Genomic DNA, 461,373 nt, shown 5'->3' with positions numbered 1-461,373 from the left:
AAAAGTAATGGACTTTGGTGCTTTCGTTGCTATTGCTAAAGGAACAGAAGGGCTTCTTCACATTTCAGAAATTGAATGGGCTCGTTTAGACAAAGTTCCTTATGCTGAAGGGGATGAAGTAGAAGTTAAATTTATGGGTTATGATGATCGTAAGAAAATGAAGCTTTCCCGTAAAGTTCTTTTACCAAGACCTCCAAGACCTGAAAGACCAGAAGGACAAGGAAGACCAGAGGGACAAGGAAGACCAGAGGGGCAAAGAAGACCTGAGGGACAAAGAAGACCAGAAGGACAGAAACCACAGGATGAAAGACCTGTAGAAAACCAAGAACCTTCTTCAGAAGCATAAGATTTATTCTTAGATATAAAAAATCCCTCAATTTTGAGGGATTTTTGTTTTTATTACTCTTATGCAAACCTGTAATGAAAATTAGCTTCCCACTCTTTGTTTAAGATCCTCAGCACCTCCTGTTTTTCTTGGCTGTCCATTTTTAGAAGAACCGAAGTTGTAGGTATAGGAAAGTGTCACTACTCGAGTATCTCTTTTTACAGCGAAGTTTTCAATATAATTATTGTAAAGACTTTGCCCATTGATATTGCTTGTAAAGAACATGTCGGTAAAAGAAAGCTTTAGGACACTGTTATTTTTGAATTTCTTTTGTGCTCCAATGTTCAGGTACCAGTTTGAACTTATATCCAGATAAGCGTAGACCTCTCTTGCCTTGTAATTTCCGGTAAGCTCAGCGGTGTAGCCATTTCCAAGCTTAAAGGAATTGATGCTGTTAATATTAAAAGTAAAGTTCCCTTTATTGTTGATCTGTGTTCCGGAAACATTTCCAGTGTATGATCCGTAATAAAAATTAGCGCTGTTATTCATATCCCACCATTTGGTTACCTTTACAGGAGCAATCAGGTATAATCCAAGATATGAAGCTGTGTTCAGGTTTTCAAAGGTCTGTACTGTTACATTCTGGCCAGCATCTACAATAGGTTTAATGATGTCTGTGATATTGTCTGATGTTTTACTATAGCTTAAAGTTGCAAAATATTTATTACTCAAACTGTAGGTCAGCTCATAGTTCATTGTTGTCTGTGGATTCAGGTCCGGATTTCCGGCTCTCATGGTGGTAGGATCAAGATAAAGCTTAAAAGGATTCAGCTGGTTGTAGCTAGGTCTGGTAATTCTTCTGCTTAAGTTTATTTCCAGATTGCTTTTTTCTGTTACATCATAGGATAATACTGCACTAGGGAATAACTGAGTGTAATTTCTTTTATTAACCTGATTGGTCGTAATCTGAGTGCCTTTTACATTCGTGTTTTCCACTCTTAAACCTGCTGTAGCCTTAAATTTATCCCATTTTTTGGAGACATTTCCATACAATGCATTGATGTTTTCCTCATAGATAAAATGATTCGTCTTGTTAGGATCCGGAACCAAAATTCCAGAGTTGACATTGAAAAATTTCAGGTCATTATCTGTTTTCACAAAGCTGGTTTTAATTCCGCTTTCCAGTTTCCAGTCGTTCTTGAAGTTCTTGGTAAGGTCAGATTTTAATGAATAAATATTGAGTTTTCCATTCATGTCTCCTTTCATAATGTCAAGCTGATCCTGAGCAGGAGTTATGATATGCGTTCTCGTTTCAAAATTTTGCAAAGAAGAATTCGAATAGTTGATATAGTCAAAGTCAGTAGAGATCTCTGAGCCTAAAGAATCAAGAGTGTACTTATGATTCAGGTTTACAGAAACATTGGTCCATTGATCATTGGAGATGTTTTGAGTATTAAAGTAACTTTCAGGAGTATAGGCACTGCCAAGAGTTGTATTTGAATTATCTCCATTGAGTCCGAATTTATTAGAGACTAATCCTACCGAAAAACCCAATACATTTTTATCATTCAGATAATAATCCATTCCAGCCTTTGCAATATGATTGTTAAACTTGAATTTCAGATAATTATCCTGTATATAGGCCTTTTCAAAATTATTGTTCACATAGAAATTCCGATCCAGAACCAATCCGTTGTAAGCTTCCCTGTAAGCAAAGCTGTAATTGGCGAAAATATTGATCTTCTTATTCCTGTGATTAATGCTGAAGCTGTTGTTGTTCTTCACATACTTCCCGGTGCCTAAAGAGGTGGAAATACTTCCGTTTGTGCCTTTTCTCTGTTCTTTCTTAAGTTTGATATTAATGATGGAAGATCCCGCTGCATCATACTTTGATGATGGATTAGTGATAAACTCTATTTTATCAATGGTAGATGATGGCATTCCCTTGAGATAATTGGCAAGATCACTTCCCGTCATTGGAGTATTTTTACCATCAATCTGGATCAGGAGATTTCCCTTTCCGCGCAGGCTGATGTTATCATTGTTATCAATAGTAATTCCCGGTGCCTTTTCCAATACTTCAAAGGCCGAATTTCCCGTACTGGCAATGCTGTTTTCAACATTCATAATCATTTTGCCATCCTGTCTCTCAATCATCGGTCTGGCCTTCGTGATGGTGACCCCTTCAATTGATTTTACATTCAGATCAATAGAGGGTAGGGCTATATTTTCGATCAATGTAATATTGTCCGAATGATATATTTCAGAACCATTTCTGTTGATTTTTAAACGATAAGCGCCCCCTTTGATATCATTGAAACCAAATTTCCCTTGGGAATCAGCAATTTCTGTTTTAATTAATTTATTATCAGCATCCAAAAGGATAATCTCCATTTGTTCTGCCTTGTCGGATTTTATACTTCCGGACAATGAAAAACTTTGCGTAGTCTGGGCGGAAAGCAAGCTGGAGAACAGCATCAGAATCCAGACAAATAGGAGTGAAAATATTCTGGTCATAGCGTTTTATTTTTTAGGGTTAAGACAGTTTTCTGAAATTTTAATTAAAGCCGAATACATCACTTCAAGTTCATCCTTTGAGATTCCTTTCAAGGCAGTCTCACGGTTTTTTTCGACAATATTCTGAACCTCTTTGATGACCTTTTTTCCGGAATCCGTTACTTCCAGATTCGTTTTCCTGCGGTCGTCAGGGTGAATATGTCTTGTGATATACTCAGATTTTACCATTAAATCAATAATCCTTGTCACAGATGCATTGTCCTTAAAAACAAGATCACCAATTTCATTCTGGGTAATTCCCGGGTTTTCCAGAATCGCTTTGATGATAAGCCACTGATCAATGGTAATGGTAAAACCATGTGCCTTCAGCTGGCGTTGAGCATAGTTTCTATAGGCTCTGATTGCTTTGTCTATGTTATAGAATATGATTGAATTTAATTTTTCCATACTTTCAGATTAAAAAATGACTTATCAATTATTGATATGTCAATTAATTTGTTGATGACATTTTTCTTTTGTTACAACCTGCTGAAAATATTTTTATTAAAAATTAAAAGAATCGGTATTCGATACTCAATTTTCACAGTCTTAGAAATAGTTTATACTATGGCCAAATACTATTAAAGTTTTTTAAATAATTGATCGACCTGCTTTTTGGTCCCGTTGTCGGGTGATACCTTATAAAACTCTTGAAGCAAGTCTACAGAACTTGGTTTTTTGGGATATTGATTATTATTTAGGAAATTCTTTAATGCTTTATTCACCCTGTCTTCACCCATTAAATCGCTTAATTTTACCATCGCAACAGCGCCTTTAGAATAAGAAATGTGAGGGGAGTCTCCGGTAGATTTATAGATCGGAATATTCTCAGACAAGCCTTTTTCATTATCATAGATTTGTTGGTGCATCTTTATTCTTTCCCGCATTTTTTGACTTCCGTGCATTTTTTTGTAAAGCATCATTTCGGTATACATGGCCAGAGTTTCTGTAAGCATCACGGAACCTTTTCTCTCATCAGGATTAATCTGGCTATTTCCCCACCAGAGATGAGATAGCTCATGTCCCGCAAGTTCATTGATGACATCCTGCTTTTGATCTGCATGAATATTGGAGTGGAAAATCATGTCTTCCGGCATAAAAATAGCCGATGGATAGGCTGTAGCAGCAAAACCTCTGGTAAAAGAAGAAATTTCTGTAAAATTAATGGTTTTGAAAGGGTATTTTCCAAAATTCTGCTGACAGTAATCCAGCGTGAGCTTTGCATTTTCAAGAAGATGATCTACATTTTCAAAATGCTTTTTATGGTACAAAACATTGATTGCAACTCCTTTATAATGAATACTTTTTATCTTGTATTCTGCGGAAGAGACTGCAAAACGGAATGGAATATTTTTTGCCTCATACCGGAAATAATCCCGACCTGATTTTGTCCATTTTTTCACCAGATCTCCGGTTCCTATTGCAGTTTGGCCCTTTTCCGTAGAAATAGTCATCCTGAGATTAACGAAGTCATTTTTAAACACTTCAGGAGCTTCAGGATTTTCCAGTTCTGTCAGTTTTCCAAGGTTATATTCATTACGCGTATGTGGGTCCTGAACTTCGAAATTCTTTTGATAGCCAATGGTTGGGAAATATCTGCTGATTCTCATAAAGGAACCATTTTCTATAATGGCATTGAAAGATCGGTGACCATTTACCGCGTACCACCTGTAGGACATTTTAAAATTCAAATAAGCTGTATCGTGAGGTTGTAAAGTGTTCTTTAATGAAACTTCGGAGGTGTTTTCAGAGATCTTCGTAATTTCAGTTCCATACTTTAAAATAGCAGATTCTAGTTTTAAATCCTGATTAAAATTGATGAGAATTTTATCAATGGGCTGATTTGTTTGATTTCTAAGAGTATATTTTCCGATGATTTCATATGCATTTTTAGAGGGATAAAGTTGAATTTCTGTAATAACATCTGTGATTTCGGGCTGTGGCAGTTTTTCATACTTTCGGAAATTTCTTTCGTATTGAACGGAGCTTAGGATTTCTTCCTCTTCGCTTTCAGGGATATAACCTTTCATAAAATAGCTTCCTGCCACAATTCCTGAGCCCAGAAAAAGAATGCCCAACGTAGATGGAATTAGGGATAGCTTTTTATGTTTAGCAGCATTATTCAGCACCCATACCACAAAAATAAGACCTGCCCCAAACCATAATCTTTGTCCAAATGCTGTTTCATACATTCCATATCCGCTGAAATCACTGTAGTTTCCTTTAAAACCTGAAAATATCCTGAGCAGAGGGTAAGAAATCAGCTTGTCGGAAACGGGTCCGGTTAATACAAAAACAGCAAGAATAGAGATTCCCAGAGCAATAAATTTGTGAGGAATTCTGTCATTAATGAATAGGATTAATCCGGAAAATAAGATTAATGGAAAAGTGTTAAAGAGAAAAACGCCAAGATAGGCACTCCAATCGATATAAAAATACTGGTAAGTCGCCTGAAAGATAATTCCCTCTACAATTAAGATTCCTGTGAAAAAGAAAAGCAGAATACTTATGGAAAAGAAATGTCCCGTTAGTTTGTTCTTTGAAAAGAAAGTGCTGTTTTCAATCATAAAAAACCCTGACGAACGAGATCTCCAATACAGATCATTAAGAAAATAGGCAGCAATAATTAATCCGAGCAGATGAAAATTTTCAGAAATAGTAGTTGCCATTAGTCCTGAGCCAGCATATTTCTGAGGAAGACGAATTCCTTTTTCAATTTCAGCATACATTTCCATCCCAACAGAAAATACTAAGAGAATGGAAATTGCAGGAACGGTAGGACTTTTGAACAGGTAGATCAGGTCAACTTTTGCAAAGGACAGGATAGATTTCAGTGAGGCCATCTTTCCAAATTCAGTGGAGAGGATGGAATATTCTGATATTAAAACCTTGGATAAAGAATCTGTTTTTAAGTCCGCTTTTTTTATCTTTTGCCTTGCAATATTGGAAAAGGAAAATAGTCTTAAAGTAAGAAATAAAAAACCTCCTGATATGATTAAGCAAAAAATTCTGTTAATGAGTAAATAATCTACAAAAGGTACAATTTGTAGGTTTTTCTGTTGTGCTGTAAGCGTCCTTGCTTCCCAAAAATAAGAGGATAGCCCAAACGGATCTAATAATGCAGAAATCTGCTGTGTCTCTAAAGATTGAGGCATGCTTCCGGCCATAAATGGTGAGTTGGAGAATAGTAAAATGATCATGTAGAAAACGTATAATAATAGACCTCCGACCACAACCAATAACTTTTTTCTTATGGTAAAGGATATTAAAAAAAGTGAGCTACATACCACAAAAGAATTAACGAATCCAAAAACCAACAAAGGGTAGAGATAGTGAATTATATTGAATCCATTTTGTATCTCACTTCCTGTACGTAAGGTTTGACCTATAAGAAAGCCAGCCATTAGGAAGGAAAAACTTAAAAAAGTATGCAGAAAGTAAATGCAGAACTTTCCTTTCAAATATATTAGCTTCGAGACCGGAAAAGAAAACAGAATAGTATCAAATTTGGAATCCTGCTCTTTGAAAAGAATTTGTAATGCATAAATAGTGGCAAAAAATATAAGGGAAAGACTTAGCATTCCGGTCATAAATCCAATGGTGTAAGGAGAATTTAAATAGATTCCCTCTCCAACAGAAAGGTTGAACTGGCTGCCACAGAAAATGCCCATAAGGATCAGAATGATGGCAATAAGGTAAGTAAGCCAGTGCTTGGTATTGCGTCTGGCCTCAAAGGTAAATATGGCGTTCATGATTAAGGTTTTTGAGTTAGTGTGTAAAAGTAAAAGTGTTCCAGCAAAGGATTTACAGGCTTGAAATCATTAAGCAGTTCCTCAGAAAAAACAGTAATATGATGTTCTCTTTCTATCAATTGCCTGCTGATTATTTTATGAGGAGAATGGTAACTAGCAAGATCATTTTTATCTATAGATCTTGACCAGATTTTGTTTTCTAGTTCAGTCATTAATTTTCTGGGCTCTCCTTTTCTCAGAATTTGCCCATGATTCATAATGGCGATTTCTGAACAAAGATTTCTTACATCTTCCACCAAATGCGTGGAAAGGATCACTATAACCTCCTGACTGATATCGTTCAAAAGTGTATTGAAGCGGTTGCGCTCCTCAGGATCTAAGCCTGCAGTAGGTTCATCAACGATAATAATTTTAGGATCTCCCAGTAAAGCCTGAGCAACTCCAAAACGCTGCCTCATGCCTCCGGAAAAGGTATGAACTTCTTTGTTTTGAAAATCTAAAAGATTAACTTTTTCAAGTAGATTTTGGATCTGAATTTTACGTTGGGACTTGTCTGTAAGGCCTTTCAGAATTGCGATGTGTTCTAAAAGATCATAGGCAGAAACCTTTGGATATACCCCAAAATCCTGAGGCAAAAATCCTAGATGTTTTTTTATGAATGCTGGGTTTTTAAGAATGTCAACTTCATTGAAAAGAATACTTCCGGAGCTGGGTTTTTGTAACCCTACGATGGTTTTCATCAGGGATGATTTTCCGGCTCCATTGGGTCCCAATAACCCAAACATTCCATTTTTTATTTCTATGGAAATATTATTAATAGCTTGAAAACCATTTTTATACGTAAGGCTAATATTGTTTATAGATAAGGTATTCATAAGGTTGTGTTTGGATAATAGGCGGTGAGGCAATCCTTTTCTGGATTACAATTGATTGAGTGAAAATGTTTGAATTTGAAACTGGAAAGAGGCTAAGCTTTAGAATAGAAGTAGATGAGTCTAATATTCTCAAATACTTGTTATTCTTTATACTCCAGGATATCTCCCGGCTGACATTCCAGGATCTTACAGATGGCTTCCAGGGTATCAAAGCGTACCCCTTTGGCTTTTCCGGTTTTTAGGATAGAGAGGTTTACGGGAGTGATTCCCAGTTTTTCTGCCAATTCTTTACTCTGCATTTTTCGTTTGGCTAGCATGACATCTAAGTTGACTATAATTGGCATTTTAAATAAATAGGTCTTGTTCGTTTTGCAAATGTAGTCCTTGCTTAAAGATATTGGCAAGAAACAGACAGAAAATTCCAAGCATAAAGTGAATAAACACCAGGCCCCAGACAATACTTTCTACTTCCACAAAGAAACTCGCGATAATAACCAAGGGAAGAGGAATGAAAATATTATAAAGGTAAAATTTCTTAAGCTGCAGTATATTCTCTCTATTGAAAAGTGTGGATTGAAAAAATACTCTAAAGACTTTTGCTGAAAGCCAGAAAAAAATTCCATAAGAAATTAATACCAGCAGAAATGAAAATAATATATAGGGATAATTGTTCTCAATATTCAAAAAAGGCTGTTCTGTAAAAGGAAAATTGATGTGAAGAAACCGCCCTTCTTTGTAAGGAGTAATGGCAAAGCCTGTGATAAGGCACACAAGCGAATACAATACCATTATTAAATATCCGGCTGAAAGCAGTGAGCAGATATAAAATAAAATCTTGGAAATAACTTTGGTCTGGTTCATGTCACGATCATTAATTAGTATTGCAAATGTATAATTAATTATCGTAAAACAATAATTAATTTAAATGAAATTTTATTTTTAAAATTGAATACTATGAAATGATTATCTGAAAATAGTGTATTGATCATTGTTTTTTAATTAATTTTAAATCATAAAAATACAGCATCATGGGATATAATATTGAACTTGCAGACAGAGTAAGAGAATGGCTTTCTGCTATAGATAATATTGAGGTTGAAGAGAAGAAAATGTTTAGCGGGTTGGTATTTCTGGTGAATGGAAAAATGTGCATCAACATCAGTCATGATAATTTGATGTGCCGTTATAACCCGGAATTGGAGGATGAGGTTTCTGAGAAAAAAGGTTTTCTACCTATGATAATGAGAGGAAAGCAACTCAAAGACTATTGCTACGTAGAACCTTCCGGATTTCAGCAGCCCTCAGATTTTGAATATTGGATGAAAATTTGCCTTGAGTATAATCCTATTGCTAAGGCTTCAAAGAAGAAATAGGGCTGAGGGTTTTAGAGTATGAGAGTGGGTATCCACTGTCGTAGTTGCCCACTGTTCATTACTCATCATTTATTAATTTTCTTCATATAGATTTTTCCTTATTTCAATCAGAATTTTTGTCGTTTTTTCCAGATCAGGATAATCGGGAAGACTGGATGTTGGATAATGATATTCAATGGATTGTATAAGATGTTCTGCTTTCTGAATTACTGTTTCATAGGGCCAGTTTCCTGCTTTGATATCCAACAATTCATGTCGGTTTTCCACACGAACTTGTAGGAGACGGGTAGAAAATATATGATCACATGACTGTAATAATCGGATGGTGTGCATCATATTTTTACTGTCATAGTTCTGGCCGTGAGATTTGTTAACGTTGTAGCGATCTTCATTACGTTCCTCTACCCATTTCCAATATTCTTTGTAATCTTTGCAGTACGTAGAGTAGGCATCTAGATTACAGAATAGATAAGCTTCCGGGCTTTCATCCTTGGGAACAGAGGATACAGAAACCTGATTCGCTTCCTCATGTTGTAGAATTCCTTTATATCCTAATGTTTGTGAATCGTCATAAAACAAGGCAAACATACCTTTTGTATGATCAATAGCTATTAATCCGCATTTGTCCTGAATTTTCCCATTTTCCGAAAGCCATTTTTTCAAGGGAACAGAACCCTGACCGTCCAGAATAAAACAAAAATCAAGAATTGATTTTCTTTCCTTATCAATTGGGTTTAAGATTTTTTTGTTAAGCCCTTTAGCCTTTTTAATCTGTGAAATAGCATATCCTGCAAAAGTATCCTTGCATAATTTGGATAGAAAGTCTTCCATTTTCAATAAGTCCATTAACGGATGTTTATCAAGAATACAATCCTCAGGACTTGCCAATACTTCCAGGATATTTGGATTATTTTTCTGTAAAAGTTCTACAAACCTCCCGATTTCATAATACGTGATATCATTCGTCTCATTAGAAACCTGTGGAATGTAATTCAGTCCAAAGAAGTTTTCCTTGGGTAAGTAATATACCCCACGGATATCTGTATCAGAATTCTCTGTTGCCAACCCAAAAGCGCGGCTTCCGGAGATGGTTTCGAAGAGGATGAGGTTTTTGTCTTTGAGGTCTTGGATGGTCATTTTAGAATCCATATTTTTCTTCACGTTTTTTGAATGCTTCTTTTCCTCCCTCGACAATTTGAGTAATATGCTCTCTAATTCCCATAGATTTTAATAAATCTTTTTCGTCTTGATTCTCGGAAATAGGATTTACATCTTCTAATGCACCGTTTATGTAATCAAATAAATATGGACTTCCTAATTCATCATCATCGCTTTGTCCTCTTTGATTTGCAATAATTATATTTTCTGCATCTGCATTTACTACTATATTTGCATTATGAGTTACTAAAATTATTTGTCGTTCTTTTTTCTTTTCTTTTAAATATTCAATAAGTTCATTAGTAACAGAGCGATTATCCAAATTATCTTCTGGTTGGTCAATTAATATTGGACCTTTAATTTCACTTAACTTTATCATTACTTTTAATAAAACCAAGCTTGCTTTTCCTGTAGACATTTTATGGATTGTATCATTTTTATAAGTTATGTCCCAGTGGTCAAAGAAATGTTTTTGTTCTAAAATCTTAATTATTGCATCTTGTTTTGAAATATTATTCTTTAATCTATAGTTTCCATTCTCAATATTTTCAAAAACTGTGTTTAAATCTTTTAAATATTGATCAAAATCATATTCTATTAAAGCGTTATTTTCTTCATTAAGAATTCCATATCCAGAATAAGATTTTGTGTTTCCGTGACTAAAATCTATAATTATTTCACGATATTTTGGGAAGTTGAAATATATTTTACCTTCAATTTTTAATTCAGGATCCTCTTCTTTAATTTTATCTATGCGAGAAACAAAATCTACCAACAAATTATCATACAATTTTCTATTACTTTTAATGTCTTCAAAAATTTTCATTTTTCTATCATTTGCAGTTTTTGTTATGTTTTCCGTTTCCTTTTCAATTTGCTCAATTTCAGCTATTTTAATTTTTTCTTCAGAAATTGTTTTTTGATAGTTAATAATCAAGTTTTGGTTTTCAAATAAACTATTTAATGGAGCTAATTTTGTGTTTAACTCATTTAATCTTTTATTTATAATACTCAATTTTGAATTGAAAATATTATTATCTAATATTTGAAAATTTTCATTTTCATCTTTTATAATTAGCTTTTTTATGTTTTCATTTTCAGCAATTGCATCATCAATAAAATTGAGTTTCTCAGCATAGTCATTTTTTATATCTTCTAATTCAAGATTTTCTATTAATAATGTTTTCTTTGCTTTTAATTCATTAAGTGCATAATTAGTTGATTCATAAAAAATATTTATTTTCTCTAAATCCCCCAATAACGAATTTTTGATTTTCTCTAATTCTGAATATTCATTTGTTAAGCTATTGTATTCTATTGTTTGTTCGGGCGTTAAATCTTTTTTAGTTTCTGCAACTTTTGACTCTAAAGCTTCGATACTTTTTATAACAGACTCTTTATCTCCTTTGTGTTGTAACTCCTCTTTTTTCTTTCTTAATTCTTCTTGATAAATAAAATATTGAGAAATATCATTTTTTCTTATTTCGTCATTTTGTCCTAATTTTTCTACAAAATCTTCGTAAATTTTATTATATTTTGGATCTTCTCTGAGTAGATTTCTTATATATTTTTTTAATTCATTTGAATTCCTTAAACTCTTATCAACTAAATCTGATAAGTGGTTTTGAGGAATGTATTTTATACTTCCTAAAATGCTGTTCTTTCCATTTTCCCTTTTTATGCTTTGGCTTATACCTAAATAGTTTTCGACTGTAAAATCAAATTCAGGATCATCAATACTTAAATCATATAAATCTTTTTCCTTATTATCATTTGCGTCTTTATATTTTAGAACAGAATCATTTTGATTTTCGTAAAGTGTTTTAGCAATATTGTATAGTAATATTGACTTACCAGAAGATTTTCCTCCTATGATTACATTTAAATTTTTATTAAAATAGATAGGGGTAGTTGTGAATTTATTATCAGACGGAGCAAATATTATTTTGTCAATCATTAAACTATCCAGCTTTTCTAATTCAGGTTTTTCCTTTTGAATTTTAACTCTTTCAATTGGCTCATATATTATTTGTTTGAGACCCTCAAAAGTTGGGTGTGCTTTTATCCAAGTAAATTTATTTGAAATATCCTCTTTAGAATGTGCATCACTACAATTTATAATAGCCTTATTTTTATCAATGATAAAAGTATCTTTTCCTAGAGTATATTCTCTATTACTATTAAAATATTCTTTAGAACTGTTATTACCTAATATAAAATTTGATAACTCATCAAACTTTTTTTCTTGAGAAATGTTCCTGGGTTTATTATCAACTTTAAATCCTCCGTAACCAGTGTATGGTACACATACAATAAAATCCTCAATTATTTTAAAATCTGTTTTTAATTGATTTAAAATTGTTTCAAAATCAATTGAGACAGAATCAATGCCTAATTGTAAGATATCAGCTTCTCTGCAATATTTATTAGTGTGATTATGTAGTTTCACATTACCTATGCTATTCAATATATTTCGTATTCCGAGTTTAGGATTGAATAAGATGTGAAAATTTATATGGTCTCCTTTTGTGTTTTTGTCACTAGCCCTAAACTCAAAATTTGGAATTACATAACATTTATCATCAAGTCCTTTAACAACCTCATTATATTCAGCTTCTGTAATATAAAAATAATTAGTTAGACCAATAACATCTATATTTTTATTAATAATTTCTTTACAAAAATCTTCAATTGATAAGTCTTTATACCTATTAGATGTTGAATGTGTTTTTGGACTATGAATATGTAAATCCCATTTTCTCCATTCTGAACCTCTGTTAATTGTCATAATTTTTAGTTTTTTCTAATATATTAATTTCTATTTAATTAAGCGGTCTCCCCCAACAGACAAATATATCCTCAATCCATAAAAAAAGACTACGGCTTCCCGTAATCCTTAACATTTCTCCAATATTTCCTTAAAAACTCTCTCCATCTCACCTTTATCCGCTTTTCCTCCTGATAAACTCTTTGATTTTTCCTCATTTTCAGCGATTGTTTTTTCAAGAAAAACAAACAGTTCCCAATCATTCGGATGGTAGTAAGATTCTCCTTTTGTAGCTTTTAATACTATAAGGTTTTCTATTTTTGCTCTGGTTTCATCATCCACCAATATAAGCAAATCACTGAATAATACCGGTGGGACACTTCCTTTTTCTATGATCCATTTCCCTGTTAATGTAGTTCTCAGACAATAAAAATAGCTTTTTAGCTTTATTTCGTCAGCTCTGCAGGCTTCCAGATATTTTTTGCTCATGCTTAAATAGTGATAGGAAACTGCGATCGGAGAAAAACAGGCATCTGCCAAAGGCCTGAATAATTCCATAAACCTTTTGTCTTCCGTATAAATGATAGGAGAGTAAAACCAGCTCAATAAAGCAGCATTTGATTTTAAGAGAAGATGAAAAGTCTTCCGAAGATCCCATCCGGAACCATCCAGATCATCCTCTGTCATAAATTCTATGGTTTCATCTTTATCCCAAGGCGAAAGGTACCAGTCTTTTTCATGGCAATATATAAATCGTATGTCATAATCACTGTCTGGAGAGGCAAAGCCCCACGCCCTGCTCCCTGATTCAACGGCCAGAAGAACTTTTACGCCCTTACTAGCCTCAACTTCTTTTATCTTTTCTATTATTTTTGGTGTCATTTTTTTCAATTTTATATTGCAAAATAAATGGTGATGTGCGCAATCTTATTACGCAATAATTTTTTTGTGAAGAGTTTAAGGTTGAATATTTCGTTCATCTTAATAATCTGAAATTTGATATCTGGCACGTTGACTCTTGACTCTCACTTCTTGGCTCTTAGCCCTCATTTCACTAATATTGCACTTTCTCTATTTAACATAACTATTATTACAACCATGTTGACAACTGAACTACAGCATACAATTGATTTTAAAACAAAACCTTTAGGAGCATTAGGATATCTGGAACACCTTGCCTACAAAATTGGGATGGTTCAAAAGACAACCTCCCCTCAGTTATTACAACCTCATATGGTGGTCTTTGCCGCTGATCATGGCATTGCAACAACAGGAGTAAGTGCTTATCCACAAGAAGTTACCTATCAAATGGTGATGAACTTTCTGGGTGGTGGTGCAGCCATTAATGTTTTTTGCAGACAAAATGGAATTGAAATTAAAATAGTTGACGCCGGAGTCAATTTTGATTTTCCCACGGGATTGAATTTAATAGATCAGAAAGTCAGAAAATCCAGCCGTAACATTTTGGAAGAACCTGCAATGACCGTAGAGGAGTATCAAAAAGCACTTAAAAACGGAGTTTCAGTAGTTACAGAAATTGCAAAAACAGGTTGTAATATCATTGGCTTTGGAGAAATGGGAATTGGAAATACTTCAGCTTCATCATTGATGATGAGTAAGTTGTTTAATTTATCCCTTGTTAGCTGTATCGGACGTGGAACAGGACTGAATGATGATCAGTTACAGAATAAAATCAATATTTTGTCAACGGCCATCGAAAAATATTCCAATATTATAACGCCTGATGAGATTGCTCAAACCTTTGGCGGATTGGAAATTGCCCAAATGATTGGGGCTATGGAAGAGGCTTTCCATCAAAATATGTTGATTATGGTGGATGGGTTTATCGCTACAGTTGCCATTGCCACAGCATGGAAAAAGAATCCTGAAATTCTGAACAATTGTATATTCTGCCATGTAAGTGATGAAAATGCACATCTTCAGCTTCTTGAATTAATGGGACAAAAAGCCTTGCTGAACCTTAATCTGCGTTTGGGAGAAGGAACCGGCTGTGCCTTGGCGTATCCCATTATCCAGAGTGCGGTTAATTTCCTGAATGAAATGTCTAGTTTTGAGGATGCTCATGTTTCAAATAAAGAATAAATGAAGACTATAAAAAATGAACTCATCTACTTTGCAACAGCATTGATGTTCTTCACAAGAATTCCGGTCCCGTTTACCATTCCGTATTCCGGGAAGATTATGAACAAATCCCAAAAATACTTTGCCTGGATCGGACTATTGGTAGGATTGATTAATGCTATTGTTCTGTATTTGTCTTTTCAGCTTTTTAACCTTGAAATAGGAATTATCCTGATGATGATCAGTAGTGTTTTGCTCACGGGAGCATTTCATGAGGATGGTTTTACCGATGTGTGCGACAGCTTTGGAGGAGGATATGGAAAGGAAAAGATCCTTACTATCATGAAAGACAGTAGAGTAGGAGCGTATGGAGCAGTAGGCATTATTTTGCTATTTGCCCTGAAATTCTTTAGTATTCAGGCTTTGGGAGTAGTTGATTTATTTAAAACTTTAGCGATTATCATTTTGGCCCACGCCTCAAGTCGTTTTATTGCGGGAACCATGATTTATACCCACCAATATGTTACAGATATTGATGTAAGCAAATCAAAACCTCTGGCCAATAAACCTTTGAATGGAATATCTTTGCTGGTAGGGTTCATTAGTGTTTTGGTCTCTTTTGCCCTGATTCCGGACTGGCGTTTGATTTTGGCCTTTGCACTTGCATATTTGGGCAAGATCTGTATGGGATGGTATTTTAAAAAACATATCGGTGGCTATACCGGAGACTGTCTGGGCTCTGTACAACAGGTTTGTGAGGTTTTATTTTATCTTGGAACAATGATCGTATGGAAATTCATCTAATCCGGCATACAGCTGTAGAAAATCCGGAAAATTTGTGTTACGGATTTGCAGAGATATCTTTAAAAAAAGACTATTCTGAAGATTTTAAACAATTGAATCTGGATAAGGATTTTGATCTGGTGATTTCAAGCCCTGCCCAGCGCTGTTGCCTTTTGGCTGATTATTTTAAGTTTGATTATAAAACTGATGAAAGGCTTCGGGAAATGAATTTCGGAAATTGGGAACTCGTGAAATGGACTGATATTCCTGAGGAAGAAATTAATCAGTGGTATAAAGATTTCATTAGCGTAAAGGCCCCGGGAGGAGAAAACCTCCTTGAAATGCAGGCTCGTGTGCTTAGCTTCTGGAATGAATTATTGACAGAAGAAAATGCGGATAAAGTTTTGATTATTGCTCATGCAGGAGTCATACGTCTGATACTTCAAACCGTTTTACAATTTCCTCTCGAGAATATGTTCAGCATTCAGATGGGTTATGGAAAAAGAACCATTGTGAAAATTGAAAAAGGGTTGTTTTCAATTAAAAGTGTAAATGTATAGATCGTATTTTAAGGATCTATTAAAATAAAAAAACCGCTAAAAATAGCGGTTTTTCGTTTTTATGAAATATTTTTAGAATCTTCTGACAGGTCTTACTCTCACCGAATAATAGTCTTTGGTGTAGCTCCACATATATCCATTATACCCTTCCAGAATCTTTACCTGATTGCTTCCAGGTATCTCTGTAGAACTCCAGTAATACTTTTGTGATACGTTATTTGAAGCGATATTGTAAACATTCTTGGAACTTTTATAAAATGCCATTAGCTCATCTTCTGAGGGAAGAAACCAGTCTGTTAAACCATTGATAGCATAATTATCACATAATCTTGCCGCAGAATTAGCATCTGAACATTGAGAAACAATTCTAACTGTATTAGAAGGACCTGATCCCATTACTGACTGCGTCTGATTGATAACATCAAAAGGACATCCCCATTCAACCTTATCAGATCCATTGTAAATAAGGTTAGCAGGAGCTGCTTCTAAATATCTCCAGCCATCCGTAGTTTCTCCTTTGTCATAGTAAACATATCCACCGGAAGCACCTATTGCTCCGGCTGTTTTAAATGTCTTTTCAGCTGAATAATACACTTGTGCACCCTCTCTTACATAAGATTTTACATAGTAAGTAGTGTTAGGAAGTAATCCGTTAGCTTCCAGTTCATAAGGAGAATAATTGTTAGCGGTTGTTGCTTTAACCGTTTGTCCGTTTGAAATGTCTACTCCTGCAGTAGTTCTGTAGCAGAATCCCTTTTCATCCGGAAAGAATGGCTCAAGATAATTTACTGTAATTTTATCTGTTTCGAAAGTAGCAGATGTTGTATAGATCTGCTTAACCATTTTAAAGTTAATATCCATTTTTCCGGGAGAGGTAAATGTCACATTGTCTCCGTAAATGGTTTCCCCATTATTAGCCTTAACAAAAGCTCTTATGTAATAAAGGGTCGATTTTTCGAAATCTGCCCCATAATCTGGCGTAAGTGCGTAGTCTCCTACAGAATTATTGAATTCAGAGATTGTTTTAGAACTGCCGATTGTAGGATTGATAGTTTTTGACCAACAGAATCCGCGAGATGAAAATCCGGCTCCTGCTGAAGTTACCGTCCCATGGAAAGTGAACTGAGCCAAATTAAAAGTAAGCTGCCCTGTAGTGACCTTTGGATATACAGTGGTATTGTTATTTCCGTTGTTATCATCCCCGCCATTATCTGATCCACAGGATGACAGAACAAAAATAGAGAGCACTAGAAATAATAGTTTTTTCATGAATATTAGTTTTTTAAGTTATTTAGTTTTATTAAAGGCTGGCAAATATATAAAAAAAAATCACTGTTTTTGTTATTATTAATCTGTTTGTAAATTAGACTGTTGAGAAGATGGTATTGATAAAAAATAAGGTGAAGAAGTATTTTTGAAAAACGCCATTCGAGGGAGTCGAATGGCGCATATTTATTTAAAAACTCTGATAAAACTATCTTTTTCCAGGCTTTCCAGAGAGAAATTGAGATCTGCTTCAGCTTTTTCCATGGTAACTGTTGCCCCCAATTCCTTAACAAGATCGTTGAAAGAAATTGGCTCATACCATTGCTGATATAATGCATTGGTTGCCATTACTGCAATCTCTGTATTTCCTGAAACATGAGAATGACCTGCTCCAAAATTCAATAAGACAAAAGTCTGTTTTTCTCCCTTTGGAAGAAGCATTCCAAGAATTGTCTGCCTTTGGACAGAGTTACATCTGATTTCCGCAAAAAGATGGTTGGGGTTCATCATATAATCTCTTGAGATCACATCTCCCTTTCCGATCACAATTTTATATCCGCATTCTGTGTTTCCGCTATATACATTGTTCATGATCAGGGTAGGAACATTCAATCCTTTGTTGGCATATAGATATTCCACAGCTCCGTTAGGTGCAGAAGTCATATCTCCGGAATACATCAGATTTCCGTTTTCCTGATTATAAGCTGCATTCCAACCGGTTTTTCCACCAATATTTAATGCAGAGAGATCAAGATCATAGGCTCCCCAAGCATCTTCCCAATAGATTCCCACCGCAAGTTTTTCACCTGAGAATCGTGTTCCCGCAGGAATATTTCCTACAAACATCTTTTCAGAAGTCGGAAGTCCGAACTCAACATCCTCAGGGAAGTAAAATGACTTTCCTGAAAGGTCAAATCTGGATTTTAAATATGTTAGGATAAACTCAAAATTCATTTCATTTACCGAACTGTTTTTCCCGGATTTCACCCATGATTTCCCGTTTCTGATTCTATATACAAAAGTATCCTGACCATACATTCTTAAATAACACGCTGACAAGGCTTTAAATAAAGCGAATGGTGTCGCATTATCCAGCCAATGCAGATCATTCTCATCCAATAATAGATGGGTGGCATCATTAAGTGGGTTAGAAACCAAGGGTTTATGATAGACCTTTGATAACTTGGAAATTTTATTAATAGTCTTTGGTGATTTGCTTTTATAAGCCAAAAACAATGGTTTAAATCTGTTGAAAATCTCAGCAAGCTTTTTCAGTCCGAAGCTCTCAAACAAATCAGACGGGTTGAATTTACTTTCCTTGATACTTTCAATCAACGTCTTATTTTTGATCAATAGACTTGTAGCTGTTGATTTAAAGATGACGTATCTGAAAAATTCTACAGGATTTTCAGGATAGATTTTATAAAGGTCTGCAATTTTGATAACGGCCTCCTTGTTCCTGATGTTTTCCTTTCCTGTGAATTCATAATTCAGCTCTTTGTTCAGAATATACAAAAGATCATTGATGGTTTCTTCCTTTAAAGCAATTCCCGATTTCAATAAGGAAAGACATTTATCAGTCATCTCATCCACAGAATACGCTTTAATTACCTTGAAAGTAATTTTCATTTCAGGAATATTCAAAACCTCATTGGGGATGTAGATTTCATCCTGGAAATTACTTCCATAGGTAGAAATATAATGCTCAATTTGATCTATCAATAGTTCCCATCTTGTACTGTTCTTTATCTTTTCCCAAGACTTATGGAAAGTTTTATTAAGATCATTACCGTTTAATTTTTCTTTTGCATAGTAGCTGATGATATCTTTCTTTGCCCAAAGTGCATTAGGTTCAATGATAAATCCCTCATTGGATATAAAAGGTTTTTCATCCGTTTTTTTAGCCAATACAGCATTGAAAAGTTGAAGTGTTTTCATGATATAAAAATTAAATAAGTGAGGAGTAGTTTTTTTAAAAGAAAAATGCTATAGGAACTCCTTTTACCTATAATTTTTTGAAAAAAAGCGGGGAGTAATACCAGTAAATTATAGGAACTCCCTTTGCCTTTATTTTTTTGTAGATAGAAACATATTGTCTATCATTTTGCTGAGCAGGCAGGATTCGAACCTGCGTCCCACAAGTTGAGGAACTTTGTTTGCCAACAGCCGAAAGTTGTTGTTGCTCTAACCAGCTGAGCTACTGCCCATCCATAATTATTAGTTTTTATGATTAAAAATTACAGATTATGGATTTCTGTATTTCTTCTTTTTCTTCCATGGTGCGTTTTTCTGAACATCACCTGCCATGATACATCCGTAGGGCATTACTTCATCCAGAACCTCGCAAAGACCATACTCTTCAATCTGTGCCCTCACGTTTTTTGCATTTTTATAAGCACTGGGTAACTCAGAAATATCAACTTCATTGGAGTAGAAACGGATATCCAGCCCTTTGGTTTCTTCATTAAAGATTTCTTCAGTCGTTTTATGAGCCAAAGATCTTTTATGCTGGCTTCTGCTGAAGTTTCTTCCCGCTCCATGAGGGGCAAAGCCAAGGTTTCTTTCATTTGTTTTTCCCTGAACAATCAATACAGGTTCCGCCATATTCAACGGAATTAGTCTTGGTCCAGTAATATCAGGCATGAATTTATCATCCAGTGGGGTTGCGCCCTTAGCATGGTAGAACAAGTCTCCATCCCTGAATACAAAATTATGTTCATTCCAATATCTGTTTTCTTTCTCCATCTCCAGTTTGTTCAAAACTGCATCATGAATGGAAGTATGGTTTTCCTTCGTCCATGTTCTTATTAACTGGAGAGCTTCCCAATATGATTTACCTTCTTCAGTATCATAAGGAATCCATGCATTTTCCCTTAATGTTTCAGGAGAAATATCCTGTCTGAAACGGTTAGCTACTTTCATTCCTTTATCATATAATGCCGCCCCTGGAGCTCTTGATCCGTGATGGGTTACCAACATTGTATTTCCTGTATTTTTGGAGATTCCTACAAACAAGAAATGGTTTCCATCTCCCTGAGTTCCCATATGAGAACGTGCAATGCTGATCAGTTTCTCATCATTTAAAAAATAGTTTTCTCTAAATGCTTCCATCAATTCCTGAGACATAGGCATCTGTTCACCTCTTGGTCTCCCTCCATATCCAAAGTGAGTTATTGAATGAGCTGCATCCAGAATATCCTTAGGGTTTACTTTCCCAAAGTCTGTAAGCATCACAGAACAACAAATATCTGCGCTATGGAATCCCGGATGAATTGCATTTTTTGCAACTACCACACCACCTACCGGGATCTGACCTTCCGGACCTGTAGGACAGGCATCAGGCATAATTGCTCCTGCTGTTAGTGTAGGTGTTTTCATCAGAACTTTCATCGTTTTGATTACCTTTTCTACATTATCATCTTCACTTTCATGTTCAGCCCTGATATTGATGATAAAATCCTTGGGTGTTTCATGGAGCGGAATAAGTTCCGGTTGTTTGAACAGTTCCAGATATTCCTTGATCTGATCTTCATTCAGATTATTTTCATTGATATATGTAATGGCATCTTTGAACCATTTAGCTGGTCTATATCCTAATTCAAGTAAGTGATTTCCATTAAATTCCATTAGTTTTCTCATTTTGATAATGCAAAGTAATATCCTTGTTGCGCAATAGTTTTGCGTAGATAAGAAAATTTTGATTATTTTTACAAAGACAATTAAATAAAATAAAAAAGGCTAATTCGATATCCATCTATTAGCCATCAAATGATATAATTTAAAACCAATTTTTATGGTATTATTAGAACAGTTACAGCATTTTCCGGAAACGATTGAATTCAATGAAGTTATTGCTTACATTGATCAACATTATGATTTTACCCCTACTGCTTTCAAAAACGGAAGTACAGCAAACGAATCGGGACAAAATAATGGTTCATGCAAGGTTTTCAGCTTTGCGAAGCTTAAGGGATTGACTAAAGGGCAGACCCTTTCTCTTTTTGGAGAATTTTACAGAGAAGACGTGCTAAAAAATCCCAATGGAAATGATCATCAGAACATCAGAAACTTCATGAACTTCGGATGGGAGGGTATTTCTTTTGAAGGTGAAGCTTTAAAGGAGAAATAATTTTTGAAAAAGGGAATTCGCTAATTTGCTTATAGAATGCTTCTGCATTAAAGCTGGCAATTAAATATTACAATCATGTCATCCAATAAAAATGCACTGATCCGCTACAAGACTTTGGATAAATGTCTCAAAAATAAGTATCGAAAATATACCCTTGAAGATCTTATTGACGAATGTTCTGAAGCTTTGTTTGAGTTTGAAGGAAAAGAATCTTACGTAAGCAAAAGAACCATTCAGCTCGATCTGCAGAATATGCGAAGTGAAAAATTCGGGTACGAAGCTCCCATTGAGGTCTACGAAAGAAAGTATTACCGCTACAGTGATCAGGATTACAGCATTCATAATATTTCTGTGAATGAAAGTGACCTGAAAGCGATGAATAATGCCGTTCAGATCCTGAAGCAATTCAAGGATTTTTCTATGTTTAAGGAGATGAATGGGGTAATTCAGAAGTTGGAAGACTCCATTCATGCAACCAATCAGAAATCCATCATTCATTTAGATAAAAATGAACAGTTGAAAGGACTGGAGCATATCGATACTCTGTATGAAAGCATTGTCAATAAAAAGGTATTAAAAATTCTTTACAAGAGCTTTACAGCAAAAGAGTCGAGTATTTATACCGTTCACCCTCAGTTATTGAAAGAATTTAACAACCGTTGGTTTCTCATCTGTCTTTACAAGCAGAAAATGTACAATCTGGCTCTGGATAGAATGGAGAATATTGAAGCAGATGAAAGCCTATCCTATATAGATAAGGATCTGGATGGTGACGAATACTTCAAAGATATTGTAGGCGTTACGGTTGCAGAATCAATGCAGCCCAGAAACGTTATATTTTTTGTAGACTCAGCCAATGCTCCTTATGTGAAAACAAAACCACTGCATAAAAGCCAGGAGATCATTAGTGAAACAAAGAATGGAACTCTGTTTAAAATCTGCGTACAGATCAATTTTGAACTGGAAAGATTACTGCTAGGCTTTGGTGAGACTCTTATTGTCCATAAGCCACAGAAACTGAAATTGAAAATGGAAGAAAAGTTTAAGGCGGGACATAAAAACTATCAGGATCTGATCCTGCTTAATGGAGAGCCTATTCAAGATTGATAGTCGTTGTTCATTTGTATCATTCCGAATGATTTGCGCAAAGTGCAGTCATAAAATTTATCTGCTTTTTTTATCTTGGCTTGGAAATTGTAGTAGTTAGGTACAAAATAGCACTATGAAATCAAGAATATTTAAAGCATTAATTGCCATTATAGCCCCTATAGCGATAGAATATATCGTTAAAAAAATATCTGAGAAACTTGATAAAAAAGATGATCAGAAAGAGAAAGAACCCAAGCAGATTACTGCTTAAACGTAAAAGTAGTTAAAATTTAAAATTATTGAAAAGAGACTGTCGTATCATAACGGATAGTCTCTTTTTTTGTGGACATTCAATAAACTTAAGTGAACTTCCTACACGTAACCCTTATCGCTTAAAAAACTTAAGTGTTAAAAAAACTTTTGTGACTTTGTGGTTCAAGTTCAATTTATATAAAATCATAGATTCCCTTTTTTCCGAAAAATCAAAGATTTTTAGCAGACTCAAGTGAACTTTCTACACGTAACCCTTATCGCTTAAAAAACTTAAGTGTTAAAAAAACTTTTGTGACTTTGTGGTTTAAGTTGAATTTATATAAAATCATAAATTCCGTCTTTCCAACCCAAAACTTTCGAAGAATCAGCCTTAAGCCAGTTTCTTAAAATAGTGGCATACACTTTTCTAAAATCTTCTTTATAAATAAGGTCTCCCTCATTTAAATTTTGCAGGTCAGGAAGTGAATTTAATAAACCTTTCTTTTTGAGATTTCCGCCAATGAAAAACATCTGGTTGGCTGTTCCGTGATCTGTTCCGTTGCTTGCATTTTGGGCAACACGGCGGCCAAATTCAGAAAACGTCATCAATAGAATGTTATTGAATAGCCCATTGCTTTTCATATCAGCAACAAAGGATTTTACAGCCTCATTGATGTCGCCAAATAATTTTTTTTGCCTTTCATTCTGGTTGACGTGAGTATCAAAACTTCCGATAGAAAGATAATAAACCTGAGTATTGATATCGGATTTGATGAGAGAGGCTACTGTTTTGAAATCTTTCCCCAGTTGAGAATTAGGATAAGTTTGTTCCGTTTTTTTTGCCTTACTTTTTTCAAAAATATACCCCGCATTGTTGATTGTAGATCCCAATGTTTGATAAAGATAAGAAACCGTTTCATCATCATGATGATGGTCGTAAAGTGATTTAAAATACTTTTCCTGACTGGTCTGATACAGTCTTTTGGGATCTTTAAATGCAAATGCTTTATTGTTTTCTCCCTTTAAGGCAAGGCTCAGCATATCATCTACCTCCAGTGCTTGGGTAGGATGTTCACAACGATAACACTCCTCATCCAGAAATCGGCCAAGCCAGCCTGTTTCCAGAAACTCATCACTTTTGCTTGCAGACTGCCAGATATCCATACTCCGGAAATGAGACTTATCCGGATTAGGGTAGCCCACATTGTTCATTACAGAAAGCTCACCATTGTCAAAAAGTTCCTTAAAGTAGGAGAGGGAGGGATTAATTCCGGCCTCATCTGTAAGGGATAAAGCATCCTGAACAGCAAGTGTTTTCCTTTCTCTGAAATAAATGTCATTCTTTACAGGGATAATGGTGTTCAATCCATCATTTCCTCCCGTAAATTGGAGCACTACAAGGATATTCTGAGTAGGAGCTAACGCTTCATCCAGTGTCATAGCCTTTAGAAAATTAGGCATCAGTAAAGAAGCTGTTGCCAATGAACTTATTTTAAGGAATTCTCTTCTTTTGATTAACATAGCATTTTATTTAGAGCGTAGGTGATAGATAGAGTTGCTATTTCCATGTTTACATTAACTGATATTCCGGGGTAGACATAAGGTTGATAACATTCATCTTTAAACTCTTGTCAGAGAAATTATTTACCGTCTTAATATCCAGACTTTGAGCATTTTGAATCAGATAATCTTCACAGTTTTTATGAGCGAATATTTTATCTAAACGATCCCAGTCTATGATAATATTGGGATTTTTAAAGGTTTTATTTAAGGCTGTTTCCTTAGATTTCATTCCCATATCAATGTCATCATCCTGTCTCGGGCTGTATTCTAATGGTCGCAAGCCAGACCATATCTGTGGAATCTGGAGTCTTAGCATCAATGTAGAACTATCAATCCAGGATTTTCCGTTGGGCCAGCCTGAAACATTGGGTGGGTAAAGTAACATTTGCCCTAATAATTTTTGGTAAACGATGAGGTTTTCAGGATTTTGAATCTGCATTGGAAGGATCCGCATCATTCCGGCCATTAGTTCTACAGGAGATTTTATTCTGTTTCCTATGTTTTTCTGGTCATAAAACCATGAGCTTGAAAATATTTCAGTCATTAGTTTCTTAATATCATAACCAGAACTGTAGAAGTTGGAACTAAGTCTACTGATTATGTCTTGATCAACATTTTCATTCACAAAAAACCTATAGATTTTAGTGGTAATAAATTGGGCGGTAGCCTTTTGCTCAAGAATAATGTTTAAAGCATCACTTCCGTCAAAATTACCTGTCTTGCCTAAGAAAGTCTTCGTTCCCTCATCGTGCTGATTTTTTCTTTCCTTGAAATTTCCCTCTTTATCATAGCTCCAGCCTGTAAATGCTCTGGCCCCTTCTCTCACATCTTTTTCAGTATAATTTCCTCTCCCCATCGTAAAAAGTTCCATTACTTCACGGGCAAAGTTTTCATTGGGGTGATCTTTTTTGTTCTGTTGATTGTTCAGAAAATTAAGCATTGCGGGCGATTGGCTTACTTCAAAAAGCAGCTCTTTAAAATTTCCCAAAGCATTTTTTCGGATTGTATTTAAAAGCTTTTGGTTGAATTTTGGGTTCACAACCCTAGATGCAAAATGCCCATGCCAGAAAAAAGCCATCTTTTCTCTCATTTGCTCCTTGCTGTTTACTATTTTATCAAGAAAATTGAGGTTCAGTTCATTGTTTTGCTCCCTGTTAATCCGCTGCATTTCCTTTTTCTTTTCAGCCGGAGCCGTACTGTTCATATAATCCGCTGTTGAATCTATGTCGGGAGTGTCATAGGTAACCTCACTAAAATGGTCTTCTTTAAATAGTTCATTCATCAACGTTTTAATGTTTTTATTTTTCAAATCGTCGATTTGATTGATGCCGATACCGAAGCCGGCTCGCCAAAGAAGATGCTTGTTCTTTAATAATGAATCAGCCATGGTGAGATCATTTATTTTTTTGATGAAATAGAAAGGATAAGGTTAAAATAACAACGGGTTAAGGTTTGTTAATATTATTTTATACACTAGTATGATACGCTGGAGCCTAAAACTAGATACTCTTTGTTTTCCCCAAATGCTATTCTGCATCCTGTTTATCTTACAATATAGTTTTCCATTTCTAATTTTGACCATTTTTTTCTTTAATTCTACTTTTTTTAACTCCTTTTTTGATAATTTTTGTTAAACAAACATTTAAATTTAGTTAAAAATAACCTATTGATATTCATTGTTTTATGATTTAATCGAGTGTTAAAACAACAAATAAACCCTTGCTTGGCACGATTTTTACATCCTCTTGTTTAGTAAAATTTAAAAAATTAGAGTTATGAAAATGTTTAAACAAGCAATATTGCTAGCTGGAATTTTAACAGCAGGTATAGCAAGCGCACAGGACTCAAAAATGACTAATATGATCAAGGTAGGTGCGAATGTTGGTTTGGCAGTTCCCTCAGATAATCTTTCCGCTGCAGTAGGAGTGGATGTTGCTTATCAGAACTTGATTACTCCTGGGTTTGGTTTAGGTATCGCAACAGGATATACTCACTATTTTGGAAAAGAAAATAACGGTTATAAAAATAATGATGTAGGAGTAGTTCCTGTAGCAGCTTTAGTAAGAATTTATCCAAAGCAAACTGGTTTCTATTTTGGAACTGACTTAGGATACGGGTTCTTGGTTGGAGATAAAACAGTAGCTTCCAACACAAATGTAGAAAGAGCCAATGGTGGTTTCTACATTAAACCGGAGATCGGATACCACAACAGAGACTGGAACTTCTTCGTACAATACCAAAAGGTTTTTGTAGGAACAAAAGGAGATTTAGTTGGTCAGGACTATAATGTGGGGAATATCGGAGTAGGATTCGGTTATAATATTCCATTAGGAAAGTAGTTAGATTTAATATATAAACAATTATTAACCAAAACCTTTTCACGAAAGTGGAAAGGTTTTTTTGTTCTGTGCAGGATTTACGAAAACAATTATTATATTTGGTAAAATTTGAGGTTATGATTCTGAATCCAAAATTTCCACTTTATTTACCAGGAGTAGAGAACAGTAATAATGATAATGTTTCTATCATTGGGGCAAGCCTCCGTGAAGATGTAACAATCTTAGGCTATTTCGTTTCCGGTAACGGAGGTCTTGAGATAAAAATTCAAAATACATATTCTACCAAGGAATATGCTTCCTTTAATGATATTCTAAGAAAGTTTATCCAGGACAATCAGCTTGAGAATGTACAACGTCTGGGAATGGCAGTGCCGGGACCGGTTATTGACGGTAAAAGTAGCCCTGCAAGATTGGGCTGGAACTTAGACGTTGAAGAGTTTAAAAGAGACTTCGGCTTCGAGAAAGTAGATATGCTGAATGATATGGAAGCATCTGCTTACGGAATGGCTCTTCTTGAAGACAGTGATCTTGAAGCAATCTATACCAGCGGCCATCTTGAAAAAGGAAATGTTGCAATCCTTGCACCCGGAAACGGACTTGGAGAGGCAGGATATTTCTTTGACGGGAAAAACCTAAGGCCTTTTGCAACGGAGGGAGGACATTCTGAGTTTTCACCAAGAACCAATGTAGAAGTTGAGTTCTATCAATTCTTAAATAACATCTATGGAATTGTAAGTTGGGAAAATGTACTTTCCAAGACAGGACTATTTAATATCTATAGATTCTTAAGAGATGTGAAAAGACATCCTGAACCGGAATGGCTGGGAGAACGTCTTACTAACGGAAACTTCGCTCAGGAACTTTACAGAGCGGCAGTAGAAGATAATGTTTTAATCTGCAAAATCGCTTTAGATACTTTCCTGGAGTTTTTGGCAAGAGAAGCCAATAACCTGACCTTAAAACTGAAAGCAACCGGAGGATTACTGATTGCAGGGGATATCCCTCAGATGGTCATAGAATATGTTGATAAGACTAAATTTTATGAAAAATTCAAGATCAGTGATAAAATGGAGGGAATGCTTAGAAACATCCCGATCTATCTGGTCAAGCAAAATCACACTGCATTAAAAGGTATGGCACTTTATACAGCCTACTATCAAGAATAAAGAGAGCTCCGAAGAAATTCGGAGTTTTTTTATAGGATGATATTATTCATGAAAATAATTAATTTTCTTGATATACATCAATGAAATCTATCAAATAAGATGGCTACATTTGCATCAATAAATAAGTAAACAATTCTATCAATGAAAAAAATATTTTTATTAGCAGTTTTAGCTGGTGGTTTAGCTTTCGGACAGTCCAAAAAAGTAGTTGCATCTGATGTTCACTGGTGGGGATATAAAGTGGCAAAATCTGAGGCAAGTTCTCACGACGGAACTGTAAAAGTGAAGTCTGGAGACATGGTTATGAAAGGAAACCAACTTGTAGGAGGAAGCTTCGTATTGGATATGACTTCTATTAATGCTACTGACCTTACAGGAGAGTATCAGCAAAAATTAAACGGACACCTTAAGAATGGTGACTTCTTTGAAGTTGAAAAATTCCCTACTGCTACTTTTAAAATTACAGGAGTAAAGAAAAACAACGATAAAGTTTATAATTCTTTAGTAACAGGAACCCTTACTTTAAAAGGAAAAACAAGCCCGGTTACTTTCCCGGCTAAGATTTCTTACAGCAAAGGAGTAGTAAGTTTAGTATCTAACAAATTCTCTTTCGACAGACAGAAATTTGATGTAGCTTACAAGTCTACAATGCAGGATGTTTTTGTGAAAGATGATATTGATATGCTAGTTAAGGTGACTGCTCAATAAATTAATCAAAAAAAGATTATTAAAAGTGTAGAAGTTCTACACTTTTTTTTATTTTTGTTGAATTGTAAATAAAAAAGAATGAAAAGATTACTATTGTTTGCTATGGTGTGCGCAAGTATATCATTTGTTTCTGCTCAAAAGAAATTTGATAAGGTATCAAAGGTGACTTCATCAGAGATCAGATGGTGGGGATATAAGGTTGTAAAAACCCAAGCTTCCTCACATTCTGGAACTGTAAAACTGAAGAGCGGGAAGTTCAACTTTGACCACACCGTTTTGGTAGACGGAGAATTTATAATAGATATGAGAAGTATGATGGCAGGAGATGTTTCTGATGAAGATCAGATCAAGCTTACTAATGACCTGAAAAGTACCAACTTCTTTGAAGTAAAAAAATTCCCTGTAGCCAAGTTCCATTTGACTAAAATTATTCCTTTAGCAAACAGTGAGTACAATTCTACCGTATACGGAGACCTTACCCTTAAAGGAGTGAGAAAAACAATCTCTTTCCCTGCGAATGTCTATGTTACTCAGTTTACAACATCTATTGAGTCTGCTAAATTCTCTCTGAACAGAAGAGACTTTAAGGTGTTCTATCAATCTTCATTAAAAGATTATTTCATCAAGAATGAAATGGATATTCAGTTTAAAGTTTCTACAGAACTTCTGGATAACGATAACAGAGTTCCTGTTAAAAAGAAAAAATAAGATTAAATACTATATTGATAAAAAATGAGCGGTTCTAATGAGCTGCTCTTTTTTTTGTGGAAATTCGTCAGCTAAGGGTTAAACCCTAAGATAAAATCTAGGTTTGTCAGAAAATAAACACTAGAAATATTCTTTCAGATTAATCATATTCTTTAGATGTAAACCATTTCCTTTTACCGTATTTTTTATAATTTAGTACTATGAAAATTTATATTGTAAGCGGTCTTGGAGCAGACTTTAAGGTGCTTGAAAGAATAGAGTTTCCTAAGGATTATGAATTGGTTTTTATAGATTGGCTCATTCCTGAAAAAGATGAACCTTTTCATGCTTATGTAGAACGAATGGCAGAGAAGGTTGATGCTTCAGAACCATTTTGTCTCCTGGGATATTCTTTTGGAGGAATTATGGTGCAGGAGATCAATCAGCTGAAGCCTGCAGAAAAAGTAGTTATCCTGGGAAGTATCAAATCAGATAAAGAAAAGTCTAAATTTATCAAGACCGGTGAAGTAACAAAGATCCCCAGAATGCTTCCTGTAGGGTTGTTTAATACCAAGGCCGCCAGTGTATATGCCTTAGTACGAAAACTTTTTGATCCCAAAAATCCAAAACTTTTACAATATTTCAAAGTCAGAGATCCTTATTATTTAAAATGGTCTGTAGAGAAAGTTTCCGAATGGAAATTTGAGGAAAATCCAAAGGTGATCCAGATATTGGGAGATAAGGATATTGTTTTTCCAGTGCGCTACTCAAAACCAGACTATGTAATTAAAGGTGGAACTCACTTATTTCCCGCTACCAAATCCAAGGAAGTTTCCAAAATACTAAGTGAAGTGTTTCAGGAAAAATAGATAATATTATTGGTTGGATAGTTTTTTTATAGGGTTGATTTGTTAAAAATGCATTTTTGTAAGGTTTTATGTTTAAATTTGATAGGGTTAAATATGAAATTTTATGAAAATAGGATTAAAATGGATCGTTTCGTTCTCTATTGTTGCCCTTGTGGCAATTGGTGGTTTATTCTGGAGCCCGACTTCAGAGGTTATCAATTCCGGTGAATTCCTAGGCGAAGACAAAATTGTAGGTGCGGACGTAGCATGGATTCTTGCAGCGGCAGGCCTTGTTTTACTGATGACTCCCGGCCTTTCCTTTTTCTATGGAGGAATGGTTGGTAAGAAAAATGTGATTTCCACCATGCTGCAAAGCTTTATTGCTTTGGGGGTTATCTCGATTTTATGGATCGTTGTTGGCTTCTCCTTATCTTTTGGTGAGTCCTTAGGATTTAATATAAACGGGAAACATTATGGGATTATAGGAAATCCGCTAAGCTATCCGTTCTTTAATGGAGTGGGAGTCTTCCCTCATAAAATGATGGCTTCTACCATTCCTTTTATTCTTTTTGCACTGTTTCAGATGAAGTTTGCAGTTATTACTCCTGCAATTATTACAGGTTCTTTTGCAGAAAGAGTTCGCTTCATTTCCTATCTTTTATTTATTGTTCTTTTCTCCCTTTTCATTTATACGCCACTTTGCCATATGGTTTGGCATCCTGATGGTCTCCTGAATAAATATTTTGGAGTAAAAGATTTTGCAGGGGGAACCGTGGTGCATATGAGTGCCGGTTTTGCAGCACTTGCAGGCGCCTTGGTTCTAGGAAATAGGAAAATGCCCCATCATGAACCGTCTAATATTCCTTATGTGCTTTTGGGTACAGGAATGCTGTGGTTTGGTTGGTTTGGATTTAATGCCGGATCAGCATTAAGTGCTTCAGCCTCTGCAGCCACAGCCTTTGGAACAACTACGATAGCCTCTGCTTCAGCAATGATCACCTGGATATTCTTCGATAGAATCAATGGAAGAAGTGTTTCTGCATTAGGAGCCTGCATAGGTGCTGTGGTGGGGCTGGTAGCCATTACTCCCGGATGTGGATTTGTCAGCATTCAGGAAAGCCTTTTTATAGGTTTTATTTCCGCCATTGTTTCTAATGTGATGGTTAATTGGAGAGTTTTAAAAAAGATTGATGACACCCTTGATGTTTTTGCCTGTCACGGTGTGGGCGGAATTATGGGAATGATCCTGACTGCTATTTTTGCGCATGGCGAAAATGCAAGTCTGCTGCATGGAGGTGTTGAGGTATTTCTTCATCATATGGCAGCCCTGCTTCTGGTTTCGATCTTTACCTTTTTTGGATCCCTGCTTTTATATAAAATTACAGATTCTATTATTACGCTAAGGGTTTCCGAAGATTCTGAAAATAAAGGCCTTGATCTTTCTCAGCATGAAGAGAGTCTCCAATGATTTTTTCATTCTTAAATTATCATTAATCCCTGCTGAAACCTGATTTTTATTAAGATTTATCATGTATCTTTGCTTTGAGGAAAATGAAGAATCATTTATGGAATCAATATCGGTTTTTGAGATTATTAAAGTAGGAATAGGCCCGTCCAGTTCGCACACGATGGGACCATGGAATGCAGCATCTGCGTTCATTAGAATTATAAAAAGAGAAAGATCAATAGCTGAAGTTAAAGAAGTTTTTCTTGAATTTTTTGGCTCACTTGCCAAAACGGGAATTGGGCACGGAACCGATATTGCGGGAATGCTCGGTTTAAATGGCGAAGACTTCAAGACCATCAATACTTCAAAAATTGATGAGAAAATAGCATACATAAAAGATACACAGACCATTAATCTGGGTGGTGAGAAAGAAATTCCATTTGTCTATGGACATCACTTGATTTTAAATATGAAAAAATCCCTTGATTTTCATCCTAATGGAATGATATTTAGGGCTGTTTTTGAAGATGGGACTGAACTTGTTCAGGATTTTTATTCTGTAGGTGGAGGTTTTATCGCAAGCCAGGAAAAAAACTCCATAGAAAAACAATGCGTACGTACATTATATCCTTGTCATAAAGCTTCTGATATTGCAAAATATTGCCAGAGATTAGGATTTGATAAAATTTCAGATTTAATTTTAATCAACGAAGAAAGCTGGAGAACTCAGGAAGAAACAAGAGAGGAAGCACTTTATATTTGGCAGCAAATCAAAGAATGTATCTATAAAGGGGTCAATAAAGAAGGAATTCTTCCCGGCGGATTAAATGTTTCCCGAAGAGCAGCGGGAATCAACAGAAAACTATTAGGCGACAAAATCTATAAAAATAAAGATGAATGGTTTCAGCAGGTTGTTGATGCCGAAGAAAACTTCACCAATATCAATAAATGGATTGCTTGTTTTGCACTGGCAGTAAATGAAGAAAATGCAAGCTTCGGAAGAATTATTACAGCGCCTACCAATGGTGCAAGTGGTGTAATTCCTGCAGTTTTAATGTATTCACAGGCCTTTACAGAATCTATAAGTGATGAAGATATTGTACGTTTTCTACTGGTAGCAGGGGAAATCGGAACTTTATTCAAAAAAAATGCGACCATCTCTGCTGCAATGGGAGGCTGCCAGGCCGAAATTGGAGTTTCATCAGCAATGGCAGCAGCCGGACTTACCGAAATTTTAGGGGGAAGCGTGGGACAAGTATTGATGGCAGCCGAAATTGCAATGGAACATCACCTTGGATTAACCTGCGACCCAATCAAGGGCCTTGTACAGATTCCGTGTATTGAAAGAAATACAATGGGAGCCATGAAAGCCATTACCGCCGCTAATATTGCATTGGAAAGCGATCCTACCAAGGCTAAAGTAACATTGGATGAAGTTATCCAAACCATGTGGGAAACAGCTTTGTCAATGAGTGACCGTTTCAAGGAAACCTCCGAGGGCGGATTGGCTATTGCAGTGAACGTCCCTGAATGTTAATAAAAATAGTATTTTAAAATACAAAAAATCCTTAGATAATACGTCTAAGGATTTTTTATTGTACTTTGAAACAACCCTTCAAATTTTTGACTTGAAATCCTTCCAGAAGAGAGGAACTCTTACATTTTAACTTGTAATATTGAAGTTTTTGGGGATAATTAGAAAGTCTTTTATTTATTTTTTGGTGAACAGGTAAGTTTTCCCTCCTTGTGTAAGTTTAAGCTGATTACTTTCAGGGATAAAAATGAGATTTAGCCCTGCTTTGTCGAAGGTAAACTGATCCTTTGCTACAGAAGTTAAAAGAAACTCAGGCTGGTTAGTCCCTTGGGCAAAGAGTGTCCCATTTTTGACAAATACCTTTAATCCTAAATTGATATCCTTTGAAGCATAATCTCCTATGTATTTTTCCAGTTCAGCTGCCGGAAGTTTAGGACTCTCAAATACAGGATATTGATATTCTCTGCCATATATTAAATTCAAAAGAGCAACATAGAAACTATTATGTGGAAACTCCTGACCATTGATGGTAACGGCATAGGATAATTGATCGTTTGGTTCGAAACCCACCGTAGAATGGCTTCCTGCTGTATCCCCTCCATGCCCGTATAAGGTAATATTGTAAAATGGCATTTTCATAATTCCTAAGCCAAAGTGTTTTTCATTCTTGTTGGAAATCATCATATCAAGGGTTTCTTTCTGGATAAACTGACCATTGAATAATGCATTGATAAAGATATTCAGGTCTTCAGGAGTAGAAGTAATATCACCTAATCCAATACAGTTATGAAAATCAAAATCTTTAACTTCAATCCATTTCTTATCTTCTAGTTCGTAGGATTTAAAAATATTCTTTGGGTTGTCAAGAACTGAAAAAGTATGAGGCATTTTAACTTTTTCCAGAATGTTTTCCTTTAAAATCTCATTATAAGGTTTATTGTGTATTTTTTCCAAAATCCTGCTCAAAAGAAAGTAAGCTGAATTGGAATAGACCATTTTTTCTCCGGGCTTAAAGCTTATCCCTTCTTTCCTGATGGCTTGTATAATAGCCTTGTCACCTACCGGTTTTCCAAAAAGCCAATTGTTTTCGATAGATTTTCCTACATAATCTCCCAATCCGCTGGTGTGGTTAAGCATTGTTTGGATGGTGATTTTTTTGGCGTTGGGAATTTCAGGATAAAATTTAGAAAGTGGATCGCTTAGTTTTAACTTTTCTGTTTCTACAAGCTGAAGAAGCATTACTGCGGTGATTAGCTTACTAATGGAACCTATCTGATATGCCGTGTTTTTATCATAGGTAACATTAGGTAAAAGCTGCTGTCCAAAATCTTTTTGATAGACTTGTGCTCCGTTTCTGAAGATGGAAACACTTCCAATCACTTGGTTGTTTTGAACCATATAATTTAAAAAATCATCAATCTTCTGTGTATTGATAGGCTTTCCACTAAGGTAAGGAACGTCAGAGCTTTCAGATTTTTTATCCCTGTAAAGATTTAAAGCCATTGTTTTTCCATGCTGTAAAAGATTTCCTTCAAAATGGTCTGTTTTATAGCTTCCTTTGTAGGTAGCATTAATCTTTTCTATTTCAAAAGTGAGTTCATTGTTATTGAAATCAATTTTATCTACAGGAATTTCCTTAGAACTTTGTTTGGGACTGATAAGCGAAGAAGTATAGCCTTTTGATTCTTTTGATATTGTAAGAACAATTGGAAGTTTCATGGATTGGGTGTCTACTTCTCCGTTCCATATTCCTTCAATTTGGGCGTGACAAAGATGTGCCAGGAATACCAGCACTAGTAATAATTTGATTTTCATAGTATTTAAATAATTTTAGTTATTGTAATCTGGCAGATCAGGATACTGATCAAGGACACTGCACAAAATAGTACAATATGCTGCCATTTTTTAATATTGGTTGCGGTTTTGAAGCCGTTGTAATAAAGGGTAAAACTATATATGAGAATGGTAATGGCAATAATAGTCATGGATATTGTGATCACAAAATCCAGAAATGGGAACGTCCCTGAAGTATTCGACTGATATTGTACAATATTTTTTCCGGCGGTCTTAATGTAAGGGATCTTTTTGGACAACTGTAAGATAATCAGAAAGAGCTGGGATATTAAAACGGTATTTACAATATCAATAATTCTGGTCTTTTTGTTGAGACATTTTCCTAAAATAAAAAGAACGACAATGGCTGCAGAGAAGCTTATTAAAGTAGATGCTGTTATCATTTTTAATGAGGGATTCTCTAAATTATTGATTCTATATATACTGCTAAAGCTAGATTCTGTCCAATATCCTATTCCAATAGAAATAATTACTGTAAGAATTCCGATACAGAGGAGTAATTTCTCATCAAATTTTTCAAACGGGTTAAAGATGGATTTCCAGTTCATATGAATGAGTTTACAGGTTAGTTTTCAATTGTTCAACCTTTGTGATCAGGTCATCCATTTTATTTCTCATGGTTGGGTAGGATAGACCTGCCTGTTTGGCCATTTCCTTGATGCTTCCGCTGGATAGAAAAAAATTGAGAACAAAGTCCTGTTCCTCACGGTTTAGCTTCAGGAGAACCGGTAATTCATAATCACCACTTACTTCTGTTTTGCAACTCGGGCATTTCATCTGGCTTACGTTTAAGGTATGGTCACAACTTGGGCAGACAATGGGTAACTTCATGGATTATATTTTTTTACTAAAGTAATACTTTTTTTAATAAAGTTAAAATATTTTTTAATTTTATTAAAATCATCTTCTTGAATAGAATTTTATTAAGCTCTAATCCTAGAAAAAATAAAAGAATATTTGTTTTCTATATAAAAACGAATATTTTTGCCAAAAAAACTAAATAACATGAGAAAAGTTCTAACAGTTCTATTTGCTGTTGTTTCATTGGCGTTGTACTCACAGATCAGCATTCCTGAATCTTCGAAAAAAGGAATTATTATTACTCAGGATAATCAGAAAATATCCTACAAAAATTTAATTTATAGTAAAGGAAAAGTTACTTACACTAATATTCAGAATGGAGCTGAAGAATTTCTTTATGATAATTCTGTGAAGGGCATTCAGGAAGATGGAAAAAGTGGAGTGGGGCTTATACCAGAAGAAAATTCGGGAGAAGCAGCTAAGGGTATGGAAATAGCCAAGCTGACTTCTAAAAAAGACATCAAAGATTATTTGCTTCAACAAAAAGATCCACTATATATGAAAGGACGAACAATAAATAATATTGGGACCGTTCTTGTTATTGGAGGTGCAGCTTCTTTTGTCATTGGAGGGGTTTCGAATCTTTCTAAGGCTGAGAATAATGGAGTGAAAAATGGCGAAGCAAAAGGTTCTTCCGTACCTCTTATCATTGGTCTTATAGGCGCTGGAGCCGGGGTGGTACTTAAGTTGGTGGGGCATTCACAGATGAAAGACGCAATGGATCATTACAGCACCGCGGGAGTAAGAAAATTTAATCCGGATTATTATGTGCTTAATGACAGAAATGGAGTAGGATTGATGATAAAATTTTAAGTATATTCAATACTATTATCTAAGCATAAAAGCCACAGAAGTTTACTACTAAAGAACTTCTGTGGCTTTTGCTTTTGAAGATGTATCTTTTTATCTTAATATTCCTCTAATTCTGTTTGCATTGGTAATAAGCTCTTCAAGGTATTCGTAGTTTTCTTTTTCCAGAGCAGCCTTGAATTTTCTGAGCTGGGTGATATGCTCATTCAAAACATCCAATACGTTTTCTTTGTTTTGTTTGAAGATGGGAACCCACATTTCAGGATGAGATTTTGCAAGACGTACCGTACTTGAGAAACCTGAACTGGCAAGCTGAAAGATGGTTTCTTCTTCACGTTCCTTTTCCAATACCGTATTGGCCAGGGCATAGGATGTAATGTGAGAAATATGGGAGATATAAGCGGTATGGACATCATGGTCTTCTGCATTCATGTAAATCATGTGCATATCAAGGGCGTTTACCACTGTTTCAACTACATTGAGTGCATCTTCTGCAGATTCTTCTTTGTTACAGATCACCCCTGCCTTTCCTGAGAAACTTTCGGCAATGGCAGACTTTGGACCATTGTTTTCAGTACCCCACATCGGGTGAAAAGCTACAAATCTTGAGCGTTTCGGGTGGTTTTTAACAGCACCCACGATCCCTGCCTTGGTAGAACCGGCATCCATAACGGTCTGATGATCTGATATAAGATCCAGGACACTTGGCAATAACTTTCTTGCAGAATCTACCGGAATGGCAAGAATAATAAGGTCTGAATCTTTAACTCCCTGTTCCAGATCTGCTTCAGCATCAATTATTTTCAAATCTAATGCTTCGTTAATATGCTGCTTGCTGTTATCAATACCATAGATGAAGCTGGCTATGTTTTTTTCTCTTAATTTCAAAGCCATTGAACCTCCGATCAATCCTACTCCAATAATACTTATTTTCATCTTTTTCAATTTTTTTAAATAAAAAAACCTCGTCCTAGGACGAGGTTTTAAATTATATTCATAAGAATCCCTATCCCAAATCTGAGTTAAAAATTCTATAATAATATGTTCCGTTGTTGAAATTCACAATGCGAAGGTATAAAATATTTTTTAAAGTTGAGAAATTTTATGATTCTTTCTTTACTGTAGATCAAATCTCAAAATAAAAAAATAGAGAAATACTTTCTTCATAAGCTATTGAAATATCTTAATCAGCGCTGTGGATAATGGTTCTTTTTACATTTTCACCTTTCTGTTCCAATTCTAGTGTAGTAACTCCGCCGGCAAATGAAAATTCGATTTCAATTTTATTGGAAGTTACCTTGTAGCTGATCATATCCAAACCATCCTGATTGATTTCTTTTTCAATGCTTTGCTTAGGTAATGCTGCAAGAAGTAATTCTGATTTTTCCACTTCCTTCTCCTTGATGGTTTTTTGATAAACCTCTTCCATCGTACTTTTCGGAAAGATACATTCCTGTTCACTTCCGTATTCCACTGTTTTTTCTGTGCATTCTTTCAGTGTAGGAATTTCCTTACTTTCTTCTACTGCCTTTTCTTCTGCGGGAGCTTTTACAACAGGACTGTCTTTTTTAGGAGTTTCGATTTCATTGGTTGCCTGTTTTGTATCGTTTTTACATCCTGTCATCATTAACAGAGTAATAGCGATGAAGCTTATTTTTTTCATTAATAGTGGGTTAAAATTATTTCTATATTTAAATAATGAGTGTTAATTTACCTGATATATATTCTACCTCTTTTTTTACCAGTACTAGGCCTGAATTTAGTGAGCTTACATTTTTCAGGAACGGAAGACTTTTTGGGAGATTTTATCAGATTCCAGTTCATGTAATGGTAGTTTTTTTCATTCCCATCCAAAAGTTCAGCTTTTCCTTTATCTTCAGCCGGATACGATGTAGGATAAAATTCGATCACCATTTTTTTTTCTTTTATGATGCCTGTAATAACCCCCTCTTCTTTTATTTTTCCGTAAGCTTTGAATAAATATGATCCCTTGATGCTATCATTATCTTTCTTTTTTTCTAAACTTATAAGGAACTGAATCTGTTGAGAAATGTACATGTTTGAATATTCCCAGTGTCTGCCATTAATGGAATCTTTAACGCGTAGGTTATAGGATTGTTGAAGATAGCTTTCAACAGCAGTACTGTCACGGGCGAAGATGACTTCTTTGGGTTTCATGACTTTATTGTCCTGAGCTTTATTGCAGGAAAACAAGCATGCTGCATACATGAATAAGGACGTTATTGAAAGAAATAAATATCGTTTTTTCGTCATGTTTCCTGAATCGGTGGTCGTTTTTATGTTTTTTGTTCCTGAAAGATATTAAAAAAATTGAAACTTCAATAGCTTGAGCTGGGCAAGGAAGCTATTTTTATCTGGATTTTATTCTGCTTTTATGGATGTATCCTTTATTTCCTTCTTTGGAAATGATTGACCACCAGTCATCATTTTGGTCCAACACTTCAACTTGTTCCCCGGTTTTTATTTTTTGCAGTATTTTGGACGAAGAGTTTTTATCTTGTCTTAAATTAGTATAGCCGTCAGCATCTTGAATGTAGTAATTTGTATTTTGACTTTTTTCTATTCTACATTTTTTATCTCTTACATTTTCTTCAGGAATAGGCACTATTTTATCAGTCCATCCGGTTTTCTGTATATTAATATTTTGAGGAACATCACAAATGTATTTTACTGCATCCTGTGAAACATCTGACATTGTTTTATAGATGATGTTTTGAAGAATCCATGTTTTATTTTGTAAGATAATATGATATTCCTTTTCATAGTATCCACGATCAGGGAAGTGTGTTTTATAGTAAAACCCTTTTTGTCTGGTAGCGGAGTGATATCATTAATAATATTGCCTCCATCTTCAGAAAAGTTTCTTGTTTCCAATGATAATGTATATTTTCCCTGCTTATCCCCCAAAAAGACAAATAAATTTTCCCCCTGATAAGGCTTGTTGCTTACTACCTTATCTGTTATTCCGTCTTTATTGACATCAAAAGTTTTTATGAAAAAGTCTTCGTTATTGAGATAGGTTTCAAAAGAACTTTTTTGAACTTTAACTGAGGTACTTTTAGATGAAATCTGAGGGGTTTTCTTCTGGGAATGACAATGGATTGATATTGTTAGAATTAATAAAGCTAAAATAGTTTTCATCATTTGGTGGTGTATTTATTCAGATTTTATCCTGCTCTTATGGATATATCCCTTTTTTCCTTCTTTAGAAACTACCAACCACCAATCTCCGCTTTGATTTAAAACATCAATTTGTTCACCAGTGTTTATTTTTTGTAGTATTTGAGAAGAAGAATTCTTGTCCTTTCTTAAATTAGTATAGCCGTCAGCATCTTGAATGATAAAAATGGAATTATTTTCTTTTTGATAGATATATTTTACATAATCTTTTAAAGTAGGTAATTCATAAAAATTGTTCTTTTCCAGATCTGATTTATACTTAGGATTTTTATTTATATAACTTTCAGCGTCACCTTGTATTCCTACTCTTAATTCGCGTTCAAATAAATAGGATATTGTTTTTTCAGGGTCAGAATATTCTTTTGGAGATGATGATACTTTATTTATAATTTCACCAATTCTTAGATAGCCATTTCCTTCTTTTGCATAAGAAAAATCTTCAGCCTTACCTTTATAAATGATTGTTTCTATGTCATCAAATATTTGTCTTTTTAATACCTTATGGGAGCCGGAATTCATAAAAATAAGTTCTTCCATATCAGAAAGACTATTAAAATCAAATTTTTTAAATATTGACTCTACAAGCTTTTTGTCCTTATTGTATCCATAATAAACAACTAAATCATATAAAAGATTTGAATTGTTTGTTTGTAACCATACATAGGATACGGGTGTATTATAAAATACATAAGAATTAAAATGATATAACAAGTCCGGATTTATAAACTCTGGTTCGTTAGCACCAGCATCTTGGATGAAAATAAATTTATTATCTCTGATAGCTACTTCTGGAAACATTGCTGGACGTAATGCAATTATAGAATTTTTATATTCTTTTACATTGAAAGTGTTTTCATCCAGAAATTGGAACTTTCTTTGCTCGAGTATTTTTTTTGCTTTATTGATAAACTCAAGAGATAGATCATCATAGTTTGATTTTGTTCCATCTCCTTCATCTGTAATATTGTAAGGGGCTATTTTTAATGAGTTCATTTCTTTGTTATTCCTCAATTGAACTTTATTTTCTTGTCCATTGCAAGAAAATAAAAGGAAAATAAAACTTAAAGAAATATTTTTCATTGTGTTTTATTAAAAGATTAGTGAACTTTCTGTTTAGTGAACTTTCCTATATCATTTAAAAAATATGATGTAATTAATTTTCGTTTATTTTCTTTTTCAGAGTAAATAGAAATTTCATATTTCTCATTAATGGAAAAAACTGTTGTTTCATCACTATCTCCATTACTATTACCAACTTCAAGTCCATCGATTAACTTTCCCTCTTTCAATGTGATAAGATACATTAGATCACTATCTCCACTCATATTATTTATAATATAAAAATCAAAATTCCCTTTTGACGGTATTTGCGCAATTGCATCTATATTAAGTTGATACTTTTGTTTAAATAAGGTTTTAATATTGCTATCGGAGGGTGTTTCTAATTTAATTCTTTCCGCTAAATTTTTAGAATCTAGAGGTAATATAGTAGATTTATTTACTTGCCTAGATTTTTCAGCTCCAGTATTGTCTTTGGATTCAATGTTTTTTTCTTTCTTTAAAATACATTTAGTAGGAGCATAATATTCTCCATCAGGTATTTTTATAATTTCCCAACTTAGATTTTTATCTACTATTTTTATAAGACATGTTCCTTTTCCAGAATTGAAAAAACTATGAAATTCACCAGTATATGCATTTTTATTCTTATTAAAAACTGCTTTTATATTGATATTTTGTTCAAAATCACAGTCAAGTTTTTGTCCATTGTTATATACTGCGCAATATTGTGCAAATAAAGAGTCTTTAGTGATTCTGTGAATTTTAATGGTGAATTCCTGATTTTTGTCTTCTGATCTCCAATGCCATGTTTCAGATATGGGAGTTACGCTCTCTAACATTGGGTTATTGACAATCTTATTGTCTTTAGAATCGTGTCCTTTACACGAAATCATTGTGCCAAATAGGCAAACTAATATTAAAAATCTATAAATCATAATTAAAAATCTATAATGTGTAATTTAAACATTTATCAACTCTTATTTTGAGCCCATTTAAATAATCTTGAGAAAACCAATTTTGAGAAGCTCCATAATCATAATATGCTTTTCTTATTTCGCTTATTCTAGTTAACAATTTTTCTTGATCTTGTGGTTGATTTAAGGCATTTGCAGTTTGTTTTCCCATTCCTCCATCAACTGCAATACTTTGGTTGAATTCATCAACGAGTAATTTTTGTACTTGTTTAATAGCTCCTCCAGAAGTAATACTCCAATCATAAACCATAAGAGCAACTCTTAAATTATTAATTTCACAATAACCTTTTGGTTCCCAATATCTTTTTCTATAGATAATAGTTGCTTGTTCTTCTGTTAGTTTTTTTTGATTTTCTTTTGTTGGTTCTACCCCTAAATCCTCCTTAGCATACTTTTGCCAAACAGGCCATGATATCCCTCTATTAGTTGGATCTCCTTTATCTTTAGCTGGTTCATTTTTATAACCTCCTTCATGTTTTAAAATGATAGGAGCTACTTTTTTAAATTTATCTTCACATGAATTTGAAGCAGTAGAACTTGGTGTTTGGTTTTGTTGAGATTGATACGTTTCAAAACAACTACAGGTATTTGTAAAACCTAATTCAATAGCTAATTGAATAATACTTTTGCCATTTAAGTTTGTAGAGTTTTTACAAAAATATTTATCCTCTAAATAAATTGAATCAAATTCTCTAACATCCATATGTATCCAACTATAGGTGTGATCTTGTCTTGGGTTACCCTTGGCATCATATAATAAATCAATAGGTTCTATCGAGAATAAATTTGAATTTGGCCATTCTTTTTGAGCACCTAAATATTTTATAAATATATTGTCTCTCATATTTCTTAATTCTACGAGATTTTTCTTTTGTGGCCCTCTAATTTCCCAAGTTCCTTTGCTAAACTGCATATCAATTGCTTTGCCTTGATGGTTTGTTGTGGCAAAATTTTTAAATCTACATCTATATCCTGAAGAAAAAGAATCTATTTTATATGTAGTCTGCTTGCTAAAATAAAATTGTAATGCTTTGAACCCAAACAAAAGTGATCTATGAATCCCAGGATATTCATACATATTAAAAGCCTCATCTTTAACATTTTTCTTATATGTATTCCTTCCTGTAGCATCACCGAAATTTGTACAATTATTAACTTCCTGAACACCGCGAAGTTTACTAGTTACTTTTTTCCCTTTTGTAGAACAGCTACATTTTAATTGTGCCCAAAGAGCTGCCCTAATATCGAAGTTTTTAGAAAACTCATCAATAGCTCTTAAAACATTTCCACATACTTTACCTGTTTCGGAAACTTTCATATAGTCTTTTTGAAACTGTTTAACCATCTTCTCCGTTCTGTCGGTAAATTTGTCTGTTGGTACATTTCCTCCAAATCCAGATAAACGAATATTGATTTCTCTGATCAGTTCGCTAGGTGGCGCATTTTTATCAATGCAATACTTACCTGCACAATTTTTGCTGTTGGGTGCTGGTGTATTCTGCACCCCAGACGGACTCAGCGGATTTTCCACAGTCAGCAACCCTTCAGAGCTTACCCCAAATTTCTTAGATTCTGCTGCAAGATCCTTGGAAATAATCTCAATAAAATAGTTTTGTGTTTTTTGATCCGGGTCATTCGGAATAAAAGAGTCAACTCCTTTTTTGAAAATATCTTTTGTAATGACAAAGCCCATAGTATCACAGAGATCGGCAGGAATTTTAATATTACCACTCCTATATACTTCATCATTGGATCCCATGTCATATTCCCAGATTACATACTGAATATATTTACCCACCATGTTTTTAGAATGAATCCTTACATGTACTTTATTTCCAACAGCTACTTTAGAAAGTTCTTTTCCTGAGCTATCGACAAATACTGCTTCTATGATATTGCCCTTTGGATCGGGTTGTCTTGGGCCTCCCTGGCCGGAAGGAAATTTTGGAGTGTTTTGTTGAGGTTGAGATTTGGGTTGAGTTGGTTGCTGTCCTGTTTTATGATCAGGATTAGCTACATCTACGTTGGTTTGGCTGGCTCCCATAATTTTCCCAGAGTAGCTGGCTGTAATATAATACTCATGATTAGCTCCTTCATTTTGATCACCTTGCATGAGAAATTTATTGGCCATTTGCCTTAATACTCTTTCATCAGACATCAGCGGAATGCCTACTTCCGCTATCCCTTTTTCATTAACTCTTGCTGTATAAGTTCTGGTATGGCGGTTGTTTTTATTGATCGTAGAGTTATGTCCTTTTCCAGGAGCATCATCTTCCCAAAGATGAAATTCAATGTCTTTATTGAACATGCCGATACAATGAGCCTGTGCAATGAGAGTGTCACGATAACTTGCTTTGTTTACATCTTTTGCCCCTCTGTTAAAAAGGACTACTTTCTCTATTTTCGGAATTTTATTACTGGTAGGGATCAATTTCATACTGCCCGCCAATTGTTTGCTGGAGGGCATTCCCGGTAATATGCCTTGTTTGGTTTCGTAGACTTTCATTTCAAACTCTATTCCTAAACCGGGCTCTCCAAATCTATAGGTTACTTTTTCTCCGGTTTTTGGGCTTCCTGTAATATCTTTCCATATTCCATTCTTTTGTTTCTTGTAGAGATACCATTCATATTTGTTTGAGCCAAACGAGAGACCAAATGGCTTTATTTCGTAGCTGTACGTTGTTCCCAGCAAAGGATTCTGATTGCCAATAATAATTCCTACCATAATCTAGCTGTAATAAAGTTCATTCGATTCTTTTATATCTTCCTTAAATTCACCAAAATCTACAACTGGATTATAGACTTGCTGTTCCTGGGTATTAGCGTTTGCTGCTTGATTTTTACCCACTTCGCTTTGCTGTCCGTGTTTAAGTATGGTGATTGTTCCTCCTGTACTGCACATGAGTTCAGAAATTTCTGTAAGGCAGCTTTTACCGGTGATCTTTACCTTTTCGTAAGATTTCTGCCATTTTCCTGCGGCAGCATAAGCACATGGCAAATAACCTCCCGAGGTTGGCTTAAGTTTACATTGTCCAAAAGGTTGTGCAGGTGGATCAAATTGCAGATCTTCTTCTGTTACAGCAAGATAATCAGCTTGGCCCTCAGCATTATTCCAATAATGCTTTTTCTGACTGGTTACCTTGAATTTTGGGAATTTGAATCCCTGATTGCATTGTACAGTTCCTTTTTGTACAATAAAATATTTTCCATCATGAGGACTGGAGCTGCTGCTGCTTTCCTGTTTATCTTTATTTTCTTCTTTCTCCTCAGTTTTATCAGATGCTTGATCATCATTCTGAGTTTGTGCAGAAGATTCTTCATCCTGAATTGTACTGTCTGAAGAACTTTCCTCTTCCTGATTAGAAAGATCGTCTGTATTTTGAGACTCTGTTTCTTCACTCATTAATTGAGGGTCTTCCGGAATAATAATTTTTTTTCCAGGAATAGGCTCTTGCATAAGGTCTTCCTCTGAGCAGTGAAGATTGTGATAGGTCTTTAGCGTTGCTTCATTTTTCAGCTTAAACTGCCGGGCCAGCGAACTGAATGTATCGCCCTGTTGTATGACATAATTTTTCATATTATCCTTGTGTTATAGTGATTTTGTGTTGATGAATCAATTCTTCTTCATGGTGTAAGTATACAGAGCTTTTGACCTGAAGCAGATTTTTATTTTTATTATGAGTGGTGTATTCTAATATAATATCTCCTGAGGCTGTTTCTGAGGGTAGCTCTTGAAGCCTAATTCCTCTCATGATCTCCTGTGAACTGCATGGCTCCATAACCTGGCCTTTTAGAACTGTTGAGACAAGATCATGATCTTCATCTTTCTGTTCCATAATCATATTACATTGTACCGGAAAGGAGTTTTGCAAAAAGTAAAATGATTCCTTCCGGCTTGCTTTCTTGTGAAACCAGTCCATTTTGGGAAATAGTGTTTGAAAGAGTAGGGTACTTTGGAATTGCTGTAGAAAAAAGGTTTCATCTGCAATGTTCCTTTCAAATAAATCCATATACTTTTGAGAAACTTCCCCAATATAGAAATCTTCAATCTCTTTACGCTGATCTGTAAAGTTTTTAACGATCTTTTTATGATCTGCAAAGCCAATGATTTTACCAAAGTCATTCAAGATAAATTCAATAGGCATAATGCTTTTCATACAAGCTATGGAAAGGCCTCCCATTTTATCATCCGGAGGATTTCCGTTCGATTTGAAGTTCTTTTGACTATAGGCCAAAATGTAAAGGTTTTTATTCCTGTCTTTATGAACGTTAAGTTCTATGGTATAATCGATGTTTACAGATGACTCAAATGGACCTTCAATGGATTCTGAAATAGTATAAGTTTTTGCGAAAAAAGATTCTGATAATTGAGATAATGGAAGCTTAGTTTTCCTTTCCTCATCCTTTTGTTTTTCTGTTTTAAAATCTAAGGGAACGAAAATACTTCTAACCTCGTTTAGGTTTTCAAACCAAATGGTATCCAGTTTTTTACAATGGGTATTATGGAACAGCTTTAGTTCCTCTCCGGTCATGCCCAACCGTGAAGCTATGGATTTCAGTGTATCCCCGTTGCGAACTTTATATTCTAAAAAACCAATTTCCATCGAAAGTGAATTATAGGATAAAGCTATTAAAAAACTATACTTGAAATTAATTTTTAAGGTTAAATTTTAAAAATTGTAGTAAAACTACGACAAGTGATTTCCACGGATTTTTAAATAGGAAGATTTATTAATTTTGCAGAAATAGAATATGAAACCATAGTAAGAGGGTTTCTTATTATTCTAACCATAAAAATCATAAAATCGGTTATAGTTTTTAACTTCACACAAACCAAATGATATGAAAAATAAATATTTTCACGGACTTTTTATTCTATTAATGGCTGTTAGTCTTGGATATGCGGGAATTAATGATCCTAAGTTTTCAGATCTTTCTGTTGAGAGGTTGGGAGATACAATAAGGATTAGAGAAAGTTACAATGAAAAGGATACGGATACCAATGAATACCTGAAAGACCGATTGAAGCCTATTCAATCCAATTTTAAAAGGATCAATTCTATAACAAATTGGACTTCCATTAAAAAACAAAATATTGAGGGAGAATCGGCTGAAAGGGGAGAAGCAGCCTATTATTACAAAAATCAACGTCTGGAAAAAATTATGGCCAGACATTATGGGGAAATGGGACAGGTTTTGATAGAATATTATCTGCTTAACGGAAAGTTATCCTTTGTTTTTGAAAAAGACTACAAGTACAACCGACCGCTTTTCTATAATGTAAAGGAGATGAAAGAAAACAATGATACTGAAGCTTTCGATTTTGAAAAATCAGAGATTGTGGAGACCAGAAATTATTTTGAAAAAGGAAGCCTTATCCATATTGTAAATAGTCAGGATTGTGGCGCTCCGTTCAGTAGAGATTACGTGACTGAAGAAGAAAAAAGTATAAAAGAAGATTTTAAGAGACTTTTGAAATTATCACAAGAGAAATAGCCTTATATAATGTAACAATGTAACAATGTAACAATGTAACAATGTAACAATGTAACAATGTAACAATTGTTGGTAAACCACTACATTACTACATTGAAAAAAAGAGATTATTTATTTTCACGGATCGTGGTAAGCCGCTCTTCAATCTCCTTGATCTTATTGATCCAGTAATTAATTCCCTCCTGGTTCGTTACCGTTTCTTTAAAAGCATTACGGCTAACGACCCATAGCTGAGATCCGTTTTTTTGATATTCAACTTCGCGTTCCCTTTTATTCTCAGGCTCTATGCGGTATCTCCAGAATACCAGAGCATGCATATATTCTGAACGTATTTTTTCAAGGTAAGCAATTATGGCTTTTCGGTCCTGAGGAATATATCCAGGGCCGGAACATCCGCAGGAATGAAAGGTGATTCCTACTGTATAAAGATTTCGGATGTGTGCCCATTGCTTGTGATCGTTTTTTGCAGGAGATTCAAAATCCAGTCCCATATTGGCCATTAGGTTTCCACATTCGGGGCATTTAGCCTCTACAGAGGTTTGTTTACTTTTGTCCACGTCGTATAAAACACGTCGTTTAAATGTTTTCTGGCAGTTGAAACAGGCATAATGAGCTTTGTAAACCATCATGGCATATCGGCACATAGTATACTATTTTGTTTTTGTGGTTACTAGTTATTTTCCTCTTCATTATAGCTGATTCCCATCAGGCTGCTGGCACTTCTCGGATCATATACGGACCAGATATCTCCCCAAGGAAATTGGAATGTACAACTTGGATAAGGTGTTTTCTTCTTTGTTGGAGATACTTCCAGAATCATTTCCAGAAAGGTATTGTTTCGGCGGAAGACCTGCATTTCTTTCTGTTCTGTCCATTCATTCCAATCATTCCAATCTTTGGCATCAGTGCTTTTCCAGGTATTCATATGGATGCTGTGCAGCTGATCTTCCAAAAAACAGAGATTAAGACAGAATTGATATCCTCTTACTTCCATTTTGTCAAAATAATACCAAACATATCCGGTTTTTACATCCCACATATGATGATATTTTTTCTTATAAAACTCAGTCTGCTGAAGCTGGTCGAGCAGCATTCCTTTATACAGCTGTGTAGCAAAGGCCTCCAGTTGTAGAGTGCCATCTTTACTGTTAATCAGCATATCAAAAAAAAAATGAAGCTATAAATATACCCGTTTTTTCTTTACAGACAACGAATAATATTTACAGCCTCATGTAGAAATAGAAATATCGTGTGTTATGGATTTGAAATAATTAATGTTGACGGAATATCAGACAACCAAAGACTTTTAGTATCAATCAGATTTTTCCAGCTTTTGCTGCTGATTAACATTAAGTTCTGTGAGCTTAGGAATTCCTTTTCAATTTTTTTCTCATTGTACAGGGTGATATGATTAGGAGCAACCTGTTCAATACTTCTGATGAGTTCTTTTACCTCAATATTATTACGGATCTGGCCAGCGGCATCAAGAATAATGATTTGAGAATTATTATTGTTAATCAGTCTTTTGGCATACTCAAGAAGGTAAAAGTCACTTAGATTGAAGATTGGGACAAATACCTTATCTGCGGCTGTGAAATCTTTTTCCACCAAAACGCCTACAGGAATATTTGCCTTATCTAGAATTTGCAGTGTAAAATCGTCAAAAGGAGAGTTGTTGAAGATATTTCCTTTCCCTTTTACCGTATTCAAAAGCTTTTCCGGGTTAATGATCTTAGTGGTGAAACCAAGAAGTCTTCCCAGTAAACTTCCTTCATACATTGATTTTCCAAGCATAATGAGAAGAAGGTCATAATGTCCTTTATTGGTGATGCTGGTGAGATCATTTTCTATATCAGTTGAGGCCTTAAAAAGGGTAGCGACCTCCAGATTAAGTTCGTGAGAGGTCTCAATAACATTTTGGAACTGAGATTCTTCATATTCATCAATGTCATAGGCATGCATTTCATCCACCGGAGCAATATTCATTGCCGTAATGCTTTTATTGCCATTCATTTTATTTGTAAAATCGTGGGCAAGCCTTAGAAGAGTACTTCCGGATTCAGGCTTGTCAAAGGATAGTAATACCCGGTATTTGGAGTCATTTTCCGGAATGGTTTCATCTTCATCCTTTTTTGATTTAAAAATAAAATTAATAAAATCTAATGCCGGACCTGTCATAAAAGTAGTAAACAAGGCCATAATAACAAGCATTGCAAATATTTCTGGGCCTAATACTCCGAGGTCATAACCTATATTTAGAACGATAAGTTCCATTAATCCTCTGGTATTCATCAAAGCTCCAATTGTTAAGCTTTCTTTCCAGTTTATTCCTACGAACCTGGCGGTGAGTGCACTTCCTGCAAACTTTCCGACAACTGCGGTTAAAATGATAAACCCGGCTGTCATCCACAAATGACTGTCATTCAATAGACCAATTTGGGTACGAAGTCCTGTGAAAACAAAGAACAACGGAAGAAGAAGTACCAAGGCTACATCCTCCACCTTATCGATAAACAGGGTACGGAATTTTGCATTTTCCGGCATAATAGCTCCTGCCATAAACGCTCCGAATAAAGCATGAATACCAATAACCTCTGTCACATATGATGATAAGATCAGGGTAAGAAAGAAAATGGCAACCATGGGTTTGTTGATCGTATTTTTCCCTGCCTGAAGATCCCCGATTCTTTTTAGGAACGGTCTTACAATTTTAATCATTAAAAGAACATAGGCAATGGCCATGATAATCACATAGATTGAACTTGTAAAAGAACCTGCCTTTACAATAGCAATTACTGCAGCCAGAATACACCATGCGGTAATATCATCTGCCGCCGCACAGGTAATAACGATAGTTCCAAGTTTTGTTTTCTGAAGATTTCTTTCCTGTACAATCCTTGCCAATACCGGAAAGGCCGTAATACTCATAGAAATCGCTATAAATAAGGCAAAAGAAGTAAACTGAATGCCATCCGGCGAAAATTCCTGATAAATAAAGTAGGATAGCCCAATTCCCAGTGCAAATGGGATAATGATGCTGGCATGGCTGATGACAACGGCATCATGTGCTTTTTTTCTTAGAACGCTCAGATCAAGCTCCATACCTACAATATACATAAAGAGGATAAGACCTATCTGGCTCAGAAACTGTAGATTTCCTAATGATTCTTTTGGGAAAAGAAACGCAGAAAACTCAGGGAAATACATCCCTAGAAGTGAAGGCCCCAGAATAATACCGGCTATCATTTCTCCAATTACGCTGGGTTGTCTTATTTTCATACAGATCCAGCCAAAAAGCCTTGCTGTAAGGATAATGGTAACAATTTGGGCCAATAATAATGCGAGTGGGTGGTGTAGATTTGTTTTAAATGATTCCTGGAAATTGTCCCAGGTAGATCCACTGCTGGTCTTAGCAACAATGTTTTCCTTTACTTCCAAAGTCTGTCCTTCAATGATGAAATAGTACATCAAACATGAAAAGACAGCTATGGTCGTGATGTAGAAAATTAAATTTCTGTATTTCCCCAAATTCATGATTCCTATATTTTGATGCAAAGTTGATAAGAATATTTTGAGATTAAAATACCTTATTTTTTAAATGTAATGAATGTTGCAAAAAATGTAATAAAAATATAAGGACTGAAAAGTAATATTTAATATCTGTTGCACTTCATAAAACATATTTCTAATAATATTCTTTTGTTTTGAAACAAGTGAATGAGAAATTTAAGATGTATGCAGGTAAAAAGTATACTTATTGATAAGAGTTAAGGAAGCTATTTTATATACAATTCCAAGAGAGCATTTTTATAAGCTTCTCCAATCTGAAGCTTCAGAAAATTGTGATCTTCCGTAGGAATTGTAGTAATGATTTCGTTGGTTGAAAATACTTTGATAGAAGCCAGTGCAACGATCTCTTTTTTATTAACCTGTGCAAAATCCTTGGCAGGAAGCATTTCCAGAAGGTTTTTAAAATTAAGGTTCTTTAAAACAATAGTGGTTCCGTCATTGAGGATAATATCCTTATCCCGGCTGTCGATTTCTGATGTCTTAATATAGGCAATCTGCTCTGTTAAAATAACTGTTTTACCAATATTGGTATTCCACTCAATAAAGGTTTTCTTCTGAACAGTGTTCATTTGTTCCTTGGCTTTTTCAAAAGCCTGTACCAAGCGTTCTTTTTTGATAGGCTTTCTTACGTAGTCTACTACATTAAGGTCAAATGCCTCAGCTGCATATTCTTTGTAAGCGGTGGTAAAGATTATTTTTTTGGAACCTGAGATGAGTTCTGCAACCTGAAGTCCCGTCATTCCGGGCATTTCGATATCCAATATACAAAGATTACAATCAAGAGAATTAATTTCTTTTAGAAATATTTTAGGATCATTGAAAGCTTTGATGACTTCTACATCATCAATTTGTTCGCACAGAAGCTTTAGATAGCTGATCGCTAATAATTCATCATCCAGAATAACGCATTTTATCATAGAATTCTCCTAAATTGATTTTTAATTCTGCAGTGAAGATACCGTTTTTTGAACTTCTTTCCAGCTGATAGTAGGTGCTATAGATCATTTTGAGTCTTTGGTCTAAAGACTGACTTCCAAAGCCGCTTTTTTCTTTTTCCAGGATATTTTTTAATGAAGCTTTATTACTCACTTTCATAGTGAAAATACTGTTTTCAAGTTCCAGATAAATTGAAATAAAAGAATCCTGAGCGAGAAAATCTGTGTGTTTGAAGGCATTTTCAATAAGGTCAACAGAAATTAATGGGGCAAAGACTTTTTCTTCATAGATGGAATCAGACTTATTGACCCTTGATTTGATTCTAAAATCAAAAAGAGGATTGATCTTGATTTTATTAATTTCAATAAGGCTTAAAGCGAAGTTTAGCTCCTCTTTCGGGCTTACATACTTGTTGTTGCTTTCATATAGAATGTAATCCAGAACATTGGCCAGTTTATCCAGAGACATATAGGTCTGGTAGGCATGTGACTGAACAGAGTTAAGAATGTTTTTAAACAAATGTGGGTTCAGCTTTGTTCCGATATGCTCTAAGCGAACTTCATTAAGGCGTTGTTCAATAATCTTATTGGTCTCAGACAGTTTACTATTCTTCTGTTTCAGTTTTTGATTTTGACTGAAAAGATAAATGCTTGTTGTCAGAAAAAGGAAAATGGCAAAAACTCCGATGAATATCAGATAATCATGAATCATGTAGTAATTGCCTTCCATATCGTTGGGATTATTGGAACTTATTTAAGCTTCTTAAGGTTGTTTACGGTTACAGTTTCCTCACATTTGTCAAAAGAAATCTCGTAGGTCGGATTTTTTTCAGGATAGGTCAAAAGATAGCCAGGGCATGGTTTTTTTTGCGCATTACTTTTGTCAAAATCTACTTTCCCGTTGGTAATGATGCTATCCTTTACAAATTTTTCATCAATCTTGTAGGTAGTCATAGCCATTTTAGCCTCTTCAGAATATTTGAATTCCTTTGAAAGGGTTTCTGCAATCACACGGCTGTTGGGTAGATACCCGCTGCAGCTTGCTCCTTTCTTGTTTAAAATAAAAAATACGATAACTAGCCCCGGAATGAAGCCTATTGCATAAAATTTAAGTTTTTTCATTTAGAAAATTAAAAGATTGATATCGTGGTACGTAAGTCCGAAACGGTCACAGATGATCTTTTTAGTATGTCTTCCTTTGTACATATATAAGCTCTGTTTCATTTCATTTTTGCGGATTAGCATATTTTCAAAGCCGCCTTCTTCATCATAATTTAAAATATAGGAAAGGAAGAAATTAGAAATAGCCTTTGTTGTGGTTCTAGGCATTCTTGATGTAAGGTTTGGAAGCCCGCAGTGGATAACACCGTGTTTAATAATATAAGGATCTTCCATGGTGGTTAATTCTGATGTTTCAATCACCTTACCGTTGTCTATAGTAATATCGATAATGACGCTGCCTTTTTTCATCTTCATCACCATATCTTCAGTTACGATAGGGGTCATGTTCAATCTTGGAAGAGCCCCAATCACTACATCTGCACGTCTTAGGCTTTTACTAAGCTCTTTAGGATCAATAATGGAAGTAGGAACGCGGCTGTCAACCATTGTGTGAAGTCTTCTTAGCTTTGACAATGAGTTGTCGAAAACCTTGATACTGGCTCCTAAACCAATGGCTGCCTTGGTGGCAAATTCCCCTACAATCCCTGCTCCCAAGATTACTACTTCAGCAGGTCTTACTCCTGTAATTCCGCCAAGCATTAAACCGTTGGAAAGGGCTAGTAATTCTGATGCGTATAAAACAGAAACGGTTCCTGCAATTTCACCGATTAATCTTACCAATGCAAGCTGCTTATATTCATCAACGATAAATTCAAAGGCGATTGCATTTATTTTTTTCTCTGCAAGCTTAAGGAAATATTCTTTATCCCTAAGATTAATTTGAAGGGCTGAAACCAAATAGGTATTAGGTTTCATAAAATCAATTTCATCCTCAGTAGGAGGGTTAATCTTTAAGATCAGATCCTGTCCAAATGCTTCCTTAGGATCATTGGTGATCTTTGCCCCCGATTCGGAATATTGTAAATCTGTAAAAAATGAACCTTGTCCGGCCCCCGATTCTACGATGATCTCATGGCCGTGTTCTACCAATACCTGTACAGCGTCTGGAGTAATGCAGGTTCTCCTTTCGTTGAGACAAGTTTCCTTAGGAATTCCAATACTGAACTGTTTTCCTTTCTTTATAACCTCCAATTTTTCCTCTTTCGGCATCAATTCTTCTTCTGTGAAAGGAGTAAAAATGTTTGTGCTCATCCTTAAATTAAATTATGTCTTACAGATTGTTTTTTTTACACTTAATTAATAAGCAAAGATACATAATATTTAATCGAATGAAATTTCTCTGCTTTCACCCGTATTCAGAATACTCATTGTGTGGTAGTTGAGCCCGTAAAGCTCATCTTCGTATACTTCAGGCCATTCAATAATGCATAGAAAAGAGTTGTCAAGATATTCTTCAATCCCAATATCATAAACTTCTTCAATGTTTTTTAGACGATAAAGATCAAAATGATACACTTTTCCTTTGGAGGTGCTGTATTCATTAACAATAGAATAAGTAGGAGAGTTAACTTCATCCTGACTTCCCAGTTTTTTAAGTAAAAACTGCGTGAAAGTGGTCTTTCCTGCTCCCAGATTCCCCTTTAATAAAAGGATATTATGTTTTAATTCAGGAATGATGGTGTCAACAATTTCCTGCCAGTCTTCAATTGTTTGGATAGTGAACTGCATATGCTAATTTGTTTGCAAAAATAATCATAAAAATCCTCGAAATATATAAGTACGTTTATATAATTGTAAGGTTTTTTTTTATGTGTATTTTTGTACCATGATTTCTAAGCAGACCATTGATAAGATATTCTCCACAATCCGAGTAGAAGAGATTGTGGGTGAATATGTGCAGTTGAAAAGAGCAGGGTCTAACTTTAAGGGACTTAGCCCTTTTCATGAAGAAAAGTCTCCAAGTTTTGTTGTTTCACCAAGTAAGCAGATCTGGAAGGATTTCTCTACCGGAAAAGGAGGTACAGCCATCTCTTTCCTGATGGAAATTGAAAACTTTACTTATCCTGAGGCACTTCGCCATGCAGCCAAGAAATATGGAATCGAAATTGAAGAAGATCTTCGTGAAATTTCTGAGGAAGCCAAGCATGCACAGACGGAAAAGGATTTGCTGTATAAGATCCATGAGGTTGCTAATACCTATTTTCAGGAGATTCTTTGGGATGATGAAGAGGGACGAAGCATAGGGCTTGCCTACTTTAAGGAAAGAGAGCTTAAGGATGATATCATCAAGAAGTTCCAGCTTGGATATTCCCCAGAAAAAAAGAATGCCTTTACAACTTATGCGTTGGAAAAAGGCTACAATAAAGAAATTCTTGAAAAATCGGGGCTTTCCATTTTTCCTGAGAATACGCCTTCAGGAGTAGACCGTTTCAGAGAAAGGGTTATTTTCCCTATTCATAGTTTTTCTGGAAGAGTTTTAGGATTTGGAGCCAGGATTCTGAAGAACAATGTTAAAACGGCAAAGTATCTCAACTCACCGGAAACAGAGATTTATCATAAGTCCAATGTTCTTTATGGATTAAACCAAAGTAAGCAGGCGATTTCGAGAAAGAATGGCTGTCTTTTGGTGGAAGGGTATATGGATGTGATTTCTCTTCATATGTCCGGAATAGAGAACGTTGTAGCAAGTTCCGGAACCTCTCTGACTACGGAGCAAATTAAGTTGATCAAAAGGCTTACAGAAAATGTAACGATCCTTTTTGACGGAGATAATGCCGGTATTAAAGCCAGTTTCCGAAGCATTGATATGTTGCTGACTGAGGGTATGAATATCCGTGTATTGTTATTCCCCGATGGTGATGACCCGGATTCCTTTGCCAGAAAACATCCGCAGGAATATGTTGAAAAATACATTGAAAATGAAGCGATGGATTTCATCGACTTTAAGGCGGAAATTCTGCTAAGGGACGTAGGAAGTGATCCTATTAAAAAAGCGGAGGCTATTCGTGATATTGTAAAATCTGTTTCCTTTGTACAGAATGCCCTGAAAAGGGAAGTGTATCTTAAGGAGGTTTCCAATAAGTTTGGTCTTTCTGAGCAGAGTCTTTTCAATGAGCTGGATGTTCAGAAGCAAATTACCCAGAACCAAACGCATCATGTTCAGCAGCAGCAAAAAGAAAAGGCTGCCACTCCAAAAATGGAAATTGTTCCGTTGGATAAGGAAAAAGAAGACCCTTTTCTGTTTGATGTCTTGTTTATGGAGAATAAGCTGGTAGATCATATGCTGATGTTTGGGGATATTGTATTGAAGAGGAAGAATGAACAAAATGAAGAATATCAGATTACCGTTATTGAGGAAATTCTGCATCATTTTGAAGAGGAGCAGTATACATTTTTAGTCAAAGAAAATGAAATCATTATTAATCAGGTAAGAGAGGGTATTCAGAAAGAGGAACTCAGAAGTGGGAACTTTTTTGTATCTTTTATGGATGAAGAAATTACTACAAAGGTAGTGGATGCCTTACTGCCTTTGGATGAACTAGAAAATTGGGCTTCCAGAAATATTTATCCACCCAATTACGGAGATAAAGTGGCAGATCAGATCCAAGGAGATGTTTTATTGCATAAATACAGATATATTGATTATTTAATCACCGAGACAGCCAAGGAACTGGATGAACACAGCAGTACGGATGAAGCGAAGTATTATGAACTGATTAAAAAGATTACCTTGCTGAAACAGGCTTCAATACGATTAAGTAATATTATCGAATACTCACCCATTAAAGGTATTTACGGGAATAGAAAAAGATAGTTTAAAGACAATAATTTTCAGAATTCTGTGACAAAAAGTCCTATAAAATTTTAGGAATAAATATTGTAATTTAAACTTCGAGAATATTAAAATAATACATAATAGAAATATGGACATTAAAAAAGATTTCAGAGATTTCTCTGTAAAGCATTTAGGAAACAACGGTTTAGTTACCGATCAGTATATGGGTATGTATGGCCCAACGAATCTTACACCATACATCATGGAGGAAAGAAGATTAAACGTGGCTCAGATGGACGTTTTCTCCCGTTTGATGATGGACAGAATTATCTTCCTGGGAACAGGGATTGATGATCAGGTAGCGAACATCGTTACAGCACAGCTTTTATTCTTAGAAAGTGCTGATCCATCCAAAGATATTCAGATCTACATCAACTCTCCTGGTGGTAGCGTTTATGCAGGTTTAGGAATTTATGACACTATGCAGATCATTAAGCCAGACGTAGCCACAATCTGTACAGGTATGGCGGCTTCAATGGGAGCTGTATTATTGGTTGCAGGTGAAAAAGGAAAACGTTCTGCTTTGAAGCACTCAAGAGTAATGATTCACCAGCCTTCAGGAGGTGCACAAGGGGTTGCTTCTGATATGGAGATCAACTTAAGAGAGATGTTGAAATTAAAGCAAGAGCTTTATGAGATTATCGGACACCATTCTGGACAAACTTATGAGTGGGTTGAAAAATCTTCTGACAGAGATTACTGGATGACTTCCGAAGAAGCAAAAGGCTACGGAATGGTAGATGAGGTTCTTCAAAGATCTACAGAGAAAAAATAATTGATTTAAAAAAAATCATAAAAAAACGTACCTGAAGAGGTACGTTTTTTTGTTATTATAAACCTTGTGTATATAAAGTTCATTTAAGGATCTCAATATTTCTTATTCCTTAATCATCTTGTGTATCGTAGAACTGCTGGATGTCTTAATTTCTACCCAATAAACTCCTGCGTTTAAGGATTTTACATTAATTTTTACTCCTTGGGAACTCATAACCTTTTGTCCCACAGCAGAATAAATATTCACTTCTTTGATGTTTTCTGAGGTTTTAATATGAATAAAATCACTTGTCGGATTAGGGTAAACGCTGAATTTATTTTTCTGTACAGAAGAAACTCCCAGTGTTGCATTATTGGCTTCTGTAGGAATAAATGGTCTTCTTTCCCCAAAACCTAATCCTAACCAGCTGTTATTACTCAATTGTATCTGACTAAGATTTGATTTTTTCTGCCAGCTTGAAAGATCTTTTCCCACATATAATTTCCAGTTTTCTGTTGCTGAAGCGTTTCCTGTGAAAGTATTTAATGATAGATTAGAAATTTGATTGTTACCGGTAGCAAAATTGAAATAAGAAGCCTGAGACTGAATAAGCTGTAGCGCCTGTTCAGCAGTTATACTTCCGTTGTATTTAATTCCAAAAACAAAAGAATTGGCATTGCCATTGGGATTATCCGTTCCAAAGTCTATCACCACAAGGCTTTTGTTGCTTCCTGTTCCAATCCAGTTGGTGATTTGAGAAGAGCTAAACCATTGGGAGCTGTAGGCAGGGACAGGAGTGGATGGTGGAGTGTCAATTTGAGCATTGTCAGTACCATAGGTGATTCCAAACCACAATCCATCTGTTAAATGAACATAACCCACACCATTATTTTCATTAGACATATTTTCTGCACTTGGTCCGAACCAGGGAATCCAGGAATCATCGGTTCCGGGAGCATGGTGGTTGTAGGAGAAGCTGAATAGATATCCTGAAAGAATATCAGCCTGCATTTTAGGTTCTGCCGATATAATGGCATTGATCATGTCTTCTGCCATTAAGTTATCAGCGTCAAAACGATACCCCCAGGCATAAGAGGCTGGAGTATTGTTGTCATTAAAATCGGCAATGAAATAAGCCTTTTTAGAACCTGTTCCTACCCAAAACTTAATGTCGTTTTCTGTAAATTGGGCAAAGAAAAACTGCATACAAAGCAGCAAGAAAAAAAGATAGATTTTTCTCATAATATAATTAAATTAAAGTTTTATTCCCGAAACTTATTGCAGAAAAAAGAATCAGTTTCTTAGTTCTGAAATGAAAAATGTATTCAAGGCAGGTCTCCTGGCTCGCATCCTTATAGCTAACCTTCCCGGATTTTTTGATCCAGTGGTATGATAATGCTATAGGTGAAACAGCTTACAGTTGCGGGTACAGCTCAAGAATTGAATAATATTCTCACTTAATTCCCTATTAATGAACAATGTTCAGCCTTAAAAAACACTGCAAATATATCATATTAATTTTGAGAGGCATTTTGTGAATTATGTACGAAATTGTCTGTTTTTTGATGGTTATATAAGTTTTGCTGCTTTAGGTTTCATTAGTTGATATTATATTTTAATTTATATTTTGATTTTTTGATCAAACGGCAGCTTTTTACTGTTTATATTGAATTCATTCTGGGGTTTCATTGTTAAAACACAATTGTTATTGCATTCAAGATCAGTTTACAATCAATTTATACTTTCGCGCCATAAAAGTTAATATGAAAAAACTACTATTATCAGCTATGGTAATGACTGCGTTATTATCGTGTAATAAAGATGATGACAATGTGAATAATCAGGACGTTAATTTCTCTAAGCTTCCTCAGGAATTTCCTTTTTCTAAGATGGCGACTATCAATGGGGTAGATGTAATAAATGGAGGCTTTGGTTCTGGTGCTGCGGCTCATCCCAGCAGAAAAGGGGAATTTTACGTGATTACAGATCGCGGCCCCAATACAGATTATCTGAATGGTAAGAAGTTTTTGACACCCAATTTTACCCCAACCATCATGCATTTTAAAATTAATGCTGAAGGAAATATAGAGGTCATCAAGTATATCAAGCTTAAAAATCCATCAGGACAGCCTATTACCGGACTTCCAAACCCGGTAGGAATGGGAAGTACAGGGGAGGTGGCTTATGATGCTGCAGGAAATGTTCTGGGTACAGATAATTATGGTCTGGATAGTGAAAGTATTGTTGCTGCACCGGATGGTACATTTTGGGTATCTGATGAGTATGGTCCACATATCGTTCATTATAGTGCAGAAGGAGTAGAAATGGAAAGAATAAGTCCTATTGGAGTAAATACAGGAACAAGAAAACTACCGGCAGTATTGGCTAAAAGAAGAGCCAATAGAGGTATGGAAGGTCTTTGTATGACTCCGGATGGAAGAACATTGGTAGGAACGATACAATCTATGATGCTGGTACCAACAAAGGTACTGGCAACCAATACTACTTTAACCAGAATAGTAACTTTTGATATTACTACAGGGCAAACCAAGCAATATCTGTACAGACAGGATGGGGGTGCTTCTGATTCAGTGTGCGATATCACAGCACTAGGCAATAATGAGTTTCTTGTCATCGAGAGAGACGGAAACTTCGGAACACAGGGCGGAATTAAAAAAGTATACAGAATCAACTTAAGCAGCGCAACCGATGTAAGCGGGACTGACCTGGCTGCTGTAGACGGAATGAAAGTAAATGGAAAGGCTTTGGAGCAATGTAGCTGGGATGAACTTACTACCGCAGGAATCAAACCTGTTACTAAGAAACTAGCCGTAGACCTGGTGGCAAAACTAGGATATGAACATGATAAATTTGAGGGCATTGTTTATTTGGGAAACAATAAACTGGCTGTTTTCAATGATGATGATTTTGGAGTGGTGGATGACGGAAGCGGAAACCCCAAGGCAAAGATCCTTCCTAAAACAGGAAAGGTAGATAAAGGAACTATGTATGTAGTCGATATTCAATAATTAGATTTTTTTAAAGGAAAACGGCGGAATTTATTCCGCCGTTTTTTATTTTAGATCAATAAAAGTGAGCTATAACCCCCAAATATTAGTCTTTTATTATTAATTAAAACCCTCAATAATCTTAGAGAAATCTTCTAATTTCAAAGCTGCACCTCCAATCAGACCTCCGTCAATATCCGGCTGAGAGAAGATTTCCTTAGCATTATCCGGCTTCACAGAACCTCCGTAAAGGATAGAAACCTCATCTGCTACTTCCTGACCATATTTAGCTGCAATGATGCTTCTGATATGTGCATGAATTTCCTGTGCCTGCTCAGGTGTTGCTGTTTCTCCTGTTCCGATAGCCCAAACTGGTTCGTAAGCAATGACTACTTTTTTGATTTCATCAGCAGAAAGAGTGAAAAGAGCGACTTCAGTTTGGTTTTTAACCACTTCAAAGTGTTGTCCTGCCTTTCTTTGTTCAAGCGTTTCACCGTTACAATAGATTGGAGTAAGACCTTTATCTAAAGCTAATTTTACTTTTCTGTTGCAGTGAGAATCTGTCTCACCGTGGTATTGTCTTCTTTCAGAGTGACCGATCAAAGATCCGTTTGCTTCAATAGATTCCAGCATATCTGCAGAAATCTCACCTGTGTAAGCTCCGCTTTCATGCTCGCTCATATCTTGAGAGAATACTCCTACTTCATCCTTTTTAAAGATGTCTTTTGCCATCATTAAATATAAAGAAGGGGGAGCGATCCAAACCTCACAGTTGGTTGCGTTGTTGTTTTTATAGCTTAGTAACTGAATCATCAATTGTTGTGCATCAATTACATTTTTGTTCATTTTCCAGTTTCCTGCAACTATTTTTCTTCTCATAAAATTAATATTGATTTATTTACTTTTTAATTTTTATTCTAATCATCTGCTAGATCAAACCAATCTGCGAGACTTATTATTTATTAATTCCTTCCAATTTAAACATGAAAGCATACACCAAGGCAATATCTTTCAGGTAATCAAATCTTCCGGAAGCCCCACCATGGCCATAATCCATATCTGTTTTTAATAATAATACGTTTTTATCAGTTTTCATATCTCTAAGCTTTGCTACCCATTTAGCAGGCTCAAAATACTGTACCTGTGAGTCATGAAGCCCCGTTGTTACCAATAAATTAGGATAGTTTTTCTTCTCTATATTTTCATATGGAGAGTAGGATTTCATATATAAATAGGCTTCCTTATTGTTAGGATTACCCCATTCGTCATATTCATTCGTTGTTAAAGGAATACTTGTGTCAAGCATTGTATTAATTACATCCACGAATGGTACCTGTGAAATCACCCCATTCCAAAGATTAGGACTCATATTGGCTACAGCTCCCATTAATAGACCTCCTGCACTTCCTCCCTGAGCATACAAATGCTTTGGAGAAGTATATTTTTCCTTAACTAAGTATTCTCCACAATCGATAAAGTCGGTAAATGTGTTTTTCTTTTTCATCATTTTTCCGTCTTCATACCATTGTCTTCCCATTTCCTGACCTCCGCGAATGTGGGCAATTGCAAAAGCAAAACCTCTGTCCAAAAGGCTCAGTCTTGTACTGCTGAAGCCTGCATCCATAGAATTTCCATAGGAACCGTAAGCGTATAGTAGAAGTGGGCTGTTTCCGTCTCTTTTAAATCCTTTCTTATACACAATGGAGATAGGGATCCTGGTTCCGTCTTTTGCTGTGGCAAAAAGCCTTTCGGTAGTATAATTCTCTTTATTGTAACCTCCCAGAACTTCCTGTTGTTTCAATAAAGTTCTCTTTCCGGTCTTCAAGTCCTGTTCAAACTGAGAACTTGGAGTAATCATAGAAGTATAACCAAAACGGAAATTATCTGTATTGTATTCTGGGTTTCCTGATGGAGAAACAGTGTAAGTTGCTTCCTCAAATTTCAAGAATTCTTTTTTGCCTGTTTTTCTGTCATAGATCACCAACTGCGAAAGTCCGTTTTGTCTTTCACTGAAAACTAGATAATTCTTAAACTCAGAAATTCCCTGCATCAGAACCTCTTTTCTGTGAGGAATAAAGTCTTTCCAGTTTTCAACAGCTGTCTTGTTTAAAGGTGTTTCTACCACTTTAAAATTGAGAGCATCCTTATTGGTAGTAATTAAAAATTTATCTTCCAGCGCAGTTACGTCATACAAAACATCCTTTATTCTTGGTTGGAATACCTTAAAAGTTCCGTTAGGATCATTGGCATCCATATATTGGATCTCAGAAGACGTTGTTGCCTGAGAATAGATCATGATAAACTTCTGATTCTTGGATTTTTCTGCCCCAATATAGTTAGTTTTATCCTTTTCTTCATATACCATAACATCCTTGGAAGCATCTGTTCCCAATGTATGTCTGTAAATTTTTTCTGTTAAAAGAGTTTCAGGATTTTTGGAGGTATAAAAGATGGTTTTATTATCATTGGCCCATATGGCTGATCCTGTTGTATTTTTAATACCAAGATCAGTGATTTTTCCGGTGGATAGATCCTTTAAAAATAATTTATATTGTCTTCTTGAAACATCATCCACTCCATAAATCATTTTCATATTATCCGGGCTGATACTGAAACCAGAAGCCGAATAATAAGGATGTCCTTCCGCCAGCTGATCTACATCTAGCAGAATTTCCTCAGGGGCACTAAGGGATGCTTTCTTTCTGCAATACTTGAAGTATTGTTTTCCTGTTTCTGTACGGGTATAATAATAATAACCATTTCTGAAAACAGGTACAGACTCATCTTTCTCCTTGATTTTTCCCTTCATTTCCTGGAAAAGCTTTTCTCTGAAAGGTTCTGTATCTTTCATCATGCCTGTCCAATAGGTATTTTCAGCTTTTAAATAATCAACGACCTTGGTAGAGTCTTTTCCTTTTTTAAAATAATCGATCATCCAGTAATAAGGATCATTTACCTTATCACCGTGAATTTCTCTAATATGTTCCTGCTTTTCTGCAACAGGAGCTTTCATGTCCGGAAATTTTTGAGATTGAAATGTTGATGCACTCATTACTAATAATCCTAGATAAATTTTTTTCATGATTATTTTGATTTTGGATCTTTATTTATGATAGTCCCCAAAGGTTTTTCAGAAGAATGTAGAATGTATGTTCTTCTTCGGTAACCTTATTGTCTGCTTTTATTAATGACTTTGCAAACTGAGCAAACTTTACACGCTCATCCTCGGTAGAATCATCAAGAAAACATCTTCCGTGGAATTCAAAGTGATCTTTCCATTCTTCAGGTTGTAAAAGAGCAAGAGTGTCAAGCTCATTGTCAAGGTTCATTCTGAAAGGAAACTCATCAGCCAGATATTGCTGTACAAGCATTCCTTCCTCCGGAGCAAATTCTCCGTCTACAGATGAAAGGATCATTAATAAGTGGTAACCTGCGATAGATTTATTTGATTTTTGCATGTGTTGTTGAAATTTAATGTTGAAGTTGAGTGTTTAAATTAGATAGCAATCATTTGTTATTGAACATAGTCCTTTGCAGGCTGTTTGTCTACAATTTTTCCGTTTTCAAGGACCAATACAAAAGGATTACTTCTTGCGATTGTTTTGATGGCAGTTCCGTCCATCATTGTATTTTTAATAGTTTTAAAGGTATTCTGATAAGTTGAAACCCCATAGATAAGTGCTCCTTTTTGAGCATTTACCTTAGCTTCCACTTTTTGAAGAAGATCAGCAGAAACTTCTTTTGGAAGATAAGAAAACACTAGAATAGCCTTTGGAGCTTTAATGATCTCCTCAGTAAGTTCCATTCCGGTAGGGTCTTCAATCTTGAATTTCACAATCTCAGATTTATAGCCTTCCTTTACCAGAACAGATTCATTCTTACCCTCCTCAATTTTCCACGGAGAACCCTCTGCCCAGTATTTTGTTTCCTTGATATAATCATCCTGATTTACCTTTAAAACTTCTCCTGTCTTTTGATTTTTAAGAGAATAATAAGTCTTGTATTCAGATGGATTTTTATTGATTTTCTCTTTCTCACCTTTTATATCTGTTCCTATTTTATAATCACGGAAATCAATCATCGGTTCATGCATGATTCCCTGTGCCATAATGTAGATCATTACTAAGGAAAATGCTCCCAGAATATAGTATTTGAATTTGCCTGTAGATTCTTTTTTCGTACTGCCATATTCATCCTTTTTGCAGAAGTCTTTTCTGTACAGTAAAAACAGAAGAATAAGCCCTACCAGAAGCACAACATCTTTCAGAAAGCTTTGCCAAGGCGTAAACTTAATGGCATCTCCAAAACATCCGCAATCTGTTACAACATTGAAGTAAGCAGAATAAAAAGTAAGAAAACCAAAGAACACACAAAGTGCTATTAAGGCTGATAAGGTAAATTTAAGCTTTAATTTTATCAGTAACATAAACCCCAGAGAAAGCTCCAGTACAACCACGATAATTGAAAATAGCAAAGCAAATTTTTCAAAAAACGGCATATTGAAGACCGCGGGTGAGAAATATTCCTCCATTTTAAAGGAAAATCCTACCAAATCCACAGCTTTTACAAAGCCTGAAAGGATAAAAATAACAGCAATAATAAAGCGTAATAAACCTTTGATCATAATTAAATAGTTTTGGGTTCGAATGAGTTGTGTTGTTCAGAAAACTTAATCAGACAGAAAACAGCATAGTTCAGCATATCGAAGTAATTGGCATCCAGCCCCTCAGAAACGATGGTTTTTCCCTGGTTGTCCTCAATCTGTTTGGTTCTTAGTACTTTCTGATAAATAAGATCTGTGATCGAGGAGATTCTCATGTCTCTCCACGCCTCACCGTAGTCATGATTTTTTCTTTCCATTAAAGCTTTCGCTTCACCGGCATATTGGTCATAAAGACCTAAAATTTCTTCCTTATTTTCATTAAAATCATTGGAAAGCCCTTTTTCAAGCTGTATAAGCCCAATGATAGAGTAGTTGACAATCGCGATAAATTCATCTTCTTCACTTTCATCCACCATTTTTACATCGGTCATTTGCAGCGTACGGATTCTGTTGACTTTTATATAAATCTGATCCGTAATGGAACTCGGTCTCAAAACCCTCCAGGCTGCTCCGTAATCCTGTAACTTTTTACCGAAAAGATCACGACACTGACTGATAATTTTCTCGAACTGTACTGATGTTTTTAGCATAAATTTTCTTAATCTTCCAAATATACGAATTAGGTTTTAGGTAGCAGAATTTTTAGAAAGAGAGTTTAAGGGTTTTAGCAGTGAGTTTTAGAACTATAGAATGGAAAAAGGGAATGGCATCATGAAAAGAGGATTGATAATGAAATATTTTACATTTCTGACATCCAATTTCCCCCAGATACAACCACAATCACTAATTTTGCAGAATATAAAAATCATTCATCAATTCTCATGTTTTCAAATGTTCAAAAATGTAAATATTCCGATGCCCAAATCCATTCCATTAACTGCAATGGAAAGTTGGTACAACTTGATGTTCCAAAGATGATGGGAATCCTTAATCTTACTCCGGATTCTTTCTCTGATGGAGGAAAATTTAATGATGAGAAACAGGCATTGAAGCATGCTGAAAAGTTAGTAAAAGACGGTGCTGAAATTCTTGATATCGGACCTCAGTCTACCCGTCCAAATGCCGAATTTCTGAGCAGTGAAGAGGAAATTAACAGAATGGGGAATATCATCTCCCAAATAAAAAAAGAATTCCCCGAAACGCTGGTTTCTCTGGACACCTTTTATGCTGAAACCGTAAAATTTGGATTTAATGAAGGGATTGATATCATCAATGATATTTCAGGCGGTCAGTATGATGCAAGCATGTTTGATACAGTCGCAGAAACGAAACTTCCTTACATTTTGATGCACGTTAACCCTTCCTACCAAACGATGCACGATAAAATTAAGTTTGAAGATATAACGCTGGAAGTAAACCTATATTTTTCCGAAAAAACCAATGAACTTTTACAGAAAGGAGTAAATGACATTATTCTTGATCCCGGTTTTGGCTTCGGAAAAACAGTAGAAGATCAGATGAAGATGATTCATGAAGTAGACTTTCTTGGTTTTGGGAAATTTCCTTTGTTGATAGGAATTTCAAGAAAATCATTTATCTATAAACCTCTTGGGAAATCTCCTCTTGATATCAATGAGGAAACACAAAAGCTTCACATGAAAGTTTTAGAACAGGGAGCAAAAATTCTGAGAGTTCATGATGTAGCTGAAGCAAAGAAAACTCTCGATCAATTTTTAAAGAAAAAATAAAAAGTTTCAAAAAAACTTGCGAGTAATTAAAAAGTTTATACATTTGCAGTATGAATTTTACGAATCAGAAAAATATTATTGTCATTTCTATTGCAGCTGTTGTCATTTACAACAGTCAGGAAACGGCATTTTAGAATATATTTTTCTTTAAATCATACAAGCCGTTTCATTGTTGAAGCGGCTTTTTTTATTTTAATTTTTTTATAGTCAAGAATATGTATCAGTTATTCGCAGTAATTATTATCGTCATTATTATTCCCTTGCGTCTGTGAGATGGAAGATGTATGACTGTACATATATTTTAGCCCTCTCACACTGTGAGAGGGCTTTTTTTATTCCCTTTTGTTAATTTTTAACCCCTATAACATGTATTACAACAACGACACGGTCATCTATTTTGATGGAAATTTTATGAAAGCAAAAGAGGCCGGTATGGATCTTTACGGACAATCTCTTCACTACGGATATTCTGTTTTTGAAGGAATCAAATCTTACAGTACTGCCCAAGGTACAAGGATTTTTAAAGCAAAAGAACATTATGAAAGATTAAAAAGATCAGCAGAACTGATGCATATTCCTTTCAATTATTCGGCAGAGCAGCTTACAGAACTTACCTACGAACTTTTAGAACTGAATGGCTTTACTGACGCTTATATCCGTCCGCTGGTTACCTGTTCTCCCAATATGTCACTTTCAAAAGGGAAAGAATCTTATTTATCCCTGCTGGCTTGGGAATGGAACAATGGTTATCTGGCAGATAAAATGAAGATCATGACTTCGGGTTTTCAGCGTCCGAATCCTAAGGCATTTAAAGTAGAAGCCAAGGTGGGGGGACATTATGTGAACTCTATTCTTGCTTGTCAGGACGCCAAGGACAAAGGATATGATGAAGCTTTGGTATTGGATGAAAACGGAAATGTTGCAGAAAGTTCTGGCGCCAATGTTTTTTATGAAAAAGAGGGGATGCTATTTACACCCGCAAAAGGAAGTATCCTTCCGGGGATAACCCGACAGACTGTTTTTGAAATATGCAAAGAACTTAATATCCCCGTTAAGGAGACCTTTTTTAAACCTGAGGAAATGAGAGGTGCTGATGCTGCTTTTTTCTGTGGCACAGCTGCTGAAATTGTTGCATTGGATTCTCTTGATGATATTCCCTTTGCAAAGAACTGGGAAGATACCGCAAGTCAAAAAGTACAACAAGCCTATTTAAAATTGGTGAGAGTTCTGTCGTTGTAAATATGATGATTTTAATAATTTGATTATCAATATGTTGTATTTGGTTTTTAAACAATTGAGTATTGTAGTTTTCAAAAAAAATGAAGATGGGAAAATATTACAAGCTGTAGTTTTGGACCAAAATTAAGTAAAAACCTCATTTCTGACTTCCAAAAAATGAACCTTTGGATATCACGTTAAGAGATGAATAGAATAGGAAAAGTAGGATAATATGTTAAATAAATATTCAAAAACATTCACACAAAACAGCGAACAGCCTGCTGCAAAGGCAATGCTTTACGGAATAGGCTTTACAGAAGAAGATATGCACAAGGCTCAGATCGGGATTGCCAGTATGGGATATGATGGAAATACCTGCAATATGCACCTAAATGACTTGGCCCGAATTGTAAAAAAAGGAACATGGGATACAGGATTGGCAGGCTTGATCTTTAATACAATTGGGGTGAGTGATGGGATGAGTAATGGTACAGATGGTATGCGCTACTCTCTGGTAAGCCGCGATGTTATTGCAGACAGTATTGAGGCAATTTGCGGTGCACAGTATTATGACGGACTGATTGCTTTGCCGGGTTGCGACAAAAATATGCCGGGAACCATTATCGCGATGGGAAGATTGAACAGACCATCCCTTATGGTATATGGCGGAACTATTGCCCCGGGATGCTACAAAGGTGAAGCATTGAATATCGTTTCAGCCTTTGAGGCCTTAGGTAAAAAAATTGCAGGTGAAATCTCTGAAGAGGATTTTGATGGAGTTGTTAAAAATTCCTGTCCGGGAGCAGGAGCATGTGGTGGAATGTATACAGCCAATACCATGGCTTCAGCAATAGAAGCGTTAGGAATGAGCCTTCCGTACTCATCTTCCAATCCGGCTTTAAGCAAAGAAAAACAAAATGAATGTCTGCAAGCAGGAGAGTATCTGAAAATACTATTGGAAAAAGATATCAAGCCCTCAGATATTATGACCAGAAAAGCCTTTGAAAATGCGCTTCGTCTGATTGTTATTTTGGGAGGAAGTACCAATGCGGTTCTGCATTTTATAGCAATGGCAAAAAGCGTAGGAGTATCTATTACACAAGATGATTTTCAAAAAATGAGCGATTGTACTCCGGTATTGGCAGACCTTAAGCCAAGTGGTAAATATCTGATGCAGGACTTACATGATCACGGAGGGACACCGGCTGTAATGAAATATCTGTTGGAAGAGGGACTACTGCATGGTGACTGTTTAACGGTTACAGGAAAAACATTAGCTGAAAATCTGGAAAATATTCCGACACTGGATTTTAATACACAGAAAATTATAAAACCATTATCAAACCCGATAAAACCGACAGGACATCTGAGAATATTGTATGGAAACCTTGCAGAAAAAGGAAGTGTTGCCAAGATAACAGGAAAAGAAGGAGAACGGTTTGTAGGAAAAGCCCGCGTATTTGATGGAGAAAAGAATCTCATAAGAGGGATTGAAGACGGAACAGTACAACATGGAGATGTGATTGTTATCCGCTATGAAGGTCCCAGAGGAGCACCTGGTATGCCGGAAATGCTGAAACCTACCAGTGCCTTGATTGGTGTGGGACTGGGAAGTAGTGTTGCCTTAATTACAGATGGCAGATTCAGTGGAGGAACTCATGGTTTTGTAGTAGGACATATTACTCCCGAAGCTCATGAAGGTGGCCTGATTGCATTTGTAAAAGATGACGACCTCATTGAAATAGATGCCGTAAATAATACAATACAGCTTAAAGTTTCGGATGAAGAAATTGAAAAAAGGAAACAAGGCTGGCAAAAACCTACTCTCAAGGTAAAGAAAGGGTTGCTTTATAAATATGCATTAACAGTATCATCTGCCGCCGAGGGCTGTGTAACGGATGAAATTTAAAATAAAACATCATGAAGAACCTAAATCTATCAACAGAAACAGAACTGAGCGGAAGCCGGATTATACTTGAAGCATTTCTTCAGGAAGATGTACATACCGTTTTTGGATACCCCGGAGGGGCTATTATTCCGATCTATGATGCACTTTATGATTATAAGGAACAGTTAGAGCATATCCTTGTACGCCACGAACAAGCAGCTGTACATGCAGCACAAGGATTGGCGAGAGTATCAGGAAAAGTAGGAGTGGTAATGGCAACCAGTGGTCCGGGAGCTACTAATCTCGTAACTGGGCTGGCTGATGCCTTACTGGATAATACACCTATTGTATGCATTACAGGACAGGTTTTTGAACATCTTCTGGGGACAGATGCTTTTCAGGAAATAGATGTAATGAATGTAACAAGCCCCGTTACCAAATGGAATTATCAGGTTACCGACGCCAATGAACTTCCCGAAGTACTGGCCAAGGCATTCTATATTGCAAAATCAGGTCGCCCAGGGCCCGTACTCATTGATGTGACAAAAAATGCCCAGCTACAGAAAGTTTCATATAAAGGATATTCACCCTGTCATTCATTGAGAAGCTATAAGCCGGATCCGGTTCCATCAATAGAGTATGCCGAACAGGCTGCGGATTTGATTAATAAGGCAGAACGCCCATTCATTATTGCAGGTCAGGGGATTATGTTGGGGAAAGCAGAGCAAGAGTTTTTGCAGTTTGCCGAAAAATCAGGAATTCCGATTGCATGGACTGTTTTGGGAATGAGTGCTGTTCCTACAGATCATCCTCAGGCGGTAGGAATGGTAGGAATGCATGGAAACTATGGTCCCAATATTCTTACCAACCAATGTGATGTGCTTATTGCTGTGGGAATGCGCTTTGACGACCGTGTTACAGGAAGACTGGATCAATATGCGAAACAGGCAAAGATTATTCATCTGGATATTGATAAGGCAGAGATCAACAAAAATGTAAAAGTAGATGTGCCGGTTCTTGGAAATTGTAAGGAAACCCTGCCTCTTATAACTGCTTTCATCAATAAAAGAGAACATTCGGAATGGCATCAAAAATTTAAGGATTGTATGGAAGTTGAAAGCATTAACCTTATCAATGATGAATTATATCCTACAGAAGGAGAAATCACAATGGGAGAAGTGATTAGATACCTCAACGAAATAACAAAAGGAGAAGCGGTTATTGTAACCGATGTTGGGCAACATCAGATGGTAACCTGTAGATATTCAAACTTTAAAAATCCGAGAACGAATATTACAAGCGGCGGACTGGGTACCATGGGATTTTGTCTTCCTGCAGCAATAGGAGCAGCTTATGGGGAACATAATCTTCCTGTAATTGCTGTAATGGGTGATGGAGGTGCCCAGATGAATATTCAGGAGTTGGGAACAGTGATGCAGTATCATCCGGATATTAAAATTTTAATTCTTAATAACAGCTATCTGGGAATGGTAAGACAATGGCAGGAGCTTTTTCATGAAGAACGATATTCATTTGTTGACATTCAAAGCCCTGATTTTGTACAGGTTGCGAAGGGTTATGGCATTTCTGGAAATAAAGTGGCCCAAAGGAAAGATCTGGAGAGTGCGCTCCGTGAAATGCTTGATCATAAAGGAGCATTTCTCCTTGAAGTGATGACAGGAAAGAAGCACAATGTATTTCCTATGATTCCACAGGGGAAAAGTGTTTCAGAGATTGTATTGAATCAAAAATAATAACATAAACAGGAAAAAAATGATCACAGAAAATAAAGAATATACCATAACAGCTTATACAGAAGATTGTTTGGGATTGATCACAAGGATCAATGCTATTTTTTCAAGAAGAAGGATTTCAATTATGAATTTCAATATGGGTCCTTCAGAAATAGAAAAGATAAAAAAGTTTGTTATCACCATCAAAGAAACAGAAGAATCTGTGCAGAAGATTACCAGACAAATGGAAAAACAGGTAGATGTATTGGAAGTTCATTATCATAAAAATCCACATCTGACCGTAATAGAACATGCAAGCTAAGTAGAAAATTAAATAATATATAATAAATAAAATTAAAAGAAATGGCAAAATTGAATTTTGGAGGAGTAGAAGAAAACGTAGTAACAAGAGAAGAATTTCCATTGGAAAAAGCTCAGGAAGTATTAAAAGATGAAGTGGTAGCCGTAATCGGGTATGGAGTGCAAGGGCCGGGGCAGGCACTTAATCAAAAAGACAACGGAATTAACGTCATCGTAGGCCAGAGAAAAAACTCAAAATCTTGGGATAAAGCAGTGGCAGACGGGTTTGTTCCGGGTGAAACACTTTTTGAAATAGAGGAAGCCTTACAAAAGGGAACCATAATCTGCTATCTTCTGAGCGATGCCGCACAAATAGAATACTGGCCAAAGGTAAAACAACACCTTACTGCCGGAAAAGCGTTATACTTCTCTCACGGATTCGGGATTACCTTTAATGAGCGTACAGGAATTGTTCCGCCTGCAGATGTAGATGTTTTCCTTGTAGCTCCCAAGGGATCAGGAACCTCACTCAGAAGAATGTTTCTTCAGGATAGAGGATTGAACAGCAGTTTTGCCGTGTATCAGGATGCCACAGGAAAAGCCAGAGAAAGAGTTACTGCCCTTGGAATTGCCATAGGAAGCGGCTATTTATTTGAAACCAATTTTAAAAAAGAAGTTTACAGTGACCTTGCCGGGGAAAGAGGAACATTGATGGGTGCTGTACAGGGAATATTTGCTGCCCAATATGATGTATTAAGAAAAAACGGACACAGCCCTTCTGAAGCATTCAACGAAACTGTAGAAGAACTTACCCAATCATTAATGCCCTTGGTAGCCGAAAACGGAATGGATTGGATGTACGCCAACTGCAGTACAACAGCGCAAAGAGGAGCATTGGATTGGTGGAAACGCTTTAGAGATGCTACTTCTCCATTATTTGAAGAACTGTATGACAGCGTTGCTCAGGGAAATGAAGCCCAAAGATCCATAGACAGCAACAGTAAGCCGGATTACAGAGAAAAACTGGAGGTAGAGTTAACCGAATTAAGAGAAAGTGAGATGTGGAGAGCCGGAAAAACGGTACGCAGTCTGAGACCTGAGAATAATTAAAACAAAAAAAGAAAATGAGGACGGGAGAAACCTATCTATCCATATTGGATAATGTCTATAGTGCTGCAGAAAGACTCAAAAATGTATGCGTCAGAACCCCTTTGGCTGTTAATAATAACCTGTCAACGGTCTATAATGCGAAAATAAGCTTTAAAAGAGAAGATCTTCAAAGAGTAAGATCCTATAAAATTAGAGGAGCTTACAACAAGATGGCAACAATGTCTCAGGAAGAACTTTCCCGAGGTGTTGTTTGTGCCAGTGCAGGAAATCATGCTCAGGGAGTTGCCTTTGCCTGCAATTCTATGAAGGTGAAAGGGACTATTTTTATGCCTTTACCAACGCCGGGACAGAAATTGGAGCAGGTGAAAATGTTTGGTGGGAATGATATTGAAGTCATTTTGTTCGGAGATACATTTGATGAAGCCAAAGATGCTGCGATGAGGTTTTGTAAAGAAAAAGACGGAATGTTTATTCATCCGTTTGATGATCCCGCAATTATTGAAGGGCAAGCTACCACGGCATTGGAAATTCTCGAACAGGCCGAAGAACCTATTGATTATCTTTTTGTACCAATAGGAGGTGGGGGCTTGGCTGCTGGCATATGTTCTGTTTTTCAAGAGCTGTCTCCCCAGACAAAAATTATTGGAGTAGAACCATCGGCGGCGGCGAGTATGAAAAAGGCCCTGGAAAATGGAAAGCCCGTACTTCTTGAAAAAATCAGCCGATTTGTAGATGGGGCAGCCGTACAGCAGGTAGGAAATCTCAATTTTGAGCTTTGTAAAAATGTTCTACATGACATGGCAACCGTAGAAGAGGGCTTGGTATGCGAAACCATACTTTCATTGTATAACAAAGATGCCATTGTTGTGGAACCTGCGGGAGCCCTTTCCGTAGCAGCATTGGAGAAATATAAAGATCAGATACAGGAAAAAAATGTTGTATGTATCATCAGTGGAAGTAATAATGATATCACCCGAATGGAAGAAATCAAGGAAAAAGCCTTGTTGCATGCCAACTTAAAACATTATTTTCTGGTAAGGTTTCCGCAACGTCCGGGAGCTTTGAAATCCTTTGTAATGGAAGTGTTGGGACAAAATGATGATATTACTTTTTTTGAATACACTCAAAAAAATTCAAAAGAAAAAGGAATAGCAGTTGTGGGAATTGCTCTAAAGCAAAAAGAAGATTTTACTCTATTAATTGATAACATGAAAAAACACGATTTCTTCGTCAATTATCTGAACAATGATCCGTCCTTAATGAATTTACTTATATAATCAGGCCATTACTAAAAACATGATGATGAAAAAAGCTTCACAATTTGTGAAGCTTTTTGTTATTTATCTTTCAAGGGTAAAATTTGAAATAATTTTCGGACGTTCAGCTTCATTAGCTACTTTCCAGGAAGTTCTGTACATCCATTCCGTCATTTTATATAACTTTTTGTAATTGATGTTTTCAGATTCATCCTGTGGGGTATGGTACTGATCATGCAGTACACTGGTGAAAAATATGGCAGGAATACCAATTTTAGCATAAGGAAGATGATCACTTCTGAAGTAAAAGAATTCTGCATGACTAGGAGAGTCCCAGTCTTTCAAATATTTGAATTTAGTACTTTCATTATTGGCTTCCTCTGCCATTTTTACCAAATCCTCAGAATTTTTGTGAGGAGCATTCCCTCCTAATAAAGCGGCTTCATCATTGCTGTTTCTTCCAATCATATCTCCATTTAGGACTGCTACAATTTTCTCTTTTGGAACAACAGGATGTGCAGCATGCCATCTGGATCCAAGCAAACCTCTTTCTTCAGCACCATGGAAAACAAACAGCATGCTTCTTTTTCCGGGTTGTTTTTTATAGGCTCTTGCCATTGCTAACATCGCTACGCAGGTACTTGCATTATCATCAGCCCCGTTGTAGATGGTGTCATTCTTTACAGGATGTCTGATCCCGTCGTGGTCCTGATGTCCGCTAAGCAAAACATATTCATCCTTAAGGGAAGGATCTGTTCCTTCAATTTTTCCGATGATATTTACGGATGGATATTTATAGGTTTCTGTTATCAGGTTAAGAGAAGCTTTCGGGTTGTTCTTTACCCAGCCTGCATTTTCTTTTTTGATCCAAAGAACAGGAATGTTGTTCGTTATTTTTTCTCTTAATCCCTCTACGCCATAGCTTCCTCTTGTCATTTGGGGAAGAACTTCCGGCCAGCTTTGTTCAGACAGGTCATCAGTGATAAAAATAATTGCCTTAGCTCCAAGTTCATAGGCTTTATTGTAGTATTTGGTTCTTACAAATCCGGGATATCTTCTTACAAAAAGAGTCATTTCCTTTTCTATATTTTTATCAGAAGCATTTACTGCCAATACTTTTCCTTTGATGTTCAATTTAGAAAGATCCTCAGGCTCTGCATTTCCTGCGTATACCACTTCAGCATCCAGAGAAGCATTTACAGGTTCTGCCACAAGATAGTCTTTCCATAGCTTTAAATTATTGTCTCCAATTTTCAGGCTGCTTTGAGGAATTACCTGATGCCTGTACATATCAAAGAACTGAAAAAATGTACCGTGATCGCCGGCTGGCTTCATTCCTGCTTCCTTGGCTTTGTCGGCAAGCCACATAGAAACCTTTAATTCGTCCAAGGTTCCAGCTTCACGCCCCCAGAACTGATCTGCCGCCAATTCATACATGTCCTTTCTAAGATCAGACTCCTTGATAGCGGAAACCAGAGGTTTCTTATAGTTTTGAGCATTTCCCATACTGAATACAAGCATACTCAACAGGGAAAAAATATAATTTCTATTCATCTGATTTTAATTTAAATGATTTAGTTTATCAGCAAATTGCTTTGAAAACTCTTTTCTGTCCTCTTCCAGTTTCTCAGGGTTAGAGGGTAAGACATAGTTGAAAAGAATCTTATTTTCATTATCCAAAAATATAATTTCTTTTTCTTCCCCGTTAATCATCTGTGAAAATATTTCCCACATGGAAGTATCTTTTAATTTTAATAATTCAAAAAATGCTTCAGCTTTTATTTCTATTCTCTGCATGGTAGCTTATATATGGTGTATAATGTATTGTATAATGATTGTAATTAAAGATTTGGAGCTTAAAATTCCAGGAACTTTAATTTGAACTGGATGGCGAAATTTTCCTTGAAGTGTGGCGTTGCATAATAACCCACTCTGTAGAATAATCCCAGATTGAAATAGCTTGAAAGGAAGTTATTCCATTCCAAACCAACCTCCTGATAGAGGTGGTCAAGCTTCTTAAATTTAAACTGATGATATTCAGGATGCTTCATGTCCCCAATAGTTCCGCGCAGTACAAAATCAAAGCTGGAAACGTTGTGTCCAAAGCTTTTGAAGTAAAAAGGAAGCTTGTGTGTAAAATAATAGGCTACGAACTTATCATTATAAAATTTTCCACCCTCCAGTGTTGCAAATCCAAGGAATGAAGTAAGGTTAAAATTAAAATCCTTACCGGGAGAGGCTAGTCCGTTCATGGTAAAGTTCTTCCATATTGGAGCTTCACCCAAAACTACACCTCCATACAATCTGAAACCTGTAGTTCCGATCGGAGTCTTGAAATTATGTACAAAAAGGGCATCAAAACGGGAGTAATTGAAACTTCCACCTGCTACTTTATAGCTTTGTTCATAGTTAAAATAAAGCTCCGGATACTTTTGGTCTATCAGGGATTTCCCCTGTGGAGTCATAATATTGGTAGAATTGGGAGAATACTTTAACGTAAATAAGGTATTGAAATTCTTAAACGAAGATCCTCCATCTCTAAACTGGTAATCAAACTCAGCCTCTTCAATATTTCTTCTTACAGCAAGAGCAAGAGTAAGTCCGTTGGTAACATCGTTCAGATAAGACAATGATGCACCCTTGAAGTGGAAATACTTATCATTATTAAGATTATTTCCAAAGTTCATCATCCTCATTTTGAAATTCCAGAGTCGTCTGTAAAACTCCCCTGAAGCGGTCACATCATCATAAAATTCAAACCTGAAGAATGAGTTTTTTCTTAATGTAGTCTTCACATCTATACCCATTCCGTATTTCCATCTTCTGTCTTTTACACCGTAGGCAAAATAGTAATCAGGAGAAAAATAAGGGTTGAAATTTTCATTGATCTTAGCTTTTAATCCAAGCCTGAACCCCTCATACGAGTTATAGTTGACAATTTCATCCACCGCAAAATCTACCGCATTTACTCTTATTTGGCCGTTAAGCAAACCTGAAATGATCTGTGCCTTACTATCAATTTTATATTTTTTACCAAGGCTGTCAATTGTTTTATAGGTATTTTGTTCTCTTTCAGTAAGCGGATCAGTTCTGTATCGATCCAGAGAATGCCCGTCAATACTTTTTACAGAGAATGTATAGCCCTTGAAGTCTTGGGCTTTTTCCTCAATAGGAGATTCAAAGTCAAAATATTTGGAAGTAAGGAAGGCGTAGGTACCAAAGCTTTTCTTATCCTTTTTATTAACATGTTCCTTATCATCCATTGCCATTTTACCCATTTTAAGCTTGGTTTTTTCATGGGCAAGGAACCATTTGTTATTATAAAACACCCAGGTGCTGGTAATAATTCCGTCGTTCTTGTTTTTGCTGAAATTTTCAATTTTTTTAATTCCGTAGGTCTCCGTATCTATATAAATGGAGCCATTGTATTTTCTTTTTCTGTCCGGATTTTTGTAGTTAACTTCACGGAAACGGATCACAAAGTTTTTTCTTCCGTCAAGCTCGATGGTATCTGACAGAAAGAATCTGTAAAGACCCCTGTTTTCCGGTTTTAACTGTTCCGGAACAACATCTCTATTACTTTGCTGAAGAGCAATCATCTCATAAACCGGCTGCTTTAAACCCGAAATTCGGTTGTCCAGGATATTGATCTTTTCTCCATACTTTTTGGAATATAAAAACTCCTGCGCTCTTTCCCAGAGGAAGAGTTTACTTTTTGCAAAGATCTTCCTTGCATTGATGTTATTCAGTGAATCTTTTTCTCTCTTTTTCTTGAAAATGTTGAGGTCATTAAAATACTGATTAAACTGAGAGAGACTATCCTCGTCAATATCCAGTGAGATTTTTTCGTAGGATTTGTAAGCATAGGAACCTAAGCTTTTAGGAGAGTTCTCATTGAACATTTTGTTCACCTTTTTAAGAATTTCCAATGCTCTTGGATCACTTTTATCCTCAATTACAACTGCTTCAATGGCTGTTGTCTTTGATGATTTTTTGGTAAGAGAAACCTCCATGCTGCTTTCCACAGATGTTATTTCCTTTTTATAGGATTCGGCCTCTACCTCTATGTTTCTGCATGTAGTTTTAAACTCTAAAACCCCCTGTACATTCGTGTAGCCAAGGATTTGGCCCTCACAGAAGACCTTAGCATTAGAGATAGGTTTTTGATTGGCGTCATCTACAACTTTTATTTTCAGTTGCGAATAACCCAAAAAATAAATCAGGAAAAATAATAATTGTAAACCCCTTTTCATGTAAAAAAACTACGTCAAAAATAATGATATTTATTCTTGTATAAAAGTTTTTTAACAGAGTATAACATTGATTTAATCTAATGAGTAAATGGATATTTCCTACAGAATGATGATTAAGCTTAAGGGTAGATTGTCATTCTGAAATTCTTTACAATTTCCAATAAAAAAACTCCTGAATACATTAAATTCAGGAGTTTATTATATTTTAAAATATCTTTTAAATATTTAAAGCTTTCTGGTAAGCATTTTCCAATCCGGATAGGTTTTTCCCTCCTGCAGTAGCAAAGCCAGGGTTTCCGCCCCCGCCGCCTTGGATTTCTTTTGCCAGATCCTTTACAATAGCTCCGGCCTGATAATCTGCAGCCAGATCATCAGAAACTCCTACAGTGATCATTGGTTTCCCGTCTGCATCAGAAAGAATGATCGTCACCGAAGTAGGGATCTCTCTCTTCAACTGGAATACAATATCCTTAACAGAACCAGCATCCAAAGAAGTCTTCTTTACTAGCAATTGCTTATTGCCTTTCTGTTCGTAAGCGGTTTTCCAATCACCGATTTCTCCTTTTGCTTTTTCTTTTTTAAGGGCATCTACCTCAGCCTTCAGCGAAGTATTTTCCTCAATAAGTTTTTCGATGGATCTTACTACATCCTTAGATTTTAGTAATTGTGACAGCTCAATGATCTGCTTTTCAAGATTATTGAAGTATTCTTCAGATTTATCACCGGAAATAGCTTCAATTCTTCTGATTCCTGCTGCTGCAGAACCTTCAGATGTAATTTTGAAATGACCAATTTCGCTGGTGTTTTTTACGTGAGTTCCTCCGCAAAGTTCTCTTGAACTTCCGAACTGAATCATTCTCACACTGTCACCGTATTTTTCTCCAAATAAAGCCATTGCACCTTTGTTCAAAGCCTCCTGAATAGGGATATTTCTGAACTCCTGTAAAGCAATGCTTTCTTTGATCTTATGATTTACTTTTTCTTCAATTAAAGCCAATTCTTCCTCAGTCATTTTATTGAAGTGAGAGAAGTCAAAACGAAGATAATCCGGACCTACGTAAGAACCTTTCTGTTCAACGTGCGTTCCTAAAACATCTCTCAATGCCTCATGTAAAAGGTGGGTTACAGAGTGGTTAGCCTGAGAGTTCTTTCTGTCGGTAGCATTTACCTTAGCATAGAAAACAGCTCCTGCATCCTTTGGAAGACCATCAATCAATGAAACGATTAATCCGTTCTCCTTTTTAGTTTCCAGCACTTCAAAGCTTTCTGAAGCGTTTTCCAGAAGACCTTTATCTCCAACCTGTCCACCTCCTTCAGGGTAGAAAGGAGAGCTGCTCAGTACTACCTGATAAAATTCCCCGTCTTTGTTTTCTACCTTTCTGTATCTTGTAATATATGTTTCAGATTCAATCTGATCATATCCTACGAATGATTCCGGTTTTTCTTCCAAAACTACCCAGTCATAAACCTTTTGAGCAGAATCTGACTTAGAGCGTTGTTTTTGCTTTTCCATTTCAGCCTTGAAGCCCTCCTCATCAATGGTTAATCCTTTTTCCTCAGCAATAATTCTTGTTAAGTCATCAGGGAAACCATAAGTATCATATAATTCAAAAACTTCTTCACTTGGTAGTACCTTTAGGTTATCCGTAATGGTCTGTTGAATTAATTTTTCAACTCTGATCAATCCGTTTTCAATGGTTTTTAGGAAAGATTCCTCTTCACTTTTAATCACTTCAGAAACCAGTTTTCCTTGTTTTTCAAGTTCAGGGAAGAAAGATCCCATTTGCTCCTGTAGAACCGCAACCAATTTATAAAGGAAAGGTTCTTTCATTCCAAGGAATCTGTAAGAATATGAAATACCTCTTCTTAAAATTCTTCTGATTACATAACCTGCTCCTCCGTTAGAAGGAAGCTGCCCGTCTGCAATAGCAAAAGAAACCGCTCTGATGTGGTCTACCACAACACGGATGGCAATATCTTTTTCGTCCTCTAAAATTCCTGTATATTTTTTACCTGAAAGTTCTTCAACTTTAGAAATAAGCGGAGTGAAAACATCTGTATCATAGTTGGAAGATTTCCCTTGAAGTGCCATACAAAGACGCTCAAAGCCCATCCCTGTGTCTACATGCTGAGCAGGAAGTTTTTCCAAAGACTTATCAGCCTTTCTGTTGAACTCCATGAAAACCAGGTTCCATACCTCAACAACCTGGGGGTGGTCATTATTTACCAATTCAAGTCCAGAAACCTGAGCTTTTTCTTCAGGGGTTCTTAAGTCAACATGGATTTCTGAACACGGTCCACATGGTCCGCTTTCACCCATTTCCCAGAAATTATCCTTTTTATTTCCGTTGATGATTCTGTCCTCAGAAATATGAGATTTCCAGAAGTCATACGCATCCTGGTCTCTGTCCAGATTTTCAGAAGCGTCTCCCTCGAAAATAGTTACATATAAATTTTCTTTTGGAATTCCGTATACTTCAGTCAGTAATTCCCAGGCAAAAGCAATAGCCTCTTTTTTGAAGTAATCCCCGAAAGACCAGTTCCCTAACATTTCAAACATGGTGTGGTGGTAAGTATCTCTACCTACATCATCCAAATCATTGTGCTTTCCTGAAACTCTCAGACACTTCTGTGTATCGGCAATTCTTGGGGCCGTAGGTGTTTTGTAGCCTAGGAAGAAATCCTTGAACTGCGTCATTCCGGAGTTGGAAAACATAAGGGTAGGGTCGTCTTTCAGCACAATAGGAGCCGAAGGAACGATAAGGTGCTCCTTACTTTTAAAATAGTCTAAAAATTTTTGACGTATCTCTTGTGATGTCATAGTATTGCTTTTGCTTTTTTTAATATCAAATTTTGATAAGATGCAAATTTAAGATTTTTAGGTGATTTAATATCTAATATTAGATTTTTTCAAGGATGTTTTATCAAATGTCAGACATAATATTGGGAATAACTTCGATTTGTTCTTTTAAAAATGGGATAGGATGCTGAAGAAATTTATCATTTAATATACATCATACTCAATAATTACCATTAGAATATACAGTCTAAAATTTTATTAAGAATAAAGCTCTTTGTATGCTTGCCATATCCTGCATTAATTATTTTTTCTTTCCATTTAACTTACTATCTTCGCTATGATCTGAATAAGATAAAAAACTTTCCAATGACAAAAGATGAAGAACTGAAAAACTGGATAGAGCAATATTCCGGCCCCCTTTTGAAGCGGGCATTGTATGTGCTTTCGAATAAGGAAGACGCTCAGGATGTAGTTCAGGATGTCTTTATAGCTGCTTTTTCAAATTATGACTCATTTGAAGGAAAAAGCCAGCCTTTAACTTGGCTAATGGCTATCCTTAACAGAAAAATTGCTGATTTCTACCGGAATAAATATAAATCGGAACCCACTATTAAGCTAGATCATTTTTTTGATGAAACAGGTTCATGGAAGAATAAAGATGTCATCAATGACTGGAATGTTTCAACAGAAGCTGAACTTTTGGATAATCAGGAATTCAATAAAACACTTGAAGAATGTATCGAAGAATTGCCTGCTAGATGGAAGATTTTATTAAAAATGTATTATCTTGAAGAAAAAAAAGCACCTGAGGTGAGTCAGGAATTGAATGTTTCTACGACTAACCTTTGGAAGATTCTTCAACGAAGCCGGGTACAGCTTAGGGAATGCCTGGAGTTTAACTGGTTTTCAAGAATATAATTAAAATGCTAAAAAAAATATTACATACCTTATTTCTACCATGCAGTGAAGCAACTCTGCTTATGGAAAAACGAAATGCCGGATCTATTTCTGCCAAAGAAAACAGAAAGCTGGGTGCCCATTTAATGATTTGTAAATGGTGCAGGATGTATAGTGAGAAACTAGCACTATTGGATAAGGTTTTTAAAAAGACGATTTCTCAGAAATCAGGAGAAATAAATGAATCTGAAATTCAGGATTTTAAAAATAAAATGATTGATAAATTAAATTTCTAGAAAAATTTTTGTCAGGATTTTGAAATAGTTCCGACTATACTTTTGAAAACAATAAAAGTATTAATTCAAAATCTTTAAAAATGGTAGGAACAACAAATAAAACGGGTAATAATCAATCAACGTACAATCTGGGATACTACGTTTCCCTCTTCGGAGCTGCTCTTATTTTGCTCTGGATCGGTATTTTCAAATTTACTCCCACGGAAGCTGCCGCAATAAAACCCTTGGTTGAAAACCATTTCTTAACCTTTTTCGTATATAAGATTATGAGTGCTCAGGCTGTGTCAAATCTTATCGGAGCGATAGAAATTATCATTGCCTTACTACTCCTATTTAGTGCGAAATTTGCATGGTTAAGAAAGTACGCAGGAATAGGAATGATTGTTACTTTCCTTGTTACTTTAAGTTATCTGTTTACCACTCCGGGAATGTGGAAAGTAGTGGACGGAGTACCAGTCACAGACTTTTTTATCTTGAAAGACCTTATGCTTTTAGGATTTGGATTAATGATGGTTCAAAATAATAAATAATGAATAAAAAGCTAAATATGAAAAATATATTAATAGTACTTGGAATTATTCTGGGTATTGCAGTTTTTGCTGCAGAGTCCGGGCTTTTTAAAAAGAACAAGCCCAATGAAGTTGAGATAAAGAAAGAAAAACAAGAAATTATGGATAACAAAAACATCAGAGAGATTTATTTTGCCGGTGGATGCTTCTGGGGAACAGAACATTTCTTTCAACAGATTCGTGGAGTTGTAGGAACAGAAGTGGGTTATGCAAACGGGAACACTCAAAATCCTACCTATGAGGAAGTGGTAAGTCATACAACAGGTTTTGCAGAGACTGTAAAAGTGAAGTATGATCCGGAGCAGGTAGATCTGAAACTATTGATTGATCTGTATTTTAAGACCATTGACCCTACAAGTATTGATAAACAAGGCAATGACCGTGGGAACCAATATAGAACGGGAATTTATTTCACGGATAAAAACGATGAGGCTGTGGTGAAAGGAGAAGTTCAGATGTTGGCTAAAAATTATAGTAAGCCACTAGTGGTAGAGACCATTGCATTGAAAAATTTCTACAAAGCAGAAGATTATCATCAGGATTATTTGGATAAAAACCCTGGAGGTTACTGCCATATTGAACCGGGCCTTTTTGAAATGGCAAAGAAAGCAAATCCGCTTCCAAAGGCTACAACTTATCAAAAACAGGATAAAAAGGTTTTAAAAGAAAAATTAAGTGCAGAACAATATAACGTAACTCAGGAAAACGGAACAGAAAGAGCTTTCCAAAATGAATACTGGAACGAAACGAGAGAGGGGATTTATGTGGATATTACCACCGGTGAACCTTTATTTATATCAACAGACAAATTTGAATCGGGTTGTGGATGGCCAAGCTTTTCAAAACCTATTACAAAAAGTATGATTGATGAAAAACTGGATCGTACCCATGGAATGACCAGAGTAGAGGTAAGAAGTAAAATTGGAGATGCTCACTTAGGACATGTCTTTACTGACGGACCTACAGATAAAGGAGGACTACGCTACTGTATCAACAGTGCTTCTCTGAAGTTTATTCCAAAAGCTGAGATGGATAAAAAAGGATACGGAAAATATCTTCCGTTGTTAGATAAAAAGTAATTTGAAAGGAAGGCTGCCATTTGGCAGCCTTTTATTTTTGAGTTAATAATGCAATTGAAATCGTTCTTTGATACTTAACATTGAAATATTCAAAAATAGGAGAAAGCTAAAAATCACATATCTACCAATCCCTTTTCTTCAAAATCCAGTATGACCCGAATATGAAAACAGCAGACCATACCAGACATGCAATAAGGCTTTCTGTAGGGTAGTGGAATTCATACTTTACACCCATCATTTTAGCCATATTTAATCTCATCATTGGGTTAGGAATAAGGCTGGACATACTTTCCAATGGTAAAAGATGTGTTATAAAAAAATCATTCTGAAGGATATCATTTCTTTGCGGCCCCTGCACCCCTTTTACTTTTGAAAAAACCTCAACTGCTGTTAAAATTCCCTCACCAATCCAGAAAACAAAAAGGGCGAGAAATACAAAGATTGATTTTCTCAACAAAATGGAAAGAAACATTAGAAAACAGAAGAACGTAAAGAGTTTAACCAGGTAATTTCCAATAAAGAAAATCTCAGCAAAAACCTTTGTAGATTCTGTTGTGTTCGAATATTGATATCCCAGAAGTAGAGTGATGCCCAATACAATTACAGTAGAAACAATAGTGAAAATGCTTATTGTCAGCAATTTTGAAATGATAAATTCCTGTCTGCTCAATCCATCAATCGTATTCTGCTTGAACATCCGGTTGCTAAACTCCTGCGAAATAGAGAAAACAATAATCAATCCCAGGAAAATTTTAAGTAAAGCAACAATCCATGTGGTGAAATTCCAGATTTCCGGGAAATTATAAATGCCTTCTTCCTTTAAGTTAATTGTTCCTCCGAAAAGGTCAAAATCTACCAATCCAATGAAAAGTAAGGCAATAAGAATGGCAAAATATAATATTGTAAAAACTTTGAACGGTTTGTAGTTCAGGTTTTTGTAGTACTCTAGTTTTAATAATTTTATCATGACTAATGGGTGTTTTTTACAAGTTCAAGGAATTGAGATTCAAGCGATAACTTTTTCTTGGTCAAATGAGAAAGGTAAATTCCTCTTTCAGCCAGTTTTTGATTCATAGCCGAAGCTGAAATTGAAGCATCATCACGAATCTGTGCTTTGATAAGATCACCCTCCTGATTGATGGATGAGAACCATTGAAGCTCATTTAAAGCGTTTAAAAGCAATGTGTTATTATCTGCTTTTAACTCGAAATACCCATTGTTGGAAGTCATTTCGTCTACTCTTCCGCAGTAGATAGAATTCCCTTCTTTTAGTACGATTACGTGGCTGCATATTTTTTCAATTTCATCCAAAAGATGACTGGCTATAATAATCGTGATTCCTTGTTTGGCAATATCGCTGATGATTTCTCGGATCTGAATAATTCCTTCAGGATCCAATCCGTTTGTTGGCTCGTCTAATATCATTACTTCTGGATTGTTCAGCATAGCTGAGGCAATGGCCAGACGTTGTTTCATACCCAAAGAAAATGTTTTGAAAGTATCTTTTTTCCTTTCATACAGCTTAACAATCTTCAGAACTTCATCAATCCTTGAATAAGGGGTGTTTTTAATTTCCGCTACAATTTTAAGGTTCGTTTCTGCACTTAAATAAGGGTAGAAGTTAGGCTGTTCGATAATGGCTCCAATCTTTTTTAAAGTTTCAGAATCCGTTCCCTTTTTACCGAACCAGAACCAATCTCCACTGGTTGGATTAATGGTTGAAAGGAGCATTCCAAAAGTAGTAGACTTTCCGCTTCCATTGGGACCAAGAAGGCCATAGACATTTCCTTTTTCAACATCAAAAGAGATATTGTTGACTACAACTCTTTTGAATTTTTTCGTCAAATTTTTTACTGATAAAATCTTTTCCATGTAATTTGTTTTACATAGTAGTAGTCTATCTAAACTAGATATTGTTACAAAATTATCATAAATCAATAGAAATTTAAATGTAAATACATTAAATTTGATAGAATTAATAGGGAATTATGAAGTTAATAGAACTCGCAGAAGAACTCAATGTTTCTGCAGAAGCCATAAAGCAGTTTATACAGGATTTTGACCTGGAATTGGTAGATTGCGTGAGTACAAACTTTGAAGTAAAAGAAGATTTTGAAAAATTTGCCCGCGAAAATGTAGACTTTTTAAGATTATATGAAAAGGATTTGGATAAAAATAAAACCTTGGAACAGATTGCCGAAGTCATCAATCAGCCTAAAGAAAAAGTAGAAAAAGCAATCAAGGATAATAATCTCAATATATTTGATAATGGCTTTTTCAAATCCTCGATCTCAAGTTATGGAATTGATAATAAACTGGGAGGTAACTATAAATTCGTATATGACTATTTTGGGCATAAGACCAGTTTACAACAAAGAGACTTCATAGGGTACAGAGACCTGTTTTTCTATACCTCTGCAGTACTGGAGCCATTTTTAAATCCCCAGCAGATTAAAGATTGGGGGATTAATAAACCCGCAGGAATTATTTTGTATGGGCCTCCCGGAAGCGGGAAGATTTTTTGGGCCAATAAAATTGCCGAGATTATAGGATATCAGTTTAAAGAAGTAAAAAAACACTATCTGGGAACTTCATTGATTGACGGAAATGAAATTAATTTTAGTGATTTCCTGTTAACCATGATGAAGGAAAACAAAATGCTGCTTTTTCTTGATGATTTTGATGAAATTATGATGCAGAGAAAAGCAGAAACAGATATTGCTTCTTGTAATCTTGAAGCTCAGGAACTGATCCTTCATTATATTGGTAAGTTTGAAAAAGAGGGCGTATTAATGGTAGGTTCTGCCAACTCAGTTTCAGAAATTGATGAAGAAATTCTGGCGCCGGGAAGATTTGATGTGATGATTCCTATATTTCCCCCTAATGCCTCGGAACGCTCAGAGATTATCTTATACTCAATGACGAGAGGCCTTGAAGAAGATTCTTTACTCTATAAAATTCTTAAAAACAATAAAGCAGATAAGCTCCCTTTCTGGCATGATATTTCTTCAAGAATGAAAGCTTTCAGCAACACCATGTTGATTGATTTCACCCAAAGCTTAAAGAAAAGAATTAAAAATCTTTACCAAAGAACACGAAATGAAAAGCTCAAAATTGACCAAACCCTCTTGAATGGAGCTTTACGTGATGCTGCAGCAAAACTTACTGAAGAATATCTCGATCAGGTTGCAAGATTTCTGGCTGATGTAATTATCAATAACTTTGATGAATTCCAATTTAGAATTCAGGCTTTAAGAAATGAACTTGAAACCTATAAGATCGTTGAAGAACCAAGACGTGCCATTGGATTCCATCATAATGGAGAAAAAGAAGAGTAGCTTTTAGAGTCTTGAGACAAAAGAGTCCTATTGTTGGATTTTTACCTCTGTTGCTACATAATACATTGTACAAAAAAATACTCATGGTCAGCATCTGGGAGTTGGAAACCTTTTATCGCAAAAGAGATGTCATCATCATTGGGGCCGGATTTTCCGGACTTTGGACTGCCATATCTCTTAAAGAGAAATTTCCTGAAAAGTCTATATTAATTATAGAACGAAATGCAACTCCGTTGGGAGCTTCAACCAGGAATGCCGGATTTGCATGCTTTGGAAGCCTTACAGAAGTTATTGCAGATTCTCAAAAAATGGGTTGGGAAAAAACACTGGATCTTGTGAAAATGAGATTTGACGGACTTCAAAAGATCAGACAATATTTTAAAAGTGGTGAAATAGACTTTGAACTCAGCGGTGGTTATGAGATATTAAATAATGATGACCCCTTATCACATCTGGATGAGGTGAATGTTCAACTTAAATCTGTAACAGGACTTGAGCACACCTATTCTCTGAAACAGAATAAAATAAAGGAACTTGGGCTGGGAAAATCTCAGTTTTTAATTGAAAATCCTTGTGAGGGAAGCTTACACTCCGGGAAATTATTACAGAAACTGACAGAGAAATGTCATGAGCTAAAGATTGAGTTTTTATTTGGGACAGAGGTTAAAAGGGTTAATGAAACTTCAGATGAGGTTGAAGTTAATCTATCTAAAGATCTTTCCGTGAAAGCTGATCTAATAATACATTGCACCAACGCTTTCAGTTCAAAATTTCTTGAAAATGAAAATATAATTCCTGCCCGCGGACAAATCTTATTGACGGAACCTATACCCAATTTAAAATTAAAGGGAACGTTTCATTACGATGAGGGGTTCTATTACTTCAGAAACTTAGGAGACCGAATATTATTAGGAGGTGGAAGAAACCAGGATTTTAAAACTGAAGAAACTACCACCTTTGAAACTACAGAATTTCTCCAACAACATTTAGAAACCTTTTTGAAGGAAGTTGTTCTACCCAATCATGAATTCAAGATTGCCCTCCGATGGTCCGGAATAATGGCTATGGGTACAGAAAAAACACCCATCGTAAAACAGATTTCCGAGAAACAGTTTTGTGCAGTGAGACTTTCAGGGATGGGAGTTGCTTTAGCTCCCAAAATAGGAGAATTAGTGGCTGAGATGATCTAAATTAAAACTAAAAGACAAAGAGAATAGGAGGCGTTATTTAATTTTAAATGGTAAGAACCAAATTCTTATATCTCAAAGTACAGACCTGAAAATCTCATTCCTTTGAATCCCGCAATATCTCTCGGGTGTGGAAAGAATTCCTTATTTTTGTAAAAAAGAACAACTCGTGATTAACAACGACCAGATAAAAGAAGTTCAATCCAGGATTGAAGACCTACATAGATACCTTCAGATTGAAAAAAAGAAGATAGAAATAGCCAATGATGACGAAAAAACAGCAGCTCCTGAATTTTGGGATAATCCTAAGACTGCAGAAGCATTTCTGAAACAACTTCGATCCAAAAAAAAATGGGTAGAGGGCTATGATGAAATTCAGACACAGTTTGAAGACCTACAGGTTCTTGTTGAATTTGCCAAAGAAGATCCCGATTCTGAAAAAGAATTGGATGAAACGTTTCCGCAGCTGGTTGAGAAAATCGAAGATCTTGAATTCAAGAATATGCTTTCCAATGAGGGAGATGAGCTTTCTGCTGTTCTTCAGATTACAGCAGGAGCAGGAGGTACAGAAAGTTGTGACTGGGCATCTATGCTGATGAGAATGTATACAATGTGGGCAGAAAAGCAGGGTTATAAGATCCGTGAACTGAATTTTCAGGAAGGTGAGGTAGCCGGAGTAAAAACCGTTACCCTTGAAATTGAAGGTGAATATGCCTTTGGATACCTGAAAGGAGAGAACGGAGTACACCGTTTGGTAAGGATTTCACCTTTTGACAGTAATGCTAAACGTCATACCAGCTTCGTTTCCGTCTATGTTTACCCGTTGGTGGATGATACCATTGAAATTAATATCAATCCTGCCGATATATCATTTGAAACAATGAGATCTTCCGGAGCAGGAGGACAGAACGTCAACAAGGTGGAAACCGCAGTACGTCTTCGTCACGCACCTACCGGAATTATCATTGAAAACTCAGAATCCCGTTCACAGCTTCAGAATAAAGAAAAGGCAATGCAGCTTCTTCGTTCCAGACTATATGAAATGGAACTGGAAGAACGTATGAGAGCCAGAAATGAAATTGAAGCCAATAAAATGAAGATCGAGTGGGGAAGCCAGATAAGGAATTATGTGATGCACCCTTACAAATTGGTAAAAGATGTACGCTCAGGTCATGAAACATCAGATGTGGATGCGGTGATGAACGGAAATATCACCCCTTTCCTGAAAGCTTTTCTAATGGCTGATGGTACCGCAGTTTCCGATGATGATATGGAGCTATAAAATATCATATGATTTTTAGTTAAAATCTTATAATTAATTTTTGTTTCAGACATTTTAGACTTATTTTTGTTGTTCATCGATATATATGGAAGATTTCAATAGCTGGAAGGATTTATTAAACCCGGAATTTTATATTAAAATGGGAGGGTTTTGGCTTATTTTGTTCATTGTTTTTGCTGAAACAGGTCTTTTTGTAGGTTTTTTTCTACCTGGAGACTCATTATTGTTCGTTTCAGGAATTTATGCCGTTGAAATCATCAAGGAGACTTTTGGCTCCACTGGGAGTGATTTCTTAGATACAACACTTTTAGCTTCCGGAGTAGCACTGGCTGCTATTATAGGAAATGAAGTAGGTTACTATTTTGGACGTAAAGCAGGTCCGGCTTTGTATAAAAGACCAGACTCAATGCTTTTTAAGAAAAAATATTTATATCAGGCTCACGATTTCTTTGAAAAACATGGGGCATTAGCTATTATTATGGCGAGATTCTTACCTGTTGTAAGAACATTTACACCCATTGTTGCAGGAATTGTAAAAATGGATAAAAAAGAATTCCTAAGAGATAATGTTATCGGAGCAATCTTGTGGTCATTTATTTTGATCTTTGCCGGTCATTATCTTGATAAATTATTCATGGAACAATTTGGAATCAACTTGAAGGAAAAATTAGAATATATTATCATTGTGATTGTTTTGGTAACAACACTTCCGGTAATCTTCAAATTTGTTTTTGGCAAAAAAGAAGACTTTTCAAAGTATGAAAATAAAGATTCTGATTTTGAATAGAAATCAATAAACTATAATAGATAACCTGCTTTTTAGCAGGTTATTTTTTTATCCATTCCAGAATATTAGGATAGATAATACTATCTCTTTTTGTTTTACTGAAAAACCTGGGAACATGACCTGTTTTTTCCATAAAGATGAACTTATGAGGAACATTCATGTGGGTGAGTGCAGAGTCCATTGCCTTTCCCTGATGATAATTAACTAAAAAATCACTATTCCCCTGAAATAATAGAGTAGGAACATTGGTGATGTTGGCAATAGGGCTGGCTTCCTTAAAGGCTTCAGAAATATTGTTACGGTTAAACTTGGCTCCCACCACTTTTTGAAAAGTAGGAGAAGTATATTTAGAATAAAAAGAATTCAGATATTCCGGGCTGTAAAAATCTGTAGGCCCACTTAGAGAAATGATCTTTTTGATCTGATCAGGATGCCGGTATCCGTATAATAAAGCAAGATGTCCGCCGGCGCTTTCACCCAAAAGAATATAATTGTTGGATTGAAGTTCTGCTTTTTCCGCCAGAGAATTAAACTTTTCGATGACCAGACCAATATCTTCCAGTTGCTGCTTATAGGTGATGTTTTTCTTCTTAGATACCAGTCGGTAGTTCATATTGATACTTGGAATCTTATTCTCAAAAAGCATTTTCTGGATCTGGATCATATGCTCTTTTTTACCAAGAGTCCAGGCTCCCCCATGTACAATCAAAACAACAGGAGCGTCTTCGGTATAGTCTTTTGGGAGAAAAACATCCATTTTTTGTCTTTTATGCTCCCCGTATTTTAAGTTATAGATTTTTTGCTGGCCATCTGTTCCTACCCAAACCCTGAACTTTGTATTGCAAGACTGCAATAGGAAACTGAAGCATCCCATTGCGAAAAAATGGTATCTGAGAATGAGCTTTTTCATACGTTAGAATCAAGAAATGGTAACTTTAAAACGATTCTTTATATAATGCATCTGCATAATTAAACAAAGATTGATTGTATCTGGGTAAATGTAGAGAAATTGCTTTTAAGGTTAATGACAGTGCTTCTTTGTATTCTCCTGCTGAAGAAAGGGAAAGCGCCAAAAAAGAGTCTACAGCATCATTCAGCTCATCCGAATAATTTGCTTTTTCTTCTCTTAAAATATGGATGCTTTCTTCTATTTTTCCGTTATTTCTTAATGTACTTGCCAGCTGTATTCTTGCTCTCCTTCTTCGTAGTCCGGATAATCCTTTCGCTAATGCAGACCTGTATAAAGGCTCAGCTTCCTTTTCATGTCCGGTTGAGTCAAAGGTACATGCCATTTCAAAATCTGCAATAGCTGGTGCATCTTTAAGTAAAATGATATGATCTTTGATTTGTTGAGTAAATTCTTCGTTGCTTATCGTTCCAAACTTCTGCCAAATCCTCTGTAATTGGATTTCCCAATTTTCATCCATTATCTAATTTTAAACAAAGATATAAAATATTGAAAGCGAAGTATTGTTTTATAATTCTTAAAATTATTGTCATGTTATGAATCATAAAATGGAATTAAATATTTATTTTTGCTGAACTTAACAAAGATTAAAAAAAAATTAAAATATGGCATCAGGCTTTTTTGCAATTTTGGATGATATTGCAGCATTAATGGATGATGTAGCAGTTACCAGTAAAATAGCTACACAGAAAACAGCGGGGATCTTGGGAGATGACCTGGCTGTAAATGCAGAAAAGGCCACCGGCTTTCTTTCTTCCAGAGAAATTCCTGTTTTGTGGGCAATTACAAAAGGCTCATTTATTAATAAGCTCATTATTCTTCCCATTGCTTTCCTGCTCAATTGGCTCTACAAACCTGCTATTGAGATGATTCTTATTTTGGGAGGTCTATATCTAGCCTTTGAAGGAGTAGAGAAAATCATTGAGTTTCTGTTTCACCGTTCCAAAAAAGGACATGAAGTAGTGAAAGAAAGCAATGAAGATGAAGATTCAGAAGTTTCTGAGAAAGCAAAAATAAACTCGGCAATCAGAACAGATTTTATTCTTTCTATTGAGATTGTAATTATTGCTTTGGGAACGGTAATTCAGGAAAATCACCCACTTCTTACACAGATTCTTACCGTGACATTTGTTGCATTTATTGCTACAGTAGGAGTTTATGGAATTGTTGCTCTTATTGTGAGAATGGATGATGCAGGTTTTAAATTAATCAAAAAAAGCCACGACAAAGGATTCTTTTCCAAGTTGGGTCATTTGCTGGTAAAAGCATTGCCGATCATTATTAAGATTTTAGGAGTAGTAGGAACCATCGCTCTTATATTGGTTTCAGGGGGTATTTTTGCCCATAACATTCATTATTTACACGATTTACTACCAACATGGCCGGCTATGCTTAAAGAGTTTACATTCGGTATTGTAGGAGGTCTTGGTGCAGTTGCTTTGTTTACAATTGGTAAAGCAATATATTCATTGGCTACAAAAAAATAAGATAAACTTTTAAATAATAAAAATCCTGTACTAGAATAATAGTACAGGATTTTTTATTTAAAATCACTGATGGCAGTATTGAAATTTTGCTGCCTAATGCCTTTATTGGAAAATTATAAAGGATATCCATTAATAAAAATAAAAAAGAGACCCTTAGGCCTCTTTATATTAATTGAATAAATCTTTTACTTTATCAAAAAAAGTTTTTTCCTTTCCGGATGGTTCTGCAACCATTTCTCCGCTGGACATTTGCTTTTCAAAGAAGTCTTTCTGTTCCTTGTTAAGCTTCTGTGGAGTCCATACATTGATATGAATAAACATGTCTCCTTTTCCATAACTGTCGATGCTTGGAAGCCCTTTTCCGGCAAGTCTTAAGATCTTTCCGGATTGTGTTCCCGGATCAACAGTAATTTTTACTTTTCCGCCAACGGTAGGAATCTCTTTTTTAGTTCCTAAAGCAGCTTCTGCAAATGAAATATAGAGTTCCTGGTGAAGATTATCTCCCTCTCTCTTGATCGTTTGATCTACTTCCTCTTCAATGATAACCAATAAGTCACCCGGAGTTCCGCCAAATGGAGCATCATTTCCTTTTCCTCTTACATTAAGCTGAATTCCGTCTCTTGCTCCGGCAGGAATATTAATTGTAATTTCCTCTTCATCTTTCACAAGACCTTGTGCATTAGCTCCTGTAGGAATTTTATCTGCAACTTTCCCAATTCCCTGGCAAGTACCACAAGTGGTTTGGGTTTGCATTTGACCGAACATGGTATTCATTACTTTAAGCTGAACACCAGACCCGTTACAGGTAGGACAGGTTTTTGAAGTAGCACCTTCTGCCATCTTCATTTTTTTAACCTTAATGGTTTTGTGAGTTCCATTTACCATCTCCTCAAGGTTCAGCTTGATTCTAATTCTTAAATTAGAACCTCTTACCTGCTGACGACCACCGCCGCCGCCGCCGAATCCTCCGAAACCACCACCGAAAATATCTCCAAATTGACTGAAAATATCCTCCATGTTCATTCCGCCTCCGAAGCCTCCGCCTCCGAAACCTCCATTTCCTCCCATTCCAGCATGTCCGAACTGGTCATATCTGGCACGCTTCTGATCGTCGCTTAGTACTTCGTAAGCTTCAGCAGCTTCTTTGAATTTTTCTTCAGCCTCCTTATCTCCTGGATTTTTATCCGGGTGAAATTTGATGGCCATTTTTCGGTATGCTTTTTTTATTTCGTCGGCCGATGCAGATTTGCTGATCTCAAGAACCTCGTAATAATCTCTTTTTGACATGACTTTCTATTCTATAATTGATGATCGATAAATGATAAAAGATATTTAAAATTTAGTAATAAAAGTATAGCGGTCTATCCATTATCACTCATCATTTATCATTAATAATATTAGTTTCCTGTTACTACTTTTGCAAAACGGATTACTTTATCACTTAAAGTATATCCTGTTTCAATAACATCTACGATTTTTCCTTTCAGATCCTCAGATGGAGCAGGAATTTGGGTAATAGCTTCATGGAAATCTACATTGAAACTATCTCCAGCTCTGACTTCCATTGGCTTTAACCCTTTTTCTGTAAGTTTATTTTTGAATTTTTGATAGATCAATTCTACCCCCTGCAGGTCAGCCGGATTTCCATTTTTAGCAATTTCCTTTAATGCTCTTTCGAAGTCATCCAAAACGCCTAGCATTGATACCATCATCTCCTGATTAGCATATTGGAAGAACTCCATTTTTTCCTTAGATGTTCTTTTTTTATAGTTTTCGAATTCAGCATACAATCTGATGTAACGATCTTTTTCCTCTGCCAAAAGTTCCTCTGCAGAAGGAGTAGCTGTCACATTGTCCTGAGTCGTTGTGTCATTCTGAACGTTGTTATCTTCCTGATTATTGATGCTTTCTTCGTTAATATCCTGATTTTCCATAATTCAATATTTATTTACTCAATTGTTTGACAAAGACTCTGCCAAAGGAGAAAACAAGACATTAAGGCAGAAAAATACCACTCATACAACCCGTAAATGATGATGAATTGTCAATGAGGAATTAAATGTTAAAGGGTTATACTTTTGGCTGTTATTCCCCTGTGAATGTCTGGTATAATAAGTAGAGATTTAAAATAATAATAATAATGGAAATGATCCATACACAAACTTTAAGGAATGGTTTGTTAACAAATTCTCCCATTTTAGCCTTGTCATTGGTAAACATAACCAACGGAACTACAGCAAAGCTGAGCTGCATAGATAGAATAACCTGGCTTAAAACCAATAACTCAGTTGTCCCCTGTTCCCCGTAAAGAATGGCAACAATCAACGCAGGAATGACTGCTATAAGCCTTGTGATCAATCTTCGCAACCATGGTTTTAATCTGATATTCAAAAAGCCTTCCATAACGATCTGTCCGGCAAGAGTTCCTGTAAGCGTTGAATTTTGTCCTGATGCCAATAAGGCAATAGCAAACGCAATACTTGCCATAGAAGCTCCTAAAATAGGAGTCAACATTTTATAAGCGTCATGAATATCGGCAACATGTTCATTTCCTGTAGTATGAAAAGTAGCTGCTGCTAGGATTAAAATGGCTGCATTGATAAAGAAAGCCAGCATCAAAGAAACTGTACTGTCTAATGTTGCAAACTTTATTGCTTCTTTTTTTCCTTCTCGGTCTCTGGTATAATCTCTTGTCTGTACAATACTGCTGTGCAGATATAAATTGTGAGGCATCACGGTAGCCCCTAAAATCCCTATGGCAATATAGAGCATTGCAGGGTTCTGGATAATTTCTTTTTGGGGAACCAATCCACCGAGAATCTCATTAAAGGCTGGCTGAGAGATAACAATCTCATAGACAAAACAGGCGAGAATAATAAAAATAAGTCCGCCTACAATACTTTCTATCCATCGGAATCCTTTTGCCTGAAGTAAAAGAATAATTAAAACATCTACCGTGGTTATCACGATTCCCCAAGTCAGCGGAATATGGAATAATAAATTTAGGGCAATGGCTGATCCTATGACCTCGGCGAGATCACAGGCGGCAATGGCTATTTCACAGAATATCCAAAGAATAAAATTGGTAGTAGGGCTGAAGTGGTCTCTACAAGCCTGTGCAAGATCCCTTTCTGCAACAACACCTAATTTAACGGATAAATGTTGTAGAACCATCGCAAAAATGTTGGAAATAAGAATCACCGAAAGCAATGTGTAGCCAAACTGTGCCCCTCCTGCAATATCCGTTGCCCAGTTTCCGGGGTCCATATATCCCACTGCAATCATAAGTCCGGGGCCTGCAAAAGCAAGGTATTTCCTCCAAAAGCCTGCCTTTTTAGGGACTTTAATGGAAGAATAAACTTCTGATAAAGAGTGAGATGTTTTATCTTTACGCCAAGCGCTTTTTAAATTGAAATTCATAAATGTTAGAAATGACTAACAAATTTAATTAAATAAATGTAAACACAAAAATTAGGGCCAAAAAAAATCCCGGAAATGACTTTCCGGGACTTAATTTTTATTGATTCTAAAGATTATTTTGCAAATCTTACAGACATCTTTCTATCAGCAGCTCTTTCTGCATCAGAAGCTTTTGCATCTACAGTAGCAAATTTGCTTCCGTATCCTTCAGCTCCAAGTACCTGACCTCCAACTCCTGCTTTTCCTAAAGCAGCTTTGATATAATCAGCTCTTGCCTGAGATAGTTTTACATTAGAAGCTTCATTTCCTGTTTTATCAGTATAGCCTCCAATTTTGATTTTTGAATCAGGGAAAGCTTTAAGGATAGCTACTAAGTTATCCAATTGTCCTTGTGATCCTGTCTCTAATTCTGTAGAACTTCCTATTTTGAAGTTAACATGGTCAAAGTCATACCACTTGTCTTTCAATGCTGAATCATCAGCAGCGTTCTTGTATCCGCCAGATTTCAGGAATCCAATCATTTGGTCTTCCATTCCTCCTTTGTAACCTTTTAACATTACCCCGTTAAGGTCAATGTTTTCATCAGTTTTAGCTGCTGGTGTTGCAGTGGTAGCCGGGGTAGTTGCAGAAGCTGTATCCGCAGGTGTTCCTGTAGAATCTGTGGAAGAAGCCATCGTAGTAGTGGTTTGTTTCTTCTCACACTGTTTCCATAGGAAATACCCAGCTGCAATTAATAATAAAAGCGGAAGCAACCATTTCCAGATTGAGCCTCCGCCTTGATTATCATTGTTGTTATTATTAAATTGCTCTCTTATTTCTCTAGCTCCCTCGTTAACATTTTCTCTAGCTGTAGCAACACCCTCAGCAAGGTTGTCTTTAGCAGTAGATGTTACTGAAGAAACTGTTTCTTTAGCCTGGCCAAACCAATTTTCAGCTCCTAATCCAAAGGAAGCCAAAGAAAGACCTGCCGGCAGTAAAGAAGAAATAATGCCTTTCTGATCATTCAGTAAGCTGGAAATACCTGAAGCACCCAAATTATTGTCTGTTGCATATTTTCCAACAGTGCCTACTGTAGCCCCGGTAACCAAGTTTAGTAAAGAACCTGCAGAAGTATTGCTGATTCCTGAAAAACTGGCAATGGAATTTACTAACCCGCCAATCTTATCTCCAAAAAGTGAAGATAATAAAGTAGTAATAATAGGATTACTAGATGATCCACCTAATAAATTTCCTAAAATCCCACTAGAAGAGGCTTTTGTAATAGCATCCACCACACCTGGGTTGTCTGCGTTATTGGCTAATCCACCTACTACAGCAGGTAATAAGCCACCAATTGCTTTAGAAATACCGGATTCGCTTTCTCCAAACTGTGAAGCAGCCTGTGAAACCAAAGCGGGACCTAATTGCCCTTTAATTAAATCAATGACATTTAAAGACATAATAAATTTTTTTAGATTAATGTTGTGATAAATTTAAACAAAAATCCGTCCAAATGTCATTTTTTTTTGAGTATTTCTTTAAAAATTAACGTTTTTTTTAAAAATTGTTAAAATTATTAATACGCTTTTGCGAATAACACACGTCTCTTGGATGGTTTCCCAGAAATTAAAGAAATACCTTCTTCTACATCATTATCTAAAGGAATACATCTGATAGTAGCCTTGGTTTCGTCCTTAATTTGTTCTTCTTCTTCAGCAGTACCATCCCAATGAGCATAGATGAAACCTCCTTTTTCTTCTAGAACTTTCTTGAACTCTTCATAAGTATCCACTTTTGTAAGGTTATCCTTTCTGAAGTTCAGGGCTTTGTTGTAAAGGTCTTCCTGAATAGTCTTTAATAATTCTTCAATATAAGTATCCAATCCGTCGATAGAACGAACTTCCTTGGTAAGGTTGTCTCTTCTTGCGATTTCAACAGATTTGTTTTCAAGATCTCTTGGTCCCATTGCAATTCTTACCGGTACACCTTTCAATTCGTACTCAGCAAACTTCCATCCTGGTTTGTTTTGGGTATCGTTATCGAACTTCACAGAAATACCTTTAGCTTTTAATTTAGCCTGAATATCTAAAGCAACTTCGCTGATCTGTGCCAATTGCTCTTCTCCTTTAAAGATTGGAACAATTACTACCTGAATAGGCGCCAAAGTTGGAGGCAATACCAATCCGAAGTCATCAGAGTGTGTCATAATTAAAGCACCCATAAGACGGGTAGATGTTCCCCATGATGTAGCCCATGCATGCTCAATCTTTCCTTCTTTGTTAGTGAATTTTACGTCAAATGCTTTAGCAAAATTCTGACCTAAGAAGTGAGAAGTTCCTGCCTGAAGCGCTTTCCCATCCTGCATCAATGCTTCAATACAGTAAGTTTCGTCTGCTCCCGCAAATCTTTCAGACGGTGTTTTCAATCCCTGGATAACAGGCATTGCCATAAAGTTTTCTGCAAAATCTGCATATACTTTGTTCATTTTCTCAGCTTCTTCTACTGCTTCATCTTTTGTGGCATGAGCGGTGTGACCTTCCTGCCATAAGAATTCTGCTGTTCTAAGGAACAAACGGGTTCTCATTTCCCAACGTACAACATTTGCCCACTGGTTAATAAGTATTGGTAAATCTCTGTAAGACTGGATCCAGTTTTTGTAGGTATTCCAGATAATTGCTTCTGAAGTAGGACGAACGATCAATTCTTCTTCCAGTTTTGCATCTGGATCTACAATAAGTTTTGAAGGGTTATCTGGATCTGTTTTTAATCTGTAGTGAGTAACTACGGCACATTCCTTTGCAAAACCTTCTGCATTCTTTTCTTCAGCCTCAAATAAGCTTTTGGGCACAAAAAGCGGGAAATATGCGTTCACGTGACCTGTCTCCTTGAATTTTTTATCCATTTCATCACGCATTTTTTCCCAGATTGCATAGCCATACGGTTTGATTACCATACATCCACGTACTCCGGAGTTTTCAGCTAAATCAGCTTTTACAACCAGCTCATTATACCATTTGCTGTAATCTTCGCTTCTTGAGGTTAATTTTGCCATTATCTTTTAAAATTTTTTTAACTTTTGCACATTATTGTTATCTAAAAATAAAAATCTATTTTTGATAGATTTTTTAATCAGTATTGGTACATTTTTGGTACAGATTGCAAATATAATTTAAATTAAAAATTTTTACGTTATCATGAAAAGAAATATACATAAAAATTTGCTTGGTCTGCTAAAATCCAAAGGGGTCTTGGCAGTAGCAGGTGGATTATTGCTTATGTCTTGTGGTGCTCAGATGGGAGGGTATAGCGAGACGGATGGGGTATATTATGACCCTAATAAGGATACGCTGCCAGAAGGAGTTATCGTTAATGGTAGCGGAAATAGAGTAGGCGAATATTATGACTACTATCAGGATTCTAATGTGATTCAAAATGCACAGACGAATTCCAGAGAACAACAGAATAAATACAACGAATGGAGTGGTACCAATGCCAATTGGACATCCAATGCTACAGACTCCGATTGGGGAATGTATGCAGGTTCCCAAACTAACTACTATGATAACTCATGGGGTTGGGGATCTCCTTGGGGCTGGTACGGAGGCTATAGTCCGTATTGGGGCTTTAACCGCGGCTGGGGCTGGGGTGGAGGCATGTCCTGGGGTTGGGGCGGATCATTCGGTTGGGGCTGGGGAGGCTCTATCGGATGGGGAAGTCCATACTGGGGCTACGGATATTCTCCTTATTGGGGTGGATACTATGATCCATTCTGGGGCGGATATTATGGTAACTCATGGGGCTACGGAGGAGGTTATTGGGGTGGTAACTACTACAACAGACCTTACAAAAGAAGTGGCGCCAGCGGATACGGATTCCAGAACTCTGGTATAAACAATGCTGTATACAGAACCAATACTGCTTCTGGTTTTAGAAATAGTAATGGGTTCAGAAATAATAACAGTGGGTTTAGGAATACCAACGACGGCTTTAGAAATGGAAACTCTGGTGGTTTCAGACAACAGGGCAATTCAGGAGGCTTTAGAAATGGAAATTCCGGCGGTTTCAGAAATTCAGATTCAGGAGGATTCCGTAATTCTACACCTCAGGCAAGACCTAACTATAACTATCAACCACAATCTCAGCCAAGATATAATAATGGTGGAGGTTTCAGATCTGGTGATTCAGGAGGCTTTAGATCCAGTGGTGGTTTCAACTCTGGCGGCGGAGGCGGCTTTAGAGGTGGTTCTTCAGGCGGCGGAGGCGGCATGAGATCCGGAGGTAGCGGTGGCTTCAGATAATTTTCAACTTCATAAACTATTAAATAAATAATGTTAAAAAAATCTTTAGTATTAATGAGTATTTCTGCTGCATTTTTTGCGCAGGCTCAAGATATATCAGTGATTAGAAACTCTGTTGAGATTTATTCAAATTCCCCTAATATCGGTTCATCTAAGTTTAATGCAATGGCAGGATCCAATGGAGCGTTAGGAGGAGATGCAAGTTCACTTTTGACTAACCCCGCTGGTTTAGGGGTAGCCATTTCCGGAGATGTTTCGGGAACATTATCGATAAACAGTAATAAAAATACAAGTTCATTAGCAGGATCTTCTGTAAAATATACAGTGAACAAGACTGATCTTGGAAATGCCGGTGGGGTGGTAGCAATTCCGCTTATGTCAAAGACAGGATGGAAGTTTATTAATATTGGTGTTAATTACTCCAATCAGTCTATTGAAAACTATGTAGAATCTCCAGGAAACGGAAATATAATCATTCCTAAGAAGCTTGTTGATCAGAATACAGGAAATGACGTTAACGGAAATTTATCATATCTGGGACATAACTATGACCGATATGGTAACCAGTCTAAAATGAATATTGGTGTGGGTGCAAACTATGAAAACCGTTTGTATCTGGGAGCTGGATTAAATTTTCACTATGCAAGCATTGATCAGAGAGAAACTGCCAGATTTGGTTTGGATCTAGATAATTCAGTAGATAGTTTTACTAAACAGTATACGCCTAATTCTGAACGTTCCAACGGTTTTTCTGCGAGTATAGGGGTTATAAGTAAGCTAAGCAACGAGTTTCGAGTAGGGGCTTCCATAGAAACTCCAACATGGTGGACTATTGACAGAGCATTTAGTGAGTATTATACAGGGGAAGACGGATCTATCTATTACAAAAACTTTGGAGAAGACAGAACATTTACGTCTCCAATGAAGGCTACAGTGAGTGCTGCTTTTGTTCCTAGTAAGAACTTCTCTTTAAACGTAGATTATACATTAGGTTTAACTAAACCAAAATATAAAGTACAAGGTGAGGCAGAAAGTGAACTGAATTCTTTCTTCAGTGACAAGTATAAGAATCTTTCTGAGGTAAGAGTAGGAGCAGAATATAGAATTAAAAGCTTCAGACTAAGAGGTGGATATTCTTATGCTTCAAGTCCTTTTGATGCATTCACAATTAGTGCTTATTCTAATGCAGGAGCTGCAACAAATACTAATTATAGCGATCTGATTCTTGGTTCAAGAAATACGATTGGTGCTGGTATCGGGTATGACTTTGGACAGTTTTATCTAGATGCTGCTTATCAAAATATCAGTTCTAATTATAAGAATCCTTTTCTACAGAGCAATGCTGACTATGGAACAGGATATTACTCTGGTAACTTTGATGTTTCACCAACGTCTTCTGCAGTATCAGAAGTTAAGAATAACAGAAGTAATTTCTTCATTACATTTGGTTGGAAATTCTAATTTTCACATCACTTGAAGAAAATATTAAAAGTAAAAGCTCCGAATTGAAAAATTCGGAGCTTTTTTTATGGGTAAAAATAAGTTTAATGATGATGAACAGAACTGGGATGATGATGGAAAAGATGCATAAGCAATGCAAGGGAAACTCCTAAAACCACAAGACCTATTTTAAGCCAGTCAATATTATGATTTTTGTTGCTCTCAAAAATAATCACGGATGATATGTGAAGGAAAATTCCACCTACGATAGCCAGAAAATAAGGCTGAAGATCAGGATTGAAATAATTCCCCAATAGCATTCCCATTGGTGAAGCCAATGCAAAAAGAGCAACAATTAAGAGAGACGGATAAGATGATGAACTTTTTGATTCACCTTTTCTATTAAATAAAAACGCTCCCAGAATAAAGGAAATAGGAAGATTGTGAAATACAATTCCCAGCAGGTAAGGAGACAACTCATGTTCTTCATTGGCAAGAGGAATACCCTCAATAAATGCATGAATGAAAAGTCCTACCATCAACGCCATAGGAAGGATGTTCTGTTCACCATGATGATGAAAATGACCATGCTCAAAACCTTTGGTTAAAGCTTCCAGAATCATTTGCAAAAGAACTCCTGCAATGACAAATATCCCAAGATTACTGCTTTCTGTGGAAGTGTATACCTGCGGAAAAACCTCATTCAAACAAATGGTAATCAGGAATCCTGCACTTAAAATCAGTAGATTTTTGGCCAGTTTTTCTTTTTTACCAAAATGTTTTCCCAGAAATACTCCTGTAATTACACTTAAAATCAGTAAAAGTACTGTTATCATTATTTTTTCTTAAATAAATTGATGCAACGTGGGGAAGTTTCTTTGTTAAATTCATTAAGCTGATAATCTCCCCAGATTTTTATTCTTTCAAACCCGCATTCTGAAGCATAGGCCTGTATAGCCTCCAATGTATGAAGTTTTACTTTTTCAAAAAAATGAAAAGACTTACCATCTGTTTCAAAGCGAATGTCCTTGATAACATGTCTGCCCTCAATTTTCTTGAGAATCTTAAAATCTATATCACCGCGGGTAACTAAGGTTTCAGGAACCATGGTATTTCTTACATATTCTTCATTCAGATAATCTAAAACAAAATATCCTCCGGGTTTTAATGCATTGTAAACCGACTGGAAAACCTTTTTATCATCATTTTCATTATCAAAATATCCGAAACTTGTAAATAAATTGAAAACCGCATCCATAGGATCTGCATCAATTGGATTTCGCATATCATGAACTTCAAAAAGTAAAGTTTGATTTTCAAATTGTTTATTGGATTCAATACTTTGTCTTGAAAGATCCAATCCCAAAACATCATAGCCCAATTTATTGAGGAAAACAGAGTGTCTTCCTTTACCACAGGCAAGATCTATAATCTTGGATTGAGGCGGCAGTTGTAGGTCCGCAGTAAGTTTTGTAATGAAGTTTTCGGCTTCAGTATAGTCTCTGTTGCTATATAGCAAATGATAATAAGGGGTATCAAACCAAGATTCAAACCATTCCATAATGCAAAAATAACTAAATTTGTGCGGTTAAAAGCAAAGTATTTTACAACATTAATAGATTGAAAAATTCAATTGATCAATAAGTTGGATAGCTAATCTTTTAATTATTAATCCTTTAAATCTTTTAATTAATTACTTATGGATATAGAAAATCTACAAATACAGATAAAAACATTCTTCGGACTGGAGCAGATTCTGGCGGAAGAAATCAAAAAATTGGGTGGTAGAAATGTTGAAATCAAAAACAGAGCGGTAAACTGCGAAGGAGATTTAGGCTTTCTTTATAAGATCAATTATTCAGCGAGAACAGCATTGAAAATTTTGGTGCCGATTCATCAGTTTAAGGCTTTTAATCAGCATCAGTTCTATGACAGATTGTTCAAGTTTGAATGGGATGAATTTATGGACGTAGATCAGTCTTTCTCCATTGATGCAACGGTAAACTCTGAAACATTTAAGCATTCTCAGTTCGTAACTTTGAAAATGAAAGACGCTATCGTAGATTATTTTCAGGAAAAACACAGAAGACGTCCCAATGTAGAAACCAAAAACCCGGATATTAAATTCCACCTTCACATTGACAGGGAGTTGGTCATGATTTCTATGGATTCTTCAGGGGATGCATTGTTTAAAAGAGGATACAGAAGAGAACAGGGTGAAGCACCAATCAATGAAGTGCTTGCAAGTGGAATGCTTCAGCTTGCCGGATGGGATGGTAAAGGGAACTTCCTGGACCCAATGTGTGGTTCTGGTACATTGTTGATTGAAGCTGCAATGATTGCAATGGATCTTCCGGCTCAGATCTTCAGAAAAAGATTTGGATTCCAGAACTGGAAAAACTATGATGCCGATTTGTTCTCAAAAATTAAAGAATTCAGAATTAATAGAGTTAGACAATTTGATGGAAAGATTGTTGGATATGATATTGATTCAAGAATGCTGAATGCTGCGAGAATGAATGTAGAAGCCGCAGAAATGGAAGATGTTATTGAGATCACAAAGCAGGATTTCTTTGAATCTAAAAAAGAACTTTTCCCTCTATTGATGGTATTTAACCCTCCGTATGATGAGAGAATTTCCATTAATGATGACGATTTCTACAAAAAAATAGGAGATACCTTTAAAACTCACTATCCAAATACGCTTGCTTGGTTAATTTCATCTGACCTTGAAGCGGTGAAGAAGATAGGATTGCGTCCTTCAAGAAAAATCAAACTTTTCAACGGAAAATTGGAAACAAGATTCTTACAATATGAAATGTATGAAGGAACGAAAAAGGTGCATAAATTAGAAGATAAGTCTTAATTATGTCCTGGAGTTTTTTTGAAGTATTGGAAACGGTGGCGGATGCATTTTCTGCAGTAGCGACTAATCCTGTGAAAGATTCCGAAGCTCGTACCCGTAAGAAAGATAAACAAAAAGATAAATATTTTACAGAGAAAGTCAGCGCAGGATTTATTCTTGCGTCTGTCATTCTCTTTGTAATTGCTTTTAAAGATCCAGTACCAGCAGAAAATTATGTGCAAACTTTAATTGTAACTTCATTAATTGGTTTTGCAATTTCATGTGTGTTATTTTTTGTTCTGAGTTTGATGGAACTTTATTACTTCAAAAATGATTTTAAATTGCTTCTTTTTAGCATTTCTGTAATTGCATTTTTTATTGCTTTGGTAATGTGTGTTTATTTTCAATCAGGAGTTTTTATCTAAACTTTAAAAGTTAATTTCTCCGAATAACCTGTTAAACTGTTTGCGGTTTCTTCTGCGAATAAGTAATTTTGAAAAATTTTCAATTTGAAACCTACCATTTCTATTATTGTTGCCATTTACAACCGAAAGGATGAACTTTTCGAGTTGCTAACCTCATTGACTCAACAGACCGATAAAGAGTTTGAAATCATTATCGTGGATGACGGTTCTCTGATAGATTTGAAACCTACAATAAAGAATTTTGAAGAAAGTCTGGATATCAAGTATTTTAGAAAGGATAATTCAGGACCGGGGCTTACTAGAAATTATGGTGCAAAAAGAGCGGCTAATGAATGGTTGGTATTTGTAGACAGTGATGTAATTGTAGAGAAAGACTATATACAACATATTAAAAACGATATACTGACAATTCAATGTGATGCATTTGGAGGAGCAGATAAGGCTCATAAAGGCTTTAATCTGATGCAAAAAGCCATTTCATACTCTATGACGTCTGTATTTACAACCGGGGGAATCAGAGGAAATAAAAAAGCGGTTTCAAAGTTTCAGCCAAGAAGCTTTAATATGGGAGTGAAAAAGGCAGTTTTTGAAAAAGTAGGAGGTTTTTCTGAAATGAGAATAGGAGAGGATCCTGATTTGTCTATGACCCTTTGGGAAAACGGATTCACCACTGCTTTTTTTGACGATATTGCCGTATACCACAAGCGTAGGGTAGATTTTGGGAAATTTTCCAAGCAGGTCTTTCAGTTTGGCTGTGCCCGTCCGATTCTTAATCAGAGGCATCCTAATTATGTGAAGATCTCTTTTGCATTTCCTACCTTATTTATGTTGGGATACATTATGGGGTTCTTTGAATACTTCTTTTTAGGGAGAGGAATTATCCTTGCATTGTATGGTTTGTATACCTTTTTGGTATTATTTCACGCCTTGCTATTGACTAAAAATATAAGTATTGCCGGCATGGCAGTAATTTCTACCTATATTCAGATGTTTTCCTATGGCTATGGTTTTCTTAAGTCATGGGTACTTTTAAATGTTTTCAAAATGAAGCCTGAAGAGGCCTTTCCACATCATTATCATAAAAAATAATACATTTATTAGGCTTATACTAGCCGTGGAACTATTTGTATTTACCCATAGAAAATAAAAGAAGGCTGTCTCAATTGAGACAGCCTTCTTTTTACAATAAATTTAGGATATAGAAATGTTTTCATGGTTAAGAACGCCTGCTTTCAGCATACATTCTTTCATCTTATGATAGGTTCTTTTAATATCGTGATCCAAACCAATGGAGAATCTGATTAATCCATCAGAAATACCAATTGAAGCACGTTCTTCTTCCGGAATTTCAGAAGAGGTAGATTTTCCTGAGCACGAGAATAAAGTTTTATAAAAACCAAGACTTACGGCCAGATAGCCCAGGTTGGCTTCCTGCATCAATTCCATCAGTTCATTGGCTTTCTCTGTAGTTCCTGCATCCAGAGTCAATAATCCTCCAAATCCGTATTCCTCATCAATCATACTTTTCATTAGCTCATGATTTTTATGGGATGGTAAGCCTGGATAAGAAACTTTTAAGCCTTCTTTTTCAAATTTTTCAGCAAGGTACAGAGCATTATGGCTGTGCTGTTTTATTCTGATATGAAGGGTTCTCAGGTTTTTCAGAATACTTGAGGCTCTTAGGCTGTCCATGGTAGGGCCAAGAAGCATACAAGCTCCGGAATTTACATTTTTAGTATCATCAATAAATGCCTGTGTTCCGCAATATACACCACCAACGGTATCGCTGCTTCCATTAATGAACTTTGTAAGGCTATGAATAACGATATCTGCCCCAAACAGTTGTGGAGAGATAGAAAGAGGCGAGAATGTATTGTCTACAATCAGTTTTAAATTATGTTTTTTACAAATCTCAGAAAGCTTTCTAAGGTCTGCAACTTCAAGCAACGGATTACTTACACTTTCACAATAGATTACCTTTGTATCGGGAGTTATGGAGTTTTCTATGGAATCAAAATTGTTGATGTCCACAAAAGTAGTTGCTACATTAAACTGGGGTAAAAAGTTTTTAAGAAAAGCATAGGTTCCTCCATAAATGGTTCTGCTGGAAATGATATGGTCTCCACTTTTGCATACCTGCATTAAAACGGAAGTAATGGCTCCCATTCCGGATGCTGTAACGTTGGCTGACTCTGTGTTTTCCATCTTTGCCAGAGCTTGTGCCAGGTAAAGATTCATTGGGGATGAATGTCTTGAATATAAATAACATCCTTCTGCATTTCCTTCAAAGGTATCAAACATCGTCTTTGCGGAAAGGAAAGTATAGGTAGAGCTGTCTGAAATAGATGGGTTTACCCCTCCAAATTCGCCAAAATACTGAAGATCCTGAATCTCGTTGGCTGCGTTAAAGTTTTCCATAAGCATTGTTTTTATTTTATTAGCCTAATTTGAGTTATTTTCCTAATTATTACAACATAAAATTGAATTTATAGAATATAAAACTGAAAAATATTGCTTATTTAGAAAATATAATGGGTATATTCGGAAATATTAAACTTTCACCAAAAAATTATCTATGGAACTTGACGAAACGGATAAAAAACTGTTGCTTTTTTTGCAGGAAGACTGTAAGCAAACTACCAAAGAGCTTTCCGGTAAGCTCGGATTATCGGTTACAGCTATTTATGAACGAATAAAGAAATTGGAAAACGCAGGTGTTATTTCAAAATATGTTGCCTTGTTGGATAAGAATAAGGTTAAGCGAAACTTTATAGTTCTGTGCCATGTGAAATTAACGCAGCACAAGAAAGAATTTGTACTGCAGTTTGAAAAGGAGGTGATGAATCTTCAGGAAGTCACGGAATGTTTTCATGTAAGTGGAGATTATGACTACATTCTTAAAATAGGAGTGAGGAATATTGAAGACTACCGAAATTTTATGCTGACAAAGCTTACGACGCTTCAACACATCGCAAGCACACACAGTTCGTTTATGATTTCCGAAGTAAAGAATACTACGGCAATTGTATTGTAAGGGTAGAAAAACCAAGAAAGAAAAGAGTTATTATCAATTTCAATCATGGTTTAGGTTCTAAACCAATACTCCATTTTTGGAAGCTATTGGATCGGGAAGGTCTGTTTCCCCGGTCATTTGAAGCAGATCAATTTCTATGGTTCTACAAATCGAAAGCATTGGGACGTCAAACATTAGTCCTGCAAAAGGATTTTCGGAGTAGTCACCTACAAGTTCCATAATGATGTATATCCATCCAATGATGATACAGAAAGGAATGGAGGTCCAGATTCCCCAGTCTCCCAGCTTGGCAAATTCATTCACCAACCCTAGTGGAAGTAAAGTGATGAAAAGGATATTGAAGACAAATGCAGTGCTGGCAAACTGTCTTGGCGAAGGAAACTTCTTGATTCTTTCTGCTTGTCCCTGGAAATTATAGAATTCATTAAGTGCATTCTGCAGCTGAGTTTGATTGAATTCTGTGATGGCATTCATGTTTTTAAGCTCATTGATATCTTTTGCCTGTTGGGCAATCAGATAGGTGGCAAAGTTTTTATAATCGTTTTTAAGATCATATTCTTCTTCTGAAAGATATTTGTGCAGGAAAATCGGTGCTCTTCCGTAATCCGGAAATCCTGCTTTGATTAATCTGTTTCTTCTCAAATTGATATTACCAAACTTGTTTTCGGTGCTGATATGCTCCCATTCTGTAGGAACTAACAACTGCTCACGGAAAGTATATAACCATGCAATATGACGATAGATAATTCTTCTTTTTCGGTCTTCCAGATCAAAAACACCAATTTCTTCGTTTTTTGTATCAAAAGCCTGAACCATTGATGCAAAGGAACGACTGGAATTTACAATTCCGCCCCATATTTTTCGGGCTTCCCAAAGTCTGTCATATGCCTGATTGTTCTTGAAACCAACCAGGAATGCTTCTGCTGTACCAATTAATGCTACAGGAACCCAAGGAATAGTCATCCAGTGCCAATTGAAGAAATAAAAGAGTACGGCAATTAGGGTACACCATATAGAAATTAAGATAAGATGTACACCGGATAGATTGAGAACTTGTTTATAATTAACGTATTTTGTAGTGATCATAAAGAGGGATGTGTTTTTCTGTGCAGACAAAATAAATACCAAACTTTATAAAAGGTTGTTATTTAATTTTTGTGTTTATTGATTTTTCAAGTTTTATTTAGCTATAATGACTTAAGATTGAGATTTATAATCTTAAATAAAAGTAATGAAAAAAATGCATAAAAAAACCTCTAAAAAATTTTAGAGGTTTTTTTGATGTCAATTTAATATTGTAGCATTTCTTCTATCTTCTTGGAAAGCTTTTCGGCATTTGGAAGCATCTCTTTTTCCAGTATTAGATTAATAGGAACAGCTGGTACATCCAGAGATCCCATTGTTTCTACCGGAGCATCTAAATATTTGAAACAGTTCTTGGAGATTCTGTGTGCAAAAGCCTCCGCAAAGGAGTTGTTAAGCTGCTCTTCCGTTAGAACGATACATTTACCGTGAGCTTTTACCCTTTCGAAAACAAGTTCTTCATCCAGAGGAATTAAAGTTCTTAAATCAATTACTTCAACTCTTCCATTGAAATTTTTAACAGCTTCTTTTGCCCAATAAACTCCCATTCCGTAGGTAACTACTAATAGAGTTCTTCCTTTTTCGGTTTCGTTTTTGTCTGCCTCAACCACTACTTTGCCTTTTCCAAACGGAAGAACATAGTCTTCAGCAGGTTCAATTGTTTTGGCATCCTCGGTTCCCGGAACTTTGCTCCAGTATAATCCTTTATGCTCAAGCATAATCACAGGATTCGGATCATAATAAGCTGCTTTTAATAATCCCTTAAAGTCTGCAGCATTGCTCGGATACGCTATTTTGATTCCTTTTATATTGGCTAGGATACTTTCTACGCTTCCGCTATGGTAAGGACCACCGCCACCATATGCTCCAATCGGAACACGGATAATATTGCTTACAGGGAATTTACCTTGGCTTAAATAGCTTGATTTTGAAATTTCTGTAATTAATTGATTGATTCCTGGGTAAATATAATCTGCAAACTGAACTTCCACAATAGGCTTTAATCCTACAGCACTCATTCCTGCTGTAGAACCTATGATATAAGCTTCCTGAATTGCCGTATTGAAAACTCTTTTGCTTCCAAATTTTTTACCTAGAGTAACCGTTTCACGGAACACTCCACCGATTCTTTCTCCTACATCCTGCCCATAAAGGATCGCTTCAGGATGCTTCCACATCAATTCCTGTATAGCATGAATGGCTGCGTCTACCATTACGATTTTTTCTCCATTTGCAGGCTCACGCGTTCCAGCCTCCTCGGTAATAGGAGTAGGAGCGAAAATGTGCTGCATTACGGTATCTGGTGTTGGGTCTTCAGCATTTTTAGCTCTTTCAAAAGCTTCTTCAACCTCAAGACGAGCTTTCTTTGTAATTTGTTTCAAAAGATCTTCGTCAACTCCTTCCTCAAGCAATTGCTTTCTAAGGATTTCTCCCGGATCCTTTGCTCTATGTTTAATAAGGTCTTCTTCGTCTCTATAGAATTCTCTTCTCACTCCCGAAGTGTGGTGGCCAATCAATACTGTTTTTGCACAAACAACTAAAGGTTTTCTCTCTGTTCTTACAAAGTCTACCGCTTTTTTCATGGCTTCAAAACTTTCCACAAAATCAGTTCCGTCAACTCTCATTCTGCTTAATCCTGTAAATCCTGCTACAAAATCGTAGGCATCACAGGTTCTGGCTTCTTCCTTAGTTACGGAAATTCCCCATTCATTGTCCTGAACAAGAAATATGATAGGAAGCTGATGCAATGCAGCAAACTGTAGTGCCTCACTTACTTCTCCCTCAGTTACGGAATTATCACCAAGGCTACAGATGACAACAGGGTTGTTCTCAAAATTCTGAAGCTTAAATTCCTGAATGTATTTTATTCCCTGCGCAACTCCGGTGGTAGGGATGGTTTGCATTCCTGTTGCTGAGCTTTGATGGATGATTTTTGGTTTATTTTCATCCCTGCTTGATGGATGGGAATAATAAGATCTGCCTCCTGAAAAAGGATCTTCAGCTTTAGCCAGTAATTGAAGCATAAGCTGGTAGGGTTCAAAGCCCATTCCCAAAAGAATACTTTCATCTCTGTAGTAAGGAGATACCCAGTCTTCTTTTTTTAATTGGTAAGCAGTTGCTAACTGAATGGCTTCATGGCCTCTTGATGTACTATGAACGTATTTGCAGATATTTCTGTTTTCTTCGTAAATATCAGCCATAGCTTTAGCAAGCATCATGTGATTGTACGCTTTAAGTAAAATATCCTGAGAAACTTTTTCGTGAAGTGTATTTTCCATAGAAAGCAAATATACATAAAAAAACAAAATACTAACAACTGTTAGTATTTTGTAAGAAATTTATGTATTTACTGATTATTTGTTAATTATTTTTTTTGAAATTAAATCTTATTTATTTACTGTTTAAAGAGATTTAATTTGTTTTTATTTAGTTGTATATCAGCTTATTGTTTGATTTATTCTTTATATTGAAATTTTGCAGTAAATTATAAATTGAAAGGTTATAAATTAATAATTAGTCTAAAGATGTCCATAGATTTATTATTAAAATAAGACCGATATGTTGATTATATTAAATAAAACAGGCCATTGAAAAGAATCAATGGCCCTGTTTGGAATTTTATGTGTTGATAGGATTATTCCTTGATCACTTTTTTAGCAACAACATCTTTTTCAGTTTTTACTTCAATGATGTAGATACCTTTTGAATATGATGACAAGTTAATAGCTTCCTTATCGCTGTTGATATTTCCGCTCTGTAATTTTTTACCAGAAACGTCATACACGTTGAATGTTGATTTTTTAGGAGCATTTAAAATGTTTGTCACATCTTTAGTAATGGATGGTGCTACAGCAAGGTTACTTAAAGCGTTTGCAGCTGATTCCTTAGTTCCCAATACCTCATTGTGTCCTGTTACAATGATTGAGTAATTTTGAGGAGAAGTTACACTTGGGGTAGCATTGTTCTTTAATGTTCCTTTGTGTAAAACTTCAATTTTGTAAGTTCTTCCAGCTACAGGAGCGTCAATAACCACCTGTTCTACGTTATCTACAGTGTTGTCTCCTTTGGTTGCAGGTGTCATTGGACTTGTTGCATTTAATTTCCAAGGCATGTATACTGTATTGTTAGAAGTATCAGTAATTCTTAGATCCAGATCATTTACTAGTCTTGAACTTCTGTTGTTGTAAGCTTCATCCCAGCTAAGATCTTCAGAAATTTTGAATTCTGGATCAATCCAAGAAATAGTTACTTTAAGAGGTTCAGTTCCAGACGCCTTAACTACTTTAGTGTTTGTAGTACCATTATTTAGAGTTTCATCTTTAAAAATAACGCTATTGTTAGATTTTCCAACTAATAGTTCAGCACCTTTTTTTGCATTAATGAACCCCCATCCAAAATGTGGATCTGGTCCTATATTTCCTGCTTCAGAGGCAGAGTGGATCATTAATGTTTTTGCGGAAGAAGCTTTTAATTCATTATTGTCAAATAACTGCTTGTTGATTTGAGTCCAAAGACCGATAATCCCTGTAACTACAGGTGCTGAATAAGATGTTCCGCTACCCACTGTTAAAGATGCACTACCTGTTGTATTCTCTGCTGTTGAAGCACTTCCTACACCTGTTCCTACAGCTGAAATGTCTGGTTTAATACCTCCATCATCTCTAGGACCAGCACTACTATAATCAGAGTGAACAACATCTGCAGCTGCTATATATCTTCCTCCATTAGCGGTAATGATATCAGTAGCAGCTACCACAATAATATTCTTAGCTAATGAACCTGTTCCAATACAGTCAAATCCTTGGCTGCAGTTTACAGGAGGTATTACATCGGTAGCAGCAAATGCAACAGGAGTATTACCTTGAAGATAGTATCTTGGTGTAGCTGGAGCAGGTGGGGTAGAGTAATCTTGTCCCATTCCGAAATAATTACCTGAAGACTTTACAATAATGTATGATGGATTACTATATACAATAGCATCATAATTTTGATCATTATCAAGATAAGTCCCTTGTAAATCACGAGACGAACTAGGGCTGGTGAAATCTCCATTCCATACTAGTGCGTTAGCTCCATTTACTACTTTTTCAGACCAACCAAGGTTAATTCCATAAGAGTGGTTTGATAATTTTGGCTGGGCAATTACTATTTTCTGGAATACATTGCTAGCGGCTGTATTTCCAGGTAAAACAGAATCACGGAAAGCATAAGAATCTATTGTTGAGTTTTTTGCTATTCCCTGGAAGTTTACTGTTTTAGTAGTTCCATCTGTAAAAGTAAGTGTTTGGGTGTGTGCTCTTGCTCCCATAAAACCAGAAACAGCAGTAGCGTGAGCACTATAGTTCATTGTGCTTGCTTCCTTATTGGTAACTCTTCCAGGTAAGTTATCAAAGAAAGGGTGTCCCGCGAATGCTCTTCCTCCGTCAAAAAGAGTGTACTTGATATTTTCTCCATTGAACGATCCTGTAATACCAGTAATGGTTCCGTTTTGAAGAAAATCTGCATTTGCATTTTTAATTTGATCCATATCTTCAGATTGGTGAAAATATGGTCTTCCATCTGGAGTGAATCCAGCTAAATTGCTTCTTTGTTCCAAAAGCTCTTTTAGTGCCTCTGAATTTCTGTTTGCTCCAAAGGTTTTTGCAACATAAGAGTCAAACTTTGCGCTGTTCTCTTTGTTTTGTTTTTCAAACTCTCTTTTTAATCCCTCATTGTTTTGTGCACTTAGCATTGAAATAGCTAAAGTGCCAACCAAAAGTAAATGTTTCTTCATAATGGTTAGTAAAATATTAAAAAATTGTAATTCATCAAATATATGATAAAATAATTAAATAAGTATAGTTATTATTGATTAAACATTATTTTTGATTAAAATTTTAATCTTATTTGTTTGTATTGAGTGTTTGTATGTAATATTGAAAGTTGTTTTTGTTTACGAATTACTGAAATGATGTTTGCTGTTTGTGTTGTTGTTTTAGGTTATTTTTTGGAAAAAATGAAGTAACTTTACATTCTCTTTTTTATAAAAAAGTTAGAAAATTATATGTATTTAATTTTTGACACAGAAACAACCGGTTTACCTAAAAATTTTAACGCACCACTTTCAGATTCAGATAACTGGCCGAGAATGGTACAGATTGCATGGCAGGTGCATGATGATAATGGTAATTTAATTGAAAATCAGGATTATATAATAAAACCTGAAGGGTATGATATTCCCTTTAATGCAGCAAGAATTCACGGGATTACCACTAAGATTGCCAATGAAGAGGGACGCGATCTTCAGGAAATTTTAGAAGAATTTTCTAAGGTTCTTGAAAGAGTAAGGGTGGTTTCCGGACATAATGTTGAGTTTGATTATAATATTGTAGGAGCAGAATTTTATAGAAAAAATTTAAAAGATAATCTTCAGGAAAAGCCAAGGGCTGATACCATGATCCTGGGAACCGACTACTGTAAGCTAGGTGGTGGAAGAGGAGGTAGATATAAGTCTCCGAAACTGGAAGAACTTTACGAAAAACTTTACGGAACCAAATTTGATGAAGCCCACAATGCTGCAGCAGACGTAAATGCTACAGCAAGAGTCTTCTTTGAAATGATGAGAATTGGAATAATTCCTACAGAAATTCTTAAGATTTCAGAAGATCAGCTAAGCTATTTCAAAAGCTTACATCCAGATCCCATCAAGCCTTTTGGAATTGTTATCCGTAGACAGATCGCTGATTTTAATAATAAGAAAAAGCAGCAGGATTTTGGAAGTATTGATGAGATAGATCTTGGAAAATATTTCAATTTTGACAATCACAGTGTCTTCTCAACATTAACGGCTACTTCAAGTATTAATGACTTGATTAAAAAAGCTTCTGATGAGAACTTTCCGGCAGTCGGAATGGTAGATTTGGGAAATATGATGGGAGCTTTCAAGTTTGTTTCTGCTGTAGAGGGCGCTAATGGAGACAGAGCAAAAAAGCATAAAGAATTTCTAGCAAAAAAACAGGAAGCTGAAGAAAATGGAACAGAATTTAATGAAACAGAACCTGTTTCAGAACCGCTGATTCCTGTTGTAGGCTGTGAATTTTATATTTCAGACCGTTACGAGCAAAAGCAGTTTACTAAGGATGATCCGGATAGAAGGACTCAGGTTGTGCTTTTAGCAAAAGATTTTAACGGATATAAAAACCTGGCGAAACTTTCAAGTATTGGATTTCTGAAAGGGTTTTATTTTGGAGTTCCCAGAATCAGCCGTGAATTAATAGCTGAATATAAAGAGGGACTTATCGCTTTAACATCTGGGATTCTTGGAGATATTCCTGATGCTATCTTAAATACTGGTGAACAAAAAGGTGAAGAGCTTTTCAAATGGTGGAAAGATACCTTTGAAGATGATTTTTATGTTCAGCTTCAAAACCATAAACTACCTGAGGAAGAGCATTTAAATGAAGTTCTTCTCTATTTTGCAGATAAATATAATGTAAAGATTTTAGCTCAAAACCAAACTTTTTACAGCAATAAGGATGATGCCAATATTCAGGATATTGTAAGTTGCATTAAAGATGGCGAAAAGCTTTCAACTCCTATTGGGAAAGGATTTGGGAAGAGGAGAGGTCTTTCAACCGCAGAATATTACATGAAGAATTCTCATGAAATAAAAGAGGCATTTTTGGCCTATCCTGATGCGTTTGAAGCTTATGAAGAATTTTTTGCAAAATTTAAACCCTATACACTAAAAAGGGATGTACTTCTTCCAAAGTTTGATATTCCAGAAGAGTTTATTCATGCTGAAGATGAGGTAGATGGCGGGAAGCGTGGTGAGATGGCTTATCTTACTTACTTAACCTATGAGGGAGCGAAAAAAAGATATACAGCTGAGGGGATTACAGATGAAATTAAAGAACGTCTTGACTTTGAACTGGAGGTAATTGCAAATACGGGGTATCCCGGATACTTCCTTATTGTACAGGATTTCTGTAATGAAGCCCGTAATATGGGGGTTTGGGTAGGTCCGGGAAGAGGATCTGCAGCCGGATCCGCTGTAGCTTACTGTATTGGAATTACAAATGTTGACCCTATTAAGTATGATCTCCTTTTTGAGAGATTCCTTAATCCGGAAAGGGTTTCTATGCCCGATATTGATATTGACTTTGATGATGAAGGACGAGATAGAATTATCAAATGGGTAGTTGAAAAATATGGAAAAACTCAGGTAGCACAGATTATTACTTATTCAGTATTGGGTGGGAAATCTGCCATTAAAGATGCCGGAAGAGTTTTGGATGTCCCTATTCCTGATACAAACAATATTGCTAAGCTGATTCCTCCGAGTCCGGGGATGAACATTGCAAAGGCTTTAGCAAAATATGACAAATTAAAACCTGAAGAACAAATGCTTGTCGATGAGATGAGGTATGTTCTTGAAAGCCCTGATGATGCACGTCATGGAGTTTTGGCAAGTGCTAAAAAAATGGAGGGCTGTATCAGAAATACAGGAATTCATGCCTGTGGGGTAATTATTACGCCGGAGGATGTGAGTAATCTGGTACCAGTGACTATAGCAGCTAAGGATGCCGATATTTTGGTATCTCAGTTTGATAACTCAGTAGCAGAAAGCGCAGGGCTTCTGAAAATGGACTTCCTTGGGCTTAGAACATTAACAATCATTAAGGATGCTCTAAAGCTCGTAAAAGCCAGGTATGGTTTGGATATTGATCCTGATGAAATTCCTTTGGATGATACCAAGACCTATCAGTTATTTAAGGAAGGAAGAACAGTTGGTATTTTCCAGTATGAAAGTCCCGGGATGCAAAAGTACATGAGGGAGCTTAAGCCTACGGTTTTTGCTGACCTTATTGCCATGAACGCATTATATCGTCCGGGTCCAATCAAATATATTCCAAACTTTATTAACAGAAAGCATGGAGTAGAAGAGATTGTATATGACTTGCCAGAGACAGAAGAATATTTAAAAGAAACCTACGGAATTACCGTTTATCAGGAGCAGGTAATGCTTTTGTCCCAGAAACTGGCCAACTTTACAAAAGGTGAGGCGGATACGTTAAGAAAAGCAATGGGTAAAAAGCAGATTGATGTTCTTAATAAAATGTATCCCAAATTTATTGAAGGAGGTAGAAAAAATAATCTGAATGAAGAAAGGCTTGAGAAAATTTGGAATGACTGGAAAGCCTTTGCAGAATATGCATTCAACAAATCTCACTCTACCTGTTATGCCTTTATTGCTTATCAAACTGCATTCTTAAAAGCAAATTATCCTGCCGAATACATGGCAAGTGTGATGAGTAATAACATTAACAATACGGACTCGATTACCATGTTCATGGAAGATTGTAAGAGTATGGGAGTGGATGTTTTAGGTCCGGATGTGAATGAATCTCAATATAAATTCTCTGTAAACGAAAAAGGGCAGATCCGTTTTGGTTTAGGAGCAATCAAAGGAATTGGAGAAGGACCGAGTGAGGCAATTACCAGAGAACGAGGAAATGGAAGGTTTAAAAATATCTATGATTTTTTTGAAAGAATAATGCCTTCTCATATGAATAAAAGAGTAGCGGAAAGTTTAGTGCTGGCCGGTGCTTTTGATGAATTGGGTTCTTTCCATAGAGGTCAGTATTTTGATATTGACATGGCGGGAAGAACTAATTTGGAAAGATTAATCAGGTATGGGCAAAGCTTCCAGGAAAGTAAAAATGAGATGGAACATTCACTTTTTGCTGACTTTGCAGATGAAGTACAGATTGAGCAGCCCAAATTGGCACCTTGTCCTGAGTGGCCCAATATGCATAAATTAAATAAAGAAAAAGAAACTATCGGTTTCTATCTTTCTGCCCACCCACTGGATGAATTTAAGTATCAGTTCCAGTTTATGCAGGGTCGACTTTCCAAGAAGTCAGTTCTGGAAAAAGAAGATGAGGAAAAAGTAACTACAGACCCAGCTCCTGTACTGGAGCAAGATTCACAAGATGAAACTACAGATCTTACAGAAATTGTTTCTGATGAATTGTCCGTAGGAGAGGAAGAAGTGATAGAAGAGGTCGTAAAAAAAGCAGAACCAAAGGGAACTTTTGGGTTCCTGAATCTTGATGAGGTAGATGCTTATAAGGAGCAGGCTTTTGCCAATAAGCCAGAAGAACTATTCGAGGAAAAAAAGAAAGACTGGAAAACACTTCAGAAAGAAAGAGAAAATGGCGGAGGCGGAAAGGAATATACGGTAGCAGGTTTGATCACGGAATATAGAGTTCAGGATGGTTTCAGAAGTGGAGAGAAAGTGGCTTTCGTAACTCTGGAGGACTATTCAGGGTCTTATTCTTTCAGATTGGGAGATAGGGATTATATGAGGTTGAAAGAAAAACTTGAAGTTCAGAGATTTGTTATATTCAAAATAAAATTTGCTCAGGTAAAAGACGGACGCGTTTTTGTGAATGTAAATGATGTGATTGAGCTTCAGGAAGCTTTTGAAAGATTTGCTAAAAGTATTTCTCTTGTGATGGATGTGATGGATGTAAGGCCGGAAGATCTTGACTTTTTCAGAACAGTGCTGGATCGAAATAAAGGAAGTCAAAAATTGAAGTTCTTCATTAAGAATATTGATGACGACTCTCACATTGAAGTTCAGTCTATGAAACATTCCGTAGATTTAAATGGAGATTTGATCAAAGAAATACAATTACTCAATAAGTATGAGTTCTATTTGAACTAAATCTATAGTATAATTGATTGAAAAGTGGCTTTTTGCCACTTTTTTTGTTTTTATGAATCAATACGAGATGTTTTTTTAAAAATATATTTTTATGTTAAATAGTAATTGTTGTACAGGTAGGAATTCATTGTGTTGTGATTTAAGTTACTGATATATAACTCATTGTGTTTTATTATTTGATTTTTAAATTCATATTATATTTAAATACATGTTTAGTTTTTTGACAAAGATAAAGCTAATTGGTTTTTTAATAATCAGTATTTTTTAATATTTTATGATATTTATTCAAATATTATTTACTTTTACCGCCTTAACTATTATTATTACTATTTATGAAAAAAATTCTACTGATGTGTATGATGGCTCTTGGTATAGGAGCCTCAGCACAGATTCTCGTTAACGAGGGATTTGAGGGATCATCAATACCCACCGGGTGGACCTCTTCGGCATTGCCGGCTACTGCTTCACAAACCTTATCGATAGGGATGTGGTCTGGTGGTTCTGCTTGCGCAGGTGTAAATATGGCGTATAGGAACCTTTATAACAATATTACATCCTATAACCTTGTTTATTCTTCTCTCAATTCAAATGGGCTGGCGCTTGATTATTCATTCAAGTATGCTGCTAAAGGATTTTCTACCAGTGGGGCTATCAAGGGGAACTTTACAGCAGAGTATTCTCTTGATGCCGGAGTCAACTGGACTACATTGGTTGCTCCTGTCAATCTTGACAGCCCCAATGCAACTCCAATTCCGTGTACTACTGTTTCAGGAACAATTCCAGCAGGGATAATTCCAGCGGGGGCGGATTTTAAATTCAGAATTACAGCCAACTATGTTTCTCCATCAGATTTCTATATAGGATTTGATGACATCAAAATGAGTCAGCCTATCACTACGACTCCTGGATGTACTGCACTAATAGCACCTGCGGCAGCAGAAACAGGAGTGTCCAGAAACCCTACGTTAAAATGGATCAGTGCAGCCGGAGCTACCGGATATTTACTTAACATAGGAACTACGCCTGGTGGAACTGACGTACTGAATAATGTAAATGTGGGGAATACTCTTAGCTATACTATTCCCACTGCAAATACTCTAAGCTATTCAACGCCGTACTATGTAAAGGTGGTTCCTACCAATGATTTTGGGAATAATTCAGGATGTTCAGAAAGTACTTTCATGACCTTGAATATTGGTTGTCCTACCGTTTCTTCGCCTTCTTCAGCAGCAACAGGTGTATCAGCACTTCCTGCTATTAGCTGGTCGTCAGTATCAGGAGCTACGGGCTATAAGATTTCAATAGGAAGTACAGCTGGTGGTACAGATGTTATGAATAATGTAGATGTAGGAAATGTTACTACTTATACACTTACAACTCCATTGCTATTTAATACAAAATATTATTATACAGTTAATAGCTATAGTCCTACTTCTACAAGTGCAAGTTGTACAGAGAGAACCTTTACCACAACTATTTTGTGTCCTACTGTTACAGCACCAAGTTCCGCATCAAGCGGTGTATCGGTACTTCCTACCATTACATGGACTGCTATGCCTGGAGTTACAGGATATAGAATTACAATGGGAACTACTGCCGGAGGAAATAATATCATGGATAATGTAGATGTAGGAAATGTAGCAACCTATACGCTTGCTACTCCTTTGTCTTTCAATACCAAGTATTACTATAAAGTGATTGCCTACTCAGGAAGCGTAGAGGGAACTGCTTGTACAGAAAGAAACTTTACAACCAATACTTTATGTCCTTCTATTTCGGTACCAGCTTCAGCAGCAACCGGAGTATCTGTACTTCCAACTATTACATGGGGGGCAATACCTGGAGTTACAGGATATAGAATCACGATGTCAACTACTCCTGGAGGAAATGATATCATGGATAATGTAGATATAGGTAACGTGGCTACTTACACACTTACTACACCTTTGGCATTTGGTACTAAGTATTACTATAAAGTGGTTGCTTATTCAGGAAGCACAATGGGGCCGGCTTGTACAGAAAGAAACTTTACAACAAATACTTTATGTCCTACTGTTTCAGCACCAGGTTCTGCGGCAACCGGAGTTTCTGTGCTTCCAACTATTACTTGGGGAGCAATTGTCGGAGTTACAGGATATAGAATTACGATGGGAACTACAGCCGGAGGAAATGATATCATGGATAATGTAGATGTAGGAAATGTAGCAACTTATACTTTGGCTACCCCTTTAGCATTCGGTACAAAATATTACTATAAGGTGATTGCTTATGCAGGAAGTACAGTTGGAACAGCTTGTACGGAGAAAAACTTTACAACAAGTACTTTATGTCCTACTGTTTCTGCACCTAGTTCCTCAGCAACAGGAATTTCAATATTGCCTACCATTACCTGGAGTGCAATACCTGGAGTTACGGGATATAGAATCACGATGGGAACCACCACAGGTGGAAATGATATCATGGATAACGTAGATGTAGGTAATTCTGCTACTTATACTCTTACTACTCCTTTGGCATTTGGTACGAAATATTATTATAAAGTAATTGCGTATTCAGGAGGTATAGTAGGCACAGCTTGTACAGAAAGAAGCTTTACAACATCCACTTTATGTCCTTCTATTTCTCTGCCTAGCGCAGGTGCAACCGGTGTATCTCTGCTTCCAACTATTACCTGGGGGGCGATAACGGGAGTTACAGGATATAGAATTTCCATGGGAACTACCTCTGGAGGAACTGATATCCTAAATAACGTAGATGTAGGAAATGTTAATTCATATACTCTTACTGCGTCTTTAGCATTTACAACTAAATATTATTATACAGTAACAGGATATACCGGAACGCTTACAGGAACTGGTTGTTCAACAAATAACTTTACAACTCAGGGAGCATGTCCGGTTGTGACCTATCCTGCAGACGCTGCAACGCTTCAGCCGATAAATCCTATCATAAAATGGAATGCTATGCCAGCTGCAACTTATTATACCTTAACTATTGGTACAACGGCAGGTGGATCTGATATTATGAATAATGTAAATATTGGAAATGTTTCTTCATATACAGTTACAGCTCCATTAACATTAGGAACTAAATATTACTATAAGGTAAATACCGATACTTCAACAGCATGTGCTGAAAGATCATTCACAGTGAATACAAGCCCTGCGCCGGCAAATGATAACTGTTCAGGAGCATTACTGGCAGCATCTTTCCCTTATGCTTATTCACAGACTAATGGAGCAGGCGCTACCAACGGAACAGGATTTATTACGGCTTGTTCAGGATCTAATGACGGAATGTGGTTTAAATTTACAGGAAACGGTGGAGAGATGACTGTTTCTGCAAAAAGTACTACAGGCTGGGATCATAGAGTATCTGTATATACTGGAAGTTGTGGAGCCTTTACGTGTGTAGGAACTGCAGATGAGAAAGCTTCAACAGTTGGGAATATTGAAACCCTTACTTTCAATTCTGTTGCTGGAACTGTATACTATGTGAATGTAGGATATTATTCCCCAATAACAGACGATCTGGAAGGAAACTTTGATATTAATATTACCAGTAGCATTTTAGCAACATCTGAAGTTGTTACTGAGAAAATAAAAGAGGTTAAAGTTTATCCTAATCCTTTTACTGATATTCTGAATATTTCTGACACAACTAAAGTGCAGTCTGTTTCTATTATTGATCTTGCCGGAAGAGTGGTGAAGACAATAGAAAAACCTACTTCGGTTCTTCAATTGGGAGATTTGAAGCAAGGTATGTATTTAGTAGCATTAAATATGAAAGACGGGTCAAGACAAATAATTAAAGTAATTAAGAAATAACCCGAATAATATAAGTATTTAAAGCAGTAACCGAAAGGTTACTGCTTTTTTTTAATCTTTTTTTAAGGTTGTGTTTAAATTATTATTAATTTGGCAAATGTAATAACCCCTTAAAAAAATTAAATATGAAGAAAATCTTACTCTTGTGCTTGCTCACTGTAAGCATGATTTTGAGTGCTCAAATCACCTTGGGTGAGGGTAGTACAATTGCCGGAAACGCTCCGGTCAATACCTATTATGGGTATTCCTATACCCAACAAATTTTCACAAAACAGGAAATTAATGCCAATGCTGCAGGAAACATTACAGGACTTAAATTTTATCTGGATCCTGCCGGCACCATAGACAATTCATCAGATTGGGTGGTTTATCTGGGGCATACTACAAAAACTAATTTTACATCTGGAAGCAACTGGGTTCCTGTAGCACAGATGACACAAGTTTTTGCTGGAACTGTTTCAAACTCAAACGGAGTGGTAGAGATTACTTTTGCTACACCTTTTGCGTATGACAATATTCAGAATCTTGTGCTTGCAATAGATGAAAATTTGGCTGATTATGATGATGAGGAAATATTTTCTGTATATAATGCAGTGCAGGATAGAGCTATTGCTTATTCAAGTGACTTTGAAGATCCGGATCCTTTCGATCCTCCTGCAGGTACATCATTAGGATATAGATCCGTTATAAGTTTTATGGGACTTACCCCAAGTACAATACCTGCTTGTGCTGCCGTGTCATATCCGGCAAACAATGCAACCCTGGTACCATTGTCTCCTACCATTACTTGGTTTGCGTCACAAGGGGCTACAAGTTATAAGGTTTCCATTGGAACTACTCCGGGAGGAACAGATGTTGCGAATCAACAAGTGGTAACTACAACCAGCTTCACTCCGGCAGCTCCGCTTTCTATTAATACTACTTATTACCTTAAGGTGATTTCAGTAGGAGCAGGGGGTGAGTCTTCAGGTTGTACCGATGTAAAGTTTAAAACAATACCTCCTCCTCCGGCTAATGATGACTGTGCTGCGGCTGTAAATTTAACAGTAAACCCAGATCTAAACTGTGGAACTGTTACTGCCGGAACAACAGTTTCTGCAACCGATTCCGGATTAACTCCAGATCCTTGCTTTGGTACTCCGGATGATGATGTGTGGTATAAGTTTACAGCAACTGCAACAGCTCATGTTATTTCACTTAAGAATATAGTTGCTGCGGGAACTGATCCAAGTACAGATACTTATTTTCAGGTTTTTAGTGGTGATTGTGCTACTTTAAACAGTGTTTTATGTTCAGATCCGGAAACTGCGGTGGCAAACGGGCTTACTGTAGGAAGTACTTATTATGTAAGAGTTTATAGTTATGGAGATGCAGGAAGTGCTCAAAGTTTCAACATCTGTGTAGGAACATTGCCTCCTCCTCCGGCAAACGATGAATGTTCTGCTGCAATTGCGCTAACGGTAAACCCTGATATGAACTGTGGTGTTGTTACCGCTGGTACAACACTTTCAGCAACAGATTCTGGGTTAGCTCCAGATCCTTGTTTTGGTAATCCGGATGATGATGTGTGGTACAAGTTTACAGCAACTGCATCCTCTCATGTTATTTCACTTAGAGATATTGTTGGTGTAGGAACAGGAAGTACAAGTACGGATACTTATTTCCAGGTTTTCAGTGGAAGCTGTGGAGGTTTGACAAGTATTTTATGTTCAGATCCTGATTCATCAATTGCTTCTGGTCTTAATGCAGGTGAAACTTATTATGTAAGAGTTTATAGCTATGGAGGCGCAGGTAGAGCTCAAAGTTTCAAAATCTGTGTAGGAACATTGCCACCGCCGCCAACAAACGATGATTGTGCAAGTGCTGTTACTCTTACCGTAAATCCAAATATGAACTGTGGAACCGTTACTTCTGGTCATACACTTGGTGCAACCGATTCCGGATTAGCTCCAGATCCTTGTTTTGGTACTCCAGATGATGATGTATGGTTTAAATTTACAGCAACTGCGGGTAGTCATACTATTACATTAAGCGATGTTGTTTCTCTTGGTACAAGCCAGACTACAGATAGCTATTTCCAGGTTTTCAGTGGAAGTTGTGATGCTTTAGTGAGTGTTCTGTGCTCAGATCCTCTATCCGGTCTTGCTACTGGTCTTACTGTAGGAAGTACTTATTATGTAAGAGTTTTCTCTTACGGAGGAACAGAAACAGCAATTGGCTTTAAGATATGTGTAGGAACATTGCCTCCACCTCCAGCCAATGATGCTTGTGCTGGTGCATTAACGGCAACTGTGTTCCCTTATAGCTATACTCAGGCTGATGCAGCTGGAGCTACTAATAATGGAGGATTCCTTGCTACGTGCGCAAGTAATCCAATGAATGATGGTACTTGGTTTACTTTCACCGGAGATGGTACAGCTCACGAAATTGCAGTATCAATGCCTGTAGGAAGTAGCTTTGATCCACAAATTGGAGTTTTTAGCGGAAGCTGCGATAATTTAACATGTGTAAGTACCGTTGATAATAATGGAGGTGGCAGTACAGAAACAGTATCTGTACCAACAGTTGCAGGAACGGTATATTATGTGAATGTAGGACACTATTCTAATGATGAAGATCTGATGGAAGGTACATTTACTATTACCATTAATAAAGAAAATCTTGGTACTTCGGAAACATCTAAAGCCAAGAATGAAATTAAGGTATATCCAAATCCATTTGCTGATGTATTGAATATTTCAAAAGCAGATCTGGTAAAATCAATTTCTGTTCTGGAAGTTTCCGGAAGATTGGTGAAAACCATTGAAAATCCTTCTTCTGTTCTTCATTTAGGAGACTTAAAGCAAGGAATGTATTTAGTGGTTCTTAATATGAAAGACGGAACTAAGCAGACGGTTAAAGCAATTAAGAAATAATTGAAAAATTATTGAAATAGAGAGACGGATCATTTGATCCGTCTTTTTTATGTAAAAAGTCTGTTTAAACTTAACCGCAAAAGTCACAAAAGGTTTTATTTTTTTAACACTTTAGTACACTTTAGAAAGTGTAAGGAAATACTGCACAATTAAGTTCACAGAAGATGAAAATCTTTGATTTTCAACAAAACTTGAGTGTCCTTACTTGTACACAAAGTATATCACTTAAATAGCTTAAGTGTTTAAAAAGCTTTTGTATATCCTTTGTGGTTTAATAAAAAAGTTTAAACAGCTTTAAAATATGTAGAATAGTAAGATTTCGGAAACAGAAAAAATCCTACTATAAAAAAAGAAGAATGCAAATCTCCATTCTTCTTTTTATTTATAAACAGTTTATGACCTGTCATTCATTTTTTACGGTTCATTACTTGTCAGGTACTGGTTGTATATCTCCCGTGTTCATAAGATCAAAAACAGTGGGGAAGAACATGACGAGGATAAAATAAATGATAATCATCAGCGCAATAAGTGCGAAGAGAATAATCACTAAACTATTAGGTTTATTTTTCTTTTTTGGTTCCATGATTTTGTGGTATTTGGTGAATAGATTAAACTAATATCTAATATTAAGCTAATTTCTTGCCACACTGCTTACAGTACCTTGCATCATCATCAATATCTTCATTGCCACAACGGTCACAGATCATTTCCAGGTTCTGTCTTTTGTTTCGCATTTCTGCAGTTACAATTCCCGTAGGAACCGCAATAATGGAATAACCGGCAAGCATCAGAATAACCGCAAAAAACTTCCCCATTGGAGTGATCGGAGATACATCACCATACCCTACAGTAGTTACCGTTACTACAGCCCAGTAAATTGACTGAGGGATTGTTTCAAAGCCCTGACGGCCACCTTCCACCATGAACATCAATGATCCTACAATGACCGAAAAGATGATTAGAAACAGGAGAAATATATAGATTTTTCTTGAACTGTTCTTTAATGCTCTTACAATCAGGTAACCATCATTCATGAAGTCCAGTAAATTAAAAATCCTGAATATCCTTAGCATTCTCAGCATTCTGAAGATTAGAAAATACTTGGTAATCGGGAAGAAAAAACTAAGAAAGAAAGGAACCAGGGCAAGAAAATCAATGACTCCGAAGAAACTGAAGATATAGTTGCGCTTATTTTTTATCACAGCAATTCGCATAGTGTACTCAGCAGTGAAAAAAACAGAAATAATCCATTCAAGAATCAAAAAAGTATAATGAAATCTTTTATCAAGCTGGGGTACACTTTCCATCATAATAATGGCAGTACTTGCAAGGATTAAAGATAGTAATATGATGTCAAACAGTTTTCCGAGCCTCGTATCGGAGCGGTAAATTATTCGATAAAGGAATCTTTTCCAAAGTTTGTCTTCAGGAACAAGGTTATGTTCTCTTTCCATGTACATTCAGTTATTTCACAGCGAAGTTAATAATTTTCATGAAGTATAGGTTATATATATGATTGTTAAAAGAATGTTCGAAATGTTAACTGTTTTTCTTTCATTTAAAAGTGAATTATTACACTTTAAAGTAATGGTTTACAGTGGTTTATATATTACAATTTACAAATAAAATATGACATATAAAAATTTATTTTTTAACATATTTTTAACTATTGTTTGTAATTTTATTCAACAAAACATAAGATCATGAGAAAATTTTTAACCTCGTTTATTCCACTTTGTGTAGGTACTCTTATGTTTGCACAGGTGGGTATTAATACATCGAATCCCAATGAAGCAACAGTGCTTGATGTTGTCTCCAATCAGAAAGGTATTCTTATTCCTCGACTTACGGATACGGACAGAAATACTTATTTAGCTGATAATGATGCTTTAACAGTGCCTCCTGCAGGTGTTGTAAATGCTAACCTTACTGCAGGAACTCTTATTTTTAATACGACAACGAATAACTTCCAGTATTGGGATGGTACCCTCTGGAGACAGCTTTTTGTTCCCACATCTTCTCAGGCTGGTAATGACGGTGTCGTTAAAGTGAATTCTGGAAACGCAAATGTGAAACCCTCCCTTACTTTAAACGCTGCAGGAAATGGATATGGAGCAAGGCAACAGGTGACTTACACAACACCGTTGGTCTTTGCTGCAAGCCCCACCACAAGCTGGCCGGAAACCACAGTTCCCTTTCCGGGAGGTACAGCTAATATTTATACTGCAGCAACAGGTAAATGGAGAGAAAATGAAATCTATGGTCAGGTACATGTTTGGAGACTTATAGCTAATATAACTCCGGGATCCAACTCTTCAGGATCTGTAAAAGCAACTTTCAAAAACCCTGATTCTGGCTTTGAAATCAATTCTATTCAATTGGTTCCAAGCGGCTCAAGTGGAGTAGGTAACCTGCTTACCTTTTATTTCTATACCATTGCAGATCCAGCCAGTCTGGATCCGGGTAGAGGATATCAACTTTTCATGGAGTCTGACATATCCTGTGGTGTAGTGGTGGATTCCTTTACAAGGGTGTCCCTCTTCAAAGATTAAAGATAATACTTTAAAAACACAAATTGAAGTCGGTCTGAAAAGTCCGACTTTTTTTATAGACAGATAAAATTTTTTCGGAATCCTTGGGAAATTAATATCTTCGCTGTAACTGTAAAAATATAGACTAATGAAGCTAAGAACTGTAATTTCAAAAATAGAAGAAGAGATAAGCATCAGACAGGCGGAGGATTTTGATAACGTAGGATTGCTGTGCGGGGTTCCCGATCGTGATGTTTCCGGAATTCTTGTTTGCCATGATGCCTTGGAAAATGTAGTAGAAGAAGCAATTGAAAAAAACTGTAACCTTATTGTATGCTTTCATCCTATTATATTTTCAGGTTTAAAGTCCTTAACAGGAAAAAATTATGTAGAAAGAGCCGTTTTAAAGGCTATTGAAAATAAAATTGCTATTTATGCCATTCATACAGCATTTGATAATGATTTCTTTGGAGTCAATCATGGAATATGCAGTCAATTGGGATTAAAGAATATGAAAATTCTTCAGCCAAAGGAAAAAAACCTAAAGCAACTGACCGTTTTTGTTCCCAAGGAACATTCTGATAAAGTAAGAGAGGCCATGTTTGCTGCCGGGGCGGGAAATATAGGGTTTTATGACGAATGCAGCTTCACCATCAACGGAAACGGAACCTTTAGACCGGTAGAAGGTTCAAACCCTTTTTCCGGAGAACACAATATCCGCGAGAATGCTGATGAAGATATGATTTCCGTAATTTTTGAAAACCATAAGGAAGGGCAGATCATCGGAGCAATGAAAAACGCTCATCCATACGAGGAAGTAGCTCATCAAATATATAGTCTGGATAACAAAAACCAACATACCGGACTGGGAATGTATGGTGATCTGGAAGAAGAGATGGATGAAAAGGACTTCCTGAGATTGGTAAAAGAAAAGTTCAGTCTTGAAGTCATAAAACATTCTTCTTTCAACAACAAAAAAATTAAAAGAGTAGGGGTTTTGGGAGGTTCCGGAGCCAGCGGAATCCGTTCTGCAGTTTCCAAGAAATGTGATGTTTACCTTACCGGAGATATTAAATACCATGACTATTTCCTGGCAGAGTCCAAAATGTTGATTTGTGATATAGGACATTATGAATCAGAACAATTTGTAACTCAACAATTATTTGAAATTTTTTCACAAAAATTTAGTACATTTGCAATTTCAAAATCTATTGAAAAAACAAACCCAGTAAATTATTTCATTTAAATATGGCAAAAACCAACGATATTTCAGTTGAAGAAAAATTAAGAGCTTTATACGATTTACAGATCATTGATTCAAGATTGGATGAAATCCGAAATACTAGAGGAGAATTGCCAATTGAAGTTGAAGATCTTGAAATCGAGATTGAAGGTCTTGAAAAAAGAGCTGAAAAATTTCATGCAGACATTAAAGATCAGGACGATCAGATCAAAACAAAGCATGAAGTTATTAACCATGCAAAAACTTTAATTGAGAAGTATAAATCTCAACAGGATAATGTAAGAAACAATAAAGAGTTTGAAGCATTAGGGAAAGAAATTGAATTCCAGGATCTGGAAATTCAACTTGCTGAAAAAAGAATTAAGGAATTCGGAGTTAAAATTGCTCACAAAAACGAAACTTTAAGTGAACTAACTTCAAAGATCGACGATTTAAAGAACCACTTGAAATTCAAGAAAGAAGAATTGGATGGTTTGATCTCTGAAACTCAAAAAGAAGAAGAATACTTAATAGAGCAATCTAAAGAATTCGCTGGTAAAATTGATGAAAGATTATTGGCTTCTTACAACAGAATCAGAACAAACTCTATCAACGGTCTTGCTGTAGTAGGATTAGAAAGAGGGGCTCCAAAAGGATCATTCTTTACTATTCCTCCACAAAAGCAAATGGAAATTGCTCAGAGAAAGAAAATCATTATTGATGAGCATTCTGGGAAAATCCTTGTTGACGACGAGTTGGTAATGGAAGAAAACGACAAAATGAAATCAGTAATTAAATTCTAATTATTTGATTTTAAACAATACAAAAGCTGTTTCAGAAATGAAGCAGCTTTTTTTGTCAACCTTTTTCAGGGCAAGACACAAACAAAAAACCGCTTCGTGATGAAGCGGTTTTTGTATTTTATTCCTGATGATCATACATTTTATTGTAAAGAGCAATAAACTTTTCTTTTACTGCTTTTCTCTTCAGCTTTAGGGTTGGTGTCAGAAGTCCTGCTTCAATGCTCCAAACCTCAGGGGTAAGTTCAATTTTTTTGATTTTCTCCCAGTTTCCAAGGTGCTCGTTGATTTTTTCAATTTCCTTTTCAATTCTTTGCTTCAACTCAGTGCTTTTAGCAATTTCAGCCGGTGTAGAGCCTATGCTGAGGTTATTTCTCATGGCCCAGTTCTTTGCAAATTCAAAGTCAGGCTGTACCAGTGCGCATGGCATTTTTTCACCATCACCCACAACCATAATCTGCTCAATGAATTTTGAAGCTTTAGCAAGATTTTCAATGGTTTGAGGAGCAATATATTTACCACCGGATGTTTTAAACATTTCCTTTTTACGGTCTGTAATCTGTAAAAATCCTTCACTGTCGATATGTCCAATATCTCCTGTCTTGAAAAATCCATCCTCAGTAAAAGCTTCCTTGGTCATCTCATCGTTTTGGAAATACCCCTTAAATACAGAAGGTCCCTTTACGGTAATCTCACCATCTTCCTGAATCTTTACCTTTAGATTGTCCAATGGTATACCTACCGTTCCTACTTTCATTTTGCTGAAACTGTTTACAGAAATTACAGGAGACGTCTCTGTTAAGCCATATCCTTCCAAAATTGGAATCCCTGCATTCTGAAACATAAGATTTAGTCTTGTAGACAATGCTGCAGATCCGGAAACCAGAGTAACAATTTCACCCCCTAAACCTTCTCTCCATTTGGAAAAAACCAGTTTATCAGCAATGATTTCCTGAATTCCTGATGGTTTGGAAATGACCTTCTTTTTGGAAATAAGATTTAAAGCCCAGAAAAAAATCTTTGACTTTAATCCACCTGCAGAAGATCCTGTATTATAAATTTTATCATATACCTTTTCTATCAATCTAGGTACCACAGTCATATAGTGAGGTTTCACTTCTTTTACATTTTCACCCATTTTTTCAATGCTTTCGGCGAAATAAAGAGAAAAACCATTGTATTGATACAGATAAAAAAGCATTCTTTCAAAAATATGACAGATAGGAAGAAAGCTCAATGCTCTTGTTTCCTTATAGTCAAGGCTTTTTTTCTTAGGAATCCTTGGGATAGCACCTAATACATTAGATACAATATTATTATGGGTAAGCATTACCCCTTTAGGTCTTCCCGTAGTTCCGGAAGTATAAATAATTGTTGCCAGATCTTCAGTATTGATGGCATTGGAAAGATCCTCAACCTCTATTTGAGTGGATTCATCCTCTCCCAAATCCATGATTTCTTTCCAGTTGGCCGCTCCACTTATATTATCAAAAGTAAAAATTCCCTGTAAACTTGGGATATTATGCTTTACCTTCATTACCTTATTAAGAAGTTCCTTATCAGAAACAAAGCAATACTGTATTTCTGCATTGTTGAAGATAAATTCGTAATCCTCTGAGGAAATACTTGGGTAAACCGGTACTGAAACAACGCCGATTTGTGAAAGTCCAAAGTCCATAATAGCCCATTCCGTGCGGGAATTGGTGGTTATCAAAGCGATCTTATCACCAGGTTTTATACCTAGCTTCAATAATCCTCTGGATATCTTATTTCCCTCATTGATAAACTCCTGCGTAGAAGTTTTTTTCCATTCACCATGATACTTTGTAACAAACATATCCATTTTAGGATATTTTTCTAAAGCATAGTGCGGAATATCGAATAATCTTTTGATCGTCATGATTTTTTAAATAATTTATAAAGAAATTTAAATATAAGCATTTTTTTTAATTGTAGACCTCTGATCCTAATAATTGAAATTTAGTTAAATGCTAACCATAATATTTTTTATCAAAAAAGAGGCCGTAAGCTTGATAGAGACGACTTTACTGTTATATTACTCCACAAATGATGCTTTTAAAAAATACCATCGTTTTTGTTTTACTTCCTTTTGGGATTTCCATGGTTTTCCATTTTTCACTACCTGAATCCAAAAGCGCTTCCAGTCTCCTTTATTTCAGGCTTTTTCACCATTCCAATTTATTTTTTCAGATTTGCTTAAAAAGTGTAAATTTACGGCTATCTAATTATTTTTTTTATGGACTTTAATTTATCGGAAGAACAGCTGATGATTCAGCAGGCAGCAAGAGATTTTGCACAAAACGAATTATTACCTGAAGTTATTGAAAGAGACCGTGACCAGAAATTCCCTGTAGAGCAGGTGAAGAAAATGGGTGAAATGGGGCTTTTAGGAATGATGGTAGACCCAAAATATGGAGGAGCAGGTATGGACAGCGTTTCCTACGTGCTGGCAATGGAGGAGATTGCAAAAATAGATGCATCTGCAGCTGTTGTAATGTCTGTAAACAATTCATTGGTTTGTGCCGGTCTTGAAAAGTTTGCTTCTGAAGAACAAAAAGTGAAATATCTTACTCCATTGGCAAGTGGAAAAGTAATCGGAGCATTTGCTTTATCTGAGCCGGAAGCTGGTTCTGATGCAACTTCTCAGAAAACAACTGCTGAAGACAAAGGAGATTACTATTTATTAAACGGGATCAAAAACTGGATTACAAACGGAGGAACTGCTTCTTACTATATTGTAATTGCACAAACAGATCCTGAGAAAAAACATAAGGGAATCAATGCTTTCATCGTAGAAAGAGGATGGGAAGGTTTTGAAATAGGACCAAAAGAAGATAAACTGGGAATCAGAGGAAGTGATACTCACTCTTTGATCTTCAACAATGTAAAAGTTCCTAAAGAAAACAGAATTGGTGAAGATGGATTCGGATTCAACTTTGCTATGGCTGTATTGAACGGTGGAAGAATCGGTATTGCTTCTCAAGCTTTAGGTATTGCATCAGGAGCTTATGAAATGGCGTTGAAATATGCCAAAACAAGAAAAGCTTTCAAAACTGAGATCATCAATCACCAGGCAATTGCATTCAAATTAGCGGATATGGCAACTCAGATTACGGCGGCTAGAATGCTGTGCTTTAAGGCAGCTTGCGAAAAAGATGCTGGAAAAGATATCTCTGAAAGCGGTGCAATGGCAAAATTATACTCTTCGCAGGTAGCAATGGACACTACTATTGAAGCTGTACAGATCCACGGTGGATACGGATATGTAAAAGAATACCACGTAGAAAGACTAATGAGAGATGCAAAAATCACTCAGATCTACGAAGGAACTTCTGAAATCCAGAAAATCGTGATCTCCAGAAGTATTGCAAAATAATTTTAATAAAACACACACATTCTATGAAAAAATCTTTGTGGATCACCCTAGGCGTTGTACTGCTATTGTTAGGAGTATTTGTATGGTATAAGTACTTCTTCGTTTTCGGAGAAGGCGTGAAATCCGGATATCTGAACTATGCCATGAAAAAAGGCTATATCTTCAAAACCTATGAAGGTAAACTGATTCAGGAAGGCTTCGGAAAAGGTAAAACAGGAGGCCTTACAAGCTATGAGTTTGAGTTTTCTGTAGATGACCCTGAAGTTTTCAAGCAATTGGAAACCAACAGCGGCAAAACCTTTGACCTCCATTACAAAGAATATAATGGCGCTCTTCCGTGGAGAGGAAACACAAAGTTTGTGGTAGACAAAGTAGTGAATATGAAATAATATGAAAGGCTTCCGGTTTGGAGGCCTTTTTCTTTTCAGGAGCTTTTTCCCGCTATACACTCATACTCCTCGCTCCATACTTTGTCCGGTTCTTGCTGCGGGGTAACCGTTGCTATCGGGGCTAATTTATTATGTAATATTTTAATGATATATCAATCGTTGTAGTAATGTTCAATAGGTGTGGACTTTCGTCTTTAAAATAAATAAACCGTCCTCTCAAACATATTGAAGCAAAAAATCCACCCCTGAGGATGGACTTTAAAATCTATTGAGAATCTTTATTAGGAATATTTTTGTTTTTCTTTTTATAAAAATAGTATCCAATACCACCAATTAGAAATACAGGCCACAATGGAAGCAGAAACAAAAAAATGGAAGTAATGACATCCCAACCTGACTCTATCGCCGCCAGTGATTTGCCACCGAAAGTTTTAGGTTCTTTTTCAGCTTCAGTTTTATCCATAATGTTTATATTGATGTTGCAAATGGTATTGTCAGCGTAATTACGCCCTGAAACCTGAATATCTTTAGTCTCGATATCTCCTATGTTGGTGTTGAGAGCTTCCATTAAGCCGTCAAAATGCTGAATAGGAACCTTGATGGCTATGCTGTATATTTTTTGATTTTCATCACTACGATTGGTAGATTCTGCATAGGAAAGACTTTCACTTTTAATATAACCGTTATTTTTAACAGATTCTTCACGAATAATTTCCTTTACAGTTTCTGCATTGTCAGCCTTTATTACAAGATATCCGGTTTTTACCATCTTATCTTTTGGCATATTCAGTTCATAGCTGTCATTTTTAGGTTTATCCTTATAAATGATTTTCGTTTCCTTGATTACCTTTGGAGCAGGAACATTCACTACAATTTTTTCAGATTTCTTGGTTGCAGAATCTTTTTTCTCAATTTTTGATTCCAGTTTTGTAGAAGCAATTTTATCAGATAAAGAATCTACAATTTTGGACGTATTTTCTATTTTCTGCTGGATGTCATTTTTTGTGTTTTCAATATCTTTTATTCTTATGCTTGCAGAATCCAAAGCTTGGCTGGCTGTTGTATTGGCATTATCAAGAGCTTCTGTAGCAACAGTAGCAGCACTGTCTATACTTTGTACAGCTTCACCAATCTTAGATGCTGAAACCTCACCTTTTTTACCACACATAATAAATGTGCCCGATACAACTGCTAGTAAAATGAACTTTTTCATAACATTAATTTTTTGATGAAGTAAAATTAGTCATGAAGCTTTTGAAGTCCTTGTAAATGAAATGTATTATATTCGTAAAATTATAATGATTAGATTTTCAATGTGTTGTATTTGTTTTACAAAAGATTTACAAAGCGTTTTTCTACGTTTGAAGCATGAAATTATTGGAAAGCTTTGCCTTTTTCCTCAATATTAAATTGGAAATCTAAAAATTCCCCTCATTCGGAGGGTTGGCGAAAATTCAAAGAATTTTTGACGGGGTGGTTTTCAGAAATCATATCATAAAGCTGTTTAAACTTTTTTATTAAACCACAAAGGATATACAAAAGCTTTTTAAACACTTAAGCTATTTAAGTGATATACTTTGTGTACAAGTAAGGACACTCAAGTTTTGTTGAAAATCAAAGATTTTCATCTTATCTGAACTTAATTGTGCAGTATTTCCTTACACTTTTTAAAGTGTACTAAAGTGTTAGAAAAATAAAACCTTTTGTGACTTTTACGGTTAAGTTTAAACAGACTTCATAAAAAAAATCCGCAGAAGTTATCTGCGGACCTGTATTTTTTTTGGCAATTTTGCGCTTTCTTATATTATTGGTTGTCTTTAAACTCACTAATAAAATGCAGCTTCACATTCGGGAATTTCTCCTGCGTCATATGAATAGTGAATGATGAGTCTGCCAAAAATACCAACTGGTTGTATTTATCTCTGGCAAGGAACCTTTGTTTTAATCTTGCAAATTCTTTAAACTCTTCAGATTTTTCATCTGCTTCTACCCAGCAAGCTTTATGCATGGATAAAGGTTCGTAAGTACATTTTGCACCATACTCATGCTCCAGACGGTATTGGATAACCTCGTACTGAAGTGCTCCCACAGTTCCGATGATTTTCCTGTTATTCATTTCAAGGGTAAATAGCTGTGCAACTCCCTCATCCATTAACTGATCAATACCTTTTGCCAATTGCTTAGCCTTAAGCGGATCATTGTTGTTAATATAACGGAAATGTTCAGGAGAGAAGCTTGGAATCCCTTTGAAGCTCAGTTTTTCACCACCTGTCAAAGTATCACCAATTCTAAAGCTCCCTGTATCATGAAGACCCACAATATCACCAGGGAAACTTTCCTCTACCACCTCTTTTTTATCGGCAAAAAATGCATTGGGCGAAGAGAACTTCATCTTTTTACCCTCTCTTACCAATAGATAGTTTTCATTTCTTTTGAATGTTCCGGAAACAATCTTTACGAATGCAAGCCTGTCTCTGTGCTTAGGATCCATGTTAGCATGGATTTTGAAAACAAATCCTGTGAAAGTACTTTCTTCCGGCTTTACCATACGAAGATCACTTTCCTTAGGTTGTGGCATTGGAGCAATTTCAATGAATGCATTCAATAATTCACGTACCCCAAAGTTGTTTAATGCAGAACCAAAGAAAACCGGTTGTAGATCACCGTTCATATAATCTTCACGGCTGAATTCCGGATATACAGATTGGATAAGCTCTAGCTCATCTCTCAATGTTTGAGCAGCTTTTGGACCTATCGCCTCATCAATGGAAGGATCGCTGATATCATCAAAAGTGATGGATTCACCTACCTTTTGTTTTCTCTCTTCAAGGAACAACTGGATATTGTTCTCCCAGATATTATAAATTCCCTGAAAATCACTTCCCATACCAATTGGAAGGGAAAGAGGTACAACTCTCAATCCTAATTTTTGCTCTACTTCATCCAGCAAATCGAAAGCATCCTTACCTTCACGGTCAAGTTTATTGATGAATACCAGCATCGGTATGTTTCTCATTCTACAAACCTTAACCAATTTTTCAGTTTGTTCCTCAACCCCTTTTGCTACGTCAATTACAACAATTACAGAATCTACGGCCGTTAAGGTTCTATAGGTATCCTCAGCAAAATCCTTGTGACCGGGGGTATCAAGGATATTAATTTTATGGTCTTTATATTCAAAAGCCAATACGGAAGTGGCTACAGAGATCCCTCTCTGTCTTTCAATTTCCATAAAGTCGGAGGTAGCTCCTTTTTTTATTTTATTGGACTTTACCGCACCTGCTTCCTGAATGGCACCCCCAAAAAGTAGTAGCTTTTCTGTAAGGGTTGTTTTTCCGGCATCCGGGTGGGAAATGATCCCGAAGGTCTTTCTTTTTTGTATTTCTTTGATTAAGTCTGACATATCGTATTTTGAAGTTGCAAAAATCGTGATTTTTTATGAGGTTTTCAAATAAATTAGAACAATGTTCTTTCAGGGGAATGAGAACCTTATTTTTTGTAATATTTATGGTAGCAACGAAAATAAGTATTTTCCTTTTTAGTTGCCTGTAGTATTCAAAAAAATTATCTTTGTTTTTATAATTTTTTACAGAGAAATAGAATGGAAAATAGCAGGTATCCGAAGTTTACTTTTACATGGCTAGGCGGTGTTACCTTAGTCGTTGGATTGTTTGTGGGAACAATGGCTGTTTCTTTATTCAGCACTTTTTGGAAGGTAGCTTTCAAAGAAAATCTTGAGCTTAAAGATTGGTTTTTGATGGTTGCTAACTCTGTAGGTTTCCTTACGGCTATTGCCTTTTTTGATTTTTTTATTGTAAGGCGTACCACCCAAAAGAAGCTTAACTTTAATTTATCTTCTGTTAATTTCTCTACCTATCTTCTCATCTTTCCAATGATGACTGGGATGATGTTTATTTCGGAATTTATTGCAGCTCAGATCCCAACAACAGGACCTTTCTTTGGCGATTTTTATGAATATTTTGTCCAATTGATGAGTCAATTGACCGAGAGTCCTGTAATTATGATCATCATGACCGTGATTATGGCTCCTATTTTTGAGGAAATTATATTTAGGGGGATCATCCAAAAAGGACTAATTAATAAAGGAGTAGAACCATGGAAGGCTATTTTGTATGCTTCCATTATTTTTGGGGTGGTTCATGGAAACCCGTGGCAGTTTATCAGTGCAGTGATGCTGGGCTGTGTGCTGGGATTGGTATATCATAAAACAAAGTCTTTACTGATGCCGATATTGTTGCATGCGTTTAATAATTTAACCCTGTCACTATTGGTGCTTTACGGTAAAGATGAAAGTTTTGCAAAGGTTTTTAATGTTTCAGAATGGCTTATTCTGGCTGTAGGAATTGTGCTTTTTTCTTTATTTTATTATCTTTTTATGAAAAAGTATAAAGTACATTATACTGAAATGTAATGAACCGGGTTAAAAAAGTAAAATTGAAAATGAATATAGAAATGGAATTATTAGTAGCTACACACAACGAACATAAAAAAGAAGAAATTCAGCAGATTCTTGGTAATGAATGTACGGTTAAAAGCCTTACAGATTATAATATTCACGAAGAAATTATAGAAGATGGAGATTCTTTTCATGCCAATGCATTAATTAAAGCAAAGTATTGTTTTGAAAAGACGGGAGTTCCAAGTTTAGGTGATGACAGTGGTTTGGTAGTAGAATCTCTGGATGGAAGACCAGGAATATTCTCAGCCCGTTATGCAGGAGATCATGATTTTGCAAAAAATATTGAAAAAGTATTGGAAGAACTACAGGGAATAGAAAACCGAAAGGCTTACTTCGTTACTGTTTTATGCTATTATGATGAAAATGGGGCTCAATACTTTGAAGGAAGAGTTCATGGGAATTTATTGACTGAAAATAAAGGGTTCAAAGGATTCGGTTATGACCCGATTTTTGTTCCTGAGGGATACGAAAGAACCTTTGCAGAAATGGATCCTGAAGATAAAAATAAAATCAGCCACCGTAAACAGGCACTAGACTTGTTTATGGATTTTTTAAAAGTGACTGATTAAAATATAACAAGCTAATAGAAGAGCCATTTCTCTTTTCCAGTGGAATGGTTCACTATGCTTTTCCCTTTAAATTTGACGGTAAAATATACGTTTTCAATTTTCTGTCGTACATTTGTTTCAATAAACTATTGATTTGAGTACTTATTTAACAATATTAGGTTTTAACTCGGCGATTCCGACTATCAATACTTCACCAACGGCCCAGTTGCTGGAAATGGAAGAAAGACTCTTTCTGATCGATTGTGGTGAAGGAACACAGGTGCAGCTGAGGAAAGCAAAAGCCAGATTTTCAAAAATCAACCATATTTTTATTTCTCATCTTCATGGAGATCATTGCTTTGGCCTTCCCGGGCTTATTGCCTCTTTCCGTCTTTTGGGAAGAGATAATCCATTGCATGTCTATGGACCCAAAGGGATTAAGAAGATGATGGAAACTATTTTTCAGATTACAGAAACCCACCGTGGTTTTGAGGTGGTTTATCATGAATTGGATAAGGACTATTCTGAAAAAATTTATGAAGATAATAGAGTAGAGGTATATACCATTCCTTTAGATCACAGAATTTACTGTAACGGTTATCTTTTTAAAGAGAAACCCAAAGACAGGCATCTTAACATGCAGGAAATTGCTAAATACAGCGAAATTGAAACCTGTGATTACCATAATATAAAGGCCGGAAAAGATTTTGTATTAAGTGATGGCTATGTCCTTAAAAATGAAGTTCTGACCCTTGAGCCAGCTCCATCCGTATCATATGCATTTTGTAGTGATACCCGATATCTTGAATCTGTAATTCCGATTATTAAAAATGTAACGGTTTTATACCACGAATCTACCTTTTTGCATGATTTGAAAGAAATGGCAGATTATACAGGACATACTACAGCGTTGGAAGCGGCTACTATTGCTCAAAAAGCCCAGGTAGGAAAACTGATTCTAGGGCATTTTTCCAACAGGTATGCCGATTTGACGGTGTTCACAGATGAAGCCAGAAATATCTTTCCCAATTCATACTTACCAAAGGCATTGGAAAGTGTAAAAATTTAAATGAATATGCTGAATTTTGAAGAACTCAGAAGTTTTCTGGATGAAAAAGCAGATCAGTATAACACACCCGATTTTATTGAAAATGATCCGATACAGATTCCGCATCGTTTTTCATTAAAACAGGATATTGAGATTGCCGGTTTTCTGGCCGCCACAATTTCTTGGGGAAATAGAAAGTCGATTATAAATTCTGCCAATAAAATGTTGGATATTATGGGGAATTCTCCCTATGATTTTGTACTGAACTACTCCGAAAAAGAGTTGGAACGCATTCAGGATAAAAGTATCCACAGAACATTTAACGGACAGGATTTTTCCTATTTTATTAAGCAATTTAATAGAATCTATAAGGAAAATGAAAGCCTTGAAGATTTATTCAAAGTAAAAGATTCTGAAATAAATTTTCTGTATGCTATAGAAAGATTCAGAAATAGTTTTTTGGAACCGGAAAAGCACAGAAGCCACAAGCATATCAGTTCACCGCACAAAAATTCATCAGCTAAAAGAATTATTATGTTTCTGAGATGGATGGTAAGAAAAGATAAACGTGGCGTAGACTTTGGAATCTGGAAAGATATAGATCAGAAACACCTGTCTATTCCTCTGGATGTACATACCGGAAATATTTCAAGAAAACTGGGTTTGGTTTCAAGAACACAGAATGACTGGAAAACGGTGGAAGAACTGGATGTAGCAATTAGAAAATTTGATGAAAAAGATCCGGCAAAATATGATTATGCATTGTTTGGATTGGGAGTAACCAAAGAACTCTTGTAAAAAAAGAAATGATGAAAAAATATAACGAAAAAACAGAAGTTCTAGAGAAAATAGCAGACCGTGTTACGTCATGGATTGGTTCTATCCAATCTTTAATTGTGCATACTTTACTTTTTCTTACCTCGTTTTTGCTTCCGATGATGAATCTGGTAGAATTTGATCAGATGCTGCTGATTCTTACTACGGTTCTCTCTCTGGAGGCTATTTATCTGGCGATCTTTATTCAGATGTCCGTCAATAAAAGCCATGAAAAAATTGAAGATATTCAGGAAGATATTGAGGAAATTAGTGAAGATATTGAAGATATTCAGGAGGACATCGAAGAGATTAGCGAAGACATTGAAGAGATTAATGAAGATATAGAAGATATTCAGGAAGACATTGAAGAGATCAGTGAAGATATTGAAGAGATTAATGATGAAGAGGAAGAAGAGGATCACATTGAAAGAGCAAAAAATGTAATTCTGAAAAGTAATGTAAGTTCCAATAAAAACGAAATAAAAGCTTTGAAAGATATTATTACTCAACTCCAAAGTGAAATTCAGCAATTAAAAAAGGATGAAGAATAGGTGTTGAAATAGTATATCTAAGAAAATAAGTAACCGGATCAGGCTTTATTGATCTGGTTTTTTTATGATTGAAATTCAATGTTTATTTATATAAACTGTAATGATAATAAGTATTTGTTGTGATTTTTATATTAAATGTTGATATTGGAAGCTGAGGTAGTGATTTGTTGTTGTTATTTTTGCTACATTTGAACAAATGAAATTAAAATGTTGATTTATAGATTAAAAAACTACTTTTTTATTTTAACGTTTTTATTGGCTTCTGTATCTGTTTTTTCTCAAGCTACCTCTGAACGAAAGAAGATAAGACACAGGCCATCTTCCGAGAGTTTGAGGGTAGGAAACTTTATAGATGTAAACGATCCTAATTATGCAGCCTCAGTGTATTCTCCTGAACAGTTGGTAAAAGATATTTTGATTAATGGCGGATCCACTTGTACGACCGCTAATGTAACCAATGTTACAGTGAGCCCCGACCATGCCGTTGATAATGAGACTAGATTTTGGGGATACTTCAATAAAGGAACGGCAACTTTTCCGTTTACAGATGGAATTGTTCTAACAACAGGACATGCAAGAGATGCAGGGAATGGTTTTATAGGATTATTAAGCAAGACTATAGGTACCGGAAGTGATCCTGATCTTGTAACAGCAACCAATCCTATTGTTGAGTTGAAAGATGCCGTAGCGCTTGAGTTCGACTTTGTCCCTAATTCTACACAGGTAAAATTCAATTATATCTTTGCTTCAGAAGAATATGATTCAGATTTTCCTTGTTCAGGGGGATTTTCAGATGCTTTTGCGCTTTTGCTAAAAAAGGTGGGAGACCCAACTTATACCAATCTTGCCGTATTACCAGGTGGAGCAGGCCCGGTAAGTGCAACTAATATTGTGCCTGCAGGTAACGGCTTTAGCTGTGGTCCTATCAATGAGGTTTACTTCGGAGGGATGAATACCCCACATGTCGGTATTAATTATTATGGAAAAACAGTTCCGTTAACTGCGGTTGCAGATGTAATCCCCGGGCAAACCTATCATTTTAAAATGGTGCTGGCGGATGCAAAGGATAATGGTCATGATTCTGCGGTCTTTCTTGAAGGAGGATCCTTTGATATAGGTATTAAAATAGTAGATGAAACCGGAACAAATTTACCGGGAACCATTAATATGTGTGATAATACACCAAAGACATTAAAAGCCCAACTGGCTATAATTCCGGGAATGACTTTTCAGTGGTATAAAGATGGAGTCTTAATTCCCGGTGCTACCAATGCTGCTTATATTGCCAACCAGCCTGGGGTGTATACTATAAAAGTAATGATTCCGGGAAATCAGTGCCCGGGAGAAGCTACTATTAAGATTATTGGAGGGACAAGCCCTACCGTACAAAATGCGGTACTTAAGCTTTGTACCACTCCTACGCTTAGTACTTTTGATTTATTGGCTGCCCAGTCTATGATTAGTACAACACCGGGCTCTATCTTCCGTTTTTATCTTAATCAGGCAGATGCGTTGGCTCAAAACAACAGTTATATCCCCAATCTTACAAACTATAATGGAACAGATGGTCAGATATTGTATGTTCTTGTTTCCAATGGGGCATTTTGCAGTAAAATTGCAACCCTTACCTTAAGAAAAGAAGAAACTCCTGTCGCAAAATTAAATGCCGCAAAATTAAAGATTTGTGTAGGAGAGTCAGTCCTGTTAACAGCATCTGGCGGAGTAACTTATGATTGGAGTGATAATCCAACTACAGGAGGTACCAGAACGGTAAGCCCAATTAAAACAACTACCTATACGGTGTATGCTGTTGGAGCGCAAGGTTGTAAATCATTGCAACCCGCGCAGGTTACCATTGAAGTGGTGCCAGCTATTGTTTCAACATTAAAAGGTGGACATATCTGTCAGGGAGATAGGATTTTATTAGATGCCGGTTCAGGACCGGGATATACCTATGAATGGAGTACAGGGCAAACCAGCCAGACTATTACCGTAGATAAACCTGGAGAATATAAAGTGACAATAAGCAACGGAGTGTGTTCCAAGGAATTCAAAACAGACGTGATTAAAGCCGTTATTCCTGAGATCATCAATGTTGATTATAATGATAAGGGAACCATTATCCTTACAGCAAGTAATCCAAGCAATGGTGTACTGGAGTATTCAATAGATAACGGCATTACTTGGCAGGCTTCCAATGTATTTGCGAATGTTCCTAAGAATAAGGTAATCACTATACGGGTAAGAGTTAAGCACACTAGCTGTGAAGGCTATTTGGAGTTCTTTACCTTTGTTATGAAAAATGTAATTACTCCGAACGGTGATAATATTAATGATATTATAGATTTCAGAGGAGTAAGCGGATATAAGGATTTCAGTGGTAAGGTTTTCGACCGATATGGAAAAGAGGTATTCAAAGCCGAGAAAATAAGGCCTTATTGGGATGGCTATTTCCAAGGAAAACGACTGCCAACAGCATCTTATTGGTATCAAATTACTTATGAAGATCCTGCAAGTAAGCTTCTTACCGTAAAAACCGGATGGATATTGCTCAAGAATATAGAATAATTTTAAACGATAATTAAAAGACTGGCTGTTTTGTCAGTCTTTTTTTTACTGTTTTTAAATAAATAGAGTTGATATTCTATCATAAATAAATTTGAATTAGTAATAATGTAAATTGTGTTAAACTGAATTTCAATCAAAAAAAATAGTATTTTTGTTTAAAATAATATAAAATGTTAAATAGGAGGACAGGGAATTTATTTTTGGCGTTATTTTTTGCTTTTATGGGAAGCTTTATTTTTGCTCAGAACAGAGGGAAAGTAGGGCAATTCAGAAAGCCCAGCGCAGCTACTTTAAGAGCAGGTGCTTTTATAGACGTAAATACTCCCGCTTATCCTGAGTCCGGCTATAGCATTACGCAGTTGGTGAAAGATGTTCTTATATCGGGAGGAGGATGTGCCAGCGCTAATGTGAGCAACGTTGTTGTATCTCCTAATTTGCAGCCTGGTAATCAGAACCGAAGCTGGGGATTTTTTAATAAAGCAGGAACTAATTTTCCATTCAATAGAGGAATTATCCTTTCTACAGGATATGCGAGTAAAGCAGGGAATTCTTTTGTTGGTGACCTGAGTGATGATCTGGCAACAGGAGGAGATATGGATTTGGCCACTGCCTTGAATATTGATAATACTTTCCTTACAAATGCTACCTATATAGAATTCGACTTTGTAGCTGTTTCTTCAGAAGTTACCTTTAAATATTTATTTGCATCCAAGGAATATCAGCAGACATTCCCATGTAACATTACAGATGGTTTTGCCTTACTACTGAAAAAAGTGGGAGATCCTACCTATACCAATATGGCGGTACTTCCCGGAGGAGCAGGCCCTGTAAGTGTAACCAATATTCACCCGGCGATTTTTCCTACTTGTGGTCCTAAAAATGAAGCCTATTATGGAGGAACAAATACAGCTCAGATAGAAACGAACTTTAACGGTCGTACAATTCCTTTGACTGCAAAGGCAGCTGTAATTCCGGGGCAAACCTATCATTTTAAAATGGTCTTGGCAGACTTTCAGGATCCTAATTTCGATTCGGCAGTGTTTTTAGAAGCTGGATCATTTGATATCGGAGTAAAGATTCTAGGCCCAGGAGGAGTACAGCTTCCGGCTTCTGTGAATATGTGTGATAATGCACCACAGACCTTTACGGCTTCTGTTCAGGAACCCAACGTAACCTATCAGTGGTTCTTGAATAATAACCCTATTTCGGGAGAAACCAATCCAAGCTATACAGCAACCCAGCCTGGTGTGTATACCGTTAAGGTGTATATTCTGGGAAGCTCTTGCCCGGGAGAGGCTACAATTACTGTTGTGGGCGGAACTTCTCCTACCGTACAAAATTCTACACTCACAGCCTGTTATACCGCTGGAAATGCTACGTTTAATTTACCACTAGCACAGCCCTCAATAAGCACAACACCAGGAGCTGTTTTTTCATATTATGCCACACAGGCAGATGCTAATGCCGGAAATGGTAATACAATTCCTACTCCTACAGCCTATGCTAGCCCTGGCGGACAAACGGTCTATGTAAGAGTGGCAAATGGATTTTGTGCTAAAGTTGCGGAACTGCAATTGATTAAAGCTCCGCAGATGACTGTATCTATTGTACCTCCAATCCCTTTAACTTGTACCAATTCCCAGATTACGCTGGATGCTGCGGCTTCAGTTTATCCTTCGGGAGCTACATTCAATTGGGTGACGACAGGAGGAAACATTGTTTCAGGCGGAAATACACTGAACCCTGTTATCAATGCACCCGGAACATATACATTAACTATATCACAAGTTTATCAACCTGGAAATATTAGCTGTACAGCAGTTGGAAATGTGGTGGTTACCGGAAACAGTGCACCGCCAAATCCATTACTTACAGCTACTAAGGTCAAAATATGTAAAGGAGAGTCAATCACATTAACCGCTTCAGGAGGAGCTACCTACAATTGGGGTGGTGGTCTCCCAGGAAACGGAAATACGCAGGTGGTATCACCTACAGTTACTACTACTTATACAGTGACAGCAGTAGGTTCCAATGGATGTGCATCCCCAAATCCGGCTACTTTAACCATTGAAGTTTCAGAGCCGTTTACAGCACAAAACGCAATCCTGCATAAGTGTTATCAACCAGGGTTAACTTTTAACCTTACAGAGGCTCAGAACCAGATAACCAGTGCTGCAGGAGTTACATTTACCTATTATGTAAATCAAACCGATGCCAATGCAGCCAATGGTAATTTTATCACAACGGCTACAGCATATGCGCCTCTTTCAGCTAATCAGACAATTTATGTATTGGTGAGCAATGGAGGATGCAGCTATGTAGTTTCTCTTCAATTGCTGAGAACTGCTGAAACAACATTAACAATTGCTAATCCACAAACAGTTACCTGTACAACGCCTCAGGTTACTCTTAATGCTTCAGCTTCTGTAATCCCGACTGGTTCTACCATTGCCTGGACTACTGCGGGAGGAAATATAGTGTCCGGAGCCACTACACTTACCCCTGTTGTAAGTGCGGGAGGGACGTATACATTAACGGTTACTACTATTTCGCAACCAGGAAACTTAAGCTGTTCTTATACTGCAACCGTTACTGTAACACAAGATACGGCAGCACCTGTTGCAGCGCTTGTGTCATCACAGCCTCGTATATGTATTGGGGAGTCTGTAACGTTAACGGCCTCAGGAGGGACAACCTATCAATGGGGGAATGGTCTTACCGGTACCGGAAATACCCAGGTAGTATCACCAACGCTTACTACAGTTTATACAGTATATGCAGTAGGAGCTAATGGGTGTGTTTCTGCTACCCCTGCAACGGTTACCGTTCAGGTAGGGCCTCCTATCACAGGATTGTCAGCTTCAAAATTAAAAATATGTGCCGGAGAATCAGTTACGCTTACCGCTACAGGAGGATTTACCTATAATTGGGTAGGGCTTGCCGGAAATGGTAATACCCAGGTGGTGACCCCTACAGTTACTACTACCTATTCTGTATTTGCATTGGGTGGAAATGGTTGTAGCTCTGTGAAAGCTGCTGAGGTAACTATTGATGTGGTTCCTGCCATAGTTTCTACACTGGAAAATGTGTATGTATGTGCCGGAGATAACGGAACACTGGATGCAGGAGCAGGACCTAATTATACCTATCTATGGAACACAGGAGCAACTACCCGAACAATAACAACAAATGTAGCCGGTAGCTATTCTGTAACCATTAGTAATGGAGTCTGTTCTAAAGTGTTTACGGCGCAGTTGGTTAATCCTGATCTTCCTCAGTTTACAAATGTGGTTCATGATAAAACAACACTTACCCTTACAGCAAGTAATCCGACAGGAGGAGTTCTGGAATACTCTATTGACGGAGGCTTGACATGGCAGAGCTCCAATGTGTTTACCGGAGTCCTGAATAATACAACCTATCATTTAATGGTAAGAGTGAAAAATGCTAAATGTGGTACCTCGCTGGATTACTTCACATTTGTACTTAACAATGCCATTACTCCTAATATGGACGGGGTAAATGATACAATTGATTTCACGGGAATCAGTGGGTATAAAGATTTTTCAGCTTCAATTTTTGATAGATATGGAGCGGAAGTTTTCAAGGCTTCAAAAGGAAATGTAATCTGGACAGGATCTTTAAGAGGAATAAACCTGCCAACCGGTACTTATTGGTATCAGGTGCAATGGGAAAACCCGGCCAACAAAAAATTAGAACAACGCTCAGGATGGATACTTTTGAAAAATAGAAATTAAATCCTTTGATAAATAGAAAATAATTAACAAAACCTTTTAGAAATGAGAGGTTTTGTTTTTTTTTAATCATAAAGGTTAATCATCTTTGTGATTTATTTTAGGAAAGATATAAATTTGATAAAATAGGTTTTAATCTTTAGTATCATTTATTTAAAGGGTTTTGTTAATGAAAAATTGATTGCAAGAAGTGATATTTTTGTTCTTTTTATTATAAAAAATGTAAATATGTGTATGGTATATTTAAAAAAAAATTAAATTTGTTGAAACAGAAATATTATGAGAAGACATCTACCGCTTTGTTTATTTTTTTTAGTCATTTCGACTTTTTTATTTTCACAAACCCAATATCCCAGAAAGTCTGTAAGAGAGCAAAGTACTGCTCAATCCAGAAGAGCAGGTGCTTTTATTGATGTGAATGCCGCAGGGTATTTGGAGACCAATTATAGTATAGAAAAACTTGTAAAGGATGTACTTATCTCATCGGGAACCAATACTTGTGTTACTCCCAATGTAACCAATGTAAAGATTACACCTAACCATGCAGTAGGGGATGCTGATAGAGCTTGGGGATACTTTCATAAGGCAGCTACTAACTTCCCTTTCAAAGATGGGATTATACTTACTACCGGATTTGCAAGAAGAGCCGGTAATAATTTTGAAGGAGCCCTTAATGATGTCAATGGAGGAGGATCTGATGCAGATTTAGCACAAATTATTGGTGTAGTAGAAAGTAAACTAAATGATGCCGTACTTTTGGAGTTTGACTTTGTCCCTACAACTTCCCAAATTAAATTTAACTACCTAATCGCTTCTGAAGAATATACAGGTTCTTTCCCTTGTACTTTCGCAGATGCATTTGCCATATTACTTAGACCTACTTCAGGAGGTCCTTACGTAAACATGGCTGTATTACCCGGAGGAGCAGGACCGGTGAGTATTACCAATATTCACCCTGCCATTGGATCAAGCTGCGGGGCTGTTAATGCCCAGTATTTTGGTGGATACAATACAACCAACGTTGAAACAAATTTTAATGGAAGAACTGTTCCCCTTACGGCTATTGCTGATGTAGTGGCGGGACAGCAATATCATTTCAAAATGGTAATTGCTGATTACAGTGACCATAGTTATGATACTGCAGTATTTTTGGAAGGAGGATCTTTTAATATTGGTGTAGACCTATTAGGTCCTGGAGGCGCAAAATTACCTTCGGATATTAATGTATGTGATAATGTACCTCAGGTGATTACGGCTTCCGTAAGTGATCCTAATTTAATTTACCAATGGTATTACAATGGTACTCTGGTACCTAATGCGACTACCAATACAATTACAGCACTGCAGCCAGGAACTTATACCATTGAGGTAAGTGTACCAGGAAATCCATGTCCCGGTAAAGCTTCAATTGAAATTCATGGTGGAACAACTCCGCAGGCAAATGATGCAACCATGCTGCTTTGTACCACTCCGGATATTACGACCTTTGATTTAAGCACAATTAAACCGTCTATCAGTCCAACTCCTGGTGCCGTTTTCAAATTTTATGAACAACAGGCTGATGCTGTTGCGCAAAATAATAATAACATCCAAAATATCTTGAATTATAACGGTAATGATGGTCAAATTTTGTATGTAGTGGTTTCCAATGGAGGTTTCTGTAGCAAGATGGTTGAATTGAAACTATTGAAAGAAGCAACACCAACAACTAAAGTGAAAGCTTCAAGTATAAAAGTGTGCCCGGGTGAAACAGTAACACTTACTGCTGAAGGTGGAGATACCTATTTATGGAGTAACTTCCCAGGAACAGGCAATATGCAGGATGTTACTTTATATCAAAGTACCACATTTACAGTGTATGCCATTGGAGCAAAAGGATGTAAATCTCTTAACCCTGCAACAATAAGAATAGAAGTAACACCTGAAATTACAACGCCTTTAACTGATGTTGAAATGTGTGTTGGAGATCGTGTTACCCTTGACGCCGGAGCAGGTCCTAACTATAAATATTTATGGAGTACTGGCGCAACTACACAAAAGATTGAAGTAGATCAGTGGGGAATTTATACAGTTGAGATTGATAACGGATTCTGTAAAAAAAGTTTCCCTGTTCAAGTAATGGGAGCTGCAACGCCTTATGTAGTGGGACTAGATTACGAGAGTACTAAAAAGACACTGACTGTGATGGCGGAAAACCCACCAATGAACAATACGCCAAGCAGTCTTGAATATTCTATTGATAATGGTATTACATGGCAGCAATCTAACACATTTACAGGTCTTTTAGATAATACAAACTATACAATTCTGGTAAGAAGAGTGGGAACTCATTGTGTAGGAACCTTTGAATTCTTTACCCTACAAATTAACAATATTATTACCCCTAATGATGATGGTATTAATGATGTATTGGATCTGAAAGCTCTTGGTCAGTTTAAAAACTTCACAGGGTCTATTTATGACAGATATGGAGTAGAAATGTTCAAGTTTTCAAAAGAAAATCCAACTTGGAACGGAACGGTAGCAGGCAAGAGATTACCTTCTGCAACCTATTGGTTTAAGTTCAATTTTGAATATCCAAAATCAAAAGCCCAGATGAACTGGTCTGGATGGATCATGTTGAAAAACAGAGAATAAAAAAAGTAAAGCCTTTCATACAAAAGGCTTTCTTTATAAATTTATCACAAAAAAAAGCTCCTTTACCGGGAGCTTTTTTTATTACAAGTCTATTGGTTTTCTTTCCAAAGGTTTGCAAAATGAATGAAATCAGATACACTCAGTTCTTCTGCTCTTTTGTCTAAAAATTCATGACCTTTTAAAGCTTCAGGAATAATTAAAGACTTCAATGCATTAGAAAGTTTTTTTCTTCTCTGGTTGAAACCTGTTTTTACAATTTGCTTAAAGAGAACTTCATTGCCTGCCAAGCCCTCCTTCGGGTTTCTTGTCAGTCTGATAACACCAGACTTTACCTTTGGCGGCGGATTGAATACATTCTCATGAACGGTAAACATATAAGATACATCGTAGTAAGCCTGAATAAGAACCGAAAGAATACCGTAATCTTTAGTTCTGGGTACTGCAGCTGTTCTTTGTGCTACCTCTTTCTGGAACATTCCCACCATTTCAGGAATCATTTCATAGTGATCCACAATCTGAAATAATATCTGCGATGAAATATTATACGGGAAATTACCAATAATGGCAATCTGTTCATCCTTGATAAAATTAAAATCCTGTTTCAAAAAATCTCCTACAAAGGTATCTTCCGTTACCTTAGAATAGTTGTTTTTCAGATATTCGATGGATTCTGTATCAATTTCTGCAAGGTAAATGGTTTGATCCTTTTCAAGAAGATATTTGGTAAGAACTCCCATTCCGGGACCTACTTCCATAATATTATTATAGTTCTCAAAACTAAGACCTTCTACGATTTTTCTTGCGATATTTTCATCTGTCAGGAAGTGCTGCCCAAGATGTTTTTTTGCTTTTACACTCAAAGTTTTTTATGATTTTATTAACAATGATTTTCTTTATTTCGTCCCAAATTTCGGAAGATTTTTTCTATTTTAGCCAAAAATTTTAATATTAATGGCTAAATCTGTAGATGAATTTAATAAGAAAAGGCTTCGGTCCAGCAATATTACAGTAGTGATAAGTATTGCCTTAGTGTTATTTTTGTTGGGATTAATGGGGCTTATTTTAATCAATGCCCAGAAGTATTCCGACTATATCAAGGAGCAATTGGTGGTAAACGCCTACTTTGATCAAAATTATGACGCTAAAGACTCTGTGAAAATTGCAAAACTTGAGGAAGAAACTTTTAAAAAGGTACAGACCTTAGCTCCTGTAAAAAAAGCAACCTATATTTCCAGAAGTATGGCTGCCAAGGAAGCCAAAAAAAGTATGGGAATTGATAGTGATGCCCTATTTGAAGAAAATATCTTCCCTTCATCTATTGAAGTTGCTTTGAAACCTGAATATGTAGACCCGGCTAAGATTGATGAAGCCATTAAGGTGATCAAATCTGTTCCTGGGATTACTGATGTTAAAAATGACAGTACCCTAATGGTAGATGTTTACAATAACCTGAGCAGGATCTTAAAATGGATTCTTGGATTTTCAGTGTTGTTTTTAGTATTGGCTGTTGTTTTGATTAACAACTCAATCCGTCTGAAAATATTCTCCAAGAGATTTATTATTAAAACCATGCAGTTGGTAGGGGCAAAAAGAAGATTTATCCTTAAGCCGTTTATCATTGAAGCAATTATTTTAGGAGCCATTGGTTCTGTGATTGGTCTTCTTGCATTAGGTGGTGTCTGGTATTACTTCACAAGCCAGATTGGCTCAGCTTTCGTACAGGACAACAATCAGTACTTCTGGTTAGTTATCTTAGTATTAGGAGTAGGAATTTTCATTTCTGTCTTAAGTACTATTTTCGCTACATGGAGATTCTTAAAATCAAACGTTGACGATTTATACTACTCTTAAAAATGAGCAAAAAAAATAATAAATTTTCCGCTTCAGATTTCGGAAACGAAGCAGAAACAACACCGGAAAATGTGTTCTATTTCGGACAGCAGAATTTCAAATGGATGTTGATAGGATTAGCATTTATTGTTGTTGGATTTCTACTGATGATGGGACCGGATGCTAATACCGTAGACGGCAAATTTGATCCGAATTCATGGAATGACGATATTTTCTCCATCAGAAGAATCAGAATAGCACCCCTGTTTGTTGTGATAGGTTTCGCAATAGAAGTATATGCTATTTTAAAAAGAAAATAAATACAAGTTATATTTAGAGATTAAGAGATTAGGAAATTTAGAATACATATTCTGAAAATCCGAATCTCTTAATCTTTTAATTTTTTTTAAGATTATGGATTTAATCAAAGCAATTATTATTGCCATTGTAGAGGGTTTAACAGAGTATCTTCCAATTTCTTCTACAGCGCACATGGGTTTTACTGCAAATCTTATGGGGCTAGAAGAAACAGAATTTTTAAAGATGTTTCAGGTTTCCATTCAGTTTGGAGCAATCTTATCCGTTGTTGTTGCCTACTGGAAAAAGTTTTTCGATTTAAATAATATCCAGTTTTACTTTAAGTTAGCCTTTGCGGTAGTTCCTGCATTGGTGTTGGGATATTTATTCGATGATAAAATTGAAGCTGTTCTTGGAAATCAAATTGCTATTTCTTCAGTTTTAGTGCTGGGTGGTGTCGTGTTACTATTTGCAGACAAATGGTTTAAGAACCCTAAAATAGATGACGAAAAAGGAATTACAATAAGAAAAGCTATAACCATAGGATTTTGGCAATGTCTTGCAATGATGCCGGGAACAAGCCGTAGTGCAGCATCCATTATTGGAGGGATGACACAGGGACTTACCAGAAAAGCAGCTGCAGAATTTTCCTTTTTCCTTGCTGTTCCTACCATGCTGGCCGTAACTGTATATTCTGTTTTTGTGAAAACATGGGGGAAGGAAACTGCCAACCCACAGAAAGGTTATGAAATGATTATGGCTTCACAGGATCACATTATGATCTTTGTAGTAGGAAATGTCGTGGCATTTATTGTTGCTCTTATTGCGATCAAGGCTTTCATTGGTGTACTTAATAAATATGGTTTCAAACCTTGGGGCTGGTACCGTATTTTTGTAGGAATAGCTTTACTAATCTATTTCTATTTCTTTAAATAAAACATTCATTATATCCATTCATGACTGCTGAAGAACTGAAATCAGGACATATATTTTTATTGGATAAGCCTTTGGACTGGACTTCTTTCCAGGCTGTCAATAAAATGAAATATAAACTTAAAAGGGAATTTGATCTTCCCAAAAAATTCAAGATCGGACATGCCGGAACTCTGGATCCCAGAGCAACAGGTCTTCTGATTGTATGCTGTGGAAAATTTACTAAAAGAATCCCTGAGATTCAGGATGCTCCTAAGGAGTATTGGACTGAGATCAAAATAGGAGTACAGACAGAATCCTACGATACTGAAAAGCCGGAAATTCTTCATCAGGATATTTCACATATCACCGAAGATCAGGTAAAGGAAATTCTGGAAAAGTTCGTTGGTGAAATTGAACAGAAACCACCGGTTTACTCTGCAATAAAGATCGATGGTGAGAGAGCTTATAATCTGGCAAGGGCCGGGGAGGAAGTAGAGATGAAGTCCAGAAAGACAACAATTCACTATCTTAAAGATATTACAATAGATTTTCCTTTGATAAGTTTTACAGTGGGCTGTTCAAAGGGAACTTACATCAGAAGTCTGGCTCATGATATAGGGCAGGAATTGGGAGTAGGAGCTTATCTGACACAACTAAGACGAACAAAAATTGGTGATTACAAGATTGAAGATGCTACAGATCAGTTTTTAAACAATGATTTCAGGTTTCAGGAATCATGAAAATAAAACGATCTTTTCTCTTATTAATATTTACTTTTTTCAAACTATTTTCTCAAGATACAGAAACTGGTAAGTCTAAAATGGATTTTTATTTCAATCCATCCCTGAATGAAGGTTTTAATATTAATAAATAAGAGAGAGAGAGATTGGAAATTCACAGTATATTGAACCCAAATCAGTACTAGGAAAATTCACTTACGGTATCACAGCTATAGGAAGATACAATTTTCTTCCTAACTTTGCCATAGGAACCGGATTGAAATATAGCTTTATATAAGATAACTATCACCTCATTTATTGGGTTATATAGCCAAAGATTATTTTTTCTCCAGGTGACCGCCCTTTTTATATAGACATTAATTACGGGAGACAACCTAATCATTCTGCCAGTTCTGATGCTGATTTTTTGGGGTGGAAGATTAGGAATGCAGGTTTCCTATTCAAAAAGGCTGAGTCAGGAGGGAGGAATTGTTTTTGAATCACACAAATTGAAAAATGGAGCTGATGGCTTTTTCATCGGATTAAGCTATGGAGTTACTATTTTCAGTAATAAAAATTATACCGGTTACGGACAAGACTAATGGAAAAGACACGTATCAATAAATATTTATCAGAAGTAGGTTACTGTTCAAGAAGAGCAGCAGATAAACTCTTGGAAGAGGGCCGAATAAAGATTAATGGTAAAATTCCTGAGCTGGGAACCAAAGTTTCTGATGATGATTTGGTGGAAGTAGACGGGAAGCCTGTAAGAGAGCCTCAGGATAAACCGGTTTATATTGCATTCAATAAACCTGTGGGCATTGTTTGTACTACAGATACTAAACGCGAAAAGAATAATATTGTAGATTACATTAACTATCCAAAAAGAATTTTCCCGATCGGAAGGCTGGATAAGCCAAGTGAAGGGCTTATTCTTTTAACCAATGATGGTGATATTGTAAATAAAATTCTACGTGCCAGAAACAATCACGAAAAAGAATATCTGGTGCGTGTAGACAAGCCAATTACTCCAAAGTTTTTGGATAAAATGAGAAACGGAGTTCCTATTCTTGATACTGTAACCAAAAAATGTGAAGTAGAAAAGATAGATGAAATGAATTTCAGAATCATTCTTACGCAAGGGCTTAACAGACAAATTCGTAGAATGTGCGAGTACCTTGGTTACGAAGTAAAAAAACTGAAGAGAATTCGTATTATGAATATGAAGTTGGATCTACCAGTAGGAAAATGGAGAGATCTTACGGATGAAGAACTTAATACTCTAAATGATTTGCTGGAAGATTCTAGCAAAACCATCGACTAGGATTAATAATAAACCTTACCGTTTTCACTTTCATGCTTCCCAGTACAAACTACTGGGATGGAATAGTATTTTTGTTATTTGATGATTTTTCACGGTTAAGTGTAATATATTTTATTTTTCAAAGAAAATATATTACATTTACAAAAGACACAACCATAACCTGAAAATCATGAAATTAAAATTTAATAAAGTTCCATTATTTATTATTTTGATACTATTTACTAATTGTCAAAATGATAATCACAATGTAGATCAGTCACACAATTCTTCGTTTTATATAGACTACAGAAGTTTAAACGGCTTGTCAGACGGAATTGCTGTCATAGAGTTAGATCCCGAGGCCCCCAATTTTGGAAATATTAGCAGTAAGCTAGAATTAGGTATTGGTGTATTACCCCATCACCTTTACTATAATAATAATGCAAAAAAATTATACACCACGGCTTTGGGAGGAAGTTATCTCTATGAAGTAAAAACGGGAGAAGATCAAAATGGTCTGCCTAAATTAATTAACGCAAAACCTATTGATACAGGTGAAAATACAGTAGGTGAGAATTTGTTTTTCACGAATGACGGAAGGTTTTTTATGACCTTTATGGGAGGTGCTGGAGGTCCGAAAGATGGAAGCATAGGAGTCTTTAATGCTAATAGTAATCAGCTTATCAAAACGATTAAAGCACCAATTCAGGACAATCCCAATAAGTTTATCATGTATCCGCATGGTATTTCAATTAATGAAGATAAAGGATTAATGATGGTAACTTCAACCATTCACCCGGATCTTACTACCGGAGTAGGAAATACCTGTACTTTATTAGATCTGAACACCTATGAAATAAAGGAAACTTATCAGGTAGCAGATTCACAAACCGATATGTCGGCTCCTGTGGAGACTTTATTATTACGTGGGAAATTTCCACAATATGCTCTTGCTACAACAATGCTTGGCGGTGATATCTGGATAGCTCCCTACAATGCTGCAACCCAAAAATATGATGCTTTTACTAAAGTTTTTGAGGGAAGTACACACGGATTGGGCTGGACGCTCGAAATGTATATTGACGATACAAATAAACTTTATGTGAGTTTTGCAGATCCCGGAAAAGTGCTTGTCTTTGATTTAAGTAATCTTCCTCAATTAACCTTGTTGAAGACTTTTAATGCAGATAAAGGAGCCCACCATATGGCTTTCTTCAAAACAAGATCTGGAAAAGAGGTGGTGGCTGTACAAAATAACTTACTCAATATACCTAACTTAAATTCCGGAACCATTAATGTAATTGATATCAATACAGGACAAAATCTGGGTACAGTTAATTTACGCACCCGTTACGGAATACTTCCAGAGTCCATTGAGGGTACCAATGGCCCAAGTAATTATATGCATCACTAAAAATATTTAAGGTGATAAACTATTCCAAAAAACATCTATTTTTTGGAATAGTTGTTACCGGATATAAATTGATGTTTCAAGTTCTCTTTTTCTATTTGCACCTACATTATTTCACGTATAATCTCATTCTTGCCTCATACTCTGGTTTTAGCTTTAAAAACTTCCAGATCTTTTTGTCGTCGGGATAAGTGGTTCGGTAGAATATGATTTTATCGGCAGAATATTTAAAATAGGGATGATCTTTTAGCCATTCCTCGGGAGCTTCAGCTAAAGAATACTTTGGAACTGTTGAAGCGTCTAAAGGTGCAATGGAGGTTAATTTTTGAACCAGATCTTTATCAATATTATAAGTTTCTAAAATCTGTTGCTTATTCACGAAACCTCTCAGTTTTTTTCTAAAACCAATCATTGAACCTGCACTTTTTTCATCCAATCCAAATTCAATAAGCTGTTTAAAGGTAATCGCATTAAGATCAATTTTTGAAAAATCTGTTTTTTCCTGCTTTACTTCCATAGAGTTGAGCTTAATATAAGGTCTTAATTCCTGGAATTTCTCCGCAGAAATAACAAAACATTTTTGTATATCCTCTAGGTTTTTAAAGCTTCCGCGTAAATTTCTGTCTCGGTAATTCACAATCGTATTGGCCTGCTTTTCGGAAAAACCTAATGCTTTCCAACCATCGACATTCATACTATTCGGATCAAAAGTGTGATACTGGACCGTTGTTTTCTCAGCACGGTATTTACCCGAATTTTTAAACTTTTCCGGCGTTTTTAATGGTAATAATAAATAAGGTTCCAGCTTGCTATAGTTTTCCGGAGAAATAATAAAACACTCCTTAAACTTCTCTTTGCTGACAAAGCTTCCTCCCAAATAGCTTTTATATTTCAAAATGGCTTCCGACTGTCTTTCACTGAATCCCATTTTGATCCAATCATGAGAGGTGAATAAATCAGGATTGAATTTTGCAGAAACGGAAATCTCTTTCTTTTCAAAACGGTTAGAGTTTTTGAAATTATTTACTTTACTGGTTTCAGGAAGAAGAAGAAGGGATTCCAGTTCCTTAAATTTTTCCTCCGTAATTGCATAGCATTTTCTTAATTGCTCTTTTGAAGTAAATGTTCCACCTACTATCTCCTTATATTTAAGAATGGTACTGGTCTGCTTTTCAGAAAATCCAAGCTTCACCCATTGTTCCTTGTCTAAAACATTAGGATCAAAATCTGAAATGTTCTTAGGAATTGAAGATCCTGCAATAAATTTTATGTCAGGAAAAGGATCTCTGCTTCGGCTGGTGTATTTTTGGAAAACCAACAGAATAGTCAGTACAATGACCATGGAAGCCAACTTTTGGTAATCGTTTTTTCTCATCATGTGGTAAACATATTGATAAAAACAAAACACAACAATAGGGATGGGCCAATTGGTTAAGTTTAGAATATGAAATAAGTGTAATTCATTTAAAATTAAACTTTTATATTCTTATTTTAGGATTATTTAAAGATGGTTTGAAGTAAAAATATTTCAAGAATATCCTTGTTGAATTATTTGAATCTAACAAATTATTCGGAATCTCTTTCTCCTAAAGATTCTTTTAATTTTAAAAGTTCAGCTTTTACAAATTCAAGACGATCAATAATGGTAATTGTTTCAGAAATTTTACTGTTGGTCGTTAAAGCAACCCGCGCTCCGTCCAGAGTATATCCCTTTTCTTTCACCAAATGATAGATCATTTGTAGGTTTTTGATGTCTTCGGGGGTGAAGTATCGATTACCTTTTCGGTTCTTTTTAGGCTTTATGATAGGAAATTCCTGTTCCCAATAACGTATTAATGAAGTATTTACATCGAATGCCTTGGCTACTTCTCCTATAGAGTAATACAGTTTATCAGGTAAATTTATTTTCATTTTAATGACTCCTAAAGTTCAAAGATAAAAATTTTTTAAATCATCCTCCAAATATATCTTTCAAAGTGTTAGAAAGGGTTTGGTTTGAAATGTTGAATTTTTTATTCATAATTATGTGAAAAAAACTGAAAATTTATTTTTTTTATGTAATTTCGTGAAACACAAAACTTATTATGATATGAAACATTATTTCTTTATTCTAACGCTGATGATTCCATTTTTAGGGTTTTCACAGTGGACTAGAACCGAGCTCAGGTCTCAAAAAGTAAAAAAATCACAAGAAAAATTAGAATTTGCAGGGCTTTACACGCTGAATACAGATCAGCTTAAGCAAGCCTTAAAAAATGCGCCGACACGCTTTTCAAATGACAAAGGAGTAGTCGTTACTCTTCCTGTGGCTAATGGAAGACTGGAAAAATTCCAGGTTTGGGAGTTTTCAAATATGGCTCCTGAACTACAGGCCAAGTTTCCTGATATTAAATCTTACGTAGGAACAGCATTAGAAGATCCTACTGTATATTTAAGATTCAGTTTGTCTCCGACTGGGTTTTCTTCCATGATAACTCGTTCCGGTATTTCAGAATTTATTGAACCTTATAGTGAGGACAGAACTGTTTATGCTGTTTTTGATTCTAATGCAAGAAGAGGGCAGGATAAAGAGCCTTTTGAATGTTCTACTATTGAAGCTGCAGAAAAAGCTGCTGCGGAAAAAAAAAGCAATGCTGTAAATAATAGAAGAACAGCTGGTTTTAATGTGTTCAGAATGGCTATAACCTGTACAGGAGAATATGGTCAATATCATTTAACTGCTACTAATACTCCTGCCAATGCAACGGATGCAGAAAAAAAAGCAGTTATTCTGGGAGCTATGAATGCAAGTTTAACCCGCTTAAATGGAGTTTTTGAAAAAGAACTTTCTCTTCACTTTAATTTGGTTGCGAATAATGATGCTATCATTTATTTTGATCCAGCTTCAGACCCTTATACCGCATCCGGTCAGCAGACTGCGAAAGCTCAGACAACAATCACCAATATCATTGGCGCTGAAAACTATGACATGGGGCATGTTTTTGATAAAGAAAATGGAAACGGATATGCACCCGGAGATATATGTGATGACTCCTCTAAAGCGATGGGTTGGACTGCCAGTAACATCCCGGAAGGAGATACATTCGATATAGATTATGTAGCTCACGAGATGGGGCATCAGTTGGGAGCAAACCATACATTTACTCTTTATGACGGAAGCGGTACAAGCCTGTCACTGGTAGAACCGGGAAGTGGATCTACTATTATGGCTTACACCGGAATTATGGGAGGAATTTATGATGTTCAGTTTAATTCCAACGACTATTATCAGGCATTTAATCTTGCCGAGATCAAAAGTAAGATCAACAGTGTGAGCTGTGGTGCCAATACACCTTTTGCGAATCCTGCTCCTAATATTAATGCCGGAGCAGATTATATAATTCCTAAGTCTACCCCATTTGTATTAAAAGGAACTTCTACAGATGCCAACACGGCTTCTTATACTTATACATGGGAGCAAATGGATCCGGCAGCAGCTTCAGAACAGGATGCTAATTCTATTGCCTATCTTACAAAACCTACCGGACCCAATTTTAGATCTTTACCTCCTGCCAGTGCGCCGGTAAGATATTTCCCGGATTTTAATAAAGTTTTGGCTGGGGTATTAACAACCCGTTGGGAGTCAGTTTCCAGTGTAGCCAGGCCTCTTAATTTTACAATAACTGCAAGAAATAATAATCCTCTTGCTCCTCAAACCAGCAAAGATGATATGCTGGTAACCGTGAATGCTTCAGCTGGTCCTTTTAAGGTAACAGCTCCGACATTTGGACAATCATTAAGCTCAGCGGGTGCTGTTAATGTTACATGGGATGTTGCCAATACAAACCAGGCTCCTGTCAATACAGCCAATGTAAATATTAAATTGTCTACAGATGGAGGGCAAACATTCAATGTAATTGCTGCCAATACACCTAATGATGGTAATGAGCAGGTTACCATCCCTGCAGGATCAACTTCTGCAAACGCTTTTATTATGATAGAAGCAGTAGGAAATGTTTATTATGCGGTAAGCCCAAGTTTTGTTATTGATTATAACGTAACCGGTGAAAGCTGTGCAACCTATACCTATAATGGAGCGTCTGTAGCGATTACTGATGGCCCTGGAGGAGGAAACATTACTGCGCCTAAGGTGAATGTACCTTTAATGGTCAATAATAATGGAACTATTACAAAAATAAAAGTTACTCCTGCAGTTACTCACCCTAATGTAGCTCACTTGGCAATCGGAATAGAAAGCCCTGTAGGAACTTCTGCACTTATCTGGAACAGACAATGTACCGGAAAGTCAGGAATTACCGCTTCATTCAGTGATACAGGAAGTAATGTATCTTGCGTTTCTTCTCCTATTCAAGGGGAAACTAAATCTCATGAATCCTTAAGCATCTTTAAAGGCCATAAAGCCCAAGGTCAATGGAAATTATTTGCCTCAGATAATAATCCTGGTAGTGTAGGAACAATTACCGGCTGGTCCCTTGAAGTATGTACACAGGAAACACAAAACCTGGGAGCGAAAGAAGTTTCTTCTCCACTAGCGGATGATATTAAGATCTATCCTAACCCAACTGATGGTAAGTTCTTCATCAAATCTCAAAACATAAAAGGAGAATTGAAAGTAGTAATGTTTGACTCAAGTGGAAGATTAATCTACTCTTCGGCTTATCAAAGTGAGGGCAACAATACCAAAGAATTTAATGTAAATGTACCTAAAGGAGTCTATGTAATTAGCATCAACTCTTCAAAAGGAATATATAACAGTAAATTGATTATAAAATAATAATTATTAAACATTATAAAAAAGGATCGGCAGCTGTCGGTCCTTTTTTTATGTTGAAACTTGTCATTTGACTTTATTTATAGTACTTTTATGCATCATTTAATCAATTACTTTCCTTATTAAAACATAGGATGAACTCTATTTCCGTTCTTCATATTAATCTTTTTCAAAGTGGTAAAAATCCTTCAGATTTTTATTTTAACACCATGAAAAACCACTTGGTTGTGGGGCACCGACATATAGAGAAGCCTCATAGGCATGATTTTTATGCAGCAGTTCTTTTTACAGAAGGGAGTGGTGTTCATGAAATTGATTTTCAAAAATATGATGTTTCAGAGGGGAGTCTTTTCTTTCTGTCACCGGGGCAAATTCATAGTTGGGAACTCTCCGCAGATATTGAAGGATATATTTTCTTTTGTTCCCAAGAGTTTTATGAAATGCATTATGTAAATCAGAAGTTGAGGAATTTTCCTTTCTTCGGATCCGTATCTTTTCCCAGGAAACTTCAACTGAGTGCTTTAGAATTAAAAGAAAACATTCATCTGTTTCAGGAATTGGGCAAGGAGCATCTTTCTAAAAGCATCATGAAGAATGGCCTTATCCTTTCCTTAATGTCACAAGTCTTTATTAATGCAACACGATTGTTTTCAAAGGATTTTGATACATTGGAATCCACAGCAGGGCTTTCTTACTTTAAACATTATCAGGATTTTGAAAACCTTGTTGAACAATATTTTACAGAACATAAATCGATAGCCTATTATGCAGCCTTGCTAGGAATTTCATCGAAACATTTGAACAGAATTGCGCAGACAGTAGTTCAGAAAACAGCTACAGAAGTCATCACAGAAAGGGTAGTGCTGGAAGCTAAAAGAATGTTGATGTATCTTGATGAAAGCCTTGTTGAAATTGCCTTTAGATTAGGATATGAAGAGTATTCCTACTTTGTAAGAGTCTTCCGGAAAAGCTCCGGAATGACCCCTACTCAGTTTATGAGGAAATATAAGGCTTAATGAGTTTAAAGCTCAAGGTTAATAGTTTAAAGTCTTAAAATGATGATAGAAAAATGAATTGAGATTGTTGAAACCACACCGTCAAAAATTCAAAGAATTTTTGACATCCCTTCAGAGGAAGGAAATGGTGGAAATATCAACTGCTTTTTCTAATCCCTACAACCTATTATCTGCTACCTGCTACCTAAAGAGCTAGCTTAAATGGCCCTTCAAAAGTAGTTTCAAACGAATCTACCAGTTCTCCTTTTTCATCGAAAACACCAATTACCATATTTTGCTTAGAGAATTTGATCTTTTCTTCAGGGAAAGATATATTGATATTTCCTTTCAGGATCTGGTCTCCTTTCAAAATGATTTTTTCGGAACCAAAATAAGTGATTTCTGCATTTTCAGGACTCACGACCTTAATGTTCAATACCTTTTTCTCATTGGATTTATTCAGAAGAGTGTAGATGAAAGTATTGGTGATTTTACCATCTTTAATAAAGAATGTAGAGCCTGCAGGCTTAATGAACTTGGCCTCCATAGAACCTCGGTCGTACATTAAAAATCCAAGGAATCCTACCAGTAGAGCCAGAATGACTGTGGTGGCTTTCATTCTTGGAGTAAAACTGAATTTCTCACGATTTTCAATTTCGGCTTCCGTTGCATATCGGATAAGACCCTTAGGCAGCCCTACTTTCTCCATTACTTCATCACAGGCATCAATACACGCTGTACAGTTAACACATTCCAACTGTTGTCCATGTCTGATATCAATTCCTGTAGGACAGACTACCACACATTGGTTACAATCAATACAGTCACCTTTTCCCGTTGCTTTTCTGTCTTCATTATTTCTCCATTTTGAACGGTTTTCTCCTCTTTTAAAGTCATAATATACGTTAATCGTCTGCTTGTCAATAAGTACACCCTGAAGTCTTCCATACGGGCAAACCAAAGTACAAACCTGCTCACGAAGCCATGCAAATACAAAATAGAATGTCATGGTAAAAAATATCATGGCTGTAAACTTAAGGGAATGCTCGGCCGGACCTTGTGTCATAATCCGGAAAACGTCTTCATATCCCACAATGTACATAAACATGAAGTGAGAAATGATAAGAGAAATCAAAAGAAAAACAGACCATTTTGTTACTCTTTTTCTTATTTTTTCAGCATCCCATTCCTGCCTGTCTAGCTTCATTTGCTTGTTTCTGTCTCCTTCGATCCAGTATTCTATTTTACGGAATACCATTTCCATAAATAAGGTCTGCGGACAAAGCCAGCCACAGAATATTCTTCCGAAAACAACTGTGAACAGCATTACAAAGATTACTGAAGTTACAGCTCCAAGCGCAAGGATAAAAAAGTCTTGCAGATAAAAGGGCTGCCCAAGGATAAAGAATCTCCCGTCAATAACATTAATGAGCAGAAAAGGATTATTATTAATCTTTACAAAAGGCAACACAAAGAATAAAGCAAGTAAAACATAGCTGGTGTAATTTCTGTAATTGGTGTATTTACCTTTGGGTTTTCTTGGGAATATCCATTTTCTTTTTCCGGTCTCATCCATTGTTCCCACTGAATTTCTGAAATCTTCATTTTCAATTTCCAAGGATTTGGTATTGTTGGACTCTGCGCTCATTATCGTATGCTATAAAAGTATTTTGGTAATATTTTTCATCCAGATCAGCATTATTTTTACAACAGTTTCTATATGAAAAAAACTTACTGATTCTGTTACTGCAAAGCTCAGAATTATATTGATAAACTACTAATATGATCTACTTCAAAAATAGGACAATTGGGACATTGGTTATTTTAAAGACTAATGTTTCAAAATGAGAAAATGTTTTTGAAACCCACCAGGCATGTTGTAAATTGCAGGTTTAAAAATGAAGTATGAAGAATATCTGTAAAATAGGACTGATTGGTTTGGTTTTCGCATTAGTAAACTGCCAATCACTAAAAAGTAGTAAAATGTTTTATGGAGGAGTAAAACCGGAAATGGTTTCGGATAAGTTTAGCTTTACAGAAGGTCCATCCACGGATAAAGAGGGAAATGTCTATTTTACGGATCAGCCCAATGATAAAATCTATTATTGGGATTGGAAAACCAATAAGGTGATAGAATTTTTAGACAAAACAGGACGCGCCAACGGAACTCATTTTGATAAGGATGATTTTCTGATCACCTGTTCGGATGATCATGGAGAAATCTGGAAAATATCAAAGGACAAAAAAGTTGAAGTTTTGTTCAAAGGCTTCGAAGGGAAAAGGTTAAATGGCCCCAACGATGTTTGGAATGATGGCTTTGGAGGAATGTATTTTACAGATCCTTTATATGAGAGGGATTATTGGGTAGATTTTAAACAGGAGATTCCTAACAAAAGTCTCTATTACAGAAATAAAGCAGGTAAGATCACAAAGCTTGAAACATTCACACAGCCCAATGGAATTGTAGGAAGTGAAACCCTGAAAAAATTATACGTTTCTGATATTGATGCCGGAAAAACATATGTTTATGATATTTTAGGAGAAGGGAAGTTGTCTGATAAAAAACTATTCTGTGAAATGGGCTCGGATGGAATGACTCTGGATAAACACGGAAATCTTTATTTAACCGGAGATGGAGTACATGTATTTGACCGTTCCGGAAAGAAGATCTATCATATTTCTATCCCTGAAAAATGGACCTCTAATGTGACTTTCGGTGGAGAAAATAATGATATTTTATTCATTACTGCCTCAAAGTCTGTTTATACTTTTCCGACTAAAGTAAGAGGAGTGAAGTAAATGTGTTAAAAAAATAATCACAAAAAAGCCACATAAGTTTTTAAATACTTAGGTGGCTTTTGTTATTTATAAAGTAGCATTGCGGTCCTAATAAGCAACCTCCATTTTTACTTTTTTACCTTTTAGTTTTTCATTCTGTAGTTTTTTCAGAAGAGCATTCACTTTATTTCTGGAAACCGCTACGTATGAGGTGGTATCTTTCACTTCGATAATGCCAACATCTTCTTTCTGTAGCTCTCCCTTTTTAAGTAAATATCCTACAATGTCAACCTTGTTTACCTTATCTTTTTTTCCGGCACTGATATAAATGGTTTGAAAAGGTGTTTTTTCAGGAGCTTTATTGAATCCGGCAACACTTTCTTCAGGAGTATTGCTTTTAATGAATGGGAAGTTTTCTTCCGCAGTCATAATCAGATAGGCAAAGCCTTTTGCGTTCATTCTGGCTGTACGACCATTTCTATGGATGAAAGCATCTTCTTTAGGGGGAAGCTGATAATGAACAATAGATTCAACTTCAGGAACGTCTAGCCCTCTTGATGCCAGATCTGTTGTAATTAAAATTCTTGCAGAATCATTTCTGAATTTCAGTAAGGCACGCTCTCTTTCGTCTTGCTCCATTCCGCCATGAAATGTTTCTCTATCAATTCCTTTTTCACGCAGAAGTTCAGAGATCCTGTCAACGGCTTCACGGTGATTACAGAAAATCAGTGTTCTCTTGTTTCCGATTTTACAGATCAAATTAAAAAGGGTGTCCAGTTTTTCTTCAGAAATAGTCATTACTTTTCGCAATTGAATATCTGGTTTTACTTCACTTAATTTTAGAAAATCAACAAGTTTTTCATTTTTTAAGCCTGTAAATTTTGGAATCTCATCCATCGTTGTTGCAGAAGTAAGGATGCGTTGTGATAATCCTTTCAGAGCATTAGAAATGTATTCCATATCTTCATGAAAGCCCAATTCTAAAGCCTTATCGAATTCGTCTAAAACTAAAGTCTGAATCGTTTTCGGATCAAAATTATTATTCCTTAAATGATAAACTACTCTTCCCGGAGTTCCTATTAAAACTGCAGGAGCTTCAATTAGATTATTAACCTCAATCTTTTTATCATGTCCGCCATAGCAAACAGAAACCTTAAAATCTGATCCCATGGCTTTGAAAACCTGTTCAATCTGTAAGGCTAGTTCTCTTGCTGGAACTAAAATTAAAGCCTGGATTCCTGAGGCATCTTTTTTCAGATTCCTAAGAACAGGAAATAAAAATGCAAGTGTTTTTCCTGATCCTGTAGGAGAGAGCAGGACAACGTCTTGTTGGTTTTCTGTAGCTTTATAGGTAGATTTCTGCATCTGATTCATATCCTGAATCTGCAGTTTTTGATAGATTGATTGTAGTTCCATGGTGCAAAGATAATGATTTTAGGTGGTAGGTTGCAGGTGATGATGAGAGGTAATAAGGTATATAAATAATACAACGATGTTTCATCTTCTATATATAGTAGGTATTAAAATAGAATTCAAAGAGCCGAAAATCTGATCTATAATGGTGGGTAATCTACTTCTTGTTTCTTTATTCTTTCAATAATAGGTATTGGTAGTCAGTTATTTAGGTGACTATTTTGCAAATAGAAAATCTTTGGTTATCTCAAATAAAAATGATACCTTTGCATCCACTTTTGTGGCGAAAAGGTTTGATGAGTAAAATACTTATAATTAATTACTTCCGTATTTTTTAATCCGCATTTATTCAAACCGTTAAAAAAGAAGGAATACAAATTTTATTAGAAAATGTCAAAAGAGACAAATTCAGCAGAGGTTTTATTAAACCAAAACGTAACTCCAGAACAATTTGATTGGGATTCATTTGAATCAGGTCTTGATGCAGATGCGAGAAAAGAAAAAAGTGATTTAGAAGAAATCTATAACGGATCTCTTAACAGCCTAAACGATAATGACGTTTTAGTTGGTAGAGTTGTAAGATTAACTGACAAAGAAGCTATCGTAGACATCAACTTCAAATCTGAAGGAGTTATCTCTCTAAACGAATTCCGTTACAACCAAGGCCTAAAAGTAGGTGACGAGGTAGAAGTAATGGTTGACAAGAGAGAAGACAAAACTGGTCAATTACAATTATCTCACAGAAAAGCTAGAACGCTTAAAGCTTGGGATAAAGTAAACGAACTTCACGAAACTGGAGAAATCGTTAACGGTTTTGTTAAATCTAGAACTAAAGGTGGTATGATCGTTGACGTTCACGGAATCGAAGCATTCTTACCTGGTTCTCAAATTGACGTTAAGCCAATTAAAGATTACGATCAGTTCGTAGGAAAAACTATGGAGTTCAAAGTTGTGAAAATCAACCCTGAGTTCAAAAACGTAGTTGTATCTCACAAAGCATTGATCGAAGCAGATATCGAAGGTCAGAAAAAAGAAATCATCGCTCAACTTGAAAAAGGTCAGGTTCTTGAAGGTACTGTTAAGAACATCACTTCTTACGGTGTATTCATTGACTTAGGAGGTGTAGATGGATTGATCCACATTACAGACCTTTCTTGGTCTAGAGTGAACCACCCATCTGAAATCCTAGAGGACGGACAAACTGTAAAAGTTGTAATCCTTGATTTCGATGATGAGAAAACAAGAATCCAATTAGGTATGAAGCAATTAGAAGCTCATCCTTGGGATGCTCTTTCTGCTGACATGAAAGTTGGAGATAAAGTAAAAGGAAAAGTAGTAGTTCTTGCTGACTATGGTGCATTTGTAGAAATTGCTCCAGGTGTAGAAGGATTAATCCACGTTTCTGAAATGTCTTGGTCTACTCACTTAAGATCTGCTGGAGATTTCGTAAAAGTAGGTGATGAAGTAGAAGCTGAAGTATTAACTTTAGATAGAGAAGAAAGAAAAATTTCTCTTGGTATCAAGCAATTGTCTAAAGATCCATGGGAAAACATCGAAGCTAAGTATCCAGTAGGATCTCAGCATGTAGGAACTGTAAGAAACTTCACTAACTTTGGTGTATTCGTAGAGTTAGAAGAAGGAATTGACGGATTAATCTACATCTCTGATCTTTCTTGGACTAAGAAAATCAAGCACCCATCTGAGTTCTGTGCAGTAGGTGATAAATTAGATGTTGTAGTTCTTGAACTAGATATCCAAGCTAGAAGATTATCTCTAGGTCACAAGCAATTGACTGAGAACCCATGGGATAAATTCGAAACTAAATATGCTGAAGGAACTATCCACGCTGGTAAAGCTGTAGAAGTTCACGATAAAGGAGCTTCTGTACAATTCGAAGATGCTGAGGTTGAAGCTTTCTGTCCTTCAAGATTATTAGAGAAAGAAGATGGATCTAAAATCAAGAAAGGTGAAGATGCTCAATTCAAAGTAATTGAATTCAACAAAGAATTCAAGAGAGTTGTAGTTTCTCACACAGGTATCTTCAGAGACGAAGAAAAGAAAAACGTTAAAGAATCTTCTTCTAGAAACGTATCTTCTTCTTCTAACAACGAAGAAAGATCTACTCTTGGAGACATCGATGCATTAGCAGAGTTGAAAAGAAAAATGGAAGAAGGTAAATAATCCTTAAACCATTTATAAATAGGGAGCCGCTCAAATGAGCGGCTCTTTTTTTTGTTTTGTGAGAAAAAACTAGTGGATTTGAAAATGGCTGCTGTTTGCAGGCAGAACTGTAGGTCAAAATTCAAAATTTTAAACCTGAAATAAAGTAAATGAGCTGAAATAAGACTTGAAATTGAAGAGAGATATTACAAAAATTTTATTTTTTCATGCTATAAAAGTATGATGAAATAAAAAAAGTAAGTAAAGTCAAAAATGTTGTTAAACATCCTATTGTAGGCATACTATTGATCTTTTCTTCTTTTAATTGTGAATTATTAAATTGTGTTTAATAGTGTATGCGTTTTATTTATTAATTTATTTTTAAATTTAAGTTAATGAAACCTGTTTTTGTTTGTTAATTATTTGTAGATTAGCGGCTTTAATAATGGATATGAAAAATAAAACTCTACCTCTTTTGTTTGCTGTATTTTCTGCTTTTCCGACTTTATTGTTTGGACAAGATAATGAAAGGCTCGTTAAGGATTATATTTCTCAAAATAAAATAAGAGAATATAAGAAGTCTGATCTTAACAATATTATTTTAGATAATGTTGATTATTCAAAATCTTTGAATGGAAATGTAGTGAAGTTTGTACAGCTTTATAATGGTTTACCAGTATACAGTACTTCGGCAACTGCACTTATTCGAGATAATAAGGTTATATACTATGTAGATAATTTTGTAAAGGATTATTCAAAATCAACACCAGCTACTGCAGCCATCAATAAGGTGACTGCTCTTCAAAAGATAGCTGAAGATCTAAAGAAACCCGAAATCGCTAATTTCACCATTTTAGAACGTTCTGAAAAGTCTGATAATAGACCAGGATCAGCAAACCAAAGATTGGTTTATGCAAATGATGCTAACGGAGACCTGCGTCTGGCATATGAATATATAGTAATGGAGCCAAAATCTCCAAATCATTGGGTGATTCTGGTGGATGCCAATAATGGGAAAATTCTAGATAAAAATAACTTAACGGTATCATGTGATTTCCATCCTGACGCCTATTCTTCAGAACCAGGACACGATCATTCCAATCATTTTGCAAATGTGAATATTGGACCAGAAAATAATATTGCAAGTAGCAATCTTGCGTTGTTTGCTCCTGATAATGCAACCTATAATGTGTTTCCTTTGCCTATAGAAGCTCCTACATTTGGATCGAGATCTATCATTACTAACCCTTGGATTCTTAATGCATCTCCTGAAGGATGGCATTCTGATGGAGTAAATACATATACCGTTACCAGAGGAAATAATGTGTTTACTTACGAAGACGTCGCAGGAACAGCTATGATTGACCCTACTTATATACCGGGAACTCCGGCAGAAGGAGGAGTAACCAGAAATTTTGATTTCCCTTTTGATATTAATGGAACTCCGGCAAATAATAGAAATGCTGCGATTACCAATTTATTCTATCTCAATAACAGAATTCATGATGTTTTTTATCAGTTTGGATTTAATGAAGTCTCAAGAAATTTCCAACAGAATAATTTTGGAAAGACTGCAGTGGGAGCAGGAGATGATGATTCAGTATATGCAGAAGCTCAAGATGGAGGTGGACTTAATAATGCCAATTTTGCTACCCCTCCGGATGGATTTAATCCAAAAATGCAGATGTACCTTTGGTCACCTGTAGGAAGAGCATTTTATTATAATGCACCAGCTGCGGCTATTCCTCGTGCTCCAGGAGCCGGAACTGCACAGTTTGGTAATCCTTTACCTATGGCCGGAATTACAGGTGATGTAATGCTGTCTCCTGTTTTGGATGGATGTACTGCTTTACCGGCAGCGTCTCTTACTGAGAAAATCGGTTTGGTTGAAAGAGGGAATTGTGCTTTTGCCATTAAAACAAAAAATCTTCAGAATGCCGGTGCTAAGGCAGTTATTATTTATAACAATGCAGTCAATGGTGCTAATTTGAGTAATATGTCCGGAGATGATCCAACTATTACGATTTCTTCAGTGCTTATTACGAATGCTGAGGGAGAATATATTAAAACTCAGCTTGCTGGAAGTACAACAGTAAATGTTACATTAAAAGGTAATAAAACTCCGGACGGAAGTTTCGATAACGGAATTGTAATCCACGAATACGGGCATGGAATATCTAACAGAATGACAGGAACAGGATACGGATGTCTAAGTCCAAACTCAAGTAAAGAGCAAATGGGTGAGGGATGGTCTGATTTCTTTGCTCTAATGTTAACAAATAAAGCAGGAGATAATGCTACTGTAGCAAGAGGTATGGGTACTTACGCAGGAGGAGAAGGAATTGATGGAGATGGTATAAGACCTAAAAAATACTCTCCGAGTTTTGCTGTTAATGCTTATACCTATGGAAATACTAACGGTATGGAGTACTTGAATAGTAGCAATGTATTAGTTCCAGATTCGCACTCTATTGGTTTCGTTTGGGCTACAATGCTATGGGATCTTCACTGGAAGTATGTTGAGAAATATGGATATTCTTCAGATGTATTGGCTAATACTACAAACGGAAGTACAAGAGTATTGCAATTGGTTACAGACGCACTAAAACTTCAGCCTTGTAATCCTAACTTTATTGAGGGTAGAGATGCAATATTGGCTGCGGATGCGGCAAAAAATAACGGACAGGATAAATGTATGATTTGGGGTGTGTTTGCAAAAAGAGGATTGGGTACAGGAGCTTCTGGAGGTTTAAAGAATAATATTAATGACCAGGAAGAGAGCTTTAATGTACCTGCAGACTGTTTACTAGCTACCGATGAAGTTTCAGCTGCCAAAGACAACAAGATTTCTATCTATCCAAACCCTGCAAGGGATGAGTTTTATATTACATTCCCAAGCAAGACAATTGGTAAAGTAAGCGTAGAACTTTATGATATGTCTGGTAAACTTGTTTCTTCTGAAGATAAGGTTTCACCTGAAGCTAAAAAAGCAATTTCTACAAACCGTCTAGTAAACGGAACCTATATGGTAAAAGTGAAAGGACTTGGTTTTGAGGCTAATTCAAAAGTGATTGTTAAAAAATAACTAACTTATATAATCAATTTTAGAAATCGCCACAAGCTTTGCTTGTGGCGATTTTATTTATCTATCATGTTGACTCCTTAAGGCAATTTAATTTATATATTGTAACTTTGCAGGCTGTTAAAAAAATTATGAAGAAGAAAAATATACTAAAAGGTGTTTTATTTGTAGGGATTGGAGCTAGTATATACGGTATGTTGGCCACTTTTGTGAAAATGGCTTATCATGATGGTTTTACAACTTCTGAAGTTACCACATCCCAATTCGTATTAGGTCTTGCAGGGCTTTTGATCCTGAACTTTATCCAGACTTTAACCTCAAAGCAGAAACTATCACTGCCCAATTCTAAGGAGCTAAGAATGCTTATGCTTGCAGGAACTTCATTGGGAGGGACAAGTTTGTTTTATTATATTGCAGTGCAGTACATCAATGTTTCCATTGCTATTGTGTTGCTGATGCAGTCGGTATGGTTTAGTGTTGTAGTAGAAAGTATTCTGACCAGAAAGCTGCCTAATGCAAGAAAAGTGGTTTCCGTAGTTATTGTACTGGTAGGAACAATCCTGGCAACTAATCTTATAAATATGGATATAGAACTGGATTGGCATGGAGTCTTCTGGGGATTAATGGCTGCAGGTTCATATACATTAACGATGTTTACTTCAAATACTTTGGCTACACATTTGCCTGTGTTCAGGAAGAGTCTTATTATGCTGGCAGGTGGTTCCATTGTTGTTTTTGCGTTTTTATTCTTTGCGCAGATAGGACCTATGTATTTTGATGGTCTAAAGGCATTTTATCTAAACTTTACAGATAATACAGAGCATATTCACTCTTTTAATTATTCTATTTTCCTTACCTATGGGTTTATTTTAGCATTGTTTGGAACAATCATTCCGCCCATTTTATTCAATATTGGTTTCCCGAATGCAGGGTTAGGTCTGGGAAGTATTGTTTCATCGCTTGAACTTCCGGTTTCTGTAACAATGGCTTTCGTTTTATTAGGTGAGAAAGTACTTTTAATACAATGGGTAGGGATTATTTTGATCCTTTTTGCTATTGTTTTAATGAATCTTCCGTCTAAAAAAGAGAAAGAAGTTTCAATGGCAGAATTATCTTAGAAAAAATATTTAACTAAAAATAACAGTTGAAAACCGTTCCTTTTGGAGCGGTTTTTTTAATTTTAAGAGCTTAAAGAAAAATTCCATGAAGTATTTCAGAAATGTAGTGGCAGCTCTACTATTTGCAGCTGGACAGGGTTTTATGTTTTCGCAGATAAGACCATTGGATGTAACACTTTCAGACTATCAATATCCCTTCGAGGTTCATTTTTTAGATTTGAAATCTCAGGATAATAATTTGAAGATGGCTTATATGGATGTGAAACCACAAAAATCTAATGGGAAAACCATTATGCTTCTTCATGGAAAAAACTTTAATGGGGCCTATTGGGAAAAAACAGCCAAGGATTTGTCAGCGAAAGGATTTAGGGTGATTATTCCGGATCAGATAGGGTTTGGAAAGTCTTCAAAGCCTCACAATTATCAGTTTTCTTTTTCACAGTTGGCAGAAAATACAAAATTGGTTCTGGATGAGCTGAAGATTGAAAAAACCATTGTTTTAGGGCATTCAATGGGAGGGATGGTTGCTACAAGATTTGCACTGCTTTATCCGGAGAAAGTTCAGAAACTTATCTTGGAAAACCCTATTGGACTGGAGGATTATAAAACCTTTGCCGGCTATCAAAATATAGATCAGGCTTATCAGTCTGAGCTTAAAAATACAGCAGAAACATATAAAAACTACCAGTTAAAATTTTACTATGATAATAAATGGAAAGAAGAGTACCAGCCATGGCTGGATCTGATTGCCGGATGGACTCTTCACAAGGATTATCCGCAGGTGGCATGGGATGCGGCTCTTACCACTGATATGATCTATAATCAACCTGTATGCTATGAATTTAAAAATATAAAAACACCTACCTTACTCATCATTGGAACAAGGGACAGAACAGCTATAGGAAAAGATAGAGCTCCCAAGGAACTTCAACCGAAAATGGGACAATATCAGGAGCTAGGAAAGAAAACCCAACATGAGATTGCCGGCTCTCAATTGGTAGAGCTCGAAAATGTAGGACACCTTCCTCATGTAGAAGTCTATTCTAAGTTTTTTGAAGCTTTATATAATTTTATTAAATAGTTAATTTAGATAGTAAATAGACAATGTTAGCTTGCTATTTATGTTTATTTTTTTAAATAATGAGATAAAATAGAAATTTATTAACTTTGAGGATGTAATAAAAACACAAGGAGTTAATAATGTCAGAAATAAGATTATCCAAAAAAGAAATTCTAGGCAGGTTAAACAACATCAAAATAAAACCCTCTGGACTTCAGCAGAGAAGATATGGCGTGTCTGTGAAATACTTTTCTGGCAATGAAGACATTCCGTCCAAAAGAATAGATTACACGGTAACTGCCCATATAAATATAGAATATGGTAAGGGTACTTTAAGTCTTAATAAAGAAGAAATATTTTATAATCAGCATGAAGCTGATCAGATTAGTGAAATTATTTCATCTGCATTATCATCAACGGTTTATCCTGTGGAAACAGATCTCAATGAAAAGGGAACTGGGACGGGTGAAATTACCAATTACAACACAATTGTAGAAAGGTGGAATATTCAAAAATCAAAGTTGTCAGAAAAATACAGCAGTAGTGATTTGGATGATTTTTTTATCAACTTTGAAAAGAAGCTTCAAAACAAAGCCTTTACTGAAAAAAGCCTACGTTATGATTGGTTTTGGAATCTTTTTTTTCACCCTAAGTTTATCCATTATGGAGATACCAGAAGCGTAGCTAGAGATTTATATCTGGCTGTTATTCCCTATCAGGAACCGCTAAGGTTTTCAGGAACACAGACGATCAACAAATTTCCTACAGATTATCATTCTTTTGTAATAGAATTTGAAAGTAATGAAATAGGGGCTCCGGATTATTTTTATCCTAAAGATCACAATAAACAAAACCCTTTATTCATGACCTTAAAAGTGATTTTTGATCATGACTTGTATCATCATTTTCCTATGCATACAAGGGCCTATTTTGAAGTGTTTTCAAAGAATCGGGAAGGAATCAAAAGTTGTATTAAGAAAATACAGTATACCCAATATCAGATGGGGGCAGATGAGTACAAAAATAAAGTACTGGATGAGAGCAGTCCCTTTATTACAGGGGGGCTGGTAAAGGTACCACCCAATAAATGGGGGTTTGATAATTTCGAAAGAATAGAAAATGACTGGTAGAAGCCACCAGTTCAATAAAAAGGTTTATTTTTACAAAAACACACCAAAATGTCACTAAAAGAAAAAGTAGTACAGGGAGCACTCTGCAAATGCAATTTCGGCACTGCACCCGATAAGCTAAAGGTACTTACGCAAACCAAATATTATGTGAATGACCATGAGAGCAGCAGTAAACTGGCAGCTACTCATAAAGATATTGGAGCTACTTTTGAAAAGAATACTTTCGGTTCATGCTCCAAAAAAAATAATACCCCTTGTTCTGCTGTTGTTACACAATGGAGCGGGTATTATGAAAAAGAACTCTACGACCCACCTGGAGGTTATATTTTACTGGAAGACAGCAAGGCAACCTGCCCAATAGGTGGTACCGACTGCATTACCATCATCAAGACAGGCCAAATGGGGGAACCTGCCAAAAAGAATATACAGAAAGCTGACAGTGAACTACAGTCGCATGTGAATCCGATGATGGATATGAAAAATCTTGATAAAAAAGACCCTTACGAATTTCTAAATGCTCAATAATTATGGCAGAAAATATTGAAAATAAAGTAGGGTTACAAGGGTGCTACTGGAAAGAAAATGATAAGTTATTCTCTGTTTCTAAAGGAGGAACTTATATATTATATACCAATAATAGTAACGAATTTAGTGTTGATGAAAGGTGTGTTGGAGGAAAAACCAAAAATCCTAAGGAAACTGTTAGTAAGGCCAGATGGGCCTTTATTTATGAATTTTTCTTCCAGAAATTAGAGAAAGCCAAACAGGAAGACATTTCTGAAAACTTATGGGGATCTCTTAGCGGAGGTACCGATAATGTAGCTAAATATGGCTTGGGAACCAAATATAAACAAGGGAGTAAACTTATTTTTAATCCTGACGGCTATAGCTATTATTATGGATATAAACAGAGGGTTGAGCTTTTTACTGAAAGTCCGGGAACAGGTTTCTATTTTTATATTATTCCGGTGGATAAGCCCCAGATATCCTTTGCTTACTTTACAAAAAGTGAGGAGGTGAAACGCTATGGAGAAAATGTTTCATTGCAGATTATGCTTCATGCCTATAATCTGGATAAAAAGAATAAATACAAAGCAAAACTATATTTATTAGAAGAAGATATTGCAAAAGGCCTTAAGGAAACGGATGATTTCGAAGATAATAACCTTTGGGAAGAGCCTCGAATATATAATATAGCCAATGGTGTAAGTGGAGATAATTGGAATTCTTATATTAACCTTACTTTCCCCATAGATATTGAATGGAAGAAAAACCAGCTTACAAAGAAAAATTTCACTGTTGTAATAGAAGTTTATAAATATTGGGAAGAGCCAGGAAGGATTTATGGAACCAATCAGAAAGAAGAAAGGGTTAATTATAAAAATTATGCGGATGATCCCACAACCGATCTCGTACAGTATGACCCTGAAATACTGGGTTTAAAAGATATAGATAATAAGAAATCTATTTCCAGTAGATTTATCGTTTCCGAGGAACTGATGGATCATTATCTTGAGCGTATTGAACAGGAGAAAAATAACATGATCCAATATATTGGGGATGTTGAATATAAAAAAAGAGAATTTGATCCATGCGGCTATTCAAAGATTACGCTAAAAGATGAGGATGATAAAGATAGAGCAGCATTGGTCATATTCGATGAAACAGCAACTGTAGGAGCAATAGATAAAACCAAACAAAGCTTTGCCGTTATAACCGGAGATACCCGAAAGAATATTTCCATTACCCTGGACCAGCTTACTACTCAGGATTCCTTTTGTCAGGGATTATTGTTGGATCAGGGCCTGAAACATTCTGCTAAAAAGAACGTTTTTCAGGTTGATAAGGTATATGCCGCTTTAAAGAATGGAAATGACCATGTAAGACGTACAGATGCCACCCATCAGGAACAACAGAGAAATGCAGGAGTAACGCCTACTAAAGAAAATGAGAATGATACCGATGTTGTAAAAACAAACACCTCATATAATGCAGGAATGGCACAGCAGTGGCGAGAGGGAGTTGATTATAAGCTAGACAGCAATGAGAAGATTACCTTAATGCTGAAATATGTGTATAATAAAACGGCTTTTGAAGGAGTACAGGCCTATGCAAATAGTAAGTATGCTAATGAAGCGGTGAATTCTTTATGGACATTAAGGTATTTTATTTTATCCTCAGGCAGCGCGCAAACCTATTTTTTACCAATCAGTACATGCCGATATCCAAATCAAATTGGCAGCATAAAAATATTTCCAGATATTGAATGGGAACTGGCCGCTCTTATCGCCGTTCCTTTATGGAAAAAAACGACATTCAAATTTCAAGCAACAAGAGAGAACCTGAGAGGGTATCACGGGCAGTTTGGGTTTAAGTATGTAAGAAAGGAGCTGAGCGTTGAAGCAGAAACAGAAGGAAAAGTAGGAGCCGATTTTACATTGAAGGCTTCCACAAGCGGTAAAGATTACGAAGCCGGCTATAAAATAGAGAAGTCTATAAAAAAAGTAATAGGTACTTTCAATGCTGTTTATGAGAAATCAGAAATTTTTGATGGTACCAACGAAGATGTAACACAATCCGCTGCCTATAAAAAAGGAGTATTAAAGAAGTTTGATTTTACTATTGATCCACCAAATGTTGCCATTGCTTTAAAATGGAAACATGAAGTAGCCAAAAAAGCAGAATATCTGGGACAGGTTGGTTGGAGAATTGAAGGAGGCGTAGCGCTAAAACCTTTTATTGCTTTTGGAATTACAGTAGATTTAGTACCCATTGTGGGGAAATTTGGATGGATTGGTAAGGCTGTAGAATTAATCATTAAGGCATTAGAATATACCGTTAAAGGTTTAGATATTTTCTTTAATTTCGTATTTACGGCAGAAGTGGCCGGGAATATCTCCATAGGCTATCACAACTTGGACGGCTGGGACGAAAAGCTGAAAAGAGAATTTACAATTACAGTGAATGCCAGCCTTGAAGCTGGAGTAAATTATGAAGGGACTGCATTAATTTCGACCATTGTAAGAGATGGTATAACCTATGAAACCCAAGAAGAATTAAAAATAAAAGCCTCCCTTGGTGCAGGTGTAGAATATAAAGAAGAATGGGATTCTGATAGTAAAGGAATGTTTAAAAATGTAACAGTCACATTCCTGGGGGCAGAAGCAAAACTAGAAGTTTACTCTTCCATTACAAGAAGAAAGAAAACAGTATACAACAACGACGAAGTTGTATCTAACCAAAAAGGAGATATAAAACATAATAATGTACATAAACTATTAGAAAAAGATATATGGTATGGTCCAGAAAAAATATATACTGATGACGAAAAGGATGACAAATAAAGTAATTTACTGCCTAATTTTTTTAATTATGATAGTGAGTTTCGGATGTACAAAAAAAACTAATATTAAAGAAATAGAAATGGAAAAAAAAATAGACACCAATCAACCCATGTATGAGCTAGCAATAGATGCCCGTGGTTGTTATTTTGAAATTTATATTAATGATGTTCCCGTCTATTTTCATTATAATGTTGGTGCAACCGCATTTCGATTGCCTGTCAATAGCTTTATCCCAAAAAGTGGAGAGCAAAGAATCTCTATGAAGATGATTTCCGTTGCAGAGGGAAAGCCGCTTCCTTCCGGGGCTGAAGTATCCCTAACAGTGGATGAATACCCAAAAGGAGAAGCTAGAGAAAGACAAACCAAATTTTCTTATAAAACACCTCCTGTTGATCCTAAAAACCAAGGGAATTTTGCAATGGAAAAAACATTTGTTGCAAATGTTCCCTATGAATTAACCGACTGGAGACAAGGTATGGATCTTACCAAGGAAGACCAGGCAGTGATCTTAAAGGAATTAGAAAAAAAATATATAGAATATACAAATGCATTTAAAGATGCTGATCTGGCCAAATATAAGGAACTTACAAAACTAAGACAGGATAATACATTTGCATCTATGTACTATACCAAAGAACAAAGAGCGCAGGCTGAAAATTCTTATGTTTCAGGTATTGAAAATAATAAAGTGAAGCTTTTCCCTTTAGAAAACTACAAGCTTGTATTTTACGGAAACGGAAAACTAGTGGGTCTTCAAAAGAAAGAGGATGCCCCAGGAGTGTTTATTGATAATCAGGACGAGAAAGAAGCATTTATGGAGTATATATTATTTTATAGAAAAAATAAAAACTCTCCTTTGGAAATTATTTTATAAACAGTTATTTTTCAACACAAAATACAGCATTTAAATACATAAACTTTGATAAGTAAAGTACAAGGCATTGTAAACTTTTTAGGAAGAAACTTCTTGATGTTTTTTCAGATTTATGCCATTGTATATGTTTTTATGAGCTCTTATATAAATCTATGGTTTTCCTTGAATAGGGAAACCTTTTTTGAGTTTGAAAAAGTTATTGTAATGAACTTCTTTCAGGCTGAAATGATATTCTTGTACCTATTTTACAATAAGATTAAGAATAGTAAAAATGAAAAAATTGCAGGGCTGAAAGTGATGTATTCGAAGTATCTGGAAGATATGCAAAGCCAGGGAGTGAATAAGCTTAAAGCCTCCTTATCCATGTTAGCAGGATTGTTTATTGTTGCATTCCTTTTTATTCTACTGATCTTAAAATCTCCTTTTGGAAGCTTTTTTAAGCTGGTAATCGGGTTGAATGAAATAATGATAAAGAATGTTGAGATTTTAATACCCTGCTTGCTATTGGCCTTATTCCTTTATTTTCAATTAAAGAATGACGCAAAAAACAGTACGCTCAATGCGGCTATTAGGCTAGGGCTTATTATGAATAGTTTTAAAATTTCAATACCTATCTTTATCATTTTGTATGCAGTACGAGTCTATTTTTCGGGAAAGACTGAAGAATCCTTTGTACCGGCAGCTTTACTGGCCGTTAATCTATCTTTTTTAATTACAATTATAAGAGAAAAACAATTAATGTCCCAGAGTGAATAAGTAGATATTCATTATTAAAATCCAGATATGAAATTCAATAAGGAAAAGAAAGGTGATAGTTTTTGGGTGGTTTTTTTCTCCGTAATATTTATGCTTTTATTCCTGGGAATGGGTGGTGGAGGAGTCTATTACAGCTACAGTAAATTTTCCATACATCTGGATCTGGTTTCCAATGGCATCAAGACAGGAGGAAATATTACAGGCTACGAAGAAAGTTGGTCAAAGGACGATGATGGCGGATATACCAAAATGTATTCTCCTATAATCAGATACTATGATACTTCCAATAAGTCTCATGAGCTTTATGCCGATTACAGCTCAAGCAATAGATCGTGGTCCAATGAAGTCACTGTTTACTTTGACAAGGATAACCCGTCAAAAGCCATCCGCGGTGGTTTTTGGCATTTGTGGTTTTGGCCGTTTATGATTCTTTGCTTATCAATGATTCCCTTAGGAATAGGATTGTTTGTCCTTAAATATTATATAGATCTGTTATTTAAAAGAAAAGACCGTTTATAGTTAAACAGCCTTCCTTTTCAGTTGAATGAATATAGCCAAAACACCAATTCCGGAAAAGATAATACAAGAGAGTCCCAGATTTTGAATCCATCCGATACTTACCAACCCAATACCAATCAATATATAATAAATAAGGCCTAGTAAAGCTCCTGCACTTCCCGTTTCATTTTTATAATTAATTAAGGCTGTGCTTAAAATATTTGGAATGGCCATACTGAATGCCATAACAATGAAAAAGTAAGGAATTAAAAAATAAATTCCATAATCCATTAATATCCAGACCAAAATAGAAGCCGCAAGTGCACCCATTGTACTTCTCTGAACTAAAATCTTAGGTGAAATATTTCTTAATAAAAGAAACCTATTCAGTTTGGCTCCTGTAAAAGTTCCTGCGGCCAATATCATACTGCTGTATCCGAAAATATATGACGAATACTGTTGCTCCTTAAATATAAATGGAGCCAGTGAATAATACGAAAACAACAAAACATTAAAGCTCATAATGAGCAGGCAACACCTGATAATATCCCGATCGCCAAGCATTCTCTTTAATAAACTAAAAAGGGTACTAACACTTATTTCTTTTCCTGAATCTCTGGTTTCAGAGACCTTTTTTCTTGCCAAAATATAAAATAGAACAGCCAACATATACAAAGTAATAAAAACACCCTGATGTCCTGTAGACGAAGCAAGTACGGAACCTGTGATCATCCCGATAATAGGACTGATGGATAAACCGATCCCTATCCATGAAAAAACCTTACTGATCTGATCCCTCTCATAAACGTCCCTTAAAATAGTCTGAGTAACGATTGAGCCTACTGCAATTCCAAATGCTGAAACTATTCTGGCAGCAAGCAGAATAACGAAGCTAGGGGCAAAAATAGCTGCAAAAGTTCCTATTCCATAAGTGATCAATCCGTATTCTAAAGATTTTTTTCTTCCGATCCTGTCACACTGTACTCCCCAAAATGCAACTCCTAAAGCGAAAGCAATAAAATATAAACTGATGGTTAACATGGTAGATTCTTCATTTACTCCAAATTTTTCCTGAACCATTGGCAAAACAGGACTGTAGATGGTTTCTACAAACTGAGGCAGCATCACCAACAGGGTCAATAACCAAAGTGGATTTGTCTTTTTCATTTTTTCTGCAAAGTTTTGAAAATTTCAGTGTATATTTATAATGATATAAAAACAAAAAATATCAAAAATAGGACATGGCGATACTCAGACAAAATGAAGAATTTAATGCAGATTCTATTCAAGAAAAAGTAATTGGAATTGCTTCTGATATGGTCATGCATGATTCCGGATTTCATTTTCACACTTCCAAGGCACAGTTGCTGTATGCCCCATCAGGCTGTATGACGGTTACCACATCAGATCAACAGTTTGTATTGCCTCCGTTCAGAATGCTTTGGATTCCGGCTCATGAAGTTCATCGGGTAAATTTTCGCAATATGGTAGCGTACAGATCCATCTATTTTAATGAGGAATATGCAGAAAAATACATGCATTCCAGCCTTAAGGTTTTGCATGTAAGCCCACTTTTGAAAGAGATTATTGAAAGAATCTGCTTCTGGGATTGGGATGTTCTTAGTAAGAATCAGGAGAATATTCTAAAAGTATTCTGGAATGAAATGGACGATGCTCCTGAAGAAAAATTAGAGCTGAAAATGCCACATGACAGACGTTTTAAGAATGCGATAGAAGAATGGACAAAACGGATATCTATGCCTCCCATGCTAAAAAAACTGGCAGAAGAAACTGGGGCGGTTGAAAAAACAATTACCCGTATTTTTAAAAAAGAAACGGGACTGTCTTATCAGGACTGGAGACAGCAATGGCGTCTTCAGAGATCCATAGAGCTTTTGGTAGAAGGTAACTCAATAGGAGAGGTGTCTCATATTCTGGACTTTTCTTCAGATAGCGCATTTATAGAGTTTTTCAAAAAGCATACAGGAGCTACACCATTACAATATCTAATGAAGAACGAGTAGACAATCTTAGGGGTCATGTTTCCTTGAAAAATTTCTTGCCTTATGGAAAGTTCCCTGAAAAATAATTTATATAAAATTGTATTACCAAAAAAAAAATATATTTTATGGACAATTATAGCAGTACAATCGAGATAATAACCATGCCGGACAAAGTATATGATGCCCTGACACATAAAATTCCTCTTTGGTGGACTGAAATGTTTAAAGGATCATCTGGAAAAGCCAATGAAGTATTCACGGTACGATTTGGAGATCATATTCACAAAACGATACGGGTGAAAGATTTAGTCATCAATTCAAAGGTTATCTGGTATGTTGAAGATTCTTTGATTGCCATTCCTGAACTGAAAAATCAAAAAGAATGGATGGGTACAACCATTGTTTGGGAAATAGAGAAAAAGGATAATAGAGTTCTGCTTACCCTTACCCATATTGGTTTACATCCGCTTATTGAATGCTATGACATATGCTCTAATGGTTGGCTGCAATTTATCAGTAGCCTGAAACTATTTCTGGAAACGGGAAAAGGAGTTCCGTATAAAGAATAATGTTACGATTATTCTAAAAAAGAAAAGAGGCTGTTTATAGATAAACAGCCTCTTTTTGTATGTATTGTTGTCTGAATTATTTCTTCTTGTAAGCAGCGTCTTTAATTCTCGCTTTTTTACCTCTAAGATCTCTGAAGTAATAGATTCTTGCTCTTCTAACTCTACCTCTTCTGTCAACCTCGATTTTTTGAAGTGCAGGCAAGTTGATAGGGAATACTCTCTCTACACCTACATCACCACTCATTTTTCTGATTGTGAAAGTTTTTGTAGATCCAGTACCTCTTAATTGGATAACTGTACCTTTGAAGAACTGAGTTCTTGTCTTTTGTCCTTCTTTAATTTCGTAATACACAGTAATTGTATCACCTGCTTTGAATTCAGGGAATTCTTTTTTCGCAATGTACTTGTCTTGTACGTACTTTAATAAATCCATTATTATAAAATAAAATGTTAAAGCTAAGCAACTTACACGTTTATCGTCAGAGGTTGAATAACAGGTTGCAAATGTACAAAATAGTTTTTGAATACACCAAATAATTAATATGGTAAAAACAATAATTTTTTCATTTCGATTTTGCTAAAAAATTAACGGTTTCTTTAAAATACCATCAGGCACAGTTTATATGGGAAATCTACTTTTGCCCGAAATAAAAATCTGAGATACAGATTTTAAATTCCTGATTTACAAACTAAAAATCAATATGTCATTCTAAAACTAAACTATTATGAAACATTATTTCTTCTTTTTTTGTTTCGTAGCACAAATGGCATTCGGACAGGTTTTGTTCCCCTATCTACAAAACCCCACTCCGAATTCTATGATCGTCAATTGGAAAACTGCTTCTGATAACGAAACCACTGTGATCTACGGAAACTCACCTTCCAATCTGAACGTTACTGTAACGGGAACTACCAATATCTTTTCGGATACAGGATATAATAATAATTACTATTATCACACTGCAAAAATTACAAACCTGCAGCCCAATACCAAGTATTATTATAAAATAAAGACCGGAGCCAATGAGTCCGCAGTCTACAATTTCAGAACACTACCATTGCCGGGACAGGCTGTAACAAATGATGGGAAAATCAGATTCCTGATCATGGGAGATAACCAGATTAAGGCAGAGCCAAGGTATGACAGTCTTACTTTAAACGCTTTCAAAAAGTTGAAGCAAAAATTTGGAGCAGACTCAGATCCATCCGATAATATTGCCCTTACATTTATGGTAGGAGATCAGGTGGATGTTGGAACACTGGATCACTATGAGAACGTTCACTTCAAAAAGAATGTGAAACTATCCCCTTATCTGCCTATTCAGACAACGGTAGGAAACCATGAAACCTATGGAACTTTGGGGATGAATTCCTATTATGCTCACTTCTATATAGATGAGATAAAGTATAAAAACATCAGTTCTGGAAATGAAAATTATTATGCGCAGCAGGCAGGGAACGTATTATTTATCAGTTTAAGCTCAGAGCATACGGGATCAGCACAGCAGACATGGCTACAACAGGTTCTAACTGCGGCTAACAGTGATTCTACTGTAGACTGGATTATTTCTTTAAGCCACAGACCTTATCAGGCAGAGCAGTATGTGGGAGATATTTCCACCTGGGTAAGAAACAATGCGGTACCACTTTTGGTAACGTCCGATAAATACCTGATGCATGTGGGCGCTCACCACCACCTGTATCACAGAGGGCAGTTGAAAAATACCCCAAATTACCAGATCATTTCCGGAGGAACGGCTTGGGATCAGTACTGGGGAATGTCTAATGAACAGGATTTTGATGATGTTCAGAAAACATTAACAGACTGGACGTACCAAATTGTTGAAGTAGATATCCCAACCGGAAAAGTAGACATAGAATGTTATTCTATTGGCGGAATTTATACCAAGAAAAATAATGAACTGGTTGACTCTTTCCATCGATATAAAAATCAACCTAAACCGGCAAAACCATCCATTACCAATGCTTTCTCAGGGCCAACTACATTGCCTTTGACCCTGAATGGAAGTTCATTTTCATCTTCAAACGGAGAACTTTTAAATACCACTCAATTTTTAATAAGCAAGGCTCCTGATTTTTCTGTAGTGGAAAAAGAAGTTTACCGTGATTTTGAAAACTGGTTCGGCAAGGACGGAAACGGAAATCCTGATAAAGCCAAGAACCTAAATGAGGGAGTAGACATTACGAAGGTAATGTTGGCCGCTAATTCCATTCCAAATGGTATTTATTACGCAAAAACCCGTTACAGAGACAGAAACCTTGAATGGAGCGAATGGAGCGATGTGAAGCAGTTTGAGATTACAGGAAGTGTTGTTTCAAACCCAACATTTACTTTAGATAAAACCGAATATACTCAAAATGAACCGATAGTGGGAACTTTTACCGGAGGACCTGGAAATCAGCAGGACTGGGTAGGTCTTTATAAAAAAGGACAAACGCCAACTACCACCACTTCTCAAGGGTATATTTATACGAATGGGCAAACAGCAGGAACCGTTACATTTAATAATGGACTGCCTAACAAAGGTCAATACTTTGCAGGATTTTTTGCTAACGGAGGATACACAGAAATTACACCAAGAAAAAACTTCTATGTAGGACCGAAAGTTCAACTGCAGGCTACGGCTGATACTTATCCTGTAGGAGGAACCGTTGTTATTAATTATTCCAATGGTCCAAATTTGCAAAAAGACTGGATCGGAATTTATAAAATGGGGCAGACTCCGGGAACCACTACTGCCATAAAATGGAACTACGTAACAACAGCAGCCGGAACTCTTAACTTTACAGGGCTTCCTAAAGGGTATTACTATGCACAATATTTACTGGAAGATGGGTATAACGGTATCGGAGACAAAGTATTCTTTAAAGTTGGAGATATTGTAACCGAGTTATGGATCAACAAACCTGTTTATTCATTAGGAGAAAATATTACTGCTTCATGGACGGATTCTCCGGGAATTATTAAAGACTGGCTAGGAATCTATCCGCAAAATATTCAGACACCGGATGATAACTTTGTATCTTATACTTACTTCGATGGAGTGACACAGGGTACGAAAACTATTCAAGGGACAGCAATTCCTACTACACCAGGTAATTACTATATGGTAATGTTTACAAATGATTCTTATACAGAAGTTTCAAACAGAGTGCAGTTTCAGGTAAGCTCAGGAACTTTAGGGGTAGATGAGGCAAAAAGTACAGAGAAAAATGTAATCCTATATCCAAACCCTACAAAACCAGGGGAGCCAACTTTTATTAAGAGTGATTACCCTATTGAAAAAATAGAATTGGTTTCTGCTTCAGGAGAGCTATTGTATGAATCGAAGAATATTCACAACCAACGTTTCTCATTAGTGAATGAAAATCTTCCAAAAGGAGTATACTTTGTAAAAGTTCACGCAAGAAAATTATTTACATTAAAGCTGATCATTCAGTAATCAAGTAAATTCAATTATAAAAATAGGGAGGTTGTCAGCAATGATGACCTCTTTTTTATTTGCTGTAGCTTTAAGTTTTCTCACGGATTTTGGAGTTTCCACAGATGTAATACATGTATCTGTTTTCCCTGTGAAATCATGCCGGATTAAAACAGCAATGCAAGGAAATAAAACTTAAAAAAAAGCAGCCTCAAAAAACTGAGACTGCCCTTGTTATCGTAAAATGATTTAAATGTTATTCAAAATCCGTGTATAAATAATCCTCCTGAATAAAAGTCTGATTCTCTCCGGATAAATAATCATCTCCGGTATCCGCAAGAATCTTGGTCTCCTGAACAAGTTTTCCTTCCGGATTGTAAGCTTTCAATAAGATCCATTTTCCACTGCGTTCAAGTTCCTTTACACCACTGATCATCCTTATCTTGATTTTTCCACTTTGAAGAATACCCTCCTTTACAGAAGCCTTGTTGACAGGTTTACCCTTAATATATTGTACAATTTGTGCGGTGAAGTTATAACTATAACCATAACCATAGCTTTCCTCAGCATTCAAAGGTTGATTGTAGGTGTATAAAATGGTTCCTTTATTGTCATAGATTGTCGCATCATAAGCTGTTTGCTTAGAGTTTAATTTCTTTTCAGATCTCAGCTTATTTTCTTCAGAATATGTTTTTGTACTTACCGGGAGACCATCCTTATATTGAATTTCATTCAATCCTTCATAGGCTGTACCATTATAGGGCACATCATCCTTATAGGTTAATGTTGACTTCAGTTTTCCGTCCGGAGCATAATATTTGATCTCTTGGGTAACATCATCTGTCAGCCTTTTTTCTGTTAAAAGTTTTCCGTTTTCGTCAAAATTTTTATTCAAAATAATAGAGCCGTTTTTGTAAACATCAATGATTGAAGGGTAGGTGTAATCGGAATTCAACTGATAATCTTCACCATCCATAGGTTTGTAGGTGTCATTTTCTTTATCATATTGATAAATAAGATGCCCTATTTTCTTTCCGGATTCGTCATAAGTCGTTTTATAGCCGTCTTTTTTATTTCTTTTTTGTTCCTGTAGAACCTTTCCGTTCTTAGAATATACAACCCCTTCCTTTACACTGCCGTCACTTTTATATTTTTCAAATTTGGAAAGCCTCATCGGATTATAGTAATAATCTGCATAAGAATTTTCATTGGATTCAGAAGTTGAATTTCCAAGATATTTCCCTTTTTCTCCATAATATTTATTCTCATAGGTACCGTCTTTACCCATAAGAGTTTCCGTTCTGATTCCTTTGATGTCTTCATCATAGATAATCGTTTGGGAAGGTATAGAATTCTCATATACAGTAAGGCTGTTATAATAATATTCACTTTCTGGATCCTTATAGCCGAACATTTTTCCGGAGAAAGTACCATCAGCTTTATACACCATATCTTCCAGTAACCTGCCCTTGTCATCATAAGACTGGGATGGCCCTACCTGCTTTCCGTTAGAATATGTTACGATGCTCATTACCTTTCCTTCAGGGGTGTACCATGTTACTTTTCCATCGAAAACTTCACTGCTTGGAGTGGTGTCAGAGGCCAGTCCCTCCATTTGAAGAGTTCCGTTTTTGTAAAAATCCTTGATTAAAGTAAGCTTGCCCTTTGCAGAAGTCTCACGGTAATATTCCATGTTCTCCTTTGTCGTTTTTTCCCAATTTTCATCGAAATAAGTTTTTTCCTGAGCGTATACGTTAATGCTGAGTACCAATGCAAGTAACGCTGACGTAAATAGTTTTTTCATGTCTTTATTAAGGTTTGATTTTTTGTTTAAGGTTAGTTAGCTTTTGGGTACTAATGAAAGTAAGAAGTTAAAAGCTGTTGAAGAGGCAGATTTGAATCTGTCTGAAATAATTTTCATGGAAATTGTGTTTAAATATAATAAGCCCGAAGACTATAAAATATGTGGTGTTTTTTAATTTGAGACCCCAAATATAAATCAATTTGACGAGATTTATAAATAAAATGGACCGATTTGTTCGCTTTTGATTGTAAAAATCTGATTATAATCATTTTAAATATATAAAAATACCATCCCGTAAATCATGAAACTCTGGATTATTTCTGATCATCGGATATACGATAAAATTTATTAAATTTAGCCAACAGAAAAATCTAATATTTCATGATAGATAAAAGAGTAAAAAATGCAAAGGAGGCCATCGACGGAATTAAAGATGGAATGACACTGATGCTTGGCGGATTTGGACTTTGCGGAATCCCTGAAAATTCAATTAATGCCTTGGTGGAAAGTGACGTGAAAGATTTAACATGCATTTCAAACAATGCCGGAGTAGATGATTTCGGATTAGGATTACTTCTTCACAAAAGACAGATTAAAAAAATGATCTCATCTTATGTAGGAGAAAATGCTGAATTTGAAAGGCAAATGCTTTCAGGGGAACTGGAAGTTGAACTGACTCCACAAGGAACTCTGGCAGAAAAATGCAGAGCAGCTCAGGCCGGAATTCCTGCTTTTTATACCCCTGCAGGCTACGGAACCGAGATAGCAGAAGGAAAAGAAGTGAAAGAATTCCACGGAAAACCACATATTCTGGAACATGCCTATGAAGCAGATTATTCTATTGTAAAAGCATGGAAAGGAGATCACGCAGGAAACCTTATTTTCAAAGGATCTGCAAGAAACTTTAACCACCCAATGGCTGGAGCAGCCAAAATTACAATTGCCGAAGTGGAAGAATTGGTAGAACCGGGACAATTAGATCCCAACCAGATCCATATTCCGGGAATCATGATCCAAAGAATTTTCCAGGGTGAGAAATTTGAAAAAAGAATTGAACAACGTACAACCAGAAAAAAATAAGAAGAATGTTATCAAAAGAAGATATCGCAAGACGTATTTCCAAAGAAGTTAAGGATGGTTATTACGTAAACCTGGGAATAGGAATTCCAACTCTGGTTGCCAACTACGTTTCAGAAAATATTTCCGTAGAATTTCAAAGTGAAAACGGAGTTCTGGGAATGGGCCCTTTCCCTTTTGAAGGAGAAGAAGATGCAGACATCATCAATGCCGGAAAGCAAACCATCACTATCTTGCCGGGAGGTTCATTCTTCGATTCAGCATTTAGTTTCGGAATGATCCGCGGACAAAAGGTTGACCTTACCATCCTCGGAGCAATGGAAGTTTCTGAGAACGGAGACATTGCCAACTGGAAGATTCCCGGAAAAATGGTGAAAGGAATGGGAGGAGCAATGGATTTGGTGGCTTCTGCAGAAAATATAATCGTAGCAATGATGCACGTAAATAAAGCTGGAGAAAGTAAGATCCTTAAAAAATGTACACTTCCTTTAACAGGAGTAAACTGTGTAAAAAGAGTGGTTACGGAATTAGCCGTATTGGACGTTACCCCGAATGGATTCAAACTGATAGAAAGAGCACCGGGTGTTTCAGTAGAAGATATTATCAAAGCTACAGAAGCAGATCTGATTATTGAGGGTGAAATTCCTGAAATGCAGTTCTAGATAAAATACAAAGCCTTGCCCACAGCAAGGTTTTTTTATGGAATAAGATGCGTTAATGTGCTGAATAACACAAGAAGCCAAAACATAAAAAAAGACTGTCTCATTCATGAAACAGTCTTTTTTTATCCGGTAAGATTCAGAAGCTCGTTATACAATCAAACTTCTCTTCTTATTTATTGTCCTGTGCCCCGAAAACTTTCTGCAATATGCTTGTTGTTCTCATAGCCGGGGTATTTCTGATTCCGCTTTCCTTATCAGCTACCATTTTGAAAACCCCGTTGATGGTCTCAGTGGTAACATACTCATTAAGATCGGTTGTTACAGATTGACCTGTAAAAGTATTGTATTTTGAAATAAGGTTTTTCCAGACAGCATCTGCACCTACTTTTCCTAGTGAAGCTTTTACTTTGGGTTGGAAGGCTGTAAATAACTGACTTTGAGTTTTGCCTTGTAAATAACTGGTAGCCGCATTATCTGTTCCCAATAAGATATTCTTAGCATCCGTAATCGTCATAGAGGTGATTGCATTGGTAAAAATAGGAGCAGCTTCTGTTACCGCATCCTCAGCAGCTCTGTTAAGCAACTTTACTCCCTCGTCTGCAAGGCTTCCCATACCAATGGAACGTAGCGTGGTATCAATCTTTCTTAGTTTTTCAGGCATTAGGATTTTTACCGCTTCATTTTTTAGAAAACCGTCTGTTAAAGCCAGTTTTTTCACTCCATCCGTTACACCGATACTTAAGGCTTCCTTTAATCCTGAAGAAATCTGGGTTGAGGTAAGATTTCCAAGGTTGGCAGGAGAACTTTTAGTAGATGTCGTAGTTGTTGTATTCGTGCTTGTTGTTGTGGAACCTTTAGTAGCTGGAGGTGTATTAAGGTCAATACCCGTTTTATCCTTAACAGTAGACTTGATTATATCAAGAAGCTGAGCTTGTGTAGATATTGAAAATAATAATCCTGCTGCTATAAAAATGCTTTTTCTCATTGTATTTTTTTACAAATTTAGATGTTTAATCTTTTAAGTGACGTAAGCTTATCAAAAAATAAACCATAAAATTTCATAAATTTAAATAATCACCTCTTTTTAAATTCAAGTTTTTGATTTGTAGTTGCTTAAAATATCTGTATTTACCACAATGTAAATGGAAACATTCATAGAAGTATAAATTCTAGAAGAAACTTCCGGATCATTTGATCATTTAAAAGTTTTAGAAAATAAGTATCTTAGCTCTACTCATAATTCCATCCAATGACTCGTAGTTTTTTAGCATTTTTTATGATGATTTCAAGTCTTGTTTTTTCACAAAATAAATTGAACCTTATTCCTTATCCTCAAAGTATTGAGATAAAAGAGGGAAATTTTATCATTCCTGACGTGTTGAATATCAGCAATGATTTGCCCAAAAAAGAAACAGATTATTTCAGGAAGCGCATGGGTTCTATGATAAAGTTGAAAGAAACTAAAAAATCAGAAGCTCAATTGGTTTACTTTCCATTGGGAAATACTCCTGAAGGAAAGGAAGAATTTTATAGTATAGAAATTTCATCCCAACAAATTCATATTCAATCTTATACCCCTCAAGGATATTTTCTGGCGCTTCAAACCCTGATTCAATTATTTGAAAATGAGAATACTAAAAAGAAAATTCCAGCCATGAAGATTGTAGACCAACCCAAGTTTGCATGGCGGGGAATGCATCTGGATGTGTGCCGTCACTTTTTCACCGTGGATGAGGTGAAAAAATATATTGATTATCTGGCGATGTATAAACTGAACACCTTTCACTGGCATTTAACAGATGACCAAGGATGGAGAATCGAAATAAAAAAATACCCCAAGCTGACACAGGTAGGTTCAAAACGTAAAGAATCCATGATAGGGGCATACGTTGATAATACTTTTGACGGAAAACCCTATGGACCTTACTTTTATACTCAGGAACAGATAAGAGATGTAGTGAAATATGCTCAGGAAAGACACATAACAATTGTCCCTGAGATTGAAATGCCGGGCCATGCCTTGGCTGCATTATCAGCTTATCCGGAGCTGGCATGTACCAAAGGACCTTTTGAGGCAGCTACAAAATGGGGCGTTTTTGATGATGTATTTTGCCCTAAAGATGAAACCTTTCAATTTCTGGAAAATGTTTTGGATGAGGTTATTCAGCTATTTCCATCACAATATATACACATTGGTGGAGATGAGTGCCCCAAGACAAGATGGAAAGAATGTGCCCATTGCCAGGAATTAATCAGAAAAAATAATTTGAAAGATGAACATGGGCTGCAAAGTTATTTCATCCAAAGAATCGAAAAATATGTCAATAGTAAAGGGAGAAAGATCATTGGCTGGGATGAAATTTTAGAAGGCGGATTGGCGCCTAATGCAGCTGTCATGAGCTGGACAGGAGTAAACGGAGGCATTGAAGCAGCAAAGTCAAAACATTTCGCAGTAATGACACCAGGAGCATATTGTTATTTTGACCATTATCAGGGAGATCCGCAGACAGAACCCAATGCTTTTGGAGGTTTTACCCCATTAGAAAAAGTTTATTCCTATAACCCGATTCCTGATGAGCTAAGTACTGAACAGGCAAAATACATTCTTGGAGTTCAGGCCAATTTATGGACAGAATACATTCTTGATTTTAAGCAGGTTCAGTATATGATTTTTCCAAGATTGATGGCACTTTCGGAAGTAGGATGGGGAACTTCAGATTCTAAGAATTATAAAGAATTTGAAAACAGGGTGATAAACCAGTTTAAGATTTTGGATAAGATGGATGTAAATTATTCCAAAAGTATTTACAATATTTCTGGAAAGGTAATTCCGGCCCGTAAAGGTATTGCCTACGAACTTTCAACCTCACAAAATTCAAATGGAATAAAGTATACTCTGGATGGAACCGTTCCTACAATACATTCTAAAACGTATCAGGGTCCCGTTTCAATACCTCAATCTTTAACTCTAAAATCGGCTTATTTTGAAGATAGACAGCTTAAAAGTGCCGTTTCTTCACAGCAATTTATCATTTCAAAAGCGACAGGAAAAGACATTACTCTTGAACAACAGCCCAGCGAAAATTATTCTTTTGGTGGAGCCTTTACCCTTGTAGACGGAATTATAGGTAACCCAAAGCAGCTAGGTAAAACATGGTTGGGTTTTATGGGGAATGATGTGGTCGCGACAATAGATCTCGGACAGAAAACAGTTTTTTCAGACGTTTATTTTAATACATTGGAAAATAAAGGAAGTTGGATCCACTTTGCAAAATCTGCCCAAATTTTAGTGTCTGATGACAATAAAAACTTTAAATTAATCAAGGAAATAGGAAAGGAGGAAATTCAAAATGCCCATGGAAAAATACAATTGAATCTAGGCTCTCAAAACTCAAGATATCTGAAACTGAGAATAGAAAATGCAGGAATTATTCCGGCCGGAAATCCGGGTGCTGATTCAAAAGCTTGGCTGTTTGTTGATGAAATTGGCGTAAATTAGCAAATATTGAACTTTACAAGATGCAAGACACGATACTTTCCTCAGAGTTTTCATCATCACCGGAACTGGTTGAGAAATTATACCAGAACGGGATTACTAAAAATTACAATCAGGGAGATATTATTTTAGACGAAAATGCTTCCATACGCTCTATTCCTATTGTAATGAAAGGAATGTTGAAAGTAATCAGAACTGAAGAAGATGGACGTGAAATCCTGCTATACTACATCAAGGCAGGAGAAAGCTGCATTATGTCTTTTCTGGGCGGAATGCACAATGAAAAAAGCATTGTAAAAGCAGAAATAGAAGAAGATGCAGAGATTCTCTTTCTTCCCGTAGATAAGGTTTCTTTATTCATCAAGGAACATCCTGAATGGCTGGATTATATTTTCAGGCTTTATCACAAGCGTTTTGAAGAATTGCTGGATATCATCAATGCCATTGCCTTTAAAAAAGTAGATGAAAGATTACTGAATCTTCTTCATAAAAAGGTAGAGATTACCGGCATAAATACTATTAATACCACCCATGAACAGCTTGCCAATGAGCTGGGAACAGCCAGGGTGGTGGTTTCCAGACTTCTGAAACAGCTTGAAGAAGATGGAAGAGTAAAGCTCGGAAGAAACAAAATTATTCTTCTGGAAGTTCTCAGCTAATAGATCCTTTCTATATTTAGGTATAATCACAAGATTTTTAAGCACTTAAGTTATATTAAGTGGCAGTCTATACATGTAAAAATACACTTAAATTTTTGAGAATCTTTGATTTTCATTTTGAACTATCTTATCTTTTATAATCAAATAATACTGGTTTGTGTCATTCGTGAAACAATTTGTGCTATTTGTATTAAAAAAAATCCCTTATGTAACAAAAGTAGCGGTACAACTCTTCAAACAATTCCATTTTTGTATTCAGAAAGAAAAAGATTACAATGGAAATTATAGGATATGCAGCATCAGTTTTAATAGGAATTTCTTTAGGATTAATAGGTGGCGGTGGAAGTATTCTTACGGTTCCTGTATTGGTTTATCTCTTTAGTATAGATGCTTTATTGGCAACAGAATATTCTCTGTTTATAGTTGGGGTAAGCAGTGTGGCAGGATCTTTTTCATATTTCAAAAAAGGATTGATAGATCTTAAAATATCATTGATATTTGGAATACCATCCATTATTTCAATTTTTCTTACCAGAACCTATTTACTTCCATTTATTCCTGATGAACTTATTCAGATAAAGGGTTTTATCATTACTAAAAACATTTTTTTGCTTCTGGTTTTTGCAGGTTTAATGATTCTTGCTTCTTATAAAATGATCAGAAATAATACTCCTGTCAACGTATTGAAAAGTCGTTCAGGCAAAAATACTCTGCTGGCAGTAGGAGAGGGAACTGTGGTGGGTATGCTAACAGGACTGGTAGGAGCCGGAGGAGGCTTTATGATTATTCCGGCTCTTGTTAATCTATTAAAAATTCCGATGAAAAAAGCTATAGGAACCTCACTGGTAATTATTTCCCTAAACTCCCTGATTGGCTTTGCTTCATCTATAAATCATGCTGTAATAGATTGGAAATTATTAATGTCCATTACTTTTATTGCTGTAATAGGAATTGTCATCGGTACTCAGTTATCAGAAAGAATAGATGGTAAAAAGCTCAAGCCGGCATTCGGGTGGTTCATCTTGGTAATGGGAGTTTATATTATGACAAAGGAAATCTATCGTGTATTGATCATTTAAAAACCCTTATGTAACAAAAGTAACTGTGGCAGAAAATGGAAAGCAGGAGATTTGTATCAGATAACAGAATCAAAATACTTAAAAATGAAAATAGAACAGATTTATACAGGATGTTTGGCGCAGGGTGCTTATTACATTATTTCAGAAGGAGAAGCTGCGATTATTGATCCCTTACGGGAGACAAAACCCTACATAGAAAAATTGAAAAAAGACGGAGTGCATTTAAAATACATTTTTGAAACCCATTTTCATGCTGATTTTGTAAGTGGGCACATGGATTTAAGCAAGCAAACAGGCGCTCCAATTGTATATGGTCCTACTGCGAAACCCGAGTTTGATGCTGTTATTGCTCAAGATCACCAGATATTTGAAGTAGGAAAGATTAAAATTAAAGTTCTTCATACACCGGGACATACATTGGAGAGTTCCTGTTATTTGCTGATAGATGAATATGGAACAGAAAAAGCCCTGTTTAGTGGAGATACCTTGTTTTTGGGAGATGTAGGACGTCCGGATCTCGCTCAGAAAGCCACTGAGATGACGCAAGATGAGCTCGCAGGACTCTTATATGAAAGTCTATACAGCAAAATTTTACCCTTGGCAGATGATATTATGGTATATCCCGCTCATGGCGCAGGTTCTGCCTGTGGAAAAAATATGCAGAAAGAAACCATGGATACCCTTGGGAACCAAAAGAAAACCAATTATGCCCTGAATCAAAAAAGTAAGCAGAACTTCATCAAAGAAGTAACAGATGGACTTTTACCGCCGCCTGCTTATTTCGGAATGAATGTAATGATGAACAAAAAAGGCTGTCACAGCTTTGATGAGGTTTTATCACAAGGATTACAGCCTCTTGCTCCTGAACAGCTTGAGGAAATAGCAGAAGTTTCCGGAGCTTTAGTTCTGGATGTGAGAAACAGTAGTACATTTGTTCATGATTTTATTCCGCAGTCTGTAAATATAGGATTGGATGGTGATTTTGCTCCTTGGGTAGGTGCTTTAATCGGAGATGTGAATCAGCCTATTCTACTGGTAACAGAAAAAGGAGATGAAGAAGAAGCGGTTACCAGATTGAGCAGAGTAGGTTTTGATCAGGTTTTAGGATATTTGGATGGAGGCTTTGATGCATGGAAGAAAAGTGGAAAAGAAACAGATCATGTTCATCGCATTTCTGCCAAACAATTTGAAAGGGAAATCAAAGAAAGGAAATCGAAAATTATAGACATCAGAAGAGAAAATGAATACAATGCAGAACACATCCATGAAGCCTACAGTAAGCCGTTAGCATTTATCAATGAATGGATTCATGCTTTAGATCCGGATGAGCATTTTTATTTGCATTGTGGAAGCGGTTACAGAAGTACAATGGCTGCAAGTATTCTTCAGGCAAGAGGATACCGGAATTTTACAGAAATTGAGGGTGGTTTTAAAGCCATAGCTTCTACCGGGATTAAGAAAAGTGACTTTGTGTGTCAGACTAAAATTTTAAAATAATTTAGATTAAAAAAGAATATATGTTGGAGATTATAAAAGAACCGTGGCCGTGGTATATTGCAGGCCCTTTAATTGGGCTAACCGTCCCCGCACTGCTTATTATGGGGAATAAATCCTTTGGAATAAGTTCCTCACTAAGACATATTTGTGCTGCCTGTATACCAGCCAATGTCAATTTTTTTAAATATGACTGGAAAAGAGAAGCATGGAACCTGTTTTTTGTATTGGGGATTTTTTTCGGAGGAATGATTGCTGCCAATTTTATGCTCAATCCCACTGAAATTACGGTCAATCCTAATTTGAAAACTGAATTGGCAGGCTATGGAATTACAGATTACAGTAACCTTGTTCCTGTACAGTTGATGAATTTTCAAAGTCTTTTTACGCTTAGAGGTTTTATCATAATGGTTGTCGGCGGTTTTTTAGTAGGTTTCGGAACACGATATGCCGGAGGCTGTACTAGTGGCCATGCCATCATGGGGCTTTCTAATCTGCAGTGGCCATCACTGGTTGCAACCGTATGTTTTATGATAGGAGGATTTTTAATGGCCAACCTTATTCTGCCCATAATCCTTTCCCTATAAGTCTAATCTTAAACCGAATGAAAGAAATGATAAAAGAAAAAAAACAAGACGTTCGTCTTCAGCATAAATGGTATCATCATCTGAAATATCTTGCCGCAGGAATCATATTTGGAATTATTTTCGTAAAAGCTGAGGTGATTAGCTGGTTCAGAATTCAGGAAATGTTCCGTATGCAGTCTTTTCATATGTATGGAATTATCGGAAGTGCTGTATTGGTAGGAATGATTTCTGTGTTTTTGATTAAAAAATTCAATATCAAAACAATCTATGGAGAACCCATTACCTTAACCCCGAAAAAATTCAATAAAGGTCAGATTTACGGAGGACTCATCTTTGGTTTTGGCTGGGCCATTACAGGAGCTTGCCCAGGACCTCTTTTTGCTCAGATTGGAACAGGAGCTCTGGCAGTGTCTGTTACCCTGTTGAGTGCCATTGCCGGAACCTGGGTATACGGATACTTTAGAGATCAATTGCCTCATTGATACTTTATACAAGAAATAATTAAAGAACCATTTTCATATAACCATTTTATATTGTAGAAATTAAGGTTGATAAATTGAAAATTTGATGGGAAGGTTTTAACCCAAATAAAAAAGACTACGAATAATAATCCGTAGTCTTTTTTTGTATAAAATTATGAAGATATGAAGTGCTCTGCTCCCAAGGCCATATAAAGATTAATACGCTCTATTCTGTACTGAAGATCCAGATTAATCAGGTTCATCTCATTTTTAAGAAGATCCCTTTGTTTTCGGATCAGGACAAAACTGTTATTTGCTCCTACCTTTATTTGTTTTTGAGTGAGACTAATATTGTTTTTCAATTCATTGACCGCCTTAGTACTATAGGTGATCTGCTTCTCAATGGAATGTAAATTGGCGAAAGATGATTCAACTTCGTTCAGTGCATTCAATACTGTTTTTGAATACTCTTCTACAATTTGTTTTTGCTGAGAATCCTTTATTTCTACATTCTTTTTCAGTTTTCCATTATTGAATAAGGGCGAAACTAATCCGCTGCCAACCTTTAATAACGGATTGGAAAATAAAGAATTGAGAGATTCTACATTACTTCCGGCAGTTCCCAGGGAAGAACTTATGCTAATGGAAGGCAGCCTTGCCGCTTTGGCCTGCTGTACTTCATAAAAAGCTTTTTCTATTTGAAAATGATTCGCCTGTATATCCGATCTGTTTTCTAAAAGCTGTAATGGGAAAGACTCAGGGATTTCATTTTTTACAGGATTAAAAAAACTCTGTGTCATCAGCTTTCCCTCAGGATATTTTCCTGTAAGCAATTCAAGAGATCTTCTGGACTGAATATTTGCATTTTTAACCTTTTCAAGATATCCTTCCAAAGAAATAATTTCCGCAGTTATATTCGAAATATCCAAAGAATTAGCCGTTCCCACCTTTTTTTGGAGAATGTACAGCTTTTCCAGATCCTTAGATTTCTGAATATAGTTTTCAATCTTATCCTCCTGAATATTTCCTGCAATATTTAAAAAATAGGCTTTGGCAATCATACCGGCAATAGACTGATGCAGCAGGGTATTTTGATGCTTTGCCGAAAAATAATTGCTTGTGCTCGCCATTTGCGAAGACTTATTCTTCCCCCAAAGATCTATTTCCCAGTTAGCTTTCAGCGCAAGACGACGAAGCTGAGTTTCACTTACCAGATTATTGGAGGTATTGGCAACAGCACTTACACTTGGATACAGATCACTTCCTGCAATTTCCATGGCCAGTTCCACCTGGTTGAGCTTTTCTCTGGCGATAATAATATCAGCATTGTATTGCATTCCCTCATTAATCAGAGCTTCCAGCTGCTGGTCCTTAAGATCCGTGATCCATTCATAAGAAAATGAGGCAGAGCCGGTTTTTCTGTCAAAGATCCAGTCATCAGGAATTTGAAGGTGAGAAACAATTTCACTTTTTTCCTTAAGCTGATCCATGTTTTCTTTCGTAGGTTTCTTGTATCCTATACAAGAACTTAGGCTTAGAGAAAGAACTCCCAGTACAATTAATTTTTTATACATCTTAATGAAGTTTAGGGATCAGGAAGTTTATTTTACTGCTAATGCGTACCATTACTTTTCGGATAAGGTGAAGCGGCTTAATGTGATCAGAATAGATTACAGCTGTTCCTCTTGCTCCCACAGTCAGTTGCTTTTGTTCATCTACCAATACAAACTTGGCAATAAGTTTTCCATCTGTCTCAGGCAGTTGTCTGGCTGTATCCGGAAGTCCTGCGGTAGATCCATTTCCTCCCAGCATTCCTCCTGCATTATTCATAATCCCCTGGCTGGTGGCATCAATAACATATTCAAGCTTGGCTTTTACAACCTTCCCGGGCTCTGTTTTAAGCGCAATTTCAACCTCATTTCCATTTTTTACGGATTCAAGCTCATTTTGAGCAAAGAACCCAATAACAGATTGCTGTTTTTGAATTAAAACAAAGGCAGATTTGAATGGAGCCATAATAGCCCCCTCATTCAACTGAACATTCGGAATAATACCATCTGTAGGCGCCAGAACAACCGTCTGGGAAAGATTCCATTTCGCCTGATCCAATTTCGCCTGAATCTCAGAAACAGATGAATTTTCTCCACCATAAGAAGCATTGGATTTTGTCTCCAAAGACTGTTGTTGAGATTGTGCTGCACTGATTCGGGACTGAAGATCACGTACATTGGTTATTGCCTGTTCCAGATCAAACTTGTTTGCAGCTCCTGCCTCTACCAATTCCTGATACTGAGCCACTCTTTTATTCGCAAGATCCAATTGAGACTGTAATCCTGCTATATTTTTTCTGGAAGCTGAAATATCTGTATCATAGGAATTTACAGTAGCTTTCATATTGCTGAGTTTCGCTTCCAGTGATTTAATTTCCTGCACATAAGGTTCTCTGTCCAGAACAAATAATGTATCTCCTTTTTTTACCTCCTGATTGGTACTTACATATACCTTTTTTACCTTTCCCAAAACCTGGGTAGTAATGTCAACACTTCTGTTTCCCACCTTTACGTCAGACGTAATGGGACAGTAATAGTTAAGGCTAAGGATCAAAGCAATACTCCCGAAAATAGGAAGAGAATATACGACAACCTGCGTGGTAAACGTCCAGGGAATAAGTTTAAATTTTTTGATAAGCAGCCAGCAGATTCCGGCATATATGGCAACAAGTAATTCTAGCATTGGGATTGATTTTCAATTGTGTTAAGTAGTTCTTCTTTTTCTTCAGGTTGGTCTATTTCTTTTTTCTGACCCTTTTGATCACCATAATCATAGTTGGCCCAGATGAGAGCAACCGGCCATAAAAGGCCTCCAAAAATTAGGGAAAGGAGGCACATGCTTTTTATGGCTTTCAGCTGAGGATGGTTCTTTTTCTCAGCAACCTTTTCAGGATAAATGTGAACTTTCCAGAAAAGATAGATGCCGGCGATTGGTAAAACAAGTAAAATGAACCATGAAGCGGCATTTGCTATATTGTCTTCTACATTACCTGTTGATGCTTGTACAAAATTGCATGATAATAACAGGCAGAGAAGTAAGGATATTCTTTGCATAATATAATTGTATAAGGTAATAATGAAATGTAAAACAAAGGAGTAACCGCACTATAACCAGAGGCAGTTCCCTTAGATTAAAGATAATTCTATAATAGATAATGTTTAGTGAATGATATTCTTCTCATTTTGCTTTTAATAAATTGTGTAACAGTATTTTGAGTAAGCAAAAATAGATCGAATAAAATGAGAAAAAGTATTCCTAAGTTATTTTTTTCTTTCGTTCCTTTTTTTATGAATACGGGCAGTCATACGGGAAAGAGAGTTAGGAGTAATGCCCAGAAAATTAGCAATATACTTTCTGTTGGCATTTTGAGAAGTGAAAGGACGGCTTTCCAGAAACTCTTCATATCTGGAATGCGGAGATGTAGAACAGAACTGTTCTGTACGTACCTTTAATGTACTGATGATTTGTTTTAAAGATTTTAGATATACATTATAAAGGCCTCTATGCTGAAAAGCCATTTCTTCAAATTCATTCTTGTTAAATAAAAAAATCTGACTTTCAATAACAGCTTCTATAGTATATTTTCGCTCAATTTCACCCGAATAGGACTCAGGGCTTTCCATAATAACAGCTTCCCTTTCTGACGGTAAAAAAAGATTAGTTTCAATACCATCCTCATCGTCAAAGAAACATCTCAGTAAACCATTGGAAAGAATAAATAAATGGTTAAAAGATTGTCCCGGAGCCACCAGCTTTTCCTTTTTACGAAGAAGTTTTGGCGTACTGATATTCACCAAAATATTAATTTCCTCATCAGTTAATTCCTGAAAGAAAACAATATTCCTGAAAGTTTTAAAGGGATCCATTACAACGGTAAAGATAAATAAAAATAAGATATATGTGCCGGTTAAGTAGTCTTGGGAATTTCATTAAACTTTTTTTAGGATATTTGCTATGTATTATTAACTTGAAATACAATGAACAATAACCGAAGAAGTTTTATCAAAAAGCTGGGGATCGCAACAGCAGCACTGGCTGTAAATCCGTTAGACTTAATGGCAGCGCAGTTACCTGAACATAATAAATCTGTAAACAAACCCATTGTTCTTTCTACCTGGGATTTTGGGCTAAAAGCAAATGAAGAAGCCTGGACAATTCTTGGAAAAGGAGGGAAAGCCCTGGATGCCGTAGAAAAAGGTGTTCGTTTGGTAGAGCTGGATCCCAAAGAAAGAAGTGTTGGGTATGGAGGACGTCCGGACAGAGATGGAAGAGTAACGCTGGATGCCTGTATCATGGATGAAAACTATAATATCGGTTCCGTAGCATGTCTGGAAAATATTAAAAATCCAATTTCTGTTGCCAGAGCAGTAATGGAAAAAACACCTCACGTAATGCTGGTAGGTGATGGAGCTTTAAATTTTGCCCTTGCACAAGGCTTTAAAAAAGAAAATCTTCTTACGCCCGAATCAGAAAAAGAATGGAAAGAATGGCTGAAGACAAGCAAATATAAACCCATTGCTAATATTGAAAATCACGATACCATAGGAATGATTGCACTGGACGCGCAAGGTAACCTTTCCGGTGCCTGTACCACCAGTGGAATGGCATTTAAGATGCATGGCAGGGTAGGAGATTCCCCAATTATTGGGGCCGGCTTGTTTGTAGATAATGAAGTAGGGGCAGCAACAGCAACCGGTAATGGGGAAGAAGTTATCAGAACAGTAGGAACCCATCTGGTGGTTGAATTGATGAGACAAGGAAGAAGCCCACAGGAAGCCTGCAAAGAAGCAGTGGAAAGAATTGTAAAAATCAATCAGAGAAGAAATAAAAATTTAAAAGATATTCAGGTCGGTTTTATTGCCATCAACAAGAATGGAGAATATGGATCTTATTGTATTCAGGATGGATTCAGCTTTGCAGTATATGATCAAAAAGGAAATCGCCTTGAAAAACCTGAATTCGCCTTAAAATAATTGAATTAATAGATGGCTCAAGGAAAGACCAATGATTTTATTTTTGATACAATATGGTATGAGTATTTTGAAATAATATGATACTTATGGTATCGATTTGATCGTCATATAATCCCACAATTTTAACACTGAAACGGCTCAGCCAAAATGTAAATAGACAGAAAGAATATGAAAAGAATAATGATAGCATCCCTTTTTTTAATAATAGGATGTAGGGAAGAAAAGAAAGAGACAAGCGTACCCACAGAACCACAGGTAAATCAGGTAAAGGAAAATGTTGTTGAAAGTAAGACTGAAGAAGACCTTTCCGTAAATGAATCTAAAGAAGCGGGGACGTGGCTGGAGAAAAATATGGTAAGCTATTTTAAGACCGATCTTGGTAATCTGGATAAGGAAATGCAGAAAATAACAACCAAGGATTACTATGAGTACAAAACTGATGCAATGAGTGTAGATATGGATGTAGACGGAAGCCTTACAGAGAAGGAGTTCACCGAAAAATGGAAATCCAGGTTTGATACCCAAAAGGCAGGAACTGGTATTGGGTTTCTTATTTCCGGACAGGACTGGGATAATATCACCGTTAAAAGCTGTGAGCTCAAATCATCTTCAAAAGATGCATATATTTTCAATGTAGTATTGGCAGATGATAATCTAAAAGCGAAATATCCATCTGTTATAAAAGTAGTCAAGGAAAACGGTTCCTTTCTGATCGCAGATGTATTGCAGTAAGAACCGAATGTTAATTAAAAAAAAGAAAATGTCAAAAATAGAAATAGCATGCTTCAATCCGGAATCCGCCATCATTGCCTTTGAAAATGGAGCAGACAGAATAGAATTATGTGACGGATTAAGCGAAGGAGGTACAACTCCTGATTTTGAAACAACAAAAAAACTTCGGGAGAAAATAAATATCCCCATCTTCGTGATGATCCGCCCAAGAGGAGGCGATTTTACCTACTCCAATACCGAATTTGAACAGATGAAGACTGATTTAACTGCTCTTAAGTCATTAAATGTAGACGGCTTTGTATTCGGTATTCTGGATGAAAACGATGAGGTAAACCGAGAACAGAATAAGATCCTGGTAGAACTGGCATCACCACTTCCTTGTACATTTCATCGCGCTTTCGACAGAGCCAACGATTTGGATAATTCTCTGGAAAAAGTAATTGAATGTGGCTTTACAACCATTCTTACTTCAGGTCAGAAACCTAATGTTTCTGAAGGAAAAGAAAACCTGAAAAAGCTAGTGGAACTTGCAGATGGAAGACTGGAAATTCTTGTAGGCGGAGGCCTTCGTTCCTCAAATATTGAAGACATACGAGCCTTTACAAAAGCAGAGTATTTTCATTCTTCGGCCATTACAGATGGGGGTGCATTTGCCAATGCTGATGAGGTAGTAACCCTGAAAAATAAATAAAGCTGTAACTTTTGTTAGAATTATTTTTAAAGCAAAGTTTTAAGTGAGATTGTTTGATCGTTAAGTGAGTAAGGAATAACAATAATTCTTTATTCACTTAAACAAACAGAACTCCAAAACACACAGAAATCCCATTAATGAATAAATCTCTCCTTATTGCTTTCATTTTCATTCAGAACGTTCTGTTTGCACAGTTTTCTGAAAGAAATTTATCCTCCGAGAAATGGCAGTTCAAAAACACCAAAGATCAAAACTGGCTGCCCGCAAAAGTACCGGGAACAGTTCATCTGGATCTGATGATGAATAAACTCATTCAGGATCCTTTCAAGGACGAAAATGAAAAGAAAGTACAATGGGTAGAGAATGAAGACTGGGATTACCAGACTAGTTTTAAAATCTCATCAAAAGAATTTGAATACAATAATATTGATCTTATTTTTAACGGGTTAGATACATTTTCTGAGATTTATCTGAACGGAAAATTACTGCGGAAAACTGATAATATGTTCAGAAAGTGGGAAATTCCTGTGAAACCGAATCTTAAAATTGGTGATAATATAGTGCAGGTCAAATTCAAATCGGCCATCAATACCGGAAAAGACCTTGCCAAAAAAGTTCCGTTTACCATGCCGGAAACCCCAAGGAGTTTTGTAAGAAAAGCACAATATCAGTTTGGGTGGGATTGGGGTCCAAGACTCGTTACTGCAGGAATATGGAAAGAGGTGAAGCTGGAATTTTGGAATAACGCAAAGGTTAATAATGTTCAGGTTCAGCAGAAAAAATTAACGGATACATTAGCTGAGGTTTCCTTTAATATGAAAATCTTTGCTGAAGAAGATGGAGAATACTATACCTGGTTTAATCTGAACAGAGGAATGCATCGTTTTCATCTTAAAAAAGGACCCAATACCATTGTTCTTCCCTATAAAATTAAGAACCCCAAAATTTGGCAGCCCAATGGAATAGGGAACCCCGACCGATATACTACGAAGATCACATTATATAAAAAGGGAGGACGGTTTATTCGTGATATCGGTGTTGCCTATGGCTTGAAGAATGTTGAACTTATTCAGGAAAAAGATGAAAAAGGAAAATCATTTTACTTTAAGGTAAACGGAAATCCTCTATACATTAAAGGAACTAACTGGATTCCTGCTGATAGTTTCTCACCAAGAATCACAAAAGAAAAATACCAAAGACTCATTAAGGCAGCCAAAGAAGCCAATATGAATATGATCCGCATTTGGGGTGGCGGGATTTACGAAGACGAAGAGTTTTATAAGGCTTGTGATGAAAACGGAATCTTGGTGTGGCAGGACTTTATGTTTGCAGGAAGTTTCTATCCCGCAGACGAAGACTTCCTGAATAACGTAAAAGAAGAAGTAAAAGATCAGGTTAACAGGCTTCAGAATCATCCGTCCATAGCTTTATGGTGCGGAAATAATGAAATTGACGAAGCCATTGTCAACTGGGGCTATCAGAAGCAGTTTAAATATTCAAAAAATGACTCATTACAGGTTTGGAAAGATTATAAAAAACTTTTTCATGAAGTAATTCCCAATACATTAAAGGAAAATCTTACACCAGATAAAAATATCTATTGGCCAAGTTCACCCTCCATAGGATGGGGACACAAAGAAAGCCTTACTGAGGGAGATTCTTATTATTGGGGAGTTTGGTGGGGAGAACAGCCCTTTGAAATGTACCACGAAAAAGTAGGCCGTTTTATGTCTGAATACGGGTTTCAGGGGATGCCTACCTTGGGAACTACGAAGACAATGTTTTCAGGTGTTCCGGATCTGAACCTGCAGAATCCCACCATTAAGGCTCACGAAAAACATGCAAGAGGCTGGGAAATTATCCATGAATACATGAAACGGGATTATAAAATTCCGACAGACTTTGTAAAGTATAACTATGTTTCACAACTCTTACAGGCAAGAGGAATGCAAATGGCAATTGAAGCCCACCGCCGTGCAAAACCGTACAATATGGGAACCTTATACTGGCAGTTGAATGATTGCTGGCCAGTGGTTTCATGGTCTTCCATAGATTTTTTAGGGAACTGGAAAGCATTTCACTATCAGGTAAAAAGAAGTTTTGAACCTGTATTGCTTTCAATGGCAGAAAAAAATAAGACTTATGATATTTATATAATCAATGATTTATTAAAAGAAATAACAGTAAATGCAAAACTTGAATTAATAGATTTTGATGGAAAACAACTTTGGAAATCTAATAAGATCAAAAAAATTGCTGGGAATGCAAGTGAGAATATTTTAAATATTAACAAATCTGAACTTTCCAAATTTGACTTATCGAAAGCTTTTTTAAAAATAGCCTCGGATGATGATGGAATAAAACTGGAAAAACTTTTTTATCTTGTAAAACCCAAGGATTTAAAACTCCCCAAACCTAATATTACAATCAAAAAAATATCCCCGACAGAGATTGAAGTCTCTACAGATGTTCTGGCAAAGGATGTTTATCTGATAGGAGACACTCATTTCAATGACAATTTTTTTGATCTTTTACCCAAGACCTCAAGGAGAATCACACTATCCAAATCCTTTGACAAAGTAGAAGCAATGAGCTTAGCAGATACTTTGAATGAATAATTAATCTGCAAAATCCGCAAGATCTGCGAGATGCCACTCAACAATAAATCTTCTATTTTAATGACAATTTTTTTGATCTTTTACCCAACACCTCAAAGAGAAGCACACTATCCAAATTCTTTGACAAAGTAGAAGCAATGAGCTTAGCAGATACTTTGAATGAATAATTAATCTGCAAAATCCGTAAGATCTGCGAGAGGCCGCTCAACAATAAATCTTCTATTTTAATGACAATTTTTTTGATCTTTTACCCAACACCTCAAGGAGAATCACACTATCCAAATCCTTTGACAAAGTAGAAGCAATGAGCTTAGCAGATAATTTGAATGAATAATTAATCTGCAAAATCCGCAAGATCTGCGAGAGGCCATTCAACAATAAATCTTCTATTTTAATGACAATTTTTTTGATCTTTTATCCACTACCTCAAGGAGAATTACCCTTTCTAAATCCTTTGACAAAGTAGAAGCAATGAGCTTGGCAGATACTTTGAATGAATAATTAATCTGTAAAATCCGCAATATCTGCGAGAGGCCACTCAACAATAAATCTTATTATTTTCAGAAACTATCCCATCCAAAAAAATAGAAATTTTCCATTCCTAACTCAAAAATCAGCCGTAAATTTGCACCATATTTCTTTATAGTTATGGTAAATTTTGTTCTGATTGCAGTGTGCATTATTGCAGGAATGGTATTCAAAGCAACAAAATCTATCCACCCCGATGCCCATAAGGGTATCAATACCTGGATTCTTTATCTTGCTCTACCGGCAGTTTCTTTCAAATATCTGCCAAAAGTACACTGGACAACGGAGATGCTTTTTCCGATTGCAGCTACTTTTTTAATCTCTGTATTTTGCTTCATCTATATGATGTTTTATAGTAAAAGTCGGGGCTATTCAAGACGTTCCAGAAGTACATTGGAGCTGGCGAGTGGTTACAGTAATACGTCATTCATCGGTTTTCCACTCATTAGTGCTTTTTATGGAGAAGGCCTTTTAAGCATTGCCATTATCTGTGATCAAACCATGTTCTTTGCCCTTTCAACATTGGGGATTATTGCCGCTGTAAAAGGAGGGAGTAAGTCCGGAAAAGTAAGTGCCATATTTATTTTGAAGCGTTTGATTACATTTCCACCATTAATAGGCTGTATTTCAGCTTTGGTATTATCTCAATTTATAGATTTTACTTTTGCAGAACCATTTTTTGATAAGTTGGCTGCAACAGTGAGCCCGTTGGCGTTATTTTCAGTGGGATTACAGTTGAAGTTTAACGGCTGGAAAAAACTGATTCCGCAGATGTCTGCTTCCATGCTTTATAAGTTGATTTTGGCACCGGCAATTGTTTTAGGAATGGCTTTATTATTCGGAATAAAAGGAGATGTTGCAAAAATTACCGTGTTTGAAGCGGCAATGCCTACATTAGTGACTTCAAGCATCATTGCAGAACAGTTCAGGCTAAATACGAAACTGACCAATCTTATCATCGGAGTGAGTATTATTGTTGGATTTTTTACCTCTGCCATGTGGTACGAAATTACAGAATTGCTCTTTTAACTTCTCATGGTTGTCACGGTAGTTTCAACCGATATTTTTAATGAAACGAAAGAACTTCTACAAAGTTGCAGTTCTCTCAAGAAAAATTTAATTTTACACCTTAAATATTTCCCTTGCAATATACTCAGATTGTTTTACCACTGAACTTAAAAGGATCCTTTACCTATAGGGTTCCGGAAGAACTAATGTCTGAAATTCAGCTGGGAATGCGGGTTTTGGTACCATTTGGAGGAAAAAAGATCTATACAGGAATTGTTTTCGAACTTCATGATCTTCCTCCTGAGAATTTTGTGGCCAAAGACGTAATCAGTATTTTGGATGAAAAACCCATACTTCCCGAAGAGCAGATTAGCTTCTGGAACTGGCTTTCCGAGTATTATTTATGCAATCTAGGGGAAATTTACAGGCTTGCTTTTCCATCTTCTCTAAAACTGGAAAGTGAAACCTATTTAAAATTGAAGCCCGGAGTTGTTATTGATTTTGAAAATCTTGATGTCAATGAAATGTATCTGGTTCAGGCGCTAGAAGTAAGACAGCTGGTGAATCTCACAGATATTGAGGCATTTATTCCTAAAAAAGAAATCATTAAAACCATCAATTCACTCATTGATCTGCAATATATTGAGATTGATGAGAAAATTGCTGAAAAATATAAGGCAAAAGAGGTTGCCTACGTAAAAGTTAACGGAGACGTTCTGAATAATCAGAATCTCACGGAAATTCTTTTAAAACTAAATAAGGCTCCCAAGCAGAAAGATTTGTTTCTTCTTATTTTGGAAAAGCAAACTGAAAAGCCGGATCATCATATTAAAAAGGCTGAGCTTTTTGAAGATGGTTATTTTGGAAGTTCTCATTTCAAAGCATTGGCAGACAAAGGCCTTGTTGAGGAATATTATATGCAGAAAGACAGGATTGAAAGCTACGAGGGAGAAATTGAAGAGCTGGAGGAACTTTCTGAGCAACAAAAAATAGCAAAATCAGAAATTGATGAAGCCTTTGAAGAAAAAAAGAATGTTTTACTTCATGGAGTAACCTCTTCCGGAAAAACTCATATTTATTTAGAGAAAATAGAAGAGTGTGTTAGAAATGGACAAAATGTTCTGTTTCTGCTTCCTGAAATTTCATTAACCAAGCAAATTACCCAAAGATTAGAAAAAAAATATGGCAGACAATTAGGTTTCTACCACCAGAAACTTACTGATTTTGAAAGAGTAGAGGTATGGAGAAGAGTTAAACAGAATGATATCCGTATCCTTGTAGGAACCAGAAATGCCCTGTTTTTGCCTTATCAAAACCTGGGATTGATTGTGGTGGATGAAGAGCATGATTCTGCTTATAAACCAAGAGAGGTTTCTCCTTACTTTAATGCTAAAGATGCTGCTTTGGTACTGGGAGGCCTATACGAAGCGGGGGTAATTCTCGGATCTGCAACTCCATCTGTTGAAAGCTATTACAGAGCCAGAAAAGATAAAATGAAATACATCTTTCTGGATGCAAGGTTTGGAAATGTTAATCTTCCGGAATATGAATTGATCAATTTTAAGGAAGCTCAGGAATCTAAAAAGGTTTCCGGAAATTTTTCCCTAAGACTGATTGATGAGATTAAGAAAACGGTTGATGAAAAAAATCAGGCCATTGTTCTCCATAACCGACGAGGCTATGCTAACGTTATAGAATGTGAAACGTGTGGTTATGTAAACTATTGCTCCAATTGTGATGTGGTAATGACCTACCACAAGGCAGCCAATGAAATGAAATGCCATTACTGCGGACAAAGAGCTTCGAAACCAAAAACCTGTCCGAAATGTAATTCTGAAAAACTAAACGAAAGAGGGGTAGGCGTTGAGCAGATTCATGAAGAGGTTTCCAAAATATTTCCCGAAAATGAAGTGGATAGAATGGATGTAGATTCCATGCGTAAGAAATTTGCTTACGAAAAGCTCTATGAAAAAATTGAAGAGGGAGAAACAGATATTGTGGTGGGAACGCAGATGATTTCCAAAGGGCTGGATTTTGACCATATAGAATTGGTAGCCATTCCTAAGGCTGATTCCTTATTATATGTACAGGATTTCAGAGCGGAGGAAAGAGCCTATCAATTAATAACACAAGTTTCCGGAAGAGCCGGAAGGGTTTCAGGAAAAGGAAGAATCCTGATTCAGACCTACAATCCTGATCATTCTGTATTCCAGCTGATCAAGATGAATAACCCGGCAAAGATCTATAAGTATATCCTGACAGAACGCCAGAAGTTTAATTATCCACCGTTTACCAAGCTTATTATGATAGAGCTAAAGCACAGAAAGGATGATAAAGTAGACCGTGCTTCTCAGTTTTTAGGTTCAATTCTTCGAAAATATCTTCCTGAGGATTGTATTTTAGGTCCGGAAAGGGCACAAATTGCCAGACTAAATAATTTATATCAATTCCAAATTCTGCTAAAGTTACCCCGCGGTAAAAACTATGACAGATTTAAAGGTCTGGTTTTGATAAGTCTGAAGGAATTTGATGAAATCACTGCTTATCAAAGCATTAAAAAAGATGTTTTTGTTGATTTTTAACAATTTTTAACAAACTTTACACTCTTTTATAAGAGGGCAATGGTCCTTTATATAACAATAATTTCTACTTTTGGACGTTGATTAAGTGTTTGGCTCTTTAATTGAATGATTTAACTTATCATTTTTTATAGCGTCCAAACTATAGAACAAAAAGAAGATAGATGGTAAATTTCAGAAAATATATTTCAAGCGCAGCGGTATTGGCTTCTGGTTTTTTCATAGCTCAATCTACCGTTTCTACTGTTCTTTACTCCCAGAATTATGACAATCAGAAAAACAGCTTAAATCTGCCGTCACCTGTTAGTACGATGGTGGAGAAGACTGTGTTGTCAGCTAAAGAACTTGTAGATATTAATGTAAACACAATGATGGCGGATCCCGTGCTGAAAAATGCAACGTGGGGATTCGTAGTGTATGACCCGAAAACGAAGAAAGTAATCTCTTCGTACAATGAGAGTACTCCGTTGGTTCCGGCTTCCACTACAAAGCTTTTAACTACAGAAACAGCTTTAAACCTTTTAGGTGAAAACTATCGCTGGATGACTCAGCTTGAGTATTCAGGAACTGTTGATGAAAACGGAGTTTTAAATGGAAACCTGTATGTTATTGGAAGCGGTGATCCGTCTCTGGGAACAAATAAAGCAGGAGCAGGATCTTACAGAGACATTATCTCAGATTTCATAGGTGGAGTTTCACGTGAGGGGATCAAAAAGGTAAATGGTGATATTATTATTCAGACAGCGCTTTTCAAAGGCAATATTTCAATGCTTCCGGAAAATGTTGTATGGCTAGAAAACAATAATTACTATCTGCCTGCAGGTACAACCCGAGGAATTAACCCGGCTAATGAAAAACTGATCGTAAAGAAAGGAGGCTTTTCTACAGAAAAGAAATTCTTCTATGTTTCACCTTATGCTCATCAAATGGTATATGCTGAAAAATATGATGGAGATGGTATTTTAACAACAAAAATTCCAGATGCACCGGCATATCTGGCGAATTCATTCAGAACAACACTGGTGAAAAGCGGAATTGCTGTAACCGGAAAAGTAACTCCTAAAATGACAGATGCTGCACCTGAGAGCAGAAAAATGATCTCAGCTTACAAGTCTCCAACTTTAAGTGATATTGTATACTATACCAACCAGCATAGTGATAATTCATTGGCAGAAGCCTTGCTAAGAACTGTAGGATTCCAGAAAATGGGAGATCAGACTTCAGAATCAGGTAGAATTGTAGTGACAGATCACTTAAAAGATGCAGGTTTTGATATGATAGGACTCAATTATATGGATGGAAGCGGGCTTTCAAGAAGTAATAATGTAACTCCAATTTCTCAGGTTAAATTTTTGACTTCTTTGATGGACGAGAAATATTACAGATCATATTTAACATCTCTGCCCATTGGCGGACAATCCGGAACCTTGAAAAGAATGTTTAATGGAGAAGGAAATGGACAGGTTTTTGCTAAAACCGGAACTTTAAATAAAGTGAAAACATTAGCAGGATATCTGAAAACCAATTCTGGTAAAACATTAGTGTTTTCTTTAATGGTAAATAACTATGCAGGATCAGTAGACATGGTGAAAAAAAGAATGGAAAAGATTCTGGAACCGGCTCTGGAACTTTAAAAAGTATTTATTTTATATATTATAAAGGCCTTTTAATCAATGATTAAAAGGTTTTTTTTATATTTGAATTCTATAATATTTTCATCTATGAAAAAAGTTTACCTCCTGATGTTGGGTTTTCTGGTATCTCAACAGTTGTATGCACAAACACAGGACCAGAATATTGAAATGAAAGGATTGATAAAAAAGGAAAAAAAATCCTTTGCCAACAGAATGGTTGTAGGTAATGTCAATCCGAATACACTCAACTATGATCTTCAGTATCAAAGAATGGATGTAAGTTTAAACCCGTCCGTTAAAAATATTTCAGGTTCGGTAACATCCCATTTTAAGCCTAACCAGAGCATGGGAAGTATTTATTTTGACTTTACCAATCTGTTATCAGTTTCTCAGGTACAATATCATGGAAATAGTATTCCTTTTCAGCAGCTGCCTAGCAAGGAAATTAAAATAGATTTTCCGGCTTCAATCGCAGCCAATACATTAGACTCCCTAACGATTCATTATTCCGGTACTCCAGATCCATATTACAGTACTGTTATGACGGGCACTCAGGGAGGAACCCCTGTTTTGTCTACTTTAAATGAGCCTTATGGAGCACAGGATTGGTTTCCTACCAAGCAAAGTCTAAATGATAAGATTGAGAGAGTTGATTTTAAAATTACAACCCCATCACAATATAATGTGGCGGCAAACGGTAAATTGATGTCTGAAACCAATCTTCCTGCAACTTCACAGAAGCTTACTTTCTGGAGAACAATGTATCCTACTCCTGCTTATCTTATTGCGCTTGGGATCACCAACTATACAAAGCTAAACAGCACCATCGGAAACCCGCCATTCCCGTTTGTGAACTATGTTTATCCCGGAACAGCGGCGAACTCTACACTGGTATCCAATATTGAATGGACGAAGCAGGTTATGAACACCTATGAGACTTATTTTGGACCTTATCCTTTCCGTGATGAAAAATACGGACATATGGAATACCTTAATGGTGGTGGAATGGAGCATCAGACAATGTCTTCTATGAGTGGCTGGGGAAAAAGCCTTATTGCTCATGAGCTTGCCCACCAATGGTTCGGAGATAAAGTGACTTGCGGAGCCTGGAATGACATCTGGCTGAATGAAGGATTTGCAACTTTTGGAGAACATGTAACCAACGAGAAACTGCTGATGACCAATACTGAATTTATGAACTATTTGGCGAATCAGACCAGCTATATTACCGGTGCAGCAGGAGGAACCGTTTATGTTCCTGATGCCAGCCTTACCAATGTTAACAGGATTTTTGACAGCAGACTTTCTTATGCCAAAGGAGGTTATGTTTTAAGAATGTTGAAATGGATTTTAGGAGATACAGCTTTTTATCAGGCTATTAGGGACTATCACGGAAGACCGGCCTTGGCTTATAATTATGTGAGAACTTCAGATTTTAATGCATCGTTACTTCAGTCTACAGGAAAAGATTTTACAGGATTTTTTAACGACTGGGTATATGGAGAAGGGTATCCTACTTACAATATAAAATGGAGACAGCTTGGAAATCAAGTACTGTTTAATGTTTCCCAAACGCAGAGTATGCCGTCTGTAAGTTTTTTTGAGTTGCCTTTACCCATTAAAGTGACTGGAACCGGAGGGCAAACCGCTTATTTGGTGCTGAATAACACCTCAAATAATCAAAACTTTACGGAAGCCATTACTTTCCCGATTGCAAGTATTCAGTTTAATTATGAGTATCAGATTCTACAAAAGAATTCAACAGTAGTTCAGGATGCTAATCTGAGTGTTTCCTCTGTAGAGAAAGAAAAATTTGGTTTATATCCTAACCCTGCAAAAAGTGAACTCTATCTTAATGGAGTAGATAAAGCAGCGGATTATAGTATTCATGCTATAGATGGAAAATTGGTAAGAAAAGAAATTTACCAGCCAGGTAAGGCTATAGGCATCGCAGAATTGGTTCCAGGTACTTATATTTTCACCATAAATGAAAAACATATTAAATTTATTAAGCATTAAAATAGATTTAATCAGATCATATAAAAGGAGCTTTCAAATTTGAAAGCTCCTTTGTTTTCTGGCAGCCATTGCTCCTCTTTGTTTAGCAATTTTCACCTTGTATCTGAACCATTTTTCCTTAAATACATAGCGCATGGCGTTGTCAAAATTTCGGATAATTACCAGATTTTTAAAACCATTCCATTTCTCAATGAAACTAGAAGGAAGCGCCCGGACCGATATGGAGTATCCTCCGGTTTCATACTGTATATAATGCCACCATCCGGCAGGAATGTAAAGGGTTTCACCAGGTTGAAGAATAGCTTCATAACCATTTAAATAAAGGAGTGCCGGATACTCCCTGTAATCAGGATTCTTAATGTTAGTCAAGCTATGGAAATTGTAGGGCAGCTTATACATAAAATTAGACTGTTCACGGGGAAACAGCCATACTCTCTTGATTCCCTGAAATTGGGTGATAAAAACATGAGACATATCGATATCAATATGATTTCTTGTAGCAGAACCCTGCCCGCCAAAAAACATAAAAGGCAGCCATTTTAATATTTTACCGTTGGTAACATCATTGTAAAAAATATCATTTTTAAGTTCGGGTTTTATGCTTAGTAAATTAAATAGAAAAAGACGATGCTCGGTGGGAGTAGAATCTATCAGGTCCAGATATTCTGAAAAAGAAGTCTGCGTAATGGGTTCACTTGCCACTCTGTCCATAGAATCAAGTTCACTGCCATATATATCTACCTGATGATTTCCTGCTACTTCTTTAAAATATTTATAATTCCACTTTTTAAAAGCCGGACTTTCGGGGTCTACAAAATCTTCAAGAATAACAGGCATCTTGGGCTTCATATATTCGTCTATAAAGGTTCTTGAAACTATTTTCTTTATTTTCTGTACCGGAATCAATCGCATATTCTGAATTTTAAAACAAATATAATTATTATCCTACTAATTTTATAGACTAATAATGTTAAAAACTTAATCTAGCATCAAATTTTAGAATTAAGCCTATAAAAGGTTTTATTTTACTGCCTTTTTAGTAAATTAGCACATCTAAAAAATTACTAAAAATGATTTCTGAAAAATACCTACAACATTTACAGAACGAACTTCAAAATATTGAAAATGATGGACTTTTCAAAAAAGAAAGAATCATCACTTCTCAACAAAGTGCGGAAATTGAAGCTAACGGAAAAAAGCTTTTGAACTTCTGTGCCAATAATTATTTAGGATTATCCAATAATCCTGAAGTGATGAAAGCTTCTCAGGATATGATTGAATCTCACGGATATGGAATGTCATCTGTACGTTTTATCTGTGGAACACAGGATATTCACAAAGAATTAGAGACAAAGATTGCCAATTTCCTTGGTCTTGAAGATACTATTCTTTATGCTGCTGCATTTGATGCAAACGGAGGTGTTTTTGAACCGTTGTTTACTGAAGAGGATGCTATTATTTCAGATGAGCTGAACCATGCTTCCATCATTGACGGAGTTCGTCTTTGTAAGGCTGCAAGATACCGTTATAAGAATAATAACATGGCTGATCTTGAGGCTCAATTGATTGCTGCTTCAGAAAAGAATCACCGTTTCAAAATTATTGTTACTGACGGAGTTTTCTCAATGGATGGTATCGTAGCTGATCTAAAAGGTGTTTGTGACCTTGCAGACAAGTATGATGCTCTGGTAATGGTGGATGATTCTCACGCAACCGGTTTTATAGGAAAAACAGGTCGTGGAACTCATGAAGCTAACGAAGTAATGGGTAGAGTGGATATTATTACCTCTACATTAGGAAAGGCTCTTGGTGGTGCTTTAGGAGGATTTACCTCTGGTAAAAAAGAAATCATCGATATGTTGAGACAACGTTCTCGTCCTTATTTATTCTCCAATTCATTGGCTCCCGGGATTGTAGGTGCTGCTTTGAAGGTATTGGATATGATTTCAGATGATACTTCATTACGTGATAAAGTAATGGAAAATGCAGAATATTTCAGAACAGAAATGAAAGCCAAAGGTTTTGATATCCCTGAAGGAGATGCTGCTATTGTTCCTGTAATGCTTTATGACGCGCCACTTTCTCAAAAAATGGCGAAAAAATTAATGGATGAGGGTATTTATGTAATTGGATTCTTCTATCCTGTAGTACCAAAAGGAAAAGCAAGAATCAGAGTTCAATTATCTGCAGCTCATACTAAGGAGCATCTTGATAAGGCCATTGCCGCTTTTGAAAAGGTAGGAAAAGAATTGGGTGTGATTTCTTAATTTTTGAAGTGAACATTATCCATACAATATAATCTTCGGCTCGGGGCAGCAAAGCTGCCCCGAGCCGAAGTGTTTTTTATATAAATACGGTTTAATTATATTTTCCTGACCAAAAGAAAAATATTTTTAACAATTACATAATAAGCTTATCTTTGCTGTTAATTTTTTCTGAATGCTTTATACAATAATCAAAGCGCTGCACATTATTTTTATGGTAAGCTATTTTGCTGGAATTTTCTATCTCGTAAGAATTTTCGTTTACTATAAGGATACCGATGAGTTTCCGGAAGAAAAAAAGAAAATTTTGAGGGAGCAGTATACCTTTATGGCCCGCAGACTGTGGAATATCATTACTGTTCCGGCAGGGGTCATTATGACTATATGCGGATTGGTGATGATCTTTTTAAATCCGGGATTAATGAAGATGGGTTGGTTTCATTTAAAACTGACATTCCTGATCGGACTTGCCGTTTATCACTACTGGTGCTGGAAGAAAGTGCTTCATTTAAAGGCGCTTAACGGAAGTACTCTAGAAACTGCCAATATCAAATTGAGACAAGCCAATGAGATTGCCACATTCATTTTGTTTCTTGTTGTATTTACCGTGATTTTAAAATCTATGGCAATTACATATTGGTGGCAATTAATTACAGGATTTTTCGTTCTTGTATTTCTGATCATGATGACCGTAAAACTTGTTAATAAGAATAAAAAAAAGAAATAATTGTGAAAGTAGGGGACGCGTCCTAATGCATTCCTGCTCATTACATTCTACTAAAAAACTATGATTGCAATTTTAAAGAAAGAACTTTGGAGTTACTTTGGAAACTGGAGCGCATGGGTAATCATTGCTGCATTCAGTTTAATCGCAACTCTTTTCCTGTTCTTTTTCGACAACGATTCTAATATTTTTGAGATCGGGGCAGCATCGCTGCAAAGTTATTTTGTTTTGGTTCCGTGGCTGTTGATGTTTATCATTCCGGCGCTTTCAATGAAGACTTTTGCCGAAGAAGAGCAAACCGGAACATTGAACTGGCTCTTTTCACAACCATTAAAGATTTCAGATCTTGTAACAGGAAAGTTCCTTTCCGTATGGATTGTTGGGATTTTATGCCTTATTCCATCATTGATTTATCTGTATACCGTATATGTTTTAGGAGTTCCGGAAGGAAATATTGACCTTGGAATGACTTTCGGAAGCTATATAGGGCTTATTATCTTAATTGCTGCCTTTTCAGGAGTAGGAATTCTAGCTTCTTCAATATCACAAAATCAGATTATGGCCTACCTTTTGGGCGTTTTCATGTGCTTCATTATGTATTTTGGAATCGAGCAGCTGGCAAGCTATAAATTGTTAGGAGGAGCAGATTTTATTCTTCAGAATATGGGTTTCTATCAGCATTTTCTTGGCTTTACCAGAGGGCTGGTAGATTTGAAAGATGTAGCCTACTTTATTCTGGTAATCGGTGCATCATTAGTATTGTCTAATCATTTTATTAACAAAAAGAAGTAGAATTATGAAGAAGATCAATGCTAAATCTCCATTTGGAATTTTCTTATTTGCTATTGTTCCTTTGGTTATTATTCTGACCTATTCAGGGATCAGACTGGATTTGACAAAGGAAAAAAGATACACTCTTTCTGATAGTACCATTAAGGTATTGGAATCCGTTAAGAAACCCCTGACTGTAGAGGTTTATCTTGAGGGAGACTTTCCGGCAAGCTTTAAGCAGCTTCAGGGAGAAACAAAGTTTATGCTCGAAGAATTCAGAAAAATTAATTCAAAAATTGATTTTAAATTCATCGATCCATTGAAGTCTAAAATACCGGCTGATAGTTTAGAAGCCATGGGAATGCAGCCATCATACCTTCCAGACTCCAAGGACGGAAAATTCTCACAGATTACTATTTTTCCATACGCTGTTATTAAATATAACAAAACGGGAGTTTCCATTCCTTTAATTGTTCAGCAAACAGGGATAGATGCTGATCAGCAGCTTACAAGATCCATTGAGGGGTTAGAATACAGTCTTGTTTCAAACATTAAAAATATTGCTGCTGATAAAAGGAAAAAAGTAGGTATTTTGGTTAATCAGGATGAATTAAGCCCAGATGAATTCCAGGGATTTGTACAATTGGCGATGGAAAATTATGATGCAGGACCTATTATTCCTAAAAATCAGACAGAGATTAGTCTTGAAGATCTTCCTTTATTGAAGCAGATGAGTGCCTTGGTCATTGCAAAACCGAGAAAAGCTTTTACAGACAATGAAAAAGTGATTCTTGACCAATATATTATGAATGGCGGGAAAACACTTTGGATGATTGATGCAGTGAATGCTGAAATGGATACCTTAACAAGGTCTAAAAAAGTAATGCCTTTTCCAATAGATGTTAATATGACAGATTTCTTCTTCAATTATGGAATAAGAATCAATACTGCATTGGTAAAAGATGTAAAGAAGTTTGCCTTGCTGAAGCTGGTAACAGGAGAGGTGAGTGGAAATCCTCAGTTTACAAGCCTTCCATGGCCTTACTTTCCACTTGGAATTTCTGAAAATAATAATCCGATTACGAAAAATATTAACCCTGTGAAATTTGAATTTCCAACTTCCATAGATACATTGGGAGGAAGAAAAAATATCAAAACAAAAGTTCTTTTCGAATCCAGTGAAAGAACATTGCTGAAGCAGGTTCCAAATTATGTGGATCTAAAAGAAATTGCCAGTGTAGACAGTCTTGGACAAATGGAAAAACCTAGTACTCCAAAGATTTTCGCTGTAGCACTGGAAGGTAAATTTAATTCTGCCTATGCTTCAAGGATTGAAAGGAAATCTTATCCAGGATTTAAGGCTGAAAGTCCTGAAAATAAAATGATCGTGATTGCAGATGGTGATGTTGGAAGAAATAAGGTGATTAAAGGAAAACCGCTTCCTTTGGGTGCGGATATGCTGACTAATGAACAATTCGGAAACGAACAGTTCCTTAGAAACGCTTTGGATTATCTCTTAGACGATAGCAACCTGATGGAATTGAGAAACAGAAATATCGAAGAAAGACTTCTTGACAGGCATAGAATAGAAGAGGAGAAAACAAACTGGCAGTGGATAAACTTATTGCTTCCTCTGGCTGTTATTGGCCTTATTGGAGGTTTGTTCTTCTGGTTAAGAAAGAAGAAATTTGGATAATAAAAAAGAAAAGCATTTTGCTTCTCTTTTTTATTTCAGAAAATGATAATTAAAAAAATAGGCCGCTTCTTAAAATGAAGCGGCCTATTTTTATTTGACTTTAAGTCTGATATTAATTTTCAAGCACCGGAATAATATGTTCCCAGTTTAGTTGTCTGGCATAATCCAAGGCTGTTTTACCTGCCTTTGATTGAACGTTTTTATCTGCTCCGGACTCTAAAATAACCTTTACAGTAGTTAAATTACCAGCAATTGTTTCCTTATGAAGAAGACTGAGCCCATCTTCATCTATATGCTGAATGTCACCAGGATTCTGTTGTAAAAACTCGATAAACTTCTCTTTCATGTTTTTACTCATCGGATGTTCGATAAGATTTTCTGGTTCTTCTTTTTGTTTATTGACGACCAGAATATCATTAAAGTCTCCGAAGTCCATCTGCCATGCATTGTCATGTTCTTTTCTCTCCGTATCAGACATATCTGAGCGCATCTTTTGAATGCTAAATCCTCCATAGGTTTTCGGAAGAGGTTCTTTGGAAGAAGAAAATAGCTTAGAAAGTCCCGAAGGCTTCTGTACACTTGGGGTAATGGCAAAAAGCCAGTCGCTGATATTCGTAAGAGGAATTTCAAAGAAGTCTCCAACTTTTATACTTTTAAGATCATTAGGCTCATTAATCAGGTAGCCTTTTACAGTGTCTCCATCAAAATTAATGTCGTTGATCCACATATGCTCAACAATTGTTTCTCCTGCTTCGTTTTTCTCTGAAAATGCTGCCTTTACACATGAAACATTCAATCCGGGTATAATTCTTCTGTATTCCCAGGATTGTTCACGCCAGAAATATTTAAAGGTTTCCTGTGCTTTTTTAAAAGCTTTGGTCATTTCCGGATCATTTCCATCTGCAAAAAAAATTGGATTCTCTTCCATATACTAGTTTGTGGTGTGTTTGATGTAAATAGTTGCAATAGTACTCCTAGGTTCTAGTTTTGATAAGCTTCTTTTGGAAGTAATGCAGCAGTTTTATAATAGCTGAGATCTGTTGAGCGTTGTTCCTGCAGTTTCTGGAACGTCTCATATTCATAATGTGCCCAGTTTTGCTCATTATCAGGATCAGATGTCTTATCAATGGCAAGTTCCAGATTTCCGTCTTCTTGATAGCTGCATTCTATGGCTGCATATTTTTCGCCGTTTTCGTCTGTAGTATACCAACACTTTATTGTTTTTTCAAGCTGCGGTTCCTGAGTTTCATTATCAATAACCTGCGAGCAGATAAAGTTTTCAGGATCATCTGTTTTAAAAACAGTCTTGGAAATCAGGGGCTGTTCATCTACAGACAAAGAATAAAGTTTATTGGTGGAAATAATGAACCCATCAGTAGATTCTTTCTTTTCAATGTCAAAGAAGTCAGATTTTTCTTTCAGATAGCTAAGAACTTCGTCTTCATTTTCACCCTCACTTAGGAAGTAATTGATATTGTATATACTGTCGTCGTTGATAAATTCAATCTCTTTCAGTACATCCGAGTCACCATCATAATAATACAGATGATATTCATTAAGCTTTACGGCATTGCTTTTGGAGATGACTTCTCCAAAAATGTTTTTGTACACTTTTCTCATTTTTGATCATGTTATTTAGTTTCATCTATTAGTTTAAGTGGTAGGAGACAAAGATAGGTTTTCTTTTTTATCTTAACCTAAAGTGTAAAACGGTATTTATTTCATAAGTATATTAGATGTCCTTTATAAAATCCTCATATTCGTAATAGAACCTTTCAAATCCATCCATTTTGTCGACAAAGAATTCAAAAATTTCTTGCCATGTATTTTTGTTGAAAACAGAAACTCCATGCATCTCTACCCAGATTCTGCTGATTACTTTTCCATTTTCAAGAGTATAATATTCATCTTTCTGGAAATCTCCTATAAAATCTTTTAGAATATCTTCCAAAGACCAGATTTTCTCATAATAGGCATTTCGGAAAATTTCATCTTTCATTTCGATATCAAGGGAAACCTCTGCTTTTTTATTGTCTGCGGAAAATTTAAAGGCCATATCCTTGACCTTAGTGTCGTACAGGAGCCATTTTCGGGGGAATGATTTTCCAAAAGCTGTCCAAAACTCCTTTTTTAATTGCTGTGCTTCTTGTTTACTGAACATAGGAGCAAACTTAATGATTTAATAGCAAAAAGGCAAAAACTAAGCATGTACAAAAGGGTAGAAAGGTGAATTTGCCGGCTCGTTTTTTCAATTTTACCTTTTCATTTAAACATGTTAAACAATTTTCTTATTTTTGCTGTGATGCTTTCAAAAAAATCTCAATATGCGTTTAAGGCACTTTCATATCTTGTAGAAAAAAGAAATGAAGGGCCAATTCTTATTTCCGAAATTGCGGAACATAAAAAGATCCCTTTAAAGTTTTTAGAAAATATTTTGCTTGAACTTAAAAAAGCAGAAATCCTTGACAGTAAAAAAGGAAAAGGAGGAGGATATTTTTTAAAGGAAAACCCTGAAAATGTAAAACTAGCCAAGATTATTCGACTTGTAAACGGTCCTATTGCAATGCTTCCGTGTGTAAGTCTTAACTTTTATGAAAAGTGTGACGACTGTAATGAAGATCACTGCGGGCTGCATGATGTGCTCATTGAAGTTAGGGATGCCTCATTAAATATTCTTGAGAAAAAAACTTTGATGGATCTGGTCGACTGACCTGATCCTTTTTTTTGAATTATTAGTCTACTTTTTTGGTAGGATAATAATTTTATTGGATATTTGTAGAACTTCAAATGAATAAACTATGATTCCAAACGAAGAGACCAATATTGTGAAACTGGCTATAGAAAAGGAATGGGAGAGTGCTTCTTTCCCTGCAGAGGATACTCGTGATCACCTAGAAGCCGTTAAACCAATAACTTTATAGTATGGTTATTTCACGGAAGATTCAAATAAGGCTGAATATACTTTTTGTAACAGTTGCTGTTTTGCTGATTACATTCTTTTCAATGTACGAATTGGGATACTTGGATGAACTTTTCAATGTTCTGGCTAAAGATCATTACATTTTTTACTGGATGCTTCTGGTAGGAGTTTTTGCAGAAATTGTAGCCGGATCAATGGGAATGGGGTACGGGGTGATTTGTACTACTACACTTTTGTTACTGAATATTCCCCCACATATTGTAAGTGCAAGTATTCATTCTGCAGAAAGTTTTACAACAGCAGCAGGAAGTATAAGCCACATCAAACTTAAAAATGTAAGTAAAAGTCTGGTAAAAAAGCTTGCGATTCCCGCGGTTATTGGCGCAGTGATTGGCGCTGTCAGCTTAACCTATCTGGGAGAATATTATGCTAAGATTACCAAGACCATTATTGCGTTTTATACCTTATATCTTGGAATTCAAATTCTATCCAACGCTTTTAAGGAAAAACAAAGCAAGGCTCTTAAAAGAAAAACAAATCTTACCAGATTGGGAGTGATTGGAGGTTTTATAGATTCCTTTGCAGGAGGAGGATGGGGCCCGCTTGTAACAGGAACATTAATCAAAAATGCCTTTACACCAAGATTTGCTGTCGGGAGTTCTACTGTAGCCAAATTTATCCTTACCCTTACCGCAGCCATTACTTTTTTTCTTACCCTTGGTATTCAGCATTGGAACATCATTCTTGGGCTTTTAATTGGAGGTATTATTACTGCACCTTTTTCTGCCATGCTTACGGCAAAGCTTCCTGTGAAGAAAATGTTTCTTGTGATCGGAGTTCTGGTGATTGTAATGAGTTCTATAACTATTTATAAATCAGTATTCAGCTAAAAAATATTGATTAATACTGAAAAATAAAGGTGATAAAAATATATTTGGCTTCGAAAATATTTTACTTTTACATCACTAAATATTAAAACATGAATTTACATATCATTGCACTTTTTAAGTTTAATGAAAATTATTTGATGGAAGCAGTAGAGCTGTTTCAGAATCTTGTAAAAGAAACCAGAAAAGAAGAGGGATGTCTGCAGTACGATCTTGTGGAAGATAAAGACAACAAAGGAACTTTCTTTCTTATTGAGCTTTGGGAGAGTGTGGAACATCACAACAGGCATAACGGGCAGGATCATTTACTTGATTTCCGTAAAGATGCTTCCAAGATCATGGAAAGCTCTGCTCAGGTGTACAAAGGTTTCAAGATCTATTAGAAGAAAAAGGATTATTAGGGTATTTACCTGATTAATAATTTCTCTCGATCTATATCAATACAAAAGGCGATTTCAAAATTTTGAAATCGCCTTTTTATTAGAAAAAATAGAAAGTATTAGAAATAAAATATTTTATTTTACAATAAGCTTCTTCGTCTCCGAATTGCCACCGTAGGTAATTTTTACCAGATAATTTCCTGATGGAAGATGAGATAAATTCATATCTTGTCTGTAGAATCCGGCTTGATTGCTTAGCTCTGCTGAGTGTACCTTTTTTCCTGTAAGGTCGTAAACTTCTACACTGCCTTTATTATTTGTTTTTTCCTTTACATCAAAAAGAATTGTAACTCTTTTATCCGCTGTAGTTGGATTTGGATAAACCCCAAAAGAAGCTTTTTTACCTACCTCAGTAATTCCCAAGGTCCCTGTAATTTTTTTGTATTTAAAATACATATTACCAGTTTGTGCACCTCCATTAGAAATAAAATACATTCTGTAATAGTCTGATCCCTGTTTTATGTAATAAACAGCGTCAGAATGAACTCCCATTGTAGGCTTCCAAGAGTGGCCAATAGTCGTGATATTAGTAGAGAATGCAGAGTTTGCAGGAATATTAACTGCTGCAGTTTCCTGTACTTCAGGTCTTACTTTTGCAACGGAAATATTGGAATTTTGAATAACTCCTGCCATTTTATATTTCATTGTTTGTGGATTCCCCTGTGTATCGATATAAGGATAATCTGTGTAATATCTTGTAAACATCAGGTTCCACGAGCTTCTGGACGGTTCCTGATTAGGTACTGTAGTTCCAGAGGTTAAAGAGAAATAGTTGAAGTAAGCATCATCAGTTCCGTTAGACACAGTTCTCGTCTCCGTTGGTGCCCAAGAAGAACCGTTCCACTTAGAATACTTAAAAGTATATCCTCCATAGGCATCTTCAATGGCAAACTTAACATAGTCACCTGAAGGGTATTTTAAAACAAAGATTGCTTTTCCTATCACATGATGGGTAACTGAATTGTATACTCCCCAACCGGTGGAAGGCGTATTAGGATTAGGACCTGTAACAGGACCCTGCTCAAAAGCTCCCTGGCTTATATCAGTCGTTTGATCCGGGTTATACAGAGGTTCTCCCCAAGATGCTTCATTACTAAGGCTGATGTTATCCCAGTCGGCCATATTGACTGATGCAGTGTATACCTCAATACCAAGAGCATCATTAATCCTTGTACCAACAGAATACATTGAGTTTCTGTAAAAAGCCACATCCCATGTGCTAGCCGGCTTTGCTACGATATTGTTTGAAGCAAAGTCAAAAAATACACGGTTCTGGTAGCTGCCTCCCATTGTAAGATTAGCTGTTGTATATCCGTTAGCATCTGTTTGCGCCAATACTGTTTGTTGAACAGTAAGAGCAAGCAAAGAAGATAAAAGTAATTTTGTTCTCATAACTTATTTTTTTCAAATCCTTATTTAGAATGATTCCACAAAAATATATAATTATTTTTAATCATTCTAAATAAAAACATGATTTTTATCGTGTTTTATTTGAATTATCCTTGGATTGGGAGCATAAATAAGCCGAAAGGAATACTCCTCTCGGCTTTATTAAAGGCATGTAATAGTCTAATAAACCTTATTTTTTAACGAATTTCGATTGAACGGTTTTTCCTTCAGCCGTTTCAATAGAGATGAAGTAAACACCAGTCTGAAGCCCGCTGATATTGAATTTTTGGCCTTTCAAATTTCCTTCTGCTACTTTTTGACCTGCAGAAGAATAAATTTGAATGTTTTTAGGATCTTTTTTCACTACAAAGTCAAGGGATGTATTATCTGCATTGACAGCGAATTTAACTTCATTTTTTGAAATTGCCTTGTCGGCAACCCCCAATGAAGCTGTTGTATCATAAATGACATCATCAATTTGTGCAGCTACGTGCATTGCTGTAGGCGTAAATTTGAAGACGATATAAGACGATGTAGATGCAGGAATTGGAACACTTATGTTCAGGATAGCTCCAATGGTACTTACTGTAATTGGGTCTCCTACAGGAACAAATGTTGACATATCTGTTGGATTAGATGCCAGTCCTATTTGAATGGTTGCAGGGCCAGGGGACGGGGTTATTAATGTTGTTGTAAACTTTAATGTTTTGTCTCCCGCAGGAGCCTGGATCTGTGGAGATATCAAGTAAGATGAATCTGAAGGATTAGTTCCGGAATAGGATTGAACAGCTTTATTAGCCGTATTGGTAACCAACATTCTTGGCGGAACAGGAAATGGAGCCGTATTGGCAACCATAGGGGCTACTACTGCAGACCATCCAAACTGAGGGAAAGTTGTATTCCCGGCAGTGAAGTTATTGAAGTTTTCATTGATGGTTGGAACTTGTGCCTTAGCGGTAAACGCGGTAAAAATCAATGCTCCTAAAAGTAATTTTAGTTTCATGCTGTTATATTTATTTAGAATTATTACACAAAAGTATATATTTATTTTTAATGATTCTAAATAAAGTTTTATATTTGTCGAAAATTTTAAAGCCTTATGCAGAAGAAAGTGCTTTCCATTCTATCATTATCCATTGCCTTTTGGATGAATGCACAAACAAAGGATTCTCTTAATCAAAAGAAAATTGAAGAAGTTGTCATTACAGGACAATACATGCAACGATCTATCAGCAAATCTATCTATAAGGTTGAAGTAATAGATGCACAGCAGATCAAAAACATGGCTGCAACCAATGTTGCGGATGTTTTAAATCAAAGTCTTAATATACAAATCACACCAGATACCCGTTCCGGAAACTCAACCGCCAATATGATGGGGCTGGATGGCAGCTATGTTAAAATCCTGATTGATAATATTCCCGTAGTAGGAGATACCGGGCTGGGGAGTAATATTGACCTTACCAAACTGTCATTGAATAATATCGAAAGAATTGAGATAGTAAAGGGAAGTATGGGGGTAGAATATGGAAATGGAGCACTTGCAGGAGTAATCAATATCATTACGAAGAAAGGAAGTTCAAAAAAGATCAGTGTAAGAGCTTCGCTTCAGGAAGAAACTGTAAGGAACAACTATGATATTAAGAAAAAAGGAAACGGAAGACACATTCAGAATGTAAACGTAGACTATAATATCGACGATAACTGGTTTGCCAATATTAACTTCAACCATAACCAGTTTATGGGCTATGAAGGAAATAAAATGGGTTATAAATACCTAGAACGTGATATGAAAAGAGGATACGAATGGAATCCTAAAGACCAGTATGATGCCTCGGCTCTGATCCGATATTCAAAAAATAAAACCTCTTTCTATTATAAGCTTTCTTATTTGAATGAGAAATTTAATTTCTTTAATCCGGAAGTACACGTAGATCCTCTTAATGATGGAAATGGCGGAGCTTTATACCGAAGTGTAGATAGAAAATATAATACGAACCGATGGATACATCAGTTTAATATTCAGACCAATCTGGGACATATTCAGTATATGGGAGATTTTTCTTACCAAAGTCAGGATAGAAAGTTCCAGGATTATAATTATGATATTCCTAACAGGTCCATCATAAACAAAGATGAAGAGCTGTCTTATTATAAAACCAATGTCATGTATTCAAGAGGAATGTTCAGCAATTTCCTTGATAATAAAACTTTTGACTTTCAATTGGGATATGAGTTAGATTATACAGATGGTTATGCTTCATTAATTGCCGGTAAATTTTTTACAAAGGCTATCAAAAGAACACTTTTCACGTACTCAAACTTCATTTCTGCAGAATGGAATATTTCTGATAAATTCTCTGTAAGACCAGGAGCCAGGCTTTCGGTAAGTGAAAAGTTCAGTAATCAGTTTAATTATTCCCTTTCTGCGAGATACAAAACTTCTGAGAACTCCAACTTAAGATTGGTTGCAGGTACAGCAAATCGTTTTCCTACCTATGAGGAGCTTTATACATTTTTCGTCAATCTTAACCATGATATTCAGGGAAATCCTGATCTGAATCCTGAAAAAGGTTTCTCTACAGGTGCATTCTGGGATCAGAACTTTACCACAGGAAATGATTGGAAGATTGCCTACAGTGTTAGTGGATTATATCTTGATGTAAGGGACAAAATAGAAATGCTTCTTATCAAAGATCCTTCTACCTATCAGTTTAGAAATATGGACAAATATAGAAATATGTTGTTCTCAGCAAATGTGGATTTCAAAAAAGACCAGCTGGCCATTGGCTTAAGAGGGGCATTGGGAGGAACCTCGGTTGCTATGAAATCAATGTATCATACTTCACCTACAGATTATCAGTTCCAGGCTCAGGCAGGAGCAACGGTTAACTATAAACTGCAAAACCCGGGAACTTCATTCGCTCTTTATTATAAATATACAGGCCCAGGAAGATTATATGTATTTGAAAATGAGACAAATGGTTTTAAGCTTGGAAAAACTGACGGTTTCCATATGATGGACTTTATTGTAAGCCAGCCTTTCTGGAAGGACCATTTGGAACTTTCTGCGGGAGTGAAAAACATCTTTGATGTTACCAGTATCAACTCTACGGCTATGAAGGCAGACGCCCATGCTACCACAGCTCCGACAGGTATTGTGAATTTATATTATGGCAGAAGTTATTTTGCCAGATTAACATTTCAATTTTAAATAATAAGTTACTATGAAATATTTAAAAATATTTTCCGCTCTTTCCGTAATGTTAGCCGCACAGTCTTGTGTGTCTGCTGATGAGGACAGGGTTCCTGCACCACCTATTACCGGTTCTTCAGTAAACGTGCCAATAGGAGGAGCTACCGAACCTAATCAGGTATGGATTGACCTGAGTGACATGGTTAAAGAAGAAAAAGAACCAAGAAAAACCATTAATAAACGAACAGACTGGGATCTTGGATTTTATACCGGCGATGATTTCAGGGTTATTATAAACGGATCTCTGGCAATGACGGTAATCAAAATACCCAATGCTACAGATATCAGTAAAGTAAAAGAAGCAGACATAGAAAGCTTAAAGGAAATTGCTCAGGTAGGGACATTTGACGCCGAAAACATGAAGTACATAGACAACCCGAATGGTGACTTCTTAAATCAAACTTCCGGAATTGAAGCCATAAAGGCAAATGATGCAGAAAATCCTATCTATCTGGTTAATCTAGGAAGGGAGATTCCTTCGGCTAATAACATCGGTCCGGGTTCTGTTTCATTATCTGGTGATCCCAGAGGATGGAAGAAAGTTCAGATTCTGAGAGCCACTAACGGGTACAAAATTCGTTATGCAGATCTGAATGCCGGAAGTGATGGCATTAAAGAACATATTATAACAAAAGATCCTGAATATAACTTTGCTTTTTTCAATCTTAAAACAGGTACTCCTGCAAAGATTCAACCTAAGAAAAAAAGCTGGGATATCGCCTTTACAACATTTACCAATGAAGTATTCATGGGACCTGGAAGCAGTGCCGGGAGTTATTTTTATGCAGACTTTATTACAACCAATACTCTGGATGGGGTAGGAGCTTATCAGGTAAATGTTACGGGTAATCTTGAGCAGGCATATGCCGCATTTAAATTAAAGGATGTGGACGCAAGCAAATTTGTGTTCAACGATCATAGAGCCATTGGAGATAAATGGAGAACCACTACTGGTACGCCGGATAATCCTGTTCCATTTGTATATTCAAACCGTTTCTTTATTCTGAAGGATACGAATGGCTTTTATTTTAAGCTGAAATTCAGTTCTATGAAGAATTTAAAAGGAGAACGTGGTTTTACAGGCTTTGCATTCGACCCATTATAATAAATCAAATAGTATATCATGAAGAAATTTATCCTCGCAGCTTCTGTTCTTGTAGCAGTATATTCATGCAAAAAAGAAGAAGGTGCTAAAAAAGAAAATACAACAGAAGCTTCTTCTGAAGCTCCAAAAACCAATAATAAAATTGTAACCCTAAACGGTGGTATTACTGAAATTGTAAGCGCTTTGGGTCACGAAAAAGAAATTGTTGGAACTGATGTTACCAGTACTTATCCTGAAAGCTTAAAAGCTACAGCCAAAGATTTAGGACACGTAAGATCAATGACCATTGAGCCCATTATGGCGGTAAGCCCTACCTTGATTCTTGCTTCCGACAAGGATATCAACCCTGAACTATTAGGAAAGATCAAAACATCAGGTATCAAAACTGAGGTTTTCAAACAGGAATATACCGTTGAAGGGACTAAAAAGCTTATTGAAAGCGTAGCAAAGGCTATTGGAAATACAGATTATCAAAAATTAAATGATAAAATAGATGCAGATCTAAAGCAAGTACAGCCACTAACTAAAAAGCCAAAGGTATTATTCATCTATGCAAGAGGAAATATGCTCATGGTTGCAGGTAAAAATACACCAATGGCATCTTTAATTAACCTTGCAGGAGCAGAAAATGCTGTAACTGACTTTGAGGATTTCAAACCATTGACTCCGGAAGCCGTTGTAAAGGCTAACCCAGATGTATTATTCTTCTTTGAGACAGGATTAAAGGGAGCAGGAGGAAACGAAGGGGCGCTTAAAATGCCGGGAGTTTCACAAACCAATGCCGGAAAAAATAAAAAGATCATCGCAATGGATGGAGGGTTAGTTTCAGGTTTTGGACCGAGACTAGGAGAAGCAGCAGTAGGATTAAACAAACTTTTAATTGAAAACACAAAGTAAACTATACTTTTATCTTAGCATAAGTGCCATATTGTTGGTTATTCTGGCAATTGTGGCACTCAATATTGGCGTTTATGATTTCAATGGAGTATCACCCTTCAAGGTGTTAGGCCAGTTTATAAAAGGAGATCCCAATTTATCGTTAAGTGACAAATATGTGATCTGGGAGGTAAGAACATCCAGAATTATTATGGCAATTTTGATTGGAAGTATGCTTGCCGTTTCTGGAACTACATTGCAAGGGTTATTTAAAAACCCATTGGCTACAGGGGAAGCAATAGGTTTAACATCTGGAGCAACACTATTAGCCGCATTTGCAATTGTCTTGGGAGGTTATTTCAAGCAATATCTGCCAGAGATCATCCAGTTTTCATTAGTAGGTATTTCTGCTTTTCTGGGAGCTTTAATGGCGATGATGCTTGTGTACAGAATTTCCACAAGCGCAGGAAAAACAAATGTTGTCATGATGCTGTTAAGTGGTGTAGCCATTACGTCGATCGGATTTTCAATTACAGGATTTCTGATTTATATCTCAAAGGATGAACAGTTAAGAGACCTTTCATTCTGGAATATGGGAAGCCTGGCAGCCGCAACATGGACAAAAAATATTGTCTTAACAGTGGTGATTATTATTTCCTATATCATCTTACTCCCGAAAGGAAAGGCATTGAATGCCATGATGCTAGGTGAAAGAGATGCACAGCATTTAGGAATAAACGTTGAAGGACTGAAAAAGCAGATTGTAATCATCACCTCCTTAATGATAGGAACCTGTGTAGCATTTTCAGGAACCATTGGTTTTATAGGTCTTATTGTACCTTATATTTTAAGACTTTTATTTAAATCAAACTATGTTTTTATTTTGCCGTTATCAGCAGTTTTGGGAAGTATTTTACTTTTAATTGCAGATACCATCAGTAGAAGCATTGTGGCTCCGTCGGAACTGCCGATTGGTATTTTAACCTCTTTAATCGGAGGACCTATTTTTATTGCTATTTTAATTAAATTTAAAAAGTCACTCTAATGATAAAAGCACATCAGATCAATTATCTTCACAGGGATTTTAAAATTCTTGATAGTGTAGATGTCTCTTTAGAATACGGAGAGTTTTTAGCAATTGTAGGACCCAATGGAGCAGGAAAGTCAAGTCTTTTAAGTATTTTGGCCAATGAAGTAAAGGAGGGGAAATCCAATATTTTATTTAAAGAAAAACCCATGTCAGCTTGGGAAGTAAAGGAATTATCTCAACATAAATCCAAGTTTTCCCAGCACAATTCCAATGAAATTCCTTTACAGGTAAAAGATGTTGTCATGATGGGAAGGTATCCCTACTTTGATGCACAGCCCGGTAAAGAAGATCTGGAAGCCATGAACAATATGATGTATGAAACAGACATCTTTCACCTAAAAGACAGAGATTATAATACACTGTCGGGAGGAGAAAAACAACGTGTTCATCTTTCAAGAGTAATGGCTCAGCTACAGAATAAAATAACCCATAAGCTGGTTTTTCTGGATGAACCTTTGAATAATCTGGATATAAAACATCAGTACAAAGCACTGGAAATTATTAAAAATTTCACCCAAAAAGCCAATAGTGCTATTGTTGTTTTACATGATCTTAATCTTGCAGCACAATTTGCAGACAAGATCTTATTAATGAAATCAGGAAAGGTGGCCGCCTATGGAACCCCGGAGGAAGTTTTTACTGCAGACATTATAAGCAAGGCCTATAACTTTCCCTGTACCATCTGTGAACACCCTATTACCAATAACCCAATGATCATTTTTGGATAACCATGGAAAAAGAAGAACTCAAAATCCTCGCACAGAATCTTGCCAATCCCCAAGGAGAAAAAGGCATAGAAATAGGTGAAATGATGAATGCCACAAACATCGGTATGACGCTGGAAAGTATCAGAACACTTCTCATAGAAGACGATCAGCATATTCTTGAAATAGGACATGGAAATGCAGGTCATCTGAAAAGTCTTTTAAATCTGGCTCAGGATCTGAAATATACAGGAGTAGATATCTCGGAAACCATGCACAACGAAGCTAAAAAGTTGAACAAAGAATTTCAAAATAAGGCAGATTTTGTTTTGTATGAAGGGAAAAAGCTTCCTTTTCAGGATCAGACCTTTGATAAAATATTTACAGTCAATACCGTGTACTTTTGGGAAAATCCTGTCGAGTTTTTAAATGAGATCTATAGGGTTTTGAAAGACAATGGAACATTCGTTCTTACATTCGGACAAAGAGACTTCATGGAGAAATTACCTTTTACAGCCTATGATTTTATGCTGTACAACAATAATGAAATGGAAGAACTTGTTTCCAAAAGCCATTTTAAAAGAATGAAAACTTCCGAAAAAGAAGAAGAGATAAAAAGTAAAACAGGAAACGAAACAATACAAAGAATCTATACAATTTTAACAATAAAAAAATAAAATAATGAGCACATTAGTTAATGATTTAAAGGAAAAATGGGACGCTCTGAAAGCAGAAAATCCTCATGTAAGAATAAGAAATGCTGCTGCTCAATTAGGAGTAAGCGAAGCTGAACTATTGGTGACCAGCATAGGAGATGAAGTAACAGTTTTAAATCCGGACTTTCCCGGAATTCTGACTGAAGCAGAACAACTGGGAAAAGTAATGGCTCTTACCCGTAATGACGAATGTGTTCATGAAAGAAAAGGGACTTATCAGAATGGAGATTTCAGCAGCCCCCATGCACAACTTTTCGTAGGGGAAGATATTGACCTTAGGATTTTCCTTAACCATTGGAAATTTGCTTTTGCAGTGGTAGAAGGAGATAAGAAAAGTCTTCAGTTCTTCGGAAAAGACGGTTTGGCTTTGCACAAAATCTACCTGACAAAAAATAGTAATGAAGCAGCTTTTGATGCTATTGTAGAAAAATTCAAGGCAGAAGACCAGAACCAGGCATTTGCTTTTGAAGCAGTAGCTCCAAAACAGGCAGAAAAAGCAGATACTGAAATAGATGTTGATGGATTCAAAAAAGCATGGACAGAATTAAAGGATACTCACGATTTCTTTATGATGACCAGAAAATATGGGGTAAGCAGAACTCAGGCATTAAGATTGGCTCCGGAAGGATTTGCTAAAAAAATTGATAACGCTAAAGTCGTTAATATCCTTGAAGATGCTTCTGAAAAAAATACTCCTATCATGGTTTTCGTTGGAAACAGAGGAATTATTCAGATCCACACAGGAAATGTAAAGAAAACACTTTGGCACCAGCAGTGGTTCAATGTAATGGATCCGGATTTCAACCTGCATTTGGATGTAACGAAGATTGCAGAAGCATGGATCGTTAAAAAACCAACTGAAGATGGAGAAGTTACGGCTATCGAAGTATTCAATAAGGAAGGTGATTTCATCGTTCAGTTCTTTGGAAAAAGAAAACCAGGAATCCCGGAACTTCAAGAATGGAAAGATTTAGTGGCAGCACTAGATAATTAATAATTAGATGATTTTAATGAGACCGTTTTGTCTGTAAAGCTCAAAGCGGTCTTTTTTATGGTAGAAAAGTGAAAAGCAAAACTCACTTTCTACTTAAAATTAATTAATTTGTGATTAAATATATAGTATGAAAAATATTCTCATAGCAATGTTGCTTGTAGGTTTCTGTTCATTACATGCGCAGAATCTTAAAGCATATCAATTTTATGATCAGAAAGGAAAAGAAGTAAAGACCGATAAATTAGTTAAAGAACTGGCTGATTATGATGTTGTTTTTTTTGGAGAAAATCATAACAGTTCCATCAATCACTGGCTTCAGCTTAAAATTACCGAAGCTTTGTATGAAAAGAAAAATGGAAAGCTTATCTTAGGAGCAGAGATGTTTGAAAGAGATAATCAGTCTCAGCTAAACCAATATTTAAACGGGAAATTTGATGCCAAGACACTCAAAGATTCAGCTCGTTTATGGAATAACTATGCCACAGACTATAAGCCTTTGGTAGATTTTGCCAAAAACAAAAAACTAAATTTCATAGCAACGAACATTCCAAGAAGATATGCTTCCCAAACCGCTAAAGAAGGTCTTGAATCCTTAAATAAATTAACGGAAAAGGAAAAGACATACATTGCCCAATTACCGATTAAAGTGACATTGGATACTCCCGGTTACCAGGAAATGAAAGCCATGATGGGAGATCATGCAGAGGGCACAAAGGTGATGAACTTTATTTCAGCGCAGGCAACAAAAGATGCAACAATGGCAGAGTCTATCCTGAAAAATATTCAGTCAGGAAAAACCTTTATTCATTATAACGGTAACTATCACAGCAAAGAATTTGGAGGAACTTACTGGTACATCAAGCAGAAAAACCCCAATCTGAAAATGGCCGTGATCTCTGTTTTTGAATCTGAAGATCCTGAATTAAAAGTCCCTGCGAAAGATTATATTCCCACAGAGTTTAATCTGGTTATCCCAAGTGATATGACAAAGACTTTTTAAAGGCTGATTTATCTGTATAATTATTCAGCAGAAAAATATCAAATTCAATAGAAGCGGGCTTTAGCCCGTTTTTTTATGCCCAAAAACCAATGGTTTTAACCAAAGCCTAATTAATAGGAACAAATGCTGATGTTTACCTTACAATTTTTACCTTTGTACTACATTCAATTGATATGAAAAAATTATCCGTTCTGTTTATCTTTTTTATAGGATTATTCAATGCACAAAAACTTACATCTGGTGAACTTTCAATTATCAACCAGGGAGATATAAATACAGCATTGCCAATCTATCAGACAACAGATAACCATCAACACAAAACGCTACTGAGCCTTTCCACCGAAATTGATCCGATTGATCCCAATACCACAACTTTGGTAAAAAGAATGAAAGAGTCCCTTCTTTCAACGGACGGCGGAGTAGGGATTGCTGCCCCACAGGTAGGAATCAACAGAAAAATAATCTGGGTACAGCGTTTTGATAAAGAAGGAAATCCACTGGAATATTTTATCAATCCTGTAATTGTCTGGAGATCCGATTTACAGAACCTTGGTCCGGAGGGAGATCTTTCCATTCCTGATTTTAGGGATCAGTTTTATAGAAGCAAAGTCATTCAATTAGAATATGTAGATCTGAAAGGCCAGAGATATTCGGAAATAGTGGAAGGATTTACCGCAGTTATTTTTCAGCATGAAATTGACCATCTTTTCGGAATCTTAATTTCTGATAAAAAAGAGAAAGAGAAGAATAATGCTTATAAAAAGGTAGATGCTTATCAAAAAAGTGATCTGAATAAAAGATAAATAACCAATATCTTAAAATAAAAATGAGCTGTTTTGATTTCAAAACAGCTCATTTCATTACTATGATTGTAAAAAAATTGGATTAATCATTATTCGTTACAGAAAGTTTTACCTCAATATTATTTCTTGTTGCATTAGAATAAGGGCAAATCTGATGAGCTTTATCCGTTAAAGATTGTGCTTCCTCAATAGAAACCCCTGGAATATTTACATCCAGTTCCACTGCCAACCCGAAACCTCCATTTTCAATCTGACCAATGCTAACCTGTGCGGTAACGGTTGTTTCACCGGTTTGTACTTTACCTAAACTGATTACTCTGTTCAAGGCACTGTCAAAACAAGCAGAATATCCGGCAGCAAAAAGCATTTCAGGATTCGTGAAGTCATCATTAGCTCCTCCAAGTGCCTTAGGCATTTTTACTTCAAGGTCCAACACTCCGTTTTCACTTTTAACATGACCATTTCTTCCTCCTGTAGCGGTTACTTTTGTTGTATATAACGTTTTCATTTATTTTTCTATTTTGTTTAATATTCTTAGAACTATTTCCTTGAGCTCTAACAGTTCTTCCGGTTGTATACCCAATCTTTCCTGAATTTTCCCCGGAATTGCACAGGCCTTTTTCTGTAATTCTTTTCCAGCCTCTGCCAAAAATACTTCAACCACTCTTTCGTCCTCTTTTTTTCGTTTTCTTAGGATAAATCCTTTATTCTCCAGTCTTTTGAGAAGAGGAGTCAGAGTTCCACTGTCCAAGAATAGTTTTTCTCCGATATGGCTTACCGGAAGTCCGTCATTTTCCCACAATATCATCATAACGAGATACTGAGGATAGGTAATGTCAAGCTCATCAAGAAAAGGACGATAAAGCCCTGTGATCTCCTTTGCAATGGCATATAACGGGAAACATATCTGATTGGCTAGTTTAGGTGTTTTAGAATTTTCCATAAGTTGGTACGAAAGATTCGATGAAGGTATTACTTTTTAATGATAAACTCATCCATTGGGACACGGACTTTTTTCATAGAAGCCAGCCAGTCATTAGCTTCGTCACGGTATCCAAGGTATAAAAGGCTTACACTTTTCAGTCCTAATTCTTTCAATCCAAGTACTTCATCCACTATAGCATTGCTAAATCCTTCGGCAGGAGTACTGTCTATTTTAAGCTCTGCAGCTTGTGCTAAAGCAATACCCAATGCAATATAAGTCTGGCGGGCTGTGTGAGCAAAATGTTCCTCCGGAGTTTGTGCTCCGTACATTTCCTTGATTTTATCGGTATAGCTTCCAAAACGTCCTCTTGGAAGATCTCTTACATCTGTATGATGATCATATACTTTGTCAATTTTTTCATTGGAGTAGCTGTCCCATGCAGCAAAAACCAAAACGTGGGATGAATCTCTCATCACCTCAGGATTTAAAGCTCCGGCAACCATTTTATCTTTCAATTCCTGATTTTCCACTACAATAACACGGAAAGGTTGCAACCCTGATGATGTAGGGGCAAGCCTTGTTGCTTCCAGAATTGTATGTAAATCTTCTTGTGATACTTTTTTTGCAGGATTATATGCTTTTACTGCGTGTCTCCAATTAAGGTCTTCTAATAATGACATTTTCTTTTTTATTTTAAATTAAAATTACCTGGTGATGATCTATTTCCAAGTTTTACTTTGTGATAATTAAGTATACAAATATAAAGCCAATTAAATTGTGTGCAATTTAATTTTAAAAGATTTTATTAATAATGATTATTTATTTTATAAAATACTACTGCATGTATATTTAAACAACGAAGAGGGTATACTTAAATTTTCACTGGTTTATCATTCTATTCTTTAGTATTTCCGCACGATTCGGATTTTTTTCCATTCTGGGTATTCCAATCTTTGCATTAGAATTTTAAACTAAAAACAATGCAGAAATTTAAAAACAAAACAGCTTTAATTACGGGAGGAACAAACGGAATGGGTTTGGCTACCGCAGAAGAGTTTATCAAACAGGGGGGAAGTGCCATTATTACAGGAAGAAGCAAGGAAACCATAAATAAGGCTCTGGAAAAACTAGGAAAAAATGCTTCTGGAATTGTCTCAAATGCCGGAAATATGGGGGATCTCATGAAACTGCAGGAAGAAGTCAGAAAGCATACAGAGAAAGTTGATGTTCTCTTTGTGAATGCTGGTTACGGGAAGTTTGCACCCATAGAAAATGTTGAAGAAGAACATTTTGATGAACTCTTTAATGTATTGGCAAAAGGCCCCTTTTTTACCGTTCAGCAGATATTACCTTTAATGGAAAAGGGAAGTTCCGTTATTTTTAATACTTCTGTGGCAACAGATATTGCGATGCATAACTTTTCGGTGTATTCTGCGGCAAAGTCTGCGGTACAGTCTTTCATCAAAACATTTGCTGTTGAACTTACAGAACGAGGAATTCGCGTGAATGGAGTAAGTCCGGGACATATCAAGACCAATATTTTTAATAATACAGGGCTGACTGCGGAGCAAATAGAAGGAGCGGTTTTGGATATTATTCCAACAATACCTTTCAAAAGACAGGGAGAACCATCGGAGATTGCCAATGTAGTTCTGTTTCTTGCATCAGAAGAAGCGTCCTATATTCATGGTACCGAGATAAAAGTGGATGCAGGTATTTCTGTAATCAGATAAGGCTGTGCCTCTTGAACATAAAATTCAAGGATTATTTTACCTCATTAATCTGTTTGATGATATTGGTATTATTTTCAACACCTATATTATAAATGTTACCCTTTTTAAAACTTAGATTTACCTTTTCCATCAACACTTTATAGTCGGAAGATTTTTTTGAAAGGTAAAAGACCTGGGCACTTATACCAATGGCTACCCGTACAACTTCTTCCGGTTTATCCGGATCTTCAAGAATATTGGTGATGGTTGCTTTATTATACCAGGTTAGTTTCTGGGATTCAGAATTAGAAGAACAGGATGCAATCATGGTAAACAGTAATAATAAATAGGTCCAGGTTTTCATAATAATAAGTATTGAGTAAGAAGCTCCTGCAATATATAAATAAATGCAGGAGCTTTATAAAATTTAGTTAGAATCCGCAATGTGCTGTACTAGGTACCGGAGCAGAACAGCCTGAAAGAGCTGAGAATGCCGTTAGTGTACAATTGGTATTCACCAGATTGTTATCATACAATAAAGATCCTGATGGGCTTCTGTAGTAAACATTTCCTGCTGTATTAGCAAAAGATGAAACAGAAGTAGATCCACAAGTTGAGTTGGTGCATGCAGCTCTCCATGCGGTATCTGTAATAGGACCTGTTGAGTTTAGAGACGGGTCAATAATTCTTTTTTCAACCACACCGGATGCATTTTTAAAGCTTACAAGGATGGCTACGTGATATACCCATGATACACAGCAGGTACCGGTAGAGGCTCTTAAATTACCATATACAAATTGTTTTTCACACTCATATCCTGCATTGTTTAAGATCTGTCTCATCTTGTGCGCTCTTGCATAGCATCCATCTACAGGATATCTAAATGTAATACAAGGAGATGAGGCTGTAGAAGTTCCGCAAGACTGGTTTTTAATTTGAGTAAATAGACTGTTTAAAGTAGCAAGATTAGGAATAACACTCGTTAATCTATCGGTTGTTCCTCTCTCTTCCTTAGTTAGGGTAGACTTGAAGAATTTTACATCCTCTGCGGTAGCCTTTTCAACTTTCGCAATTTCATTGGAATTAGCCTTAAGGAAAATATGAACCGGAGATTCATTTTTTACAGCCTGGCTGATCATGGAAATGTAAGCTTCGTTTTCCTTAGTGTCTTTAATTTCATAAGGCTGAGCTGAAAGAATAAAGGAAACTTTATATTTTCCGTCTTCCTTATCGAGCCCTGTTGGAACAGTTCTTCCGAACTCTTTCAATGCAACTTCTTTAGATTGTGGGTTTACGGTTTCCTGATTCGCATTAGAATCTGAACAGGCATTGAATGACAGCGCTGCCACAAATACCATCATGGATAGCAAAAATTTTTTCATAGTTCTTATATTTTGGTGGGTAATGATTTTTCTAAATAGTTCACTATTTAGTGATAATAAAATTATAAAAAATTATAATACTGGCAATATTTTTTTTTAAAAAATAAAAAACTACTAAATTTTATATTGAATTATTAATGAAAATAATAAGATAGGTGATTAATACTATTGAAAGTAATGGTCTGTGAATCTTAAAAACTAAAAACCCAGTTTCAATTATTGAAACTGGGTTTGTTTTATTAATAATGAAGAGACTTACCACATAAGCTAGCAAAGGCTCTTCATTGATTTAAAAATTATTTGTAGATCAGTTCAGCCTGAAAAACGTCAGCAAAGTGTTTTCTGATATTGGACTTTACACTTTCCACTTCTTCGGAGGTCAATTCTCTTTCAAGTTCTCTCTGTAATGAAGTAACCTGTTTATCTTTTATCCCACACGGAATAATGTATTCAAAATAACGCATATCCGTATTCACATTCAATGCAAAACCATGAAGCGTTACCCATCTTGAAGCTTTTACTCCCATAGCACAGATCTTTCTGGCATAAGGTTTCCCCACATCCAGCCAAACACCGGTTTCTCCTTGGGAACGTTCTCCTTTAAGACCGAATTCACCAATGGTTCTGATGATTACTTCTTCCAGATTTCTCATATAAAGATGAATATCGGTAAAGAAGTTTTCAAGATCTAAAACAGGGTATCCAACAATCTGACCATAGCCATGATAGGTAATATCTCCGCCACGATTGGTTTTCACATAGGTGGCTTCAATCTCTTTCAACTTATCAATGCCGGCAAGCATATTTTCCTCATGTCCGCTTTTTCCCAATGTGTAAACATGTGGATGCTCTACCAGAAGGAGATGGTTAGATGTAGTAATATGCTGTTCTGATGGAAGATCTCTGTTTTTTATTTTGGTATCAATAATAGCTTTCATCAGTTGTTCCTGATAATCCCAGGCGGGTTGATATTCTTTGATTCCTAAATCTTCAAATTCTACTGCTTTATTCTGATTTGTATTCATTTCAATTTTTGACATACAAATTTAGTGAATTTTAAGCTTTTATGGAATGGATAAAATCTATGGCACTTTTCTTCAAATCTTTATCCTGAAGTAAAATGTTTACAAAAGCTGTTCCTATGATCCCTCCATCCGCTTTTTCGGTTACATTTTCAAAATCTTCCTTTGATTTTATTCCGAAACCAATCATGACAGGATTTTTTAATGGAAGATCTGCTAATCTGCTTAAATAATTTTCATTCTTCAACACGGCATTTTCATTTCCTGTGGTAGAGGAGGAACTTACAGCATACAAAAACCCGGAGCTTAAAGAATCAAGATACTGTATTCTTTCATTTGAAGTTTCCGGAGTAACTAAAAAGGTAAAATTAAGGTTATATTGCTTTAGAATATGCTGATAGTTTTTCTCAAATTCAATAGGAGGAAGATCGGGAAGTATCAGCCCGGAAACTCCGCTCTCTGAACATTCCTTGCAAAATTTTTCAAATCCAAAACTTAAAACAGGATTGATGTATCCCATCAAAATAATTGGAATTCTAATCTCATTCTTTATTGTTTTTAACTGAGAAAGAAGCTTTTCAATGGTCATCCCATTCTGTAAGGCCTGTTCATGAGCTTTTTGAATAACAGGACCGTCTGCCACGGGATCAGAGTAGGGCATTCCGATCTCAATCATGTCTGCTCCCGAATCCTGAATCAGTTTTATAATGTCTGTAGTATCTTCCAGTTGCGGAACTCCTGCAGTGAAATATATATTTAGTTTTTTCATGTTTTTCTTTATTGTATTACTATGTTCCTGTAAAATGTATTCATGATGCAGCTTTGTGTGCAGAAATCATTTATAGCAATATATTTTACAGATTTTTCAAATACGTTTCCATATCCTTATCTCCACGGCCACTCAGGCAAATGACTACAATATCTTCTTCATTAAATTTCTTTTTATCTAAAACAGCAAGAGCATGGGAACTTTCCAAAGCCGGTATAATTCCTTCCAGTTTTGTTAGTTCGAAGGCACATTTTAAAGCTTCATCATCATTAATACTGAAAAATTCGGCTCTGTTTTCTTTGAATAAATTAGCATGAAATGGTCCGATACCCGGATAGTCAAGCCCTGCAGAAATAGAATGAGGCTCAATAACCTGCCCGTCTGCAGTCTGCATCACAAGGCTTTTACTTCCGTGAAGTACTCCCAATGTTCCCAGAAATGTAGTAGCGGCTGATTTACCAGAATCCACTCCCAGACCGCCCGCCTCTGCCGCGATGATTTTTACTTCTTTTTCATTTACAAAATGATAGAATGTTCCTGCAGCATTGCTTCCTCCACCTACGCAGGCAATAACATAATCCGGATTTTCTCTTCCTATTTTTTCTTTAAGCTGTTCCTTGATCTCCTTTGAAATGATACTTTGAAACCTTGCCACCAGATCAGGGAAAGGATGAGGGCCCACCACACTTCCAATTACATAATGAGTGGTTACAGGATTGTTGATCCAGTCTCTTAATGCTTCGTTTACAGCGTCTTTCAATGTTTTGGAACCTGAAGTAGCGGCTATAACTTCTGCACCCAGCATTTTCATTCTTGCCACATTCGGGGCCTGTCTCTGGATATCGATTTCTCCCATGTACACTATACATTCAAGGCCAAGAAGTGCACAGGCTGTTGCAGTGGCTACACCATGTTGTCCGGCACCGGTTTCAGCAATGATCCTTGTTTTTCCAAGGCGTTTTGCCAATAGAACCTGTCCTAGGGCATTATTGATTTTGTGAGCCCCTGTATGGTTAAGGTCTTCTCTTTTTAAGTAGATTTTGGTTTTATATTTTTCACTCAGATTTTTTGCAAAATAAAGTGGAGTAGCTCTTCCTACATAGTCTTTAAGTAAATCCTGATATTCGCTCTGGAAGTCTTCAGATTCTATGATCTCAAGATAGTTTTTTTGTAATTCTTCTACGTTAGGATAGAGCATTTCAGGGATAAAAGCGCCGCCAAACTCTCCATAATATCCGTTTTCATCGGGGTTTTTATAATTCATTTCTTTATTCTTTAGTAATTAAATAAGCATTATTTTTTGTACTCAGCTGACCGAGCAATTTTTTTCTTTCATCTGATACTTTGAAAATTAAAATATCATCATCATCAGAATTGATCCATTCAGAATCTATGTTTTCCTTTATCATTTTGGCCTTGTCGTAAAGAATTTCGATCTCATGTTTTTCATAAAACGGGCGAAGTTCGGAATGACAAAAACCAATAGTTTCCCTATTTCTTTCTTTTACATTTTCAGTAAAATATTGAATTAACGTGGATCCATATCCTTTTTTTCTAGGGGTAGCAACAAATCCTACAACCTCTGCAAAGGAGTATTCTTTTTCAAGGATTTTCAGGGTAAAATCGAAATTAACCCGAATAATGGCCAATATTTCTGGCGTGTTATCCAATAGCAAATGAAACTCTGAATCTTTAAAGAAAACACGGAAATAATCTGGTTTCATCATATTCCATTCCGTTACCTCCCAAAGTTGAAGAATATGCTCTATCTCCTTTTCTGTTAATTCGTTGGCTTGTTTTATTTGGTATTTCATAATTTTCAATCGTAATTAAATTTAATGAAGATGATCAAATACTGGTTTTAAATTGTTTTATCCTTTCAATATCCTTATCACCGGGCTTTAGTTCAAATTTTGAATTGATATCAATGGCAAAAGGTTTTTGATGTAAAAATTCAATGTTTTCAATATTTTCTTCTGAAATGCCGCCACTCAGAAAATAGGGTAGAGGGATTTTAAATTCATTCAATAATTTCCAGTCAAACTGTTGCCCTGTTCCTCCGAAAGCCTTGCTGTCTGTATCAAACAGGTAATAGCTGATAGGCTGCTGGGAGTCTTTTGGGCGATTATTGAAAGTTTGTTCTATTTTATTTTTGTTTTCAATTGTATTATTTCCAATTCTTATAACCTTGATGATTTTAACTTCAGGATTTAGTTTCTTTCTTATATCAATAATAAAATCTTCATTTTCATCACCGTGCAATTGGATATGATTGAGCTTTCCTTTTTCAACTATTTCAATAATTCTCTCCATACTTTCATTTACAAAAACCGCAACTTTCCCCGAATGATTAAATTTGGCAATATCATCTAAACTCAAATGATTCAGAACATATCTTGGTGATTTTTCATAAAAGATAAAGCCCAGAAAATCTACTTTTATATTGATCAATTCCTGAATCTGTTCAGACTTTGTCAGACCACAGACTTTGAGAAAGGGAGAGATATTGTTGGTGGGTGGCTGCTGATTCATTGTTTGTATTGTATGTTAATCGTTGATAGGATAATGTTAAGGCAAGGGAAATATCAATTCTAAATTGTCAGGGAAAACTCTTCAAAGGCCTTTGCAGGATCTGTATTTCTCATAAAATATTCTCCCATCAGGAATCCGTCAAATCCTTTTTCTTTTAAGTATTTAAAATCTTCAATGGTATAAATTCCGCTTTCTGCAATGGATAGGGTATTCTTTGGAAGCTGGTCTTTGAGCTGAACAGAATGTTGCAAATCAACTTTGAAGTCTTTTAAGTTCCTGTTATTAATTCCTACTAAATCAATTTTTGAGTTAAAATGTTTCAGTTCTTCCTCGGTATGAATTTCAAGTAGAACTTCCAGATCCAATTCATGAGCAAGTTCTGTAAACTCCTGAACCTGATTGGGCGAAAGGCAGGAGGCTATCAATAAAATAACATCTGCACCCATATTTTTTGCTTCATAAAACTGATATTCATCAACCATAAAATCCTTTCGCAAAACCGGAATTTGTATTTGGTTTCTTACTTCTAAAATATCATCAAAGCTTCCTCCGAAAAAATCCTTATCCGTTAAGATAGAAATTCCGCTTGCCCCAAATTGTTCATAGGCAGAAGTAACATCCAAAGGAGAAACATTATTATTGATGATTCCCTTTGATGGGGATTGTCTTTTAAATTCAGCAATGATGCCGTTTCTGTTTTTGATGGATTCTTTCAGAGAATATGTTTTTCTATCAAAAAACCTGGAGTTTTTCAATTCATCAATGGAAATTTTGGATTTTGAAACCTTTATTTCTTCTTTTTTTCTTTCAATAATTTTATCTAATATAGTCATGTTGGAAGTAGTGATAAGAATTTAAAATAATGTGGGACAACTTTTGATTTTTTAATTAATAAGAAGCTCAAAAGTTCTTAATGCTTTTCCGTTTTCCAGACTTTCTTTAGCTAAAAGAAGGCAATCATCATAGGATCCGAATTTACGGGTATGATAAAGGGCTACAGCTGCATTGGCCAAAACTACAGCGTTTTGTTGCTCAGTTCCTTTTCCTTCCAGAATATTCATAAAGATTTTGGCGGTCTCCTGAATGGTATCTCCCGCTTGAATATCTTCAAGGGTGACAGGATTAAACCCAAGGTCTTCTGCAGAATAAATTTCTTCTCCATTCTTAGTAATAATTTTGCTGTCATGGGTTAAGCTAATCTCATCATAACCATCCAGTCCATGCACAAGAATAAATTCCTGTTCTTCTTTTTGCAGAAGATATTGATAGATTCTTGCAATTTCCAGATTGTATACACCAATCATTGAATATTGAGGCTTTGCAGGATTCACCAATGGTCCCAAAAGATTAAAGAATGTTCTTAATCCCAATGATTTTCTCAATAATCCAACCGACTGAAGGGCGGGGTGAAAGTAGGGAGCATGCAGGAAGCAGATATTTGCTCTCTCAAGGTCTTCATTTAATTGTTCCGATGTATTTTTGAACTGATAACCGAGTTCTTCCAGTACATTGGAAGAGCCTGTGGTAGTTGAAGCACCATAATTTCCATGTTTTGTTACCTTCTGCCCGGCTCCGGCCACCACAAAGCTGGCCAATGTTGATATATTGATTGTGTTCTTTCCGTCACCTCCCGTTCCTACGATATCAATGGCATCACTAGCATCAATATCTACAGGAACAGCCATTTGTAATAAGGCTTCTCTGAAACCTTCCAATTCTTTCAATGTAATATTTCGCATCAGAAAAACACTGATGAATGAAGTTACCTCTGCGGCATTGAATTTATTCTGAGCAATTTCAATCATCATGGCCTTTGCCTCAGATTTTGACAAAGTATTATGATTAAACAGGTATTGAAGTATTTCTTTCATTTGAGGAGTTTTTATGGTTGAGGGATTTTGTAGGGTTGCTTTCATATTGAGTATGCTTTGTTAAACCTTTTAGCAAGTTGAGATAAAAGCTTCTGGTTTATTTTAATGATTTAAAAAGTTCCGGATAATTACTTCTCCCTCGGGAGTCAAAATACTTTCAGGATGAAACTGTACTCCGTGTACATCATAAGTTTTATGTTGTAGAGCCATGATCATTCCATCTTTATCAACTGCGGTAATTTCCAGTTCTGCAGGGAAGTTGTCTGGGTTTACTGCCCAGCTGTGATATCTCCCAACCTCTAATCCTGATGCCAGATTCTTGAAAAGCTTAGTGTCTTCTTTTACCAGTTCCGTGGTGGTTGCTACCCCATGAAAAATTTCTGAAAGGTTGATAAGACTTCCTCCAAATGCTTCTGCAATGGCCTGCTGACCTAAGCATACCCCCAAAATACTCTTGGTAGGAGCATATTCTTTAATCAGATCCAATAAAATTCCAGCTTCTTCCGGAATTCCCGGGCCGGGAGAAAGAATAATCTTGTCATATTTCCCGATTTCTTCCAACGTAATTTGATCATTTCTTACTACATCTACTTTCTGATTCAAAATTCTTTCAATGATCTGGACCAAATTATAGGTGAAGCTGTCGTAATTATCAAAAACGAGAACTTTTGATGGCTGGTTTTCGGTTGCTGGTGTTATATTGTTGTTCATTTTTTTATTTTTTGCTAGTTGCTGGGATAGACATTGTTTTATTAATCCTGAACGATCTTTTCTGCTTTTTCTACTGCTTTTTTCAGGGCATTCAGTTTATTGTTGACTTCTTGAAGTTCATTTTCAGGGACCGATTTTGCAACAAGACCGGCGCCCGCCTGATAATAAAGTGTATTGTTTTTACTTAAAAAGGTTCTGATCATAATGGCTTGATTACATGTTCCATTTAAACCAACAATCCCGATACATCCTCCATAATAGCCCCGGGAATCTTTCTCATATTGGTTGATCAGTTGAAGTGCTTTATGTTTAGGTGCCCCACTTAGTGTTCCCTGAGGGAATGTTGCGGAAATCATTTCCAGAGGATTAATCTGTTCAGGCAACTCTGCCGTTACTTCGCTTACCATATGAATAACGTGAGAGAAAAGCTGAATTTCTTTAAGTTTGGTAACAGTTACATTTTTTCCCAGTTTTCCCAGATCATTACGGGCTAAGTCTACCAGCATAGTGTGTTCTGCATTTTCCTTTGGATCCTTTTTTAATTCTTCAATAGCCTGAAGATCAATATCCAGATTTCCTGTTCTTTTAGAAGTTCCTGCAATAGGATGAATAATGGCCTTATTGTCTTTAATGATCAATTGGCTTTCAGGACTTGATCCGAATAATTTATAGTTTCCGTAATCAAAATAGAATAGGTAAGGGGAGGGATTGATATTTCTTAAGGCTCTGTAAACATTAAATTCATCTCCTTTGAATTTCTGTTCAAATCTTCTGCTTAGTACAAGTTGAAAAACATCTCCTCTCATACAGTGTTTCTGAGCCGTTTTTACCAGTTCAAGATAATCTTCATTAGTAATATTGGAAGTTTCCTGTCCATTCTTTTCAAAAGGATAAACCGGAGTATTCTGATTTTTGATGAGGTTTTCCAAAAGATGTAATTCAGACTTTACACCGTTCATTTGGTTTTCAATAATATACATTTCATCATTGAAGTGATTAATGGCAATCACATATTGGTATAATCTGTATCTGAGAATAGGGATTTCCACTTCAGGGCTTTGTGGCTTTAGATCGATGCTGTCAAAAAACTGTACCGCTTCAAAGCTTGTATATCCAAAAAGACTTTGAGCTGTTTGCTCAATGGGATCGTCGGTCTTTTCACAATCAAAAATAGTGCGGAAATTTTCAAATATATCAATGATACTACGCTCATTGATAAGCTGCTTTACCGGGGCAGAGTCTGGCAACTTGATTTCAAATTCATGTAAGCTTTTCACTTCAATTCCTGCAACTGCGTTGATGGCAATAAAGGAAAAATTGTTGTCAATGCTTTTAGAATCTGAACTTTCCAGAAGAATAGTATCCCTGAATTTATCCCTGATTTTAAGGTAAATATTCATGGGAGTATGAAGATCCCCAAGAGTTTTTTTCGAAACGGTTTTTATTTTGATTTTTTGAGTAAACATCTGCTGTTGTATTTTTTTGTAAGATTTAGGAATAAAAAAAAGGCTTTAACGGAATCCGTCAAAGCCTTGTATATTGTTTGTTTGTATCTGCTGTTGGGTTAACAACATGACAATAACTTCAGACCCGACGAAGAGTTTGAAAGCCACCACCAAATATTGTTGCTATTATTAAACATGGGACAAATTTAGAAATTTTTTTAATACAAAAAACAAAAAATTCAAAAAAGTTCAAAACTTATTTTGAAATATATTATTTCAACTGCTTGAGCTCTTTTTTGAGTTCTTCAATCTTTAGCTTATAACTTTCATCATCATAAGAATTCGTATAATCTTCTAAGGCTGAGATGTATTCCATGATAAATTCCTTGTTGGTTCTGTCTGCTTCATACTTAATTCTTGCAGAATTAACAGGAGCAAGTTTTGCGTATTTCAAGGATGTTTTTCCCTCCTCAGACTGATTGTAAAGGATGACTATATTTTTTTCATATCCCGGAATGTATTTAACAGGAAAATTTTGTTCTGTCTGCGGAATTCTTATGGCATTTTCTATAGGATAAATTGCTGCTGAAGTAGTAGAAAAAAAAGTAGAAATATATTTTCCGTCTTGTTTTTTTACAATCGCCTCATAGTCATGAATGTACATGTCATTAAGCGTTGAATTGGTTTCCACATCTGAGGTAATGATTGCTGTGCTTTCCACCCCATATTTATTCAAGAACCAGGCATTTAAAAACTGTCCACAAAACCCGTTTGCAATAGCCAAAGGAATAATCGGGATTAAGAACAACGCTCTTTTAGTGAGATATGATAATAATCCAAAGAATACGAAGAGCAGTATCACAGTATAAAAACCATAATGGCTGGTGAAAAACAGAATTTTAGAGATTAAAATCATAGACTAAATGTACTACTATTTTTACTAATCGAAAAGGCCTTATGTTTCAAAATAAAAATATCATCAACCTTGGTATTGCAGTGAGTGATTGCTTCTTTAAAATACATTAGTGTATGGGTTCAGAAAGGGGTATGTCCGGATTTCCGCTGTAGAAAACAATCAGGGTAGCTCCCTTATCCCCGGTTTTACCTCTGTGGGCAATATTAACCATTTCTGGAAGTACCTGTCCCTGCTTTACCCATTGTGTTTTGCCATCTTCCTTTCTTTCAATCTGAATTTCACCTTTTTCTATATAAGCAGCATTAATGACCTGGTGTTTGTGCCAATCCAATGCTTTATTGGGCGGAACGGAGATCTTAAGCACCGAAATTTCAGGCTGCCCGCTCGGATAGGCGGAGTACAAAGTTCCGTCCCATGATTTTGTGGTTTTTAATAACGTTACTGACTCAATTTTATCGGAATATTCTGAGTGATGATCATTTGACGAAGAATTATCACAAGATAAAGTGAGAGTAGAGAGGATAAGCCATAAAGCTGTACAGGATAAATTTTTTTTATTCATAGTGAATTCAGATTAATAATGTTTTTGATTTGGGGGATTGTCTAAACAAAAATAATAATCATATTTAAAATTCCCTAATGTTTGAATTATATTTATTTTTTGATATAAATCTTCGAGTTCCAAAATTATTTTTCAAAGAAAACATTTGTCATAAGTTTAAAACTTTATTTTTTATATTTTTGCTTCCAAATTAGAAAAAAATGAAAAAAGTATTAGCAATCGCATTTATCGGAGGTTTATTATTAGCAAGCTGCTCAAAAAAAGTAGATCACTCTTTACAGGATAGCAACACAATGCTTGAAGAACCAGAAACAACTACAGTTGTAGATTCTACTGCAAAAACTGCTGCTCCAGCTGCTGCAACTCCGGCTGCACCTGCACCTGAAGCTGCTAAAACAGATTCTACAGCGAAGAAATAATGAAAAAAATGCTTTTGGCAGGAACTTTAGGTCTTATGATCATTTCCTGTTCTAAAAAAGAAAATACAACAGAAGTTGCATCATCTGATGCTGCACCGGTGTCAGCACCTGCAAAATCTAACCTTTCCGGTGATCAGATCATGGAAACATTGGATTGTTCAGGATGTCACTCTGTTAATGAAAGAATGATAGGACCATCTTATAAGGAAATAGCGGCTAAATATTCTGAGAAGGATATAGAATTGCTTGCTTCCAAGATTATAGATGGCGGGAGTGGAGTTTGGGGAGGAGTCCCTATGGCGGCCCATCCACAGGTATCTAAAGAGGATGCTAAAAAAATGGTTGAATATATTTTAAGTCAGAAGAAATAAAATATGTCCACCGAAAAATCCAGTCTGCACACAAGAAATCTGCATCGTAATCCCTATGATTTTGATCAGCTCATTTCTTGTGTGCCAGAACTGAAACATTATGTCTTTGAGAATGCTTATCAGACAACAACTATTAATTTCAGCATTCCAAAGGCGGTTAAACTTCTCAACAAAGCTTTACTTCTGCACTTTTATAATGTTAAGGATTGGGATATTCCTGATACCAATCTGTGTCCTCCCATTCCGGGACGGGCAGATTATGTACATTATATTGCAGATCTGTTGGGTGATCAACAAAAAGGAATTCCAACAGGAACTTCCGTGAAAGGGCTGGATGTAGGAGTAGGGGCCAATCTTGTTTATCCTTTAATTGCCCATAAATCCTATGGTTGGAAAATGTTGGGGACAGATATCAATCCGGATTCGCTGAAGAATGCTCAGCATATCTTGGATCAAAATTTGGATCTTTTACCGGCTATTCAATTAAAGTATCAACCTAAATCCGATTGTATATTTAAAAATATTATTGAGGGAGAAGACCGGTTTACATTTTCTATGTGTAATCCTCCTTTTCATGATTCGGAGGAGGCTGCAATGAAAGGAAATATCAGGAAGACAAAAAATCTTAAAAATAAAAAATCTAACCAGCCATTGCTTAATTTTGGAGGAAAACAGTCAGAGTTATGGTGCGAGGGCGGTGAGCTGGCCTTTATCACCAGGATGATTAATGAAAGTGCGTTGTACCCAACCAAGGTTCTTTGGTTTACGTGCTTGGTTTCCAAAAAAGATAATTTACCTAAGCTGAATTCTCTTTTAAAAAAGATAAAAGCGGTAGATTTTAAGACGATTGATATGGCTCAGGGACAAAAAATAAGCAGAATGCTTGCCTGGACATTTATTCCTCAACAGAATAGGAGGGAATGGTTTTGAATGAAATAGTCGTTGATAACATTATCGTTACCAGTTCGCTACAAAAGAAATAGATCACTCATTTTTCTGTAAATAACCAATTTATTTACAGAAATCAAGAGCCAATTAAAGATAGTACATTGTGAAGCAAATTCATGATTCACGATTCACATTTAAAAATTTCTGAAAAAACTCATTGATGGTCACCTCAAAAATGCCTAAATTTGTACGCTTTTAGAAAAATAAGAAATGCAATTATCAGAACAAGAAATCATTAGAAGAGAAAAGCTGAATAAGCTTACTGAAATGGGGATTAATGCGTTCCCTGCGGATGAGTATACCATTACAGATACTACAGAATCTATAAAACAGGACTTTTCTGAAAGTAAACAGGTGAAGATCGCTGGTAGATTGATGTCCCGCAGAATTCAGGGGAAAGCTTCTTTTGCAGAATTGCAGGACTCTACAGGAAAAATTCAGGTTTACTTCAACAGAGACGAGATCTGTCCTGGTGAAGATAAAGAACTATATAATGAAGTATATAAGCACCTTTTGGATATCGGTGATATTATCGGTATTGAAGGGGAATTATTTACAACTCAGGTAGGAGAGATGACGGTTTTAGTAAAGAACTTTACGCTTCTTACTAAGGCTTTACGTCCGCTTCCTCAGGCTAAAACGGATGAGAATGGTGTTGTACATGACGGATTTACAGATCCTGAATTAAGATACAGACAGCGTTATGTAGATTTAACAGTAAATCCACAAGTGAAAGAAATCTTTGTGAAGAGAACAAAATTGTTCAATGCTATGAGGACTTTCTTTAATGATGCAGGATACTTTGAAGTGGAAACACCTATTCTACAGTCAATTCCAGGAGGAGCCGCCGCAAAACCGTTTATCACGCACCACAATGCATTGGATATTCCATTATATTTAAGAATTGCGAACGAATTATATCTGAAAAGACTAATCGTAGGTGGTTTTGACGGAGTGTATGAGTTCTCTAAAAACTTCAGAAATGAGGGGATGGACAGAACTCACAATCCGGAATTTACAGCAATGGAAATCTATGTAGCTTACAAAGATTACAACTGGATGATGGATTTCACTGAGAAATTATTGGAATTCTGTGCTATTCAGGTAAACGGAACTACAATAGCTACATTTGGAGAGCATAATGTAGATTTCAAAGCTCCGTATCCAAGAGTTTCCATGACAGAAGCAATCCTAAAGTTCACAGGTTTTGATATTACCGGAAAAACTGAGAAAGAATTGTATGATTTCGCGAAGTCTATCGGAATTGAAGTGAATGAAACAATGGGTAAAGGAAAATTAATTGATGAAATCTTTGGTGAGAAATGTGAAGGAAACTTCATTCAGCCAACCTTCATTACGGATTATCCTATTGAAATGTCTCCATTGACAAAGAAACACAGAAGCAAAGAAGGCTTAACAGAGCGTTTTGAATTAATGGTATGCGGAAAAGAAATCGCAAACGCTTATTCAGAGCTTAACGACCCAATTGATCAGAGAGAGCGTTTTGAAGCACAGATGGCTTTATCTGAAAGAGGGGATGATGAAGCAATGTTCATCGATCAGGACTTCTTAAGAGCATTGGAATATGGGATGCCTCCAACATCAGGACTAGGAATTGGTATGGATAGATTGATTATGTTCTTAACGAACAATGCATCCATCCAGGAAGTATTATTCTTCCCTCAGATGAGACCTGAAAAAGCGGTTCCTCAAATTGAATTAGGAGAAGATGAAAAAGTAATCCTTGAAATCCTTAATTCTCAGGAAGAAGCAATGTCTTTAGCTGAAGTGAAAGAAAGAAGCCAGTTATCCGGTAAAAAATGGGATAAAGCTTCCAAGACTTTAACAAAGAATAATATTGTGAAAGTGGAAAAAATTGATGAAAATCTTTTGATGAAACTGGCATAATTAATTTTATATAAAACGAAAAGTCCTCCAAATTTGGAGGACTTTTTATTTGAAATGACTTGTTTTTTTATTGATCTTGAAACTCTTTTTTCCATTTCCGTAGCTGAGTTCTGAAATTTGTAAACGGAGCAACGGTATTAATGTGTATCCATTTCCAAACCGGCCATTTTGCAGGTGTTGTAGCCCATTTTCTTTGCTCAGCAACAAATAAGGTTTTATCATCAAGTTTTTCAATCCATTCTATGATTTCATTGACTTGATTCTGGAGCATTTCTCTTTGTTCATGCAAACTATAAGAGCCATATTGCACATAAAAAGACTCGTACAAACCTTTTAAATTATTCCATTTGTATTCAGGGGTGGGTGTTCTTACCTCAAGCCCTTTATTTTCATCAGATTCCCATTGAAGGAGCAAATGGGTCCAGCCAATCTGATAGGATATGTTTTGCGAAGGTGTTTTATCCACTCCAGATTTTACTATATCCTTTTCATTTTCTTTGATATCATCAAATTCCTGATCATACAGAAAGTATCTTTTCTTTAGCTCTTCAATAAGCTCATTTTTATCCTTATAGCTTCGCATGTTGTTCTATTTTCTCAATTTACTGAATGAAGCCATTAAATAAAACAAGAAAGGAAGAATAAACAATGAACCTAGCATCAATGCCCAACCCAAAGCAGAAATTGTTTTTGGGGGAGCCATATGTTCTAAAAGTGAAAGGTGTTGCCCGTTTCCTAATAAAATAATATCCGGATTATGCTGATAGGTTGCTGCCACAAGGATCATTACAATTTGAAAACCTGCAAGCGCACGTACAGGAAGTAGTTTCTGTCGGTTCATAGCCCTGAATATGAGCAATAAGGCAATGGTGGCAAAAGCAATAGACATAATACCCAGAGGTTTTGAGAATACCCACTTTAAAAGTGGAATATCTGAAATATATGCTGTTAAAAATACAAGAAGTCCGGTAATGACTACGAAGATCATAGTCTGCTTAGATTTTCTGATCATTAAAAGTAAATCAGCCTTATCTCGGGTTTCTCTTAATGAAAAAATAGAGGCAAGATAAGCACAAAGCGCTACGGTAAATAGACCTACAGAAACTCCGAACCAGTTTAACCAACTATAAATATAAAGATCCAGAAAAGTAGTAGCATCGGGATTAATAGATTGCGAAACGGTTGCGGCAGCTATTAATCCTAGGAAAAAAGGAGTCAAAAGGCTGGCGTAGTAAAATATCTGGGTATATAGCACCTGCCAGTTATCCTTTACCGCATCATAATGCCTAAAAGTAAAGGCAGTACCTCTTGCAATGATACCAAGCAGCATCAGTACCAGAGGAATGTGCAGATAAGTAGACATGGTAGTGTAAATTTCAGGGAAGCCCACAAAAAGAATAACAATTGCGATAATTAACCACATATGATTGGCCTCCCATACAGGAGCAATGGATTCATACATGATTTCCTCCGTTTTGTGACGGGCTTTTTTATGAGTAAAAAGTTCTACAATACCAGCCCCAAAGTCAGCCCCGCCCAAAATAACATAAAGACAGATAGAAAGCCAGAGAAAACCTATAACAATGTAGATCATGATTTTTTGTTTTTATCGTTAAACTGTAGGTCTGTAGGGTCATAAAGTTTCGGAACCATCTGTATCTGTCTTCTTAAAAGGAAAATAAGAATTAATGATAAGGATACGAAGATTGCGGTGAAGAAATAGAATGAATACTGTATTCCGGGCATTGGGGTTACAGCATCTATTGTTCTCATTACTCCATAAATAATCCAGGGTTGTCTTCCTACTTCGGTAACTGTCCATCCTGCTTCCAGTGCAATATATCCAAAAGGAGTTGCAATTAAAAATGTTTTTAAAAGCCAGTTTTTGGTCAGCCATTCTTTTTTGAAGAAGAAAGCATATAGATATATTGCCCCGATGCAAATCATTACTACACCAAAGAAGATCATAATCTGAAACGCATAATGAGTAACGGCAATTGGAGGCCATTCATCCTTTGGAAAGTCTTTAAGACCTTTTACTTCAGCATTGAAATCATTGCTGACAAGGAAGCTTAATACTTTAGGAATCTTAACGGCATATTTTATTTCTTCTTTTTCATCATCAGGAATTCCACCAATAACAAAGGCTGCCCCTTTTTCTGTTTCAAAGTGAGCTTCCATGGCTGCTAACTTAATCGGTTGTCTTTCTGCAACAGATTTTGCTGCAATATCACCACTTAAAGGCGCACCAAAGGCTCCAATAAGGGCAAATCCTACCGCAATTCTAAAGGCTTTGGTATGAAATTCAACATTCTTTTTTCTCATAATTAAGAAAGCATGAACTCCGGCTACGGCAAATCCTGTAGCACAAAATGCAGCTACTGTCATGTGGAGAGCCTGAGGAAACCACGCATCATTGAACATGGCTTTAATGGGATCTATATTAAGGTATTGGCCGTTAATGTAATCGAAACCGGTAGGAGAATTCATCCATGCATTGGCAGCAACTACTAAAATTCCAGAGGCAAGGCCGCTTACTCCTACAAGAAAACCACAGAACCAATGAAACCACTTATTGAATTTATCCCATCCATATAAAAAGAATCCAATGGCAATAGCTTCAATAAAAAATGCTGTTCCTTCCAGAGAAAAAGGCATCCCGAATATGGGGCCTGCATGTTTCATAAATCCAGGCCATAAAAGCCCTAATTCGAAAGAAAGCATTGTTCCGGAAACAGCTCCTGTAGCAAATAAGATAGCAACCCCTTTGCTCCAAGCCTTTGTGAGTCCTTTATATACTTCATTATTGGTCTTTAAGTACTTCCAGTGGGCAAATGCCATTAAGAAAGGCATCACCATACCCACGCAGGAGAAAATGATATGAAACCCCAAAGAGAGGGCCATCTGCGCGCGGGCAGCAATAAAATCATCCATAATATCAACTTTTGAGTAAATAAATTTACGTATAAATTATGGATGTTAGTATGATTTTAAACAGTGTGGGTTTTAGGAATTGGTTTTAACTTTGATCTTTTTTAAGAGTAAAAAACTATATTTTATCAGAAATTTAATACTTACATTAGTTTCTTGTATCCATACTTTTAGAAGTCCTCAAATTACTTTAATGAGACATCTAGACTGTTTGTCCTCAAATATAACTAGATTTTGATCTGCTTTTTTGCTTTAATCCAGTTCAATAAAATATACTAATTATCTTATGTTTTTACAATTTCTAAGAAATATGTTTATTTTTGCATGAAAAATTAATATCATGAAAAAGACTTTGGCCATTGTAATGGCTTTCTGTGTCTATACTTTTGGAAATTCTCAAATTACTTTAACGAAAGATGCATCCTATGGAAGTTTTGGAACAATAAATTTTACAGGAATTAATATGAACTATCTTTCATGGGGCACAAGGTATATTACTCCTGATAACCATGTTGTCATTTGTCCACTGTATAACACTGGTCTTTTTTATGTAAATTACATGACTTATGATGCCAATGGTAATTTATTAAGTACTATACATCTACCAACACAAGGTGGTAATGTTTCTATTCTATATGCTGATAATAATAATGTTTACCCTATAATTGATGGTAAACTATATAAATATTCTTTAACAGGTGTTCTAGATACTTCATTTGGAAATAATGGTGAATTACTAATGGGTAGTAGCTATTCTGGGGCCATTTATTCAACGGCATCTTATCTTCCTGATGGTAAAATATTGGTTAGGAATCAGGATACCCTTGTACGATATAATGCCAATGGATCTGTTGATACATCATATGGGAATAATGGGATTGTAAATGTCAATGGAGCTTCATTTGGACCTTTTCTTAATGAAAGAATTGACGATAATTATTTCTTTGAAAACTCAAACGGGAGAAGAAAAATAAACATTCATACTGGAAGTTTAGATTCGTCTTATGGAAATAATGGATATTCCGTATACTCAAATCAACCTGGACATTTTTTTTTCCCTTATGATCCAGAAGCGGTAACTAATAATTTTGAAGTCTATACAATGCTGATAAAGCCTTTTGGTAATAATATCAATTATGTTATTTCTAGAACAAAGGTTGATGGGAATATTGATCTTAACTTTGGAAACTCTGGGATGTTGAGCCTTCCTCAAACTTATTATGGGAAAGAGCTATATTATCCATTCACATTGGGAATTGATAATTATAATGATAATGTTATTGTTCCTGTAACAATCAGAAACCCAGGAAGTGAAACGGATACAAGAGTTGGCCTTATAGGTTATTCTTCTAATGGAAATAATATTCTAATTAATTCATCCAATGTTTTTAATACCAATATTTCAAGAGATAATACTAATATAAGTATTGAAGTGAAAGGAAATTATTTGTATTTGATTACCGAGTCTACCATAACCAGATATATCATTAGTGAGGATACTTTAAATACAAAGGAGGTAACAAAAGAAACTCCAATCAACTTCAACAATCCTTTCTCGAACGAACTGAGTTTTCATTCAAAGGAGAAAATAAAACAGATTGAAATCTTTGATGAGGTTGGTCATTTGGTTTTAACAGCAAAAGATAAAAATCAGTTAAATACTTCTAATTTGAATAAAGGGGTGTATATCATTAAGTTGACGACGGCCTCAAACAAAATTATTTCTAAAAAAGCAATAAAAAACTGATTCTGAATAAGATCATAGGTACTCAAATATAAGCAGACTTCGGTCTGCTTTTTTTGTTTTTAACTCTACATTTTTTTGACATTTTTTAACTTTCATACCTCGAAAAAAATCACGATATTTGTAAGTCTTTGCATATAGCAAGATTTTAATATTTAATATGAGTCAAAAACAATATACAGCTAGTAGTATTCAGGCATTGGAAGGAATGGAGCACGTTCGTATGCGTCCTTCAATGTACATTGGTGATGTAGGGACAAGAGGTCTTCACCATTTGGTTTATGAAGTAGTAGATAACTCTATTGACGAAGCGTTGGCAGGATACTGCGATACCATCTTTGTTGCCATTAAAGAAGGAAACGGAATTGAGGTAAGCGACAATGGTAGAGGTATTCCTGTTGATTTCCATGAGAAAGAGCAAAAATCGGCTCTTGAGGTTGTAATGACAAAGATTGGAGCCGGAGGTAAGTTTGATAAAGATTCTTATAAGGTTTCTGGAGGTCTTCACGGGGTAGGGGTTTCGTGTGTAAATGCACTTTCCAACGAAATGATCACTACTGTTTACAGAGACGGAAACGTTTACCAGCAGATATATTCAAAAGGTAAAGCTCAGACAGGAGTTGAAGAAATTGGGAATAGTGACAAAAGAGGAACAAAACAGTTCTTCCAGCCGGATGATACCATTTTTACAGAATTAGTTTATAACTACGATACGTTAGCAAGCCGTTTAAGAGAACTTTCTTACCTTAATAAAGGGATTACGGTAACTCTTACGGACGAAAGAGAAAAACTGGAAGACGGTTCTTTCAGATCAGAAGTTTTTCATTCTGAGGGAGGATTAAAGGAATTTGTTGCCTACATTGATGGAAACCGTGAATCTATTATGGAACACGTTATCTTCATGGAAGGAGAAAGAGATGATATTCCTGTAGAAGTAGCAATGCGTTACAACACTTCTTTCAACGAAAATCTTCACTCCTACGTAAATAATATCAATACTCATGAGGGAGGTACCCACCTTGCAGGTTTCAGAAGAGCTTTAACAAGAACTTTGAAGAAATATGCAGACGAATTAGGACTTCCGGCAAAAGAAAAAGTAGAAATTACTGGAGATGACTTCCGTGAGGGATTAACCGCTGTAATTTCTGTAAAAGTAATGGAACCTCAGTTTGAAGGACAGACCAAAACAAAATTAGGTAACTCTGAAGTTTCCGGTGCTGTAGATAAGATTGTAGGGGAGATGCTTACTAACTTCTTGGAAGAGAACCCTAATGAAGCTAAGATTATTGTTCAGAAAGTTGTACTGGCTGCAAAAGCAAGACAGGCTGCAAAGAAAGCTCGTGAGATGGTTCAGAGAAAATCTCCAATGGGAGGTTCTGGGCTTCCAGGAAAGCTATCTGACTGTTCTTCTAAAGATCCGGCAGAATCTGAATTATTCCTTGTAGAGGGAGATTCCGCAGGTGGAACGGCTAAGCAAGGACGTGACAGACACTTCCAGGCTATTCTTCCATTAAGAGGTAAGATTTTGAACGTAGAGAAATCTATGCTTCATAAAGTATATGATAATGAGGAAATCAGAAATATATATACAGCTCTTGGTGTTTCTGTAGGAACAGAAGAAGATAGCAAAGCGTTGAATATGGTTAAGCTTAGATATCATAAGATTGTAATCATGACCGATGCCGATATTGATGGATCTCACATTTCTACCCTGATTCTTACATTCTTCTTCAGATATATGAAAGAACTTATCGAGAACGGATACATCTATATTGCTCAACCGCCTTTATATCTATTAAAGAGAGGAAACAAAAAAGTGTATGCTTATAACGAAAAAGAACGTGAAGAATTTACATTAGAAATGTCTCCGGACGGAAAAGGTGTTGAGGTACAACGTTACAAAGGTCTTGGGGAAATGAATCCTGAGCAGCTTTGGGAAACAACACTTAATCCTGAACACAGAATCTTGAAGCAGGTAACTATTGATAATGCTGTGGAAGCAGACAGTGTTTTCTCAATGTTGATGGGAGATGAAGTTCCGCCAAGAAGAGAATTTATTGAGAAAAATGCGAAGTATGCAAAAATTGATGCTTAATCATTTTTAAAAATATATAAAAAAAGCTCCTAATATTTAGGAGCTTTTTTTATATTTGGGGCTAACCAATAAAAAATAATAATATGTTAACTCTTTTACAGACAGACCCCTATAGTGGGGCAGATGCAGTTTCTGGCGCAGCCGCTGCAGGATTAGGGATCGGGACTATGTTCATGAGTCTTATATTCTACCTGTTTTATGGCTATTGTATGTTCAAAATCTTCAAAAAAGCAGGTAGAGAAGATGCTTGGGCAGCCTTTATTCCTATTTATAATATCATTGTGTTGCTTGATATTGTGAAAAAACCAATCTGGTGGATCATCTTATTCTGTATTCCTTTTGTAAATTTATATGCATCATGGGTAGTGAATGACAGACTAGCTAAAGGTTTTTCAAAAGAAACCCCTCTTTATACAATTCTGTTGTTTTTCCTTGGATTTATTTTTATTCCGGTATTAGGACTTGGAAGTGATACTTTCAACAGTAAAAATATTCCAAATGATTAAAAAGAACTAAAAAGATTAAAAAATAGAAGGCTCCAAACACGGAGTCTTTTTTATTTTAATAAAGTAGTGTTTCATGTTCTCGATGTATTTACTTTACATCATAAAATAATAATATCAGTTAAGACATTCATCCTTTTTGATTACTTCAAAAGATTATTTAGCTCTTAATATATTTAATAATAATCTATAAAATGAGGTTTAAAGTTGTGAAATTTCATTTTCATTGTGCTTAATTGTTTGATTTTTAATATATTTTTAATGTATTTTTAATTTTTTTTAAGATATGATTAACAGTTATTAAGATTTCATTATTTTTGCCTAATTTTAATAACTATGATGAAAATATTATTCCTGGGGGCTTTATCTACAGCCTCAATTTATTTTGCTCAAACCTATCCCGTATCCTCAATTCCCGAAGATCTAAAGAAAAATGCAAATATTGTTATCCGAAAAGACTTTACAACAGTCCAAATCAATAAAGTTGATGAAATAAAATATCAATATAATACGGTAACTACAGTTCTTAATAAAGACGGTGATGATAAAGCTTTAGCTTATATTCACTATGACAAGTCAAGGAGTATTTCAGATATTAAAGTGACCATATATGATGAATTCGGAAAGAAAGTAAAAAGCTATTCCAAATCTGACTTTGGTGACTTTGCGAATAACAGACAAGGCGTATTTTATTCCGATAACCGAATTTTAGTATTTTCCTATACACCGGTTCAGTATCCTTATACAATTGATTTTTCATACCAGTCGGACAATAAGAATACGATTTTTATTCCTGATTTTGTGCCATTTTACTCTACCAATACCTCTTTGGAAGAAGCACAGATGAAGATTATTAATACATCAGGGATTGATCTGCGAACCAAAATTTATCCATCAAAGTACAACTATGCTTCAATAATAGAAAGTGGCAGCGGAAATGATAAAACTTATTCCTATAAAAATGTACCTGCAATTGATGATGCTCCGTTGATTCCGCAGCCTGTTAAGATATTACCAAGTGTAAATTTTGCCCTAACGAAATTCAATCTGGCAGGAAGACAGGGAACTTTAAACAATTGGAAAGATTTTGGAACATGGTATTATAATAACCTTGTAGAGCCTGTTTCTATATCTACCCCTGCCATTAAAGCAGAAGTTGCAACCCTGCAGCTTCAAGGCTCTGTGGAAGATAAAGTGAAGAAGATCTATCAGTATATGCAAAATAAAACCAGATATATATATGTTGGATTAGGAATCGGAGGTTGGCTGCCCATGATGCCGGATGAAGTGCATCAAAAAGGGTATGGAGACTGTAAAGGTCTTACCAATTATATGAAAGCCCTTTTGAATGAAGCGGGAATACCATCTTATTATTGTGTAATTAACTCTGGATCTTCTCCGGTGTCCTTTGATCCGGAATTTCCAACAATGGGCGGCAATCATGCTATTTTAATGGTTCCAACAGAGAAAGGAAATATCTGGCTTGAAAATACCTCACAGCAGACTGCATTTAATCATTTAGGATATTCTACAACAGACAGAAATGTACTTTCCGTACAGAAAACAGGAATAGAGCTTATTAATACCCCTTCCTATACTGCTGAACAAAACAAGGAAAAACAAAAACTAAAGATAAAAATAGGAGAAGATAACGGGATGACAGGAGAAGGAAATTTTTCCTACACCGGAAACCAATATGATTATAATCTAGGATTTGTAAGTCTTAATCCGAAAGAAAAAAATGAGGCATTGAAGAGAAGATTTGATGTTTTAAACTTTGAAAAAGTTGAAATGAAAAACTTTGTCAATGATAAGGATAAGGCAGTTATTACTTATGATGTAGATTTTAAAACCAATAATTTTTGTAAAAGTGCAGGGAGCAGCCTTATATTCAGAGCAGTTCCTATTTACTCAGCCAATATTTATAAAACAGAAGAAAACCGTACGCTTCCTTTTGAGATCGGGCAGTCTTTTGAAGATGAATATGAGATCGGTTTTACCATTCCTAAAGGTTATAAAATAGATGAAACTCCTAATGATATTACAATCAATTCGGAATTTGGGTATTATAAATTAAGTTTTGTTAAAAATGGAGAAGAACTAAAAGTATTGAGAAAAATACAAGTCAACAAAGGAACCTATCCAAAGGAGAAATATAATGAATATGTAAGCTTCAGAAAAAAAACTATAAACATGGACAATTCAAAAATTTTAATTACTAAGATATAAAGATGAAAAAAGTAATATTAGTACTTATTTGCTCTGCAAATTTGGCTTTTGTGAAAGCACAAAAACATGAGTTCTTAAATCCACCCAAATTCTCAGATGCAGATTTATCCAAAGCAAAATCATTATTAGATGAGAATGCTCCCGCTGAAATTCTGTATAAATCTGTTCACTACAGAATTGATGCATCCACTGGAGACCTGCACAAAGAATATGTGTATAGGATTAAGATCTACAATAAAGATAAAGCTGAAGATTGGTTGAACGTTGAAGTTCCTCTTCGCCAGAGTGGAAGTGATCTGGAAACTTTGAATAAGTTTAAGGCATTCACATACAATCTTGAAGATGGAAAAGCAGTTCCTGTAAAAGTAGAGAAAAGCTCAAAATATAAAAGTAAAGAAAGCAAGTATGTTACCGTAAACAAATTTGCATTTCCTAATGTAAAAGATGGTTCAATATTAGAATATCAATATGAAGTACTATCTCCATTTGCATTCCTGTATTTAGTTCCTGAGGTATTGATAGAATTAGATACTCCCTCTCTTTATACAGAATATGTTCTGGATTCTCCGGCCAATATTGCCTACAATATCAACTATAGTGGAGAACTGCTTCCTAAACATAGAGAAGTTTCAGACAGAACTCTATATGGTACCCAGTACAAAACATATAGATTTGGTTTTGAAAATGTAAAAGGTTTTAAAACTGAAAAACATGTAAGAAACGACAGAAACTTCCGAACAAAAATTAGCGCTGAGCTACATTCTACTCATTTTAGAGAACTTAGGCTATACTCATCTTCATGGGATCAAATCAACAAAAGACTGAATGAGAATGATGACTTTGGTGGTGAGCTGAAAAAGTCAAGATTGGCAAAAGACAATATGCCGGCAGGGGTTTTAGAAATGAAAACTGATTTTGAAAAAGCCAATGCTATTCTTTCATATGTTCAAAAAACATTTACCTGGAACAAAGACAGAGGCATTTATACTGATAATGGAATTAAAAAACTTCTGGAAACCAAATTAGGTAACGCCGCCGAAATTAACCTTTTCCTTGTGATGCTTTTCCGTGAAGCAGGGATTAAATCTGATCCGTTAATCATTTCTACCGTAGATAATGGTTTAATCAATATGGTATCTCCAAACCTTACAAAAACAAATTTGGTATTGGCGTCTGTAGAGATAAATAACCAGTTCCATATCTATGACGGTACTTCCAAGCAATCTTCCATGGATGAACTTCCTTTGAAAGATTGGAATCAATATGGTATTTTATTATCTAAAAATAACGTTTCACAGATTCAGATGACCAATATGAAGTCAAGTAATACCTACCTTACAGTTGATGCAAAGATCAATGATGATGGGAGTATTTCCGGGTCTTATTCTGATAAAGATACTGGAGCCTATGCCATGTATGTAAAGGATAGTTATGACGAGAACGCTGAAAAATATAAAAAACAGTACAAAGAAAACTTTTCAATAGATTTTACCGGAATTGATTCAAAAGTTTTGGAAAATGGTGAGTTTGAAAGTACAATGAAATTTTCTTCTTCAAATTTAATTGATAGAATAGGAAAGAAGATGATCATCAACCCGATGTTGTTTTTAAGCAAAACATCAAATGAATTTGATCAGACAGAAACCAGAAAATATCCTATTGATTTTGGTGCTCCTACAATAAAGGTGAAAAAAGTAATCCTTGAAATTCCGGAGGGATATGTGATTGAAGAAATGCCTAAGACTAAAAAGATTGTTACCGAAGATAAAGAAATAGAATACAGCTACGCAATTGAACAAAAAGGAAATAAGCTGGAGGTAACCAGTACCACAAAAATTTCCAGCGCAGATTATCCTAAAGAATATTACCCTGCATTTAAGCAAATCTGGGGTGTTGCTTCAAAACAGGAAAATCAGGTTATCAGTTTAGTGAAAAAATCATAACTGACAGATTTTTAACCTTATATTGTAAAAACAATAAATTTCTAAAAAACCATTCATCTTTTGAATGGTTTTTGTATTCAATAGCAAAAATTAAAATTATGAAAAACATCATTGCCGTTCTGGCACTTTCTTCATTCTTTGTTTTTTCCGCCTGTAAGAAAAAAGACGTGCCTGTGTCACCCACGGAGAATGTAGAAAATATAAAAAATAATGAGTTTGTTGTAGACTCCGTTATTGTAAAAGATTCTACAAAAGTCAGTGATTCATTAAAACTAACCTTTACTTCAAAGCTATTGGTTTTTCCTGGTTTAAAAGATAAAGTACTTTTGGACAGTATTTATTTCCAGAATGAGAAGATAAAGGATTTTTCAAAGACCGGATTACAGACTTATCTGGAAAGTGAAAAGAACAGCTATTTCAATACCATGAAAAATGATAACAAAGATTGGTATTCAGATATGACCTACGCTCAGGAATGGTACTCAAGTTCTTATATGAATCTTAAATCCAATACCAATGGTTATATGCATATCCAATATACAGGAAGTGCATACATAGGCGGGACTCACGATGAATATGGATTTTCAGAAAGAGTTTTTGATCTTAAGAAAAATAGAAAGCTAGAATTAAAGGATATTACTTCAATGCCTAAAAACAAGCTTGAAGCAATGCTAATGAAGAATCTTGATAAGATCAACAGTGGAGCTACGGATGAGAACGGAGACGTGAAAAATTCAGAAATGTTGTTGGTAGAAAAGATTCCGGCATCTGATAACTTTTATTTTGATGAAAAAAACCTGTATTTCCATTATAGTCCGTATGAAATTGCAGCTTTTGCAGCGGGAGATATTATAATTCCTATTTCCTGGGAAGAGTTAAAAGGTACCCTAAATGCAGAATTTAAAGAAAGAATGAAAATTAAGTAGATTAATGCTTCCGGGTTCAGGAAGCATTTTCTATTTTTGCGGTAATGGAAAAAGTAGCTTTTATCATCAATCCTTTTTCGGCCAAAAAGAATTATCAGCCGTTTTTGAATGAACTTAAAAATAAGGTTGGTAATCCTTTGTATTATGTCTCCGAATCTATTCCGGGAACAGATGAATTCATCAAAACCCATTTTGATGAGGTGGACATCTTTGTAGCCATAGGAGGTGACGGTACTATTTCTACCGTTGCTAAAAATTTGATTTCTACAGATAAGATTCTGGCTATTTTTCCGGCAGGTTCCGGTAATGGATTTTCCAATGAAACCCGATTCAGCAAAAATCTGGACGAGCTTTTGGAGAAAATAAAGGCAAAGCAATCCAGAAAAATAGACACTTTCACGGTGAATGACCGACTTTCCATCAATGTTTCAGGAACAGGGTTCGATGGTAAGGTGGTGAAAGAATTTGAAAAGACGAGCCGTGGTTTCAAAAACTATATCAAGGTTTCTCTAAAGACTTTCTTTAATTATAGACCGATCAAAGTAACTTTCCTTGATCAGGAACACAAGCAGTACAATGGCAGATATCTTATGCTGAACATTGCCAATACCCGCCAGTTCGGAAATAATGCCTATATCGCTCCCAAAGCTAGTAAAAGTGACGGCTTGGTTGATATGGTTTTGGTGAAAAAATTTCCTCTGACTTATTCCGCTTTGTTTGCCTTCAGAATGTTTACCAAAAGATTAAAAGACGACGAATATGTTACCTATCTTCCGGTTTCCGAAATATCATTCAAGGTAAATACAAAAAACTGGCATCTTGACGGAGAATTTAATAAGATAGAATCTCCCATTCATGTAAAGGTACAGCCTGCCAGCCTGAATATCTTAGTATAAATTCAATATGTAAAGGTGAAAATTCTACAAAAAAACTATATCCTCAACGGATCAATGACGGTTGTGGTTTTATAAAAAATAAACTTAAAATCCCCGATTTTTAGCACAAAAGCCAAATTTTGGGGATTATTTTTTACATTTAAACAAAAATTTAACTGGAAAATATTTAGTTTTTTATTTTCCTTTGCTCTATTTTCTTGCAACAATATTAAACTTCCAGTTTGCTTTCAATTTCATTCGGATGATTCAGGCAGTATTGCAATTGTGTTTTGTCTAATTGTTTTTCCCAGTTAGCAACTACAATCGTGGCTACAGAATTGCCTATCGCATTTGTGAGAGCTCTGCATTCACTCATGAATTTATCAATTCCCAGAATTAAAGTCATCCCTGTAATCGGAATTTCCGGAACAACGGCTAGTGTAGCAGCTAAAGTAACAAATCCCGCTCCTGTAACACCTGCAGCGCCCTTAGAACTTAGCATAGCAACTAGAAGAAGAATGATCTGCTTTTCAATGGGAAGATGAATATTCAGAGCCTGAGCAATAAATAAAGAAGCCAATGTCATGTAAATATTGGTTCCATCCAGATTAAAAGAATAGCCGGTTGGTACAACCAAGCCTACAATAGCTCTTGAACACCCTGCTTTTTCTAACTTTTCCATGATTCCTGGTAGGGCGGATTCTGAAGAACTTGTTCCTAAAACTAATAGCAGCTCTTCTTTAAGATAATACATCATCTTAAAAATATTGAAGCCGTTATACCATGCTACAGCCCCTAAGATTATAATAATAAACAGAATAGAGGTAATATAAAAGGTGCCGACAAGAAATATTAAATTGATGATAGAATGAAGTCCATATTTTCCAATTGTAAAAGCCATGGCTCCAAAAGCACCAATAGGAGCTAGTTTCATTAATATATGAACAATTTTAAAGATCGGAGCCGAAAGATATTGTAAAAAATCTGTGACTTTTTGACTTTTTTCTTTCGTTAATACCAGTGCAATCCCCATTAGAATAGCCACAAGAAGCACTTGTAAAATATTCTCTCCTACCAAGGGACTGAATAACGTTTGTGGAATAATATTCGTAATAAACCCTACAATTGTAGTGTCATGCGCCCTTTGTTGGTATTCGGCAATATCTCCGGAAAGGGTAGCTGGATCAATGTTTAATCCTGCTCCTGGTTGTAAAAGGTTTCCAACTACTAAGCCGATAATTAAGGCCAGTGTAGAAAAGATAAAGAAATAAATCATCGCTTTAGCTGCAATACGGCCAACTTTTTTAAGATCGGTCATATGGGCGATTCCTAGTGTTAAAGTAATAAAAATTACCGGAGCGATAATCATTTTCACGAGTTTGATGAATCCATCTCCCAATGGTTTCATTTTTTCACCCAACTCAGGATAAAAGGTTCCCAAAAGAATACCCGCTACTATTGCAACGATAACTTGAAAATAAAGTTGATAATAAATTTTTTTTGCTTTCATAAGATGTTTGTCTTTTTAGAATGTGAAAATTAACACTTTTATCTCTAAGATTAACATATATGGCAAAAATTACATTATTTTAATTAATTATTAGTAATTAAATATATTTTATTTTATTAAATTGATAAATTATTTTACATATGTGTAAAATACATGATTGTTTTTTATGGCTAATGTCATATAATAGATGGAAATTTTTAGATAAAATTTATTTTAGCTTTATTAATAAATAAAACTTCGACTCCGCTCAATATGACTTGTCTATTTCAAAAGAGGTCATGCTGAGCGGAGTCGAAGTATATGTAATAGAAAATTTGATGTCTGAGTTACTCTACAGCAACAGAATCATCCCCGCGGCCATCTGCTACGGCATGGATGCTTCCTTTTTCATCAAGAACAATCATTTCTGTTTTGCCAATATATTTTGTCTTTTCAATGATATAGTTCTTGCTTTTTAGTTCGGAAATAGTACTTTCAGGGAAATTGTTTTCCACAGTAATGGTTTCCGGAAGCCACTGATGGTGGAATTTTGGTGCATTGACAGAGGTATTCGCATTCAGTTTAAAATCTACTACATTCACAATGGATTGATACACTGAAGTTGGGATTGTAGTTCCTCCCGGAGTTCCTACTACCATATAAGGTTTTCCATTTTTAAGAAGAATAGTGGGAGTCATAGAAGAAAGCATTCTCTTGTTAGGCTGAATAGAATTGGCTTCTCCACCCACTGCTCCGAACATGTTGGGTACACCTGGTTTGATAGAGAAATCATCCATTTCATTATTCAAAAAGAATCCGGCTCCTGAAACCAGGACCTTGCTTCCATAATATCCATTAAGAGTTGTCGTTACAGAAGCAGCATTTCCATCCTTATCCAATACAGAAATATGGGTAGTCTGCATAGATTCTTTAGGCTGTTCTATAATTTTGCCAACTTCTGCACTTGGAGTAGCTTTATCAAAACTAAAGCTTTTCCATCTGCCTTTCAGGTATTCATCAGAGATCAGGTAAGATGTTTTGTCCTGGATAAAATCCGGATCACCCATATATTCCGCTCTGTCTGCAAATGCTCTTCTTTCTGCCTCGGTCATAATCTGAACAGCTTTTGTAGAGTTTTGCTGATACTTTTCAAGATTTTCAAAACTAGCCATTCTGAGCATCTGGGCTAGAAGAACACCGCCACTTGATGGTAAAGGCATCGTTACAACATTGTTTCCTTTGTAATCAAATTCAAGGGCTTTTCTCTCCGCAACTTTATAATTTTTAAGATCCTCCAGTGTGATGATTCCGTTGCCTCTTTTCATTTCAGCAACCAGAAGTTCAGCTGTTTTTCCTTCGTAAAAACCTTTTGCACCCAGTTTTTGGATAAGCTTTAAAGTCTCAGCTAAGTCTTTTTGAATCAATAGATCACCGGCTTTCCAAGGGGAGTCTTTTACAAAAATGATAGCAGATTTATTGTGCTTCTGAAATTTTTCTCTTTGGTTGTTCAGCATTTCCGCTTCTTTATCCGTGATGGCAAATCCTTTTTCTGCAAGATCAATTGCGGGCTGGATAATCTTCTCCATAGGCAGTTTGCAGTACTTCAGTGTAGCAAAAAAACCAGCCACACTTCCCGGAATGCCTACTGCCAATCTTCCGTTTTGGGAAAGATCTGTATCTGCTTTTCCTTTTTTATCGATATACATGTCTCTGGATGCTTTTTTAGGAGCTGTTTCCCTGTAATCCAGTGTGAATTTTTCACCATTATTTTTAACACCCACTAAAAAACCTCCACCACCGATATTTCCGGCTTGTGGATACACAACAGCCAATGCATATTGTGTAGCAGTCACAGCATCATAGGCATTTCCTCCCATTTTAAGGATTTTAACACCTGCTTCACTGGCTAACGGGTGGGCAGATACCACTACGCCTTTGTTTTTTACCTGTACTTCCTTGATAATGTTGATGTCTGTAAACTGTGACCAGGAAAAATTATAGGCGAGAAGTGTAGCGACTAAAAATATTTTCTTCATAAAATGATACTTTTAAAGCAAAAGTATCAATTTTAAAATAGAGTCATATATAGAGTCAATAAATAAAATGAAGAAAACATTATTGTTTTATTAAATTATTAGGTGATTTATTTATTTGTTATTTATTTTGTAATAAAATAGCAAAAATATGTTTGAATATTTTCAAAAATTAATTATTTTTTGATTATTATGTTTATTTTGAATGTTAATTTATATACATTTGAAAAAAAAGCATATGAAAAAAAATTACCAGAAAATTGTTTTGGTGGGGGCATTGTTTTTTGTTTCGGCAAATGTTATCGCTCAAACCAATGATTCCCTAAGTGTTAAAAGCGTAGATGAAGTAAAAATTACAGTTGGTTCCAGAAATAAGGCCAGGGTAGCAACTGATACCCCGCTACCTGTAGATGTAATTAATATCGGGTCGCAATCAGTACTAAGTCCGCAGACTGACCTTAACCAAATTTTGAATTACGCCGCCCCTTCTTTTACTTCAAACTCTACAACTGTTGCAGATGGAACAGATCATGTGGATCCTGCTCAATTAAGAGGTTTAGGGCCGGATCAGGTGTTGGTTTTACTTAATGGAAAAAGAAGACATACTTCCTCACTGGTTAATATTAATGGTTCTCCCGGAAGAGGATCTGTAGGAACCGACTTAAATGCTATTCCGGCATTTGCCATTGAAAGATTGGAAGTGCTAAGGGATGGGGCTTCGGCGCAATACGGTTCTGATGCTATTGCGGGGGTGATTAATGTGGTTATGAAGAAGAATACCAACGCTTTTACGGCAGCAATTACTGGAGGAGGATTTAATTCGAAAGGAGCTAATGATCATTACGGAGGATGGGATGGCGGAAAGTATCAGCTGGATTTGAATTATGGGACCAAAATTGGCAAGAGTGGGTTTATTAATTTTACTGCAAATTTACTGAGTAGAGATGATACAAGAAGGGCAAAAGCAGCTACTGGTGAGATTTTTAATGCTTATAATGCCATTGAGCAAAGAGCTCTAGAAAACGGAGTAAATATTTCGTCTCTTTTTGAAAATATCAATAATACACCCAATACGACACAAATAATAGATTATATACATAAGTACGCTCCCAGTGTAAGCTATTTTACAGCAGCACAGCAGGCTGGGATTCAATCTGCCAGTACAATTTCTGAATTACAAAATCTTCTAAAGGGAGATGTTACAGAAAATGAACTTGCTTACAGAGGTTTAGCAAGAGATGATTTTAATATGAGAGTCGGACAGTCTAAGCTTGGATCTGGTCAGTTTTTTGTGAACTCTGAATTTGATATTTCCTCAGCCGTTCGAGGGTATGCTTTTGGAGGTATTTCTTACAGAAGTGGTAATGCTGCCGGTTTTTACAGAAGACCTAATCAAAACAGAACCTCAACTTCTATATATCCTAATGGTTTCCTGCCAGAAATAGCCTCGGATGTTATAGATCTTTCGTTTGCTGCTGGGTTTAAAGGGAAGTTGGGAAATATTAATTATGATATCAGCAATACTTTTGGACAAAACACTTTTGATTATACTATAAAAAATACTGCCAATGCCTCCATGCGATATCCAAATAAAAGAGAATTTGATGCAGGCGGTTTAGGATTCTCTCAAAATACCATCAATGCAGATTTTGATACGAAAATAGACTGGCTGAAAGGTTTTAATGTTGCCTTTGGAGGGGAAATGAGGTTTGAAAAATACAAAATAGAAAATGGAGAAGAGGCTTCATGGGCTCTTTATGATATTAACGGAAATATTCAGACTCCTACAACTGTGGCAATTCTAAAGCCTACTGATTTTTTAGGGGCTGCCAGACCAGGGGGAGCGCAGGTGTTTCCTGGTTTTCGCCCTGAGAATGCACTAAATAAAGGAAGACATTCTGTTGCGGTGTATGTGGATACGGAGTTGGATGTAACTGACAGATGGCTAATAAGTGCTGCGCTTAGGTTTGAAAACTACTCGGATTTCGGGTCTACATTTAATTATAAACTAGCAACAAGATATAAGCTTACTGATCATATCAATCTAAGGGCAGCACATTCTACAGGATTCAGAGCGCCTTCCTTACAGCAAATGTATTTTAATGCCACTGCTACGCAGTTTGTAGGTGGAGTACCATATGAAGTAGGAACTTTTTCAAATGATTCTGATGCGGCCAGATATCTAGGAATTCCACAATTGAAGCAAGAGGAGTCAACGAGTTATTCTGCAGGTTTTACAGCTAAGATTCCACAAGCAAACCTGACGTTTACAGTGGATGGTTATTATATTAAAATTAAAAACAGGGTGGTTTTAACAGATCAGTTTTCTAGGCCGTCAGGTACCTATCCGGTGGGAAGTGATTTTTGGAATTTGCAGGCAGCCTTCGATAAAGCGAATGCTAATGCTGCTACCTTTTTTGCTAATGCAATAGATACCCAGACTAAAGGTATTGAAGGGGTAGTTTCACATAAAGCTAATTTTTCTGAAAGGTTTTCTTTGAATTCAGACTTTGCAGTTACTGTTTCGAAAACTAACAGAGTAGGAGATATTCATGGTTCTGATGTTTTAATCAAAGCCGGACAGGTAAACAGGTATTATTCAGAATCCAGTCGTGTGTATCTTGAAGAAGCAGTTCCAAGATTCAAGGCTTCTCTGAATAATGCTTTAGAGATTGATAAATTTAGCCTATTGTTGAGAAATGTTTATTTTGGTGAAGTTACAGATCCTAATACGATGGATGCCAATGGAGATGGTATTGTAAGCGGAGAAATCATTAACGGTCAGGCTGTTGCTACTGAACATCCGGTTTGGGGAGGGAAAGTGATTACAGACTTATCTGTAGGTTATAAGTTTAGTAAAAACCTTAAGCTAACAATAGGAGCTAATAATTTATTTGATATTTATCCGGATAAAAACTATGGCCCAACAGTAGTGAAAACTCCTTCTTTGGATTCATCTGGTAATCTGGTGTATGTGAATACTTCTACTATTGATCTCTCTAATCAAAACCAGTTTGTATACTCCAGGAATGTTTCTCAATTTGGAATGAATGGAAGATTTCTTTTTGCCAGAGTGAATCTTAATTTTTAAACAATATTTTTCTTAGGATTATAAAAGGTATGCGAAAGTGTACCTTTTTTGCTTGGATTGGCTTGATTTTTTTACTTTTGTACAATTCTAAAAAAATCTGAAAAATGGAATCCTATACGGAAAGAATACTTATTACAGGTGCCTTGGGACAAATCGGCACGGAACTTACGAATAGACTTGTGGAGATCCACGGAGCGGAAAATGTAGTGGCTTCAGGGCTGGACAGATGGCAGGAAGGAATTACTTCTGCCGGACACTATGAGAGAATGGATGTTACCAATACCCAATTGGTAAGACAGGTGATTCATGATTATGAAATTACTACAGTGTATCACTTGGCATCACTTTTATCCGGAACTTCGGAAAAGCAGCCTATTTTCGCTTGGAAATTGAATCTTGAGCCTCTTCTTCACTTTTGTGAAATGGCTAAAGAAGGGCTTCTTAAAAAGATCTTCTGGCCAAGTTCAATCGCAGTCTTTGGGAAAGGAATTCCTAAGCATGATGTTGGACAAGATGTAGTATTGAACCCAACAACTGTTTATGGGATCTCTAAAATGGCAGGGGAGAAGTGGTGTGAATACTACTTTGATAAATATGGAGTAGATGTAAGAAGTATCAGATATCCTGGGTTGATCTCATGGAAAACTCCGGCAGGTGGTGGTACTACCGACTACGCTGTTGAAATTTTCTACAAGGCAATTGAAGAAGGAAAATATACAAGTTTCATTTCTGAAGATACAGGAATGCCGATGTTGTATATGGATGATGCCATTAATGCAACCTTAAAATTAATGGATGCTCCGAAAGAAAGTTTAACTGTTCGTTCTTCTTATAACTTAGGGGGAATGTCATTTACTCCAAAAGAATTGGCAGAAGAAATTAAGAAAGAAATTCCTGATTTTGCTATCGATTATAACCCGGATTTCAGACAAGCAATTGCTGATTCATGGCCTGCTTCTATTGATGATTCTGTAGCTAAAAAAGACTGGGGGTTGACTTACGACTTCGGGATTTCTGAAATGAGTAAGGATATGATCAAAAATCTAAAAGTAAAATTAGCTAAGCATTAATAATGTAAAGTTATACTTTAATTAAGTATTTATTTAACATCTGATTTTTAGCTTATTATAATTTTTATCTAAAATTTAATTTAAATGATATTATTGACTTTCAACATTACAAATATTGAAGCTGAAGCAAAAGTTGGCTCACAAATTACTAGTGACGAAAGATTGAAAATTATAGAAGAGAATACCAAAGCTATTCTTAGAATTTTAGATGTTCATGATACGAAAGCAAGTTTTTTTGTGGAGGTTTCTCTTACTGAAAAACTTAAAAATCTTATAAAGGCAATTTCATCCAAAGGGCATGAAATTGCCTTCTATAATAGGGATTCAAATCTTGCAGAAATTGAAAATGCCAAGAAGAATATTCAGGAATTTTTGGAAAAGCAAATCAGGGGAATTCGTCAAAAGGACATCAAGATTCCACAGGAGGATCTGAAACTGATGGAATTTAATTATGTCTCCAATATTGATAATGCCAACATCCTTTTTCCATTCAAACGCCTTAAAAGAGATACCGAAATTACAGAAGAGAACGGACTTAGTATTGTTCCGGAAAGCATCTCCCCTTACAGTCAGTTGCCATACAATGATTTTGTGTTTCAGATTTTGCCCATGAAGTATTACCAGAATATGGTATTGGAAACATTGCAGAATGAAGAGTTTGTTTTGATCTACCTTAATGCGTGGCAGTTTACGGATTTTAAGAAGCACCCTTTTGATATTCCGTTTTATAGAAGCCTGTTTTCGGGCAGAAAAATGGAGGACAAATTAGATGCCCTCCTTAGGTTTATCAACGAGAAAGATATGGCTACCTCCCGTATGAAAGATTATATTTTTTAGGTTGCAGTAGTGGCTGTCAGGTTGCAGAAGAAAACAATTTCTTGTGGTAGTAGATCTTCAATCTCTAAACCTTAAACTTTAAACCTTGGATTTTAAAACTAGCTCAGTTCAAAAAGTGTAATTTCAGGTAATACCCCAACTCTCCCCGGATATCCTAACACCCCAAAACCTCTGTTTACATACAGTAATTTACCTTCACTCTCGTATAAATCTGCCCATTTTGGGTAACGATACTGAACCGGTGACCATTTTATGTTTTTAAGATCTAAACCAAACTGCATTCCATGAGTGTGGCCAGAAAGGGTCAGGTGAATGTTTCCTGGATGTTTTTTCACTACATAATCAAAGTGAGTAGGGTCATGGCTCATCAGGATCTTTGTGGCGGATTCCGGTACGTTTTTTAAAGCTTTATCAATTTTTCCAAACTGCGGAAAAGGTTTTAACCCCCAGTTTTCAACGCCTAGAATGTATAGTTTCTCTCCGTTTCTTTCAATAGCCCTGTTTTCATTTCTAAGCATGTCAAACCCTGCCTGCTTTTCATAGTCGATCAGTGTATCCAGATTTTTCTTTTTGACCTCCGGAGATTCCCAGTTTACATAATCACCATAGTCGTGATTTCCAAGCACTGCAAACTTGCCGTCTTTAGCCTTGATTTGTGAAAAAAGAGGAATGAAAGGCTTAAATTCATCGGCGACATTATTTACCATGTCTCCGGTAAATAGAACAAGGTCCGGCTTCTGCTCGTTGATGAGGTCTACAGCGTGCTGCAGCTTGCTTGGGTCGGCAAAGCTTCCACTGTGAACATCTGAAATCTGAATGATTTTATATCCTTTAAAGACTTTCGGGAGATTTGGAAATTTTACCTTTACCTTTCTTACTTTATGTCTGTATTTCCCAAAAGTAATTCCATCAATGAATAGGGCAGAAAGAACTCCACTCATTCCAAGTCCGACCAGGCTCAGGAATTTTCTTCGCTCGGGGAAGAAGTTTTCAGAGGGTTTTGCAAAGCCAATCAGATAGCCGCCAATTCTGATGATGTCATCAATTAACAAAAATAAAACCACAAAGATTTTAGGAAGAATAAATATCAGAAATAAGGAAATCATGATTTGGGCTTTCATCATGCTTCGGTCTGATCTCTGATAGTGAGTGACCTCGTAGGCGAAAATTCCATAAACAATTAAAGACACTGCCCAGTAGCCAATTCTTACCCAAAGATTGTCTGTAAGGGTTCTTATGGCTTGATAAATGTAAACTTCCAAAAACAGGAAGATCCCCGCAATAATTAAAAGATTTTTTTGCATGTTCTGATTCAAAAAAAGCACAAAGAATAACTTCCCTGTGCTTTTATATTTTTTTATTGTTTAAAATATTTTAAGGAAATCTATAAACGATAGCATTGATGTTCATTCCGGCACCTACCGAAGTCATTACAATGTTACCTTTCTCTTTAAACGATTGACCTTCCATTTTTCCTTTAATTATTAAATCATACATGGTAGGAATAGTTGCAACAGACGTATTTCCAAGGTCTTGGATTGTCATAGGAGAGATCGCGTGATCGTATTCCTTGATGTCGTAAAGTCTGTGAAGTCTTTCAATCATGGCATAATCCATCTTGGCATTGGCCTGGTGAATTAAGATTTTATCAATGTCTTCAATAGAAAGTCCTGCGTCTGTAATAGTTTCCTTAATTGCAACAGGTACATTTTTAAGAGCGTATTCGTAGATTTTTCTACCCAGCATTCTTACATAAAGACGTTTTTGATCTACTTCTTTGTTGATAGAAGGTTGGTTTTCAAGATAGTTTAATTCCGGGCCATTGTCACAAATCGTATTGTGTGCAATAATTCCTACATTTTCCTCATCCGTTGCTTTTACTACTACAGCACCTGCACCATCAGCAAAAATCATTCTGTTTCTGTCGTGTGGATCCGTTACACGGCTTAAAGTTTCACCCCCGATTACTAAAACTGTTTTGGCAACCTTGGCTTTAATTAGATTGTCAGCTAAAATCATAGCTTCTACCCATCCAGGACATCCGAAAAGCATATCGTAGGTTACGCATTTTCTGTTTTTGATGCCTAGCTTATTCTTTACCCTCGCTGCCATTGTTGGCATGAAGTCAGCATATCCGTTCTCAGTAACTTCCCCGAAATTACTCGCGTAAATAATATAATCCAGTTCTTCGCCGTCTACCTTTGCATCCTCAAGGGCAATTTTTGCGGCTTCATAACCGATCTGTGAATTGGAAAGATCATCCTCAATGAATCTCCTGTTTTCGATTTCTGTAATTTCTACAAACTTCGCAATGGTTTCTTCCACAGGCTTTTCAATTTTCACCCCGTCTTCAGTATAGAACTCGGAATTCATGAAGTAATCTCTACCAATAACTCTGTTCGGGATATAACATCCAGAGCCAATAATGATCGTATTCGGCATTCGTTTATATGATTTTTTTAAAGATGCAAAGTTAATAATTAATATTAATAACCGAGAATTAAAAATATTATTAAATTTGCAAAAATTGTACTTTACAATCTATGAAAAACAACTCATCCTTAAAAGGCTTACTCATTGCAGCTGTGGCGTTTATCGGTGCCTTTGGGATCTACTTCCTTTTTTTAGCCAAGAAGAATTATTATGTTGTAGATAATCCTACCCCCAATACGTATTACTTTAAGATCAATAACGGTTCTGAAGGGATCATTTCGGCGGGGCAGTATGTGCATGTGGATTTGAATAAGGGAAAAAACTCTATTCAGGTTTTCGACCAAAATAAAAAAATGCTTTATGATTCGGCATTTGAAGTAAACAAGCTTCGTGGTCTGCTTAATATTGCACATCAGGATTACTATGTGAATGACCAGTACTACGGGTATAACCTTAAAAAAGATTCGTTATTGATGGCGCTTGATAAGACTGTCATAGACGGAAAAGATTACCTCGGAGGAGCAAAGCGTTTCAATAAGCTTTACACAGAAGAATTTTATTACAATGTAGACGAAGATTATGATAAACTGATCAAGAATATCCAGAAAGTGGAATCGAGATCAAAGATCTTCAGAAAACAAGATTACCTAAATTATTACAAAGAATATTACAAGTTTTAAGTTTTGACAAAAGATATCACCAAAGTTACTCCCTACAATTCGGAGGCTACAAAGAAGAGCCAGGTAGAGGATATGTTCGACAATATTGCGCCGAAGTATGACCTTCTGAACCATGTTTTATCCATGAAAATTGACGTTTTGTGGAGAAATAAACTGGTAAGATGGATGAAAAATGATAATCCGCAGGAAGTGCTGGATGTGGCTACAGGAACGGGAGATCTAGCAATTACTATTGAAAAAGGAACAGGTTCAAAAGTAGTTGGTTTAGATTTATCACAACAAATGCTGAATGTTGGCGTTATTAAAATAAAAAAACTTAAATTAGACGGCAAAATTTCCATGCAAAAAGGGGATGCAGAAAATTTACCTTTCGAGGACAATAGATTTGATGCTGTTTCCGTTGCATTTGGAGTGAGGAATTTTGAAAACCTTACCAAAGGTTTGGCAGAGTTAAGAAGAGTAGTTAAAGATAACAAGAGTGTTTATATACTGGAGTTTTCAAAGGTTGAGGGTTTTTTAGGACCATTTTATATGTTTTATTTCAAAAATATATTACCTGCTATAGGCAGTTTGGTTTCTAAAGATAATAGGGCGTATACATACCTTCCGGATTCTGTAAATGCTTTTCCTTTCGGGGAGAAGATGAAGCAAATTCTTTTAGATACGGGATTTAAGAAAGTTGAATATAAAAAATTAAGTTTAGGTATAGCCACAATTTATAAAGCAACAAAGTAACCTATGAATAAATTTCTATTAAAAGCACTGGTTTTGACCTCAGTAAATGTTGCCGTTTTTGCAAACGCGCAATTTAGAACCCGAAACAGAATGGACAAGTTGGAAGATTTCGACGAGCAGAAGTTCAGTTGGGGGTTTTATTTGAACGGGAATAGACTAGACTACCGAATTGTATTGCATCCAAGATACGGGATGAATGAAAACGAAAACCTTGTTTCCTCTAAGGAAAGTTACAGTTTCGGTGCTGGGCTTATTGCAAAATGGAGACTGAATGACTATCTGGATGTAAGGATAGAACCAGGTCTGCAGTTTGCGCAAAGACAGTTGACTTTTAATACTCAATCCAATGATATCTATGCGGGTGGATCATTAACCAATCCTCCGTTTATGCCTATTCCTCTAACAGATAAAGATAAAGTAAGAGAAATTAAGTCTACATTGGTTGATATTCCGGTACTTTTGGAACTTCACGGGAGAAGATGGTATAATTCAAGACCATACGTTGCTGCCGGGGTGAATTATATTGTGAACCTACAATCTAACTCAGGATCTACTGATGATAATATGCAGCAGATCTTCAGATCTACAACCCATAATTTTGCATGGTCAGCAGAAATGGGAATCCAGTTTTACTTCAATAAGTTTAAACTGACTCCCGGTGTAAGAGGAACTTTCTTCATGAACAATGAAAAAGTGGCTGATAATGCGGGTACACCTCCTTATTGGGCATCTGCAGTTTCTACATTACAGACAAGAGCAATCATGTTTGTATTGAAATTTGAATAAGAAAATATCACATTGAAAATACATAGGAGGTGCATATGCACCTCCTTTTTTGTTGAGATTACAAAATATAGGACGTTTTATTTTTGTTAGTGTTATTATTTTTTTATTTTTGCTTCTAGTTAGAATATACAAACCTGAAATGCTTCAAGATTTAGAAAACAATTTTTCAGAATTAGAGAGAAAGATTTTGACTCTTCAAAAGAATTACAAAAGTCTTACTGAAAATTTATCAGAATTAAGTATTGAGCATGAAGACCTGAAGAAGAAGTATGATGAGGAGAGAAGAAGAAATCAGGTATTAGCAGAAGAACAAAAAAATATAAAACTTTATTCAGCAATATCAGGAAATCCTGAACACAATAGGTTAATGAAAAATCACATCAACAGATTGGTAAAAGAAATAGATTTCTGTATTGCACAGCTTCAAAACAGTGGATTATAATGGAGGTAAGGAGAATAACCGTCAATATTGCAGGAAGAGTGTATCCGCTGAACGTACCGGCAGCAGAGGAAGAAACTTTGCGTAAAGTAGGGAAGCAGATTGAGAATATGATTAAAGATTTTGAACAGAACTTCGATGTAAGAGATAAACAAGACGCATTGGCCATGTGTGCCCTTAAATTGGGAACTAACGCCGAAGTGGTGTCTCTTAACTACGAGAAAAATATTAATTCGAGCAACGAAAGATTGAAACAAATTAATCAATCGTTGAATGAAATCGGGAAATAGATTTTTTTTCCTGAACAAGCTGCCTACAATGATTCTAACACATTAAAGGTAAACTCAACGCTAAACAATTACCGAACAAATGTCCATCGAATGGCGTGCCGGTCTTCCGGATTACAGACAGTGGAAATCAGTTCAAATCGTGTTGATTAGGAGTTTACTCTCAATCCCTGGATTATTGTGGGCTTTTTTTATTTAAAGGATATGAATACAATTAAAACTCAATATAAATTATGATAGAAGTTATAGTCGGTGTTGTTTGTTTAGTAATTGGTGCAGTCGTGGGAATGTTTTTTTCCAGAAGCTCACTCAATACTAAGGCAAAATTTATCATAGATGATGCAACTAAAAATGCCGAAAACCTTATAGAAAAAGCTAACGTACAGGCTGAATCCATAAAGAAAGAAAAGAATCTTCAGGCTAAGGAGAAATTCCTTGAACTAAAATCTCAGCATGATTCAGACATCCAGTCTCGTGAGAAAAAGATGCAGGAAGCTGAAAAAAGAACAAAAGACAAGGAACACAAGCTGAACGATGAACTTAGCAAGACAGGAAAACTTGAAAAGGATTTAGACAGACAGATTGCAGATTACGCTAAGAAGAACGAAATTTTAGACAGAAAACAGCAAGAATTAGATATAGCTACCGCTAAGAAAGTTGAAATACTTGAAAAGATTTCTAATTATACAGCTGAAGAAGCTAAAGCAGAATTGGTAGAAACCATGAAAGCTGAAGCGAAGACAAGAGCACAGGCACACGTTCAGGGTATCATGGAGGAAGCTCAGATGAATGCTAAAAACGAAGCCAGAAAAATTGTGATCCAAACCATCCAAAGAATTGGAACAGAGCAGGCTATCGAAAACTCAGTATCAGTATTTAATATTGAATCTGATGAAGTAAAAGGTAGAATTATTGGTAGAGAAGGTAGAAATATCCGTGCACTAGAAGCGGTGACAGGAGTTGAGATCATCGTTGATGATACTCCGGAAGCTATTCTTCTTTCATGTTTTGATCCGGTAAGAAGAGAGATTGCAAGACTATCCCTTCACAGATTGGTTACGGATGGTAGAATCCACCCGGCAAGAATCGAGGAAGTAGTAGAAAAGACTAGAAAGCAAATTGAAGAGGAGATTATTGAAGTAGGAAAAAGAACAATTATTGACCTAGGAATCCACGGATTGCACCCTGAGTTAATTAAGATCGTAGGTAGAATGAAGTATCGTTCTTCATACGGACAAAACTTACTACAGCACTCAAGAGAAGTAGCAAATATCGCTGCAACAATGGCTGCAGAATTAGGCTTAAACGTAAAGCTAGCTAAAAGAGCAGGTCTATTACACGATATCGGTAAAGTTCCTGAGCAGGAATCGGAATTACCACACGCTTTATTAGGGATGCAGTGGGCTGAGAAATACGGTGAAAACCCAGAGGTAGTAAACGCAATTGGAGCTCACCACGACGAAATTGAAATGAAGTCGTTATTATCTCCAATCATTCAGGTAGCTGATGCTATTTCAGGAGCAAGACCAGGAGCAAGAAGACAAGTGTTGGAATCTTACATCCAGAGATTAAAGGACCTTGAGTCTGCAGCGTTAAGCTTCGATGGGGTATCCAGTGCTTATGCAATTCAGGCAGGTAGAGAATTAAGAGTAATGGTAGAAAGCGGAAAAGTAAACGATGAAGTGGCTTCTCAACTATCTTACGATATCTCTGAAAAGATCCAGAATGAATTAACTTACCCGGGACAGGTAAAAGTAACAGTAATCAGAGAAACGAGAGCTGTGAATATTGCAAGATAATAATCAGATCAAGATATTTTATAAAAACCTTTCAAGAAATTGAAAGGTTTTTTATTTTTATCAAAATTTAACAATGCAAGAACTGTCCCTGTCTTCAAAACTGAAGTACATTTTTTCAATTCCCGTGATTATTTCTGCCCTTGGCTATTTTGTAGATATCTATGATCTCCTCTTATTTGGGATTGTAAGGATCCCTAGTTTAAAAGCCTTGGGGCTTAATCCGGATGCCGACGGAACCTTTATTCTGAATTGCCAGATGGTAGGTCTTCTTATTGGAGGGGTATTCTGGGGTGTTTTTGGAGATAAAAAGGGGCGGCTTTCCGTGCTTTTTGGCTCCATTTTAGTGTATTCCCTTGCCAATATTGCCTGTGGTTTTTTACCATATTTCCCCAAAGAGCATTTAGTATATCAATATGCAGGCCTAAGGTTTATAGCAGGGATAGGTCTGGCTGGAGAGCTTGGAGCGGGAATTACGCTTGTTTCTGAGAGTCTGCCGAAGAATTTAAGAGCCATTGGAACCTCCGTTGTAGCAGGCTTTGGATTAATGGGGGCCGTAGTTGCCCAACTTACGGTAGAATTAGCCGGAGGATGGAATATCTCCTACATAATTGGAGGAGTTATGGGAATTCTTTTGCTGATTTTGAGAATAAGCGTATCAGAATCAGGGATATATAAAAATATCGAACATAAAAATGTCTCCAAAGGAAATTTTCTATCCTTTTTTACGAATAAGGACAGACTGGTAAGATATTTAAAATGTATTGCAGTAGGGTTACCTACATGGTATTGTATTGGGATTTTGGCTGTTTTGGCTAATCAATTTGCTCCTGAATTCGGGATAAAAGATCTCAGCCCCGGAAAGGCCATTATGTGGGCATATATAGGCATTTCTGTTGGTGATTTGATGAGTGGTTTTATTTCCCATGCCTTAAAATCACGAAAAATGGCCATATTTTACATGTTGATTTTCACCATTATTGGTGTTGCGTTGATGTTGTTCGGGAATACAGATACAGAAACAAAATACTATCTGTTTTGTGTGTGGCTAGGACTGGGAACGGGGTATTGGGCAATGTTCGTTACTCTTGCAGCAGAGCAGTTCGGTACCAATATCAGAAATACAGCAACCACAACTGTTCCCAATATGGTAAGAGGATTAGTACCGGTGATGATTCTTGCCTTTGATCTTCTTAAAGTTAATTTTTCTGTAATCATAAGTGCTGCTCTTGTTGGAGTAGTGGTATTTGGACTTGCGTTTTATTCGTCCCTTACGATCTCGGAAACCCATGACAAGGACCTTGAATTTACAGAATGATTTAAATTTGTTTAATAATTTTAAGTATTATTTTTCTGTTTTTTAACATCTTAATTGTATTATAATCAGTGTATTGTTTAATTTTGTATTAAATTATGTTGCGGGTTATTAATATTTGTTTAACTTTGAAAGGTAACCAAACTATATTGTTGAACCCAAAAAACCAATCACATGAACATTATTAAAAATGCTAAAAAATTAAGAAAAGAAGACCTGAAGAGTATTTCAGGAGGTATCGGAGGTTCCGGAAACATTGGGACTCCGGATGCATCACTTTGCGGATGCAGTTGTACAGGTGCCGTAACAGGACCTAAATACTGTGTTCAGCTTATCTCATGCCCACAGGTTATGACTTGCTAATCAGTTGGCTATTTTGAGATTATTTCAATATGAAATAAACATTTCCACATTTAATAGGCAGCACCCTCTTGATTTCAGGAGGGTGCTGCTGCTTTTAATGAATAATATAAAGTAAACTTCCAATACTGATGACTACCCAAAGTAATACAGCTGTTAATAAAGGCTTAAAGCCAATTGTTTTTAAAATCTGTAGAGAAAGAGTAGATCCAATGAAAAATAAGGTAAGATTCAATCCTGATTTTGCCACGGAGGTGATTGTTGTACTGAAGCTATCCATAAAAGGGAAATAAGTATTCAAAAGAATCGCCAATATGAAGTATCCGATGAACCAGGGGATTTTTATTTTCGAATCCTTGCTCTTAAAAACAAACATGGTAATCAGGGAAATGGGGATAATCCATAAAGCTCGGGCTAATTTCACTGTGGTAGCAATTTTTAAAGCTTCATCTCCATATTTACTGGCTGCACCCACTACAGAGCTCGTATCATGAATTCCAACCGCACACCAAAGTCCAAATTGTTCTTGGGAAAGATTCAGCAAATGTCCAATAGCCGGATAAACAAACAAGGCAATGGAATTTAATGTAAAAATAATGGCCAGTGCCAGAGAAATTTGTTTTGTGCTTGGTTTAATAATAGGAGAAACAGCAGCAATAGCACTTCCGCCACATATGGCAGTACCTGCGGAAAGAAGGTAAGAGAGAGGTCTTTCAAGTTTAAATACTTTTCCTAAAATGTATCCTAAAAGCATTACTGTAGCAATGCTTACTACAGTTAACATCAATCCTGTTTTTCCGGCGTGAAGAGCTTCATCCAACTTTAGCCCGAACCCGAGCCCAACAATGGAAATCTGCAGTAATAGATGAATATATTGATGAAGGTGTTTTTCAAAGGGATTTCCAAAAAAAACAGCCAGGGCAAAACCTAATACCAAAGCAATGGGAGATGATACTAAAGGAGTCAGGGATAATATTGCTAATCCAATAAAAATTACTTTTCGGGTTCCTTCATTTTGAATGAAATCTTTCATATTGCGAACGTTTAAAATCTGGAACAAAATTCCGCAATATATTATTATAAAGTAAATTGTATTTTGTTATGTTGGATAACTATAAGTTATAACTTGTGTAAAATGTTTTTCAGATAATCAACTATAGCAGTAGAAGAATCATTACTACTTTATACCCATTAATTACTCAGCAAACTTCAGAAAAAGCTTAATCAGTTCAGACTGTTCCCCTTTGGGAAGAATAAAATGAAAATCTCTTTCAATACTAAAATTTTTAATGTCAATAACAGTAAGAATATTATTTTTCAGTTCAGTTAAAATAGTACTTATGGAAAGAAAAGCCATGCAATCTGAATGAAGAAGATAGTTTTTAATACTTTCACTGCTTCCCAGATGAATGACAGTATTCAATTCATTGATGTTGATTTCCTTTTCCTTTAGACGGTTTTGAATGAATTCCAACGTCCCGGAGCCTTGTTCCCGGAAAATAAGATCCAGTTGGTACAGGTCTTTTAAATTTAATGTTTTGTGCGCCAAAAGATGGTCTGACTTTGCAGCCAGTACAATTTCATCGGGTTTAAAGGTTTTATAGTCAAAATAAGAAGACTGTGATTCTCCTTCAATAATGCCCAGATCAATTTTTTCTTCTTTTAAAAGAGAAGAGATAGCTTCTGTGTTTCCGGTCAGAAGTTCTATCTTAATGTCTTTATAGTAGGCATTGAACTTTGCTAGGATTTCGGGTAAAATATATTGTGCAACAGTTGTGCTGGCCCCAATAATAAGCTTTCCTTTATGCTGTTGATTGATCTGGTTGATTTCAAATTCGAGATCACGGTAAATATTTCGGATCTTTTCAGCATATTCATAGAGAATCTTCCCACTTTGTGTCAATTGGATAGAAGTTCCCTTTCTGTCAAATAATTTAGTTTCCAGCTGAACCTCAATTTCTTTAATGTGCTTTGTAACAGCCGGCTGCGAAATATGAAGCTCCTCGGAAGCCTTAGTAAAACTTAGCCTGGAAGCTACGGTATGGAAAACTTTTAACCTGTAATCAAACATGGGACAAAAATACGGATTATAGTTGTAAAATTGGAGGTTTTAGCGTTTGAGAGTCGGAGTGTTTTAGCGTCTTAAAGTTGGGAGGGTATTGTTCAGAAAACAGAAAGTGAGAGATAATTTGAAATCCAAGACCCTAAATCATCCTAATTACTGGTGAAATTATAAAAAATCTGAAATAGATCTATTTTGCCTGCTTTCGTATCTTCGGTTTTTGGCAACTCCAATTTTCTGCTTGGTGTAAATACTGTTGTGTCCCGATAGAAGGTAGGAAACAACGCACGCAATGGCGATATAAGGACCACATTCTGCTCCAAATAATTCAATTCCCATCAGCATACATGCCAACGGAGTATTTGTTGCCCCTGCAAATACAGCCACAAAGCCCATTCCGGCCAGTAAACCAAATGGCAAAGGGATAAACAGAGATAATGCACTCCCAAGGGTTGCTCCTATAAAGAACAAAGGAGTGACTTCACCTCCTTTAAATCCTGCGGAAAGTGTAACGATAGTAAAAATCATTTTCAAGGCAAAATCATATAATGGAAGCTGCTTTTCAAAGGATTCTACGATGACGGGAACTCCCAATCCAATATAACGGGTTGTACCCATTGCCAAAACCGCCAAAGCAACGATAGTTCCTCCAATTACCGGACGAAAAGGCGGATATTTAATTTTTGATTTGAAAAGAGAACCAGCCCAATGAATGATTCTACTGAATGCAGCGGCACAGATTCCAAAAGCAATACCTGCTAAAATACTGTACAGGATTGGTAAAAACTCTAGTTTTGGAATAATGTCAATATGATAATGCGTATGTTTTACATTCCATAGATTAGTGGCGTAATCTGCTAATATAGCCGATGCAAAAGCGGGAAATAGGGCAGTGTAACGTATTCTTCCAATAAGGAAAACCTCAAGTCCGAAAACAGCTCCTGCCAGAGGGGTTCCAAAAATAGATCCGAATCCGGCAGCAATTGCGGAGATAATTACTATTTTTCTCTCACTTTTATCAAGCTTGAAAGGCTTAGTAAGCTGGTCTGCAATAGCACCAGCCATCTGAAGAGCAGTTCCTTCACGTCCTGCAGAACCTCCAAAAAGATGTGTAGCAATAGTTCCCAGATAAACAAAAGGAGCCATTTTGAAGGGAATAATTTCTTTCGGATCGTGAATATTGTCAATCAGTAAATTATTTCCTGCCTCAACATCTTTTCCAAAGTAATAATATAAAAGTCCAATCAGAAAGCCAGCAACAGGAAGTAATGCAATTAACCATAAATGATTTTCCCGGAAATTGGTAGCCCATTCCAATGATTGTAAAAAGCCTGCAGAGGCTGTCCCCACCAATATGCCGATAATACTACTGATAAACAGCCATTTTAAAATATAGGGTAGTGCCGGAAATTTTCTGAAAAAAAAATGAATATGAAAAATTACTTTTTTACGAAGAGTCCACTGATGTTTTGACATAATAATCCTGATTAGTTATTGTTAATAATCTATTAATCAGGCGTCATCAGCTTTTATAAAGCGGTTGGGTAAGGAAGAACACCATTTCCTTTTGATAATGCAAATATAAAAAGAAGAATCTGATTTTCAAAAAATTCTAAGAGCTATGTGAAAATAAATAAAAATATATCATTTAATTTTCAGTTCTAAGTTCCAAAATTTTATAAAAAAGGTTTCATCTCGTCCTCAATCTGCGTTCTCAAATCCATCAGGCGCTTAGCATATTGTTCTTTTTGTTTTTCTTCTTCCGTTTCAGGAGTCCATTTAGGAACAGGAAGTTTTTTTCCATTTTCGTCTACTGCTACAAATACAATGATGCAATGCGTCTTTTTATCAAAAGTAGGCTGCTTTAAATTTCTGGAAAAGACATTGATGGAAATATGCATACTGGAAGATCCTGTATAGATGACCTGAGCATCTACTTTTACCACTTCACCAATCTTGATAGGCTCATAAAAGCGAATTCCTCCCACATATACAGTTACAGAATAATTTCCGCTCCATGTTGTGGCACACGCATAGCCTGCCTGATCAATCCATTTCATAACGCTTCCGCCGTGTACATTTCCGCCATAGTTAACATCTGACGGCTCTGAAATAAACTGAAAAGTAATAGGTTTGTTCTGCATCTTTATAAAATTTGAATAAAGTTATTTAATAATTTCCAAAGTTTTAGATTAAATCCTACTTTTGAAAGACGAAATGGGTATAAACCCCAATTTTAACAAATAACAGACTTAAAGATAATAATGAAGAAAGTATTTTACCTTAACACATGTGATACCTGCAGAAAGATTTTAGCACAGTTTGACCTTACAGACTGGGAACTTCGTGAGATCAAGAAACAACCTATCACCCAAGAGGAATTGGCAGAAATGCATAAAATGACCCAATCATATGATGCTTTGTTCAGTAGAAAATCTACCCAGATCAAACTAAGAGGTCTAGATGTAAAGTCTTTAACGGAAAAGGACTTTAAGGATTTGTTGTTAGATCATTATACATTCCTAAAGCGTCCGGTTTTCCTTACAGATAAGGAAATTTTTGTTGGAAATGATAAAAAGAATATTGAAGCTTTGAGAGCGTTCTTTGGGATTAATGAATAAAATTCCTCATTTCCATTTGATTTATTGTTTTATCTATATCTTGTGATTTATTTTAATGGTTTAATTATTAAATACTTATCTTTATAATGACCAAAAAATAAAATCATGACAAAAAACTTTTTAAAAACAAAGAATCTTAACAGATCAGCATTGAAAGAGATTAACGGAGGGCTCAGACCTATCATTGTTAATTGCTATACCTTATGTGGACCTGGTGGTGGGGTACCTTCCAATACCCCTGGAGTGGGAGATGCCTGCTCTCCGGACAGAAAGGTCTGCTGTATCTGCTATTAAAAACAAAAAAGAGGCTGGAATTTTTTCCAGCCTCTTTTTAGATATTATCAAACGATTATACAAAAGGAGCTTTAACTACTTTTGCAGGAATGTTCTTGTTTCTTACCTGAATAAAGATTTCAGAACCTAGCTTGAAGTGAGGCTTGTCTACATACGCAAGACCTAAACCGATCTTTTTCATTGGAGACTGTGTTCCGGAAGTTACTTTTCCGATTACATTTCCTTCAGCGTCTACAACAGGGTAGTCATGTCTTGGAACTCCTTTGTCTGTAAGTTCGAAAGCAACTAGTTTTCTGCTTACTCCTTCTTCTTTCTGCTTTGCGAAAGTATCTTTGGAAACAAAATCCTTATCAAATTTTGTGATCCATCCTAACCCAGCTTCAATTGGAGAAGTAGTATCATCGATGTCATTTCCGTAAAGACAGAATCCTTTTTCAAGTCTTAAAGTATCTCTGGAAGCCAATCCGCAAGGAATAATGCCATCAGCTTCACCAGCTTTCATTATTTCATCCCAAAGTTTCTCAGCACTTTCGTTGTTGAAATAGATTTCAAAACCACCGCTCCCTGTGTATCCTGTATTCGAAATAATTACGTCGTTTACACCAGCTACACTTCCAACTGTAAAGTTATAGTAAGGAATTTCAGAAAGGTTTACATCCGTAAGTTTCTGAAGAATTTCAGTAGCCTTAGGTCCCTGAACTGCCAATAATGACATATCATCAGAAGCATTGGTCATTTTTGCTCCAAATGTGTTGAATTTTGAAATATGGTTCCAGTCCTTATCAATATTCGAAGCATTTACTACCACAAAGTATTTGTCATCCTCCATTTTGTAAACGATAAGATCATCCACAATTCCTCCGTTTTCGTTAGGAAGACATGAATATTGAGCTTTTCCGTTTTCAAGAGTATCTACATTATTGGTTGTTACAAACTGTAAAAGATCTTTAGAACCAGGGCCTTCGATGAAAAACTGTCCCATGTGGGAAACATCAAATAATCCTGCTTTCTCTCTTACTGCAAAGTGCTCTTCCGTTACTCCTGAATACTGTACAGGCATTTCAAAACCTGCAAAAGGTACGATCTTAGCTCCCAAGGAAACATGTTTGTCGTACAAGGCTGTTTTCTTCATATTTAATTTTTATTTCTTTATTTTAAAACTATTGAAAGTCTCATTGAATAGGGTCATATAGTTTCCGTTCCAGAATTTCTGGCCACAGTTGATGGTCACCAGAAACAAATCCTTGTCTTTTTGAAAGGCTCTGGTTATCCAGAAAAGATTATCTTTTTGATCAAAATATTCGTAGTAATATTCCGTATATCCTTTTTTGCTTTTACTCTCTTTTACCTTATTTTCTGCATCTTCTGATTTATAAAGAGCCAGAATAAATTTCTTTGTTTCGGTCTTGGGAAGATTAAGGTCATGATATTCGGAAATGGTAATGGCTCCAATTTCATTGGTAGGGAAAATATTGACAATATCACTGTCGTTAGTAGATTTCCAGCCATCCGGAACATTGATGGTATAGTTGGGGCTTTCATAAGTACTTGTCTTTTGGGCAAAAAACAAACTTCCTGTTACAAAAGCAGAAACAAGCAATACTTTTTTCATCATTAAAAATGGTGTTTATATTCTTCAAGGATGATCTTGAACCACTCAGTAAAGTTTTCAGGATTTTCAGAAATCTCCTTATCCAGATCTTCGGGAGAAATAAATCTTACTTCTTCCACTTCTTCTTTATTCAAATTAAAATCAGATTCATGATTTCCTATAAAAACATGGTCAAGTTCATGTTCCCAAAGACCTCCGCCTACATCTGCCCTATAGATAAAGCTGAATTTTTCTGAAAGTTCTGCTTCAATTCCCAGTTCCTCTTTCAGCCTACGTTTAGCACCCGCCAGATAAGTCTCTCCATCTCTGGGATGAGAGCATACTGCATTGGTCCATTGGTTGGGAGAATGATATTTTACCGAGGCTCTTTTTTGAAGAAGCATTTCACCTTTACTGTTAAATAGAAATACAGAAAAAGCGCGGTGTAACAGGCCATTGATGTGAGCCTGCTGTTTTTCCATCAAACCCAAAACTTCATCCTCAGGATTTACTAAAACTACAAATTCTTCCATTTCTACAAATGTAAGAGTAATAAATGTATTTTGGAAATTTTTCGATAAACATCATGCATTTGTAGAATGAAAAGCAAATATGGGTAAGAAAGGAAGAAAATTAAAAGAGTAAGGTAGTTATCTCTTTTTATATATGATAATGAATGATTCTTTATCTGAACATTAAAAAAATCCTCATTTTTACTATAAAAGGAAATCCTCAAATGAAAATTTTTAATCATAATGTACTAAATGATGGATAAAATGTTTATATTATTTATTAAATAACGATTTTTATAGTAAATTTTTAACATAAACTAAGATTAATACATCTGATAGTTGTAAAAGCTGTAACTTTGTTACTCAAATTGTAACGATGGAATTAGAATACATAGAGCATATAAGTCCTATTCTAAAGGATGGAGTTAAAAACTACCTAATCGATATAGACGGAACCATTACAGATGATGTTCCCAATGAAGAACCAGAAAGAATGGTTACCTGTGAGCCCTATCCGGATGCACTGGAAACTGTTAATAAATGGTATGACGAAGGTCACCAGATCTGTTTCTTTACCTCAAGAACCGAAAACTTAAAGCAAATCACCATAGATTGGTTGGATAAACACGGTTTTAAATACCACAGTGTACTCTGCGGAAAACCAAGAGGTGGAAATTATCACTGGATAGATAACCACTTGGTAAGAGCTACAAGATATAAAGGTAGATTTACAGACTTGGTAGAAAAACAAGTGACTATTGAAGTGTTCAAAGAAGACGGAGAATAAAAAATATAATTAAAGATTTAAAAATTGAATGGAGTTTTTCCTTTAATTTTTAAATCTTTTCAATTTTAAATATAGTTGTATTTATGAAAGTTTTAGCAAATGACGGCCTGGACCAATCTGGAATTGATGCATTAACAGAGAAAGGGTTTGAGGTTATTACAGCAAAGGTTCCACAGGAATTTTTGGTGGATTATATTAATGAGCACAAGGTTCGTACTTTATTGGTAAGAAGTGCTACACAGGTAAGAAAAGATATTATTGACGGTTGCCCATCCTTAGATATCATCGGAAGAGGTGGTGTAGGAATGGATAATATTGATGTGGATTATGCAAGAGAAAAGGGGATTCATGTTATCAATACCCCTGCGGCTTCTTCAGAATCTGTAGCTGAACTTGTTTTTGCTCACTTATTTTCAGGGGCAAGGTTTCTTCAGGATTCCAACAGGAAGATGCCTTTGGTAGGAGATACAGAATTTGCAGGACTTAAAAAAGCATATACTGCCGGTATTGAACTGAGAGGTAAGACAATCGGGATTATCGGTATGGGTAGAATAGGACAAGAGGTGGCAAGAATTGCTCTTGGACTTGGGATGAGAGTAGTTGCAGCAGACAATAATGTAGGAAGAGCAAGTATTAAGGTGAAATTCTACAACAATCAGTTTATCAATGTTGATATTGAAACAGAATCTCTACAAGATGTCTTAAAACATTCAGATTTTATCACCCTTCATGTTCCGGCTCAGAAAGACGGGTATATGATTGGTAAGAATGAGTTTGAGATCATGAAAGATGGAGTAGCCATTGTTAACTGTTCCAGAGGAGGTGTGATTGATGAGGGAGCTTTAATAGAAGCTTTAGATTCCGGTAAAGTAAAGTTCGCAGGATTGGACGTTTTCATTAATGAACCTACGCCTTCCAAGGAAATTCTTACCCATTCAAAAATCTCCTTAACGCCGCATACCGGTGCTTCTACTTTGGAAGCTCAGGATAGAATAGGACTTTCTCTGGCAGAGCAGATTTCAAGTATTTTACAGATCCAGTAATAGGAAACTTAAGATAGAAAAAAACAAAAGCACCTTCATAAAAGGTGCTTTTTTATTTAAATGGATGAATAGCAGATTATATATTGTTTTTACTTTTCAATAAATCTCTGATTTCTGTCAGTAATTTTTGATCATCAGTAGGTCCTGCAGGAGCCGGAGCATCTTTTTTGTTGATCTTATTAGCCCCTTTAATGATCCAGAAAAGAACCATAGCAATACACAGGAAGCTGATTACTGCAGAAAGGAAGTTTCCATAGGCAACACCATTCCAGTTCAGTTTAGCGATATTTTCTGCTCCCGCTGCTTTTAATGCAGGGTTCAATATCAAAGGCGTGATTACATCTTCCACTAAAGATGAAACAATTTTACCAAATGCTGCACCAATGATTACACCGACAGCTAGATCGAGAACATTTCCTTTAAAGGCAAAGTCTTTAAATTCTTTAACAAATCCCATAATTTATATTTTTTTAATTAGTATACACACAAAAATATAATTAAAAAATGTAAAAAACATTACTTTTTATAAGTTTTTGTTCTGTAAAAGTTGATTTTTACATCATTTATTTTAATGAAAATAATGAATTTGTATTCATAATTTATTTCATTAATGAAGCCTCTCTATTTTTATTGCTGAGGTGGTATCATAATGAAAAATCTTTTGTAATTTGCTTAAAAGTTAGATTTACCCATGAAAATCTTTACCACAGAACAAATTCGCAGCTGGGACCAGTTTACCATTTCATACGAACCCATTTCTTCTATTCAATTGATGGAAAGGGCCTCGATGGCTGTTGCCAATTGGATTTCCGAACATTGTAAAAACCATAAAAAAATGGTTGTGTTTTGTGGTAACGGCAATAATGGCGGAGATGGCTTGGCTGTGGCAAGGATGCTCTATCTTAAAGGCTTTGATGTAGACGTATTTGTAAATGATCCCAAGGCAAAATTTTCAGAAGATGCACTCGTAAATCTCAAACGATTAAATGGTATTTCAGGGGTTTCTGTCCGAAAGTTCAGTCAGATCGGGGAGTATAGCTTTGATGATAAAACAATCATCATTGATGCACTTTTTGGAACAGGATTGTCCAGGCCTTTGGATGGAGAATATAAAGAACTTGTAACATTATTGAATACAAAGGATCAAATTAAAGTATCAATAGATATTCCCTCCGGATTATCTGCTGACAGATTGCTTCATGAAGATTCCATTGTTTTGAAAGCAGACTATACGCTGAGTTTTGAATGTTGGAAACGAGGCTTTCTTCATCCGGAAACAGGAAAATATACAGGAAAAATAAAAATTTTGAATATTGGCCTACACAGAGAATATGCAGAGGCTGAAAAAACTAACTATTTTGTAATAGATGACGGTCTTGCTGAATCTGTTTTTAAGCCCAGAAATGATTTTGCCCACAAGGGAAATTATGGAAAGGCTCTTGTGGTGAGTGGGAGTTATGGGAAAATAGGAGCTGCAGTATTGGCCACAAAATCAGCCTTGAAAACGGGTGTCGGGCTCACTTTTACTCTGGCTCCCCAATGCGGATATGAGATAATGCAAACTTCATGTCCGGAAGCTATGTTTGTGAAAGGAGGTGAATTATGGATTGATCATTTTGATGTTGAAAAGAACATGACAGTCGGAATTGGTCCGGGGCTCGGAACTCATGAAGAGACAAGGAAAGGCCTTTTGGGCTTTCTGGAAAATTATTCCCCATCATTGGTGTTGGATGCAGATGCGTTGAATATTATTTCCGAAAATGAAAAAAATCTCAGCTTAATTCCGGAAAAATCAATCATTACTCCTCACCCCAAAGAATTTGAAAGGTTATTTGGAAAAACAGAAGACTCTTTTAAAAGATTAAAACTGGCCGTGAAGAAAGCAGCAGAACTTTCTATTTATATTATATTAAAAGATCACCATACACAGATTATTACTCCTGGCGGAAAAGTCTTCTATAACATTAACGGAAATGCAGGCCTTGCGAAAGGTGGAAGTGGCGATGTTCTTACCGGAATTCTTACCTCTCTTTTAGCACAGCGATATTCGGAAGAAGATACCTGTATTTTGGGAGTTTGGCTGCATGGGAAAGCAGCAGATCTTGCTGCGGAGAAACATTCAAAAGAATCCATGCTTCCTACAGATGTTATTGATGAATTGGGAAATGTCTTTGCAGAATTGAATGCAGGGAAAAATAAGAAATTGTAAAAAGAGACTTGCTGAAGTCAACTCTATTTGGAAAACTTAAAATGAAAAAGGCAAATTCACAATCTGTAAATTTGCCTTTTTGCCTATTTTATCTTTTTAACCTATTCCGGTTTTTCGTTTTCTGCTTGGGTGATTTTAAATTTCTTAGAAATAATCATAATGATCACTCCGGCAACCATAAATGGAATGGAAAGAACCTGCCCAGTGTTTAGACCTCCAATTTGGATAAATTCATCACCTTGTGGTTCTTTAAGGAATTCAACAAAGAATCTAATGGCCCAAAGGATGATAAAAAACAATCCAAATAACCATCCCTGCTGATATTTTTTATTTGTTTTTCTATACAATATCCAAAGTAAAATGAAAAGAGCAATATAACCCACTGCTTCAAATAACTGGCTTGGGTAACGAGGAACGGTAAGGCCATATTCACTGCTCTGTTGAGGGAAAAGTAATGCAAACGGAGAGTTGGGATCAGCGGGTTTCCCTACAATCTCAGAATTGAAGAAATTCCCCATTCTTACAAATGCACCTCCCAGGGCAACTACAATACCCAATCTGTCATATACCCAGAAAGGATTTTTCTTGATCACCTTAAATGAATAATAAAGAGTGGTGAAAATAATTGCAATGGTTGCTCCGTGGCTTGCCAGCCCTGAGAAACCAGTGAATTTCAGTCCATTTTTTGTGCTGATGGGTAGAAATACACTCCAGAAGTCTTCTTTAAACAGCTCAGGCTGATAGAAAATAACGTGACCAAGTCTTGCGCCAAGGATTGTTCCTATCAATGTCCATGTGAAAAGAGGTTCCAGATATTTTTGGTTAACATTATCAAATTTAAAGATTCTGGTCATTAAGATATAACCAAACCCAAATGCAAAAACAAACATTAAACTGTAGAAATGCAATGTAAATGAACCAAGCTGGATTCCTTTGGAAGGATCCCAGATTTTAAAGGTTGTTTCAAGCTCTACCTTATCTGAGGCTGTGATAGGTTTTTCAGATTTTACAGCATATTTGAAAGTGGTAATATTGTCCTTAGTAACCGGAGAATCAATTAATTTAAAGTTCTTATCGAAAAACTGGTACTTTGAATCCTTGAATCTTGCTAAAGTAGAAGCACTGTAGTTAAAGTAAGCAGGCTCAAAATTAGAATCATTCAGGATAACCAGAACATTATTGTTGATGGCTCTGTCAGGAAAAGCATTAAGATCTCCTAGCTCTGTGGTAGAATAGATTTTTACGCGAACATTGCTTCCGTTAACGTCTAAAGCTCCGTCAGATAAACCTCCAGGGTATTCCTGTGCAAAAAGACATTGAGTAATCAATGCAAATATTACTAGGTAAATTCTGAAAAAAATATTACTCATTTTTCTATTGATTTAATAGTTTGTTTATTGATTTTTATGCTTGGGTGGAACTGGATCATAGCCGCTTCCTCCCCAAGGGTGGCACCTTAAAATTCTTCTAAATCCCAGCCAGAATCCTTTAAATACACCATGAACCTGTAGTGACTCTATCATATAATGAGAGCAGGTAGGTTCGTAACGGCAGTTTTTAGGAAGTAGGGGCGAGATGAACCACTGGTAAAATTTTATCAAAATTACCAATGGAAATGTAATGATTTTATTGAATGTAAGTTTCAAAACAATGCAAAAATAGGGTAAAAAAATGAAAATTAGTTTAATTTTGTTAGAAGTTTCAGAGCATAGAAATCTGAAATATTGATCTTAAAAAAATAAGAATACCTTGAATCAAAATATTCCATTAGCCGAAATATTAAGACCCAAAACCCTGGAGGATGTATTGGGGCAGGAGCATCTTACCGGAGAAAAAGGGACGATCAGAAAAATGATCGAAAACAATTCCCTTAATTCCCTGATTTTATGGGGGCCTCCGGGAACAGGGAAAACCACTCTGGCAGAAATCATTTCTGAGCAGTCGGGCAGGAAATTTTACAAACTGTCTGCTGTTTCTTCAGGAGTGAAAGATGTGCGTGATGTGATTGAAGATGCAAAGAAACAGAACTTGTTTTCCGGAAAATCTCCAATTTTATTTATTGATGAAATTCACAGATTCAATAAGTCCCAACAGGATTCTTTACTGCATGCTGTGGAAAAAGGATGGATTGTTTTAATAGGAGCAACCACAGAAAATCCAAGCTTTGAAGTAGTTTCAGCCCTGCTTTCTAGAAGCCAGGTATATGTTCTGAAGGCGCTGAGCTATGAAAAACTTGAAGAACTTGTAGATATTGCCTCTGAAAGATATAATAAAGAAGAAAGAACGGATTTTAAAATTCTTGAAAAAGAAGCCTTTATTCAATATTCCGGTGGTGATGCCAGAAAACTGATTAATGCTGTGGAACTGGTCTTAAATCAATACAGAAATTCAGATACTAAGGAAATTATCAATTCGGATGTTCTGGAAGTCCTTCAGGAAACAATGGCTCTCTATGACAAAAATGGAGAACAGCATTATGATATTATTTCGGCCTTTATCAAATCGATGCGAGGAAGTGATCCCAATGGTGCAGTTTATTGGCTGGCAAGAATGATTGCAGGAGGAGAGGATATTAAGTTTATCGCAAGAAGAATGCTTATTCTGGCGGCAGAAGATATAGGGCTGGCAAATCCTAATGCACTGGTGATTGCTAATAACTGCTTTCAGGCTGTAAATGTAATAGGGAATCCTGAGGCAAGGATCATACTAAGTGAAACAGCGGTCTATCTGGCTGTGTCCCCAAAAAGTAACTCTGCATATATGGCTATAAATGAAGCTTTGGCTTTGGTAAAGCAAACCGGAAACCTGCCTGTACCACTTCATTTGAGAAATGCTCCTACAAAATTGATGAAAGATCTTGATTATGGTAAGGAGTATAAATATGCTCATTCCTATGATGGAAATTTTGTGGACCAGGATTTTCTCCCTCATGAGATCAGGGATGTGAAGTTATACGAACCCGGAAATAATGCTACTGAAAAGAAGATCTATGAAGAACTGAAGAAAAAGTGGAATAATAAATATTAAAATAAAAAGGATACTGTTTTATAGTATCCTTTTTTTTGTATTGTTTAGAAATTACTTCGTTGTGTAAATGTAGTACGTTGTATTGCCGTTATAATCTTTTTTCTCTGATTTGGCTACAATCTCAGGGAATATCTTAGTTGCCGAATCTCTAAACTCATATCCATCAATGAAAACAAGGTTGTTCTCAGGAAGATTATGTTGCTTGTTGATTTCAGCCAAGGTCATTACATCTAATACGTTGTGGCCGTTTTTGAATTTATATTCAGTAACTCCATTAGTGAAAACTGAGCTGTATTTTTTCAAGGCTGCGGGAAGGCTTGCTGCACTGTTGTACACCTTTGAAACCTGCATAAGAGATTTTTTTGCATTGAACAGATCTACTGTTCCAATAGTATTGTCAGCAACTGCAAGTTTTTTCTGTGCAAATAAAGTGGCAGATGACAGTATTAAAAAAGAATAGAGTAATTTTTTCATAATCGGAATATATAACTGTTAAAAACGTGATAAATATAGTTATTTTTTATAAAATGTGAATCAGATCTTGAGATGTTTTAAGTTTTATTTATAAATAAGAGCTTTTATGTTAATTATAAATCTATATTTTCTTCGTTTTTATCTTTTTTATCAACCATGTTTTTGATGATATTCTTAAGGCGTTGAAACATAAATGAACTCAACAATAATATCAGTCCCAATGCAATAAATGCGCTGATTCTTGAAATGTTATCCATTTGCCATACATCATAACCATAAAGTTTTAGAACCATAATTCCTACAAGCACAAACCCTATCTTGCTGTATTCCTGAATGTCTTTTTTAAGTCCGATATAAATAAACATACTGGCGAGAATGGTCCAAATGATTGGTAAGTAAAGAATGTTAAAATGTTTCTTTGCTGTATAAGAACTCATAACATCCTGAGAAACGGTTAAAACATACGTATGATGAAGCTCACAGCTTACCGAAGTAATGAGTGCCAATGAAATGATCCAGTAAGAAATTTTGGATTTGTGAAATTCTGTGTTGGGAATGATTTTAAAAATTACATAGATAAGAGGTATCCACTGAAGCAGATGTAACAAATAAAAACCTGGTGTAAGTTTCTTTGAGAGGATATTTTTAACTACTTCTGATGTGGAAGCAGAAATATTGATCATCATCAAAAAGCAAAGGATTATAATCAGACCCGTTTGAATTTCATTGCTGATTTTTAGTTGTTTTCTTACGACCAATAATGCAAAAATATAATAGATGGTGAATAACAGTCCTACATTACTGATAGGCCCCCATGGCATATCGTACATATGGTAGGTGATCTCAAGAAGCAGGGCAATATAAATTACCCCGTAACTAATTATAGCTGTAAGATCTTCAAAAAAGTCACTCTTTTCTGTTTTTGTATTCCTTAATAAGTATAAATTAATTACTGTTGCAATGATTGTCACCAAGCTGGTTAAAAATACAGGATTAAATACGATGCTGAGGTTTTCTGCATTGAAATATTCGCTCCAGGTAACAATTTGGGCAAAGATGACCAAAGGAAAAAGGAGATGAAAACAAATTTTGAAGATTTTGTGACCTGTTTTTTTCCAAATAAAAAGAAGCAGGGTGCTTTCTATAGCCCAGATGCTTGTGATAAGGTGGGCCTTAAATTGAAGGGCAATGGCTATGGTGACTAAACTAACCGTTATCCCCGCAAACACAGAAAAAGATGTTCCTGTACTTTTTCTTGCATGCTCTTTAAAGAAAAGAACTGCATTTACCATTGCGAAAATAATCGGGAAAATAATGACAGGTTCGTATTGTAATTGTTCAAAGATATAATAAAGCCCCATGACGCTTGAACAATTTATCAATACAAGCATTAGAATATCCAGAGTGGTAAGTTCTTTTTTTCTAAAATAGTCAAGTAAAGCAAACAGGTAGAAGATCCCATAGCTGATCATATAAAAAGTAACACTCAACAGCTGTGGCTTTTCTTCGGTCCAATAAAACAGATAGATGGTGGTGAAAACATAGGCTGCCCAACCCACGCTTTTCCAATGTTGAAGAAAAGTAACAGCAAGCATTCCTATATTTAAAAGGGTAAGATAAATGAATAGGAAAGGGTAGTTGCTTTGCCCTGTACTGATCATTAATGGTGCTGTAAAACCTCCAATCAATGAAGTGATAATCAGTACTTCACTTTTATAATAATAGGATAAAATAATAGAAATAGCTGTAATCAGGGAAGTGATAACAAAAGCTGTGTTTTGGGAGAACAGGTAGTATTCCCGAAAAGCTATGGTAGCAGTAAAGTATAAAATGGCAATTCCGCCTCCCGTTATAATGGATGCAAATGTTTTATAGTTTTTTCGGAGAAAATGCCCGATGAGTATTATTCCGGCACCTGTACAAAGGCCTATTCCGGCTCTTGCGGTTTCTCCTATCCAGTTTTTATCAATGGCATATTTTACAAAATAACCTATACCAAGAACCAGAGTAAAAATACCAATAATAGTAAGGATATTTTGCTTTAAGAATTCAAATACAGGACTTAGCCAATCCTTTTGTTCAGGAGGTGGTAGATTTTCAGTCTCATGAGGTCTTATTTCTTCCCTAGGAGATTCCTGCAGGGGTATTTGTTGAGGGGTGATGAGTTCTTCTGCCGGAGTTACTTCTGGAGTTACTTCAGATTGCAATGTCTTTTTATTGACCTTGGAATTGAGATCTGATATTTCTTTTTCAAGTTTTCGGATCTTGGTGTTCAGGGTATTGAAGACAATGGCAATAACTACAATTAGTATAACAGCAAAGTATTCATTCATTATATAGTTTTTATCAAATATAAAGAAATTTGAATTGGGTCCCTAAAAAATTAACCCATTACAGTTGTTGTAATGGGCTAACGGTATAGATAACTAACAATATGTTTATATTAATTGGATACTTTGTAAATAGTGAATGCGGCAACACTCGAACCTAATATTCCTGCATCAAGAAGAGAAGAGCCTACAAGTCCAAAAGAAATTTTATCCCCTGCTTGTAGTGAATATATTGAGCTAATATTTGCATCTGATATCGTTAACTTTAATAAAGTAACATCAATACCACTGAATGCACGGCTATCAATTGTGGTTGCAACCCCACTTCTGGTTCTTACGATTCCAACACCAGGTGAGTTTGCCAATAATGAGGCTTGTACACCAGTTCCGTAACGGAACGAAAATCCTATGTAATAAACTCCTGTAGAGGGAACAATGAAAGTATTGTCGGTATCTGAGAACATTGCTGCAGATCCTATCGTTCTTTCTGCCGCTACAAAGTTAACAGCTCTGAATCCAGATGGGAAAAGACCAAGACTTAAAAGACTTATTCCTGTAGTTTTTCTGGCTGCAAACATTCCTGAATTTACACTGGAAGCAGCAATTATTAATTGCGGATCCATTGAGAAAACTTCTTGGGAGCTTGTGTCCTGAGCTAAAATATTGTATCCGGTTACTGTACCTGCTGCGGGCGTAACACGAACTCTTAAGGTTCCGTTTACGTCCAAGGTTTGTGTGGGAGTGTCTGTGTTGATACCAACTTGTGAAAATAAGGGCAAGGTGGCACAAGCTAATACTAAGCTGTAAATTTTAGTTTTCATGATCAAGATTTTTATTTAGTTGCTAACAAATATACAATAAAAATTATACTCATCATTGTGAATTTTTTATTTTTTATCCAATTATGATGTGATATTTTTAAACGTATGTTTATATTTTAATAAATATTATTGCATAATGTATTTACGAGTTATTGATGATTTATTCACAATAAAAGGATGGGTCTGAGGGGTTTAAAAAAGATAAATCTCCCTTTTGTGTGGGTTATTTTATAGGGTATAAGCTATTGTTGATGAGGTATTTATTATTGTGTTTTTTGTTCCTTTTTTATGTTTTTGATCATTATTTCCCATAAAAAAACACTGTTATTTTAAATAACAGTGCTCTATAAAGTGGATTTGTGAGTCTATTTTTAGCTTTCTAGCAGAAATTCTTTATAATTTCCAAGGAAATCAACGTCTGCATTAATGGATTCAAGTTCTTTAAGGGCGTTCCCGTGAAGAACGTCATTCCAAGAACCTTCCACATTGATAAAGAAGAAATAGTTTCCTAGCCCTGTTTTTAGGGTTCTTGATTCAATCTTGCTAAGGTTCATCTTTCTCCATGCAAAAACTGATAAGACCTGATGCAGTCCTCCGGGATGATCTTCGGGAAGCGTAATAAGCATTCCGGATTTCTCTCCTAGTGTCTGCAGGGTTTCATTTTCGTATTTATTCTGTAGTTTTGATATAATGATAAATCGGGTATGGTTTTGTTCAAAATCCTGTATGTTACGATTAATGATCTTCAATCCATATAAATTGGCAGCGTACTGATTGGCAACGGCTGCAATTTTCATGTCCTTGTTTTCAGAAACGTACTTCGCCGCCGCTGCTGTAGAAGAAAAATCCTGCTTTGGAATATCCTTGTAATGAGTATCAAGAAAATGAAAGCTCTGAGCCAATGCCTGAGGGTGTGAGTAAATTCTCTCCATATCCTCAACCGGGTTGTCCGGATGAATCATAAGGTGATGGGCAATCGGCATTACTGCTTCTGCCTCAATTTTAATAGACGGTGTCTTATACAAATAATCCAGCGTCATGGAAACAGTTCCTTCTATGGAGTTTTCCAAGGGTACAACAGCCTTTACTGCATCTCCATTTTCCACGACACTGAAACAATCCAGAATACTGGCTTGTGGTAGTAGCTCATCATTAGGAAAAAGCTGTGCGGTGGCAAGCTGGGTAAAGCTGGCGTGAGGCCCCAAAAATGCAATCTTCATAAATATTGATATAAGGTATGATTAAAAATAAAGGTACAAAGGTGCGAATTAAATCACAAATGGGTTAGTGTTTAAGGTTCAAATTTTAAGGTTTAAAGTTGCTTGTCGTTTGAAAAACTATAACTTTCTTTGCCAATCTGCTATTTCCAATTAGCTTTTATAAGTTCCATCAGAAAATCCGGACATTTAATAACCTTGTTGGTTTTCGCATCCAGAAAAAAGAGAGTAGTGGATGCTTCCGTAATTTTGATATGCTCTTCATTGTAAATTTCATATTCAAAATCAATTCTTACACCCGGAATTTTTTTTACATAAGTATGAATTTCTAATTTTTGATCATACAAAGCTGGTCGGATATACTTAATTTTATACTCCGAAACAGGCAGCCAAATTCCTTGGTTTTCAATTTCATCGTATGAAATTCCTATGCTTCGGAAGAGCTCAACCCTGCCAACTTCGAAGTATTCAGCATAGTTCCCATAGTATACATATTTCATAGGATCTGTTTCAGCGTAACGTACTCGTATTGAGTGTGTTGTGTGTATCATTTTAGGTGTTAAATTATACATACAAATATATTTTTAAATAATCAATACCTGCAATATTTTTTTTTGAAAAGAAAATATTGGACCTTTGTCTTCCTTCTAAAAAACAGTACAAACAAAGAATAATCAGGGCATAATAATGGATGACAATTTAATGATGATATGGCAGAAGTGCCTTCAGTTTATGCGCGATAATTTGAACGCAGCTGAAGACAATTCTGACCTGAAGAAACTTGAAAAATCTTTCGATATGTTATTTGATAAGGTACAGCCACTTTCGTTAGTCGCTAATAACCTTACACTTATCGTACCGAGTGATTTTTACAAGGAATACATTGAGGACAATTACTTGTCCTTACTTTCTGCTGCCCTGAAGAAAAATGTAGGAAAAGGAGTTAAACTATGGTATTCCGTAATGGAAAACAGGCCAAAAGGTGAGGAAAAACCGGTTACCATGAACATGAAGGGACAAAGCGTTCCTACTCCAAAAACGCAAGAAACAATGCCACAAGGATTTTCAGCTAATATTGTAAACCCTTTCGTGGTCCCTGGAATAAGAAAAGTAAATATTGATTCTAACCTGAAGCCGGATTATTCGTTTGATAGTTATGTAGAAGGAGAAAGCAATAAATTTGCAGCTACTGTGGCAAGATCTATTGCCAAAAGACCTGGAGCTACAGCATTTAACCCACTATTTTTATATGGAGGTTACGGAGTTGGAAAGACTCACCTGGGTCAGGCAGTTGGTCTTGAAGTAAAGAACCAGTTTCCGGATAAGGTAGTACTTTATTTATCTTCAGAAAAGTTCATTCAACAGTTTATTTCAGCTGCAAAAGCTCACAAACAGACAGAATTTGCAAACTTCTATCAGATGGTAGATGTACTGATTATAGATGATATTCAGTTCTTGTCAGGAAAATCGGCAACTCAGGATAGCTTCTTCCATATTTTCGATCACCTGCATCAAAACGGAAAACAGATTATCCTTACTTCAGATAAAGCTCCTGCAGACATTATGGATATTCAGGATAGAATTGTTTCCCGTTTCAAATGGGGACTTTCTGCAGAGATAAAATCTCCGGATTTATCCACAAGAAGACAAATTATTGAAGACAAATTAAGCAGAGACGGAATTGTTCTTCCGGGAGATATGCTTGATTTCCTTGCTGCAGAAGCAAAAACCAACGTAAGAGAGCTAATTGGGGTAATCAACTCAGTAATTGCTTATTCTACGGTATATAAGAGAGACTTAAGTCTTGAACTATTAAAAGAAACAATCAACAGAATTGCTGCCAACCAAAAGAAAGTAATCAATATTCCTTATATTCAGGAAGTGGTGTGTGACTATTTTGGAATCAAAAAAGAGCAACTTCTTTCCAAAACAAGAAAGAGAGAGATTGCTTTACCAAGACAGCTGGCGATGTACTTCTCAAAAGCATTCACCAATTCTACATTTACTAAGATCGGTGAAGAAATGGGAGGAAAGGATCACTCAACGGTAATGTATGCTTGTGATACCATCAAGGATGTTTCAAAAATTGATAAAGAAATTAAGAAATACGTGAAGGATCTTACTGAAAGAATCAAGCAGTAATCATTCTTAACCCAAAATAATTTAAAATGAAGAATCGTTGTATTCTTCATTTTTTATTTAGTTTTGTCACATAGAATAGAATATTATTTAACCCCTTTCAATTATAGAATTATGAAAATTTTGATGGTCTGTCTGGGAAATATATGCAGAAGCCCTCTGGCAGAGGGAATTATGAGAGTAAAAGTTCCTCAGGATTTTTTGGTAGATTCTGCCGGAACTATTTCCATGCACGAAGGAGAGCATCCTGATAAAAGAGCGGTTAAAACTGCTGCTAACCATAATATTGATATATCCAGGCAGAAATCAAGGCCTATTACAAAGGCGGATTTTGAAATTTTTGATCAAATCTACTGCATGGATGCCAGTGTATACAAAGATGTTATTTCCAAGGCTAGAAATGAAGAAGAACGACAAAAAGTATCGTTGTTTTTAGAAGCAGCCGGAGAATATAAAAATACTGAAGTTCCGGATCCATATTGGGGCGGAATGGAAGACTTCGAAAAGGTCTTTCAGTTATTGGATGCCGGTTGTAATCAAATAGCAGACCATCTGACCAATCAAACTCTTAATTTAAATTCATAATTTATTAACCCAATTCCTATGCTTTTTTTACTTCCAGCTTACCTGTCTGAAAATACTTCAATCACTCATTTTTCACCTGTTATAAAGGATTATATCATGCAAACTGATTACTTCTTTGTAGAAAATGAAAAAACGGCCAGAAAAGTGGTTAAATTTTTTGCTCCGGAAAAAAAACAGTCAGATCTGAAACTATTTCTATTGGATAAGTATACTGAGAATGCCGATATTAAAGAAGCTCAGGAGCTGATGATGAAAGGACAGGACTTCGGGTTGCTGTCTGAGGCAGGATTGCCATGTATTGCAGATCCGGGGAATTTGATTGTAAAATGGTGTCATGAAAAGAATATTAGGGTGATTCCTATTTCAGGACCATCATCCATTATCTTAGCATTGATTTCCAGTGGCTTCAATGGTCAGGAATTTACATTTCATGGTTATCTTCCGATTGATAAAGGAGAAAAAAAGAAACAAATTCAACACCTTGAAGGAATGGTTCAGAAAACCGGTTATTCACAGATTTTTATGGAAACCCCTTATCGAAATAATGCGCTTTTTGAAGACCTTACAAAGTTTTTATCCCCTAATACAAAGCTTTGTATCGCTGCCAATATCAATGATCCGGAACATGAGTTTATCAGTACCAAAACCATAAAAGACTGGCAAAAACAAAAGCCAGAGTTGCATAAAGTTCCAGCTGTATTTGTACTTGGGAAATAAGTTTTACTTCATTAGATTATAAACTTTGGAGATAAAAGTCTTTAAGATATAAAGGCTGAGAGAATGATTAATTCTCCCAGCCTTTTTTTTGTTTTAAAAAAAATCTTTAATTCCTTAAAAATCATAGAACTAATAGGGCTTATGCTTTCATTTTCTATCTTCATTCTGTTTAGCAGTGATTTGCAGTAATTTTATTTCAATATTAGGTGATTAATTTATTTAATTTTTATATATTTATGTTTTAAATGACGATATATATATGTTAACAATAATATGTTATGAATTGTTATTGTGTGTTTTAAATTAAAATATTAACATATATATATATTGTTTAATTGAATTTTTATTAAATATTTTATAATTTGTATTTATTTAATTATTTGAAATACAATAGTTTAAAAATTCAGTTGTATGTACAATTGATCTGATAAAATCAACACCAAAAATTTAAATATGATGACACGCAAAATTTTTTTTCCGGTATTGCTGATCTTGGCTATACTGGTGCCTTCTTTAATTCATTTGTCTGCACACGGATATGTAATGAGTCCTGCCTCACGAGGATATCAGGGAAGTCTGGATAAGGCTACACTCGGTTATTCTACAGCATTTAGCATCTATGGATCCATTATTAATGAACCCGGATCTTTGGAAGCACCAAAAGGCTTCCCTGCTTTGGGTCCGGCAGATGGAAAGATTGCCTCTGCTAATGGAAGTATAGGTGGAGATACTACGCTGGATATCCAAAATGCTAATCGATGGAAGAAAACCAATATCACAACCGGTGTGAATGCTTTTATCTGGAAATATCTGGCTTATCACGCAACTGCTAAATGGCATTATTATATGACAAAGGAAGGTTGGAACCCTAATCAACCTCTTTCTCGTCAGGACCTTGAACTCATTGGTACAGTTTCACATAATGGGACACCACCACAAGATAATGTTTCTCATCAGATTACTGTTCCTGCTAACCGTACAGGGTATCATATAATTTTAGCAGTTTGGGATGTAGCAGATACTACCAATGCATTTTATAATGTAATTGATGTTAATGTAACGTCTGGAACAGGGGTTTCTGCACCTGCTACTCCTACAGGATTAACACAGGTTGGAGTAACCAGTTCTTCTGCTAAAATAAGCTGGAATCCGCAGTCAGATGCTGTATCTTACAATGTTTTCCGCAATGGACAAAATATTCAGCAGGTAAGCGGGGCGTCATTTGAAGATACTGGTTTATCTGCTAATACGGTTTATACTTATGAAGTACAGGCGAAAGGTTCTTCCGGACTTACTTCAGGAAAAAGTACACCACTCAATGTGAAAACAAACACTGAAGGGACACTTGAAAAACCTACAGCACCATCCAACCTCCATTCAATGGCAGTTACTGAAAACTCAGTTTCACTCATGTGGATGGCTTCTACCCACTCCCAGGGAATTAAAAATTACCAGATTTTTGAAAATGGGATCAAGGTAGGAGAAACGATGCAAACAAGCTTTTTACGAGCAGGTTTGGCGCAGGACACAGAATATCTTTATACAGTTAAATCTGTTGCCATGAACAATCAGCTCTCTGATATGAGTAATGAACTAAAAGCCAGAACGAAGAAAGTTACATCAGGGAATGGTCAATCCTATTGCGGAGCAGAGCAGTATAATGCTGTCAATGCATATCCTACAGCTGGAGTAAAAGTCTTTTATTCTTGTAAAATCTGGAAAAATAAATGGTATGCGAATCCGGGAGAAATGCCGGGAACCAATATGGTATGGGAAGAAGTAAGTGCATGTACAGAAGGACCTGGTTGTGAATCAAGCGGTCCGGTGATCTATTGTGGAGCACAAGAATATAACCCGACAAAAACTTATCCAACAGCAGGAACAAAAGTATTCCATGCTTGCAAAATCTGGGAAAACAAATGGTATGCTAATCCGGGAGAAGCACCAGCAAGTAATCCTGTTTGGAAAATTGTAAGCGACTGTAATGAGAGCCAGAGCTGTAAAACACAAGCTCTTTCAAATAATGAGAATGATCTTTCAGTGATCATATCCGGGCATATGATCAATTTTGTACCTGAAAACTACTATGGTAAAATAAGTAGAGTAGATATTATTGCTCCTCACGGACTTCAGTTAATGACTTTTATGAATCCAGGAAAGAACAATATGGATATCCACCGTCTTCAGTCGGGAATCTATTTTGTGAAAATCCTTTATAAAGATGGCAGCAGTATCACCAAAACCATTAGAAAATAATAAAAGAATATAGAAAATAAAAGCCACCTTTATGATAAGGTGGCTTTTTATTGTTTTAGCTATTTTTAAATTCTCTTTTTTTGAAAAATATCTAATAGCTGTTAATAGGATTATTGCATTGTTATTGATTTTTAATAGATCAATTTTTATCTTTTTTCTTTGATCTCCATTTTCTCCAAAGAACGATCATGATTGGAATAAGGAAAAAGAAAGGCCATAATGAAACCATTCCCAGCAAAAAGCCTACAAAACTGTTCCAGCCCTCAGTTAAAGAATCCACAAAACGGCTTCCGAAACCAATCTTTGAAGTAGCTGAACTTCTCACTTTTTCTTTATACAGATTCAAATTTAAAGTGCTGTAATTCACTCGGTCATCAATAAATCGGAGTCTGCCCTCAGAGATATCAATTTCATCCTCAAGCTCCCTGATGTTTTCCTGAATCTCAAGCATATCTTTTGTAGTAGCGGCATTTCTAAGCATATCACGATACTTTTCAAGATAGATTTTCTTGTTAGCCAATTTGATGGAAACATCCGTGTACTCTTCTGTAACGTCATCGGAGGATATATTTTTTGATAAGATAGAACCTAAACCATCGGAAAAGGAGTTAACAAGCGCATCAAAGTTTTTGTGGGGAACCCGAATAGTAAGATCCAGATTTTCATCCGCATCTGTATTTTTAAATTCTTCATTTTGGATATAGGCTTTATTGTTTTTCAAGATGTTATTAACCTGTATTTGGGCTTTTTTAATATCTCCAACCTGAATTTGCATGTCTCCATTTTTAATAATCTTTCTGGAGATAGTGTCTGTTTTTTTTGGAGATGTAGGCTCCATAGCGGGAGTCTCCATTGGTGGTGGTATTGGGGCAGAAGCAACTTCCAAAGCAGCCATCGGGGCCTCATTTTTAGATTGAGCTATTTCTGTATTTACAGAATGTTTATTTGAACCGGATTTACTGCAATTGCTCAAAAAAAGGCAGAATAATAACAAAAATAGATTTTTCATGAACAGTTTTTATGAATGTTATCAAAAAGCATGCTTGGAAGTGTTAAAACTTTAAAAGCATTTCGGTTTATATGATAAAAGATGCTTTAATTTCAATAAAAGTTGGAAAGGGCCTACATTATTTTCTATTTTTAATACATGAGAAAAAGTCTTTTAATATTTGTGTTTTCACCATTTCTGATGTATGCCCAGGAAATTCCGAAGCTTACGGACGAAATAGCCCTAAAATTGGCAGATAAACCACTTCATTGTATCAATCAGGAATATCCCAATAAAACAGCGCATATCATCAATAATGCAGGAGAAGTTCCTTTAACACCTAAAGATCTTCATCCGAGTTTTTATGGTTGTTTTGATTGGCATAGCTCTGTTCATGGACATTGGATGCTGGCGAGACTTTTGAAGACAAAACCCAATTTACCCAATGCGAAGGATATTGAAAAAATTTTGGATGAGTCTTTTCAAAAAGAAAAGCTTCAAACGGAAGCAGATTATTTCACGAAATATCAACTGACGGCTACATTTGAAAGAACCTATGGGTGGGCATGGATATTAAAACTGGATGAAGAACTTATCCATTGGGATCACCCGAAAGCTAAAATATGGCATCAAAATTTGAAGCCACTAACAGATCAAATTCTGAAATCATGGAGAACCTATCTTCCTAAACAAACCTATCCAAACCGAACCGGTGTTCATCCCAATACAGCCTTTGCAATGGGATTTGCAATTGATTGGGCAAGAGCAAATAAAGATAAGGAGTTTGAAAACCAGCTAATGGAAAAAGCCAGGTATTTTTTCCTGAAAGATCAGAAGACACCGGCATATCTGGAACCCGACGGGTCAGATTTCTTTTCGCCAAGCCTTGAAATTGCAGATCTCATGCGAAGAGTTCTTCCTCAAAAAGAATTTGTATTATGGCTGAATAATTTCTATGAAAAAAGGAGCCTGGAAAATATAGAACAGATACCTGTAGTAAATGATTTAAGCGATTATCAGACTGTTCATCTAGTAGGGTTATCATTTTCAAAGGCATGGTGTATGAAAAGAATAGCAAAAGCACTTCCTGCTAATCATCCATTGAAAAAAGACTTTCAGAAAACAGCAGATATTTTTTTAGCAAACGGGCTTCCTCTATTGTTTCAAGGGAACTACGGCGGAGACCACTGGTTGGCAAGCTTTGCTGTGTATGCTCTGGAAGATTAATATCTGATTCCTATTTTTTTGAGAATATAACCCAAAATCCATATGGGACCAATTAAAAGGAATTGAAGATCTTTAAGAAATGACGGCTTCTTTCCTTCAATTTTATGTCCTATGAACTGGAAAATCCAGGTCAGTATAAAAACACTGAGATAAGCGATCCAGGATTGTTGACCAAGATGAATATTGGTAAGATAGATGAAATGCTCCATCAAAAGCATGATCACAGCCATCACGATAGCAATTAACAGAGAAAGTCTAATATAAAAAAGACTGATCAGGATAATGGCAATTAAACTCACAATACTGATGCATCCAAAGTAGGAGAGACAGAAATGAGGTGCTGGGATAAGAGAAATAAAACCAAGAATGGTGCAGAAAATCAAAGGAACACAAATCCAGTGAATGAACTTATTGGTGGGGTTTCTATGGCTTTTACTATATTCTACAAATAATAAATCAACCTTTCTCATAATGAAGGAATTGGATAAATGCTAAAATAATAAAATTTTGTAATCGATGGTAAGATTGCTTACATTTGTGATATGTCTGCCTTAGAAAAATTCGGAGTAGAGATTTTTACGCAACGTAATATTTTCGAGAGAATTGCTGTCGATAAGCCTTTCCGTCCCGAAAATCCTGCATTTATTTTTATCAAATCCGGCACCATAAAATTGCGTCAGCACTTTAGCGATCTTGAGGTTTCTGCGAATATGTTTATGGTAACCGATCCTCAGACGATCTATGAAGTGGTATCTGTAACAGACGATTTCCAGTCGCGGATGGTTTCCTATAAAAGGGAATTTATCTCAGCTTTATCCTTAAAATTTAATAGATTAATTACTTACCGTTATTTCAGACAGCAGATGAATAAAGGAGTTCCCTTTCCTGAAGAGGAAATGGAAGTGGTCTGGAAGAGTGTCAATTTTCTGAAGTATATTCTTGATTCTGAAACTGAGATGCTGTACAAAAGAGAAATGGTAGAACACCTTTTTTCTGTTTTCTGCTATCAGATGGCGGGGATTATTTCTAAAGAGGACAATAATTCGATGAATCAGATGTCCAGACAGGAAGAGATTGTCTTTGTATTTCTTACTGATCTTTCCGAATATCACCTTACAGAAAGAACGGTGGAGTTCTATGCGGAGCGGCAATCGATTACAACCAGACATCTTTCATCAGTCGTAAAGTCTATTACGGGGAAGTCGGCAAGCCATATTATTGCCTTAATTGTCATAAATGAAGCAAAAGTGCTTTTAAACTCTTCCAACAAGTCGGTTTCAGAGATTTCTTCTACTTTAGGATTCAGTGATCAGTACTCTTTTTCACATTTCTTTAAGAAACATCTGGAAGTGAGTCCCAGACAGTACAGAAATCAGTTCGAAAATTAAAATATTACATTTGAACATCTTTTTCCAAAAATCAAGCATTTGATTGATTTTGTTGTTCACCTAACTTTGCATCTGTAAAACAAGGTAAAATGACAAAGCAAATAAAAACAGCACTATCAGTTCTGATAGCAGCTTTTCCTGCGCTGTTTTTTTCACAACAGATGAAACAGATGACCGCAGGTGAGGTGGCGGAACTTGCTGTTCAAAACCATCAGCAGCTCAAGGTCTCTGCGCAGAACATAGACATTGCAAAACAGAGTACGAATGTTGCTAAACTTCAGAAACTGCCTACTATCACGGCTTCTACAAGCCAATTCTATTTAGGTGATGCAGTAGCTATTGATAAAGATTTTTCAAATTCTACAAGGGTTCCGATGCCGCATTATGGAAGTTCTTATGCCGTACAGGCAACACAACTGATCTTTAAGGGAGGATTGGTGAATAAATCTATTGAAATGGCCGGACTTCGTGAACAGCTTTCTGAGTTGGATCTGGAGAAGAACAAACAGGATGTAAAATTTTTAGTGATTTCCAATTATCTGGATATATACAAGATCATCAATCAGGAAGAGGTTTTTCAGAATAACAAAAAGTTGGCTCAGGAACGTCTTAAGAATATCCAGAAGTTCTATCAACAGGGAATGGTGACCAGAAATGAAGTCATTCGTGGTGAACTGGCACTTAAAAATCTGGATCAGGGTATTCTGACCCTTTCAAACAATAAAAAAATCCTTAATTATAATTTAAATATTGCCTTAGGTTTATCTTCTGATACGGAAATTGTTCCAACTGAAAATTTAGAAAATAAAGAAGCAGGAATAGGAATGGATTATTATGTGAGCCTTGCCCATGACAGCAATCCAATTCTTAAATCTGCCCAAAAGAACATAGATGTTGCCGATAAGAACATTGAAATTATAAGAACAGATAATATGCCTACTATAGCGGGATTTGGTGGATATACCTTACAAAGACCGATTACTACAAGGAATCCTGTTCTGGATATGTATTCAGGAGGATGGCAGACGGGTGTATCTCTTAGTTATAATATAGATAATCTGTATAAAACAAAGGAAAAAGTAAAACTGGGAGAACTGCAAAAGAATCAGGCAAGTGATGCCATGACTCTGGTACAGCAAAATGTAGATATGGGAGTGAATGCAGCCTATACGAAATATCAGGAAGCTATTCAGCAGGCAGATATTCTGAATGATTCTAAAAGACTGGCGGAGGAAAACTACAAGATTACCGAAGCGAAATATCTGAATCAACTGGCTGTACAGGCGGAAATGATTGATGCCCAAAACCAGAAGCTGCAGTCAGAGCTGGATTACGCCAATGCAGAGATCAATGTTTTGTATCAATACTATAACCTTTTGAAATCTACAGGAACTCTTTAATTTTTAAAACTGAAAATCAACACAATGGAAAACAAGGAACAAACAACTCAAGATACAACTCCAACTCCGGCAAGACCAAGCGGAGATGGTAAGAAGAAGCAAAACAAGACCAACAAAATCAGAGCAATCATTTCTAATATTATCGTTTTTCTGGTTATTGGCTTTGGATTGTTTTGGTTAATACGCGAATACTTCCACATCGGAAATAAAACATATACAGAAGCAGCACAGGTAGAGGAGTTTATCAATCCTATCAATACAAGGGTTTCTGCTTATATTAAAGACATAAAATTCATAGAGCACCAAAGAGTGAAAAAAGGGGATACCTTGGTTATTCTTGATAATCGTGAGATTTTAACACAATTGGGACAGGCTGAAGCGGCTTATCAGAACGCAATCGCTCAAAAGTCTGCAACAAGTTCTTCTGTGAATACGGTTTCCAATAATATCAATGTGATGCAGTCTAATATTGCAGGAGCAAAAGCAAGACTTTGGAATGCTGAACAAAACTTAAACCGTTATAAGAATCTTTTAACTGCAGAAGCGGTGACGAGACAGCAATATGATCAGGTAAAAACAGAATATGATGCTCAGAAAGCTGCTTATGAAACATTAGTGAATCAAAAGCAGTCAGCTAATCTTTCCACTACAGAAGTAAAAAGTAGATTAGGAATTAATGATGCTGAGATTAACAGAACAAAATCTGCCTTGGATATGGCAAAAATTAATCTTTCTTATACTGTTATTACCGCTCCTTACGATGGGATAATGGGTAGGAGAACCATTTCTGAGGGACAATTGATTCAACCTGGACAACAAGTAGCTACTATTGTTCTAAATGGTCAAAAATGGGTAACTGCTAACTTCTTGGAAAGCCAGATGCCTCATATTAAAGTGGGCGAAAAAATAACAATGACAGCGGATGCTTTAGGAGGACAGAAATTTGAGGGTGTTGTTACTGCTGTTTCTGCGGCAACAGGATCAAGATATTCAAGCGTACCAACGGATAATTCAACAGGAAACTTCATTAAGGTACAGCAAAGAATTCCTGTAAGAATTGAGTTTACAGCTTCCAATAAAAAGGAAAATCTGGAGAAACTGAGTGCCGGGATGAACATGAATGTGAATATTAACTAAGTCAAAAGATACTAGATTTCAGACATCAGATTTCAGACTTAATGTAAGAGATTGATTATAAAAGTGATGATGTAGAGTCTGTTATCTGAGATCTGTAATTTCTAATCTATTTCTCAGACATCAGACTTAATGTAAGAGATTGATTATAAAAATGATGATGTAGAGTCTGTTATCTGAGATCTGTAATTTTTAATCTATTTCTCAGACATCAGATTTCAGACTTAATGTAAGAGGTTGATTATAAAAATGATGATGTAAAGTCTGTTATCTGAGATCTGTTATCTCTAATCTATTATCTAAAAAAACATGTACAACAAAGGATTATATAGCGATTGGGTACCAAAGCCCGTACAGCTTCTGCTGATTGTATTACTGCTTGCAGTGGTAATGCCTTTGGGTGGTGTGTATACGGGAAATATCAGTTATCTGGTAAGTGGTACCGGCGCAATGACGGAATATTTTATGTGGGCGAACTATGCTACTACAATCGGCATGGGGGCCTGTATGCCTATTGTTCTCAGAATGAAAATGAGATTTAAGGTGAGAGATAAAATGGTTGCCTTATTAGTGCTTTTAGGATTACTAAGCTACATCAATGCGACCACCTTACAACCTATGGTTTTTGTTTTCAGTTCCCTGCTTATCGGATTTATGAAAATGATGGTGACCATAGAACTGTTTTTACCACTTATGGTGATGATAGGAAACCGAGGAATGTTCTATGGAGTATTCTATACATTCGTTCTCGTAATGAATCAGGTGGCTGTTTATTATTCAGCTAAATTTGCACTCCTTTATAACTGGCAGCAATTTTATATTCTGACAGCTGTTTTATGCTTTATTCTGGCTCTTATACATTGGATTTTTATGCATGATAAGTATTTTGCACTGAAAGTACCTTTGCATTATATTGACTGGCTGAGTATACTACTTTTCATTTCCGCATTTATGTTTTCTGCCTATGTATATTCTTTCGGAAGACAACAGGATTGGCTGAACTCAAAGAATATTATCAGTGCCAGTATTGCAGCATTTGTAAGTTTTGCACTGCTTACCATCCGTCAGTTGACATTAAAGAGACCTTATCTTTCATTCAAGATTTTCACAAGAAATAATGTGCTGCATGGGCTGTTTATGCTATTCTGGTTGGGAATGTTTTTAGGGACCGCTACACTCCAGAATACGTTTGCAGTAGGAGTTTTGGGATATGATCTATTAACGAATGCTTGGTTAAGCATGCTGATGGTTCCGGGGATTGTTATTGCAGGAATTATTGCAATCTTCTGGTTCAAAAAAGAGAAACCATTGAAAATGTACATCTTTTCAGGATTTTCTGCCATGATGGGATATGCAATTATCATGTACTTTTCCATGGTTCTGGAATTCAATTATGAAAACTGGTACCTGCCCATGTTCCTGAAAGGTTATGGAATGTGTTCCCTGTTTATTTCAGTATGGTTTTATACACTGGATAAACTTGAGATGAATGACATGCTTGCTGCCATAGGATTAGTATTGGTATGGAGAACATTTTTGGCGGTTGGAATTTTCTCGGCAATATATTCATGGTTTCAATATCATTTTCAGGTCATCGCCATAGGAGACCTTGCTGTTTATATGGATGGTATGACGGTTTCTCCCCAAAATGTTGCCGCCAATATGAAAGCCATTCAGCTGAATGCAATTATTATAGCCAGTAAAAAAATATTTGGATATATTATTCTGGCAGGGGCCGGAGTATTACTGTATGTGATAACCCACCATTTTGGAGCAAAGCGTTTCCAATACTTCAGATTTGTAAGAGTGCTTAGTGGTAAATCTGTTATTGCGAGAAGAAGACTTCGTGAACGTAAAAAATTATTAGAAGAAATAAAAGATGCGGCCGGGCCTGCGATGTAAAAATACCTTGTTTTTCACTAGTAAAATCCTGGATCTTCATTAGACCGGGATTTTACGTTTTGTAGTTGATATCAAGCTATAGTTAACATAATTTTTTATAGAAATACTGAAAAATTTCATCTTTTGCTATTTTTATTGCTTCTAAATAAGAATTATCTTTGCCGGATTATAAAACTTTGATTTGAAGGAATGAAAAAGCAGTACGCATTCATAGGTCTGTTAGCATCGGGATTATTCTTTTCCCAAACAGTGAAAGACTCTATTGCCTCTAAAGGTATTGATGATGTTGTCATCGTGGCATCCAGAAAACCTACAAAAATCTCTGAAATTCCAGGGACAGTTTGGGTAGTACAAAAAGAAAAAATTCAGGAACAAGCTAAAAGTGGAGTTCCCATCAAGGAGATGTTATCCATTCTTATTCCAAGTATGGATATCGGTCCTCAGGGAAGAACCAACTACGGACAAAATATGAGAGGTCGTTCAGCCTTGGTAATGATAGACGGGGTTTCATTGAACAGTATCCGTGCCATCAGCCGCCAGCTGGATGCCATAGACCCATTTAATATTGAAAGAATCGAGGTGCTTTCAGGGGCAAGCTCTATCTATGGAGGAAATGCAACCGGTGGTATCATCAATATCATTACAAAAGCACCATCCAAAAAAGGAATCAGCGGAGAAACCGAACTTGGAGTACGTACAGGTTTTATGGGAAAAGATGACCATGATTTCCGTGCTGCACAATCTATTGCTGGAAAAGGAGAGAAATTCTTCGGGCGATTGGGAGTGGCCTACCAACAAAATGGTGGAGTATATGGAGCTGATCAGAAACAGCTTTTTACAGATATTACACAAACCGATCTTCAGTATAACCAATCCATCGATATCCTTGCAACCGGAGGATATCAGTTCAACAATAAACACAAAATAACAGCTTCACTTCAGTATTACAATTCCAAGTTTAATGGAGATAAAAGCTTGTATTTGGGAGAAAACCTGAGCGCTTTCACTACAAAAAAAGGAAGTTTGCTGGAAATGAGAGATGGCTTTTCATCCGATAAAAACGTAGGAACAGAACGTTATATGGGAACAGTTACCTATAACGGAAACGGAATTCTTGGCGGGCAGGATTTATACATTCAATTTGCCACCCGAGGTGAGAAACTTGGATTTTACCCTTTTCCGGGTAATGTAGCCGTTAGTGCTGTGGACAAAATTGCGTATATGTCTTCTTCACAGCAAGATACCTACTATTCAGGAATAAAAGCTTTATTATCAAAATCATGGAGAGGATTAAACGTTACCTATGGAACCGACATTGATTTTGAAAGATTTGAAGGAAATCAATCGGTTTATAATATTGCTAAAACAATGTCTAGCGGCGGATTGATTAATGAAACACAATACAGATTAGGCAGATACCCTACCAACCATTCACAAAGCTATGCAGGATATGTTCAGGCAAAATATAACATTCTTCCTAAATTACAACTTAATGCCGGAGTTCGTTATCAGCATATGAATGTGAAAATGGATGATTTTGTAGGATCTGAGCAGCAAACACAGGTGGCAATGGGATATGGAAAATCTGCATCTGCCATTCCAGGAGGGGAAAGTTCCTATAATGTAACATTGGCCAATGCCGGATTGCTATATAAAATCAACGAGCAACACCAGGTTTGGGGAACATTCTCGCAAGGAGCTAGCTTAGCAGATCCCGCTAAATTCTATGGAATCGGAAAATACGCATTGAATGGAGGAAACTGGGATGTTATCTCAAGTATCAACGTAAAAGAACAACCTTTACAAGCCATCAAGACGAATCAGTTTGAAATGGGATATCGTGTGAATAAGGGCGGATTAAGAGCGCAGGTTGCTGGATTTTTAAGCACATCGGATAAAACTGTTACAGTGGATAGAAAGACATTCCAGATTCTTGTCAACGATTTAAAATTAAGAAACATGGGAATTGAGGCAGAGATCTCTTATTCCTTAAATAATGGTGTTTATTTCGGAGCAAGTGGACTTTTAATAAAGTCTGAGGTAGATAACAAAGGTGAGTGGCAGAAGCAGGATATTTCCAGTGCTTCACCATCAAAATTGGTTACTTATATCGGGTATAATGTGAAAAACTGGTCGTTCAGATTCCAGTCATTGCAAAACTTCAAGCAAAAAGATGAACTTAATAACGTCGTTGAAGGATACAATACTTCAGACCTTATGATGGGATACCGATTCAATTGGGGAAAATTCAATCTGGGTATTCAGAATGTATTCAATACAGATTACCAAACGATCTGGAGCAAGCGTTCACAGGTTTTATATTCCAGCTACGGAATTCCTGAACTGTTCAACTACAAAGGAAGAGGAAGAACATTCAACCTGTCTTATACCTTTGAATTTTAAAAAAATAAGGTTAGGGTGAAGCCTTAATCTGAATTCAATACTTTCTACAAATCCGGTTCCGATTAATATCAGAACCGGATTTTATATTTAATAAACTCAAAATCCAAAACTTTGAACTTTAGCAGTGGAAGCCGTATCTTTGCCACTATGAAAGATTTAATGGGCAGAGCAATCTGGGATTACTATCACAATGAAAATCCTGAAGACCTGCAGACTGAAACATCAATTTCTGAACTGGATGAACTTCCTGTTGACTATTTATTCAGAGATTTTGAGGAAATGAATGCTATTGAGCAAAAAGCTCTCCAGCTTTCCAAAGGAAAAGTGTTGGATATTGGAACCGGAGCAGGTTCTCATGCATTATATCTTCAAAATGAGGTCAATCTTGACGTTCTGGCATTGGATATCTCCCCGAAATCTATTGAAGTTTGTTCGTTAAGAGGAATTAAAAAGGCTGTATGTGAAAATATCCTGAACTTTTCAGGAGAAACTTTTGATACCATTTTATTATTGATGAATGGTACCGGAATTTTTGAGGGACTTTCTAAAATTGATACTTATCTTCAAAAATTAGGAACATTATTGAATGAAAATGGCCAGATTTTGATTGATAGCACAGATATTCTTTATATGTTTGATCGTGATAAAGATGGAGGAGTGTATATTCCTGCCGGTGGTTATTACGGGGAACTAGAATATGTGGTTCATTATAAAGGAGAGTCTGAAGCTCCCATTACATGGCTTTACCTGGATTTCAATACTTTGAAGAACGCCGCTGAAAATAACGGGTTTACAATAGAAAGAATACTTAAGGATGAGGATGCCTATCTGGCAAAACTGACTAAGAGATAATTTAAAAATAATCCCTGATCGTTTATGGTAATCAAAAAGGTTATGATAACACAGATGAGGGTAGAAAAAATAGATGAAGCTGCTCTGTAGGGCAGCTTTTTATGTATAAAACAATATTCCTTTTAAATAATTGATAAAAAAAGAGACCACCCAAAGGCAGTCTCATTATATATTAAATCATAAAAGATTATCCGATCTCAATACCGTTTTCAACATTGCTGTCATCTGGTGTTACGAAAGATAGTTTTCCATCAGGTTTAGTTGTTAATAACAACATTCCCTGAGATTCAATTCCTCTGATTTTTCTTGGGGCAAGGTTCAATAAAATCATTACCTGCTTGCCAATAAGTTCTTCAGGAGTAAAACTTTCTGCAATTCCTGAAACCACAGTTCTTACGTCTACACCTGTATCTACAGTAAGTTTTAGTAATTTGTCTGCTTTTTCTACTTTTTCAGCTTCCAGAATAGTAGCTGTTCTAAGATCTATTTTAGTAAAATCATCAAAAGTGATCTCGTCTTTCATTGGGTTTGCGTTAGGGTTTGTTTTTTTATTGTTTTGTTTTGTGTCTTCAAGCTTTTGAATCTGAGCTTCAATAACATCATCTTCGATTTTTGAGAAAAGAAGAGATGATTCATTGATTTTGTGACCCGTTTCAATTAAAACAGATTGAGTTTCAACATCATTCCAGCTTTTCTTTTCAACATTGAACATATTCAATAACTTTTCAGAGCTGAAAGGCATGAACGGTTCACATAACTGAGCCAAAGCAACTGCAATTTGTGCTCCTACAAATAAAGATTGTGCTGCTTTCTCAGGATTATCCTTAATGGTCTTCCAAGGCTCTTCTGTCTGAAGGTATTGGTTTCCAAATCTTGCAAGGTTCATTAGTGCAGATAAAGCGTTTCTGAACTCATAGTTGTCTAGGAATCCTGAAATTTCGTTTGCAGCTTTATTAATTTCCTTTAATTCCGGACTGTTTACATCTCCCTGAGGAATAACTCCATCATAGTATTTATGAACAAGAACAGCCACTCTATTGATAAAGTTTCCGAAGATTCCTACCAATTCAGAATTATTCTTCGTCTGGAAATCTTTCCATGTAAAGTTATTATCCTTTGTTTCAGGAGCTGATGAAAGAAGTGCATATCTTAAAACATCCTGTTGGCCAGGGAAGTCTTCCACATATTCGTGCGCCCAAACTGCCCAGTTTCTTGAAGTTGAGATTTTGTCATTTTCAAGATTCAGGAATTCAAATGCAGGAACATTTTTCGGCATGATGTAGTCTCCGTGGGCTTTCATCATGGCTGGGAAGATGATACAGTGGAATACAATATTGTCTTTTCCGATGAAATGTACAAGGTCACTGCTTTCACTTTGCCAGTAATCTTTCCAGTCTTTTCCGTTTTTCTCAGCCCATTCTTTAGTAAAGGAAATATATCCGATAGGTGCATCAAACCAAACATAAAGTACTTTTCCTTCAGCATTTGGAAGAGGAACCGGAACTCCCCAGTTCAGGTCTCTTGTCATGGCACGAGGCTTCAAACCATCGTTCAGCCAAGATTTTACCTGTCCGTAAACATTCGGTTTCCAGTCGTCCTTATGACCCTCAATGATCCATTCATTTAAGAAGTCTTCGTATTCATTTAAAGGAAGGTACCAGTTTTTGGTTTCCTTAAGGATAGGAACATTTCCGCTTAGCATGGACTTCGGGTTGATCAGCTCTGACGGAGATAGGGTAGAACCACATTTCTCGCACTGATCACCATAAGCATTCTCGTTGCCACAGTTCGGGCAGGTTCCTACGATATATCGGTCTGCAAGAAATTCTCCCGCCTGTTCATCAAAATACTGCTCAGAAATTTCTTCAGTAAATTTCCCTTTTTCATATAAAACCTTGAAGAAATCCTGGCTGGTCTCATAATGATTCTTGGAAGTTGTTCTTGAATATTCATCGAATGAAATTCCAAGATCAGAAAAAGATTTTTTAATGATCCCGTGATATTTGTCAACAATATCCTGAGGAGTAACTCCTTCTTTTTTGGCTCTTATAGTAATAGGAATACCATGTTCATCCGAACCACAGATAAACGCTACATCTTTTCCTAATCTTCTTTGAAATCTTGCGTAAACATCCGCAGGAATATAGACACCTGCCAAATGCCCTATATGAACCGGTCCGTTTGCATAAGGCAAAGCTGCCGTAATCATCTTTCTGTTTGACATTTATAGTAAAGTTTTGACTGCAAAGATAAGGATTATCTCTTGAATACCGCTCTTTGAGGTGTTATTATGACCAATCTTCCTGTTTTTTAGCTTTGATTATGAATTTAAGTTAAACGGTTGTTTAACTTATTGTGAACTCAAAACAAATATTATGCAACGCATAGCATCGTGTAAGCTATTGATGGATAAAAAACTAACTAAAATGCGTTTCGTAATATACATAATTTTATCTTAAATTATATTAAAATTATGATAATTCTATTTTTTTTTTAAATTGCAACGCTGGCCAAGGGCTAGAAACAAGACTGAAAACGAAACTATAAAAATAAGATTGTGAAGAATTTTACAACGGTATTAAAAATAGCGCCTGCTTTTTTACTGGCAAGTACAGTAATGCACGCGCAGACCAAGGACTCTATTCCTCAGGAAAAAAAGATTGAGGAAGTTGTACTGATAGGGTATGGTAAACAGAAGAAAACGGACCTTACGGGATCTATTACTTCTGTAACGGCCAAGGACTTTAATGGTGGTGCAACTTCTGCAGGTCAGCTTATTCAGGGTAAAACCCCCGGAGTACAAATTACAAATAGTAGTGGTGCTCCCGGTTCCGGAACTAAAATAAGGATTAGAGGTACATCTTCTTTAAATGGTGAAAACTCACCTTTAATTGTAATTGATGGTGTTCCACAGGATTTTACCGGGGTAAATGGAGCATCAGATCCATTATCCCTTATCAATCCGAATGACATTGAAAGCTTTGATATTCTTAAAGACGCTTCGGCTACAGCTATTTATGGTAATAGGGCATCTAATGGGGTAATTTTGATTACAACGAAAAAGGGAACAGCAGGAAAGTTCAAAGTGAATTTTTCAACTGTAACTTCGGTTTCCACAAAGATGGATAATGTGAATGTTCTTGATGCTAATTCCTATAGGTCTTTTGTAAATGAACTTGCAAAAACAAATCCATCAGTTGCTACCAATGAATCCAGATTGGGGACGGCTAATACCAATTGGCAGAATCAGATCTATCAGAAAGCTTGGGGAACAGATAATAATTTAGCATTTTCTGGTGGAGTGAAGTGGTTACCATACCGTTTATCCATTGGATATAATGATCAGAATGGTATTGTAAAAACTAATTCATTTAAAAGAACTTCTGTGGGATTAAATTTGAATCCTAAGTTTTTTGATAATCATTTGACGGTAAACATTAACGCTAAAGGAACTTTTACTGATAATAGATTTAATGATGATAAAGTCATAAAGTCTGCTACTTATTTTGATCCTACACAACCTATTTATTCTGGAAATCCGGCATATGGTGGTTTTTATGAATGGACAGATCCTAATAACAATATAACTGGGCTTAATGTAAATGGTACTTCAAACCCTTTAGGACTTTTAAATGGGGTGCATGATGTTGCTTCCGTATGGAGGGGGTTAGGAAACATTCAGTTAGATTATAAACTACATTTTTTACCGGATTTGCATGTGAATGTAAATGCTGGTTATGATTATTCTAAGAGTAACGGAGCGAAAACCGTAAGTCCTATCTATAGAGCTGGAATCAGTGATTTGGGGACCTACAATCAATATACAATGGAGAAGAAAAATAAGTTGTTGGAGACTTATTTGAGCTATTTAAAAACCATAAATTCTATATCTACAACAGTAGATCTTACTGCGGGTTATTCTTATCAAGATTTTAATACCATTATTCCGGGATCAACTACATTTAAAGGAAGAGGACAAAATACATTTACTAATGATTTTGAAACCAAAAATGTATTATTATCATTCTATGGAAGAGGTATTTTTACAATTGCTAATAAATATATTGTTTCTGCCTCTATAAGAAGAGACGGATCTTCCAGATTCTATAATGGCACAACAAGTAATGTTTGGGGTAACTTCCCGGGAGTATCCGTTGCATGGAAAATTAATGAAGAAAATTTCCTGAAAGATTCAGGAATCAAGGTTTTAAAACTAAGAGCAGGTTGGGGAAAAACAGGGCAGCAGGAGCTTCCTACGTTAGATACCAATAAACCAAGAAATTATCCGTCTTATGCTGCTTATAATTTAAGTTCCAGCGGAGCAGAGTATCAATTCGGGGATCAGTTTTATTTTATGATGAGACCTGAGATTTACAATCCAAATTTAAGTTGGGAGATTACAACAACAAAAAATGCAGGTATTGATTTTGGTTTTGCAAACAACAGAATTACTGGTTCCATCGATGTTTATCAAAAAGATACAAAGGACCTTATTGTAGATTCGCCAATTGCAGCAGGTGACTTAAGTAATCACAACCTTCTGAATGTAGGAAATATGCAAACAAAAGGTATAGAAGCCTCTGTTACCATTGTTCCTATTAAAAAAGAAAATACAACTTGGGAAGTATCATTTAATGCAACCCATTACAAATCTAAAATTACCAAACTTATTAATGGTGCAGATTCTTCCTACAGAATTTTAGTAGGAGGAATTGATGGAGGTGTTAATAATACTATCCAGGCTCATACTGTAGGCCGTCAGCCTAATGCTTTCTATGTATTCCAACAGGTTTATGATGCTAGTGGGAAACCATTGGATGGGATATATGTAGATAGAAATAACGATGGTAAGATTGATGTAAATGACAGATATTATTATAAGTCTACACAACCTGATGCAATTATAGGATTTAATACTAAATTTTCTCACAATAACTGGGATATTGGTTTAAGTGCAAGAGCGGTATTAGGAAATTATGTATATAATAATGCTGCCTCTAACAGCTCAATTCAATCATTAACAACCAATAATTATCTGCAAAATGTATATTCTACTGCTGCAGAATACAAGTTCACAAGTCCTCAGTATTTTTCTGATATTTTTGTTGAGAATGCTTCTTTCTTAAGATTAGACAACATCAATGCAGGGTACAATTTTAAAGACCTTTTCTATAAAGGGAGTAATGTAAGAGTGTATGCAATGCTGCAAAACGTATTTGTAATTACCAAATATTCAGGGATAGATCCTGAAGTATTCGGAAATATAGACAATGGTTATTATCAAATGCCAAAAGTATATTCTTTAGGATTTAACTTTCAATTTTAAGAGAAATGAAACAATTTAAAACAAATATAATAGCTGTTGCTGCCTTATTCAGTATTCTTACTGCAACATCTTGTGTTAATGATCTAGAACAACAGCCAATTACGGATGTAACTTCTGCAAGTGTATTTACAGATTTTGCAAATTATCCAATGGCTTTAGCGAAAATTTATGGTGGCTTTGCCAACGGAGGACAGAATGCTAACGGAGGTAACTCGGATATTAATGGTATTGACGGAAACTTTTCACAATATACAAGAGTATTATATACCTTACAGACACTTCCCACAGATGAAGCCGTAATTGCATGGAATGACGGTACCCTTCAGACTATCCATAAAATGACCTGGGATTCTTCCAGTGAGTTTGTAGAAGGAGCATACTATAGAATTTTTACGCAAATTGCTACAAGTAATGAATTCCTGAGAAATGTAACAGATGAAAAATTAGCATCCAATAATATTACAGGTACTAATTTAAATGAGGCTAAATATATGAGAGCTGAGGTAAGGTATCTAAGAGCGTTATCTTACTATTATGCATTGGACTTGTTTGGGAATGTTCCATTTGTAGACGAAAGTTATTTGCCAGGATCTATAAATCCACCTAAAAGGATTACACGTGCAGAGCTTTTTAATTTTATTGAAAATGAACTTCTAGCAGTAGCAGGAGAATTGAAAGATCCTAAAGCAAATGTTTACGGAAGAGTAGATAAAGCAGCAGCATGGTCCTTATTGGCTCGTTTGTATCTCAATTCACAGGTGTATAATGGCTCCAATCATTATACAGACTGTATTACTTATTGCAATAAAGTAATAGGGGCAGGATATTCTTTGAAAACTAAATATGCAGATCTATTCCTTGCGGATAATGATAAAAATAATCCAGAAGTGATACTTCCGGTTGCTTTTGATGGAGTTCATATTCAAACATCAGGAGGTACTACTTATCTTATTCATGCTGGTGTAGGAGGAAGTATGCCTGCCTCAAGCTTTGGAATCAGTGGAGGCTGGGGAGGTTTAAGAACCACTAAAGCTTATGTGAATTTGTTTGCAGGATCACCTTCTGACCAGAGAGGGAATTTCTATACAGATGGTCAAAACCTTGAGATAAATGATCTTGGTGTCTTTACAGATGGTTACGCATTTGTTAAATATAAAAATATGACAAGTGCAGGCAATCCAGGATCTGATGCTTCAGGAAACTTCTGTGATACAGATGTTCCTTTATTCAGGTTAGCGGACATTTATCTAATGTATGCAGAAGCTACCTTGAGAGGCGGCGGAGGAGGAAATGCTGCTACTGCGCTTGGATATGTAAACGCCTTGAGAGCCCGTGCAGGAGCTTCCACAGTTGCTTCCATAAATACAGATTATATATTAGACGAAAGAGGTAGAGAGCTTGGCTGGGAAATGACAAGAAGAACAGACCTTATCCGTTACGATAAATTTACAACAGCGTCCTATGTTTGGCCTTGGAAAGGAGGCGTGAAAGAAGGAAAAGCAGTAGAAAGCTATAGAAATCTTTTCCCAATTCCGGCTAAAGATATTATTGCAAATCCTAATTTGATTCAAAATCCTGGTTATTAATTTAAAATATTGCTTGAAAATGAAAAATATATTTAAAATATTAGCAATAGCTTTTGTAGGAATATGGCTTGTTTCTTGTGAAAAAGATGAAGACAGAGCAATACTGGGAAATCCGTCTGTATCTAGTCTTGCATCTGATAAAACAAGTTTGGTCCTAATTAAAGATAATGCTGCACAGTCTGCGGTTACTTTCAATTGGAAAGCCCCAGATTATGGTGTTGCGGTTGCTCAGAAGAATCAGCTTCAGATTGCTGTTAAAGGAACAAACTTTGCCAGCCCTAAAAATATAGCTTTAAATGATGGAGCTTCCAAAGTAACATTTACCGTTGCTGAAATTAATGACTATGTACAAGATGCAGGTTTAGTCCCAGAGGTGGCAGCTGATGTTGAAGTTAGGCTTTCTTCAAAACTAGGAGAAAATACCGCCATTACTTCAAACGCAGTCACCATTACAGTTACACCTTATATGACGGCTTTTCCGTCATTCTATCTAGTAGGAGATGCTTCTTCTGTGGGCTGGAGTGAGGTGAATGCACAGCTGTTGTATAAAAAAGATAACTTCTCAACTATTTATACTTATCTGGAAAACGGTAAAACTTTCAGATTCTTAGGTCAGCAGGGTTGGGATCCTAAAAATTACAGCTTGGATGCAGCAGGAATAAAAACTGAAAATAAGTATTTTAAAACCTGGTCTCCTAATTTGGTGGCTGCTCCGGCTGAAAATATTCAGTTCAATGGGCCTACAGGGATGTATAAAATAGTTATTGATGCTGATGCTACGCAAAAGTCAATTACAGTTTCTCCATCTCCACTTAATAATTGGAATCCTGCTAATTTATACATCGTAGGTACAGTTAATGGTTGGGATTCAGGTACAGCCATTCCAATGAGTAATTTAGGAAATGGAAAATTTGAGTACACCGTTGCTCTTCCTGCAGCTTCTGAATTCAAGTTTTTGGGTCAGCAGAGCTGGGGAGAATTAGATTGGGGGAATATAACAACAGATGGAAACACTGGGTATATTGGACCGAAAGGAAGCAATGGAAATATCAAATTTGATGGTACGGGAGGTACCTATAAAATTACTGTAGATTTAAAACTAGGAGTCTACACAATAAAACCATTATAATACATTAAGTTTAATTATAAAAGCAAAGTGCTGCTTTACCGCAGCACTTTATCTATTTTTTTAAGTTAATAAATAGTCATTATGAAGAAAATTACAGTTGGAGCCCTTTTGCTCTCAATGATGTTAGGTGTGAATGCACAGTCTTTAAAATCGCCGGACGGTAAGTTTGAAATGAACTTCCAGTTAAAAGATGGAGTTCCTTTCTATAATCTGAAATACAACGGTGCGGTGGTAGTTGAAGATTCAAAATTGGGACTGAGATTATTTAAAGACACAGCCATAAAATTTGCTTCCGGAATTGCAAAGCCGGAGGATGCAAAATTCGATTTGAATAACGGTTTTGCTAAGGTAGATGAAAAAAGAGACTCTAAAAATGAGACGTGGCAGCCGATTCTTGGAGAAAAGAAAAATTATATCAACCATTATAATGAATTAGCTCTTACGCTGAATCAGGCTTCTACAGACAGGAGTATTGTAGTGAAATTCAGATTGTTCAATGATGGTCTTGGATTCAGATATGAATTTCCACAGCAGAAAAATCTTAATTATTTCGTAATCAGAGAAGAAGATTCAGAAATTGATTTCCCTACAGATATGAAAGCATGGTGGCTTGTAGCAGACTATGATTCTCAGGAATATCAATATCAGGAGTCAAAAGTTTCTGAAATTCCTGCAAAATGGGATAAAGCTTACGATGCCAATGCCTCTCAGACTTTAGTGAAGAATGCGGTTCAGTCTCCTTTAATGCTTAAAAAAGAAGGAAAAGAACCTTTGTATATTAACGTTGCTGAAGCAGCTGTATTGGATTATCCGGCTTCCCATTTGGAAGTAGATGCGCAGAACTTCAAGTTTAAAACCCATTTAACAGCAGACAGACAAGGTGCAAAAGGATACATTCAGACTCCGTCAGTAACCCCATGGAGAACCATTATCGTTGCTCCAAAGGCAGAACAGGTGATGGATTCCAAAATGATCTTTAACCTTAACGAACCTACAAAATATAAAGACACTTCCTACATTCACCCTACAAAATACATGGGAGTTTGGTGGGAAATGATCATCGGAAAATCCCAGTGGGCTTATTCTACAGCAGAAAACGTGCATGTAGACAAAACTGATTTTGGGAAGTTAACTCCGAACGGAAAACATGCTGCTAATAATACTAAAGTTAAAGAATATATCGACTTTGCAGCAGAAAACGGATTCCAGGGATTATTGATCGAAGGTTGGAATATCGGTTGGGAAGACTGGTTCGGACATTCTAAAGAATTTGTTTTTGACTTCATTACTCCTTACCCGGATTTTGATATCAAAATGTTGAACGAATATGCACACTCCAAAGGAATTAAGCTAATTATGCACCATGAAACTTCAGGTTCTGCAACGAACTACGAAAGATGGGCAGACAAAGCCTTCCAAACCATGAATAAATATGGTTATGATGCTGTGAAAACAGGATATGTAGGAGATATAATCCCTAGAGGAGAGCATCATTATTCTCAATGGACAATTAACCATTACTATAGAATTGCTGAAAAAGCTAATGAATATAAAATCATGGTTAACTCTCACGAGTCTGTGCGTCCTACAGGAGAAAGCCGTACTTATCCGAACTACATTTCTGCAGAAGCTGCTCGTGGAACAGAGTATGAAGCTTTTGGAGGTAACAAACCGGATCACCAAACTGTACTTCCATTTACAAGATGGATGGGAGGTTCAATGGATTATACACCGGGAATTTTCCAAACGAAGCTAGATTATTATTTCCCTGGAGATAAGCGTTTTGTGAAAACTACATTAGCAAAACAGCTTGCCTTATATGTAACAATGTATATGCCTCTTCAGATGGCGGCAGACCTTCCTGAGAACTATAAAAAACATATGGATGCATTCCAGTTTATCAAGGATGTAGCAGCAGATTGGGATGATACGAAAATCTTATCAGCAGAACCAGGTGACTATGTAATTACAGCGAGAAAAGCAAAAGGTACTGAAAACTGGTTTGTAGGAGGTATTACCGATGAAAATAAACGTGAATATACCGTTGATTTCTCGTTCTTAGACAAAGGAAAAAAATATGAGGCAACCATTTATGAAGATGGAAAAGATGCCGATTATATTGATAATCCTCAAAGCTATAATATCTACAAAAAAGAGATTAACAGCAAGTCCAAAATTAATTTTAAAATGGTGAGAAGTGGCGGATTCGCAATTTCTATTAAGCCGGTAAAATAATTTTAAAAGCCACAATAAAATCGCCCCGATCATGATCGGGGCGATTTGTTTTTGAGAAAATAATTTAATTCCTGCTATAGATTTATTTATCTGAATATTCAAATTTTGGTTCTGAAGACACCTCTTCCATTACCGTCGGAGTCTTCTTTGTTATTTTTTCTTTGTATTCCTTTTGATACTGTTTTACCGTTTTTCCTGTGCCGTCATGTCTCCATCCCGGAGAATAAAAGAGATATTGAATTCGATTCTTGAAAGATAGACCAGGTTGTCTGAGGTCTTTTCCTATTCTTCGCCATTCATAAAACAAGACAGTTGCCGGATCCTTGGACTTCATTTTAGGGTAAATACCATACTTCACAGGAACCTCAGGATCTTCCTTTTCAAATGTTCCAAAGATTTTATCCCAGATAATCAATCCCATTCCCATATTACGGTCAAGATATTTGATATTGCAGGCGTGATGTACGCGATGATGCGAAGGGGTTACTAAAAAATATTCCAGAAAACCCATGCTCTTAATAGATTGCGTGTGTACAAAAGTACCATAGATCTGTATGGAGGAATAAGCAACCATAACATGCAATGGATGGAAGCCTACAAACGCAAGCGGAGAAAAGAACAAATATCTGTACAAAGGCTGAAATACAGGACTTCTGAAACCTGTCGTGATATTGAAATAATCAGAATTATGATGAGTAATGTGCACCGCCCAGAAAACACGAGAGTGATGGTCTACATAATGGTGAACATAATAAGCAAAGTCCTGAGCGAGAAATACCGCAATCCAGTACCATATTCCAACTTCCCAATCAAAAATACGATAATGATAAAAGAACATCATGACAAACATGGAAAATCCTTTCATGATAATGTCCAGGCTATAATTTAAAAGGGCAAAAAGAACATTCGTGGCCACATCTTTAGTTTCGTAAAGCTTCTCCTTATTAAAGTGGCTATAGGCCATTTCTATAAAAATGATAGCCGCAAATACGGGAATAGTCCAGGTATAAACAATATCCGGCCCATCACTTTCGAATAGTTTATTAAAATCAAACATTTTTTCTGTAAAATTAAAAATTAAATAGATAAAAAGTGTTATTTTTAGATTAAATATTCTTTTTACAAAGCAGTTTTTTGAGATATTGATAAAAAAGATAGGCGTGATTGTGAAATATTATCATTATCTCCAATAATTATTGTCTTGATATTCATTAATCAATAGTTTAAAATCCCGATTAATAAAAGAGAATTCTAACAATTATTTTGTAATAACTCTTAAAATTTTTTCGTAATTTGCTCCTAAGTTGTTCATTGCTAAATTGTTGTAATAATCTATGTAACAATCTGTTTTTCAGTGTGATGAATTCTGTTTTTTAATGCAGCTTCATGATATACAACTAATTATTAAATTGAAGACGAAGACTAAGTTATGAGAAAAATATATGTGCTTTTGGCCCTTTCAGCTGCTTCAATAGCTTTTTCACAATCCAAAGTATTGGAAAAAGTAGAACCAGCTTTCTGGTGGAAAGGAATGAAAAATCCTGAACTTCAAATCCTTGTGTACGGAAAAGGAATTGCTAATAATGAAATCAGTCTCTCAGACGGAATTCAAATTAAAGACATCCAAAAGGTAGAAAATCCGAATTATGTTTTTATCACGGTTAATACCAATGAAATCAATGTTCCCAAGTTTACAATTACGATTAAAAAAGATAAAAAAAATCTGGGCTCCTATAAATATGAGCTGAAACAGAGAAACCCAGGGTCCGCAGACCGCGAATCTTACACCTCAAAAGATGTGATGTATTTGATTATGCCGGATCGTTTTGCCAATGGAGATGAAAAAAATGATTCCACTCCTGAGCTTGCAGAAAAGGCTGATCGAAGTTTGCCCAACGGCAGACATGGTGGCGACTTGCGCGGGATTATGAATAATCTTGACTATATCCAAAATCTGGGTGCAACAGCAGTCTGGTTAACCCCTGTAAACGAGGATAATGAGAAAGTATATTCTTATCATGGGTATGCCCAAACAGACCTGTATAAAATTGATGCCCGCTACGGAACCAATGAAGACTACAAAACTCTTTCCAAGGAATTAAACAAAAGAAATATGAAGCTGGTGATGGATTATGTAACCAATCACTGGGGGATTTCTCATTGGATGATCAAGGATCTCCCTACGAAAGACTGGATTCACTGGTTTAAAGAAGGAGAAAATGGTTTCAAAAGATCCAATTATAAAACATCATCACAGTTTGATACCAACGCTTCAGAAATTGATAAAAAATATGCCCTGGATGGGTGGTTTGATTCTACAATGCCTGATATCAACCAAAAAAATCCATTGGTTTTAAAATATTTAACTCAAAATGCAATCTGGTGGATAGAATATGCCGAATTGGGAGGTTTTCGGGTAGATACCTATCCTTACAATGATAAGGAAGCAATGGCAAAATGGGCCAAGGCGATTACCGATGAATACCCTAAATTCAATATTGTAGGGGAGTCATGGTTATATACCGCAGGACAAATTTCAGCGTGGCAAAAGAATTCCAAAACTGGGGAAGCAGCAGGATACAATTCCAATCTACCGTCTGTAATGGATTTTATGTTATTTGCAGACATGCCTAAAGCTTTTAAAGAAAAACAAGATTGGGATACCGGTCTAATAAGGCTTTATGACTCCTTTAGCAGCGACTTCCTTTATCCGGATATTAATAATGTAATGGTATTCTTTGAAAATCATGACACTGAGAGATGGAATGAAATTTTCAATGCAGATCCGAGCGTTTATAAAATGGGGTTAACCTTGATTTCAACTGTTCGTGGAATTCCACAGATCTATTACGGATCGGAAGTAGGAATGCGGGGCGATAAGAAAAAAGGAGGCGATGCCGATATCCGAAGGGATTTTCCCGGAGGTTGGAAATCAGATAAACAAAGCGCATTCAATCCATCAACACAAACTCCTGAGCAAAAAGAATTTTATCAATTTACACAGAAATTACTGAACTGGAGAAAGGGCAAAGAGGTGATTCATACCGGTAAAACTAAAAATTTCGTTCCTAAAGATGGGGTCTTTACTTATTTTAGATATAATGACAAGGAAAGTGTAATGGTTGTCATCAACAATAATACAAAAGATCAGACGTTAGACTTAAAATATTTTGAAGAGTCATTAAAAGGATTCTCCAAAGGAAAAGAGGTTATTTCAGGAAAAGAATTCATGTTACAGAATAACATGACAATTCCTGCTAAGACCTCATTGATCATTGAACTTGAAAAATAAATAATACCTATGAGAAAATTAATAACTGTTCATACATTCATCCTGTTTTTATTAGGATTTTCAATGCTTTCAGCACAATCAGGCAAAGCTTTTGAAAAAGAAAAATCAGAGATCGGTACAATGCTGGATGCCTTTAACGTTGCTGCTGCAAAAGCAGATTATACAACTTATTTCAATTATTTTGCTGACGAATCTACATTTATAGGAACAGATGCCACTGAAATCTGGAATAAAAAGGAGTTCATGGTTTGGGCAAAACCATATTTTGATAAAAAGAAAACCTGGAATTTCACCTCTCTTAAAAGAAATATCTATTTCAGTAAAGACGGAAAACTGGCTTGGTTTGACGAATTATTGGATACCCAAATGAAAATTTGTCGTGGATCAGGTGTTGTAGAAAAAATTAATGGAAGCTGGAAAGTAAAACAATATGTTCTTTCTATGACCGTTCCGAATGATGTAGTAGATAAAGTTGTAGTTGAAAAAGCACCCATAGAAGATGTATTAATCCAAAAACTGAAGTCATAATGGCGGTAATGGACGGGAGATATGCAGATGGTTCATCTGGGAAAAGAATAAAACCTAACCTTTCCATGCTGCAAATCATTAATATGAGCATGGGATTTTTAGGAATCCAAATGGCGTTTGGACTACAGAACGGAAATGCAAGCCGTATTCTTGGTAATTTAGGAGCAGATGTTCATGAGTTATCGTGGTTTTGGTTGGTGGCTCCCATTACAGGTTTGATCGTTCAGCCTATTATCGGGCATATGGGAGATAATACCTGGAGCCCGTTGGGAAGACGAAAGCCTTATTTCTTAATTGGCGCTGTTTTGTGTGCCATAGGATTGGTTTTACTTCCAAATGCAGCTTCCGTAACCCAAATGTTTGCTGCAAATGCCTTGCTGTTAGCCGTAATTTTTCTTGCCATGATGGATGCATCCGTAAATATTGCCATGGAGCCCTTTAGAGCCCTGGTTGGTGATATGCTTCCGAAGCATCAGGGAACAATTGGATTTTCAGTTCAAACCATTTTGATCGGAATAGGAGCCGTGCTGGGTTCTTATTTGCCGGATTGGTTGACAAAGCTTGGAATTTCTAATGAAGCCCCCAAAGGCTTTGTTGCAGATAATGTAATTTATTCCTTTTATGTGGGAGCTGTACTGCTGATAATATCCATTTTATATACCATCATTACGACCAGAGAATATTCTCCACAAGAATTTGCTGAGTTTGAAGACGGAAAAGAAGCAGAACCTGAAAAATCAAAATTTTCAGATATCTTCAAAGACTTTGCGACCATTCCTGTTCAAATGAAAAAGCTTGGAATTGTTCAGTTCTTCTCATGGTTTGCATTATTTACCATGTGGGTATTTACCACCAGTGCGCTCGCAACTCATCATATGGGGCTGTCTCCGGAGGATACACACTCCAAGGCATTCAATGATGCCGGAGATTTAACAGGGAAACTCTTTGGAATGTATAATCTTTGGGCAATTCCTTTTGCGTTTTTATTAACTCCCATAGCAAAGTGGATCGGTAAAAAACAAACCCATGCTTTAGCCTTATTATGTGGAGGGCTGGGACTGATTTCCATGTATTTTATCAAGGATGTAAATAATCTATGGGTTTCAATGATCGGACTGGGATTTGCCTGGGCAAGCATCCTGGCAATGCCTTATGCCATGCTTATTGAAGTGATTCCGCAAAGAAAAATGGGTGTTTATATGGGAATATTCAATTTCTTTATTGTTATTCCGCAGATCATCAATGGTTTATTCGGAGGACCAATTGTAAGTGGTGTTTTTGGTAAGCAGGCAATGGATTATGTAGTGGTAGGAGGTGTTTGCATGCTGATTGGAGCTGTAGTCACCATGATTTTCGTTAAGTCAGACAACGAAACCCCTAAAGAAATTGCAGAAGAGATTAAACAAGTGCACTTTTAGTTAAAAGTATTATTGCATATAGAAAATAAAATAATAGAATTAATATTCAATAGGAGCGGGCTTTAGCCCGCTTTCTCTTTAATTATTTATCAATTGGCTTTAGCCAAAACTTATTTATATTTATAATCTTCTAAAAAAGGTTAAACCCCAATAAGTTAATTAAATTAGTATTTTTAATCACTTATTTAAATCAAAATAATAAAAGATGTCAGAGATTGAAGAACCGAATAAGTCCGATGACCTTGGATTTACCCAAGAAGAGTTGCTTGAATATGATAAACATGTAAATTTTTATTATACAAATATTATAAACTCACTAATTCTGTATACCTATAGTGTGGAACAATTAGATGAAATGGCTCCGGTTTTAATAGATCCATTAACGGAGCTATATGAAGAACTGGATTATGCATTTTTACCGGTTTTATTTGAAACAGTATTTAGAAACAAACTAATAGATGAGTCTCTTAAGTCCGAACTTTTAATGTTTAAAAAGAAAGTGGATGATATCCCTGTGGAAATTTGGGATTGGGAGTTTCTGGATACCAATGAAATCTGGAAAAATATAAAGATTGATGCTGATGAACTACTAAATAAACTAAATATAGAAACACGAAATTATAATACGGATTATACCACTATACTTTATAAAAACAAATAAGAATTTCCTATTGAAAATAGGATAATAATTTCTCTTAGATTTCGTAGATGTTTACAACTACTTTATATAACCTGCTCAATTTGCTCACTCTGTAAGAAAAAACAATATCCAACCTGAAATTTTATAAAAGATAAAATCCTTGTGGCTTAAAAGCATAAAGGATAAATCAATTGCGCCTTTGCGTAATCTAATTTATCAGCAATTTTATCCTTTCGAAAACCATTCATTCCTTTCTTAACCTACATCAACTTTTTTCACCATCACATCCCTTACATTTGTACTATAAATAATCACAGAAATGAAAACAGTATATCATAAAGCAGATTCTAGAGGCCATGCTAATCATGGTTGGTTAAATTCTTACCACACATTCAGTTTTGCTAACTATCAAAACAACGACAGAATGAATTTCGGGGTTTTAAGAGTATTGAACGATGACACCGTTTCTCAGGGAATGGGATTCGGGACACATCCACACAGAGATATGGAAATTATATCCATTCCTTTGGAGGGAGATTTGGAACACAAAGATTCAATGGGTACTACTGCGGTAATTAAGAAAGGTGAAATTCAGGTGATGAGCGCCGGAACTGGAGTAATGCACAGCGAATACAATAAGAATAAAGATGAAGAAGTAAAATTCTTACAGATCTGGGTTTTTCCTAAAGAATTAAATGTTGAACCAAGATATGATCAGAAAAGCATCAAAGAAGGAGAAAAAATCAACGGATTCCAGCAGATTTTATCCCCTAATAAAAATGATGACGGCGTTTGGATCCATCAGGATGCCTGGTTCAATTTGGCCAACTTCAAAAAAGGAAATGGAAAAAACTATATGTTGAATAAAAAAGGAAACGGAGTCTATGCTTTTGTTTTAAAAGGATCAGCAAAAGTAGGTGATCGTATCCTTAATGAAAGAGATGGTTTGGGAATCTTGGATACACAAAGTTTTAATATTGAAGCAGTGGAAGATGCAGAAATATTATTAATGGAAGTCCCAATGGAATTGCCTTCTTATCTTAAATAAAAAACTAAATTTGTATTCTTAAAAATTAAAATAATATCAAACCACCATCAACAGAACCCTTGTGGATGGTGGTCTGATGTAACTTAAAAATAAATACTACATATGAAAATTTTAGCAATAGCAGGAAGTAACTCAGAAGTTTCTATGAACAAACAGTTGGTAGCCTACGCATCAACATTATTTGAAAATGCAGAAGTAGAAGTCGTAGATCTGAACCCTTTCGAAATGCCAATCTATAAACATGAAAGAGAATTAGCAGGCGGTGTACCTCAGGAAGCTCATGACTTTGCTGCTAAGATTGACGGGGCAAACGTATTGTTGGTTGCTTTGGCAGAACATAACGGAACCTATTCTACAGCATTCAAAAATGTGTTCGACTGGGTATCCAGAATCAAAGACAGAACCGTTTGGAATGAAGTACCCATGCTATTGATGGCTACATCTCCGGGAGGAAGAGGTGGTGCAGGAGTTTTGGATGCAGCATCAAAGCGTTTCCCTTTCCACGGTGGAAATGTGGTAGAAACATTCTCCCTTCCTTTCTTTAATGATAACTTTGATAAAGCTGAACAAAAAATTTCTAATGAAGAGAAAAACAGTGAATTAAAGGAAAAAATCAAGAAGATTGCAGCCATTGAAACGATCCTTGAAAAATAGAATTTGAATATTCATTTAAAATTACTATTTTTGCAAAAAGAAAAGAGATGAAAATTCAGACCTCCTATAAACAATGTTTTTCTCATAAAGGGAAAATTGTGGGCTCTGAAATTCTGAGATAAAATAACGGCCGATAATCTGAAAAGATTGTCGGCTTTTTTGTTTTCTAAAATCGAGTATAAAAGTAATTGAAATATTAAAAGATAAGAAGACACAAGACGTCAGATGTAAGACAATTAATCATCTGAAATCTGAAATCTGAAATCTAAAAATCTAAGCAGACATGAGCAACACTTACAAATCAGCAGGAGTAGACAAAGAAGAAGGATACAAAACGGTTGACAAGATCAAAAAAGCGGTTGGTGAAACCCACAATTCCAATGTATTGAATCACTTGGGAAGTTTTGGTGCTTTCTATGAGATCGGAGGATATAAAAATCCGGTTCTTGTTTCAGGAACAGATGGAGTAGGAACAAAGCTGAAGGTAGCTTTGGATACTAAAAAATATGACTCTATCGGTGTAGACTGTTTCGCCATGTGTGCCAACGATATTCTTTGCCACGGTGCTAAGCCATTATTCTTTTTAGATTATTTAGCTTGTGGTAAACTGGATTCTGAAATTGCCGCTGAGATCGTTTTAGGAATGGTGGAAGCTTGTAAAGATAACAATTGTGCATTAATTGGAGGAGAAACTGCCGAAATGCCGGGAATGTACCAGCCAGGAGATTATGATGTTGCAGGATTTTGTGTAGGAATTGTAGAGAAAGATCAGATTATTGATGGATCCAACATTAAGCCGGGTAACAAAATTATTGCATTACCAAGCTCAGGATTCCACTCCAATGGATTCTCTTTAGTAAGAAAAGTATTCCCGAACTTTGAAGAAGAGTTTGAAGGAAAACCTTTATATGAAACACTTTTAGTTCCAACAAGATTATATTTCAAAGATATTCACAAAGTATTGGAAGAGGTAAAAGTAGGGGGAATTGCTCATATTACAGGTGGTGGACTTTACGAAAACGTTCCAAGAATTATCCCAGAGGGACTTTGTGCTTCTGTTGACGGTTCAAAAATCAGAATTCCAAGTGTAATGCTTGAACTGGAGAAAAGAGGAGGAGTTACTCGTGAAGAAATGTTCGGAACATTCAATATGGGTGTTGGGATGATCATTGTAGTAGACGCTGAACATGCTGAAAAAGTATTACACCTTTTAGATGATGCTTACGAAATTGGTGAGATCACAGAAGGAGCTGAGAAAATCAATTTGAAATTTTAAATGACATCAGATTTCAGACCCTAGACATCAGACTGTAAGTCTGTAATCTTAAATCTGATATCTAACATCTGAATAATGAAGAACATCGTTGTACTCGTATCCGGTTCAGGAACCAATCTGCAGAGAATCATTGATACTATTGAAGCTGGAGAAATTCAGAACGCAAAAGTAAATTTGGTGGTTGCTGACAGAGAATGTTTCGGATTGGAAAGAGCAAAAAATCACAAGATAGAAAGCATACTCATTCCAAGAGGAAAGAACTTCAGCTCTGAATTGGCTAAAGTAATCCCACAAAATACAGATCTGATCGTATTGGCAGGATTTTTATCCATTTTAAAATCTGAATTCTGCGAAAACTGGAATGGTAAGATAATCAATATTCATCCTGCATTGCTTCCGAAGTTCGGAGGAAAAGGAATGTGGGGAATGAACGTTCACAATGCAGTCATTGAAGCAAAAGAAGTAGAGAGTGGGGCAACAGTGCATTTTGTGACATCGGGCATTGACGAAGGAGAAGCTATTCTTCAAAAATCTTTTGAAGTAACAGCCGATGACACTCCTGAAACACTAGCTCAGAAAGTTCACCAGATTGAATATGAAATATTTCCAATAGCGATCAACAAGGTCCTGGGAAATAAATAATGTACCAATCTAACAACGTATCAATTTACCAATAGTTTATTGTTACATTGTTAAACTGATACATTGCTACATTAGCAAAAATCTAAGTAAAATAAAAGTAAGTTCGGAGGTGAAAGACCCGGACACAGTTTGAAATAGCTGTAAAAAGTAAAAAATTGAAAGTAAAATGAGTAAAAAGAGAGTTTTAATCAGTGTTTCTGACAAGAGCGGATTAATTGAGTTCGCACAGTTTTTGGAAGCTCAAAACTATGAGTTGATCTCCACAGGAGGAACCTTCAAACATTTGAAAGACGCTGGTTTAAATCCCATTCAGATTGATGAGGTAACCAATTTTCCTGAAATGTTGGATGGAAGAGTGAAAACTCTACACCCAAAAGTTCACGGTGGATTGTTGGCTGTTCGTACCAACGAAGAGCATATGAAAACGGTTCAGGAACACGGAATTGGTCTGATTGACATGGTTATCGTAAACCTTTATCCTTTCTTTGAAAATGTAAATAAAAATATTTCATTACACGAGAAAGTAGAGTTTATCGATATCGGTGGACCATCAATGCTTCGTTCTGCAGCTAAAAACTTTGACTCTGTAACGGTTATTACTGATGTAGAAGACTATACAAAAGTAAAACTGGAAATGGAGCAAAATGGGGATACATACATCGAAACCCGTAAAAAGCTTGCAGGAAAAGTATTCAACCTTACCTCTGCTTATGATGCCGCTATTTCAAGAATGCTTTTAGATGAGGAATATCCTACCTATTTAAACGCTTCTTATAAAAAGGTTTCTGACCTAAGATATGGCGAAAACCCTCACCAGACAGCCGCTTACTATGTTTCTACTTTCGAGAATGGAGCAATGAAAGACTTCGAACAGCTTGGTGGTAAAGAACTTTCTTTCAACAATCTTCGTGATATGGACCTTTGCTGGAAAGTGGTAACGGAGTTCAAAGAAGAAATGGCTTGTTGTGCAGTAAAGCACTCTACTCCTTGTGGTGTAGCTATCGGTACTTCAGCATTGGAAACATACCAAAAAACATTCGAATGTGATCCGGTATCCATCTTTGGCGGAATTGTTGCTATGAACTATAAAATTGATGCAGCTACAGCTGAGGAATTAAACAAAACATTCCTGGAGATTGTAATGGCATCAGATTTTGATGAAGAAGCTCTTGAAGTTTTAAGAAAAAAGAAAAACCTAAGAATCATCAAAATTGTAAACCCTGTTTCAGACAAGCAGACATGGGTGAAAGTAGATGGTGGTATCTTGGTTCAGGATAACGATACTCATTTCTCTGATGATATTAAGGTAGTAACTGAAGTTCAGCCTACAGAAGAGCAGAAAAAAGCATTACTTTTCTCTCAGAGAGTTGTAAAATATGTGAAATCAAACGCTATCGTAGTTTCCAACGGAATTCAGGCTTTCGGAATCGGAGGCGGACAGGTGAACAGAATCTGGGCTACACAACAGGCTATTGAAAGAGCAAAAGAAAAATTCACAGGAGATTTAGTATTGGCTTCAGATGCATTTTTCCCTTTCCGTGACGTAGTAGATTTCTGCGCTCAGGAAGGTATTAAGGCTATTATTCAGCCAGGTGGAAGTGTAAAAGATCAGGATAGTGTAGAAGCTGCAAATGAGCACGGTATCCCAATGATGTTTACAGGTGTTAGACACTTTTTCCACTAATTAAAATAGAATTAAAAAATAATTAGGGATTGTATTTTTAGCATTCAAAATTATATATTTGTAAAATAAGACTAGATAATAAATAAAGTATGAGAATATTAATCATAGGTGAAGGCGGTAGAGAATCTGCTTTAGCGGCAAAGCTTCAGAATGACTCAAGAATTTCTAAAATGTTTTTTGCTAACGGGAATGCTACTACCGATGTAATAGGGAAAAATGTTCATTTATCAGAAATCAAAGAACTTAGAGATTTCGCTATTAAAGAAAAGGTTGATCTTACGATCGTAGGTCCTGAAGCTCCTCTTGTAGCGGGTATCAAGGACGAATTTAAAAAGCATGATCTTAAAGTTTTCGGGCCTACTCAAAAAGTAGCGAGCCTGGAAGGAAGTAAAGCTTTCTCTAAGAAATTTATGCAGACCTATGATATCAAAACAGCTAAGGCTGTCGTATTTGATTCATACAATGACGCTAAAGAATATGTGCAGACACAGCAATATCCTTTGGTGATCAAAGCTAGCGGTTTAGCAGGCGGAAAAGGGGTTGTTATTTGTGACACTCTTGAAGAAGCTGAAGCTACAATCCATGATTTCATGATCAGAAGAATCTATGGAGATGCTGGTATCCGTTTAGTTATTGAAGAATATTTACAAGGTTTTGAAGCATCAATCATCGCTTTTTCAAACGGTGAAAAATTATTCCCTTGTGTAGCGGCAAAAGATTATAAAAAAGCTGGAAACGGAGATTCAGGACCAAATACAGGAGGTATGGGTTCTGTAGCACCAAGCCCGGAATTTACTCAGGAGCACTACGCAGATTTCGAGAAAAATATCTTAGAACCAACTATTACAGGTCTTAAGGCTGAAGGCTTCGGATTTAAAGGAATCATCTTCTTCGGATTGATGGTAACTAAAAATGGAGCTTACCTTCTTGAGTATAACATGAGATTCGGAGATCCTGAAACTCAGGTATTGATGGCTCTTATGGAAAATAATCTTCTGGATGTGATCCAAGACTGTATGGAAGGAAAAGACATTGAGCTTAAGTTCAAGGACGAAAAAGCAGTTTGTCTTGTAATGTGCTCAGGAGGATATCCTAGAAACATTGAAACAGGTTTTGCAATTACAGGTGAAGAGAAAGTAAATCACAGTAAACTATTATATGCAGGAGCTATCAGAAAAGGAGACAAAGTGGTTTCCAATGGTGGTAGAGTATTGAACATTGTAGCAACAGGAGCTACTTTCGAAGATGCCCGCAAGAAAGTTTACGAAGACGCAGGTCATGTACATTTCGATTACGGCTTCTATAGAGAAGACATCGGAAAGTTTTAATAAAAATCGCGAAAAAAGATTTGGAGAAATTCCAAGTCTTTTTTTGTAACACAGTTAATATTAGAAATAAGAGTCAGATGCTAGATTCCAGACTTCAGACCAATAATCTGAAATCTGATGTCCGAAATCTGATATCTTTCAAACAAATCAATTATCAAAAATGAACAACGGTATTATTATTTTAGATTTCGGATCCCAGTACAACCAACTTATCGGAAGAAGAATCCGTGAGATGGGGGTATACTCTGAAATCCTACCTTACAATACACCTTTACAAGATATTTTAGCAAAACAGCCAAAAGGGATTATTCTTTCTGGTGGACCAAGTTCTGTAAATGCGGAAAACGCTCACCTAGTTGAAAAGGAATTATACGAGCAGGGAATTCCTGTTTTAGGAATTTGCTACGGGATGCAGATGACAGCTCACCTTTTAGGAGGGAAAGTAAACAAGGGAGAAAAAGGAGAATATGGAAAGGCTAATCTTGAAATTGTTAAAGAAAGTTCTCTACTAAAAGGAGTGACTCAAAACTCTGTTGTTTGGATGAGCCACTTTGATGAAGTAGGAGAATTACCTGCAGGTTTTGAATTAAATGCAAAATCAGGAGTTATTGCTTCTATTTCCAATGAAGATAAAAAAATATTCTGTGTTCAGTTCCACCCGGAAGTTTCTCACACAGAAGAAGGAGGGAAAATGCTTGAAAACTTCGTTTTCAGTATCTGTAACTCAGAGAAAAACTGGAAACTAACCAACTATATTGAAAAAACAGTTGAAGAAATCCGTGAAAAAGTAGGAGACAATAAAGTAATCCTTGGTCTTTCCGGAGGTGTTGACTCTTCTGTAGCTGCGGTTTTGATTCACAAGGCTATTGGTGATCAATTGACTTGTATCTTCGTAGATACAGGATTATTGAGAAAGGATGAAGGCAAGAAAGTAATGGATCAGTATGGAGAACATTTCCATATGAACATTAAAATGGTTGATGCCCAAGAAAGATTCCTTTCAAAACTTGCCGGAGTAGATGATCCTGAAGCGAAAAGAAAAATTATCGGAAACGAATTTATCCACGTATTTGATGAAGAATCCCACAAAATTGAAGGTGCTAAATTCCTGGCACAAGGGACTATTTATCCTGACGTTATCGAAAGCCAGTCTGTAAACGGACCGTCTGCAGTGATCAAGTCTCACCACAATGTTGGAGGACTTCCTGAAGATATGGAATTCGAATTACTAGAGCCTCTAAGAGAGCTTTTCAAAGATGAAGTGAGAAGAGTAGGAGAAGAATTGGGAATTCCTCACCATTTAGTATACAGACACCCTTTCCCGGGACCTGGATTGGGGATCAGAATATTAGGAGCTGTAGATGCTGAAAAAGTAAGAATCCTTCAGGAAGCTGATGATATCTTTATTGAAGAATTATACAAAAATGATCTTTACGAAAAAGTATCTCAAGCTTTCGTAGTATTGCTTCCTGTAAAATCTGTAGGAGTAATGGGAGACGAGAGAACTTATGAGTACACGGCTGTAGTTCGTTCTGCTAACACAATCGACTTTATGACGGCAACGTGGAGCAGACTTCCTTACGAATTCTTGGATACTGTTTCAAGCAGAATCATCAACGAAGTAAGAGGAATCAACAGAGTAGCTTATGATATTTCAAGCAAACCACCTGCAACCATTGAGTGGGAATAATTTTTGACTTGAATTTAAAATATAAATCCTGCCCATTTTTTGGGTGGGATTTTTTTTGTTAAATGTTTTTATTATTTCTGAGAAAAATCTTTATTTAGCATAAAATAATCATGAAACACTAATCAGATGGATAATTTTAAATAGTCATATCCATTGGTCTACAAATTATATATGAGAAACACACTAACATTATTACTGCTTCTAACAGTAACCTCTGTCTTTGCCCAATCTAAAAAGTTTATTATCGAAGAGCTAAATCTGCCAGACCCTGCTCAGACCATTTCCAACTCTAATTATAATAAGATCCAACTTCAGGATGTAAGGCCTGATCCTGAAAATTTCGGGATCGTAATGAAAGGAGTGTCCGATAGAAAAGCCAAGGTCAAATTCAGCCCCAGCTTTGAAGAGCAGCTCACCAAAATGTTTGATAAAGGAATTGATAAAAGCTCTGCAAAAGATCAGGAACTATTTTTTCAGTTGAGAGATTTGAATTATCTGGAAGTAACCATTGATTTTACTCAGTACGGATATTTTGACTTTAGAGGATTGATCTTTGGAGGTAAGGATAATCAGTATCAACTAATCAAGAAGGTTGACACTACATTGGTTTTGTATAAAATAGATGTTACAAAGGAAATGGAAAAACAGTCTTTGGACTATATCAAAAATTCGATATTCGAAAGTGTTTCTGCGAGTCCTATTGATGACAGGATTTATACTTTAGAAGATATTAATAATTATGATAAAATAGCGAAATCACGACTGCCTTTGTATACTAGCCAAAAGCTTACAGATGGGATCTATCTCAATTATAAATCATTCAGTATGCAAACTCCTGATCAGCCAATTGATGAAATAAAAATGGAGCAAGGAATGATTACCAAGGTAACTTATATGGACGATAAAGGAAAGAAGAAAAATGCAAAAAAAGATTCGTACGCTGTTGTTTACCAGGGGAGACCTTTTGTGCTTTATGCCGATGAATTGTATCCAATGAGAAAAACACCGGAAGATTTTTATTTCATTTCAAAACTTTATGAGCTTCCAAATGGCAAAAGACAGTTTTCTGGAGGAATAACAGTACAATTGATGGGCGGGGTAGTAGGCGGAGTAATTGGGATTTTGATAAAAACAGGAAAAGCAAAACAATATGAATGTCGCTTGGACTATTTTAATGGAAAGTATGAGATTATTAGAGAGATTGGTTCGCAGAAATAAATCAATTGATCTTATTTACATCATAAAAATAGTGGATATATATTTAAACTCCTTTGTGAAACATTTCATAAAGGAGTTTTTATTTATAATATTTAAAGTTCTTTTTCAAGGGTAAATCCCTGCATTTCCTTATTTTTTCACTAAATTTAAGTAAAATTACATCAAATGCAAATAGATACAAGAAACCTGACGCTTCAGGATTATAATGAATTGGCGGAAACAATGAAAAGGGCTTATCCACAGATGTCGGAATCCATTTGGTCCAAAAAAAGTATTGAAAAACTGACAAGAATGTTTCCCAATGGGCAAATCTGCATTACCGTAGACGGAAAACTAGCTGCCGTGGCACTTTCCATTATTGTTAACTATGATGAATTTGGAGACGATCATACCTATAGTGACATAACAGGAAATTATACTTTTAATACCCATTTATCCACAGGGAATGTTTTATACGGAATTGAAGTCTTTGTAGATCCGGAATTCCGTGAGCTTCGTCTCGGAAGAAGACTATATGATGCCCGAAAAGAACTTTGTGAATTATTAAACTTAAAATCAATTGTTCTAGGTGGTAGAATTCCAAATTATCATAAATACAGCCACGAACTTTCTCCAAGAGAATATATACGAAGAGTAAGAGATAAGGAGATTTATGATCCCGTTTTATCTTTTCAGCTTTCCAATAATTTTCTTCCGATCAGGGTTCTGAAAAAATATCTCCCTGAAGATGAAGCTTCACATGAAAACGCCGTTCTTTTGCAATGGAATAATATTTACTACAGCAAAAGTCCTAATACCATGCAGGATAGCATCATTCGTCTTGGTTTGGTACAATGGCAAATGAGGCATTTTAAAGATATAGAAGCATTTTACGAACAAGTAGAGTTCTTTGTGAATGTGATGGGAGACTACAAATCAGATTTTGTACTGTTTCCGGAGTTGTTCAATACACCGTTACTGGCTCCTTTCAATAATCTTTCAGAAAGAGACAGTATGATAGAGCTGGCTAAGCTTACGGAAGAAATCAAAAAGAAAATTTCTGAACTGGCCATCAGCTATAATGTGAATATTATCTCCGGAAGTATGCCTGTTTTTGATAATGATAATAATGACTTATATAATGTAAGCTATCTTTTGCACCGTGATGGACGTATTGACGAATACCGAAAAATTCACATTACTCCAAATGAAAAGAGATACTACGGAATGAAAGGCGGTAATGAAATAAAGGTTTTTGATACAGATTGCGGTAAAATAGGTCTTGTAATATGCTACGATGTAGAATTCCCTGAATTACCAAGGATTCTCGCTGATCAGGGCATGAAGATCCTATTCGTTCCTTACCTTACAGATACCCAGAATGCCTACATGAGGGTACGCCACTGTGCAGCAGCAAGGGCAATAGAAAATGAATGCTATGTGGCCATTGCAGGCTGTGTAGGTAACCTTCCAAAAGTAAATAATATGGATATTCAGTTTGGACAGGCCGCTGTGTTTACTCCATCAGATTTTGCTTTCCCGTCCAATGCAGTTAAAGGAGAAGCCACTCCCAATACGGAAATGACCTTAATTGTAGACGTAGACTTAAATTTATTAAAGGATCTTCACCACAATGGTTCCGTTCAGGTCATGAAAGACCGTAGAAAAGACCTCTATGAAACCTATCTTAAATAACAAAACAGAATGCGAAAGCATTCTGTTTTTATTTTACCTAAAATTTTTGAGCATATTATTTATACTGTGGGCAAACCACGGCAGGACAAATCAATCCCGGGCACTGTGGAAGTCCATCAGTAGGGCAGCACTGGCGTGAGCATTTACCTCCTCCAATGATGATTCCGCCGGAAACGTTTTTTAATTGCTCTCTTGAAAGTTTGCTGATGCGTAAATTTTTCATGTTGTAATACTTTTATTGGTTTGTTTTAATATTTGTACGATGTAAATATAGAAAAATATATTAAATTTTATCACTAGTGGTTGAATTTTGTTATTATGATTGATTTTTATTCTGTAAAACATTGATTATGTGATGATGTTTCTAATTTAGCCACCCGACTTGTTTAGTTTACCCTTTAATAAAATGATATTAGGAACAGTTTTTGGAGTAAATTGCACCTACTATACATACACTATGTTTGACAAGCAGCAAAGAAAATTGAAAAGATCCGCCAGACTTATTTCCGTGTTAAGCAAATACGGCTTTAAAGATATGCTGGCAAGAATGAATGGAGGAAACAAGGAAGAATCCTCAAATTCAGATGAGGTTATTTCAAAAGGTACCGTTTATGAAAGAATCAGACTAGCTCTTGAAGAGCTGGGCCCTACCTTTGTAAAGCTTGGACAAACATTCAGCAATAGGGAAGACTTGCTGCCCCCGGAACTGATTCAGGAGTTACAAAAACTACAGGACAAGGTAGAAACGGTTGACATGGATGTGGAAGAAGCACTGGAAAGCGAGTTCAATATTTCTGTGAAAGACCATTTCCTGGAAATTCAGAAAGAACCATTGGCCACGGCTTCCATTGCACAGGTTTATAAGGCCATTTTATTGGATGGCAGTCCGGTAATCTTAAAATTGAGAAAACCAGATGTACAATCTGTAATTGAAGATGATTTACTTCTAATTAAGGATATTGAAAAATTAATATCCACCTATTCAGAAATAGGAGAGAAGCTTAATCTGAAACAGGCCATTTCAACCTTCGAAAGATCATTACTGGAAGAAGTATCCCTGATCAACGAAAAGAATAATATTCAGCAGTTTCGTCTTAATTTTAAAAATAATAAAGAAACCTATGTTCCTAAAGTATACGATGAATTTTCCAACAATAATATTCTTTGTATGGAATTCATTGACGGAATTAAGGTAACGGATAAATCTGTTCTTTTAGCAAATCATATTGATCCTGTAAAAGTTTCTGAAACCGGCTTAAGGCTCTTTGTTTCCCAGATTCTGGATTATGGATTCTTTCACGCAGATCCGCATGCCGGAAATATTCTCGTAAAAAAAGACGGAAAAATTGTCTTTATAGATTTTGGTGCCGTAGGAAAGATTCAGCCTAATGATAAGGAAATTCTTGAAAATCTGATTGTAAGCTTTGTTGCCAAAAATCCACATAAAATAGTTCGTTATCTTAAAAAAATGGCAATAAGCTATGAAATTCCGGATGAAAGGAGGTTTGAAAATGATGTGGAAGACATCCTGAATTTTGTTCATAGTTCATCATTACAGGAAATCAACGTTCAGGTGATCATTAATAAGATGAAAGATATTTTAAAAGATAACAGACTTTATATGCCTGATTATTTTTATCTTTTATTTAAAGGAATCAGCCTGATAGAGGGAGTAGGAAGAAATATCAATCCGGATCTGGACATTGTAAAAAGTCTTCATCCCTATACCCGAAAAATATTTACAAAAAAAATCAGCCCAAAGAACCTTTTAAAAACTGGAATGGACAGGATGATGAATTTTACAGATAATGTAGATGAAATCCCCAAGGAACTTCGTTCTGTGCTCCAAAAGCTCGATGAAAATAAGTTCACAGTTTCCAGTGAAATAAAAAATATAGAAAAGACGAATCAACTTATAAAGTCCAGTGTTGTCAATTTAATTTTAGCCATGATACTGGGTGCAAATATCATAGCAACCTCTATAGTATTTACTTCAGAATCAGGTCCAAGAATTGGCGAGTTGTCTGTTGTTGCAGTTTTAGGATTTGTTTTTTCAGTTATTTTAGTTTTGATACTTTTGTTGAGGGTAACCAGAAAGTAGAAAAGATAAAAGTTAAAAAAGTGATTATGCCAATCTAAGGGTTGTTAATGGGAGCCTGTAATCTATCATCCGCCCCCTTTTAAACCTGATTTTAAATTCTACATATTAATACCTATCTTTGCAAAATGGAAAAACTCACTTTTGCAGATTTTGACCTACCGGTTAAGATTCTTGATGTTTTAGCGGATTTAGAATTATTTGAGCCTACACCTATTCAGGAGAAAAGTTTAAAGCCTATCCTTTCCGGGAGAGATGTAATGGGAATTGCACAGACCGGAACCGGAAAAACATTGGCCTATCTTTTACCTGTTCTAAAGACTTGGAAGTATAGTAAAACAGGGAATCCAACTGTTCTAGTACTTGTACCTACAAGAGAATTGGTGGTGCAGGTAACCGAAATCATTGAGAAACTGACAGAAAATATTACAGCAAGAGTAATCGGAATATATGGTGGAAAAAATATCAATACCCAGAAATTATTATTTAATGATGGTTGTGATATTCTAGTAGGAACTCCGGGTAGAGTGATGGACCTTTCCATAGACAATGCAATTTCCCTGAAAGAAGTTCAGAAGCTTATTATTGACGAATTTGATGAAATGCTTAACCTTGGTTTCAGACCACAGTTGACTCATATTTTCGAAATGATGAAAGAGAAGAGACAGAATATTCTTTTCTCTGCAACCATGACGGAAGCTGTAGATGATATGCTGGACGAATATTTCGCCAGTCCGGTGGAAATTTCATTGGCAAAATCAGGAACGCCTCTTGAAAAAATCGAACAAACGGCCTATAGAGTTGAAAACTTCAATACTAAAATCAATCTACTTGAGCATTTATTGAAGAATAATACAGACATGTCCAAGGTATTGATTTTTAATAATAATAAAAAGCATGCCGATTTGCTTTTCACGAAGATTGATGAGCTTTTTCCAGAGCAGTTTGACGTGATTCACTCCAATAAGTCTCAAAACTATAGACTTAAGGCGATGAAAAGTTTTGAAAATGAAGAAATCAGAGGACTAATCACTACGGATGTAATGGCAAGAGGTCTGGATATCTCAAATATTACCCACGTTATCAACTTTGAAACACCAGATATCCCTGAACAATATATTCACAGAATCGGTAGAACCGGTAGAGCAGATAAAGAAGGTAAGGCAGTGACTTTTGTAACCAAAAAGGAAGAGCCTTTGATTCTTGATATTGAGCTATTGATGGATAAGGACCTAAAGTTTAATGACTTCCCAGAAGGTGTAAAAATCAATCCTAATAAAATTGCTTCTGAGAAAGATGAAGTGGTTATGAAAAACCCGGTTCAGGTAAAACTGAATGATGGAGGAGGAGCTTTCCACGATAAAAAGGCGAAGAATACTAAAGAGAACTGGGGTGGCCCATCAAAAAGAAAGGCACCTAAGAAATTTGGAGCCAACAGATCACAACAAAAAGCGATATCTAAATCGAAAAGAAAGAAATAATACAAAAAAAGACTCCCAATCGGGAGTCTTTTTTTGTATTTCATGATTATAGATTATTTCATATAAGGATTCATTACCTTAGTCCAGATTTGGTAGCCCTCAGGCTTAAAATGGAGCATATCTTCCACAAAAATATCTTTTCTGACATTTCCGTTGGCGTCTTCCATTGCCTTGGTAACATCAATAAACTCAGCATTAGGTTCCTTTTTCATAAAAGCGGCAATCCTTTTATTGGCTTCCTTCATTTGTGGCCAAAGCTTCTCTCTGCTCGGAGAATATTTTATAGAGATGTAGTCTACTTCAATATTAGGAAATCTTTCACGGATCTTTCTGTAAAGGGTTTTATATCTTTTAACAACTTTTTGGGCTTTCAACTGATGATTATCTGCAAAGTCATTTTCCCCACAATATATAATAATCTGTTTAGGCTGATATGGCGCTAAAAGATCATCAGCAAAATAATTGAGATCTGTAAGCCTTGAACCCCCGAAACCTCTGTTGATAATTGTCTTAGTTGGGAAATAATCAGCAACATCTGTCCATTTGGTAAAGGAAGAGCTTCCTAAAAATAAAATGGCATCTCGGGATGGTGGATTCTGCTGATCCTGTTTTTTGAACTCTTGAATGTCCTGCCAGAACATGGGCTTTTTTTCCTGAGAAAAGGCAATGGTAAAACACAGCAATAGAAATGCCGTTAGAATCTTCTTCATTATTTTCAGATTTAAAATTAGAGATAAAAGTAATAAAAAACTCCCGATCATCGGGAGTTTAGAGTTTATCTTTTGTAAGTAATATAAGTGACATCCGGTATTTTATCCCCATCTCGATCATAATTGCCAAACTGTTGTGCCAGTCTAAGATCTTGACCTGTCAAAATATCAACCTTGTATTTCATATTTTCTTCTTTGTCAAACTTGATACCTAAAAGCTTGGTTTCTTCGTCATAGGTATATTGCCCCTCGCTTTTTGCAAGGATCTGACAATCTGCACCAGTTCCGGCATAACCCGTGTAGCTGATATAAAAATCTGTTCTGAAGAAAAGAGTGTTTTTTGTTGCACATCCTGTTAAAACATCAGTTTGAAGAACTGTTTTATTGTCTTTTCCGGAAATTACTTCTCTCTTCACTTCTTTCCAATCTCCCTTCATTATGTCCATTTCATAGGCCTGAAGGTTATCATCATTACAAGAAGTCAATGCCAAAGCAGAAAAGGCAAATAAAAGTAGTTGTTTTTTCATTTTCACAAATTTTAAGAATATGCTAAAATATAAATAAATTTGAAATATTTGTAATGAAATCATGATTTTTTAAACAAATGTTTGTAAATAAGATAATTTGAAACACCATGAGATGGGTAGACATAAATTATTAAAAAGATTCTGTTAGTAAGCATTAAAAAAAGCGAACCTTAGTCCGCTTTAATATATTATTTTATTCAAGAAGTTATTAATAACTCATTTCCACAATTTTGGAAGCATCCTGAGGGGTCAATTTCTTGTACTCTCCAAGACCTAGCCAATTTCTGTCTGTAAAGGCTTTTTCTACTCTTTCTGCAGTCCCTTTAAAATCTTCTGTATATTCTGAAAGCTTAGTTTTGATATGCAGGCTATGGAAGAACTCTTCCAGTTTTTTGATTCCCAGCTCAGCTTTTTCCTCTATGGTTCCATCCTTAATTCCCCATACTCTTTCTGCATACTGAGCAAGTTTCCCTTTTTTGTCTTCAAAATTGTAACGGTAGTGGGATGGAGCAATGATGGCCAGTGTTCTCGCATGGTCTATACCAAAATAGGCTGTCAGTTCATGGCCCATAGCGTGTACAGCCCAGTCTGTAATAACCCCTTTCTGAATCAATCCGTTTAAAGCCATTGTACAGCACCACATAAAGTTTCCTGCAGCATCATAATCGAAATCATCGGCTAATACTTTCGGAGCCGTTTCCTGGATACTTATTAAGATACTTTCTGCAATTCTTTCCTGAAGATCGGCAGAAGATGGAGCCGTCATATATTGTTCCAACACATGGGTATATGCATCTGTGAGGCCATTTACAATTTGGTTTTTGGGAATAGATCTGATTACCTCAGGATCCAAAACCGAAAACTGGGGAAAAAGCCCCGGACCTCCGGAAGATAATTTTTCATTGGTTTCTCTTCTTGAAATTACATACCCAGAATTCATCTCGGAACCGGTTGCCGGAAGCGTTAAAATAGTTCCGAAAGGCATGCCTTCCCCTTCAAAGGTTCTTACCTGCTTGGTTAAAATATCCCAAGGTTCACCATTGTAATTGGCTGCTGCTGAGATGAACTTAGTACCATCAATTACAGATCCACCACCAACAGCAAGAAGATAATTGATATTTTTTTCCTTAATGAAGCTCAATGCGTTGATCAAAACTTCATATTCAGGGTTGGCAGGAACTCCACCGAACTCATACAAATCATGACCCTTTAAGGCTTCTTTTACCTGATCATACACTCCATTATTCTTGATGCTTCCACCGCCATAAATCATTAATATTTTAGCATCCTGAGGGATTTCTTTGGAAATTTTAGCAATTTCACCTTTCCCGAAAAGTATTTTTGTTGGATTTTTAAGTTCGAAATTAAGCATTGTTCTAAATTTATTTTAACCCAAATTTACGGAATGAAAAAGAAAAATTGAGTTAATGAAATTTTAAAATTGCTATCATTAAGTTTCATGAAAGCTATTGAGAATTTATTTCACAGCAAAGCCGCAACAACTGTCTGTCATACACGATAGTAAGATTTAATGATTACCCGAAAGATAAGTCTTTGCTCTTTTTATAAAATCTACCTTGTCTTTTTTAATATCTTCCAATAGTTTCTTTCTATCATCCGGAATCGTTAGATACTTGTCTCCCCAAAGGTTGATTTCTACAATTACAGGAACCAGATCAATGCCTTTTTCTGTAAGATGATAGAGGATTTTCAATTTATTGTCGGGATGATCCTTTTTATCTATAATTCCGTTTTCCAATAGTGTTTGAAGCCTTGTTGCCAAAATATTGGTAGCAATTTTTTCATCAGCTTTTAAGAACTCTCCATAGGTGCATTCTTTTTTAATCATCAGGTCACGAATGATTAGCAGGGACCATTTATCACCCCATATTTCCAATGAACAACTGATGGGGCAGTCTGATCTTTTTTTACCCATTATTTTAATTTTTAAAATATTACTTGCAAAATGAAAGTATTTGTTTTAAATTTACTTTTGTTTTGCAAGTAAATTTAATCATAAATAATTAATAAATCAAATGGAAAATTATGATGTTGCCGTGATCGGCTCAGGACCCGGCGGATATGTGGCCGCTATAAGAAGCGCACAACTAGGCTACAAAACAGTGATTATAGAAAAATATGATACTCTGGGAGGCACCTGTACCAATGTAGGTTGTATTCCCACAAAGGCTTTACTGGATAGTACACATCATTATACAGATGCTCACCATAAATTTAAAGATCATGGTATTAAACTAGATAGAGTAGAACTTGATTTTTCCCAGATGTACCGCCGAAAATCTGAAGTTGTTGGAAAAAATACAAGTGGTCTTGACTTTTTAATGAATAAAAATAATATTATCCGTTTGAAAGGTACAGCAAGCTTCATCAATAATTCCACTATAAAAATTATTAGTGAAACAGAATCTCAGGAGATTACTGCCAACAATTACATTATAGCAACAGGTTCAAAGCCATCAACCATTCCCGGAGTAGTAATTGATAAGAAAAGGATCATTACTTCTACCGAGGCATTATCTTTAAAGGAAAAGCCTGAAACCATGATTATTATTGGAGGTGGTGTGATTGGGGTGGAAATGGCGTCTATCTTCAGCCGTATCGGAACACAGGTGACAATTCTTGAGTATGCAGACCATTTGATTGCTGGAATGGATCATGAACTGGGGGAAAATCTTCAGAAAATACTTAAAAAAGAGGGGATTGATATTAAACTCAATCAGACTGTTTATAAAACCGAAAGTTCAGACGCTGTCGCTAAAGTGTTTTTTAGGGATAAAAATGAAGCCGAGCACGAGCTGGAAGCAGACTATATTTTGGTAGCTGTCGGAAGAAGCCCCTATGTAAAAGGATTGGGTTTGGAAAAAACAGATATACAATTGGACGAGCGCAATTTTATTAAGGTAGATGAAAATAAACGGACATCTGTTTCTAATATCTATGCTATTGGAGATGTGATTGGTGGCGCGATGCTGGCTCATAAGGCGGAAGAAGAAGGGGTTTTGGTTGCAGAAACTATTAACGGACAGAAGCATCATATTCATTATGAGAGAATTCCGTCTGTAGTATATACATGGCCTGAAGTAGCATCCGTTGGATATACCGAAGAATATCTGAAAAAGAATAATATAGCCTATAACGTAGGAAAGTTCCCATTTTCTGCGAGCGCGAGGGCAAGAGCTTCAATGGATACAGATGGTTTTGCAAAGGTACTTGTTGACCCGAAATATGGAGAGGTGCTTGGTGTGCATATTATTGGGGCAAGGGCTGCCGATCTTATTGCACAAGGGGTAATTGCCCAGGAATATGAAGTGACAGCAGAAGATATGTTCCGTATGTCTTACGCACATCCTACTTATTCTGAAACCTTAAAAGAAGCTTACTTGATAGCGTCTGGACAAGGAGCTGTAAATATTTAAACTCAATCTTGTTGAAAATCGCAAGGACATAAAAAATGACCTTTATACTACAATACTTTTACGATAGTGACTCAAAAATTTTATCAGTGATAAAACCCTTACGACCTAGAACATGAAGTTTGTGAAATTTTTTGCGTCCTTGCGATTTTCCAACAGATGACAGCTTTTACTATAAAGCTGAGCAATCTTCATTTTTGGAATAAATCCCATTGCTTTTAGCTTCCAGTTTTCCGGTTTTTCTGTTGATGGTAATTAAAAAAGATTCCTTGGTAACAGGGCATCCTTTTGACTGTAGAGCATACATGGAAATACGATTGTCTTCAATTTTATAAGAACCGGTAAATTTATTTTTGGGATCAATGGAGTAGCCGTAGGTTTTAGCCAATAAAATAGCTTCCGGAAGATTATCAACCGTACCAATAAAATCTCTTAATTGCTGTTCATTGGAAAAATACACAGACCTGTCTTTTTTACAGGCAAGAATATAGGTAAAGCAATTGTTGCCCATGCATTTCTGAAAAAAACCTCTCTCAGGAACAGGTTCATTGATTGTCATAAAATCCGGTGCCTGACTTTCATATACTATTGCCTTTTCAAAGTCAATGTCATTGGTAAGCACTCTCCAATATTCATATTCTTTATCGGGCACAATAAAAGGATAGAGATAGTCTGTAGTATCCAGAATGTCTGGGATTTTCTTATAATCATCAGGAACCTTGATCTGTGCACAAAACAGATTGGATAGAATCAGGGAAAGAGTGATGATTATTTTCATAGAGAAACGTGTTTTCAGAACAAATTTACAAAAACTTAATGATTCCGGATTTAAATAAACTTCATTGGATAGCTTGTTGAAACATTTCCGTTGATAATCTTTTTCAATTTTGATTCTATGAGTTTTCTTGTAAGAGGTTTCAGACGATCGGTATATAAAATTCCCTGGGTATGATCATATTCATGCTGAATAATTCTAGCCGTTAGTCCGGTAAATGTTTTTGTTTGCAGGGTGAAATCCTGATTCTGATATTCAATGATGATTTTCCAGGGCCTTGTTACCTTTTGAGATAATCCGGGAATACTTAAGCATCCTTCATAGTCTTCCCATGTTTCCTCAGAACTGTTAATGATTCTGGCATTGATAAAAGTTTCCAAAATTCCCTTGTCGTTCTTTTCAAAGTAAAGGATTTTATCTTCAGAATCAAGATTTTCGAAAGCAACCTTACTATCCACAACAAAGAGTTGTAAAGGTTTTCCAATTTGAGAAGAGGAGAGACCACAGCCATTAGCCAGATTCATGGTGTCCCACATATCCGAAATGAGTGTCTGTATTTCAGGCGTATTCTCCTTAACCTCTATACATTTTTGTTTTAAAATACGGTTGCCATAGGCTATAATAGATAAATTCATTAGATTATTTTCCTGCAAAGTTCATCAGAAAGGGAAACATATGCAATGAACCTATGTTAATTAATCTGCCTGCGAATTCTGCTTAAAGCCTGCGGAGTAATGCCAATATAGGAAGCTATGTATTTCAAGGGAACCCGTTGAAGTAGCTCAGGCTGTTCTGTAAATAATTTCAGGTAACGTTGCTTGGCTGTAAGTTTTAAAAGAGAAAGTTCTCTTTTACTTTTAGCTAAAAACAATTTTTCAGAAGCGAAACGACCCAAATGGTTTCCCACATTCGTCTGATTGTAAATCTTCTGTAGATCATCATAAGAAATCTGCCATACTAAAGTTTCTGTGAGGGCCTGCATTTCATATTCCGATGGAGTTTGGGTAAGAAAAGAGTCATAGGCACAGGTGAATTCTTTCTCAAAGCTAAAGCTGAAAGTATAACCATGTTCATCATCAGGAATATAAAATCTTACCAACCCTGATTCTATAAAGGATAGGAAGTTTTCTGTATCACCTTGCTGGGTAATGATATCATTTTTTGCATAGACTTTTCTCTGGAAATGTCCTGCAATAAAAGCCCATTCCGATTCCTGCAGCTTTACAATTTGTTCGTAATATTCTCTGATGTATCCCATAGAAACGTATTTGAATAATTCTTAATATAACTTCAGAGATTGTGATGATTATATTTATGAATTAATTTAAAAATCAAAGTTACAAAATGTTTAATTGAGGATAACGACTGTAAAAAACATTCTAATATTTTTTGCTTTTAGCCCTTAATTTTTGTCATTTGTCAATTCAACTAATTCTAAAATCACTTACATTTGTTACTATGAGACACGACCAACGCACAGAAAAATTCAGGCAGATCGTGGAGAACAAATTCCAGATCTACAATTCATTATTTATGAGCCTGCCCTATGATAAAATGACGAATATCGGAATGCTTCTCCCGTTCCTGTATGAGGAAAGTAAAACAGGCTATGACGCAGGAAAAACCCCTGAAGAAATCGTCGAAGAATTTTTTAAAAACCATACAGATCTTCAGACCGAAGAACAAAAACTTGAGCTGCTTTTTAAGATTATTCAGTATATAGAAAGACAGGTAGTTTTGTTCGATAGTATTGAAGATGCTGCATTTCCAAATCTGCATTCAGAAAGTGACAGTGGAACAGTGACTAATCTTTTCGAACGTTCTTTTCAGGATCATAAAATTGAAAAAGTACGTGAAAAATTAAAAGATTTTAGCGTTAAGGTTGTATTTACGGCTCACCCGACTCAGTTTTATCCAAGCTCAGTACAACGGATTATTCAGGATCTGAGAGGAGCCATTACCAGTGATTCCGTTACACAGATTGATATGCTTTTGCAGCAGTTAGGGAAAACCCCTTTTGTGAACAAAGAAAAGCCCACTCCTGTTGATGAAGCATTGAGTATTATTTCCTACCTGAGGTATGTGTATTATGATACCATCGGAGAATTGTTCACGAAGATAAAAAAGACCTTTGGAAATGATCATTTTCATTTGCATGAAGATATTATTCAGCTTGGTTTCTGGCCGGGAGGAGACAGAGATGGAAACCCTTTTGTGACAGCAGATGTTACCAAAAGAGTAGCTGAAGAACTTCGTTCAGCCATATTGAAATCTTATTACAGCCATTTGAAATTCATCAGAAGAAGATTGAGCTTCCGAGGAGTTTCAGAGGTTCTCACACAATTAAGTGAAGAATTGTATGCTGCCATTTTTGATGGAAAAAGTATCACAGCAGAAGCAATTTTAAAGAAAACCGATGAGGCAGAAAAAATATTGATCAATGAACATAATTCCTTGTTTTTAGATCTTTTGGCTAATTTCAGAGATCGAGTGAAGATTTTTGGGACTCACTTTGCAACATTGGATATCCGACAGGACAGCAGGATTCATCAAAAGGTAATTGATACCGTATTTGCAAAAGTATACGGAATAGAGAATGCGGATTATGAAGAGAAGTTCAATAAGTTGATTCAACTTTCACAAGCTGTAAATGCTGACGATTTTGAAGACATTGTAAAAGATACATTGCTTACCGTTTCACAGGTTTCTGAAATTCAGGATTTGAACGGATTGAGAGGAATGAATCGCTATATTATTTCCAATTCCGATGCCGTAAAAGATGTAATGAATGTGTATGCATTCTTTAAAATCTGTGGATATCAGGACGAAGCAATTAATATGGATATCGTTCCACTTTTTGAAACCATGGAAGGACTTGCTAATGCTGAAAATGTGATGAATGAACTGTATCATAATCCAGTTTATAAAAAACACCTTGAAAAAAGAGGAAATCAGCAGACTATTATGCTTGGCTTTTCTGATGGAACCAAGGATGGTGGTTACCTAAAGGCAAACTGGGAAATTTATAAGGCTAAAGAAGTTTTAACTCAACTTTCAGAGCAAAATAATATTAAAGTTGTATTCTTTGATGGTAGAGGAGGTCCACCGGCAAGAGGAGGAGGTAAAACTCACGATTTCTATGCTTCACAGGGAAAAACAATCGCCAATAATAAGATTGAGCTAACAATTCAGGGGCAGACCATTACAAGTATTTTCGGAAATAAAGAACAGGCAAAATATAATTTTGAACAGCTTTTAACAGCCGGAGTGGAAAATGATGTATTTAAAAATGCCAAAAAAGACCTTACAGAAAAAGAAAGAGCATTAATTATCGAATTGGCGAATATCAGTTACCAAAAATATTCAGACCTCAAAGCTCATCCAATGTTTGTTCCTTATCTTCAGGAAATGAGTACTTTAGAGTATTATGGAAAAACCAATATCGGTAGCCGTCCATCCAAAAGAGGAAATGGCAGCGAATTGAAGTTTGAAGACTTACGAGCAATTCCATTTGTAGGGTCATGGTCACAATTGAAGCAGAATGTACCCGGATTTTTTGGTTTTGGATATGCAATGCAAAAAATGAAGGAACAAGGAAGATTTGAAGAAGTAAGAGAGCTATACAAAGGTTCAGATTTTTTTAAAACCTTAGTTTTGAACTCTATGATGAGCATGAATAAATCTTATTTTCCTCTGACTTATTACATCAGAAATAATCCGAAGTTTGGAGCTTTCTGGAATGTTCTTTTCAATGAATATGAGCTTTCAAGAGAAATTATGCTGGAACTTACAGGCTTTAAAATGCTTCAGGAAGAAGATCCGCTATCCAGAAAATCAGTGAAGATTCGTGAGAAAATTGTACTTCCATTATTAAGCATTCAGCAATATGCCTTAATGAAGATCCAAAAAGGAGAAGGAAATAAAGTGGCCTATGAGAAACTGGTGACCCGTTCCTTATTCGGAAATATTAATGCAAGCAGAAACTCGGCATAAGTTATTTTTGAAACAGGAATAATTTCCATAACGATAAAACGGGCTTTAGCTCGTTTTTTTATTATCAACTATTCATGAGTTATAGGTCATAAGTATTAACACAATAATATCTCCCGCAGATTATTCAGATCACGCAGATGTTTATAGGGAATTAAATCTGCTCCATCTGAATAATCCACGAGAAATAAGATCGTTATTCCTTTAAGAATTTTTCGTACAAAGTCTTATCCCTTGTCTGAATTTTCAGATAATAGGTTCCTTTTGCAAAATCTTCCACTTTTATAGATTTTTGGTTGCTGCTTTTTCTGATTAATCTTCCCAGATTATCATAAATTTCTAAAGACTGAACTTCCTGTTCCGATGCTACATTCAGGATGTTTTTAGCAGGATTAGGGAATATGGTGAATTTTTCCTTTTTTACAATTTCAGAAGTATTCAAAACAGAATTGAAGAGGTTTCCAAAATTAAGAATGCCATATCCCATTTGATCCGTATGATTAGGAAAAAGAGAAGCCGTTTGCCTTAATTTTGTCCTTATTAATTCCCTATTCATAGCAGGAAATGCCTGAATGAAGCATGCTACACCTCCGGCAGCAATTGGAGTGGCAATAGAAGTTCCGTTGGTGGTAAAAGGTACATCACCTATAACCGTTGCTGTCCCTGTTCCCTGGGCACTTCCGTCAGGTTTTACCACATTAAGCGAATTGGGTCCAAAAGATGAAAATGCTGAAGAATTTCCCGATGAATTTACTGCCCCGATAGAAAATACTTTAGCATTGTCTGCCGGAGTTAGCAGATAATGCCACGGCTTATCTCCCGAGTTTCCTGTTGCTGCCAGTACAAAGATTCCTTTTTCCGCAGCTATTTGCGCTCCACGAGCTACGAATGAAGTAGTTCCGTTCATGTCAGCATAGGTATAGCTATATTGAGGATTATCGAAAACATTATACCCCAGAGATGTGGTAATGATTTCAACTCCTTTTCTGTCTGCCTCTTCAGCTGCTTCAATCCAGTAGATTTCCTCTTCAGGGATTTCAACGGTAGCATCTTCGCTTCGGTACAGATAAAAATCAGCATCAGGAGCTGAACCTACAAATACGTTTTCCAAGTAACCGCCAATGGCTCCCAAAACTACTGATCCGTGGATATTTAAAGAGGTATTATAAATATTGTTGGTCTTAGTAACAAAGTCATAGCCGGCTTTTATCCTGTTATTGGCTCTCATTCTTAAAAAAGCATTTCCGGTATCTACCGTAGGAAAACCATTGTCGATAACAGCGATGGAAACTCCTGTTCCTGTATATCCTGCAAGATGGAGCGGCCTGATGTTTACCTGATCAATTTGGCCAGTTCCAGAGCCATAATCAAAGGTGGTAAGGTTTTTATTGGTACTTGCCTGATCTTTCCATTTATTAATAGAAACTTTGTTGCCTCCGGTTGAGTTATTTCGTATAAAACTTTCTACAGAGAGTACAAAAGGTTGTGCCTGCAAAACCGCTATTTGAGCAGGTGTTGCATTGACAGCAGCTCCATTGAGCCATTTAGAATAATCTGTCACCGTAAATCCCAGGTTTTGAAGGTTTTGAATGTAAGATTGCTCTATGGGAGCGTCCTGGTCATTAAGCGATATTCCTAAGGCAATACGTCTGTTAAGTGATTTTTGCGAAAGCTCTGAAAGCGGATTGGCAAAGAATACAGCTTTGTTGGGCTTGTCCTTAAAATATACGAACACAAGCTGCGTTTGTGCAGATACATAAGCACAGCCTGTGAGGAAACAAAAGAGTAAAATTTTTTTCATAAAATTATTTTGTATAAAGATAAAAACAAAAACCAATAAAATTTTTGATAGGATTTTAAAATCCTTATTTTTACAGAAATATTTATTTATGAAAAAAATTCAGATGGTTGACTTGCAAAGTCAGTATTACAAAATAAAGAATGATGTAGACAATGCAGTTTTAAATGTAATGGATTCTGCGGCATTTATCAACGGTCCTGAAGTAAAGTCTTTCCAGAATGAATTGGAGTCTTATTTAGACGTAAAACACGTAATTCCGTGTGCTAATGGAACTGATGCATTACAGATTGCCCTTATGGCACTGGATCTGAAAGAAGGTGATGAGGTTATTACTGCTGATTTTACCTTTGCTGCAACAGTAGAAGTAATTCATTTGCTTAAATTAAAATCTGTCTTGGTAGATGTTGACTATGATACATTTACAATCTCAACAGATGATTTAAGAAAAGCAATTACTCCAAAAACAAAGGCGATTATTCCTGTGCATTTGTTCGGGCAATGTGCCAATATGGAAGAAATTCTTAAAATTGCTGAGGAGCATAATTTATATGTGATTGAAGATAATGCACAGGCAATTGGTGCAGAATATACATTCTCTGACGGAACGGTAAAATTTGCCGGAACAATGTCTACTGTGGGAACAACATCTTTCTTCCCGTCAAAAAACCTGGGATGCTATGGTGATGGTGGTGCTATTTTTACCAATAATGACGAATTGGCTCACCGTCTAAGAGGAATTGTAAACCACGGAATGTATGAAAGATATTATCATGATGAAGTAGGGGTGAACTCCCGTTTGGATAGTATTCAGGCTGCTGTTTTAAGAAAGAAGCTTCCTCATCTGGATTCTTATAATGAAGCAAGAAGAAAGGCTGCAGACTATTATGATGAAGCATTTGCAGGTCATCCGGATATCCTGACTCCAAAGAGATCTGAGAGTTCTACTCACGTATTTCACCAGTATACCTTAAGAATTCTGAACGGTAAGCGTAATGAACTTCAGAAATTCCTTACAGAAAAGGAAATTCCTGCAATGATTTATTATCCAGTGGCCTTAAGAAAGCAGAAAGCTTACTTCCAGGAAAGTAATGATGCAGATTTTGTGAATACAGACAAACTTCTGGATCAGGTAGTTTCTCTGCCAATGCATACAGAGCTAGACGAAGAGCAGTTGAAGTATATTACGGATGCGGTGCTTGAGTTTATGAAATAATGAAAAGAAAGATATTTAAACATAGGCTGGTTTATTACTTAGCTGTAATTACCAGCTTACTGCTTTTTATAGTATCTGCACTTTCAATTTTGAAATTATTTAATAATTTCAGCATATTTAAAACATTGGTTATCTGTACTTCACTTGTTATTAATGCATTTGCATTCATTAATTTGATTGAAAAATATGATAAAGCTGTTTTGTTTCTAAACCTTAGTTTATCTTTATCCATAATTATTTTAGGATATCCCTTACTGTTGGGATTTTTAAATGGATATTATGTTTTAGAACATTTTAGTTTTAAACTTTCAGTTTCATTCATATTAATTTTGATTATTGTTAATGTGTTTAAAGTGAAAGAATATGAGGTAGCTAACGAAATAGAAAACATAGGAAAAAAGGAAGCTTAAAAAATAAAAATGGCAATACTTGTTACAGGAGGACTTGGATACATTGGTTCTCATACGGTGGTAGAACTTCTTAATAACGGCTTTGAAGTGGTTATTGTAGACGATTTATCCAATTCAGAAAGATTTATTTTAAAGAATATTGAAGAAATTGCAGGTAAAAAGCCAATTTTTTATCCTTTTGATCTAAAGCGAAAAGAATTGCTTAATCAGGTTTTTGATGCACACCATATTGATGGCTGTATCAATTTTGCGGCTTTTAAAGCAGTGGGAGAAAGTCAGATGAAACCAGTGGATTATTATGAGAATAATTTGTTTTCCCTCATCAATATTTTACAGGAGTTTAAAGAAAGAGGAATTTCCAACTTTATTTTCAGTTCATCATGCACTGTTTATGGACAAGCTGATGTGATGCCAATTGATGAAAATACTCCTTTAAAAATGCCTGAAAGTGTCTATGGAAAGACTAAACAAATGGGAGAGGAGATTCTTATTGATTTCGCTAAAGCATACAACCGAAAAATTTCGTTATTAAGATATTTTAATCCAATTGGAGCACATCCATCTGCAAAACTTGGAGAATTACCAGTTGGTATTCCTAATAATCTGGTTCCTTACGTAATGCAGACTGCTGCAGGAATACGTGAAAAATTAAGTATTTGGGGAGATGATTATCCAACAGCAGACGGAACTGCTGTTCGTGACTATATTTATGTGGTGGATCTGGCAAAAGCTCATGTTGCTGCCCTGAAGAAGCTTATGAATGACCAGTCTGAAGAAGCATTAATTGATACTTATAATCTGGGGACAGGAAAAGGGTCCTCTGTTTTGGAGGTAGTTAAAGCTTTTGAAACAGCAAATAATGTAGAGGTACCTTATCAGATCTGTGCAAGAAGAGAAGGAGATATTACGATTGCTTATACCAATCCAGGTAAAGCAGAGAGTGAACTTGGGTGGAAGTCCGAAACCCCACTTGAAGAATCATTAAGAACAACCTGGGAATGGCAAAAGTATTTGAATTCTAGAAACTCATAAAAAAATAATATGGCTTGGAATCCTGAAGTATATGACCAGTTTAAAGAAGAGCGCTCAGCTCCATTTTTTGATTTATTAAATCTTGTTGAATCAAGAACAGGTATATCTGTTATAGATCTGGGATGTGGAACCGGAGAATTAACTTCTAAGCTTTTGGACTATCTGGAAGACTCCAGGGTTTTAGGGATAGACTCTTCGGAGGAAATGCTTGAAAAAGCGGCTCAGTTCAAAACAAGCAGATTAACTTTCGAGAAAAGGAGTATTGAGGAGCAGCTTCATTTGGGGGATACCTATGATCTGATTATTTCAAATGCAGCAATCCAATGGTGTAATAACCATAAAGAACTTTTTCCAAGAATAATCAGTAAAGTTAATGAAGGGGGGCAATTAGCGGTACAAATTCCTTCCAATCATGAATATGTTGTACACCAACTATTAAGGAAAATAGCGGGTACAGAACCTTATAAAACGGTTTATCATTCATGGGAAAGAGAATCTCCTGTTTTGAAGATAGAAGACTATGCCCAAATATTATTTGACAATAAAGGAAGAGAAATTACCGTTTATGAGAAAGTATTCCCTCATGTTCTTGAAAATGCCGAAGCAGTATTTACTTGGGCCTCAGGAACAGCAATGCTTCCTTATATCGAGAAGCTTCCTGATGATTTGAAAGAAAAATTTAAAAAAGACTATAAACAAGAATTACAAAACATCTTCCCTGAATCACCTGTCTTTTATCCATTTAAAAGAACATTTATTTCAGCGAAGTTTTAACCAAATTTAATATGAAGACACAAAGAATAGGTATTACATTTTCCTCATTTGACCTCCTGCATGCAGGGCATATCAAGATGCTTGAAGAAGCTAAAACAGTGTGCGATTATTTAATCGTTGGGTTACAAATTGATCCATCACATGATCGTCCGAACAAAAACAAGCCAAGCCAGACTATCGTTGAGAGATATATTCAGCTTAAGGCTGTAAATGCTGTGGATGAAATCATTCCTTACTATACAGAAGAAGATCTGCTGGATATTCTAAAATCTTTTGTAATTGATGTAAGAATCATTGGTGATGATTATATGGATCGAGATTTTACAGGTAAGCAATATTGTGAAGAAAAGGGCATTGAAATTTTTTATAATAAAAGAGATCACCGTTTTTCTACCAGTGACTTAAGAAAAAGAATCTATGAAGCTGAAAAAGAAAAAGCTTCCCAAAAAGAACCCGTAAAATAAAAGAATAAAAAAATCCCGAAATTAATTTTCGGGATTTTTTGCTTTATTACATTGGACCTCCTTGTTGATCGTCACCTGTTTCATTGGAGTTAATATCCTTTTTCTTCTTAGGTTGCTCTACTTTCTCACCTTGTTTAAACCTGTAGGTTAAGGCAATAGAGAACTGTCTTGGCTGCCATTGCATATAGCTGCTACGTGTATAGTCATTGCTATAGTTGGTTACCTCCATACCTCTTGTATTAAAGATATCCTGTATATTGAATGAAAGTGTTCCGTTTCCTTTCCAGATTGTTTTAGATGCTCCAAAGTTGATGGCATACATATCCTTTCTGTCCTGGCTGGCTGTTTTTTGTCCTCCTCTATAGAATCCTTGCAACTGTACACTTAATGTTTTATCAAGCTTAAAAGTTGTATTAAGACGTAATCTTGTAGAAAAACCACTTCCTGTAAAATCTAATGAACGCACCTGAGTCAATCCGTCTACATCTATTGTTTTATAGGTAGCAATTCCGGAAGTTTTGTATCCGAATAAATCTACACTACCCATGATTTTGAACCATGCAAAAGGATCATAGGTGAAGTTCAGATCCAAACCGTATCGGTCATCATTACCAAGGTTTTCAGGTTTTGTATAGAATACCTTTTGTCTTTCATCAGGCCTGTACACCAACATTTTAGTATCATCAGTTGCATGTCTGTAATATAAAGTAGGGTTGATGGTAAATTTCTTTCTAGTAATGTTATAACCTACTTCATAGGAATCTACATAAGATGGGTTCAGGTCAATATTTCCTTCAAAAATATTCTGGTTATTCGTATAATTGGGGAAAGGAACCATAAAGAATGATCTCGGCCTGTCTATCCTACGGGAATAGTTTACTAAAATCTGGTTATTCTTCGATATATCATAGCTTAAGAATACACTTGGAAATAAGTTGTTGTAATTCTTCGTTTTATTTAAAGGCTCCTTATCAGGGTTCTGACTAATATAATTGATCTTAACGTTTGATAGCTCGTCTCTTAATCCTAACTGATAGCTAAGGTTACCAATCTTACTTTTAAACTGCAGGTAGAATGCATTGAACATTTCTCTATAATCCGTGTTATTGTTATAATTGGGAATAAGAGGATTGTTAGAAGTACTGCTTACAAAATTATCATAAGTATTGTCATTAATATCCAATCTGTAACCCGCTTCAATCTTGGAGTTTTCTCCTATTGGCAATTCGTAGTCGGCCTTTCCTATGACAGTTTTGCTTACAGAATGTCTTCTGGTAATGTCCTGTACAGATGGGATATTGTCAACACTTTCCAGAATATCAGCGTTATTGTTACTTCTGTTTCTCTGTAAACTTAATGATAAGGATAAATTTTGTCCATTGTCATCAAATTTATGATCTAAACCTAAATCTCCCTGAAATGCCAGATTGTTAAAAACACTTTTAGAATCTCTCAGTGTATAAGGGTTCAGTAATTTCCAAGGTTCAGATGTTGCTCCCGTATATTTATAAAAAGAATCGTAGGTATTTACAAGCTCATTTCCATCTCCTTCAAATGTTCTCACCAATCCTGTTAAATTGATTGAGGTTTTATCAGAAATATCATACACAAAACCAGCACTTACATTATAGTTTTTACTATATGTTTTATTTTCAGAATTTTGAGACTGATGAACCGGGACATTAGGTACTTTTGCTATCTCTGCTGGTGTTGTTGGGATTGGATCTAGCTTTGGAAATTTAATATCATGGTAGGTTGTTTCAGAATTATTTTTGGTTTTATTTTCTGTATAACCACCACCACCGTTCACAAACCATGTCCAGTTATTCTTTCTCCAGCTTAAATTGGCATTAAGAGCTGTTCTTGGAAAATATCCCAAAGTTCCAACCACACTACCGTTAAAGCCAATTTTCTTATTTTTTTTAAGAATGATGTTCAAAATACCGGAAGTTCCGCTTGCTTCAAACTTTGAAGAAGGATTGGTAATCACCTCAATTCTTTCAATCTGATCAGCAGGGATACTTTGAAGCGCATTTGCTCCATCATCAATTCCCAAAAGAGAAGATGGTTTTCCGTTAATCAGGAATTTTACATTTGTACTTCCTCTCATGGAAACTGTTCCATCCGTATCTACCGAAACAGAAGGTACATTACTCAAAACATCCTGAAGATTTCCTCCTTTGCTGACAATATCCTGGGATGGGTCATAAGTTCTTTTGTCCAATTCTACTTTGTAGGGCTTGGCTGCAGAGGCAGTAATAACAACACCTTGTAATTCCTTTGTTGCTCCATCTAGGGTAGAGGTAGCTTCAGCTTCTATGGATAACGCTCCAATATTGCCGGCTCCGGTAATATTCTTATTGACTATGCTTTTTTTATAATCAATAGCCTCCACAGTAATGTCATAAGATCCGGGAGTAAGTTGTAGCTGGTACTGTCCTTTTTCATCGGTAAGTACGGCATCACTGAATGCAGTATTGGCTTTATTACTAAAAGTTACAGATGCATAAGGAACCGGTTGGTTCTTCTTGTTGACAATGATCCCTGAAACCCCTGCTTTTTCCTGTGCGAAAGCCATTGCCGCCGCCGAAAGCACTAAAGTAAGTCCTAGTGTTTTTCTTGTGAAAATATTGACAATTTCTGTCTTATTCTTCATAGGTTATTTTTTTGTATAAAATCGTGAAAGGATAACCCTTAACATTTTAAAAGTCTTTATCTGTTTGATTTTTAAAATATTATGATTTATTTATTGTTTTTAGCTGTATAAATTTTAGATGCCTGTTTAGCCTATTTTATATTTTTTGAATTGAGCCAGTTTTGATAGGCTTTTGCATTCACAGCATGCTCTTCAGCACTTGCCGTAAACTTATGATAACCAAATCTTGCGGGATCTGCACACATAAATATATAATTATTATTTTCTGCACTCAAAACAGCATCTACAGAGTTTTTATCTACCACACAGATGGGTCCCGGAGGGATGCCTGCATTGGCATATGTATTATATGGAGATGGTGTAGACAAATGCTTATATAACACCCTTTTGATGGGCTCTTTAAAATTAGTCTGCTTATTAATTGCATAGATCACCGTGGGATCAGACTGAAGTTTCATGCCTTTTCTGTAACGGTTTAAATATAATCCTGCAATAGTTTTCATTTCATCCTTTTTTCCTCCAGATTCCTTATAAACAATAGATGCAAGGGCATAGATCTGATCTCTTGTTAACCCGGACTGCTGTTCTTTGTTTTTTCTTTCGCTTGTCCAGAAATCATTGTACTGATCTTCAAACTTGGCGAAAAATTCTCTTGGACTTACCGTCCAGAAGAAATTATAAGTATCAATGAAGAAATATTTTTTTAAATCTTCAACACTTTTATATCCTTTTTCCTGAGCAACTCCATCCAGATCGTTAACGAAGTGTAAGGAATCCAGTTCTGTTTTTTTTGTAACCTTACCAATCATTTGGTACATATCTCCAAAATCTCCGATTCTGAAAGAATTTGCTGTTTGATTACCTGCTTTAATCATGTTTACCAGATCTGTATTGCCCTTACCGCTTTCAATATGATAACGTCCAGCTTTAAAGCTTGTATTAAGACCCTTGTCTTTGGCTACAGCCTCAAAAGATTCGCGGTCTTTAATGTATGGAGCAATGGAGTCCAGGATCTGCTTAAATTCTGCCTTATGAGGGATCAAAATATAACCGTCCTTTTCTACATTGTTTCCAAAGTATTTATTATAAAATCTCAAACCAAAAAATCCTGCGACTACAAAAACCAGCAGAATGATAATGAGAATAGCTTTTTTCATTCTTAAATAATGTTGATTAAAAGTTTTTTGATTTTAAAGAATATCCACCTTTCCTTTAAAAACTTGCTTTGCGGGACCTTCCAGCCAAATGTTACAGAATGAGTCTCCACTTTTTTCAGCATATACCTTAAGATTTCCTCCCAGGGTTTTAACTTTTACAGAAGTTAGATTGTCTTTTTGAAGAAAAGTTAAAGCCGAAGCCGTAACTCCTGTGCCGCAGCTGTAAGTTTCATTCTCAACGCCTCGTTCATAGGTTCTTACGAAAATTTCATTATCGGAAATTTTTTCAACAAAGTTCACATTGATCCCTTTTTCTTTATAATTTTCCGAATTTCTGATGCCGTGACCTTCTGCGTAAACGTCATAGTCTTTCAGATTTTCTACATATTTTACATAATGAGGAGAACCGGTGTTAAGAACAGCGTTATTTCCGTCCTGTGAAATGGTGTTTACATCAATCATTTTTAATTTAATGATTCCGTTATGGATTTCCGCATCATGCTCACCATCTGTTGCAATAAACTTACATTTGTCTTCAAAAACATCCAGGAAAAACGCGAAAGCGACAAGACATCTCCCTCCGTTTCCGCACATGGTACTTTCACCACCATCAGAATTATAGTAAACCATTTTAAAATCATAGTCAGCATCGTTCTCTAAAAGAATAAGTCCGTCAGCACCTATTCCGAAACGTCTGTCACATAATTTTTCGATGATATTTTTGTCTTTAGGAAACTGTAGATCACGGTTGTCTACCATTACAAAATCATTCCCAGTTCCCTGATATTTATAAAATTCCATATATTTTTGTCTAAATTGAAGAGACAAAATTAATATATTTTAAATGAAAAACGAACAGTGTTAACTGTTCGTTTCCTTATTTATAATCGTTTTATCTAAAGCCTCCGCCACTGCTGTTCTGTCTGCTTGTGTTACCAGAACTGCTGCTTTGGGTGCCTGAACTATTTCTAAACCCACCGCTATTGGAAGATTCTGATCTGCTGGAGCTGTTGCTGCTGCTTTCAGTACTTCTAAATCCGCTGTTTTGGCTTCTGGATCCACTGCTGTTTTGGTTGTACTGAGTTCCCTGAGAACTGTTGCTCTGATTTCTGAATCCATTATTGTTTTGGCTTCCTTGGTTGTTTTGGTTACCGCTACTTTGGTTTCTGAATCCGCTATTGTTATTTCTTCCGCTGTTGGAGTTTCTATTGTAGCTGCCATTATTATAGTTGCCACCATTGTTATATGAACCTCCATTATCTCGGAAACCGTTGTTGGGTCTTTGAGAAGTCACCGCAGATCTTCTTTCTACATATACTTTTCTTCTGGAGTTATTGTAATTATCGTAATAGTAAGGAATACCATTATCATAATAATAATTAATGTTATTTCTATAATAATAGCCATCATTACCATAATAACCACCATTACCGTAATATCCTGAAGGAGCATAGTAATATCCATTATTGTAGTATGGGTCTCCATAACCACCATTGCTGCCATATCCGTCTGTATATGCTAAACAAGATGTTAAACTGGTAATAGCAAAAATACTGACTGCTATTTTAAATAAATTTTTCATGACTTTATTGTACTTTTTTTTTCTTTAAAACTTTTTTTCCAATTAAGGTATCCTAAGATAGCCATTATAGTAAATACCAAATATTGAACCGAAGTGATACCAAGACCCTTAAAAATCATCATTGGCATACAAATAAAATCTCCGATAATCCAGAAAATCCAGTTCTCAATGCGTTGTTTGGCCATAAACCACATTCCTACTAAAAATATTGAAGTTGTAAAAATATCCATCCAATTGGCCCAATCCAAATGATATAATCCAAGATTTGTTCCTTCCATTGAAAACTTATTATCAATATAAGGTTTATAGTAATAAATAAGAGTAACCAGTAAAAGGCTTAAAATAAAAAGTATAACAGCATAATACCATTCTTTTTTCGTAGCCCACGTAACTTCCACATGAACATGGTCTTTAGAGTTTTTTGCCCATAAAATCCAACCATAAACACTCATCACAGAATAATATACATTGATAAGGCAGTCTCCCAATAAACCAAAGTTGAAAAGAATGTAAACATAGATCAGGGTAGAGATAATGCCGGTAGGGTAAACCCATATATTTTTTTTAATGGAAAAATATACGCTCAGAGTTCCGAAAATAGCACCCGATGCTTCAAGCATAATCTGTAAGAAATCATAGCTTTCATAAGGCTTTACAAAAAGATCATATAAATTCATGCGATCAAAAATAAACAAAAATATGGACTTTTTAAAATGAATTAAATAATGTGTTGCTTAAGTTTTGGAGGCTTTAATGTAAAATAAATGATGAAAGTTTAACGATAAACGTGGGAGTTCCTAAATTTTTTATATTTTCGTAAATCCTTAATAAATAAAAAAACATGTCGAAAATTTGGGTTAAGAAACCACTAAGTGCCTATGAGGCAGATATGAAGAAAAGTGAGCTGAAAAAAGTCCTTGGAAAATGGAGTTTAACAGCAATTGGAGTAGGTGCTATCATTGGAGGTGGAATCTTTGTTCTTACGGGAACGGGAGCCTATTACCATGCAGGACCAGCGCTTGCAATCTCCTTTATTATTGCAGGTATTGCCTGCGTTTTTGCAGCATTGTGCTATGCTGAATTTGCTTCCATTATCCCAGTTGAAGGCTCAGCTTATGCCTATGCTTACGGAACAGTAGGAGAAATTTTTGCATGGGCCATGGGGTGGTGTCTCATTCTGGAGTATGCCATGGCCAGTATGGCCGTTTCTGTGAGCTGGTCCGGATATTTTACCAAATTTTTGAAGATTTTTGGCGTTCATCTGCCAGGATATCTAACCTCGGATCCGTCAAGTTATACAGGTGATGGGTTTTCTATGAATCTACCTGCATTTATCCTTGTATTATTGATTACTGCATTGTTGGTAAAGGGAACAAAGGAAGCAGCAGGAGCTAATAATTTAATCGTATTGATGAAGACTTCTGCAGTTATTTTTGTAATTATTGCCGGAGTTTATATCATTTTTTCCAATACTGATCTTTATAACGCTGTTGATGGTGTTAAAAACTGGAATCCTTTTATTCCGGATCAGGTAAAAATTAAGAATTCAGAAGGAGATATGGTTTCCGCCTATGGTATTAAAGGAATTATTTCCGGAGCTGCCGCTATCTTCTTTGCTTATATTGGTTTTGATGCTGTTTCTACACAAGCAGGAGAAGCTATTAATCCTAAGAAAGATGTACCTTTCGCTATTATTGCTTCATTATTGGTTTGTACAGCATTATACATCTGCGTATCTCTTGTACTGACAGGAATGATGCATTATACAGACTTTAACCCTGAAGGAAAATATCCGGACGCAATTAAAGCTCCTGTAGCATATGCTTTTGAAATCGCAGGAAAACACTGGGCGAGTAATGTAGTAACAATTGCCGCTACAGTAGGATTGATTTCTGTAGTAATGGTAATGATGATGGGACAGTCCAGAATCTTTATCGGAATGGCAAAAGACGGATTGATCCCTAAGTTCTTCGGAGAACTTCACCCAAAAACAAGAACTCCTTATAAAGGAATTATCCTGTTAGGAATAGTGGTTGCGCTTATTGCTGCATTTACACCAATTTCTACATTAGCGGATATGACAAGCTTCGGAACTCTGTTTGCGTTTACTTTGGTTTGTATCGCAGTTTGGGTAATGAGAAAGAAAGAACCTAACTTGATCAGACCTTTCAAAGTTCCTGCCTATAAAGTTGTTGTAGCATTAGGAGTATTTATTAATGTTTATTTAATATTTAACTTAAGTGCTCATGCATTGGAACTTTCTGCGGTATGGCTTTGCTTGGGAGGGTTAGTATACTTCCTTTATGGAAAATCAAACAGTAAACTTAACAATCCTGAAAAATACAAGGAAATAGATTAATAATATTATAAACCGCTTCGGCGGTTTTTTTGTTGAATATAGTATGAAAAAGATTTTATCCATAGTACTCCTATCCGTAGGAATGACTGCATTTTCTCAACAGGTAGAAAATATAGAAACGATTCTTAATGATAAAATAAGTATCAGGGCACTCGAACTTTATAACAATAAGATTTGGTATAGCGGAACAGATTCCAAGTTTGGATTTGTGGATCTTAAAGATTACAAAAATCAAAAACAGATCAGGCTTGCTGAAGAAAAGCTTCAGTTCAGAACGTTGGGTCAAGATAATAATTTCTTTTATGCCATTAATATTGAAAGTCCGGCGCGTTTCTTTAAGATTGATAAGAAAGATCTGAAATTACAGGTTGTTTTTACGGATACCACAAAAACAGCATTTTATGATGCTCTACATTTTGTCAATAATAAGCTTGCCTATGCATTCAGTGATGCAGATAAGGATCACTTGTTGAAATTAGCAGTATATAAAGATGGAAAGTGGGGGATGTTTAAGGATAATGTGTTGTTAAACGAAGGGGAAGCTGCTTTTGCTGCAAGCAATACCAATATATCTTCCACCAAAAAATATGTGTGGATTGCCACAGGAGGGAAAGCCTCAAGGATTTTAAGGTTAAATTTAAAAACTGAAAAACTGGAGATTTTCAAAACTCCTTTTGTTCAGGGGGAATCTTCACAAGGAATGTATTCCATTGATTTCTATGACGATCAATTCGGAATTGCAGTAGGAGGTGATTATACAAAGCAGGATGCTAACAACAATAATATTGCAACCACCAATGATGGTGGAGAAACCTGGCAGATTCAGGCTTCGGGACAAAATGCGGGATATATGACCTGCGTTAAAATAAAGCCTGGCTCAAAAGGAAAAGAGATTATTGCGGTTGGAGATCAGCATATTAGTTATTCTTCGGATTTTGGAAAGACATGGAAGAAAATTTCCGATGAAAAAGGCTTGTATGTCTGCCAATGGATTGATGGAAATAGAGTAGTTCTTGCAGGGAAAGATAGAGTGGTACTGTTGAAGCTGAAATAAAAGAGATACTTAAGATCAATAAAACAAATAGAATTTATCATTATCTCCGTAACAGGTTTAAACAGTGTATTTAGACTCATTCTAAACTATAACCTAATATAATTCATAGGTTGAAATTCATAACTAATGGTTAATTTTGTAGGATGGAATTTTAATTATGTTAAATTTTCCCACCTTATAAAATTTTATTTTTCAAAATGAACTCTTTAATAGATAAGTATAATATTCCTGGACCGCGTTACACTTCTTATCCTACCGTTCCATATTGGGATGAATCTACATTTTCTCCGGAAAAATGGAAAGAAACCGTAATCAGGTCTTTTGATGAAACCAATGCAGAGGAGGGGATTTCTATTTATATCCATTTACCTTTCTGCGAGGCATTGTGTACATTTTGTGCATGTCATAAGCGTATAACGAAACAGCACAGTGTTGAAGTTCCTTATTTGGAAAGCGTATTAAAGGAATGGAAGCTTTATCTTGATCTTTTCAAAGAAAGACCAAAGCTGAAAGAATTGCACCTGGGTGGAGGTACGCCTACATTTTTCTCTCCGGAAAACTTAAAAACACTCCTGGAAGGAATTTTTTCGACCGTAGATATTGCAGAACATCCAGAGTTTTCATTTGAAGGGCACCCTAATAACACTACTAGAGAACATCTTCAGACTTTATATGACCTTGGCTTTAGAAGAGTAAGCTTTGGAGTACAGGATTATGATCCTAAAGTACAAAAAGCGATTAACAGAATTCAGCCTTTTGAAAATGTGAAAAATGTAACAGAGTGGGCTAAGGAAATTGGGTACAGAGGAATTAGCCATGACTTGGTTTTTGGTCTTCCTCACCAAACTTGGGAAGCAATGGAACACACAATTAGAAAAACAATGGAATTGAAGCCGGATAGACTGGCATTTTATTCCTATGCACACGTTCCGTGGGTAAAAGGTGTGGGGCAGAGAGGATTTGATGAAAATGACCTGCCGAGTGGTGAAGAGAAGCGCCGCTTGTATGAAGATGGGAAAAAATTACTTCAGGATCTGGGATATATTGAAGTCGGAATGGATCATTTCTCTTTGGAACATGATGACTTGTACCAGTCTTTGATTCATAAAAAACTTCACAGAAATTTTATGGGATATACATCAAGCAACACCCAATTGATGGTAGGGCTTGGAATGTCAGCTATTTCAGATTCCTGGTATGCATTTGCCCAAAATGTGAAAACAGTGGAAGACTATCAGAAAATGGTAGAAGAGGGAGAGATTCCTGTGGTGAAAGGACATGTCCTGAATGAAGAAGATTTAACGGTAAGAAGACACATTCTGAATCTGATGTGTCAGCTGGAAACCACTTTTAGCACCCATAATTCTTTCCCTGAGCTGGAAAATGCACTGGAAATGTTGGAAGAAATGGAAAATGACGGATTGGTTGAGATTAACGGCCACGAAATTAAAATTACCGAAGCTGGTAGAGCATTCACCCGAAATGTAGCAATGGTATTTGACCTTAGGATGATGAGAAATAAACCCGAAACAAGGATTTTCTCAATGACAATATAAAAAAAAGCGGTTCAGTCTTGAACCGCTTTTTTATTTCACTTAAATTTTTAGTTTAGACATTCAGTGCTCAAATGATGTATTGAATACAATACACTTCTGTATAAAAAATAGAACTTACTCAATAACAAGTTTTTGGCTAAAAGATTTTAATTTTCCAGATTTTAGATTGATAAAATAGACCCCGGTTGGGATTTTGGAGATATCTATTCTTTGCCCCTCCGTAACTACGCCTGTTTCCAATACTTTTCGCCCATCTGTACTGATGATTTCTGCGGTTACCTTTTTATCTTTAATTCCATTAATAAAAACCTCTTTTGAAGCAGGATTAGGATAAATCTTTATAGTCCCTAAATGATTGTTCTCCTGTGTACCCAAGGTTCCGGTTGTGATTTTAAATATCTTTCCGCTATTAACGGCTGCCACATAAAGTTCTTTTTGTGAGTTCTGCCCAAAAGTTGAAAAATTATTTCCACTGTAGGGGGTAGTCCATGTGATGGAATTATCAGTGTTCAGAATTCCAATCTGGGTAGAACAATAGTCTGCAAAGAAATATTTTCCCTGAAGTGATGGATACTGAGAACCTCTGTAAACATACCCTCCCGTAATAGAACATTTTCCTCCTGAATGATCATACACTGCAATAGGAAAGGTCATGGACGACGCACTGGGACATCCTACGGTTGTATTGTAAGGTGTGTTACCTTCATAGCAGCGCCAGCCATAATTAAGCCCGGCTTGCGCTATAGGCATTTTATTGATTTCCTCAATTGCACCTTGCCCTACATCGGCAATCCATGCATTTCCCGTAGTGAGATCAAAGGAAAACTTCCATGCATTTCTTAGTCCATAAGCCCATACTTCATCTGCACCGTCTACTGTGCTTCCTGCAAAAGGGTTGTCTGCGGGAATGTTATAGGGGCCGGTAGCGTCTACATCCACTCTCAACATCTTTCCCAGAAGCTCATTTTTATTTTGAGCATTGTTGTTTGGGTCTCCGCCACTTCCTCCATCGCCGGTGATGATCCACAGCTTTCCGTCAGGAGCAAAATGAATACTTCCACCGTTGTGATTATTGAATGGTTTTGGAATATTCATTAAAATCTTTTCAGAATTGGGATCAGCCACGTTAGGATCGGAAGTGCTTACTTTGTATCTAGCTACTACAATATTTCCTGCTGTGTTGTTATAATACACAAAAAAATACCCATTGGTGAGGTATTGTGGATGAAATGCGAGTCCAAGAAGTCCTCTTTCTCCTCCATAGAGGATTTTTGTTGAAATATTCAGGAAATTAGTTGTATTAATGGCTCCGTTGGGTTGAAGAATCTTTATAATTCCGTCTTGTTGTACAACAAACAATCTGCTGTCGTTGGCATTCGTAATCTCTACGGGACTGGTAAGTCCAGTGGCAAATTCTTCCAAATTAATGCTTTGAGAATTAACAATTAAGGAAGAAAAAATACTGATGATAAAAAAATGTTTTTTCATAATATTTTGATAGTTAGTGCGTTGAAATAGGAATGAAAATTTTGTACCAATTAATTTTTGAAAACTTCACTATGATACGCTGAAAAAATTGTTAAATCTTAAATGTAAATCAGAATGCTGATATATCTGAAAATAAACCATTTCTGTTGTTAAAAATTCATAAAATACAAGAAAATCATTATATTTGCCGACTTAATTTAACGTAGTTATAACAAAATGCAAGGAAAAGGACTTATTACAATTGTTGCTATTGTCCTGGGGTTGATTTGCTTAAACGAGCTAATACCAACCTGGTACGCCAGCAAAATTGAATCGCAGATCGAAGCTGCGAAAGGAAACGAGAAAGAGATCAAACGAATCAAGGAGGATACTCTTAATCTTGGGTATACAAAGCTTTATTATTCAAAAGCTAAAGACAAGGAAATGAAACTTGGTCTTGACTTAAAAGGAGGGATCAACGTTCTATTGGAAATCAACCAGAGAGATTTGGTTAATGATTTAACCAATTATTCAACAAATCCTGTTCTTATTGATGCTTTGAACAAGACTGATGAAGCTCAGAAAAACTCAACAAAATCTTACATCGACAACTTCTTTGAACAGTTCGATGCGGTTAACAAAGCAAAAGGAACCAACCTTAAGCTTGCTGATCCGGAACTTTTCGGAAACACAAACTTATCTGAAATCAAGTACAATACCACTGATGAGCAGGTAAAAAGTATTGTGAAAAGAAGAATTGATCTTTCTGTAGGAACAGCTTTCGAGGTAATCAGAACGAGAATTGATAAGCTTGGAGCAATCCAGCCAAACGTTCAGAGAGTACCTGGTACAGCTAGAATTTCTGTAGAAATGCCTGGTATGAAAGATATCGATAAGGTAAAGAAAATGCTTCAGACTTCTGCAAAGCTTCAGTTCTGGGAAGTACAACAGGTTCCTGAAATTGCACCTTATTTCCAAACATTAACCACTATGGTTGCTGCAAAAGGAGATTCTATGGGAGTTGCAAAAAATGTGAACTTCATCAACCTTTTACAGCTTGACAAATTAAGAACAAACGGTGTTGCTAACGTAAAATTATCTGATACTGCTGTTGTAAATAAAATTTTAAACAGCAAGGTAGGTTTGGCTTTACGTCCTGCAAACATTAAATATACTCAGTTTATGTGGGGGTACAAACCTGAGGCTACAAGTCCTGATGATTTGGTATTGTATGCAATCAGAAGTAACATCAACCAAAAAGCTCCGGTAGACGGTGCTGTAGAAACAGCTAGCATCAGCTACGATGAACTTGGAAGAGTAGTAGTAGACATGCAGATGGATTCTAAAGGTGCTAAAGACTGGAAAACTTTAACTGAGAAAAACGTAGGGAAGCCAGTTGCTGTTACACTTGATAACAGAGTATATACTGCACCAAACGTTGTAAATGCTATTCCTAACGGTAGAACTCAAATCTCTGGTAACTTCTCTCAGGAGGAAGCTAAGGAATTGGTTGACGTTTTAGGAGCAGGTAAATTACCTGCAGGTGCAAAAGTAGTACAGGCAACTCAGGTAGGTCCGTCTCTTGGACAGGAATCTATCAACGCAGGTATGATCTCATTTGCAATCGCATTCTTGATTATTATTGTTTATATCATTTTCTATTACGGTGGTGCCGGTGTGTACGCTGTAATTGCAATGGTAATCAACTTATTCTATATTTTCGGAATTATGGATTCCGGTGACTTTACGTTAACACTTCCTGGTATCGCAGGTATCGTATTGACGATGGCGATGGCGGTAGATACAAACGTAATTATCTACGAAAGAACGAAAGAAGAATTATTTGCCGGTAAGAGTATTCTTGAAGCTTATAAAGACGGTTTCAAACACGCATTAAGTGCAATTATCGATGGTCACTCAACTACTTTATTAACGGCAGTTGTATTGTTCTTCTTCGGAACAGGACCTATCAAAGGATTTGCTTTGACATTGATGATTGGTATCGTTATGACATTGTTTACTTCTGTATTGCTTTCAAGAGTAATGATCTTTAGTAGATTAAATAAAGGTAAACATCTTTCTGTATGGACTCCACCTACGAAAAACCTATTCAGAAATACTTGGATTGACTTTATCGGTAAGAGAAAATATGCTTATATCGTTTCTGCTGTACTAACAGTGATCTGTGTATTCTCAATGGTGACTCACGGATTCAAATATGGTATTGACTTTACAGGAGGTAGAAACTATGTGGTAAGATTTGATAAAGAAGTTAATGCTAATGATGTTGAAGAAAAATTAGTAAAACTATTCAAAACTGAAGACGGTAAAAACTCTTCTGTAGAAGCTAAAACTTTTGGAAATGCCAATCAGTTGAAAATCTCTACAGATTACCTAATCGAAGATGAGTCTTTAAAAGCTGACCAGACGATTGAGCAGAAATTGTATGAAGGGTTAAAAGGAGATCTTCCTGCTAACATTACATTACACGATTTCAAATCTGCAGATAAAGATCACGCAGGTATCATTTCTTCTGAAAAAGTAGGTCCTACAGTGGCAGACGATATTCAGACACATGGTATTCTTGCTGTAGTGGCTGCTTTAGGAGGTATTTTCTTATACATCTTATTCAGATTTAGAAAGTGGCAGTTCTCTTTAGGTGCTGTTGCTGCTCTATTCCACGATGCGGTTATTATTTTAGGAACGTATTCATTACTTCACAAATATATGCCGTTCAACATGGAGATCAACCAGGATTTCATCGCTGCGATCCTTACAGTATTAGGGTATTCAATTAACGATACGGTAATTATCTTCGACAGAATTAGAGAATATCTAAGAGAGAAGAAATCATTAACATTGGCAGGATTATTTGATGACTCTATCTCAAGTACATTGGGTAGAACTTTCAACACATCATTTACTACAATCTTGGTAATCCTTGCGATTTTCATCTTTGGAGGTGATAACCTTAGAGGATTTATGTTTGCAATGCTAATTGGTATTGGATTCGGTACTTACTCATCTATCTTTATTGCATCGGCAATTGCTTATGACTTCCTTAAGAAAGGAAAAGAAGATGAAGTACATGGAAAAACTACTTCAGATAAAGAAGTACTTGCTTCAAAGTAAAACAAACTACAATAAATTAGTAAAAGCCTTTCGAAAGAAAGGCTTTTTTATTATTTGGATTTAAGACTTGTTCAAGTGTTTTGGTTTTGTATATACCATTGAAATAAATTGTTTTTTTAATAGTATTCTGTTACTCAATATTATGCTTGTTTAATATAATGAAATTTAGAACCATTATTTTTAAGATTTGATTAATTTTGCACCATCATGGAAAATTCAAAGAAAAAAGCGGCCATAGGCTTTATATTTATAACCCTACTGATTGATATTACGGGATGGGGAATCATTATCCCCGTTGTTCCTAAATTGATTGAAGAATTGATTCATGCAGATATCAGTGAAGCGGCAAAGTATGGAGGCTGGCTAGGTTTTGCCTATGCCTTTACGCAGTTTATATTTTCTCCTCTTGTAGGAAACTTAAGTGATAAATACGGACGAAGACCTGTTATTTTGATTTCACTTTTCGGATTTGCAGTAGATTATATTTTCCTGGCATTGGCACCCACAATCTGGTGGCTGTTTTTGGGAAGAGTTATTGCAGGAATTACAGGAGCCAGTGTAACCACGGCAAGTGCTTATATTGCGGATATTTCTACGGATGAAGATCGAGCAAAAAACTTTGGTCTGATTGGGGCAGCATTTGGCCTGGGATTTATTATAGGACCTGTTTTAGGAGGTGTTCTGGGACATTATGGGGCTAGAGTTCCTTTCTATGCAGCAGCAGGTTTATGTTTGCTTAACTTCCTTTACGGATACTTCATTCTTCCGGAAAGTTTAGATAAAGATAAAAGAAGAGAGTTTAACTGGAAGCGTGCCAACCCTGTAGGGTCCTTTAAATTTTTAGGAAAGCACCCTGAAATTTCAGGACTTATTGCAGCGTTAATATTAATCTATATTGCAGGACATGCGGTACAGAGTAACTGGAGCTTCTTTACCATGTATAAATTTGGCTGGACGGAAAGGATGGTCGGAATTTCTTTAGGAGTTGTAGGACTATTGGTTGGTCTGGTGCAAGGGCTTTTAATTAGATGGACAACTCCAAGACTGGGTGAGCAGAAGAGTATTTATTACGGACTTGCACTGTATGCGCTAGGGCTTTTATTATTTGCATTTGCTTCTGAAGGATGGATGATGTTTGCCTTTTTGGTGCCTTATTGTTTAGGAGGAATCTGTGGTCCGGCTTTACAGTCTGTTATTACGAAGAGTGTTCCTTCCAATGAGCAGGGAGAGCTTCAGGGAGCATTGACTAGTTTAATGAGTGCAACCTCCATTATCGGGCCTCCCATGATGACCAATTTATTCTACTTTTTCACGCATGATGAAGCACCATTTAAGTTTTCAGGAGCGCCTTTCTTCCTTGCATTTATTTTAATGGCAATCAGCGTTGTAATTACCTATTCTGCTTTTAAGAAAAAAGGGAAAATTTAGACCATTGCATTTACAAGGTAAAGAATAAGTAAGAGTTAATAGCATACTGTTTTGAATTTAAAAGCAGATTAGAGAATCATTACTCTACATTGTAAAAGATAAAGGGAAGCCTCTAGAGGCTTCCCTTACTGTTTGAAAAATTTTATATTCTATGAAAATTATGGATATAAAGATTTTACACCATTATTCACAACATTGCTTCCCAATCCAGAGAATGAAACAGAGAAGTTACTGGCATTAAAGCTTAAAGAACCTGTAGGGGTGCAAAGTCCTAATGCATATCGGCACTGCCCATAGGCTCCTGTATTTTTTGTAATCTTACTCTCACTTTTTGCTTTCCCCAAGCTGATATAAGCCCAGTCATTTACATCAGTATTGGATACTGTTGATCCCGTATAATAAACAGTAATCTGATATCCTGCCTCACCTCTTTTAGATCCCCAAAGCCAGTTTGCAGTCCACCATTGTTTATACCATTTGGAAGCAACCCTTGCAGATTCATTGCCGGTAGAACTTTCACTGGTTCCTCTTGTATCCATCATAACCAGACCACCCAAGATATTATCCCAGACAATCCCCGAATCATTATAAAAACAAAGCGTTGTAAACTTTCCGTTTTTGCCGGTCCAGATGATTTCCATTGCATTGATGCCTGTTTTTATTTCTTCAGTAACCATTTCCTTTAAACCGCTTTGAGCAGTAGTAAAGTCATCCCCGGTATAAAGATCTCCAATTCTTCCCATCTTGACAGAAGACGGATTCAGAACATTTCCTAGAGCAATAAACTGGTCCTGGTCAGAAATCAGATTTTGAGAAATCTCAATACCTTTTTGAGTAGAAATCTTTCCAATTACATTTGTTCCTGTAATCTGTAAATCACTTTTCAAATACTTTTCAAGACTCCTTTGGGATTCGTTTAGCTGTGACTGTACAATTTCCGGAACTGCTTGTGAAATAGATGTTGTTTCCTTTTTTAGATCAGCAATGGTCATTTTTGCCTGAATCGTTTCCTGTTTGGAAATTTCATTGTTCTCATCACGACAACTGGAGAGTGTAAATACCGATAATACGGCCAGAATTTTAAAACTGATAATTAATTTTTTCATAATAAATATTTGTTTGATTGTGTGTAGTAAATATAATGAAATATTGTTTAATTCTCAATGATTTGAATTAATTATTTGTTAATTGATAGATTTGAAGTAAGAAATGAAGATTTGTAAAAATTTAAATCCCGTTGTTTTTTTGGTGAATATCTACTTTCAAATCTGGTCTTTAAAACCTGAATTTTGACTATTATCCATAAAATCTTAAAATTTGTTTAAATTTTTAGTTTACTATAAATAAATGTATAATCTTTTGTAATTTTACACCATGGAATTAAGCATTGGAGAAATGGCATTGATTGCAGTGGCAATCGTTGTATTATTCGGTCCGGATAAATTGCCCCAGATTGCACGTGACTTAGGTGCAGGCATTAGAAAAATGCGTGGAGCAGTGGAAGATATCAAGACCGAGATCATGAAAGAAACAGATAATCCTGTTTCTGAGATCAAACGTGAAATTGAAAAAGTGAAAGACGCTGCCAAGGATTTCAATCCAATGAAAGATATTGAAAAAGATATCCTTACAGAACCTGCTTCCACAAATAATGAACCTCCAAAACCAAAGCCTGCCGATGATGAAACCTACGAAGGGCCTGTAAGCAGATAATGTATGGAGGAAATCATTCAGGAAGACAAACAGGTATTTTTATACCTCAATAATTTAGGAGACCCTGCCTTTGACCAGTTTTGGATGCTGATATCCAGTACATGGATCTGGGTCCCTCTTTATATTATATTCCTTTATTTTTTATACAAAAATTATAAACTAAAATCCTTAGTTTTTATTCTTATATTTTTAGCACTTGGAGCAACGGTTTCGGATCAGTTGGCAAGTGTTTTCAAATATGGTGTGGCAAGGTTAAGACCCTGTCATGATCCTACATTGGAACATTACATGAGAATTGTAAAATGTGGCGGACAGTTTGGATTCTATTCCGCTCATGCCTCCAATACGTTCTTTCTTGCGTCTTTTTTAAGTATCTTACTGAAAAATAAGCTTAAATGGTTTCCATATGCTATATTTGTGTGGGCTATAGTGGTTTCCTACAGCCGAATATATTTAGGAGTGCATTTTCCAATTGATATTTTGGTGGGGGTGTTTGTTGGATCTTTATTGGGAGTGATATTTGGTGCACTCGCCAAAAAAGTGATCAACAAACAAAATATAACTTCATGAAAAAAAAATTATTACTCTTAGCATCCATCAGTTTTTTTTCGTTGAACATCTACGGTCAGGATAAAAAAATGGCCGAGGAGTGTTTTAAAAAAGCAGACTATAAATGTGCTGAAGAACAGTACTCTCAACTGGCGGAAAAAGAACAGATCCAGAAATTTAAGTCAGAATATTACAATTACCTGGGAACAGCTCAAAGAAGGCTTGGAAAAACTGATCTTGCTTTTAAATCATATGAAAAGGCATTAAAGACGGATCCTAGGTCAGCTTTCATATATGTAAATCTAGCCTCATTACACAGCCAGAAAGGAAACAAGGCAAAAGCATTAGAGTACATAGAAAACGGACTTAAGCTAGATGCTGAAAACCCTGATTTCTACCTGATGCGTTCTAAGATCTATGATAGCCAGGGTAAAAAAGAACTGGCAATGAAAGATCTGAATCAGATATTGAGCTTTGCACCGGATAACATTTTTGCAAAAACAGGATTAGCCAATTTGAAAAAAAATAATGATGATCTTGAGGGAGCTTTAAAAGATTACAACAAACTTATTGCCGAAAAACCGGAATCATTGTTGTATAATGGAAGAGCAGATGTTTACTTAAAAATGAAGAAAACTAAAGAAGCTTTTGCAGATGTTTCTAAAGCTATTTCCATTGATCCTAAATTTGCACAATCCTTTGTAACAAAGGCTATGATTTTATTTGAAATGGCTAAACCCAAAGAAGCCTGTGATAATCTTAACAAAGCTGTAGGATTAGGCTATGAAAAGGCTATTTTAGCAGAATACTACGCTAAATGTGCTAAGAAATAGTATTCAATTTTCTTTCTAAATATAGTACCAGTATCGAAATCATTTACTGGAAAATAATAAGTATAAATCATAAATAAAAAACAGCTAAATACAGCAAAAGCTTTGTTTTAGCTGTTTTTTAAATTCATATAAAAAGTATACATGTTAAATATTGTTCTTGTAGAACCTGAAATACCTAATAATACAGGAAATATCGGACGTCTGTGTGTGGGGACGGAGTCTAAGTTACATTTAGTTCATCCTTTCGGATTTGTAATTAATGACAAAAACCTGAAAAGATCAGGATTGGATTATTGGGTACACCTTGACGTTTCTGAATATGCAAATGTAGAAGAATGGGTGAAAAGTATCCCGGATCCGTCACGCGTTTTCTTAATGAGTTCACATGCAGAAAAATCATACCTGGAAAATGATTTTCAGGACGGGGATTGGCTGGTTTTCGGAAAAGAAAGTGTAGGGTTGAGTAAGGAAGTTCTGGATCAGTTTGAAAATCATTTAACCATTCCCATGTCAAAGCTAATTCGAAGCTTTAATATTGCCAATTCTGTTGCCTTTGTAGTAGGAGAGGCTAAAAGGCAGATCGGATTAAAAATATAGCCTATTACTTACAGTACTTTTTAAAGGGTCTGATATGTAGAAAATAAGAATCGATTTTAAAATGAATTTCCTTTAATCATTATGATAAGGCTTTCCTTGTAAGATCTGATCAGCACGATAAAGCTGTTCTACAATAAATAATCTAATCATTTGATGGGTAAATGTCATTTTGGATAATGACATTTTTTCGTTGGCTCTGTTATACATGTCTTCTGAAAAACCATAGGCACCTCCAATCAATATGTGAACTTTTTTCACAGAAGAATTCATCCAGGTATCAATTTTTTGGGAAAATTCGCGGCTTGTAAACTGTTTTCCTTTTTCATCAAGAATTACAACAAGATCGTTTTTATCAATGTGATTAAGAAATAGCTTCGCCTCTTCTTTTTTAAGCAGATCAGGAGACAGGTTTTTTGCATTTTTCACATCCGGAATCTCGGTAATTTCGAAATTCCAGTGCTTAGGAAGACGGTTAAGGTAGTAATTGATTAAAGAAGTAATCTCCTTATCGTCTGTTTTTCCGATACAAAGTAAACTGATTCGCATTGATAAAATTTTCAGTCGGCAAAGATAGTGATTTTTTAACGGTTAAAATTTCTTATATCTAGCTCAGCAGGGTTAGATATAAGTATATCGGGGTATGATTTGCGCGGCTCAGCTTAATTTTGATTATTTTAATGGTTTGCCTTTAACGTAAAAAGGATCTTATTGATAAGTGAGAAAATATCAGAATTTTTGTTAATCTTGTTCGTCAGTCTCCATTCTATATAATCTTCAGTGAGAAACAGGAAAGGGAAAATGTTTATATTTGTAATAGAGATAGAGAAAATATCATTAAAAAAGGCTCCTCTGATTGGAGTTATTAGATATTAATCTTATGGCTAATGACGAAACTACAGCAATAGATGAGTGTAACAGTTCCCAAATTTATCCTGAAAATTCAGGAGTTTTTTGATGACATACATATTCCTGTTTTGGGAATATCGCTTTGGCAGATGTTCCAGATCTATATCTCCGGAATTTTTAAAGGAAAGATAGGGCGAAAGGCTGCTGCCATTTCCTGGAGTTTTACCATTAGTTTATTTCCGTTTATTCTGTTTTTGCTTTCTGTATTGCCCTATATGCCGCATTACGACAAATTACAGTTTTATATTTTTGATGTTTTAATGCATAACGTATTCCCGTCCAATATGGAGGGAGATGTGAGAGGCTATATAGAAACGAATATCATTCCTAATATGAAAGGAATCAGTAATCTTACTATTGTCTTGGCGCTTATATTTGCAACGAACGGTACTTTTTCTCTTATCAATGGATTTAACGAGAATACAGAAGAAAAACTGAGTGATGTAAAGGAATTTATTCTCTCATTTTTCATCACAATAGGCTTTATTACTATTGTGTTTTTAGCACTTTTCGGGGTTTATTATGTAGAGGTTGTAATGAAGCTGTTTACGCCTTCCTATGACGTTTCATGGCTCGTAGATAACCTTTCCAGTATCATTGGTTTTGTTTCCTTTCCTTTGTTTTATTTCATTCTTCTGACTCTTTTTTATTGGCTGGGAACCGTGAAAATTACCAGATTCAGACAGGCCATTCCGGGAGCAGTCCTTACAACGATATTGTTTGTGGTTACAACGTATATCTTTGCTATTTATGTAAAAGATATTGCACGATATAACGTTCTTTACGGCTCCATAGGAAGTATGATTCTTCTGATGGTTTGGGTGAATGTGAACGTATATCTCCTGTTATTCGGAAATGAACTGAATATGGCCATCAGAAAGCTAAGAATCGAAAAATTGTTGTCTGACGAGATTCAAAAAGAAACCGTTCACTACCATTCTCAGGTTACAGAACCCAACTTTGACAGTAATGAAGAACATCAGAGAAAGCTGGGTGATCTGAAAAAAGACTAATCTTCTTCCGGTACTGTATTTCCTCTGGAGCTTAAACTTAAGATCGTAAATCCTAATATTGCTGCAACAAATGAAGCAATCAGAATGGCAAACTTGGCTTCGTCCTGAATAATAATTTCACCTTTAAAGGATAGTAAAGCGATAAAAATGGACATGGTAAAGCCAATTCCGGCAAGTAAACCTACTCCAATCATTTGAAGCCAGTTACTGTTTTGAGGTAAAGAACTAAGCTTTAATTTGATGGCTATTAAGGAGAATAAGTTAATTCCAATCAGTTTTCCAATAATTAATCCGAAAATAATACCTAATCCTAGTGTGCTTGTAACACCTGCAACCATTTCGTTTGAAAAAGTAATATTGGTATTTGTTAAAGCAAAAATCGGCATAATCAGAAAACTTACGGGAATATGAAGCTTATGTTCCAGTTTTTCCAATGGTGAAATTTCCACATGGGAAGCGTTGGTAGGAATTGAAAAGGCTAATAAAACGCCTGCTATGGTTGCATGTATTCCGGAATGATGCAGGAAATACCACAAAAAGATCCCCGGAATAATGTAGAATATTATTTTGGTAACTTTTAAAAAGTTTAAAATAAACAGAAGAGCAGTCACGCCTAAAGAGAGCAGAAGATAGCTCCAATGGATCTGTTCAGTATAAAAAATAGCAATTACAAGTATGGCTCCAAGGTCATCTACAATGGCTAATGCTGCCAAGAATATTTTGATTGAATTGGGAATCTTTTTACCCAACATCGAAATAATCGCCAAAGAAAAAGCAATATCCGTTGCCATTGGAATTCCCCAACCATTACTATATTCAGTTCCAGCGTTGAATAGGGTGTAAATAACAGCCGGAACAAGCATTCCGCCCACGGCTGCAAAAATAGGAAGAGATGCATTTTTAAAAGATGAAAGTTCACCTTCTACCAGTTCTCTTTTTATTTCAAGACCTACCAAAAGGAAGAAAATCGCCATAAGACCGTCATTGATCCAAATGCTGACAGGATATTCCAGTTGGAATAGGTGAGTACCCACTTCCTTGTCCAAAAACTGCTGAAAACTCTCTGCAGCAGATGAATTGGCAATAAGTAATGAGATAAGCACACAGAAAATAAGAATAATTCCTGAAGCCTGACTGTTGTTGAAAAATTTTTTAAAATAAAGTGATAAATTCATATTTACGATTGTAGTCGTCTCACTCTCGAGACTCCATTAATATTTTTGAGCTTTTTGAAAGTTTCTTCCAATTGCCCCTTGTTTTTGACTTCGAGATTGATGTTTCCCATGAAGACTCCGTTATTGGACTCAATAGACATGCTCTTCATATCCATTCCCATGCTTCCGCTGATAACAGTAGTAATATCATTAATCATACCCATTCTGTCAAGGCCTTCAATTTCAATTTTCACTCTGTTCTTGAAGCTTTCTGCATTTACCCATTTGGCAGGAATAACACGGTAGTCATACTGCGCCCTTAGATTAATGGCATTTGGGCAACTGTCACTATGGACCTTGATTCCGTCAGAAATAGTGATGAATCCAAAGATTTTATCTCCCGGAATTACTGTACAGCATTTTGCATAGCTGTAGTTCAGTTTTTCCTCATCCTTTCCGAAGACAATCATGTCCAGGTTTTGCTCCTTAGGTTCCTCAAAGCGAAGATTTTTTGTAGGAGACTTTCTGAATCTTGAAAGTAGATTGTTGAATACGTTCTTGCTTTCAATATATTTTCTTAAACTGCTTGCATCCAGCTCGTTGGTCTGAAATTTAAGAAACAGTTCCTGTGAAGATTTTAAATTAAAGAATTTCTGAAGCTTATTAACTTCTTCATCATTGAAGTTGATTTTCGCATGGCGAAGCTTTCTTTGTAAAGTTTCCTTGCCTTCTTCTACCAACTGGTTTTTCTGGGAATTCAGATAACTTTTAATCTTAGATTTAGCCTTTGAGGTGACTACAAATTCCAGCCAGTCAGATTTAGGTTTCTGATTCTGTGAAGAAAGAATGTCTACCTGGTCTCCATTTTGAAGAATATAGGAGATGGGAACCAGTTTTCCATTAATCTTAGCACCCAGACATTTCATTCCCAAATCAGAGTGAACGGAAAAGGCAAAATCCAGGGCTGTTGCATTGGTTGGTAAAATTTTAATTTCTCCTTTTGGTGTAAATACAAATACCTCTTTTGAGTAAAGATTAAGTTTGATATTATCCAAAAGCTCGGAGGTAGAAAGATTCTGTTGCTGCTCAAGAACTTCACGAATTTCTGTTACCCATTTTTCAAAATTTCTGTCATCAGAGCTTTGCTTATAGCCTTCCTTGTATTTGTAGTGGGCTGCCACTCCTTTTTCAGCAATCTCATCCATACGCTCTGAACGAATCTGTACTTCAATCCACTTTCTATCGGGGCCTAAAACGGTTAAGTGTAAGCTTTCATATCCTGTAGAACGAGGCTGTGTGATCCAGTCACGCATCCTGGACGGATTACTGTGGTAAACATCTGTAACAATGGAGTAGATTTTCCATGCAAGAAACTTTTCATTCTTAGCATCAGACTTATAAATAATTCGGATGGCATAATTATCAAACACTTCCTCAAAGGAAACTCCCTGTTTCAGCATTTTTCTGTAAATGGAGGAAATAGCCTTTGCACGACCTTTTATTTTAAAGTTTAAACCTTCTTCACGAAGTCTTTCAGAAGCCTCTTTTTTGAATTCTTCAATATATCTTTCGCGGCTTTCCTTGGCAAGTTCTAATTTCTCTGTGATCTCATTATAGACCTCAGGGTTATTGTATTTTAAGGAAAGATCTTCTAACTCAGATTTGATGTTATATAGCCCAAGACGGTGTGCCATGGGAGCATAGATGTACACTGTTTCCGAAGCAATTTTTTTCTGCTTATCGGGAGCCATGCTTTCCAGCGTTCTCATATTGTGAAGACGGTCTGCAATTTTGATAAGAATTACCCTGAAATCCTCAGATAGAGTCAGTAGCAGCTTTCTGTAGTTTTCTGACTGTACAGAAATATTCTGATGATTCATGATGGAGATCTTCGTCAACCCATTCACGATATTGGCAATCTTTTCTCCAAAGATCTTTTTAATATCTTCATAAGTGTAGTCAGAATCTTCAATCACATCATGCAAAAGTGCACAGGCAATGGAAGTAGCCCCCAAACCAATCTCTGTCGCTACAATTTTGGCTACAGCGATAGGGTGGTAGATGTAAGGTTCGCCAGATTTTCTCCTTTGATCTTTGTGGGCATCCAATGCAATATCGAATGCCTTTCGGATGAGTTTGTTATTTTCCTCATCCAAAGTTCTGTATGTGTTAGAAATCAGGTCCTTATATCTGGCAAGGATCTCCTTATTCTCTTGTTCTAGATCGTAACTCATTTGTGTAGATGCCTATATTTAGACGAAAATACGAAAATTTTTAGTTTTTTCAAACATAAAAATCCGCAGTTTGTACTACGGATTCTCGGTTACTAGATTTTATATCGATTAGAATTTTACTTCTGAATTCATCCCGTCACTTGACGTTTTGATTTTAATATCAGGGCTATTGTGAATTTCAGCCCTATTTCTTGCATCAATATATTTTTTAATAGTTTCATAATTAGCCTGATCAATGCTCATATTTTCAAACAAATAAGTTTTTATGACCTTGTTTTGCGAGAAAATACTCCGGGCAATGTCCAGCTGCTCATTATCCTTTACTGCAACGCTGGCTAGGTATTGGATATTACTTGTTTCACTATTAAGATATATGATGTAATCTGAATTTTGAAATTCGGAGTCCTCCAGATCGCTTTCAAGCTTCTTGTAATCGCTATGGTGCTCAAATAGCCCAGCTAATATATTTGACATAATTAATGGGTTTTAAAGTTCTGATTAAAGTTAGTGAAAAAAAATCTATATTTTTATTATAAAACCAATAAAATTTATCTATTAATATTCTATCTATATAATAATGTTAAAATATTTGAATATATCTATCAATCAAGTGATTAATTTTTTGAAATAAATAAATAGAGTTATGTTCTGCTATCCCTCTGATGAAAGGCCTCCATAAAGGAGATTTTATTTTAACTCTAACTTTTTCTTTTGATAATTATTGAGTCTGGTTCGATTTTTTCGTTCGAAAGAAAAATAAAAGAGCCTTAGAAATAATTACTTCTAAGGCTCTTGTTTGTTATTTTAAAACGTAATTAAATTCTTTCGTTTTTAATTTCTTCTACAATTTCCGGATTCAATAAGGTACTGATATCCCCAAAGTTGCTGAAATCTCCCTCAGCAATTTTTCTTAATATTCTACGCATGATCTTGCCTGAACGGGTTTTTGGAAGACCTGAAACAAACTGGATTTTATCCAACTTGGCAATAGGTCCTATCTGGTCTGCAATCAGCTGGTTGATCTCTTTCTTCAGATTATCCTTATCACGCCCTTCTCCGGTTTCTTTAAGCATTACATAACCATATAAGGCATTTCCTTTAATATCGTGCGGATAGCCTACAATTGCAGATTCTGCTACGGCAGGGTGCTGGTTAATACTGTCTTCAATAGGTGCTGTTCCCAGGTTGTGGCCCGAAACAATAATTACATCATCCACACGTCCTGTAATTCTGTAATAGCCTACCTCGTCCCTTAATGCTCCGTCACCGGTAAAGTATTTTCCTGGAAAAGCTGTAAAATAAGTCTCCTTATATCTTTGATGGTCTCCCCAGATTGTTCTTGCAATTCCCGGCCAAGGAAAACGGATACAAAGGTTTCCTGTAACCTGATTTCCTGTAATTTCATTCCTTTTGTCGTCCATCAATACCGGTTGTATGCCGGGTAAAGGCAGGGTAGCATAGGTTGGTTTTGTAGGGGTAACAAAAGGAAGTGGTGAAATCATGATTCCTCCTGTTTCAGTTTGCCACCAGGTATCTACAATAGGGCATTTTTTCTTTCCAACGTGATCATTGAACCAATGCCAGGCTTCATCATTGATAGGTTCTCCTACTGATCCAATTACTTTTAAAGAGCTCAGATCATGCTTGTCTACCCATTCTGCACTTTCTTTGGCTAGAGAACGAATAGCGGTAGGAGCGGTATAAAACTGGGTGATTTTATGTTTTTCAATGACTTCCCAGAAACGATCGGGTTCAGGATAAGTAGGAACTCCCTCAAAAATTACAGTTGTAGCCCCGTTTAATAATGGTCCGTAAAGAATATAAGAGTGTCCCGTAATCCATCCGATATCAGCGGTACACCAATAAATATCATTTTCCTTATAATTGAATACATTTTTAAAAGTGTAAGCGGTGTACACCATATAACCGGCACAGGTGTGAAGCATTCCCTTTGGCTTTCCTGTAGACCCCGAGGTATATAGGATGAAAAGAGGATCTTCAGAATCCATGATGACTGTAACGAAATCCGGAGAAGCTTTTTCATAAAGATCAGCCAGCCAGTAATCTCTTCCTTCTTTCATCTTGATTTCGTTGTGGGTTCTTTTTACCACCAAGACTTTTTCTACGGTTGGAGTTTTTTCCAGCGCTTCATCTACGATACTTTTCAGGTCTAAAACTTTATTTCCTCTGTAGCTTCCATCTGAGGTAATCACCATTTTGGCTTCACAGTCATTCACTCTTGAAGAAACGGCAGAAGCTGAGAATCCTGCAAATATAACTGAGTGAACTGCTCCCAATTTAGCACAAGCCAGCATGGTAACAGCAAGTTCCGGAATCATGGGAAGATAGATACATACTCTGTCTCCTTTTTCAATTCCCATATCGCGCAGAATATTTGCGGTTTTGTTGACACGGGTGTATAGCTCGTTGTAAGAAATATGCTGAGCTTCCTCTTTGGGATCATTGGGTTCCCAAATGATGGCTGTTTTCTCTCCTCGTATCGTAAGGTGCCTGTCGATGCAGTTTTTTGTGATATTGAGCTTGGCATTTTTAAACCATGTGATCTTCGCTTCATTCATATCATACTTAACAACCTTGCTCCATCTTTGGTACCACACAAAGTTTTGATCGGCTACCTTGTCCCAGAATTTCTTCGGGTTTTTGATAGACTTCTTATAATCTTCAAAGTATTGTGGTAAATCTTCTATTAAGTAATTTCTCATATCCCTTTCGTTTTTTTTGAAATTTGAATTGTATTGATAATTTGTTGAGTGTCTTTTGTTTATGTAGTCTTAAGTTTTAAAATGCTAAACGTTAAAATTTAAGTAACAGAAAGTATTTAGAACTTTCCTTTTTTTTTGTTGTTTAAAGGATTAAAAATGATACTTAAATATATGTTTAATTTTTCGCTTAGGCCCTATATTCATTGATTTTTTCCTGAATTTCTTCAATGATTTTTTCATCGTCAATGGTAGATGGAATCTGAAAATCTTTTCCGTCTAATAAGGTTCTGATTAATTTTCTTAAAATCTTTCCGGAACGTGTTTTTGGAAGCCTTTTTACGACCATCACACTTTTCAAAAAAGCAACAGCTCCTATTTTTTCTCTGACTTTCAGAATGATTTCCTTTTCTATATTTTCTTCTGAAATTTCTGAACCATTTTTTAAAACAACGGTGGCAAAAGGAACTTGTCCCCGCAGGTCATCATCAATGCCTACTACTGCACATTCGGCAACATCCGGGTGTGAGGAAACAATCTCTTCCATTTCAGAAGTAGAAAGTCTGTGTCCGGCAACATTAATCACGTCATCCACTCTTCCTGTGATGAAAATATAACCGTCCTCATCTTGTATGGCGCCGTCTCCGGAAAAATAATAACCTTTATATTGTGATAAATAGCTGTTTTCAAAACGGTCATGGTCTTTCCAGATTCCAAGTAATGCTCCAGGGGGAAGAGGAAGTTTGATTACCAGATAACCTTCATGGTGGGGATCCAGTTCCAGCCCGTTTTCATCAAAAATTTTAATATCATATCCCGGAATTGGTTTTCCTGCGGACGCTCTTTTTATTTTGTATTGATCATCAATGGTCATTAATCCCAGCATGGGCCATCCTGATTCGGTTTGCCACCAGTGATCAATTGCGGGAACTCTTATATGTTCTTCAAACCAGTCCAATGTGGCTACATCACATCTTTCGCCTGCTAAAAATTGCTTTTTGAAATGTGACAGGTCGTATTTTTTAACCAATTCCCCATTGGGATCTTCTTTTTTGATGGCTCTGATTGCTGTAGGGGCGGTAAACATTACGGAAACCTTGTATTCCGAAATAACTCTCCAGAAAGTTCCTGCATCAGGAGTCATAATGGGTTTTCCCTCAAAAATAATAGTGGTATTTCTGTTGATTAATGGCCCATATACAGAAAAGCTGTGCCCAACAGCCCATCCAAAGTCTGAGGCTGCCCAATATGTTTCTCCGGCATCCACCCCATAAATGTATTTCATGGAATACTTTAGTGCGGTAGCGTATCCTCCGGTATCGCGAACAATTCCTTTGGGTTTCCCTGTGGTTCCTGAGGTATAAAGCAGGTAAAGCGGGTGGGTAGACTCAACGGAAATGCAATCTGCGGGTTCTGATTTTTGAACCAATTCTTCATAATCAATCAGTCCGTCAAACATTTCATGCTGGTTATCAACTAATTTCCTATTGTAAACAATGATGTTGTCTACCTTATCTTGTGCAAGTTCAATGGCTTTTTCTACCAATGGAAGATAAGGGATTCTTTTTGCTATTTCTACTCCTGCAGTTGCCGTGATTAAGACTTTCGGTTTACAGTCATCAATTCTTACGACCAGTTCATGAGGGGCAAACCCTCCAAAAACGACATTGTGAATGACTCCAATTCTTGCACAGGCTAGCATTGCAAAAAGAGTCTGAGGGATCATGGGCATATAAATAACCGCTGTATCTCCCTTTTCCAGACCCAAAGAAGCCAGACCGCCTGCAAGCTTTGCAATTTCTTCTTTTGCCTGATTGAAAGTGTAGGTTTTCTTCTGACCCGTTACAGGAGAATCATACACAATAGCATTCTGATCTCCAAAGCCCTCTTCAATATGTTTGTCAATGCATAAATAACACATGTTAAGCTTCCCATCCGAAAACCATTGCGGGTAATCGTTGGGGTCTTTAGAAAGAATCTGTTGTGGAAATTCAAACCATTGTATTTCCGCGGCTTGTTCTTTCCAGAAATCCTCTTTGTTTTCTATGCTATGTTTAAATTGAATATCTGCATTCATGTCAATATCGTATTAGTGTTTTTTTATCTGAAACCTCTTATTGGCTTTCTTATTCTCCAAACATTTCCTCAATCTGTTGCATTAGTTTTTTGATTGAATAAGGCTTCGTTACATAGGCGTCAGCGCCCATTTCCAATCCTTTTTCAATGTCTCTTGGGTTGTTTTTAGCGCTCAGGAAAATAACCTTTACCTCTTTTAGTTTTTCATTCTGTCTGAGGATATCCAGTGTGCTGTAGCCGTCCAGATTGGGCATCATAATGTCGAGAAGAATGACATCAGGAACCATTGTTTTTAAAAAATCGAGTACCTCTGTTCCGTCACGGGCAATATATACATCGTAGCCGTTCTTTTTAAAACTGTATTCCAGCGACATTAATATTTTGTGCTCGTCATCTGCAATGATTATCTTTCTCATAAATGCTTTTTAAAGTTGTTCAACTTCATTTTTAATCTCATTAATTAGTTTTCCCGGAAAACTGAGAGTGAAAGTTACGCCAAGACCACTGTTCTCCGCTTTTATGCTTCCATTATGAGCCTGCACTATTTTTTTTGAAATAGCCAGCCCAAGCCCGCTTCCCGTTGGTTTTAAAATATTCTGATTTTTGGACTGATAAAACTTGTCAAAGATCATCTCAAGATCTTCCTCCGGAATATGCTTTCCTGTGTTGAAAATGGTAATCATCAACTGATCATCTTTTTCAAACAGTTTGGTTTGTATAGTTCCCTGTTCATCTGTAAATTTTAAGGCATTTCCCCAAATATTCTGAAACAGCTGAATCATTCTTGCTTCATCATAGTCAAATATAAACTGATTCAAAAGATTGACCTCGCTTAAATGAATATTTTTCTGCTGTATCAGATGGAGGAGTGGGCTAAGAGCCTTTTTATAGGTTTCCAGAATATTATTTTGCTGAATATTTAATGAGATTTCACCATGCTGTAACTTGTCAAGATAAAGAATGTCATTGATGATTTCGCTCAATCTGTCAGATTCTGTAATAATGTTATTCAAAAACTCCTGCTTAATATCAAAAGGAATATCATCATCATCTGCTAATATTTCTCCTGCTGAACGAATGGCGGTAATAGGAGTCCTCAATTCATGGGCAACGGAATCCAGAAAATCATCTTTCTGGCGGTCTTTTACGATAAGATTTTCATTAGCTGTTCTCAGGTCATCAGAAAGTTTTTGTAATTCTTCAGATTGTTCTGTAAGTTTTTTATTGATGCTGATGTTTTCCTTAGATTCTTCAAGGATGTTTAATACTTCTTTTAAAGATATTTTATCTTCCTTGGTTACCCCTTCAATTAAAATCTTGGCTGATGCTGTACCGATTCTTCCTGCCAAAAGGTTTTCTGAAAACTTAATGAATCTTGAATCGGCTGTTTCGGTTTTGGAATCAATATTGTATTTTAAATTAAAGATTCTTAAAGCCTGGTCGGTTTTGTTTTTGCCTAAAAATCTTTCCAGAATATTTTGAATATCAGAAATATAGGCTGTTCCTCGCCATATGAAAGCATTCTCATGGTTTTGAATGTATTTGTCAATGTCTACGTATAACTCTGCAAAGTTTCTTTCACGATAATTCCCTTTTGTACTGACTGAAATAATGGTAAATAAACCTGTATTGAGCAAAAGTGACCAAAAGAAAATCTGTGGGATTTTTGCCAGATAAGGAATGTTGAAGAAGCCAAAAGAATTGTACATATCTCTTAAAACTCCTTTGAATTCCTGATTGTATGAGAAATAATATTGTGGAATGATTAATCCGAAATAACAGATTGCCAATCCGGCTGCAAGCCCTACAACAGCACCTTTATAGCTTCCTCTTCTCCAAAATAATGCCCCAAAAAATGCCGGAGCCAACTGAGCAATTACAACAAAGGAAATTAGCCCTACGGAGTCCAGCGAAGTCTTCAAAATGAAGTATTTGTAGAAACCAAATGCCATGATAATCAAAGCGAAAATGCTGAATTTTCTAATGTTGGTAATACTTCTTGTATTTTGCTCTTCATTTTCAGACTTAAATTTTCCAAGCAATCCATATGGAATAATAAGGTTGTTGGAAAGCATGATAGACAATGTAATGGCAGAAATAATAATCATGGAAATGCATGAACTTAATCCACCGAGAAAAACCAAAACAGTAATCAGAGTATTGTCAAAATGCTGTGGAATCAAAATGGAGTAGAACTCCGGATTTACTTTTTGACCATCAAAAATTAATCTTCCTCCCCATGCGATGGGAAAGATGAATACTGTAAATATCAAAAGATAAAGTGGGAAAAACCAGATTGCAGTTCTGATGTGCTTTTCCTGTCTGTTTTCAATAATGGCTGTATGGAATTGTCTTGGTAAAATACAGATGGCTGTAGCAGAAATCATACACAAGACCATCCAGTTCATGGCTCCTTCAACTCCGTTAAATGTATTTTTTTCTTTAAAATCTTCAAACTGACTTGCTTTTTGGTAAATGTCCGAAAATCCGTCAAATACATAGTAAATTACAAAAAGCCCCAAAATAATAATGAAAAACAACTTTAAAAAACTTTCAAGGGCAATGGCTGAAATGATTCCCAGACGTTTTTCTGAAGCATCTACATATCGGGTTCCATAGTAAGAGGAGAATAATGCAATAAGAACTACAACAAAAGTAGCATTATCTGTTAAAATATCCTTTGACATTGGAGTTTCTGTCACCAAATGAAAAGTCTCCGAAATCGCCTTTATCTGTAATCCTATGTAAGGAACAATAGCCAAAAGGCAAACTATAGTGATAATGGCACTGAGGCTTCTGCTGTTTCCGTATCGCAGGGAAATGAAATCTGCAAGGCTGCTTATTTTATTGACTCTGGAAATTCTTATGATTCTTGTATTGATGTAGATCCAGGCCGGAATGATCATAATAGGACCAATGTAGATGGGCAGATAGTTTAATCCGCTTGTAGCAGCTACGCCAATGCTTCCGTAATAAGTCCAGGCAGTACAATACACAGCCAAAGACAATGCATAAATGTAAGGATTGTTGATCCAGAGCTTGCTTCTTTTCTTCTCTGCCAGATGAGCAACTAAGAAAAGGAGAGCCAGATAAAAAAGAACTACGAAAAACAACGCGAAACTACTCATCATATTTTTTTACGATTACAAAAGAAATAATGATGGAGATCATCCAGACAGCGAACAGGTAGATAAGAATCATAGGATATCCTAAAACTTCCCGATCTCTGTTGAAAAGCAGTGATATAGGAATACTGAAAGCAATCATCAGTCCGATGCTTAGGATAACCAGTTTTTGTTCGTGTCTTTTCTTCATAAATAATGGGTTGCAAAAGATAATTGATGAATAGACATTGGGTTTGTCATTCATCAATTATCATTTATTTTTAATAACTATATTTTATCGTCAGAATATTCTCCTGTTAAAGAATAGTATCCGAAGATGGCCATTCCACCTGAGATAATCGGCATCAGTACAAATAAAATAATGATCCCAAAAACCAGATCTTCCTGCTTTCCTGAGGCAATTTTTGGTATTCCCAGTACTGTAATTCCGAAATATCCTACAATCACCGCTATTGCGATCCAGAGAATACCTAATATTTTTTTTAGTCCGTTCATTTTAGTAGTTTTAAAATTAATAAAAATTTGAGTGATTTAATGATTAATCATGAAGATTATTGTTCTTGTTTTTAAGATAAAATAATCCGATGATTAAACATACTGCGGCTACTCCAATCGGATACCAAAGCCCCTCAAGGTACCATGTAGCATGTCCTGCTTCCTTTCCTGTGGTTACAAGATAAGTAGCAACAGCCGGAAGAAGTCCTCCAAAGACCCCGTTTCCGATATGATAAGGTAAAGACATTGAGGTGTAACGGATTCTCACAGGGAACATTTCAACAAGAAATGCAGCGATAGGTCCATAAACCATGGTTACAAAAATGACCTGAATAAACACAAGGAACACCAGATACCATTTTGTGTCATCACTTAGTTTTACAGATTGGGATACTTTTGGTTCCTCCTCTTTTCCATCTTTCATTACGGGGCCACTTGGAGACCAATGAGTAATACTATCTTTTTTAATTAAAGTTCCATCTGTGTAAAGAGTTTCCTTGTGAAAAGTAACAAGGCTGTCTGTTGCAATATCATTATGGATTTTAGCTATTCTTTTTTCGGTAATTCCATTGGATGCAATTGTTTTATTTTCAAGGTTAACACTTTTAAACATGCTGTCGTAAATAGGTCTATACGCTAAGATGGCAATCAGCATTCCCGTCATCATAACCGCCTTTCTTCCGATCTTATCAGACAGCCAGCCAAAGAATACAAAGAATGGTGTTCCTAAAAACAAAGCAGTAGCCATTAAGTAGTCTACCTGCATAGAATCTACATTCATTACCTTTTGCAGGAAACTCATGGCATAGAATTGCCCGGTGTACCAGATTACCCCTTGTCCCATTGCGGCTCCAAAAAGGGCAAGAAGAACAAATTTAAAGTTGTACTTATTACCAAAGCTTTCCTTTAAAGGGTTTTTAGACGTTTTTCCCTCACTCTTAGCCTTTGCAAAAAGTGGAGATTCTTTCATGTTTTTTCTGATGATATAAGAAACAGCAACCATCAAAATAGAGATCCAGAAAGGAACCCTCCAGCCCCAATTATCAAATTCCTCCGGAGAAAGTGAAGTTTTTGTAATTAAAATAACAATCAGTGAAATAAAAAGTCCTGCTGTAGCTGTAGTTTGTATCCATGAGGTCCAGTAGCCTCTTCGATGAGGTTGTGCGTATTCGGCAACATAGGTTGCAGCACCACCATATTCCCCTCCAAGGGCTAACCCTTGCAATAATCTTAGGATTAAAACCAAAACAGGAGCCATAAATCCAATGGTTTTATAACTTGGGATACATCCGATAAGGAATGTAGAGAATCCCATGATCAGTAAAGTAACAAGGAATGTATATTTTCTTCCGATAATATCTCCGAGTCTACCGAAGAACAAGGCGCCAAAAGGTCTTACAACAAATCCGGCTGCAAAAGTAGCAAGAGTAGATAAAAATGCTGCTGTAGGATTATCTGCAGGGAAAAATTTTGTAGCTAAAACAATGGCCAAACTTCCGAAAATGTAGAAGTCATACCATTCTATCAATGTTCCGAGGGATGAAGCAGTAATCACACTCCAAATGGTGCGGTTTTTCTGCTTGTCGGTCATATTCTCGTAGCTTTCGTGATGATTTTCGCTCATATTGATTAGTTTTTGATGTTAGTTGAAAATAATAATAGGATTCATTCCCGGATTATAGGTAAATCTGAAACTGCAGAATGAATTCTCCTTTTGAGGATGGACTTTCTGTGGGATTCGTGTAAACGGGTCTTGTGGAATATTGTGTGGTAATTTTTGCGTGATGCCCATCTATAAACCAGTTGGCTCCTATATCAAACTGTGAAGAAGATTTGTCGAAAGCTTCAAAGCTTTTATGAGTATAGGCCGCAAATGGCTGTATTCTGATCTTTGGTTTTTCTGCCTGACTTGGTAATAGTAAACCGGCCTGAGCGTAGATAATATTACCTGTTCCAATGGTCGGCTGTAGGTTTCCTGGGCCTGCAATAGCTTTATTTCCGATAAAATTAGGATCAGAAGCTGCTATGTTCATGGTTCCCAGATTTCTTACATAATTAGGTCCGAAATTGTAGTTGTAATATCCCGCGTAGGCCGAAACTGCCATTTTATTTTTTGCTTCTCCCAATGGTATGTCTGCAAAAGCATCTACAGCAAAAAGAGTAATGTCGTGCTTTTCAATATTGGAATTAACTGAAGTTCTTGTTCCGTCTTTCTGGTGATAAAACCCTGCGCCAACATTGAAGACTTTTTTAGTTCCCAGATAGGATCCTACTTTGAATGGGAGTGTATTGGATTCTTCATCAAGGAATTGGTATTCTACATATCCTGCCTTTGAAAAACTGGGATTTCCGTTGTTATCTACGGCTACAGCTCTTGACGGGTCAGTTACATTTGCCGGAGTAAGGTCGGTTGCAAAAGGTTTGTTTAAGCTGAAACGATATTCAAGTTTTCCATATTTTCCCTTGGCAAACATTCCGAGCTGCCTTGCAAACTGATCAGAATTATCTATTAAAGGCCATGAAAAAACAGGAGAATCAACCGTAAGGAAATTAAGGGTGGAAGCCATAGTCATACGGGAAAGTCCCATGTAATAATGAAGCCCGGCTCCTAAAGATAAACTGAATTTTCCCGCTTCTCCAGGTAAAATAACTGCATACTCATTCCAGGCATCATGAAAAAACAGTTGGGTTTTCTTTCCGTTTCCGTAACCTCCTGTCCCTGAAGTTCCCGTAGCGCCACCATTGATGAATGTCTGATTGTTGATTCCAAAATGGAGAAGAATCATGTATCTTTTGGAGATCTGTGCATACGTTAAGGCCCGTAACCTTCTGTTTCCTATACTCCAGGAGTTGTCTGTAGGCTCACTTCCAACCATGCTTCCGGGGTTCATGGATGTATTTCTTAACCAAAGCTGGTCCCATAAAATAAATCTGATGAATTTGTCTCCCTCAGGATTGAGGTTTACTTTCAGTCCGCTGCCGTAATCAGGAGAGCCCTGCGAATACATTGATCCGCTGATTAAGGCTAATCCAATAAATGTAAGCAATTTCTTCATAAATTATCAATTTTTGGCGTTGTTTTTTGTGAAAGCCAAATTGGAATTAATAATTTATTTATGAAAATTTAATATATATTAGTGCTAATAGTATAGTTTTATTAATATTTTACTGATTGTCAATATTTTAAAATGATATTTGATTTCTTTATCTATTTCTTAAACCTTTCCCACTTAATCAGCATGTACTTGTCCGCAAATTGAGTGATGATGATTCCGGAGTTTTTGATATTTTCTTCCTGTGCTATATATTCAATTAACTCATTTTGTTTTAATATTTTATATACAGGATGAAACTCAGAATGGGGAGGCCTTGTAATATTGTATTTTTTGATCCATGAACTTATAGTAACATGTGAAACACCGATGATTCTTTCAATTTCACGATAACTTAAACCCTCCAGATAAAGTTGAAGAGCCTTGGTTACGTAATAATCATCAATTTGTTTCCCTAGTTTTTTAACGGTAAAATAATAGTTGCAACTCTTACAATGGAAGCGTTGTTTTTCGTTGATAATACCACTTTTAACCACCTTGTTACTCTGGCATTTAGGACATATGTTTTCCATAACTATATTATTTTAGCAAATATATAATAAATTAGCAAATGTATATTTTTCAATAAAGATAATTTTACCTGTATAAATTTTTAAAACAAAAAAAATATCTTTTTTATTTGGTTTTTAAAGTAATTATATTTTAAATTTGCCAAAAAAATTAGATAAATAAATGGAAATAGAAGTTTCCTCATGCGAACATCTAATGTATGTGAGTGAAATACAGCAGGAAATGTATGATTCTGCACAGCGTAGAGGAACGGGAATCGCAAAACGTTCTATCGAATATTTGAGTAAAAAGATTTCAGAGGGCAATGCTGTGGTAGCCACTGAAAACGGGGAGTGGGTAGGTTTCTGCTATATAGAGACGTGGTCACACGGGAAGTTTGTTGCCAATTCGGGGTTGATTGTTTCACCTAAATTCAGGAACGGAGGTGTTGCTACTCAAATTAAGCATAGGGTTTTCCAATTATCTAGAGAAAAATATCCGGAAGCAAAAGTATTCGGATTAACAACAGGACTTGCTGTAATGAAAATCAATAGTGATTTGGGATATAAGCCGGTTATTTATTCAGAACTGACTCAGGATGAGGAGTTCTGGAATGGATGCAAGAACTGTGTGAACTATGAAATATTAATGAATAAGGAACGTAAAAACTGTCTTTGTACAGCTATGTTATTTGTTCCGGACAATATAAAAGAAAATGAGGCTGTCAACAATCAGCCTGAAAATAAATATTATGAAGAAAAAAGTCATCTTAGCGTTTAGTGGAGGTTTGGATACTTCCTATTGTGCTAAATATCTTAGTGAAACACTAGGGTATGATGTGTATGCCGTTACTGTAAATACCGGAGGTTTTTCTAAGGAAGAGGAAAAAGAGTTGGAGAGAAAAGCTTTAAATCTTGGGGTAAAAGAGTATAGGTGTGTAGACGCTCAGGAAGACTATTACAATTCTTGTGTAAAGTATTTAATTTTCGGGAATGTGTTGAAGAATAATACATATCCTCTTTCAGTAAGTGCTGAACGTACCATTCAGGCACAGGAAATTGCAAAATATGCCATTGAAGTAAAGGCTGATGCCATTGCGCACGGAAGTACAGGCGCAGGAAATGACCAGGTTCGTTTTGACTTGATTTTCCAGGTGATGTGTCCTAATATTGAGATCATTACGCCAATTCGTGATATGGCTTTGTCTCGTGAAGATGAAATTGAGTTTCTGAAAGATCATGGGTACGAAATGGAATTCCATAAAGCGCAATATTCAGTAAATAAAGGACTTTGGGGAACTTCTGTGGGAGGAAAAGAAACCTTGACTTCAAGAAATTATCTGCCGGAAGAAGCGTTTCCATCACAAATTAAAGAAACTCAACCTTCAGAATTGGAGATTGAATTTAAAAATGGAGAAGTGGTTGCTGTAAACGGAGAAAGCTTTGAGCATTCCGTATATGCGATTCAAAAAATAGAGGAATTGGCTTCTGCTTATGGTATTGGTCGTGATATTCATGTAGGAGATACCATCGTAGGAATTAAAGGAAGAGTAGGATTTGAAGCGGCAGCAGCCTCAGTGATTATTAAAGCGCACCATTTACTGGAAAAGCATACGCTTTCAAAATATCAGCAAATGATGAAGTCTCAATTATCAGACTGGTACGGAAACTGGCTTCACGAAGCACTTTTCCTGGATCCTGTGATGAGAAATATTGAGTCTTTCTTAGGAGATTCCCAGAAAACGGTAAGTGGAAAAGTATTCATAACTCTTCACCCATACCGATTTATCTTAAACGGAATTGAATCTGATCACGACCTGATGTCTGATAAATTCGGAAGTTATGGTGAGGCGAACAGAGCATGGACAGGAGATGATGTGAAAGGATATACAAAAATTGTAAGCAATTCTTTGAATATATATCATCAGATTAACCCAAATATCAACTAGTTCCGAAAGGACAATCTAATAAAAAGTAGGATATGATCCTATTGATTAAAATATGAAGAAAACAGTAGGAATTGTAGGAGCCAATGGCTATACAGGAAGTGAGTTGATACGCTTACTGGCTTTTCATCCCCATGTGACATTGAGTTTTTTATATAGTCGTTCAAATTCGGGAACAAAAATATCGGACTTGTACCCGGATTTAACGACGGTTTGTGAAAAAGTATTAACGGATAAACCTGAAGAGGTAGATATTCTATTTCTATGCCTTCCTCATAAGGAAAGTCAGAATTGGTTAACCCAAAATCCTGTTAAAGATGAAACGTTGGTAATTGATTTAGGAAATGATTTCCGTTTGGATGGAAATTTTGAAAATAGAGATTTTATCTACGGACTGCCGGAAATTAATAAAAAACAACTGAAAGGTTCAAAGAGTATTGCAAACCCGGGATGTTTCGCAACAGCTATTCAGTTAGCATTGCTTCCATTAGCAGAAAAAGGGTTGTTGGGTGAGGTTTTCACCACAGGGATCACAGGTTCTACAGGAGCCGGACAATCTCTGCAGCCAACCACTCATTTTACCTGGAGAAATGATAATATCTCGGCTTATAAAACTTTAACACATCAGCATGTGGATGAGATCTTGCAGCAGTTAATTTCATTTAATAATAAAGAAGTAAACCTGAATTTTGTTCCATGGAGAGGAGATTTTGCAAGAGGGATTTTTACAAGCTCTACCGTGAAAATAGATTTGGAACTAAAAGAAATAGAACAGTTATATCAGGATTTTTATGCAGATGAGCCTTTTGTTACAATAAGTGAAAGGGCAATGGATTTAAAGCAGGTTGTCAATACCAATCGTTGTGTGATTCAGATTGAAAAGAGTGGAAATGTTGTAGTTATTCACTCGGCGATTGACAATTTGTTAAAAGGAGCTTCAGGACAGGCAGTACAGAATATGAATATTGCAATGGACTGGGAAGAAAACTCAGGATTAAACTTAAAACCTATTGCATTTTAAAAGAAAACTTAAAAGTCAATTGTCAATAAGCTAATCGTGAATTTTTAAAGCTTAATCAAAACCGACCTAGGAAAATGGAGCGTTAAGAAAAATAATTTTGTGAATGTTAAGAAAATTCTACTGTTCGAAGTGTGATACAAATGCCGATTTCGCACAAATTTTAGAATTTTTAGAGAACAAAAATATTTTTTAGCGAAAGTTTCCACGTCTTAAACTTTTGTTTCTTTTGTTTCAAGACAAAAGAAAAATATAAAAAAATAAGAAATGAATTTATTCAACGTATATCCATTATTTAATATCAATCCGGTTAAAGCTCAAGGATCTTTTCTTTGGGACGATAAGGGAGAACAATATCTTGATTTTTATGGTGGTCACGCAGTGATTTCCATTGGGCACAATCATCCGCATTATCAGAATAAACTTAAAGAGCAGTTAGAGAAAATTTCTTTCTATTCCAACTCTGTTCAGAATGAATTACAGACTGAACTGGCTGAGAAATTAGGAAAACTTTCAGGATATGAGGACTACAGCCTTTTCCTTTGTAACTCGGGTGCTGAAGCCAATGAAAATGCCTTAAAGCTGGCTTCCTTTCATAACGGAAAAAGCAAAGTTCTTTATTTCTCAGGTTCATTCCACGGAAGAACTTCTGCTGCAGTTTCTGTAACAGATAATCCGAAAATTGTGGCTCCGGTGAACTTTTCAGAAAGATTTATCAAATCTGAATGGAATAATATTGAACAACTTGAAGAAACTTTTGCAGTACATGGAAATGAAATTTCATCCATCATCATTGAAGGAATTCAGGGAGTTGGAGGAATTATGATTCCCACTGTAGCATTCCTATCTAAAATTAAAGAATTGTGTGAGAAATATGATGTTGTTTTAATATTAGATGAAGTACAGTCAGGATACGGAAGAAGCGGATATTTTTTTGCTCATCAGGAATTCGGAGTAGAAGCAGATATCATTACAACGGCAAAAGGAATGGGAAATGGTTTTCCGGTTGGCGGAGTACTAATCAGTCCGAAATTTCAGGCAAGCAATGGTTTGCTAGGAACTACTTTTGGAGGAAATCATTTAGCTTGTGCAGCTTCAATTGCTGTTCTGGATGTGATGAAAGATGAAAATCTCATCGAAAATGCTCAAAAAATGGGCGAATATATTGAAAATGAAATTAAAGATTTACCACATATTAAATCAATCCGAAGGAAAGGGTTGATGATCGGAATAGAACTTGACAGGGACTGTTCGGAGGTAAGGAGCAGCTTGCTTTACGATCATCATATTTTCACAGGAAACTCTAATGATAAAAGTGTTTTAAGGATTCTTCCTGCACTTAATATCCAAAAAGAGGAAACTGACCTTTTCATCAATGCTCTGAAAATAGTATTGGAGAAAATTTAAACCACAAAAGTCACAAAAGAGTTTAAACACTTAAGTTTTTGAAAACCTTTGATTTTCATCTTATATATTTTCAAAATAGTGAACTTTTAAAACTCAGGTGTTCTAAAGTGTTTAAATAAAAATTTTTGTGGTTAAAACAACATTTAATGTGTAAACAAAATCTTTAAAATCAATTTAAAATGAAAAATTTTACCGCTGTAAGTGATGTTGAAAACTTACAGGAAATCATAAAAAAAGCTTTACAAATAAAAGAAAATCCTCTTTCCGAAACAGAAAAAGGAAAAGGAAAAACAATAGGTCTGGTATTTTTAAACTCAAGTTTAAGAACCCGTTTGAGCAGCCAGATTGCAGCACAAAACTTAGGTTTAAACGTATTGACGCTAAATGCAGCACAGGAAGCCTGGAATCTTGAATTTGCTGATGGAGCCGTGATGAACGGAGATACAGTAGAACATATCAAAGATGCTATTGAGGTATTGAACCAATACTGTGATATCATTGCAGTGCGTTGTTTTGCAGGAATGAAGAGCAAAGAAGATGATGTAAATGAAAGCATCCTAAGTCAGTTTGAAAAACATGCAAAAGTTCCTGTTATTTCCTTAGAATCAGCAACCCGTCACCCGTTGCAAAGTCTCGCAGATTGTATCACTATTACAGAAAACTGGAAAAAGGATTATAAACCCAAAGTTGTTTTAACCTGGGCACCGCATATTAAACCCATTGCTCATGCTGTAGGAAATTCATTTGCAGAATGGATGCAGGAAATGGATGTTGAATTGGTGATCACTAATCCTGAGGGATATGATCTGGATAAAAATTTCACGAAAGATGTACAAGTAATTCACGATCAGGATGAGGCTTTAAAAGATGCAGACTTTATTTATGTGAAAAACTGGTCATCATTTGATGATTATGCAGCAATGCCAGAAGTAAAAGAAAACTGGATGCTGACCAATGAAAAACTGGCAAATACCAATCAGGCAAAGGTGATGCATTGCCTTCCTGTTCGTCGTAATGTTGAATTAAGCGATGAGGTTATGGATGGGGAAAATTCAATCATCTATCAGCAAGCCAAGAATCGTATTTTCTCAGCACAGGCAGTGTTCAGCGAAATATTAGAAAATATAAAATAGTAATTGAATCAGGTGGTAACCATTTAATCCATTGTATAAAAAGCGTTTTTGAATCGTAAAATAAGACGCAGGTAATCAAATCCTTTAATCTTATGAAAAATAAAATGTACATCATAAAAATAGGCGGAGCGCTCATTGATGATGAACGATTACTGGATCAGTTTTTAGATCAGTTTTCCCAAATAAAAGAAAAGAAAATCCTTGTTCATGGCGGAGGAAAATTAGCTACAGAATTGGCCGCTAGGCTAGGCATGGAGCAAAAGATGATCAACGGAAGGAGGATTACAGATAAAGATACATTGGATATTGTAACAATGGTATATGCAGGAGGAATCAATAAGAATGTGGTTGAAAAATTACAGCAAAAAAAATGCAATGCCATAGGGTTTTCCGGTGCAGACGGGAACTTAATAAAAGCTAAGAAAAGAGAACATCCTGAAATAGATTTTGGATTTGTAGGAGATATTGATAAGAAAAGCGTGAATAAAAAATTGCTTTCAAAATTAATTAAGCTCAACCTTGTTCCTGTATTTTCTGCTATTACCCATGATAAAAAAGGAAATCTCTTCAATACCAATGCAGATACCATTGCATCAGTAATGGCACAGGCGTTATCCTCCAAATATGAAGTAGAGCTGTTGTATTGCTTTGATAAGCAGGGAGTGCTGGAAAATGTTGACGATCCCGAATCCCTTATTAAAAGTATTTCCGAAGAGGATTTTACAGTTTTAAAAAAAGAGGGAAAGCTACACAAAGGAATCTTGCCCAAACTTGAAAATGCTCTGGGAGCAATAAAGAATAATGTAAATAAAGTGTTTCTAATTAAAGAAACCGAATTGAAAAACCATATAGAAAGTCATCATGCAGGAACTGAAATCTGTTTATAATAAAGAAGAATTGTTGAATAATGCAGTTGAATTACTTAAGAATTTGATTGAAATTCCTTCATTCAGTAAAGATGAATTCAATACATCTGTAGAGATTGAAAATTTTTTCAAAAAGCATCAGATCCCGACAAAGCGTTTCAAGAATAATATTTGGGCGGTCAATAAGAACTTTGATGTCTTTAAACCCTCAGTTTTGCTGAATACGCACCATGATACTGTAAAACCTAATAAGGCTTATACCCTGGATCCGTTTGTTCCCATAGAAAAAGACGGAAAGCTGTACGGGCTGGGAAGTAATGATGCCGGAGCCTCTTTGGTTTCTATGGCGCAGGTTTTTCTGCACTTTTATGATAAAGAAGATTTAAAATATAATTTAGTGATTGCTTTGACGGCAGAGGAGGAGATTTCTGGTTTTGACGGAATTGAGGCCCTGTTTCCACAACTACCCAATATAGAATTTGCCATTGTAGGAGAGCCCACGCAGATGAATCTGGCAATTGCAGAAAAAGGGTTACTTGTGATAGACGGGGAAATGAAGGGGACTCCTTCTCATGCTGCTCATCCCAATGATGATAATTCGATTGTCAAATGTATGCAGGATCTGCAGAGTATCTTAAACTTTAAATTTCCAAAGGTTTCAGAATATCTGGGTGAAGTTAAAGTTACACTGTCAGGAATTCATGCCGGAGTACAGCATAACGTAGTGCCTGAGGCGTGTAATTTCACATTGGATGTAAGGGTAACAGATGCATATTCCAATAAAGAAGCCTTTGAAATTATTCAGTCGCAAATGAAGTCAGCACTTACGGCAAGGTCTTTCAGGCTGAATTCTTCAAAAATAGAAATGGATCATCCCTATGTAAAGGCAGGTCTTGAATTAGGAAGGACAACCTATGGCTCGCCAACCTCTTCAGATCAGGCCATTATTCCATGCACATCAGTTAAAATGGGCCCCGGAGACAGTAGGCGCTCTCATACAGCGGATGAATTCATCTATATTAATGAAATAGAAGAAGGAATTGAAATCTACATTCAGGTTTTGGAGAAAGTGTTATAAAAGAGGACTTAGAAAATTTTAATGGCTAACCTCTGAAATATATATTTTGACTACGCTCAGCAGGCGCTAAAGTTTACGTTTTTAATAAAGATTTATGCAAAAAAGAAATATTAGAAACAACAACTTTACATTAGGGACATGTTTTTTTATAGTTAATAGTAATAAGGATCGCCTTGCTGGGCATGTCAAAATCAATCAAATATTTTAAATCAGATCATTCTGAAGCTGCTATAAGCTTGTATATGATCTCAGAAAAATCAATAATTATATGAAAAAGATATGGCAAAAGGATGACCTGGCCACCAATATATTAGTCAATAACTTTACGGTAGGAAAGGATCTTGACTTTGATGAACGTTTGGCAAAATATGATGTCAAAGGTTCCATGGCGCACTGCAAAATGCTTGCAGAAACCGGAATTATTTCCAAAGAAGAATCAGAACAGATGCTATCTGTACTAAACGATATTTTAAATAAAATTGAAGAAGGTAGTTTTGAAATTGATAAAGAAGCTGAGGATATCCATTCTCAGGTAGAAGCGATTCTCATTGCAGAATTAGGAGATACAGGAAAGAAAATCCACACTGCAAGATCAAGAAATGATCAGGTTCTGTTGGATATTAAATTGTACTTATTAGATGAAATTCGTGAAATAACAACGCTTACTGACGAGTTTTTCCAGATTTTAATTCAATTGGCAGACCAGCACAAAAATGTACTGCTTCCGGGATATACCCACTTGCAGATTGCAATGCCTTCATCCTTTGGATTATGGTTTGGAGCTTATGCAGAAGCTCTTTTGGATGACGTAGAAATGTTGTTTTCAATAAAAAATATCATCAATAAAAACCCATTGGGATCCGCTGCAGGATATGGTTCGTCTTTTCCTATTAATCGCGAAAGTACAACGTATAATCTAGGCTTTCAGTCGATGAATTATAATTCGGTATATGCTCAGATGACGCGTGGTAAATCAGAAAAACTACTGGCAATGTCTATGGCTACCTTAGCTGGAACATTGGGTAAATTTGCTTATGATGTATGTTTATATTTGAATCAAAACTTTGATTTTATAAGCTTTCCAAAGGAATTTACAACAGGAAGCAGCATAATGCCGCACAAAAAGAACCCGGATATTTTTGAGTTGGTTCGTGCGCGATGCAACAGAATCCAATCCTTACCGAATGAGTTAATTCTATTGACCAACAATCTTCCGTCAGGATATCACAGAGATGTACAATTGACCAAGGAAATTCTTTTCCCTGCAATAGACTCCCTGAAAGAATGTCTGGAGATCCTAAGCTATACGTTGCCGAATATCCAGGTAAAGGATGGTATTCTGGAGGATGAAAAGTACAAATACCTTTTCAGTGTAGAGAAGATTAATGAAGAAGTGAAAAACGGAAGCTCTTTCCGTGATGCCTATGTAAAGGTAGGGCAGGAGATTGAAAACAATGAGTTTGATTTTGAGGTAGGAAGCTTAGATCATTCCCACCAGGGAAGCATAGGAAATCTTTGCCTGGATAAAATAGAATATCAGTTCAATAAATTGAAAAATAAATTGTTGGGCTAAAATATAAACCATTAAGATCATAAAAGGCCTGAGTAGACATAGAATCTAAAAATTACTTTTAGATCACGCCTTATTTTTTTATCGTTTGTAAATCCTTAATCTTATTTACTTAGGTTGTCTTAATGGTTTTTTATTCCGCTCTTTGACTTTGATGATTGATAAATTGAACTATTAAGTGGATGAAGACTTGAAGGTAAGTTAAGAAGATCTGCTGCATAAAATTTTATCGGAGATAAAATCTTAGCGCCTTAAAGCATAAAGTTTATAATCTTCTTTTGCGTCTTTGCGTTTTTCTAATAAATAAGAGATCAGAAAAAACTGTTGGAAAACGCAAAGGCACAAAATGATAATGATACATCTTATTTCAAGACCCAAGAAAATCTAAGATTTTCAGCAAGTGAAATAGGAATTAATAATGAGTTTAAAATAAAAGGGATTATTCCAGATCAATCTTGAACTTGGTAGATTTTTTTACCTCGTGCAAAACTATGGAACTATGGTATTGCCCAATGTTTGGAAGATTGGAAATCACATTAACGGCGAATTCGTTATAAGAATTGATGTCTTTTGCAATAATCTTTAACATATAATCGTACTCTCCGGAAAGACTGATGATTTCCTGTACTTCATCATGATTTCCAATATGTTTTTCAAAGGTTTCCAATACTTTCTTGGATTGTTCCTTGAGACGAACATTACAGTAGACTACAATATTTAAACCCAGTTTTTCACGGTTTAAGAGGCCAACATACTTTTCAATGATCCCATGCTTCTCCAATTGTTTGATTCTTTCATACGTTGGAGTAAAGGTAAGACCTATCTTTTCTGAAATTTCCTTAACAGATAAAGTGGAGTCTTCCTGTATAATGCTGAGAATCATTTTGTCTTTTAAATCCATAAAACTAATTTGAGTTTTAACAAAAATATCACTTTTAAATGAGAATAAGAAAATACCAAAGGTTTTAATTTATTTGAAACTTTGATTTTGTAGGTTCATAAAATTTCTGTATCTTTGCACCTAATGAATAAAAAAGCATTTATATCATTAGATTTACCGGGCGAAAGCGCCCTTTACGATATTTATTGTTATTAGCGAAGATTGTTGTCTTCGCTTTTTTTATGCCCAAAAATTAGAATTATGTTTACGATTACAGAACTAAGTACCGAGAGAATCAACAGTATACTGACAGAAGCACTAGCTTTTGCAAACGGAAAAACTGCTAAAATTGAAGGAGAAGTTTTTTGCTCAAACCTTTTCTTCGAAGACAGTACAAGAACGAAGACGAGCTTTGATATTGCAGAAAGAAAACTGGGACTTCAGGTTGTTCCATTTGATGCTTCACACAGTTCTGTAAATAAAGGAGAGAGTCTTTATGATACAGTGAAGACCATTGAAAGCCTGGGAGTAAATCTTGTTGTGATCCGAGATAAAAAAGACAGATACTTCGAGGAACTAAAGAATATTAAGATTCCAGTGATTAATGGAGGAGACGGAACAGGAAATCACCCATCGCAATGCATGCTGGATCTGATGACTATCTATCAGGAATTTGGAACATTTGAGGGATTAAAAGTGGGAATTGTAGGAGATGTAAAACACAGCCGTGTAGCCAACTCAAATGCTGAGGCCTTAAGAAGATTAGGTGCTAAAGTATACTTTTCGGGACCGGAGCATTGGTTTGATGAAGGAGCTTTAATCAACGGAACTTATCTTGCGCTTGATGAACTTATTGCTGAAGTGGATGTTCTGATGTTATTAAGGATCCAGCACGAAAGACATGATGCGGCAATGAGCTTTACCGCTTCTGAATATCATAAAAGATATGGTTTGACGAAAGAAAGAGAACGGGCTATGAAGAAAGAAGCGATCATCATGCACCCGGCACCCATTAACAGAGGAGTGGAAATAGATTCGGATCTTGTGGAATGTGAACGCTCAAGAGTTTTCAAACAAATGGAAAACGGAGTCTTTGCAAGAATGGCAATCTTGAAAGAAGCATTAGAAGAAAAAGGGTTTACGTTTAAGTAAATTGTAGAACATATAATGTATATGATAGGGGGTAGCCCGGACATTATACAAATAAGAAAAAGTAAAAAGTACAAATCGTAAGTCAAATTATAATACATTTTGCAGCCGAAATTGTACAAAAAGAAAATAATAGAAAATCTAATTTTTAAAAATGAAGAAAAAATTAATACTGGAGTCTGGTGAAGTGTTTCATGGAGAAGGTTTCGGAGCAGAATTGGAAACTGCAGGAGAAGTAGTTTTCAATACCGGAATGACAGGGTATCAGGAATTGATTTCTGACCCATCGTATTGCGGTCAGATAGTTTGTATGACCTATCCGCTTATCGGAAATTATGGTATTAACCGTGATGATTATGAAAGTATCGAGCCGGCAATTAAGGGGCTTATCGTAAAAGAACTTTGCGATCTTCCTTCCAATTTCCGTACTCAGATTACTTTAGATGAATTATTTAAAAAGAAAAACCTTTCAGGAATTTCAGGAATTGATACGAGAAGACTAACAAGAATTCTTCGTAACTCCGGAGTGGTAAAAGGAAAAATTGTAAACGCTGATGCTGATGAAACTGCAATAGCTTCTGAGTTGAAGTCTACAAGTTTCCCAATCAATCAGGTAGAAGAGGTTTCTACAAAAACTCCTTATGCTAACCCGAACAGAGGTTTCAAAGTAGTATTGGTAGACTTCGGTGCAAAACTGGGAATCATTAGAGAATTATCACAAAGAAACTGTGATATCATTGTAGTATCTCACGATACAACAGCAGAAGAAATCTTATTGATGAACCCGGACGGAATTATGTTGTCAAACGGTCCCGGAGATCCTGAAGATGTACCACATGCTTTAGATATGATCAGAGGATTGCTAGGAAAAGTTCCAATTTTCGGAATCTGTTTAGGGCACCAGTTAATTGGTCTTGCTTGTGGAGCAAAAACTTTTAAATTGAAATTCGGACACAGAGGAGGAAACCACCCGGTATTGGATCTGGAGAAAAATACAGTAGCTATTACTTCCCAAAACCACGGTTATGCAGTAGACCAGGAAAGTTTGAAAGGAACAGACCTAATTGAAACGCACATCGCATTGAACGACAGAACAAACGAAGGATTAAAACATAAGATCCATCCTTGCTTCTCTGTTCAGTACCACCCTGAAGCAAGCCCAGGCCCGGAAGATGCAAACTACCTGTTTGATGAGTTTATTCAAATGATGGAAGATTTTAAAAAGTAAGAAAGACTTCAGATATTAGACATCAGATAACAGACTCTATCATGCATAACTTTGAAAAATTAGTTTTTTGGCAAAAATCGATTGAACTTGCAAAACAGGTTTATATCATTTGTTTAGAATTACCTAAAGATGAAAAGTTTGGTTTGATTTCTCAAATTAAAAGATCTGCAATCTCCATTCCTTCAAATATAGCAGAAGGCGCAGGAAGAAATAATGATAGAGAGTTTTATCATTTTCTTGGTATTGCAAATGCTTCCTCTTTTGAGTTGCAGACCCAGTTAATTTTAACTAGAGAATTAAATTTACTTGATGTAGAAAAAGTTAACAGTTTAATATCAAATCTGAATGAAATTCAAAGAATGATTTATACATTCAAATCTAATTTAAAAAAGTAAAACATCCTGTTGGATGTCTGAAGTCTGACATCTAACATCTTGTATCTAAAAAAAGAAAAATGGCAAAACGTACAGATATAAAAACAATTTTAGTAATCGGTTCAGGACCTATCATCATTGGTCAGGCAGCTGAATTTGATTACGCAGGAACGCAGGCTTGTCTGTCTTTAAAGGAAGAAGGCTACAAGGTAATTTTGATCAACTCAAACCCTGCAACAATCATGACGGATGTGGAAATCGCGGATAAAGTATATATCGAGCCGATTTCATTACAATTTGTAAGCCACATCATCAGAAAAGAGCGTCCGGATGCATTGTTACCAACGCTGGGTGGTCAGACTGGATTGAACATGGCAGTTGAGCTGGAGAAATCCGGAATTCTTGAAGAATGTAAAGTAGAAGTATTGGGAACGAAGCTTTCTGCAATCAACAGAGCAGAAGACAGAGATCTTTTCCGTGAATTGATGAGAGAATTGAACGAACCTGTTCCTGAATCTGATATTGTAAACACCGTAGAAGGAGCTATTGCTTTTGCCAATGAGATTGGGTATCCTGTAATTGTTCGTCCTGCCTTTACAATGGGAGGAACTGGTGGTGGTATTGCTGCTACAGAACCAGAATTAAAAGAAATTGCAGAACTTGGTTTGAAATACAGTCCGGTAACCCAGTGTCTTATTGAAAAATCAATCGCAGGATTTAAGGAAATTGAATACGAAGTAATGCGTGATGCAAACGACAACGCGATTGTGGTTTGTAACATGGAAAATATAGATCCTGTAGGAGTTCACACAGGAGACTCAATTGTAGTAGCACCTTCTCAGACCCTTTCAGACAGAGAGTATCAGTTATTGAGAAATGCTTCTCTTAAAATCATCAGAGCTCTAGGAATTGAAGGTGGGTGTAACGTACAGTTGGCTTTAGATCCCCATTCATTCGATTACTACATCATCGAAGTGAATCCAAGAGTTTCCCGTTCATCAGCGCTGGCGAGTAAGGCAACAGGATATCCAATTGCTAAGATCGCTGCAAAAATTGCGGTAGGATTAACACTGGATGAAATCATGAACCCGGTAACAGGAAAAACATACGCATGTTTTGAACCTGCTCTGGATTATGTGGTAACTAAATTTCCAAGATTCCCATTCGATAAATTTGAAACTGCGGACAGAAGACTTTCTACCCAGATGAAAGCAACGGGTGAAGTAATGGCGATTGGAAGAAACTTCGAGGAGTCTTTACAAAAAGCAATCCGTTCTTTAGAAACAGGAATCAAGCATTTAGGATTAAAAACAAAACAAGCTCAGGCGCTTACTGCTGAAGAAATTGAAAGAAGAATCAGAGTTTGTGATGATGAGAGATTATTCATCATTGGTGATGCCTTAAGAAGAGGTTACGACTGGGAACAGATTGTAGAATGGAGTAAAATTGATAAATTCTTCATCTGGAAACTGAAAAAACTAGTTGACTTCGAAAAAGTAATCGCTGAAAATAAATTTGATAAAGAAACTCTGATCCAAGCTAAAAAGTTAGGGTTTGCAGATATCAATATCGCGGTTCTTTGGGATGTAAAAGAACGTGAAATTTTCAACTTCAGAAAAGAAAACGGAGTGATGCCGGTTTACAAAATGGTAGACACTTGTGCTGCTGAGTTTGAAAGTGAAACACCATACTTCTACGGAACATACGAAGAAGAAAACGAAAGTGTAGTTTCAGATAAAGAAAAAATTATTGTACTAGGGTCAGGACCTATCAGAATCGGACAAGGTGTTGAATTTGACTACGCAACTGTTCACTCAGTTTGGGCCATCAAAGAAATGGGTTACGAAGCGATTATCATCAATAACAACCCTGAAACGGTTTCTACAGACTTCTCAATTTCAGATAAACTATACTTCGAGCCTCTTACAGAGGAAGATGTAATGAATATCATCGATCTTGAAAAGCCAAAAGGAGTGGTAGTGCAGTTTGGAGGACAGACAGCGATTAACCTTGCAGATAAATTAGCTTCTCACGGAGTACAAATCCTGGGAACTTCTTTGGAAGATCTTGACAGAGCTGAAAACAGAGACAAATTTGAAAAAGCTCTACAGGAAATGGGAATTCCTCAGCCAAAAGGAAGAACTTCAACTTCTAAGGAAGAAGCTATAAAAATTGCCAACGAAATCGGTTATCCGGTATTGGTTCGTCCAAGCTACGTTCTTGGAGGTAGAGCCATGGAAATTGTGTACGCAGAAGCAGAACTGGCTCACTATATGGAGAACGCAGTAGATGCTAGCCCAGAACACCCTGTATTGGTTGACAAATACATGGTAGGAAAAGAAATTGAAGTAGATGCAATCTGTGACGGTGAAACCGTGGTAATCCCTGGGATTATGGAGCATATTGAAAGAGCGGGAGTACACTCCGGAGACTCAATTGCAGTATATCCACCACAGAATATTTTACAAAGTGAAATTGATACTTTAGTAGATTATACAAAAAGATTGGCAAAAGGCCTTAAGGTTATTGGATTAATGAACATTCAATACGTACTTTTCGAAGGAAACGTATATGTGATTGAAGTGAACCCTCGTTCTTCAAGAACAGTTCCTTTCTTATCCAAAATCACAGAGGTTCCAATGGCTAATCTTGCTACAAAAGCAATCTTAGGACAGAAACTAACCGATTTGGGCTACAAAGATGGTTTAGTTCCAAACAAAGAAGGAGTCTTTGTAAAAGTACCGGTTTTCTCTTTCTCAAAACTAACAAAAGTTGACATCTCTTTAGGACCTGAAATGAAGTCTACAGGAGAAGTTATGGGGAAAGACACAACCCTTGAAAAAGCTCTTTACAAAGGTCTTGTTGCAGCAGGAAGAAAAGTTCCTATGCATGGATCCATCCTTTTCACAGTAGCAGATAAGCATAAAGAAGAAGCCGCTGACTTAGCCGCAAGATTCCATGAAGTAGGATTCAGAATCTGGGCTACAGAAGGAACAGCGAAATTCTTTGGCGAAAAAGGAATTCCTTGCAAAATCGGATACAAAATAGGAGAAGAAAGTGTAAATCTTATCGATCTGATCCAGAAAGGAAAAGTTCAGTATGTTGTAAATACCACTACAAAAGGGAAACAAGCTGAAAGAGACGGATTCCAGATCAGAAGAATGAGCGTTGAAAACGGTGTCCCTTGTCTAACATCAATGGATACAGTAGAAGCGATCTTAAAAGTAATCGAAAGCATGAGCTTCAAAATGGAGACGATGTAATTTCGAATACAAAATAAATATTGTAAACCCCGCAAGTTTTCTTGCGGGGTTTTTTATATTAAATAAACTATCAATTAAAATTTTCTATTTTTTTATGAAAACCATTTAAACTTAATGAGATGAATATAAAACAAATACCAGAGTGCTCTTGATTGTTATTTTTGTCCTTGCTTTTTTGGGTACACAATACCGACCGATTTTTATGTTCAAAATATAACCCAAACAAGAAAAAAATTACAATAAATTATAAATAGAATATTTTATCTAAGCTCAATGAAGATTTGTATGGCCATTTTAGTTTTAATTATGAGAATGGAACTGGAAAGAAAGGCACAAAAGTTAAAGATGATTATATTTTTAAAATTAAGTAAGGGTTTTACAAATAGTAAAATATTATTTGTATAAACCAAATGACTTATCAATGAGGAGGAATGCTGAATCAGTTCTTTTATTTTCAATAACTGTCTTTTATCTTAACATACAATAAAACCATTTTAATTTTTTTTTGCTGATTTCTGTAAGACGTTGTAAATTAGGGGATCATAAATGAATTATTCTATTATATAGTAAGACTAATAAAAATTCCACCAAATTAAAATATAACCATGGCAGAATATTATGCAAAATCAAACAAATCCTTAAATTTTGAAGTTACAAAAGACGACAAATTAATAGGGAAGCTTTCTTACAAGAATTGGTTTAAGTTTAATGCAATCATTGATATTGCAGATCATCAAAGCTATCAGGTAGAGCCAAAGGGATTTTGGGGAACAACAATAGAATTAAAGGAAGATGAAAAAGTACTCTTAAAATTCAGGATGAACTGGAACGGAGAAATTATTGTGCAGACTTATTTTGATGGGCTAAAGGAAAGTTACGTTTTTAAGCATAGAGGAATTTTTAAAGAATCATTTGTTCTTACAGACAAAATAGGATCAGAATTGTTGATTATGAAGCCAAGCCTAAAGTGGAATTTAATGGATTACGAATATCAGATAATAAGTTCCGATATCTTTGAAACATTCTCTAATAAAGAAATATTAATGATGGTTTCTCTGCATTGTGCCAACTACTACATGTCTATGATGAGCGCTGCAATAGTGTAAATAAATTTATAATAATTTTACGAAAAATGTAAATAAGCCAGGTGATTATTTAACCTAAAGTATCTTATATTCTCAGTAAACAAAGGGTTTTCGACTATTCGGAAACCCTTTATTTATGGTCTTTTTTTGTTAACATATTTTATGATTTGTGTCATATTTTTATTTAGAATTAATAAAAATAATTTAATTTTGTGACACTAAGCTTATTTATAAAAATGAAAAAAACGATTATTTCTGCATCTTTATTGGCAGTAACCATGCTCCATGCACAGGAAAGTGATACCCTAAAAGTGGCTGAGATCCAGTCTGTATCACTTCAGGGAACTCATAACTACAGAACCAAAAAATCCGAATCCGTAGCAAGGCTTCCTCTGGAAAACCTTGAGAATCCAACCGTTTACAATCTTGTTCCAAAAGAGATTATCAGTGAAATGGGAGCTACAGATTTCAATACGGCAATGGCTTCAGCGCCGGGAGTTGTAGTAAGTAACAGTGTGAACGACAGTGGGAATGATGTCTTTCTGAGAGGATTTAGCTCTAATGCCAGCTTCAGAAACGGATTAACTCAAAACCCGAGAGTACAGTCGGAAATTGCCAATATTGAAAGAGTAGAAGTAATTAAAGGTCCATCAGGAACCTTATTTGGAGGAACCTTGGCAAACTACGGAGGTGTTGTAAATGTGGTGACTAAAAAGCCACAGGAAAACTTCGGTGGAATCATCAACTATACCACCGGAAGCTGGGGGATGAACAGAATTACAGCAGATGTAAACACTCCCCTAAATAAAGAAAAGACCGCTTTGGCGAGATTTAATGTGGCGGCATATTCTCAGGATTCTTTTCAGGATGCGGGATATAACAAAGGCCTGTTTTTCTCAGGAAGTATTTTATACAAAGTAAGTGATAAAACTACTGTAACGCTTGACACCGAGTTCCATGCGCCAGACAAAACATTGAATGCGTATGTGAGAAACTCAGAAAAACTGACTCTACACTCAATGAAAGATCTGGAAGTTGCTTACAAAAGGGCATTTACAAGTAATGATATTGGTTCCAAAAGAACCAATTTTGTAACAATGGCTGAAGTTACCCATAAATTCAACGATCAATGGACTTCAAGAACATCTTACCAAAGAGGTGAAGCCAATGAAAATGAATCAATCTTTTTAGTACTTAGATATTTGAATAATAATCAGGTAGAAAGAATGATCCGCCCTTTCGACAGCTTTAAAGTTACAACCGACAATATTCAGCAGAACTTTACTGGAGATTTTAAAATAGGAAACTTGAGAAATCGTCTAGTGGTGGGAATAGATTATTTTCAGCAAAGAACAAAATATCAGTTTCCATATTATGAGGCCAACGGATACAGCAATGTTTTTATGCCTTATGACAAAGTGAATCTTGATAGTTCTTCAGCATGGGATCCTATCTCAAGAAATAAATTCATGAATAAGGAGAGAAAATCTACCGAATCTGATATCACAACATTCAGAACTATTAGCGGTTATATCTCTGATGTTTTGAATATCACAGATAATTTATTAGTGATGGCTAGTCTAAGAGTCGACAGCTATAAAAATGATGATACGGTAGTAAACGGTGTAGAAATCTCAACCAAAAACGGATATCCGGAAAATAAAGTTACAGGTTACAGCCAGACCCAGTTTTCACCAAAGTTCGGATTAGTTTATGAAATTGTAAAAGATCAGATTTCATTCTTTGCCAATTATGTGAATGGATTTAAAAACTATGCTCCGTCACTGAATGAAGTTGGCGTTCTGACAAAATGGGATCCGGAGCAGGGAAATCAGATTGAAACAGGTTTTAAAGTAGATCTTTTCCATAAAAAACTACTGACAACGGTGAGTTATTATAATATTAACGTCAAAAACAGACTGGTTGCAGATCCGGGTGGAATAGGAAGTATTCAGGATGGTGGTATTAAAAGTCAGGGACTGGAAATAGGGATCATTGCCAACCCTTTCAAAGGATGGAATATTGTTGCCGGGTATGGTTATAACGATAATAAATATGATGACAGAAGCAAAGACAGCGGGAAAAGAATCGCATGGACGCCTAAGCACGTGGCCAACTTCTGGACGAGCTATAAAGTTATGAATGGAGCTTTTGAAGGACTTGGATTTGGAGCAGGATTTAATTTTGTTGATAAAACATACATCAATATTACCAACCATTTTCTGGCACCGTCATATACTTCAGTGGGAGCCACTATTTTCTATGACAAGAAAAAATACAGAATTGGTTTGAAGATGAACAATGCCTTGGATCAAATGTACTGGAACTTCTACGGTCAGCCACAGAAGCCGAGAGAAATTCTTGCCAATTTTGCATTCAAATTTTAAAAAAATATAAAAACAAAAAACATATTTTTTCAAAGTAACTATTGCTGGACAACGCAAAGCCGTTGAGAAGATGATAACGTTTTTAAGATGTAAGAAAATCAGATACTTATATTTAATAATTAGATTTTTAACGCGCATTCATAAATTTGATCAATTTCAGATTCTTGCATCTTGTAGCTCAACGTCATTAATCCCTTTTTACGTCTTTGCGTATATCCGGCATCTATCATTTTTTTAGTGATAGGCTATTTTGAAATCATATACCCACTGGATATGGAAAACAAAAAAACGAACCCCAAGAAAAAGCAGGGAAAATCCCTCACCAAAAGAATTACAGGATGGCTCCATCTATGGCTCGGACTAGTTTCCGGGATTATTGTACTTACCGTAACACTTTCAGGAACTGTATTTGTCTTCTGTGATGAAATCATTGACTTGTGCGGTGGTAGTGCAAAATACGTTCAGGCTCCGGCCAACGCAAAAAAAATGTCACCCGAACAGCTGTTAGCGCAATTTCATCAACAGGTTCCGGACAGAAAAGCTTTTTACTTCGATACATATAAGGAAGCAGACAGAACTTTTAGGGTGGCATCGGCAACCAAGCCTCCTAAGGAGAAAAATGCAGATAAAGCAGCAAAACCAAAAGGCCGAGGACCAAGAGGTGTCTTCGCCTATCATTATCTTGACCCCTACACAGGAAAAGTGATGGGATCTACAAAAAGCTATGAATTTTTCTATGTGGTAGCCCATATCCACGCTCAGCTGTTGGCCGGTAAATTCGGTAAAACAGTAGTGGGAGTGGCTTCTATCATCTTTTTTGTTCAATTGATTGGAGGACTAATTCTTTGGTGGCCAAAAAAATGGAACAAAACAACAAGAACTACTGCATTTAAAATTAAATCAGGAACCAAATGGCGTAGAAAAAACTACGACTTTCATAATGTTTTTGGGTTCTATTCACTATTACCGGCAGTATTTATTACCATTACGGGATTAATTATGGCCTATAAGGTTTTAACCGATCTTACTCAGCAGGCTTTCGGAGGTGTTGCAGATGCTCATGAGATTGCTGAAAAATATGAACCTAAATTTGATCCTAATAAAAAAGCCTTGTCCTATACTGATTTTGTAAATAAAAACTTCAGCGAATTTCCAGAGGCAAAACAATTCAGAATGAGTATTCCAAGAAATGATTCTGCAACGGTTTATCACGTTGTTGCTGCTAAATTTATAGGATTAAAAAGTCTTGAGGGCGGTAAAACAATGGAAGCCAACAAGTACACCGGAAATGAGATCAATTATCCAAAGGAAGTTCAGATGCATGAAATTATTGAACATATGAACTTCGATCTGCATGTAGGCTATTGGGGCGGAATGTTTGGAAAGATCTTCACTTTCATCATCGGAATTATCTGTACCAGTCTACCGGTTACGGGATTCCTGATCTGGTGGGGAAGACGAAATAAGTCCACCAAAAAAGGCAAAGAAATTAATAATATTCATCAACACAGAAAAGAATCACACCATGAACAACTGGTTTAAAATTTTATATCTATCTCTATTTTCATTCTTTACACTCGGGAAGGCTCAGGAAAAGATTAGTATAGGAGAGAAACAGAGCCTATTTTCAAAGGTTTTAAACGAAAACAGGGAAATCTCAGTACATCTTCCCAAAACCTATAATGATCATACAATTGCGCCCGCAAAGTATCCGGTCATTTATCTTTTAGACGGAGAAATCAACTTTGAATATTACACGGGGATGGCAGATTTTATAGCAAGAACTCCCTATGCAGATATCCCCGAATGTATTGTTGTGGGAATAAAAAATACAGAGCGAACAAGAGATCTTACCCCTACAAAGGCAGGAAAAAAAAGTCCTGTGAATCCCAATGTAACCCTTTTTTCTGACAGTGGAGGAAGTGAGAACTTTGTGAAATTCTTGCAGGAAGAATTAAAACCTTTCATCAGTAAAAACTATAGAACTCAGGACTATTCAGTATTGGTGGGACATTCATTTGGTGGTCTTTTTGCCATCAATGTTTTTCTTACGCATCCGGATTACTTCAATGCCTATGTTGCCAACGATCCAAGCTTATGGTGGGATAATAAGGTTACCCTCTCAAGAACAAAAGATTATTTGGAAAAGAATAAGAAATTTCCTGCCCACAAATCTTTATATGTTTCGCAGGCTGACAATGAAGAACAACAGAAAAACTGGAATTCTGATATGACACAGGCCATTGAAGAATTTAAAGAAATGGTAGAGAAAAATGGCTCTTTGAACTACAAGCACCGCTTTTTTGAGGGAGAAGTACATGGAACGGTTTCTTATCCTGGAAATTATGAAGCTTTAAAATTTATATTTAAAGGTTTCAGGACAGATATTAAGCAACTTGCCAAAAATCCGGGCTTACTTGAAGAAGATTATAAAAAGTTCTCTGGGAAAATGGCAACAGAATTTACACCGTCAGAAGCTTATCTGAACGTAGTTCTTAAGTTTATGAAAAGTAATGACTTTAAAGAGTCCGAAAACTATTTCATGAACCTGAAAAACAAACTTTATCCTAAGATTAAATAATTGAAATGCTATAAATAGGATGGAATGTGGGGTAGATTGATCAAATGCAGTCTGCCCCATAATTTTTAAAACATACAATAAAAAAGCAAATCTGTAACCAGTACAGATTTGCTTTTTGATATTATTTTTTTGTCTGCTTAATGTCTATTATCACAATTGATACTGAGCTCTGTCTTCTCCTTATCTATGAATGTAATAACAGGACAGCCAAAAGAGGGAGAAATGAAACCAAACACAACAGGCGCTTTTCCTTTAAAGAGATGACCGGTCCATTGTGCGTAGGAATTAGTGGGATCATTTTCCATTTTCTCAAGAGGGTTAAATTCTGCGCCATCATCCATGGAAAAAGTTTTTTCAAATATTTTTTCATTCTGATTGTTAATGACCACTAGCTTACGTTCCTGTGTTCCATACTCTTCAAGAAGGTCCTGTACATAATAGGTCATATTATCATATTTAGCCTGGAAGGTACCCCCATATCTAAGCTTGGAGCCGGAAAAATATCTTTTCTGAACATCTGTGCCTGCTTTTTCCCATTTGATCGCCTTCATCTTATTCTCTACAAATGGGTTCTTGTTTCCAAAGTAAGCAACCACATTAGAATACTTATCAAAAATCTCATTGCTTTTCTGATTGTCAATCTGGAAGCCAAGCATATAAGAGCTTGCATCAATTTCTTCCCCTTCAGTAAAGTACGGAGATAAGTAGGCAACAGCTTTTAACTGACGTACCGGAAACTTCTGCAGCTTATTGGTTCCATAGTTGTAAAGATACAGAGAGTCATTTTCGGTGAGTTTAATTCCTGTAAGCATCTTTTGTTTGTGCTGCTCATCCAGCTCAAGATAGGATAGCTTGTCCAAAGGAAGTTCTTTTTGTTTTTTAGGGATTTCTGCCGGAACAGATTGAGAATCACTGTAAATATCAGATACAGAGATAAAAGTGTCCATCAGCTCATTACGCTGCATGGTAGAAACATTGAAAATGTGAAAATTCTTAAAATCTATTTCATCTTCTTTCTTCGCTACTGTTTTTACAGAATCACTTGGTAGATTGTTTTGATTCTGAACAGGTTGTTTTTCATCTTTTTTACAGCTGAAGATCATCAGTTGTAATGATAAAAGCACTAAGGCTGTATTAACTTTCATTATTAAGATTTTTTTGAATATCGTAAGTTTTAATTTATCTTATAATAGGGTTCTGAATAGTATTTACTTGGTTTAATATAGGCAATTTCTTGGTCTGCATCAAAGATCCAGATAAATCGGCGGAGCATATCAGCTCCAAAATAACTGGTGGTTTGTGTTTTTAATTCTCCTGCGAAAAATCCAACAGATGCATCTTTAAAAACAAAATTACCAAGCTTAAAAAAAGGAAGAGTTCCCTGTTTTATTACCAGCTTTTCTGCACTTGAATTTTTTAGTGTTTTTTCTCCGGAAATCTTTAATTTATCATTTAATTGATGTTTTTCGGCAAATTCATTACTATATAAAACTCCGCCGGAATATCCGGATTGTAGTAAAAAATAAGCTTCCTGTTGTTGATCTCCGTCAATGATATTGTCCCCTGAAATATAAAAAGCCTGTTCGTTCAGGAGAATTTTAACAGGTTGGAATCCTGTAAGGTCAGGGATTTTATCATAAATAACAAATTGGTTGTTATCATAATCAATCTTGAAAATTTTTCCTTCAAAAAGCCCTGTTCCGATCTTTCCATCTGCCTCATGGCCTGTTAATTCATTATCTGTAAAACGGACGTCTTTCCAGCTTAGAGTTTCAATATTAACCATATTATGATCACTTATTTTCTCCTTATTGAAAATGATATGATCTGCTTTTTGCTTTCGTTCAGGAGAAATAGAAGCATCTTTCATGGCAATCTGAAACATAAGATTCAAAGAATCTTTTTTGTTAACAAGAGCTTTTACAATAATATTATTATATTTTGTCATCCGGAAGGGGATGGTTTTTTGAGCTTTCACATTGGAAAATCCTATGGAAAGCAGAAATAAAAGACTTATCTTTTTGAGCATTATTCGTGATGAGTGTTTAAACCATTAAAATTACCCATTATCTTTGGAACACCAAATAATAAACTGAAATGATTGAAAAATTACTTCAAAGTGGCATTCATTGGGAAGCTAAGGAATTCAGGCGAAATGAATTTCTGAAGATTTCAGGAAGTACAGATACTTCTATTTATTTTATAGAAAAAGGAAGTGTAAGGATCTTCATGACAGATGAAAATGAAGAAAGAATCATCCGTTTTGGCTATACAGGAAATATTATTGTTTCCTTGGATTCTTTTATTTCGGGAAAACCATCGGATCTTTATATTCAGGCTATAAAAAAAGCAATAGTAAAAGTGGCTTCAAAAAAGGATTTCTATGAATTTATTCAATCTCATGAAGAGCATATGAGATTTTGGGTGCAAACCTTGGAAGGTTTAGTTATGCAACAGCTTGAAAGAGAAAAGGATCTGTTGATCAATTCACCAAAAGAACGATACGAAAGAGTATTAAAACGAAGCCCGAAACTGTTTCAGGAAGTTCCCAATAAATATATCGCCAATTATCTCAGAATGTCACCGGAAACCTTGTCAAGGCTCAAAAAATCTTGAGTTCAATCAATATTTAAGAACCAGCCAATTCTGAAATTTGCATAAAAGCGACAATGGAACATCCTATCTCAATAATTACTTCTATAGTTTCATTTACCTTTTAAAATGTAAAAATAAACAGATGAAAATTTCAACCCTACAATTATTAGAAGAATTAAAAGATAGAACCGGAAACCATTTACAATATGCTCAAACACTTCTGTTAAAGCCGGAAAATGAATTAAACTTCAGAATGTCTACAGACAGCTGGAGTGTATTGGAATGTCTGGAACATCTTAACCGATACGGAGATTTTTACATTCCTGAAATCAGTCACAGGATATCTTCTTCCGTCACTTCTTCCCAACCCGTTTTCAGACCAGGAATTTTAGGGAATTATTTTGCTAAAAGTATGCTTCCCAAGGAAAAACTGAACAAGATGAAGACCCTGAAAGCAATGAACCCTATCCATAGCCAATTGAATAAGGAGGTTTTGACTGAATTTGCAAAGCAGCAACAACTTTTACTGGAACTATTAGAAAAAGCAAAGCACATAGATCTGGAAAAAACAAAAACGGCAATCAGCATTTCTAAATTGATTACCTTAAAACTAGGCGATACTTTTCGTTTTGTTATTTATCATAATGCAAGACATCTGGCTCAGGTAGAAAGAATTTTGAATAATATTTAAAAGCAACGAATATGAATTCCAAAAAACACTAATTTTATATTAATGGAAATCATATACCAAAAAACGATACAAACTCCATTAGGAGAGATGATAGCTTGTGCTGTAGACCAGGGGATCTGTCTTTTAGAATTTACAGACCGGAAAAATAGCGAAAAACAGTTCAAGTCTCTATCAAAGGCATTGAATGCTGAAATTGTAGAAAAAGAACACCTCCATTTTAAACAATTGGAAGAAGAACTTACAGAATATTTTGAAGGGAAGAGAAGCCATTTCGAAGTTCCTTTATTTACTACAGGAACAGAGTTTCAGGAAAAGGTTTGGCAGCTTCTTCGGGAGATTCCGATGGGAGAGACCAGAACCTATAAACAGCAGTCAGAATTTCTTGGTAATCCAAAAGCCATACGTGCCGTAGGAACTGCTAATGGAATTAATAAGATCGCTATTTTAATTCCCTGTCATCGGGTGATTGGGTCCAACGGCGAATTGGTGGGGTATGCAGGAGGAATTTGGAGAAAGCAAAAATTATTGGAATTAGAGAAAGCTATTTTGTTTTGATTTTTGTAATTTTAAGCAAAAATTTACACGTGAAAAAGTTATTAGTAGCAGTTTGCATTTCAGTTTCAGCATTCAGTTTTGCACAAGACTACTCTGTACCGGCAGCAAGTCCGCGTCAGAAAGTAGAACAGCAGTTTTCAATGTCTAAGATCTCCATCGACTACGGAAGACCGGGAGTAAAAGGACGTAAGATCTTTGGAGAATTGGTTCCTTATGGCCAGGTTTGGAGAGCAGGAGCTAACTCGTCTACAAAAATTACATTCGGACAAGCCGTTAATTTCGGTGGGAAAACAGTTCCTGCAGGAACATACGGATTATTCATCGTTCCTACAGAAAAAGAATGGAAAGTAATCCTGAACAAAGATTTCCAGCAGTGGGGAGCTTATACTTACGATCCTAAACAAGATGTAGTAGATGTTACCGTACCGGTTAATAAGTTAATAGACAAACAGGAATGGTTTGAAATTACCCTGAATCCTACAGACGAAAATACAGGAAACCTAGTGATCAAATGGGATATGGCTCAGGCAGAAGTTCCTTTGAAGCCATCAAAATTAGATACCGTAATCAAGATTTCTGATAAATTGAAAGAAATCAAGAAAATAGAATCAGATTCCACTAAAAAGAGCTAATAATGAATTTTTCTATTCAGCCCGTTTTAGAGAATGAAGAATTTCAATTAATCCCCTTACAGCAAGGGGATTTTGAATCTTTATATGAAGTAGCCTCCGATCCTAAAGTTTGGGAGCAGCATCCTAACAAGGATCGTTATCAGAGAGAAGTTTTTGAAAATTTTTTCAGAGGAGCCATCGAAAGTGAAGGTGCCTTCAAAATTATTGACAAAGCAACCGGAGATGTTCTTGGAAGTAGCCGTTATTACGACTTTGATGAAAATGACAGCCATATTTTCATTGGGTATACTTTTTATGGAACCAAATCATGGGGGAAAGGAATTAATCCAAAAGTTAAAAAGCTGATGCTGGATTATATTTTTCAATTTGTAGATAAAGTCCATTTTCACATTGGAAAAGAAAATTTCCGTTCGCAGACAGCGCTGGAGAGACTTGGAGGAGTAAAAATAGCAGAAGAGGAAGTGGCTTATTTTTCAGAGCCAACAAGAACTAATTTTGTTTACGAAATCAAAAAAGAAGACTGGAAATGAAAAAATACAAAATTCAGCAATCTCCATTTGTAGTTCCTACTACAGACGGAAAACTGATTGAAGAGCATTGGGGAAATTCTACCGGAAATTCTAATGTTTCTATCGCGCATATGGTTGCTCCACCGGATTGGAGTGAGCCTCATCAGACTCCAGAATTTGACGAGTTTACTTACATTATTTCAGGAAAAAAACAGTTTGAAATAGATGGGGAAATTGTAATACTGGAAAAAGGAAGCAGCATCCTTATTGAAAAAGGAGCAAGAATCCGTTACAGTAATCCATTTTCAGAACCATGTGAATACCTTGCTATTTGTCTTCCTGCCTTTTCTATGGAACTGGTAAACAGGGAAGAGGAGGGTGTAGATTAATAGATGTATGGCTACCAAATTTAAAAAAAGATTGGTGGTATTCATGCTGTAATACAATACAAAATAAAAAAGAACTGTCTCAAAATTGAGATGGTTTTTTGTTTTAGGATGAATGCCATGTTTTGATTAAAATGATCAAAAACATATTTTAAATATCAGTCAGTTATATTTTGGATAAAGATATTATTGTCCGTTAATGGCTGTTGTCATTAATTATTTTGTATGTTCGCGCGCTGAAAATTATTCAGCGTACTTAAATTAATATATGAAAAACAAATTATCACCTGTATTATTTCTGGGCATTGCACTTTCTACAACCTCTTGTGCCAGCATGTTTACCGGAACTCAAGATCCCATTACGTTTACCTCTAATCCCGAGGGAGCAACAGTATTTCATAAAGGTATTGAAAAGTGTGTAACCCCTTGTACTACAAAGATCCCAAGATCATTGAGCAAACAAACCGTTACATTTCAAAAAGAAGGATTTAACAGTGAGGAAGTTAAACTAGACAAGAAATTTAATCCGGTAACATTATTAAACATCCTTTTTGGAGGAGCAATAGGGGTAGGAATTGATGCTGCAACAGGTTCTTTGACGAAATATTCTTCTAAAAAATATGACGTTGAGCTAGAATCAAAACAACCATAAAATTAAGCGTTTGCCAATATAGCAATGTACCAATGAATGGTCTACACCAAAACATTGGTACATTGTTAAACTGATATATTGTTATATTAAATTTACTTCAATATTTCTTTCAAAAACAAAAGGGTATGGTTCCAGGCTCTTTTAGCCATTATCTCATTATAATCCGGTGATTTGGGATCTGTAAAAGTATGCTTGGAATGAGCGTAGGTAATGATCTGCCAATCAGCATTTCCGTCATTCATTTCCTTGATGAGGTTATTATAATCCTCAGGCGTAACGCTTTTATCATCTGCAGGATTTTCAATCAAAATCTTAGCATTTAACTTTTCATTTTTTCTGCTTTGATCTCTTCCCAAACTTCCGTGGATGGAAACTACTCCCGCCACTGGTAAATTACCCCTCGCAGATTCTAAAGCCCCTGTTCCTCCAAAACAATATCCAATAACCGCTGTTTTGTCAGAAATAGCTCCATTTTTATTCAATTGTTCCAAAGCAAGGGAAATTCTTTTTTGATATTCCGTATAATTCTGCTTGTAGTATCCTGAGCTTTTAGCTGCATTTTCATTGTCTGCAGGAATCTTCCCCTCGCCATAAATATCAGCAATAAAAGCGATATAACCTTGTTTTTCAAGTTCAAGGGCAGCGGTCTTTGCTTCCTGGTCAATGCCTTTCCATGCCGGTAAAATTAAAACTCCCGGAAGTTTTTTTCCTGCATTCGAAGTAATTAAACCATTCAGATTTTGAGAGCCGTCCTTATAGGAAACCGTTTTAAGATTTTGACTGAAAATTGTTCCAGAAGCCATGAGAAATGTGGTTAATAAAATTGAACGTATCATATTTTTTTATTTTGTAATAGGTTGAAGAGCTTTGAAATTGTTTATAGATTAATATTTTTGTTATTCATCAATAATTTCTTTATATCAGGTGTAAACTATTGTCTAAATTAATGAAAAATAATTGGTTATAAGATTTTACTCTTTGATTGTTTCCCATTTGTTGTTTTTATATTCATAGATTACATTGTCGTTAAAATGGCTGACTTTAATTTTATGAGGTGTAATGAAATCAACTCGGATGTCAATAGGAAGTTCAAGGGTGCTTTTTTGCTTTCCGGTTATGACTATCTTTTTGATGTTTGAATCATAATATTTCATCATGTAATTGAATGACTTATCACCAATCATTTTGCGGTAGATGTCAGGGTTGTATGGAGATAACATTCTTGAAAGATAGATATCCTTACCATACTTTTTTCGTGCATATTCAAGAATATTTTGATTCCAGAATTTAGTGATCAGAAAATTGTATCCTGGAGAAGTTCCATCATCTGGAGTATTGTTATCAATATAAGAATTGTTGTCTATGTATTGTATGAGAAAAAAAGCTTTTGGGCCTGCTAAATCTTTTTTAGGAAGTTTTTGTACAATATTATCCAGTACTTTTTTATTAACCAGATTATAAATTTCTTCAATATTTTGAACATCCATATCGAATTTTTCCATATGGATTTGGGGCTCATTACCAAATGTACAGGAAATTACACGACATCCATTGTTATTGGCTGGACCCGGGACAGTAGGACACGCATCATCTTTATCTAAGATTCCATCGCCATCAGTATCTTCCCATGGGCAGCCTTTATTTTCTACAGGACCGGGAACAGTGGGACATGCATCGTCTTTATCTAATAGGCCATCTTTATCGGTATCTGGCCATGGGCAACCATTATTTTCTACTGGGCCGTCTTCTTTAGGGCATTTATCCAGATAAAATAGAATACTGTCCTGATCTTCATCAGAAAGGCATATCTTCTTGTTAAATTCTTTACGACACTTTTTAAATTCTTCTTGGTTCTCAAAGGTTTGAGCATGAAATCCAACACAGCAAAATAACAATAAAAGTGAAATTTTTCTCATATACATAAAAAGTCCTCAACTAAATTACGAAAATAACTTAATCGAGGACATTTATATTTTTGATATATAATTACTTATATCTTAATACCTAAATCGGCAAGTTTCTGTTCAAGATTGGTATCAGGAGTCACCTGAATGGTTTCAAAGCCCAGAGACTGTGCCATTTCAATATTCTTAGGGTTATCATCAATAAAAACAGATTCTCCTGCCTGAATATTGTACCTCTCCAGCAATACATACCATATTTTAGGATCCGGCTTAATAAGTTTTTCTGTTCCGGAAACCACAATTTTCCCATCAAAAATCTGGAAGAAATCATAGTTTTCTAAAGCATAAGGAAAAGTTTCTGCTGACCAATTCGTCAATCCAAATAAATGATAATCCGTATTCTTTAACTTGCGTAAAACTTCAACATTTTGAGGAATATCACTTTTCAGCATTATAGTCCAGTTATCATAAAATGCACGGATTTCTTTCTCCCATTCAGGAAATTTTTTAACCTGAATTTCAGTACCCTCTGCTAGAGTTCTTCCTCTGTCTTGTTCAATATTCCACTCGTCTTGTGCAATATTTTCGAGGAAATATTCCATCTTTTCATCATCCTTGAAATAGTCTTTATAAAAATATCTGGGATCCCAGTCCATTAGTACCCCGCCGAAATCGAATATTATGTTTTTAATTTTCATAATTAATAAAATGTTGTTCAGTTGTTATTTATATTTTGATTATCCTTTTATACATTCTTTCCAGGACAACAATATTGCTTTCCAGTCTTCTAATGGAATTATTTTTTTTGGATGACTTTCCTGCCATAACTCAAAATGGATAGGAGTGATCCTTGCAAACCAATAACTTCCCAAAGCATTGCTTCCATAATCCGGATCGTTGATTTTATGAAAATTACCTGAAGTGGTTAAATCTAAATCAGCTATAAAATCTTCAATATCATCAGGATGTCTAAATCCTGCGATGTAATTGGCAATTGGATCTCCGGAAACAATTCCACAAAATTTTTCTGATGTTTTTTGCATGACTAAGCCATACTTTTGTAATATTATCTTGTTCAATGTCAGAAGAATTTAATTTTGCAATACAAAAATCAAGAATTTTTTTTATTTAAGCAGTTTGGAACCGATAAGTTTAGAAAAGTTTAACATGATGGAAACAGAAATTTTGTAATCTAATATCTGTTAGATGTTCAGGTTTGAAGTGTTATTCAGGTTTATAAAACACATACTGCTCGTTTTCATAATAGGCATGAATGTGCTGTAAACCATTTGTTAAAACAATTTCTTTAGCTCCGATAATAGAATTGTATCTGGCCGTTTGCTCAAATGTTTTCTCAGTTAATTTGATTTGAGGAGCCTTGCATTCAATCAGGATAACAGGCTCTGTTTTTTCAGTCACCAAAAGGTCTATTCTCTTGGTTAAACCATTCAGAATAATCTTTTTTTCGGTGATTAATGCCGATGTAGAGTAGGATTTTACAGTAAGATAATAATGTATCCAGTGCTGCCTTACCCATTCCTCAGGAGTGAGTAGAAGATAAGTTTTGCGAACCAAATCATAAATAAAAAACTTATCTTTGTCTTTCTTGAATTTAAAATCAAAAGTTTCCTGAAAATTCAGTTTTGGAAGTTCCATTAATAAGATGAAAGAATTAGATTTAATCCTCAAAAATATTAAAAATAAAGAAGTTTTACCTATTTATTTTTTCCATGGAGAAGAAGCCTACTTTATTGATGTTGCCGTAAAAGCCCTTGAACACAACTTTTTGGAAGAGGATGAAAAGGCCTTTAATCAGACCGTTACTTACGGAAAAGACACCTCTTATCAGGAAGTTCTTTCCCTGGCAAGACAGTTTCCGATGATGGGTGATAAGCAGGTAATCATTGTAAAAGAAGCCCAGGATCTGAAATTGAACGAAGATGAAAACAGAATTCTGGAATCCTATGTTGAAAACCCTGTACCTTCCACGGTATTGGTTTTTGCCCACAAGCATAAAAAACTAGACAGCAGAAAAAAAGCAGCCAAAGCTCTGGATAAAGCCAAAGCTCTTTTCCTTAGTGAATCTGTAAAGGAAAATAATCTTCCCAAATGGATTGCTGATGAGTGTGTGAAACTTAAAATAAAAACAGCTCCCAATATTTCTCATCTTTTGGCAGAATATCTTGGAAATGACCTTTCAAGAATTGCCAATGAACTGAATAAACTGAAGATTATCCTTAGAGAGGGAGAAGTTCTGGACGGAACCATTATTGAAAATCATATTGGAATCAGTAAAGAGTATAATATTTTTGAGCTTCAGAAAGCTTTGGGAACAAAAAATGCCAATGCGGCCTTTAAAATTGCTCATTTTATGGGCAAAAACCCAAAGAATAACCCCTTTGTAATGATGCTCGCAAGCCTTTACAATTATTTTTCAAACGTGATTATTTATCAAACGATGGCAGGGCAATCGCCACAGACCATAGCTTCCCAAATGGGAGTAAACCCTTATTTCATCAAAGATTACGCAGAAAGTGCAAGACTTTATCCTTTAAAACATGCAACAAGAGTGATTTCTATTCTAAGAGAATTTGATATGAAAGGGAAAGGCCTTGGAGCAGTAAATATGGGAGAAGCGGAACTGATTAAGGAACTGGTGTATAAGATTATCAATGTAGATAAAATTAAGATGAAAGTTTAAGCATTTTTCTAAACTTTGAACATCCCACAACAGAGATAGGATTTCAAAAAAATAGCCAAAAGTCAGATAGAAATGTATCAGCTTGAATTTTGCTATACCTTTGATTTCTAAATGAAATATCTTACTAGGCACAGAGTCTGCATGTTACCTATTCATTGACAATCTGCATATCTCATATTGACAACTATCATTAAAATAACTTTAAAAAGACAGTAAAAATTACGAAATTAGCAGTCTTAATTTAATTAAATCTTTTTGAACAAATAGATTATGGAGCAAAACATTTTAGATTGTGTGATCGTTGGATCCGGACCCTCTGGTTTCACAGCTGCCATCTATGCAGCAAGAGCAGACTTGAAACCTGAATTATATACAGGTTTGGAGCCAGGTGGGCAATTAACTACAACTACTGAGGTTGATAACTTTCCAGGGTATCCGGCGGGAATTACAGGTCCTGAAATGATGATGGATCTGCAAAAACAAGCAGAAAGATTTGAAACCAAGGTTCATTATGAAATGATCACTAAAGCTGAATTTTCTAAGGAAGTTGGTGGAGTTCACAAACTTTATGCAGGAAACAAGGAGATCCTTGCTAAGTCAGTAATTATTTCTACAGGAGCTACAGCAAAATATCTAGGTCTTGAGGATGAAAAAAAATATGCAGGAGGTGGAGTTTCTGCTTGTGCTACATGTGACGGTTTTTTCTACAGAGGTAAAGACGTTGTAGTGGTAGGAGCAGGAGATACAGCTGCTGAAGAAGCTACTTATTTGGCTAAATTGTGTAGAAAGGTAACATTGTTGGTGAGAAAAGACGTTTTCAGAGCTTCAAAAGCAATGGTACACAGAGTAGAAAACACACCGAATATTGAGGTGAAATTCCACCATGAGTTGATCGGAATTGAAGGGGAAAACAGCTTAGTAGAAAGAGCAGTGATCATCAATAACCAAACTCAGGAGAAATCTACAGTAGATGTAGAAGGTATCTTTATTGCAATCGGTCACAAACCGAATACTGATATCTTCGTTGGTCAGGTAGATCTTGATGAGAATGGATATATCTTAACTGAAAAAGGATCTACAAGAACTAATCTTCCGGGAGTATTTGCTGCAGGAGATGTTCAGGACCATATCTACAGACAAGCTATTACAGCTGCAGGAAGCGGATGTATGGCTGCAATGGATGCGGAAAAATATTTAGCTGAATTACACTAATATTCAGTTTTAAACTATATAAGGCGTACCTATTTGGGTACGCTTTTCTTTTTTATATACATTGATCAAGTTTTGAATTTTTTATTATCCTGTTTTGTTGGATTGTTGCAAGGAGGCAAGTTTTTTTTATTGTCTGTGTAGTTTTTTAAGGCGCAAGAAAATCTAAGACTTTCAACAGGCGATGTATTGTAATTAATTTTCTCGCAGATCTCGCAGATGAAGCAGATTTTTCCATAAACATCTGCTAAATCTCCCCAATCAGCGAGGGATTTTAATATTCAACGTTCAATTTTATCATAGATAAAATCTTTGCGCCCTAAAGCAATATGCTTTTAATAATAATTGCGTCTTTGCGATTTTCCAACCACATATATTGTTCAAATATTATTATTTTTTTGTTGGGTTATCGCAAAGACGCAAGTTTTTTTGTCTGTGTAATTTTCTAAGACGCAAGAAAATCTAAGATTTTCAACAAGTGGTGTATTGTGATTAATTTTCTCGCAGATCTCGCAGATGAAGCAGATTTTTTCATGAACATCTGCTAAATCTCCCCAATCAGCGAGAGATAAAGAAAATACCAACGTTTAATTTTATCATAGATAAAATCCTTGCGGCTTAAAGCAATATGCTTTTAATAATAATTGCGTCTTTGCGATTTTCCAACTATCTCCATTGTACAAGCATCATTATTTTTATTAAATTCATTAATCTGTTACAGAAACATTGATATATTTGTGAAACTGCAAAACGAAATAAATTTGCATTCCATTTTATATAAACTGAACAAAAACAAATAAAAATGAAAAGAGTAACCGCTATCGGGGGGATCTTCTTTAAATGTAAAGAACCTGAAACTGTAAATGAATGGTATAAAACCCACCTTGGTGTAGAGACCAGTCCATACGGAGCTAAATTTGATTGGAGAGAAGCAGATTCTGATAAAAAAGGATATACATTATGGAGTCCCTTTAAAGAATCTACCCAGTATTTTGAGCCCTCAACTAAAGACTTTATGATTAATTACCACGTAGAGAATATTGAGGCATTAGTAGAAGAATTAAAAAAAGAGGGCATAACAATTTTGGATGAAATTGCTACCTATGAATACGGAAAATTTGTTCATATCATGGATCCTGAGGGAAATAAAATTGAATTATTTGAACCGACAGGAGAGTAAGTTTGTCCTAAACCACAAAAATTACGAAATCTTTTAAATTGATTATTTCTAAGGTTCACTTTAGATATAAAAGGTGAGTAAATATTTGAAAAAGGGGGAGGGGTTTCTGAAAAGGGTAAAGGTTATTTTGCGAAAAACTCTTTATTGACGGCCAATTTGACTTACTCAATAACTGGCTAATTGAAAATTGATGAAAAATAATTCCATTGATTTCTAGTCTATTATTAAGTTTTGTTAAAATTTGTTCTCTAAAAGTTTTGCAGAAATTAAAAATCGTTCTATATTTGCACCACTGAAAACAACGGTATAGCCGGAGTTTAGGGAGAGTTGGCAGAGTGGTCGATTGCGGCAGTCTTGAAAACTGTTGACTGTAACAGGTCCGGGGGTTCGAATCCCTCACTCTCCGCAGAAATAAATAAAAACCTACTGATTACCAGTAGGTTTTTTGTTTTCTTTTAAAGATTGTTTATTTAGGTTGCTGTTGTGTTACACAATGTACCATTCCGCCATTGGCAAATAAGTTACGGCAATCAATTCCCACCACTTTTTTATCAGGATACATCTGCTGGATGATGTTGTTGGCTACTGCGTCATTGGGGTCATTATAATTAGGTACCAGTACGCGGTTATTAGCAATGTAATAGTTAATATAAGACGCTTTTCCTACATTCTTTCCATAGGTAGTTACCACCTCATATTTAGTTAAAGGAACTTTCACAAACTGATAGGCTGCTCCATTTTTTTGCGTAGCATTGTAGAGTTTACCCATATCGCTGCTTGGAACCTGCCAGTAAGTGAGATCATCAGTATTCATCGTAACAATGGTGGTAGAATTAGCAAATCTGGCAAATCCGTCAATATGCATGTCTGTGATGTCAAGATTGGCTTTTCCATCCAACCAGATAAACTTGGTAATCCCTAAATTCTTGGTAAAAATAGCTTCCGCCTGCTGTTGTGTCATTCCAGGGTTTCTGTTATCGTTAAGAATAGAGCTTTTACAAGCCATTAATACTCCGTTTCCATCAATTTCAACACTGCCTCCTTCGTTGATCATTACTGAATTGAGATCAATTTTTGGGATCCCGGTGTCGCTAGAAATTTTAGATGGAATGGTATTGCATTTACTAGATTGGGCTTTATTTCCCCAACCATTAAATCCCCAGTCCTGAATAAACAGCTTACCATTTTTATCTTTTACGTAAATAGGACCATTATCTCTTACCCAAAAATCATCGGTTGGATACAATTTAAAGTCGATATTGTTGAGTGGTACTCCTGCATTTGTTAATAGTCTCAGAATACGATCTTTTTCGGTGCCATCATAAGCAACGATATGCACCTTTTCACTTTGTGCGAGTTCTTTGGTCATTGCTACCCATGTTGGATCCAATCGGTTACGGTAGGTAGTGCCATATTGATACTGATGGGGCCATTGAAGCCAGGTTCCTTCGTGCGTGGCTGATTCCTCAGGCATTTTGTAGACCACAGAAGCGGGGTCAGGCGTACCTGGAGTGGGAGGGTTTGTTGGTTCATCCTGAGAACAAGAGAACATGATAACAGGTAATAATAAGAATAAGATTTTCTTTTTTTGCATAGCTGATCTATTTTTGATAGGGCAAAATTAGATCGATAAATAATGTCAAAGTTGTCCAAAATTGACAATCTATTTCAAAGGCAGTAAAATGTAAGTCAATTGTTCTTCATGGCTTTCCGTGTCATTTGCATACCTTTCATACTTCTCTATAATGGGAGTGTGTGAAAATTCAAGCCCGGAATTAAAGATCCATCGGGAATAAATTTTTGTATAGGTATCATCTATTGTTTCATAAGTTCCGGAGTGGGTAAATCGGGCATATTTACCACCAAATATAGGTTTTGAGGGAAGTTTTTTATTTTGAGCCTGTGTGGTTGAGCAGGCATCATAGCGGCAGTTTATTTCTGTCTTAATTAAAGGTTCATCTGCTATAACTCCAAAATACTCTGCGTTGGAACTGAGAAAATCGTTGTGCATAAAGCGATCCCAGAGTATTTCAATTTCCTCATTATTATAATAAGTTTGAATACTCTGATAATATACCTCTATTGGTTTAAGATATATAATTTCGGGTTCCAGCAGAATGTCAGAGGTTACCGGAATAAGATCCGGTTCGCAAAGTAACTTTTGTTTGCTTAGTTTGGCTTCTTTAGGAGATATTCCAAAATGTTGTTTAAAGGCTTTTGAAAAAGAAGCAATAGTGGAAAATCCAACTTCAATGCCTATAGAGGTAAGGCTTTCCTGGGTGTAAAGAATTCGTTTGTAGGCGTTTTCTACTTTCAATCTTTGCTGGAAGGCTCCTATTGTTTCTCCACAGCTGTACTTAAAGATGCGCTGAATATTTCTGTAGGAGTAATTTGAAACTTCCTCCAAATCTTTCACAGAAATCTGCTGATCGTAATTTTTTTCAATGAAATTGATAACTTTATAAATACAGTTCAGGTTGTCTTCCATAAACAATGGCATTTTGAAAGGTAAGCGGTCTGAGATAAATTGCAAATAAAAGAAATAAAAATGACTAGGCTTGTAAGGATATCAGAAGAGAAATGGATGAGATTTCTTTCTGCAAAAAGCCTTAAATCAATTAATTTAAGGCTTTTGTTTTCAGGTGATATACCGTGGTTTAGCTTAATATTTCACAAGGTGCTATACAATATATCCAAGGACATCTTTTTATTCCCGGAGGTGGGCAGCATGCTTCTGAGCAGCTTAATGCGCCTCCATTGATGTTCTTCAGCTGATCTCTTGAAATTTTTTTAGAATTTTTCATTGTCAAGTAATTGAGTTAGACTTATGCTTTACGGTTGATTTCCACCACCACATCCATCGTATGGCATACATTGCCATTTTCCGTTGATCAAGCATATCTGACCTCCAGGACAGTTGATTCCTCCTTTAATTGTTTTCATTTCTTGTCTGTGAACTTTCTTTAAATTTTTCATAGTAATAAGGTTTAATGTAAATCGAAATTAATCAATTTTCATTAACTAAAGTGGGATTATTTTAAAAATATTATTGTGAAATTTATTTTATGCTGTGATATTTCATTTGTGATTATTTATTACTAATAGAAATTGAATAATCATGAATGAGGTTTAGAACAGTCCTACAAAGAAAAAAAACATCCGGTTGAAATCTTGTCTTGTGGCAAGTTGACTTTCATGAAAATAGGGTAGTTTTAATTAAAAGTTATGATTTATAACAATTAAAAATATTGTCTTATGAATACAAAGTTTGAAGCGGGAATTAATATTGCGATAAAAATTCCAAAAAATAAATATGAAAGTACGGTAGCTTTCTACAAGGATATTTTAAAGTTGGATGTTGAAGAAAAGCCTATTAATAATCCTACAGTTTCCAGAACGCACGAAGTGAAATTCGGTAATAATATTATATGGTTGGACTGTGTGGACAATTATACCCATTCTGAAACCTGGTTACAACTTACTGTTCCCAATGTAGAAGAGGCAACAAAATATCTGCAATTACAAGGGGTGGAAACCTGTGATGAAATTGAGTTGCTTCCTGAAAATATGCATTGGATTACTGATCCGGCAGGGACAGTTTTTAATTTACAGCAAAGAGACTAATAAAGATAGAAAAAGAGACCGTAAAATAGCCATATTTTTTTACTTTTGTGGTGATTTAAGAAACCCAAAAAGAGACAGATCATCATGAATCATCTGATTTCTTTCTATATTTATAAGTAACCTTTTTCATCATGAAAAAAATAACCCTTTCTTTATTTGCTTTCCTTTTGCATTTCGCCTGTCAGGCACAAAATTTCGACCTTATTCCGTTAGGTATATATGGTGGAGAAGAAGAAGATAACCTGTCGGCCTATTTAGTGGGAGGCCCAAAAGACAATACATTTCTATGTCTGGATGCCGGAACAATAAATACAGGAATTCGTAAGGCTATCCAATTGAAAAGCCTTAACGGATCAACAGAAACAGTTCTAAAGGAGCAGATAAAAGGATACTTTATTTCACATGGTCATTTGGATCATTTGTCAGGACTTATCATTAATTCTCCTGCAGATTCTAAAAAAGATATTTTCGGAATAGCGCCCGTTCTTCAAATTTTGCAAAATCACTATTTCATCACAGATACCTGGATTAATTTTGCAGATCAGGGACAAAAACCTATCCTTGGAAAGTATCATTATAATGAACTTCAGGAAGGGGTAGAGGTTCCAACGCAAAAAACTTCATTTTTCTTAACAGGATATGAACTAAGCCATGTGAATCCTTATAAAAGCAGTGCCGCCCTTGTAAGAAATGATGAACATTATTTACTTTACTTAGGAGATACAGGTGCGGACAGAGTGGAAAAATCTGACAAACTTAATAATCTATGGAACAACATTGCTCCGCTTGTTAAGAAAAGACAATTAAATACAATTTTAATTGAAGTCTCTTTTCCAAACAGCCAACCTGAAAATTTATTGTTTGGGCACCTTACTCCTAATCTGTTGACAGAGGAACTCACTAAACTAAAGGAAAAAATAGGGCAAAAAAACCTTGAGAACTTAAATATTGTGGTTACCCATAGAAAACCAACAGGAAATAATCCTGAGATTATAAAAAAAGAATTGCTGGAGAATAATCCACTAAAGATAAATTATATTTTTCCAGAGCAGGGTAAAAAGATTAGCTTACCATAAAAAAATAAAAAGATGAGACGGTGTATTGTTTCATCTTTTTTTATGTGCTTGTTGAGTTTTTCAGAGATGGATGGACAATGATCAATATGATTGAAAAAATATTTGTAGATCCTGACAAGCTGTTGTCACCTGTTTTTCATAATTTTACATAAAATAATTAGACATGCAGCCTGTAGGAGAAAGAAAAACCATAACGATCAATACAAGCAAAGAATGGAGGGAATGGCTTGAGGAAAACCACGAGTCTGAACAATCTATATGGGTTATTTGCAACACTACAAAGTCTGATCGGCCGGTTGCAAAATGGAGTGACCTAGTGGATGAATCTCTCTGTTTCGGGTGGATTGACAGTACAAGAAAAACCATTGATCCTCATTCTTTCATGCAATTGTTTAGTAAGCGTAAGCCCAATAGTACGTGGTCAAAAATCAATAAAGAAAAGATTGAAAGACTGATCGAAGGTAAGCTGATGATGCAGGCAGGATATGAAACCATCAGAATCGCTAAGGAAAATGGTTCCTGGACTATTTTGGATAGTGTGGAAGAACTCGTTATTCCTGAAGACCTTGGTGCTGCATTTGAAATTCACAGCGGATCAAAGGACTATTTTTTAACCTTGAGTAAATCCATGAAAAAAATGATGCTGCAATGGATTATTTTGGCCAAAAGACCTGAAACCAGACAAAAACGTATTCTTGAAATTGCAGAGCATGCAGCGCGGAAAGAGAAGCCTAAACACTTTCCGTGATATTTTTACTAACCTTTAGAAGGATCTCTTGATGATAATTTATACCATTTATCCATTCTCAACCTGTACTTTTTTTTCGTTATTGTAAGCAAAAATGGACTGTTTAATAGAAAATAAAGAGATTGCTAAATATTTTGCATTATCCTTAATTTTTGCGTCTCCTCTAAGAAAATGGATTTACATTCATTAAAAACTATGGTTTTAAGGGTATTTTAATGTGAAGTACAGTTCATTTCTCCCAATTTTACCTGATATTTACTATTATTAAGAAGACAAAAATTACTTTAACTTTGCTAATTGAATGATATATGCGAATTATTAAATTTTTAATAATAACTTTATATTGTTTGGAACTAATAAGAAAAGACTTGAAAAATCAGGGTATTAATTTAGCTGATAGTAAATATGAAAAATAAATTCTTAAATTTTAGATTGAGAAAGGTTGTTCATTATTCATTGATTATTTGTATTTTATTGATACAGGTAATTATAGGCATATTTTTTTACAACGAATTTGTCAATGAAAAAAAACTAAATTTTATTAAGAATCAGCTCGAAGAAAGCCGGGCTTTGGGAGGTTTGACTGATAATTCAAGAAAAGATTTCATGGATGCTCAGGATCATCTTCAGAAATATATGGTGAGCCAGGATAATAAGGATCTTCAGGCCTATTTTCAGTCACTCAGAAAACTTAAAAGCAATTTTGATAAGATTGGTGAATATGAAAATACAAGCCCAAGGCTAAAAAGTACTTTAGCCCAGAAAAAAATAGATACTCTTAAGGTGACAAAGCTGAAAACCTTAATAGATTCCGTATATCAATCTTCTCTGAAACCTCCTACAAAAATTCAGGACAAACAATACGAGCCGGAAAAGTATAAAAATGACTTTGAAAACTTCAATGTTCAGACCCGTACTTATGCTGATACTATTAAAAAGAAAGGCTTCATGGGGCGTCTAAAGGATGCGATAACAGGTAAAGTAAATGTACAGAAAGAGAGTACGGTAGTTACTTTAACGAATAATAAAACAATAGATCTGTCCAATGTAAAGTCTGAGATGAATAATGCGCTAAAGTCTATGGATAAGCATTATGCGGCGGAAGTGAAAAAAGCACAGCTTTATGCCATTCAGAACCAGCGCGAGAATATGCAGTTTTATAATAACTTCAATAAATTGTTAGTGTACAGTAATGGTCTTATTGATGTATATGAAAGTGCAATTAAGGACTTTAAGTCGGAGCTTGAAAAAGAATATAGCAAGCAAAGTTCAGATAATAATAAAATCAGGAGATATCTTGTTCTTGGGTTAATGACTTTGATGTTTATTGTATCCATTCTTATCATGTATTTCACAAGAGTTGCCTTTTTATATGAAAGAAAACTGAATGCAGCGAATAAGGAAATCAAGAACAACCTGAGTTTCAAAAACAGGATATTGGGTATGTTGAGCCACGATCTAAGGTCTCCGTTGAAGATTATTAATATCTTTATTGATAAAATCTACAGGACAACGGAGGATGAGACGACTAAGGATTATCTTAAATCGATTAAATTTACCAACAGTACCTTGCTCCTGCAGTCTAACCAGATTCTGGAATACACGAAAAATCAGGATGCGGAGAAACAACTTATAAAGTCTGTTTTCAATCTTAAGGATGAGGTGGGTTCTATTGTAAAGGTTATTACTCCTTATCTGGAAACAAGAAACAATAAATTTGCAGTAACAGACAGGATTCCTGAAAATGTAGTAGTGTTTTCGGATAATATAAGAATCAATCAGATTTTTATGAATATTTTGGGGAATGCCAATAAGTATACAGAAAACGGACAGATTGATCTGACCCTGACAACACAGCCTCTGGATGGAAACAGAATTTCTCTGATTACAACTGTTGCTGACACAGGAGTAGGAATCTCGGAATCTGATCTTAAAAAGATTTTTGACCCTTACTATCAGGGAACCGTATCTGATGAAGTGGATAATCTGGGAGTAGGCCTTGGTCTAAACTTATGTAAGGAAATTGTAGAGCTTTTTGACGGAGAAATTTCTGTTGAGAGTAAATTACATAAAGGAACAAAAATAACATTTAGCCTCAATTTAAATATTAATAATAATGGAAATACCAATTGAAAACAGAGAAATAGCATTCCTTTTAGCAGATGATCATAGTATTGTAAGACAGGGAATGGAGATCGTGATCAATGATATTGCTCCAAATGCTAAAATTTACCACACTTCATCTTTACAACAGGCTGTAGAGCTGGTGGAGTCAAAAGGAATAGAAATGGCCATTATAGATGCCCATTTTCCGGAGGGAAACAGTCTGCATGTTCTGCCACAATTAAAAAGTGCAAACCCTGATATTAAGATTTTAATTTTTACAGGGCTTGAAGAGGACTTGTATGCCCTTAAATTTATAAAGGCCGGTGCCAATGGTTATCTAAGTAAGCTGAGTGAAGAAGAAGAGGTGAGACAAGCCGTTTTGAACTTTATACAGAAAGGAGAATATTTTTCTGATGTTTCCCGAAACTTACTGGTTCAGTTTATTTATAATCCGGATTTAATAAGCCCGCTTAGTTGCTTAACCAAAAGAGAATTACAGATTGCAGAATTATACGCAGATGGATATGGTAATCTTGAAATTGCGAATAATTTAAATATAAAGCAAAATACAGTAAGTACTATCAAAAAAAATATCTTTGAAAAACTAAAGATTGATAACCTTGTTGAATTGATTGACCTTATTAAAACCCACCATAAGATATAGGTTTTTAGGAAATATTCTTCACTTCTAATTTTTATAGATAAATATCTATATCACATCCGAGATCTATCGATGCCTTTTATAGGGAATGTTATCTTAGAACGTCGTTTCTTTGCAGTATAAAATTTACCAAATGAAATGTAAATGCTTTTTTAGTTTTTCATTCCATATCAAAAGGTAAATATTATAACTATAAAAATAATAAACTATAGTTATAAAAAATGCAAGTGATGAGATTAATATAGAAGTGTATGAATAACCTTTTGATATGTGAATTTCTTGAAAAAACCAAATGATAAGAAAAAAAACACAAATTAATATAAAGAAGTTCAATTGACGGTTATTAGTACAAAAATAAAGGAGGCATAAAAGCCTCCTTTTTTTATTTCTTTCTCGTTTTCAAAAAACGATCTGAAGCATATCTATTTTTTTTGTAGCGTAAGTGTAAGTTGATTTTTAACGTATGACAGCTCGACTGACTGGGTTTTGGTTTCCCATTTTGCATACGATGGTTCTTCTGAAACGGGAGTTCCTAATTTTTGATTTAGAAAGCTAAACAACCAATTGTATTTTTTCATAAAAATACTTTCGGCATTAAGGGATAAGAGCTCAATGTAATTATTTTTTTCATCATCTTTTAAGGACATGGAAATTGGAAAGCCCCATTGAAATTGAATTTTTTCTACAGATTTATTTTCAGGAGCATAATCATACCTTGTTAATAGATGGAGGTACTTGCGTTCAGATTTTTTATAGGCCCTTTGCTTTTTAGAATTGTTGTTGTTGTTGTTGTTGTTGTTGTTGTTGTTGTTGTTGTTGTTGTTGTTCTTTTCCGGAGTTATAATTAGGGCGTTTTCTTTCTGCTCAATACGATCAATCTGATCTATGGATAAATTATTATGGTTAGAGTAGAAGTATTCAAAGTTTTTTTCTGTCCATGCCTTTATTTGGGATTCTCCGTGTATAGGTTCTCTGTACATGTTTTTGAAAGTTATCACATTGAATTGGTTTTTATCAATTTCAATAATTCCAAAAAAATTGGGATCTTTAGTAGTAAACCGAACCGTTTTATAGGAGTTGTCAGTGATATAATTTCTGGTGTCATATGTCAACCTGTAGGGGAAAATATCAGAATTAAACTCCTGAACTTTCAATAGGGATTTGTTTTTTACAGCACCTATTTTCATAATATTATCACTTGAATAGAGATGATACAACTTGTTGTTGATGACAAATGAAGTCATTATGGCAAAATTACTCCCATTGGAAAAGTCATTGGAATATTCAATTTCAGATTCTGTCAGAGTGTCGGGTGTCGGTTGATAATGATCAAAAGGCTCCATTAATTTGAGGCTTTTAGGATCTTTGATTTTCAAAACAGATTCTTTAGTGGTAAGATAATAGACATTATTCAGCTTATTAATCACTGGGTTTTCTGCCCTGATTTCATATTGCTGGCCGGTTGCATTGTCCTGAAACCAAGTTTTATCACAGCAAAAACCTCTATTATTAACAAATACAGTATATTTCTTGTCTTTATAAATTTCATCTGTTGCATTTGGGATTTTTATCCATTTTTTATTGCTTTCATCAAGATAAAATGTAAGACTACTTCTATCTGCTGTAGTCAAAATACTATCGTTTCTTACATACAGATCATAATCAGTGGAATTTACAAAAGGTAATGGAACTTCGGAGATTATTTTTCCGCTTTCATTCAAAATATAGAAGTCTGTAAATGGTGCAGAGCTATTTTTTTTGTCAACAGTTTCGAAAAAACAATAATATTTTGAGTGATGCTTTACGGCTGATCCCATTGTTCCGGGAATATTAATTTCAATGGTTTTAAAATTGATTCTCATTTCTTTTGACTGGCAGGACTGCATCAATAAAAAGATGATAAAGATGTGAATAATATATTTCATGAATTGGTGTATGAAAATGTTGAATAGTAGGTATTAATTTATTTTTAATGTTTGATGAGTTACGGAGTATAAATCCATTTTATAGCCATAGTCGTTTTTTTCAGCAAGTCCATAGCAATAGATCAAAGAATTTTCTATATCTCCCAGTTTTTCAAAATTTTTACTTTTGAAGCTTGCCGGTAAAAATAGGTCAAACTCTTTTTTATTTCCATATTTCCCTCCATGAGTAAATGGTATTTTGATACTGTGTCCAACCTCAATTTTTTTTGTCAGAAAGCCTTTAATAATACAAACAAAAGCCTCTTTATCTCTTTCTAACTTATCAATTATCTCATCTTGACGTTTAATTAATTCTGTAACTGGGATTGTTTTTCTATCCTCAGTTCTTATGGAAAGGGTTTTTAATTCAGATTGGGGAATTGAGTTTATTGCGCTTAGGAATTTTTGACTTGTTCTGCCCAAATATCTATTTACTACCTTTTGTTTGTCCGAACTGGAATCAATTTTTTTCAACCTTTCTGCTCTGGGTAAAATAGTTGAAGTTAAGATCTGTATTTGATGATTATCATTTTTTTTATGAATACTTTGAATGGCTTCAATTTCACAGTCAAATTGATGCAGGGTATTCGGCCAATTCTTAAAATGAGGATCTAATTCATTAATTCCTCTATTAAATGCAACTTTAACCCTACAATCGGGACATTTAAATTCTCTTCTATCTATTGTATCATAATTATCATCTACTTCAAAAGCATCAATAATTTCATTTTTGTACAGAGCTGAATGGATCCTTGCCATATTGAAATCATTTTAAATTGATACCAATTCAGGTTTATGAAATATAGAATATTAAGAAGCTTATACTATATCTAACTGCTTAAATACGTGGGTGATTTTCTTGCTTTTATTTCGTTTTAGCAAAAATCCAGATCGTTACTATTTCATGAATTGGTTTGTGAACATCTAACTTACGAAAAATAGAGAAACTGGGAAAATCAGGAAGCCTTAAAAAAAGTCTATCTGCGGTTGATGATGGTGTAAATAACAAAAAAAACAGCTTACTATTACTTGGTAAGCTGTTTTTTTTCTTAGAATAATGAATCCTAGCTAAATTTCTGAAGTGCTTCAACGCTTACCGGAGTAAAGAAATTGATTAAATTCCCATCCGGATCACAGAACAAAAGAGAACGGTTACCCCACGGCATAGTGGTGGGTTCTTGTACGATCTTGTTGGTTAAGGGCTTAATTCTCTCATATTCCGCATCAACATTTGAAACTAAAAATTCTATAATGGTAGGGGTAGCTCCTTTTGATTCTGTCAGATTTTCACTTCCAAACATCTTCATTGTACGGGTGCTTCCGATAGCGATGGTAATAGTAGGGGTTTTAAGTTCTGCAAAATCTTCTGTGTACCACTGAGCCTTTACGCCCATTACTTTCTCATAAAATTGTACAGATTGCTCAATGTTTTCAGTAATAATTCTTAATGATGCTAATTTCATATGATTTTATATTTAAATAATTTCATACAAAGCTAGGAGAGAGTTGTGACAACAGAATGTCAGCAGTAATTGGAATTACAGATAAATCCCGTCCTAATAAAAATTAGCAATATGGATAAGCTTCTTAAAATCTATTATTTTTAATTTGCGACCTTCTGATTGGATCAGGTTTTCCTGCTTAAAGTCATTGATAATTCGGGCCAGAGTTTCCCTTGCTGTTCCTGTCATATTGGCGAGGTCAACACGGGACAAAGAGATGAGTACCTCTTCCTGAGGGTTGTCATTCGTTTTATATTTATCATGCAGAATCAGTAAGCTTAAGGCTGCACGCTCCCTTACTGTACGGTGAGACAGAACAGCAATAAGATTGGCCATCACACTGAATTCATGGCTTAAGGATTTTAGCAAAAGTCTTGATAATACAGATGACTGATCAAGGATGCTCAAAAAGTTTTCTTTTGAAATAAATGATATAACGGAACTTTCTAGGGTAGAAGTAGTATCTCCATAGGATTCATTGCTCAAAATAGCCGAATACCCGAAGAACTCTCCTGCGCTGTAGATATAGATAATCTGCTCTCTGCCATCGTTATCTACTTTGTATTTTTTTATTTTCCCTTCATTAAGATAATAAATTCCGTTAGGCTTTGTTCCGTCGGTAAATATAGCCTCATTTTTTCTGTAGTTCTTGGTTTTCATGGCGCCAAGAAGAAGGCTTTTTTCGTGCTCAGGAAGCTCATTAAACAGATATTGATTATTAAAAGTAAATTTTGAGATCATAATTTCTTGGAGGCTGATGAATAAACGCTCAGAATGTAACTTAAATCACATTTTAAGACAACTTAAATCAACAATTTTTTTTTCTAAACGAATTACTTTTACAAAAGTAGTAAAATAGATTTTGAATAGGATTTATCCAATCAGAGATGAACTATTAAGCATACAACCTCTTCTTACAAGAATATAAAATAGCACTGGATAAAAATTTAAGTTGACATGTTTTTCACGGCGGTTACGCTGACATTTCTAAATTATTTTTTTTTACTTATTTATTTTATCCAGTTTTTTAAACAATTTGTAAAAACCAGTATTGTTTCCTAAAAAAAATGGTCATTTCAAAATACTGAAATGACCATTCTGATTATAGTGGCAGCTACAATCTATTGAATTGTATAAGATAAATTTTTCACCGTATGAGCAGAGAAGTATCCCAAAGCTCCGTTGCTGATATTGCTTGGAGGATTGGCCGGCGTAACTCCACTACCATTTGAAAGGTTAAGAAGTGCGCTGTAATACGTAAATACATTGTTGTCTATGCATTTCATTTCTACATGAATGGTATCTCCCACTACAACTTCATGATCAGCGCCATCATTATCATCATTAGGAAGCATGATCGGACGTTGATTAGGCAGTCCGTTATTAAGGTTGTCTGAAAATACATCTATATATTTTTTACCTATATCATTAATGGTAAATGAGAACATATAACGATTTCCCAATGCTACGGGGTCCGTAAAAATTGGCAAAATTGTATAGCTGGTTTTGTCTCCAAATTTGAAAGAATCCTGTTCAAGACCCTCAAAATCTACAGCTTCCGGCATGGTGCTTTGGGCTGTATACTGCTGTCCTTCTGCTTGTATTTTCAAGGTGTAGGTTCTTCCTGAAGCCCCTACAAAAGCTGATGTCATATATCTGCCATCACCCACATACTGTAAAGTTTCTGTTTGTCCTGTATTGTCACTTAAAATTACCTGTGCACCGGTTACAGCAGGGTATTGGTTGTGCTGTGTAAATTCTACAGATTTTGTAATTCTTACGATATAAGGTCCCGGCTGGTCAGTTACATTGGCTTCAATAACAATTTTACCACTCTGATCCGCCAGGTCCAGATCAATCTCTTTTTGGCATGAGGTTACTAAAAACAGAGATAATATGATTAAAAAAATATTCTTCATGATTTAAAATTTGAAATTGTAAGTGATGTTAGGAATCAGGCGGAATAATGAAGTCTGCATAGCGCGGGTAGTTCCCGGATTATTCGGATTATCTTCAAAAGTAATGGTGTAGGCATTTTCACGGGCATACAGATTATAAATTCCAAAGGTCCAAGATCCGCGGAAACGCTTATTAGATTCCGGTTCATAGGTTGCACTTATATCCATTCTGTGATAAGCCGGCATTCTGTCAGCATTTCGGTTGCTGTACTGGAAAACAGTTTGTCCGTTTAATTCATATTTTCCGGTAGGGAAGGTCACTGCATTTCCGGTGCTGTAAACAAATAATCCAGAGAAGGACCATTTAGGATTCAGCTGATAAGTTGCTACTACAGAAAGATCATGGGTTTTATCCATTCTGGCATTATACCATTTATTATCATTTATCCCGTCTATTTTTCTTTCCGTTTTAGAAAGGGTATAGGAAATCCATCCTGTAAGTTTTCCGCTTTTCTTTTTGGCAATAAGCTCCAAACCATAGGCTCTTCCTTTACCAAATAACAATTCACTTTCTACATCGGCAGCAGTATCAAAGGTAATTTGCGCACCATTCTTAAAGTCAATTTGATTTTGCATAGACTTATAATAAACCTCAGCATTCAGCTCATAGTTGTTGTTATTGAAGTTTCTGCTGTATCCCAAACTCACCTGGTCTGCAATTTCAGGCTTTACGGTATAGCTGCTTCCAATCCACTGATCAGTAGGGTTTCCGCTGCTTGAATTGCTTAAAAGGTGTAAATTCTGAGTATTTCGGGAATAACCTCCCTTGATGCTGCTCACTTCATTGATTCGATAATTGGCTGTAACCCTTGGCTCAATGTTAACATATGTTTTTCCGAAGTCTCCTTTCTCAAGGTATCTGCTGTCGGTAAGAACTCCATTATCATAGGTGTTGAAAGTATCGCCTCCTAAGACACTGAACATGGAAAGTCTTGCTCCATAGTTGATGGTTAGTTTTTCCGTAGCCTTAAAATCATCATTAATGTACAAGGCGTTTTCCCAGGACTTTCTCGGATTTCTCGGGAAGCTGCTTACACTTGTTCCTGAAGCACTGCTAGGAGTAATCGTATGATAAATGGATTGTAAACCAAAGCGAACAGAATGCTTATTTCCTGCAAACCATGTAAAATCCTGTTTAAGATTCCAGTCCTGTATCTTAGAATTTAACCCAAAGGTGTTATCATTGCTTGTAAGACTGATTTTATAGTCATAATTACTATAGATGAATGAGGTGTTGGAAAACAATGTGCTATTGATGATGCTGTTCCATCTCAGTGTAGCTGTTGTATTTCCCCAGTCTGTAGAGAACGTGTTCCCTAATCCCAATACATCTCTTCCAAAATATCCAGATAGGTAAAGTCGGTTATTTTCATTGATCTGATAATTGGCTTTCAGATTCAGGTCATAAAAATACAACTTGTTGTCTTTGTAGTCTTTAGAGGTTTTAAGGAACAAGTCGGCATAGGTTCTTCTTCCGGAAACAATAAATGATGATTTTTCCTTTTGAATAGGTCCTTCCACACTTAATCTGCTGCTGATAAGTCCAATTCCTCCGTTGATGTTATAATCCTTGTTATTTCCATCTTTCATTTTTACATCCATTACAGAAGAAAGACGACCTCCATATTGAGCAGGGCTGTTTCCCTTGATGATACTTGCATCTTTCAGGGCATCACTGTTGAATGTACTAAAGAAACCAAGTAGGTGCGAAGCATTGTAGACCGGAGCTTCATCCAATAAGATCAGATTTTGATCCGTAGCACCACCTCGTACACTGAATCCGCTGCTTCCCTCACCATTACTTTTAATGCCGGGCAATAGCTGTATGGTTTTCATGACATCTTTTTCACCAAACAGAACCGGAAGCTTCTCAATATTTTTTATGCTTAAGGTTTCTGTTCCCATTTGAGCAGATGTTAAATTCTTGTCCTTTTTAATTCCTGTTATAACTACCTCATCAATTGTTTTAGCCGCCTGTTCCTGTTGGCTAAGAGGGAGATCCAGCTTGATATTCTGGTTAACAGTTATTTGTTGTTCAAAATCTCTATAACCCGGATAAGAGATAATTACTTTGTAATTTCCCTCAGGTAGTGATAAAGAATAAAATCCATATTCATTGGCAATCACGTTAATAGAGGGATCTTCAGCTACTTTTACGCTTACCCCGATCAGAAGTTCACCGTTTTTCTGATCCTTCACGGTTCCGCTTACCTGATATTTTTGTTGCGCCATGGCCCAACTGCTAAAACAGAGTGCAGCTGAGGCAGCAGCAATTTTAAAAAAAGATGTTTGCATTAAGTTTATTTTTTTAAAGTAGTAGAGATCTCCAATAGATATATCGGTTATAGTTCGTTGAATTAGTTGGATAAAAGGGAAATTAGTTACATCTAAAGCTTTAATTATTAAAGAAATCCATTAAAAAAATAAATTTTTCCCTGTTCAATGAATTTTTTTCAAAACATCCAAAATAAACATAAATATAAATCATTGCAGAAAGATTAATATTATGCATTAAATATTGCTTTATTTATGCTTTTTGGTTTATTGTTGAAACAAAATAAATTATTTGATTTTATTGAGTGAATTTTTTTTCGAATTAATCTAAAAAACCAATTTTTAACTTGTCAAAATACTTTTTAAAGCAGTTTTGATACATAGAAAGAATAGAAATTCCGGAGGTTGCGTTGTTTTTCATGATTATTTAAAATTAAAGATCAGCTTTAGTTACTACTAAAACAGCAGAAAACTTAAAATATTGTATGATAAAGAAAATACAGTCTGATTATTTATTTCCTATTTTGCTGGGCAGGACGTTATATTTTCTTTTAAATGCGGCTGAAAAATGTCTTGGATTTTTATACCCGATAAGATCCGAAACTTCACTGATATTCATGTTGCTGTCCAGAAGCAGTCTTTTAGCCTGTTCCATTTTAGTATCATTCCAAAATCCAAAGACTGTGGTTCCGAAAAGCTCCTTAAATCCTTTTTTTAAAGTAAATTCATTGGTTCCTACCTGATGGGCAAGATCATTCAGGGAGCAATCGGCATTCAGATTGCTGATGATATAATCTCTTACAGCGTAGATTTTTTCTTCATCTTTTTTAGAAAGGGAAGAGGTTGAAGACTCATCGTGGAAAAGTTGTTCCAGCTGAAGCAATAGCAATTCACTCACCTTGGCTTCAAGATAAATCCTTTTAAAAATGCCCTTTCTGTCACAATTTGTAATGTCATTCAGAATCTGATACATCTCCAGGCTGATGCGGTTATGATCCGGATGAATTAGCGATGAATGCTGTTTTTCTATTGCATTTCTGAAAGTTTCAAACAATCCTGAATGATCAGGCAGAAACTTCTTAAAAAAATCAGGTGCCAGGTTGATTTCCAATATATGAATATCCGGACCATAAAACTCCATTTTACCCTGCATATGGTGAGCATAAATGATGTTGTGCTGATAGCTGTCAAACTGTACGGTTTTCTGAAAATTTTCCGATATAGCCAGACTTTTTCCTTTAAGAGCAAAATGCATTTCTACCGTATCAAAGTCACTTTCAAAATACAGCTGAAGCTTGTTGGCCAATGCAATATTCCCAAAACTAATATGAATGTTTTCAAAACATATTTCATGATAAAAACCATCCCCATAAGGAGGAATCAGGCGGGTTATGCACTCCTGAATATCCCCGTCGTTTATGTAATACGTATCCGGATAATTCCTCTCCATGAGTATTTTTCCGATATTTTCATCATACAGGCGTAGTGTCATTTCCTTTCTTTTAGTTAGAATTTCCTTTTTGCGGACTTTTTATTCCGTTTTGCGTACCTCAACTCTGGGCTATACAATCTACTTTTGCACAAAGGTAATGATTATTTAGAATCATTCTTAATAACTAAGTCTATTTTTCATGAAAGAATCGAAGAAAAGAAAAAACGGAATTGCAAGACTATTGGAGATCGCGGGAAGAAGAAAAATGCTGTTGTTTCTCTCTGGTTTTCTATCCGTTATGCATGCATTTCTAAGCCTGGTGCCTTATGTATTGGTGTTTTATATTATTTGGGAACTGACCAGAGAGACTGTAGATTTCAGTTTGGCTCGTCAATATATTATCTATGCTGTTATTGCTGCTGTGGTAAGTATGTTTGTGTTTTTTATCTCAGGGATTCTATCCCATATTGCAGCGTATAATATATTGTTTGAATTAAGACGATTTATTGTAGATAAAGTAGGAAAACTCCCTATGGGCTATTTAAATAATAGAAATTCGGGAGCCCTTAAAAAGATTCTGTCCGATGATGTGGAAAGAATTGAAAGTTTTATTGCTCATCAGATTCCTGATTTTGTGAAAGGGGTGGCCTTGCCTGTTGTAACGATTATTTTTCTTTTTTCCCAGGACTGGCGCTTGGCTGCCATCAGCTTTGTTCCGCTGATTGTTCTTGGAATCTGGATTCCGGTTATGTTTGGAGGTAAAAAATCAAAAGTTCTGATGAAAAACTATCATCAGTCATTAGAAGACATGAATGCCGGAATTGTAGAATACGTAAGGGCAATGCCTGTGATGAAAATATTTGGACAGTCAGCAGAAACATTTGACAAATATGGGAATACGGTGAAGCGTTTTAATGGCTTTGTAAATGATTGGGTGAAATCCAGTACGCCTGCATTTGCCGTATTTATGAGCTTTATCAGCAATGCAATGCTTCCGGTGCTGGCATTGGGGCTATATCTGTACTTTCAGAATGGTCTCACACTGGCTACCTTACTGCTATTTCTTATTTTGGGAACAGGCTATATAAAGCCCCTTTTTGTACTTAGCAATATGGGAATACAGATTTCAATCATCAATAGAGGAGTAGAGCAGATTGATGAACTTCTGTATCACGAAAATTTAAAAGAAAACCATGAAGATCATCAGCCAAAAAACCACAGCATAGCATTTGAAAATGTGAGCTTTGCGTATGATGAGAATAACCTTGTTTTGGAAAATATTGATTTTATCATCAAAGAAAAATCCATTACAGCGCTGGTGGGTCCGTCAGGAGCAGGCAAAAGTACGGTAGGACAGCTTTTAGCCCGCTTCTGGGATACCAGCAAAGGAAACATTAAAATTGGTGGAATCAATATTAAAGATTATCCTCAGGACCAATTGATGCAGATGGTTTCTTTTGTATTTCAGGATAGCTTTATGTTTCAGCAAAACATGTTTGAAAATATAAGAATGGGAATGAACAAAACCCAGGAACAGGTGGAAGAGGCCGCCAGGGCAGCTCAAATCCATGACCTGATTGCCGGGCTTCCTAATGGCTATCATACCTTATTCGGACAGGCAGGAGTACATCTGAGTGGAGGAGAGCAGCAACGTTTTCAGCTGGCAAGAGCAATTCTTAAAAATGCACCTATTTTAATTCTTGATGAAGCAACAGCATTTGCGGATCCTGAAAATGAATACAAAATTCAGCAGGCATTCAGTCAGTTGATAAAAGATAAAACGGTACTGATTATTGCCCATAGACTAAGCACAATCACGGATGCTGATAAGATAATGATCTTTGATAAAGGAAGCTTGGTTTCGGAAGGGCAGCATGAGGATCTCCTAGAAGAAAGCGAAATCTATCAGAGAATGTGGAATGCCCACATCAGGGCTAAAGAATTTGTAATGTAAAAAGATAACAGAGAACCATCCTCCGATAATAAAAATAGTATGAAAAATTTTAAAACAATACAGGCAGAACTTACAGTCAGCAGAAAAGAATATATCACTCCTCATTATATCAGGATCTTTCTGACAGGAGAACAGGTTCCTTTAATAGCCAATACAACAGTGGGAGTAAACAATAAGATTCTTATCCCGCCAAAAGGAGCGGACAAAGTTCATTTTCCTGAATTCGACTATGAAAAGATGCTTTGGAAGCCTCAACCTGAAGAAATTCGCCCCAGTATAAGAACATATACCCACCGGGGAATTGATCTTGAAAAAAATGAAATCTGGATTGATTTTGTAGCCCACGGAGATGAGGGACCCGCCTCTGCATGGGCATTGGAATGTAAAGTTGGAGACCTGTTGGGCGTATTGATGAAAGACGGCAAAACTGAACTTTATGGCAAAGCTGAAAACTATCTTTTGGCAGCTGATGCAACGGGAATTCCCGTATTGGCTGCAATTTTGGAAGATCTTCCCGCAACCGTTAGAGGAACCTGTATTATAGAAGTTCATGGTGAGGAAGATAAGCAGAATCTTCAAACTAAAGCAAATATTCATTTTATCTGGCTTTACAATAAAAAACCTCAGAAAGGCAGTAAGCTGGCAGAAGTTGTAAAACAACAGATTTTGCCTGAAGAATCCCGTTCCGGTTATGTAGCAGCAGAGTTTTCTTCTGTAAAAGAAATTCGCAGCTATCTCAGAAAAGAAAAACACTGGAAGCAGGAAGAATTGTATGCCTATTCTTACTGGAAATCTGGTGTAGCTGAAGACAAGTCTGCTGTAGAAAGGCATCAGGAGAATGCTGAAACAAATGGTTAATAATTTTTAAAGGTAAACAATGATAAAGAATTTAAAATACGTTACCTCTTTCAATCCGAAGGGTACCCGAAAGGTGGCTTTTATGGAGATTATACACAGCCTTTTTATTGCTGCTCTCTCCGGTATTTTGCTGGTAATTGTCTGGGAGCTGTTTTCAGAAAAGCCTGATATGACAAGAATATGGTCCGTTGTTGCTTTAATGGCCGTTATGTTGCTGGTTCAGTTTTTTGTAGCTTCCCGTTCTATGGTAAAGTCCAATATTCTGGTCTATGACCTTTCCACTAAACTGCGTATTAAACTGGGAAACCATATTCAAAAATTCTCTTTGGGATTTTTCAAGCAAAAAGATCCGGGAGAGATAGCTTCCATTGTTCTGCAGGATGTTGCCAATTTTGAGGGGATTTTCGGCCACAGTATAGGAAATCTGGCCTCCGCAGCATTTGGTACAGTATTATTATCAGTTTGTTTATTGGTCTATGATTGGAGGCTGGCGCTTTGCCTGTTACTGGCATTGCCGTTAATTTATCCCTTTTTAAGAATTGCCAATTACTTTGTAGGCCGTTTAGGAAAAAAACAGATTGAAGCAAGAAATACGGTAGGAGCAAAATTCCTTGAGTATGTACAGGGAATCCACCATTTAAAATCTTATGGATTAACAGGGCAAAAGCATAAAGGGCTGGAAGATTCATTCGATGACCTCCGTCGTAAATGCATCCGTTTGGAAGCTATTCCTGGACCATTTATTGTAACAGCGGCCATTGTATTTGAAATCGGCTTTATAGGAATGGTTGCCCTTGGGTTGTACTTTCTTTTACACCAATCTATCACTGTTCCTGTGCTGATTACCTTTCTGATTATGGGGTACAATTTGTATAGTCCATTAAAAGTGGTGATGGTTGATTATCTCGTATTGCGCTATATGAATGAAAGCTTGAACCGAATTATAGGAGTATTGGAAGAACCTACAATGGAAACCGAAAAAAATGAAGTTCCTGACAACTACGAAATCATATTCAACAATGTGAACTTCGGTTATCAGGAAAAAATGACTTTGAAGGACATTAACTTTACTGTTCCCGAAAATTCAATGCTGGCTTTGGTAGGACATTCCGGATCTGGTAAAACAACCATTGCCTCATTGATTGCCAGATTCTGGGATGTAAATGACGGAACCATAACAATGGGGGGAATTGATATCAGAAATATCAAACAGGATACTTTCTATAAGCTGATTAGTGAAGTCTTTCAGGATGTCTATCTTTTTGATGATACCATTTATAATAATATTA

397 protein-coding genes, 2 tRNA genes, 1 pseudogene and 2 riboswitches (2 of these 402 cut by a window edge) are annotated in these 461,373 nt (G+C 35.9%); of the genes and pseudogenes, 226 read left to right on the top strand and 174 right to left on the bottom strand.

Annotated features, from left to right (window positions below; translation table 11 throughout):
- A protein-coding gene (locus C7D53_RS11280) for a polyribonucleotide nucleotidyltransferase (RefSeq protein WP_106916570.1) crosses the window boundary here: on the top strand, nucleotides 1-346 show its 3' end. It extends 1,922 nt beyond the left edge of the window; the window shows 346 of its 2,268 coding nt (coding positions 1,923-2,268); its start codon lies off the left edge, out of view; its stop codon occupies nucleotides 344-346.
- An 81-nt stretch (nucleotides 347-427) separates the two neighbouring features.
- On the opposite strand, the gene C7D53_RS11275 is transcribed toward C7D53_RS11280, so the two are convergent.
- The 6 genes from C7D53_RS11275 to C7D53_RS11250 all read right to left on the bottom strand — a co-directional run bounded on the left by C7D53_RS11275 (nucleotide 428) and on the right by C7D53_RS11250 (nucleotide 8,369).
- Entirely contained in the window at nucleotides 428-2,842 is a 2,415-nt protein-coding gene (locus tag C7D53_RS11275; RefSeq protein ID WP_106916569.1) for an outer membrane beta-barrel family protein, read from the bottom strand.
- 6 nt (nucleotides 2,843-2,848) lie between these two features.
- Nucleotides 2,849-3,289, bottom strand: coding sequence for a MarR family winged helix-turn-helix transcriptional regulator (locus tag C7D53_RS11270; RefSeq protein WP_106916568.1), 441 nt, complete (start codon nucleotides 3,287-3,289; stop codon nucleotides 2,849-2,851).
- A 173-nt stretch (nucleotides 3,290-3,462) separates the two neighbouring features.
- Nucleotides 3,463-6,633, bottom strand: a complete 3,171-nt coding sequence (locus C7D53_RS11265; RefSeq protein ID WP_106916567.1) for an ABC transporter permease/M1 family aminopeptidase — start codon at nucleotides 6,631-6,633, stop codon at nucleotides 3,463-3,465.
- A gap of 2 nt (nucleotides 6,634-6,635) precedes the next feature.
- Nucleotides 6,636-7,508 carry an ABC transporter ATP-binding protein gene (locus C7D53_RS11260; protein ID WP_106916566.1) on the bottom strand — a complete coding sequence of 291 codons (873 nt, stop codon included), beginning with the start codon at nucleotides 7,506-7,508 and terminating at the stop codon, nucleotides 6,636-6,638.
- 140 nt (nucleotides 7,509-7,648) lie between these two features.
- A complete protein-coding gene (locus tag C7D53_RS11255; RefSeq protein ID WP_045494476.1) occupies nucleotides 7,649-7,852 on the bottom strand; it encodes a helix-turn-helix domain-containing protein in 204 nt (67 codons plus the stop codon).
- A 1-nt stretch (nucleotide 7,853) separates the two neighbouring features.
- Nucleotides 7,854-8,369, bottom strand: coding sequence for a DUF2975 domain-containing protein (locus C7D53_RS11250; RefSeq protein WP_106916565.1), 516 nt, complete (start codon nucleotides 8,367-8,369; stop codon nucleotides 7,854-7,856).
- 167 nt (nucleotides 8,370-8,536) lie between these two features.
- On the opposite strand from C7D53_RS11250, the gene C7D53_RS11245 reads away from it, so the two are divergent.
- Complete coding sequence (locus C7D53_RS11245) at nucleotides 8,537-8,881, top strand: TfoX/Sxy family protein (protein ID WP_106916564.1); 345 nt, start codon at nucleotides 8,537-8,539, stop codon at nucleotides 8,879-8,881.
- A 72-nt stretch (nucleotides 8,882-8,953) separates the two neighbouring features.
- On the opposite strand, the gene C7D53_RS11240 is transcribed toward C7D53_RS11245, so the two are convergent.
- The 3 genes from C7D53_RS11240 to C7D53_RS11230 all read right to left on the bottom strand — a co-directional run bounded on the left by C7D53_RS11240 (nucleotide 8,954) and on the right by C7D53_RS11230 (nucleotide 13,688).
- Nucleotides 8,954-10,018: a nucleotidyltransferase domain-containing protein gene (locus tag C7D53_RS11240; RefSeq protein ID WP_106916747.1), complete on the bottom strand. Its 1,065-nt coding sequence runs from the start codon at nucleotides 10,016-10,018 to the stop codon at nucleotides 8,954-8,956.
- A 1-nt stretch (nucleotide 10,019) separates the two neighbouring features.
- A complete protein-coding gene (locus tag C7D53_RS11235; protein WP_106916563.1) occupies nucleotides 10,020-12,827 on the bottom strand; it encodes a TrlF family AAA-like ATPase in 2,808 nt (935 codons plus the stop codon).
- 108 nt (nucleotides 12,828-12,935) lie between these two features.
- Complete coding sequence (locus tag C7D53_RS11230) at nucleotides 12,936-13,688, bottom strand: nucleotidyltransferase domain-containing protein (RefSeq protein ID WP_106916562.1); 753 nt, start codon at nucleotides 13,686-13,688, stop codon at nucleotides 12,936-12,938.
- Nucleotides 13,689-13,802: 114 nt separating this feature from the next.
- On the opposite strand from C7D53_RS11230, the gene cobT reads away from it, so the two are divergent.
- Genes cobT through cobC form a run of 3 tightly spaced genes read left to right on the top strand, consistent with a single transcriptional unit; the run spans nucleotide 13,803 to nucleotide 16,231 of the window.
- On the top strand, nucleotides 13,803-14,909 hold the full coding sequence (gene cobT, locus C7D53_RS11225; RefSeq protein WP_317047256.1) for a nicotinate-nucleotide--dimethylbenzimidazole phosphoribosyltransferase: 1,107 nt from the start codon (nucleotides 13,803-13,805) through the stop codon (nucleotides 14,907-14,909).
- Nucleotides 14,910-15,692 carry an adenosylcobinamide-GDP ribazoletransferase gene (locus C7D53_RS11220; protein WP_106916561.1) on the top strand — a complete coding sequence of 261 codons (783 nt, stop codon included), beginning with the start codon at nucleotides 14,910-14,912 and terminating at the stop codon, nucleotides 15,690-15,692.
- Entirely contained in the window at nucleotides 15,677-16,231 is a 555-nt protein-coding gene (gene cobC / locus C7D53_RS11215; RefSeq protein WP_106916560.1) for an alpha-ribazole phosphatase family protein, read from the top strand. Before C7D53_RS11220 ends, cobC begins: the two co-directional genes overlap by 16 nt.
- A gap of 72 nt (nucleotides 16,232-16,303) precedes the next feature.
- Here the strand turns inward: cobC and C7D53_RS11210 are convergent, their stop codons facing one another.
- The 4 genes from C7D53_RS11210 to C7D53_RS11195 all read right to left on the bottom strand — a co-directional run bounded on the left by C7D53_RS11210 (nucleotide 16,304) and on the right by C7D53_RS11195 (nucleotide 21,124).
- Nucleotides 16,304-17,500 (bottom strand): DUF1566 domain-containing protein, encoded by a 1,197-nt coding sequence (locus C7D53_RS11210; protein ID WP_106916559.1) that lies wholly within the window; start codon nucleotides 17,498-17,500, stop codon nucleotides 16,304-16,306.
- 183 nt (nucleotides 17,501-17,683) lie between these two features.
- Nucleotides 17,684-19,435, bottom strand: a complete 1,752-nt coding sequence (locus tag C7D53_RS11205) for a hypothetical protein (RefSeq protein WP_106916558.1) — start codon at nucleotides 19,433-19,435, stop codon at nucleotides 17,684-17,686.
- A 169-nt stretch (nucleotides 19,436-19,604) separates the two neighbouring features.
- Nucleotides 19,605-19,704 (bottom strand) — tRNA-OTHER (locus C7D53_RS11200).
- Between the two features lie 37 nt (nucleotides 19,705-19,741).
- Nucleotides 19,742-21,124 (bottom strand): RtcB family protein, encoded by a 1,383-nt coding sequence (locus C7D53_RS11195; protein WP_106916557.1) that lies wholly within the window; start codon nucleotides 21,122-21,124, stop codon nucleotides 19,742-19,744.
- A 166-nt stretch (nucleotides 21,125-21,290) separates the two neighbouring features.
- Between C7D53_RS11195 and C7D53_RS11190 the strand changes: the two genes are divergently transcribed.
- The 3 genes from C7D53_RS11190 (at nucleotide 21,291) to C7D53_RS20920 (ending at nucleotide 22,986) form a co-directional block, all read left to right on the top strand.
- Nucleotides 21,291-21,626, top strand: coding sequence for a HopJ type III effector protein (locus tag C7D53_RS11190; RefSeq protein ID WP_106916556.1), 336 nt, complete (start codon nucleotides 21,291-21,293; stop codon nucleotides 21,624-21,626).
- 75 nt (nucleotides 21,627-21,701) lie between these two features.
- The gene (locus C7D53_RS11185; protein ID WP_106916555.1) at nucleotides 21,702-22,733 is read left to right on the top strand and encodes a helix-turn-helix transcriptional regulator; all 1,032 of its coding nucleotides are present in this window, start codon (nucleotides 21,702-21,704) and stop codon (nucleotides 22,731-22,733) included.
- Nucleotides 22,734-22,848: 115 nt separating this feature from the next.
- Nucleotides 22,849-22,986: a hypothetical protein gene (locus tag C7D53_RS20920; protein ID WP_162926152.1), complete on the top strand. Its 138-nt coding sequence runs from the start codon at nucleotides 22,849-22,851 to the stop codon at nucleotides 22,984-22,986.
- Between the two features lie 317 nt (nucleotides 22,987-23,303).
- Here the strand turns inward: C7D53_RS20920 and C7D53_RS11180 are convergent, their stop codons facing one another.
- A complete protein-coding gene (locus tag C7D53_RS11180) occupies nucleotides 23,304-24,488 on the bottom strand; it encodes a DUF1501 domain-containing protein (RefSeq protein ID WP_106916554.1) in 1,185 nt (394 codons plus the stop codon).
- 49 nt (nucleotides 24,489-24,537) lie between these two features.
- The gene (locus C7D53_RS11175; protein WP_106916553.1) at nucleotides 24,538-25,917 is read right to left on the bottom strand and encodes a DUF1800 domain-containing protein; all 1,380 of its coding nucleotides are present in this window, start codon (nucleotides 25,915-25,917) and stop codon (nucleotides 24,538-24,540) included.
- A 388-nt stretch (nucleotides 25,918-26,305) separates the two neighbouring features.
- On the opposite strand from C7D53_RS11175, the gene C7D53_RS11170 reads away from it, so the two are divergent.
- From C7D53_RS11170 to C7D53_RS11140, 7 genes are all read left to right on the top strand, one after another.
- Complete coding sequence (locus C7D53_RS11170; RefSeq protein ID WP_076353682.1) at nucleotides 26,306-26,869, top strand: hypothetical protein; 564 nt, start codon at nucleotides 26,306-26,308, stop codon at nucleotides 26,867-26,869.
- Nucleotides 26,870-26,985: 116 nt separating this feature from the next.
- Nucleotides 26,986-28,035 (top strand): glucokinase, encoded by a 1,050-nt coding sequence (locus tag C7D53_RS11165; RefSeq protein WP_106916552.1) that lies wholly within the window; start codon nucleotides 26,986-26,988, stop codon nucleotides 28,033-28,035.
- 141 nt (nucleotides 28,036-28,176) lie between these two features.
- Nucleotides 28,177-28,743: a YceI family protein gene (locus tag C7D53_RS11160; RefSeq protein ID WP_106916551.1), complete on the top strand. Its 567-nt coding sequence runs from the start codon at nucleotides 28,177-28,179 to the stop codon at nucleotides 28,741-28,743.
- 78 nt (nucleotides 28,744-28,821) lie between these two features.
- Entirely contained in the window at nucleotides 28,822-29,451 is a 630-nt protein-coding gene (locus C7D53_RS11155) for a YceI family protein (protein WP_106916550.1), read from the top strand.
- A 200-nt stretch (nucleotides 29,452-29,651) separates the two neighbouring features.
- On the top strand, nucleotides 29,652-30,299 hold the full coding sequence (locus C7D53_RS11150; protein ID WP_106916549.1) for an alpha/beta hydrolase: 648 nt from the start codon (nucleotides 29,652-29,654) through the stop codon (nucleotides 30,297-30,299).
- 103 nt (nucleotides 30,300-30,402) lie between these two features.
- Nucleotides 30,403-31,746 carry an ammonium transporter gene (locus tag C7D53_RS11145; RefSeq protein WP_106916548.1) on the top strand — a complete coding sequence of 448 codons (1,344 nt, stop codon included), beginning with the start codon at nucleotides 30,403-30,405 and terminating at the stop codon, nucleotides 31,744-31,746.
- A gap of 97 nt (nucleotides 31,747-31,843) precedes the next feature.
- Entirely contained in the window at nucleotides 31,844-33,262 is a 1,419-nt protein-coding gene (locus tag C7D53_RS11140) for an L-serine ammonia-lyase (RefSeq protein ID WP_106916745.1), read from the top strand.
- Between the two features lie 174 nt (nucleotides 33,263-33,436).
- Here the strand turns inward: C7D53_RS11140 and C7D53_RS11135 are convergent, their stop codons facing one another.
- From C7D53_RS11135 to C7D53_RS11125, 3 genes are read right to left on the bottom strand one after another with little or no spacing between them, the layout of a single operon-like run.
- The gene (locus C7D53_RS11135; RefSeq protein WP_106916547.1) at nucleotides 33,437-35,074 is read right to left on the bottom strand and encodes a serine hydrolase domain-containing protein; all 1,638 of its coding nucleotides are present in this window, start codon (nucleotides 35,072-35,074) and stop codon (nucleotides 33,437-33,439) included.
- A gap of 5 nt (nucleotides 35,075-35,079) precedes the next feature.
- Nucleotides 35,080-35,661, bottom strand: coding sequence for a YIP1 family protein (locus C7D53_RS11130; protein ID WP_106916546.1), 582 nt, complete (start codon nucleotides 35,659-35,661; stop codon nucleotides 35,080-35,082).
- Nucleotides 35,662-35,671: 10 nt separating this feature from the next.
- Complete coding sequence (locus C7D53_RS11125; RefSeq protein WP_076353689.1) at nucleotides 35,672-35,944, bottom strand: DUF2089 family protein; 273 nt, start codon at nucleotides 35,942-35,944, stop codon at nucleotides 35,672-35,674.
- A gap of 174 nt (nucleotides 35,945-36,118) precedes the next feature.
- Here C7D53_RS11125 and C7D53_RS11120 point away from each other — a divergent pair, with 174 nt between their 5' ends.
- Nucleotides 36,119-36,787, top strand: a complete 669-nt coding sequence (locus tag C7D53_RS11120) for a hypothetical protein (protein ID WP_106916545.1) — start codon at nucleotides 36,119-36,121, stop codon at nucleotides 36,785-36,787.
- A gap of 90 nt (nucleotides 36,788-36,877) precedes the next feature.
- Here C7D53_RS11120 and C7D53_RS11115 read toward each other — a convergent pair whose 3' ends face one another.
- The 10 genes from C7D53_RS11115 to C7D53_RS11070 form a co-directional block, all read right to left on the bottom strand.
- Nucleotides 36,878-37,720, bottom strand: coding sequence for a prephenate dehydrogenase (locus C7D53_RS11115; RefSeq protein WP_106916544.1), 843 nt, complete (start codon nucleotides 37,718-37,720; stop codon nucleotides 36,878-36,880).
- 247 nt (nucleotides 37,721-37,967) lie between these two features.
- Nucleotides 37,968-38,447, bottom strand: a complete 480-nt coding sequence (locus C7D53_RS11110; RefSeq protein WP_106916543.1) for a hypothetical protein — start codon at nucleotides 38,445-38,447, stop codon at nucleotides 37,968-37,970.
- Between the two features lie 47 nt (nucleotides 38,448-38,494).
- The gene (locus tag C7D53_RS11105; RefSeq protein ID WP_162926151.1) at nucleotides 38,495-39,058 is read right to left on the bottom strand and encodes a hypothetical protein; all 564 of its coding nucleotides are present in this window, start codon (nucleotides 39,056-39,058) and stop codon (nucleotides 38,495-38,497) included.
- A gap of 97 nt (nucleotides 39,059-39,155) precedes the next feature.
- The gene (locus C7D53_RS11100; protein WP_106916541.1) at nucleotides 39,156-39,500 is read right to left on the bottom strand and encodes an SH3 domain-containing protein; all 345 of its coding nucleotides are present in this window, start codon (nucleotides 39,498-39,500) and stop codon (nucleotides 39,156-39,158) included.
- Nucleotides 39,473-39,949, bottom strand: coding sequence for a hypothetical protein (locus tag C7D53_RS11095; RefSeq protein WP_162926150.1), 477 nt, complete (start codon nucleotides 39,947-39,949; stop codon nucleotides 39,473-39,475). Before C7D53_RS11095 ends, C7D53_RS11100 begins: the two co-directional genes overlap by 28 nt.
- Nucleotides 39,950-39,961: 12 nt before the next feature.
- Nucleotides 39,962-41,065: an SH3 domain-containing protein gene (locus tag C7D53_RS11090; RefSeq protein WP_106916539.1), complete on the bottom strand. Its 1,104-nt coding sequence runs from the start codon at nucleotides 41,063-41,065 to the stop codon at nucleotides 39,962-39,964.
- A 17-nt stretch (nucleotides 41,066-41,082) separates the two neighbouring features.
- Entirely contained in the window at nucleotides 41,083-41,982 is a 900-nt protein-coding gene (locus C7D53_RS11085; RefSeq protein ID WP_162926149.1) for a hypothetical protein, read from the bottom strand.
- 10 nt (nucleotides 41,983-41,992) lie between these two features.
- On the bottom strand, nucleotides 41,993-44,746 hold the full coding sequence (locus C7D53_RS11080) for a glycosyl hydrolase 108 family protein (protein ID WP_228422290.1): 2,754 nt from the start codon (nucleotides 44,744-44,746) through the stop codon (nucleotides 41,993-41,995).
- A gap of 3 nt (nucleotides 44,747-44,749) precedes the next feature.
- Entirely contained in the window at nucleotides 44,750-45,598 is an 849-nt protein-coding gene (locus C7D53_RS11075; protein WP_106916537.1) for a DUF4280 and LysM peptidoglycan-binding domain-containing protein, read from the bottom strand.
- Between the two features lies 1 nt (nucleotide 45,599).
- Complete coding sequence (locus C7D53_RS11070) at nucleotides 45,600-46,625, bottom strand: LysM peptidoglycan-binding domain-containing protein (RefSeq protein WP_106916536.1); 1,026 nt, start codon at nucleotides 46,623-46,625, stop codon at nucleotides 45,600-45,602.
- 238 nt (nucleotides 46,626-46,863) lie between these two features.
- Between C7D53_RS11070 and C7D53_RS11065 the strand changes: the two genes are divergently transcribed.
- A complete protein-coding gene (locus C7D53_RS11065; RefSeq protein ID WP_106916535.1) occupies nucleotides 46,864-47,517 on the top strand; it encodes a hypothetical protein in 654 nt (217 codons plus the stop codon).
- Between the two features lie 107 nt (nucleotides 47,518-47,624).
- On the opposite strand, the gene C7D53_RS11060 is transcribed toward C7D53_RS11065, so the two are convergent.
- The 8 genes from C7D53_RS11060 to tsaE form a co-directional block, all read right to left on the bottom strand.
- Nucleotides 47,625-48,161 carry a hypothetical protein gene (locus tag C7D53_RS11060; RefSeq protein WP_106916534.1) on the bottom strand — a complete coding sequence of 179 codons (537 nt, stop codon included), beginning with the start codon at nucleotides 48,159-48,161 and terminating at the stop codon, nucleotides 47,625-47,627.
- Between the two features lie 26 nt (nucleotides 48,162-48,187).
- Complete coding sequence (locus C7D53_RS11055; RefSeq protein ID WP_106916533.1) at nucleotides 48,188-48,676, bottom strand: hypothetical protein; 489 nt, start codon at nucleotides 48,674-48,676, stop codon at nucleotides 48,188-48,190.
- Between the two features lie 95 nt (nucleotides 48,677-48,771).
- Nucleotides 48,772-51,051, bottom strand: a complete 2,280-nt coding sequence (locus C7D53_RS11050) for a cation:proton antiporter (protein ID WP_228422289.1) — start codon at nucleotides 51,049-51,051, stop codon at nucleotides 48,772-48,774.
- Between the two features lie 242 nt (nucleotides 51,052-51,293).
- Nucleotides 51,294-52,004 (bottom strand): LytR/AlgR family response regulator transcription factor, encoded by a 711-nt coding sequence (locus C7D53_RS11045; protein WP_106916532.1) that lies wholly within the window; start codon nucleotides 52,002-52,004, stop codon nucleotides 51,294-51,296.
- Nucleotides 51,979-52,752 (bottom strand): histidine kinase, encoded by a 774-nt coding sequence (locus C7D53_RS11040; RefSeq protein WP_106916531.1) that lies wholly within the window; start codon nucleotides 52,750-52,752, stop codon nucleotides 51,979-51,981. The genes C7D53_RS11045 and C7D53_RS11040 overlap by 26 nt, the downstream gene beginning before the upstream one ends.
- A gap of 20 nt (nucleotides 52,753-52,772) precedes the next feature.
- A complete protein-coding gene (locus C7D53_RS11035; RefSeq protein ID WP_106916530.1) occupies nucleotides 52,773-53,144 on the bottom strand; it encodes a DUF4258 domain-containing protein in 372 nt (123 codons plus the stop codon).
- Nucleotides 53,145-54,335 carry an alanine dehydrogenase gene (locus tag C7D53_RS11030; RefSeq protein ID WP_076353720.1) on the bottom strand — a complete coding sequence of 397 codons (1,191 nt, stop codon included), beginning with the start codon at nucleotides 54,333-54,335 and terminating at the stop codon, nucleotides 53,145-53,147.
- A gap of 69 nt (nucleotides 54,336-54,404) precedes the next feature.
- The gene (gene tsaE, locus C7D53_RS11025; protein WP_106916529.1) at nucleotides 54,405-54,812 is read right to left on the bottom strand and encodes a tRNA (adenosine(37)-N6)-threonylcarbamoyltransferase complex ATPase subunit type 1 TsaE; all 408 of its coding nucleotides are present in this window, start codon (nucleotides 54,810-54,812) and stop codon (nucleotides 54,405-54,407) included.
- 97 nt (nucleotides 54,813-54,909) lie between these two features.
- Here tsaE and dnaG point away from each other — a divergent pair, with 97 nt between their 5' ends.
- Together dnaG and clpP are read left to right on the top strand one after the other, a co-directional pair.
- Nucleotides 54,910-56,898, top strand: a complete 1,989-nt coding sequence (gene dnaG, locus C7D53_RS11020; protein ID WP_106916528.1) for a DNA primase — start codon at nucleotides 54,910-54,912, stop codon at nucleotides 56,896-56,898.
- A 109-nt stretch (nucleotides 56,899-57,007) separates the two neighbouring features.
- Complete coding sequence (gene clpP / locus C7D53_RS11015; RefSeq protein WP_034726592.1) at nucleotides 57,008-57,694, top strand: ATP-dependent Clp endopeptidase proteolytic subunit ClpP; 687 nt, start codon at nucleotides 57,008-57,010, stop codon at nucleotides 57,692-57,694.
- A 102-nt stretch (nucleotides 57,695-57,796) separates the two neighbouring features.
- On the opposite strand, the gene C7D53_RS11010 is transcribed toward clpP, so the two are convergent.
- Nucleotides 57,797-58,915: a T9SS type A sorting domain-containing protein gene (locus C7D53_RS11010; protein ID WP_106916527.1), complete on the bottom strand. Its 1,119-nt coding sequence runs from the start codon at nucleotides 58,913-58,915 to the stop codon at nucleotides 57,797-57,799.
- Nucleotides 58,916-58,985: 70 nt separating this feature from the next.
- Nucleotides 58,986-59,179: riboswitch (cobalamin riboswitch) on the bottom strand.
- Between the two features lie 257 nt (nucleotides 59,180-59,436).
- On the opposite strand from C7D53_RS11010, the gene C7D53_RS11005 reads away from it, so the two are divergent.
- Nucleotides 59,437-60,702 (top strand): esterase-like activity of phytase family protein, encoded by a 1,266-nt coding sequence (locus C7D53_RS11005; RefSeq protein ID WP_106916526.1) that lies wholly within the window; start codon nucleotides 59,437-59,439, stop codon nucleotides 60,700-60,702.
- Nucleotides 60,703-60,801: 99 nt separating this feature from the next.
- Here C7D53_RS11005 and tpiA read toward each other — a convergent pair whose 3' ends face one another.
- The 5 genes from tpiA to C7D53_RS10980 form a co-directional block, all read right to left on the bottom strand.
- Nucleotides 60,802-61,560 (bottom strand): triose-phosphate isomerase, encoded by a 759-nt coding sequence (tpiA, locus tag C7D53_RS11000; RefSeq protein WP_106916525.1) that lies wholly within the window; start codon nucleotides 61,558-61,560, stop codon nucleotides 60,802-60,804.
- Nucleotides 61,561-61,636: 76 nt separating this feature from the next.
- Complete coding sequence (locus C7D53_RS10995) at nucleotides 61,637-63,763, bottom strand: S9 family peptidase (RefSeq protein ID WP_106916524.1); 2,127 nt, start codon at nucleotides 63,761-63,763, stop codon at nucleotides 61,637-61,639.
- 25 nt (nucleotides 63,764-63,788) lie between these two features.
- Complete coding sequence (locus tag C7D53_RS10990) at nucleotides 63,789-64,139, bottom strand: hypothetical protein (RefSeq protein WP_076353736.1); 351 nt, start codon at nucleotides 64,137-64,139, stop codon at nucleotides 63,789-63,791.
- 56 nt (nucleotides 64,140-64,195) lie between these two features.
- A complete protein-coding gene (locus C7D53_RS10985; protein ID WP_106916523.1) occupies nucleotides 64,196-65,305 on the bottom strand; it encodes a BT_3928 family protein in 1,110 nt (369 codons plus the stop codon).
- A 2-nt stretch (nucleotides 65,306-65,307) separates the two neighbouring features.
- Nucleotides 65,308-65,874, bottom strand: coding sequence for a DUF1599 domain-containing protein (locus tag C7D53_RS10980; RefSeq protein ID WP_106916522.1), 567 nt, complete (start codon nucleotides 65,872-65,874; stop codon nucleotides 65,308-65,310).
- Between the two features lie 231 nt (nucleotides 65,875-66,105).
- On the opposite strand from C7D53_RS10980, the gene folP reads away from it, so the two are divergent.
- The 7 genes from folP to ilvA all read left to right on the top strand — a co-directional run bounded on the left by folP (nucleotide 66,106) and on the right by ilvA (nucleotide 74,498).
- A complete protein-coding gene (gene folP / locus C7D53_RS10975; RefSeq protein WP_162926148.1) occupies nucleotides 66,106-66,972 on the top strand; it encodes a dihydropteroate synthase in 867 nt (288 codons plus the stop codon).
- 366 nt (nucleotides 66,973-67,338) lie between these two features.
- A complete protein-coding gene (gene ilvE, locus C7D53_RS10970) occupies nucleotides 67,339-68,211 on the top strand; it encodes a branched-chain-amino-acid transaminase (RefSeq protein WP_106916521.1) in 873 nt (290 codons plus the stop codon).
- 211 nt (nucleotides 68,212-68,422) lie between these two features.
- Nucleotides 68,423-70,099, top strand: a complete 1,677-nt coding sequence (gene ilvD, locus C7D53_RS10965; RefSeq protein ID WP_106916520.1) for a dihydroxy-acid dehydratase — start codon at nucleotides 68,423-68,425, stop codon at nucleotides 70,097-70,099.
- An 11-nt stretch (nucleotides 70,100-70,110) separates the two neighbouring features.
- Complete coding sequence (ilvB, locus tag C7D53_RS10960) at nucleotides 70,111-71,832, top strand: biosynthetic-type acetolactate synthase large subunit (RefSeq protein WP_106916519.1); 1,722 nt, start codon at nucleotides 70,111-70,113, stop codon at nucleotides 71,830-71,832.
- A 19-nt stretch (nucleotides 71,833-71,851) separates the two neighbouring features.
- Nucleotides 71,852-72,133, top strand: a complete 282-nt coding sequence (locus C7D53_RS10955; RefSeq protein ID WP_106916518.1) for an ACT domain-containing protein — start codon at nucleotides 71,852-71,854, stop codon at nucleotides 72,131-72,133.
- A gap of 41 nt (nucleotides 72,134-72,174) precedes the next feature.
- On the top strand, nucleotides 72,175-73,221 hold the full coding sequence (gene ilvC, locus C7D53_RS10950) for a ketol-acid reductoisomerase (protein WP_106916517.1): 1,047 nt from the start codon (nucleotides 72,175-72,177) through the stop codon (nucleotides 73,219-73,221).
- A 14-nt stretch (nucleotides 73,222-73,235) separates the two neighbouring features.
- Nucleotides 73,236-74,498, top strand: a complete 1,263-nt coding sequence (ilvA, locus tag C7D53_RS10945; RefSeq protein WP_106916516.1) for a threonine ammonia-lyase IlvA — start codon at nucleotides 73,236-73,238, stop codon at nucleotides 74,496-74,498.
- Nucleotides 74,499-74,561: 63 nt separating this feature from the next.
- On the opposite strand, the gene C7D53_RS10940 is transcribed toward ilvA, so the two are convergent.
- From C7D53_RS10940 to alaS, 4 genes are all read right to left on the bottom strand, one after another.
- Nucleotides 74,562-76,031 carry a M20/M25/M40 family metallo-hydrolase gene (locus C7D53_RS10940; RefSeq protein ID WP_106916515.1) on the bottom strand — a complete coding sequence of 490 codons (1,470 nt, stop codon included), beginning with the start codon at nucleotides 76,029-76,031 and terminating at the stop codon, nucleotides 74,562-74,564.
- Nucleotides 76,032-76,037: 6 nt separating this feature from the next.
- Nucleotides 76,038-76,274 (bottom strand): hypothetical protein, encoded by a 237-nt coding sequence (locus tag C7D53_RS10935; protein ID WP_106916514.1) that lies wholly within the window; start codon nucleotides 76,272-76,274, stop codon nucleotides 76,038-76,040.
- A gap of 59 nt (nucleotides 76,275-76,333) precedes the next feature.
- Nucleotides 76,334-78,730 carry a hypothetical protein gene (locus C7D53_RS10930; protein ID WP_106916513.1) on the bottom strand — a complete coding sequence of 799 codons (2,397 nt, stop codon included), beginning with the start codon at nucleotides 78,728-78,730 and terminating at the stop codon, nucleotides 76,334-76,336.
- Between the two features lie 217 nt (nucleotides 78,731-78,947).
- Nucleotides 78,948-81,551: an alanine--tRNA ligase gene (alaS, locus tag C7D53_RS10925; protein ID WP_106916512.1), complete on the bottom strand. Its 2,604-nt coding sequence runs from the start codon at nucleotides 81,549-81,551 to the stop codon at nucleotides 78,948-78,950.
- A 345-nt stretch (nucleotides 81,552-81,896) separates the two neighbouring features.
- Here alaS and C7D53_RS10920 point away from each other — a divergent pair, with 345 nt between their 5' ends.
- The 4 genes from C7D53_RS10920 (at nucleotide 81,897) to msrB (ending at nucleotide 84,371) form a co-directional block, all read left to right on the top strand.
- The gene (locus C7D53_RS10920; protein WP_106916741.1) at nucleotides 81,897-82,448 is read left to right on the top strand and encodes an RNA polymerase sigma factor; all 552 of its coding nucleotides are present in this window, start codon (nucleotides 81,897-81,899) and stop codon (nucleotides 82,446-82,448) included.
- A gap of 5 nt (nucleotides 82,449-82,453) precedes the next feature.
- Nucleotides 82,454-82,723 carry a hypothetical protein gene (locus tag C7D53_RS10915; protein WP_106916511.1) on the top strand — a complete coding sequence of 90 codons (270 nt, stop codon included), beginning with the start codon at nucleotides 82,454-82,456 and terminating at the stop codon, nucleotides 82,721-82,723.
- 80 nt (nucleotides 82,724-82,803) lie between these two features.
- Nucleotides 82,804-83,253 carry a DUF417 family protein gene (locus C7D53_RS10910; RefSeq protein ID WP_106916510.1) on the top strand — a complete coding sequence of 150 codons (450 nt, stop codon included), beginning with the start codon at nucleotides 82,804-82,806 and terminating at the stop codon, nucleotides 83,251-83,253.
- Between the two features lie 17 nt (nucleotides 83,254-83,270).
- Entirely contained in the window at nucleotides 83,271-84,371 is a 1,101-nt protein-coding gene (msrB, locus tag C7D53_RS10905) for a peptide-methionine (R)-S-oxide reductase MsrB (RefSeq protein ID WP_162926147.1), read from the top strand.
- A gap of 121 nt (nucleotides 84,372-84,492) precedes the next feature.
- Here msrB and C7D53_RS10900 read toward each other — a convergent pair whose 3' ends face one another.
- Nucleotides 84,493-85,338 carry an ABC transporter permease gene (locus C7D53_RS10900; protein ID WP_106916508.1) on the bottom strand — a complete coding sequence of 282 codons (846 nt, stop codon included), beginning with the start codon at nucleotides 85,336-85,338 and terminating at the stop codon, nucleotides 84,493-84,495.
- Between the two features lie 2 nt (nucleotides 85,339-85,340).
- A complete protein-coding gene (locus tag C7D53_RS10895; protein WP_106916507.1) occupies nucleotides 85,341-86,243 on the bottom strand; it encodes an ABC transporter ATP-binding protein in 903 nt (300 codons plus the stop codon).
- Nucleotides 86,244-86,359: 116 nt separating this feature from the next.
- Between C7D53_RS10895 and C7D53_RS10890 the strand changes: the two genes are divergently transcribed.
- The 4 genes from C7D53_RS10890 (at nucleotide 86,360) to C7D53_RS10875 (ending at nucleotide 90,965) form a co-directional block, all read left to right on the top strand.
- Complete coding sequence (locus C7D53_RS10890) at nucleotides 86,360-87,709, top strand: AAA family ATPase (RefSeq protein ID WP_106916506.1); 1,350 nt, start codon at nucleotides 86,360-86,362, stop codon at nucleotides 87,707-87,709.
- Between the two features lie 83 nt (nucleotides 87,710-87,792).
- Nucleotides 87,793-88,899, top strand: a complete 1,107-nt coding sequence (locus C7D53_RS10885) for an NAD(P)/FAD-dependent oxidoreductase (RefSeq protein ID WP_106916505.1) — start codon at nucleotides 87,793-87,795, stop codon at nucleotides 88,897-88,899.
- A gap of 166 nt (nucleotides 88,900-89,065) precedes the next feature.
- The gene (prfB, locus tag C7D53_RS10880) at nucleotides 89,066-90,178 is read left to right on the top strand and encodes a peptide chain release factor 2 (RefSeq protein ID WP_106916740.1); all 1,113 of its coding nucleotides are present in this window, start codon (nucleotides 89,066-89,068) and stop codon (nucleotides 90,176-90,178) included.
- Nucleotides 90,179-90,263: 85 nt separating this feature from the next.
- Nucleotides 90,264-90,965, top strand: coding sequence for a DedA family protein (locus C7D53_RS10875; protein WP_106916504.1), 702 nt, complete (start codon nucleotides 90,264-90,266; stop codon nucleotides 90,963-90,965).
- 40 nt (nucleotides 90,966-91,005) lie between these two features.
- On the opposite strand, the gene C7D53_RS10870 is transcribed toward C7D53_RS10875, so the two are convergent.
- The gene (locus C7D53_RS10870; protein ID WP_106916503.1) at nucleotides 91,006-91,875 is read right to left on the bottom strand and encodes an alpha/beta hydrolase; all 870 of its coding nucleotides are present in this window, start codon (nucleotides 91,873-91,875) and stop codon (nucleotides 91,006-91,008) included.
- Between the two features lie 25 nt (nucleotides 91,876-91,900).
- Nucleotides 91,901-92,392, bottom strand: coding sequence for a tetratricopeptide repeat protein (locus C7D53_RS10865; RefSeq protein WP_228422287.1), 492 nt, complete (start codon nucleotides 92,390-92,392; stop codon nucleotides 91,901-91,903).
- A 145-nt stretch (nucleotides 92,393-92,537) separates the two neighbouring features.
- Here C7D53_RS10865 and C7D53_RS10860 point away from each other — a divergent pair, with 145 nt between their 5' ends.
- Nucleotides 92,538-93,419, top strand: coding sequence for a DUF808 domain-containing protein (locus C7D53_RS10860; protein WP_106916501.1), 882 nt, complete (start codon nucleotides 92,538-92,540; stop codon nucleotides 93,417-93,419).
- Between the two features lie 168 nt (nucleotides 93,420-93,587).
- Here C7D53_RS10860 and dnaJ read toward each other — a convergent pair whose 3' ends face one another.
- From dnaJ to proS, 5 genes are all read right to left on the bottom strand, one after another.
- Complete coding sequence (gene dnaJ / locus C7D53_RS10855) at nucleotides 93,588-94,706, bottom strand: molecular chaperone DnaJ (RefSeq protein WP_106916500.1); 1,119 nt, start codon at nucleotides 94,704-94,706, stop codon at nucleotides 93,588-93,590.
- Nucleotides 94,707-94,816: 110 nt separating this feature from the next.
- Nucleotides 94,817-95,356 (bottom strand): nucleotide exchange factor GrpE, encoded by a 540-nt coding sequence (locus tag C7D53_RS10850; RefSeq protein WP_394337081.1) that lies wholly within the window; start codon nucleotides 95,354-95,356, stop codon nucleotides 94,817-94,819.
- A 148-nt stretch (nucleotides 95,357-95,504) separates the two neighbouring features.
- A complete protein-coding gene (locus tag C7D53_RS10845; protein ID WP_106916498.1) occupies nucleotides 95,505-96,839 on the bottom strand; it encodes an Nramp family divalent metal transporter in 1,335 nt (444 codons plus the stop codon).
- 113 nt (nucleotides 96,840-96,952) lie between these two features.
- Entirely contained in the window at nucleotides 96,953-98,278 is a 1,326-nt protein-coding gene (locus tag C7D53_RS10840) for an OmpA family protein (RefSeq protein ID WP_106916497.1), read from the bottom strand.
- A gap of 116 nt (nucleotides 98,279-98,394) precedes the next feature.
- Nucleotides 98,395-99,870: a proline--tRNA ligase gene (proS, locus tag C7D53_RS10835; protein WP_106916496.1), complete on the bottom strand. Its 1,476-nt coding sequence runs from the start codon at nucleotides 99,868-99,870 to the stop codon at nucleotides 98,395-98,397.
- Nucleotides 99,871-100,012: 142 nt separating this feature from the next.
- On the opposite strand from proS, the gene C7D53_RS10830 reads away from it, so the two are divergent.
- Together C7D53_RS10830 and C7D53_RS10825 are read left to right on the top strand one after the other, a co-directional pair.
- On the top strand, nucleotides 100,013-101,116 hold the full coding sequence (locus C7D53_RS10830) for a prolyl-tRNA synthetase (RefSeq protein WP_106916495.1): 1,104 nt from the start codon (nucleotides 100,013-100,015) through the stop codon (nucleotides 101,114-101,116).
- 54 nt (nucleotides 101,117-101,170) lie between these two features.
- Nucleotides 101,171-102,577, top strand: a complete 1,407-nt coding sequence (locus C7D53_RS10825) for an OmpP1/FadL family transporter (protein WP_106916739.1) — start codon at nucleotides 101,171-101,173, stop codon at nucleotides 102,575-102,577.
- Nucleotides 102,578-102,660: 83 nt separating this feature from the next.
- Here the strand turns inward: C7D53_RS10825 and C7D53_RS10820 are convergent, their stop codons facing one another.
- Nucleotides 102,661-103,389: a ZIP family metal transporter gene (locus C7D53_RS10820; RefSeq protein WP_106916738.1), complete on the bottom strand. Its 729-nt coding sequence runs from the start codon at nucleotides 103,387-103,389 to the stop codon at nucleotides 102,661-102,663.
- 2 nt (nucleotides 103,390-103,391) lie between these two features.
- The gene (locus C7D53_RS10815) at nucleotides 103,392-104,117 is read right to left on the bottom strand and encodes a class I SAM-dependent DNA methyltransferase (RefSeq protein ID WP_106916494.1); all 726 of its coding nucleotides are present in this window, start codon (nucleotides 104,115-104,117) and stop codon (nucleotides 103,392-103,394) included.
- A gap of 138 nt (nucleotides 104,118-104,255) precedes the next feature.
- Between C7D53_RS10815 and C7D53_RS10810 the strand changes: the two genes are divergently transcribed.
- The 3 genes from C7D53_RS10810 (at nucleotide 104,256) to C7D53_RS10800 (ending at nucleotide 106,915) form a co-directional block, all read left to right on the top strand.
- Entirely contained in the window at nucleotides 104,256-105,422 is a 1,167-nt protein-coding gene (locus tag C7D53_RS10810) for a THUMP domain-containing class I SAM-dependent RNA methyltransferase (RefSeq protein WP_076353810.1), read from the top strand.
- Nucleotides 105,423-105,424: 2 nt separating this feature from the next.
- Nucleotides 105,425-105,826, top strand: a complete 402-nt coding sequence (locus C7D53_RS10805; protein WP_106916493.1) for a branched-chain amino acid ABC transporter substrate-binding protein — start codon at nucleotides 105,425-105,427, stop codon at nucleotides 105,824-105,826.
- An 84-nt stretch (nucleotides 105,827-105,910) separates the two neighbouring features.
- Complete coding sequence (locus tag C7D53_RS10800) at nucleotides 105,911-106,915, top strand: glycosyltransferase (protein WP_106916492.1); 1,005 nt, start codon at nucleotides 105,911-105,913, stop codon at nucleotides 106,913-106,915.
- A 102-nt stretch (nucleotides 106,916-107,017) separates the two neighbouring features.
- Here C7D53_RS10800 and C7D53_RS10795 read toward each other — a convergent pair whose 3' ends face one another.
- Nucleotides 107,018-108,244, bottom strand: coding sequence for an aminotransferase class I/II-fold pyridoxal phosphate-dependent enzyme (locus C7D53_RS10795; RefSeq protein WP_106916737.1), 1,227 nt, complete (start codon nucleotides 108,242-108,244; stop codon nucleotides 107,018-107,020).
- 157 nt (nucleotides 108,245-108,401) lie between these two features.
- Here C7D53_RS10795 and C7D53_RS10790 point away from each other — a divergent pair, with 157 nt between their 5' ends.
- Nucleotides 108,402-108,860 carry an Lrp/AsnC family transcriptional regulator gene (locus C7D53_RS10790; RefSeq protein ID WP_106916491.1) on the top strand — a complete coding sequence of 153 codons (459 nt, stop codon included), beginning with the start codon at nucleotides 108,402-108,404 and terminating at the stop codon, nucleotides 108,858-108,860.
- 57 nt (nucleotides 108,861-108,917) lie between these two features.
- Here C7D53_RS10790 and C7D53_RS10785 read toward each other — a convergent pair whose 3' ends face one another.
- The 3 genes from C7D53_RS10785 to C7D53_RS10775 all read right to left on the bottom strand — a co-directional run bounded on the left by C7D53_RS10785 (nucleotide 108,918) and on the right by C7D53_RS10775 (nucleotide 114,717).
- Nucleotides 108,918-109,946: a bestrophin family protein gene (locus C7D53_RS10785; protein WP_106916490.1), complete on the bottom strand. Its 1,029-nt coding sequence runs from the start codon at nucleotides 109,944-109,946 to the stop codon at nucleotides 108,918-108,920.
- 203 nt (nucleotides 109,947-110,149) lie between these two features.
- Nucleotides 110,150-112,222, bottom strand: a complete 2,073-nt coding sequence (locus C7D53_RS10780; protein WP_106916489.1) for an alpha-ketoacid dehydrogenase subunit alpha/beta — start codon at nucleotides 112,220-112,222, stop codon at nucleotides 110,150-110,152.
- A gap of 356 nt (nucleotides 112,223-112,578) precedes the next feature.
- Entirely contained in the window at nucleotides 112,579-114,717 is a 2,139-nt protein-coding gene (locus C7D53_RS10775) for a S8 family peptidase (RefSeq protein ID WP_106916488.1), read from the bottom strand.
- Between the two features lie 270 nt (nucleotides 114,718-114,987).
- Between C7D53_RS10775 and dnaE the strand changes: the two genes are divergently transcribed.
- The 3 genes from dnaE to C7D53_RS10760 all read left to right on the top strand — a co-directional run bounded on the left by dnaE (nucleotide 114,988) and on the right by C7D53_RS10760 (nucleotide 126,397).
- Nucleotides 114,988-119,655 carry a DNA polymerase III subunit alpha gene (dnaE, locus tag C7D53_RS10770; protein ID WP_106916487.1) on the top strand — a complete coding sequence of 1,556 codons (4,668 nt, stop codon included), beginning with the start codon at nucleotides 114,988-114,990 and terminating at the stop codon, nucleotides 119,653-119,655.
- Nucleotides 119,656-119,987: 332 nt separating this feature from the next.
- Nucleotides 119,988-123,482 (top strand): T9SS type A sorting domain-containing protein, encoded by a 3,495-nt coding sequence (locus C7D53_RS10765; protein WP_106916486.1) that lies wholly within the window; start codon nucleotides 119,988-119,990, stop codon nucleotides 123,480-123,482.
- 125 nt (nucleotides 123,483-123,607) lie between these two features.
- The gene (locus C7D53_RS10760) at nucleotides 123,608-126,397 is read left to right on the top strand and encodes a T9SS type A sorting domain-containing protein (protein ID WP_106916485.1); all 2,790 of its coding nucleotides are present in this window, start codon (nucleotides 123,608-123,610) and stop codon (nucleotides 126,395-126,397) included.
- Between the two features lie 626 nt (nucleotides 126,398-127,023).
- Here C7D53_RS10760 and C7D53_RS10755 read toward each other — a convergent pair.
- Nucleotides 127,024-127,851 carry an ion transporter gene (locus C7D53_RS10755; protein WP_106916484.1) on the bottom strand — a complete coding sequence of 276 codons (828 nt, stop codon included), beginning with the start codon at nucleotides 127,849-127,851 and terminating at the stop codon, nucleotides 127,024-127,026.
- A gap of 249 nt (nucleotides 127,852-128,100) precedes the next feature.
- On the opposite strand from C7D53_RS10755, the gene C7D53_RS10750 reads away from it, so the two are divergent.
- From C7D53_RS10750 to C7D53_RS10740, 3 genes are all read left to right on the top strand, one after another.
- Nucleotides 128,101-128,949 (top strand): hypothetical protein, encoded by an 849-nt coding sequence (locus C7D53_RS10750; RefSeq protein ID WP_228422285.1) that lies wholly within the window; start codon nucleotides 128,101-128,103, stop codon nucleotides 128,947-128,949.
- A 127-nt stretch (nucleotides 128,950-129,076) separates the two neighbouring features.
- Nucleotides 129,077-130,174, top strand: coding sequence for a Nif3-like dinuclear metal center hexameric protein (locus tag C7D53_RS10745; protein ID WP_106916483.1), 1,098 nt, complete (start codon nucleotides 129,077-129,079; stop codon nucleotides 130,172-130,174).
- Nucleotides 130,175-130,176: 2 nt separating this feature from the next.
- Nucleotides 130,177-130,953: a zinc ribbon domain-containing protein gene (locus tag C7D53_RS10740; RefSeq protein ID WP_106916482.1), complete on the top strand. Its 777-nt coding sequence runs from the start codon at nucleotides 130,177-130,179 to the stop codon at nucleotides 130,951-130,953.
- A gap of 118 nt (nucleotides 130,954-131,071) precedes the next feature.
- Here the strand turns inward: C7D53_RS10740 and C7D53_RS10735 are convergent, their stop codons facing one another.
- Entirely contained in the window at nucleotides 131,072-132,850 is a 1,779-nt protein-coding gene (locus tag C7D53_RS10735) for an AMP-dependent synthetase/ligase (RefSeq protein WP_106916481.1), read from the bottom strand.
- A 357-nt stretch (nucleotides 132,851-133,207) separates the two neighbouring features.
- Between C7D53_RS10735 and C7D53_RS10725 the strand changes: the two genes are divergently transcribed.
- Together C7D53_RS10725 and C7D53_RS10720 are read left to right on the top strand one after the other, a co-directional pair.
- Nucleotides 133,208-134,347, top strand: coding sequence for an acyl-CoA dehydrogenase (locus C7D53_RS10725; RefSeq protein WP_076353842.1), 1,140 nt, complete (start codon nucleotides 133,208-133,210; stop codon nucleotides 134,345-134,347).
- Between the two features lie 23 nt (nucleotides 134,348-134,370).
- Nucleotides 134,371-134,736: a hypothetical protein gene (locus tag C7D53_RS10720; RefSeq protein ID WP_076353844.1), complete on the top strand. Its 366-nt coding sequence runs from the start codon at nucleotides 134,371-134,373 to the stop codon at nucleotides 134,734-134,736.
- A gap of 265 nt (nucleotides 134,737-135,001) precedes the next feature.
- Here C7D53_RS10720 and C7D53_RS10715 read toward each other — a convergent pair whose 3' ends face one another.
- Nucleotides 135,002-135,949 (bottom strand): DUF4349 domain-containing protein, encoded by a 948-nt coding sequence (locus tag C7D53_RS10715; RefSeq protein WP_106916479.1) that lies wholly within the window; start codon nucleotides 135,947-135,949, stop codon nucleotides 135,002-135,004.
- Between the two features lie 591 nt (nucleotides 135,950-136,540).
- Nucleotides 136,541-138,139 (bottom strand): peptide chain release factor 3, encoded by a 1,599-nt coding sequence (locus tag C7D53_RS10710; protein WP_106916478.1) that lies wholly within the window; start codon nucleotides 138,137-138,139, stop codon nucleotides 136,541-136,543.
- 198 nt (nucleotides 138,140-138,337) lie between these two features.
- On the opposite strand from C7D53_RS10710, the gene C7D53_RS10705 reads away from it, so the two are divergent.
- From C7D53_RS10705 to C7D53_RS10670, 8 genes are all read left to right on the top strand, one after another.
- Nucleotides 138,338-139,168: a CPBP family intramembrane glutamic endopeptidase gene (locus C7D53_RS10705; protein ID WP_106916477.1), complete on the top strand. Its 831-nt coding sequence runs from the start codon at nucleotides 138,338-138,340 to the stop codon at nucleotides 139,166-139,168.
- Between the two features lie 35 nt (nucleotides 139,169-139,203).
- Nucleotides 139,204-139,785 (top strand): RdgB/HAM1 family non-canonical purine NTP pyrophosphatase, encoded by a 582-nt coding sequence (rdgB, locus tag C7D53_RS10700; RefSeq protein WP_106916735.1) that lies wholly within the window; start codon nucleotides 139,204-139,206, stop codon nucleotides 139,783-139,785.
- 133 nt (nucleotides 139,786-139,918) lie between these two features.
- On the top strand, nucleotides 139,919-140,833 hold the full coding sequence (locus tag C7D53_RS10695) for a ribonuclease Z (protein ID WP_106916476.1): 915 nt from the start codon (nucleotides 139,919-139,921) through the stop codon (nucleotides 140,831-140,833).
- Between the two features lie 6 nt (nucleotides 140,834-140,839).
- Nucleotides 140,840-141,610 carry a TIGR02757 family protein gene (locus tag C7D53_RS10690; RefSeq protein WP_394337079.1) on the top strand — a complete coding sequence of 257 codons (771 nt, stop codon included), beginning with the start codon at nucleotides 140,840-140,842 and terminating at the stop codon, nucleotides 141,608-141,610.
- Between the two features lie 11 nt (nucleotides 141,611-141,621).
- Complete coding sequence (locus C7D53_RS10685) at nucleotides 141,622-142,179, top strand: DUF1003 domain-containing protein (protein ID WP_106916475.1); 558 nt, start codon at nucleotides 141,622-141,624, stop codon at nucleotides 142,177-142,179.
- Nucleotides 142,180-142,386: 207 nt separating this feature from the next.
- On the top strand, nucleotides 142,387-144,747 hold the full coding sequence (locus tag C7D53_RS10680; protein WP_106916474.1) for a choice-of-anchor L domain-containing protein: 2,361 nt from the start codon (nucleotides 142,387-142,389) through the stop codon (nucleotides 144,745-144,747).
- 170 nt (nucleotides 144,748-144,917) lie between these two features.
- Nucleotides 144,918-148,505 carry a choice-of-anchor L domain-containing protein gene (locus C7D53_RS10675; RefSeq protein ID WP_106916473.1) on the top strand — a complete coding sequence of 1,196 codons (3,588 nt, stop codon included), beginning with the start codon at nucleotides 144,918-144,920 and terminating at the stop codon, nucleotides 148,503-148,505.
- 276 nt (nucleotides 148,506-148,781) lie between these two features.
- Nucleotides 148,782-151,139: a choice-of-anchor L domain-containing protein gene (locus tag C7D53_RS10670; RefSeq protein ID WP_106916472.1), complete on the top strand. Its 2,358-nt coding sequence runs from the start codon at nucleotides 148,782-148,784 to the stop codon at nucleotides 151,137-151,139.
- An 89-nt stretch (nucleotides 151,140-151,228) separates the two neighbouring features.
- Here C7D53_RS10670 and rsmA read toward each other — a convergent pair whose 3' ends face one another.
- Nucleotides 151,229-151,999 (bottom strand): 16S rRNA (adenine(1518)-N(6)/adenine(1519)-N(6))-dimethyltransferase RsmA, encoded by a 771-nt coding sequence (rsmA, locus tag C7D53_RS10665; protein ID WP_106916471.1) that lies wholly within the window; start codon nucleotides 151,997-151,999, stop codon nucleotides 151,229-151,231.
- A gap of 91 nt (nucleotides 152,000-152,090) precedes the next feature.
- Here rsmA and C7D53_RS10660 point away from each other — a divergent pair, with 91 nt between their 5' ends.
- The 7 genes from C7D53_RS10660 to C7D53_RS10630 all read left to right on the top strand — a co-directional run bounded on the left by C7D53_RS10660 (nucleotide 152,091) and on the right by C7D53_RS10630 (nucleotide 157,617).
- Nucleotides 152,091-152,990, top strand: coding sequence for a cell division protein FtsX (locus C7D53_RS10660; protein ID WP_106916470.1), 900 nt, complete (start codon nucleotides 152,091-152,093; stop codon nucleotides 152,988-152,990).
- A gap of 2 nt (nucleotides 152,991-152,992) precedes the next feature.
- A complete protein-coding gene (locus tag C7D53_RS10655) occupies nucleotides 152,993-153,289 on the top strand; it encodes a DUF3098 domain-containing protein (protein WP_106916469.1) in 297 nt (98 codons plus the stop codon).
- Nucleotides 153,290-153,383: 94 nt separating this feature from the next.
- On the top strand, nucleotides 153,384-154,202 hold the full coding sequence (locus C7D53_RS10650) for an undecaprenyl-diphosphate phosphatase (protein ID WP_106916468.1): 819 nt from the start codon (nucleotides 153,384-153,386) through the stop codon (nucleotides 154,200-154,202).
- Between the two features lie 20 nt (nucleotides 154,203-154,222).
- A complete protein-coding gene (gene truB, locus C7D53_RS10645; RefSeq protein WP_106916467.1) occupies nucleotides 154,223-154,921 on the top strand; it encodes a tRNA pseudouridine(55) synthase TruB in 699 nt (232 codons plus the stop codon).
- Between the two features lie 395 nt (nucleotides 154,922-155,316).
- Nucleotides 155,317-155,502 (top strand): hypothetical protein, encoded by a 186-nt coding sequence (locus tag C7D53_RS10640; RefSeq protein WP_106916466.1) that lies wholly within the window; start codon nucleotides 155,317-155,319, stop codon nucleotides 155,500-155,502.
- Nucleotides 155,502-156,224 carry a 23S rRNA pseudouridine(2604) synthase RluF gene (gene rluF, locus C7D53_RS10635; RefSeq protein ID WP_106916465.1) on the top strand — a complete coding sequence of 241 codons (723 nt, stop codon included), beginning with the start codon at nucleotides 155,502-155,504 and terminating at the stop codon, nucleotides 156,222-156,224. The genes C7D53_RS10640 and rluF overlap by 1 nt, the downstream gene beginning before the upstream one ends.
- Before the next feature lie 169 nt (nucleotides 156,225-156,393).
- A complete protein-coding gene (locus tag C7D53_RS10630; protein ID WP_106916464.1) occupies nucleotides 156,394-157,617 on the top strand; it encodes a hypothetical protein in 1,224 nt (407 codons plus the stop codon).
- Nucleotides 157,618-157,723: 106 nt separating this feature from the next.
- Here the strand turns inward: C7D53_RS10630 and C7D53_RS10625 are convergent, their stop codons facing one another.
- A complete protein-coding gene (locus C7D53_RS10625; RefSeq protein WP_106916463.1) occupies nucleotides 157,724-158,992 on the bottom strand; it encodes a helix-hairpin-helix domain-containing protein in 1,269 nt (422 codons plus the stop codon).
- Between the two features lie 188 nt (nucleotides 158,993-159,180).
- On the bottom strand, nucleotides 159,181-159,525 hold the full coding sequence (locus C7D53_RS10620) for a MerR family transcriptional regulator (protein ID WP_076353881.1): 345 nt from the start codon (nucleotides 159,523-159,525) through the stop codon (nucleotides 159,181-159,183).
- A 178-nt stretch (nucleotides 159,526-159,703) separates the two neighbouring features.
- Between C7D53_RS10620 and C7D53_RS10615 the strand changes: the two genes are divergently transcribed.
- Together C7D53_RS10615 and C7D53_RS10610 are read left to right on the top strand one after the other, a co-directional pair.
- Entirely contained in the window at nucleotides 159,704-162,388 is a 2,685-nt protein-coding gene (locus tag C7D53_RS10615) for a zinc-dependent metalloprotease (RefSeq protein ID WP_162926146.1), read from the top strand.
- Nucleotides 162,389-162,519: 131 nt separating this feature from the next.
- Nucleotides 162,520-163,401 carry an AraC family transcriptional regulator gene (locus C7D53_RS10610; RefSeq protein WP_106916461.1) on the top strand — a complete coding sequence of 294 codons (882 nt, stop codon included), beginning with the start codon at nucleotides 162,520-162,522 and terminating at the stop codon, nucleotides 163,399-163,401.
- Nucleotides 163,402-163,585: 184 nt separating this feature from the next.
- Here the strand turns inward: C7D53_RS10610 and ccoG are convergent, their stop codons facing one another.
- Nucleotides 163,586-165,028, bottom strand: coding sequence for a cytochrome c oxidase accessory protein CcoG (gene ccoG, locus C7D53_RS10605; RefSeq protein ID WP_106916460.1), 1,443 nt, complete (start codon nucleotides 165,026-165,028; stop codon nucleotides 163,586-163,588).
- Between the two features lie 257 nt (nucleotides 165,029-165,285).
- On the opposite strand from ccoG, the gene C7D53_RS10600 reads away from it, so the two are divergent.
- On the top strand, nucleotides 165,286-166,179 hold the full coding sequence (locus tag C7D53_RS10600; RefSeq protein ID WP_106916459.1) for an SMP-30/gluconolactonase/LRE family protein: 894 nt from the start codon (nucleotides 165,286-165,288) through the stop codon (nucleotides 166,177-166,179).
- An 87-nt stretch (nucleotides 166,180-166,266) separates the two neighbouring features.
- On the opposite strand, the gene C7D53_RS10595 is transcribed toward C7D53_RS10600, so the two are convergent.
- Nucleotides 166,267-167,574 (bottom strand): DEAD/DEAH box helicase, encoded by a 1,308-nt coding sequence (locus C7D53_RS10595; protein WP_106916458.1) that lies wholly within the window; start codon nucleotides 167,572-167,574, stop codon nucleotides 166,267-166,269.
- Between the two features lie 387 nt (nucleotides 167,575-167,961).
- Between C7D53_RS10595 and rpsA the strand changes: the two genes are divergently transcribed.
- From rpsA to C7D53_RS10545, 10 genes are all read left to right on the top strand, one after another.
- Nucleotides 167,962-169,752 carry a 30S ribosomal protein S1 gene (rpsA, locus tag C7D53_RS10590; protein WP_106916457.1) on the top strand — a complete coding sequence of 597 codons (1,791 nt, stop codon included), beginning with the start codon at nucleotides 167,962-167,964 and terminating at the stop codon, nucleotides 169,750-169,752.
- A gap of 430 nt (nucleotides 169,753-170,182) precedes the next feature.
- Complete coding sequence (locus C7D53_RS10585; RefSeq protein WP_228422283.1) at nucleotides 170,183-172,816, top strand: T9SS-dependent M36 family metallopeptidase; 2,634 nt, start codon at nucleotides 170,183-170,185, stop codon at nucleotides 172,814-172,816.
- A gap of 128 nt (nucleotides 172,817-172,944) precedes the next feature.
- A complete protein-coding gene (locus C7D53_RS10580) occupies nucleotides 172,945-173,931 on the top strand; it encodes an EamA family transporter (RefSeq protein ID WP_106916455.1) in 987 nt (328 codons plus the stop codon).
- A gap of 85 nt (nucleotides 173,932-174,016) precedes the next feature.
- Nucleotides 174,017-175,012: an alpha/beta fold hydrolase gene (locus C7D53_RS10575; protein ID WP_106916454.1), complete on the top strand. Its 996-nt coding sequence runs from the start codon at nucleotides 174,017-174,019 to the stop codon at nucleotides 175,010-175,012.
- A 119-nt stretch (nucleotides 175,013-175,131) separates the two neighbouring features.
- Nucleotides 175,132-176,121: a hypothetical protein gene (locus C7D53_RS10570; RefSeq protein ID WP_106916453.1), complete on the top strand. Its 990-nt coding sequence runs from the start codon at nucleotides 175,132-175,134 to the stop codon at nucleotides 176,119-176,121.
- Between the two features lie 48 nt (nucleotides 176,122-176,169).
- Nucleotides 176,170-176,646 carry a DUF4280 domain-containing protein gene (locus C7D53_RS10565; RefSeq protein ID WP_106916452.1) on the top strand — a complete coding sequence of 159 codons (477 nt, stop codon included), beginning with the start codon at nucleotides 176,170-176,172 and terminating at the stop codon, nucleotides 176,644-176,646.
- Between the two features lie 2 nt (nucleotides 176,647-176,648).
- Nucleotides 176,649-179,465, top strand: a complete 2,817-nt coding sequence (locus C7D53_RS10560; protein ID WP_106916451.1) for a hypothetical protein — start codon at nucleotides 176,649-176,651, stop codon at nucleotides 179,463-179,465.
- 79 nt (nucleotides 179,466-179,544) lie between these two features.
- Nucleotides 179,545-180,339 carry a hypothetical protein gene (locus C7D53_RS10555; protein WP_162926145.1) on the top strand — a complete coding sequence of 265 codons (795 nt, stop codon included), beginning with the start codon at nucleotides 179,545-179,547 and terminating at the stop codon, nucleotides 180,337-180,339.
- Nucleotides 180,340-180,543: 204 nt separating this feature from the next.
- Nucleotides 180,544-181,095 carry a hypothetical protein gene (locus tag C7D53_RS10550; protein ID WP_162926144.1) on the top strand — a complete coding sequence of 184 codons (552 nt, stop codon included), beginning with the start codon at nucleotides 180,544-180,546 and terminating at the stop codon, nucleotides 181,093-181,095.
- Between the two features lie 27 nt (nucleotides 181,096-181,122).
- Entirely contained in the window at nucleotides 181,123-181,614 is a 492-nt protein-coding gene (locus C7D53_RS10545) for a DUF3592 domain-containing protein (RefSeq protein ID WP_106916448.1), read from the top strand.
- Here the strand turns inward: C7D53_RS10545 and C7D53_RS10540 are convergent, their stop codons facing one another.
- The gene (locus C7D53_RS10540; protein ID WP_106916447.1) at nucleotides 181,615-182,760 is read right to left on the bottom strand and encodes an MFS transporter; all 1,146 of its coding nucleotides are present in this window, start codon (nucleotides 182,758-182,760) and stop codon (nucleotides 181,615-181,617) included. It lies immediately after the preceding gene.
- A gap of 74 nt (nucleotides 182,761-182,834) precedes the next feature.
- Here C7D53_RS10540 and C7D53_RS10535 point away from each other — a divergent pair, with 74 nt between their 5' ends.
- Together C7D53_RS10535 and C7D53_RS10530 are read left to right on the top strand one after the other, a co-directional pair.
- Nucleotides 182,835-183,617: an AraC family transcriptional regulator gene (locus tag C7D53_RS10535; protein WP_106916446.1), complete on the top strand. Its 783-nt coding sequence runs from the start codon at nucleotides 182,835-182,837 to the stop codon at nucleotides 183,615-183,617.
- 104 nt (nucleotides 183,618-183,721) lie between these two features.
- Nucleotides 183,722-184,165, top strand: coding sequence for an SRPBCC family protein (locus tag C7D53_RS10530; RefSeq protein ID WP_106916445.1), 444 nt, complete (start codon nucleotides 183,722-183,724; stop codon nucleotides 184,163-184,165).
- A 76-nt stretch (nucleotides 184,166-184,241) separates the two neighbouring features.
- Here C7D53_RS10530 and rplS read toward each other — a convergent pair whose 3' ends face one another.
- A complete protein-coding gene (rplS, locus tag C7D53_RS10525) occupies nucleotides 184,242-184,598 on the bottom strand; it encodes a 50S ribosomal protein L19 (RefSeq protein ID WP_068942389.1) in 357 nt (118 codons plus the stop codon).
- Between the two features lie 292 nt (nucleotides 184,599-184,890).
- Between rplS and C7D53_RS10520 the strand changes: the two genes are divergently transcribed.
- Entirely contained in the window at nucleotides 184,891-187,629 is a 2,739-nt protein-coding gene (locus C7D53_RS10520) for a fibronectin type III domain-containing protein (protein ID WP_106916444.1), read from the top strand.
- A gap of 235 nt (nucleotides 187,630-187,864) precedes the next feature.
- On the opposite strand, the gene C7D53_RS10515 is transcribed toward C7D53_RS10520, so the two are convergent.
- Nucleotides 187,865-189,412 (bottom strand): toxin-antitoxin system YwqK family antitoxin, encoded by a 1,548-nt coding sequence (locus tag C7D53_RS10515; RefSeq protein ID WP_106916443.1) that lies wholly within the window; start codon nucleotides 189,410-189,412, stop codon nucleotides 187,865-187,867.
- 381 nt (nucleotides 189,413-189,793) lie between these two features.
- On the opposite strand from C7D53_RS10515, the gene C7D53_RS10510 reads away from it, so the two are divergent.
- Together C7D53_RS10510 and C7D53_RS10505 are read left to right on the top strand one after the other, a co-directional pair.
- On the top strand, nucleotides 189,794-190,492 hold the full coding sequence (locus C7D53_RS10510; protein WP_106916442.1) for a CoA transferase subunit A: 699 nt from the start codon (nucleotides 189,794-189,796) through the stop codon (nucleotides 190,490-190,492).
- 5 nt (nucleotides 190,493-190,497) lie between these two features.
- Entirely contained in the window at nucleotides 190,498-191,151 is a 654-nt protein-coding gene (locus C7D53_RS10505; protein ID WP_106916441.1) for a CoA transferase subunit B, read from the top strand.
- A 169-nt stretch (nucleotides 191,152-191,320) separates the two neighbouring features.
- Here C7D53_RS10505 and C7D53_RS10500 read toward each other — a convergent pair whose 3' ends face one another.
- Nucleotides 191,321-192,136, bottom strand: coding sequence for a DUF4197 domain-containing protein (locus C7D53_RS10500; protein ID WP_106916440.1), 816 nt, complete (start codon nucleotides 192,134-192,136; stop codon nucleotides 191,321-191,323).
- Between the two features lie 264 nt (nucleotides 192,137-192,400).
- Here C7D53_RS10500 and C7D53_RS10495 point away from each other — a divergent pair, with 264 nt between their 5' ends.
- The 6 genes from C7D53_RS10495 to C7D53_RS10470 all read left to right on the top strand — a co-directional run bounded on the left by C7D53_RS10495 (nucleotide 192,401) and on the right by C7D53_RS10470 (nucleotide 198,948).
- Nucleotides 192,401-194,650, top strand: coding sequence for a glycoside hydrolase family 20 protein (locus tag C7D53_RS10495; protein ID WP_106916439.1), 2,250 nt, complete (start codon nucleotides 192,401-192,403; stop codon nucleotides 194,648-194,650).
- Nucleotides 194,651-194,670: 20 nt separating this feature from the next.
- Nucleotides 194,671-195,306, top strand: coding sequence for a Crp/Fnr family transcriptional regulator (locus tag C7D53_RS10490; RefSeq protein ID WP_106916438.1), 636 nt, complete (start codon nucleotides 194,671-194,673; stop codon nucleotides 195,304-195,306).
- A gap of 275 nt (nucleotides 195,307-195,581) precedes the next feature.
- Nucleotides 195,582-196,385 (top strand): sulfite exporter TauE/SafE family protein, encoded by an 804-nt coding sequence (locus tag C7D53_RS10485; protein ID WP_106916437.1) that lies wholly within the window; start codon nucleotides 195,582-195,584, stop codon nucleotides 196,383-196,385.
- An 84-nt stretch (nucleotides 196,386-196,469) separates the two neighbouring features.
- Nucleotides 196,470-197,882 (top strand): MBL fold metallo-hydrolase, encoded by a 1,413-nt coding sequence (locus C7D53_RS10480; protein ID WP_106916436.1) that lies wholly within the window; start codon nucleotides 196,470-196,472, stop codon nucleotides 197,880-197,882.
- A 20-nt stretch (nucleotides 197,883-197,902) separates the two neighbouring features.
- On the top strand, nucleotides 197,903-198,466 hold the full coding sequence (locus C7D53_RS10475; protein ID WP_106916435.1) for a YeeE/YedE family protein: 564 nt from the start codon (nucleotides 197,903-197,905) through the stop codon (nucleotides 198,464-198,466).
- Nucleotides 198,467-198,492: 26 nt separating this feature from the next.
- Entirely contained in the window at nucleotides 198,493-198,948 is a 456-nt protein-coding gene (locus tag C7D53_RS10470; protein ID WP_106916733.1) for a DUF6691 family protein, read from the top strand.
- 152 nt (nucleotides 198,949-199,100) lie between these two features.
- Here C7D53_RS10470 and C7D53_RS10465 read toward each other — a convergent pair whose 3' ends face one another.
- The 4 genes from C7D53_RS10465 to C7D53_RS10450 form a co-directional block, all read right to left on the bottom strand.
- Nucleotides 199,101-200,501 (bottom strand): TolC family protein, encoded by a 1,401-nt coding sequence (locus tag C7D53_RS10465; RefSeq protein WP_106916434.1) that lies wholly within the window; start codon nucleotides 200,499-200,501, stop codon nucleotides 199,101-199,103.
- Between the two features lies 1 nt (nucleotide 200,502).
- Entirely contained in the window at nucleotides 200,503-201,660 is a 1,158-nt protein-coding gene (locus C7D53_RS10460; RefSeq protein ID WP_106916433.1) for an HlyD family secretion protein, read from the bottom strand.
- Nucleotides 201,654-202,031, bottom strand: a complete 378-nt coding sequence (locus tag C7D53_RS10455; protein WP_228422281.1) for a DUF3302 domain-containing protein — start codon at nucleotides 202,029-202,031, stop codon at nucleotides 201,654-201,656. Before C7D53_RS10455 ends, C7D53_RS10460 begins: the two co-directional genes overlap by 7 nt.
- A gap of 207 nt (nucleotides 202,032-202,238) precedes the next feature.
- Entirely contained in the window at nucleotides 202,239-202,844 is a 606-nt protein-coding gene (locus tag C7D53_RS10450; RefSeq protein WP_228422279.1) for a Crp/Fnr family transcriptional regulator, read from the bottom strand.
- A 111-nt stretch (nucleotides 202,845-202,955) separates the two neighbouring features.
- Between C7D53_RS10450 and C7D53_RS10445 the strand changes: the two genes are divergently transcribed.
- The 9 genes from C7D53_RS10445 to C7D53_RS10410 all read left to right on the top strand — a co-directional run bounded on the left by C7D53_RS10445 (nucleotide 202,956) and on the right by C7D53_RS10410 (nucleotide 215,760).
- Nucleotides 202,956-203,951: an isoaspartyl peptidase/L-asparaginase family protein gene (locus C7D53_RS10445; RefSeq protein ID WP_106916432.1), complete on the top strand. Its 996-nt coding sequence runs from the start codon at nucleotides 202,956-202,958 to the stop codon at nucleotides 203,949-203,951.
- A gap of 168 nt (nucleotides 203,952-204,119) precedes the next feature.
- Nucleotides 204,120-204,683, top strand: a complete 564-nt coding sequence (locus tag C7D53_RS10440; RefSeq protein ID WP_106916431.1) for a hypothetical protein — start codon at nucleotides 204,120-204,122, stop codon at nucleotides 204,681-204,683.
- Between the two features lie 28 nt (nucleotides 204,684-204,711).
- Entirely contained in the window at nucleotides 204,712-205,374 is a 663-nt protein-coding gene (locus C7D53_RS10435; protein ID WP_106916732.1) for a copper homeostasis protein CutC, read from the top strand.
- Between the two features lie 137 nt (nucleotides 205,375-205,511).
- Nucleotides 205,512-207,992 carry a beta-mannosidase gene (locus C7D53_RS10430; protein ID WP_106916430.1) on the top strand — a complete coding sequence of 827 codons (2,481 nt, stop codon included), beginning with the start codon at nucleotides 205,512-205,514 and terminating at the stop codon, nucleotides 207,990-207,992.
- A gap of 214 nt (nucleotides 207,993-208,206) precedes the next feature.
- Nucleotides 208,207-208,326 (top strand): glycoside hydrolase family 2 protein, encoded by a 120-nt coding sequence (locus C7D53_RS21250; RefSeq protein WP_162926164.1) that lies wholly within the window; start codon nucleotides 208,207-208,209, stop codon nucleotides 208,324-208,326.
- Nucleotides 208,327-208,640: 314 nt separating this feature from the next.
- The gene (locus C7D53_RS10425) at nucleotides 208,641-209,549 is read left to right on the top strand and encodes an AEC family transporter (RefSeq protein ID WP_106916429.1); all 909 of its coding nucleotides are present in this window, start codon (nucleotides 208,641-208,643) and stop codon (nucleotides 209,547-209,549) included.
- Between the two features lie 113 nt (nucleotides 209,550-209,662).
- Nucleotides 209,663-212,110, top strand: coding sequence for a replication restart helicase PriA (gene priA / locus C7D53_RS10420; RefSeq protein ID WP_106916428.1), 2,448 nt, complete (start codon nucleotides 209,663-209,665; stop codon nucleotides 212,108-212,110).
- A gap of 161 nt (nucleotides 212,111-212,271) precedes the next feature.
- Nucleotides 212,272-213,741 carry a D-alanyl-D-alanine carboxypeptidase/D-alanyl-D-alanine endopeptidase gene (gene dacB / locus C7D53_RS10415; protein WP_106916427.1) on the top strand — a complete coding sequence of 490 codons (1,470 nt, stop codon included), beginning with the start codon at nucleotides 212,272-212,274 and terminating at the stop codon, nucleotides 213,739-213,741.
- Nucleotides 213,742-213,828: 87 nt separating this feature from the next.
- Entirely contained in the window at nucleotides 213,829-215,760 is a 1,932-nt protein-coding gene (locus tag C7D53_RS10410) for a M1 family aminopeptidase (protein ID WP_106916426.1), read from the top strand.
- A 33-nt stretch (nucleotides 215,761-215,793) separates the two neighbouring features.
- Here the strand turns inward: C7D53_RS10410 and C7D53_RS10405 are convergent, their stop codons facing one another.
- Nucleotides 215,794-216,672, bottom strand: a complete 879-nt coding sequence (locus C7D53_RS10405) for a cupin-like domain-containing protein (protein WP_106916425.1) — start codon at nucleotides 216,670-216,672, stop codon at nucleotides 215,794-215,796.
- 158 nt (nucleotides 216,673-216,830) lie between these two features.
- On the opposite strand from C7D53_RS10405, the gene kbl reads away from it, so the two are divergent.
- The 4 genes from kbl (at nucleotide 216,831) to gldG (ending at nucleotide 221,215) form a co-directional block, all read left to right on the top strand.
- Nucleotides 216,831-218,027 (top strand): glycine C-acetyltransferase, encoded by a 1,197-nt coding sequence (gene kbl / locus C7D53_RS10400; RefSeq protein ID WP_106916424.1) that lies wholly within the window; start codon nucleotides 216,831-216,833, stop codon nucleotides 218,025-218,027.
- Between the two features lie 172 nt (nucleotides 218,028-218,199).
- The gene (locus tag C7D53_RS10395) at nucleotides 218,200-218,751 is read left to right on the top strand and encodes a CopD family protein (RefSeq protein ID WP_106916423.1); all 552 of its coding nucleotides are present in this window, start codon (nucleotides 218,200-218,202) and stop codon (nucleotides 218,749-218,751) included.
- 60 nt (nucleotides 218,752-218,811) lie between these two features.
- Nucleotides 218,812-219,540 carry an ABC transporter permease subunit gene (locus C7D53_RS10390; RefSeq protein ID WP_106916422.1) on the top strand — a complete coding sequence of 243 codons (729 nt, stop codon included), beginning with the start codon at nucleotides 218,812-218,814 and terminating at the stop codon, nucleotides 219,538-219,540.
- 4 nt (nucleotides 219,541-219,544) lie between these two features.
- Complete coding sequence (gene gldG, locus C7D53_RS10385) at nucleotides 219,545-221,215, top strand: gliding motility-associated ABC transporter substrate-binding protein GldG (RefSeq protein ID WP_106916421.1); 1,671 nt, start codon at nucleotides 219,545-219,547, stop codon at nucleotides 221,213-221,215.
- A 112-nt stretch (nucleotides 221,216-221,327) separates the two neighbouring features.
- Here the strand turns inward: gldG and C7D53_RS10380 are convergent, their stop codons facing one another.
- The 3 genes from C7D53_RS10380 to C7D53_RS10370 form a co-directional block, all read right to left on the bottom strand.
- Complete coding sequence (locus C7D53_RS10380; protein WP_106916420.1) at nucleotides 221,328-222,143, bottom strand: DUF2314 domain-containing protein; 816 nt, start codon at nucleotides 222,141-222,143, stop codon at nucleotides 221,328-221,330.
- Between the two features lie 53 nt (nucleotides 222,144-222,196).
- On the bottom strand, nucleotides 222,197-222,835 hold the full coding sequence (locus C7D53_RS10375) for a hypothetical protein (protein WP_106916419.1): 639 nt from the start codon (nucleotides 222,833-222,835) through the stop codon (nucleotides 222,197-222,199).
- 112 nt (nucleotides 222,836-222,947) lie between these two features.
- A complete protein-coding gene (locus tag C7D53_RS10370) occupies nucleotides 222,948-223,376 on the bottom strand; it encodes a DUF4268 domain-containing protein (RefSeq protein ID WP_106916418.1) in 429 nt (142 codons plus the stop codon).
- A 141-nt stretch (nucleotides 223,377-223,517) separates the two neighbouring features.
- Between C7D53_RS10370 and C7D53_RS10365 the strand changes: the two genes are divergently transcribed.
- The 4 genes from C7D53_RS10365 (at nucleotide 223,518) to C7D53_RS10355 (ending at nucleotide 225,405) form a co-directional block, all read left to right on the top strand.
- Nucleotides 223,518-223,925, top strand: a complete 408-nt coding sequence (locus C7D53_RS10365; RefSeq protein WP_106916731.1) for an RrF2 family transcriptional regulator — start codon at nucleotides 223,518-223,520, stop codon at nucleotides 223,923-223,925.
- An 88-nt stretch (nucleotides 223,926-224,013) separates the two neighbouring features.
- Entirely contained in the window at nucleotides 224,014-224,136 is a 123-nt protein-coding gene (locus tag C7D53_RS21210; RefSeq protein ID WP_262497859.1) for a hypothetical protein, read from the top strand.
- Between the two features lies 1 nt (nucleotide 224,137).
- Entirely contained in the window at nucleotides 224,138-225,025 is an 888-nt protein-coding gene (locus C7D53_RS10360; RefSeq protein WP_106916417.1) for a sulfite exporter TauE/SafE family protein, read from the top strand.
- Between the two features lie 89 nt (nucleotides 225,026-225,114).
- Nucleotides 225,115-225,405 carry a putative quinol monooxygenase gene (locus C7D53_RS10355; RefSeq protein WP_076353985.1) on the top strand — a complete coding sequence of 97 codons (291 nt, stop codon included), beginning with the start codon at nucleotides 225,115-225,117 and terminating at the stop codon, nucleotides 225,403-225,405.
- 132 nt (nucleotides 225,406-225,537) lie between these two features.
- Here the strand turns inward: C7D53_RS10355 and C7D53_RS10350 are convergent, their stop codons facing one another.
- Both C7D53_RS10350 and C7D53_RS10345 read right to left on the bottom strand, forming a co-directional pair.
- Nucleotides 225,538-226,854, bottom strand: a complete 1,317-nt coding sequence (locus tag C7D53_RS10350) for a T9SS type A sorting domain-containing protein (RefSeq protein ID WP_106916416.1) — start codon at nucleotides 226,852-226,854, stop codon at nucleotides 225,538-225,540.
- Between the two features lie 187 nt (nucleotides 226,855-227,041).
- Entirely contained in the window at nucleotides 227,042-227,854 is an 813-nt protein-coding gene (locus C7D53_RS10345) for a T9SS type A sorting domain-containing protein (RefSeq protein WP_106916415.1), read from the bottom strand.
- A 96-nt stretch (nucleotides 227,855-227,950) separates the two neighbouring features.
- Here C7D53_RS10345 and C7D53_RS10340 point away from each other — a divergent pair, with 96 nt between their 5' ends.
- The 9 genes from C7D53_RS10340 (at nucleotide 227,951) to C7D53_RS10300 (ending at nucleotide 237,395) form a co-directional block, all read left to right on the top strand.
- Nucleotides 227,951-230,065, top strand: a complete 2,115-nt coding sequence (locus C7D53_RS10340; protein WP_106916414.1) for a TonB-dependent receptor plug domain-containing protein — start codon at nucleotides 227,951-227,953, stop codon at nucleotides 230,063-230,065.
- A 13-nt stretch (nucleotides 230,066-230,078) separates the two neighbouring features.
- Nucleotides 230,079-231,212 carry an HmuY family protein gene (locus C7D53_RS10335; protein WP_106916413.1) on the top strand — a complete coding sequence of 378 codons (1,134 nt, stop codon included), beginning with the start codon at nucleotides 230,079-230,081 and terminating at the stop codon, nucleotides 231,210-231,212.
- An 18-nt stretch (nucleotides 231,213-231,230) separates the two neighbouring features.
- The gene (locus C7D53_RS10330) at nucleotides 231,231-232,109 is read left to right on the top strand and encodes a heme/hemin ABC transporter substrate-binding protein (RefSeq protein WP_106916412.1); all 879 of its coding nucleotides are present in this window, start codon (nucleotides 231,231-231,233) and stop codon (nucleotides 232,107-232,109) included.
- Nucleotides 232,093-233,133 (top strand): FecCD family ABC transporter permease, encoded by a 1,041-nt coding sequence (locus C7D53_RS10325; RefSeq protein WP_106916411.1) that lies wholly within the window; start codon nucleotides 232,093-232,095, stop codon nucleotides 233,131-233,133. The genes C7D53_RS10330 and C7D53_RS10325 overlap by 17 nt, the downstream gene beginning before the upstream one ends.
- On the top strand, nucleotides 233,133-233,906 hold the full coding sequence (locus tag C7D53_RS10320; RefSeq protein WP_106916410.1) for a heme ABC transporter ATP-binding protein: 774 nt from the start codon (nucleotides 233,133-233,135) through the stop codon (nucleotides 233,904-233,906). The genes C7D53_RS10325 and C7D53_RS10320 overlap by 1 nt, the downstream gene beginning before the upstream one ends.
- A gap of 2 nt (nucleotides 233,907-233,908) precedes the next feature.
- On the top strand, nucleotides 233,909-234,559 hold the full coding sequence (locus C7D53_RS10315; RefSeq protein WP_106916409.1) for a class I SAM-dependent methyltransferase: 651 nt from the start codon (nucleotides 233,909-233,911) through the stop codon (nucleotides 234,557-234,559).
- A 4-nt stretch (nucleotides 234,560-234,563) separates the two neighbouring features.
- The gene (locus C7D53_RS10310) at nucleotides 234,564-235,592 is read left to right on the top strand and encodes a hemin-degrading factor (protein WP_106916407.1); all 1,029 of its coding nucleotides are present in this window, start codon (nucleotides 234,564-234,566) and stop codon (nucleotides 235,590-235,592) included.
- Between the two features lie 127 nt (nucleotides 235,593-235,719).
- Nucleotides 235,720-236,592, top strand: coding sequence for a ChaN family lipoprotein (locus C7D53_RS10305; protein WP_106916405.1), 873 nt, complete (start codon nucleotides 235,720-235,722; stop codon nucleotides 236,590-236,592).
- Between the two features lie 173 nt (nucleotides 236,593-236,765).
- On the top strand, nucleotides 236,766-237,395 hold the full coding sequence (locus C7D53_RS10300; protein WP_106916403.1) for a peptide deformylase: 630 nt from the start codon (nucleotides 236,766-236,768) through the stop codon (nucleotides 237,393-237,395).
- 82 nt (nucleotides 237,396-237,477) lie between these two features.
- Here C7D53_RS10300 and C7D53_RS10295 read toward each other — a convergent pair whose 3' ends face one another.
- From C7D53_RS10295 to C7D53_RS10285, 3 genes are read right to left on the bottom strand one after another with little or no spacing between them, the layout of a single operon-like run.
- Nucleotides 237,478-237,903 carry an organic hydroperoxide resistance protein gene (locus C7D53_RS10295; protein ID WP_076354009.1) on the bottom strand — a complete coding sequence of 142 codons (426 nt, stop codon included), beginning with the start codon at nucleotides 237,901-237,903 and terminating at the stop codon, nucleotides 237,478-237,480.
- The gene (locus tag C7D53_RS10290; protein ID WP_106916401.1) at nucleotides 237,904-238,338 is read right to left on the bottom strand and encodes a MarR family winged helix-turn-helix transcriptional regulator; all 435 of its coding nucleotides are present in this window, start codon (nucleotides 238,336-238,338) and stop codon (nucleotides 237,904-237,906) included.
- Nucleotides 238,339-238,367: 29 nt separating this feature from the next.
- The gene (locus tag C7D53_RS10285) at nucleotides 238,368-239,000 is read right to left on the bottom strand and encodes an NAD(P)H-dependent oxidoreductase (RefSeq protein ID WP_106916399.1); all 633 of its coding nucleotides are present in this window, start codon (nucleotides 238,998-239,000) and stop codon (nucleotides 238,368-238,370) included.
- Between the two features lie 300 nt (nucleotides 239,001-239,300).
- Here C7D53_RS10285 and C7D53_RS10280 point away from each other — a divergent pair, with 300 nt between their 5' ends.
- Nucleotides 239,301-240,053, top strand: a complete 753-nt coding sequence (locus tag C7D53_RS10280; RefSeq protein WP_106916397.1) for an SDR family oxidoreductase — start codon at nucleotides 239,301-239,303, stop codon at nucleotides 240,051-240,053.
- 31 nt (nucleotides 240,054-240,084) lie between these two features.
- Here the strand turns inward: C7D53_RS10280 and C7D53_RS10275 are convergent, their stop codons facing one another.
- The 13 genes from C7D53_RS10275 to C7D53_RS10215 all read right to left on the bottom strand — a co-directional run bounded on the left by C7D53_RS10275 (nucleotide 240,085) and on the right by C7D53_RS10215 (nucleotide 251,242).
- Nucleotides 240,085-240,396, bottom strand: a complete 312-nt coding sequence (locus C7D53_RS10275; protein ID WP_106916395.1) for a hypothetical protein — start codon at nucleotides 240,394-240,396, stop codon at nucleotides 240,085-240,087.
- Nucleotides 240,397-240,463: 67 nt separating this feature from the next.
- Entirely contained in the window at nucleotides 240,464-241,414 is a 951-nt protein-coding gene (locus C7D53_RS10270) for a protein-glutamine glutaminase (protein ID WP_162926143.1), read from the bottom strand.
- Nucleotides 241,415-241,710: 296 nt separating this feature from the next.
- On the bottom strand, nucleotides 241,711-242,439 hold the full coding sequence (gene lipB, locus C7D53_RS10265; protein WP_106916730.1) for a lipoyl(octanoyl) transferase LipB: 729 nt from the start codon (nucleotides 242,437-242,439) through the stop codon (nucleotides 241,711-241,713).
- A gap of 31 nt (nucleotides 242,440-242,470) precedes the next feature.
- Nucleotides 242,471-243,205 (bottom strand): tryptophan synthase subunit alpha, encoded by a 735-nt coding sequence (gene trpA, locus C7D53_RS10260; protein WP_106916391.1) that lies wholly within the window; start codon nucleotides 243,203-243,205, stop codon nucleotides 242,471-242,473.
- Nucleotides 243,206-243,290: 85 nt separating this feature from the next.
- Nucleotides 243,291-244,469: a tryptophan synthase subunit beta gene (trpB, locus tag C7D53_RS10255; protein ID WP_106916389.1), complete on the bottom strand. Its 1,179-nt coding sequence runs from the start codon at nucleotides 244,467-244,469 to the stop codon at nucleotides 243,291-243,293.
- Nucleotides 244,470-244,473: 4 nt separating this feature from the next.
- A complete protein-coding gene (locus C7D53_RS10250) occupies nucleotides 244,474-245,019 on the bottom strand; it encodes a GNAT family protein (protein ID WP_106916387.1) in 546 nt (181 codons plus the stop codon).
- Nucleotides 245,020-245,053: 34 nt separating this feature from the next.
- Nucleotides 245,054-245,737, bottom strand: a complete 684-nt coding sequence (locus C7D53_RS10245) for a phosphoribosylanthranilate isomerase (protein WP_106916385.1) — start codon at nucleotides 245,735-245,737, stop codon at nucleotides 245,054-245,056.
- 59 nt (nucleotides 245,738-245,796) lie between these two features.
- Nucleotides 245,797-246,570, bottom strand: a complete 774-nt coding sequence (gene trpC, locus C7D53_RS10240) for an indole-3-glycerol phosphate synthase TrpC (protein WP_106916383.1) — start codon at nucleotides 246,568-246,570, stop codon at nucleotides 245,797-245,799.
- A 51-nt stretch (nucleotides 246,571-246,621) separates the two neighbouring features.
- Nucleotides 246,622-247,608, bottom strand: coding sequence for an anthranilate phosphoribosyltransferase (trpD, locus tag C7D53_RS10235; RefSeq protein WP_106916729.1), 987 nt, complete (start codon nucleotides 247,606-247,608; stop codon nucleotides 246,622-246,624).
- Nucleotides 247,609-247,710: 102 nt separating this feature from the next.
- On the bottom strand, nucleotides 247,711-248,319 hold the full coding sequence (locus C7D53_RS10230; RefSeq protein ID WP_106916381.1) for an anthranilate synthase component II: 609 nt from the start codon (nucleotides 248,317-248,319) through the stop codon (nucleotides 247,711-247,713).
- Between the two features lie 41 nt (nucleotides 248,320-248,360).
- Nucleotides 248,361-249,785 (bottom strand): anthranilate synthase component I family protein, encoded by a 1,425-nt coding sequence (locus tag C7D53_RS10225; RefSeq protein ID WP_106916379.1) that lies wholly within the window; start codon nucleotides 249,783-249,785, stop codon nucleotides 248,361-248,363.
- A gap of 250 nt (nucleotides 249,786-250,035) precedes the next feature.
- A complete protein-coding gene (locus tag C7D53_RS10220) occupies nucleotides 250,036-250,680 on the bottom strand; it encodes a hypothetical protein (RefSeq protein WP_106916377.1) in 645 nt (214 codons plus the stop codon).
- A 106-nt stretch (nucleotides 250,681-250,786) separates the two neighbouring features.
- Nucleotides 250,787-251,242: a cupin domain-containing protein gene (locus C7D53_RS10215; protein WP_106916375.1), complete on the bottom strand. Its 456-nt coding sequence runs from the start codon at nucleotides 251,240-251,242 to the stop codon at nucleotides 250,787-250,789.
- 200 nt (nucleotides 251,243-251,442) lie between these two features.
- Here C7D53_RS10215 and C7D53_RS10210 point away from each other — a divergent pair, with 200 nt between their 5' ends.
- From C7D53_RS10210 to lysS, 4 genes are all read left to right on the top strand, one after another.
- Nucleotides 251,443-251,661 carry a hypothetical protein gene (locus tag C7D53_RS10210; RefSeq protein ID WP_106916373.1) on the top strand — a complete coding sequence of 73 codons (219 nt, stop codon included), beginning with the start codon at nucleotides 251,443-251,445 and terminating at the stop codon, nucleotides 251,659-251,661.
- The gene (locus C7D53_RS10205; RefSeq protein ID WP_106916372.1) at nucleotides 251,661-252,032 is read left to right on the top strand and encodes a c-type cytochrome; all 372 of its coding nucleotides are present in this window, start codon (nucleotides 251,661-251,663) and stop codon (nucleotides 252,030-252,032) included. Before C7D53_RS10210 ends, C7D53_RS10205 begins: the two co-directional genes overlap by 1 nt.
- A gap of 3 nt (nucleotides 252,033-252,035) precedes the next feature.
- Nucleotides 252,036-252,962 carry a 23S rRNA (adenine(1618)-N(6))-methyltransferase RlmF gene (gene rlmF / locus C7D53_RS10200; protein WP_106916371.1) on the top strand — a complete coding sequence of 309 codons (927 nt, stop codon included), beginning with the start codon at nucleotides 252,036-252,038 and terminating at the stop codon, nucleotides 252,960-252,962.
- 228 nt (nucleotides 252,963-253,190) lie between these two features.
- On the top strand, nucleotides 253,191-254,888 hold the full coding sequence (gene lysS, locus C7D53_RS10195; RefSeq protein WP_106916370.1) for a lysine--tRNA ligase: 1,698 nt from the start codon (nucleotides 253,191-253,193) through the stop codon (nucleotides 254,886-254,888).
- 67 nt (nucleotides 254,889-254,955) lie between these two features.
- Here lysS and C7D53_RS10190 read toward each other — a convergent pair whose 3' ends face one another.
- The 3 genes from C7D53_RS10190 to C7D53_RS10180 are packed head-to-tail and all read right to left on the bottom strand — an operon-like array spanning nucleotide 254,956 to nucleotide 257,822.
- The gene (locus tag C7D53_RS10190) at nucleotides 254,956-255,471 is read right to left on the bottom strand and encodes a ClbS/DfsB family four-helix bundle protein (protein ID WP_106916369.1); all 516 of its coding nucleotides are present in this window, start codon (nucleotides 255,469-255,471) and stop codon (nucleotides 254,956-254,958) included.
- A gap of 6 nt (nucleotides 255,472-255,477) precedes the next feature.
- Complete coding sequence (locus C7D53_RS10185; RefSeq protein WP_106916368.1) at nucleotides 255,478-256,482, bottom strand: cytochrome d ubiquinol oxidase subunit II; 1,005 nt, start codon at nucleotides 256,480-256,482, stop codon at nucleotides 255,478-255,480.
- Nucleotides 256,479-257,822: a cytochrome ubiquinol oxidase subunit I gene (locus tag C7D53_RS10180; RefSeq protein ID WP_106916367.1), complete on the bottom strand. Its 1,344-nt coding sequence runs from the start codon at nucleotides 257,820-257,822 to the stop codon at nucleotides 256,479-256,481. Before C7D53_RS10180 ends, C7D53_RS10185 begins: the two co-directional genes overlap by 4 nt.
- A 337-nt stretch (nucleotides 257,823-258,159) precedes the next feature.
- Here C7D53_RS10180 and C7D53_RS10175 point away from each other — a divergent pair, with 337 nt between their 5' ends.
- The 7 genes from C7D53_RS10175 to C7D53_RS10145 all read left to right on the top strand — a co-directional run bounded on the left by C7D53_RS10175 (nucleotide 258,160) and on the right by C7D53_RS10145 (nucleotide 268,155).
- Nucleotides 258,160-259,566 (top strand): T9SS type A sorting domain-containing protein, encoded by a 1,407-nt coding sequence (locus tag C7D53_RS10175; RefSeq protein WP_106916366.1) that lies wholly within the window; start codon nucleotides 258,160-258,162, stop codon nucleotides 259,564-259,566.
- 157 nt (nucleotides 259,567-259,723) lie between these two features.
- Complete coding sequence (gyrB, locus tag C7D53_RS10170) at nucleotides 259,724-261,658, top strand: DNA topoisomerase (ATP-hydrolyzing) subunit B (RefSeq protein ID WP_106916365.1); 1,935 nt, start codon at nucleotides 259,724-259,726, stop codon at nucleotides 261,656-261,658.
- 83 nt (nucleotides 261,659-261,741) lie between these two features.
- The gene (locus tag C7D53_RS10165) at nucleotides 261,742-262,164 is read left to right on the top strand and encodes a DUF5684 domain-containing protein (RefSeq protein WP_106916364.1); all 423 of its coding nucleotides are present in this window, start codon (nucleotides 261,742-261,744) and stop codon (nucleotides 262,162-262,164) included.
- Nucleotides 262,165-262,497: 333 nt separating this feature from the next.
- On the top strand, nucleotides 262,498-264,390 hold the full coding sequence (locus tag C7D53_RS10160) for a DUF3857 domain-containing transglutaminase family protein (protein WP_106916363.1): 1,893 nt from the start codon (nucleotides 262,498-262,500) through the stop codon (nucleotides 264,388-264,390).
- A 2-nt stretch (nucleotides 264,391-264,392) separates the two neighbouring features.
- On the top strand, nucleotides 264,393-266,333 hold the full coding sequence (locus C7D53_RS10155; RefSeq protein WP_106916362.1) for a transglutaminase-like domain-containing protein: 1,941 nt from the start codon (nucleotides 264,393-264,395) through the stop codon (nucleotides 266,331-266,333).
- 98 nt (nucleotides 266,334-266,431) lie between these two features.
- The gene (locus tag C7D53_RS10150) at nucleotides 266,432-267,259 is read left to right on the top strand and encodes an RsiV family protein (protein ID WP_106916361.1); all 828 of its coding nucleotides are present in this window, start codon (nucleotides 266,432-266,434) and stop codon (nucleotides 267,257-267,259) included.
- 44 nt (nucleotides 267,260-267,303) lie between these two features.
- Nucleotides 267,304-268,155, top strand: coding sequence for a diacylglycerol/lipid kinase family protein (locus tag C7D53_RS10145; protein WP_106916360.1), 852 nt, complete (start codon nucleotides 267,304-267,306; stop codon nucleotides 268,153-268,155).
- A gap of 208 nt (nucleotides 268,156-268,363) precedes the next feature.
- On the opposite strand, the gene C7D53_RS10140 is transcribed toward C7D53_RS10145, so the two are convergent.
- Together C7D53_RS10140 and ggt are read right to left on the bottom strand one after the other, a co-directional pair.
- A complete protein-coding gene (locus tag C7D53_RS10140; protein WP_106916359.1) occupies nucleotides 268,364-269,644 on the bottom strand; it encodes a dicarboxylate/amino acid:cation symporter in 1,281 nt (426 codons plus the stop codon).
- Between the two features lie 326 nt (nucleotides 269,645-269,970).
- Entirely contained in the window at nucleotides 269,971-271,659 is a 1,689-nt protein-coding gene (gene ggt, locus C7D53_RS10135) for a gamma-glutamyltransferase (protein ID WP_106916357.1), read from the bottom strand.
- Nucleotides 271,660-271,894: 235 nt separating this feature from the next.
- Here ggt and C7D53_RS10130 point away from each other — a divergent pair, with 235 nt between their 5' ends.
- The 3 genes from C7D53_RS10130 to C7D53_RS10120 all read left to right on the top strand — a co-directional run bounded on the left by C7D53_RS10130 (nucleotide 271,895) and on the right by C7D53_RS10120 (nucleotide 276,654).
- Complete coding sequence (locus C7D53_RS10130; protein ID WP_106916728.1) at nucleotides 271,895-274,747, top strand: TonB-dependent receptor plug domain-containing protein; 2,853 nt, start codon at nucleotides 271,895-271,897, stop codon at nucleotides 274,745-274,747.
- Nucleotides 274,748-274,851: 104 nt separating this feature from the next.
- Nucleotides 274,852-275,817, top strand: a complete 966-nt coding sequence (locus C7D53_RS10125; RefSeq protein WP_106916355.1) for an NAD-dependent epimerase/dehydratase family protein — start codon at nucleotides 274,852-274,854, stop codon at nucleotides 275,815-275,817.
- A gap of 84 nt (nucleotides 275,818-275,901) precedes the next feature.
- The gene (locus C7D53_RS10120; protein ID WP_106916354.1) at nucleotides 275,902-276,654 is read left to right on the top strand and encodes a polysaccharide deacetylase family protein; all 753 of its coding nucleotides are present in this window, start codon (nucleotides 275,902-275,904) and stop codon (nucleotides 276,652-276,654) included.
- Between the two features lie 98 nt (nucleotides 276,655-276,752).
- Here C7D53_RS10120 and C7D53_RS10115 read toward each other — a convergent pair whose 3' ends face one another.
- Nucleotides 276,753-277,958 (bottom strand): metallophosphoesterase, encoded by a 1,206-nt coding sequence (locus C7D53_RS10115; protein ID WP_106916352.1) that lies wholly within the window; start codon nucleotides 277,956-277,958, stop codon nucleotides 276,753-276,755.
- Nucleotides 277,959-278,028: 70 nt separating this feature from the next.
- Complete coding sequence (locus C7D53_RS10110; RefSeq protein WP_106916350.1) at nucleotides 278,029-279,096, bottom strand: 3-oxoacyl-ACP synthase III family protein; 1,068 nt, start codon at nucleotides 279,094-279,096, stop codon at nucleotides 278,029-278,031.
- Between the two features lie 101 nt (nucleotides 279,097-279,197).
- On the opposite strand from C7D53_RS10110, the gene C7D53_RS10105 reads away from it, so the two are divergent.
- The 8 genes from C7D53_RS10105 (at nucleotide 279,198) to C7D53_RS10070 (ending at nucleotide 285,488) form a co-directional block, all read left to right on the top strand.
- A complete protein-coding gene (locus C7D53_RS10105; protein WP_106916348.1) occupies nucleotides 279,198-279,767 on the top strand; it encodes a hypothetical protein in 570 nt (189 codons plus the stop codon).
- A gap of 3 nt (nucleotides 279,768-279,770) precedes the next feature.
- A complete protein-coding gene (ubiE, locus tag C7D53_RS10100) occupies nucleotides 279,771-280,502 on the top strand; it encodes a bifunctional demethylmenaquinone methyltransferase/2-methoxy-6-polyprenyl-1,4-benzoquinol methylase UbiE (RefSeq protein ID WP_106916346.1) in 732 nt (243 codons plus the stop codon).
- A gap of 3 nt (nucleotides 280,503-280,505) precedes the next feature.
- Complete coding sequence (gene porT, locus C7D53_RS10095; protein WP_106916344.1) at nucleotides 280,506-281,288, top strand: type IX secretion/gliding motility protein PorT/SprT; 783 nt, start codon at nucleotides 280,506-280,508, stop codon at nucleotides 281,286-281,288.
- A gap of 139 nt (nucleotides 281,289-281,427) precedes the next feature.
- Nucleotides 281,428-281,730 carry a hypothetical protein gene (locus tag C7D53_RS10090; RefSeq protein WP_106916342.1) on the top strand — a complete coding sequence of 101 codons (303 nt, stop codon included), beginning with the start codon at nucleotides 281,428-281,430 and terminating at the stop codon, nucleotides 281,728-281,730.
- Nucleotides 281,730-282,017, top strand: a complete 288-nt coding sequence (locus C7D53_RS10085) for a cell division protein ZapA (protein ID WP_076354088.1) — start codon at nucleotides 281,730-281,732, stop codon at nucleotides 282,015-282,017. Before C7D53_RS10090 ends, C7D53_RS10085 begins: the two co-directional genes overlap by 1 nt.
- A 230-nt stretch (nucleotides 282,018-282,247) precedes the next feature.
- Nucleotides 282,248-283,813 (top strand): ribonuclease Y, encoded by a 1,566-nt coding sequence (gene rny / locus C7D53_RS10080; RefSeq protein WP_185126691.1) that lies wholly within the window; start codon nucleotides 282,248-282,250, stop codon nucleotides 283,811-283,813.
- Between the two features lie 73 nt (nucleotides 283,814-283,886).
- Nucleotides 283,887-285,128: an MFS transporter gene (locus tag C7D53_RS10075; RefSeq protein ID WP_106916338.1), complete on the top strand. Its 1,242-nt coding sequence runs from the start codon at nucleotides 283,887-283,889 to the stop codon at nucleotides 285,126-285,128.
- A gap of 171 nt (nucleotides 285,129-285,299) precedes the next feature.
- Nucleotides 285,300-285,488, top strand: a complete 189-nt coding sequence (locus C7D53_RS10070) for a hypothetical protein (RefSeq protein ID WP_106916336.1) — start codon at nucleotides 285,300-285,302, stop codon at nucleotides 285,486-285,488.
- Between the two features lie 94 nt (nucleotides 285,489-285,582).
- Here the strand turns inward: C7D53_RS10070 and C7D53_RS10065 are convergent, their stop codons facing one another.
- The 4 genes from C7D53_RS10065 to C7D53_RS10050 form a co-directional block, all read right to left on the bottom strand.
- Nucleotides 285,583-286,518: a YeiH family protein gene (locus C7D53_RS10065; protein WP_106916334.1), complete on the bottom strand. Its 936-nt coding sequence runs from the start codon at nucleotides 286,516-286,518 to the stop codon at nucleotides 285,583-285,585.
- Nucleotides 286,519-286,680: 162 nt separating this feature from the next.
- Nucleotides 286,681-287,556, bottom strand: coding sequence for a LysR family transcriptional regulator (locus C7D53_RS10060; protein WP_106916332.1), 876 nt, complete (start codon nucleotides 287,554-287,556; stop codon nucleotides 286,681-286,683).
- Between the two features lie 159 nt (nucleotides 287,557-287,715).
- Entirely contained in the window at nucleotides 287,716-289,023 is a 1,308-nt protein-coding gene (locus tag C7D53_RS10055; RefSeq protein ID WP_106916330.1) for a voltage-gated chloride channel family protein, read from the bottom strand.
- Between the two features lie 30 nt (nucleotides 289,024-289,053).
- Nucleotides 289,054-289,121: riboswitch (Fluoride riboswitch) on the bottom strand.
- Nucleotides 289,122-289,223: 102 nt separating this feature from the next.
- Complete coding sequence (locus tag C7D53_RS10050) at nucleotides 289,224-289,691, bottom strand: acyl-CoA thioesterase (protein ID WP_106916328.1); 468 nt, start codon at nucleotides 289,689-289,691, stop codon at nucleotides 289,224-289,226.
- Between the two features lie 120 nt (nucleotides 289,692-289,811).
- On the opposite strand from C7D53_RS10050, the gene C7D53_RS10045 reads away from it, so the two are divergent.
- Together C7D53_RS10045 and C7D53_RS10040 are read left to right on the top strand one after the other, a co-directional pair.
- Nucleotides 289,812-290,168 (top strand): arsenate reductase family protein, encoded by a 357-nt coding sequence (locus tag C7D53_RS10045; protein WP_106916326.1) that lies wholly within the window; start codon nucleotides 289,812-289,814, stop codon nucleotides 290,166-290,168.
- 105 nt (nucleotides 290,169-290,273) lie between these two features.
- On the top strand, nucleotides 290,274-290,462 hold the full coding sequence (locus C7D53_RS10040; protein WP_106916324.1) for a hypothetical protein: 189 nt from the start codon (nucleotides 290,274-290,276) through the stop codon (nucleotides 290,460-290,462).
- A 55-nt stretch (nucleotides 290,463-290,517) separates the two neighbouring features.
- Here C7D53_RS10040 and gcvT read toward each other — a convergent pair whose 3' ends face one another.
- The 3 genes from gcvT to idi are packed head-to-tail and all read right to left on the bottom strand — an operon-like array spanning nucleotide 290,518 to nucleotide 292,586.
- Nucleotides 290,518-291,594 carry a glycine cleavage system aminomethyltransferase GcvT gene (gcvT, locus tag C7D53_RS10035; protein ID WP_106916323.1) on the bottom strand — a complete coding sequence of 359 codons (1,077 nt, stop codon included), beginning with the start codon at nucleotides 291,592-291,594 and terminating at the stop codon, nucleotides 290,518-290,520.
- Nucleotides 291,595-291,603: 9 nt separating this feature from the next.
- Nucleotides 291,604-292,077 carry a hypothetical protein gene (locus C7D53_RS10030; protein ID WP_106916321.1) on the bottom strand — a complete coding sequence of 158 codons (474 nt, stop codon included), beginning with the start codon at nucleotides 292,075-292,077 and terminating at the stop codon, nucleotides 291,604-291,606.
- A complete protein-coding gene (gene idi / locus C7D53_RS10025) occupies nucleotides 292,077-292,586 on the bottom strand; it encodes an isopentenyl-diphosphate Delta-isomerase (RefSeq protein WP_106916319.1) in 510 nt (169 codons plus the stop codon). The genes C7D53_RS10030 and idi overlap by 1 nt, the downstream gene beginning before the upstream one ends.
- A gap of 355 nt (nucleotides 292,587-292,941) precedes the next feature.
- Here idi and C7D53_RS10020 point away from each other — a divergent pair, with 355 nt between their 5' ends.
- Nucleotides 292,942-293,352, top strand: a complete 411-nt coding sequence (locus C7D53_RS10020) for an LNS2 domain-containing protein (protein WP_076354114.1) — start codon at nucleotides 292,942-292,944, stop codon at nucleotides 293,350-293,352.
- An 83-nt stretch (nucleotides 293,353-293,435) separates the two neighbouring features.
- Entirely contained in the window at nucleotides 293,436-294,395 is a 960-nt protein-coding gene (locus C7D53_RS10015; RefSeq protein WP_106916317.1) for a D-2-hydroxyacid dehydrogenase, read from the top strand.
- Between the two features lie 76 nt (nucleotides 294,396-294,471).
- Here C7D53_RS10015 and mscL read toward each other — a convergent pair whose 3' ends face one another.
- Complete coding sequence (gene mscL, locus C7D53_RS10010) at nucleotides 294,472-294,852, bottom strand: large conductance mechanosensitive channel protein MscL (RefSeq protein ID WP_076354118.1); 381 nt, start codon at nucleotides 294,850-294,852, stop codon at nucleotides 294,472-294,474.
- 234 nt (nucleotides 294,853-295,086) lie between these two features.
- Between mscL and C7D53_RS10005 the strand changes: the two genes are divergently transcribed.
- The gene (locus C7D53_RS10005) at nucleotides 295,087-296,604 is read left to right on the top strand and encodes an NAD(P)H-hydrate dehydratase (RefSeq protein ID WP_106916315.1); all 1,518 of its coding nucleotides are present in this window, start codon (nucleotides 295,087-295,089) and stop codon (nucleotides 296,602-296,604) included.
- A 101-nt stretch (nucleotides 296,605-296,705) separates the two neighbouring features.
- Here the strand turns inward: C7D53_RS10005 and lgt are convergent, their stop codons facing one another.
- Nucleotides 296,706-297,554, bottom strand: coding sequence for a prolipoprotein diacylglyceryl transferase (gene lgt, locus C7D53_RS10000; RefSeq protein WP_106916727.1), 849 nt, complete (start codon nucleotides 297,552-297,554; stop codon nucleotides 296,706-296,708).
- Between the two features lie 444 nt (nucleotides 297,555-297,998).
- Nucleotides 297,999-298,250: a membrane protein insertion efficiency factor YidD gene (gene yidD / locus C7D53_RS09995; protein WP_185126690.1), complete on the bottom strand. Its 252-nt coding sequence runs from the start codon at nucleotides 298,248-298,250 to the stop codon at nucleotides 297,999-298,001.
- A 103-nt stretch (nucleotides 298,251-298,353) separates the two neighbouring features.
- On the opposite strand from yidD, the gene C7D53_RS09990 reads away from it, so the two are divergent.
- Nucleotides 298,354-299,631, top strand: coding sequence for a replication-associated recombination protein A (locus C7D53_RS09990; RefSeq protein ID WP_106916313.1), 1,278 nt, complete (start codon nucleotides 298,354-298,356; stop codon nucleotides 299,629-299,631).
- 51 nt (nucleotides 299,632-299,682) lie between these two features.
- Here C7D53_RS09990 and C7D53_RS09985 read toward each other — a convergent pair whose 3' ends face one another.
- The 5 genes from C7D53_RS09985 to C7D53_RS09965 form a co-directional block, all read right to left on the bottom strand.
- Nucleotides 299,683-300,105, bottom strand: coding sequence for a hypothetical protein (locus C7D53_RS09985; RefSeq protein WP_106916311.1), 423 nt, complete (start codon nucleotides 300,103-300,105; stop codon nucleotides 299,683-299,685).
- Nucleotides 300,106-300,218: 113 nt separating this feature from the next.
- Complete coding sequence (locus C7D53_RS09980; protein ID WP_106916309.1) at nucleotides 300,219-302,438, bottom strand: DUF2339 domain-containing protein; 2,220 nt, start codon at nucleotides 302,436-302,438, stop codon at nucleotides 300,219-300,221.
- A gap of 110 nt (nucleotides 302,439-302,548) precedes the next feature.
- Entirely contained in the window at nucleotides 302,549-303,256 is a 708-nt protein-coding gene (locus C7D53_RS09975; RefSeq protein WP_106916307.1) for a hypothetical protein, read from the bottom strand.
- 371 nt (nucleotides 303,257-303,627) lie between these two features.
- The gene (gene pheA, locus C7D53_RS09970; RefSeq protein WP_106916305.1) at nucleotides 303,628-304,476 is read right to left on the bottom strand and encodes a prephenate dehydratase; all 849 of its coding nucleotides are present in this window, start codon (nucleotides 304,474-304,476) and stop codon (nucleotides 303,628-303,630) included.
- A gap of 140 nt (nucleotides 304,477-304,616) precedes the next feature.
- Nucleotides 304,617-305,024: an acyl-CoA thioesterase gene (locus C7D53_RS09965; protein ID WP_106916303.1), complete on the bottom strand. Its 408-nt coding sequence runs from the start codon at nucleotides 305,022-305,024 to the stop codon at nucleotides 304,617-304,619.
- 136 nt (nucleotides 305,025-305,160) lie between these two features.
- On the opposite strand from C7D53_RS09965, the gene dnaA reads away from it, so the two are divergent.
- From dnaA to C7D53_RS09945, 4 genes are all read left to right on the top strand, one after another.
- The gene (gene dnaA, locus C7D53_RS09960) at nucleotides 305,161-306,615 is read left to right on the top strand and encodes a chromosomal replication initiator protein DnaA (protein WP_076354134.1); all 1,455 of its coding nucleotides are present in this window, start codon (nucleotides 305,161-305,163) and stop codon (nucleotides 306,613-306,615) included.
- 111 nt (nucleotides 306,616-306,726) lie between these two features.
- Complete coding sequence (locus C7D53_RS09955; RefSeq protein WP_106916301.1) at nucleotides 306,727-307,197, top strand: low molecular weight protein-tyrosine-phosphatase; 471 nt, start codon at nucleotides 306,727-306,729, stop codon at nucleotides 307,195-307,197.
- A gap of 18 nt (nucleotides 307,198-307,215) precedes the next feature.
- Nucleotides 307,216-307,914 (top strand): SAM-dependent methyltransferase, encoded by a 699-nt coding sequence (locus C7D53_RS09950; RefSeq protein ID WP_106916299.1) that lies wholly within the window; start codon nucleotides 307,216-307,218, stop codon nucleotides 307,912-307,914.
- A 453-nt stretch (nucleotides 307,915-308,367) separates the two neighbouring features.
- Nucleotides 308,368-310,170: a lytic polysaccharide monooxygenase gene (locus tag C7D53_RS09945; protein ID WP_106916297.1), complete on the top strand. Its 1,803-nt coding sequence runs from the start codon at nucleotides 308,368-308,370 to the stop codon at nucleotides 310,168-310,170.
- 139 nt (nucleotides 310,171-310,309) lie between these two features.
- Here C7D53_RS09945 and C7D53_RS09940 read toward each other — a convergent pair whose 3' ends face one another.
- Entirely contained in the window at nucleotides 310,310-311,179 is an 870-nt protein-coding gene (locus tag C7D53_RS09940) for a DUF4349 domain-containing protein (protein ID WP_106916295.1), read from the bottom strand.
- 138 nt (nucleotides 311,180-311,317) lie between these two features.
- On the opposite strand from C7D53_RS09940, the gene C7D53_RS09935 reads away from it, so the two are divergent.
- Nucleotides 311,318-312,385 (top strand): DUF2891 domain-containing protein, encoded by a 1,068-nt coding sequence (locus C7D53_RS09935; protein ID WP_106916293.1) that lies wholly within the window; start codon nucleotides 311,318-311,320, stop codon nucleotides 312,383-312,385.
- Here the strand turns inward: C7D53_RS09935 and C7D53_RS09930 are convergent.
- Nucleotides 312,382-312,855, bottom strand: a complete 474-nt coding sequence (locus tag C7D53_RS09930; protein ID WP_106916291.1) for an Mpo1 family 2-hydroxy fatty acid dioxygenase — start codon at nucleotides 312,853-312,855, stop codon at nucleotides 312,382-312,384. The two genes, C7D53_RS09935 and C7D53_RS09930, sit on opposite strands and share 4 nt — an antisense overlap.
- 72 nt (nucleotides 312,856-312,927) lie before the next feature.
- Between C7D53_RS09930 and C7D53_RS09925 the strand changes: the two genes are divergently transcribed.
- From C7D53_RS09925 to C7D53_RS09900, 6 genes are all read left to right on the top strand, one after another.
- Nucleotides 312,928-313,773 (top strand): helix-turn-helix domain-containing protein, encoded by an 846-nt coding sequence (locus C7D53_RS09925; RefSeq protein WP_106916289.1) that lies wholly within the window; start codon nucleotides 312,928-312,930, stop codon nucleotides 313,771-313,773.
- 89 nt (nucleotides 313,774-313,862) lie between these two features.
- Nucleotides 313,863-315,173 carry a TolC family protein gene (locus C7D53_RS09920; RefSeq protein ID WP_106916287.1) on the top strand — a complete coding sequence of 437 codons (1,311 nt, stop codon included), beginning with the start codon at nucleotides 313,863-313,865 and terminating at the stop codon, nucleotides 315,171-315,173.
- Between the two features lie 24 nt (nucleotides 315,174-315,197).
- On the top strand, nucleotides 315,198-316,310 hold the full coding sequence (locus C7D53_RS09915) for an HlyD family secretion protein (RefSeq protein ID WP_106916285.1): 1,113 nt from the start codon (nucleotides 315,198-315,200) through the stop codon (nucleotides 316,308-316,310).
- A gap of 306 nt (nucleotides 316,311-316,616) precedes the next feature.
- The gene (locus tag C7D53_RS09910) at nucleotides 316,617-318,209 is read left to right on the top strand and encodes an MFS transporter (protein ID WP_106916283.1); all 1,593 of its coding nucleotides are present in this window, start codon (nucleotides 316,617-316,619) and stop codon (nucleotides 318,207-318,209) included.
- Nucleotides 318,210-318,398: 189 nt separating this feature from the next.
- Complete coding sequence (locus C7D53_RS09905; protein WP_106916282.1) at nucleotides 318,399-320,612, top strand: TonB-dependent receptor; 2,214 nt, start codon at nucleotides 318,399-318,401, stop codon at nucleotides 320,610-320,612.
- A gap of 147 nt (nucleotides 320,613-320,759) precedes the next feature.
- Nucleotides 320,760-321,464 (top strand): class I SAM-dependent methyltransferase, encoded by a 705-nt coding sequence (locus C7D53_RS09900; protein ID WP_106916280.1) that lies wholly within the window; start codon nucleotides 320,760-320,762, stop codon nucleotides 321,462-321,464.
- A gap of 187 nt (nucleotides 321,465-321,651) precedes the next feature.
- Here the strand turns inward: C7D53_RS09900 and metG are convergent, their stop codons facing one another.
- The gene (gene metG / locus C7D53_RS09895) at nucleotides 321,652-323,688 is read right to left on the bottom strand and encodes a methionine--tRNA ligase (RefSeq protein WP_106916278.1); all 2,037 of its coding nucleotides are present in this window, start codon (nucleotides 323,686-323,688) and stop codon (nucleotides 321,652-321,654) included.
- Between the two features lie 333 nt (nucleotides 323,689-324,021).
- On the opposite strand from metG, the gene C7D53_RS09890 reads away from it, so the two are divergent.
- The 4 genes from C7D53_RS09890 to C7D53_RS09875 all read left to right on the top strand — a co-directional run bounded on the left by C7D53_RS09890 (nucleotide 324,022) and on the right by C7D53_RS09875 (nucleotide 331,740).
- Nucleotides 324,022-326,790 carry a SusC/RagA family TonB-linked outer membrane protein gene (locus C7D53_RS09890; protein ID WP_106916276.1) on the top strand — a complete coding sequence of 923 codons (2,769 nt, stop codon included), beginning with the start codon at nucleotides 324,022-324,024 and terminating at the stop codon, nucleotides 326,788-326,790.
- Nucleotides 326,791-326,795: 5 nt separating this feature from the next.
- Nucleotides 326,796-328,376, top strand: coding sequence for a RagB/SusD family nutrient uptake outer membrane protein (locus tag C7D53_RS09885; protein WP_106916274.1), 1,581 nt, complete (start codon nucleotides 326,796-326,798; stop codon nucleotides 328,374-328,376).
- Nucleotides 328,377-328,395: 19 nt separating this feature from the next.
- Nucleotides 328,396-329,505: a SusE domain-containing protein gene (locus C7D53_RS09880; protein WP_106916272.1), complete on the top strand. Its 1,110-nt coding sequence runs from the start codon at nucleotides 328,396-328,398 to the stop codon at nucleotides 329,503-329,505.
- 81 nt (nucleotides 329,506-329,586) lie between these two features.
- The gene (locus C7D53_RS09875; RefSeq protein ID WP_106916270.1) at nucleotides 329,587-331,740 is read left to right on the top strand and encodes a glycoside hydrolase family 97 protein; all 2,154 of its coding nucleotides are present in this window, start codon (nucleotides 329,587-329,589) and stop codon (nucleotides 331,738-331,740) included.
- An 82-nt stretch (nucleotides 331,741-331,822) separates the two neighbouring features.
- Here the strand turns inward: C7D53_RS09875 and C7D53_RS09870 are convergent, their stop codons facing one another.
- A complete protein-coding gene (locus C7D53_RS09870; RefSeq protein ID WP_106916268.1) occupies nucleotides 331,823-332,797 on the bottom strand; it encodes a sterol desaturase family protein in 975 nt (324 codons plus the stop codon).
- Nucleotides 332,798-333,169: 372 nt separating this feature from the next.
- Between C7D53_RS09870 and C7D53_RS09865 the strand changes: the two genes are divergently transcribed.
- The 13 genes from C7D53_RS09865 (at nucleotide 333,170) to C7D53_RS09805 (ending at nucleotide 348,832) form a co-directional block, all read left to right on the top strand.
- Nucleotides 333,170-335,032 (top strand): glycoside hydrolase family 13 protein, encoded by a 1,863-nt coding sequence (locus tag C7D53_RS09865; RefSeq protein WP_106916266.1) that lies wholly within the window; start codon nucleotides 333,170-333,172, stop codon nucleotides 335,030-335,032.
- Nucleotides 335,033-335,041: 9 nt separating this feature from the next.
- Nucleotides 335,042-335,560, top strand: coding sequence for a nuclear transport factor 2 family protein (locus C7D53_RS09860; protein WP_106916264.1), 519 nt, complete (start codon nucleotides 335,042-335,044; stop codon nucleotides 335,558-335,560).
- The gene (locus tag C7D53_RS09855; protein ID WP_106916262.1) at nucleotides 335,560-336,978 is read left to right on the top strand and encodes an MFS transporter; all 1,419 of its coding nucleotides are present in this window, start codon (nucleotides 335,560-335,562) and stop codon (nucleotides 336,976-336,978) included. Before C7D53_RS09860 ends, C7D53_RS09855 begins: the two co-directional genes overlap by 1 nt.
- Before the next feature lie 205 nt (nucleotides 336,979-337,183).
- Nucleotides 337,184-337,639, top strand: coding sequence for a hypothetical protein (locus tag C7D53_RS09850; RefSeq protein WP_106916260.1), 456 nt, complete (start codon nucleotides 337,184-337,186; stop codon nucleotides 337,637-337,639).
- 298 nt (nucleotides 337,640-337,937) lie between these two features.
- Nucleotides 337,938-338,666, top strand: coding sequence for a pirin family protein (locus C7D53_RS09845; RefSeq protein WP_106916258.1), 729 nt, complete (start codon nucleotides 337,938-337,940; stop codon nucleotides 338,664-338,666).
- A 102-nt stretch (nucleotides 338,667-338,768) separates the two neighbouring features.
- Nucleotides 338,769-339,320, top strand: a complete 552-nt coding sequence (locus C7D53_RS09840) for an NADPH-dependent FMN reductase (RefSeq protein ID WP_106916256.1) — start codon at nucleotides 338,769-338,771, stop codon at nucleotides 339,318-339,320.
- Between the two features lie 283 nt (nucleotides 339,321-339,603).
- Nucleotides 339,604-340,596, top strand: a complete 993-nt coding sequence (gene purM / locus C7D53_RS09835; RefSeq protein WP_106916254.1) for a phosphoribosylformylglycinamidine cyclo-ligase — start codon at nucleotides 339,604-339,606, stop codon at nucleotides 340,594-340,596.
- 75 nt (nucleotides 340,597-340,671) lie between these two features.
- Nucleotides 340,672-341,238, top strand: coding sequence for a phosphoribosylglycinamide formyltransferase (purN, locus tag C7D53_RS09830; RefSeq protein WP_106916252.1), 567 nt, complete (start codon nucleotides 340,672-340,674; stop codon nucleotides 341,236-341,238).
- A 166-nt stretch (nucleotides 341,239-341,404) separates the two neighbouring features.
- On the top strand, nucleotides 341,405-342,922 hold the full coding sequence (gene purH / locus C7D53_RS09825) for a bifunctional phosphoribosylaminoimidazolecarboxamide formyltransferase/IMP cyclohydrolase (RefSeq protein ID WP_106916251.1): 1,518 nt from the start codon (nucleotides 341,405-341,407) through the stop codon (nucleotides 342,920-342,922).
- 89 nt (nucleotides 342,923-343,011) lie between these two features.
- On the top strand, nucleotides 343,012-344,250 hold the full coding sequence (purD, locus tag C7D53_RS09820; RefSeq protein WP_106916249.1) for a phosphoribosylamine--glycine ligase: 1,239 nt from the start codon (nucleotides 343,012-343,014) through the stop codon (nucleotides 344,248-344,250).
- Nucleotides 344,251-344,410: 160 nt separating this feature from the next.
- Nucleotides 344,411-345,940 carry a glutamine-hydrolyzing GMP synthase gene (gene guaA, locus C7D53_RS09815; RefSeq protein WP_106916247.1) on the top strand — a complete coding sequence of 510 codons (1,530 nt, stop codon included), beginning with the start codon at nucleotides 344,411-344,413 and terminating at the stop codon, nucleotides 345,938-345,940.
- Between the two features lie 171 nt (nucleotides 345,941-346,111).
- Nucleotides 346,112-347,158: a hypothetical protein gene (locus tag C7D53_RS09810; RefSeq protein ID WP_106916245.1), complete on the top strand. Its 1,047-nt coding sequence runs from the start codon at nucleotides 346,112-346,114 to the stop codon at nucleotides 347,156-347,158.
- 165 nt (nucleotides 347,159-347,323) lie between these two features.
- Nucleotides 347,324-348,832: a carbon-nitrogen hydrolase family protein gene (locus tag C7D53_RS09805; protein ID WP_106916243.1), complete on the top strand. Its 1,509-nt coding sequence runs from the start codon at nucleotides 347,324-347,326 to the stop codon at nucleotides 348,830-348,832.
- A gap of 55 nt (nucleotides 348,833-348,887) precedes the next feature.
- On the opposite strand, the gene C7D53_RS20910 is transcribed toward C7D53_RS09805, so the two are convergent.
- Nucleotides 348,888-349,055, bottom strand: a complete 168-nt coding sequence (locus C7D53_RS20910) for a hypothetical protein (protein WP_162926142.1) — start codon at nucleotides 349,053-349,055, stop codon at nucleotides 348,888-348,890.
- A gap of 183 nt (nucleotides 349,056-349,238) precedes the next feature.
- On the opposite strand from C7D53_RS20910, the gene C7D53_RS09800 reads away from it, so the two are divergent.
- Nucleotides 349,239-350,933: an ABC1 kinase family protein gene (locus C7D53_RS09800; RefSeq protein WP_228422277.1), complete on the top strand. Its 1,695-nt coding sequence runs from the start codon at nucleotides 349,239-349,241 to the stop codon at nucleotides 350,931-350,933.
- A gap of 125 nt (nucleotides 350,934-351,058) precedes the next feature.
- A complete protein-coding gene (locus tag C7D53_RS09795) occupies nucleotides 351,059-352,411 on the top strand; it encodes a DEAD/DEAH box helicase (RefSeq protein ID WP_106916240.1) in 1,353 nt (450 codons plus the stop codon).
- A gap of 53 nt (nucleotides 352,412-352,464) precedes the next feature.
- Here C7D53_RS09795 and C7D53_RS09790 read toward each other — a convergent pair whose 3' ends face one another.
- The 4 genes from C7D53_RS09790 to C7D53_RS09775 form a co-directional block, all read right to left on the bottom strand.
- Nucleotides 352,465-353,121, bottom strand: coding sequence for a GDSL-type esterase/lipase family protein (locus C7D53_RS09790; RefSeq protein ID WP_106916238.1), 657 nt, complete (start codon nucleotides 353,119-353,121; stop codon nucleotides 352,465-352,467).
- Nucleotides 353,122-353,186: 65 nt separating this feature from the next.
- Nucleotides 353,187-353,648: a lipocalin-like domain-containing protein gene (locus C7D53_RS09785; protein ID WP_106916236.1), complete on the bottom strand. Its 462-nt coding sequence runs from the start codon at nucleotides 353,646-353,648 to the stop codon at nucleotides 353,187-353,189.
- Between the two features lie 208 nt (nucleotides 353,649-353,856).
- Nucleotides 353,857-355,020, bottom strand: coding sequence for an iron-containing alcohol dehydrogenase (locus C7D53_RS09780; RefSeq protein ID WP_106916234.1), 1,164 nt, complete (start codon nucleotides 355,018-355,020; stop codon nucleotides 353,857-353,859).
- Nucleotides 355,021-355,176: 156 nt separating this feature from the next.
- Nucleotides 355,177-355,584, bottom strand: coding sequence for a winged helix-turn-helix transcriptional regulator (locus C7D53_RS09775; protein ID WP_106916232.1), 408 nt, complete (start codon nucleotides 355,582-355,584; stop codon nucleotides 355,177-355,179).
- Between the two features lie 100 nt (nucleotides 355,585-355,684).
- Here C7D53_RS09775 and lpdA point away from each other — a divergent pair, with 100 nt between their 5' ends.
- Nucleotides 355,685-357,085, top strand: coding sequence for a dihydrolipoyl dehydrogenase (gene lpdA, locus C7D53_RS09770; RefSeq protein ID WP_106916230.1), 1,401 nt, complete (start codon nucleotides 355,685-355,687; stop codon nucleotides 357,083-357,085).
- 169 nt (nucleotides 357,086-357,254) lie between these two features.
- On the opposite strand, the gene C7D53_RS09765 is transcribed toward lpdA, so the two are convergent.
- The 3 genes from C7D53_RS09765 to C7D53_RS09755 are packed head-to-tail and all read right to left on the bottom strand — an operon-like array spanning nucleotide 357,255 to nucleotide 359,115.
- Nucleotides 357,255-357,860, bottom strand: coding sequence for a hypothetical protein (locus tag C7D53_RS09765; protein WP_106916228.1), 606 nt, complete (start codon nucleotides 357,858-357,860; stop codon nucleotides 357,255-357,257).
- A gap of 50 nt (nucleotides 357,861-357,910) precedes the next feature.
- Nucleotides 357,911-358,492 carry a peptide deformylase gene (def, locus tag C7D53_RS09760; protein ID WP_106916226.1) on the bottom strand — a complete coding sequence of 194 codons (582 nt, stop codon included), beginning with the start codon at nucleotides 358,490-358,492 and terminating at the stop codon, nucleotides 357,911-357,913.
- A gap of 56 nt (nucleotides 358,493-358,548) precedes the next feature.
- Nucleotides 358,549-359,115, bottom strand: coding sequence for a Crp/Fnr family transcriptional regulator (locus tag C7D53_RS09755; RefSeq protein ID WP_106916224.1), 567 nt, complete (start codon nucleotides 359,113-359,115; stop codon nucleotides 358,549-358,551).
- 200 nt (nucleotides 359,116-359,315) lie between these two features.
- Between C7D53_RS09755 and C7D53_RS09750 the strand changes: the two genes are divergently transcribed.
- Nucleotides 359,316-361,850 (top strand): phosphoenolpyruvate carboxylase, encoded by a 2,535-nt coding sequence (locus C7D53_RS09750; RefSeq protein ID WP_106916222.1) that lies wholly within the window; start codon nucleotides 359,316-359,318, stop codon nucleotides 361,848-361,850.
- 193 nt (nucleotides 361,851-362,043) lie between these two features.
- On the opposite strand, the gene C7D53_RS09745 is transcribed toward C7D53_RS09750, so the two are convergent.
- Nucleotides 362,044-363,648 (bottom strand): S8/S53 family peptidase, encoded by a 1,605-nt coding sequence (locus C7D53_RS09745; protein WP_106916220.1) that lies wholly within the window; start codon nucleotides 363,646-363,648, stop codon nucleotides 362,044-362,046.
- A gap of 88 nt (nucleotides 363,649-363,736) precedes the next feature.
- Between C7D53_RS09745 and C7D53_RS09740 the strand changes: the two genes are divergently transcribed.
- The 5 genes from C7D53_RS09740 to C7D53_RS09720 are packed head-to-tail and all read left to right on the top strand — an operon-like array spanning nucleotide 363,737 to nucleotide 367,541.
- On the top strand, nucleotides 363,737-364,861 hold the full coding sequence (locus tag C7D53_RS09740; RefSeq protein WP_106916725.1) for a DegT/DnrJ/EryC1/StrS family aminotransferase: 1,125 nt from the start codon (nucleotides 363,737-363,739) through the stop codon (nucleotides 364,859-364,861).
- Nucleotides 364,861-365,271: a hypothetical protein gene (locus C7D53_RS09735; protein ID WP_106916219.1), complete on the top strand. Its 411-nt coding sequence runs from the start codon at nucleotides 364,861-364,863 to the stop codon at nucleotides 365,269-365,271. Before C7D53_RS09740 ends, C7D53_RS09735 begins: the two co-directional genes overlap by 1 nt.
- 9 nt (nucleotides 365,272-365,280) lie before the next feature.
- Entirely contained in the window at nucleotides 365,281-366,303 is a 1,023-nt protein-coding gene (galE, locus tag C7D53_RS09730; RefSeq protein WP_106916217.1) for a UDP-glucose 4-epimerase GalE, read from the top strand.
- A 9-nt stretch (nucleotides 366,304-366,312) separates the two neighbouring features.
- Nucleotides 366,313-367,077 carry a methyltransferase domain-containing protein gene (locus tag C7D53_RS09725; protein WP_106916215.1) on the top strand — a complete coding sequence of 255 codons (765 nt, stop codon included), beginning with the start codon at nucleotides 366,313-366,315 and terminating at the stop codon, nucleotides 367,075-367,077.
- Nucleotides 367,078-367,088: 11 nt separating this feature from the next.
- Nucleotides 367,089-367,541: an adenylyltransferase/cytidyltransferase family protein gene (locus C7D53_RS09720; RefSeq protein ID WP_076354225.1), complete on the top strand. Its 453-nt coding sequence runs from the start codon at nucleotides 367,089-367,091 to the stop codon at nucleotides 367,539-367,541.
- A gap of 46 nt (nucleotides 367,542-367,587) precedes the next feature.
- On the opposite strand, the gene C7D53_RS09715 is transcribed toward C7D53_RS09720, so the two are convergent.
- The 5 genes from C7D53_RS09715 to pnuC all read right to left on the bottom strand — a co-directional run bounded on the left by C7D53_RS09715 (nucleotide 367,588) and on the right by pnuC (nucleotide 373,613).
- Nucleotides 367,588-370,197, bottom strand: coding sequence for a TonB-dependent receptor (locus tag C7D53_RS09715; protein ID WP_106916213.1), 2,610 nt, complete (start codon nucleotides 370,195-370,197; stop codon nucleotides 367,588-367,590).
- A gap of 131 nt (nucleotides 370,198-370,328) precedes the next feature.
- Nucleotides 370,329-371,354, bottom strand: a complete 1,026-nt coding sequence (gene mltG, locus C7D53_RS09710) for an endolytic transglycosylase MltG (RefSeq protein WP_106916211.1) — start codon at nucleotides 371,352-371,354, stop codon at nucleotides 370,329-370,331.
- A 33-nt stretch (nucleotides 371,355-371,387) separates the two neighbouring features.
- Nucleotides 371,388-372,155, bottom strand: coding sequence for a diaminopimelate epimerase (gene dapF / locus C7D53_RS09705; protein WP_106916209.1), 768 nt, complete (start codon nucleotides 372,153-372,155; stop codon nucleotides 371,388-371,390).
- Nucleotides 372,156-372,246: 91 nt separating this feature from the next.
- Nucleotides 372,247-372,936 carry a hypothetical protein gene (locus C7D53_RS09700; protein WP_106916207.1) on the bottom strand — a complete coding sequence of 230 codons (690 nt, stop codon included), beginning with the start codon at nucleotides 372,934-372,936 and terminating at the stop codon, nucleotides 372,247-372,249.
- Entirely contained in the window at nucleotides 372,933-373,613 is a 681-nt protein-coding gene (gene pnuC, locus C7D53_RS09695; protein WP_106916205.1) for a nicotinamide riboside transporter PnuC, read from the bottom strand. The genes C7D53_RS09700 and pnuC overlap by 4 nt, the downstream gene beginning before the upstream one ends.
- Before the next feature lie 164 nt (nucleotides 373,614-373,777).
- Here pnuC and C7D53_RS09690 point away from each other — a divergent pair, with 164 nt between their 5' ends.
- From C7D53_RS09690 to hemN, 3 genes are all read left to right on the top strand, one after another.
- On the top strand, nucleotides 373,778-375,295 hold the full coding sequence (locus C7D53_RS09690; protein WP_106916203.1) for an amino acid permease: 1,518 nt from the start codon (nucleotides 373,778-373,780) through the stop codon (nucleotides 375,293-375,295).
- Between the two features lie 43 nt (nucleotides 375,296-375,338).
- The gene (locus tag C7D53_RS09685) at nucleotides 375,339-376,349 is read left to right on the top strand and encodes a WD40/YVTN/BNR-like repeat-containing protein (protein ID WP_106916201.1); all 1,011 of its coding nucleotides are present in this window, start codon (nucleotides 375,339-375,341) and stop codon (nucleotides 376,347-376,349) included.
- 197 nt (nucleotides 376,350-376,546) lie between these two features.
- Nucleotides 376,547-377,905, top strand: a complete 1,359-nt coding sequence (hemN, locus tag C7D53_RS09680; protein WP_106916199.1) for an oxygen-independent coproporphyrinogen III oxidase — start codon at nucleotides 376,547-376,549, stop codon at nucleotides 377,903-377,905.
- A 114-nt stretch (nucleotides 377,906-378,019) separates the two neighbouring features.
- On the opposite strand, the gene C7D53_RS09675 is transcribed toward hemN, so the two are convergent.
- Complete coding sequence (locus tag C7D53_RS09675; protein WP_106916198.1) at nucleotides 378,020-379,393, bottom strand: PQQ-dependent sugar dehydrogenase; 1,374 nt, start codon at nucleotides 379,391-379,393, stop codon at nucleotides 378,020-378,022.
- A gap of 216 nt (nucleotides 379,394-379,609) precedes the next feature.
- Here C7D53_RS09675 and secD point away from each other — a divergent pair, with 216 nt between their 5' ends.
- Together secD and C7D53_RS09665 are read left to right on the top strand one after the other, a co-directional pair.
- Entirely contained in the window at nucleotides 379,610-382,504 is a 2,895-nt protein-coding gene (gene secD / locus C7D53_RS09670; RefSeq protein ID WP_106916196.1) for a protein translocase subunit SecD, read from the top strand.
- Between the two features lie 207 nt (nucleotides 382,505-382,711).
- Nucleotides 382,712-383,932, top strand: coding sequence for a TCR/Tet family MFS transporter (locus tag C7D53_RS09665; RefSeq protein ID WP_106916194.1), 1,221 nt, complete (start codon nucleotides 382,712-382,714; stop codon nucleotides 383,930-383,932).
- A 158-nt stretch (nucleotides 383,933-384,090) separates the two neighbouring features.
- Here the strand turns inward: C7D53_RS09665 and C7D53_RS09660 are convergent, their stop codons facing one another.
- A complete protein-coding gene (locus C7D53_RS09660) occupies nucleotides 384,091-385,038 on the bottom strand; it encodes a hypothetical protein (RefSeq protein ID WP_106916192.1) in 948 nt (315 codons plus the stop codon).
- A 268-nt stretch (nucleotides 385,039-385,306) separates the two neighbouring features.
- On the opposite strand from C7D53_RS09660, the gene C7D53_RS09655 reads away from it, so the two are divergent.
- From C7D53_RS09655 to C7D53_RS09640, 4 genes are all read left to right on the top strand, one after another.
- Nucleotides 385,307-385,645 (top strand): Sec-independent protein translocase subunit TatA/TatB, encoded by a 339-nt coding sequence (locus C7D53_RS09655; protein ID WP_106916190.1) that lies wholly within the window; start codon nucleotides 385,307-385,309, stop codon nucleotides 385,643-385,645.
- Between the two features lie 3 nt (nucleotides 385,646-385,648).
- Complete coding sequence (locus tag C7D53_RS09650) at nucleotides 385,649-386,215, top strand: phosphatase PAP2 family protein (protein WP_106916188.1); 567 nt, start codon at nucleotides 385,649-385,651, stop codon at nucleotides 386,213-386,215.
- On the top strand, nucleotides 386,212-387,027 hold the full coding sequence (locus C7D53_RS09645) for a tetratricopeptide repeat protein (protein ID WP_106916186.1): 816 nt from the start codon (nucleotides 386,212-386,214) through the stop codon (nucleotides 387,025-387,027). Before C7D53_RS09650 ends, C7D53_RS09645 begins: the two co-directional genes overlap by 4 nt.
- Before the next feature lie 141 nt (nucleotides 387,028-387,168).
- The gene (locus C7D53_RS09640) at nucleotides 387,169-387,624 is read left to right on the top strand and encodes a tRNA (cytidine(34)-2'-O)-methyltransferase (protein ID WP_106916184.1); all 456 of its coding nucleotides are present in this window, start codon (nucleotides 387,169-387,171) and stop codon (nucleotides 387,622-387,624) included.
- A gap of 72 nt (nucleotides 387,625-387,696) precedes the next feature.
- Here C7D53_RS09640 and C7D53_RS09635 read toward each other — a convergent pair whose 3' ends face one another.
- Nucleotides 387,697-388,170 carry a 23S rRNA (pseudouridine(1915)-N(3))-methyltransferase RlmH gene (locus C7D53_RS09635; protein ID WP_106916182.1) on the bottom strand — a complete coding sequence of 158 codons (474 nt, stop codon included), beginning with the start codon at nucleotides 388,168-388,170 and terminating at the stop codon, nucleotides 387,697-387,699.
- Between the two features lie 359 nt (nucleotides 388,171-388,529).
- Here C7D53_RS09635 and C7D53_RS09630 point away from each other — a divergent pair, with 359 nt between their 5' ends.
- On the top strand, nucleotides 388,530-389,543 hold the full coding sequence (locus tag C7D53_RS09630) for a YihY/virulence factor BrkB family protein (RefSeq protein WP_106916180.1): 1,014 nt from the start codon (nucleotides 388,530-388,532) through the stop codon (nucleotides 389,541-389,543).
- On the opposite strand, the gene nhaA is transcribed toward C7D53_RS09630, so the two are convergent.
- The 12 genes from nhaA to C7D53_RS09570 form a co-directional block, all read right to left on the bottom strand.
- Nucleotides 389,540-390,718 carry a Na+/H+ antiporter NhaA gene (nhaA, locus tag C7D53_RS09625; protein ID WP_106916179.1) on the bottom strand — a complete coding sequence of 393 codons (1,179 nt, stop codon included), beginning with the start codon at nucleotides 390,716-390,718 and terminating at the stop codon, nucleotides 389,540-389,542. The genes C7D53_RS09630 and nhaA overlap by 4 nt on opposite strands.
- 2 nt (nucleotides 390,719-390,720) lie before the next feature.
- Nucleotides 390,721-392,931, bottom strand: a complete 2,211-nt coding sequence (locus tag C7D53_RS09620) for a RelA/SpoT family protein (RefSeq protein WP_106916177.1) — start codon at nucleotides 392,929-392,931, stop codon at nucleotides 390,721-390,723.
- Between the two features lie 108 nt (nucleotides 392,932-393,039).
- A complete protein-coding gene (locus tag C7D53_RS09615) occupies nucleotides 393,040-393,405 on the bottom strand; it encodes a hypothetical protein (RefSeq protein ID WP_106916175.1) in 366 nt (121 codons plus the stop codon).
- Nucleotides 393,406-393,746: 341 nt separating this feature from the next.
- On the bottom strand, nucleotides 393,747-395,717 hold the full coding sequence (acs, locus tag C7D53_RS09610) for an acetate--CoA ligase (protein WP_228422316.1): 1,971 nt from the start codon (nucleotides 395,715-395,717) through the stop codon (nucleotides 393,747-393,749).
- Nucleotides 395,718-395,841: 124 nt separating this feature from the next.
- Nucleotides 395,842-397,728: an AMP-binding protein gene (locus tag C7D53_RS09605; RefSeq protein ID WP_106916171.1), complete on the bottom strand. Its 1,887-nt coding sequence runs from the start codon at nucleotides 397,726-397,728 to the stop codon at nucleotides 395,842-395,844.
- Between the two features lie 49 nt (nucleotides 397,729-397,777).
- Nucleotides 397,778-398,143: a response regulator transcription factor gene (locus C7D53_RS09600; RefSeq protein WP_106916169.1), complete on the bottom strand. Its 366-nt coding sequence runs from the start codon at nucleotides 398,141-398,143 to the stop codon at nucleotides 397,778-397,780.
- 9 nt (nucleotides 398,144-398,152) lie between these two features.
- Complete coding sequence (locus C7D53_RS09595; RefSeq protein ID WP_394337080.1) at nucleotides 398,153-400,855, bottom strand: ATP-binding protein; 2,703 nt, start codon at nucleotides 400,853-400,855, stop codon at nucleotides 398,153-398,155.
- A complete protein-coding gene (locus C7D53_RS09590; RefSeq protein ID WP_106916165.1) occupies nucleotides 400,848-401,042 on the bottom strand; it encodes a hypothetical protein in 195 nt (64 codons plus the stop codon). The genes C7D53_RS09595 and C7D53_RS09590 overlap by 8 nt, the downstream gene beginning before the upstream one ends.
- A 77-nt stretch (nucleotides 401,043-401,119) precedes the next feature.
- Nucleotides 401,120-401,347: a DUF6814 family protein gene (locus C7D53_RS09585; protein ID WP_106916163.1), complete on the bottom strand. Its 228-nt coding sequence runs from the start codon at nucleotides 401,345-401,347 to the stop codon at nucleotides 401,120-401,122.
- Nucleotides 401,348-401,390: 43 nt separating this feature from the next.
- Nucleotides 401,391-402,971: an MFS transporter gene (locus C7D53_RS09580; protein ID WP_106916161.1), complete on the bottom strand. Its 1,581-nt coding sequence runs from the start codon at nucleotides 402,969-402,971 to the stop codon at nucleotides 401,391-401,393.
- Nucleotides 402,972-403,023: 52 nt separating this feature from the next.
- Nucleotides 403,024-404,403 carry a porin gene (locus tag C7D53_RS09575; RefSeq protein WP_106916159.1) on the bottom strand — a complete coding sequence of 460 codons (1,380 nt, stop codon included), beginning with the start codon at nucleotides 404,401-404,403 and terminating at the stop codon, nucleotides 403,024-403,026.
- Between the two features lie 152 nt (nucleotides 404,404-404,555).
- Nucleotides 404,556-404,972 carry an IS1/IS1595 family N-terminal zinc-binding domain-containing protein gene (locus C7D53_RS09570; protein ID WP_106916157.1) on the bottom strand — a complete coding sequence of 139 codons (417 nt, stop codon included), beginning with the start codon at nucleotides 404,970-404,972 and terminating at the stop codon, nucleotides 404,556-404,558.
- A gap of 160 nt (nucleotides 404,973-405,132) precedes the next feature.
- Between C7D53_RS09570 and C7D53_RS09565 the strand changes: the two genes are divergently transcribed.
- The 8 genes from C7D53_RS09565 to argH all read left to right on the top strand — a co-directional run bounded on the left by C7D53_RS09565 (nucleotide 405,133) and on the right by argH (nucleotide 413,969).
- Entirely contained in the window at nucleotides 405,133-405,729 is a 597-nt protein-coding gene (locus tag C7D53_RS09565) for a GNAT family N-acetyltransferase (RefSeq protein ID WP_106916155.1), read from the top strand.
- On the top strand, nucleotides 405,701-406,897 hold the full coding sequence (locus tag C7D53_RS09560) for an argininosuccinate synthase (RefSeq protein WP_106916724.1): 1,197 nt from the start codon (nucleotides 405,701-405,703) through the stop codon (nucleotides 406,895-406,897). The genes C7D53_RS09565 and C7D53_RS09560 overlap by 29 nt, the downstream gene beginning before the upstream one ends.
- Nucleotides 406,898-406,949: 52 nt before the next feature.
- Nucleotides 406,950-407,915, top strand: a complete 966-nt coding sequence (argC, locus tag C7D53_RS09555) for an N-acetyl-gamma-glutamyl-phosphate reductase (protein ID WP_106916153.1) — start codon at nucleotides 406,950-406,952, stop codon at nucleotides 407,913-407,915.
- Between the two features lie 264 nt (nucleotides 407,916-408,179).
- Nucleotides 408,180-409,319 (top strand): aspartate aminotransferase family protein, encoded by a 1,140-nt coding sequence (locus tag C7D53_RS09550; RefSeq protein WP_106916151.1) that lies wholly within the window; start codon nucleotides 408,180-408,182, stop codon nucleotides 409,317-409,319.
- 179 nt (nucleotides 409,320-409,498) lie between these two features.
- Nucleotides 409,499-410,452, top strand: coding sequence for an N-acetylornithine carbamoyltransferase (locus C7D53_RS09545; RefSeq protein WP_106916149.1), 954 nt, complete (start codon nucleotides 409,499-409,501; stop codon nucleotides 410,450-410,452).
- A 92-nt stretch (nucleotides 410,453-410,544) separates the two neighbouring features.
- Complete coding sequence (gene argB / locus C7D53_RS09540) at nucleotides 410,545-411,339, top strand: acetylglutamate kinase (protein WP_106916148.1); 795 nt, start codon at nucleotides 410,545-410,547, stop codon at nucleotides 411,337-411,339.
- A complete protein-coding gene (locus C7D53_RS09535; protein WP_106916146.1) occupies nucleotides 411,314-412,396 on the top strand; it encodes a M20 family metallo-hydrolase in 1,083 nt (360 codons plus the stop codon). The genes argB and C7D53_RS09535 overlap by 26 nt, the downstream gene beginning before the upstream one ends.
- A gap of 268 nt (nucleotides 412,397-412,664) precedes the next feature.
- Nucleotides 412,665-413,969, top strand: a complete 1,305-nt coding sequence (gene argH, locus C7D53_RS09530) for an argininosuccinate lyase (RefSeq protein WP_106916144.1) — start codon at nucleotides 412,665-412,667, stop codon at nucleotides 413,967-413,969.
- A 436-nt stretch (nucleotides 413,970-414,405) separates the two neighbouring features.
- Here argH and C7D53_RS09525 read toward each other — a convergent pair whose 3' ends face one another.
- A complete protein-coding gene (locus C7D53_RS09525; protein ID WP_106916142.1) occupies nucleotides 414,406-414,867 on the bottom strand; it encodes an Lrp/AsnC family transcriptional regulator in 462 nt (153 codons plus the stop codon).
- A gap of 240 nt (nucleotides 414,868-415,107) precedes the next feature.
- On the opposite strand from C7D53_RS09525, the gene C7D53_RS09520 reads away from it, so the two are divergent.
- From C7D53_RS09520 to C7D53_RS09485, 8 genes are all read left to right on the top strand, one after another.
- Nucleotides 415,108-415,998 (top strand): aspartate carbamoyltransferase catalytic subunit, encoded by an 891-nt coding sequence (locus C7D53_RS09520; protein WP_106916140.1) that lies wholly within the window; start codon nucleotides 415,108-415,110, stop codon nucleotides 415,996-415,998.
- A gap of 151 nt (nucleotides 415,999-416,149) precedes the next feature.
- On the top strand, nucleotides 416,150-417,223 hold the full coding sequence (locus C7D53_RS09515; RefSeq protein WP_106916138.1) for a carbamoyl phosphate synthase small subunit: 1,074 nt from the start codon (nucleotides 416,150-416,152) through the stop codon (nucleotides 417,221-417,223).
- 41 nt (nucleotides 417,224-417,264) lie between these two features.
- The gene (locus C7D53_RS09510; protein ID WP_106916136.1) at nucleotides 417,265-417,618 is read left to right on the top strand and encodes a four helix bundle protein; all 354 of its coding nucleotides are present in this window, start codon (nucleotides 417,265-417,267) and stop codon (nucleotides 417,616-417,618) included.
- A gap of 59 nt (nucleotides 417,619-417,677) precedes the next feature.
- On the top strand, nucleotides 417,678-420,860 hold the full coding sequence (carB, locus tag C7D53_RS09505) for a carbamoyl-phosphate synthase large subunit (protein ID WP_106916134.1): 3,183 nt from the start codon (nucleotides 417,678-417,680) through the stop codon (nucleotides 420,858-420,860).
- Between the two features lie 605 nt (nucleotides 420,861-421,465).
- Nucleotides 421,466-421,966 (top strand): hypothetical protein, encoded by a 501-nt coding sequence (locus C7D53_RS09500; protein WP_106916132.1) that lies wholly within the window; start codon nucleotides 421,466-421,468, stop codon nucleotides 421,964-421,966.
- A gap of 215 nt (nucleotides 421,967-422,181) precedes the next feature.
- Nucleotides 422,182-424,332, top strand: coding sequence for a TonB-dependent siderophore receptor (locus C7D53_RS09495; RefSeq protein ID WP_106916130.1), 2,151 nt, complete (start codon nucleotides 422,182-422,184; stop codon nucleotides 424,330-424,332).
- Nucleotides 424,333-424,605: 273 nt separating this feature from the next.
- Entirely contained in the window at nucleotides 424,606-425,874 is a 1,269-nt protein-coding gene (locus tag C7D53_RS09490) for a PepSY-associated TM helix domain-containing protein (protein ID WP_106916129.1), read from the top strand.
- The gene (locus tag C7D53_RS09485; protein ID WP_106916127.1) at nucleotides 425,858-426,913 is read left to right on the top strand and encodes an alpha/beta hydrolase; all 1,056 of its coding nucleotides are present in this window, start codon (nucleotides 425,858-425,860) and stop codon (nucleotides 426,911-426,913) included. The genes C7D53_RS09490 and C7D53_RS09485 overlap by 17 nt, the downstream gene beginning before the upstream one ends.
- 137 nt (nucleotides 426,914-427,050) lie before the next feature.
- Here C7D53_RS09485 and C7D53_RS09480 read toward each other — a convergent pair whose 3' ends face one another.
- Nucleotides 427,051-428,058, bottom strand: coding sequence for a hypothetical protein (locus tag C7D53_RS09480; RefSeq protein WP_106916126.1), 1,008 nt, complete (start codon nucleotides 428,056-428,058; stop codon nucleotides 427,051-427,053).
- A gap of 29 nt (nucleotides 428,059-428,087) precedes the next feature.
- Entirely contained in the window at nucleotides 428,088-428,942 is an 855-nt protein-coding gene (locus C7D53_RS09475) for a hypothetical protein (RefSeq protein WP_106916125.1), read from the bottom strand.
- 68 nt (nucleotides 428,943-429,010) lie between these two features.
- Here C7D53_RS09475 and C7D53_RS09470 point away from each other — a divergent pair, with 68 nt between their 5' ends.
- The 7 genes from C7D53_RS09470 to C7D53_RS09440 all read left to right on the top strand — a co-directional run bounded on the left by C7D53_RS09470 (nucleotide 429,011) and on the right by C7D53_RS09440 (nucleotide 432,933).
- Entirely contained in the window at nucleotides 429,011-429,529 is a 519-nt protein-coding gene (locus C7D53_RS09470; protein ID WP_106916124.1) for a Crp/Fnr family transcriptional regulator, read from the top strand.
- A gap of 121 nt (nucleotides 429,530-429,650) precedes the next feature.
- Nucleotides 429,651-430,199 carry a DinB family protein gene (locus C7D53_RS09465; RefSeq protein ID WP_106916123.1) on the top strand — a complete coding sequence of 183 codons (549 nt, stop codon included), beginning with the start codon at nucleotides 429,651-429,653 and terminating at the stop codon, nucleotides 430,197-430,199.
- 42 nt (nucleotides 430,200-430,241) lie between these two features.
- Complete coding sequence (locus tag C7D53_RS09460; protein WP_106916122.1) at nucleotides 430,242-430,754, top strand: methylated-DNA--[protein]-cysteine S-methyltransferase; 513 nt, start codon at nucleotides 430,242-430,244, stop codon at nucleotides 430,752-430,754.
- A gap of 29 nt (nucleotides 430,755-430,783) precedes the next feature.
- Nucleotides 430,784-431,386, top strand: coding sequence for a DUF2911 domain-containing protein (locus C7D53_RS09455; protein WP_106916723.1), 603 nt, complete (start codon nucleotides 430,784-430,786; stop codon nucleotides 431,384-431,386).
- A 2-nt stretch (nucleotides 431,387-431,388) separates the two neighbouring features.
- On the top strand, nucleotides 431,389-431,916 hold the full coding sequence (locus C7D53_RS09450) for a GNAT family N-acetyltransferase (protein ID WP_106916121.1): 528 nt from the start codon (nucleotides 431,389-431,391) through the stop codon (nucleotides 431,914-431,916).
- Nucleotides 431,913-432,284 carry a cupin domain-containing protein gene (locus C7D53_RS09445; RefSeq protein WP_106916120.1) on the top strand — a complete coding sequence of 124 codons (372 nt, stop codon included), beginning with the start codon at nucleotides 431,913-431,915 and terminating at the stop codon, nucleotides 432,282-432,284. The genes C7D53_RS09450 and C7D53_RS09445 overlap by 4 nt, the downstream gene beginning before the upstream one ends.
- A gap of 265 nt (nucleotides 432,285-432,549) precedes the next feature.
- Nucleotides 432,550-432,933: a PEGA domain-containing protein gene (locus C7D53_RS09440; protein WP_106916119.1), complete on the top strand. Its 384-nt coding sequence runs from the start codon at nucleotides 432,550-432,552 to the stop codon at nucleotides 432,931-432,933.
- 92 nt (nucleotides 432,934-433,025) lie between these two features.
- Here C7D53_RS09440 and C7D53_RS09435 read toward each other — a convergent pair whose 3' ends face one another.
- The 5 genes and pseudogenes from C7D53_RS09435 to C7D53_RS09415 all read right to left on the bottom strand — a co-directional run bounded on the left by C7D53_RS09435 (nucleotide 433,026) and on the right by C7D53_RS09415 (nucleotide 436,493).
- Nucleotides 433,026-433,769, bottom strand: coding sequence for a dienelactone hydrolase family protein (locus C7D53_RS09435; protein WP_106916118.1), 744 nt, complete (start codon nucleotides 433,767-433,769; stop codon nucleotides 433,026-433,028).
- Between the two features lie 708 nt (nucleotides 433,770-434,477).
- Nucleotides 434,478-434,729: pseudogene (locus C7D53_RS21155) on the bottom strand (thrombospondin type 3 repeat-containing protein); the annotation flags it as partial.
- 194 nt (nucleotides 434,730-434,923) lie between these two features.
- A complete protein-coding gene (locus tag C7D53_RS09425) occupies nucleotides 434,924-435,535 on the bottom strand; it encodes an HAD family hydrolase (protein WP_106916117.1) in 612 nt (203 codons plus the stop codon).
- Between the two features lie 39 nt (nucleotides 435,536-435,574).
- Nucleotides 435,575-435,880: a hypothetical protein gene (locus C7D53_RS09420; RefSeq protein ID WP_106916116.1), complete on the bottom strand. Its 306-nt coding sequence runs from the start codon at nucleotides 435,878-435,880 to the stop codon at nucleotides 435,575-435,577.
- A gap of 181 nt (nucleotides 435,881-436,061) precedes the next feature.
- Nucleotides 436,062-436,493 carry a type I restriction enzyme HsdR N-terminal domain-containing protein gene (locus tag C7D53_RS09415; protein WP_106916115.1) on the bottom strand — a complete coding sequence of 144 codons (432 nt, stop codon included), beginning with the start codon at nucleotides 436,491-436,493 and terminating at the stop codon, nucleotides 436,062-436,064.
- Between the two features lie 7 nt (nucleotides 436,494-436,500).
- Here C7D53_RS09415 and holA point away from each other — a divergent pair, with 7 nt between their 5' ends.
- The 4 genes from holA (at nucleotide 436,501) to C7D53_RS09395 (ending at nucleotide 440,333) form a co-directional block, all read left to right on the top strand.
- The gene (gene holA / locus C7D53_RS09410; protein WP_106916114.1) at nucleotides 436,501-437,538 is read left to right on the top strand and encodes a DNA polymerase III subunit delta; all 1,038 of its coding nucleotides are present in this window, start codon (nucleotides 436,501-436,503) and stop codon (nucleotides 437,536-437,538) included.
- Nucleotides 437,539-437,808: 270 nt separating this feature from the next.
- A complete protein-coding gene (gene trxB, locus C7D53_RS09405; RefSeq protein ID WP_106916113.1) occupies nucleotides 437,809-438,750 on the top strand; it encodes a thioredoxin-disulfide reductase in 942 nt (313 codons plus the stop codon).
- A 799-nt stretch (nucleotides 438,751-439,549) separates the two neighbouring features.
- Nucleotides 439,550-439,927, top strand: a complete 378-nt coding sequence (locus C7D53_RS09400; RefSeq protein ID WP_106916112.1) for a VOC family protein — start codon at nucleotides 439,550-439,552, stop codon at nucleotides 439,925-439,927.
- Nucleotides 439,928-440,248: 321 nt separating this feature from the next.
- A tRNA-Ser gene (locus C7D53_RS09395) sits at nucleotides 440,249-440,333 on the top strand.
- Nucleotides 440,334-440,393: 60 nt separating this feature from the next.
- Here C7D53_RS09395 and C7D53_RS09390 read toward each other — a convergent pair.
- The 4 genes from C7D53_RS09390 to C7D53_RS20900 all read right to left on the bottom strand — a co-directional run bounded on the left by C7D53_RS09390 (nucleotide 440,394) and on the right by C7D53_RS20900 (nucleotide 442,903).
- Complete coding sequence (locus C7D53_RS09390; RefSeq protein ID WP_106916111.1) at nucleotides 440,394-441,521, bottom strand: agmatine deiminase family protein; 1,128 nt, start codon at nucleotides 441,519-441,521, stop codon at nucleotides 440,394-440,396.
- A gap of 69 nt (nucleotides 441,522-441,590) precedes the next feature.
- Entirely contained in the window at nucleotides 441,591-442,415 is an 825-nt protein-coding gene (locus C7D53_RS09385; RefSeq protein WP_106916722.1) for an AraC family transcriptional regulator, read from the bottom strand.
- 169 nt (nucleotides 442,416-442,584) lie between these two features.
- A complete protein-coding gene (locus tag C7D53_RS20905; protein ID WP_162926141.1) occupies nucleotides 442,585-442,731 on the bottom strand; it encodes a bacteriocin-like protein in 147 nt (48 codons plus the stop codon).
- Nucleotides 442,732-442,759: 28 nt separating this feature from the next.
- Nucleotides 442,760-442,903, bottom strand: a complete 144-nt coding sequence (locus tag C7D53_RS20900; RefSeq protein ID WP_162926140.1) for a bacteriocin-like protein — start codon at nucleotides 442,901-442,903, stop codon at nucleotides 442,760-442,762.
- 279 nt (nucleotides 442,904-443,182) lie between these two features.
- Here C7D53_RS20900 and C7D53_RS09380 point away from each other — a divergent pair, with 279 nt between their 5' ends.
- The 5 genes from C7D53_RS09380 (at nucleotide 443,183) to C7D53_RS09360 (ending at nucleotide 448,145) form a co-directional block, all read left to right on the top strand.
- Entirely contained in the window at nucleotides 443,183-443,551 is a 369-nt protein-coding gene (locus C7D53_RS09380; RefSeq protein WP_106916110.1) for a VOC family protein, read from the top strand.
- Nucleotides 443,552-443,682: 131 nt separating this feature from the next.
- Nucleotides 443,683-444,627 (top strand): 3',5'-cyclic-nucleotide phosphodiesterase, encoded by a 945-nt coding sequence (locus C7D53_RS09375; protein WP_106916109.1) that lies wholly within the window; start codon nucleotides 443,683-443,685, stop codon nucleotides 444,625-444,627.
- Between the two features lie 163 nt (nucleotides 444,628-444,790).
- Nucleotides 444,791-445,375 carry a YdeI/OmpD-associated family protein gene (locus C7D53_RS09370; RefSeq protein WP_106916108.1) on the top strand — a complete coding sequence of 195 codons (585 nt, stop codon included), beginning with the start codon at nucleotides 444,791-444,793 and terminating at the stop codon, nucleotides 445,373-445,375.
- Nucleotides 445,376-445,780: 405 nt separating this feature from the next.
- Nucleotides 445,781-447,508, top strand: a complete 1,728-nt coding sequence (locus C7D53_RS09365; protein WP_106916107.1) for a sensor histidine kinase — start codon at nucleotides 445,781-445,783, stop codon at nucleotides 447,506-447,508.
- Nucleotides 447,492-448,145, top strand: a complete 654-nt coding sequence (locus C7D53_RS09360; protein WP_076355995.1) for a response regulator transcription factor — start codon at nucleotides 447,492-447,494, stop codon at nucleotides 448,143-448,145. The genes C7D53_RS09365 and C7D53_RS09360 overlap by 17 nt, the downstream gene beginning before the upstream one ends.
- A gap of 419 nt (nucleotides 448,146-448,564) precedes the next feature.
- On the opposite strand, the gene C7D53_RS20895 is transcribed toward C7D53_RS09360, so the two are convergent.
- The 7 genes from C7D53_RS20895 to C7D53_RS09325 all read right to left on the bottom strand — a co-directional run bounded on the left by C7D53_RS20895 (nucleotide 448,565) and on the right by C7D53_RS09325 (nucleotide 457,332).
- Complete coding sequence (locus C7D53_RS20895; RefSeq protein WP_162926139.1) at nucleotides 448,565-450,067, bottom strand: hypothetical protein; 1,503 nt, start codon at nucleotides 450,065-450,067, stop codon at nucleotides 448,565-448,567.
- Between the two features lie 33 nt (nucleotides 450,068-450,100).
- Nucleotides 450,101-450,865 (bottom strand): hypothetical protein, encoded by a 765-nt coding sequence (locus C7D53_RS09350; RefSeq protein ID WP_106916105.1) that lies wholly within the window; start codon nucleotides 450,863-450,865, stop codon nucleotides 450,101-450,103.
- Nucleotides 450,866-451,170: 305 nt separating this feature from the next.
- On the bottom strand, nucleotides 451,171-451,569 hold the full coding sequence (locus tag C7D53_RS09345) for a VOC family protein (protein ID WP_106916104.1): 399 nt from the start codon (nucleotides 451,567-451,569) through the stop codon (nucleotides 451,171-451,173).
- A gap of 93 nt (nucleotides 451,570-451,662) precedes the next feature.
- Nucleotides 451,663-452,349 (bottom strand): Crp/Fnr family transcriptional regulator, encoded by a 687-nt coding sequence (locus C7D53_RS09340; protein ID WP_106916103.1) that lies wholly within the window; start codon nucleotides 452,347-452,349, stop codon nucleotides 451,663-451,665.
- Nucleotides 452,350-452,729: 380 nt separating this feature from the next.
- Complete coding sequence (locus C7D53_RS09335) at nucleotides 452,730-453,527, bottom strand: DUF4249 domain-containing protein (protein WP_106916102.1); 798 nt, start codon at nucleotides 453,525-453,527, stop codon at nucleotides 452,730-452,732.
- Nucleotides 453,528-453,530: 3 nt separating this feature from the next.
- Nucleotides 453,531-455,861 (bottom strand): TonB-dependent receptor, encoded by a 2,331-nt coding sequence (locus tag C7D53_RS09330; RefSeq protein WP_106916101.1) that lies wholly within the window; start codon nucleotides 455,859-455,861, stop codon nucleotides 453,531-453,533.
- A 487-nt stretch (nucleotides 455,862-456,348) separates the two neighbouring features.
- The gene (locus C7D53_RS09325; protein ID WP_106916100.1) at nucleotides 456,349-457,332 is read right to left on the bottom strand and encodes a helix-turn-helix transcriptional regulator; all 984 of its coding nucleotides are present in this window, start codon (nucleotides 457,330-457,332) and stop codon (nucleotides 456,349-456,351) included.
- A 139-nt stretch (nucleotides 457,333-457,471) separates the two neighbouring features.
- Between C7D53_RS09325 and C7D53_RS09320 the strand changes: the two genes are divergently transcribed.
- The 3 genes in view from C7D53_RS09320 to C7D53_RS09310 are tightly spaced (at most 39 nt apart) and all read left to right on the top strand, a layout consistent with a single transcriptional unit that may run on beyond the window.
- On the top strand, nucleotides 457,472-459,226 hold the full coding sequence (locus C7D53_RS09320; RefSeq protein WP_228422274.1) for an ABC transporter ATP-binding protein: 1,755 nt from the start codon (nucleotides 457,472-457,474) through the stop codon (nucleotides 459,224-459,226).
- Nucleotides 459,227-459,265: 39 nt separating this feature from the next.
- The gene (locus C7D53_RS09315; RefSeq protein WP_106916099.1) at nucleotides 459,266-460,084 is read left to right on the top strand and encodes a siderophore-interacting protein; all 819 of its coding nucleotides are present in this window, start codon (nucleotides 459,266-459,268) and stop codon (nucleotides 460,082-460,084) included.
- A gap of 19 nt (nucleotides 460,085-460,103) precedes the next feature.
- On the top strand, nucleotides 460,104-461,373 hold the 5' portion of the coding sequence (locus tag C7D53_RS09310) for an ABC transporter ATP-binding protein (protein WP_106916098.1). 479 nt of this gene lie beyond the right edge of the window; only the first 1,270 of its 1,749 coding nucleotides appear in the window; the start codon lies at nucleotides 460,104-460,106; the stop codon falls past the right edge of the window.

The organism is Chryseobacterium aurantiacum (assembly GCF_003020585.1).
Classification (GTDB): Bacteria; Bacteroidota; Bacteroidia; order Flavobacteriales; family Weeksellaceae; genus Chryseobacterium; species Chryseobacterium aurantiacum.
This window is presented reverse-complemented; position numbering and strand designations above follow the sequence as displayed.

Bases quoted from the DNA above. Each gene is read 5' to 3' on its own strand.
- C7D53_RS11275 (WP_106916569.1), bottom strand. From the start codon at position 2,842: ATGACCAGAATATTTTCACTCCTATTTGTCTGGATTCTGATGCTGTTC.
- C7D53_RS11270 (WP_106916568.1), bottom strand. From the start codon at position 3,289: ATGGAAAAATTAAATTCAATCATATTCTATAACATAGACAAAGCAATC.
- C7D53_RS11265 (WP_106916567.1), bottom strand. From the start codon at position 6,633: ATGAACGCCATATTTACCTTTGAGGCCAGACGCAATACCAAGCACTGG.
- C7D53_RS11260 (WP_106916566.1), bottom strand. From the start codon at position 7,508: ATGAATACCTTATCTATAAACAATATTAGCCTTACGTATAAAAATGGT.
- C7D53_RS11255 (WP_045494476.1), bottom strand. From the start codon at position 7,852: ATGCCAATTATAGTCAACTTAGATGTCATGCTAGCCAAACGAAAAATG.
- C7D53_RS11250 (WP_106916565.1), bottom strand. From the start codon at position 8,369: ATGAACCAGACCAAAGTTATTTCCAAGATTTTATTTTATATCTGCTCA.
- C7D53_RS11245 (WP_106916564.1), top strand. From the start codon at position 8,537: ATGGGATATAATATTGAACTTGCAGACAGAGTAAGAGAATGGCTTTCT.
- C7D53_RS11240 (WP_106916747.1), bottom strand. From the start codon at position 10,018: ATGACCATCCAAGACCTCAAAGACAAAAACCTCATCCTCTTCGAAACC.
- C7D53_RS11235 (WP_106916563.1), bottom strand. From the start codon at position 12,827: ATGACAATTAACAGAGGTTCAGAATGGAGAAAATGGGATTTACATATT.
- C7D53_RS11230 (WP_106916562.1), bottom strand. From the start codon at position 13,688: ATGACACCAAAAATAATAGAAAAGATAAAAGAAGTTGAGGCTAGTAAG.
- C7D53_RS11220 (WP_106916561.1), top strand. From the start codon at position 14,910: ATGAAGACTATAAAAAATGAACTCATCTACTTTGCAACAGCATTGATG.
- cobC (WP_106916560.1), top strand. From the start codon at position 15,677: ATGGAAATTCATCTAATCCGGCATACAGCTGTAGAAAATCCGGAAAAT.
- C7D53_RS11210 (WP_106916559.1), bottom strand. From the start codon at position 17,500: ATGAAAAAACTATTATTTCTAGTGCTCTCTATTTTTGTTCTGTCATCC.
- C7D53_RS11205 (WP_106916558.1), bottom strand. From the start codon at position 19,435: ATGAAAACACTTCAACTTTTCAATGCTGTATTGGCTAAAAAAACGGAT.
- C7D53_RS11195 (WP_106916557.1), bottom strand. From the start codon at position 21,124: ATGGAATTTAATGGAAATCACTTACTTGAATTAGGATATAGACCAGCT.
- C7D53_RS11190 (WP_106916556.1), top strand. From the start codon at position 21,291: ATGGTATTATTAGAACAGTTACAGCATTTTCCGGAAACGATTGAATTC.
- C7D53_RS11185 (WP_106916555.1), top strand. From the start codon at position 21,702: ATGTCATCCAATAAAAATGCACTGATCCGCTACAAGACTTTGGATAAA.
- C7D53_RS20920 (WP_162926152.1), top strand. From the start codon at position 22,849: ATGAAATCAAGAATATTTAAAGCATTAATTGCCATTATAGCCCCTATA.
- C7D53_RS11180 (WP_106916554.1), bottom strand. From the start codon at position 24,488: ATGTTAATCAAAAGAAGAGAATTCCTTAAAATAAGTTCATTGGCAACA.
- C7D53_RS11175 (WP_106916553.1), bottom strand. From the start codon at position 25,917: ATGGCTGATTCATTATTAAAGAACAAGCATCTTCTTTGGCGAGCCGGC.
- C7D53_RS11170 (WP_076353682.1), top strand. From the start codon at position 26,306: ATGAAAATGTTTAAACAAGCAATATTGCTAGCTGGAATTTTAACAGCA.
- C7D53_RS11165 (WP_106916552.1), top strand. From the start codon at position 26,986: ATGATTCTGAATCCAAAATTTCCACTTTATTTACCAGGAGTAGAGAAC.
- C7D53_RS11160 (WP_106916551.1), top strand. From the start codon at position 28,177: ATGAAAAAAATATTTTTATTAGCAGTTTTAGCTGGTGGTTTAGCTTTC.
- C7D53_RS11155 (WP_106916550.1), top strand. From the start codon at position 28,822: ATGAAAAGATTACTATTGTTTGCTATGGTGTGCGCAAGTATATCATTT.
- C7D53_RS11150 (WP_106916549.1), top strand. From the start codon at position 29,652: ATGAAAATTTATATTGTAAGCGGTCTTGGAGCAGACTTTAAGGTGCTT.
- C7D53_RS11145 (WP_106916548.1), top strand. From the start codon at position 30,403: ATGAAAATAGGATTAAAATGGATCGTTTCGTTCTCTATTGTTGCCCTT.
- C7D53_RS11140 (WP_106916745.1), top strand. From the start codon at position 31,844: ATGGAATCAATATCGGTTTTTGAGATTATTAAAGTAGGAATAGGCCCG.
- C7D53_RS11135 (WP_106916547.1), bottom strand. From the start codon at position 35,074: ATGAAAATCAAATTATTACTAGTGCTGGTATTCCTGGCACATCTTTGT.
- C7D53_RS11130 (WP_106916546.1), bottom strand. From the start codon at position 35,661: ATGAACTGGAAATCCATCTTTAACCCGTTTGAAAAATTTGATGAGAAA.
- C7D53_RS11125 (WP_076353689.1), bottom strand. From the start codon at position 35,944: ATGAAGTTACCCATTGTCTGCCCAAGTTGTGACCATACCTTAAACGTA.
- C7D53_RS11120 (WP_106916545.1), top strand. From the start codon at position 36,119: ATGAGAAAAGTTCTAACAGTTCTATTTGCTGTTGTTTCATTGGCGTTG.
- C7D53_RS11115 (WP_106916544.1), bottom strand. From the start codon at position 37,720: ATGAAAATAAGTATTATTGGAGTAGGATTGATCGGAGGTTCAATGGCT.
- C7D53_RS11110 (WP_106916543.1), bottom strand. From the start codon at position 38,447: ATGAAAAAAATAAGCTTCATCGCTATTACTCTGTTAATGATGACAGGA.
- C7D53_RS11105 (WP_162926151.1), bottom strand. From the start codon at position 39,058: ATGACGAAAAAACGATATTTATTTCTTTCAATAACGTCCTTATTCATG.
- C7D53_RS11100 (WP_106916541.1), bottom strand. From the start codon at position 39,500: ATGTCAGATGTTTCACAGGATGCAGTAAAATACATTTGTGATGTTCCT.
- C7D53_RS11095 (WP_162926150.1), bottom strand. From the start codon at position 39,949: ATGATGAAAACTATTTTAGCTTTATTAATTCTAACAATATCAATCCAT.
- C7D53_RS11090 (WP_106916539.1), bottom strand. From the start codon at position 41,065: ATGAAAAATATTTCTTTAAGTTTTATTTTCCTTTTATTTTCTTGCAAT.
- C7D53_RS11085 (WP_162926149.1), bottom strand. From the start codon at position 41,982: ATGATTTATAGATTTTTAATATTAGTTTGCCTATTTGGCACAATGATT.
- C7D53_RS11080 (WP_228422290.1), bottom strand. From the start codon at position 44,746: ATGGTAGGAATTATTATTGGCAATCAGAATCCTTTGCTGGGAACAACG.
- C7D53_RS11075 (WP_106916537.1), bottom strand. From the start codon at position 45,598: ATGAAAAATTATGTCATACAACAGGGCGATACATTCAGTTCGCTGGCC.
- C7D53_RS11070 (WP_106916536.1), bottom strand. From the start codon at position 46,625: ATGGAAATTGGTTTTTTAGAATATAAAGTTCGCAACGGGGATACACTG.
- C7D53_RS11065 (WP_106916535.1), top strand. From the start codon at position 46,864: ATGAAAAATAAATATTTTCACGGACTTTTTATTCTATTAATGGCTGTT.
- C7D53_RS11060 (WP_106916534.1), bottom strand. From the start codon at position 48,161: ATGTGCCGATATGCCATGATGGTTTACAAAGCTCATTATGCCTGTTTC.
- C7D53_RS11055 (WP_106916533.1), bottom strand. From the start codon at position 48,676: ATGCTGATTAACAGTAAAGATGGCACTCTACAACTGGAGGCCTTTGCT.
- C7D53_RS11050 (WP_228422289.1), bottom strand. From the start codon at position 51,051: ATGAATTTGGGGAAATACAGAAATTTAATTTTCTACATCACGACCATA.
- C7D53_RS11045 (WP_106916532.1), bottom strand. From the start codon at position 52,004: ATGATAAAATGCGTTATTCTGGATGATGAATTATTAGCGATCAGCTAT.
- C7D53_RS11040 (WP_106916531.1), bottom strand. From the start codon at position 52,752: ATGGAAGGCAATTACTACATGATTCATGATTATCTGATATTCATCGGA.
- C7D53_RS11035 (WP_106916530.1), bottom strand. From the start codon at position 53,144: ATGAAAAAACTTAAATTTTATGCAATAGGCTTCATTCCGGGGCTAGTT.
- C7D53_RS11030 (WP_076353720.1), bottom strand. From the start codon at position 54,335: ATGAGCACAAACATTTTTACTCCTTTCACAGAAGAAGAATTGATGCCG.
- tsaE (WP_106916529.1), bottom strand. From the start codon at position 54,812: ATGCAGTTCACTATCCAAACAATTGAAGACTGGCAGGAAATTGTTGAC.
- dnaG (WP_106916528.1), top strand. From the start codon at position 54,910: ATGATTTCTAAGCAGACCATTGATAAGATATTCTCCACAATCCGAGTA.
- clpP (WP_034726592.1), top strand. From the start codon at position 57,008: ATGGACATTAAAAAAGATTTCAGAGATTTCTCTGTAAAGCATTTAGGA.
- C7D53_RS11010 (WP_106916527.1), bottom strand. From the start codon at position 58,915: ATGAGAAAAATCTATCTTTTTTTCTTGCTGCTTTGTATGCAGTTTTTC.
- C7D53_RS11005 (WP_106916526.1), top strand. From the start codon at position 59,437: ATGAAAAAACTACTATTATCAGCTATGGTAATGACTGCGTTATTATCG.
- tpiA (WP_106916525.1), bottom strand. From the start codon at position 61,560: ATGAGAAGAAAAATAGTTGCAGGAAACTGGAAAATGAACAAAAATGTA.
- C7D53_RS10995 (WP_106916524.1), bottom strand. From the start codon at position 63,763: ATGAAAAAAATTTATCTAGGATTATTAGTAATGAGTGCATCAACATTT.
- C7D53_RS10990 (WP_076353736.1), bottom strand. From the start codon at position 64,139: ATGCAAAAATCAAATAAATCTATCGCAGGTTACCACTTATTAATGATC.
- C7D53_RS10985 (WP_106916523.1), bottom strand. From the start codon at position 65,305: ATGATCAAAGGTTTATTACGCTTTATTATTGCTGTTATTTTTATCCTT.
- C7D53_RS10980 (WP_106916522.1), bottom strand. From the start codon at position 65,874: ATGCTAAAAACATCAGTACAGTTCGAGAAAATTATCAGTCAGTGTCGT.
- folP (WP_162926148.1), top strand. From the start codon at position 66,106: ATGTTTTCAAATGTTCAAAAATGTAAATATTCCGATGCCCAAATCCAT.
- ilvE (WP_106916521.1), top strand. From the start codon at position 67,339: ATGTATTACAACAACGACACGGTCATCTATTTTGATGGAAATTTTATG.
- ilvD (WP_106916520.1), top strand. From the start codon at position 68,423: ATGTTAAATAAATATTCAAAAACATTCACACAAAACAGCGAACAGCCT.
- ilvB (WP_106916519.1), top strand. From the start codon at position 70,111: ATGAAGAACCTAAATCTATCAACAGAAACAGAACTGAGCGGAAGCCGG.
- C7D53_RS10955 (WP_106916518.1), top strand. From the start codon at position 71,852: ATGATCACAGAAAATAAAGAATATACCATAACAGCTTATACAGAAGAT.
- ilvC (WP_106916517.1), top strand. From the start codon at position 72,175: ATGGCAAAATTGAATTTTGGAGGAGTAGAAGAAAACGTAGTAACAAGA.
- ilvA (WP_106916516.1), top strand. From the start codon at position 73,236: ATGAGGACGGGAGAAACCTATCTATCCATATTGGATAATGTCTATAGT.
- C7D53_RS10940 (WP_106916515.1), bottom strand. From the start codon at position 76,031: ATGAATAGAAATTATATTTTTTCCCTGTTGAGTATGCTTGTATTCAGT.
- C7D53_RS10935 (WP_106916514.1), bottom strand. From the start codon at position 76,274: ATGCAGAGAATAGAAATAAAAGCTGAAGCATTTTTTGAATTATTAAAA.
- C7D53_RS10930 (WP_106916513.1), bottom strand. From the start codon at position 78,730: ATGAAAAGGGGTTTACAATTATTATTTTTCCTGATTTATTTTTTGGGT.
- alaS (WP_106916512.1), bottom strand. From the start codon at position 81,551: ATGACATCACAAGAGATACGTCAAAAATTTTTAGACTATTTTAAAAGT.
- C7D53_RS10920 (WP_106916741.1), top strand. From the start codon at position 81,897: ATGACAAAAGATGAAGAACTGAAAAACTGGATAGAGCAATATTCCGGC.
- C7D53_RS10915 (WP_106916511.1), top strand. From the start codon at position 82,454: ATGCTAAAAAAAATATTACATACCTTATTTCTACCATGCAGTGAAGCA.
- C7D53_RS10910 (WP_106916510.1), top strand. From the start codon at position 82,804: ATGGTAGGAACAACAAATAAAACGGGTAATAATCAATCAACGTACAAT.
- msrB (WP_162926147.1), top strand. From the start codon at position 83,271: ATGAAAAATATATTAATAGTACTTGGAATTATTCTGGGTATTGCAGTT.
- C7D53_RS10900 (WP_106916508.1), bottom strand. From the start codon at position 85,338: ATGATAAAATTATTAAAACTAGAGTACTACAAAAACCTGAACTACAAA.
- C7D53_RS10895 (WP_106916507.1), bottom strand. From the start codon at position 86,243: ATGGAAAAGATTTTATCAGTAAAAAATTTGACGAAAAAATTCAAAAGA.
- C7D53_RS10890 (WP_106916506.1), top strand. From the start codon at position 86,360: ATGAAGTTAATAGAACTCGCAGAAGAACTCAATGTTTCTGCAGAAGCC.
- C7D53_RS10885 (WP_106916505.1), top strand. From the start codon at position 87,793: ATGGTCAGCATCTGGGAGTTGGAAACCTTTTATCGCAAAAGAGATGTC.
- C7D53_RS10875 (WP_106916504.1), top strand. From the start codon at position 90,264: ATGGAAGATTTCAATAGCTGGAAGGATTTATTAAACCCGGAATTTTAT.
- C7D53_RS10870 (WP_106916503.1), bottom strand. From the start codon at position 91,875: ATGAAAAAGCTCATTCTCAGATACCATTTTTTCGCAATGGGATGCTTC.
- C7D53_RS10865 (WP_228422287.1), bottom strand. From the start codon at position 92,392: ATGGATGAAAATTGGGAAATCCAATTACAGAGGATTTGGCAGAAGTTT.
- C7D53_RS10860 (WP_106916501.1), top strand. From the start codon at position 92,538: ATGGCATCAGGCTTTTTTGCAATTTTGGATGATATTGCAGCATTAATG.
- dnaJ (WP_106916500.1), bottom strand. From the start codon at position 94,706: ATGTCAAAAAGAGATTATTACGAGGTTCTTGAGATCAGCAAATCTGCA.
- C7D53_RS10845 (WP_106916498.1), bottom strand. From the start codon at position 96,839: ATGAATTTCAATTTAAAAAGCGCTTGGCGTAAAGATAAAACATCTCAC.
- C7D53_RS10840 (WP_106916497.1), bottom strand. From the start codon at position 98,278: ATGTCTTTAAATGTCATTGATTTAATTAAAGGGCAATTAGGTCCCGCT.
- proS (WP_106916496.1), bottom strand. From the start codon at position 99,870: ATGGCAAAATTAACCTCAAGAAGCGAAGATTACAGCAAATGGTATAAT.
- C7D53_RS10830 (WP_106916495.1), top strand. From the start codon at position 100,013: ATGAAAAGAAATATACATAAAAATTTGCTTGGTCTGCTAAAATCCAAA.
- C7D53_RS10825 (WP_106916739.1), top strand. From the start codon at position 101,171: ATGAGTATTTCTGCTGCATTTTTTGCGCAGGCTCAAGATATATCAGTG.
- C7D53_RS10815 (WP_106916494.1), bottom strand. From the start codon at position 104,117: ATGGAATGGTTTGAATCTTGGTTTGATACCCCTTATTATCATTTGCTA.
- C7D53_RS10810 (WP_076353810.1), top strand. From the start codon at position 104,256: ATGGATATAGAAAATCTACAAATACAGATAAAAACATTCTTCGGACTG.
- C7D53_RS10805 (WP_106916493.1), top strand. From the start codon at position 105,425: ATGTCCTGGAGTTTTTTTGAAGTATTGGAAACGGTGGCGGATGCATTT.
- C7D53_RS10795 (WP_106916737.1), bottom strand. From the start codon at position 108,244: ATGGAAAACTTTAACGCAGCCAACGAGATTCAGGATCTTCAGTATTTT.
- C7D53_RS10790 (WP_106916491.1), top strand. From the start codon at position 108,402: ATGGAACTTGACGAAACGGATAAAAAACTGTTGCTTTTTTTGCAGGAA.
- C7D53_RS10785 (WP_106916490.1), bottom strand. From the start codon at position 109,946: ATGATCACTACAAAATACGTTAATTATAAACAAGTTCTCAATCTATCC.
- C7D53_RS10780 (WP_106916489.1), bottom strand. From the start codon at position 112,222: ATGGAAAATACACTTCACGAAAAAGTTTCTCAGGATATTTTACTTAAA.
- C7D53_RS10775 (WP_106916488.1), bottom strand. From the start codon at position 114,717: ATGAAGAAACATTTACTTTTGGTTGGCACTTTAGCTATTTCAATGCTA.
- dnaE (WP_106916487.1), top strand. From the start codon at position 114,988: ATGTATTTAATTTTTGACACAGAAACAACCGGTTTACCTAAAAATTTT.
- C7D53_RS10765 (WP_106916486.1), top strand. From the start codon at position 119,988: ATGAAAAAAATTCTACTGATGTGTATGATGGCTCTTGGTATAGGAGCC.
- C7D53_RS10760 (WP_106916485.1), top strand. From the start codon at position 123,608: ATGAAGAAAATCTTACTCTTGTGCTTGCTCACTGTAAGCATGATTTTG.
- C7D53_RS10755 (WP_106916484.1), bottom strand. From the start codon at position 127,851: ATGGAAAGAGAACATAACCTTGTTCCTGAAGACAAACTTTGGAAAAGA.
- C7D53_RS10750 (WP_228422285.1), top strand. From the start codon at position 128,101: ATGAGAAAATTTTTAACCTCGTTTATTCCACTTTGTGTAGGTACTCTT.
- C7D53_RS10745 (WP_106916483.1), top strand. From the start codon at position 129,077: ATGAAGCTAAGAACTGTAATTTCAAAAATAGAAGAAGAGATAAGCATC.
- C7D53_RS10740 (WP_106916482.1), top strand. From the start codon at position 130,177: ATGGCAAAAACCAACGATATTTCAGTTGAAGAAAAATTAAGAGCTTTA.
- C7D53_RS10735 (WP_106916481.1), bottom strand. From the start codon at position 132,850: ATGACGATCAAAAGATTATTCGATATTCCGCACTATGCTTTAGAAAAA.
- C7D53_RS10725 (WP_076353842.1), top strand. From the start codon at position 133,208: ATGGACTTTAATTTATCGGAAGAACAGCTGATGATTCAGCAGGCAGCA.
- C7D53_RS10720 (WP_076353844.1), top strand. From the start codon at position 134,371: ATGAAAAAATCTTTGTGGATCACCCTAGGCGTTGTACTGCTATTGTTA.
- C7D53_RS10715 (WP_106916479.1), bottom strand. From the start codon at position 135,949: ATGAAAAAGTTCATTTTACTAGCAGTTGTATCGGGCACATTTATTATG.
- C7D53_RS10710 (WP_106916478.1), bottom strand. From the start codon at position 138,139: ATGTCAGACTTAATCAAAGAAATACAAAAAAGAAAGACCTTCGGGATC.
- C7D53_RS10705 (WP_106916477.1), top strand. From the start codon at position 138,338: ATGGAAAATAGCAGGTATCCGAAGTTTACTTTTACATGGCTAGGCGGT.
- C7D53_RS10690 (WP_394337079.1), top strand. From the start codon at position 140,840: ATGCTGAATTTTGAAGAACTCAGAAGTTTTCTGGATGAAAAAGCAGAT.
- C7D53_RS10685 (WP_106916475.1), top strand. From the start codon at position 141,622: ATGAAAAAATATAACGAAAAAACAGAAGTTCTAGAGAAAATAGCAGAC.
- C7D53_RS10680 (WP_106916474.1), top strand. From the start codon at position 142,387: ATGTTGATTTATAGATTAAAAAACTACTTTTTTATTTTAACGTTTTTA.
- C7D53_RS10675 (WP_106916473.1), top strand. From the start codon at position 144,918: ATGTTAAATAGGAGGACAGGGAATTTATTTTTGGCGTTATTTTTTGCT.
- C7D53_RS10670 (WP_106916472.1), top strand. From the start codon at position 148,782: ATGAGAAGACATCTACCGCTTTGTTTATTTTTTTTAGTCATTTCGACT.
- C7D53_RS10660 (WP_106916470.1), top strand. From the start codon at position 152,091: ATGGCTAAATCTGTAGATGAATTTAATAAGAAAAGGCTTCGGTCCAGC.
- C7D53_RS10655 (WP_106916469.1), top strand. From the start codon at position 152,993: ATGAGCAAAAAAAATAATAAATTTTCCGCTTCAGATTTCGGAAACGAA.
- C7D53_RS10650 (WP_106916468.1), top strand. From the start codon at position 153,384: ATGGATTTAATCAAAGCAATTATTATTGCCATTGTAGAGGGTTTAACA.
- truB (WP_106916467.1), top strand. From the start codon at position 154,223: ATGACTGCTGAAGAACTGAAATCAGGACATATATTTTTATTGGATAAG.
- C7D53_RS10640 (WP_106916466.1), top strand. From the start codon at position 155,317: ATGCTGATTTTTTGGGGTGGAAGATTAGGAATGCAGGTTTCCTATTCA.
- rluF (WP_106916465.1), top strand. From the start codon at position 155,502: ATGGAAAAGACACGTATCAATAAATATTTATCAGAAGTAGGTTACTGT.
- C7D53_RS10630 (WP_106916464.1), top strand. From the start codon at position 156,394: ATGAAATTAAAATTTAATAAAGTTCCATTATTTATTATTTTGATACTA.
- C7D53_RS10625 (WP_106916463.1), bottom strand. From the start codon at position 158,992: ATGATGAGAAAAAACGATTACCAAAAGTTGGCTTCCATGGTCATTGTA.
- C7D53_RS10620 (WP_076353881.1), bottom strand. From the start codon at position 159,525: ATGAAAATAAATTTACCTGATAAACTGTATTACTCTATAGGAGAAGTA.
- C7D53_RS10615 (WP_162926146.1), top strand. From the start codon at position 159,704: ATGAAACATTATTTCTTTATTCTAACGCTGATGATTCCATTTTTAGGG.
- C7D53_RS10610 (WP_106916461.1), top strand. From the start codon at position 162,520: ATGAACTCTATTTCCGTTCTTCATATTAATCTTTTTCAAAGTGGTAAA.
- ccoG (WP_106916460.1), bottom strand. From the start codon at position 165,028: ATGAGCGCAGAGTCCAACAATACCAAATCCTTGGAAATTGAAAATGAA.
- C7D53_RS10600 (WP_106916459.1), top strand. From the start codon at position 165,286: ATGAAGAATATCTGTAAAATAGGACTGATTGGTTTGGTTTTCGCATTA.
- C7D53_RS10595 (WP_106916458.1), bottom strand. From the start codon at position 167,574: ATGGAACTACAATCAATCTATCAAAAACTGCAGATTCAGGATATGAAT.
- rpsA (WP_106916457.1), top strand. From the start codon at position 167,962: ATGTCAAAAGAGACAAATTCAGCAGAGGTTTTATTAAACCAAAACGTA.
- C7D53_RS10585 (WP_228422283.1), top strand. From the start codon at position 170,183: ATGAAAAATAAAACTCTACCTCTTTTGTTTGCTGTATTTTCTGCTTTT.
- C7D53_RS10580 (WP_106916455.1), top strand. From the start codon at position 172,945: ATGAAGAAGAAAAATATACTAAAAGGTGTTTTATTTGTAGGGATTGGA.
- C7D53_RS10575 (WP_106916454.1), top strand. From the start codon at position 174,017: ATGAAGTATTTCAGAAATGTAGTGGCAGCTCTACTATTTGCAGCTGGA.
- C7D53_RS10570 (WP_106916453.1), top strand. From the start codon at position 175,132: ATGTCAGAAATAAGATTATCCAAAAAAGAAATTCTAGGCAGGTTAAAC.
- C7D53_RS10565 (WP_106916452.1), top strand. From the start codon at position 176,170: ATGTCACTAAAAGAAAAAGTAGTACAGGGAGCACTCTGCAAATGCAAT.
- C7D53_RS10560 (WP_106916451.1), top strand. From the start codon at position 176,649: ATGGCAGAAAATATTGAAAATAAAGTAGGGTTACAAGGGTGCTACTGG.
- C7D53_RS10555 (WP_162926145.1), top strand. From the start codon at position 179,545: ATGGAAAAAAAAATAGACACCAATCAACCCATGTATGAGCTAGCAATA.
- C7D53_RS10550 (WP_162926144.1), top strand. From the start codon at position 180,544: ATGAACTTCTTTCAGGCTGAAATGATATTCTTGTACCTATTTTACAAT.
- C7D53_RS10545 (WP_106916448.1), top strand. From the start codon at position 181,123: ATGAAATTCAATAAGGAAAAGAAAGGTGATAGTTTTTGGGTGGTTTTT.
- C7D53_RS10540 (WP_106916447.1), bottom strand. From the start codon at position 182,760: ATGAAAAAGACAAATCCACTTTGGTTATTGACCCTGTTGGTGATGCTG.
- C7D53_RS10535 (WP_106916446.1), top strand. From the start codon at position 182,835: ATGGCGATACTCAGACAAAATGAAGAATTTAATGCAGATTCTATTCAA.
- C7D53_RS10530 (WP_106916445.1), top strand. From the start codon at position 183,722: ATGGACAATTATAGCAGTACAATCGAGATAATAACCATGCCGGACAAA.
- rplS (WP_068942389.1), bottom strand. From the start codon at position 184,598: ATGGATTTATTAAAGTACGTACAAGACAAGTACATTGCGAAAAAAGAA.
- C7D53_RS10520 (WP_106916444.1), top strand. From the start codon at position 184,891: ATGAAACATTATTTCTTCTTTTTTTGTTTCGTAGCACAAATGGCATTC.
- C7D53_RS10515 (WP_106916443.1), bottom strand. From the start codon at position 189,412: ATGAAAAAACTATTTACGTCAGCGTTACTTGCATTGGTACTCAGCATT.
- C7D53_RS10510 (WP_106916442.1), top strand. From the start codon at position 189,794: ATGATAGATAAAAGAGTAAAAAATGCAAAGGAGGCCATCGACGGAATT.
- C7D53_RS10505 (WP_106916441.1), top strand. From the start codon at position 190,498: ATGTTATCAAAAGAAGATATCGCAAGACGTATTTCCAAAGAAGTTAAG.
- C7D53_RS10500 (WP_106916440.1), bottom strand. From the start codon at position 192,136: ATGAGAAAAAGCATTTTTATAGCAGCAGGATTATTATTTTCAATATCT.
- C7D53_RS10495 (WP_106916439.1), top strand. From the start codon at position 192,401: ATGACTCGTAGTTTTTTAGCATTTTTTATGATGATTTCAAGTCTTGTT.
- C7D53_RS10490 (WP_106916438.1), top strand. From the start codon at position 194,671: ATGCAAGACACGATACTTTCCTCAGAGTTTTCATCATCACCGGAACTG.
- C7D53_RS10485 (WP_106916437.1), top strand. From the start codon at position 195,582: ATGGAAATTATAGGATATGCAGCATCAGTTTTAATAGGAATTTCTTTA.
- C7D53_RS10480 (WP_106916436.1), top strand. From the start codon at position 196,470: ATGAAAATAGAACAGATTTATACAGGATGTTTGGCGCAGGGTGCTTAT.
- C7D53_RS10475 (WP_106916435.1), top strand. From the start codon at position 197,903: ATGTTGGAGATTATAAAAGAACCGTGGCCGTGGTATATTGCAGGCCCT.
- C7D53_RS10470 (WP_106916733.1), top strand. From the start codon at position 198,493: ATGATAAAAGAAAAAAAACAAGACGTTCGTCTTCAGCATAAATGGTAT.
- C7D53_RS10465 (WP_106916434.1), bottom strand. From the start codon at position 200,501: ATGTATAAAAAATTAATTGTACTGGGAGTTCTTTCTCTAAGCCTAAGT.
- C7D53_RS10460 (WP_106916433.1), bottom strand. From the start codon at position 201,660: ATGCTAGAATTACTTGTTGCCATATATGCCGGAATCTGCTGGCTGCTT.
- C7D53_RS10455 (WP_228422281.1), bottom strand. From the start codon at position 202,031: ATGCAAAGAATATCCTTACTTCTCTGCCTGTTATTATCATGCAATTTT.
- C7D53_RS10450 (WP_228422279.1), bottom strand. From the start codon at position 202,844: ATGGATCCCTTTAAAACTTTCAGGAATATTGTTTTCTTTCAGGAATTA.
- C7D53_RS10445 (WP_106916432.1), top strand. From the start codon at position 202,956: ATGAACAATAACCGAAGAAGTTTTATCAAAAAGCTGGGGATCGCAACA.
- C7D53_RS10440 (WP_106916431.1), top strand. From the start codon at position 204,120: ATGAAAAGAATAATGATAGCATCCCTTTTTTTAATAATAGGATGTAGG.
- C7D53_RS10435 (WP_106916732.1), top strand. From the start codon at position 204,712: ATGTCAAAAATAGAAATAGCATGCTTCAATCCGGAATCCGCCATCATT.
- C7D53_RS10430 (WP_106916430.1), top strand. From the start codon at position 205,512: ATGAATAAATCTCTCCTTATTGCTTTCATTTTCATTCAGAACGTTCTG.
- C7D53_RS10425 (WP_106916429.1), top strand. From the start codon at position 208,641: ATGGTAAATTTTGTTCTGATTGCAGTGTGCATTATTGCAGGAATGGTA.
- dacB (WP_106916427.1), top strand. From the start codon at position 212,272: ATGGTAAATTTCAGAAAATATATTTCAAGCGCAGCGGTATTGGCTTCT.
- C7D53_RS10410 (WP_106916426.1), top strand. From the start codon at position 213,829: ATGAAAAAAGTTTACCTCCTGATGTTGGGTTTTCTGGTATCTCAACAG.
- C7D53_RS10405 (WP_106916425.1), bottom strand. From the start codon at position 216,672: ATGCGATTGATTCCGGTACAGAAAATAAAGAAAATAGTTTCAAGAACC.
- kbl (WP_106916424.1), top strand. From the start codon at position 216,831: ATGATTTCTGAAAAATACCTACAACATTTACAGAACGAACTTCAAAAT.
- C7D53_RS10395 (WP_106916423.1), top strand. From the start codon at position 218,200: ATGCTTTATACAATAATCAAAGCGCTGCACATTATTTTTATGGTAAGC.
- C7D53_RS10390 (WP_106916422.1), top strand. From the start codon at position 218,812: ATGATTGCAATTTTAAAGAAAGAACTTTGGAGTTACTTTGGAAACTGG.
- gldG (WP_106916421.1), top strand. From the start codon at position 219,545: ATGAAGAAGATCAATGCTAAATCTCCATTTGGAATTTTCTTATTTGCT.
- C7D53_RS10380 (WP_106916420.1), bottom strand. From the start codon at position 222,143: ATGGAAGAGAATCCAATTTTTTTTGCAGATGGAAATGATCCGGAAATG.
- C7D53_RS10375 (WP_106916419.1), bottom strand. From the start codon at position 222,835: ATGAGAAAAGTGTACAAAAACATTTTTGGAGAAGTCATCTCCAAAAGC.
- C7D53_RS10370 (WP_106916418.1), bottom strand. From the start codon at position 223,376: ATGTTCAGTAAACAAGAAGCACAGCAATTAAAAAAGGAGTTTTGGACA.
- C7D53_RS10365 (WP_106916731.1), top strand. From the start codon at position 223,518: ATGCTTTCAAAAAAATCTCAATATGCGTTTAAGGCACTTTCATATCTT.
- C7D53_RS21210 (WP_262497859.1), top strand. From the start codon at position 224,014: ATGATTCCAAACGAAGAGACCAATATTGTGAAACTGGCTATAGAAAAG.
- C7D53_RS10360 (WP_106916417.1), top strand. From the start codon at position 224,138: ATGGTTATTTCACGGAAGATTCAAATAAGGCTGAATATACTTTTTGTA.
- C7D53_RS10355 (WP_076353985.1), top strand. From the start codon at position 225,115: ATGAATTTACATATCATTGCACTTTTTAAGTTTAATGAAAATTATTTG.
- C7D53_RS10350 (WP_106916416.1), bottom strand. From the start codon at position 226,854: ATGAGAACAAAATTACTTTTATCTTCTTTGCTTGCTCTTACTGTTCAA.
- C7D53_RS10345 (WP_106916415.1), bottom strand. From the start codon at position 227,854: ATGAAACTAAAATTACTTTTAGGAGCATTGATTTTTACCGCGTTTACC.
- C7D53_RS10340 (WP_106916414.1), top strand. From the start codon at position 227,951: ATGCAGAAGAAAGTGCTTTCCATTCTATCATTATCCATTGCCTTTTGG.
- C7D53_RS10335 (WP_106916413.1), top strand. From the start codon at position 230,079: ATGAAATATTTAAAAATATTTTCCGCTCTTTCCGTAATGTTAGCCGCA.
- C7D53_RS10330 (WP_106916412.1), top strand. From the start codon at position 231,231: ATGAAGAAATTTATCCTCGCAGCTTCTGTTCTTGTAGCAGTATATTCA.
- C7D53_RS10320 (WP_106916410.1), top strand. From the start codon at position 233,133: ATGATAAAAGCACATCAGATCAATTATCTTCACAGGGATTTTAAAATT.
- C7D53_RS10315 (WP_106916409.1), top strand. From the start codon at position 233,909: ATGGAAAAAGAAGAACTCAAAATCCTCGCACAGAATCTTGCCAATCCC.
- C7D53_RS10310 (WP_106916407.1), top strand. From the start codon at position 234,564: ATGAGCACATTAGTTAATGATTTAAAGGAAAAATGGGACGCTCTGAAA.
- C7D53_RS10305 (WP_106916405.1), top strand. From the start codon at position 235,720: ATGAAAAATATTCTCATAGCAATGTTGCTTGTAGGTTTCTGTTCATTA.
- C7D53_RS10300 (WP_106916403.1), top strand. From the start codon at position 236,766: ATGAAAAAATTATCCGTTCTGTTTATCTTTTTTATAGGATTATTCAAT.
- C7D53_RS10295 (WP_076354009.1), bottom strand. From the start codon at position 237,903: ATGAAAACGTTATATACAACAAAAGTAACCGCTACAGGAGGAAGAAAT.
- C7D53_RS10290 (WP_106916401.1), bottom strand. From the start codon at position 238,338: ATGGAAAATTCTAAAACACCTAAACTAGCCAATCAGATATGTTTCCCG.
- C7D53_RS10285 (WP_106916399.1), bottom strand. From the start codon at position 239,000: ATGTCATTATTAGAAGACCTTAATTGGAGACACGCAGTAAAAGCATAT.
- C7D53_RS10280 (WP_106916397.1), top strand. From the start codon at position 239,301: ATGCAGAAATTTAAAAACAAAACAGCTTTAATTACGGGAGGAACAAAC.
- C7D53_RS10275 (WP_106916395.1), bottom strand. From the start codon at position 240,396: ATGAAAACCTGGACCTATTTATTATTACTGTTTACCATGATTGCATCC.
- C7D53_RS10270 (WP_162926143.1), bottom strand. From the start codon at position 241,414: ATGAAAAAATTTTTGCTATCCATGATGGTATTTGTGGCAGCGCTGTCA.
- lipB (WP_106916730.1), bottom strand. From the start codon at position 242,439: ATGAATACAAATCAGAATAAAGCAGTAGAATTTGAAGATTTAGGAATC.
- trpA (WP_106916391.1), bottom strand. From the start codon at position 243,205: ATGAAAAAACTAAATATATATTTCACTGCAGGAGTTCCGCAACTGGAA.
- trpB (WP_106916389.1), bottom strand. From the start codon at position 244,469: ATGAATTATAAAAACCCCGATGAAAACGGATATTATGGAGAGTTTGGC.
- C7D53_RS10250 (WP_106916387.1), bottom strand. From the start codon at position 245,019: ATGAAATACCAAATAAAACAAGCCAACGAATTAACAGAAAAGGAGATA.
- C7D53_RS10245 (WP_106916385.1), bottom strand. From the start codon at position 245,737: ATGAATCAGCAGCCACCCACCAACAATATCTCTCCCTTTCTCAAAGTC.
- trpC (WP_106916383.1), bottom strand. From the start codon at position 246,570: ATGACTATATTAGATAAAATTATTGAAAGAAAAAAAGAAGAAATAAAG.
- trpD (WP_106916729.1), bottom strand. From the start codon at position 247,608: ATGAAAGAAATACTTCAATACCTGTTTAATCATAATACTTTGTCAAAA.
- C7D53_RS10230 (WP_106916381.1), bottom strand. From the start codon at position 248,319: ATGAACAACAATATAACACCAGCAACCGAAAACCAGCCATCAAAAGTT.
- C7D53_RS10225 (WP_106916379.1), bottom strand. From the start codon at position 249,785: ATGTTTACTCAAAAAATCAAAATAAAAACCGTTTCGAAAAAAACTCTT.
- C7D53_RS10220 (WP_106916377.1), bottom strand. From the start codon at position 250,680: ATGATTTTAATCTCTAAAATTCTGTTTTTCACCAGCCATTATGGTTTT.
- C7D53_RS10215 (WP_106916375.1), bottom strand. From the start codon at position 251,242: ATGAATAAAAAAAATTTATCCTGTACAGCTTTATGGCTTATCCTCTCT.
- C7D53_RS10210 (WP_106916373.1), top strand. From the start codon at position 251,443: ATGAAAAAAGTATTAGCAATCGCATTTATCGGAGGTTTATTATTAGCA.
- C7D53_RS10205 (WP_106916372.1), top strand. From the start codon at position 251,661: ATGAAAAAAATGCTTTTGGCAGGAACTTTAGGTCTTATGATCATTTCC.
- rlmF (WP_106916371.1), top strand. From the start codon at position 252,036: ATGTCCACCGAAAAATCCAGTCTGCACACAAGAAATCTGCATCGTAAT.
- lysS (WP_106916370.1), top strand. From the start codon at position 253,191: ATGCAATTATCAGAACAAGAAATCATTAGAAGAGAAAAGCTGAATAAG.
- C7D53_RS10190 (WP_106916369.1), bottom strand. From the start codon at position 255,471: ATGCGAAGCTATAAGGATAAAAATGAGCTTATTGAAGAGCTAAAGAAA.
- C7D53_RS10185 (WP_106916368.1), bottom strand. From the start codon at position 256,482: ATGATCTACATTGTTATAGGTTTTCTCTGGCTTTCTATCTGTCTTTAT.
- C7D53_RS10180 (WP_106916367.1), bottom strand. From the start codon at position 257,822: ATGGATGATTTTATTGCTGCCCGCGCGCAGATGGCCCTCTCTTTGGGG.
- C7D53_RS10175 (WP_106916366.1), top strand. From the start codon at position 258,160: ATGAAAAAGACTTTGGCCATTGTAATGGCTTTCTGTGTCTATACTTTT.
- gyrB (WP_106916365.1), top strand. From the start codon at position 259,724: ATGAGTCAAAAACAATATACAGCTAGTAGTATTCAGGCATTGGAAGGA.
- C7D53_RS10165 (WP_106916364.1), top strand. From the start codon at position 261,742: ATGTTAACTCTTTTACAGACAGACCCCTATAGTGGGGCAGATGCAGTT.
- C7D53_RS10160 (WP_106916363.1), top strand. From the start codon at position 262,498: ATGATGAAAATATTATTCCTGGGGGCTTTATCTACAGCCTCAATTTAT.
- C7D53_RS10155 (WP_106916362.1), top strand. From the start codon at position 264,393: ATGAAAAAAGTAATATTAGTACTTATTTGCTCTGCAAATTTGGCTTTT.
- C7D53_RS10150 (WP_106916361.1), top strand. From the start codon at position 266,432: ATGAAAAACATCATTGCCGTTCTGGCACTTTCTTCATTCTTTGTTTTT.
- C7D53_RS10145 (WP_106916360.1), top strand. From the start codon at position 267,304: ATGGAAAAAGTAGCTTTTATCATCAATCCTTTTTCGGCCAAAAAGAAT.
- C7D53_RS10140 (WP_106916359.1), bottom strand. From the start codon at position 269,644: ATGAAAGCAAAAAAAATTTATTATCAACTTTATTTTCAAGTTATCGTT.
- ggt (WP_106916357.1), bottom strand. From the start codon at position 271,659: ATGAAGAAAATATTTTTAGTCGCTACACTTCTCGCCTATAATTTTTCC.
- C7D53_RS10130 (WP_106916728.1), top strand. From the start codon at position 271,895: ATGAAAAAAAATTACCAGAAAATTGTTTTGGTGGGGGCATTGTTTTTT.
- C7D53_RS10125 (WP_106916355.1), top strand. From the start codon at position 274,852: ATGGAATCCTATACGGAAAGAATACTTATTACAGGTGCCTTGGGACAA.
- C7D53_RS10120 (WP_106916354.1), top strand. From the start codon at position 275,902: ATGATATTATTGACTTTCAACATTACAAATATTGAAGCTGAAGCAAAA.
- C7D53_RS10115 (WP_106916352.1), bottom strand. From the start codon at position 277,958: ATGCAAAAAAATCTTTTAATTATTGCGGGGATCTTCCTGTTTTTGGAA.
- C7D53_RS10110 (WP_106916350.1), bottom strand. From the start codon at position 279,096: ATGCCGAATACGATCATTATTGGCTCTGGATGTTATATCCCGAACAGA.
- C7D53_RS10105 (WP_106916348.1), top strand. From the start codon at position 279,198: ATGAAAAACAACTCATCCTTAAAAGGCTTACTCATTGCAGCTGTGGCG.
- porT (WP_106916344.1), top strand. From the start codon at position 280,506: ATGAATAAATTTCTATTAAAAGCACTGGTTTTGACCTCAGTAAATGTT.
- C7D53_RS10090 (WP_106916342.1), top strand. From the start codon at position 281,428: ATGCTTCAAGATTTAGAAAACAATTTTTCAGAATTAGAGAGAAAGATT.
- C7D53_RS10085 (WP_076354088.1), top strand. From the start codon at position 281,730: ATGGAGGTAAGGAGAATAACCGTCAATATTGCAGGAAGAGTGTATCCG.
- rny (WP_185126691.1), top strand. From the start codon at position 282,248: ATGATAGAAGTTATAGTCGGTGTTGTTTGTTTAGTAATTGGTGCAGTC.
- C7D53_RS10075 (WP_106916338.1), top strand. From the start codon at position 283,887: ATGCAAGAACTGTCCCTGTCTTCAAAACTGAAGTACATTTTTTCAATT.
- C7D53_RS10070 (WP_106916336.1), top strand. From the start codon at position 285,300: ATGAACATTATTAAAAATGCTAAAAAATTAAGAAAAGAAGACCTGAAG.
- C7D53_RS10065 (WP_106916334.1), bottom strand. From the start codon at position 286,518: ATGAAAGATTTCATTCAAAATGAAGGAACCCGAAAAGTAATTTTTATT.
- C7D53_RS10060 (WP_106916332.1), bottom strand. From the start codon at position 287,556: ATGTTTGATTACAGGTTAAAAGTTTTCCATACCGTAGCTTCCAGGCTA.
- C7D53_RS10055 (WP_106916330.1), bottom strand. From the start codon at position 289,023: ATGTCAAAACATCAGTGGACTCTTCGTAAAAAAGTAATTTTTCATATT.
- C7D53_RS10050 (WP_106916328.1), bottom strand. From the start codon at position 289,691: ATGCAGAACAAACCTATTACTTTTCAGTTTATTTCAGAGCCGTCAGAT.
- C7D53_RS10045 (WP_106916326.1), top strand. From the start codon at position 289,812: ATGAAGAAAGTATTTTACCTTAACACATGTGATACCTGCAGAAAGATT.
- C7D53_RS10040 (WP_106916324.1), top strand. From the start codon at position 290,274: ATGACAAAAAACTTTTTAAAAACAAAGAATCTTAACAGATCAGCATTG.
- gcvT (WP_106916323.1), bottom strand. From the start codon at position 291,594: ATGAAGAAAACAGCCTTGTACGACAAACATGTTTCCTTGGGAGCTAAG.
- C7D53_RS10030 (WP_106916321.1), bottom strand. From the start codon at position 292,077: ATGATGAAAAAAGTATTGCTTGTTTCTGCTTTTGTAACAGGAAGTTTG.
- idi (WP_106916319.1), bottom strand. From the start codon at position 292,586: ATGGAAGAATTTGTAGTTTTAGTAAATCCTGAGGATGAAGTTTTGGGT.
- C7D53_RS10020 (WP_076354114.1), top strand. From the start codon at position 292,942: ATGGAATTAGAATACATAGAGCATATAAGTCCTATTCTAAAGGATGGA.
- C7D53_RS10015 (WP_106916317.1), top strand. From the start codon at position 293,436: ATGAAAGTTTTAGCAAATGACGGCCTGGACCAATCTGGAATTGATGCA.
- mscL (WP_076354118.1), bottom strand. From the start codon at position 294,852: ATGGGATTTGTTAAAGAATTTAAAGACTTTGCCTTTAAAGGAAATGTT.
- C7D53_RS10005 (WP_106916315.1), top strand. From the start codon at position 295,087: ATGAAAATCTTTACCACAGAACAAATTCGCAGCTGGGACCAGTTTACC.
- C7D53_RS09985 (WP_106916311.1), bottom strand. From the start codon at position 300,105: ATGAAAAAATTACTCTATTCTTTTTTAATACTGTCATCTGCCACTTTA.
- C7D53_RS09980 (WP_106916309.1), bottom strand. From the start codon at position 302,438: ATGAATGAATACTTTGCTGTTATACTAATTGTAGTTATTGCCATTGTC.
- C7D53_RS09975 (WP_106916307.1), bottom strand. From the start codon at position 303,256: ATGAAAACTAAAATTTACAGCTTAGTATTAGCTTGTGCCACCTTGCCC.
- pheA (WP_106916305.1), bottom strand. From the start codon at position 304,476: ATGAAGATTGCATTTTTGGGGCCTCACGCCAGCTTTACCCAGCTTGCC.
- C7D53_RS09965 (WP_106916303.1), bottom strand. From the start codon at position 305,024: ATGATACACACAACACACTCAATACGAGTACGTTACGCTGAAACAGAT.
- dnaA (WP_076354134.1), top strand. From the start codon at position 305,161: ATGGATGACAATTTAATGATGATATGGCAGAAGTGCCTTCAGTTTATG.
- C7D53_RS09955 (WP_106916301.1), top strand. From the start codon at position 306,727: ATGAAAATTTTGATGGTCTGTCTGGGAAATATATGCAGAAGCCCTCTG.
- C7D53_RS09950 (WP_106916299.1), top strand. From the start codon at position 307,216: ATGCTTTTTTTACTTCCAGCTTACCTGTCTGAAAATACTTCAATCACT.
- C7D53_RS09945 (WP_106916297.1), top strand. From the start codon at position 308,368: ATGATGACACGCAAAATTTTTTTTCCGGTATTGCTGATCTTGGCTATA.
- C7D53_RS09940 (WP_106916295.1), bottom strand. From the start codon at position 311,179: ATGAAAAATCTATTTTTGTTATTATTCTGCCTTTTTTTGAGCAATTGC.
- C7D53_RS09935 (WP_106916293.1), top strand. From the start codon at position 311,318: ATGAGAAAAAGTCTTTTAATATTTGTGTTTTCACCATTTCTGATGTAT.
- C7D53_RS09930 (WP_106916291.1), bottom strand. From the start codon at position 312,855: ATGAGAAAGGTTGATTTATTATTTGTAGAATATAGTAAAAGCCATAGA.
- C7D53_RS09925 (WP_106916289.1), top strand. From the start codon at position 312,928: ATGTCTGCCTTAGAAAAATTCGGAGTAGAGATTTTTACGCAACGTAAT.
- C7D53_RS09920 (WP_106916287.1), top strand. From the start codon at position 313,863: ATGACAAAGCAAATAAAAACAGCACTATCAGTTCTGATAGCAGCTTTT.
- C7D53_RS09915 (WP_106916285.1), top strand. From the start codon at position 315,198: ATGGAAAACAAGGAACAAACAACTCAAGATACAACTCCAACTCCGGCA.
- C7D53_RS09910 (WP_106916283.1), top strand. From the start codon at position 316,617: ATGTACAACAAAGGATTATATAGCGATTGGGTACCAAAGCCCGTACAG.
- C7D53_RS09905 (WP_106916282.1), top strand. From the start codon at position 318,399: ATGAAAAAGCAGTACGCATTCATAGGTCTGTTAGCATCGGGATTATTC.
- C7D53_RS09900 (WP_106916280.1), top strand. From the start codon at position 320,760: ATGAAAGATTTAATGGGCAGAGCAATCTGGGATTACTATCACAATGAA.
- metG (WP_106916278.1), bottom strand. From the start codon at position 323,688: ATGTCAAACAGAAAGATGATTACGGCAGCTTTGCCTTATGCAAACGGA.
- C7D53_RS09885 (WP_106916274.1), top strand. From the start codon at position 326,796: ATGAAACAATTTAAAACAAATATAATAGCTGTTGCTGCCTTATTCAGT.
- C7D53_RS09880 (WP_106916272.1), top strand. From the start codon at position 328,396: ATGAAAAATATATTTAAAATATTAGCAATAGCTTTTGTAGGAATATGG.
- C7D53_RS09875 (WP_106916270.1), top strand. From the start codon at position 329,587: ATGAAGAAAATTACAGTTGGAGCCCTTTTGCTCTCAATGATGTTAGGT.
- C7D53_RS09870 (WP_106916268.1), bottom strand. From the start codon at position 332,797: ATGTTTGATTTTAATAAACTATTCGAAAGTGATGGGCCGGATATTGTT.
- C7D53_RS09865 (WP_106916266.1), top strand. From the start codon at position 333,170: ATGAGAAAAATATATGTGCTTTTGGCCCTTTCAGCTGCTTCAATAGCT.
- C7D53_RS09860 (WP_106916264.1), top strand. From the start codon at position 335,042: ATGAGAAAATTAATAACTGTTCATACATTCATCCTGTTTTTATTAGGA.
- C7D53_RS09855 (WP_106916262.1), top strand. From the start codon at position 335,560: ATGGCGGTAATGGACGGGAGATATGCAGATGGTTCATCTGGGAAAAGA.
- C7D53_RS09850 (WP_106916260.1), top strand. From the start codon at position 337,184: ATGTCAGAGATTGAAGAACCGAATAAGTCCGATGACCTTGGATTTACC.
- C7D53_RS09845 (WP_106916258.1), top strand. From the start codon at position 337,938: ATGAAAACAGTATATCATAAAGCAGATTCTAGAGGCCATGCTAATCAT.
- C7D53_RS09840 (WP_106916256.1), top strand. From the start codon at position 338,769: ATGAAAATTTTAGCAATAGCAGGAAGTAACTCAGAAGTTTCTATGAAC.
- purM (WP_106916254.1), top strand. From the start codon at position 339,604: ATGAGCAACACTTACAAATCAGCAGGAGTAGACAAAGAAGAAGGATAC.
- purN (WP_106916252.1), top strand. From the start codon at position 340,672: ATGAAGAACATCGTTGTACTCGTATCCGGTTCAGGAACCAATCTGCAG.
- purH (WP_106916251.1), top strand. From the start codon at position 341,405: ATGAGTAAAAAGAGAGTTTTAATCAGTGTTTCTGACAAGAGCGGATTA.
- purD (WP_106916249.1), top strand. From the start codon at position 343,012: ATGAGAATATTAATCATAGGTGAAGGCGGTAGAGAATCTGCTTTAGCG.
- guaA (WP_106916247.1), top strand. From the start codon at position 344,411: ATGAACAACGGTATTATTATTTTAGATTTCGGATCCCAGTACAACCAA.
- C7D53_RS09810 (WP_106916245.1), top strand. From the start codon at position 346,112: ATGAGAAACACACTAACATTATTACTGCTTCTAACAGTAACCTCTGTC.
- C7D53_RS09805 (WP_106916243.1), top strand. From the start codon at position 347,324: ATGCAAATAGATACAAGAAACCTGACGCTTCAGGATTATAATGAATTG.
- C7D53_RS20910 (WP_162926142.1), bottom strand. From the start codon at position 349,055: ATGAAAAATTTACGCATCAGCAAACTTTCAAGAGAGCAATTAAAAAAC.
- C7D53_RS09800 (WP_228422277.1), top strand. From the start codon at position 349,239: ATGATATTAGGAACAGTTTTTGGAGTAAATTGCACCTACTATACATAC.
- C7D53_RS09795 (WP_106916240.1), top strand. From the start codon at position 351,059: ATGGAAAAACTCACTTTTGCAGATTTTGACCTACCGGTTAAGATTCTT.
- C7D53_RS09790 (WP_106916238.1), bottom strand. From the start codon at position 353,121: ATGAAGAAGATTCTAACGGCATTTCTATTGCTGTGTTTTACCATTGCC.
- C7D53_RS09785 (WP_106916236.1), bottom strand. From the start codon at position 353,648: ATGAAAAAACAACTACTTTTATTTGCCTTTTCTGCTTTGGCATTGACT.
- C7D53_RS09780 (WP_106916234.1), bottom strand. From the start codon at position 355,020: ATGCTTAATTTCGAACTTAAAAATCCAACAAAAATACTTTTCGGGAAA.
- C7D53_RS09775 (WP_106916232.1), bottom strand. From the start codon at position 355,584: ATGGGTAAAAAAAGATCAGACTGCCCCATCAGTTGTTCATTGGAAATA.
- lpdA (WP_106916230.1), top strand. From the start codon at position 355,685: ATGGAAAATTATGATGTTGCCGTGATCGGCTCAGGACCCGGCGGATAT.
- C7D53_RS09765 (WP_106916228.1), bottom strand. From the start codon at position 357,860: ATGAAAATAATCATCACTCTTTCCCTGATTCTATCCAATCTGTTTTGT.
- def (WP_106916226.1), bottom strand. From the start codon at position 358,492: ATGAATTTATCTATTATAGCCTATGGCAACCGTATTTTAAAACAAAAA.
- C7D53_RS09755 (WP_106916224.1), bottom strand. From the start codon at position 359,115: ATGGGATACATCAGAGAATATTACGAACAAATTGTAAAGCTGCAGGAA.
- C7D53_RS09750 (WP_106916222.1), top strand. From the start codon at position 359,316: ATGAGACACGACCAACGCACAGAAAAATTCAGGCAGATCGTGGAGAAC.
- C7D53_RS09745 (WP_106916220.1), bottom strand. From the start codon at position 363,648: ATGAAAAAAATTTTACTCTTTTGTTTCCTCACAGGCTGTGCTTATGTA.
- C7D53_RS09740 (WP_106916725.1), top strand. From the start codon at position 363,737: ATGAAAAAAATTCAGATGGTTGACTTGCAAAGTCAGTATTACAAAATA.
- C7D53_RS09735 (WP_106916219.1), top strand. From the start codon at position 364,861: ATGAAAAGAAAGATATTTAAACATAGGCTGGTTTATTACTTAGCTGTA.
- galE (WP_106916217.1), top strand. From the start codon at position 365,281: ATGGCAATACTTGTTACAGGAGGACTTGGATACATTGGTTCTCATACG.
- C7D53_RS09725 (WP_106916215.1), top strand. From the start codon at position 366,313: ATGGCTTGGAATCCTGAAGTATATGACCAGTTTAAAGAAGAGCGCTCA.
- C7D53_RS09720 (WP_076354225.1), top strand. From the start codon at position 367,089: ATGAAGACACAAAGAATAGGTATTACATTTTCCTCATTTGACCTCCTG.
- C7D53_RS09715 (WP_106916213.1), bottom strand. From the start codon at position 370,197: ATGAAGAATAAGACAGAAATTGTCAATATTTTCACAAGAAAAACACTA.
- mltG (WP_106916211.1), bottom strand. From the start codon at position 371,354: ATGAAAAAAGCTATTCTCATTATCATTCTGCTGGTTTTTGTAGTCGCA.
- dapF (WP_106916209.1), bottom strand. From the start codon at position 372,155: ATGGAATTTTATAAATATCAGGGAACTGGGAATGATTTTGTAATGGTA.
- C7D53_RS09700 (WP_106916207.1), bottom strand. From the start codon at position 372,936: ATGAAAAATTTATTTAAAATAGCAGTCAGTATTTTTGCTATTACCAGT.
- pnuC (WP_106916205.1), bottom strand. From the start codon at position 373,613: ATGAATTTATATGATCTTTTTGTAAAGCCTTATGAAAGCTATGATTTC.
- C7D53_RS09690 (WP_106916203.1), top strand. From the start codon at position 373,778: ATGTCGAAAATTTGGGTTAAGAAACCACTAAGTGCCTATGAGGCAGAT.
- C7D53_RS09685 (WP_106916201.1), top strand. From the start codon at position 375,339: ATGAAAAAGATTTTATCCATAGTACTCCTATCCGTAGGAATGACTGCA.
- hemN (WP_106916199.1), top strand. From the start codon at position 376,547: ATGAACTCTTTAATAGATAAGTATAATATTCCTGGACCGCGTTACACT.
- C7D53_RS09675 (WP_106916198.1), bottom strand. From the start codon at position 379,393: ATGAAAAAACATTTTTTTATCATCAGTATTTTTTCTTCCTTAATTGTT.
- secD (WP_106916196.1), top strand. From the start codon at position 379,610: ATGCAAGGAAAAGGACTTATTACAATTGTTGCTATTGTCCTGGGGTTG.
- C7D53_RS09665 (WP_106916194.1), top strand. From the start codon at position 382,712: ATGGAAAATTCAAAGAAAAAAGCGGCCATAGGCTTTATATTTATAACC.
- C7D53_RS09660 (WP_106916192.1), bottom strand. From the start codon at position 385,038: ATGAAAAAATTAATTATCAGTTTTAAAATTCTGGCCGTATTATCGGTA.
- C7D53_RS09655 (WP_106916190.1), top strand. From the start codon at position 385,307: ATGGAATTAAGCATTGGAGAAATGGCATTGATTGCAGTGGCAATCGTT.
- C7D53_RS09650 (WP_106916188.1), top strand. From the start codon at position 385,649: ATGGAGGAAATCATTCAGGAAGACAAACAGGTATTTTTATACCTCAAT.
- C7D53_RS09645 (WP_106916186.1), top strand. From the start codon at position 386,212: ATGAAAAAAAAATTATTACTCTTAGCATCCATCAGTTTTTTTTCGTTG.
- C7D53_RS09640 (WP_106916184.1), top strand. From the start codon at position 387,169: ATGTTAAATATTGTTCTTGTAGAACCTGAAATACCTAATAATACAGGA.
- C7D53_RS09635 (WP_106916182.1), bottom strand. From the start codon at position 388,170: ATGCGAATCAGTTTACTTTGTATCGGAAAAACAGACGATAAGGAGATT.
- C7D53_RS09630 (WP_106916180.1), top strand. From the start codon at position 388,530: ATGAGTGTAACAGTTCCCAAATTTATCCTGAAAATTCAGGAGTTTTTT.
- nhaA (WP_106916179.1), bottom strand. From the start codon at position 390,718: ATGAATTTATCACTTTATTTTAAAAAATTTTTCAACAACAGTCAGGCT.
- C7D53_RS09620 (WP_106916177.1), bottom strand. From the start codon at position 392,931: ATGAGTTACGATCTAGAACAAGAGAATAAGGAGATCCTTGCCAGATAT.
- C7D53_RS09615 (WP_106916175.1), bottom strand. From the start codon at position 393,405: ATGTCAAATATATTAGCTGGGCTATTTGAGCACCATAGCGATTACAAG.
- C7D53_RS09605 (WP_106916171.1), bottom strand. From the start codon at position 397,728: ATGAATGCAGATATTCAATTTAAACATAGCATAGAAAACAAAGAGGAT.
- C7D53_RS09600 (WP_106916169.1), bottom strand. From the start codon at position 398,143: ATGAGAAAGATAATCATTGCAGATGACGAGCACAAAATATTAATGTCG.
- C7D53_RS09595 (WP_394337080.1), bottom strand. From the start codon at position 400,855: ATGAGTAGTTTCGCGTTGTTTTTCGTAGTTCTTTTTTATCTGGCTCTC.
- C7D53_RS09590 (WP_106916165.1), bottom strand. From the start codon at position 401,042: ATGAAGAAAAGACACGAACAAAAACTGGTTATCCTAAGCATCGGACTG.
- C7D53_RS09585 (WP_106916163.1), bottom strand. From the start codon at position 401,347: ATGAACGGACTAAAAAAAATATTAGGTATTCTCTGGATCGCAATAGCG.
- C7D53_RS09580 (WP_106916161.1), bottom strand. From the start codon at position 402,971: ATGAGCGAAAATCATCACGAAAGCTACGAGAATATGACCGACAAGCAG.
- C7D53_RS09575 (WP_106916159.1), bottom strand. From the start codon at position 404,403: ATGAAGAAATTGCTTACATTTATTGGATTAGCCTTAATCAGCGGATCA.
- C7D53_RS09570 (WP_106916157.1), bottom strand. From the start codon at position 404,972: ATGGAAAACATATGTCCTAAATGCCAGAGTAACAAGGTGGTTAAAAGT.
- C7D53_RS09565 (WP_106916155.1), top strand. From the start codon at position 405,133: ATGGAAATAGAAGTTTCCTCATGCGAACATCTAATGTATGTGAGTGAA.
- C7D53_RS09560 (WP_106916724.1), top strand. From the start codon at position 405,701: ATGAAGAAAAAAGTCATCTTAGCGTTTAGTGGAGGTTTGGATACTTCC.
- argC (WP_106916153.1), top strand. From the start codon at position 406,950: ATGAAGAAAACAGTAGGAATTGTAGGAGCCAATGGCTATACAGGAAGT.
- C7D53_RS09550 (WP_106916151.1), top strand. From the start codon at position 408,180: ATGAATTTATTCAACGTATATCCATTATTTAATATCAATCCGGTTAAA.
- C7D53_RS09545 (WP_106916149.1), top strand. From the start codon at position 409,499: ATGAAAAATTTTACCGCTGTAAGTGATGTTGAAAACTTACAGGAAATC.
- argB (WP_106916148.1), top strand. From the start codon at position 410,545: ATGAAAAATAAAATGTACATCATAAAAATAGGCGGAGCGCTCATTGAT.
- C7D53_RS09535 (WP_106916146.1), top strand. From the start codon at position 411,314: ATGCAGGAACTGAAATCTGTTTATAATAAAGAAGAATTGTTGAATAAT.
- argH (WP_106916144.1), top strand. From the start codon at position 412,665: ATGAAAAAGATATGGCAAAAGGATGACCTGGCCACCAATATATTAGTC.
- C7D53_RS09525 (WP_106916142.1), bottom strand. From the start codon at position 414,867: ATGGATTTAAAAGACAAAATGATTCTCAGCATTATACAGGAAGACTCC.
- C7D53_RS09520 (WP_106916140.1), top strand. From the start codon at position 415,108: ATGTTTACGATTACAGAACTAAGTACCGAGAGAATCAACAGTATACTG.
- C7D53_RS09515 (WP_106916138.1), top strand. From the start codon at position 416,150: ATGAAGAAAAAATTAATACTGGAGTCTGGTGAAGTGTTTCATGGAGAA.
- C7D53_RS09510 (WP_106916136.1), top strand. From the start codon at position 417,265: ATGCATAACTTTGAAAAATTAGTTTTTTGGCAAAAATCGATTGAACTT.
- carB (WP_106916134.1), top strand. From the start codon at position 417,678: ATGGCAAAACGTACAGATATAAAAACAATTTTAGTAATCGGTTCAGGA.
- C7D53_RS09500 (WP_106916132.1), top strand. From the start codon at position 421,466: ATGGCAGAATATTATGCAAAATCAAACAAATCCTTAAATTTTGAAGTT.
- C7D53_RS09495 (WP_106916130.1), top strand. From the start codon at position 422,182: ATGAAAAAAACGATTATTTCTGCATCTTTATTGGCAGTAACCATGCTC.
- C7D53_RS09490 (WP_106916129.1), top strand. From the start codon at position 424,606: ATGGAAAACAAAAAAACGAACCCCAAGAAAAAGCAGGGAAAATCCCTC.
- C7D53_RS09485 (WP_106916127.1), top strand. From the start codon at position 425,858: ATGAACAACTGGTTTAAAATTTTATATCTATCTCTATTTTCATTCTTT.
- C7D53_RS09480 (WP_106916126.1), bottom strand. From the start codon at position 428,058: ATGAAAGTTAATACAGCCTTAGTGCTTTTATCATTACAACTGATGATC.
- C7D53_RS09475 (WP_106916125.1), bottom strand. From the start codon at position 428,942: ATGCTCAAAAAGATAAGTCTTTTATTTCTGCTTTCCATAGGATTTTCC.
- C7D53_RS09470 (WP_106916124.1), top strand. From the start codon at position 429,011: ATGATTGAAAAATTACTTCAAAGTGGCATTCATTGGGAAGCTAAGGAA.
- C7D53_RS09465 (WP_106916123.1), top strand. From the start codon at position 429,651: ATGAAAATTTCAACCCTACAATTATTAGAAGAATTAAAAGATAGAACC.
- C7D53_RS09460 (WP_106916122.1), top strand. From the start codon at position 430,242: ATGGAAATCATATACCAAAAAACGATACAAACTCCATTAGGAGAGATG.
- C7D53_RS09450 (WP_106916121.1), top strand. From the start codon at position 431,389: ATGAATTTTTCTATTCAGCCCGTTTTAGAGAATGAAGAATTTCAATTA.
- C7D53_RS09445 (WP_106916120.1), top strand. From the start codon at position 431,913: ATGAAAAAATACAAAATTCAGCAATCTCCATTTGTAGTTCCTACTACA.
- C7D53_RS09440 (WP_106916119.1), top strand. From the start codon at position 432,550: ATGAAAAACAAATTATCACCTGTATTATTTCTGGGCATTGCACTTTCT.
- C7D53_RS09435 (WP_106916118.1), bottom strand. From the start codon at position 433,769: ATGATACGTTCAATTTTATTAACCACATTTCTCATGGCTTCTGGAACA.
- C7D53_RS09425 (WP_106916117.1), bottom strand. From the start codon at position 435,535: ATGAAAATTAAAAACATAATATTCGATTTCGGCGGGGTACTAATGGAC.
- C7D53_RS09420 (WP_106916116.1), bottom strand. From the start codon at position 435,880: ATGCAAAAAACATCAGAAAAATTTTGTGGAATTGTTTCCGGAGATCCA.
- C7D53_RS09415 (WP_106916115.1), bottom strand. From the start codon at position 436,493: ATGGAACTTCCAAAACTGAATTTTCAGGAAACTTTTGATTTTAAATTC.
- holA (WP_106916114.1), top strand. From the start codon at position 436,501: ATGAAAGAATTAGATTTAATCCTCAAAAATATTAAAAATAAAGAAGTT.
- trxB (WP_106916113.1), top strand. From the start codon at position 437,809: ATGGAGCAAAACATTTTAGATTGTGTGATCGTTGGATCCGGACCCTCT.
- C7D53_RS09400 (WP_106916112.1), top strand. From the start codon at position 439,550: ATGAAAAGAGTAACCGCTATCGGGGGGATCTTCTTTAAATGTAAAGAA.
- C7D53_RS09390 (WP_106916111.1), bottom strand. From the start codon at position 441,521: ATGCAAAAAAAGAAAATCTTATTCTTATTATTACCTGTTATCATGTTC.
- C7D53_RS09385 (WP_106916722.1), bottom strand. From the start codon at position 442,415: ATGGAAGACAACCTGAACTGTATTTATAAAGTTATCAATTTCATTGAA.
- C7D53_RS20905 (WP_162926141.1), bottom strand. From the start codon at position 442,731: ATGAAAAATTCTAAAAAAATTTCAAGAGATCAGCTGAAGAACATCAAT.
- C7D53_RS20900 (WP_162926140.1), bottom strand. From the start codon at position 442,903: ATGAAAAATTTAAAGAAAGTTCACAGACAAGAAATGAAAACAATTAAA.
- C7D53_RS09380 (WP_106916110.1), top strand. From the start codon at position 443,183: ATGAATACAAAGTTTGAAGCGGGAATTAATATTGCGATAAAAATTCCA.
- C7D53_RS09375 (WP_106916109.1), top strand. From the start codon at position 443,683: ATGAAAAAAATAACCCTTTCTTTATTTGCTTTCCTTTTGCATTTCGCC.
- C7D53_RS09370 (WP_106916108.1), top strand. From the start codon at position 444,791: ATGCAGCCTGTAGGAGAAAGAAAAACCATAACGATCAATACAAGCAAA.
- C7D53_RS09365 (WP_106916107.1), top strand. From the start codon at position 445,781: ATGAAAAATAAATTCTTAAATTTTAGATTGAGAAAGGTTGTTCATTAT.
- C7D53_RS09360 (WP_076355995.1), top strand. From the start codon at position 447,492: ATGGAAATACCAATTGAAAACAGAGAAATAGCATTCCTTTTAGCAGAT.
- C7D53_RS20895 (WP_162926139.1), bottom strand. From the start codon at position 450,067: ATGAAATATATTATTCACATCTTTATCATCTTTTTATTGATGCAGTCC.
- C7D53_RS09350 (WP_106916105.1), bottom strand. From the start codon at position 450,865: ATGGCAAGGATCCATTCAGCTCTGTACAAAAATGAAATTATTGATGCT.
- C7D53_RS09345 (WP_106916104.1), bottom strand. From the start codon at position 451,569: ATGAAATTAGCATCATTAAGAATTATTACTGAAAACATTGAGCAATCT.
- C7D53_RS09340 (WP_106916103.1), bottom strand. From the start codon at position 452,349: ATGATCTCAAAATTTACTTTTAATAATCAATATCTGTTTAATGAGCTT.
- C7D53_RS09335 (WP_106916102.1), bottom strand. From the start codon at position 453,527: ATGAAGAATATTTTTTTAATCATATTATCTCTGTTTTTAGTAACCTCA.
- C7D53_RS09330 (WP_106916101.1), bottom strand. From the start codon at position 455,861: ATGCAAACATCTTTTTTTAAAATTGCTGCTGCCTCAGCTGCACTCTGT.
- C7D53_RS09325 (WP_106916100.1), bottom strand. From the start codon at position 457,332: ATGACACTACGCCTGTATGATGAAAATATCGGAAAAATACTCATGGAG.
- C7D53_RS09320 (WP_228422274.1), top strand. From the start codon at position 457,472: ATGAAAGAATCGAAGAAAAGAAAAAACGGAATTGCAAGACTATTGGAG.
- C7D53_RS09315 (WP_106916099.1), top strand. From the start codon at position 459,266: ATGAAAAATTTTAAAACAATACAGGCAGAACTTACAGTCAGCAGAAAA.